Origin of the sequence: Streptomyces sp. NPDC008086 (assembly GCF_042957325.1) — a bacterium.
Classification (GTDB): domain Bacteria; phylum Actinomycetota; class Actinomycetes; order Streptomycetales; family Streptomycetaceae; genus Streptomyces.
In genome coordinates this window covers 283100-744472 of sequence record NZ_JBIBIA010000003.1, presented here as the reverse complement: position 1 = coordinate 744472, position 461373 = coordinate 283100, and the positions used below count along the sequence as shown (strand labels likewise).

Here is a 461373-nt window from a genome sequence, read left to right as displayed (position 1 = left end):
TGCACAGCTGGACGCCTCGGACGCGGTCACGGCCATCGGTTTTCCACTGACCTCCATGCAGGTCCTGGACGACACCGGGGCCGAGCTCGCCCAGGTGCCGCTCGGCGAGGCGGGTACCCCGCACCTGCGGTACCGGTGCCTGCGGCGCGGCGATCTCAACGCCGCCCTCCAGTCCGAGGTCACCCGCCGGGGCATCGACCTCCGGCACGGCAAGCGCCTGGTGTCGGTCGACGACGGCACGGACACCGTCACCGCCCACTTCGCCGACGGCACCACGGCGACCGGCGACCTGCTCATCGGCGCCGACGGCCTGAACTCCACCGTCCGCCGCCTCATCTCCCCGGACGCGCGCCCGGCTTACGCCGGACAGCACGTCTTCTACGGCTACACCGGCGAAGCGCCCGAAGCCGGCCGCCCCGAGACCATCACCATGGTGCGCGGCAGCTCCGTCGCGTTCGGGTACGCGGTGTCGCCCGAGGGGGAGACGTACTGGTTCGCGCGCGTCTCCGACCCACCCCTGGCCCCCGATGCCCCGAGGGGTGTCATGGAAGGAACTCCGGCCCGCTGGCGCGACCTCCTGCTGCCGCTGCTCCGCAAGGACGCCACCCCCGCCGCCGACCTCGTCGCGGCCACGCCCGACCAACTCATGGTCACCAACGCCACCGAACTGCCCACCGGCACCCCCTGGCGCTCCGGCCGGACCCTGATCATCGGCGACGCGGCCCACGCGGCGTCCCCGGCGACCGGGCAGGGTGCCTCGATGGCCCTGGAGGACGCCGTCGTCCTCGCCAAGTCCCTGCGGGACGCCCCGGACACGGAGTCCGCGCTCGCCCTCTACGAGAGACTCCGCCGCCCCCGCGTGGCACACAACATCACCGTCAGCGGCAACATCTCCCGAGGCACCCACACCCCCTCGGGCCCCGGCGGCCCCGGCCCCCGAGGCGCCGGCGCCCGGCCGGGCGACGACGACCTCGTACGACAGCTGCAGTGGGACACCGACCTCTGGCAGCCCGGCCAGTAGGCGGCTCGCGCACCGTGCCCGCCGGTGCCGTAAATCGATGCAGCCGCCAACTGGCGCAACCCTGGCGCACGTCGGCCCCTCATACAGGTCGAACCGACCCGGAGCCCCGCCCCGGGTTCGCGGAGAGGAGCGCCCGTTGGCCCGTCAGTTGTCCCGTCGACAGTTCGTGGTCCACTCGCTCGCGGCGACCACCCTGACCGTCGCGGCACCGCTCGGCTGCGACGGCTCGACCGCCCAGGGCGCCGAGGAACCCGTGGACGGCGACCGCCGCCCGTCCGACGTCCTGGTCACCGGCACCGACGCGGAGATGCTGGTCCTGGAGGTCACCCCGGCCAACAAGGTCGTCGTACGGCTGCCGCGCGTCGAGGTCGGCCAGGGCGTCACCACGGCCGTCGCCATGATGATCGCCGAGGAACTGGACGCCCGGCTCGCCGACGTCGACATCCCGCTCGCCGACGCCCGCAGCGAGGGCAACCAGTTCACCGGCGGCTCCAGCTCGATCAGTTCCCTCTACGGCCCGGCCCGCCAGCTGGCCGCCACCGCCCGCGCCAGACTGGTGACCGCCGCCGCCCGCCGCTGGCACGTCCCCGCCCGGACCCTGCGCACCCGGGACACACGCGTCTTCGCACCGGACGGACGCACCGCCACCTTCGGATCGCTGACCAGGAGCGCCGCCCGGATCACCCGCCCCACGGTGCCGGACAAGCCCAAACCGACGTCGAAGCACCGGGTGATCGGGCGGCCGACGACCAGGATCGACGCCCGCGACATCATCACCGGCAAGGCCAAGTACACCGGCGACCTCACGGTGGCCGGAGCCAAGCCGACCGTCGTGGCCCGGCCGCCGACGCTCGGCGGGAAGGTCGTCTCGCTCGACTCGCGGGCCGCCCGCGCCCTGCCCGGTGTGCACGAGGTCGTACGGATCGACGGCGGTGTCGCCGTGGTCGCGGACACCTTCCACCACGCCTTCCAGGCCCGGGACGCGCTCCGCATCAAATGGTCGCCGGGCCCCCTGGCGGACCTCTCCGACGCGGCGATCCGCTCCCGGCTGCGCGCCGCGGTCCCCAGGCTGGCGCCGCCGCCGAGCGGATCGGCGCAGACCGAGGCCGAGTTCGAGTTCGCCTTCGTCAGCCACGCGCCCATGGAGGTGCTCACCGCCGTCGCCGACGTACGCGCGCAGCGGGCCGAGATCTGGTTCTCCTCCCAGACGCCGATGTCCGCACGCGAGGACATCGCCTCGGCGGTCGGCCTTCCGGTGTCGAAGGTGCGGGTCCATGTGGTGCGCGGCGGCGGCTCGTTCGGGCGGCGCCTGAACCACGACGCGGCGATCGAGGCGGCCCTGATCTCCAAGAAGGCGCAGCGGCCGGTGAAGCTGATGTGGAGCCGGGCCGACGACATCCGGCACGGCAGGATGCGCCCCGCGTCCCAGCACCGGATCCGGGCCAGCCACGACCGGGGCCGGGTGGTCGCCTTCGCCCACGCGACGGCCTCGGTCAGCGAATCCTTCGCGAAGCAGGGCCTGTCCGCCCAGGGCGGCGCGCGCTCCGCCGTACGCGCCCCGGCGGCGGCCCCGCTCCCCAGCGACAGCGGCCTCTACAACTTCGGGCGCCTTTCCGGCGACTCGGGCTCGGTCGACCTGGCGATCCCGCTGGGCGCCTGGCGTTCGGTCGACTCCGGCACCGTGCGCACCGCCGAGGAGATCGTCGTCGACGAGATCGCCCGCAGCCTCGGCAAGGACCCGGTCGCCTTCCGCCGCACGACCCTGCGCGCCAAGAGCGTCAAGGCCGTACTGGACAAGGTCGCCGCCGCCGGGAAATGGGGCCGGACGATGCCGGCGGGACACGAACAGGGCGTCGCCGTCCACGAGGAGTACGACTCCAGCGTGGCCTGCCTGGTCGAGATCGACGCCGTCGACCCGAGGAACCCGCGGGTGACCAAGGTCGTGATGGCGGCCGACGTCGGAACGGCCGTCAACCCGCGCGGACTTGAGGCCCAGCTCATGGGCACCGCCGTCGACGGGATCTCCACGATCCTGAACGCCGGACTGCACATCGACCGGGGCGCCGTCCGCGAGAGCAGCTTCGCCGACTTCCACTACGCCCGCCAGCGGCACGCCCCGCAGCACTTCGAGGCGCACATCCTGCCCTCCGACCGCGACCCCGGCGGCGCCGGGGAACTCGGCGTCCCCGCCGCGGCCGGCGCCGTCGCCAACGCCTACGCCCGCGCCACCGGCACCAGACCGCGCCGCTTCCCGCTGAACTTCTGAGCCACCCGAAGAGAAGGTATTCGATGCCCTCCCACTCCTTCACCCTCAACGGGAAGCGGGTCACCGTCGAGGCACCCGCCGACATGCCCCTGCTGTGGGTGCTGCGCGACCTGCTGAACGTCACCGGCCCCAAGTACGGCTGCGGCGTGGGCGCCTGCCGCGCCTGCACCAGCCATCTCGACGGCGACGAGATCCAGCCCTGCGTCGTTCCCGTCGCCGACTGCGCGGGCCGCGAGGTCACCACCATCGAGGGCCTCGCCGACGGCGACCGGCTCCACCCGGTGCAGCAGGCCTGGCTCGACCGCGACGTCGCCCAGTGCGGCTTCTGCCAGCCGGGCCAGATCATGGCCGCGGCCGCCCTGCTGAAGAAGACGCCCCGGCCGACGGACGCCGACATCGACCGGATCGAGAACGTCTGCCGCTGCGGCACCTACTCCCGGATCCGCGAGGCGATCGAGAAGGCCGCCGCCGACGGCTGACCGGCCGCCTTCAGCACGGCCGACGACCGCCGTACGCTGAGGGCCGTGCACAACTCCCTGGACGGCCCGGGCGCCGCGGCGACGCGGTTCACCGGGCTCGCGGCCACCGGTGAACGCCGGCTCTCCGGAACGCTCGCCGAAGTCACCCTCGACGCCGGGCAGGTGGTGATCGTCAAGCGCGGCGACGGCGACCGGGCCGCGAGGGCCGAGGCGGCGGGGCTGCGCTGGCTGGCCGAGACCGGCACCGTCCGTATCCCCACCGTGCACGGCCACGACGAGCGGTGGCTGGTCACCGACCGGGTGGCGACGGGGCCTCCCCGCGCCGACTCGGCGGAGCGCTTCGGCCGCGACCTGGCAGCACTGCACGCCGCCGGCGCCCCCGCGTTCGGCGCCCCACCGCCCGACGGCCCCGAGGACGCGTACATCGGGCTCGCCCCGATGCGCAACGTCACCGGCCCCGACTGGCCCCGCTGGTACGCCGAGCACCGAGTACTGCCGTATCTGCGCCGCGCGGTCGACGCGGGCACGGTCGGCAGCGCGGAGGCGCCGGTGTTCGAGGAGGTCTGCGCACGGCTCCCCGAACTGGCGGGCCCCGCCGAGCCGCCCGCCCGACTGCACGGCGACCTGTGGAACGGCAACGTGCTGTGGGGCGCCGACGGGCACACCTGGCTGATCGACCCGGCCGCGCACGGCGGCCACCGCGAGACCGACCTCGCGATGCTCCACCTCTTCGGCTGCCCCCACCTGGAGCGGATCCTGGACAGCTACCGGGGGACCGCCCCCCTGTCCGACGGCTGGGCCGACCGCATCGCCCTGCACCAGCTCTTCCCGCTCCTGGTGCACGCCGTCCTCTTCGGCCGCGGCTACGCGGAACAGGCCCTCACGGCGGCCAGGACGACCCTGCGCACCGGTTGACGATACGAACGATTGCCGGCGCAAGACCCATCGACGGCGCGCGGCGGGATAGTCGTTCGCCCTGGCGAGCCCCCGGAGGGGCAGCCGGTGTCCGTCGAGGCGCTGCTGGAGCAGGGCGTCGACGGGATCGTGCCGTCCGAGCCCGTGTCGAAGCTGGCCATGACCGGTTCCATGAGGAGCCTGCCGATGCCCTGGTCCCACAGGTCCGGACGTACGCTCAGCGGGCCGAAGTAGCCGACGCTGCCCCAGTCACCGGCGAAGTTCGATCCGACGACCTCGCCCTCGACGGTCGCCGCGAAGGCCGCCTGCGGATCTGCCGCCCAGCGCGTGCGCACATAGTCGGCGGTCCCGAAGAACGTCTCCGGCTCAGGGGACCCGAGGAAAGTCCCGAACGCGACCCTGAAGATCTCGTCGGCACGGTCCAGGTCCGGCTCGACCAGCGGGCGGACCGACACCGAGGCGGCGACACTCGTTCGCTTCGCAGCGGACATGATCGCTCTCCCTTCCGCCCCCGCTTCCATCGCACCACGGACGCGCGCCGCGGGCGAAGGGAGGGGTCGGGCGGTGCCTCGAGCCAGACGCCGCGACACCGGGACAAGCTGGAGTGCCGGACTGCCCCGGCACCGTGACGGGTGGAGGGCCCCTGGGCGTTCGGCCGGTCGGTCGGGAAGTCGGTCAGATGACCCCGTCGGCGCGCAGGGCCGCGATCTCCTCGGTGGTGCGGCCGAGTTCGGTGAGGATCGCGTCGGTGTGCTCGCCCACCGCCGGTACGGGATCCATGCGCGCGGGGAGCCCGGCGAGGTCGGCCGGCGGGAGCAGGGCCTGGACCGTGGCGCCACCGGGTACGGCCACGTCGTGCCAGCGGTCGCGGGCGGCGAGAACCGGATGGTCCAGGAACGCGGCGACGTCGTTGACCCCGGCGCAGGCGATGGCGAGGGACTCCAGGTCCTTGAGGATCTCCTCGGCGTCGGAGCGGGCGCAGCGCTCGGCGACGACGGCGTTGAGTTCGTCGCGGTGGGCCACGCGGGCGGAACTCGTGGCGAACCGCGGGTCGTCGGTCAGCTCGGGCCGGCCCAGGAACTCCGCGCACAGGACGGCCCACTCGCGCTCGTTCTGGATGGAGAACAGCACCTCCTTGCCGTCGGCGGCCGTGAAGGCGCCGTACGGGGCGAGCGTGGGGTGCTGGGTGCCCAGCCGCGGGGGCTGGGTGCCGCCGTACCGGGTGTAGTTGGCGGGCTGGCCCATCCACTCGGCCAGCGCCTCGAACAGGGACACCTCCACCGGGTGGACCGTACCCCTGGTGGCGCGCGTGAACAGGGCGGTGAGGATGCCGCTGTACGCGTACATCCCGGCGGCGATGTCGGCGACGGAGATACCGACCCGGGCGGTTCCTTCCGGGGTCCCGGTCAGCGACACCAGGCCGGTCTGGCACTGCACCAGCAGGTCGTAGGACTTGCGGTCGGCCCACGGCCCCGACGTGCCGTACCCGGAGATCGTGCACGGGATCAGCCGCGGCCACCGCTCACCGAGCGCCTCCACCCCCAGACCGAGCCGGTCGGCCGCACCCGGCGCCAGGTTCTGCACGAAGACGTCGGCGTCGTCGAGGAGCCGGTGCAGGATCTCCAGGCCCCGGGGATCCTTGAGGTCCAGCGTGACGGAGTCCTTGGAGCGGTTTATCCAGACGAAATAGCTGGAGTGGCCGTGCACCGTCGTGTCGTAGCGGCGCGCGAAGTCACCGTCCCCGGGCCGCTCGATCTTGATCACGCGTGCGCCCAGGTCGGCGAGCTGCCGGGTGGCGTACGGGGCCGCCACGGCCTGTTCGAGGCTGACCACCGTGATGCCGGACAGGGGGAGCTGCGACGCGATCATAGGGCCCAGTTCTACGACCCCGCCGGACCCCTGTCAATGCCGCCTCGACCCCCTTGACCTGCGCATTTCTCCACACCGCCGACCTCAGGCAGGCACGCGGAGCGTCTCCACGGCCCTGACCAGCGGGGCGAGTTCGGGGTTCTGCGCGGCCTGGTCGAGGGCTTCGCGCAGGGCTTTGTCGTTGGTCGGGCGGGCTTCTTCCAGGAGGCGCAGGCCCGCTTCGGAGACGTCGGTGTAGATGCCGCGTCGGTCGGTGGGGCAGAGGTAGCGGGCGAGCAGGCCGCGGTCCTCGAGCCGGGTGACGAGCCGGGTGGTGGCGCTCTGGCTGAGGACGACCGCGTCGGCGACCTGCTTCATCTGGAGGTGGCCGCCCTCGCCGTCGTGCTGGCGGCTGAGCACGTCGAGCAGCGAGTACTCGCGCACGCTCAGATCGTGCCCGGCCTGGAGGGCGCGCTCGATGTGCGCCTCGATCCTCCCGTGCAGAAGGGAGAGCGCGCACCAGCCCTGGGCGAGGGCGGTGAGTGCGGGGTCCGTGGCGGTCATGGCGCCGGTTTCCTTCGTCCCGATGTGATGGGACATCCAGGATAGGGCATCCGTGAAATATACGGCTATGGCGTTTATGGCGCGCCTGCAAGCAGTGGCACGGCGGCGGGACGGCGTGCCGCTACTGCTCGCCCTGGGTTCGCACCAGATGCCGCATCGCCAGGGCCAGACCCAGCCTGAACCGGCCCTGTGGAGTGCGCAGTGGCCAGCCCAGCAGGTGTTCGGCGTGGGTGAGTCGCTCCTGGAGTGTGGAGTGGTGGACGTTGATCTCGGCCGCCGCCGCCCGCAGACTCACCGTCGTGGCGACGGCGTGCAGCGTGGTGAGCAGCCAGGGCGCGGCGGCCGCGGCGGACTCCAGGGTCCGTACGTCGGGCGGCGGTTCGGCACCCGGGGCGACGAGGTGCGCGAGGAGAGCGACGTCGCCGAGTTCGTCGGCGTGCACGACAGCGGGGCCGGGGTCCCGTGCGGTGCCCTCGGCCGTGAATCGGAGGGCGACGCGGGCCTCCTCCCAGGAGCGGGGCAGGTCGAGCACGGGGACGACGGGGCCCACGCCCATCCGGCCGGCCGGCGGTTCGGGTTCCCCCTGCGCGGGGGCGATGCGGGGGCGGCCGTCGAGCGGGGCGAGGGCGCGGGCCGGTGCGGCGGGGTCGAGCCCCAGCCGACGGGCCGCGTGCAGCCGTGCCGCTTCCGGTGCCGTGGCGTCGAGGACGGTCTCGACGAGCGCCGGATCATCGGCCGGCGCCCGCCCGCGCGTCCGGTCGAGAACGAGCCGTACGGCCCCGGCGGCCCGCTCCAGGATCACCGCGTCGACGACGCTGGGCTCCGCCGCACGGGCCCGCTCCAGCCACAGGGCGGGAGCGCCGCCCGGCGTCAGCGCCGCGTACGGCCAGCCGGGGTCGGGCGGCTGGTGGCTCTCCCGGCGGGTCCCGTCGGCCTCGACCCGCACCTGCACCCGCCGGTCCGCGTCCACCAGCCGGGCCGGCACCCCGGCCAGCACGGCGGCACCACGCACCAGCGCCTCCAGCCCGGCGCGGGACTCCGCGAGCCGGTCGAAGTAGGCGATGACGCGCACCGCGGCCCCGGCATCCGGATCCAGCGCGGTGAGACGTCCGGCCAGCTCTTTCATAGGCCCATGGTGCGGTATGCGGTCAAGGGCCGGGAGCAGTCGGCGCCAGGCGCAGCTGAAGCAGCGGGCAGGCGACCGACCCGAGGGGCGTGGGGGTCGCACCGGCATGCGGCTCCGCTGCGCGGGCGCGACCAGTCGCCGACGCCCTGCGGCCGCGCCCGCACGACCGCAGGTCCCGGCGGGTGACTGCGTCGGCAGGCGGCTGCGCCATGTGGGCGCGACCAGTCGCCGACGGCCCGCGGCCGCGTCCGCACGACCGCGGATCCCGGAGGGTGAACAGGCGCGTCACCACCCGGGCCCGGCACCGCGAGCAGCCGTCCCCGGGCAGCCGCGCCCACCCCCCTCAGCGGCTCAACAACCGCCGCAGCCACTCCACCTGCGCCGCCCGACAGGCCTGCGACAACGCCGCCTGCGGAGCGAACCCGTCGAAGCCGTGGAAGCCACCGGGCCACACATGCAACTCGGCCTCCCCGCCCGCCTGCCAGATCCGGGAGGCGTAGGAGACGACCTCGTCACGGAAGGTTTCCGCGGACCCGACGTCGAGGAAGGCCGGGGGCAGCCCCGACAGGTCCTCGGCCCGGGCCGGCGCCGCGTACGCTGGGACGTCGGAGCCGCCACGCAGGTCGCCGAGCAACGCCGTCCAGCCCGTCTCGTTCGCCGTACGGTCCCAGACGCCGAGGCCCGCCATCTGGTACGTGGACGGGCTGTCGTTGCGGTCGTCCAGCATCGGGCACATCAGCAGCTGGCCGATCAGCTGAGGGCCGCCGCGGTCCCGGGTGAGCAGCGCCAGCGCCGCGGACAGGCCACCGCCGGCGCTCGCCCCGGCGACGACGATCCGCTGTGGGTCGGCGCCGAGTTCGGCGGCGTTCTTCGCCGTCCACTCCAGTCCGGCGTACACGTCCTCGATCGGCGCCGGGTGCGGGTTCTCGGGCGCGAGCCGGTACTCCACGGACACCACGACCGCGTCCAGCTCCTTGGCCCAGGCCAGGGCCGCGTCGACGCCGATGCGGTTGTTGCCGAGGACCATGCCGCCGCCGTGCACGTGGTAGATCACGGGCCGCGGGTCGCCCTGCGCGGGGGCGGCCGGCCGGCAGATCAGCAGGGAGATGTCGGGCGCGCCCGCGGGGCCCGGCACGGCACGGTCCTCGACCTCGAAGAACCCGTCCAGCGTCAGGTCCAGCTCGGCCAGCATCTGGATGCCCGCACCCTGACGGATGTCGGCTATCTCGTCCATCGTGAGGCCGGGGGAGATCACGTCCCTGATGAGCTCCAGGGCGGCGGCGAGCTCGGGATCGAACGGGGGTGGGGAAGCCTGGCTCATGGGTTCTCCTCACACGGGGGCACATACGTGCCCGGCGGCTCTGCGGCCATGATCCGCGCACCGGCACCGACCGGAGGGCCGCCGTTCGGCGGAACCTGCCCGCCGTCCGGCGGGTGACAGGTCGGTGACCGGGAGTTTGCCAGGACGAGACCCTATGTTCACCTGCCGGGGGTGGAGGAATGACCGTACGGCGACAACGCTGTCAAGGCCCCACCTGCACCAGGAGTATCACCCGTGAACGTCTCCCTCTCCGTCTGGCTGCTGACCGTCCTCGCCCTGTGCGCGCTCGTCGCCGTGGACTTCTTCATCGGTCGCAAACCTCATGACGTCTCCCTCCGGGAAGCGGGGACGTGGACCGTCGTCTGGGTCGTGCTGGCCTGTCTGTTCGGCGTCGGGATCTACTTCTACGGGGGTGGCGGGCCCACCGGCGAGTTCTTCGCCGGCTACATCACCGAGAAGTCGCTCAGCGTCGACAACCTCTTCGTCTTCGTCCTGATCATGACGAAGTTCGCGGTGCCCTCGCAGTACCAGCAGCGGGTCCTCATGGTCGGCGTGATCGTGGCCCTCGTGCTGCGCGCCGGGTTCATCGCGGCCGGCGCGGCGATCATCTCGGCGTTCTCCTGGGTGTTCTACCTCTTCGGCGCCTTCCTGATCTGGACCGCCTGGAAGCTGATCCAGGACGCCCGCAAGGAGGAGCACGAGGAGGAGTACCAGGAGAACAAGCTGCTGCAGATGGCGGAGAAGCGGTTCGGCGTGGCCGACCGCTACCACGGCACCAAGCTGTTCATCACCGAGAACGGCAAGCGGATCATGACGCCGATGCTGGTCGTGATGCTGGCGATCGGCTCGACGGACGTCCTGTTCGCGCTCGACTCCATCCCGGCCATCTACGGGCTGACCCAGGACCCGTACATCGTCTTCACCGCCAACGCCTTCGCCCTGATGGGCCTCAGGCAGCTCTACTTCCTCATCGGCGGCCTCCTCAAGAAGCTGGTCCACCTCAGCTACGGCCTGTCGATCATCCTCGGCTTCATCGGCGTGAAGCTCGTCCTGCACGCCCTGCACGAGTCCGGCGTCCACGTCCCCGAGATCAGCATCCCCTTCTCCCTCGGCTTCATCGTGCTCGTCCTGGCCGTCACGACGTTGACGAGCCTGCGCGCCTCGAAGAAGCAGGAGCAGGCAGAGGCGGAAGGCGCGGCGTAGTGGGCGACCCGTCGTCCCCTTGACTTCGAGAGCGCTCGAAGATCTAGCGTCGTCAGGTCGCTGAAGGTCCGGGTGAACGGAGACAGGACATGCGGGTCGGCGTGCACATCAACCGGTTCGACCACCCCGGAGGAGGCTCCGCGCTCGGGGCCGAACTCGCCGCCGCGGGTGCCGCGGCCGAGGCGGCCGGGGTGAGTTGGCTGTCGGTGATGGACCACTACTTCCAGATGGAGTTCAACGACCGCGCCGAGGACCCGATGCTGGAGGCGTACACGACCCTCGGCTACCTCGCCGCCCACACCTCCACGGTCCGCCTCGGCGCCCTGGTCACCGGCGTGACCTACCGCCACCCCGGCCTGCTCGCGAAGATCGCCACGTCGCTCGACGTGCTCTCCGGCGGCCGGGCCACCCTCGGGATCGGCGCGGCCTGGTACGGGCGGGAGCACGAAGGCCTGGGTGTGCCGTTCCCGTCGGTCGCCGAGCGGTTCGAGCGGCTGGAGGAGACCCTGCGGATCTGCCTGCAGATGTGGGATCCGGAGGCGAACGGCCCCTTCGACGGCAAGCACTACCGGCTGGCCGAGACCCTGTGTCTGCCGGCGCCGATCAGTGCCCCGCACCCCGAGATCATGATCGGCGGGGGCGGGGAGAAGAAGACGCTCCGGCTGGTCGCGCGGTACGCCGACGCCTGCAACCTGTTCGCCACCTCGCCGGACGAGGTCCGTCACAAGATCGACGTCCTGCGCGGCCACTGCGACACCGAGGGGCGCGACCACGACGAGATCCGCAGGACGGTCGTGTACACGGGCGAGGCGGTCGGCGCGGGTGACCTCGACGCCTTCACCCGGGACGTCGCCGGCTACGCCGGGCTCGGCATCGACACCGTGATCCTCGGCCCGCGCACCGGCGAACCGGCGGCGTTCATCGAGAACTTCGCCGCCCCGGCCGTGCGCCGACTGGCCGAACTCCACTGAGCCGCACGGCGCTCGGTCACGCTCACCGGCAGGGCGAGTCCGCCGCACTCCCCGTGGGTGTCGCCGAGGGCCCGCTGCGCGAGACGACCCGCATCCCGCGGGCGTCCACGCTGCGGACCTGGAGCGAGCCGCAGGCGCACCGCGTCCACACCGTGCTGCCCGCCGCCGTGCCGTGCCGGGACACCACCTGGTAGGGCTCGGCGCCGTCGGGCCACCCGCAGTGCGGGCAGACGGTACCGGTCGTGCTGGGCATGGTGACTCCTCGTGCGTCGATGGGGGCGTCGGGCTGTTCGACCGTCGCGACACGACCAAGGGTGCGGTGCGGTCTTCGTACACGTCCAGGTTGACTTTCCGGACGTCACCTTGAAGCGTGGCCTTCATGATTGACCTGCGCCGACTGCACGTACTGAGGGCCGTGGCGCACTACGGCACGGTCACCGCGGCCGCCCGCGCCCTGCACTTCACGCCGTCCGCCGCCTCCCAGCAGATCCGCCAGCTCGCCCGCGACCTGGGTGTCGACCTCCTCGAACCGCAGGGCCGCGGGGTGCGCCTGACCGCGGCCGCCGAGAGTCTGCTCGCACACGCCGACGCGATCGCGGAGCGCTGGGAGGAGGCCGAACTCGACCTGCGCGCCGAGTACGGCGCGCCCGCCGGGCAACTGCGCGTCAGCGGCTTCCCGACGTCCGTGCCGGTCCTGCTGGCGCCGATGGCCGTACGGCTGCGGGAACGCCATCCGCGGCTGACCGTACGGATCCGGGAGACGGGTGCGCCGGAGAGCTTCGACCAGCTCTTCGAGGGGGAGGCCGACCTGGCCGTCGTGGAGGTCACCCCGCTCAACCCGCCGCTCAGCGACGCGCGCTACGACCAGCAGCCGCTGCTGGACGACCCGTACGACCTCGTCGTCCCCGACGACCATCCGCTGGCCGGTCGCGGGCACGTCGACCTCGCGGAGGCGGCACACGAGGACTGGATCGCGCCGGTGCCGGACAGTCCCTGCCGACCGCGGGTGATGTCGGCGTGCGGGGCGGCCGGGTTCACCCCCGACGTGATCCATCACGCCCTGGACTGGAACGTCACCGCCCACCTGGTAGCCCACCGGCTCGGCGTCGCCCTGATCCCGAGGCTGGCCCAGCTGATGCCGCACCTGCCGATCACCCGGGTGCGCTGCGCGGGCGACCCGTACCGCAGGATCCTCACCTGCACCCGCCGGGGCTGCCGGGAGCGCCCGGCGGTGGCGGCCGCGCTGCGGGAGCTGCGGGAGCTGGCGCCGACGGCGGTGGCCTGACACGGGGGAGACGGGGGTGGCCTGACACGGGGAGGACGGGGGTGGCCCGCGCACGGGGAAGACGGGGGTGGCCCGCGCACGAGCAAGGGCCGGAGCGCTCGGCTCCGACCCCTGCTGACGACCTCGCGTCCGGTCAGGCGGCGACGGCCTCGCCCGCGTGCCCGTGGACGCGCGCGATGACCTCGGTCAGCTGCGCGGCGACCTCGGCGTCGTCGACCGGGTGCGTCTCGGCGAAACGGGTCACGGAGCCGGGGATGGACAGCTTGACGTCCTCCAGCACCCGGCCGCCGGCGATGCCCACGGCCTTGCGGGTCTCGTCCTGCGCCCACACGCCGCCGAACTGGCCGAAGGCGGTGCCGACCACGGCGACCGGCTTGCCGCCGAACGCGCCGGCGCCGTAGGGGCGGGACAGCCAGTCGATGGCGTTCTTCAGGACGGCCGGGATCGTGCCGTTGTACTCGGGGGAGAAGAGCAGGAACGCGTCGGCGGACTGCGCGGCCTCGCGCAGCTTGGCGGCGGTGGCCGGGATGCCGCCCTCGACGTCGATGTCCTCGTTGTAGAAGGGGATCTCGGCCAGGCCCTCGAAGAGCACGACCTCGGCGCCCTCGGGAGCGAGCTTGACGGCCGCCTCGGCGAGCTGGCGGTTGTGCGAACCGGCGCGAAGGCTGCCGACGAGCGCGAGGATGCGAACAGACATGCTAACTCCAGGATGCTGAAACGGTGCCGTGACGATCCGGACCGGGGTCCGCTTAATGTCTAGCACCTTAACCGGACCGCGGTCCAGTTTCATTCCCGATGCTTTACGCTGGCTTCATGTCCGCCGTCCTGCCGCCCTTCCCACCGCCCCAGGAGCCCGTCGACAAGCCTCATCTGCTCGAGGTCGGTTCCGCCGCCGACGAGCCCTGCCTGCGCGCCGACGCGGCCCGCAACCGGGCCCGGCTGCTGGAGGCCGCCGCCCGGCTGATCGCGGAGCACGGCGCGGCCGGGGTCACCATGGAGGCCGTGGCGGCGGAGGCCGGCGTGGGCAAGGGCACGGTGTTCCGCCGCTTCGGCGACCGCACCGGTCTGCTGACGGCGCTGCTGGACCACTCGGCGCGCACGCTCCAGGCCGACTTCCTCGGCGGCCCGCCGCCGCTCGGCCCCGGAGCGCCTCCGGTCGACCGGCTGCGCGCGTTCGGCGTGGCGGTGCTGTACCGCTCAGCCGAGCAACTGGACCTTCAGCTCGCCGCCCAGCCGGACCCCACCCGCCGCTACGCCCACCCCTCGGTCCGGGCGCTCCACACCCACGTCACCGTCCTGCTGCGCCAGATCCTGCCGGACGCCGACTGCGACCTCCTCGCCCAGCCGCTGCTGGCGTACCTCGACCCCGCCCTGATCAACCACCTGACCAGGCAGTGCGGGATGCCCATGGAGCGACTGGAGAAGGGCTGGCTCGACCTGGTCGAGCGCCTGACGCGCACCGCGGTGTGAGCGGGCGGGGACCCGGCCCGACCCGGGTTCACAGGTTCTGCAAAGATGCCGTACGTCATGGTGCAGATACCGAAAACGCCCGCGCCCGCACTGCCCGCACAGCGCTCGGTACCGACGAGCGCCGATGTGGCCCGCCTGGCCGGCGTCTCGCGCGCGACCGTCTCCTACGTCCTCAACAACACCAGCGCCGTCCGGATCAGCGAGCCCACCCGCCGCCGTGTCCACGAGGCCGCGAAGGAACTCGGGTACGTCCCGCACGCGGCGGCCCGCAGCCTGCGCGCCGGGCACAGCCGTATGGTCCTCATGCCCGCCCCGAGCTTCCCCGTCGGCCCGCTCTACAGCCGTTTCCTCAGCGACCTCCAACTGGCGCTCGGCCGCCTCGACTACACCGTCGTCCAGCACGGCAGCGTCGGTCCGCAGGGCGACGAGGCCGCCCGCGCCTGGGCCGAGCTGCGCCCCGTCGCCGTCCTGGTGTCCGGCTCCGGCCTCGGCCCGAAGGGCGTGACGGTGCTCAAGCGCTCCGGCGCCCGGGCCGTGGTCTCGCTCGGCCCCGACTCCGCCGAGGGCGCCCACGCCCTGCTGATGGACTACGAGGCCGTGGGACACAGCGCAGGCCGCCATCTGTACGACCGCGGCCGGCGCCGGATCGGCGTCGTGGTGCCGCAGGAGCGCGGCCTGGATGCCTTCTCCGCGCCCCGTCTCGAAGGCGTGCGCCGCGCCCTGCACGGCACCGACGCCACCCTGACCGAGCTGCCGCTGGCCTACACGGAGGAGTCCGCCGCCCGGCTCGCGGCCCGCTGGCGCGACCTCGGCCTCGACGCCGTGTTCGCCTACAACGACGAATACGCCATGCTGCTGATGCGCGCCCTCGATGACGAGGGCGTCCGCGTCCCCGCCGACACGGCCGTCATCGGCGCCGACGACCTGATGCTCGGACGCCTGCTGCGGCCCAGGCTGAGCACGGTCCACATCGAACTGCCGTCCGGCCGCGATCTCGCGGAGCTGGTCGACCGCGCGGTGCGAGACCCCGGCACCGCACCCGAGACGCACAAGGTGCTGGGAGCCACGGTGGTGCACCGCGAGTCCAGCTGAGGCACGGCGCGCCCGTACGAGGCGGCGCGCGCCAGGCCGACGTACCGTCGAAGCCAGGGAGGCGTGGACATGCGCACGACGGTCGGCATCATCGGCGGGGGTCCCGCCGGGCTGCTCCTCGCCCGGCTGCTGCACCGCGCGGGCATCGACTGCGTGGTCCTGGAGGCCCGGACGCGGGAGTACGTCGAGCAGCGGCAGCGGGCCGGGATGCTGGAGCAGGGCACGGTCCACGCGCTGCGCGAGGCAGGTGCCGCCGAGCGGCTGACGGCCGAGGGCCTGGTCCACCAGGGCATCGAGCTGCGCTTCGACCGGGAACGCCACCACATCGACTTCCCAAGCCTCACGGGCGGCCGTACGGTGAGGATCTACGCCCAGACCGAGATCGTCAAGGACCTCGTGGCGCTGCAACTCGTCGAGGGGCCACCGCTGTTGTTCCAGGCGGAGGCACTGGCCGTCGAGAAGCCGGAGAGCGACAGGCCCGTCGTACGGTTCCGGCACGAGGGCCGGGAGCAGACGCTGACCTGCGACTGGGTCGCCGGCTGCGACGGCTTCCACGGCATCGCCCGCGATGCCTTCCCGGCCGGGGCCGGCCGCTCGTACGGCCACGAGTACCCGTACTCCTGGCTCGGCGTCCTGGCCGAAGTGCCCCCGTCCTGCGACGAGTTGATCTACGCGCGCGGCGACGGTGGCTTCGCCCTGCACAGCATGCGCCCACCCGTCTCCCGCCACCACCCTTCCAAGGAAGTCGCTTCGCTCCCTTCCGGATTGCCCGTCTCCCGCCACCACCCTTCCAAGGAAGTCGCTTCGCTCCCTTCTGGATTGCCCGTCTCCCGGCTCTACCTCCAGGTCCCCAACGGCACCGACCCGGACGACTGGCCCGACGACCGCGTCTGGGACGAACTCGCCGCCCGCTTCGCGATCGACGCCGACTGGACCCTGAACCGTGGCCCCATCACCGCCAAGTCCGTGACGTCGATGCGCGGTTACGTGCACGAGCCGATGCGCCACGGCCGGCTCCTGCTGGCCGGGGACGCCGCCCACATCGTCCCGCCGACGGGCGCCAAGGGCCTCAACCTCGCCGTGTCGGACGTACGGGTCCTGGCCCGCGGCCTCATCGAGCTGCACCGCACAGGGAGTACACAACTTCTCGACGGATACTCCGAGTTGTGCCTTCAACGTGTGTGGCAGGCGAGCCGTTTCTCGGATGACATGACTAAGATGTTGCACGCTCAACCAGACGGGGATGCGTTCGACGACCGGATGCAGCTCGCACGTCTGCGCCGGATCACCGCATCCCGTCACGCGGCCGCCGAACTGGCGGCGAACTACTCGGGGCTCCCGCTATCCCTGTGAGTCCCGCCCGGTGATCGAACGGAGAGTCGCAATGCCGTTGCTCGACCCGAAGGCCTGGCAGTCCAGCTCCCTGTCGGGACAGGAGTACACCGTCACCGAGCCCGCCACCGGCGACACGCTCGGCACCGTCACCCTGGCCGGCGCCGAGGACGTCGCCCCGGCCGCCGAGGCCGCCCGCGCCGCCCAGGCCGAGTGGGCGCGCGTCCCGCACTTCGTACGCGCCGCGGTGCTGCGCAGGGCCGGTGACCTGTTCGCCGCGCACGCCGACGAACTGCGCGAATGGCTCGTCCGCGAGTCCGGTTCGATCCCCGGCAAGGCCGACTTCGAGCTGCACGTCGCCTCCCAGGAGTGCTACGAGGCCGCCGCGCTCGCCTCCCGCCCGGCCGGGCAGATCCTGCCCAGCGAGGCGCCCCGCCTGTCGTACACCCGTCGGGTCCCCGTCGGTGTCGTCGGTGTGATCGCGCCGTTCAACGCCCCGCTGATCCTCTCGATCCGCTCCGTCGCCCCCGCCCTCGCGCTCGGCAACGCGGTGATCCTCAAGCCGGACCCGCGCACCGCGGTCTGCGGCGGCCTGGCCCTCGCGGCGATCTTCGCCGAGGCCGGCCTGCCCGAGGGGCTGCTGCACATCCTGCCGGGCGGCCCCGAGGCGGGCCAGGCGCTGGTCGCCGACCCGCGGGTGCCCGTCATCTCCTTCACCGGGTCCACGGGTGCGGGCCGGGCCGTCGGCGAGGCCGCCGGACGCCATCTCAAGCGCGCGCACCTGGAGTTGGGCGGCAACTCCGCCCTGATCGTGCTGGAGGACGCCGACCTCGACGCGGTGATCTCCACGGCCGCCTGGGGCTCCTTCTTCCACCAGGGCCAGATCTGCATGACGACCGGCCGCCACCTCGTCCACCAGTCGCTCTACGAGGAGTACGTCGAGCGCCTCGCCGCCAAGGCCGACTCCCTCGCCGTCGGCGACCCGCACCGCGCCGAGGTCCACCTCGGCCCGCTCATCGACTCCGGCCAGCTGAGCAAGGTGCACGACCTGGTGGAGGCCAGCCGGTCCCGGGGCGCCAAGCTCGCCGCGGGCGGCACCCACGAGCAGCTGTTCTACCGGCCGACCGTGCTCGCCGGCGTCGACGACCAGACCCCCGCGTACGCCGAGGAGGTCTTCGGTCCCGTCGCACCGGTACGCCCCTTCGCCACCGCCGACGAGGCCGCCGCCCTGGCCGCCGCGAGCTCCTACGGCCTCTCCCTGGGCATCGTCACCGGGGACGCCGCCCGGGGCCTCGACCTGGCCGAGCGGATCCCGACCGGCATCGTGCACATCAACGACCAGACCGTGAACGACGAGGCCGTCGCGCCCTTCGGCGGCATCGCCGCCTCCGGCACCGGCGCCAGGTTCGGCGGCGAGTCCAACCTGGAGGCGTTCACCGACGTGCGCTGGACGACGGTGCGTGGTGACGTGGCGGCGTACCCCTTCTAGACCTTCCGGACCTTCCGGACCTTCCGGATCCCGCGGATCGCGGCGCTACTGGCCGTTCTGCTCGCCCTGCGCCTGCTGAGCGGCCACGGCCTTGTGGACCTCGTCCATGTCCAGCTTCCGGGCCTGTCCGATGACGTCCGCGAGGGCGGCCTCGGGCAGGGCACCCGGCTGCGCGAACACGGCGACACGGTCGCGGACGATCATCAGCGTGGGGATCGACTGGATACCGAACGCCTGGGCCAGCTCCGGCTGCGCCTCGGTGTCGACCTTGCCGAACACGAGGTCGGGGTTCTCCTCGGCGGCCTTCTCGTAGACCGGGGCGAACTGACGGCACGGCCCGCACCAGGACGCCCAGAAGTCGATCAGGACGAACTCGTTGTCCGTGACCGTCTCGTCGAAGTTCTCCTTGGTGAGCTCCACGGTGCTGCTCATGGCGAATTCCCTCTTCCTGGTGTGGGGGCGAAACCGTCGGCGACAACACGACCGTACGGCCGCGTATTCCGGTGTATCTCCGCGCGCGTACCCGTGTGGCCACGCCGCACACCACCCGTAAGACTGACCCCATGACGGAAACGGATTCCATCGCGTACGACGTCGTGGTGCTCGGGGCCGGGCCGGTCGGGGAGAACGTCGCGGACCGCACCCGTGCGGCCGGCCTCTCCACCGCGGTCGTGGAGAGCGAGCTGGTCGGCGGCGAGTGCTCGTACTGGGCGTGCATGCCCAGCAAGGCGCTGCTGCGCCCGGCCATCGCCCAGGCCGACGCACGCCGCCTGCCGGGCCTCGCCCAGGCCGTACAGGGCCCCCTCGACGCGGCCGCTGTCCTCGCCAGGCGCAACGACTTCACCTCCGACTGGCACGACGACGGACAGGTCCAGTGGCTGTCCGGCATCGGCGCCGACCTCTACCGCGGCCACGGCCGCCTCACCGGACCCCGCACCCTGGAGGTGACCGGTCCCGACGGGGAACGGCGGGTGCTGACCGCCCGGCACGCCGTCGCCGTCTGCACCGGCAGCCGGGCCGTCCTGCCCGACCTGCCCGGACTCGCCCTGATCAAGCCGTGGACCAGCCGCGAGGCCACCGGCGCCCAGTCCGTGCCCGGCCGACTGGTCGTGGTCGGCGGGGGAGTGGTCGCCACCGAGATGGCCACGGCCTACCAGGCCCTCGGCTCCCGGGTCACCCTCCTGGTCCGCGGCAAGGGCCTGCTGAACCGCATGGAGCCCTTCGCCGGCGAACTGGTCGCCGAGGCGCTCACCGAGGCCGGCGCCGACGTCCGCACCGGCACCTCGGTCGAGTCGGTGACCAGGGAGAACGGCACGGTCGTGGTCGTCACCGACCACGGCGACCGGATCGAGGCCGACGAGATCCTCTTCGCCACCGGGCGCGCCCCGCGCACCGACGACATCGGCCTCGACACGGTCGGCCTCGCGCCCGGCTCCTGGCTGGAGGTCGACGACAGCCTCCGCGTCAGCGGCAGCGAATGGCTGTACGCGGTCGGCGATGTCAACCACCGCGCCCTCCTCACCCATCAGGGCAAGTACCAGGCCCGCATCGCCGGCGCGGCCATCGCCGCCCGCGCCTCCGGGGTCCCCCTCCTCGAATCCGACCCCTGGGGCGCCCACGCCGCCACCGCCGACCACGCCGCCGTCCCCCAGGTCGTCTTCACCGACCCCGAGGCCGCCGCCGTGGGTCTCTCCCTCGCCGAGGCGGAACAGGCCGGCCACCGCGTCCGAGCCGTCGACTACGACCTCGCCTCGGTCTCGGGCGCCTCCCTGTACGGCGATGGCTACCGCGGCCGCGCGCGCATGGTCGTCGACCTGGAACGCGAGATCCTCCTCGGCGTCACCTTCGTCGGCCCCGGCGTCGGCGAACTCATCCATTCGGCGACCGTCGCCGTCGCCGGCCAGGTACCGATCAGCAGGCTGTGGCACGCCGTCCCGTCGTACCCGACGATCAGCGAGGTGTGGCTGCGGCTGCTGGAGTCGTACCGCGACAACTGAGGTCGGCTCACCGCAGGCCGAGGCGCCCCCGCCGGGCACGGGACGGGCAGGGGCGCGCTACGGCGGGGGCACACGGTCACGCGCGCCGCGCCGGCGTCAGCGGTGCCGGGACGCGACCAGCTCCAGATACTCCTCGCTCCACAGGTCCTCGTCGGCCTCCGGCAGCAGCAGTACCCGGTCCGGGCGCAGTGCCGCGACGGCCCCCGCGTCATGGGTGACCATGACGATCGCGCCGGGGTAGGTGCCGACCGAGGCCAGGACCTCCGCGCGGGAGGCCGGGTCGAGGTTGTTGGTCGGCTCGTCCAGGAGGAGGACGTTGGCGCCGGAGTGGACCAGGCCCGCGAGGGCGAGGCGGGTCTTCTCGCCGCCGGAGAGGGCCCCGACGGGCTTGTCGGCGTCGTCGCCGGTGAACAGGAACGAGCCGAGCACGCGCCGTACCTCACCGTGGCCGAGATGCGGGGCGGCGGACGCCAGGTGCGCGCCCACCGTCAGGTCCGGGTCCAGGGTGTCGTGCTCCTGGGCGAAGTAGCCCAGCCGCAACCCGTGTCCGTGGACCACCCGGCCACCGTCCGGCTCGTCCTGCCCGGCGAGGACCCGCAACAGGGTCGTCTTTCCCGCCCCGTTGGGGCCGAGGACGACCATACGGCTGCCCCGGTCGACCGCGAGGTCGACGCCCCGCAGGACGTGATGGCCGCCGTACGACTTGGTCAGGCTGACGGCGCCGAGCGGGATCCGGCCGCAGGGCCGGGGCTCGGGCAGCCGGATCCTGGCCACCTTGTCGGCGCGCCTGGCCGGTTCGAGGTCGGCGAGCATGCGGTCGGCGCGGCGGTTCATGTTCCGCGCGGCCACGGCCGTCGACACCCGGGCGCGCATCTTCTCGGCCTGGGCGCGCAGCGACGCCGCCTTGCGCTCGGCGTTGGCCCGCTCGCGGGTCCGCCGCCGCTCGTCGGCCTCCCGCTGGGCGAGGTAGGCCGCCCAGCCGGTGTTGTGCACGTCGATCGTGGCGCGCCGCGGGTCCAGGTGGAACACCCGGTTCACCGTGGCGTCGAGCAGGGACGTGTCGTGGCTGATCAGCACGAGCCCGGCGTGATGGTCCGTCAGAAACGTGCGCAGCCAGGCGATCGAGTCCGCGTCCAGGTGGTTCGTCGGCTCGTCCAGCAGCAGGGTGCCGTGCTCCGCGAACAGGATCCGGGCCAGCTCCACCCGGCGGCGCTGCCCGCCCGACAGCGCGCCCAGCGGCTGGTCCGTCAGCCGGGCGGGAAGCCCGAGGCCGGCGGCCACCCGGGCCGCCTCGGCCTCCGCGGCGTAACCTCCGGCCGCCTGGAACCGGGCCTCGGCCCGCACATAGGCGTCCATGGCCCGCCGCGTGCCGTCGGCCATGGCCTCCTCGGCACGGCGCAGGTCCCGTACGGCCCGGTCGAGGCCCCGCGCCGACAGGATGCGGTCGGTGACGGTGACCGTCGGGTCGGCGGCGCGGGAGTCCTGGGGCAGATGACCGACCTGGCCGGTGCGGGTCACGGTCCCGGCGGCCGGGGGCAGCGCGCCCGCCAGGGTGTTCAACAGGGTGGTCTTTCCGGCGCCGTTGCGGCCGACCAGGCCGACGCGGTCGCCGGGGGAGATGTGGAAGGAGATGCCGGACAGCAGCAGACGCGCGCCGACGCGCACGTCGACACCGGTGACGGTGATCATGAGAAGACGCTCCGAACAAGCGAACCGAACAAGCAAGAGGACACACGGGTGGCGTGGAAGCGGGTCCTCGGCTAGGAAATTCGGGGCGTCGACATGCGGTCAGGGTAGCGAGGGTGCTGGTGCGGGCGCCGCTGATTTATCGACGGCGCCGTCCGGCGGGGCGGCTGGGCGCCCGGTCACGGCAGGTCGAAGCCGAGGGCCCGCGCCGCCTCGTCCGGTACCGGCTGGGCCCAGCGCTCGGCGGCGGCCTGGTTCGAGGAGAGGGAGCGCAGCTCGGCCCGGTCCAGGTAGAGCATGCCGTCGAGGTGGTCCGTCTCGTGCTGCACGATCCGGGCGGGCCACCCCGTGAACACCTCGTCGACCGCGCGCCCCTGCTCGTCCTCACAGGTCAGCCGCACCTCGGCGGCCCGGGCCACCACCGCCTGATAGCCCGGGACGCTCAGACAGCCCTCGAAGAACGCGGCACGCTCGCCGCCCACCGGTTCGTACGACGGGTTCACCAGCACCCGGAACGGCTGCGGCACCCGTCCGCGAGCCAGCCGTACCTCCTCCGGCACCGGCGCGGGATCCTCGATCACCGCGATCCGCAGCCCCACCCCGACCTGCGGAGCGGCGAGACCGACGCCGGGCGCCGCGTGCATCGTGATCCGGAGGGCCTCGACGAAGCGGGCCAGCAGCGCGGAGTCCAGCTGGCCGTCGAAGGGTTCCGTGGGACGCCGGAGCACCGGGTCCCCGGCGGCCACGATGGGCAACGGGCCCTCGGCGGCGAGGAGTTGCTCGACCTGTTCGGCCAGGGGCGCGCGATCGTTCGGTAGTGCCATCGCGCCAGGATGCCATGGCCCCCGCACCACTGCCCGACTGCCTTGTGACACACGTCACTTGAGATGGCGGGAACTCGACGGTCCCTCCGCCCGACTACTGGACCGCTACAGCACACAACCGTCCCCGCTCCCCACTCCCCACTCCCGGAGAAGCCGCCGATGTCGATCGCTCCCTCGACCACCCCGGAGGAGGCGACGCAGCCCGACGCCCCCGCGTCGCCCAGCAGATGGGCGCCCCTGCGCCCGCTGATCCTGCGTCTGCACTTCTACGCCGGAGTGCTCGTCGCGCCGTTCCTGCTCGTCGCCGCGGCCACCGGCTTCCTGTACGCCGGAGCGTTCCAGGCCGAGAAACTCGTGTACGCCCACGAGCTGACCGTCCCGGTCGGCGACGCGAAACTGCCGATATCCCAGCAGGTCGCCGCCGCGCGCGAGGCCCACCCCGAGGGCACGGTCTCGGCCGTACGGCCCTCACCGGAGGCCGACGCGACGACCAGGGTCATGCTGTCCGGGGTCAAGGGCGTCGACGCCGACCACACGCTGGCCGTGTTCGTCGACCCGTACACCGCGAAGGTGCGCGGCGCCCTCGAACAGTACGGCTCGACCGGCGCCCTGCCGCTGCGCACCTGGATCGACGAGTTCCACCGCGACCTGCACCTCGGCGAGAACGGCCGCCTCTACAGCGAGTTGGCGGCCAGCTGGCTCTGGCTGATCGCGGGCGGCGGCCTGGTGCTGTGGTTCTCCCGCCGCCGGGCCCTGCGCAAGGTGCGGGGCACCAGCGGACGCCGCCGCACCCTCGGCCTGCACGGCACCGTGGGCGTCTGGGCCGCGATCGGCTTCTTCTTCCTCTCCGCGACCGGCCTGACCTGGTCCGCTTACGCCGGCGCCAACATCGACCAGCTGCGCACCGCCCTCGGCCAGGCCACCCCGTCCGTCTCGGCCTCGTCGGGCGGCGACCACGAAGGCCATGGAGGCGCCGCCGGCACGGGCGGTAGCGGCGAGCACGGCGTGGGTCTCGACAAGGTACTGGCGGCCGCGCGCGCCGAGGGCCTGGGCGACCCCGTGGAGATCGTGCCACCCGCCGACTCCTCGTCCGCGTACGTGGTGCGTCAGGTGCAGCGCAGCTGGCCGACGAAGCAGGACGCGGCCGCGATCGACCCGTCCACCGGCGCGGTCACCGACGTGGTGCGGTTCGAGGACTACCCGGTGCTCGCCAAGCTGACCCGCTGGGGCATCGACCTGCACACCGGTGTCCTCTTCGGCCTGGTCAACCAGATCGCCCTGATGCTGCTGGCGCTCTCGCTGATCGTGCTGATCGTGTGGGGCTACCGCATGTGGTGGCAGCGCGGCCGCGGTTCCGCCTTCGGCCGGCCCATCCCGCGCGGTGCCTGGCAGCAGGTGCCCCCGCAGGTCCTGGTCCCGCTGGTGGCGGTCGTCGCCGTGGTCGGCTACTTCGTACCGCTCCTCGGCATCTCACTGGCCGCGTTCGTCGTCGTGGACGTGATCCTCGGCGAGGTGGCCCACCGTCGGGGCAGGCAAAAGCCCGCGGAGGCGAGCTGACCGCTGTTCTGCCTTCCTTCCGTCACTGGGCCAGGGCCGCGAACTCCGCGTCGGCCCGCTCGGTGATGAGCCTCAGCACGCGTCCGGCGACGGCGAGATCCTCCGCGGGGATACCGGCGTAGACCCGGGCGGTGATGGGGGCGGTCTCGGCGGACGTCCGCTCGTACAGCTCCCGTCCGGCGTCCGTGATCCGCACCAGGGACGGCCCCTGGGCGGCCAGCGCCCCGGCGCCGATCAACTCGTCGACCACGGACCGCGCGTCCGCCGCGTCGATCTTCAGCGCGCCGACGACACCGCCGACGACGTGCTCCCGCTCGACCGGCCCGTCGGCGACGGCCACGAGCCGGAGGGTGACGGACTGCTGGAACGTCGCGCCGTGGCGGGCCAGCACGTTCTCCAGAAGGGCTCGGCTCGCGTAGTGGGCCAGGGCGATGACCCGGGGGTTGAGCGGGGGAGTGGTAGTGGCCGTGCTGGTGCTGGTGCTGGTGCTGGTGCCGGTGCTGGTGGTCGTGGTCGTCGTGGCGGTCATGACTGCTCCTTGTCGGACTCGCCGTCCAGGGCGGACGGGTCGAGAGGGGCAACGGGGTCGAGGGACACGTCGAGCAAGGCGGCCAGCTCGCGCCGGAACTCCCGGGTACGCGCGCTGTCCAGGCCGCCGAGCGGCGTGAGCAACTGCTCCAGCAGCCCTTGCACGACGTCGATCGCCTGCCGGGTCCGCTCCAGGCCCGGCTCGGTCAGCGCCAGCTGCACCGCGCGCGGGTCGCGGGGATCCCGGGTGCGCTCGACGAGGCCGGCGCTCTCCAGGGCGCGCGCCAGCTTGGAGACGTACAGCGGTTCCAGCCCGGTGTGGTCGGCGAGGCGCCGCTGACTGGGGCGCTCTCCCTCGCGCTGCATGCCGTACAGCGAGGCCACCAGCACGTACTGGGCGTGGGTCAGCCCCAGCGGGGTCACGGCCCGGTCGACCGCGACCCGCCACTTCGTCGACAGGCGCCACACCAGGAAGCCGGGTGAGGCGTGCTTGGATCCCTTGCGCATGATGAATACCGTACATGGCTACTATATACATGGCTACTATTTTCCGGTGCGCATCGAGACAGCCGCGGGTGACGGACTGACGTGGCGGCCCCGGCAGGGCTAGTTTGGGCGGCATGAGCAATCTTGATCGCGAGGCGGTGCCCGCCGTCTGCGGCGGCCGCGGGTTTGTCGTGGCAGAGCCCGTACGCGAACTCCTCAGCCCTCGCCGGGTCCAGCTCGGCGAATCCACCGAAGTCCGCCGCCTGCTGCCCAACCTGGGCCGGCGCATGGTCGGCGCCTGGTGCTTCGTCGATCACTACGGCCCCGACGACATCGCCGACGAGCCCGGCATGCAGGTGCCGCCGCACCCGCACATGGGCCTGCAGACGGTGAGCTGGCTGCACGAGGGCGAGGTGCTGCACCGGGACTCGACGGGCAGCCTCCAGACGATCCGCCCGCGCGAACTGGGCCTGATGACCTCCGGCCGCGCGATCAGCCACTCCGAGGAGAGCCCGAAAGCCCACGCGCGCCTCCTGCACGGCGCCCAGCTGTGGGTCGCCCTCCCGGACAGCCACCGCCACACCGAGCCGCGCTTCGAACACCACTCCGAGCTGCCGGTCGTCACGGCGCCGGGCCTGCGGGCCACGCTGATCCTGGGCTCCCTCGACGGCGCCGCCTCACCCGGCACCACCTACACCCCGATCGTCGGCGCCGACCTCTCCCTCACCCACGGCGCCGACGTACACCTTCCGCTGGACCCGGACTTTGAGTACGCCGTCCTGTTCATGTCCGGCGAGGCCCACGTCGACGGCGTACCGGTCCTGCCCGGCTCCATGCTCTATCTCGGCTGCGGCCGCACCGAACTCCCGCTGCGCGCCGACTCGGACGTCGGCCTGATGCTCCTCGGCGGCGAGCCGTTCGAGGAGGAGCTGGTCATGTTCTGGAACTGGATCGGACGGTCGCAGGAGGAGATCGTGCAGGCTCGTCAGGACTGGATGGAAGGGTCCAGGTTCGGGGAGGTGAAGGGGTACGACGGGGATCCGCTGCCTGCTCCTGCGCTGCCTCAAGTGCCGCTCAAGCCGCGCGGAAGGGCTCGCTGACCTGCAGGAATGACGGGCTGGTGACAGTCAGTCGGCCGTCCTCCGTAGTCCCTCACAGGTCTTCTTGCGGGTGCTGTGCGGGTGGGTGTGGTGTAAGCCGGATCGGCTGTGCAGTGCCCGTCGAGGGTATGTCCATCTGTGGGTGGCTGTGGCAGGACACTTGCTAACCCCGGGGCCGTCTGGCGGGGGCAATGAGGGGTCGAGCTCCCGGTGGACGGTGTGCACGTTGACGGCGAGGCGTTCGTTCTCGTCCAGGTCGGCGAAGTGGCCGAGGCGGATGTCGCGGGCCGCGTTCAGGGCGGGCATGCCGGCGGTGAAGCGGGCGGTGGCCTGCTCATGGACGTATTCGGGGTAGTCGCGGATCTCACGGACCGTCTCTGCCCCGGCGAAGACGATGTCGCCGGTGTAGGCGGTCCGGGCCTGCGGCACGTGCACGATGGTGTCCCCGGCGCTGTGCGCGGGGCCCACGTCGACGAGGCGGACCTCGGTGCCGGGGACGTCCAGGACGGTCTCCCCGTCGAGGATTCGGGTCGCGAGGGCGGGTTCGATGCCGGTGTAGTCGAAGCGGCCGAAGATCCTTCGCGCGAAGTGTCCGGCAGAGCTGTCCATGCTGGTCAGCGCCAGCATCTCGGCCGGGCCCACCTGCCGCATGTCCGCCACGGACCCGCGGGCCGCGAAGATCTCGGCGTGGGACACGAGCTGGTTGCCGGACCAATGGTCGCCGTTGCCGTGGGTGTTGACCACGGTGGCGATCGGTGCCGGAACGGTCAGTGGCGCCAGCGCGTCGAGCATGGCCGCAGTCAGCCGCAGGTCGTAGAGGGTGTCGACGAGCAGCGACTCCCCCCGCCGGTGATCAGCCCGGCGTTGCTCATGCCCCATCCGACATCGCCCGCGATCCATGCGTAACAGCCATGTCCTAGCTCGGTACAGCCCGTCTGGGATGTCACGGAGAACTGTCGGCGCCCATGCCGGGACACCGCCCGGCCCTGTTGCCCGAGCGGTGCCCGACGACATGTCCCGGTCAGACGCGGCGGCGGGTGAAGCGCTGGTTGGGGTTGCCGCTGTAGGTCCACTGGGAGATGCGGGCGCCGTCGGCGGTCGAGTACTCCCAGACATCCATCGCCAGGCCGGATTCCCGGTTCACCAGGCTGATCACGCCACCGCCGTGGTCGACCACGCGCCACTGCTGACTGGTGGCACCGGTGTCGGGCTGTTGGAGGACGTCCGCGCCGGTCGCGGTGCCCGTGGGCTGGAGGAACAGGCCACTGTGCAGTGCCTTGACGCGGACGTGGCCGTTACCGGCGTCGACGAACTCGAACTGCTGGTTGGGGCGGCTGCTGGTGGTCCGCTGGACGAGCTGTGCGCCGGCGGCGGTGGAGGCCCCGTTGATCTCGGCGGCCTTGCCGCTGTGCTGGGCCAGCAGGGTGTAGAGGCCCGGACCGCCGGGCGAGTCGCCCAGTTGGGCTTCCCACCTGGTGTTGGACCCGGACGCGTCAGCCGGGAGGCGGTCCCGGGCGGCGGTGTCGCCGTACATGGTCCAGCGGGCCCAGTCGACGACGGTCCTCGGGAAGCGCTGGTCGCTCCAGAAGCTGGTGTGGCTGCCGCCGACGAAGGTGAGGAACGCCTTGGGCCAGGTGATCTCCGAGTACGCCTGCCGGGCCGAGGAGTACTGCGTGGTCGAGTCCCGGTCGCCGTGGACGAACAGGACTTTGGCCGAGACCGAGCTGGACGGGTTGCCCATGTCCACGCAGGACTGGGGGTTGGCGGAGATGATCCGGCTGTCGGGCCAAGAGGTCAGCAGACCGTGGGTGACCATGCCGCCCAGGGAGTGGCCCGAGACGCCGACACCGATGCCGGTGTTGATGTGCCCGGCCAGCGGTCCGCTCGCGTTGAGCGCGAGGGTGTTGGTGAGGATCTGCGAGACGTCCTTGGAGGTGTTGCCGTTGTTGACGTCGCCGAAGTTGTGGTTGAAGTGCGGGGCGGGGACGACGAAGCCCGCCGAGGCCAGGGCCCGGATGATGAACAGGGAGTTCTGCGGGCTGCTCCCGAAGCCGTGGGTGAAGTTGTGGACGGGGAAGACACCGCCCGCGACCGGGGCGTTCGTCACCGGTGCGCCACCGGGGGTGCCGGTGGCGGGGTAGTAGACGTAAGTGGTGCACGGGCGGCTGCCGCGGGTCCAGTTGTACCGGCGCACGCCGACCGCGAACGGCGTGGTCGGCGCGGTGTCCAGTGGCCCGGCGGCGGCCGGTGCCTGCCCTGCGCCGAGCAGTGACAGGCCCACGCCCGTCGCTCCGGCGGCGCTCATGCTGAGGAATGTCCGTCGTCGCATGGTCATGGTGACTCCTTGAGTGCGGGGATGGGGGAGCGTTTGGCGTTCGGCTGGTCCCGTTGCCGGGTGCGTCCCGTCGGCGACAGAGGCCAGCAGGTCGACGGGGCGCACGGCGCAACAGCGGGTGTGGGTGCTCCTGCCACCTGCGAGGGGCGGCAGGAGCGGCGTGCGGTTGGTCGGGCGCACCGGATGTCGGGGTGAGTGTGGCCGTTCCGGTCGAAAACGGCCTGGTTTCCCCCAGGCGCTGCCGCAGTTGTTGCTGTCGGCCACCGAGCGAGCGGAGCACTGCTGTGAAGCGTGATGGTGTCGCCGGTGCCGTCGTGGTCTCGGCGGCGCGGCGTCGGTGAAGCAGGCTATGAGGTGGTCACGTCGTGTTCGCCGTGGCGGGGCATGACGTCGATGACCGCCGTGACCGGTCCTGTGCCGGTCGTCCCGGTGACTGTCACCTCACCCGGCCTGTCGGTCGCGCCGGGCGGCAACGGCTGCCAGCGGACGGGGACACGGGTGATCGTGTTGTTGGCGGTGGTGAGCATGTGGAGGGAGGAGGGCAGCTTCGGGGCGGCTCCCACCACGGTGGCGGTGTGGACGGTGTCCTGGAGGATGTGCTTGGCGCGGCTGGCGTTGAAGACGTTGATGGACGCGTGCGGCTCCCATGTGTTCGCCAGTCCGGGCACGGCCCGGAACATGGGCTGGTAGCCGGCCGGTTCCCACACCAGGACACCTGAACCTCGGTTGTCGACCACGTCGTTGGCGGCCTGGAACACCCTCCGGATCGCGTCCGCCTGCCCCTGAACGGTGCGCGGGTACGGCGAGTTGGGCAACGGCGAGCCATCGCCGCCCGATGCGGGGTATGCGGTTTCGGCGATGTCGATCTCGTAGCCGGGGTGGGTGGTGGCCATGGTGTTGAGGTTGAGATCCAGCGCCTCGGGCGTACCGTGCCATTCCGGGTAGTACGAGATGGCCAGCACATCGGGGTTCTGACCCTTCGCCTTCACCCGGGTGAGGAACTGGTGCCAGAACTCCATGGTTTTGGCGAGCATGTCCTTGTCGACGATCACGTGTATCTCGACCTTGGATGTCGGTGACGCGTCGCGGACGGCCTTGATCCCGGCCGCGGCCAGGGTGGTGAACCGGTCCCACGACTGGTCGTAGAGCTGCCGCTCCGCCGGGTCGGTCGACCGCCAGTACTTCCACAGCAGGCCACCGCCCGGCTGCGACTGGTAGACATCGGCCTGGTCGACGAAATACGGCGGATCCGTCGTGCCGATGTCGGCCGCCTCACTGCCGTACATGAAGCCGTTGATGATCTCGTTGCCGACGGCCACCTTTTCCGGCGTGGTGCCCTGCCGGATCAACCGCTTCAGATAGTCGGCGGTGAAGTCGTACACGGCACGGGACAGGTCCGCGAACTCCAGCTCGGCCCAGGCGCGTGGTTTTGGTTGCTTGCTCGGGTCCGCCCACGAGTCCGCGTAGTGGAAGTCGATTCCCAGGCCCATGCCCCGCTGCTTGATCGACTTGGCAGAGGCCAGTGAGCGCTCCGGGCCCTGGCGCGGTATCGGTGTCGGTTGGCCGGTGCTTTCGCTGCGCGGCTCGTTCCATATCCGCAGCCGGGTGTGCTGCATGCCACGGTCCTTGGCCACGTCGAGCAGGTGTGGCCCGGCGCCGCGGTCTTCGGCCAGGGGGTCGACCCAGTACCGCTGGTCCTGAACGTCGTCCATCCAGGACAGATCGGCGCCGAGGGTGAGGTCGTCGCGCAGGTAGTTGAAGACCTGGAGCTCGCTGACACCTGCCCGGGCACGGCCCGGCCCACCGGTGAAGGTCAGCCGGACGAAGCGCGTTGCCGGCCGGGTGAACAGGTGCACCTCCCCCCGCGACACGGCTCGGTTGTGGGATCTGTCGGCGAGGGTCTTCCACCGGCGACCGTCGGATGAAGCCTCGACGACATACCGGTGGGCCACGCCACGGTCCGGGAAGAGCACCTTGACCTTGCGCAGGTTGTCGTAGGTTCCACCGAGGTCGACGGTGAGCCACTGACGGGCGCCGGCACGATTCGGGCGCCAGGACGTCGCCGGGTCGCCGTCGACGGCGAGACGGGCGTTCGACGAGGCCGTGGCGGCCGTCGCCGAGGCCCAGGGCTTGGCACCGATATTGCTCTCGATCGGCTTGATGTCCGCGGTTCCGAAGGTCGCGTGGGCCGGGGTGGGCACCATGAGTAGATGCGCGGACACCATGGTGACCAACGTCGTCGTGACCGCGATGGCGCGGGGCAGACGCGTTCTGCTCATGTCCTTCTCCTGACGATGTCACCTACGGGCGGCATGGGCTGTTCCTTACGCTCTGCCGGTCGAGGAGACCGGCAGAGCAGGGGATGTCAGCCGGCCGCGGGGCCGACATCGAGGTAGTCGACGTTGGGCAGTCCGGCTGCCGTGGTCGGATCCAACCGGATGGTGTTGCTGCCGGCGTTCAGCGGGACCGTCACGGTCTTGGTCGTCCACGTCGTCCACGCACCGGTGGATTCGAACGAGACGGTCCCCACCGTGGATCCGTTGACGACCAGGTTCGCCGGCCGCGCACCGCTGCTGGAGCCGTTGGCGAACCGGACCGCCACCGTCGCCGTACCAGCGGTCGCCGGGGTCACCGTGAACTGCGCGTAGGCCCCGGCGGCGGCAGTGCCGTTGCAGAACCCGGTACCGGAATAGCCCGCTTGGTTCGAGTCGATCGTGCCCTGGCACACCGCCGGCGCGGTCTCTGCCTCGTAACGCTGTCCCGATGGTGCGTCGGCAGAGGTCTTGACCAGTGAGAGCTGGTCGACGGTGACGCCGCCCGAGCCCGACGCCCGCACGGTGACGGTGGCGGCCCCGCCGGGCAGCTCGATGCCGGTGAGCTCGCGCTTGGCCCAGCCGCTCGACGACGGGATGCCGAGGGTGCGTTGGCTGCCGTTGGCGCCGGTGATCACGACCTGTCCGGCGCTACCCCGAGCGTGCAGGGCCAGGGTGTAGGTGCCTGCGGGCACCGATGCGATCCGCTGCTCGACGCCCCCGCTGTTGCTCACCTGAAGGGCGAAGCGAGACCCGTTCACACCACCGTTGACGTTGGTCACCGAACCGCCGAGGTTCCGCCATCCCCGTACGCTGGAGACGATGATGCGATCGGCCTGGATGTCGGGGTTGAGGATGTAGTTGTTGGCCGGCCCGACACGCCACTCTCCGGTCGTGGCGTTGAACTGCCACTGGCTCACCGAGTGGAACTGCGGCCTCGCGCCGGTCTTGGTGATCGGCACCCACTGGTTGTACCCGATGCCGTTCCAGGCGAAGTCGGCCCAGCGGTCGCCGGCGTAGATCACCGTGTTCTGCTTGGTGCCCTTGACCGTCACGAAGAAGCCGGTCTGGGTCACGTGGCTGTAGTCCATCTCGGTGCCGGCGAGGACGTACTCGCTGCTGTACGAGCCCTGAACGTTGCTGCTCGTCGACTCATTGATGTAGTTGACCGAGGTGTTCCAGCCGTGCAGGTCCGACGCCGCGTGGTAATACCTGCCGTCGAGTTTGAACATGGCGTTGCCCTCGCGACCGGCGCCGCGGCGGATCTCCACGCCTGGCTCGATCCGCAGCGAGTCGGACTCCCGGAACTTGGCCACGAAGCCGCGCGACCGCCCTTCGCGGTTGGAGAAGATCAGGTAGTCCTTGCCGTCCTCGTCGGTGAAGACGGTCTGGTCTCCGGTGCCCGTCGTGGGCGAGTTGGTGATCTGGGTCTGGAAGTAGCCGTAGTCGAAGGTGTCGGTGGGTGAGTCGCCCTGCAGCAGCAGAACGCCGTGCCCGCCCCTGCCCGTGTGCCACATCTGCACGGCGAGCACGTACTTGCCGGTATTCTCGTTGTACGAGACGCCGAGCCGCCCGACCCATCCCGCACCACCCAGGTTGGCGCCGCTGCCCACGCCGGTGGAGCGCGTCGCGACGCGGTTCTCGAACTTCCAGTTCACCAGGTCCTTGGACGAGTACACGGGGATCGAGACGAAGCTGACGTTCCCGTCGTACTTCCTCGTCGGATTGGCCCGGTAGAGCTCGGCGCCGGTGTAGTGCACGCCGTACCAGTAGTAGGTGTCGCCGAACTTGAAGACCCCGCCGCCCTGCGAGTAGATGGGGTTGCCGCTGGTGTCGTTCCAGAAGGTGTTGTTCGTGATGGTCTGGAACGTGCCCTCGTCAGCGGCTTTCAGATCGGCGGCGGCGGTCATCAGTGCCGTCTTCGCGTCGGCGACGTCCGACGTGGTGGCCGAAGTGTCGCCGGCCACCTCGGCCGCGGCGGTCAACGCCTTGGCGAAGGGCTTCCAGGAGTCAGCCGTGTATTTCGTCGGAGTGCGCGTCTGGTAGTCGGACACCAGGGACTCGAGGCCGCGATCCACCACCGGTCCAGCAGCCGCCCCATGGTCCTGGAGCTCCGCTGCCTGTCTCTGCGGCGCGGATGTCTCCGCCGCGGCGGTGCTCGCCGAGAGCGGCGCCGCCGACGCCACGGACAACAGGGTGGCGGCGGCCACCTTCCAGAACTTCGAGACGACACGCGATCGTTGCCTCAAGACGTCACCTTCCGTCACTCTCAAAGGCGCCGAGATCCGGCGCGCTTCCGTTGAAGGGCAGTCCCACGTCGGTGCCCTTGTCGATCAGGGCACTGTTCGCCGCGAGACGGAGGTGGGGCAGCACGGGCAGGTTCCCGTCGGCCTGGCGGGGCGCGTCCCAGCCGGACGTCGAGACACTGCGGAACTGGGCGTCCGACAGGGGGACGCCGAGGTTCCAGGAGTTGTACGCGGCGTTCGTGCCGCTCATGTTCGACGTCGCCGTTCCGGTGTAGGCGATGTTGTTACGCAGGTTGCCCCGGCCGATCGCGGCGCCGCGCGAGTCGATTCCCAGCATGTTGAAGTTGGGGTGGTTTCCGTAGCCGGTGTTGTTGAAGAAGTCGTTGGCCACCGGGTGGTGGTTGGCGTAGAAGCCGGCCGCCTTGTTGAGGAAAGCCACCGAGGAGCGGACGGTGTGCTTCGGGGCGTTGGCCTGGTAGTCGCCCCCGTAGCCGCCGGACTTGAAGCCGGCTCCGTTGCCGGAGGGCGTCGTCGTCCCCGGCACGTACCCGTTGCGCCAGGCCCACGAGTTCTCGATGAGCACGGGCGAGTAGGTGGAGATGAGGTCGAACCCGTCATCGGCGTTCCACCACGCGCGGCAACCCCTGAACACGTTCGCTCGGCTGCCGGCCGGTGTGTAGTGCGAACCGAACCCGTCGGCGTTCTCGCCGGGCCCGTCGACGCTGCGCGGGTCGTAGTTGTCGTGCGCGTCCGAGTTGAGGACGAGGTTGCCGGCCCCGCCGCTGATGAACAGGCCGGTACCCATGTGGTGGTGGGTGTTGATCTGCTCGAAGACGTCGTTGCTGCCGGAAACCCAGATTCCCCAGGACTCGGCGTTGCGGTTGTTGTTCTGGGGAACGCCCTTGACTTCCAGTCCTTTGAGGTGGATCCAGCTGCCGGTGACGTTGAAGCCTTTGATGCGGCAGTTGTCCGTCATCCGCGAGAAGTCGAAGACCGGCTTCTCGCCCGGCTGGGCCCAGTACCGGATGGGGTTGCCCGAGCTGCCGCTCTTGTTGAGGGCGATCGCGTCGACCTTGGCGGTCTGGCTCGAACAGGCGCTGTTCGCGCGGGTGTAGGCGTAGGTGCCGCCCCGGAAATACACCGTGTCGCCCGCCTTGGCGACGGCTTGTGCACGGGCGATCGATGCCCAAGGAGCGGCCTGCGTACCTGCTGCTCCGTCGTTCCCGTTCGGGGCGACGTAGTAGGTGTTTCCGGCCGCCGCGGTGCTCGCGGACGCCGAGCCGGGGGTCATGGCGACGGAACTCGCCATGACCAGCGAGAGCAGAAGGGCAGGGGTGCCGAACTTCGCGGTTCTCACGGCGTCATCTCCCGAGTAGATCGTCTTCGTGACACTGACATGGACGCGTGTCCCACCTTCCGAGTGAGCGGCCCACTCCCTGATCGCTCGGGCGGGGGCCGAACCGACTTCGCCTCCTGTCACCACCGGTTCGCGCCCACCGCCGCGTGCTACCTGAGATACGCGGCGAGCGGGAGGTTCTGGCGGCGCACGTCACCGGCGACGAGCCCGGCGATCCGCTGGGCGCCGTAGGTGTCGAAGTGGGTGTGGTCGTTGCAGAAGAAGGTGCCCAGGGGACCGCTGCCCCCGTAGTCGCCGTTGTTCGGGCAGAAGCGCAGGCTGTTGTAGAGCGAGACGCTCAGCGACTGCAGGTCGACGACCGGCGCCCCGGTGGCGGATCCGACGGCGAAGGTCTCGTTCACGAAGCCGCGGTTCTTCGTCGCGGTGCCGCCGGAACAGGTGATGGCCGCCACCGGGGTGAGCAGTACCGGGTGCGCTCCCCGGGCGAGGGCGGCCTGCACCATCGTGGTCATCAGCTGCCGGTAGCGGGCGGGGCCGACGTGCCGGGGGCAGGTCGAGGAGGAGTCGTTGATGCCGAACTGGATGAAGAGGTAGTCACCGGCCTTCATTCCGGTGCTCGAGTTCAGCATCGCCTGCCAGCGGGACGAGTACGTGGTGGACGTGAGGCGGCACTCACCGTCCGAGCCCTTGGTGCCGCTGACGTTCCCCTCGTACAGCCAGGTCTGGATGCTGCGGCCGCCCACGGCCTGGTTCCTGACGGTGACGTCGTTGTTGAACAGGGCGTCGAACTGGCTGCCCCAGCCGACCGGGCACCGGCCGGAGCTCGGGTTGGCCATGGTGGAGTCGCCGGCCAGCCACACGGTGACCGGTGCGGCGGCCGCCCGTGCGGCCGGGGCCTGGGCGCGGGAGGCACTGGTGCAGTTCGTGGCGACGCGGTCCGCCGCGGATGCGGCGCTGACACCGAGGCTCGACAAGGCGATCACGAGCACGGTCGTGATGAGAATCCGTAAGTCCCTCAACGGGTCCCTCCTTGGGACTGGCGCCGGGCGTCGGTCAGCGCAGGTACGCGGCCAGGGGCAGGCGCTGCTCGCGGATGCTCTGGAGCACCAGCCCGCCCATCTGGCTCGCGCCGTACTGCGAGAAGTGGGTGTTGTCCGTGACACCGTCGACGGATGAGCGCAGGAAGAGCTGTGCGGAGGCGGACGGGCCGAGGGACTCGACCAGCGTCTTGCTCTTGGTGGTCAGATCGATCACTGGTACGTTCTGCGCCGCGCCGAGCGAGCGCATCTCGGCGGGCAGGTTCACGCCCACGCCGTTGACATGCAGCGCCGTTGCAGTGAGCCGGCTGCCGTTGAACTGCCGGCGGACCGGCGGGGTCACCAGAACCGGGACGCCGCCCTTCGCACGGACCTGCGTGATCATGGAGGTGAGATTGCTCCTGAAGGCCGACGCGCTGGTCTGCTTGTCGTTGTGGCCGAACTGGATGAAGACCGCGTCGTGTGCCTTGACCTTCGCCAGCAGCGTCGGCAAGAGCGCCGAGTTCCTCAGGAAACTGCCCGAACTCTCCCCGGAGTCCCCGTAGTTGGCGATGGAAGCTCCGGGACCCACCGCCGGCGTGATCATCTGGCCCCATCCCGTGTACGGGGCCACGGGCTGGTCGCACACGGTCGAGTCACCGGCCAGGTAGGCGACCAACGGCTGGGTCGCCGGTTTCACCGAGACGGCCGACACCTGCGGGTTCGTCCCCGCGAACCGGATGTCCAGACCGGGGTTTCCGGTGCCGCCCTGGCCGGTCGGCTGCCCTTCCGGCTGCCGCACGTTGACCGTGAACGAGTACGTGGCGGCGGCACCGGCCGCCGTCTTCGTCGCCGGAAGCATCAGACGCCGGGCCTCCACCCACATGTCGGTCTCGGCGGCAGTGGCACCACCGATGGAGACCGTCACGTCGTAGTTGCCGGGGGAGACCGCGTAGTGACACTTGATCGGCGCGGTGCCGGAACAACCGGCCGGCAGTGCCCGCGTGGCGGCATCGGCATGCGGCGCACCGGTGCCGACCAGCGTCGCAAGGGTCAGCAGACCCACTGCTCCCAGCCTGACCCCGTGCCCTTCGAGAGGCAATGTCATGTCCATTACAATCACCAATCCCACTTCTCGGCCGGAGAGTTGCCCGGGTTGAGGTCCATGGCCGGTCGCTCAGGCCTGGGTGAAGCCGTTCATGATCGCGGTGGGCCGCTTGCTGGAGGAATCCCAGGCGCCCATGTTGTAGCCGGTGAACGGGGACATGCACTCCGGCTCCCAGTAGAAGATGCCCTGCCCGCCGTTGGCCTTGAGGGCCTTGATGTAGGCGACCAGCGAGGCCTGGGTGGCGGAGACCCGGTCCACCCGGCCACCGAACTCGCTCTGCAGGAACGGTTTGCCGTAAGCGGCGGAGATCTTCTTCATGTTCGCCACGATCCCGGGGGCGAGGTCGGCACTGCCGTAGGACGAGAACACCGACATGTCCCACTTGCCGCCGCTCGCCGCGAAGCGTCTGAAGAACGTCGTCATCACGTCGTACTTCTGCGGTTGGGCCAGGTGGATGCACACCGTCGAGTTCGGCGACACTGCCTTGACCTGGTCGTATGCGGCGTTGAGCAGCCCAGTCATCTGCGCCCCGTTGGAGACGCTGCCGACGGGGCGGCAGATCCCGCTGTTGATCTCGTTGCCGATCTGGACCCAGGTGGGGAGCACGTCGTTGCTCCTCATGACCGTCATGGTCTGGTTCACGTACGTGCCCATCGCGGTGCGCATCTGGCTGTAGCTCATGTTCCGCCAGGCCGCGGGCGGGTTCTGCACGCCGACGGAGTTCCAGGTGTCGCCGAACATGTAGTCGAGCATGATCGACATGCCGGCGGCCTTGACCCGCTTGGCGAAGGCGGCGACCTCGTTGATGCCGCAGTGCCCGTTGGCCGGGTCGTTGGACGGGTTGACGAAGGTGCGCAGGCGTACCGCGGTGATGCCGTATCCCTTGAGAATGGTCAGCAGGTCCTGGGTCTGCCCGCCGGCGTTCTTCCAGGAGTAGCCGCGCGCCTCCATCTGAGGTGCCCAGCTGATGTCGACGCCCTTGACGAAGCTCGCCGCGGCCTCGGCGGGAGTCTCGAGTTCGGCGAACGCGACGGCGGTGGCGAGCGCTCCGGCGGTGGCTGTGGTGGCCTTGAGCAGGGTCCGCCGGCTGATGGGCCCGGCAACTGGTGTGGGGGGTTGCGGGAACATGGTCGGTCCTTCCTTCCGTCGGCCGCGGGTGAGACGTCGCGGGCGGGCGGAGAGCGGGTCAGTGAGAGACCTCCAGGAGCGAGGCGGGTGCGGGGGCAACTTGCCCTCAGACCCCTGGAGTTCGTGTAGCCGCGTGCGATCCCAGCCGATGCGCCTCTCACGGAGGGGTAACGACTGAGGCTGGAGTGCTTACGAGTGGCACATGTCGAAGGGGGCGGCCTCGGCGTGCCAGGGCGCTCCTCCGGGGCGGGACTGTGAACGATCCCAGAGGTGGTGCGACGGAAGTGCGCAGTCACATCACAACGAACTTGAGGTGCATCACGCAGCTTCTCGATCGGGCACGAAGCTGTCAACCATTGTTCACCAATCCACGGAAGAAGAAGTGCGATCCTGTGGGTCGGGAGCTCGCCGTGCCTTGGTCGTGAGCTGCCTGAAACGGCGGGCGTCAGCCCAGTTCAAGTGCCCTTTCAGAAGGAGTGCGGAGACGAGGAGGGGACTGTGCGCGGGGGCTCCCGTCGGCTCGCATCCGCACATACGCGAACAGAAAAAGCCAACAGAACGCTTGACGGGCCATCAATGATTTTCCACCGCTTGACGGCCGCCATCGCATGACCCCTCCGCACTCACCGGACTGCCGCAGACCTGCGCGCCGCGACCGCGCGGCAGGTGGAACGCCTCGACCGGGGCCTGACGGCGTCCACCGCGGGCGGTAGCTTCCCGGCTGTCGACGCGCAGTTGACGAGAACTACACCGTGTGGCATGGCCACCCTGCCCAACTGCGCGCCCACGAGGTATGTAGAGGTACGTACCCGTCGCCGAGATTCGGGCCCTGCTACGTGCCGGACGGAACGCCGGAGCCGGCAGCCCTGCCGCTGACGCCGGTCATGATGGCGTTGATGATGCCCTGCTGGGTGACCGTGAGGGAGCGGCGGTTGAACAGCCCGAACCCGTAGCGATCGGTTGCACCGTTGTCCCAGTAGACGGTGGCCGCGCCGTATTTCTTGGCCGTGGCCACGACGGCCCGTGCGAAGTCCGCGCGATACCTGTTGTTCGACGAATCGAAGGATGACTTGTCGATGGCACCGTACTCGCCCACCACCACCGGGTACCCCTTCGTGACGAACACGTCGCGCATCAATTTGAGCTGCGCGTCGAGGTAGTCCTCCTGTCCCCAGGTCGACGTCCTTGCAGGGTTGGTGGCTGCTCGGCCCCATTGCGTGATGGTGCCGCTTTCCTCTCCGGCGAAGTCCCAGGGAGCGTAGTGATGAACGGAGATCATGATCCGCCGCTCATTCGCGGGAATGGAGGGGGAGCGGTACTGGTCGGACGGAAGCGCGAAGCCGTAGTTCCCCGCGGTGTAATCGATGTTCGTGTTCCAGCCGGCCACGAGCAGCCACCTCGAACTGTTGTTTCCGCCCGTTTTCCGTACGGTGTCCACGAAGATCTGGTTGTAGCTGTTGATGTTCGAGTAGCACGGTTGGGTCGGGCGGCCGTACTGCCCGTCGAACTCCTCGTTCATGGCCTCCAGGATCAGGCGCTGGTCGTAGTTCTTGAACCGGTTCGCGATCTGCTGCCAAGCCTTCTGGTACTTGGCCTTGATCGTCGTCTGGGAAGGTGAATCGCAGATCAGCCAGGAGCCGTTGACGGTCTTGTACCCGTCGCCGTGCATGTTGATCAGCACATGCAGGCCCCTGTTGTAGGCATAGTTGACGACTTCTTGGACTCTGTTCAGCCAGGAGGCGTTGATCGTGTAATTCGGGCCGGGCCCTATGTACCCCAGGTAGGAGACCGGGATCCTGATCGTCTTGAACCCTGCCGCCTTCACCTTGTCGATGAGAGCCTGTGTCACCATCGGCTGGCCCCACGCTGTTTCGCTGGGGTATCCGTTGGTGGTGGCTTCGAGTTGGTTCCCCAGATTCCATCCCGCGCCCATGTCGGCCACGATCTGTGAAGCGCTGGACTCTGCCGCGGTATCGGCCGATGCCTGATGCGCCGCGCCGTACACCGATGCGGCAACCGCCAACATGACGGCAAGGAAAATGACCCTGATCTTCCCTGCTAGTGAAACCATGAGCTTTCCTCTCTTGCGTCCTTGAGGGCGTCGAACCCCCAAATGGATCTATCTGGGGTGGCCACACACCCTGCACGGCCCGGATGGGCGACGAGCACGGCAGACGCGCGCACCCGGGCCGTGCGTGGTTGCTCCTCAGCTCAGGGCGGATTCCCAGGTGGTCGTGCTGGAGGTGGCGTCGTCGCGAAGGCGGTCGCGGGCCGCGGTGTCGCCGTACAGACTCCACCGCATCCAGTCCACGAACGTGGTGACGGTGCGGGAGTCGCCGAAGTAGTTGCTGTGGCCGGCGCCGCGGAAGGTGAGGAACGCCTTGGCGGCGGGCAGTTCCCGGTACGCCTGGCGGGCGGAGGAGATCGGGCACGTTCCGTCCCGGTCGCCGTGCGTGAACAGGACTTTGGCGCGGACCGCCGGGCTCGGGTTGCCCATGTCCACGCAGGACATGGGGATCGCGGCGGTGATCCGTGCGTCGGGCCAGGACGTGAGCAGGCCGTGGGTGGTCATGCCGCCCATCGAGTGGCCGGAGGCACCGACTCCGACCGCTGTGTCGATGTGGCCGGCCAGCGGGCCGCCGGCCGTGTCGAGGGCGAGGGTCCGGGTGATGACTTCGGAGACGTCCTTGGACTGGTTGCCGTTGTAGACGTCTCGGCCGCTGAGGTTGGCGAAGTGGGGGGCGGGGACGATGAAGCCGGCCTCGGCCAGGGGGCGGATGATCGCCAGGGACTTCTGCGGGCTGCTGCTGAACCCGTGCATGAACTCGCAGACCGGGAAGACGCCTTGGGCGACGGGGGCGTTGCTGACCGGGGCGCCACCGGGGGCGCCGGTGGCGGGGTAGTAGACGTAGGTGGTCCACCGGCGGCTGCCGCGGCTCCAGGCGTACTGACGTACGCCGACCGCGAACCGCCGGGTCGGAGCGCCGGCGCTCGCGGTGGCACCTGCGTGGCCCGTACCGAGCAGGGACATGCCTACGCCCGCGGCTCCGGCTGCGCTCAGCGTCACGAAACTACGCCGTTGCATGGTCATGAAGACTCCTGGTGGGGGGTGCGGAGCGCTGTTCGGTCAGGTGCCGGGAAGAGGCGTCGGTGATGCCGCGGCGGTGAGACTGACCGAGGTGGTGGGGGGAGTGGTCGTGGGGGTGGTCAGGTCGGCGAATCGCGCACGATGAAGGACGTTCCGGCCCTGCCTGTGGTGGTCATCGGCGAGGTGTGGCCTTGCCGACAGAGACGCGGGCGAGCCGCTGAACACCGGCCGAACAGTGGCTCGTTGAGGGAGCAGCCCTTCGCGCCCACCCGCCCGCCTGTCTGACGGGGAGGTGTTGATTCTGCGGAAACGGCGCAGGGGTCTCCTTCCACTCGTCGTGTGCTGCGCCTCTGGGAGCGTTCCCACATGTCTTGCAACAGGTACATTCCCGATCGGGTGCCGATCTGTCAATCATTGGCGCTCAACTCTGTTGTCTTCGACGCGCATTCGACAGATCGCAGGCGCAGGAGGCCCGGGGTGACGTCTTCGAGGCCCGCCCGATCACCCGGGCGGCGGCCCGCCGTCAGCCGTGGCCGATACCCGCACTCATGCCGGCGATCGTATGGGCCCTGATGTCGGGGTGCGGTCCCTCCGCGAATCGGGTCACCACGGAGCGGACGTGATCCTGGGCCGGCTGGAGCAGACCGTCGTACACCGCGACGCAGACTTCCCGCGCCCGCGACCGGGGCCAGCCGGGCGGCAGCAGCCCGATGGGGAGCAGCGGGTCCAGAATGGGGAAGTGCCGGTAGGCGTGCATGACCTCGGTCCGGGCGCGCACCGCGTCGGCACCGGTGACGCGGTCGGCGCTGATGTGCGCAAGCAAGCCGCTCCAACGGTCGACGAAAGCCCGGTAGTGCTCGGCGATGCCGGGCAGGTCCCACGCCTGGACCGGGTTGCGGTCGACCTCCGTGTCCAGCTCCTCCTGCCGCGCGCGGAACACGGTCACCGCTCCCCGCGCCAGGTCGGCCACCTCGATCCGCCCCTTGGGGGTCAGGGGGTGCGGCGACACCCAGAGAGCGTCGTACAGCGGCGCGAATCCGCGCCAGCGCAGCGCGGTGCGCAGTGCGCGCCGCCGCGCGCTCTCCTGTTCCGGGACGGAGAAGGCGATCAGTGTCCACCTGCCGTCCCATGAGTCGGGTTGGGTGGTGAAGGTGGCGATCGAGCTGGCGCCGCTCCACAGGTCGACGGCGGCCTGCGACGTCAACCGGTACGAGCTGTACCGTCCTTGCCGGCTGCTCTCCAGCACCCCACGGCGCATCAGTCGGCTGATCGTCGTACGGGCGGCGCCCGCGGTCACGTGGAACTCACCGAGCAATGCCACGATCGCCGCCGACGGCAACCACGCCCGGACGGGGAACGTGTAGTCGGCGATCAATGTCACCGTGAGTCCCTGCGGCGAGACGTTGCTTTGCCAGCCGGGCGATCGCACGGGGCCGGCGCCGTCACCCTCGTCGGAGAAGATCTCCTCGAGGTGGGACAGGTTCGGCAAGGTGGGCTCCGGCGCGGTGGACAGGGACGGCATCACTGTAACTGTTGTGAAAACGCCGGGTGGAGCTCCGCCGAGATTGCTCCACTTGACCTCCCGTTCAGCTCGCCCGTCTCCGCCAGAGGCGAGCTGATGTCAGTCATTCAGGGCACGCTCGTCGATGACGTGGGGAGGCCTGTCGAGGGACCGCCTGCGCCACCGCCGCGCAGTTCCACGGCTGCCACGTCGTCGACAGCAGCAAGGACAACAACCAGCCCTCCCCGGTGATCCAAGCTCGCTGGACCCGCATCACCGGCTGGGGACCCGCCCCAGTCCCGTCCCTTCTCACCTCACAGACCGCCAGGTTGGCCATGCTGCTTCGCGGCGTGCGCATGCGGACGAGGCGACGCCCCGGCGTGCTGGCTGCCGACGCAGCAGGTCGTGGAAGGTTTGGTCGGTGCCGTCGTCGCGCCGTCTGGATCCGCCGGGCCAGTCCGGGCGGCCGCGGCCCACTTCCTGGAGTGACGTCACTCGTTCCTGTCGTCCACAGCCCTCAGGCGGACCGCGATGTACGGCCGCCCCGGCAGCGTGAGGGTGAACTCGCCCTCATAGGTGCCGGGCAGCTCGGTGACCGTCATGTTCCAGGTGTCGATGATCTCGGCCCGGTAGCTGGTTCCTGGGCGGAGGGTGAACGAGCGCGCACCGGGCTGCGCCGCGCCGAAGTAGGTGAGGTGGTAGCGGCCCTCGACCCCGCCGGCCGGGAAGTCGGACTCCGAAGGCAGCGGGTCGACGCCGGCGGCGTCCTGGGGGGTCTCCTCCAGGATCGTCCGCAGGAAATCCAGGCGGGGCGTGCTGTCACCCTTCAGCGTGCCGCCCTTCGCCCACCACAGGACGTCGCCGTCGGCGAGGTAGCACTCCCCGTGGGTGACGTATCCGCCGCGGACCACACCGTCCCAGCAGCGGCGGACCATCTCCTGGGGTGTGAGGTTGCCCCAGCCCGCGTCGATGTTCCCTTCGTAGCCCATCTCGTCGAGGGTGACGGGCTTGCCCCACTGCTCGCGCCAGGCACGGGTGTCCTCGGGGCCGCGCTGGATGCTGGAGTGGGTGACCCAGTCGGCACCGTTGTCGTAGAGCTCCATCCAGTTGTGCACGCTCATGAGGTGATCGTGGGGGTCCCGTTCGCGGATCACGGCAGCGGAGCGGGGCCAGTGGGCGGCGTCCTTGGAGAACATGCAGTCGTATTCATTGGCGAGCGACCACCAGACGTTGGCGTGGGCGCAGAGCCGGGCGACCACGTAGCGCAGATACCGGTCGTCGGCGGCCGGACCCATGTCCGAGAAGCCCCAGCGGTCGTAGGGATGGAACAGGATGAGGTCGGCCTCGATGCCCAGGCCGCCGAGCTGCTCGATGCGTTGCTCGAGGTGGCGGAAGTAGGCGGGGTCGGGTCGCTGGAAGTCCCAGCCGGTCTCCGGCGAGCCCTCGAAGGGATAGCGGGGCGGCTCGTTCGTGCTGTGGACGAACGACTTGGGCAGGACGCACATCCTGATCTTGTTGAACGGGCTGTCCGCCAGGGTCTGCAGGGTCTGCCTCTCCAGGTCGTCACCCTGGTTGGTCCAGGCGTAGGCGGTGGTCCCCAGCGGGAGGATCCGGGTGCCGTCGGCGTGGCGGAAGTGGTAGCGGTCGTGCACTCGGACCGGACCGTGGTCGTCAGGACCCGCCGCATCACAGGTGAAGCCGCCCGTGATCCCGTCCAGCGAGCGGGCGTTGCTCGACGTCCGGAAGGACCAGTCGCCTTCCTCGTCCGGCATGAACCGGATCCGGTACACCCCGTCACCGTCGTAGAAGCCGTACGCGGTCAGCGTCCGCTCCCCGAGCCGGAAATCGGCCCGCAGATCGACCTCGGTGAACGGGTTTCCGTGTGCCGGGCCGTGCAGTTCCAGCTCGAACGCCCGCCACTGCCGGACCGTGCCGCGCTGGACGAGCCGGGCGCTGCCGGTCGGCACGTCGGCGGACTCGTAGTCGGGGGCCGGCACCACTTCCGGCCCGGCGGGCGGCTCCTCGACCGCCGTCTCCTCCACGGTCGCCAGCTCGGCGTAGAAGGCCTCGCGGGCGACAGGGTCGACCCGGAGGGGCCGCATCATGGCGGTCACCAGCTCCAGGCGTCCCCGCAGGAGGGTTGCCCGCATCGGTTCGTTCTCGACGCCGGGCATGTACGTGCGGACCACGGACGCGGCCTGCGGGTTGCGCAGTACATCGGCGAGGACGGATCGGGGGCCGTAGGGCATCTGGAACTCCTGAGTCTGATCGGGATATCGGGCGTCGGGGGTGGTCGCCCGGCCTGGTGGGACGGCGGTCGCAAGGTCCTGCGAAGTCGGCCGAGGAGCGCCTCACGGACGATGTGCTGGATGCTTACGGGTGGGGGAGGAGCCGCCGGGTGAGGAGATGCCTTTCTCGGCGTCAGGCACCTCGTCGGCAGGGGCGCTCGCTTCGACTTCCACGGAGCGAGTCCAGCCCGCCGCTGGTGACCAACGCGGATGGGGCCGGTGGAGGCCGGAGGGCGACGGCGCGGGCGCGTCCGTCGAAGGTGGTACGTCGTGCCGCGTCGAAGCGCTCCTCGGTGACGGGCCGGGCGCTGCCGAGCCCCTGAAGCACCCCACAGGGCGTGACCTGGACCTCCACCACGCGGGCGTGGTCGCGAGCCGGGGTGCCGTCGTCGTCACGGAGCTCGACGGTCACGTAGGCCGGAGATCGACGCGGCGCTCGTCCGCGCGCCCGATGGCCGCCGCGCCGAGAGGCCGTTGTCGTGGTGGATGCACGCCCCGCGCTTCACTGTCCGGCCGTTGATCCGCAGGGCGTTCCGCGGATCCAGGCGAAGCGTCCGGATGCCCACGTTGACCGAGGTCCTGTCGAGTTCGGCGTCCCCGTCGCGCATTCCGACCGTCGCCCGGTAGAGGTGGGGGTGGTCGACTCCCTGGAGGTGAGGTCGGGACGTAGAGCCGGGTGAGTGACATGATCGTCGTGCCGGGCGTATCGGTGAGGGGGACGGCCTCTGCCACGACCGGATGTTGCCGGTCATGTGCCGCCCTCCCCGTGGTAGCTGAAGTCGGCGAAGTGCACCGTGCCGTGCTCGGCGAACATGCCGGTGACACGGCCGGTGAAGGGCACGGCGGTCTCGACCGACCAGAACCGGCCGTCGCACTCGGCCAGCCGTGTCTCGACGCCCGCGGCGTCCACGACGTCGAGCCGGATGGTGTCACCGGAAGGCAGCCAGGGCGCCCTGCCCTCCCCGGGAGCCTCGGTGGCGATGCGGAGCACGACCTCGTCGCCGGCCACCTCGGTGCTCCAGGTACTGACCAGCGTCGGCAGTGCCGCCCGCGCGGTGACCCGGATCCCGCTCCCGGCCGGTGCCCGCTCGGCCGTCAGGGCGATGGTGGACTCCTCCTCCAGACGGATACCGAGTCCGCCGCGGCCGTCGGCCGGCGCGATCCGGGTCTCCACGACACTGGTCACATGGCGCTGACGGCGACCCAGGAAGTCCGGACGGAAGGCGTCGATGCCCCCGGACTCCGCGCTGAGGGTGAGACAGCCGGGGCGCCGCCCGAGGGACGCCACCGACTCCAGTGCCCGTCCCACCGCCAGCCAGCCGGGATCCGCCAGGGCCGCCGGATCGGTGAATGTGAAGTGTTCGTCGAGCGGTTCGGTACGCGGGTCAAGGGGGACGGGAGCCGCGTACGGCCAGCCGTCGGCCCACTTCACGGTGGTCACATAAGTCTCCCGGCCCAGCGGGGAGGTGCGTCCCGCCGCCCGGGTGCCGAGCAGTACGAGCAGGTCCTCGCCGTGCGGTCCCCGGACCAGGTCGGCATGGCCGGTGCACTGGACGGGCCGGGCGGTGCCGGATGCGCTGAGGACCGGGTTGTGAGGGGCGCCCTCGAAGGGCCCCTCGATGCCGGGGCCGCGCGCGATGCTCACCGAGTGCCCGTGGCCGGTGCCGCCCTCGGCGATCAGCAGATACCACTGGCCGTCGCGGTGGTACAGGTGCGGCGCTTCGGGCGCGACCAGGCCCGTGCCGGACCACAGCTCGCGTGGCTCCTCCAGCACCCTGCCCGTCACCAGGTCGACCCTCGCCTGGAGGATGCCCCGGTTCGACACCACCCGGACACCGTCCAGGTGCAGGCCGCTGAAGGTGACGTACGCGGTGCCGTGCTCGTCCCACGCGAGGTCGGGGTCGATGCCGTGGATGCCGTCGAGGGGGACTCCGTCGCTCCACGGGCCCGCCGGGTCGGCCGCGGTGAACACGACGCAGCCACGCGGACTGGCGGTCACGGTGACGATGACGTGGAAGAGGCCCTCGTGGTAGCGGATGGTGGGGGCCCACACGCCCGCGTTCGAAGGGGTGCGCGCGAGCCGGACCTGCTCCTCGCGAGGGGCGACGTTGCCGATGTGCTCCCAGGAGACGAAGTCGGTGCTCCGGTAGACCGGCAGCGCCGGCAGGTACTCGAATGACGAAGTGACCATGTAGTACGTGCCGTCGACGAGGACGCAGCTGGGGTCCGGGTTGAAACCCGGGATCAGGGGGTTGGGCAGGTCCACGAGGAGTTCCTTGGGTGTCGGTACCGCTTCCCGGTCAGACACGGTCGATCCCCTCCGAGAGGAAGGACCGCCGCGCGCTCCCGCCGACCGTCCGGCGGGGGAGCAAGCGTGCGGGTGGGCCCCGCGCTCGGGTGGGGTGTACGAGTGCTCCGGTACATCAGGCCGAGACCGGATCCAGGATCGTTCGCACGGCCCGGTGGAAGGCCTCCGCGCCGGGATGCAGATCCTGCGGAACGAGTGCTTCGGCGATCTCGGCCGCCGGAGCGTCGAGCCGGCCGGCGACCGCTGCCGCCACCTGGGTCTCGCCCCGCGGAGCCAGCCCGGTCTCCACTGCGGCGCCGACCACCGCCGCCCAGACACCGGGATCATCCAGCACGTCACGGACCGTGCGGTCGGCCCGCGGCCCTGCCGGCGGCCCGGCGGGATCGGGCACCACCCACTGGTGCCGGCCGTGGCCCACCAGGATCGGATCGTCACCACCGGGCAGATGCACCTCGGCGGACGCCCCCACCGGCACCCGCACGTCCAGCCGGAACTCGCCGTCGGCCCGCTCCCAGTGGACGTCGGCCTCTCCGTACGGGGTGAGGTGCCGCGCCGACGAGAAGGTGAGCGCTCCCCATGGGCGCGGTCGCACCAGTATCTTGCGGTAGCCGGGCGCGGCCGGGGCGAGACCGGCCACCTGGCGGTGCAGCCAGTCCGCGACCGCGCCGAGCGCGTAGTGGTTGAACGAGGTCATCTCACCCGGGTTGATGCTGCCGTCGGGCAGCATGCTGTCCCAGCGTTCCCACACGGTCGTCGCCCCCATGGTGACGGGGTACAGCCAGGACGGGCAGCCGGTCTGCAGCAGCAGGCGGTAGGCGACGTCGACGTGACCGGTGGCCGACAGCGCATCGGTGACCAGGGGGGTTCCCACGAACCCGGTGCTGATCCGGAAACCGCCGGCGCGTACCAGGTCGGCGAGCCGCCGACCGGCCCGCTCGCGCTGCGCCGCGTCGGGCAGCAAGTCCCAGGCGATCGCGAGGGCGTAGACGGTCGGCGCGTCGGACAGGACGCGGCCGGTGGAGGTGACGTAGGCGCGGTTGAAGGCCCGGCGGACCTCCTCCGCCAGTGTCGCGTACCGGTCGGCCTCGTCCGGCCGGCCAAGCACTCTGGCGGCCTCGGCCACCAGCTGGGCTGAGCGCGCCAGATGTGCGGTGGCGACCACGTCGGGGTCCGCCTTGCCGCGGCCCGGCGCATCCGGAGGCGCGGACGGGTCGAGCCAGTCGCCGAACTGGAAACCGCCGGTCCACAGCCGGTCCGGCCCGGCCAGGGACGCCGCCTTGTCGACCCAGGCGCGCATACTGGGCAGCTGACGTTCCAGCACGCCTTGGTCGCCGGTGCGCTGATACAGCGCCCACGGGACCACCACGGCGGCGTCTCCCCAGGCGGCCGCGGCCGGCGAGGCGTCGTGCAGGACGTCCGGAATCACGAAGGGCACCGACCCGTCCGGCCGCTGTTCGGCGGCGAGGTCTGCCAGCCAGGAGCCGAGGAAACCGCCGACGTCGAAGAGGAAGGCCGCGGTCGGCGTGAAGATCTGGATGTCACCGGTCCAGCCGAGCCGCTCGTCCCGCTGGGGGCAGTCGGTGGGCACGTCGACGAAGTTGCCGCGAGTGCCCCACACCACGTTCTCGTGGAACCGGTTCAACAGTGCGTGGGAGGAGCGGAACCAGCCCGTGCGCCGCAGGTCCGACGAGATCACGACGGCCTCGATGTCCTCGGGGCGCAGACCGGGGACCCCGGACACCTCCGCGTACCGGAAGCCGTGGAAGGTGAGCATGGGTTCGAGCTCCTCCTCGCCGCTGCCCGCCACGAGGTAGCTGTCGGTCGCCTCGGCCGTGCGCAGAGGCCGGGTGCCGAGCTCACCGTGCTCCAGCACCTCGGCGTGCCGGACGACGACCTCGCTGCCGGCCGCCAGGCCGCGGACGCGCAGTCGCACCCACCCCACGGCGTTCTGCCCGAAGTCGACCAGGGTGCGTCCTGTGGGGGAGGTCCACACCTTCTGGGCCGACAGCATGTGGGCGACCCGGATGGGTGGTCCCTCCGGTGCGACGAGCCGGCTCAGGTCGCTCTCCACCACCTCCACCGAGCCGGTGGCGGGGCGCCAGTCACGGCCCCGGCGGCGCAGATCGGTGCGCTGGCCGTCGTAGAGGTCGTCGGTCAGGACCTCGCTCTCGCGGGCCGTCCAGGAGCCGTCCGTGGCCAGGACGTGCACCTGGCCGTCGGTGGTCGTGACCTCGAGCTGGGCCAGCAGCGCGAGCCGGTCGCCGTACTGGGCGCGCTCGCCGCGGAAGCCCAGGCGGCCCCGGTACCAGCCGTTGCCCAGCAGGAAGTCCAGCGTGTTGTCGCCGCTGCGCACCAGCTCCGTCACGTCGTGCGTGTGATAGCGGAGCCGGTGGGCGTACGCCGTCCAGCCCGGGGTGAGCACGGCGTCCCCGACCCGCAGACCGTTGACCGTGCCCGCGTACAGGCCGTGCGCGGTGACGTACAGGCGGGCCTTGCGCACCTCGCCGGGCACATGGAGGGTGCCGGAGAGCACGGGTGCCGGCATGCGCAGTCCGCCGACGCCGACCGGGCTGATGAAGGACGCGGTCCAGTCGCCTCTCTCGAGGAGGCCTGTCTCCACTACGGCGCGTCCGCTCCAGTGGCTCCACTCCTCCTTGTGGGCGACGCGCACGCGTACGGCCGCGAACTCCCGGGACGCCAGCGGCCGTGCGGGCCAGGGCACGAGAATCTGCTCGGTGCTGTCGACCCGGTACCTCTCGGCGGTCCCGCCCCGGGTCACCTCGATCTCGTACGCGGTCTGCTCGTAGCCGAAGTCCGCGTGGGGGACCGACCAGGACAGCCGGGGCGAGCCGGTTCCGACGCCGCGTACCGGAGAGGCGTCGGTGAAGTGTTCGAAGCGAGGCGGGGAGGGGGCGGCAGCCACGACCATGCGGGTCTCCAGATGTCTCAAGCGCTTGGTGACCGGGCCCGAAGCGGACGACCATGCGCTCTGCTCGGGAACGCCCGCACGCCTCTGATGGGGTGGCGTGACAAGCCGGTGTGTGTAACGTTCTACGAACGGGAGCGTATGGACCGCCCCGAACCCATGTCAAGGACCTGGTAACGCATCGAAGGACACCGATTCATGAGGCAGCGATCTACAGATGCGCTTGTAGCATGGCGTGAATGGACAACAGCTCTGCTGACGCCGACCTGCGGGGCGACATGAACAGTTCGGGCGAGCGGCAGACGCAGCCGAACGTCGCACAGGCCGCGGACGGGTCGCGATCCTCCGGTACCCGACGCGTGACGATCCAGGACGTGGCCAAGGAGGCGCGCGTCTCGATCTCCGCCGTGTCGAAGGTTCTCCGGGACGCCTATGGCGTCAGCCCCGAGATGCGGGCCAAGGTCACCGAGGCCATCGAACGGCTGGGATACCGCCCCCAAGCAGGTGCTCGCGCCATGCGTGGCCGCTCCTACACCGTCGGCGTGATGCTCGCGGCGCTCTCGCACCCCTTCCAGCCGGAGATCGTCGAAGGCATCACGGACGAGCTGGAGCCCGGCCCGTACCAGGAGATCCTGATCACCGGGGGGCTCGCCGCCCCGCGCCAGCAGCGCAGCATCGAGGCCCTGGCGGACCGGCAGGTCGACGGACTCGTGATCATCACGCCGGAGATCGGTACGGACTGGCTGGAGCAGCTCGGCGCGGGGCTTCCGGCCGTGGTGGTCGCGCGACACGGTGGTGCCGTCCACTTCGACACCGTTGTCGACGACGACCGCGGCGGTGCCCGACTCATGGTGGACCACCTCGTGGGCCTGGGACACCGGAACATCGTGCACACCAGCCATCCCACGGGGAGCCTGAAAAGGCCCTTCGTCCTCTCACACACGGCCCGCCGTGACGGCTATGTGGCCGCCATGAAACGGCACGGCCTGGAACCGGACGTCATCGAGACCTCCTACACGGAAGAGGGCGGATACCTGGCGGCTGTAGAGGCCTTCGACCGGCCGAGTCCGCCGACCGCGATCTTCGCGGGGGCCGACATCGCGGCCGTCGGTGTCCTGCGGGCGGCGGAGGAGCGCGGCCTGCGGGTTCCCGAGGACCTCACCGTGACGGGCTACGACAACATCAACGCCTCGGCGATCGGCCGGGTCGCCCTCACCACGATCGACCAGTCCGGCCACCTGACCGGCCAGATGAGCGCCCGGCTGCTGCTGGAGCGGCTGAGCGGCCGCACGCAGCCGGTTCACTACGTCGTGGCGCCACGCCTGGTCGTGCGTGCCACCAGCGGGGTGCCCTCGCGATGCACGTGAGGGTCATGGACGCAGGACGGCGGGGCGTTGTGTGCAACGGTGCACTGCCAGTCTTGAACGGGTGGTGACGGGCCGGTGGTATGCCGAACACCGGCCGGTGTGCCGCTGGCTGCAGCTCGGCCGGCCCGGAAGAGATAACGGCACGTCAGATGGCCAACAGGCGGTAAATCTGAAGACAAGGCTACGGGTGCGTTGCGGAACTGTTACCTGAGAGGGTCCGTACGTTCCCTTGACTGGTTCTCGCACTCTCCGTACGTTGCGGCGTAGAACGTTGTACACATCACTTCGTCCGGTTCGCGCTCCTTCTTCTGGGCGCCCGCGACATCTCTCCTCCGGCCGGCAGCTGCCAGGGCCGCACTTTCCTTCGGATCCCAAGGAGTCCCGATGCGGCGCACCACTCGATCTGCTCTCGCAGTGACCACGACCATGAGCCTTGCCGGTCTCGCAGCCCTCACCGGCTGCACCAGCGCGGGCACCACCACCGGGAGTTCCGGCGGGGACAGGGCCACGCTCACTCTCGGCATGACGCAGGACATCCAGGGCTGGGACCCGACGAGCCAGCCCTCCTACCAGGGCTGGGCGGCGTCGGCCGTGTACGACGGCCTCATCCGCTGTGGCGCGGACGGTCAGCCGGAACCGGACGTGGCGACGTCGTGGACGTTCGCGCCGAACAACATGGGCGTCACGGCCCGTCTGCGGTCGGGAATGAAGTTCTCGGACGGCAGCCCGGTCGACGCGGCCGCGGTCAAGGCGAACTTCGAGTACGCGAAAAAGCACGGCGGCAGCGCCGCCCGCTTCGCTGACATGACGGTCACCACGCCCGACAAGTCGACCGTGAAGATCACCCTGTCGAAGCCGAACCCCCTGCTCACCGCGCGGTTGTGCGAGGTGCGTCTGGGCAGCCCCGAGTTCCTCGCGAGCGGCAAGACGAACAAGGCACCCGTCGGCTCGGGCCCGTACACGCTGGACACCTCGGCGACGACCGCCGGGTCGGTGTACACCCTCACCAAGAACGACGCGTACTGGGATTCCAAGCGGTTCCCGTACAAGAAGCTCGTCATCAAGGTGATCACCAGCGAGACTGCGGCGATCAACGCGCTCAAGACCGGGCAGATCGACGGCTCGCTCATCACCCAGGCGACCTACAGTCAGGCCGAGGCGGCAGGGCTGAAGGTGCAGTGGCAGAAGAGCGAGGTCACCCGTCTTCTGATCACGGACCACCTGGGCAAGCAGGTCCCGGCGCTGGGGAAGGTGGACGTGCGCCGGGCGATGAACATGGTCTTCGACAAGGAAGCCATCGCCAAGAACCTCTACCGCGGCCTGGCCTCCCCGACCGCGCAGATCTTCCGCGTCGGCACGCAGGCCCGTATCAGTGACCTCAAGGATCCCTACCCCTATGACGTCAAGGCCGCCAAGGCGCTCATGGCGAAGGCGGGATACGCCAAGGGATTCACCCTGGAGATGCCCTACCTCCAGGGTCAGGGCCTGGACGCGCTGATGCCGGTGGTCAAGCAGCAGCTGGGCCTGATCGACATCAAGGTCAAGCAGGTGACCCTGTCCGGGCCGAACGCCATCGGGGAGCTGCTGAGCGGCAAGTACCCGGTGCCCATGTGGGCGCTCGGAAACTACGCCGACTCCCGGCAGGACATCTCCGACTACGTCCTGCAGGACGGCATCTGGAACGTCGAGCACCAGCGGGACGCGACGGTGAACAGGCTCTGGAAGAAGATCGCCGGCGAGACCTCGGAGCAGTCCGCCAAGGACCAGCAGGCCCTCAACCGGTACGTCATCGACCAGGCGTGGTTCGTGCCGATGGTGGACACGGGCACGATCTACGCCTCCAACCCCAAGGTCAAGATCAACAAGTCGACCGACCCGGCCGGTCTGCACCCGCAGCTCTGGGACTTCCAGTAGTTGCTGCGGGCCTGAGTGATTGGAGCGACGGGTGTTGGCATCCGTACTGAGGAAGCTGGTTCGTGCGGTGGCCGTGCTGCTGCTGGTCAGCTTCGCGACCTTCACACTGATGTATGGCAACGGTCCGGGCATCGCCCGGGCCGTGCTGGGCACGAACGCCACCGACGCCACAGTCCGGGCCGAGGTGGCCAGGCTCGGCCTCGACAGACCGCTCGTCGCGCAGTACGGGGACTGGCTCAGGGGAGTCGTCACCGGCGACTTCGGGGAGTCCTTCTTCACGGGGCAGTCCGTGTCGTCGGCCCTGTCCTCCCGAGTACCGGTGACGCTCACCCTGATCGTCCTGTCGATCCTGCTGACGGCGGTGGTGAGCGTCCTGGTCGGCGTCGCCGCCGCCGTCCGCGGCGGGTGGATCGACCGGGTGGTGCAGTTCCTGTCGGTGGCGGGAGCCGCCGTACCGCCCTTCATCGTGGCGATCGGTCTGGTCTTCGCCTTCGCCGTCTCCGTCCGGGCGTTCCCGGCCACGGGGTACGTCTCACCGGACCAGAGCCCCACCGGATGGATCGGATCGGTCACCCTTCCGGTGCTCGCCCTCCTCGTGGGAGCCATCGCCAACTCCGCCGCGCAGTTCCGCGGAGCGATTCTCGACACCCTCTCCCAGGACTTCGTCCGCACCCTGCGGGCGCGCGGGATCCCCGAGTCCAAGGTGGTCTTCCGCCACGTGCTGCGCAACGCCGCGGGTCCCGGTCTGACCGTCTTGAGCCTGCAGACCCTCGGGCTCATCGGCGGCGCCGTCTTCATCGAGCAGGTGTTCGCGCTGCCGGGCCTGGGCGAACTGAGCAACGGCTCCGCCCAGCGAGGTGACGTTCCCATGGTGATGGGGTGCGTGCTGGTGACGATCGTGATCGTGCTCGTCGTCAACCTGCTGGGTGACCTGGTGACAGCGGCCGTCAACCCGAAAGCGAGGACGCGATGACCACGACTCCCACCCTGGAGCCGTCCGGTCCGGTGCAACCGGCCGCCAAGGGACGCTCACTTCTGCGGCGGCTGCCGGCCAATCCGCAGGCCGTCCTCTGCGTCGCCTTCCTCCTCTTCGTGGTGTTCCTGGGCCTGTCCAGCTCCTGGCTGGCCCCTCACGGGCAGAACGCGACCGACCTCAGCGCGGTGAACGCCTCCCCGTTCTCCTCCGGTCACCTCCTCGGAGCGGACTCGACGGGACGGGACATCCTGTCGCGGCTGATGTACGGCACCCGGCAGACGATGATCGCCTGCCTGGTGGTGCTCGCCGTGTCTCTGGTGATCGGCGTGACCAGCGGCCTCGCCGCAGGCTTCTACCGGGGCAGGACCGACGCGGTGTCGAGCTGGTTCTCCGACGTGGTCATGTCGATGCCCGGCATCGTGCTGATCATCGCGCTGTACGCCCGCACCGGGTCGAACATCGTCGCCACCATGGCCGCCTACGGGCTCATCGTCGCACCCACGTACTTCCGCCTGGTCAGGTCAGTCGTCCTAGGGGTCCGCGGCGAACTCTACGTGGACGCGGCCAAGGTGGTCGGACTCTCCGACCTGCGGATCGTCGGACGTCATGTGCTGTGGGCCGTACGCGCGCCGATCATCGTCCAGAGCTCGTTCGTCCTTGCCTCCGCGATCAGCATCGAGGCCGGTATGGGCTTCATCGGCCTGAGCGACCCGGACAAGGCGTCCTGGGGCGGGGTGCTCCAGGAGGCGTTCGGCAACATCTACAACAACAGGCCCGGCGTGCTCTGGCCCGCCCTCCTCATCACCCTGACCGTTCTGGCGCTCGTCCTGCTCGGCAACGCCCTGCGCGACATCCTTCAGTCGTCGGCGCACAGCCGAACGCTGTCGCCGCGGCGGCGACGCGAACTCGTCCGGCGGGCGCGGGAAGAGCGCGGGTATGCGGCCGTGGAGGAGGCGACTTCCAGGGGGGCGGCCGCTCCCGCCGCCGAGGCGGTGCTCTCGGTCCGCGGTCTGCGCATCGGCTACCCGGACGACGAGGACGGGGTGCGCGAGGTCGTGCACGGCGTCGACCTCGACGTACGGCGCGGCGAGATCCACGGCCTGGTCGGCGAATCCGGCTCGGGCAAGTCCCAGATCGCGTTCTCGGTCCTGGGCATCCTGCCCCGTGAGGCGGTCGTCCTCGGCGGCAGCGTCCTCCTGAACGGGCAGGACCTGCTGGCCGACGAACGGCGGCTGCGCAAGGCCCGGGGCCGGCGCATCGCCTACGTACCGCAGGAACCCATGTCGAACCTCGACCCCTGCTTCACCGTCGGCGCGCAGCTCACGCACGGCCTGCGCGCGGTCAAGAAGATCTCGGCACGGGAAGCGGAACAGGAACTGCTGAAGCTGCTGGCGCGCGTCGGCATCAAGAACCCGGACCGGGTCTTCGGGCAGTATCCGCACGAGATCTCCGGCGGCATGGCGCAACGTGTGCTCATCTGCGGCGCGGTGGCCTCCGACCCCGACGTGATCGTGGCGGACGAACCGACCACCGCCCTGGACGTGACCGTGCAGGCCGATGTCCTGGACCTGCTGCGTGAGCTGCGCGACGAACGGGGACTGGCCGTCGTCCTGGTGACCCACAACCTGGGAGTCGTCGCGGACATCTGCGACACGGTCAGCGTGATGCAGGACGGTCACATCGTGGAGCGCCAGGACGTGGACGGGCTGTTCGAGTCCCCTGCGGAGTCGTACACGCGGGAACTGCTCTCCTCGGCACGCCGTGTCGAGATCGCGGAGGTGTGAAGTGGCGGAGCCGGTACTGACGGAACCGGTCCTGACGGTCGACAACCTCGTCGTTCGTTACGGCGGACGACGGGGCACCGGAGCCACGGTGATCGACGACGTCTCCTTCGACCTGAGCCCCGGGGAGACCCTGAGCCTGGTCGGCGAGTCGGGGTCGGGCAAGACGACCATCGGCCGCGCGGTCCTCGGGCTCGCGCCGGTCACGGCCGGCAGGGTCACCTTCCGCGGCGAGACCGTGAGCAACATTCCCCGGGCGCGCCGGCGCAAAGTCGCCCGCGACATCCAGGTCATCTTCCAGGACCCGTACTCCTCGCTGAACCCGTCGATGACGGTCGAGAGCATCCTCGTGGAACCGCTTGTCGCGGCCGGCGCGGCAGACGGCCGGGCACGTGTGCGGGATCTGCTGGACGCCGTGGGCCTCCCGGCCGACTCCGGCGACAGGTACCCCCGCGAGTTCTCCGGCGGCCAGCGGCAGCGCGTCGCCATCGCCCGCGCCCTCGCCCTTCACCCGGCGGTCATCATCTGCGACGAACCCACCAGCGCCCTCGACGTCACCACCCAGGCCCGCGTCCTCACCCTCCTGAAGGACATCCAGCGGGAGACGGGCGTGGCCTACCTGTTCATCAGCCACGACCTCGGCGTCGTGAACGAGGTGAGCGACCGCATCGCCGTCCTCAACCAGGGCCGCATCGTCGAGATCGGCAAGGCCCACGACGTAGCGGCCGACCCGCAGCACCCGTACACCCGCAAGCTCCAGACGGCGGCGCCGGTGGCGGATCCGAAGAAGCAGCGCCTGCGCCGCGCAAGGCGATTGCAGGCAGACACCGCGGAGCCTTCCGACCTCAAGGGGACCTCGTGAACACACAGGGAGCAAACGCCGGCGAGAGGCCCGAGCCGGCCCAGGACAACACGCTGACGAGGCGCCGCTTCGTCCGCAACACGGCGGTCGGTGCCGTGGTGGCCCTCGGAACTTCGGCGATATCGGTCCCCGGCGCGTCGGCCGCGTCCCGCCCGCAGTGCGCGGCACTCGTCAGCGGCGGCCCGATGTGGGTCACCCCCGACTGCGACGACCCGACGTACAACCGCCCCGTGATCGACAGCGAGCGGGATCTGACCTCACCGGTACCGCACCGCAAGATCTCGGGCCACTTCGACGGTACTGACAAGAAGTTCAACCTCTATCTGCCGCCGAAGGGGCAGTGGCAAGGCCGCTTCTTCCACAAGGTGTACCCGCTGACGGACGAGAACGCCGCCGACCAGGACATCGCATTCGGCGCGGACAGCGGCGCCTACGTCGTGCAGACCAACGGCGGCACCGGATACCGTGTCGACGCCGCCGCGGCCAAGTTCTCCCGCACGTACGCGTCGAAGTACTACGGCTCGTCGAGAAAGATCCACGGCTACATCTGGGGCGGCAGCGGCGGCTCTTACCAGACCATCGGCGCCATCGAGAACACCAAGGGCGTATGGGACGGCGCGGTGCCCTTCATCCCCGGCACGCCGTACTCCGTCCCGAGCAGTTTCACCGTCCGTGCCCTGGCACGGCTCGTGCTGCGGGACAAGGCGCCCCGGATCGCCGACGCGGTGCGGCCCGGCGGCAGCGGCAAGCCCTTCGAGGGGCTCAACAGCGTGGAGCGGGCCATGCTGCGCGAGACCGCGGAGTTCGGCGTTCCCCTGCGCGCGTGGGAGGACTCCGCCTACGTGCTCGGGCTGTCGGCGCCGGAAGGGCTTCTCGGATTCACGGACGTGCTGCGCGCCATGGACCCGACCTACGCCGACGACTTCTGGAGCAAGCCGGGCTACCTCGGCACCGAGAAGTCGGCTCTCGGCGACATCGTCCGGGGCGCCCGGATCGACCTACTGACCACGATCCAGAAGGTCGACCGGGACGCCGAGAACACGCCCACGAGCCTGGTCCTCGCCAGTGCCCCGGCGCAGCCGGACACGACGGGACTCGACTTCACCGTGGTCGGCGGCGACGGTACGACGGTCATCGGGACGCTGCAGGCTTCCCTCGACCCGGCGACGCGCGTCGTCACCCTCGCGAGCGGCAATGACACCAAGACACTCGCTGCCCTCGACACCGGGGTCGGGCTGCGTCTCGACAACAAGTGGACCATCGCCTTCCGTGCATACCACCGCTACCAGGTCCCGACACGCCCCGGTTTCTACGCCTGGGACCAGTACCGGGGCCCCGACGGAGAGCCGTTGTACCCGCAGCGTGCCCTTCAGGTGGGCCCCCTCATCTCCAAGTCCACCAGCGGCGGCGGCACCCACACCGGCAAGATCACCGGCAAGGTCATCATGGTGGGCAACCTCGTCGACACCGACGCCAACCCCTGGCCCGGCGACTGGTACCGCGCCCGGGTGAAGGAAGCCCTCGGCGGGCGTTACGAGGACGACTTCCGCCTCTGGTACAACGACAACGCCGACCACCTCGAAGGCCCGGTCACAGGCGCCCGCGCGGCCAGGCTCGTCGAGTTCACCGGCATCCTGCAGCAGGCGCTGCGCGATCTGAGCGCCTGGGTGGAGAAGGGCGTGAAACCCGCGCGCACGACGTCGTACGACGTGACCGGCAGCCAGATTTCGGTGCCCGAGCACGCCGCGAACCGCCGCGGCATCCAGCCCGTCGTCGATCTCACCGTCGACGGCACCGACCGGATCGAAGTGCGGGCCGGCACGCCCGTCACCTTCAAGGCCCGCATCGAGGTCCCGCCCGGCGCGGGCCGCGTCGTGCACACCGAGTGGGACTTCGCAGGCACAGGCGACTTCGCGGCGAAGCCGTTCGGACCGCCTCGCCCCACTGCCGAGATCCGGCAGACCTTCACCTACACCGAGCCGGGCACGTACTTCCCCGTGCTCAGGGCGACGTCACAGCGAGAAGGCGACACGGCGACCCCCTTCGCTCAGGTGGAGAATCTCGGCAGGGCGCGTGTCGTGGTCCGCTGACAGCGCACTGCGGAAGAGGGAGGAGCCGGCACGCCGTCGCGTGCCGGCTCCTCCCTCTTCCGGAGCGCGTTGGCGGTGGCACTGTTTCCCCTGCCGGTCGAGCTGGAGTTCCCCGCCTGTGACAACGCAGCTGTGGACAGACGTGGTCGACTTTCGCGGCGCCCACGACCTCCCCTCGATCGCCAGGCTCCCCCCGGCGTGTCCAGACAGTACCGGCGCACGTCCCTCGGTCCGCGCCGACGTGTCCGTCTGGCCGCTCTCATGCCGGGTGGCGCGGTCCGGCTGACGGACTCCGCCCATGTCGGTGCCTTCCCTGCGCAGGAAAGGGACAGCGCCGTTCCGTAGGATCCGGCGCACTCGACACAACGGCAGGCTCCGGCCCCGGCGGTGCATCGAGGGTCTCGCAGCGGCCAGGTGGGCGACACCGACGACCTCGCCCTGGCGACGTCGAAAGCGGCGAAGAGGATGGTCGGGCCCGTGCGCACGTAGTCGTGGGTGCGCCGCTCGCCCGGTCGGCAACGACACCAACATCGTGCACGCCGGGCGCCGTTCCGGCATGCCCGGCTGCCGACCACGACGAAGTGATGAGAACCGCTGCCGCCGCACCGCTCAGCCTGCTACTGCCAGACGTACCAACGGCAGTGATACATACCGGAGACGTCCCAAAAGTGTCTGCTCGTTGCATCGCGCCGGGTGCCGCACAGTGGATGTTGCGCCCCATCGAAGTCCTGGTGAGGCGGATGCCGAGCGTGATGAGCGTAGGCCGCCGCTGCCCTCCGGGGCTGAGGGCGTTCCCCTCCGCCGCGGCGTGAACCGTGTCCCCGGAGCCGGCTCGACCGGCACTGCCGGGACACACGGACCCCGACGCCGCCCGGCGGGACTGCTCACCCGCAGCAGTCGTCCAGGCACCGAGCAAGGAGATCCCCCATTGTCGCGCCGCCTTCTCCCGGTCCTCGGCAGCCCCCGCGGCAACGGGAAGCCCGAGTTGCCAGGGCCCCCGGCCGAGGCACAGCTGCCCGCCGACAACGAGCAGCGGCGGACGTCACTCCCCGGGCATCCGCTTCCCGGCTTCGACGACCTGCGGCACAGCAGAGCGCATGCGCAGCACCCCGCGCGGCCCGACCGGGACGGGCACCGAGGCACCGGCTCGCGTGAAGACGTTCTGCACCCACGACGCGCCGTCAGAGCACTTGCCGGGCGGCTGTCGCACACGACCGGAGTCCCCACGGATTCCGCCGCATGACCGACTTCGGGGAAACACCACGCCCCCACCCGCACATGAACCGTGGTGACTCGCCGCACGCCGATTCGTCCACATGACGGCAGCCGGTACCGCCGTCCGCCTCCCATCGACCGAGAGAGTGGTCATGTCCCCCCAGCCACCCGAGTCAACTGTCTCTCGCCCCGAGGGATCTCCCGAGCAGCCAACCGGGGAATTCGCGTCCGCTCCGTCCCGGCGAACGTTCATCACGACCACCACCGCCGTCGGCGGTGCCGTCATGGCGGGCGGCGTGGTAGCCGGACCGTCCGTGTTCGGTGCCGAGTCCGCGGATACCGTCGAGGCGCCACCAGGCAGCCGCGTCTCCCTGACCGTCAACGGCAAGCGGCTCACCGTCACGGTCGACAACCGGACCTCGCTGCTGGACCTGCTGCGCGAGCACCTGAACCTGACCGGCTCGAAGAAGGGCTGCAACGCCGGTGCCTGCGGCGCCTGCACCGTCCTGGTCGACGGCCGTCGGGTGAACTCCTGCCTGACCCTGACGGTCCGACTGGAGGGCGCCGAGGTCACCACGATCGAGGGCCTGGCCAAGGGAGACCAACTGCACCCCCTGCAGCAGGCGTTCATAGACCAGGACGCCTTCCAGTGCGGCTACTGCACCTCCGGCCAGATCATGTCCGGTGTCGGCTGCATCGAAGAGGGCCACACCGGCTCACCGGAGGAGATCCGGGAGTTCATGAGCGGCAACATCTGCCGCTGCGGCTGTTACGTGAAGATCGTGCGCGCGGTCGAGCAGACCGCCGCCGACCGGAAATGAGGCACGGTTTCGATGCATCCTTTCTCCTACACCAAGGCCGCCGACACGCGGCAGGCCGTCGACGCGGGCCGCGCCGGCGGTCGCTACATCGCCGGCGGCACCACACTGGTCGATCTGATGCGCGAGACCGTCGAACGCCCCCGCACGCTGGTGGACATCAGCGCCCTGCCCTTGCGCGAGATCACGGTCACCCGGCGCGGGGGCCTGCACATCGGTGCCCTGGTACGCATGTCCGAGGCCGCATCCCACCGGGGAGTTCGCGCCCTGTACCCGGTGATCTCCCAGGCGCTGGAGCTGAGCGCGTCGGCGCAGCTGCGCAACATGGCGACCATCGGCGGCAACATCATGCAGCGCACCCGCTGCACGTACTTCCGCGACGTGAGCGCCGAGTGCAACAAGCGCACACCGGGCTCGGGTTGTGCGGCCCTGCACGGAGTCAACCGCACCCACGCCATCCTCGGCACCTCCGACGACTGCGTGGCCACCCACCCGTCCGACGTCGCGGTGGCCTTCGCGGCCCTGGAAGCGACCGTGCACCTGCAGGGGCCGGCAGGTGAGCGGACCGTGCCCTTCGCCGACTTCCTGCTCAAGCCCGGCAGCACACCGATGCGCGAACAGGCTCTGGGCGAGGGTGAGCTGATCACCGGAGTAGAGCTTCCGTCCCTTCCTCGCCCGCTGCTCTCGGGTTACCTGAAGGTGCGTGACCGGCAGTCCTACGAGTTCGCGCTCACCTCGGCGGCCGTCGCCCTGCACATCCGCCACGGAGTCATCCAGGAGGCGAAGGTGGCCGCCGGAGGCGTGGGCACCGTGCCGTGGAAACTCACCGCCGTCGAGCGGCAGCTCATGGGGAAGCGGCCGTCCGACGCCCTGTGGACCCAGGCCGCCGAACGGGCCGCGGACGGAGCCCGGCCCCTCCAGCACAACCGCTTCAAAGTCGAGTTGCTGAAACGGACCGTCGAGCGCCAGCTGCGCATCGTGGGAGGTGGCAAGTGAGCAAGCAGCCGCAGTCAGCCGTCGGAGCACCGCTGTCCCGGGTCGACGGACGACTGAAGGTCACCGGCCAGGCCAAGTACGCCGCCGACCACGACATCGACGGCATCGTCCATGCCGTCGTCGTCGACAGCACCATCGGGCGCGGCCGTATCACCGGCATCGACACCCGCGCCGCCGGCACCCAGCATGGCGTCCTCGGCGTGATCAGCCACTTCGACAAACCGAGGCTGCCCTACCACGACAACCCGGGAAACCGCATTCCGGGCCGGCGGCTGCGCGTCTTCCAGGACGACGCCGTCCGGTTCTTCGGTCAGCCGGTCGCCGTCGTGGTGGCTACCACGCTGGAAGCAGCGCAGCACGCCGCCGACCTGGTCGAGGTCTCCTACGACGTCGAGCAGCCGTCGACCGACCTGACCCGCAGCCCGGCCCTGGACGGGCCCGCGCCCTTCGCGCGGCCTTACGCGCGAGGCGACGCGACGGAAGCGCTGGGCTCCGCGGACGTCCGGCTGGAGATGACGTACCGCCTCGCGCGCAACCACCACAATCCGATGGAGACGCAGGCCACCATCGCCCGCTGGGACGGTGACAAGCTCACCCTGTGGGACAAGACCCAGCACGTGATCGGCACGCGGAACGAAATAGCGGCCGTGTTCGGCATACCGCAGGAGAACGTGCGCGTCCTCTCGCCGTTCATCGGCGGCGCCTTCGGCAACGCCTTGCGGGCCTGGCCGCACGTCACCATCGCGGCCCTCGCCGCCCGCGAGACCGGCCGCCCGGTGAAACTCGCGCTGACCCGCAGGCAGATGTACTTCACGGTGGGCTACCGGCCCGCGTACGAGTACAAGTTGAGCCTGGGCAGCACCCGGCGCGGGCGGCTGACCGCGATGACCCACGAGATGAAATACGAGACCTCCCGCTACGAGCAGTTCTGGGAGGCCAACATGGCGCTCGGACAGATGCTCTACGCCGTGCCCAACGTCAGCCAGAACGTCCGGATCGTGCCGCTCGATGTCAGCACTCCCCAGTGGATGCGCGGCCCCGGTTACGGCAGTGCCGCCTTCGTCATCGAGACAGCCGTGGACGAACTCGCCCACAAGCTCGGCATCGATCCGATCGAGCTGCGGCTGCGCAACGAACCAGGCGAGGACCCGTCCACGCAGCAGCCCTTCTCCACCCGGCGACTGCGTGAGTGCTTCCGTGTCGGCGCCCGTGAATTCGACTGGCACCGGCGCAATCCCAGGCCTCGGTCCACACGGGACGGCGACTGGCTGATCGGCACGGGTGTGGCCACCGGCTGCTACGACGTCTTCCGCGGACAGGCACAGGCCCACGTCAGACTCGATGCGGACGGCACGGCGGTGCTCCAGTCCGCGACCCACGACACGGGCACCGGCACGTACACCTCCATGACCCAGGTCGCCGCCGACGCCCTGGGCCTGGCCGTACGCAACGTCGAGTTCCGGCTCGGCGACTCCGCCATGCCGCCTGCCCCTCCCCAGGGTGCCTCGCAGACCATGCTCAGTGTGGGGTCCGCCGTTCAGGACACCTGTGACAAGCTGCGGCAGCAGGCCGTCAAACTCGCGATCGAGGACGAGCGCTCACCGCTGCACGGCGTCGAGGCCGGCACCGTCGTGGTCCGCGGCGGACGGCTGCACGTCCAGGGCGACGCCGCGCGTGGGGAGACCTACCGGCAGCTCCTCGCCCGCAACAACCTCACTCACCTGGAGGCGCGCGGGTCGTACACGCCGGAGGAGGAGAGGCGGTTCTCGATGTACGGGTACGCCGCGATGTTCGCCGAGGTCGCCGTCGACGCCCGGCTCGGCCTGGTCCGGGTGCGGCGGATGCTCGGTGTGTACGACGCGGGGCGCATCATCAGCCCCAAGCTCGCCGAGAGCCAGGCCATCGGCGGCATGGTGGGCGGCATCGGCTCGGCTCTGCTCGAGCACACGGTCACCGACCACCGCGACGGCCGGATCGTCAACGCCAACCTTGCCGACTACCTCGTGCCCGTCAACGCCGACGTCCCCGACCTCAAGGCCGTCTACCTCGACGGGGAGGACTACAAGGCCGCCCCCATCGGTGTGAAGAGCCTCGGAGAACTCGTGCAGATCGGTGTGGCACCGGCCATCGCCAACGCGGTCTTCCACGCCACCGGACGCCGCGTCCGCGAACTGCCCATCACCGCGGAAGCCCTGCTCTGAACCCGGACGGCAGGGCCCGTCCCCTCACCCCACGCGGACGGGCTCTGAACGCCGTCCCGCGGATCGGCCCGCCACCGTGTCTCCTGATCCCCCGGTCGGCACGGTGGCGGGCTTTCCGATTGCCACAGGAGAGCCACTCATGCTGAACATCGCGGACACGCTGTACCGCTGGTGCCGCGAGAACCGCCCCTTCGCCCTCGCGACCGTCGTCCAGGTCAGCGGCAGCGCACCCCTGCCACCCGGCACCGCTCTGGCCGTGGACTCCACGGGCGTGGCAGTCGGGAGCATCTCCGGAGGATGCGTGGAAGGCGCCGTCTACGAGCTGTGCCGGCAGGTGCTGGAGACGGACGAATCCCCGGTGTGCACGCGTTTTGGCTACTCCGACGACGACGCCTTCGCAGTGGGTCTGACCTGCGGTGGCGAACTGAAGGTCCTCGTCCAGCGGATCGACCCCGCCGGCCGGCCCCACCTCACCACCGCCCTGGAGGACGTGCTGGCCGGCCTGCCCGTGGCCGTGGCACAGGTGGTGGACGGTCCGCAGCGCCTGCTCGGCCGTACTCTGTCCGTTCTCGGCGATGGCAGCGCCTACGACGGGACACTGGGCGACCGGAAGCGGGACCGTGTGGTGGCCACACAGGTGCGTGCGTTGCTGCGAGCGGGACGGACCGCCCACGTCGAGATCGGCGGGGACGCCGACACCTGCCCGGAGAGGGTGACGCTCCTGGTCCACACCCAAGCGCCGCGGCCCCGCATGCTGATCTTCGGCGCCGTCGATTTCGCCGCCGCGCTCAGCCAGGCGGGACGCTTCCTCGGCTACCGCATCACCGTTTGCGACGCCCGCCCCGCCTTCGCCACCCCCGAGCGCTTCCCCCATGCCGACGAGGTCGTCGTCGACTGGCCCCACCGCTACCTGGAGCGCACGGAAACCGACGCCCGTACCGCGATCTGCGTCCTCACCCACGATGCCAAGTTCGACATCCCCCTGCTGCACCTGGCCCTCGGTCTCCCGGTCGGCTATATCGGCGCGATGGGCTCTCGGCGTACCCACGAACACCGCCTCGAGCGTCTGCGCGAGGCCGGCGTGCCCGAAGAACACTTGGCGTTCCTGCACTCGCCGATCGGACTCGACCTCGGCGCCCGCACCCCGGAGGAGACAGCGATCTCCATCACCGCAGAGATCATCGCCCACACCAACAACGGCACCGGCCTGCCTCTGTCCCGCGTTCCCGGCCCCATCCACGGTTCCGTCCCGGTGGCCCGGATGTCACCGGCCTCGATGCCGGCATGACGGCCCGCCACATCGTCACCCCGGCCGGACCCATGTCTCAGTCTTGCGGCTCCATCTCCCGACCGGTCAGCGTCCTCAGGGCGTTTTCCGACCGGGAGCCCGGCTCCGCGTGATAGGTGTTCAGCCGCATGGGGGCGCCCCCCGGCAGCGCCATGGGCTCATGGACGAGGTCGAATTCCCCCACCAGCGGGTGCCGCATGCGCACGACCGCGCCGGCAGGGGAACAGCTCACCTCGTGATGGGCCCACAGCCGCCGGAACTGCTCGCTCTGCTGCGACAACTCGCTGATCAAAGACGAGAGATATGCGTCCTCGGGACTTTTGCCGGCGTTCCTCCGCAGAACGCCGGCGACTCTCGCAGCCATGCGGTCCGGTTCGGCGAACCGGTCGCGCGCATCGGACGAGAGGAAGACCAACCGGGCCATGTTCCGTTCCCTACGGGGCAGTTGGGACCAGTCCCCGAAGACGGCAGTGGCGAGCCGGTTCCATCCGAGGATGTCCAGGCGCCGGCTGACGACGTAGGCGGGTACGCCGAGCGTGTCGAGGAGGCTTTGGACAGTGGGCCGAAGCCGCTGCGGCGGGGACGCGGCAGGCGGTGTGCGGCTCCGGTCGGGCTGGGCCAGCCGGATCAGATGGTCCTGTTCCTCCTCGGTCAGCTGCAGGGCGCGGGCCACGGCGTCCAGCACCTCGGCCGACATGGTTTCGCCGTAACCCTGTTCCAGGCGCGCGTAGTACGCGTAGGACACGCCCGCCAGCTGCGCCAGCTCCTCGCGTCGCAAGCCGGGCACCCGCCGCCGCTCGTACGAGGGAAGGCCGATGTCTTCGGGCTTGATCCGGGCCCTGCGAGAACGCAGGAACTCCCTGAGCTCGGCGCGCCGGTCAAGTCCGGCTATCACCTTTTCACCAGGCGCCGCATGTGAAGACATCACTGTCCTCCGTTTTTCAAACGTGATCGCAGATGTGAAGCAGCGTAGCTTCTCGGTTTGGTCGGCGCGCAGTTGGACGAGATGGCACACAGTGTGGCATCGCCTTCACCCGGCCGAACTGCGCGCCCACGGATTCCGCACTCGTCGCCGAGTCTCCGGTCCTGCCATGCGCCTGGACGGAAGGGCCGAGCCGACCACACGGCTGCCGATGCCGCTCATGATGGCGTTGATGATGCCCTGCCGGGTCACCGTGAGGGAGCGCCGGTTGAAGAGTCCGGACCCGTACCGTTCGGTTGTGCCGTCGTCCCGGTAGATGACGGCCGCCCCGTACTCCTTGGCCGTGGCCACAACTGCTCGTGGTGAAGGTGGCGATCGAGCTGGCGCCGCTCCACAGGTCGACGGCGGCCTCTCGTGTCAGCCGGTAGGAGCTGTACCGCCCGTGCCGGCTGTTCTCCAGCACCCCTCGGCGCATCAGTCTGCTGCTTGTCGTAACGGGCGGCGCCCGCGCTCACTCGGAACTCACCGAGCAGGGCCACGATCGCGGCCGATGGCAACCACGCCCTTGCCGGGGAAGGTGTAGTCGGCGATCAAGGTCACCGAGAGTCCCTGCGGCGAGACGCGGCCCTCCCAGCCCGGCGACCGCAGGGGTCCGACGGCGCCGTCACCCTCGTCGGAGAAGATCGCCTCGAGGTGGCTGCGAAACCGCCGGGTGGAGCGCCGCGACTGCTCCACCCGCCGGGAGCCCCACGCACCGGCGACAGCGTCCGGGCAGTGCAGTGACCAGGTGCGCTACACCGGTGGACGTGGATGGTGGCGGCAGCGAACCGTCATCCTCGCCCGCTGACGGCCTGGCGGCGCAGGAAGAGGTTCATGGCGCTCATGGTCAGCACCGTCTGTCCGTGCTGGTCGAGGACCTCGATGCCGGTGGTGACGAGTCCGCGATCCGGCTTGGAGCGCGAGACTCGGGCATCCTGGACCGTTGCCCGCAGGGACAGGCTGTCGCCGGGTCTGACCGGCTGGACCCAGCGCAGTTCGTCGATGCCGGGGGAGGCCAGGCCGGCCACCTTGCTGACGTAGTGGTCGACATACATGCGCATCGTGATGGAACAGGTGTGCCAGCCGCTGGCGATGAGACCGCTGAACGGGCCCTGCCGGGCCGCCTGGGGATCGTTGTGGATGCTTTGCGGGTCGAACTCGTCGGCGAACCGAAGGATGTCCTCCCTCGTCATGGTGATGCTGCCGTAGACGTACACGGCACCCGGCACGTAGTCCTCGAAGTACCGGTCCTCGACCGGGGTTGCGAAGTCGGTGTCGCTCAGGGTCGTGGTGGTGCCTGCCGTCCCGCGCGGCGCGGGAGCGGTCCCCGGCTGCCGAGATCCGGTCCGGGCGCGTGCGTACGGCGCGTTCTCCGCCTCACCGTCGCCGTTCATCCGGTCACGAGATCTTCCAGGGCGTCGCGCTCCAAGGCTGCGGAGGCGGCGACGACGCCGCCCATGATGGCGCCGCTGACGCCGGCCGACGCCACGTCCTGGCCGGTGAGGAGGAGGCCGGGGATGTGGGTGTGGGCGCCGAGGTCTCGCAGGGCGAAGCGTTGCGGGGTGTGGGCGAGGGACATGAAGTCGCCCTTCTCCCGGCCGAGGAAGTGGTTGAAGCTGAGCGGCGTCGCCAGCTCGGTGTGGTCGATGCGGCCTTCCAACTGGGGGCAGAATCGGAAGACCTGGCCCAGGAGTTCCTCAGTGAGCCTGGCCTTGAGGCGCTCGTAGTCGGCGCCCCGGCGCATCCACGCGCTGTCCGCGTACGGCTCGAACAACGACCAGCTGGTCAGCCCCGCGATGTCGATGGTGGTGCGTCCCGGGTAGCGGCTCTCCCATGACGGATCCTTCACGGACGGGAAGGTGATGAAGTACGTCGGCATGGCGCGGTGTTCGGGGTCGGCCTCGAACGCGGCGATGTCGCCGTCGATGTCGGGTCCGGCGTGGGCCCAGATGTTGGCCGGATCCAGATCGAGCCGGTCGCCGGATTCCCGGATGCCGATGTTGAGCATGACGTACGTCTGCGAAGGGCCGACGGCACGCAGGGAATCGGCGAGCCTGGCGGCTTCGGCAGTCTGCTCCGGCAGCAGCCGGGTCAGGGTGTTGAGCGCACCGGCGTCGCTGATCACCAGCGGCGCCCGGAAACTCTTCCCGTCCGTCATGAGGACGCCGCAGGCCGAGCCCTTGTCGTCCAGCATGATCCTCTCGACCTCCGCGGAGATCAGGACGGTCCCTCCGGCTCCGGTGATGACATCGGTCGCCGTCTCCGCGAGGCGTGCGGAGCCTCCGACGGGGAAGTTCGCGCCGTCGATGTAGTGCCGGATGAGCATGGCGTGCATGCCGAACGAGGCGCGGCCGGGGGCGAGGGAGTAGTCGCCGTAGTGGCCGCTGAGCACCGCGCGCAGCTCTGCGTCGTCGGTGAGGTCGGTGAGGACTTCGGTGACCGTCCGGTCCGCGTACGAGCGGAAGGGCGCGGCCATGTCGTCGTAGAGGGTGTCCGCGACGGAGTGCGGCAGGCTGCGGTGGGCGAGGTAGGGGCGAGCCGCGCGGTTCGCCGTGTGCACCATGTCGACGTACTGGTCGATGGCCCCGGACTCGTGGGGGAAGTACTCCTTCATCCGGTCCTTGAACCTTTGCACCCCGGACCGGTACTCGTACTCCCGGTCGCCGATGAAGACCCGGTTGTACACGTCCGGCATGGGGGCCCACTCCAGCTTGCCGCCGCTGATGTGGTCGAAGATCCGGCGCAGGCCGCTGGAGGGCCGGTGGACGTCGCCCATGTAGTGCAGCCCGGCGTCCCATTCGTATCCGGCGCGCCGGAACGTCTGGGTGGCGCCGCCCGCCGTCGAGTGCTTCTCCAGCACGAGGACCCGTTGCCCGGTCCGGGCCAGGAAGGCGGCTGTGGTCAGACCGCCGATCCCCGATCCGATGACGATCGCGTCCCATGCCTGGTCGGCCGTACTGCGGTGGTAGCTCTCACCGATGCTCACGCGGTGACTCCTCCATCTGGTTCATCTGGCTTCGCAAAACAGTAGTCAGCGTACGTCGGTGGATAGAATCGAGCAACACACAGGGAGAGGGAGACGTGAGCGACGCAGCCGAAGCAGCACCTGGGGGCCACCTGGAGCGGTGGCAGCGGGACGCGTGGGACATCGAACCCGACTCGATCAATCTCGCCCTGCGGTCCCTGAGCCCGCGGACCACGGGTGTGATCATCAGGGAGGCCTTCTACGGCACGCGCCGCTTCGACGACTTCGAGCGCCATTGCGGCATCAGCCCGAGCGTGCTGTCCGCCCGGCTGAGGGACCTCGTCGCCGACGGCATCCTGGAGAAGACCCGCTACCGGGCTCCCGGTGCGCGCGGACGCGACGAGTACCGCCTTACCGACAAGGGCCGCAGTCTTCTGCCCATCCTGATCGCCCTCAACGACTGGGCCGAGCGCTGGATCGTCCCGGACGGCGACGGCACGATCTCCCTGCTCCACCACGAGTGCGGCAGCCCGGTCCGCACGGTGGTGACCTGCGCCTCAGGACACGAGATCACCGCACCTGGACAGGTCAGCGCGAGGCCGGGCCCCGGGGCCCGGCCTGCTTCCGACTGAGCGGCGCGCGCCAGTGCGAGGCGGCGGGGGCGCGGGCTCAGCGCCCTGGTGTTCCTGTGCGCCCCACGCTCCCGCGTCGCCCGGATACTCTCCTGGACGTCGTGCTTCGGGCTGTCTACCGGCCATCCTGGTTGTCCGTCAGGGCTCGACGCGGCGCACGCCCTTCAGAGGGCGCAACTGTACGTTCGTACCGGACGCGGGGGCGCCAGAGTGCGACGGCCCTCAGCGAAGCCGGCACTGTATGAGACCAGCTCGGCGTCGCCTGTCGGCGGGCGCAGCCGTCAGCGCCGGGTGAGGGTGGACGGCGCCCCGGCGGACTGGTCACGTTTGTCACTCAGGCTCAGGGTGTCTCGGCCGGTCATCGTGACGACGTGGGTACTGCCGCTGGGGCAGGCGACCTCGGCCCTCTGTTCGGTGGGGTAGCTGGTGGTTGCCTTGAGGACCAGCGAGTCCTTGCGTATCTCCTGCAGTCGCAGGGTCTCGGTGCATCCCAGCTCACGTTTGGTGTCCACTTCGGTCACTCTGCTGACCTGCTTGCCCGCCGGCTCACCTCGTTGTGCCGGGTGGAGAGTCAAAGTGACGCTGAACCGGTCGGTGCGGGGCTCATTGAAGCCGTCAGGGGTGGGATTGCCCGGCCCGGTGCCGACCCATGTACCTGCCCAGGCCTCGGGAAGCGATGTGGCAGTGGATGACGGCGAAGGCGTCCCGGCGGAGGCGTCGTCGGAGAAATGCCGCACGAGAAACGTGCCCGCCGCGGCCGTCAAGGCCACGGCCATGGTTCCGGCGACCGTCCGGCCGGTACGGCCGGACACCCACCGTCGCACGGCGTCGACACGCGGCAGGACGGCGGTCTGTGCGTCGGCGGAAGCCGGGCCTTCTTCGGGCTCACGTGGCACAGCCGCCACAGACGGCGGTTGCACTGTTGCGGAGATCAACGCGTGCGCCTCCTCCTCCCGCACGGCGAGATCCTTCTCCAGCCCTTCGGGCAGCAACTGCGGCCAGGTACCGCACCGGCCGCCCATGCGTTCCAACAGCATGCTGACGGTGTCGAGTGTGGCCCGCTGCTCGGGGTCCTTGGCCAGACAGGACCGCAGGAGCGGGACCAGGGCCGCCGGAACGCCGTCGAGGTTCGGCTCCTGATGCACGATGCGGTAGATCAGCACCGCAGGGGAGAACTCGTCCTTCGGGTTGGAAAACGGGCTCCGTCCCGTCGCCGCGTACACCACTACCGCAGCCAGCGAGAAGACGTCGCCCGGTGCACCCGATTCCCCGGCACTCACCTGCTCCGGCGCCAGATAGCCGGGAGAACCGATCACACCGCCCGTCCTCGTGTGACGTGTGTCCTCCCTCGCGCGCGCGATCCCGAAATCGATGAGCAGAGGACTACGGCGGCCCAACAGCACATTGGACGGCTTGACATCCCGGTGGGCCAGTCCCGCCCCGTGTACCGCTCCCAGCGCCCCGAAAAGTTCGGCCGCCAGTGCTACGAGGCACTGCTCCGGCAGTGGGCCGTACCGTCGCACCCACTCCGCCAGGGACGGCGCCGGCACGTACTCGGTGGCGAGCCACGGAGGGCGCTGCCCCATCGGGCTGTAGTCCACCACCGCAGGCGTCCAAGGGGAGCGTACCCGGTCGCTGTTACGGATTTCTCGTGCGAACCGCTCCTCGAACCCCGGCTCCCGTCCGAACTCGGCGCGCACCGTCTTGAGCGCCAGCGGACGCCCCGACACCGTCCGGGACAGGTAGACCCGCCCCATGCCACCCTCGCCGAGCCGCGCCAGTAGTGGATAGCCACCAACAGCCTCCGGATCCGACCCGTCCAGCAACTCCACGCCCCGCCGCCCTCTCAGATATGCACTGCCGACCAGGTTCAGTCCCGGATCGGCACAACCAAGCGCCGCATCCGTAACATCAGTACCAAGCATCACCTGTCACACAGCAGCACACCATTTTCAGCCATGTTTCCCGGCAGTTCGAGAACCTGTCACCGCCTGTGAGACCGAGTGGCCGGTCGAAAGGGTAAACCACCGCCGTAACTCCCGGTTTGCCGGGTAAGTACCAGTTCTGGCATGGAGCTGTGGCGGTAGTCCTGCGGCTTCACAACCGCCTCCGCGGTGAGACCGTGAGGAATTCAGTGTCCGGGCAGGGTGGGTGGCCTTCCAGTGGACGTGCCGGAAGTCGCAGCGTGCGGGTCCTCCTGCGCGAACTCATCGACGGCGGCCTCATGCGGTTCGTGGCGAGCGCGCTTCGGGCATTGCCACGTGCAGCTCGTCGGCGGCGTCCCACATCCGGTTTTCGATCTCCTGCTGGGTCACTGCCATCAGTCGGTGGTGTCCATGCTCGTCAAGGGGTGGCGACCCGAGGGCCGTGTGTTCCTATCGAGCAGTCCCGCAGCGTGCGCATCCGTGGCACTGACGGCATCCGGCTTGCTCCAGCCCTCTGCGCTGAACACCTGAGTCCCCTCGCTTGAGGAGTGATTGCGGCTGCGGCAGGGGCATGGGGTGCGTTCACAGGTGTCTCCGGGGATAGTTGAGGTGTGCTGGACCCATGTGCGGTCTGTCCGTGAGGCGGTGCTGGAGCCCCGCTCCGGCTCGCCGCGTGGGCGCTGTTCCAGAGCGGGGCGTGCCGTGGGGGCACCGGATGAACCCGCTGGTGTCCGGGGCCACGGCGGTCTGATCTGCCGCTGCCTGAGGAGAGGCGGGTCAGTGTCAGGCGGGAATGTCGGTGATCAGCTGGCTGAGGGACTGGCTGGCCTTGAGGCCAGAGCCAGTCAGGACGAGGACGACGGTGTCGTCACGGCTGATGTGGCCGTCGGAGTGGAACTGGCGCAGCGCGGGCAGGACCTGAGCGCTGGTCGGCTCGACGAATACGCCGGTGCGTGCGAGTTCGCCGACTGCGGGCAGGAGTTCTTCTTCGGCCACGGCCGTGGCGACGCCGCCGCTGTCTTGGATGGCCTGGAGGACTTCCCGGTCGCGCACGGGCCGTGCGATGGCGGTTCCTTCGGCGAGTGTCCGGGGCCAGGTGCGGGCGTCGACGGTGGAGGCGCCACTGTCGAGGGCCTGGACGAGGGGGCAGCACTGTTCGGGCTGGCTGACCAGGACGCGGGGCACCTGGTCGATCTCGCCCGCGCGCTGGAGTTCGGCGAAGCCCATGGCGCAGCCCAGGACGAGACTGCCGGCGCCGGCCGGGACGAGGACGGCCGACGGGGCGCTGAAGCCCAGGTCCTCCCAGATCTCGTAGGCGATCAGCTTGATGCCCTGGAGGAACTGGGGGTGCCAGTTGTGGCTGGCGTAGAAGCGGGTGTCGGCGCGGCGGACGGCTTCGTCGGCGACGTCCTGGCGGCTGCCGGGGACGAGGTCCACGCTTGCTCCGTGCAGACGGCTCTGCACGATCTTGGAGGGAGAGGTGGATGCGGGGGCGATGATCTGCGCGTCGATGCCTGCTGCGGCGCTGTAGGCGGCGATGGATGCACCTCCGTTGCCGCTGGAGTCCTCCAGGAGGCGACCGACGCCTTGGTGGCGCAGCGCGGTGAGCATCACGGAGCTGCCGCGGTCCTTGAAGCTGCCGGTGGGGTTCATGGATTCGACCTTGACAGCGACGTCGAGTCCGGCCAGGGTCCGCGGCAGCAGGGGGGTGCGTCCTTCGCCCAGGGTGACGGGTTCGCCTTGGGCCAGTGGGAGCGCGGCACGGTAGCGCCACTGGGTGTTGACGCTGGTGTCTATCTGCCTACGGGTGATACCGGGCAGCGGTTCCATCATGAGCGGGGAGCCGTCGTCGCCGCGCCAGCGCGGCTGGTCCGCTGAGTACCGGTGTCCGCTGCGGTCGGTGAGCTGCGGGAAGTGCTTGGACATCTGTCGTGCCGTTCCTTCAGTAGGTGTTGGGGGGGCTGGCGTCAGCGCCGCGCGGGCGCGGCGGTTCACGAGACCGGTTCGGAGATGCTGCCGTGGAGATCGGCGGCAAGTTCGCCGGCGATGTTGGTGCGTACCCAGGTGCTGAGCCGGCCGGGAGGTATCTCCTGGCTGAGAAGGAACTGCAGCTTCGCGTACAGGGCTTCCAGGGACATGTCGTCCGCGCCGATTGCCCCGGCTCGGGTGAAGAACTGGGCGGCTGCGTACTTGTTCAGGTTGATGCGGGTGTGCAGGCACTGGCTCATGACGACGACAGGGGTACCGCCCGTGACCAGGTTGCGGATGGCCTGCTCCAGGCCCGGCTCGTCGCAGGGGCCTTCCCCGGCGCCGTATGCGCGCAGGATGACGGCGGACGGGGCGGGGGTCGTCATCGCCCGGAAGCGGGCGGCTGTCATGCCGGGGGCCATGGTGATGACTGCTACGTCGTGGCGCCGGTAGGGGGCGGGATGGGCCCATCCGTGGCGTGGCGCGTCGGGCGTGCCGTCGTACGGGTTGACGAAGCCGTGCAGGTCCAGCGCCGAGACCTTGGTGGCACGCATGGCGGGCAGCAGGGTGCCGTCGAAGTACAGGCTGACGCCGCTGCCGCCCGAGGCAGCGGCCAGGAGGGCGCCGATCACGTTGCCGGGGGCATCGCTGCCGGGCATGCCGAAGGGGACCTGAGAACCGGTGAACACCACGGGCTTGCCGAAGTCCGACAGCGCGAGAGCGACCGCAGCCGCCGAGTGGGCCAAAGTGTTGGTGCCGTGCAGAACCACGAAGCCGTCATGGGCGTCGTAGTGCGCGTGGAGGTGGTCGATGATCTCCTGCCAGTGCTCGGGGGTGATGTTGGAGGAGTCGATGACCTCTTTGAGCTGGGCGAAGCCGAGATCGAGGTCGGCGAGGGAGGCGTCAGTGCCCTGGGCGTGGACAGCCCCCTGGACCTGTGCGTGGATGTCGCCGCCGGGTTCGAATCCGCGGGGTGAGGGGACCATGCCAATGGTGCCTCCGGTGTAGAGGAACTGGACGCGGCGTGTGGTGCGCATGCGGAGTTTTCCTTAGTGTGGTGGGCCGGCCGGGGGCTCGTGGCCGGTGATCAGGCGGGCTCGGTCCCGTCGGGGGCGGCGTCCGTGCCGAGCGCGGAATGCGGTCCGTGTGCAGGGGGCAGAGTGGTGGTGGCGATGCGGTTCCTGATGCGGTACCAGCCGATGACCATGAGCACGCAGATGCCGAGGAACAGCAGGATGGTGGGCTTGCCGATGTCGTCGGCGAACCACATGCCGACGATGACCATGGTCAGGAACAGCACGGTGAGCAGGTTCACCCAGGGCGCGCCGGGCAACCGGAACGCAGGCCGGACCAGCAGTCCCTGCCGGGCGCGCCGGACGAACAACCAGTGGCTGACCATGATGGAGATCCAGGTGCCGGCGATCCCGATGCCCGCGAGGTTCATGACGATGTCGAACGCCTGTGAGGGACGGACATAGTTGATGACGACGCCGAGCACGCCGAGTCCGGCGGTGATCAGCACACCGGCGAAGGGCACCTGGTTGCGGTTGAGGCGGCCGGCGATCCTGGGGCCGCTGCCCGCGATGGCCATGGAACGCAGGGTGCGGCCGGTGGCGTAGAGGCCGGAGTTCATCGAGGACATCGCCGCGGTGATGACGACGAGGTTCATGGCACTGCCGATGCCCGGCAACCCGAGCGCGGAGAAGAACGTGACGAAGGGTGACTCGGACTTGCCGTATGCGGTCCAGGGCAGCACCAGGGTGAACAGGAGCACGGCGCCGACGTAGAAGATCGCGATACGCCAGAACGTGGAGTTGACGGCCTTGGGGATGACTTCCTCGGCCTTGTCGCTCTCACCGGCGGCCACGCCGACCATCTCGGTGCCGCCGAAAGCGAAGACCACGCCCAGGGCGAGGGTGATGGCGGGCAACCAACCTCGGGGGAACAAACCGCCGTTGTCGGTGATCAGGGCCGGCCCGGGACTGTGTCCGTCGACCTGGAACTGCAGGAGCACGACGGTGGACGCCACGACCATGAAGCCGACGATCGCGACGATCTTGATCATGGCGAACCAGAACTCGGTCTCGCCGAAGATCTTGACGCTGAGCATGTTCACCGCCACGACCAGCGCCAGGGAGATCAGGGCGAGGAGCCACTGGGGTACCGGCTTGAAGGCGTCCCAGTAGTGCAGGTACAGGGCGATGGCCGTGGTCTCGGCCATGACGCTGGCGCACCAGTCGATGAAGAACAGCCAGCCGGTGACGTAGGCGCCCTTCTCGCCCATGAACTCCCGTGCGTAGGAGACGAATGCGCCCGAGGACGGCCGGTAGACGGCCATCTCGCCCAGGGCTCGCATCATGAACCACGTGAACACGCCGCACACGGCGTAGACGAGGGCCAGGGCCGGCCCGCCCTGCGCGAGGCGCCCGCCGGCCCCGAGGAACAGACCCGTGCCGATGGAGCCGCCGATGGCGATCATCCGGATGTGCCGGGGGCGCAGCGCCTTGGCGTACCCGGCGTCGGCCTGGTCGAGGCTGCGAGGGCGGGGAGCCCGCTGGCCCTTGGATGGCTGTGGTGGCGTCGACACGGTCGACGCGGGCTCGTCAGCTGGCTGTTTCGGTGACCGGCCTGCCATCGCGCTGCCTCCATCGTGGTTGAACGGTGTCGATCGACAACCTGGAACTGGACGGGAACTCTAGAACTGGATAGAATGTCTGTCCATAGCTGGATGAAAGATCTAGATTGATTTCGATGGCCCGTGGCCCGTGGCCCGTGGCATGTGCATCGCATGCCTTCAGGGCGGACTGCCCGCAGAACACAAGGCGGGTAGTGGTGGGGAGCAAGATGAGCGGCAGCAACGACAGCGAGGGAAGGGATCGACCGATGTCCGTGAAGGGCGAAAACCGCGGCGGCCAGGACGATGCGCAGCTGCAGGGCGGGCCGGCGGCGGTGGCGGCAGAGGACGAGCATCTCCTCGCGGAGACCGAGAAGATCGCCGTCGCGCTGGGGCGCATGTTCCCCGGCCTGTGCGAGGTGGTCCTGCATGACCTGCGCGACCCGGCCCACGCCATCCGCGTCATCGAGAACAACCTGTCCGGTAGGCAGGTCGGCGACTCGGCCACCGAGCTGGGCCTAGCCCGCATCAAGGACCCCGACTACCCCAGCGTCATCCAGAACTACGCCAACCAGTTCCCCGACGGACGGCCCGCCAAGAGCACGTCGATCGGGATCAAGAACACGGCCGGGGAGTACATCGCCGCCCTGTGCCTGAACCTGGACGTATCGACGCTGTCGCCGGTCACCCTGTCCTTGTCCAACCTGGTGGCGACCGACCCCGAGAACCGCGACATCGAGCTGGAGACCCTGCGCGACCGCTCCCGCCGGGAACTGCGTGAGGTCATCGAGACGGCCGCCGCCGAACGCTCCACCACCCCCCGGGCCCTTCACAAGGACGTCAAGAAGGAGCTCGTACGCCGCCTGCACCAGGACGGCTACTTCGACACCCGCAACGGGGCCCAGACCATCGCCGACCTCCTCGGTATCTCCCGGGCCAGCGTCTACGCGTACACGAAAAGAGGACGATGACCACCCGTGAGAACACCATCCACAACTCCACATCAGGTATGGGCGGGGATACCTCGATAGCGACGTTCGACAGCGCGCAGCTGGTGCCGCCGGCGGGCCATTACTCGCACATCGCCACCCACCGTGGCGTGGCCTATATCTCCGGCCAGCTTCCCCTGGCGCCCGACGGAACCCGACTGGCCGGCGAGCCGTTCGAGGTCCAGGCCCGGCAGGTGCTGGACAACCTCGACGCCTGTCTGGTCACCGCCGGCTCCAGCCGGGAACGGCTGATCTCGGTCACCGTCCACGTGACCGACATCGCCAACTGGCCTCTCTTCGACCAGCTGTACCGTGCCTGGCTCGGCCCGGTCCGGCCCGCGCGGGCCGTCGCCGGTGCCAAGGAACTGCACTACGGCTCCGCAGTGGAGGTGCACGCAATTGCCGCCCTCGACTGAGCCCCAGGCCGCCCCGGGCGAGCTGAGAAGCGGACTGCGCTACGTTCCCGAGGAGCAGACCGCAGCCGTGATCAGCCACGAACTGGCACTCCAGGCCGCCAAAGAAGCCTTCGAGGCCACCGTCGGCTGCGCGGTGCTGGACACGCTGAACGTACACGGATCGGACCCGACGAACCGATACACCGTCAAACCGGCCGCCTCCTCCGCCCACGCAGGGCTGAAGATCGGCACCTACTGGCCCGCAAACGACCGCCACGGACTGCCCAGGCACCACTCCACGTTGCTGATCCTCGACCAGAGCATCGGCCGCATTGCCGCCGTGCTCGAGGCCGGCACCGCCAACGCCTACCGCACCGCTGCCGCCGACGCCCTGGCCGTCGACCTGCTCGCCCGCCCGGACGCACGAACACTCGCCGTCCTCGGCACCGGCCACCAGGCCGGCTACGACGTACGCGCCGTCGCCCGGGTCCGCCCCGTCGACGTGGTTCTGGCAGTCGGACGCGACCCGGACCGAACCCGGGCGTTCACGGACGCGCTCGCCAGTGACGGGATCCCCGCACGGCCCACAGCGGCCGAGGAAGCCGTCAGCAGCGCCGACATCATCATCACCGCGACCACCTCCACCACCGCCGACCCGGCCCTGTTCCAAGCAGATTGGGTCCGGCCCGGCACTCATGTGTCAGCCATGGGCGCTGACGCCCCCGGCAAACGCGAGCTGCCCGGCGAACTGCTGTCCCGCGCACAGCTTTTCTGCGACATAACCAGCCAGTCCCGCAGGATCGGTGAGTTGCAGCACGCCCCGGCTGACGCGCCCCTCACCCAACTCGGAGACGTGCTCACCGGGCGAGCGCCGGGCCGACGCACACCCCAGGACATCACCCTTTTCGACAGCTCGGGCATCGGCCTTCAGGACCTCTACCTGGGCCTGGCCCTCCTCGACCGACTGGACACCGCACCATGACCACGCCGCCCCCGCACCCCGCCCCGACCACCTCCGACACCGTGGGCGCACTCAGCCTGGTCGACCCGGACACCCCGTTCGCGGTGCTGGACACGGCCAAGGCCACGCACAACATCGCCAGGCTGGCCGACCACGTCAGGACACTGGGCGTCAGCCTGCGACCGCACCTCAAGACCGCCAAGTCCCTCGCCGTCGCCGCCCTGATCCACGGCGACACCCCCGGACCGATCACCGTCTCCACCCTGGCCGAGGCGGAAGCCTTCGCCGACGGCGGGTATACCGACATTCTCTATGCCGTCGGCATCGATCCGCACAAACTTCCGCGCGTCATCGCCCTGCTGCAACGCGGGATCACCCTCAGCGTTCTGCTGGACAGCACCGAACAGGCCCGCGCCGTGCGGGACGCCTCCGCCGCCGCCCGCACGCCCATCCCGGCCCTGATCGAGGTCGACTGCGACGGCCACCGCGGCGGCGTGACCCTCGAGGACCCCACGCTCCTCGAGATCGGCCGCATCCTCGCCGAGTCCGACAGCCTCGCAGGCGTCCTCGTCCACGCGGGCGAGTCCTACTTCGCCACCAGCCGCGCCGAACAGCGCAAGGCCGCCGACCACGAACGCGACGTCGCCGTCGCCGCCGCACAGCAGCTGCGCGAGGCCGGCCTACGCGTGGACACGGTCAGCGTCGGATCAACCCCGACCGCCCACGCCGCAACCGACCTCACCGGCGTCACCGAAGTCCGCGCCGGCAACTACGTCTTCTTCGACCTCGTCATGGCCGGCCTCGGCGTGTGCGACGTGGACGACCTCGCGCTGTCCGTCGTGGTCACCGTCATCGGTCACCGCCCCGAACACGGCTGGATCCTCACCGACGGCGGCTGGATGGCCATGTCCCGCGACCGAGGCACCGCCAACCAGCGTGTCGACCAGGGCTACGGGCTTGTAACCGACCTGAACGGAAACCCCGTCCCGCAGTTGCTCATGAGCGGTGCCAGCCAGGAACACGGCATCCTCTCCACCCGAGACGGATCCCCCCTTCCGGAGCTGCCCGTCGGCACCCGGCTGCGCGTCCTGCCGAACCACGCCTGCGCCACCGCCGCCCAGCATCACGGCTACCACGTCATCGACAGCAGCCGGGATACCACCAGCACGCCGGTGATCCAGGCCTACTGGGGGCGTGTCACGGGCTGGTGAGAACACCGGCGGCCAGCGCCGATGCTCTCACCACGAACTCGGTGCCGTACGCATCCGGCGTGCTCGGGCTCGGGCTCGGCGCGACCTGGATGCCCGGGACATGGGGTCTGTCAAATGAACGATTTACAGTCCCCCAGCGCGTCCCATGTCAATTGGCCTGTGGGAGTAGGAATGGTGCAGTGGTGGGCAAGGGCGGCCGAACAGGCAGCGAGGTCGCCGCGGCCTGAGCCCATTTCTACCAGTGGCGATGTCCAGTATGTGCGTGGCTCGTGCCGGAAGGGCCCGCAGCTTAAGAACGGCTGCGCTGAGCGCTCACTGCCTCTGGTCTCCTGCGGATGAGTCTCATGCTGCGAGGTTCGTGTTGAGGGTTTTGGCTGCTTTGCTGATGGAGCCGGGCATGAGGTGGCGGTAGATCTTGAAGGTGATCTCGATGGTTTTGTGGCCCATCCACTCGGCGACGTCGGTGATGGGGATGCCGTGGGTGAGGCAGTTGGAGGCGAAGAAGTGCCGCATGCCGTAGACGACCATCCCGTCGGGGATGTCGACCTGGCCGGCCTTCTTGATCCGCTGCCACTGGTTGGCGATGTGGTAGTGCGGGAATGTGCGGGCTGGGTCACCGGGGTGGCGCAGTAGGTAGCCGTCGACAGTGCCGTGTTTGGCAGCGTGCCATTCGATGGTCTGCCTCACCCGCGCCGGCAGGGGCACGTCCCGGTACTCGCCTGCCTTGCGGTGCTTGAGCCGCTCGTACTGGCAGGTGGTCCGGTTGACCTGTTCGGTGATGCGGTAGACGTCGTCGGCGACGATGTTGTTGAGGTTGACCGCGAACGCCTCACCGTTACGCATACCGCACCCGCTCATCAGATCGGCGACCAACAGGAAGCTGTCATCTCCGGCGGTGCGTATCTGACGCAGCTGCTCGGGCGATGGGATCACCACCCGCTTGGGGTCGTACTGCGGCGGCTTCACCCCGGCCACCGGGTTGTCGTCGAACAGCCCCAGCCGGTTCGCGTCCAGCAGGATCGCCTTCAGCTTGTCGAACGCGTTCGCCTGAGCGGCCAGGCCAACACCGTTGCGTTCCAGGGTCCGGATGAAGTCCTCGACGACCTTGTGGTCGAAGGTGTCCATCCGCCGGCTGCCCAGCAGCGGCAGCAGGTGAATGTTCAGCAGCGACTCCAGGTGCACCACCGACGCCGGCCCCAAATCCCGCTGCCCTGCCTTCCACTCGCCGGCGTACTCCCCGAACCGCATCGCCCCGTACTTTGCGACCCGCTCCGTCTTCGCTTGACCCCGCGGCGCAGCCTTCTTCTCGTTGTAGATGTCCGTCAAACGCGCGATGGCCTTGTCCTGGTTCGAAAACCCGGACTCCTTCACCTGCTTCCCCGCCGCCGACCGATACCGGATCTTGTACGGGTGAGAACACCTCGACCACCGCGACCGCGGATGCTCACACTCCTTGAAAAACGAACCCATCCCGCGAACCAGGGCAGTGGAACTCACGGTTGCAGACTCCTCCAGGACCGATGCTGACAGTTTGCTCACCGTCAGAGGTCCGGAACGCCGCTGACCTGCGCTAATACGCACAGGGTTCGCTATGTTCTGGAACTGGATCGGACGGACCCAGGAGGAGATCGAGCAGGCACGGCGGGACTGGATGGAAGGGGCGCGGTTCGGTGAGGTGAAGGGCTACGACGGTGATCCCCTGCCTGCCCCCGAGCTGCCGCCAGTGCCACTGAAGCCGCGCGGAAGGGTCCGTTGACCTGCGTAAATGGTCATCGCTCACCCGCTCCACCCGCACCTCGATCGCGGGAACCGTTCGGCAGGGCTGTGAACCCGGTCGGCTCAGTCCTCGGTGACGCGGATGATCGTCTTGCCGTGAGTCCGCTTGGCCGGTGTGAACGCGGCGACCGCTTCGGTGAGGGGTCGCACGTCACCGATGATCGGCTTGAGGCGTCCGTCGCGGACCCGTTGGGCGAGGTCGCTCAGGCGGACGCGGTCGGGTTCGACGACGAAGAAGACGGCGCGTCCGTCGCGGGGGTGGACGGTGACGGGCTCGGCGATGGTGACCAGAGTGCCCCCGGGGCGGACCAGAGCGGTGGAACGTTCCAGGATCTCGCCGCCGATCACGTCGAGCACCACGTCGACGTCGCCGATGTCCTCCAACTTCTCGGCCTGGAGGTCGACGAAGGCGTGGGCGCCCAGACCCAGTGCGGTGTCGCGGTCGGCGGCGCGTCCTGTGCTGATCACCTGGGCGCCAGCCGCGCGGGCCAGTTGCACGGCGATCGAGCCGACGCCGCCCGCGGCGCCGTGGACGAGGACGCTCTGCCCGGTCCGGAGGTGGGCGTGGTCGAACAGGGCCTGCCAGGCGGTGAGTCCGGAGATGGGCAGCGCGGCGGCCGTGACGTGGTCGACGTCGGCGGGGAGCGGGGCGAGGTTGCGGGCCTCGACCGCGGTGTACTGCGCCAGGGTGCCGTTACGGGCCCAGTCGGTGAGGCCGTACACGCGCTGCCCGATGGTCAGACCGGTGGTGCCGTAGCCGAGTTCGGTGACGACGCCGGACAGTTCGTGGCCAGGCACGCTCGGGGTCCGGTCGCGTCCGGCCCGGTCGGTCCAGGTGCCGGGCCAGTCCAGCTCGCCGGGCGTGAAGCCGGCGGCGTGGACATTCACGATCACGTCGTTCTCCGCGGCGTGCGGGTGCGGCAGCTCGGCGAGGGCCAGGCCGCTGGCACCGGCCTCGCGGTCCCGGACGGTGATGGCTTGCATGAGAGGTTCCTTCGAGGTGGGGGAGGTGGACGCCGGCTTGCGCCGCGGTGGTCACTTTCGACCTTAGGGTCCAGGCAGCCCAAGCGTGTGGGCTATTCCTTCCCGCTTCGATTGGGCCATTTGGGCATGTCTGGTTGGCCGAGGCCGGCTCCGGTGTCATGGGGGGCGGCGGGCGCGGCAGGGTGGCGCGTGGTTAGGGGCGGCTGCCAAACCGAGTCCGGCCGGGGCCAGCCCGCCAGCCCGCGCCGGTGTCCTCCCGCAGGTCTCAGCTGGCCTGCTCGACTCCGTACTGAACTGGGCCCGCATTGTCGGGCGGCGGGGCGACCTCGGCGCTGTCTCGCGGGGAGTCCACGGACGTGACCATGCGGTGGTCGACCCGGGGCGAGCCGTCGAGGCCGGTGAGCCGCAGCCGGGGCCCGTGCCGGATGAGCGGTCAGTGGTTGCTGGGTGCCCATTCGCTCACGTGGGTGTGGTCCTGTCCCGTGCGCAGGACGCCGCTGGCGACTGCTGTGGTCACGCACAGCAGGGTCAGCAGGACGAAGGCGTGGTTGAGGGGGACGAGGTGGGTCGACCAGCCGATGACGGCGGGGCCGGCGAGCATGCCGACGTAGCCGAGTCCGGCGACGCGGGAGACGTTGGCGCCGGCGGCCGCGGGGTCGGCGTGCCCGGCGGCGCTGAACAACTGCGGGACACAGCCGGACAGGCCCAGGCCGAACAGGGCCCAGCCTGTGAACGCGGCCCACATCCACGGGCCGACGGCCACGAGCGTGATGCCGACAGCCGCCGTGGCCGCGCCGTGGCGCAGGACCGCCATGGATCCGAACCGGGCGGCGAGGCGGTCGGCGAGCAGTCGGCCGGCGGTCATGGCCGCGGCGAAGGTGCCGTAGGCGAAAGCGGCCGTGCCGGCGGACGCTCCGAGGACGTCCTTGAGGTGCAGGGCGCTCCAGTCGTTGGCGGCGCCCTCGCACAACATGACCATCAGGGCGAGGACGGCGAGGAGCCAGACACGCCCGGTGGCGCCGCGACGCTTGGCGGCCGGTGACGCCTCGGTTCGCGCCCGCTCCCGCCCCCGCCCCTGTTCCCGTTCCTGTTCCGCGGGGTTGGTTTCGGCTGCTGCGGGGGCGGCCCTCAGCAGGGCACCTGCTGAGGCCAGGGCGATCACCATGCCCACGGCTCCCATGGCGGCCATGCCGGCGGCCGCACTCAGTCCGGCGCTCGCTGCGCCCGCTCCGGCGAGCGAGGCGAGGACGCCGCCGACGGAGAACGTCGCGTGGAAGCCCGACATGACGGGGCGGCCGTACGCCTTCTCCACGTGCACGGCGTGGACGTTCATGCTCACGTCCAGGCAGCCGTTGAAGAAGCCGAAGACGAGCAGCGCGCCCGCCAGCGTCCACGGGTCCCGGGCAAGGCCGGGCAGTACCAGTGCCGCGCCGCACAGCACCCCGCTGGCGGATACCACGACGCGCACCCCGAGGCCGTCGGTCAACCGCCCGGCCACCTGCATGCCGGTGAAGGCCCCGACACCCAGGAGTACCAGCAGGCCGCCCAGCGTCGCGTGGCTGATGTCCACGCGGTCCTCGATGGCGGGGATGTGCACCACCCAGGCGCCCATCAGGGTGCCGCACAGGACGAAGTAGACATAGGTCGCCACACGGGCGGCTCGAAGTGAACGTTCCATGCGGCTCACCGTAACGAACATGCAGCGTGTTCGAAAGTCGCTATAACGAACAGATGGCATGTTCGTTTCCTCGTGGTGTTCAATCGCGCTATGAGCAACACAGACCGGCACGGGCTGATCACGAAGACCGTCAGGGACTCCGGCGGCGCCACGGTCCAGGAGCTCGCTGAGCTCACGGGGGCCTCGGAGATGACGATCCGACGCGATCTCGACATCCTGGCCGCGCAGGGCGTACTCGAACGCGTCCGCGGCGGGGCGCGCACGTTGCTCCTCAGAGGCGAGGAGCCTCCTTTCGCGCTGCGCGCCCATGAATCCGTCGACGCCAAGCTCCGGATCGCGGCTGGGGTCTCCGCGCTCATCGCCGACGGCGAAAGCGTCCTGCTGGACAGCGGCACCACCTGCCTGGAGGTTGCCCGGCTGCTGCGCGAGCGGCCCGTCACCGTGATGCCCCTGTCCCTGCAAGCCATCCACCTGCTGGGCGAGACACCGGGCCCGGCTACGCTGATGGTGCCCGGTGGACAGCCTCGCGCGGCCGAGGGAGCCCTCACCGGTCCCCTCACCTTGGCGTCCCTGGCGGCTCTACGCTTCGACACCGCCGTAATCGGCTGCTGCGGGCTGAACGCGGCCGACGGCCTGACCGCCTACGACCTCGACGACGCCGCGGTGAAAAAGGCGGGGATCGCCTCCGCCCGCCGCGTGATCGTCGCCGCCGACGCCAGCAAGTTCGGCCACACCGCCTACGCCTACGTCGGCCCCTGCACCCTTGCGCACACCCTCGTCACGGACACCGCCGCACCCGCCGCCGAGACCACCGCACTCGAAGCTCTCGGCACCGTCGTGCGAAGCGTCTGAAGCGGGAGGCCTTCTTCTCGGCCCTCCTGCCATCGGACGGTTCTTCCGAGGGCTGTCTCGTGCACGGCCGACAGCTGGTCCCGCTGATGAAACCGTACTTCCGGCGACGTAGGCGCCGGTCCGGCACCTGCGTCACCGGTCCCCATGCGGTACGACGGATGACGTACAGGCAGCCGGCATCCGGCAATCGGAAGGAGACGCTTCCATGGGAGGAGCAGTCATGGCGGTGCGCTCGTGAGCCGCGTTCTGGTGACCGGCTCCGTGGACGGTCTGGGGCGGTTCGCGGCGGAGGCGCTGCTGTCCGCGGGCCATGGTGTGGTGGTGCATGCCCGGGACCAGGAGCGGGCGGCGGTGCTGCGTCCGCTGCTCGAACGGGGCGCGGACCTCGTCGTGGGCGACTTCGGCGAACGTGCCGCCGTACGGCGTGTCGCCGCCGAGCTGAACGACGCGGAGCCGCTCGACGCGGTCATCCACAACGCCGGAGTGTGGAGCGGGCCCGCGGTGATGCCGGTCAACGTCATCGCGCCGTACCTGCTCACGGCCCTGCTGAGCGGGCCGCGCCGACTGGTGTACCTGAGCAGCGGCTCGCACTTCGACGGACGGCCCTCGCTGGACCGGGTCGACTGGCGGGGTGAGCGCGCGGGCTCGTACGCCGACAGCAAGCTGTACGTCACGGCCCTCGCGGCCGCCGTCGCCCGGCTGCGGCCGGGGGTGCTCAGCAATGCCGTGGATCCGGGCTGGGTGCCCACCAGGATGGGCGGACCCCATGCGCCGGACGACCTCGAACTCGGCCATCGCACCCAGGAGTGGCTCGCCGTCGGCGACGAGCCCGAGGCCCTGACCACCGGCGGGTACTGGTACCACCGGCAGCGGACGCGGCCGCACCGGGCGGTCCACGACGAGGCGTTCCAGGACCGGCTGCTGCGGACGTTGGCCGCGGAGACGGGCACCGATCTCTGATGCGAGGAGGACGCGGCCGGGGCGGACCCTTCTGAGACCACGCTGAGCGGGTACCCGTGGCGTGCTGAGGAGCGGCCTGCGGAGGAGCGTCCTGCGCCGGTCCCGGCGGCGGACGGAGGTGGGCGGCGATGGAGCGGAGCGGCGAGGGCGGGCGACGGATGCTCGCCGATCTGCTGTACGCCAGCCACCTCATGCCGATCGAGTTGCTTCCGTCCAAGGCGGCCGAGTACGCGCGCGCCGCCGCCTTCGACGAGCTGCGGATCTACGTGGCCGACCTCCAGCGCACTTCGTTGCGTCTCCTTCCCGGGGCCGAGGCGGCGGACCAGGGGCACGAGCGGGAGCTGCACATCGAGGGGACGGTCGCGGGGCGGGCGTACCAGTACGGCCATGTCCTGGCCGCCGCGCCCTCGGGTGCCGCCGGGTCCGCTTGGTGGGTGCCGCTGCTGGACGGCACCGAGCGCATCGGGGTGCTGCGGGTGAGTGCCGCACATGACGACGCCGACACCCGCACGGACATGGAGGCGCTGGCGGCGCTGATCTCGCTGATCATCGTGAGTAAACGGGGCACCAGCGACACGCTGGCCAAGCTGGTGCGGGCGCAGCCCATGAGCGTGGCCGCGGAGATGCAGTGGAACCTCCTGCCGCCGCGCACCTACGCCGACGGGAGAGTGGCGATCTCCGCCTCCCTGGAACCCGCCTACGAGATCAGCGGCGACGTCTTCGAGTACGCCGTCGACGGCCCCCTGGTCCATCTGACGATCTTCGACGCGATGGGCCACGACACGGCCGCCGGACTGTCCGGCGCCCTCGCGCTGGGAGCCTGCCGCAACGCCCGCCGCCAGGGCGCCGACCTCCTGGGCAAGGCCGAGGCGGTGGAGGCCGCCCTGGTCGAGCAGTACGCCGGCGGACGCTATGTCACCGGTGTCCTCGCCACACTCGACACGCGCACCGGCGTCCTGGAATGGGTCAACCGCGGTCACCATCCGCCGATCGTCCTGCGCGACAACCGCTGGACCACGCACCTCGCCTGCCCGCCTGCCCATCCGATGGGCCTCGACCTCGGCGTGCCCGGCACGGTGTGCCAGGAGCACCTCCAGCCCGGCGACCGGATCGTCCTGTACACCGACGGCATCACCGAGGCACGCCGGCCCGGAGACCGGGAGTTCGGCCTGGAACGCTTCTGCGACTTCCTCATCCGGCACCACGCCGACGGACTGCCCGTCCCCGAGACGCTGCGCCGGCTCATCCACGCCGTTCTCGACTACCACGACGGCCGGCTCCAGGACGATGCCACCGTCCTGCTCTGTGAATGGATCGGCCCGCGGATGGAACCCGTCCGGACGGCGGCCGACCTGACCGGGCTGCCGCCGCGTCAGGGCTGATCCGGAGCGCGTCGACTGGCTGCTGCGCGGTCTCTCCTTCATCCTGGAGGCGACGATCGTCCACGAGCAGGGCCGTGGCCCCGAGGTCACGGCGGTCGGCCGACCCGTCCTGCTCATCTGTGAGGCAAGCGGCTCAAATGCGCAAATGGAGCTTACCTGTCCGAAAGGTGGGAACTCAGAAAGCACCACAAGCCGCCGCATCTCCCCCGGGGCCGGGCGATCCCCACCCCGCGGGCAGGCTCTCGGATCCCTAGGAGCGATCGTGACCGTGTGCATCGGAGTGGAGGAGGAGTTCCACGTCCTGGAGGTGGAGAGCGGCAGGCTCGTCCCGCGTGCCGACACGGTGCTGAGGCGGCTTCCCAGACGCACCTTCACGACCGAACTGCATCAGTGCACGGTGGAGTCCAACAGCGCGGTGCACGCATCCCTGCACGACCTGTACGCCGACCTCACCAGCACCCGAAGGCAACTCGACGCGGCCGCCTCCTCGCTGGGCCTCGCCGTGGTGGCCGCCGGTACGGCCCCCTTGGCGCCCGCCGCCCTGGCACACCTGACCGCCGGGGCCCGCTACCGGCACATGGCCGACGAGTACCGCAAGGTCGCCGACGAACAGCTCATCTGCGGCGCCCAGGTCCATGTGGACGTACCCGACCGCGACACCGCCGTCCGCGTCATGTGCGAGGTCTCGCCCTGGCTGCCCGTGCTGCTCGCCATATCCGCCAGCTCCCCCTTCTGGCAGGGCGCCGACACGGGATACGCGAGCTGGCGCACCCTGCTGTGGCAGCGCTGGCCCACCGCCGGGCCGGTCGGCTGCTACCCGAACGCGGCCGAGTACGACGCGGCCGTGGACGACCTCGTACGGGCCGGGGTCATCAGCGACGCCGGGATGATCTACTACGACGTCCGCCCCTCCGCCCATCTGCCGACGCTGGAACTGCGCACCTGCGACGCCTGCCCCCGGCCGGAGACCGTCGTCCTGATCGCCGGACTCTTCCGCGCCCTGGTCACCGAGGCCCGCGAGCGGCTGGGCGAGACCGGTTACCCCGGCTGCGCGGGCCGGCACGACTGGCTGCGCGGCGCGTCATGGCGAGCCGCCCGCTCCGGGCTCGAAGGCACCCTGGTGGACCCCGAGACCCACCAGGAGACGCCCGCCCACCAGGTCGTGCGCGAGCTGCTCCGCCGGCTGCGGCCCGCGCTGGAGACCCACGGGGACTGGGACGCCGTACGGGAGCTGACCGAGGCGGCCCTGGCGGACGGCAGCGCCGCCCAGCGCATCCGCCGGGCCGCGCAGAAAGAGGACCTGCTGGGCTGTGTCGACATGCTGATCGCCGAGACCCGCGGCGAACGCGGACACCGCAGGCCGGTACGGCGCCGCAACCACGACCGCGTGCTCGCACCGGTCGTCGTCACGCGCCGTTCGCGTGCCTCCGCCGACCCGGCCTCGCCGGACGGCATCGGAGGCTGAAGTGCCGGTGGACATCACCGGGGCACCCGGAAGGGGCTTCGTGCTGTCCCGCACCACCGCCCGGATCCGCGCGATCCCGGCAGGCGGACGCGGGCCGGCACTCCCGTGGCAATGCGTCGACGCAGAGGCGTGGAAGGGAGGCGGGCCGTCATGTGCGGTCTGACTGGGGAGATCCGATTCGACGGTCGGCGAGCCGACCGGGCGGCGGTCGGCCGGATGACCGACCGGCTCGCCGACCGTGGACCCGACGGCCAGGGCACCTGGGCACAGGGCCCGGTCGCGCTCGGCCACCGGCGACTGAAGATCATCGACCTCTCGGACCGCGGCGCCCAGCCCATGACCGACGCCCGCGCGGAGATCACCGGCGTCTTCAACGGCTGCGTGTACAACCATCCGGAGCTGCGCGAGGAACTGCGCGCCCTCGGGTACCGGTTCGAGTCGACCTCCGACACCGAAGTGGTGCTCAAGGCCTACCAGCAGTGGGGCACCGCCTGTGTGGAGCACTTCCTCGGCATGTTCGCCTTCGCGATCGTCGAGCACCGCACCGGCCGCGTCGTCCTCGCCCGGGACCGGCTCGGCATCAAGCCCCTGTACCTGGCGCGGACACCGGGCCGTCTGCGGTTCGCCTCGACACTCCCCGCACTCCTCGCCGCCGGGGACGTCGACACCTCACTCGACCCGGTGGCCCTCCACCAGTACCTGAGCTGGCACGCCACGGTCGCGGCGCCGCACACCGTTCTCAACGGCGTACGCAAGCTGCCGCCCGCCACCGTGCGGGTCGTCGAACCGGACGGCACCCACCGCGACCACTGCTACTGGCAGCCCTCCTACACCCGTCGGCCCGACCGCGCCGACATGGGCGCCGACGAATGGCGGGACGCCGTACTGGACGCCCTGCGCACCGCCGTACGCCGCAGGATGGTCTCCGACGTGGAGGTCGGGGTCCTGCTCTCCGGCGGCCTCGACTCCAGCCTGATCGTCGCGCTGCTGGCCGACGAGGGCCAGCGTGACCTGATGACGTTCAGCGTCGGGTTCGAGACGGAGGGCGGGGAGAAGGGCGACGAGTTCCGGTACTCGGACCTGGTGGCCCGCGAGTTCGGGACCGTCCACCGGCAGCTGATGGTGCCCTCCGACCGGGTGTCGACCGCCGTGGACGGGGCGGTCGCCGCGATGAGCGAACCGATGATCAGCCACGACGTGGTCGCCTTCTACCTGCTGTCCGAGCAGGTGTCCAAGGAGGTGAAGGTGGTCCAGTGCGGCCAGGGCGCCGACGAGGTCTTCGCCGGCTACCACTGGTACCCGCGGCTCGCCGAGGTCTCCCGCGAGGAGGAACCGGAGCGCTACGCCGCGACGTACTTCGACCGCTCGCACGCCGACCTCTCCCGGGTCCTGCGGCCGGACATGATCCCCCGCGAGGACGTCTCGAGCCGCTTCGTCGACCGGCACATGGCCGTACCCGGAGCGCAGAGCGCGCTGGACGCCGCCCTTCGGCTCGACACCCACGTCATGCTCGTCGACGACCCCGTCAAACGGGTCGACAACATGACCATGGCGTGGGGCCTGGAGGCCCGGGTGCCCTTCCTCGACCACGAACTGGTGGAGCTGGCGGCGGCCTGCCCGCCGGAACTGAAGCTGGCCGACGGCGGCAAGGGCGTACTGAAGGAGGCCGGCCGCAAGCTCCTGCCCCGTGAGATCGTCGACCGGCCCAAGGGCTACTTCCCGGTCCCGGCGATCCGCCACATGGCGGGCCCCGTACTGCAACGCGTGCGCACGGCACTCGAGGCACCGGAGGCCAGACGGCGCGGCCTGTTCCAGGAGTCGTACGTCGCCGAACTCCTCGCGGCACCCGACGAGCACCGGACCAGGCGCGGCGCCAACGCCCTGTGGCAGATTGCTTTGCTGGAGATATGGCTGCAGACCCACGGAATCAAGTGACCGAGGACGGGCAGACCTGGGCGGCACCCGCCCCCGCGCACGTGCTCACTCGTCCCGGGGCCCTCGATCCGCACCGCGCGCAGCCCCCGGACAGCCGGCCGGGGGACCTGCACGACACTGCCCGGGCCGCCCCGGAACCGGTGCCGCTGCCCGAGGCGGGCGGCCCGCGCGACGCCGTGACACGGCTGCGCGCCCACGGCTGCTGGTATCCCTCGGCCAACGCCGACGGCACCGAGACGGCCTTCATCTGCGACCGGGGCGGCGTGCCGCAACTGTGGGCCGGCTCCGTCGGCGGTGACGACGTACGGCTCCTCGACTCCTCGCCGGACCCCGTCAAGGAGGTGCTCTGGTCACCGGACGGCCGCTGGATCGCGTACACCACCGCGCCGGGCGGCGGCGAGCACACCCGCGTGCTGTGCGTGCGGCCCGACGGCTCCGGCCGGCGCCTCCTGGCCGGCTCCGACCCGGCCAGCTCCGCCTACCTCGGGTGCTGGGCGCACGACAGCTCGGCCGTCGCCGTCACCTTCGCGGCGCCGCCCGCCCCCCGGTTCGAGGTGCTCGCCGGGCACGCCGTGCCGGACACGGACGTCGAACCCGCCGACGGCCACCCCCTCGGCACCCGCTTCGCGGCCGACTGGGCCGACCGGGACGGTCATCCGACGCTCCTCGGCCCGGCCGCCCACGACGCGGCACCGGGCAGGGAGCCCGTCGGCACGGCCATCGACGTCGCGGCTCCCACGGCACCCGCGGTCCGGCCCGACGGAGGACTGTCGGTCTACCTGATCGACCCCGCCGGTCTGGCCTCCCCGGTACTGCTCACCACGGAGACCCACGCCGCCTCCCTGAGGCTGTGCGACCTCAGCCGCGACGGCGGCCTCGCGCTGCTGCGCCGGGGCCCGCGCGGCCGACGCGAGGCGGTCGTCAGGCGCATCGCCGACGCGGAGAACACCTTCACCCTGCCGGTCGCCGACGGCGACCCGTGGATCGGCCGGTTCTCCCCGGACGGGCGGACCCTGTGGCTGCGCAGCAACAACGCCCGGGAGTACGCGGCGCTCTTCGCGGTCGGCCTGGACGGCGACGGCGAGGCACGCGCCGTGTCGGTCGTCGCGGAACGACAGGGCAGCGACCTCGAACTCCTCGCCCTCGCCCACGACGGCCGCACCGCCGCCCTGTCCTGGAACGTCCAGGGAGCGAGCGAGCTGGAACTCCTGGAGACCTTTCCGACCCGGCGAGCCCCCGACCGCACCGGCCCCGCCCGGCCCGTCCCGCTGCCCCACGAGGTCGTCACCCGCATCACCGCCGCCGGCACCGGACGCCTGATGCTCGCCCTGTCCGGATCGCAACGCCGCCCCGGTATCTGGTGGGCCCGCGAAGGCGTGTCCATGCTCCGCACCCCCTGGTCCTCCCGGGACGAGGACGCCGTCCCGCCCGGCCGCCCGCCGGTTCGCCCCGTCCCGCTGCGGCTGACGGCGAGGGACGGGCTGCCCCTGAGCGGCTGGTACTACAGGGCGCCCGGCCGCGGCTACGACGAACCGGCCCCCTGTGTGATCCACCTGCACGGCGGACCCGAGGAACAGGAACGCCCGGTGTTCCACCCGCTCTACCACGAGCTGGTCGGCCGTGGCCTGGACGTCTTCGCCCCCGACGTGCGGGGCTCCCTCGGGCACGGCCGTTCCTTCGTCGACGCCGACCTGGGCTCCGGTCGCTTCGCGGCGTTCGACGACGTCGCCGACTGCGCGGGCCACGCCGTCATGGCGGGCCCGGCCGACCCCACGCGGCTGGCGGTGATGGGCCGTTCCTACGGCGGCTATCTGACGTTCGCCTCGGTCGTGTGGCACCCGGAGCTGTTCCGCACCGCGGTCGCCGTCTGCGGCATGTCGGACTTCCTCACCTTCTTCGCCGGTACGGAGCCCTGGATCGCGGAATCGGCGGCGCACAAGTACGGCCACCCGGAACGCGACCGGGAGCTGCTGAACGCCCTGTCGCCGATGAGCCGCATCGACGCGCTGCGCGTCCCCCTGCTCGCCGTCCACGGCGAACACGACACCAACGTGCCGCCGGGGGAGTCCCAGCAGTTCGTACGCGCCGCCCGGGAGCGGGGCATCGACGCCCAACTGCTCACCCTGCGCGACGAGGGCCACGACTTCCTGCGCGCGGAGAACCGGCGACTGTTCCGCCGGGCCGCCGCGGACTGGCTGGAGCGGCACCTCCACCTGTGAACCCGGACCGGCCGACGGGCCGCGCCGCCGGGATGTGCCAAGCCCTCTGCGGGGGCGTAGCGTCCTGGTATGGGCGGCGTGAGCGGTACGGGCGATCCGCCGACCAGATCATGCCCGCTTTCGGCGCCCAGGGCCTGGTGCTGTCCACGGCCGACGCCGGCCGGCTGCGGATCACCGGCCACCGCGGTTACCCCTCGGACACCATCAGACGCCTCGACGGACTGCCCTTCGACACGACCTTCACCCCGGCCGGTCAGGCCCTCGGCAGCGGCATCCCCGCGTTCTTCGCCGACCCGGAGGAGATGCGGCGCAGCTACCCCGAGGCGCCGGTGATCAGCGGAAAGCAGGCCTGGGCGTTCCTGCCCCTGATCATCTCCGGCCGGCCCGTGGGCGTCTGCATCCTGTCCTACGACAGCCCCCACGCGTTCCCCGCCGAGGAACGCGCCGTCATGACCTCCCTCGCCGGACTCATCGCCCAGGCCTTCGACCGCGCCCGCCTCTACGACACCAAACACGCCCTCGCCCACGGCCTCCAGCAGGCACTCCTGCCCCGCGGTCTGCCCCCGATCGCCGGACTGCGGGTCGCCGCCCGCTATCTGCCCGCCACCCGGGGCATGGAGATCGGCGGCGACTTCTACGACCTGATCCGGCTCGGCGACACCGCCGCCGCGGCCGTCATCGGCGACGTCCAGGGCCACAACGTCGCGGCCGCCGCCCTCATGGGCCAGGTGCGCACCGGGGTCCACGCCCACGCCACCCTGGGCACACCCCCCGACCAGGTCCTGCACCGCACCAACCGGCTCCTCACCGACCTCGGCCCCGACCTGTTCACCAGCTGCCTCTACGCCCACCTCGACTTCGCCCGCGGCCGCGCGACCCTCGCCAGCGCCGGCCACCCGCCCGCCCGTTCTGCGCCTCCCCGACGGGGCCGCCCGGCCCGTCGCCGTCCCGCCCGGCCCGCTGCTGGGCATCGACCCCGACGCCGTGTTCCCCGTGACCGAGATCCCGCTCACCACCGGGACGCTGCTCGTCCTCTACACCGACGGCCTCGTCGAAAGCCCGGGCACCGACCTCGACGACTCCATCGCCCAGATCGCCGACCGCGTCGCCGCCGCCGACGACCGGGACCTGGACCTGTTCATCGACACCCTGCTGGGCAAGGCAGCCACCACCGGGCAGCGCACCGACGACATCGCCCTGCTCGTACTCCAGCACGCATCGCGCCCCTGACGGCCAAGGGCGCGGTGCGTTTCGTCTGCCCGGGTGCCGCTACAGAGCCACCACCATGGCGATCAGCCCGACCGCCACCAGCACCACGACCAGCATGATCAGGGCGAGCGGCGCGGCTGCCCAGCCCCTGCGCAACTCGTTCTGCGGATAGGAGATACCGGCCGTGCTGTCCGACTCGGCGGGCGGGGTCTCACCAGGTGGTACGCCGCCGCCAGGTTCGAGACCCGGGGCTCGGGTCGGCTCGGGATCGGGGTTCGTCATGGCGCACCCTCCTCTCCGGACGGGTTGCCGCGGCTCACCTGTTGGGGCGCGCGGCACTGATGTCGCCGAGCGCGGAGCCGGGGTCGCGTTCGATGGCCAGGTCACCGATGGAGACGATGCCCACCGCGTGGTCTCCCTGGTCGACGACCGGTACCCGGCGAACGGAGTGCTCGCGCATCACCCGCACCGCGAGCCCCAGGTCGTCGTCGGGCTTCACCGTGACCAGGTCCTCGCTGCACGCCTCGGCGACGGTCGTGCGGTCCGGGTCCCCGCCCTCGGCCATGGCACGGACCACCAGGTCACGGTCGCTGACCAGACCGCGCAGATGCTCGCCCTCGGTGACCAGTACGGCACCGATGTCCTCGTCGCGCATCATGCGCGCCACCGTCTGCACCGAGGTCAGCGGTTCGACGGTCATCGGGTCGGTCGTCATGACATCGCGGACATGCTGAGTCATGGGAACGTCCCTCCGTGGAATGGGGCGGTGCCGCTCACCGCCGTGCGGCCACCGAGTACCCGTGGACCGCCTTCTCCCACGTGACCCGAGTGGGTGCCTCCCGCCACGCGCTCCGTCGGCCCGTCGCCTCCACGCCACAGAGACCGGACGTGAGCGGATGCTACGCGCGAGGGCGATCAGGAGAGCGTGCCGCGGCGTTCGCAACAACGCGCTGGTCACCGACGGGATGCAGCCGATCGGCCTGGGCGCCCATCTGACGTCGTCGGACTTCGCCGTCGACGTGACGGAGAACCTGTGAGGACCGGCGGACCCCGCCGTGGCACAGTGGCCCTATGTGCGGCCGCTACGCCTCCACCCGCAGCCCCCAGGACCTCGCCCAGCTGTTCCAGGTTGCCGAGTGGCATCCGGAGGAGACCCTGGCGCCGAGCTGGAACGTGGCGCCGACCGACGAGGTGTGGGCCGTACTGGAGCGCACCCCGCGCGGCGCCGACGAGGACGAACCGGCCAGGCGCCGGTTGCGGCCGCTGCGCTGGGGGCTGGTGCCCTCATGGGCGAAGGACGCCAAGATCGGCGCACGTCTGATCAACGCCCGGGTGGAGACCGTGCACGAGAAGCCCGCCTTCCGCCAGGCCTTCGTCAAACGCCGCTGCCTGCTGCCGGCCGACGGCTTCTACGAGTGGGACGAGGTCAAGGACCGCACGTCGGGCAAGGCCCGCAAGCAGCCGTACTTCATCCACCCGGAGGACGGGCGGGTCCTGGCCCTGGCCGGGCTGTACGAGTTCTGGCGCGATCCGGGGGTCAAGGACGCCGACGACCCCGCCGCCTGGTTGCTGACCTGCACCATCATCACCACCGAGGCCACCGACGCGGCCGGCCGCATCCACCCCCGTATGCCGCTCGCCCTCACCCCCGAGCACTACGACGCCTGGCTCGACCCCGACCACCGCTCCACCGACGACCTGCGCGCCCTGCTCACCCAGCCGGCCGACGGCCACCTGGACGCTCGCCCGGTCTCCCCGGCCGTGAACAGCGTCCGCAACAACGGCCCCCAGCTGCTGGACGAGGTGCCCGCCCCCTGACCTGGCCGAAGGTGAGTTCTCGGTAAGGGTTGCCCGTGGGGACGGCTCGAAAGACGCTTTTGACATCCGTTTTCATCTAGCGTGGGCGCGACGCCGCCCCGAACGGACCGGCGGCCCCTTCCCTTTCCCCTGCCCGGAGGAACCCCATGCCCGCGCCCTCGCCCCGACTCCTCGCCCCGCTGATAGCCGGCACCTGCCTCGTCCTCCTCACCGGCTGCGGCGGTTCGTCCGGCTCCGGAGGCGATGACAGCGATGCCGCGCAGAGCCCCGCCGTGGGGTCCGTCGTCCCGGTCGTCGCCTCGACGAACGTCTACGGCGACATGGCCGAGCGGATCGGCGGCGACAAGGTCCAGGTCACCTCCGTCATCAGCGACCCCGACCAGGACCCGCACTCCTACGAGGCCAACACGCGGAACCAGTTGGCGCTCTCCAAGGCCAAGGTCGTCATCGAGAACGGCGGCGGCTACGACGACTTCATCGACCGCATGCTGAAGAGCGGCGACTCCTCCGCCGAGGTGATCAACGCCGTCAAGGTCTCCGGGAAGACCGCCCCGGCGGGCGGCGAGCTCAACGAGCACGTCTGGTACGACTTCCCCACGGTCGCCAGGCTCGCCGACCGCATCGCCACCGCCCTGGCCGAGGCCGACCCGGCCGACGCCGCCACCTTCACCCGGAACGCCAAGGCCTTCGAGGACAAGCTCAAGCCCCTGGAGCAGAAGGAAGCCCGGATCAAGGCCGACCACGGCGGCGAGCAGGTGGCCATCACCGAGCCCGTGCCGCTGTACATGCTCCAGGCCGCGGGGCTGGAGAACGCGACGCCCGAGGAGTTCAGCGAGGCCATCGAGGAGGGCGACGACGTCTCCGCCCGGACCCTCCAGCAGACGCTGGCCCTGTTCACCGGCAAGAAGGTCAAGGCGCTGGTCTACAACGAGCAGACCTCCGGCCCGCAGACCGAGAAGGCCGAACAGGCGGCCAAGGCCGCCGGGATCCCCGTGGTCCCCGTGACCGAGACCCTGCCCCACGGCAAGGACTACCTCGGCTGGATGACCGCCAACGTCGACGCGCTCGCGAGCGCGCTGGCCAAGTGAGCCCGGCCACCGGGGCCGACGGCGCCGCGCTGATCAGCCTGCGCGGAGCGGCCCTGTCCTACGGCGAACGCGTGCTGTGGCAAGGCCTCGACCTCGATGTGCGGCCGGGCGAGTTCCTGGCCGTGCTCGGCCCCAACGGGGCGGGCAAGACCAGCTTCGTACGGGCCCTGCTGGGTCAACGGCAGCTGTCCACGGGCACGTTGACGGTCCTCGGCCGCCCGCCCCACAAGGGCAGCCGGCACATCGGCTACGTCCCGCAGCAGGCCACTCTGTCCGCGCAGGCGATGCTGCGCGCCCGCGACCTGGTCCGCTTCGGCATCGACGGGCACCGCTTCGGCCCCCGGCCACGCACCGGCGCCGTACGCCGTCGCGTCGACGAGGTCCTCGCCTCGGTCGGGGCCACCGCCTACGCGGACGTCCCCGTCGGACTGCTCTCCGGCGGCGAACGACAGCGCGTACGCATCGGCCAGGCCCTCGTGACCGACCCGCGCATCCTGCTCTGCGACGAACCACTGCTCTCCCTCGACCTGCACCACCAACGGGCCGTCACGGAACTGGTCGACGCCCGGCGCCGCTCCCACGGCACCGCGGTGGTGTTCGTGACCCACGAGATCAACCCGGTGCTGGGACTGGTGGACCGCGTGCTGTACCTCGCCCGCGGCGGCTACCGCGTCGGCACCCCCGACGAAGTGCTGACCTCCGAGGCCCTGTCGCAGCTCTACGGCACCCAGGTCGACGTCGTCCGGGTCCGGGACCGCGTCACGGTCGTCGCCGTCCCCGACGAGGCGGCGCAGGAGCCGCACCACCCCGAACCGCCCCACGGAGTACGGCCATGACCCTCGCCGACGGGATCTGGCAGCAGATCTTCACCTTCGACCACTACGGCGAACTGCTCGCCCTGGTCCGCAACTCCCTCGTCGCCGGCGCCGCCCTCGGCCTGGTCGGCGGCCTCGTCGGAGTATTCGTGATCATGCGTGACCTGCCGTTCGCGGTGCACGGGATCAGCGAGCTGTCGTTCGCCGGTGCCTCGGCCGCGCTGCTGCTGGGCGTGAACATCGTGGCCGGCTCCATCGTCGGCTCGATCCTCGCGGCCGGGACGATCGGGCTGCTCGGCTCCCGCGCTCGGGACCGCAACTCGGTGATCGGCACCATCATGCCGTTCGGCCTCGGCCTCGGCGTGCTGTTCCTCGCCCTCTACAAGGGCCGGGCGGCGAACAAGTTCGGCATCCTCACCGGGCAGATCGTCGCCGTCGACACCCCGCAGATGTCCTGGCTGCTCGGCACGTCGGCCGTGGTGCTCGTGGCACTGGCGGTCATGTGGCGGCCGCTCGCCTTCGCCAGCGCCGACCCGGAGGTGGCCGAGGCGCGAGGCGTGCCGGTGCGCGCGCTGTCCTTCGCCTTCATGATCGTGCTGGGTCTCGCGGTCGCGCTGTCCGTGCAGATCGTCGGCGCGCTGCTGGTCCTCACCCTCGTCGTCACCCCGGCCGCGGCCGCGGCCCGGATCACGGCCTCACCGGTGCTCCTGCCCCTGCTGAGCGTGGTGTTCGCGGTCGCGTCCATCGAGGGCGGGATCCTGCTGGCCCTGGGCAGCAGCATCCCCATCAGCCCGTACGTCACGACGATCTCGTTCGCGATCTACCTGGTGTGCAGGGCGCTCGGTACCCGTCGGGCGCGGAAGTGGGGAGCCGTACGAGCGACCGCCTGACATGAAGACATGAATGAGTCTTCATTCTTTCCTTTATCGTGGAGGCATGACTTCCACGCTCACCCCACCGTCGGCCGACGCCGCCGCGTCCACGCGGGCCCCGGCCGCGCCCCGGCGGCGCACCCGGCTGCTCACGCTCCCGGAGGTCCGCTGGGCCGTCGCGGCCACCGCGCTGTTCCTGCTCGCGCTGCCCCTGCAACTCGCCGGAGCACCCGCGTGGACATGGGGCCCGCTGTACGCGCTGGCCTACGCCACGGGCGGCTGGGAACCAGGCTGGGAAGGGCTCAAGGCGCTCCGGGACAGGGCGCTCGACGTCGACCTGCTCATGGTCGTCGCCGCACTCGGCGCCGCCTCCATCGGCCAGGTGATGGACGGCGCCCTGCTGATCGTCATCTTCGCGACCTCGGGCGCCCTGGAGGCCCTCGCCACCGCCCGCACCGCCGACTCCGTACGCGGCCTGCTCGACCTGGCCCCCGCGACGGCCACCCGGATCGCCGCCGACGGCACCGAACAGACCGTCCCCGTCGAGGAGTTGACGATCGGCGACACCGTCCTCGTACGGCCCGGCGAGCGTGTCGGCGCCGACGGCCGGGTGCTGGACGGCGCCAGTGAGGTGGACCAGGCGAGCATCACCGGCGAACCGCTCCCCGCCGCGAAGGAGCCGGGCGACGAGGTCTTCGCGGGCACCCTGAACGGCACCGGGGCCCTGCGCGTCCGGGTCGAACGAGACGCCTCCGACTCCGTGATCGCCCGGATCGTACGGATGGTGGAGGAGGCGTCCGAGACCAAGGCGCCCACCCAGCTGTTCATCGAGAAGGTCGAACAGCGCTACTCGCTGGGCATGGTGGCCGCCACGCTCGCCGTCTTCGGCGTCCCGCTCGCCCTCGGCGAGGAGTTCTCCGCGGCGCTGCTGCGCGCCATGACCTTCATGATCGTGGCCTCGCCCTGCGCGGTCGTCCTGGCCACCATGCCGCCCCTGCTGTCGGCCATCGCCGACGCCGGCCGGCACGGCGTGCTGGTGAAGTCGGCCGTGGTGATGGAACGCCTCGGCCAGGTCGACGCAGTCGCCCTGGACAAGACCGGCACCCTCACCGAGGGCACGCCACGGGTGGTGGCCGTACGGCCGCTGCCCGGCTCCGGCCTCGGCGAGGACGAGTTGCTGAGGCTCGCCGCGGCCGCCGAGCACGCCAGTGAGCATCCGCTGGCCCGAGCGGTGGTGGACGCCGCACGGGACCGGCGCCTCGACCTGCCCACCGCACAGGACTTCAGCTCCGCCCCCGGTGTCGGCGTGAAGGCCGTGGTCGACGGCCGCATGGTCGAGGTCGGCGCCCCGGCCCGCCTGCTCGACGCCCCTGACGGCGAGGTCGTGGCCCTCGCCGAGGAACTCGAGGAGTCCGGCCGTACCGCCGTCGTCGTGGTCGTCGAGGGCACCCCCGTCGGACTGCTCGGCATCGCGGACCGTCCGCGCCCCGACGCCGCGGCCACCGTCGCCGCCCTCACCACTCTCACCGGCACCGCCCCGACGCTGCTCACCGGAGACAACCCGCGGGCCGCCGCCCACCTGGCCGCCGAGGCCGGCATCGAGGACGTACGCGCCGGGCTGCTGCCGCAGGACAAGCTGGCCGCGGTCCAGGAGCTGGAGTCGGCGGGCCGCAAGGTGATGGTCGTCGGGGACGGCGTCAACGACGCGCCCGCCCTGGCCGCCGCCCACATCGGCGTCGCCATGGGCCGGGCGGGCTCCGACCTCGCCCTGGAGACCGCCGACGCGGTGGTCGTCCGCGACGAACTCGCCGCCGTCCCCACCACGGTCGCCCTCTCCCGCCGCGCCCGGAAACTGGTCGTGCAGAACCTCGTCATCGCCGGCGCGTTCATCACCGGCCTCGTCGTCTGGGACCTCGCCGGCACCCTGCCCCTGCCGCTGGGCGTGGCGGGCCACGAGGGCTCCACGGTCCTCGTCGGCCTGAACGGGCTGCGGCTGCTGCGGGACGCGGCGTGGGAGCGTGCGGAGGCGGACGGGACGGACTGGCCGCCGGGTGGTCGACCAGGGCGTGTGGAGGAGGTGTGCCGCGTCCACCGCAGTACCTGGAGCTGTTGCGGACCTACTCCGGCCACCGAGCCCTTCCGGACGCCGCCAGGGACGGACTGCTGGGGGCCATCGGCGACCTGATCGACCGTCGGTACGGCGGCCGGGTCACCAAGCGCTACCACATCGAGCTGGGAGTGTCGTACAAGCGGTGACGCCGATGGTTCGCCTTTCAGGTGACGGGGCGTCAGCGCCCGGGCGCCGGGCCGCTGCTGCGGCGCAGCACCAGGTCGACCGGGATCAGGGGCTCGACCACGGGCGGCTCGGTGGCGCCGTCGAGGCGGTCCAGGAGCAGCCGCAGCGAACGGGTGCCGATCTCCGCGAAGTCCGTGCGGACGGTGGTCAGCGGAGGGAGGAAGTGCGCGGCCTCGGGGATGTCGTCGTACCCCACGACACTCACCTCGTCGGGGACGCGGCGGCCTGCCTCGTGCAGCGCGTGGAGCACGCCGAGGGCCATCTGGTCGTTGGCGGCGAACACGGCCGTGACGTCCGCGCGCCGGGCCAGCTCCCGGCCGAGGTCGTAGCCCGAGTCGGCGCTCCAGTCGCCGATCAGCGGGGTCGGGACCTCGACGCCCGCCGCCTCCAGAGTGGCCTGCCAGCCGCCCAGGCGGTGGTCGGCGGAGGTCCAGCCGGTCGGGCCGGCGATGTGCCACACGGTGCGGTGGCCCAGCCCCAGCAGATGCTCGGTGGCCTTGCGGGCACCGGTCCGGGAGTCGCCGGTGACCTGCTGGGTGTCGGCGTCGAGGCCGTTCTCCAGGACGACCAGCGGGGTGTCGAGGCGGGTGTCCGCCAGCGCCTTGCCCACCCACAGCTGCGGGGCGATGGCGATCACGCCGTCCGCGCCCTCGGCGGACAGCCGGTTCACCGCCTCCACGACCGTGTCCGGCTCGGCCGTGTCCAACGCGATCGAGCTCAGCAGATAACCGGCCTCCTGCGCCGCCGTGTTGATCGCGGTCAGGATGGCGGCAGGCCCGTAGCGGGCGGCGTCGAACGAGATCACACCGACCATCCGGGTTCTGCCGCTGGCCAGCGACCGGGCACTGCGGCTCGGCCGGTAGCCCAGCGTCCGCATGGCGGTCAGCACCGTCTCCCGGGTCTCGGCCCGCACCGACGGATGGTCGTTGAGGACACGGGAGACGGTCTGCTTGGAGACCCCGGCCAGCCGGGCCACGTCGTCCATCACCGGACGCGCGCCCGCGAAGTTCCGTCTGCTGCGCCCTCTCGGAGCGGAGCCGTCGGTGGCGCTTGGGGTCATGGTGGCTGATTCCTCGACGTCGTCACGGCGGTGGTGTCCCGCCCCGGAACCCCAGCATAGGCAGGGCCACGGAGCGGGAACCCCCGAGACCGGCGCCTCATCCCGACCGGACCGCCCAGGTACGGCCGACGACCCACTCGGCCCGCGTCACCGCGGCCGTCCGCGCCGCCTCACCCGCCCCGTCCGGCACATGGACCCGGGCCCGCGCGTGCAGCGGCAGCACCCGCACGCGCAGCGATGCTCCCGCCGGCAGCCGCCCGATGTCCCAGGCCCGTCCCGAGAAGAACTGGTCGGCGACCAGCGCGTCCCCCACATAGGCCCGCCCGACGTCCCCGGTCCAGCGCAGCCGCAGCACGGCCCCGGCGGGGAGGTCCTCCGGTACGTCCACGCGGTACTCGGCGGCCACCGTGTCGAAGTACTTGTCCGCGGGCACGCTCGCCCGCTCCAGCACCCCGGTCGAGGGCTCGGGCGCCGGACCGGCGGGTCGGAGGAGGGTGAGCGGCGGTGCCGCCGGAGCCTCATCGGCGTCGGTCACGATGTCGTAGCGGGTGAAGGCCCCGTCGGCCTCACCGGTCAACGTCTCCCCGTCCACCACCAACGCCCGCTCCGGCGCGGGCAGTACGGCGAACGACGACTGCCCGGCCGTGCCGTGCACCCGCACCTCGTCGCCGCCGTCGAACACGACGCCGTCCGCGCACAGCACCAGCCGCTCGGCGCCCCACGCCTCGCCCCGGTAGACGGTACGAGCCGTCGCCGCGTCCAGCACCAGCAGGCCGACCCGTCCGCCGTCCGCCGTCTCCACCTCGACCAGCGCGTCGGTCCCGGGCCGCAGGCCCGTCAGCAGGATCCGGCCGTCGATGTCGGTGACATCCCCGGACGGCGCGCTGACGGACCGCACCGTGCCCGCGTCCAGGGCGACTTCGGGCGCGATGCCGTCGGTGGCGGCGAGCACCAGGACCGTACGGCCGTCCAGGGCGACCGTGCACACCGGCTGAGCGGTCGCCCACTCCAGCCGCACGCCGGCGACGTCGAGCCGCAGCGGCCAGCAGAAGTAGGCCCCGGCGGGCACCGTCACCGGGGAACTCGGCAAGGTCAACTCGCCGCCCCCACCCGGGAACTCGACCGTGAAGGAGGTGTCCGGACGCTTGGGCAGCGGCTCGTGCGGCTGGTGGTTGTTGACGAAGAGGAACCCCGAGGAACCGTCCGTGCGCACCGCCCACCGCAGGCTGTCCCGGTCGTGCTGACCCTGCGGCCGCCCCTCCGGCAGCACGGACTCCATCGGCGCGATCAGATGCCCGAAGTCCGCCAGCATCAGGTGCTGGAGGCGGAGTTCGTCGTACGAGGGCCGGTACTGGCCGTACTCGCCGAGCGGGGCCTGGAAGTCGTACGTCAGGACGGGCAGGTCGTTGGGGTAGCCCGTGGCGTGGGACTCCTGGAGCGTGGACAGCTCGCCGGGCGGATTCGTACCGCCGTGGAACATGTAGTAGCCCTGCCACACCGAGCCGCAGCCGATCTTGGTGAGCCCGAGCGCGCCGATGTCCGCGGCGTCGAGGCGGGGTCGCCGGTGGTAGGCCACCGCCATGCCGCCGCCCAGCTCGCAGGTGGCCCAGGGGAATCGGTCCGCGAGGGCGTCCGGGGCACCGCCGCGGACGGTGGTCGGGCGCAGGTCGGCGCCGATGCCCTCGTCGTCGCGCTGATGGGTGAAGAAGAAGTGCTTGCGACAGGTGTCGGGCCAGCCGGCGTCGGCCTCGGTCCAGAACGCCTCGGGGTAGCCGCCGTACAGCGGGAACAGTTCGTCGCCCGGGAGCTGGACGCCGCCCCACGCGGTCGACGTCCACAGCGGCGCGCTCAGTCCGGCCTCCCGGGCCGTCCGCTTCAACGTCAGCAGATGGCCGGGCTGGTCGTAGAGCTCGTTCTCGATCTGGATCGCGATGACCGGGCCGCCCCGGGCGCGGTCGAGACCGCGCAGCTGCTCGGCGACGGCCGCGAACCAGCCGCGTACGAGCTCCAGGTAGGCGGGGTCGTCGGTGCGCGGTGTGCAGTCGCGGGCCAGGAGCCAGTCGGGCAGCCCGCCGCCCCGCACCTCGGCGTGGGACCACGGCCCGATGCGGGGGACGAAGTCCAGGCCGTGGCGGGCGCACAGCTGGGCGAAGCGGCGTAGGTCGCGGTCGCCGTCGAAGCGGACGCGGCCCTCGATCTCCTCGTGGTGGATCCAGATGACGTAGGAGGCGACGGCGCTCACACCGCCCGCCTTCATCTTCAGCAGTTCCTCCTCCCACTCCGCGGCCGGGTAGCGGGAGTAGTGGAACTCGCCGGAGACCGGGAACCAGGGGCGGCCGCCGCGGGTGAGCCAGCGGCTGGTCACCCCGATGGGGTCGGGTGCGTTCGGCGCGTCGGTGAAGGGGAGGTGGCCCGTCAGCGGGGGTGCGGCGGGCGCGGGGACGCGCAGGCGGTGCGAGCGGGTCACCAGGTGTTCTCCGGTCCGAGGTCGGCGGTGTCGGTGAGGTGGGCGCGGGTGCTGGTGGTGGCGTGCAGTTCCAGCACGACGAGCCGGTTGGTGCCGGGGCGGAGGATCGGCGCGGGGACGTACAGCGTGTGCTGCGGGCCGCGGTTCCAGTAGCGGCCGAGGTGGAAGCCGTTGATCCAGGCCTGGCCCTTGGTCCAGCCGGGCAGGGCGAGGAAGGTGTCCGCGGGGGTGGCCACCTCGAAGGTGCCCTGGTGGAAGGCGGGACCGGCGGCCGTGGTCGCGTCGGACGGCTGGAACGGCACCGCGTCCAGGGTGTCGAGGGGCAGCGGGTGGCAGTCCCAGCCGTGCAACGGGGCGCCGTTGAAGGTGACGGGGCCGAGGAGGCCCTTGGGAGCGCCGATCCGGGGGCCGTAGTTGACGCCGCCCATGTTCTCGACGAGGACGTCCAGCGTGGCACCGGCACGCGGGATGCGGGCGGGCAGGGTCTCGTCGTGGCGCTCGCGCTCCAGTACGCCCACGGGGGCGCCGTCGACGAAGACCTGGGCGCGGTCGCCGACACCGCCCGCGAAGTGCAGCAGGCCGTCACCCGTCGTCTCGACGGTCGTGCGGTACAGGACGTAACCGGATCGCAGGTCCAGGTCGTTCATCGTCGCCGGGTCCTCGGTGCGGACCGGCTGGGCGAGGGTGGGCGCGTGGGGGAGGAGCGGGGCCCGACGGTCCAACTCGACCGGGGTGACCGGCAGTTTGGGCGCCGGCGCGGGGGCGGGCTCGTCGGGGACCGGGGCGTGCCGGGCGATGACCTCGCGGAAGGCGTGGTACTTGGGGCCGGGGTCGCCGCACTCCGTGAGCGCGGCGTCGTAGTCGTAGGACGTGACCGTGGGCTCGTAGGCGTGCTTGTGGTTGGCGCCGTTGGTGAAGCCGAAGTTGGTGCCGCCGTGGAACATGTAGAGGTTGACGGAGGCACCGCTCGACAGCAGCCGGTCCAGGTCGGCGGCGGCGTCGGCGGCGTCCCGCACATGGTGGGGGCCGCCCCAGTGGTCGAACCAGCCGATCCAGAACTCCGCGCACATCAAGGGCCCCTCGGGCTGGTGCCGGCGCAGCTCCGCCAGGTTCTGCTCGACCCGGCTGCCGAAGGTCGCCGTGGCCAGGACACCGGGCAGGGAACCGGCCGCCAGGTGCTCGGGGTCGGCCTGGTCGCAGGTGAAGAGCAACTCCTCGATGCCCCGGGAGCGGAAGGCCTGTTCGAGGTGCTTGAGGTAGGCGGAGTCGTCGCCGTAGGCCCCGTACTCGTTCTCCACCTGCACGGCGATCACCGGGCCGCCCGCCGCGGCCATGTGCGGCAGCAGCGGCGGCAGCAGCGCGTCGAGATAGCGGTCGACCGCTCCGGTGAAGCGGGGGTCGCTGGTGCGCAGCCGGATGTCGTGGTCCGAGATCAGCCACGCGGGCAGACCCCCGTCGTCCCACTCGGCGCAGATGAACGGGCCCGGGCGCAGCAGGACACGCAGTCCCTCGTCACGCGCGAGGCTCAGATAGCGGGGCAGGTCGAGGAACCCGTCGAGGACGAGCGGGCCGTCGGGGTCGGGCTGGTGCAGGTTCCACGGCACGTACGTCTCCACCGTGTTGAGGCCCATCAGCCGGGCCTTGCGCAGCCGGTCCGCCCACTGGTCGGGATGGATCCGGAAGTAGTGCATCGCACCGGAGATGATCCGGAACGGCTCGCCGTGCAGCAGGAAACCGTCGGGTGACGTCGTCAGAGCGGACATGCGGAAACTTCCCTTCACCAGGAGGCTGGGCGGCGGATTCAACGCGTGCGGGTGCTGCGGATCAGCCAGAGGGTGGCGGCCAGGCACAGCGCCGAGACCCCGGACAACAGAAGCGGGACCGCGCGGATCCCGGACCACTCGATGGCCCTGCCCAGTGCCGGACCGGCCACCACGCCGCCGGCCATGGACGCGGCGATGACCACCGCTCCCGCTCTGCGCGCCCGAGGGGCCGCCCGGTTGAGCCAGGGCAGCCCGGTCGGGAAGATCGGGGCGATGAACAGACCCACACCGGCGTACGCGTACGGGGCGAGCGCCGGGACCGAGGCGAGCAGCAGACAGACCGTCATGCCCGCGCACGAGACCGTGATGATGGCCTGGGCCGAGAAACGCAGCGCGATCGGGGCGACCAGGAAGCGACCGACGGTCATCATCAGCCAGTACACGGACGTCGCCGCGGCCGCGAATCCGGCGCCGTAGCCGACGGTCTCCAGATGTGTCGGCTCCCAGCCGCCGACGCCGGCCTCGATACCGACGTGCAGTACGTACAGGGCGACGAACACGGCGAGTACGGAGCCGAGACTGCGGGCGAGGACCTGCCCGTCGTAGGACTCACCGGCCGCGTCGGCCGGCTGCGGCGCCCGGTCGCGCACGCCGCGCAGACACAGCAGCAGCGGCAGGTTGGCCAGCGCGAAACCGAGGAACACCGCTGGGTAGTGGGCGGAACCGACGACGCCGATCAGGGCCGGGCCGAGGATCGCGCCGATGCCGAAGTGGGCATGGAGGATGTTCAGCATGGCTGTCGAGCGCTGCCCGAAACCGACGGCGAACAGCTGGTTGAGGCCGTAGTCGATCCCGCCGAAGCCGAGCCCGGCCAACAGGGCCATGGCCAGCGCGGTCGGCCAGTTCGGCGCCAGCGCGAAGCCGGCCGCGCCGACCGCCATCAGCAGATACGAGGCACCGAGGTTGCGCCGGTTGCGGACCCGGCCGTAGAGCCGGTCGAAGAGCAGTACACCGCCCACCCCACCGACGAAGTGCGCACTCAGCCCGAGACCGGCAGCCGACGGCGACAGTCCGAACTCCTCACGGAGGGCCGGGATCGCCGGGCCGTACAGGGCCTGAAGGGCACCCATCAGCACGAAGCCCACACAGGAGGCGACCACTGCGACGGGGCTGAAGACCCGGGGGTGCGGGGGTGCCGACGTCACTGTCATGGTCGTGATGTTACCGGTAACATCACGCGCCGCGTCAAGATCCGGGTCGCGCTGTTCCAGGCGATGATCGCCGCCCCGCTGCTGCAGACACGGCACCCCTGCCCACCCGAGGGACGCGGGGAACTGCGCGACCAGCCCCCGACGACCCGCAGCCTGACCCCGACCGGCACTCCCAAGACATTGGACTCTCAGTACAGAATCTGGACATGTAGTCTAGGAAGCGCGTAGTCCGGAGAGAGGGAGCACGCGATGACGGCCGAGCACACCCTGCAAGCCGAGCGGGACGCGATCGTCACCGCCCTCAGACCGGTCGTCGACGGCCTCGCGGCCACGTTCGGCCCGATGTGCGAGGTGGTCCTGCACGACTACCGCCACCCCGACCACTCCGTGGTCGCCGTCGCCGGCACGGTGACCGGCCGGACCGCCGGCGGGGCGATGAGCGAGATCGGCATGCGGATCGTCGCGCGCGGCGACGACGCCGGCGACGAGCTGAACTACGTCACCCGAACCCGCGACGGCCGCCTGGTCAAGGCGTCCACCATGGTGCTGCGGGACTCCACGGGCACCGTGTTCGGCGCCCTGTGCGTCAACCTGGACGTCACCGCCGTGAACGACGCACACGCCCTGCTCGGCGCCCTCGCCGGCGTCGCCGTCCCCGGAAGCGGCGCCAGTGCCGACGTACCGGTCACCGCCTTCGGCAACGACATCGACTCCGTCGTCGACGCCATCCTCGACGCCCACCAACTCCGGCAGAACGGGAGTTGGGCCGCCCTCGACCGCGCCCAGCGCCTGGAGCTGTTCCGCGGGCTGGACGACCGGGGAGTGTTCGCCGTGCGCCGCGCGATCGAGCAGGTCGCGGCGCGGCTCGGCATCTCCCGCGCGTCCGCCTACAGCTACCTCTCCCAGGCGCGCGCCGGTACCGGAACGGCGAAGGACAAGGCCACGACCGACACGACACCCCCTGGAGGACACGCGTGACGACCACCACCCCACCGGTCACCCTCGACGACGTCCGCGACGCCGCCGCACGGCTCAAGGGCGTCGCCCACCGCACTCCGGTGCTGCGCTCGCGCACGCTCGACGCCCTCGTCGGTGCCGAGGTCCACCTCAAGTGCGAGAACTTCCAGCGCGTGGGCGCCTTCAAGTTCCGCGGCGCCTACAACGCGGCCTCCCGCCTCACCCCGGAACAGCTCGCACGCGGAATCGCCGCCTACTCGTCCGGGAACCACGCCCAGGCCGTCGCCCTGGCCGCCCGTGAACTGGGCACCACCGCGGTGATCGTCATGCCGGAGGACGCCCCGCCGTCGAAGCGCGCCGCCACCTATGGCTACGGCGCCGAGATCGTCACCTACGACCGCTACACCGGCGACCGTGTCGCCATCGCCGAGGCCCTCGCCGCGGAGCGGGGCCTCACCGTCATCCCGCCCTACGAGCACCCGCACATCATGGCCGGACAGGGCACGGCCGCCCTCGAACTCCTCGAAGAAGTGGGGGAGTTGGGTGCGGTGCTGGCACCCGTGGGCGGGGGCGGGCTCATCGCCGGGACCTCCACGGTGGCCAAGGGGCTGTATCCGGGCATCCGGGTGATCGGCGTCGAACCGGAGGCCGGGGACGACACCAAGCGGTCCCTGGAGGCGGGCCGGCGCGTCAGCATCCCGGTGCCGCACACCATCGCCGACGGCCAGGCCCTGCACACCCCCGGCGAGCTGACCTTCTCCGTCAACCGGCGGCTCGTCGACGAGATCGCGCTGGTCAGTGACGACGAGATCCGGGACGCGATGCGGTTCGCCTTCGAACGCCTGAAGATCGTCGTGGAGCCGAGCGGCGCCACCCCGCTGGCAGCCCTGCTCACCGGCAGGGCGGGCGCGTTGCCCCGCAGGGTCGGCGTGATCGTCTCCGGCGGGAACGTGGACGCCGAGCGCTTCGCCGAGCTCTGCGGGACCGCCGGCTGAGCGGGCGCTCCCCGAATGGCGGCCCCGGATGGACGGGCGGACGATGGAGTGGTAGGGGGCCGACCGCCGACGGCGATGCCCAGGCCGCCGGGGAGACGGCCCAGGCCGCGGTGAACCCGTGGCCGGGAAGGGAGCGCGTCATGGTGTTGGAAGTGAAGCCGATCGACAAGCCGGACGAGCGCCGTGATTTTCCCCGCGGCCACCTCGAAGCCGTCCACATGACGGATCTCGACTTCGCCGTGGCGACCTTCGAGCCGGGGTGGCGCTGGTCGGAGTCCGTGAGCCCGATCGCGGGCACCGAGAGCTGCCAGATGCACCACAACTGCTACGTCGCCCAAGGCCGTATGCACATCCGCATGGACGACGGCGGTGAACAAGAGGTCGGCCCCGGTGACGTCTTCGTCTGCTCGCCCGGACACGACGCCTGGGTCGTGGGCGACGAGCAGGCAGTGGTCTACGACTTCCAGGGACAGACGGCGAGGGAGTACGCGAAGCAGGAGTAGTGCCGAGCGGGCCGGAGCCCGCACCTCACACGGTGACGACGACCTTCGCGCGCGCGTGCTCCACCTCCACGTACCGGATCGCCTCGGCCGCCTCGCTCAGGGGATACGTCCGCTCGACGACCGGGGCGATCTTCCCGGCCTCGGCGAGTTCGCGCAGCACCGCGAGGTTCGCCCTGCTCTGCCGGGCCGGGAGTTCGAGCAGTCGTTGGCGGGCGAAGGGCGCGGCCAGCCGCCTGCGGAAGAAGAGTCCCATCGGTCCGACGACGCTGCCGCCCTCGTACACACCGCCACCGGACAGCACGAGCGTGCCGGTGGGGGTGAGCGCGCGGCGGAACCCGGCCAGTGAGTGGTTGCCCACCAGATCCAGCACGACGTCGTACCGTCGGCCGGCGCGGGTGAAGTCCTCCTGCCTGTAGTCGATGACATGGTCCGCGCCGAGGGAGCGGACCAGCTCCACGTTCCGTGTGCTGCACACCGCCGTGACCTCGGCGCCGAAGGCCTTCCCGAGTTGCACGGCGAACGTGCCCACGCCGCCCGACGCGCCGTTGACCAGGACCGTCTGGCCGCCGCGCACCCCGGCCACGTCCCGCAGGCCGATGAGTGCGGTGTTCCCCGCCAGGGGTATCGCGGCCGCCTGCTCGAAGGTCAGGTTGGCCGGCTTCGGGCCCACCATGCCGTCCTTGGCGCACACGTACTCGGCGAACGCGCCGTCGGCCTCGCCGTACACCTCGTCCCCGGGCCCGATCCCCGTGACCCCGGAGCCCACCGACTCCACCACGCCTGCGAAATCCCGCCCCCGCACGGGCGCCTTGGGCCTGCGCAACCCCATCATGGCGCGCCCGATCACCGGGTCGCCGTGCATGAGGTGCCAGTCGTACGCGTTGACCGACGCGGCGTGCACCCGCACCAGCACCTCGTCGGCCGCCGGCACCGGCCGGTCGACGTCCCTGAACTCCAGGACGTCCGCCGAGCCGTACCGATCCTGGATCACTGCCTTCATGGGATCCCCCCTCCACTCTCGCCGAGCGTAGGAGATCCACCTCGTGCCGGCATCGGCGACGAACCCTGATTTTCGCCGGGGTCCGGCCCTCCCCTTGTGCAGTGGCGGCGGCGCACCGTCACCCCGTCACACCGGCAGAAGCCGCGCCACCAGCGCACTGAGCTGCCGGGCCGTGCGGCACTCGTGCATCTCGACCAGCTCGGCGTAGTCGGGGGCGGCGGAGTCGCCCGTGCCCCAGCGGGAGCGCTGCTCGGGGTTCAACCAGTAGACCCGGCGCGCCTGTTCGGCGATCTGCCGCACGGCCGGCAGGTTCGGGTCGCTCATGTTCGTACGGGCGTCACCGAGGACGAACACGGTCGTGCGCGGGCCGACCGCGTCGCCGTAGCGCTCGGCGAACTCGCCCAGCGCCATGCCGTAGTCGCTGCTGCCGTGATAGCCCGTGAGCGTGGCCTCCGCCTCGATGCGGGCGCCGAGCCCCTCCGGGTCGGCGGTGCCGTGTTCGAGGAGTCCGGTCACCTCGTCGATCCGGTTGACGAACGCGAACACCCGCACCTTGCTGAAGTGGTCGTGCAGCGCCTGCACCAGCAGCATCGTGAAGTCCGAGAACCCGGACACCGAGCCCGACACATCGCACAGCAGCACCAGTTCGGGCCGGACCGGACGGCGCCGGCGCAGTACCGGCTTCATCGGCACCCCGCCCGTCGACAGCGAGCCGCGCAGCGTCCGCCGCAGATCGATCGAGCCCCGGGAGGCACGGCGGCGACGGGCCGCCAGCCGGGTCGCCAACTTGCGGGCGAGCGGTGACACGGTCCGGCGCAGCTCGGCCAGTTGGGCCTTCCCCGCGAACAGGAAGTCCAGCCGGTCGGCGGTCGGAGCCACCGCCCGCCGGGCGATCTCGTCCCGGCCCCGCCGCTCGGCCACCCGCCGCCGCGCCTCCGCCGCCACCAGCGCCCGGAACGCCTCGATACGCCGGCGGATCTCGTCCTCCAGCAGCCGGTCCGTGAACCCCGAACTCCCGCCCTGCCCACGGACGTTGTCGCGGACGCGGGCGAACAGGGTCTGCGGGCGCAGCCGTTCGAGCGTCTGGTACGACGACCAGCCGTCCGACCCCGGCGAGGAGCCGTACCCCCCGAAACCGTCGACCGCCTCGACCGCCAGCCGCGCCAGCATCGCCCGGTCGTCGGCGGTCAAAGCCTTTGCCAGCCGGTCGCGAAGATCCTCCCGACCGGCTGTCCGCTGCTCCGGGCCGCCGACGCCGCGCGGGAAGTAGAGGTCGAAGACCGGGTCGAACACCGGCCGCTGTCCGGGCCCGTGCAACAGCGTCGCCGCCAGCCCCTCGCGCAGCAGCTCCCGGTCCGCGAGGCCGAGCGCCTCGACCGCCCGTGCCGCGTCCACCGTCTCGCCGGTGCCGATCCGGACGCCGTGCGCACGCAGGGCCGCGACGAACGACGTCAGGCGCTCGGCGACCCCCGCCTCCGCCGGCGTGGTCACAGGGCGTCCAGGTCGAGCTTGGCGGAGGCCTTGAGGACGTCGTCCTGGTGCTTGAGGAGGACGCCGAGCGTGTCCCGTACGACGGTCTCGTCCAGGGCGTCGGCGCCGAGCGCGAGCAGGGTGCGCGCCCAGTCGATGGTCTCGGCGATCGACGGCACCTTGCGCAGGTCCATCGCCCGCAGCGCGCCCACGACCCGGACGACCGAGCGGGCCAGCGTCTCGTCGAGGCCCGGCACCTTCAGCCGTACGATCCGCCGCTCCAACTCCTCGTCCGGGAACCCGATGTGCAGGAACAGACAGCGGCGGCGCAGCGCCTCGGACAGCTCCCGGCTCGCGTTGGAGGTGAGGACGACGAACGGGCGGCGCGTCGCGGTGATCGTGCCCAGCTCCGGGACGGTGACCTGGAAGTCGCTGAGCACCTCCAGGAGCAGGCCCTCCACCTCGACGTCCGCCTTGTCGGTCTCGTCGATCAGCAGCACCTTGGGGTCGTCGCCCCGGATGGCCGTGAGCAGCGGGCGGGTGAGCAGGAACTCCTCGCTGAAGATGTCCGTGCGCGTCTCGTCCCACGTCTCGTCGCGGCCCGCGCTGATCCGCAGCAGCTGCTTGGCGTGGTTCCACTCGTACAGCGCCCGGGACTCGTCGACCCCCTCGTAGCACTGCAGCCGTACCAGCTGTGCTTCCGCGACCTCGGCCACGGCCTTGGCGAGCTCCGTCTTGCCGACCCCGGCCGGGCCCTCCACCAGGAGCGGCTTGCCGAGGCGGTCGGCGAGGAAGACGGTCGTGGCGACGGCGGGCGAGGCGAGATAGCCGGTCTCGGCCAGACGCGCGGAGACGTCGTCGACGGAAGTGAACAACGGGGGCCTCCAGCTCGGTGGCTACGGTCGGGGGGTGCGGGCCTGCGTTTCTAAGCGCTTGTTCACCGATGATGTCACGGAGGTTCCGTGGAGCGGAAGCCGCCGCGGCAGCCGCCCAGGCCGTACCGGTCGTGCTAGCCCGCCACCGCGACCGCCCCCACCGCCGGCGTCCGCAGCATCCGCCGCGCCGTGGCCAGGGCCGTCCCCAGCGTCACCGACGCCGCGACCGCGATCACCGCGACCGCGACCCCGTAGGCCTCACCCGGCAGCACCCCGTCCGTGCGCACCACGGTGAACGGGACGATCCCGGCCAGTGCGGCCACCATCCCGAACAGGACTCCGGTGACGGTCAGGATCAGGGTCTCGGCGCCCACCGTGCGAAGCACCTGAGCCGGGGTGGCGCCCGCCAGGCGCTGTTGCCCGAACTCCCGTGCCCGGTAACTGGTCGCCGCGTACAGCGAGTTGACGAGCATCACGCAGACGAAGACCACGATGATGCCGACGACCGTGAAGTTGAGCGTCTCCAGGTTCTTGGCGTCGATCGACTTCGTCGGACCCGAGGCGGCCATGGCGTCGCTCTCCACCGCCTGCATGGTGAGCGTGGCCGTGGCGACCGCCGTGAACAGGATCAGCGACATCAGGATCCCGGCCAGATGCCCGGCCCGCTCCCGCAGGTTGCGGACGGCGAGCCAGCCGCTCGCGCCGTTCAGCGGCAGCCGGTCCAGCACGGCCTCCAGCAGCCGCGGCGCCATCAGCGCGAAGCCCACCGACAGCAGGATCGCCCCGTAGGCGGGCGGTGCCATCAGGGCCGCGTCCGTGGCCGAGAACACGAAGGTGGAGCAGGCCGACGCGGCCCCGGCGAGCAGCGCGGCGTACGCGAGGAACTTCCGTGCCCCGCCCCGCCGTTCCTGCCCGCGCGTCGCGCGCCGTACGGCGAGGAAGGCGGCGCCCGCCGACGCGAGCAGTGTGATGTCGATGCCCGTGAGGAGCGCGATCGGGCCGAAGGAGGGGTCCACGGACCCGGCGACCTGGCCGCTGTCCTGGAACACCGCCAGCAGGGCCCGGCCGCCCAGCACCGCCGGGCCGATCGCCAGCGCCGCGCCCACCAGGGCCACGACCACCGCCTCGCCGACCACCATCCGCTTGAGCTGCGCGGGAGTCGCCCCCGAGCGGCGCAGCAGCTCCAACTCGGCCGTGCGCTGTCGGACGTTGACCGTCAGCGCGGAGGCGACGGCGAAGAAGACCAGCAGGGTGCCGTAGCCGCCGACGACGCCCGCCGCGGTGGACAGGGTCTCCGCACTGGTCGGGTCCACGCCGTCCTGGGCCGCCGTGTCGTGCATCGAGTTGAACGTCATGATGATCGCCGCGCCCAGGAACGCGGACAGCAGCGTCGCGAGGAACCGCCCCGGACGGTGCCGGATCGACCGCATGGCCAGCAGGAACATCGCTCACACCCCCGTCGTGACGCTGTCGCCCAGGTGCGCGAGGCGTTCGGCCACCGCGTCCGCCGTCGGCGCGTCCATCCGGCCCGCCAGCCGGCCGTCCGCCAGGAACAGCACCGAGTCCGCGTAGGAGGCGGCCACCGGGTCGTGGGTCACCATCACCACGGTCCGGCCGTGCACCCGCACCGCCCGCTGCAGCAGCAGCAAAACCTCACGCGCGCTACGGGTGTCCAGGGCGCCCGTCGGCTCGTCCGCGAAGATCACCCGGGGTTCGGTCACCAGCGCGCGGGCGATGGCCACGCGCTGCCGCTGACCGCCGGACAGCTGGCCGGGGCGGTGCCCGAGCCGGTCGCCGAGGCCCACCGAGGCCAGCACCTCCCTGACGCGGCCGCGGTCGACGCGCCGCCCGGCGAGCTTCAGCGGCAGCACCGTGTTCTGCGCGACGGTGAGCGTCTCCAGCAGGTTGTACTGCTGGAACACGAACCCGATCCGGCCACGCCGGAACTTCGTCAACTCGGCCTCACCACCCCCGGTCAGCTCGGTGCCGTCCACGCACACGATGCCGCTGTCGGGCCGGTCCAGACCGGCCGCACAGTGCAACAGCGTGGTCTTGCCGGAACCCGAAGGCCCCATCACCGCGGTGAACGTGCCCCGCCCCAGCCCGAGGGTGACCCCGTCCAGAGCGGTCACGGCACTGTCCCGCGCCCCATAGGTCCTGCTGACCTTGACCAGCCGGAGCGCCTCGGCGGCCGGCCCCCTGTCGTGCGTTAGTCGCGAGCCCGCGCGCACCATCGTCATCACTCCCCGTCCGGCACACCCTGTGCCCTGCCGAAGAAGCTACGGAGCGGACGGCTCGACCACATGGGGCGCAGGCCCCGTAACGCCAGGTGTACTTGGCGACACCCCCGCCGCCGGGGAGGCCCCCGTCGCGGCGCCGCGAACCGTCATCGCGTTTTGAACGGTTTCAATCCCTAGCTCGTCGACTGAGCGTATCTGTTGGAATCTGCACAGAATTTGTCCTGCATGCGCCATGGACTCCCGTCACTTCTGCCACTAGCTTCAACCGACGTTCCGGCTGAATCGTTCCAACTCCGAGCAAGCCGAAGGGACCACGGCATGAATGACGGAGTCGACAGCACGCAGGGCCGCCGGGTGCGCCGAAGGACGGTGCTCACCACGGCCCTGGGCGCCGCACCCCTGGCCCTCGCGGGCGGAGTCGTCGGCGGCACCCCCGCGTCGGCCGCACCGACCCCGCGCCGCACCGCGGTAGAGGGCCTGACGGTCGAGCACAGAACGAACCCCCTCGGCGTGGACGCCACCCACCCGCGCTTCGGCTGGCGCACGGCGTCCCCGGTGCGCGGTCGCCGCCAGTCCGCGTACCGGATCCTGGTCGCGACCGCGCCCGACCGCCTGACCCCCGGCCGGGCGGACGTGTGGAACAGCGGCCGCGTCACCTCACCCGACTCGGTCGCCGTGCGCTACGCGGGCCCCGCCCTGCGCGCCTCCACCCGTTACCACTGGACGGTGACCGTCTGGGACGAGACCGGCCGTACCGTCCCCGCCGCGCCCACCGCCCACTTCGAGACCGGCCTGCTCGGCACCGACGGCACGGCCGGCTGGGACGGCGCCCGCTGGATCACCATGGCGGGCAAGCGGCCCCACACCGCCGGCGCCCCGCTGCTGCGCCGCCAAGCCCGTCTGACAGGACGTCGAGTGCGGGACGCACGGCTCTACATCTCCGCCCTCGGCGTGTACGAGGCCCACGTCAACGGCCACCGCGTCGCCGTACCCCAGGGCGACGGCACCACCCACGAGCTCCTGGCCCCCGGCTGGACCAACTACGACACCACCGTCAACTACTTCACCTACGACGTCACGGACCTGGTGGCGGGGGACCGGCACGAAGGGCAGGTCACCCTCGCCGCTGTGCTCGGCAACGGCTGGTACAACAGCCGGATCTCCGAGAACAGCGCCTACTACTCGGCCGACGGCAACCCCCTGGCCCTCAAGGCCAAGCTCCTCGTCCGGTACGCCGACGGATCCGAGCAGACGATCGTCACCGCACCCGGCGACGACTGGCAGGCCACCGACACCGGCCCCCACCGCGCCGACGACATCTACGACGGCCAGACCTACGACGCCCGCAGGGAGCTCCCGGGCTGGACGTCGGCCGGCTTCGACACCTCCGGCTGGGCGGACGTGACCGAGCACGACTTCGGCTCCAGGTTCCCCGACGCCAAGCTGGTCGCCTACCCCGGCGAAAGCGCCCGTCTGATGCCCGAGTGGGACCGCCGGCCGTCCTCCCTCACCGTCTACACGGGCGTGACGGGTCAGGAGGGCAGCCCGAACGGCAAGGGCCGTATCGTCGTCGACCCCGCCCGCACCGTCACCGACCCGGACACCGCGGCCACCGCCGCCGTGACCCTGCACCCCGGCGACACCGCCGTGATCGACCTCGGGCAGAACGTGGTCGGCGTACCCCGCTACACCCTGCGCGGCCCGGCAGGCGCCCAAGTCGACTTCAAGCCGGGCGAGATGCTCAACGACGACAGCGCGGGCGCCGACGGCCCCGTCGGCTCGGTCTACCGCGCCAACCTCCGCTCCGCCAAGGCCACCAGCACCTACACCCTCAAGGGCGACCCCGACGGCGAGACCCACGAGGACTCGCTGACCTTCTACGGCTTCCGCTACGTCTCCGTCACCGCGACCGAGACCGTCACCCTCACCCGCTTCACCGGCCGCGTCGCCACCTCCGCCCTCCACGACATCGGCACCGTCATCACCGACGACGCGGACGTCAACCAGCTGATCAGCAACGTCCGTTGGGGCCAGCGCGGCAACTACCTGTGGGTCCCCACCGACTGCCCGCAACGCGACGAACGCTGCGGTTGGACCGGTGACACCCAGCTGTTCTCGAACACCGGCCTCTACAACGCCGACGCGGTGAACTTCCTCAGCCACTTCCAGGACACCCTCATCGACTCGCAGCGCACCTACGGCGCGGACGGCGCCCAGTTCACCTGGATCGCACCCGGCGCCCGCTACAACCAGCCCATCCCGGCCAGCGGCTGGGCCGACTGCGGGGTGGTCGTGCCCTGGACGGTGTGGCAGATGTCCGGCGACACCACGGTCATCGACCGCAGCTGGGCCGCGATGACCAAGTACCTGGACTGGATCCGGCAGCGCACCGGCGACACCTACGCCGGCCAGGGCGCGATCTTCGGTGACTGGCTGGCCTTCCAGGACACCAGCACGCAGCTCATCAGCGACGTCTACTACGGCTACAGCGCCCGCCTGATGGCCGACATGGCCCGCGCCACCGGCCGCACCGCCGAGACACGGACGTACGAGGACCTGTTCGCCCGGATCAAACGGGCGTTCATCGCCAAGTACCTCGTCACCGACCCCGCCACGGGCCGGGTCACCGTCCGCTCCAGCCTGGGCGAGGCCCCGCCGTGGCTCGGCGGCAAACCCGAGGACAACAGCCAGACCGCGCTGCTCTGGGTCCTCAAGCTCCGCCTCTACGACACCGACGCCCAGCGCCGCCGGCTCGTCGAGCTGCTCGCCGCGAACATCGGCAACGACGAGGCCTACAAGGAGGCCCACCCCGACAGCACCCGTGTGAGGTACGCCGAGAACACCCTCTCCGTCGGCTTCCTCGGCGTGAACGTCCTCGCCCCCGTCCTCACCGACGAGGGCCGCGTCGACCTCGCGTACAAGCTGCTGCACCAGGACGCGATGCCGTCCTGGCTGTACTCGGTGCGGGGCGGCGCCACCACCATCTGGGAGCGCTGGAACTCCTACTCCAAGGAGGACGGCTTCGGCCCGGTCGACATGAACTCGTTCAACCACTACTCCTACGGCGCGATCATGGAGTGGATGTACGAGAGCATGGCCGGCATCGCCAAGGACCCGGCCCATCCGGGCTTCCGGCACTTCTTCCTGCGCCCGCACCTCGACCCGAGCGGACGGGTCACCCGCGTCGCCGGCTCACATCTCTCGCCGTACGGCGAGATCGTCAGCGAGTGGCACACGGACGGCCGGAAACTGACCTACCGGGCCGTGGTCCCCGCCAACAGTACGGCGACCCTGGGCATCCCCACGGCCGACCCGGACACGGTGCGTGAGGGCCGCACCCCCCTGTCCAGGGTGCCCGGCGTCGACGACCTGGGCTTCGCGGACGGGACGGCCAGCTACCGGCTGCCGTCCGGCCGCTACCAGGTGACCTGCGCTCTGGGCTGACCTGCGGTCCCTCGTGTGACGGAGCCGGTGCGGGGAACTCGGCCGCCATGGACGAGCCGACCCGCACCCACCCGTCGTACTGGATCCAGACGGCACCGCCCGGCGACCTCGCACCCCCGCCGCACGGCGACCTCACGGTCGACGTCGCCGTCGTGGGTGCGGGCATCGCCGGGATCGCCACCGCCTGGGAACTGGCCCGGCGGGGGCACGGCGTCGCCCTGCTGGAGGCGGACCGGGTCGCCGCCGGCGTCACCGGGCACACCACCGCGAAGCTCACCGCCCAGCACACCCTGATCTACGACCGGCTCCGGCGCACCCGCGGCAAGGACGGCGCCCACCTGTACGCGACCTCCCAGACGGACGCGATCCGGCACGCCGCCGAGGTCGTGGACGAGCTCGGCATCGACTGCGACTGGGAGGAGGCGGCCGCCTACACCTACGCCGAGGACCGTGACCGTACCGACGCACTGCGGGCGGAGGCCGACGCGGCCCGGGAGGCGGGCCTGGCCGCCGAGTACGTCACCGACACGGACCTGCCGTATCCGGTGGCGGGCGCGGTGCGCGTCGCGGGGCAGGCGCAGTTCCACCCCCGCAAGTACCTGCTGGCGCTGGTCGCCGACCTGAAACGCCTCGGCGGGCAGGTGCACGAGCAGACCCGCGTGGTCGGCCTCTCCGAGGGCGAGCCCTGTGTGCTCACGACCGAGGACGGCGTGAAGGTCAGGGCCGAGACCGTCGTGGTCGCCACGCACTACCCGGTCTTCGACCGAGCCCTGCTGTTCACCCGCCTCTCCGCACGGCGGGAACTGGTGGTCGCCGCCCCCATCGACGCGGCCGCCGCACCGGACGGCATGTACATCACCCCCGAGCAGAACACCCGCTCGGTGCGCACGGCACCCTACGCGAACGGTGAACGCCTGCTCATCGTCACCGGCGAGCACTTCACCCCGGGCACCGGCGGCGATGTCGAGGCACGCTTCAAGGACCTGTCCGACTGGGCGACGGACCGCTTCGGCGAGCTCACCTTCACCCACCGCTGGGCCACCCAGGACAACGACTCCACCGACTCCGTACCGCTCGTCGGCCCCCTGCACCCCGCCGGCCGGCACTGCTACGTGGCCACCGGCTTCGGCGGCTGGGGACTCAGCAGCGGCATCATGGCGGGCAGGCTGCTCTGCGACCTGATCACCGGCCGGGAGAACCCGTGGAGCGAGCTGTACGACCCCCGCCGGGTGATGCCCGTCGTCCGCGAGGGCAAGGACTTCGTCAAGCACCAGGCCGACGTGGCACGCCACTTCGTCGGCGACCGGCTCCAGCACCTGCCGGGCCCCTCGGCCGGCTCGGTGGACGACATCGCACCCGGCGACGGCGCCATCGTCCACGTGGCCGGCAAACGCTGCGCCGTCCACCGCGACGAGGACGGCACCGTGCACGCCGTCTCCGCGAAGTGCACCCACCTGGGCTGCCTGGTCGCCTTCAACCGCGCCGAGCGGGCCTGGGAGTGCCCGTGCCACGGCTCCCGCTTCGACCCCGACGGCCGGGTCGTCCAGGGCCCCGCCGTACGGCCGTTGGAGCGGCGCGACATCTGAGCCGGCGCGCTGGGGGGTGTTTCGAAAGTCCCGCACAGCACCCGCGGCGCCCGGCACGCACCCTCGCCGCACCGGCCAGAGGCCCAAGTAGCTCCTCCCCCACGCTCGAACAACCTCGCGCGGGGGACCCCCATCGGCACCGCACGGGACTTTCGAAACACCCCTAGTCGCCGACCAGGACGACCTCCAGCGTGCGCGGGCCGTGCACTCCCTCGACCCGGTCCAGCTCGATGTCGCTGGTCGCCGACGGGCCGGAGATCCAGGTCAACGGGCGGGTCGGATCGAGGCGTTCGAGGGCCTGCGGAACGGACGACACGACCTGCTCGGGGACCCGTACGACACAGATGTGGTGGTCGGGGACCAGCGTGATGCGGCGACGGCCCTGGTCGGGGGAGCCGTCCAGGACGATGGTGCCGGTCTCGGCGACGGCCAGCGCACATGCCGTGACCACGCTGTCGACCCGGTCCAACTCGTCCGGGGTGCTCTCCGCCCGGTCCGCGATCCGTTCGGCGTCGGCCGCCGCGAGCCACTCGGAGTCCAGCCCCGACGGCACCAGCACCGTCTTCGCCCCCCGCGCCGCCAGCATCCCGGAGATCGTGGCCGCGAGATCGGCGGGGGTACAGCGGTGCACGATCGCCCGGTAGTCCGCCAGGTTCTCCGCCAGCAGCTCGACTGTCTCCGCGACACTCCGCGACCCGTGCTCCCGCAGATAGTCCCGCGGCACGGCCCGCTCGTACGAGGTGTCGTCGCGTTCCGTCGCCGGTACGTCGGCCAGCGCCCGCCGCACCCGCCCCAGGATCCGTTCCCTGCTGCTCACTTGGCACCGCCCTTTCCACCCTGCGTCCGCTGCCACCAGTCCCGGAACGGCTCCGCGGGCACCGCCGGCAGGTCCCGCGTCCCGCTCCACGCCCGGCCCGGCCCGGGGAGCGTGCGCGGATGCAGACGGCGGGTGCGCGAGGCGAGCCGCTGCCCGGTCCGCAGGGCGCCCGGGTGACTGAACGCCCAGCGTGCCGCCCGCATCGCGGCCCGCTCGGCGGCATGCCCCTTGGCGGGCTTCAGCACCACCTTGTTGCCGTTCGCGGTCACCTGGCCGCCCTCGACGACCCGCTCCCGCAGATGCACCAGCACCTCGGGGATGTCGATGGCGACGGGACACACCTCGTAGCAGGCGCCGCACAGCGACGACGCGTACGGCAGCGAGGCGTCGATCTCGCTTGTCACGCCCCGGAGTTGAGGGCTGAGGATGGCGCCGATCGGGCCCGGGTAGACCGAGCCGTAGGCGTGTCCGCCCGCCCGCTCGTACACCGGGCAGACGTTGAGGCAGGCCGAGCAGCGGATGCAGCGCAGCGCCTGGCGGCCGACCTCGTCGGCGAGGGTGTCGGTGCGGCCGTTGTCGAGCAGGACCAGATGGAAGGTCCTCGGCCCGTCACTGTCCGTCGTGCCGGTCCACGTGGAGGTGTACGGGTTCATGCGCTCGGCGGTGGAGGAGCGGGGGAGGGTCTGGAGGAACACCTCCAGGTCCTGCCAGGTCGGCACGATCTTCTCGATGCCGACGACCGAGATCAGCGTCTCGGGCAGTGTCAGGCACATCCGTCCGTTGCCCTCGGACTCGACGACGACCAGCGTGCCGGTCTCGGCGACCATGAAGTTGGCGCCGGAGACGCCGACCTTGGCCCGCAGGAACTTCTCGCGCAGGTGCAGGCGGGCCGCCTCGGCGAGTTCGGCGGGCGTGTCCGTGAGGCCCTCGGGGGCCGGGCGGCCCCACTCGCTCATCTCCTTGCGGAAGATGTCCCGGATCTCGCCGCGGTTGCGGTGGATCGCCGGGACGAGGATGTGCGACGGCCGGTCCTTGCCCAACTGCACGATCAGCTCGGCGAGATCGGTCTCGTAGGCGCGGATGCCCTCCGCCTCCAGGGCCTCGTTCAGCCCGATCTCCTGCGTGGCCATCGACTTGACCTTGACGACCTCCGACTCACCGGTCGCCTTCACCAGGTCCGCCACGATCCGGTTGGCCTCGTCGGCGTCCGCGGCCCAGTGGACGATGCCGCCCGCCGCCGTGACCGACTCCTCCAACTGGACGAGATACCGGTCGAGATGACGCAGCGTATGGTCCTTGATCCGCTTCCCGGCCTCCCGCAGCTCCGCCCAGTCGGACACCTCGGCCACGGCCTTGGCCCGCTTGCCGCGGATGGTGTGCGTGGCGTGGCGGAGATTGCCGCGCAGGGTCGTGTCGTGCACGGCCTCGTGCGCGGCCTTCGGAAAGGCCGGCATTCCTACGAACGTCCCGCTCATACGGCCGGCTCCTCCTCCGTGCTCGCCAGGATCTCCGCGATGTGCACCGGCCGCATGCCCGTCCGCAGCCGCGCCATGGTCCCGCCGATGTGCATCAGACAGGAGTTGTCCGCCGCGCACAGCACATCGGCGCCGGTCGACTCGGCGTTGCGCACCTTGTCCGTGCCCATCGCCGCCGAGACATCGGAGTTCTTCAGCGCGAAGGTGCCGCCGAACCCGCAGCACTCCTCGGCCCCCGGCAGCTCCGCCAACTCCAGCCCCTTGACGGCCTGGAGGAGCCGCCGGGGCCGGTCGGCCAGGCCCAGCCCGCGCAGACCGTGACAGGTCGGGTGGTACGTCACCTTGTGCGGGTAGTAGGCGCCCACGTCCGTCACCCCCAGCACGTCCACCAGGAACTCCGTCAGCTCGTACGTCTTCGGCACCACCGGTGCCAGGGTCGCCGCGAGGGCGTCCCCGCGCCCCTCGGCCCGGGCCCGCTCACCCATCCGGGGATACAGCTCGCGCACCATCGCCCCGCACGATCCGGACGGGGTGACGATCGCCTCGTACTCCCCGAAGACATCGGAGAAATGCCGGGCGAGCGGCTCGGCCTCATGGCGGTAGCCGGTGTTGTAGTGGGCCTGTCCGCAGCAGGTCTGGGCCATCGGGAAGTCGACCTCGACGCCCAGCCTGGTCAGCAGTTTCACCACGGCGCGCCCGGTGTCCGGATAGAGCGTGTCGTTGACACAGGTCAGGAACAGGGCGACACGCATCGCGGCTCCTTGTGATCGATCATCGGATGAGTGCAGGGTAGTGCGGGCACGCGGCCGGGGGGAGACCCCGCTCACCGCCGGGTGGGATTCACCCTCGGGTGAGCCGGGCCTCCGCCTCGCTCCAGCGTGCCGCGTCCCCCCGCGGCTCGTACCGGGTCAACGGCTGCGTACGGGTGAGCAGCCGCCGCCCGTCGGCCAGGTCGCCGACCAGCCCGTGGGTCCGTGCCTGCACCAGGACGTTCCCGAGCGCCGCGGCCTCCGTCGGTCCCGCCACCACCGGCAGTCCGCACGCGTCGGCGGTCAGCTGGCACAGCAGGGCGTTGCGGGTGCCGCCCCCGACGACATGCACGACGTCGACGGGATGGTCGGCCAGCCGCTGGGCGTCGGCGATCGCCCTGCGGTGGGCGAGGGCGAGCGAGTCCAGGATGCAGCGCGTGATCTCGGCGGGCGAGGCCGGCACCGGCTGCCCCGAGGCACGGCACGCCTCGGCGATCCGCTCCGGCATCCGCCCCGGCGCCAGGAACGCCGCGTCCCCCGCGTCCACGACCGACCGCAGCGCCGGCACCTTGGACGCGTCGAGCAGCAGCGCGCCCAGATCCGGCTCGCCCCAGGCCCGTACGCACTCCTGGAGAAGCCACAGCCCCATGATGTTGCGCAGATACCGGACCGTGCCGTCCAGCCCCAGCTCATTGGTGAAGTTGGCGGCCCGGCTCTCCTCGGTGAGTATGGGCGCGCCCAGCTCCAGGCCCGCCAGCGACCAGGTGCCGGTGCAGATGTACGCGAACCGCTCGGCCTCGGCCGGGACGGCGGCCACCGCCGACGCGGTGTCGTGCGACCCGACCGCCGTCACCGGCACCGGTCCGCTCAGCCCGGTCTCCTCCAGCACCTCACCGCGCAGCACCCCCGCGAAGTCGCCGGGCTGCCGCAGCGGCGCGAACAGGCCCAGGTCGACACCCAGCCGCGAGGCCACGTCGTACGACCAGTCCCGGGTCCGCGGATCGATCAGCTGGGTGGTGGAGGCGTTGGTCAGCTCGGTGCCCTGCTCGCCGGTGAGCCAGTACGTCAACAGGTCCGGGACGAGCAACAGCCGTTTGGCGAAGGAGAGTTGAGCGGAATCCCGGGCCGCGGCCAGCTGGTACAGCGTGTTGAAGGGCGCGTACTGCAATCCGGTGGCGGCGTACAGCTCCGCCGCCGGCACGGTCGCCCACACCTTCTCCGCGACCCCCTCCGTGCGGGAGTCGCGGTAGTGCACGGGGTTGCCGAGCAGCGCCCCGTCGGCGTCCAGCAGGCCGTAGTCCACGGCCCAGCTGTCGATGCCGACGGAGTCGAGTCGTCCACCGCAGTGGGCGCCGGCCGCCCGCAGCCCGTCCAGCACCCCCGCGTACAGCCCGAGCACGTCCCAGCGCAGCCCCTCCGGCACCCGCACCGGCCGGTTCGGGAAGCGGTGGGCCTCGCTCAGCTCCAGCGAGTCCGGGCCGACGCGGCCGACCATGACACGCCCGCTGGACGCGCCGAGGTCGACCGCGGCGTACGACTTCAGGTCCGCGCTCACCGCAGGAAGGCGGCCGCGACGCCGGCGTCGACCGGGATGTGCAGCCCGGTGGTGTGCGTCAGGTCGCCGCCGGTCAGGGCGAAGACGGCACCTGCGACATGGTCCGGGAGCACCTCGCGCTTGAGGATGGTGCGCTGGGCGTAGAACTCACCCAGCTTCTCCTCCTCGACCCCGTACACGGCGGCCCGCTTGGCACCCCAGCCACCGGCGAAGATGCCCGACCCGCGCACGACACCGTCCGGGTTGATCCCGTTGACGCGGATGCCGTGCTCACCCAGCTCGGCGGCCAGCAGCCGCACCTGGTGGGCCTGGTCGGCCTTGGTGGCCGAGTAGGCGATGTTGTTCGGCCCGGCGAAGACGGCGTTCTTGGAGGCGATGTAGACGATGTCGCCGCCCAGCTCCTGGGCGATCATCACGCGCGCCGCTTCCCTGGACACCAGGAACGAACCGCGCGCCATGATGTCGTGCTGGAGGTCCCAGTCCTTCGCCGAGGTCTCCAGCAGCGGCTTGGAGATGGAGATTCCGGCGTTGTTGACGACCAGGTCCACACCGCCGAAGGCGAGCACGGCGGCCTTGAACGCGTCGGCGATCTGCTCCTCCGAGGTGACGTCCACGGCCACCGCGACGGCCTTGTCCGGTCCGCCCAGCTCCTCGGCGACGGCCCGGGCGTTGTCGGTGTTCAGATCGGCGACGATCACACACGCGCCCTCGGCCACCAGCCGCTGCGCGATCGCCTTCCCGATCCCGCTGCCGGCCCCGGTCACCAGCGCGACCCGCGTCGCGAGCGGCTTGGGCTTCGGCATCCGCTGAAGCTTGGCCTCCTCCAGCGCCCAGTACTCGATCCGGAACTTCTCGGACTCCTCGATGGGCGCGTACGCGGAGACGGCCTCGGCGCCGCGCATCACGTTGATGGCGTTCACATAGAACTCGCCCGCGACCCGCGCGGTCTGCTTGTCCTTGCCGAAGCTGAACATGCCGACGCCCGGGACCAGCACGATCGCCGGGTCGGCACCCCGCATGGCGGGGGAGTCGGGCAGGGCGTGCCGCTGGTAGTAGGCGGCGTACTCCTCGCGGTACTCCGCGTGCAGCTCCTTGAGCCGGGCGACGACCTCGTCGAGCGGAGCGGTCGGCGGCAGATCCAGCACCAGCGGCCGCACCTTGGTCCGCAGGAAGTGGTCGGGGCAGGAGGTGCCCAGCGCGGCCAGCCGGGGGTGTTCGGCCCGGGCCAGGAACTCCAGCACCGCGTCGGAGTCGTTGAAGTGCCCGACCTGCGCCTTGTCCTGCGAGGCGATCGCACGCACATACGGCGCCAGTGCCGCGGCACGCTCCCGCCGCTCGTCCTCGGCCAGCGCCTCGTATCCCTCGATGACGTCCCCGAAGGGCTCGGCCTTCCCCTTCTCCGCCAGGAACGTCTCGGCGGTCCGGATGATGTGCAGCGAGTTCCGCTCGCACTCCTCGGCGGTGTCGCCCCACGCGGTGATGCCGTGCCCACCGAGGATGACGCCGATCGCCTGCGGGTTGGCTTCCTTGATGGCGGCGATGTCCAGCCCCAGCTGGAATCCGGGTCGCCGCCAGGGCACCCATGCGACCGTGTCGCCGAAGCACTCGGCGGTCAGCTTCTCCCCGTCGGCGGCACAGGCGAGCGCGATCCCGGAGTCGGGATGCAGATGATCGACATGCGCCGCCCCGACCAGCCCGTGCATGGCGGTGTCGATGGACGGCGCCGCCCCACCCTTCCCATGCAGGCAGTAGTCGAACGCGGCGACCATCTCGTCCTCACGCTCGACCCCCGGATAGACATCGACGAGCGCCCGCATCCGGTCCAGCCGCAACACGGCGAGCCCGGCCTCGGTGAGCGTCCCGAGGTCACCTCCCGACCCCTTGACCCACATCAGCTCCACATCACCCCCGGTGACGGGATCGGTGTCGGTGCCCTTGGCGGACGCGTTCCCGCCGGCGTAGTTGGTGTTACGGGGATCGGAGCCAAGCCGATGGGAACGAGCGAGGAGAGCGGCAGCTTCGGGATGGGTTGCCATGAACGTTCAGTCCTATCTAGAAGAGGGGGAGGGAGCTGCTTTCAGGGGCGCGGGGACCTGCGCGACCAGCCACACACGGCCCGCAGCCCGCAGACGACAGAACTCGGCAGAAGCTCACGCCCCCCACCCGGCCTGCTCCCCACCAACCCGCTCAGCCACGATCTTCTCGGCCCACCCGGACCGCCGGTACGCACCGATGGGATCCGCATCAAGCCCCATCTCGCCCCGTACCTCGGCAAGCAACGGCCGCACATCCGTGTTGTACGCGTCCATCAGCACGGCGTTCGCCTCCAGCACATCCCCCGAGGCCTGCGCCTCACCCAGCGCCACCCGGTCGACCAGCAGCGCCTTCGCCGTGGCCTCCTGCACATTCATCACCGACCGGATGATCGCCGGAATCTTCGCCTCGATGTTGTGGCACTGGTCGAGCATGAACGCGACCTCGGGCGAGAACCCACCCCCACGCACGACCTCGTACATGATCCGGAACAACTGGAACGGATCGGCCGCCCCCACCATCAGGTCGTCGTCCGCATAGAACCGCGAGTTGAAGTCGAACCCCCCGAGCTTCCCCTCCCGCAGCAACGTGGCGACGATGAACTCGATGTTGGTCCCCGGCGCATGGTGCCCGGTGTCCACGACGACCTGCGCCTTCGGCCCGAGCTTCAGACAGTGCGCGTACGCCGTCCCCCAGTCCGGGACGTCCGTCGAGTAGAAGGCCGGCTCGAAGAACTTGTACTCCAGCAGCATCCGCTGCCCGTCCCCGAGCCGCTCGTACACCTCGGCCAGCCCTTCGGCCAGCCGGTCCTGCCGCGCCCGGAGGTCGTCCTGCCCGGGATAGTTCGTGCCGTCCGCGAACCACAGTTTCAGATCGGAGGAGCCCGTCGCGTCCATGATGTCGACGCACTCCAGCAGATGATCGACGGCCTTGCGCCGCACCGCCGCATCCGGATGGCAGATGCTGCCCAGCTTGTAGTCGTCGTCCTGGAAGGTGTTGGAGTTGATCGCGCCCAGCTTCACGCCACGCTCTTCGGCGAACTTGGCCAGCGCCGCGTAGTCGTCGACCTTGTCCCAGGGGATGTGCAGGGCGACGGTCGGCGCGACCCCCGTGAACGCGTGCACCTGCGCCGCGTCCTCCAGCTTCTCCCGCGGTGTCCGTGGCACGCCCTGCTGGGCGAACACCTTGAACCGCGTCCCCGAGTTCCCGTACGCCCACGACGGCGTTTCGACTGCCTGGGTCTTGAGTGCGGCCTTCACCGCGGCGAGCTCGGTCACTGAGGGCTCCTGTGACGTCGGGACGGAAGTCGGAAGGCGGTCGGACGGCGAGCGTCCGAACCACTTCACTGTGAAACGATTCAAGACGGGAACGTATGAGTCGCCCGAAGGAGTGTCAACCCCTGCGGCCCAGGCCGTTTGCCGTGACTCGGCCGTGACCTTCGTTCATCGAAATATTTTCGACACGAACCCATTGACGTGACATGTCGTCCACGCCTAACGTCCCGGCAACCAAGTTGAAACCTTTCACGACGCCGAGAGGGCCGTCCCGCCCGGTGTCGTCGAGGAGCCCTCATGACCCACCCGTCCACCACGGGTCCGGCCCCGGTTCTGGCGCTCAGGGACATCTCGAAGTCCTTCGGCGCGGTCCGCGCCCTGCGGGACGTCTCCCTGGAGCTGTTTCCCGGGGAGGTGCACGCCCTCGCCGGAGAGAACGGCGCGGGCAAGTCGACCCTCATCAAGACCCTCGCCGGAGTGCATCGGCCGGACACCGGCCAGGTGCTGCTCGACGGTGAGCCGGTCGTCTTCCACGGCCCCGGCGACGCCCGCGACGCCGGCATCGCCGTCATCTACCAGGAGCCGACTCTCTTCCCCGACCTGTCGATCGCCGAGAACATCTTCATGAGCCGCCGCCCCCGGCGCGCCCTCGGCCGGATCGACCACAAGGCCACCCACCAGGCGACCCTGGCCCTGATGCAGCGCCTCGGCGTCGAACTCGACCCCGACCGCCCCGCGCGCGGCCTGTCCATCGCCGACCAGCAGATCGTCGAGATCGCCAAGGCGCTCTCCTTCGACGCCCGCGTCCTCATCATGGACGAGCCGACCGCCGCCCTCACCGGCAGCGAGGTCGCCCGCCTCTTCGGAGTCGTCCGCACCCTGCGCGAGCAGGGGGCCGCCGTCCTGTTCATCTCGCACCGGCTGGAGGAGATCTTCCAGATCTGCAAGCGGGTCACCACCCTGCGGGACGGCGCCTGGATCGCCAGCGAGCCGCTGGCCGGCATGACCGAGGACGACCTCGTACGCCGGATGGTCGGCCGTGACCTCGACGAGCTCTACCCCAAGCAGGAGGTGCGGGCGGGCGAGGTCGCCCTGAGCGTGCGCCGGCTGACCCGCGAGGGTGTCTTCACCGACGTCTCCTTCGACGTACGGCGCGGCGAGATCGTCGGCCTCGCCGGACTGGTCGGCGCCGGCCGCACCGAGGTCGCGCGGGCCGTGTTCGGCATCGACCGCTGGGACGCCGGCGAGGTCGAGGTGGACGGCCGCAGGCTCGCCAACGGCGCCCCGTCCACCGCCATGGCCGCCGGGCTCGCCCTGGTCCCCGAGGACCGGCGCGCCCAGGGCCTGGTGATGGACATGTCCATCGAGCGCAACATCGGCCTCACCGGCCTGCGTACGACCGTCAGGGCCGGCCTGATGGACCGTGCCGCCGAACGCAGCCGCTCCCTCGACTGGGCCGTCAAGCTCCAGGTCAAGTACGCGCGGATCGCCGACACCGTGAACACCCTGTCCGGCGGCAACCAGCAGAAGGTCGTCCTCGCCAAGTGGCTCGCCACCGGCCCCAGGGTCCTGATCGTCGACGAGCCCACCCGCGGCATCGACGTCGGCACCAAGGCCGAGGTGCACCGGCTGCTCAGCGAACTCGCCGCGGACGGTGTGGCCGTCCTGATGATCTCCTCCGACCTGCCCGAGATCCTCGGCATGGCCGACCGCGTGCTCGTGATGCACGAGGGCCGCCTGACCGCCGAGATCCCCCGCTCCGAAGCCACCGAGGAAACCGTGATGGCCGCAGCCACCGGGAGGGCCGCCGCATGACGGTGACCACTCCCCACGAGGCCCCTGTCACCGACGTGCCCAAGTCCAGCGGCACCCGCCTCGTCGACCGCGTCTTCAAGATGCGCGAACTCGCCATCCTGGCCGTCTTCGTGGTGATGATCGTCGTCACCCAGATCGGCAACAGCCAGTTCCTCACCGAACAGGGCATCAAGGACCTGCTGCTGAACGCGACGATCCTGGTCCTGGTCGCCACGGGCCAGTCCCTGGTGGTGATCACCAGGAACGTCGACCTCTCCGTCGGCTCCACCCTCGGCATCAGCGCCTTCGCCGCCGGCACCTATCTCCAGGGCGGCGGCAACCCGGTGGTCGCCGTGCTGCTGGCGATCCTCATGGGCGTCGCCTTCGGCCTGCTGAACGGCCTGCTCGTCAGCCTCGGCCAGGTGCCCGCGCTCGTCGTCACCCTCGGCACGCTCTACATCATCCGCGGTATCGACTCGATCTGGGTCGGCTCCCGCCAGATCACCGCGGCCGACCTCCCGGACGGCTTCGTCGACTTCGGCTCCGGCGGCATCTCCGCGGTGCCCTGGCTGGCCCTGATCGCCGTCGTCGTCCTGGTGGCCACGGCGTACTACCTCAAGCACTACGGCAGCGGCCGCGAGCTGTACGCCCTCGGCTCCAACCCCGAGGCCGCCCGCCTCGCCGGCATCCCCGTCCGCAAGCGGATCCTCGCCGCCTACACCTTCTGCGGGGCCCTCGCCGGACTCGCGGGCGCCATGTACCTGGCCCGGTTCGGCAACGTCGACTCCGGCACCGGCAACGGCTACGAACTCACCGTCGTCAGCGCGGTCGTGGTCGGTGGCGTCGTCTTCACCGGCGGCTCCGGCAGCGTCTACGGCGCCGCGCTCGGCGCGCTGCTGCTGACCTCCATCAACAGCGTGCTGCCGGCCCTCGGCGTCAGCTCCGTCTGGGTCCTCGCCATCAACGGCATCCTGCTCATCCTCGCCATCGCGGTCGACCGGATCGTCGCACTGCGCGTGGCCAACGCCCTGAAGAAGAGGAACGCCCGCCATGGCTGACTCGTCGCTCGCGCGCGCCGTCCGCTGGGACACGGTCGTCGGCGCTCTCCTGATCGTCGTGCTCCTGCTGTCCTTCACCACGGTCGACGGCTTCGGAAACGCGCTCAACCTGTCGTTCCTGATCGGAAACACCCTTCCGATCGCGATGATCGCCCTGCCGATGACGCTCCTGGTCGTCTCGGGCGAGATCGATCTCTCGGTCGCCTCCACCGCCGGTCTCTCCGGCGCCGTGATGGGCGCCCTGTGGAACCAGGGCATGACGATCGAGACGATCATTCCGATCTGCCTGGTGCTCGGTGTGGTGTGCGGACTGATCAACGGTCTGCTGGTGACCAGGCTGGGGCTGCCGTCCCTCGCCGTCACCATCGGCACCCTCGCCGCCTATCGCGGCATCGCCCAGATCGTGCTCGGCTCCGACGCGGTGACCGACTTCCCGACGCAGTACCTGGACTTCGCGGCCGGGCGCATCGGCGACACGTTCATCCCGTACGCCTTCCTGCCCTTCCTGGTGCTCCTCGCGATCGCCGTGATCGTCCTGCACGCCACGCCGTTCGGTCGGTCGGTCTTCGCGACCGGTGCGAGCGAGGAGGCCGCGCGGTTCGCCGGGATCCGGGTCAAGCGGCAGAAGCTGATCCTGTTCACGGTGACGGGGCTGATGGCCTCCCTCACCGGGATCTTCTGGGCGCTGCACTACGCGAGCGCTCGCTACGACAACGCCACCGGGCTTGAACTGTCGGTCGTGGCCGCCGTGTTGCTCGGCGGAATCGACTTCGACGGTGGGAAGGGGACGCTCGGTGGTGCGATCGCCGGTGTCTTCCTGCTCGGTGCGTTGCAGAACGTCATGAGTCTCCAGGACGTCTCCGCGCAGTCGCAGATCGTCGTCACCGGCGTCCTGCTCGTCCTCTCCGTGCTCGGCCCCCGGGTCGTACGCCAGATCTCTGTCGCAAGGGCCGGGCGCAGAGCGCAAGCGCTGCGTTAGCGAGACCGTCTTCGATCTTCCGGCCGTATGTGGCTGGTCGCGCCCACGCGGCGGCAGCCGCATATCGAAACAGCCCCGCGTCCCTTTCAGAAGCGCTCCACCTCACCTCGTAAGAAGGAACCCAGCATGCGTAAGGCATCCATCCGCCGTTCCTGCGCGGCCCTCGCCGCCGTCACCTCCCTCGCTCTCGCCCTCACCGCCTGCGGCGGCACCACCAAGGAGGACGTCAAGAACGAGGGCGCCTCCGCCGCCACCGGGGGCAAGGCCGACCCGAACGCCGAGCTGAAGAAGGGGCTGACCGTCGGCTTCCTGCCCAAGCAGGTCAACAACCCGTACTTCACGTCCGCCGACAAGGGCGGCGAGGCGGCCCTGAAGGAGCTGGGGTCCAGCTACAAGGAGGTCGGCCCGTCCAGCGCCACCGACACGGCCGGCCAGGTCTCCTACGTCAACACGCTCACCCAGCAGCAGGTCGACGCGATGGCGGTCTCCGCGCAGGACCCGGGCGCGCTGTGCACCGCGCTGAAGCAGGCCATGAAGAACGGCATCAAGGTCGTCACCTACGACTCCGACACCACCGCCGACTGCCGCAACGCCTTCGTCTCGCAGGCCTCCGCCGAGGACCTCGGCCGCACCGAGGTGCAGCTGCTCGCCGAGCAGATCGACTACAAGGGCGAGATCGCGATCCTGTCCGCCGCGCAGACGGCGACGAACCAGAACATCTGGATCGACTTCATGAAGCAGGAGCTGAAGGACCCCAAGTACAAGGACATCAAGCTGGTCAAGGTCGCCTACGGTGACGACGACGCCCAGAAGTCCTTCCAGCAGACCCAGGGCCTGCTCCAGGAGTACCCGAACCTGAAGGGGATCATCTCCCCGACCACCGTCGGCATCAAGGCCGCCGCCCAGTACCTGTCGGGCTCCAAGTACAAGGGCAAGGTCAAGCTGACCGGCCTCGGCACCCCCAACGACATGCGCAAGTACGTCAAGAACGGCACCGTCGAGGCGTTCGAGCTGTGGGACCCGGCGAAGCTCGGCGAGCTGGCCGCCCGCACCGCCGTCGCGTTGTCCTCCGGGCAGATCACCGGCAAGGAGGGCGAGACCTTCAAGGCCGGTTCCATGGGCGAGTACACCATCGGCAAGGACGGCGTGATCAGCCTCGGCAAGCCGACCGTCTTCGACGCCAAGAACATCGACCAGTTCAACTTCTAGACCCCGGAGGGTCGTTGATGCAGCGCGTGTGCTTCCTGCTGAAGGTCCGTCAGGACCGCTTGGACGAGTACCGCGAGCGGCACGCCGCCGTGTGGCCGGAGATGCTCGAAGCGCTCTCCGCCACCGGCTGGCACAACTACTCGCTCTTCCTGCGGGAGGACGGCCTCCTGGTCGGCTACCTGGAGACCGAGGACTTCGCCGCCGCCCAGGCCGGGATGGAGGCCGCCGAGGTCAACGCCCGCTGGCAGAAGGAGATGGCGCCGTTCTTCGAATCGCTGGACGGAGCCCGGCCCGACGAGGCCATGAAACCCCTGACGGAAGTGTTCCACCTCGCCTGATCCGCCCCCTACCTCGCCGACAATGGAGTCCCCCGAGATGAAGAGACGTACGCTGCTGGGCGCCGCCCTCGCTGGAGCCGTGATGACCCCCGCCCTCGCCTCAGGCACCGCCCGTGCCGCCGACCCAGGGCCCTCGGTCACCCTGACCGGCACCACCACGCTCGACACCCAGGCCATCTTCTTCGTCTCGTACGACGGTCTGGTCAACAACAACGCCTTCCAGAAGAACGGCCTGCTGACCTACAAGGGCTACCAGTACGCCGTCTGGTACACCGCCGACCGGGGCGCCGTCGTCGGCCGCCGCGCCCTCGGCTCCACCGCCTGGTCCACGGTCAAGGTCGGCCACACCCTGCGCTACAACGACTCCCACAACGTCATCTCGATGGGCATCTCGAAGATCGACGGGCGTCTCCACCTCAACATGGACTCGCACAGCGACGGGTTCACCTACGTCAAGTCGGTCGCAGGCCTCGTGGACAACCCGGCGGGCCTGAGCTGGATCGCGAGCCGCTTCGGCGCACCCCAGTCCACCCTGGACGGCCTCGCGCTCACCTCGCAGTTCACCTACCCGCAGTTCGTCTCCACCCCCGACGGCAAGCTCCAGCTCAGCTACCGGGTCGCCATCTCCGGCAACGGCCGCAACGCCCTCGCCGAGTACGACGGTTCGGCCTGGACCAACCTGGGGGAGTGGAGCAGCTCCACCGGCACGTACACCAGCGAGCACGGCTCCTCGACCGCCCGCAACATGTACCTGCACGGCATCGACTACGACAAGAACGGCCGACTGCACTCCTTCTTCACCTGGCGTGAGCAGAACGGCGCCGTGATGTGCAACGGCGGCGGCATCAGCAACCACGACACCGGCTACGTCTACTCCGACGACCGTGGCCGCACCTGGCGCAACAACGCCGGCGTCGTCGTCGGCACGACCGGTGGCTCCGACAAGGTCGCCGTCACCGACAGCGGCCTGGTGATCGACGCGATCAACGCGGACCACTCCCTGATGAACCAGGAGAGCCAGTTCACGGACTCCGCCGGCCTGCCGCACGCGATCATCAGCTACGTCCCCGGCCGCTTCGGCCAGTGCACCACGAACTACGTCGCCGACCGCATCGCCAACGGCCGCGCCTTCCACGTCCGCAAGAACTCCTCCGGCACCTGGCAGAAGACCGAGATCCCGGTCCCGCTGAACTCCAGCCAGCGCACCAAACTGATCCTGGACAAATACGACAACGCGTACGCGGTCTTCCCGTTCTGCCGGATCGCCGGTGCCTCCAAGGCCTCCGGATACACGGACTGGACGGTGCTGTACGACGGCGTCACCGCCGGGCTCAACGCCTTCGGCGAGGTCGTGATCGACGAGACCCGCGTCGCACAGGACAACTTCCTGTCGATCATGTACCAGGAGAAGTCCAGCGGTACGACGCCCTCGGCGCTGCGCACCCTCGACTTCCGCCTGCCCGCCTGACCACAGCCGTTGTGGGCGGCATGACGGTAATGTGCCTTCCCGCCGCCCCTCGTCTCCCTGGAGGTCCCTGCCCGATGACCCAGTCGGTGGGTATCAAGGACGTCGCCCGTGCCGCCGGAGTCTCCGTCGGCACGGTCTCGAACGTCATCAACCGCCCGGACGCGGTCGCGGCCGAGACCCGGGCGCGCGTGCAGTCCGCGATAGACCGGCTGGGCTACGTCCGCAGCGAGTCCGCGCGCCAGCTGCGCGCGGGCCGCAGCCGGATCATGGGGCTGCTCGTCCTCGACATGGGCAACCCCTTCTTCGTCGACGTGGCGCGCGGCGCCGAACGCACCGCGCGCGACGCCGGGCTCGGCGTGATGGTCTGCAACAGCGCACAGAGCGCCGGTGAGGAGGCCGAGTACCTGTCGCTCTTCGCCGAGCAGCGGGTGCGGGGCGTGCTGCTGACCCCGGCCGACGCAACAGGCCGCAACATCGACACGTTCCGGCGGCACAACATCCCCTTCGTCCTCGTCGACCGCGTCGCCGAGGGCACCACCGAGTGCTCGGTCTCCGTCGACGACGTCGCGGGTGGCGCGCTCGCCGTGCGCCACCTCGTCGACGCCGGGCACCGCTCCATCGCCTACGTCAGCGGCCCGCCCGGCCTCAACCAGGTCCGCGACCGCCGCACCGGCGCCCTGACCGCGCTGGAGGAGGCCGGCCTGGGCCCCGAGCACCTGCGTGAACTGCCCACCGAACGGCTCGACGTCGCCGCCGGCCGGGACGCCGGAGCCCGCCTCCTCGGCCTCGCCGACCGTCCCACCGCCGTCTTCTGCGCCAACGACCTCCTCGCCCTCGGCGTCCTGCAGGCCATGTACGCGGCCGGCATCAAGGTCCCCGACGACCTCGCGATCGTCGGCTACGACGACATCGAGTTCGCGGCCGCCGCGGCCGTCCCCCTGACCTCCGTACGGCAGCCCGCCGTCACCATGGGCACCCTGGCGGCCGAGATGCTGCTGGAGGAGACGGAGGAGGAGACCGGCACGAGGAAGCACGAGCACCGCAGGGTCGTCCTCCAGCCGGAGCTCGTGGTACGACGGTCCAGCCTCGCCGCCCGCTGATCCGCCGTTCAGTACGATTTCATGATCCTGGGGGTCGGTCGACGGACGAACATGTGCTGAACTGGGACGCGGCCCGAAAAACCATCCGTCCCGGGAGCCCTGTTGACCGTCAGCTACCGCCAGCCCGGCGTCGTCCTCACCGACCGCCACTTCACCGTGCCCCTCGACCACGCCGCCCCCGAGGGCGAGACGATCGAGCTCTACGCCCGTGAGGTCGTCGCCACCGACAAGGCGCACCAGGACCTGCCGTGGCTGGTCTACCTCCAGGGCGGCCCCGGTTTCGGCGCGAACCGCTTCGTCGGCAAGGGCGCCTGGCTCGGCCGCGCGCTGAAGGAGTACCGCGTCCTGCTGCTCGACCAGCGCGGCACCGGCCACTCCACGCCCGCCAACCGCCAGACGCTCCCGCTGCGCGGCGGCCCCGCCGAACAGGCCGACTACCTCACGCACTTCCGCGCCGACTCGATCGTCCGCGACTGCGAGGCGATCCGCCGGGACGTGACCGGCGGCGCCCCCTGGACCGTCCTCGGCCAGAGCTTCGGCGGCTTCTGCACCGTCAACTACCTCTCCACCGCCCCCGAGGGCCTGACCGCCGCCGTCGTCACCGGTGGCCTGCCCTCCCTCGACGCCCACGCCGACGACGTCTACCGCGCGGCCTACCCGCGCATCGAGCGCAAGGTCGCCGCCCACTACGCCCGCTACCCGCAGGACGTCGAGCGGGCCCGCCGTATCGCCGACCACCTCCTCGCGCACGACGTGGTCCTGCCGAACGGCTACCGCCTCACCGCCGAGGCCTTCCAGTCCCTCGGCATCCTCCTCGGCGGCAGCGAGGGCAGCCACCGTCTGCACTACCTGCTGGAGGACGCCTTCGTCCGCACCCCGCAGGGCCTGACCCTCTCGGACGCCTTCCAGGAGGAGGTGCAGGGCCTGCTCTCGTACGCGGGCCACCCGCTGTACGCCCTCGTCCACGAGGCCATCTACGGCCAGGACGCCCGCCCCACCGCCTGGTCCGCCGAGCGCGTACGGGCCGAGTTCCCGCAGTTCGACGCGGCCAAGACCCTCGCCGGCGACGGGCCGTTGCTCTTCACCGGCGAGACGATCCACCCCTGGATGTTCGACTGCGACCCGGCGCTGCGTCCGCTGCGCGATACGGCCGAACTCCTCGCCGCCCGCACCGACTGGACCCCCCTGTACGACCCGGCGCGCCTGGCCGCCAACGAGGTGCCGGTCGCGGCGGCCGTCTACCACGACGACATGTACGTCGACACCGCCCACTCCCTCACCACCGCCCGCGCGATCCGCGGGTTGCGCACCTGGGTCACCGACGAGTTCGAGCACGACGGCGTACGGGCCGGCGGCCCCCGCGTCCTGGACCGGTTGCTGGCGCTGACGCGCGACGAGGCCTGACGGGAGCGAGACGGCGGGGCCGTCAGGGCGCGGTCCGGGCTCATTCCTCGCTGAGCTGCCAGAACAGCCGATTCTCTACACATTTCGTCAGATACGGAACGCCGTCGGTGTGACCGGAGCCGTGCGCATCGCCGAGCATGCGCACGGCAAGGCTGCGGTGGGTCGACTTCCAGCGCTGGTGCCGGGCTTCCAGCCTGCCGAGCGCCGAGTCGAGCAGATTCCACTCGGCCTGGCCGAACGCGCCCGCGCGGCGGAGGTCGAGATAAGCCTGAGTGACAGTGTCATGGGCTGCGCTCTCCGCCTCGTCCCGCACGGCCGGCACATTCGTGAAGGCGGCCGAGTGCAAGCGAGGGGCGGGCGGAACACCGCACAGAATCTCGAACTTCTTGTACTGCTCGGACTGAATGGCGCTGGCCCCCTGGGTGAATTGCCGGAAGACGGAGAATTGCTCGGCCCGCATCGTGGCGGTGATCCGGAACAGTGCCGCCGCACGCTCGAAAATTGCGGTCGCGTGATCGACGAGCTCCACACTCGCTGTCAATTTCCCGTCACGCAGTGCTCCGACTGCTTTCCGTATGTCCCTGGCGATTTCGGTGAAGAGCATTTCGTGGGTCTGCAGGACGCGGATGAAGAAGTATTCGTCGTGCAGCACGTACACGGGTTGGACGGTGACGTCGAACCACCGACCGGCGTCCGTCGCGGGTGGCCTGGGCAACCGGTCGACGAGGTCCTGCGGGTCGGCGGCGTCCGGTCCGCCGAGGTCGTCGGCCACGAACCGCAGGGCATGACGCAGCCGCTTGCGCAGCGTCGCCGGATCCGGACGACCCCGGCAAGGGGGCTCGGACGACCCGCCCGCCGTCTCCGTCTCGAATCGTATGGCGTCGGACACGAGCAAAGTGGACAACCGGTCGGGACTCACCTCGGAGTGCTGGTCGTCCAAGAGGAGTTCCAGGAGCGGCAGCGCGAGGTAGGTCCGGTTCCAATAGCGCCCCTCGTGTTTGTCCAGCAGGCAGTCCAGAAATGCGTCGAGAAAGGAGCAATGCATGGCATGTCGGCTTCGAATGTCGCTCAACTCGGTCAGTATGCGCTCCGACAGGAAATGCTTCCCGATCTGCCGAACATGTTCTGTGACGACGCGGGCCATGGAGATTCCGTCGAAACGGTGCCCTGAGTTCATTGTCGCTGATCTCCGTCCGTGTTGTCGTGCGGTGCCGGGATCCACTAGGCATGATCGAAGGTCCGCACGTCATGTCTCGAACATTCGTGTCTTGACAGGAGGCGCGGCCTAGGCTGACGTCCATGACGGAGCCGACGATCACTCAACTCCAGCCCATGCCCGAGGACTGGCGGCGCGCCCTCGCCGTCGTCGCGCACCCGGACGACCTCGAGTACGGCTGCTCGGCGGCGATCGCCGCCTGGACCGACGCGGGCCGCGAGGTCACCTATGTCCTGGCGACCCGCGGAGAGGCCGGGATAGACACGCTGGAACCCGCGCAGTGCGGCCCGCTGCGGGAACGCGAGCAGCGGGCCAGCGCCGCCGTGGTCGGGGTGTCGGCGGTGGAGTTCCTCGATCACAAGGACGGCGTGATCGAGTACGGCCTCGCGCTGCGCCGCGACATCGCCGCCGCGATCCGCCGGCACCGGCCCGAGCTGGTGATCACGCTCAACCACCGGGACACCTGGGGCGGCGTCGCTTGGAACACCCCGGACCATGTGGCCGTCGGCCGAGCCACGCTGGACGCGGCCGGCGACGCGGGCAACCGCTGGATCTTCCCGGAGCTGGCCGACCAGGGCCTGGAACCGTGGAACGGCGTCCGCTGGGTCGCGGTGGCCGGCTCCAGCACGCCCACGCACGCGGTGGAGGCGACGGCGGGTCTGGAGCGCGGGGTGCGCTCGCTGCTCGAACACCGCACCTACATCGAGGTGTTGACCGACGAGGATCCGGAGACGTACGCCCGAAACTTCCTCACCGGGAACGCCGCGGCGACGGGGGAGCGGTTCGGCGGGAAGCCGGCCGTGGCGTTCGAACTGTTCAGCCGGTGAGCGACGGTGACGTGCGTCCTGGCCGACCCCGAGCGCCTCGCCACCCTTGATCTGCCGGAGCACGCCGGGTGAGTCAGGCAGAGGGAGGGGCGGTCGCCGCGCAGGACCGCCTTCGGTGTCTCATCTGTTCCGTATGCTGAACGGTATGCAAGATCAGATGTTCGACCGGGCCGACCTGCGCGGCGACTGCGCCAGCTGCTTCGGACTGTGCTGTGTGGCCCTGCCCTTCGCCGCCTCCGCCGACTTCGCGGTCGACAAGGCGGCCGGGAAGCCCTGCCACAACCTGCGCGACGACCACCGGTGCGGCATCCACGACCGGCTCCGGCAGACCGGTTTCACCGGCTGCACCGTCTACGACTGCTTCGGCGCCGGCCAGAAGGTCGCGCAGGTCACCTTCGGCGGCCAGGACTGGCGCACGGGCTCCCGGGAGCACGCCCGGCGGATGTTCGACGTCTTCCCGGTCGTCCGCCAGCTGCACGAACTGCTCTGGTACCTCACCGAGGCCCTCACCCTGCCCGCCGCCCGCCCCCTCCACGCCGACCTGCGCCGGATCCTGGACCGGACCGAGGAACTCACGCGGCAGACCCCGGAGGAGCTCGCGGCGCTGGACGTCGCCGCGCACCGCCAGGACGTCAACGTCCTCCTGCTCAAGGCCAGCGAACTGGCCCGGGCCGGATTCGGCGGCCGCAAGAGGAACCGCCGGGGCGCCGACCTGATGGGTGCCCGGCTGAGGCGTGCCGACCTGCGCGGCGCGAACCTGCGCGGTGCCTACCTCATCGCCGCCGACCTCACCGGCGCCGACCTGCGCGGGGCGGACCTCATCGGCGCCGACCTGCGCGACACCGACCTCACGGACGCCGACCTGACGGGCGCCTTCTTCCTGACCCAGCCCCAGCTGAACGCGGCCCGCGGCAGCGCGGGCACCCGGCTGCCCCGCTCAGTCGGCCGACCGGTGCACTGGACAGCGGACGTCTGACGCCGCGCCGTCGGCCGTGCCGGTCGGGACAGGCGCCGCAGGGGCCGCGCCGGGCGCCCGCCGCTCCAGACGCAGCCGCAGTCCCTCCGGCATCAGCGTCAGCCGCTCCGTCACCCGCAGCCGATAGCCCGGGTCGCTCCCGAACTCGTACCGGCGCAGCAGCAGACCCAGCACCAGCGTGGCCTCGTGCAGCGCGAACTGGCGCCCGATGCAGGCCCGCGCCCCCGTCCCGAACGGCTTGAAGGTGTGCGGCGGACGCGTCCGTACGGCCTGCGGTTCGAATCGGTCCGGATCGAACCGCTCGGCGTCCGCGCCCCACACCCCGGGATCACGGTGCAGCATCGCCGTGAGCACGAGCGCCCAGGCGCCGCGCCGCATCGGATGGACGCCGCCGAGTTCGGTGTCCTCGCGGGCTTCCCGGGCGAAGGCCGGCGCGGTCGGCCACAGCCGCAGCGACTCGTCGAGGATCCGGCGCACATATCGCAGCCGCGCCACCTGGTCGTAGCCGGGCGTCGCCGTGGCGCCCCAGACACGGTCGACCTCGGCGCGGGCGCGCTCGGCGACCTCGGGGTGCCGGGAGAGGTAGTGCAGGGCGAAGGAGAGCGCGCCCGAGGTGGTCTCGTGGCCGGCCACCAGGAAGGTGATCACCTGCCGGCGGACGTTCTCGGGGGACAGGCGCTCCCCGGTCTCGGGGTGGGCCGTCTCCAGCATCCGGTCCAGCAGGTCACCGCCCCCGCCGCCGCTCGCCGTACGGGCGCGGACCAGGTCGTCGACCGTCCGGTTGAGATGGGCGATGTCGTCCTGGTTGCGCCGCGCGGCGCGCCGGAGCAGGAGCGGCGTCGGCACGGTGTTGAGGCGCTGGGCGTAGGTGAGCGTGCCGATCATCGCCGTCACGAAGGGGTGCGGACGCGATCGTTCGAAGGAGCCGAAGTCATGGCCGAACCCGGTGCGCGCGATGGTCTCCAGGGTCAGTTTGGTCATGTCGCCGGGTACGTCCACGTCCCGGCCCGACACGACCGCGCGGTCCCAGTGGTCCATGAGCCGGTCGGCCACGGCCAGCATCATCGGGTGGTAGCCCGCCATGGCCTCCCGGCTGAACCCCGGCGCCAGGACGTCGTGCGCCAACTGCCAGTTGGGCTCGTGGTTGTACGCCGTGAACAGCCCGTCCCCGACCACCGGCCGCAGATTGGCTATGCCGAGCCCCACGTGCTTGGCGAACCGTGCCTCGTCCGCCATGTCGGCGGCGAGCTCGGCGCCCCACACGAACACGAACTCCCGGTTGAAGGCCTTGCGCCGGAAGATCGGCCCCAACTGCCGGGCGTACCGCAGGGAGTCCTGGAGCGGCGTACGTCTGCCGGCGCCGAGCACATCGCCGAGCAGCGGGACCCGGTGCGGGGGATGCGGGATGCGGGACAGTTCGGGCCAGCCCTGCTCGGCGCCGCGGAATCCCTTCGGGAGTCCGGATCCGGTCGTTGCCTCCGCCATGACGCGATCTCCCTTGATCCAGCGACACGTTGAGCTCGTTGTACGTGGGTTCAATAACGCGTTTCAGTCTGGTCCCGCTGTTGAATCCACGTCAAGTAAAGTGCGGGCATGGCCGCGGACCAGGGTGAGCGCACACGTCGCCGGCTCAGCACCGAGGAGCGCCGTGAGCAGCTCCTCGCCGTCGGGGCGCGGCTGTTCTCGGAGCGCCCGTACGACGAGGTGTGGATCGAGCAGGTCGCCGAGATCGCCGGCGTCTCACGCGGGCTGCTCTACCACTACTTCCCGACGAAGCGCGACTTCTTCGCGGCCGTCGTCGAGCGCGAGAGCGAGCGCATGCTGCGGATGACGGCCGCCGTGCCCGGCGTCCCGGTCCGCGAGCAGCTCGCGGCGGGGCTCGACACCTACCTGGAGTACGTCGAGGCCCACGCCCACGGCTACCGCGCCTTCCATCGCGCCGACGCGGCCGGCGACCAGGCCGTGCGCAAGGTCTACCAACAGGCCCTGGCGCGACAGGAGAAGCAGATCCTCGCGGCGATGGCGGCGGACCCCGAGTTCGGCCCGGTCTTCGAGGGGCGGTCCGACGTCCGGCTCGCGGTACGGGGCTGGCTGGCGTTCACCACCGCCGTCTGCCTGGAGTGGCTGCGCGGCTCGGACCTCTCCCGGGAGCAGGTGCGCGATCTGTGCGCCCGCGCCCTGCTGGGTGTCATCACGCCCTGAGCGCCGGGCGCCGGGAAAGACCTCGTACGGGAAGGGCGTGGCTGGTTGGCGTGCGGCTCGATCTTCGATAGGTTAGGCAAGGCTTACCTAAGGAGGAATGGGATGGGTGACAGCCAGGCCTGGGCGGCAGCACCTTCCGCGGCGGAACGCGCCCGGTCGGTGCTCGCCGGTGCGTGGTCCTGCGGGGTGACCGCGGAGAGCTGCCGGGAGGAACTCGTCGGCGCGCACACGGTGACCGAGGGCGGCGCCGTCCTGCTGGAGGTGCCGGAGGGCAGCGCGCTCGTCACGGCGGCGATCTGCGCGCCCCGCGGAGAGCCGTCCGCCGTCCTGGAGTTCGCCGACGTCGCCCCCGTGCCCGTGCGCAGGCGGATCCGCACCCGGCTCTGGATGTCCGGCTGGTTCACCCCCGAGGACGGCAAACTCGCCTTCCGGGCGACCCGCGTGGTGCTGCGGCAGCCGTCCGGAGCCGTGGTCGTCGGCCTCGACGAGTTCGCCGCCGCCGCGCCCGACCCGCTGGCCACCGCCGAGGCCCGGCTGCTCACCCACCTCGCCGACTGCCACCCGGACGCCGTCGAGCGCCTCACCCGCCTCGTCGACTCCGACAGCCTGCACGGCGCCGTCCGCGTCCAGCCCCTCGCCGTCGACCGGCACGGACTGACCCTGCGCATCGAGCGCGCCCGCTCCGACGGCGACGTGCGACTGCCGTTCCACCGGCCCGCCGACGACGTCGCGCAGCTCACCGAACGCATGCACGTCCTGCTCGCCCAGGCCAGCGCCGCCTCGTGCCCGCGGGCCCTACAGCGGCAGCGCACAGACGGCGACGGGTGACGCGAACGGCTCGCCCGCTAGCCGCAGTTCACCGCTCTTGTCGTCGACGAGGAAGACGCTCACGGTGCTCGACCGCTGGTTCGCGGCGAACAGCAGCGCGCCGTCCGGCGAGAGGGTGATCTGCCGGGGGAAGTCCCCGGAAACCGGCACCGTGTCGAGCAGCCTGAGCCGGCCGCCCTTCGCCTCCACCGCGTAGCGCGCGAGGCTGTTGTGGCCCCGGTTGGCGAGATAGGCGAACCTGCCGTTCGGCGTCACCACGATCTGCGCCGGGTAGCTGGTGCCGGGACCCGTGCCCGTCTCCTGCTCCTCGCCGATGGTCACCCGGCCCGTGTCGGGGTCGTACCCGCAGACCGCGACGGTGTTGTCGACCTCGTTGGCCAGGTACGCGTACCGGCCGCCCGGGTGGAAGGTGAGATGACGCGGGCCCGCGCCCGGCTTCGTCCGCGCCCGCGCGACCTCGGTGAGCGTGCCGGCCTTCTGGTCGAGGCGGTAGGTGTACACCGTGTCCGTGCCCAGGTCGACGGCGATGACATGGCCGCCGTCGGGGCTGGTGATGATCTGGTGGGCGTGCGGGCCGTCCTGGCCGGGGCCGGGCGCCGGACTGGAGTGCGTGACCAGGTCGGTGCGCTCGCCGAGCGCGCCCGAGGCGTCGATCGGGTGCACCGCCACGCTGCCCGTGCCGTAGTTGGCGCTCAGCAGCCAGCGTCCGCCCGGATGCACCGACAGATGGCAGGGCGCCGCCCCGCCGGTGCTCCGGCTCCCCAGAATCTCGCGGTCGGCGAGCCGCACGGCGGTCACGGCGCCGTCCTCCCGCTCGTCGACCGCGTACAGCGTCCGGCCGTCCGGGTGCAGGGCCAGATACGACGGGTCGGGGACGTCCGTGATCGTGCCGGTGCCGGTGACGCGCCCCGTGTCCGGTTCGTACGTGGCGAGCCCGATGCCCTTGCCGCCGCCCTCGGCCGAGGTGTACGTGCCGAGGTAGAGCCGGCGCGGGCCGGACGGGGCACGGCTCTCGGACTGCGCGCTCGGACGGGTCCCGGGCGTCGTCGCCTCGGGGGCCGCCGTGTCGGCGGTGTCCTGCGGCGCGGGCGCGTCGTCGCACCCCGTGGCCGCGGGGAGGGTCACACCCGCGGCCGATCCCGCCAGGGTGCCGACGAAACGGCGCCTGCTCAGCCCACCACTGCCCATGTCCACACCTCAGGTCGTCGGTCGTCGTGGTCGCGACAGCAACCTTGGCGTGGATCACCCGCCGAACGCAAGAAGAGCAACGCACGTTGCGCACAGTGCAATATGACGGGGACTCCAAGGGGAGCGCCAAGCGGCGCTCCGTACGGCGAACCGAGCCTCTCGTGCCGCCTACCAGTCCCCGTCCTGAACCGGCTTGCCCGGCGGGTCCTTCAGCGGCTTCACCTGGCCCGGCGTCGGTGCCTGCCACGGCTCGTGATCATCGCCGAGCCAGTCACCGACCGGCTTCACCGCCTCCAGCGTGTCCGTCGGGGCGAGATCCTCCGCGTCCTGGTCGTAGTAGTCGAACCAGGGCAGCCCCGCCCGGGTGTACGCGGCCCGGTCCACCGGCGACGGCGGGGGAGCCTCACCGGTGATACGGCGCCACTCCGGGGGCGTCACCAGATGGACGAAGACCCGTCCGGCGGGGGCGTCGGCCCAGTCCGACAGCGGCCGGTCGTCCTCGTAGACCTCCTGGCGCATCGAACCGCCCACGCCCAGGCCCATCGCCGCGGCCGCCCGGCGCGCCGGAGCGGCGGCGGGGGCCGGGACCGCGCCCGGCGCGGGCGGCGCGGCCATGGGCATCGCGGCGCCGTAGCCGCCGAACTGCGGCATCGCCCGCGCCTGCTCCGCCCGGCGCCGCTCCTCCTCGCGCCACCGCTCCAGCAGCGGCTCGCGCAGCGCGAAGGACTGCAGCTGTACGCCGCCCCAGACCTCCTCGCCGGTGACCTGGCCCTCCACGGTCGCGCCCAGCCCGAGCGGCACCGCGACGAACTGGCGAACCGTGCCCTTCCCGGAGTTGATGCCGTCCAGCCAAGGCTGGCGGGGCAACACGACGTAGTTCTGCGGCTTGCGGGCGAGCCGGTCGCTCCACGGCTTCCCCGACACCGCGCACACCTTGCCCACGCCGACCTGCAGGGCGGCCGGCTCGGTCGTGCCCCCGAAGCTCAGCCACATCGCCTCGCGCAGGTAGACCGGCAGCATCACACCGCCGCGCGCCCGCCACGCCTCGGGAACCGTGTCCGCGTAGTCCGCCACCCTCCGGACCGGGAACTCGCCGAGCCCCGGCGGCAGCGGATGCGTGCCCTTCTCCGGCAGCCGCAGCGTGCGGATGAACCGCACCGCCACACCGCCCGGCAGCCGCAGTGTGTTTCCGTCGATCCGCACGGTGGACTCAGCCATCGGCCCGCTCCTCGCTCCCGGCGCCGGCCCCGTCCCGGCGCTCCCTCACGAAGAACGTCCACCGATCCCCGTACGGTTCCACAGCTGCTCCTGAACACCCATGCGCTCGCGCAGCCGGGTCAGGCGCGGCATCCGGGCCCGCTGTTCCTGCGAGACGCGGTCCAGTTCCTCCAGGAGCCGGCGCGAACGGTGCTCGGTGTCCATCTCGTCGAGGATGCGGTTGACCTCCGTGAGCACGGCGCCGAGCAGCTGCCAGTGCCCCTCCTCGCGCTCGGCCTCCTCGCGCAGCAGCAGGGCGAGCTTGTCGCGGGTGCCCCCCGCCGTGCGCAACTCGGCGGCGAGCCGGGACTCGGCCGCGTCGGCGTTGCTGCTGACGTGCGTGGTGACCAGCACCGAGAAGCTGACCACCGCGTCGGCGATCTCGGACAGCAACTGCTCCAGGACCGCGCCCGTCTCCTTCGCGAACAGCGGCTCGGGTTCACGTTCCTTCGCGAGGTCGGTCAGGGTGCGCGCGAGCACCCGCAGGACGACCGTGCAGATCTCCAGCGTGTCCAGCCCGGTGCGCAGCACCACCCGGTGCAGCAGGCTGTCGCGCACGCGCGGGTTGAGCCGGAGGCTGTCCTCGGCCTGGCGGAGCGCCGCGTCCACCTCGACGATGTCGTGGTCCAGCCGGCGCGCCTCGTGCAGCCGGGCCGCGGCCTGCTCGAACGCGGTGCGACCGGCGGCCTCCTCGCCGATGCGCAGCATCAACTGCCGCACCCGGCGGGCCAGTCCCTCCAGCGACTCACCGGCCTCCTCCACCCACACCGGCGGCGCGAGCAGCAGATTGAAGCCGAGCCCGACCACCGCGCCGATCAGCGTCTCCACGACCCGCGCCCAGGCGGTGTCCCCGACGGTCGTGACCCCGAGGACCAGCATGGCGCTGATCGCCACTTCGGGCACGTACTCGTTCACCCGCACCAGATGACCGACCGCCAGCGAGGCCACGATCAGCAGGGCGAGGCTCCACCAGGTCAGACCGACCAGGAGGCTGAAGGCGATGGCCACCAGGACGCCGGCCACCACGGAGTTCACGCGGCGGATGCCGTTGGTGAGCGTGGCGTAGAAGGTGACCTGGACGACCAGCAGCGCGGTCAGGGGCGCGGTCAGCGGCGCGGCCTCGGGGCTCAGGCGCAGCGCGATGACGTAGGCGATCGTCGCCGCCGCCGCCGAACGCAGCGTCTGGACCACCACGGGATCCCGGCGCAGCTTCGCCAGCCGCTCCCGGAGCGGCGTCCCCTCACGTGCCTCTCGCATCCTCGGCCTGTTCCCCTTCCATCCACAGATGCTTCCCACACCCCGCTTGCGGAACGTGACGGTCCGCAAGGACCCCCAGAGTGATCGCAGCGGCCGTGGTACGGCAAGGGGCCGGGCTGGTGATCGTCGACACCCGCGCGACGCCGGGCCGGGCGCCCGACCAGGGCCGGGGCTGAGGAAAACCCCCGCGGCCACCCCGTGGTTGTCCGCACCCGGATGCGGAGGACCACCGGATGGTCCCCGCCCGCCCGGGACGCAAGCCTTGGATCATGAATCGGCATCTCACCGGATCAGTGCTGACCCTGTTCATCATCCTCGCCGCCCTGACGACCGGCATCCCGGCCACGGCGGCACCGCCCGCACCCACGGTCGTCGAGGCACTCGACCGCGCCGCCCACCCGCTGCGAACCGTCGAACCGGGCGGCGACACCGCCGACCTGCGCCCCGTGGACCGGATGATCGGCGACGCGCGGGTCGTCGGCCTGGGGGAGGCCACGCACAGTTCGCACGAGTTCTTCGCGCTCAAGGCCCGCGTCTTCCGGCATCTCGTCGCGGAGAAGGGCTTCCGCACCTTCGCCCTGGAGGCCCCCTGGAGCACCGGTCTGCGGCTGGACGCCTATGTGCTCCACGGTGCGGGCGACCCCCGGCGCATCATGCGCGAGGAGTTCCAACGGGACTTCCTGTGGTGGAACAACACGGACTATCTGCGGCTCGTCGAGTGGATGCGCGCGTACAACGTCCGCCACCCCGACGACCCCGTCCGCCTCCTGGGCGACGACATCGCCTGGAGCGGCCCCGAGCTGTACGACGCGGTCGAGGACCACGTGGCAGACGCCCACCCCGGGCTGAGCGCCCGGCTCACCGAGCTCTACCGCGGTCTGGAGGGCCACCGTGCCGACCGGCACGTACATCGAGGAGTACCTGAAGCTGCCGTACGCCGAACGCAGGGAGCGCGCGGCGCGCACGGGCGAGGCGCTGCGGCTGCTCCGGCGGACGGCGCCCGGCGGCGACCGCGCGGCGCACGCCTGGGCCATCCGGCAGGCGACGGTGATCGACCAGACCGCCCGGCAGTACGCCTTCGACCTGGAGGACCCCGCCGGGATCGCCGCGGCCATGCGATACCGCGACGAGACCATGGCGGCCAACGTGGTGTGGTGGCAGCGGCACACCGGCACCAGGGTGCTGCTGTCGGCGCACAACAACCACGTCGGCTACGTCCCGGCGGAACCCGCCGAGAACCCCGAGGTCCAGGGCGCGTTCCTGCGCGACAGCCTCGGCGCGGACTATGTCGCCGTCGGCCTGACCTTCGGCCGGGGCTCGTTCAACGCCACAGGACCGGACGACGACGTCGTCCGCCGCTGGACGCTGGGCCCCGCGGGCCCGGACGGCAACGAGCGGACCCTGGACCGGGTCCGCCACCGCGACTACGTACTCGACCTGCGGTCCATCGGCGCACCGGCCCGCGAGTGGCTCCGCCGCGCCCGGCCGACGCGCAGTATCGGCACCGCCTACCCGGACGGACCGCACGACATCGCGCTCGCCCGCAGCTACGACGTACTGATCCATCTGCACCAGGTGCGGGCGGCGCGGCTGCGGGACCGGTAGGCGCCCGTCAGACGTACAGCCTGTCGAGGAAGGCGGACAGATTGCCCGTCGCGCGGGCGATCTGCTCCTCCAGCGTCAGACTCTCCTCGAAGCGGGCCCCGGAGTCCGGGACCTTCCTGCCGCGCAGGTAGAGGGAGCACGCGAGGTCGGTGCACATGTACAGGCCGACCGAATTGCCCTCACGCCCGGCGGGGCCCGCCTTGCGCGCGGTCATCAGGGAGACGCCGCCGCCCCGATGGGTCGTCAGACACAGGGAGCACATACTGCGGTGCAGGAAGCCGCGCTGCGAGGACGGGAAGCGCAGGGTGACGCCCACCGCGCGCCCCTCCCGCTCCGTCACCAGATAGCTGCGATCGGGCGCTCCCGGATCCCGCCAGCCCAGGAAGTCGAGGTCGTCCCACGGGCGTTCGCCGAGGTCACGGGGGAGGGAGAGCCGCTTGGCCTCGCCCTTGGAGCAGTTGATGAAGGAGTCGCGGATGTCCTTGTCGGTGAGCGGCCTCATGGGTGGGCTCCTGAATGTGTCGATCCGGCAAACCTAGAGCATCTAGGTTCATGGCTGGGTCAGGAAGGATGGCAGGAGCGAGGAACGTGCGCCAGTGAATTACGGCGCCGCCGGCTCCGGCGGCCACGCCCCGGGTGCGAGCACGCCCTTCGCATAGGCCCGGGCCACCAACTCCGTACGGTTCGCCGCGCCCCACCGAGCCGACAGGCGCCGCAGGTGGTAGTTCACGCCGTCCACCGTCAGCCCTGTCTCCCGCGCGGCCCGCGCCGTCGTGGCGCCCCCGGCGAGGAGGGCCAGCACGCGGGCCTCGATCGGCGCCACCTTCGCGGGCCTGTCCTCGGGTGCCTCGGGTGCCTTGCGTTCGCCGAGGACGCGCAGCATCACCAGCAGCGTCGGAGTCTCCTCCACCGTGTCGCTCACCGGGTCCGCCGTGAGTTCGCCGTACCGCTCCGCACCGCCGGGCGCCTGCCAGCGCACCGACACCTGGTACCGCGAGCGGTGCCGCAACCGCAACGCCTCGGCGATCCGCTCCACCTGGGTCGCCTCCTGCGGCCGGAACAGCTCCAGCACGTCCAGGCCGCGCAGTCGCCCCGGCGTCGTACCGCACTCCGCCGCCATCGCCGGATTGGTCAGCAGCACGGCGCCGTACACATCACAGACCGCGATCGGCACCGAGACGCGGTCGAAGACCATCAGAGCGCGGTTGCGCCACACCACGGCCTCCGGGTGCAGCCAGTCCACGAGCACCTCCTCCTTCTCGGGGCAAGAGCGACGTATGTCCGGGCACTACACAATCATGTAGTGCAGGGGCGCGGACGGCCGGCGGCCGTCGATCACGCTTGATCGCAGGAACCCCGTACCGCGAAAGGCAGTTGTCGCGCCATGCCCCCCACCGCGTCACACCCGCAGACCACGGACACCCTTCCCGGCGTCCCCGTCGTCGACATCACCTCCGTCGGCCCCGGCGGCACCCCGATCCAGCAGGCCATGGCGCTGATGCGGGAGCACGGGCCGGTGTTCGTGCGGCGGCTGTACGGGCGGGACACGCTGTTCGTGGGCGATCTGGACCTGGTGGCCGAGCTCGCCGACGAGCAGCGGTTCGCCAAGCACATCGGGCCCGGCCTGGAGAACGTCCGCGAGTTCGCCGCCGACGGACTGTTCACCGCGTACAACGACGAGCCCAACTGGGCCAAGGCGCACGACATCCTGATGCCCGCCTTCGCGCTCGGCTCGATGCGCACCTACCACCCGGTGATGCTGAAGGTGGCCCGTCGGCTCATCGAGTCCTGGGACCGCGACGCCCGCGCCGGACGGCCGGTGAACGTCCCCGACGACATGACCCGGATGACCCTGGACACCATCGGGCTCGCCGGGTTCGGCTACGACTTCGGCTCCTTCGAGCGGCCCGAGCCGCACCCCTTCGTCGAGTCGATGGTCCGCTGCCTGGAGTGGAGCATGACCCGGCTCGCCCGGGTGCCCGGCCGGGACTACTCGGCAGCCGACGCCGCCTTCCGCACCGACGCCGCCTACCTCGCCCAGGTGGTCGACGACGTCATCGCCGCCCGCACCGGCACCGACCAGAGCGCCGCCGAGGACCTCCTCGGCCTGATGCTCACCGCCGGGCATCCCGCCGACGGCACCACCCTCGACACCGCCAACATCCGCAACCAGGTCATCACCTTCCTGATCGCCGGCCACGAGACCACCTCCGGCGCGATGTCCTTCGCCCTGTACTACCTGGCCAAGCACCCGACCGCGCTCCAGCTCGTGCGGCGCGAGGTCGACGAGCTGTGGGGCGACCAGGCCGACCCCGAGCCGACGTACGACGAGGTCGGGAAGCTGGCGTACACCCGCCAGGTCCTCAACGAGGCGCTCAGGCTGTGGCCCACGGCAGCCGTGTTCTCCCGGCAGGCCCGCGAGGACACCCTGCTCGGCGGCCACATCCCGCTGCGCGCTGGACAGGGCGCCCTGGTGCTCACGCCGATGCTGCACCGGCAGCCGGTCTGGGGCGACAACCCCGAGCTGTTCGACCCCTCGCGCTTCACGCCGGAGGCGGAGGAAACCCGGTCCGTGCACGCCTTCAAGCCCTTCGGAACCGGTGAACGGGCCTGCATCGGGCGGCAGTTCGCGCTGCACGAGGCGACCATGCTGCTCGCGATGCTCGTCCACCGCTACCGGCTGCGCGACCACGCCGACTACCACCTCACGGTCAAGGAGACCCTCACCCTCAAGCCCGAGGGCTTCACCCTCACCCTGACCCCGCGCACCACCGCCGACCGCGCACACACCCCGCTGCCGGGCGCCGCCCCCGCCACCGCGCGGGCCGAGTCCGACACGGCCGGGCTTCCCGCCCGCGTCCGCGCCGCCACCAGCGTCCTGTTCCTGCACGGCAGCAACTACGGCACCTGCCGCGACTTCGCCGCCCGACTCGCCGACGAGGCCGCCGCGATCGGCTGCGCGACGCAGGTGGCCTCCCTCGACGACTACGCCGGCGGCCTGCCCACGGACCGCCCGGTGGTGATCACCGCGGCCTCCTACAACGGCCGCCCCACCGACGACGCCACCGCCTTCGCCGCCTGGCTGGACGAGGCCCCCGACGCCACGGACGTCACCTACGCCGTCCTCGGCGTCGGCGACCGCAACTGGGCCGCCACCTACCAGCACGTCCCCACCCGCTTCGACGCACGCCTCGCCGACCTCGGCGCCACCCGCCTCGTCGACCGCACGGCCGCCGACGCCTCCGGTGATCTCTCCGGCGCGGTACGGGACTTCACGGCCCGGCTCCGCACGGCCCTGCTGGAGCGGTACGGCGACCCGGACGCCACCGCCCCCGCCGAGCCGACCACGGCGTACGAGGTCCGCACGCTGACCGGAGGCCCGCTGGACGCCCTCGCGGAACGGCACGGACTCGTCCCGATGACGGTCACCGAGGCCCGCGACCTCACCGCCTCGGGCTACGCCCGCCGCAAGCGCTTCGTCCGCGTCGCCCTGCCGGACGGCGTCACCTACCGCACCGCCGACCACCTCACCGTCCTGCCCGCCAACGCCCCCGCCCTGGTCGAGCGGGCCGCCGCCGCGCTCGGCGTCGACCTCGACACACTCCTGGACATCCGCGCCACCCGCCCCCGCCGGGACGGCCTCGCCGTCGACCGGCCGGTGACCGTACGCCAACTCCTCACCCTCCACGTCGAATTGCAGGAGTGCCCCAGCGTCGCCCAGCTCGCCGCCCTCGCCGCCGCCAACCCGTGCCCGCCGGAGCGCACGGCCCTCGCGAACCTGACCGACGACCCCCGCACCCTGGTCGAGGTGATCGAGGACTTCCCGGCTCTGCGCGGCGCCCTGGACTGGCCGCGACTGCTGGAGATCCTCACCCCGCTGCGCCCCCGCCACTACTCCATCTCCTCCTCGCCGGCCGTCGACCCCGGCCACGCGGACCTGATGGTCTCCCTGCTGGAGGCCCCCGCCCGCTCGGGCAAGGGCCGCTACCGGGGCACCGGATCCGGCCACCTCACCGGCATCGAGCCCGGCGACACCGTGTACGCCAGGGTCCAGCCCTGTCGGGAGGCCTTCCGGATCGACGCCGGCACGCCCGTCGTCATGGTCGCCGCGGGCACCGGGCTCGCCCCCTTCCGGGGCGCGATCGCCGACCGTACGGCCGCCCTCGCGACCGGCGCCGAACTCGCCCCCGCCCTGTGCTACTTCGGCTGCGACGCCCCCGACGCCGACTTCCTGCACGCCGACGAACTGCGCGCCGCCGAGGCCGCCGGCGCCGTCTCGCTGCGCCCCGCCTTCAGCGCCGCCCCGCAGGACGGAGTGACCTTTGTCCAGCACCGCATCGTCGCCGAGGCCGACGAGGTCTGGGAACTGCTCGGGGCGGGCGCCCGGGTGTACGTGTGCGGGGACGGTTCGCGGATGGCGCCGGGGGTGCGCGAGGCGTTCCGTACGCTGTACCGGGAGCGCACGCCCGGCGCCGACGACACGGCGGCCGGGCGGTGGCTCGACACACTGATCGCGGACGGCCGGTACGTCGAGGACGTGTACGCGGCCGGCTGATCGACGGCGACCGAAGGGGCGGGGTGGGCGCACGGTGGTGGACTCCTGGGAACGGGCCCGGCAGGTTCTGGACACGGCGGGCATACCGCCGGACCACCTCGCCCACGTCCGCCCGCTGACCGGCGGCACCTACAACACGGTCGAGGAACTCCTCCTCACCGACGGCCGCCGGTACGTGCTGAAGGTGCCGCCCCCGCCCACCGTCCCGGGACTGAGCCACGAGAACCGGCTGCTGGTGTCCGAGGTCGAGTTCTACCGGCGCGCCGCCGAGGCGGACGTGGCCGCGCCACGTGTGGTGGCCGACGGGGACCTGCTGCTCATGACCGCCTGCCCCGGCGACCCCTGGAACGACGAGCTCACCGACACCGAAAGCTCCACCCTGCGCACGGAGTTGGGCCACCAGGTCGCCCGGCTGCACCGGGTGACCGGACCGGCCTTCGGCTACCCCTCCGGCGCCCTCGGCCCGCTCGCCCCCGACTGGCGCACCGCCTTCACCGGGATGCTCGACGCGGTCCTCGACGACGCCCGGCACTACCGGGCCGTGCTGCCCCGCCCCGCCGACGCCGTCGCGGACACCCTCCGGGCCGGCTACGACGCGCTCGACGAGGTCACCGGCCCGTGCCTGGTCCACTTCGACCTGTGGCCGGGCAACATCCTGGTGGACCGGGCGGCGGGGGAGGCCCGGATCGGCGGGCTCATCGACGGCGAGCGCATGTTCTGGGGCGACCCGCTCGCCGACTTCGTCTCCCTGGCACTGCTCGGCGACATCAAGCAGGACGACGCCTTCCTCGCCGGATACCGGGAGGCCGGGGGCCGGGCCCACTTCGACGCCCCGGCCCGCGTCCGCCTGGCCCTCTACCGCTCCTACCTCTACCTGATCATGCTCACGGAGACCGTCCCCCGGGCGGCCGACGCCGCACAGCACCGCTGGGTCCAGGACACGGTCGGCCCGGAGCTGGTGGCCGCACTGGCCGAGATCGAGGACCTCACCTCGTAGCCCGGGTCGTGGTCCACAATGGGAGCGTTCGGGCAGGTGGGGAACAGGGCTGGTCGGGAGGGAGCCGCATGGCGGGGCGGAACGGGCGCACGGTACGGGACCTCAGACGGGGCAACCGTACGGCCGTACTGCAGCGCCTCTACTTCGACGGCCCCCTCAGCCGGTTCGAACTCGGTCCGGCGACCGGACTGAGCTCCGGTTCCATCAGCAACGTCGTCGCCGAGCTGATCGCCGACGGACTGGTCGAGGAGGCCGGCAGCGTCGACTCCGACGGCGGCCGCCCCCGCATCCTGCTGCGCGTCGCCCCCAGCAGCGGCCACATGATCGGTGTCGACGTGGGGGAGACCCGGGTACGGATCGGGCTCTTCGACCTCACCCTCACCGAACTCGCCCGCGCGGAACGGCCGTTGACACCGGCGCGGTACGAGGTCGAGGGCATCGTCGGCCATGTGCGCGACGGCATCGCCGAGGTGCTCTCGGACGCCGGCACCGGACCCGACCGGCTCCTCGGCGTCGGCATCGGCGTCCCCGGGATCGTCGAACACACTCCGGGCCCCGGCGCCGTCGTGCACGGACAGACCATCGGCTGGGACGCCGTACCGCTGGAACAGCTCCTGCGTGCCCGCTCCCCGCTCCCGGACAGCGTCCCGTACTTCATCGACAACGGCGCCCGGACCCTAGGCCAGGCCGAGATGTGGTTCGGCGGCGGACGCGGCGCCCGCAACGCGCTCGTCGTGCTCTTCGGCTCCGGCGTCGGCGCCTGTCTGGTCACCCCCGAGGTGGAGCACGGGCGGGCCGTGGAGTGGGGGCATCTGACGGTACGGGTCCGGGGGCGCCGCTGCCGCTGCGGTGCCCTCGGCTGCCTGGAGGCCTACGCGGGCGCCGAGTCGCTGCTCGCGCGCTGGCACGAGAAGGGCGGGAGCGTGCCGGAGGGCGCCGACGAGGAGACCGCGCTGGCGGCGATGCTGGCCGGCGCGTATCCACCCGAGGGCCGGCCGGCCGACCCGGTGGCGCTCGCCGTGCTGGAGGAGACGGCCGAGTACGTGGGCGCCGGCCTGTCCGACCTGATCAACCTCTTCCAGCCCGAGCGCATCCTGATCGGCGGCTGGGCGGGCCTCCAGCTCGGCGCCCGCTTCCTGCCCGCCGTGCGCCGGTACGCGGCCTCGTACGCCCTGCGGCACCCGGCCCAGAAGGTCACCGTCGACCTGGGCCGGCTCGGTCCGGACGCGGTCACCGTGGGCGCCGCGATCCTGCCGCTCGCCGACTTCTTCGCACGGGGCGGCCGACGCGCCGAACCGGCGTCACAGGCGCCGGGGCCCTGGCTGACCGCTCCCTCGGAGCAGGTGCCGCACTGAGGTTTCGCCCCACGCGGGAGCGGTACTCGCGGTGCCCTTGGACGACGCGCAGGAGGTGCACCATGGCCGACGACCGTCGCGAGGCGCCGGAGCAGAACGACGGGCCGGTACCGCGAGATCTGCCGGACCAGCAGGCGAACGAGGGGGAGGACCCCTGGGAGGTGCCGGTCGAGCCCACCGACGACGCGGGCGAGGACGACGACGTCCCCGACACGGACGAGGCGGGCACCAGCCGGCAGGGCGCGTCCCCGTCGGGCGCGGTCCATCCGGAACATCCGGCACCCGAGGAGCCGCCCGGCTGAGCCGGGGTCAGCCGACCTTGCGCCCCCGCATCGGTTCCGTGGGCGCGCCCTCACCGCGCTGGAGGCCCTGGAGGAACTCCTCCAGCACCTCGGTCGCCGTACGCTCCGGCCGCCAGCCCAGTTCCGTACGGGCCCGTGTGCAGTCCATCAGCGGCAGCCGCAGCACCGCGTCGAAGAGGTGCGGGGAGGCGGGCAGCAGGTGGAGCCCCCACGCGGCGGCGATCGCCGACCGGGCCGCCGGCCGCGGCAGCCGGACCGGACGGGCACCGAGCATCTCGCCCAGCAGCCCCGCGTCGACCGGTGGCTCGGCCGCCAGGTTGAACGCGCCCCGGACGTCGGACTTCACGGCGAGCCGATACGCCGTCGCCGCGTCGTCCGTGTGCAGGGCCTGGACCCGCAGTCCCGGAATGTCCGGCAGGACCGGCAGCAGCTCGGGCCGGGCCAGCGGACCCGGCAGGAACCGGCCCCCGAAGATACGGCGCTGCTCGCTCGCCGACTCCCGCTTGAACAGGAACGCCGGCCGCATCCGCACCACCCGCACCCGGGGATGGGCCCGGTCGAAGGTGTCCAGCGTCCGCTCCAGATAGGCCTTCTCCCGGCAATAGGCGGCGTCGGGCCAGCCGTGTGTCGGCCAGGACTCGTCCACGGCGTGGTCCTTCGGCCCCGGCGAGTACGCGCCGACCGACGACGCGTGCACCAGCGTCGGCACCTTGGCCGCGGCCACCGCCTCGAAGACCCGGATGCCGCCCAGCACGTTCGTCCGCCAGGTCCGCGCGGGGTCGTGCGTCGGCTGGAACGCCCAGGCCAGGTGGACGACGGCGTCGGCGCCCGCGAAGACGCCCGCCAGGTCGGCCTGCTCGGAGCCCAGGTCGACCGCCGCCCAGTCCGTCTTCGGCGGCGACCAGTCGGGGATCCGGCGGGCCAGCCCCAGCACGGAGCCGACCTCCGGATCCTCCGAGAGCAGCCGCACCACACTCGTACCGACATTGCCCGTGGCACCGGTGACCACGATCCTGCGGGCCGCTTCGCTGCTCACCTGCGGCTCCTCCCGAAGAGTGGGGACGTGGAGCGTCCGAGTACCCCCTACGAGGCGCTCGCACGCTCCGGACCCCGCACTACGAGGCGAACGCGTCCACCCCGGTGAGCTCCGCGGACAGCGTCCACAGTCGCGCCGCCTGCTCCGGGTCCACCGCCCAGTCCTTCACGCCGGCCCGCTCACCGTCGGCCGGGGCGGGCTCGGCGATGTCGCAGTCCTCCAGGTAGACGCCGCCCATGCCGGTCAGCTGGGGTGAGGTCGCGGCCCACACCTGGGTCGCGGCGCCCTGCTCGGGCGACTTGAAGCCGTCCTGCGGGATCGGGTTGCCCTCCTCGTCGATCCAGCCGTGGGCCACCATCTCCTCCTTCGGCAGATGCCGCTGCAGAGGGGTGAGGATGCCGCCGGGGTGCAGCGCGAAGGCCCGTACGCCCCGGTCCGCGGCGAGCCGGTCGAGCTGGACGGCGAACAGGACGTTCGCGGTCTTCGCCTGGCCGTAGGCCTGCCACTTGTCGTAGCCCTGCCGCCAGTGCACGTCGTCCCAGCGGATGCCGGAGAAGTGGTGACCGCGCGAGGACACGGACACCACCCGGGCGCCGCCGGGCTCGATCGCCGGCCACAGCCGGTTGACCAGGGCGAAGTGACCGAGGTGGTTGGTCGCGAACTGGGCTTCCCAGCCGGGCCCCACCCGGGTCTGAGGGCAGGCCATGATCCCGGCGTTGTCGATCACGATGTCGATCGTGCGCGCCGAGTCCAGGAACCGCTCGGCGAAGGAGCGCACGCTCTGCAGGTCCCCGAGGTCGAGCGTGTCCACCTCGACACCGTCCACGCCGTCGAGCGCCTCCCGCGCGGTGTCAGGCCGACGTGCCGGTACGACGACCCGGGCGCCCGCCCCGGTGAGGGCACGCGTGGTCTCCAGGCCGAGCCCCGAGTAGCCGCCGGTGACGATCGCGAGCTTGCCGGAGAGATCGATGCCGTGCAGGACGTCGTCGGCGGTGCTGTGGGCGCCGAACCCCGAGCCGATCTTGTGCTGTGCAGTGCTCATGTCCGGAACGCTACGAATTGGAGTGCTCTCGAAGTCAAGCCGACCGGGCCGGGGCGGGCTGCGCCGGCAAAGAAGCAAGCCCCGGCCGGGGCGGGGGAACCACGGTCGGGGCGGTCTGGGGTGGGCGCGGATGGCGGTCGCCTCTCGGCGAAAGGCTCCACAGGGCTTCAGCCGAACGATCGTCCCTGTGGGCAAAAGGTGAGGCCCGGGGACACTGTCCCATCCGCACCCACGAGTTGTTCAACGGGCAACCACCCTTGGGTGTTCCAGCGCGGAGGCCGATGACAGGTGATCTGCGTCACCCGCGCGGGCCTGTCGAAACGGTCTCGCTCCACACGTTCTCGGCCTGCAGCAGCAGGGTGCCGAGCACCGTCGCCCGAGCCGCGCCCTGCCCGGCGTGCTCCCGCAGCCACTCCTGGAGCTCCCGTCGCAGCCGCAGCATCGTGGCCTCGGCCCGGTCGTCCGGACCCGCCCTCTCGTCCTCTCCGACCTCCAGCAGACGCCTGCTCTCCAGCTGGCACGCGTCGCCGATCAGGTCCAGCAGCCCGGCGTACGCGTGCAGCGCGGGCCCGTCGGGCGGCAGGGGAGTGCGCTCCTCGTCGGCCGCGACGGACAGTGTCCGGGTGAGGGCCCTGATGTGCCCGGTGACGCGGCTCCAGCGCTCGTCCTCCTCCTCCGGTGGCGCCGGCCGCGAAGCGCGCCGCACCCGCAGCGGTCCCGCTCTCAGCCTGAGGCTCTCCCGGCTCCAGCCCCGCGCCGACCGCAACGTCTCCAGCCGGCGCTCCAGCCGCGCCGAGGCACTCGACCAGCCGGCCGCGCTCTGCGCGTTCCACTCGGTGTCCCGCAGATCGGCGGCCACGGTGTGCAACAGGTCCCCGGACTCCCGGGCCAGCGCCGCGAGGTTCTCCCGTACGTCCCGCAGATGGATCGGCGGCAGCACCAGCGCGTTGACGGCGACCCCGATCACCGCGCCGAGGGCGGCCTGCCCCACCCGGTGTCCGACGGCGGCCGCCCCGGCCGCGCCCGTGGCCAGGGTGAACAGCGCGGTCGTCGCGCCGAAGACGCCCTGGTCGCCGAAGCGCCGCCAGTTGGCCAGCAGCATCAGCAGGGGGATCGACAGGGCCAGCGCGCCCAGAGTGCTCCCGGTGAGCGCCAGCGCGGCCGAGGCGAGCACGGTACCGGCACAGATCGCCGTGAACTGTCGCGCGGCCTGGAGCAGCGAGCTGTACACGGTGGCCTGCACCAGGATCAGCGCGACCCAGGACGCCATCAGGGCCATCGGATCGCCGAGCCAGACGCTCCCCACCAGCCAGGCCAGCAGCGCCGCGGCCGCCGCCTTGAGCGACTGCACGACCAGGTCCCGCTCCCGGCCGGGCCCGGCCCAGGCGGCCCGGGCGGCCTTGCCGACGGAGTCCGCCTCCCGCCGTAGCGCGTTGATCACCCGGGCGCCCCCGTCGGTCCGCCGGCGTACGGATTCCGCCGCCCGGTGACCCGGCGCGCGGGCCGAGGCACCCCGTCCGTCGCACGCGTCATCAGGCGTGCGTGTGCGGCTGCGTGTCCGGGCCGCCCGGCACGTCGGCCAGGGGGCTGTCCGCCAGCGTCGCGAGCAGATGGGCCGGATCGTCGTAGACCGCCTGCGCGCCCGCGTCCAGCAGGTCGGCGCGGGGGATGCCGCCGCACAGCACGCCCACACAGCGCACCCCGGCGCGGGTGCCGGCCCGCATGTCCCACACGGTGTCGCCGACGAAGACCGCCCGCTCGGCGGCCACCCCGGCCAGTTCCAGGGCGTGCTCGACGGGCTCCGGAGCGGGCTTGCCCTCCTCGACGTCGTCGGCGCTCGCGGTGGCGTCGATCGCGTCGTCCGCGGAGATCGCCCGGCGCAGCGCGGACAGCTCCGCGCCGCCCGCCGAGGTGGCGAGGACGATGCGCCAGCCCTCCCGGGCGAGCCGTCGCAGCAGCCGGTCCGCGTCCCGCAGCGGGGGCAGCCGGTCGAAGTACTGGCCGTACAGGGCCTTGTGCGCGGCGCTCAGCTCGGCGTCCCGGTCCTTGTCCCGGTCGTCGCCGAGGAGGTGGGCGATCAGATCGGTCGAGCCGAGCCCGACGGCCCGGTGGACGGCGTGCATGGGCACCCGGTGGCCGGCCTGGCGGAAGGCCTCCCACCAGGTCGTCACGTGGAGGTGATTGGTGTCGACAAGGGTGCCGTCGACGTCGAACACCGCCGCCCGTTCCATGGACTGCCCCTTCCTGGCGCGAATCGTTTCTCTCGCCGGTCGAGTACCACGTCAGACGCCCGCCACTCGGGCCGGTGTCCGGCCCTCATGGGTCCAGGCCAGCAGTTCCTCCAGGCTCCAGGTGGTCACCACGCGCTCCGCCGGAATCTCGCACTCCGCCGCGCGGGCGCACCCGAGGATCTGCCAGTCCAGCTGGCCGGGCGCGTGCGCGTCGGTGTCGATGGAGAACAGCACGCCCGCGTCGGCGGCCCGGCGCAGCAGTCGGCGCGGCGGGTCCAGCCGCTCGGGCCGGCTGTTGATCTCCACCGCCGTACCCGACTCGGCACACGCCGTGAACACCTCGTCCGCGTCGAACTCCGACTCGGGCCGCCCCCGCCCGGTCACCAGCCTGCCCGTGCAGTGCCCCAGCACGTCGGCGTGCGGATCGCGTACGGCGGTCACCATCCGCCGGGTCATCGAGCGGGCGTCCATGCGCAGCTTGGAGTGCACCGACACCACGACGACGTCCAGCCGGTCCAGCAGCTCCGGCTCCTGGTCCAGCGAGCCGTCCTCCAGGATGTCGCACTCGATGCCGGTGAGCAGCCGGAACGGCGCCCAGGTGTCGTTCAGCTCCGCCACCACGTCCAGCTGCCGCCGCAGCCGCTCGGGGGACAGGCCGCGGGCCACGGTCAGCCGAGGCGAGTGGTCGGTGAGCGCCGCCCACTCATGGCCGAGCTCGGCCGCGGTCCGGCCCATCTCCTCGATCGGGCTGCCGCCGTCGGACCAGTCGGAGTGCAAATGGCAGTCCCCGCGGAGCAGCGCCCGCAGCCGCCCGCCGGCCCTGCTGTCGGCGGCGGCGGACTCCTCGGCCTCGCCCTCCAGCTTCTCCAGATAGCCCGGCGTCCCACCCGCCAGTGCCTCGCGGACCACCTGGGCCGTCTTCGGGCCGACGCCCTTGAGCGACTCCAACGACCCGGCCTCCGCCCGCTCGCGCACCTCGTCCTCGGGCAACGCGGCGAGCACGCGGGCCGCCGTCCGGAACGCACGGACGCGGTAGGTCGGCGCCAGGGCCCGCTCCAGCAGGAAGGCGATCCGCTCCAGGGCCTCGACGGGGTCCATCGCCACCTCCTCCTCCAGAGTTCCCCAGGCTCCCCGGAGCCGCACCCCGGACGGTCGGCGGGGGCCGCCGGGCGCCGGCCGAAGGAACCGTCGACGTCTCGAGGACCCGCCGAAGCGAGTGGCGCTTTACGCTCTATGCATGACCGAAAGCATGAGCCCGCACATGTCACACCCGCGGATCATGGTGCTCGGGGTTCAGCCGGGTACGCCTCCGTTCCGCATCATGGAGATCGACGGCATGGTCGTCGGTCAGGCGAGGACCATCACCGACGTCCTGCAGTATGCCGCCGCGTTCGGCATCACGGTCCACGACCTGGACGACCCGGACGTGGTCCGCTGGGTCGGCGGGGACAAGTTCACCTGGCACCACCGCTAGGCCCTGTCGTCAAATTCCCGCCTGCCGCGCGGCGACAGGGCCTAGATGTGCTGTCCGGGTCACCCGACCGTCCACTTCTGGTTCCCGGCGCCCGTGCAGGTCCACAGCTGCAGCCGGGTGCCGTTGGCCGTGTCGGCGCCGGTCACGTCGAGGCACTTGTCGGCCTGTGGGTTGACGATGTCGCGTGCCCCGGTGACGGTCCATCTCTGGTTGGGGCCGCCGGTGCAGTCCCACAGCTGGACGGTCGTGCCGTCCGCGGTGCCGTTGCCGGTGGCGTCCAGGCACTTGCCGAGTGCGCGGAGCGTGCCGTCCGAGCCCACGGTCCAGCGCTGGGCGGCGGTGCTGTTGCAGTCGTGGAGCTGGACGGGTGTGCCGTTGGCGGCGTTCGCCCCGGCCACGTCCACGCACTTTCCGGCCAGTCCACGGATCGCGACGCCGCCGGTCGGGCTGTCGCCGGTGGTCACCGAGACGTGGTCCACCACCAGTTGCTGCGGAAAGACCGTGGAGCCGTCCGGGTCGCCGGGCCAGTAGCCGCCCACCGCGAGGTTCAGGATCAGGAAGAACGGCTTGTTGAAGACCCATTGCCGGCCACCCAGGTCGGCGGGTGTGCGGCGCTGGTAGACGTTCCCGTCGACGGACCAGGTGATCGAGTCGGGCGCCCAGTCGACGGCGAAGGTGTGGAAGGCGTCGGCGAAGGCCTGCCCGCCCGGCAGCGAGTAGGCGGCGCCTATGCCGCCCGAACCGGAGTAGCCGGGGCCGTGGATCGTGCCGTGCACGGTCGAGGGCTCGAAGCCGACGTTCTCCATGACGTCGATCTCGCCGGAGTCCGGCCAGTTGACGGGCGTGCCCAGCATCCAGAACGCGGGCCACATGCCCTGCCCCCGCGGGACCTTCAGCCGCGCCTCGACGTGCCCGTACTGCGCGGTGAACTTCCCCGCGGTGTTCAGCCGGGCCGAGGTGAACTGGCAAGTGCCGTACCAGCACTGGTAGTTGGCCGGGTTCTCGCGCCGGGCCGTGATCACCAGATGGCCCTGGCCGTCCAGGGCCGCGTTCTTGTTGCCCGAGGTGTAGTACTGCCGCTCGTGGTTGTTGACGTTGTCGCCGGTCTCGATCTGCCACTTCGACGAGTCGACCGAGGCGCCCGCGGGCCCGTCGAAGGTGTCGGAGAACGCCACCGCCGCCGCCGAGACGTCCGGTTGTTCGGCCTGAGCCGGGCCGATCGCGGCGGACGCGACCAGGACGGCCGACAGGGCGGTGAGCAGAGCGGTGCGGAGCAGGCGTGGGGAGGCCATCGTGCTCCCTTCCGTGCGACGGCCCGCGGGGCGGGGCGCCGACCGAGGTGGGGGGTGAAGGTGTCGCCACTTGATTTAAGGAGTGAGATAAGAGGTCGTCAATACCTTGGTACGGACCAGAGTTTTCCCCATCCTTCGTCCGCCGCCGAAGTGTCGTGTTCCTAGGCTTCTCGCCATGAACGCCGCACACATCGGTGAGCTGCTCGCGATCCTGGGCGCGGGCACGGCAGCCGGAGCCGTCAACGCCGCCGTCGGGTCGGGGACGCTGATCTCGTTCCCGGTCCTGCTCGCCACCGGCCTGCCGCCGGTCACCGCCACGGTCTCCAACGCGCTCGGACTGATCCCGGGGTCGATCAGCGGAGCCGTCGGATACCGCGCCGAACTGCGCGGCCAGCGCCGCCGCATCCTGAAGTGGAGCGCCGGCGCCCTACTCGGCGGGCTCACCGGGGCCGCGCTGCTGCTCGCCCTGCCCGTCTCGGCGTTCGAACGGATCGTGCCGGTCCTGGTGGGGCTCGCCCTCGCGCTGGTCGCCCTCCAGCCGCTGATCAGCAGGCGGCTGAGCGCCCGCCGGGCGCGCGAGGAACGCCCCGGGCGCCCCGACGGCGGCCCCCTGCTGCTCGTCGGCCTGACCCTGGCCAGCGTCTACGGCGGCTATTTCTCCGCAGCCCAGGGCATCATCTACGTCGCCCTGATGGGCATGCTCCTCGACGACGGCCTGCAACGCCTCACCGCCGTCAAGAACGTGCTCGTCGCCGTGGTGAACTCCGTCGCCGCGCTCTTCTTCCTCGTCGTCGCCGACTTCGACTGGACGGCCGTGGCCCTCCTCGCCGTCGGGTCCGCGGTCGGCGGCCATCTCGGAGCCACCCTCGGCCGCCGCCTGCGTCCCGCCGTTCTGCGCACGTTCATCGTGGTCGTCGGCACGGTGGCCATCGTCCAGCTGGTCCTGCGGTTCTAGGCGGCCTTGCTTTGGGTCTTCCCCGACCGTGACCCGCGCGCGTGCACGGCGCGGCTCAGTCGCCGCCCCAGCAGCAGGTAGCCGATCAGAGCCCCGGTGGTGTTGAGGATGACGTCGTCGATGTCGAAGGCGCGCCCGGTGACCAGGGCGCCCTGGGCGAACTCGACGAGGAGCATGACCGTCGCCGTCAGCAGGAGCACCCGCAGCACACCGCGCGTCCTCGGGGCGACGACCGGGACCAGGACGCCGAACGGCACGCCCAGCAGCAGATTCCCCCCGATCTGCCGGACGGCGTCGCGCAGTTCGGGCTGGTCCAGATAGGCCCGCAGCGAACGCCCCGGCCGCAGGTTGGTGTGCGTCAGGGCCTCCGACGCGGGGGACGGCTGCAAGGTGAGCTTCGCCAGGACGACGGCGAAGGCGACCATGAACGCGAACGCGCACACCATGGCCAGCAGCCGGGCGAGCAGGCGCAAGGGGTGCCGCTCGGATCGCGGGGACGGCTCGGGCTTGGCGGATGTGGAAGCGCGCCCGGATGCGCCCCCGGATTTGGGAGTGCGCCCGGAACTTCGAGCGCGCCCGGATTTGGCGGTGCGCCCGGACGCGGCGGCGCCTGCGGACTTGGGAGTGCCGGGGTGCAACGCGGCACGCGAACGTGGGGTTCCACGGGCCATGCGGTCCTCCAGTCTTCAACTTCCCTTTTGTAGTAGGGGGATTACCCCGGACCGGCGACACGATGCCCACCGTGCGGCTCCCGGTCCCGTTTCGCCCGCGGTTTCCCTTCACGCTGTCGGGGCACTCCGGGCGGAGACCCGCGCGCGCCGCCACCTCTGTCACCCGAGGCGGTGTTTGGATGACGCGGAACGGAAGTAACGGACATCTGGCCCGCGGAGGTGCCCCAGCATGGACCGGCGTACGACGCTCGTCGCCACGGCCGAGTTCCTGGCCTGGTGGGCCGCGCTCGCCGCGCTGTGGCTGATCCTCGTCAGCGCCGTGGACACCCTGGAACTCGCCGTCGGCGCGGGCGCCGCCGCCCTGGCCGCGCTCGCCGCCGTCGCCGCGCGCTGGGCGGTGACCGGACGATGAACGGCTGGCTCCTCGCGGCGACCGTCGTATTCGGCGGGGGAGTGGGCGCCACCCTCTGGGGCGTCACCACCGGACCGCTCAGCCGCCGGGTCGTGGCGCAGAACCTGTCCACCGCGCTGGCCTGCCCCGCACTGCTCCTGCTCGCCCAGGGCTACGACCGTCCCGCCTACGTCGATCTCGCCCTGGTCCTCGCCCTGCTCGGCCCCGTCGGCACCCTCGTCTTCGCCCGTCTGCTGACCGACGAACTCGCCGACGACCCGCCCCGCGCCTGGGGTGTGACCTGGGCCGCGGCCGGGTTCGCCGCGGGCGTGGTCGCGGCGCTGTGCGCGGCCGTCGGACCGAGCCGGGCGATGGCCAAACTCCTCCTCGTCGGCGCGCTGCTGATCGGCGGGAACCTCGTCGCCTCGCGCGCGCTGTCCGGCGGGATCGCGGGGGTGCGCGGTGGCTGACGCGGTCGTCGTCGTGGCGCTGCTGCTGGTCGCCGGCTCCGCGACGGTGGCCGTACTGGTCCGCGATCCCGTGCGTCAGGCCCTTGTCCTGGCCGTCCTCGGCGTCGTCCTCGCCGTGCTCTTCACCGCCGTGCAGGCACCGGACGTCGCCCTGTCGCAGCTCGCCGTCGGCGCTGCCCTCACCCCGCTGTTGCTGCTTCTCGCGGTCCGCAAGGTCAAGCGGCGCAAGGGGCGTGACCGATGAACCCGCGCACCCGGCTCGGGCTCGTCGCCTTCGGCGGCATCGGCCTCGCCGTGCTCCTCGTCGCCGCCTGTCTGCGGCTGCCCGACTTCGGCGGCGACAGCCACCCCTACGGCGACCGCGCGGTCCGCGCATCCCTCGCCCGGCACACCGCCAACACCATCGCCGCCGTCAACTTCGACCAGCGCGCCTTCGACACCCTCGGCGAGATGACCATCCTGTTCGCCGCCGTCGTCGGCTGTGTCGTCCTGCTGCGCCAGACCCGCGACGAGCACCGCGCCCGCCCCGAACCCGCCGACGTGGCCCCGCCGGTGCGCCGATACGCCCTGATCGTCCTGCCGATCGCCCTGGTCACCGGCCTGTACGTCATCGCGCACGGTCAGCTCAGTCCCGGCGGCGGCTTCCAGGGCGGCGTCGTCGCCGCGACCTCCCTGCACCTGCTCTACCTCGGCGCCGACTACCGCGCCCTGGAACGCGTCCGCCCGGTCGGCCTGTACGAGGTCGGCGACGCCGTGTCGGCCTCGGCGTACGTCGTCACCGGGCTCGCGGGCCTCGTCGGCGGCACCGCGTTCCTCGCCAACACCCTGCTGCCGTACGGCACGTTCAACACCCTGTCCTCCGGTGGCACCGTGTCGCTGCTGAACGCGGCCATCGGCATGGAGGTCGCCTGCGCGGTCGTCGTGCTGCTCGCCCGCTTCCTGGACCAGGCCGTCGAGATCGAGGAGGAGGACGGGAAGTGAGAGCCGCGATGGACGTCCTGCCGTACCTCGTCGCCGTGTGGATCTTCCTGGCCGGCTGCTACGGCCTGGCCACCAGTCGCAATCTGATCCACGCCGTCGGCTGTCTGTCCGTGTGCCAGTCCGGCACCTACGTCCTGCTGCTGGCCGTCGGCTACCGCGACGACGCCACAGCGCCCGTCTTCTCCGACATCGAGCCCGGCTCCCGTCCCGTCGTCGACCCCGTCGTGCAGGCCCTCGCCCTGACCGACGTCGTCGTCGGCGCCACCGTCACCGCGCTCCTGCTCGCCCTCGTCATTCAGGTCGCCAAACGGCACGGCACCGTCGACCCCGACGAACTCTCCGAGCTGCGCGGCTGATGAACGGCCTGCTGCCGCTGCTCGTCGCCGTACCGCTCCTCGGGGCGGCCCTCCTGGTCGCGGGCGGACGCCGGGTGCCCCGCGTCCTCGCCGAGTCCGTGGGCTGTGCCGTCTCGGGGGGCACCGCCGGACTCGCGCTCGTGCTGCTGCTGAACTCCTCGCCGCCGATGACCGAGTGGGTCGGCGGCTGGACGCCCGTCGACGGCCGCAGCGTCGGCATCGTCCTGGTCGGCGACGGGGCGGGGCTCGGCATGGCGGCCCTGGCCTCCCTGCTGACTCTCGCGGCGCTGGCGTACTCCTGGCACTACTTCGAGGAACCCCCACGCCGCCACGCCGGCTCCTTCCCCGCGCTGATGCTGCTCTTCCAGGCCGGGATGTGCGGGTTCTCGATCGCCGGCGACCTGTTCAACGCGTTCGTGTGGTTCGAGCTGATGAGCGTCGTCGCCTACGCGCTGACCGGCACCCGCGTCGAGGAGGCCAAGGCCGTCCAGGGCGCGCTCACCTTCGGCGTCGTCACCTCGCTCGGCGCGTACGCGATGCTCATGGGCATCGGGCTGCTCTACGCCCGCACCGGCGAGCTCGCCATGACGCAGATCGGCCGCGGCCTCGACGCGCACGGGCCGCCGGACGCCCTGGTCCTCGCGGCCTTCGTCCTCGTCCTGACCGGCCTGCTGGTGAAGGCGGCCGCCGTCCCCTTCCACTTCTGGCTCCCGGACGCCCACGCCGTCGCGCCCACGCCCGTGTGCATGCTGCTGTCGGGCGTCATGGTCGAACTCGGCGTGTACGGCGTCTGGCGGGTGTACGGCACCGTCTTCGCGGGACCCGGCGGCATCCCGGCCGCCGACCTGGAACGGGTGCTTCTCGTGCTGGGCTCGGTGACGGCGCTGCTCGGCGCGGTCATGTGCTGGTACCAGCGGCACGTCAAGCGACTGCTGGCGTACTCCACGGTCGCGCACACCGGGCTGTTCCTCGTCGGCATCGGCGCCCTCACACCCGAGGCCGACGACGGGGTCGCGCTGTACGTCCTCGGACACGCCGGTGTGAAGGCCGCCCTGTTCGCCTGCACGGGCATCCTTCTCGACCGGTACGGCAGCGTCGACGAGCACGCCCTGCACGGCCGGGCTCGGGAACTGCGGGGCGTCGCCGTGCTGTTCGCCGTGGCCGGACTGGCACTGGCCGGGCTCCCGCCGTTCGGCACGGCGTTCGGCAAGGCCGTCACGGAGGAGGCCGTCGGCGGCCCGCTCGTCGCCCTGTACGTCGCCGTGAGCGCGGTCACCGCCGGGGCCGTACTGCGGGTCGCGGCACGGGTGTTCCTGGGGCTCGGCCCGACACCCGAGGACGACCCGGAGCACGAGACGACCGGTGCCGGGGAGCGCCCCGAGACCCGGCACCGGCTCAGCCGCGTCCCCGACACCATGACCGCCGTCCCCGCGGTGCTCCTCGCCGGGGCGCTCGCCGTCGGCGTGGCCCCCGGCTTCGGGGAGATCGTGGCGCACGCCGTCAACGAGGCCGGGTCCGGCGGTGCGGTGGTCCCCGCACCGCACTGGAGCCCGGCCGGCGTACTCCTGGACCTCGCGTCCACCGCACTGTCCCTCGCCCTCGCGGCCCTCGCCGTCACCCGCCCGACGCTCCTCGCCGCCCCGGACCGCGCACGCCCGCTGCGCCGCCTGCAGTCCGGGCACGTCGGGGACTACGTGGCCTGGGTGCTGGTGGGCGCCACACTGCTCGGCGCGCTGGCCCTGCCGGGACTGCTGTCCTAGGGGGTGTTTCGAACGTCCCGCACAGCACCCACGGCGCCCGGCACGCACCCCCTGGCCGCGGGCGCGGGGCTCACGTCCCGTAGGTCACCTTCACCTCCTTGAAGCCCAGCGAGTGGAGCAGGCCTTCGAGCATGCCGGTGGTGTTGGTCTCGGCGCGTGCGGTCAGGCCGCTCTCCTTCGCCGCGTCGCCGATGTGCTTCACCGCCAGTTTCTGCACGGCCTGTTCGCCGTTCGGGTTGTCAGAGAAGAGATCGCCGAGACGGTCGAGGAGACCGCGCTCCTTGGAGACGGCGTAGGAGCGGTCGGGGTCAAGGGCAGGCTTGCCGAGGGCGGCGTGCGGCAGCCGGAGCGTGGCGGACGTACGGTCGCCGTCGACCGTGACGTCGTCCTCGCCGACCTTTCCGAGGTCTACATAGGCGTCCACGGTCCCCGCGCCGACGTACAGCGTGCGGGTGCCGCGGATCGCGTCGGGCAGGAACTTGGCGTCCTTCTCCAGATCCACGACGATCTGGAAGTTGCCGGAGGCGGCGTCGTAGCGGCTCATGTCCTGGATGGACTGGAGCAGCGCGGGACCCGAACGGTCGTTGGTCTCGGTGCCGAACAGGTCCTTCAGGCCGGGGATCACGCTCAGCCGGATCCCGGCGAAGAGGACGACGAGCACCAGCACCAGGGCACTGACCACCTTCGCCCAGCCGGGCACGCGCTTGTCGATGCGCTTGATGGGAGTCGTCATGGCGACGTTTCTCCTTCCCTCTTCAACCAAGTACCCCCAAATCCCTTGCCGGACCTGTCCGTTGGCCCCCCCCTTCAGCTCCCGGTCCCCGGACACCCGCGACCACCACACCCCTTCACCGTGCGTGAGCCCCGGCAGCCGCAGCTCGACCTCCCGTACCCGGCGGGCCGGCAGCTCTCCGGTGATCAGCCACGCCGTCGACCCGCCCGTCGTGCCCGTGAACTCGGCTCCGCACGAGGCGAGTTGGGCGGACACCGGTGCCAGGGCGTCCAGCGGGACCTCCGTCTCGAAGGCGTGGTACGGCTCGTACAGCCGTGTCCCGGCACGCTCCAGCGCGCGGCGCAGCACAAGCGGGGTGAGCCCGCGGAAGTCGGCGGCGGTGCTGATCGGCGCGCTGTAGCCGGACCGGGTCAGCGTCACCCGGTAGTCGGTCACCGGCGCGCCGGACGGCCCCGTCTCCAGCGTCGTGTGGACCGTGTCCTCGATGGCCTGGTGGAAGGCGCGCGGGAGCGCGCCGAGTTCCGTCTCGTAGGTGAACACCCCGCCTGAGCCACGCGGCCCCGGTTCGACCCGCAGCCCGATCGTCGCCCAGTACCTGGTGTGGTCGTGCCACGGCATCTCCGCGCAGGCCTCACCGACGCCCCGCGGCCGCTCCAGCAAGCGCACCCGACCCGGCTCGAAGTCGGCCTCCACGCCGAAGTCCTGCGCGAGGGTCGCCGCGAGCACCTCCATCTGGACCTCGCCGTACAGCAGCAGCGCGGTGGCGCCGGTGGGCGTGGGGCGGGCGTGGAGCAGCGGGTCCTGGTCCGCCAGGGTCAGCAGCGCTGTGCGGAGCGGGGCCGCCTGGGCGGGGTTGCGGGCCCGGACCAGGGTCTGAAGCGTCGGCGGCGCGAACTGCGCGGCCCGGTCGTCGAGCTCGCCGAGCCGGTCGCCGACGCGGATGCCCGGAACGCCGGTCAGCGCGGCGATGTTCCCCGCGGTGAGGGTCTCGGCGCCGCCGATCACGTCGAGGTGCGTGGCCCGGCCGGTGACCTCGGTGCTCCGGCCGTCGGCCTCGCGGCGCCGGAACGTCAGCCGCCGGCGCCGGACCACCTCACCCTCGTACAGCCGTAGATACGCCGTCCGCTCCCCGCCCGGGCCGGGCCGTACGGCGAACACCGTGCCGCGCGGTGGTCCGGTCCCGGACGCCGGGGCGGCAGGGATGAGCCGGGTGAGGCCCTCGACGAGGTCCGGCACGCCCTGGCCGCCGAGCGCCGAGCCGAAGAAGACCGGATGGAAGGAGCCGTCGGCCGTCCGGGCGGCGAGCGACCTGGCCAGCTCGTCCGCGGTCGGTTCGGGGCCGTCCACGACCCCTGCCAGGATGTCGGCGTCCACCTCCGCGAGCGCCTCCGCCAGGTCGGCGCGGGCCCGGGGATCGGCCGGCGAATGCGGCCGCACGCGGGCGTCGGCGGTGCCGAGTCCGGTCACCGAGTTCAGGGGTGCGACGTGGGGCGTCAGCCTGCGGCGGACGTCGGCGAGCAGGTCGTCCGAGCGGGCGCCCGCCCGGTCGATCTTGTTGACGAACACGACTGTGGGCAGCCGCAGCCGTCGCAGGGTGCGCATCAGCACCCGCGTCTGCGCCTGCACGCCCTCCACGGCGGACAACAGCAGGACCGCGCCGTCGAGGACCTCCAGGGCGCGCTCGACCTCGGCGATGAAATCGGAGTGCCCCGGGGTGTCGATCAGGTTGACGTGGGTGTCGCCGACGGTGAACGCGGCGACGGCGGAGCGGATGGTGATGCCGCGCTGCCGCTCGATGGCGCCGTCGTCCGTGCGCGTGTCGCCGCCGTCGACGCTGCCGAGCCGGGGAATCGCGCCGTGGTCGAAGAGCAGCCGCTCGGTGAGGCTGGTCTTACCGGCGTCGACGTGGGCCAGGATGCCGATGTTCAGGATGTTCGGGGTGTTCGGGGTGTGCATGCGGGGTCGAGTCCTCGATGACCGTGGGCCGGCAGGGGCGCTGGGTGCTGTCGAGGAGTCGGCGCATGCGAGGGATCCTGACGTGAGGGAACGCGGACGTGGCCATCATGGCGCGGTCCCACCGGCGCCCGGCAAGCGAATTTCGGGTCCCCGTAGCATGATCCTGGGAGCAGAAACGGTTATGCGAGGAGCCGAATGTGCGAGAGATCGCCGTGTTCAGCGGCAGTGCCCACCCCGAGCTTGCGGCGGAGGTCTGCGCCCATCTGGGGGTGCCGCTCAGTCCCACCCGGGTCAGCCGGTTCGCCAACGACTGCCTCGAGGTGCAGCTCCAGGCCAACTGCCGGGAGCGGGACGTCTATCTGATCCAGCCGTTGGTCCGGCCCGTCCAGGAACACCTCGTCGAGCTGCTGCTGATGTGCGACGCCGCACGCGGGGCGTCCGCGCGCCGGATCACCGTCGTCATGCCGCACTACTCCTACGCCCGCTCCGACAAGAAGGACGCGCCCCGCATCTCGCTCGGCGGCCGGCTCGTCGCCGACCTGATGGTGGCGGCCGGCGCCGGCCGGGTGCTCGCCATGACCCTGCACGCGCCCCAGGTACACGGCTTCTTCACGGTGCCGGTCGACCACCTGCACGCGCTGCGTGAACTCGCCGCGCACTTCCGGCAGTACGACCTCTCCCGCACGACCGTCGTCTCGCCGGACCTCGGCAACGCCAAGGAGGCCGCGGCGTTCGCCCGGCTGATCGGCGCCCAGGTGGCCGCGGGCGCCAAGCAGCGGTTCGCGGACGACCGGGTCAGCATCAGCTCCGTCATCGGCGAGGTCACCGGCCGGGACGTGATCGTCCTGGACGACGAGATCGCCAAGGGCAGCACCGTCCTCGAACTCCTCGACCGACTGCGGGAGCTGGGGCCGCGCTCGATCCGCGTCGCCTGTACGCACGGCCTGTTCGCGGCCGGCGCGCTGAAGCGGATCGGCGAGCAGCCCGACGTACTGGAGATCGTCTGCACCAACACCGTGCCGATCCCCGCGCAGGAGCGCACCGAGAAGCTGCGCGTCCTGTCCATCGCCCCGGCGCTCGCCGAGGCCGTGCGCCGCATTCACAACGGGGAGTCCGTAAGCGCCCTGTTCGACGCGCCGGGAACCGAACAGCGCTCATAACGTGCCGGACGTGGCCTCCGGCTGGTTCAGCGCCGCGTCCAGCGTCGGGTGCGGGGGGAGCAGCCGGGACAGGCCGGTGATCCTCAGGACGCGCAGGGTGAGCGGGTGGGTGCAGACCAGGTGCAGCTGCCCGCCGTGGTCGAGCGCCCGGCCGCGGGCCCGGTAGAGCAGGCGCAGCCCGGAGCAGTCGAAGAACTCGATCCCGCGCAGGTCGATCACGAGCCTGGCGTCGGGGTGTGCCGTCACCCGGTCCAGGTATGGCGCGATTTCGACGGCGGCCGCGATGTCGATCTCGCCGTGGAACTCCAGCACCGTGTGCCCCCGGTGCCGATGGACGCGCAGATGCCGGCTGAACGGCGCAGGATCCTGCTGCACGACGACATCGCCTCCAACCTGCTCACTTGCGGGCGGGCTGCTCACATCCAGTCCCCGCACTGCAAGTTACCCTCGAACGACCGAATTTGAGCATGTTCGATTGACATATGTCTTCGAATTGCGACAGTCGCTTCGCCAACTGCCTTTCGGTGCACGGGAGATGGGCGGGCGGTGACTACGACAACGCGTGCCAGGACTTGCTGAGGGCCTGGCGGAACTGCTCGGCCTGGTGGGCCGTGAGGTCCCGCACCATCCGCTCCTCCAGCTCCCGCACCGGCCCCGCGTGACGCGCCAGCAGCTCACGGCCGGCGTCGGTCAGCAGGATCAGCAGCTCCCGGCGATTGCGGGGATTGCGCTCCCGCCGGACCAGCCCACGGCTCTCCAGTGACCGTACGAGATCGGCGATCGACTGGGCCGTGACGAAGGAGTCCCGGGCCAGCTGTGCGGCCGACAGTCCGTCGTGCCGCTCCAGGACGGTGAGCGCCGTGTACTGCAGGGCGGTGATCCCGGACGGCCTGACCAGCTCGTCGAGGTGCGAGCGCACGACCAGCTCCACCTGCTTCACCATGTAGAGAAGCGACGGAGCTGCCTTGGTCACCTGGGCGTCGAGCATGAGTTCAGCCTAGAGCATTGACAGGAAACCTGTCTGTAAAGAGACTGCGAACCAACAGGAATCCTGTTGGTTGAAATCTTGGCGATGGAGCTGAGGAGTGGCGATGACCACCTTCGAGATCGAACCCGGTCGGCTGTTCATCGGGGGCCGGTGGCGCGAGGCCGCCGACGGAGCGCGCACCGAGGTGGTCGACCCGTCCCGCGGTACGGTCCTCGCCACGGTCGCGGACGCCGGCGCCGCCGATGTGGACGCGGCCGTACGCGCCGCGCGTGACGCCTTCGACGACGGCGCCTGGTCCGGACTGAGTGGCCGCGAACGGGGCCGGGTGCTGCACCGGGTCGCCGAGCTGATCCGGGAGAACGCGGACACGATCGCCGAGTTGGAGAGCCGCGACGTCGGCAAGCCGATCACCCTCGCGCACGCCGTCGACGTGACCAACGCGGCCAACGACTACGAGCACTTCGCCGCCCTCGCCCACTCCCTCGACGGCGCCGTCCGCGACACCCCCATGAACGCCCTCGCCTACGTCCGGCGCCGGCCGCTCGGCGTGGTCGCGGCGATCACCCCGTACAACTTCCCGCTGATCCTGGCCGGTTCCAAGATCGCCCCGGCCCTCGCTGCGGGCAACACGGTGGTGCACAAGCCGGCCGAGGAGACCCCGCTCAGCGCGCTGTACATGGCCGACCTCCTCAAGCGGGCCGGCGTCCCCGACGGCGTCGTCAACGTCGTCACCGGCGGCCCCGCGGCCGGCGAGGCGCTGCTGCGGCACGCCGGCGTCGACAAGGCCGCCTTCACCGGCTCGACGGGGGTCGGAAGGAAGGTCGCCGCCATCGCCGGTGAGTCGCTCAAGCCGGTCACCATGGAACTCGGCGGCAACGCGGCCCACGTCGTCTTCGAGGACGCCGATCTGGAGAAGGCCGTCGGCGCGGTCATCAAGGGGTTCGTCTTCAACACCGGTCAGTTCTGCATGGGCGGACCGCGGCTCCTGGTGGCCCGCCAGGTCTACAGCACCCTGGTCGGCATCCTCGCCGACGCCGTGCCCGGCGTACCGCTCGGCGACCCGCGCCGGCCCGAGACCGTCGTCGGCCCGATGGCGGGGGAGCGGCATCTGCGCAAGGTCGAGGAGTACGTCGAACTGGCCCGCAAGGAAGGCGGCCGCATCGTCTGCGGCGGTGAGCGGCTCGACCTCGACGGCGGCTTCTACTACAAGCCCACCGTGATCGCCGACCTGCCGAACGACTCCCGGGTGATCCAGGAGGAGATCTTCGGCCCTGTCCTCACCGTCCAGCCCTTCGATTCCGAGGACGAGGCGGTCGAGCTCGCCAACTCCACGCCGTACGGGCTGGCCTCGGGCATCCAGACCGGCAACCTGGCCCGCGCCCACCGGGTCGCCGATCGCCTCCAGGCCGGGATCGTCTGGGTCAACGACTGGGCGATGCTCGACCCCGCGGTCCCCTTCGGCGGCGTCAAGGACTCCGGCTTCGGCCGCGAGTACGGGCCCGAGGCGCTCGACGCCTACACCACGACCAAGTCCGTCGTCGTCTCGCTCGACTGAGCGCCCCTGCCTAGGAGTTCCCGCGATGTCCATCCCCACCCGCGCCGCCGTCGTCGAGTCCGGCGGAGCGCCCTTCACCCTCTGCGACGTCGAGCTCGCCGACCCCGGACCGCACGAGGCCGTCGTCCGCATGGTGGCGACCGGCCTGTGTCACACCGACCTCGGCGTGGCGAGCGGCGGACTGCCCTTCCCGCTGCCCGGCGTCCTCGGCCACGAGGGCGCGGGCGTCGTCGAGGCCGTCGGCCCCGCCGTGACCGGGGTCGCGCCCGGCGACCATGTCGTACTGTCCTTCACCTCCTGCGGGGACTGCCGCAACTGCCGCGGCGGGCACCCGGCGTACTGCGCGACCTGGCTGCCGCTGAACCTCATCGGCGGCCGCCGGGCCGACGGCACCGGCACGATCAGCCGGGACGGTGAGGAACTCGGCGGCCACTTCTTCGGACAGTCCTCGTTCGCCGAGCGGGCCCTGGTGGACGAACGCAGCCTGGTCAAGGTCGACCCGGAGGTGCCGCTCACCTCGATCGCCCCGCTGGGCTGCGGCGTGCAGACCGGAGTCGGCGCCGTCTGGAACGTGCTGAAGCCGGTCACCGGCAGCACGGTCGTCGTCCTCGGCGCCGGAGCCGTCGGCCTGTCCGCCGTCATGGCCGCCGCTCTCACTCCCGCCACCAACATCGTCGCCGTGGACCGGGTCGCCGAACGCCTCTCGCTGGCAAGGGAGTTGGGTGCCACCCACACGGTCGACGCGGCCGAGGCCGACCTCGGCGAAGCCCTCGCCGGGATCACCGGCGGTCAGGGCGCCGACGGCGTCGTCGAGACCACCGGCAACGTCGGCGTCCTGCGCCAGGGCGTCGACGCGCTCGCCGCCCGCGGCACCCTGGTCGTCGTCGGCGCCCCGCCGTTCGGCACCGAGGTCGCCCTGGACGTCAACGGGCTGCTCGGCGGCAAGCAGGTCGTGGGCCTCACCCTCGGCGACGCCGAGACCCAGGCCTTCATCCCCGCCCTGGTCCGGCTCGTGAAGGAAGGGCGGCTCCCGCTGCACCGCCTGATCAGCACGTACCCCTTCGCGGAGATCGACCAGGCGGTGCGGGACATGGGCGCGGGCAAGGCGATCAAGCCCGTGCTCACGTTCTGACTCAGTCGACCGTCAGGACCAGCTTCCCCGTGGTGCGGCCGGTGTCGCCGAGCGCGTGTGCCTCGGCGGCATCGGCCAGCGGGAAGGTACCGGCGATCTCGACGCGCAACTGCCCCTTCTCGACCAGGTCCGTGATCGCCCGCAGGTCGGCGCGGTCGGCGTCCACGAGCATCCGCACGGCGCGTACGCCGAGCCGCTCGGCCTCCTCGTGGAACTCGTCCGACCCGACCGGCAGGATCGACACGACGACGCCGCCCGGGCGCAGCACCTTCAGCGAGCGCACCGAGGTCTCGGCGCCCAGCGTGTCCAGCACCACGTCCACGTCCTTCACCGCCTCGGCGAAGTCCGTCTCCCGGTAGTCGATCAACTCGTCCGCCCCGAGGCCCCGCAGGAACTCGTGCTTGCCCGCGCTCGCCGTGCCGATCACATACGCCCCCCGCGCCTTCGCGATCTGCACGGCGACGTGCCCGACCCCGCCGGCCGCCGCGTGGACCAGCACCCGCTGCCCCGGCCGTACATCGGCGTACTCGACCAGTGCCTGCCACGCGGTCAGCGAGACCAGCGGCAGCGCGCCCGCCTGCGTGTGGTCGATCGAGGCCGGCTTGGGCGCGAAGGTACGGGCCGGCGCGGTGACGTACTCGGCGTGCGAGCCGTGGCCGAACGGGTAGGACAGCATGCCGAAGACCTCGTCGCCGGGCTGGAAGCGGGCGACGCCGATGCCGACCTCCTCGACCACGCCGGAGACGTCCCAGCCCAGGACGAACGGCGGCTCGCCGAGGAAACCGCCGTTCGCGCGGTGCTTCCAGTCGGTCGGGTTGACGCCGGCGGCGCGGACCCGCACCAGCAGCTCGTTCGGGCGCGGCCTCGGGCGCTCCAGCTCCACTTCCTTCAGGACCTCGGGACCGCCGAGGACGTCCTGGCTGATGGCTCGCATCGTGTTCACAGTGCTCATGGTGAAACAGCCTGCCCGGAGCCGCCGCGCCGGGAAATGGCACGATTGCCAACCTTCGATAGAATCGTGCCATGCGGGGTGAACGACAGGTGCGTGGTGAACGACAGGTGGAACGGGCCGAGCGGGTCGTGGTGCTGGCCCTGGACGGCGTCTACCCCTTCGAGCTCGGCATCCCGAGCCGGATCTTCGGCGCGGCCGACGGCCGGTACGAGGTGCTGACCTGCAGCGTCGACGGACAGCCGGTGCGCAGCAACGCGGACTTCACGATCGGCGTCCAGTACGGCCCGGAGGTCCTCGCCACGGCCGACACCGTCGTGGTCGCCTCCATGGCGACCCCGTACATCCCCACGGAGCTGACCGCCGAGGTCTCCGGCGCCCTCGCGCTGATCCGCCCGGACGCGCGCATCGTGTCGATCTGCACCGCCGCCTTCGTCCTCGCGGCGGCGGGCCTGCTGGACGGCCGCAGGGCCACCACGCACTGGCAGGTGACCGAGGCGTTCCGACGCCGGTATCCGCAGGTCGACCTGGACCCCGACGTCCTCTTCGTCCACGACGGCAGGATCCTCACCTCGGCCGGCGCGGCCTCCGGCGTCGACGTCTGTCTGCACATCGTCCGGGTCGACCACGGCCACGAGCTGGCCAACGCCGTCGCCCGGCGTTGCGTCGTGCCGCCCTTCCGGGACGGCGGCCAGGCCCAGTACATCGAGCAGCCCGTCCCGGAGAGCGGCGCCGCCGACACCGCCGCGACCCGCGCCTGGGCCCTGGAGAACCTCGGCGAACCCCTCACCCTCACCGACCTCGCCGCCCACGCCCGGATGAGCCTGCGCACCTTCGCCCGCCGCTTCCACGACGAGGTCGGCCTCAGCCCCGGCCGCTGGCTGATCCAGCAGCGCGTCGCCCGCGCCCGGCACCTGCTGGAGTCCAGCGACCTCTCGGTCGACCGGATCGCCGGCCAGGTCGGCTTCGCCACGGGCGCCTCCCTGCGCCAGCACCTGCACGCCGCGATCGGCGTGTCACCCCAGGCGTACCGCCGCACGTTCCAGGCGACGTCCGACCGCTAGGGGCAGCCGCTCACGCCTCCCCAGCCGCGTACACCCGCTCACCCCCCACGTAGGTCAGCGCGACCCGCGTCTGCGCGATGGCCTCCGTCGGCCCGGCGAACGGGTCGCGGTCCAGGACGACGAGGTCCGCGAGGGCGCCGGGCCGCACCTCGCCGGTGTCGTCGAGGTGGTTCACATAGGCCGAGCCCGCGGTGTAGGCGGTCAACGCCTCGGTGAGGCCGATGCGTTCCCCGGGCAGGAACACCGGCGTGTCGTCGGTGTCGGGGGTCACGCGGTTGACCGCCACGTGGATCCCGTGGAGCGGGTCGGGGCTGCTCACCGGCCAGTCGCTGCCCGCCGCGAGCCGGGCGCCGGAGCGCAGCAGCGCGCCGAACGGGTACTGCCGGGCGGCCCGTTCGGGTCCCAGGAACGGAATCGTCAGCTCGTCCATCTGCGGTTCGTGGGCGGCCCACAGCGGCTGGATGTTCGCGGTGGCCCCGAGCCGGGCGAACCGCGGCACGTCGGTGGGCTGGACGACCTGGAGATGGGCCAGGTGGGGCCGCGTGTCGCTCGGCCCGTTCGCCGCGCGCGCCGCCTCGATCGCGTCCAGCGCGTCGCGTACGGCCCGGTCGCCGAGGGCGTGGAAGTGGCACTGGAAGCCGAGCGCGTCCAACTCGGTGACGTACTTGGGCAGTTGTTCGGCGTCGATGAAGCTGGTGCCCCGGTTGGCGGTGACGCAGCCGCACCTGTCGAGGTAGGGGTCGAGCAGCGCCGCCGTTCCGGTCTCGGCGACGCCGTCCAGCATCAGCTTGACGCTGCCCGCGCTGAACCGCCCGTGGCTCAACGCCGCCCGCCGCTCGACCAGTTCGGGAATCTGCTCGGCGCCCCGCTCCCGGTCCCACCACAGCGCGCCGACGACACGGGCGGTCAGCGAGCCGTCCCGCGCGGCCGCCAGATACGCGTCCGCCGGGTCGTCCATGCCGAGGAAGTCCCCCACCAGCGCGTCCTGCCAGGCCGTGATGCCGAGGGCGTGCAGATGCCGTTGGGCGTGCAGCAGCGCCGCCAGCCGGTCGGCCGGCGTGGCCGGCGGCGTGAGCCGCCCCACGAGCTGCATCGCCCCCTCCTGCAAGGTCCCGCTCGGCTCACCCGAGGCGTTCCGGTCGATCCGCCCGTCGGCCGGGTCGGGTGTGTCCCGCGTGACGCCGGCGAGCGCGAGGGCACGGCTGTTGACCCAGGCCCCGTGATGGTCGCGGTTGGGCAGGTACACCGGCCGGTCGGGCACCGCCGCGTCCAGCAGCTCCTTCGTCGGCGTACCGCCCGCGAAGGCCTCCATCGACCAGCCGCCGCCCGTGATCCACTCCCGCTCCGGGTGCGCGTCGGCGTACGCGCGCACCGCGGCCAGGGTCTCCTCGGCCGTCCGCGCCCCGGTCAGGTCGCACTGGGACAGTTCCAGCCCGGCCGGCACCGGATGCACGTGCGCGTCCTGGAACCCGGGCAGCAGCAGCCGCCCGGCGAGGTCCACCACCTCGGTCCGCGGTCCGGCGAGATCGTGCACCTCCTGCCGTCCTACGGCCGTGACACGGTCGCCGGTGACGGCCACTGCGGTCGCGGTGCGGCCCTCGGAGGTGAGGACGGGGCCGCCGGTGAAGAGGAGATCTGCGTGCATGATCCGTTTCCTGGTCGGTTATCGGGAGGTGGCCAGGAGCCGCGGCGCGTCGGCGTCCGTGCCCTTGCCGGTGCGGAAGTACGGGGATCTGCGCACCCACCTGGCCCACGCGGCGGCCACGAAGCCGGACGCGATCATCGCCAGCGGGGTGACCAGCAGGAACCAGCCGTTGTCCGCGCTGACCTCGAAGTGGTCGGCGGAGGTGTAGAAGGACCAGCCGAGATAGCCGCCGAGGCCGAGCAGCACGGCCGCGCTCAACGTGGGCAGGACCACCGCGCGCACCCCCTGCCGCCAGTCCTCGCGCAGCAGCGCCCGGAACCGGACGGCTGCCGCGAGCGCGGTGAGCGCGTACGACAGGGCGACCACGATGCCCACCGCGCTCACCGTCGCCATGATCATGTCGGCCAGTCGGGGAATGACCAGCGCCAGACCCGCGACGCCGGCCGCCAGCGCGCCGATCAGCACCGTGCCGGTGGCCGGAGTCCCGTACCGGGGGCTGACCTTGGACCACACCGGCCCGAGCGTACGGTCCCGGCTCATCGCGAACATCGCCCGGGCCGTAGGGATCACCCCGGCCTGCAGCGAGGCGACCGCCGAGAACATCAGCGCGACCAGGGGCAGCGCCGCCCACGGCTGGGACGCCAGCCGGTCGCCGAAGAAGGCCAGCCCCTCCGCGCCGTGCCCCGCCAACTCCTTCTCGGACAGCACCCGTTGGAAGGCGACCGAGCCGAGCAGGAACAGCGCCAGCATGGTGAACAGAGTGGTGATCCCGGCCCTTGAGGCGTCGCGGGGGTCACGAACCTCCTCGTTGACGCTGAACGCCGACTCGAAGCCCCAGTAGCAGAACACCGACAGCAGCATGCCCTGCGCGAGAGCCGTCGCCGACGGGATCGCGAACGGGTCGAACCAGCTCAGGCTGAAGTCGTGCGGGCCGGTGACGATGCCGTAGCCGCAGAAGCCCAGCAGCACGACGTACTCGAAGACCAGCAGCCCCGCCTGGAGCCGGGCGGCGGTGCGGATGCCGGTCACGGCGGTCAGCGTGACCGCCACCAGGACCAGGATGCCGAGCGCCGTCGTCTGCGCGGTCGAACCCGGGTCCAGCGCGAGACCGCCGATGCGGTGCAGCCCCGCGTCCCCGGCGAGCTGGAGCAGGGCGGAGCCGGTCACCGCCGTGGTGTACGCGAGGAACGCGACCACGGCCACGATGTTCACCCAGCCGACCATGAAACCCAGCCAGGGCGTGAGCGAACGGCCCACCCACACATAGCCGTTGCCCGCGTTCGGCTCGACCTTGTTGAGCCGCGAGTAGGCGCCCGCGATACCCAGGACCGGCAGGAACGCCAGCAGCATGATCGCCGGCAGATGCAGGCCGACCACGCCCGCCGTGACGCCGAGGCCGATGCCGATGCTGGTGGTCGCGGCCGTGCTGGACGCGGCGATGGCGACCCCGTCCAGGACACCCAGGGACTTGCGCAGCTCGGGCCGCGCTGGAGGATCGACGCTGTGGGACTGCTCGTCGGGCATGGCCGGTCTCCGCTCGCACCGGGGGCCTGGACGGCCCCGATGAGCGGACATGAAACTGTCCGGGGGGTTAACAGGTCAACAGTGTTGTCATAAGGTGCGGGGCACCCGGCCCGAGGAGGCCCTCCATGGGAGGCAGTCCATGAGCGAGCGCGTCGTCCCGCCCGCCGCCCGGCAGCGCAGGCGCCCTACCAAGCAGGGCGTCGTCCTGTCCGAGGCGCTCATCGTCGACACGGCCCTGCGCCTCATCGAGGAACACGGCGCCGACGCCCTCTCGGTCCGCCGCCTCGGCCGCGCCCTCGGCGCCGACCCCAGCTCGCTCTACCGCTACTTCCGGCACACCGACGACCTGATGCTCGCCATCGCCGACGAACTCATCGGCCGTACGCTGCGCACCTGGCGCCCCACCGGCGACTGGCGCGCCGACCTACGCGACCTCGGCCTGCGCATGCACGCCGGGGCCCTCGCCCACCCCCGCGCCGCCGTGCTCAGCTCGTACCGGGTGACCGGGCGGATATACGAGATCCAGGCCGTGGAGACCGTCCTCGGCGTGCTGCGCGGCGCCGGCTTCCCGGACGCCGAGGCGGTGCGGATCTACCACGTGTTCGTCGACCAGGCCCTCGCCCACGGCGCCCTCGACTCGGCGAGCGCGGCCATGCCGAAGGCCGCGCGGGAGGCCGAGGCGGCCGTCTGGCGGGCGACCTACGCGCGCCTGCCCGCCGACACCCACCCGCACATCGCCGCCACCGCCCGCCACCTCGTGGCCGACATGGCACGCAGCTCCTATCCGGCGGCCCTGGACCTGCTCCTCGGCGCGGCGGCGGGCCGACTGGCGGACATCCGCTCCCGGTCCGGACAGCCCACGGCCACACTGGACCCGTCCGTCAAAGCCGTTCCGTGAGAAGAGGGTTCGCCGATGACCCCGTCGCCCGCCCGCCCCGCCGAGCAGCGCTGGAAGGACACCCTGCACCGTCTGGAACACGACGAGGACGTCTGGGTCGCCACCGCCGACGCCGGCGGGGGAGTGCCGTTCCTCGTGCCGCTCTCCTTCCTCTGGGACGGCTCGACCCTGCTGCTGGCGACACCCGCGACCAGCCCCACGGGCCGGAACCTCCAGGCGACCGGCAGGACGCGCCTCGGTCTCGGCCCGACCCGCGACGTCGTCATGATCGAGGGCACGGTCGAGACGATCGAGCCGGCCGGGCTGTCCGAGGAGGAGGGCGACCGCTTCGCCGCGAGGACCGGCTTCGACCCGCGCCGGCTCAGCACGCCCTACCTGTACTTCCGAGTCCTGCCGACCCGGGTACAGGCCTGGCGCGAGGCCAACGAACTGGCCGGGCGGGAGCTGATGCGGGACGGGAAATGGCTGGTCGCGGACTGAAACCGCCCGACCTGGACACCCGACGGGGGCAGGGCGGCGGGACAGGCCGGTTCCGCGCCCCGGACCCTTCGGAGGAGTCATGCCACTGGTGACAGCGGGTTTCGTGGTGCTCGACTGTGCCGAGCCGGAGAAGCTCGCCGTGTTCTACAAGGAACTGCTCGACGGCGAACAGACGGAGGCGACCGCCAACCGCGTGGAGATCAGGGGCGCCGACGGCACCCGGCTCGCGTTCCGCCGCGACATGAACGCGACCCCGCCGAGCTGGCCGCGTCCCGAGAACTCCCTCCAGGCCCACCTGGACTTCGTGGTGGAGGACCTGGACGAGGCGGAGCGCAGGATCGTCGGGCTCGGCGGCCGGCCGTTGGAGGCGAAGGACGCGGCCGGCCCCTACGAGGAACGCGGCTTCTCCGACCCGGCCGGCCACTCCTTCACCCTGCGCCGTACGGCCCCCACGGCACCGAAGCAGGGCTGACCGCCCAGGGGGTGTTTCGAAAGTCCCGCACACCACCCACGGCGCCCGGCACGCACCCTCGCCGCACCGGCCGAAGGCCCGAGTACGTCCAGTACGAGGGCCTTCGGCCGGCGCGCCGAGGGCACGCACCGGCTGCGACACCAGCCGCTGCCGCGGCGGGCGCGGGCACCGCACGGGACTTTCGAAACACCCCCTAGGGCGTATCGCGAAAGTCCCGCCTGCCGGGCGACGCCTGGCACGCTCGCTCCCTCAAAGGGGGTACACCCACTCGCCGCACCGGGCGAAAGCCCCACGTACACCCAGTACGAGGGCTTCCGCCCGGCACGCCCTTCGGGCGGACGACGGGACTGTCGCAACACGCCCTGGGTACCGGTGCCTTCGCCGGGGCGGCCGCTCAGTCCCGCCCGCCCTTCTCGCTGACCGGCCACACGCCGGTCGACCGCTCGATGGCCTTGGCGCCCGTGCGGTCGGCCAGGCTGCGCGCCATCGCGAACAGGGCGCCCTGGACCGCGGCCGCCAGCAGGATCTCGCCCCAGCCTCGCTCCCGGTCCAGCGCGTCGGGGGCGTCCTCCTCGTGCCGTATCGCCATCCATGTCTTGCGGAAGGCGAGCCCGGCCAGCGCGCCGCTCGCCCAGCCGAGGGCGAATCCCAGCGGCTTGTAGGCGAGGGGGAGCTTCGCCTTCTTCTGCTTCTTGGCCATGTGCCTGTGCCTCCTTCGTAGGGTCAGGGTCGTCCGTGCGCCGGGACCCGCTCGGCCTGCGCGGGAGGCCCGGGCGGTGTCCCGTCGCCGAACGGCCTGCCGCCCAGCTGCTGACGGTGGTGCGGGGTCAGCCAGCCCGACAGGTCCGGCCCGAGGGGCACGATGCCGGTCGGGTTGATGCCGCTGTGCACCTGGTAGTAGTGCCGCTTGATGTGGTCGAAGTCGACGGTGTCACCGAATCCGGGCGTCTGGTAGAGGTCGCGGGCGTACGCCCACAGGACCTGATGTTCCGTCAACTTCCAGCGGTTGCACTTGAAGTGACCGTGATAGACGGCGTCGAAACGGACCAGCGTGGTGAACAGCCGGATATCCGCCTCGGTGATCGTGTCGCCGACCAGATAGCGCTGCCCGGCCAGCCGCTCGCCCAGCAGCTCCAGCCGCCGGAACAGCCGCGCGCACGCCTCCTCGTACTCCTGCTGGCCGGTGGCGAACCCCGCCCGGTACACCCCGTTGTTGACGTCCTCGAAGACCTCCGCCATCACGGCGTCGATCTCGTCCCGCAGCGGCTCGGGATAGAGATCGGGCGCCCCGGCTCGGTGCAGGGCCGTCCACTCGGTGGCGAGGTCGAGCGTGATCGACTGGTAGTCGTTGGTGACGAGCCTGCCGCTGGGCACGTCCACGATCGCGGGCACGCTGACGCCGCCCGGGTAGTCCGTCTCCCGCCGGTCGTAGGCCTCGCTGAGGAAGCGGATGCCGAGCACCGGGTCGCGGTCGCCGGGGTCCAGGGTGAAACGCCAGCTGCGGTCGTCCTGGATCGGGTCGGTGATCGCGAGGGACAGGGCCTCCTCCAGGCCCAGCAGCCTCCGGGAGACCACCGCCCGGCTCGCCCACGGACAGGCACGGCTGGCCACCAGACGGTAGCGGCCGGCCTCCACCGGCCAGCCCTCCCGGCCGTCCGCCGTGATCCGGTCGGCGAAGTGGGCCTTCGACCGCTGGAACGACTTCCTCCCGTAGGCGGTGTTGCCCCCGCCGCTCATGCCCGGCTCCTCTCTGCCGTACGTCCCCGCCCCGTGCCGGGGCTCCTGGTCCCACCGAGTCCCCCGATTTCCGCCGACGGCACGGTGTGAGCCGGATCGACCGGGGCAGTCGGTGGAAAATGAGCAGCACGCCCAACAGCACGCCCGAGACACCGAAGGCGGACCGCAGGACCCGGGTCACCGTCCTGGTGGCTCTCGCGGCCAATCTCGTCATCGCCGTCGCCAAGGCCGTCGGCGGGGTCCTCGCCCATTCGCCCGCACTGCTGTCGGAGGCCGCGCACTCCGTGGCGGACAGCATGAACGAGATCTTCCTGCTGGCCGCCCTGCGCCGCAGCCGCCGCCCCGCCGACGCCCGCCATCCCTTCGGCTACGGCAAGGAACGCTTCTTCTGGTCACTGCTCGCGGCCGTCGGGATCTTCGTGATGGGCGGGTGCTTCTCCTTCTTCCAGGGCGTCGAGGCGCTGCGCGGGGGCTCCGAGGAGAAGTTCAGCGGCTATGTGGCGGGCATGGTCGTGCTCGGCGTCGCCTTCCTCGCCGAGGGGCTGTCGCTGGTGCGGGCGCTGTACCAGGTACGCGGGCAGGGCGGCGTGGCGAACGGGCTGCGCGACCCGGCCCTGCGCACGGTCGTCGCCGAGGACGCCACGGCGGTGCTCGGTGTGACCCTCGCCCTCGCGGGCATGGCACTGCACATGGTCACCGGGCAGGTCGTCTGGGAGGCGTCCGCGTCGCTCGCGATCGGCGTGCTCCTCGTCTACGTCGCCTACCGGCTGGGACGCGACGCCCGCGACCATCTGATCGGGGAGGCCGCCGACCCCGAGGCGGCCGGCCGGATCCGGGCGCTGCTGGCGGCCCAGCCGGAGATCGACAGCGTGGAGGCCCTGTTCACCATGAAGACCGGCCTCGAAACGGCCCTGGTGGCGGCCCGGGTCGATCTGGTGCCCGGCCTCGACAGCGAGGACGTCGAGGAGGTCGCCGTCCGCATCAAGCGGTCCATCGCCCGGACCGTGGCGGAGGCCGACCAGATCTTCCTCGACGTGACCGAACGCTCCGCGCGCGAGGCACAGGGAAGCCCCGCCGCGACGGGGGAGCGCGGCGGGGCCTGACGCACGTGTGCCCGGCGAAGGGCGGTTCATGCGTCCGTGCGGAGAAAAAGTTTCCGGAGGTCCGTTCAGCCCTCGTCGAGCGGCTCCAGCACGAAGACGGGGATCACCCGGTCCGTCTTCTCCTGGTAGTCGGCGTACGGCGGATACGCCGCCACGGCCCGCTCCCACCAGTCGTCCTTCTCCGCGCCGGTGATCTCGCGGGCCCTCATGTCCTGCTTGACCGGCCCGTCCTGGAGCTCCACATGAGGATCACCCTTGATGTTGTGGTACCAGACCGGGTGCCTGGGCGCCCCGCCCTGCGAGGCCACCACGGCATAACGCCCCTCGTGCTCCACGCGCATCAGCGGCGTCTTGCGGATCTTGCCGCTCTTGACACCCCGGGTCGTGAGCACGATCACCGGCATCCCCGTGTTCTGCAGGGTCGTCCCCCGGGTGCCACCGGAGCTCTCGTACAACTCCACCTGGTCGCGGACCCACTTGGTCGGGCTGGGCTCGTACTCACCGTCGAGAGGCATGCTTCGGTCCCATCGTCGTGTCCTGAAGCCGACTGACCCCACCTTCAACAAGGGCACGGCCGGAAATCATCCTGCCGCGCCTACGCCACCATCCCCACCGCCAACGCCAGGATCACGCCGCTCGACACCAGCGCCGTCACCAACCGCCCCCGACGCCCCGTCAGCACCCGCCCCAACAGCGCCCCGCCCCCGGCGAGCAGCACCTGCCAGCTCGCCGACGCGACGAACGCGGCCAGGACGAAGACGCCCTGCTCCAGGGGTGCCGCCGCGTCCGTCGTGCGCGTGCCGAGGACGAGGGCCGCGAAGTAGACCACGGTGGTCGGGTTCAGGAGCGTGATGCCGAGCAGCGCCAGATAAGCGCGCGCCGGGCTCGGGGGAGACGGGGGAGCGGAGCGGGTGGCCAGGGGGCGGTCGCGGTAGTGGCGTACGGCGATGACGGCGCCCCGTACCGCGAGGGCCGCCAGCACCAGGGCGGAGGCCCAGCGCAGCGGGTCCAGTACCGGACGCAGCGCGCCGGCCAGCGCGGAGCCGCCGAGGGTGGCCACGAGCGCGTAGAGCCCGTCGGCCGTCGCGACGCCCAGCGCCGCGCAGACCCCGGTCTGCAGGGAGGTACGGGCCGTGAGGGAGACGAGGTAGGTCGCGACCGCGCCGACCGGGACGGCGATGCCGTAGCCCGCGATCAGCCCCGCGACGAGCGCGCCGGTCACGACGTGGGAAGCGTGGGCCTCCAGGGACGGCCGGACTGCTGCTGGAGCGCCACCGGAGGGACGGCGGCGGTCGGCGGCAGAAAGGCGTGGGTCGTAGGCATGGCCGGATTCTGTGGCCGTCGGCCACCCGCCGACAAGCGGTTTTCCGGCGACGGGCGCCACGAGAAGCGGTGGGACGGGCCGGGCGGTGCCGTGGCCGAAGCTGTGTGCGACGATCCCCGGCCAGATTGTCCGGGCGGCTGATCTGGCCGAACTTGGCGTCGTCCGCTAGGTGCCTGAGGCATCTAATGAAGATCGGCACGAGGCACTCTTCGTCTGCGAGGTCTTCCATGACGGACATGACGGAACCGCACACCGTCACCTTCCCCCAGAGCCGGACCTGTCCCTACCACCCGCCCACGGCCTACGACCCCCTGCGCCAGACCCGCCCGCTGGCCCGGATCAGCCTCTACGACGGCCGCCGGGTCTGGCTGGTCACCGGACACGCGCTCGCCCGCACCCTGCTCGCCGACCCCCGGCTCTCCTCCGACCGCACCCGGTCCGACTTCCCCGCGCCCACCGAACGGTTCGCGGGGCTCCGCAACCGCAAGGGCGCGCTGCTGGGCGTCGACGACCCCGAACACCGGGTCCAGCGGCGGATGATGGTCCCCAGCTTCACGCTGCGCCGGGCCGCCGAGCTGCGCCCCGAGATCCAGCGGATCGTGGACGAACGCCTGGACACGATGATCGCCCAGGGGTCGCCCGCCGAGCTGGTGAGCGCCTTCGCCCTGCCCGTGCCCTCCATGGTCATCTGCGCCCTGCTGGGCGTCCCCTACGCCGACCACGACTTCTTCGAGGAGCAGTCGCGACGCCTCCTGCGCGGCCCCACGGCCGCCGACACCATGGCCGCCCGCGACCGGCTGGAGGCGTACTTCGCGGAGCTGATCGACCGGAAACAGAAACAGCCGGAGCCCGGTGACGGCGTCCTGGACGAACTCGTCCACCAGCAGCTGCGCGCGGGCGAGCTGGACCAGGAGGAGGTCATCGCCTTCGCGACCATCCTGCTGGTCGCCGGCCACGAGACCACCGCCAACATGATCTCCCTGGGCACCTTCACCCTCCTGCAACACCCCGATCAGCTGGCCGAGTTGAGGGCCGACCCGACGCTGCTGCCCGCCGCGGTCGAGGAGCTGATGCGGATGCTGTCGATCGCCGACGGCATGCTGCGGGTCGCCGTCGAGGACATCGAGACGGACAGCGGCACGATCCGGGCGGGCGAGGGCGTGGTCTTCTCCACCTCCGTCATCAACCGCGACGAGTCCGTCTACCCCGACCCCGACACCCTCGACTGGCACCGCTCGGCCCGCCACCACGTCGGCTTCGGCTTCGGCATCCACCAGTGCCTCGGACAGAACCTGGCCCGCGCCGAAATGGAGATCGCCCTGCGCACCCTCTTCGACCGCCTGCCGACCCTGCGCCTTGCCGTCCCTGCGGAGGAAATCCCGTTCAAACCCGGCGACACGATCCAGGGGATGCTGGAACTCCCCGTGACCTGGTAAGAGGCTCCGGTCATGGACAACGAAACGCACGAATCAGACAACCTGCACATCGACATCGACCACGCCCTCTGTATCGGCGCCGGCCAGTGCGCCCTCGCCGCCCCCGCCGTCTTCACCCAGGACGACGACGGCTTCAGCGTCCTGCTCCCCGGCCGTGAGAACGGCGGCGGCGACCCCATGGTCCGCGAGGCCGCCCGGGCCTGCCCGGTCAGCGCCATCACCGTGTCGGAAACGGGGAGTTGACGCCGGGTACGTACGCCATCCGGCGCCCACGGCGGCGGACGGGCCCGGCACCGGCTGCCGGGCCCGCCCGCCGGTCTCAGTGCGCCGTCATCAGCCCGCCGCCATCAGCGACCGCGCCGCCTCCCGCGCCTCCGCCGCCGGTCGCGTACCGCTCGTTATCCCCGCCGTCACCATCGCGCCCTCGGCCAGCAGATACAGCGGCCCGGTCAGCGCGTCGGGCAGCCCCGCCGCCGTCACCAGCGAGGCGAGGTAGTCACGGAACGCCTGTTTGTGGGACCGGACCTGGTCGGCCACGCGCTCGGAGCGGGCGCCCAGCTCGCCGTACGAGTTGATCCAGGCGCATCCGCGGAAGCCGTCCTCGCCGAACCACTCCTCCAGCCAGTCGAACACGGCGAGGATTCGTCGCTCGGGGTCCGCGTGCCGCTCCACGTGGGCGGCGAGCCGCCCGCGCCAGCGCACGTCGCGCCGCTCCAGATACGCCTCGATCAGCTGCTCCTTCGCCGGGAAGAGCTGGTAGAGCCGCTTGAGCGAGACCCCTGACGTGCCCCGGATGTCGTCCATGCCGACGGACTGGATGCCGCGCCCGTAGAACAGCTTCTCCGCGGCGTCCAGCGCCTGCTCCCGGGCGGTTGCGCTGTCCATGTACGACCTCTCCTTGACGTGAGAACGAGCGTTCTCCTACGGTAGCAGCCAGGCCGGAGAACGCACGTTCTCCGCTGCCAGACCGCTGTCTGTACCCCGTTCGGCCCCGGAGGATGAGATGACCGACCGCCCGCCCCTGCCGCCGTTCACCCGCGAGACCGCCGCCCGGAAGGTGCAGGCCGCCGAGGACGCCTGGAACACCCGCGACCCGCACAAGGTGGCGCTCGCCTACTCCGAGGACTCGGTCTGGCGCAATCGCGACATCTTCGTCACCGGGCGCGCCCAGATCGTCGAGTTCCTGACCGCCAAGTGGGAGCGCGAGCTCGACTACGCCCTGCGCAAGGACCTGTGGGCCTTCGACGGCAACCGCATCGCCGTCCGCTTCCAGTACGAGTGCCACGACGCCGACGGCCAGTGGTACCGCTCCTACGGCAACGAGTTGTGGGAGTTCGACGAGCACGGCCTGATGACCCGCCGCGAGGCCAGCATCAACGACGTGCCGATCGAGGAGAAGGAGCGCCGCGTCTTCGGGCCGCGCCCGGAGAACGAGCGCGGGCTGTCCTTCCCGCTGCGGTAGACCGTTTGAGTAGGGTTCCCGGATGACCGCACAGGCCGTGCCCGGACAGGCCCGGAACCGCTTCCTCTACGTCGTCGTCTGCGCCGCCGGCATCGCCGCGGACGTCAGCAAGCTGATCACCGCCGCACAGGAGCGGGACTGGGAGGTCGGGGTCATCGCGACCCCGGTCGCCATGAACGGCTTCTTCGACACCGCCGCCGTCGAGGCCCTCACCGGCCGCCCGATCCGCTCGGCCTGGCGCACGCCCGCCGACCCGCGCCCCTTCCCGCCGCCGGACGCCGTGGTCGCGGCCCCGGCCACCTTCAACACGGTCAACAAGTGGGCGGCCGGCATCGCCGACACCCTCGCCCTGGGCACCCTGTGCGAGGCGTACGGCCTCGGCGTCCCCATCGCCGTCCTGCCCTGCGTCGCCGACGCGTTGGCCGCCCATCCCGCCTACCAGGACAGCCTGATACGCCTGCGGGGCATGGGCGTGCGTTTCGGGGCGCCGTACACGGGCGAGGCGGGGGAGGACGGCGGACGGCCGGACTTCGGCTGGGAGCGTGCCCTGGACCTGCTGGACCTGCTGGACCGATGACCGGCCGGGCGCCCCCCGCACCCGACGACGTACGCTCCCCTGGCACCCCACTCGGAAGGCAGGAGCAGCAACGATGCAGTACGTGAAGCTCGGTTCGACGGGCCTGGACGTGTCGCGGATCTGTCTGGGTTGCATGACCTACGGCCTCCCCGACCGCGGCACGCACGAGTGGACCCTCGACGAGGAGGCCTCACGACCGCTGATCCGCCAGGCGCTGGATGCCGGGATCAACTTCTTCGACACCGCCAACGTCTACTCCGACGGCACCAGCGAGGAGATCGTCGGCAAGGCGCTGCGCGACTTCGCCCGCCGCGACGACATCGTCCTCGCGACCAAACTGAACGGCCGCATGCGGCCCGGCCCCAACGGCGCCGGCCTCTCCCGCAAGGCCGTCATGACGGAGATCGACCACAGCCTCACCCGCCTCGGCACCGACTACGTCGACCTCTACCAGATCCACCGCTTCGACCCGCACACCCCGGTCGAGGAGACGATGGAGGCCCTGCACGACCTGGTCAAGGCGGGCAAGGTGCGCTACATCGGGGCCAGTTCGATGTACGCCTGGCAGTTCTCCAAGATGCAGTACACCGCCGAGCGGCACGGCTGGACCAAGTTCGTCTCGATGCAGAACCATTACAACCTCCTCTACCGCGAGGAGGAGCGCGAGATGCTCCCGCTCTGCGCGGACCAGGGCGTCGGCGTCCTGCCCTGGAGCCCGCTCGCCCGCGGCCGCCTCACCCGCGACTGGGGCACGGTCACCGACCGCAGCGCCACCGACGACTTCGGCAGCGGCCTCTACGCCGACAGCGACCGCGTCGTGGTCGATGCCGTCACCCGCGTCGCCGACGATCGCGGCGTCCCCCGCGCCCAGATCGCCCTCGCCTGGCTTCTCCACCAGCCCACGGTGACGGCCCCGATCATCGGCGCGTCCAAGCCGCGACACATCGAGGACGCGGTGGCGGCGGTGGAACTGGAGCTGACGGAGAAGGAGTTGGAGGAGCTGGAGCAGTCGTACGCTCCACATCCCATCATCGGCCACTGAAGCCTTTCAGGGGTGCGGGGCTGTATTGATTTGCGGCTCCGCCGCGTGGGCGCGATCAACCACGACGCACCCGCGGTCGACGTGCTAGTGGGGCCGTGCGGCGCGAACTCGCTACCGCACGGCCCCGCCCCTTCACTCTCCCCCAACGCCACCCGGTCCCCACTCATCGACAACGTCCGGTAGTACGCCCCGATCCGCTCAGCAGAACGCCCCACGTAGTGCCCGATGAACGACCGCCGGAACCGACTCTCCGTACGGTTCGGCTGCGAGCCATGCACAAGGCTCCCGTTGAAGAACAGAACATCCCCCGGCGCCATATCGACAGGCACCGCCTCCAACCCGGCCGGCGGCGCCACATACTCCCGGGCGAAAGACACCTCCGCGTCCGCCAACTCCGGACAGAACAACTCCATCGCATGCGTACCGGGAACCACCTCCAGCCCTCCGTTGTCCCGGTCGATCACATCGCAGGCGATCCACGCCGCCACACACGTCCCCGGCTCGACCCGCAGATAGAAGTTGTCCTGGTGCAACGCCTGCCCCCGAGCCCCCGGCGGCTTGAAGTAGAACATGCTCTGCGCGGCCAGCACCTCCTCCCCGAACAGCACCTCCAGCACACCACGCAGCCGCGCGTCCAGCAGCACCCGCAGCGCCAGCTCGTCGATCTCGTGCGGCTGCATCACCCTCGGGTACGCGCGCAGCGGGTCGCCGTCCGCCGGGCGCGGCTCGAAGTGGCCGGGCACGGGCCCGGCCGCGTGCAGCGCCGCGAACCGGTCGCACAACCGCTCGATCTCGTCGTACCCGAACAGCCCGCGTACGACCGTGAACCCCTCCTCCTGGAACTGGCGCAGCCCGCGCTCGGGCAGGATGGGTGCGGCGGCGTTCGCCATGTCCGTGGCTGTCGTGTCGGTGGTCATGTGTCCGCTCCTCGGTCAGGTGTCCTCGCCCGACCACGCTAGGCCGACGCACGTCCCTGGAGGATGACTGTGAGCGCTGACGGATTGCCCGAGGCTGCTGCGGCCGGTGTTCCCGCCCCGCCGCCCGGCCTGGTGGTCGTCGGGTACTTCGACCAGCCGCCGACGTACGGGATCAACCGGCCGCGCGGTGCGGACAGCTGGCTGTTCACGTGGACGACCGGCGGCCGGGGCCGACTGCGGCACGGGAGCGCCGAGGCGCGGGCCGGGGCGGGGGACCTCGTGGTGCTCGCGCCGGGTGTTCCGCACGGCTACGGGGTCGAGCCGGGCGCCCGGCACTGGCGGTTCTGGTGGGCGCACTGCCAGGCCCGTCCCGCCTGGCGGTCCTGGCTGCGTCCGTACGACGCCGGTGAGGGGATGTACGTCGTCACGCCGACGCCGGACATGGTGCGCGGCCGCGTCGAGGCGTCGTTCCGCCGGATGCTCGCCGACGCCCGCTGGACCGGCACGGAGGCGCCGCCCCCGACCGCGCCGGGTGACGCGCCCGGGGACGATTCGGTCGCCGTGGCCCACGGCGCGGCCGCCCGCGAACTCGCCCTGTGCTCCCTGGAGGAGGTCGTCCTGCTGACCGCCGGCACCGCGCGGGCCCAGCCGCCCCGGCCCGGCATCGATGCCCGGGTGCGCCGGGCGGAGGCGCTGATCGCGGCCGACCCGGCGGCACCGCACACCGTGCGCTCCCTCGCCGAGCAGGTCGCGCTCTCGCCCTCGCGGTTCGCCCACCTCTTCACCCGGCAGACCGGGCAGGCACCGATGCGCGCGCTGCGCGAGGCCCGGCTGCGGCACGCCGCCCGACTGCTGGAGTCCACCGACCTGTCCGTGGAACGCGTGGCGGCCGCCTCGGGGTTCGCCAGTCCCTTTCACTTCAACCGGGTGTTCCGTGAACGGTACGGGAGGCCGCCGGGTGCGTACCGGGGGAGCGGCCCAATGGTTGGCGGATGACTTGTGAAGGCGCGGTGAAGGTCCGTACGTCCGTATGACCAGGCATGAAAGTCGGAGATCGGTCGTTCAATGGTTTGCGCCCGCAGACGAAGGCGGCTGAGTGAATACCGTTTCCAATTGTCTTGCCGGAGTGCCGTAATCGTCTCGAAGGCTTATTGACCAGTCGTCAAACTGTGATCGTCGCGCACGCAATGCACAAAAACTGGAATCGCTTGTTCTCTGTCCCTGACCTGTGCAAAGGTGTGCCTCGCTCCCCAGTGCCCAGGCTTCACAAGAGTCGCGCCCGGAGCATACTCGTTGGTATGGACCTTCAATGCCGAAAGCCCTCCGGAGGAATGCCGTCGTGCCTGACGCAGGCCTGTCGAATTCGCCTGACGACGACCGACTCTTCGATGTGACGGACGCTCAACTGAGCGCCGAACTGAAGAAGTGGACGGGGGTGTCGCCCGCGCTGCACCCCGTCGGTGAACTCCTCGATCGGCACTGGGAAGCGGGCCTCGCCTACGCACGGCTGTGTACCGCCGACGCCCGGTCCGCGGGAATGCTCACCACCGCGGCTTTCACCCGGCTTTTCGGTGAAACGCTGCGACAGACCGGACCGACAGCGGCCTGGCGTCCCCAACTTCTCGTCACCGTGCGCCGGATAGCCGCGGAATGGGACACCGACCGCAGTCGCGAACTGCTCCACCCCGAGCTGCGGTCCGAGACGGAGGGCGCGGAGCGCGTCGCGGCCCGACTGCTGCCGCCCGCCGACCGACGGCTGCTGTCCGGGGCCTTCCAGCGGCTTCCCCAGGCGGCCCGCTGTCTGCTGTGGCACACCGAGGTCGAGGCCGAACCGCTGGCCGTACCGGCCGGACTCCTCGGCCTCGACGAGGAGTCCGCTCGCATCGAACTGGGCCGCGCCTGCGAGCGGTTGCGCGAGGAGAGCCTCCAGGTCCACCGTGAACTCGCCCCCGAGCACGAGTGCCGGCAGTACCTGCGGATGCTGGACGTCACCTACCGCCGCGGCGGCGTCGACGTCGACCCGGACCTGCGCGAGCACCTCAACCGCTGCGGGCACTGCGCCGACACCGCCGCCCAACTCCTCTTCTTCAACGACGGGCTCGGCGTCGCCCTTGCCGAGGCGGTCCTCGGATGGGGCGCGAGACCGTACCTGGAGGCGAGAGCACGCCAGGCCGCGGAGCCCGCCGAAGCCAAGACCCGTGCGGCTGCGGAACCGCAGCCGATGGCGCCGATCGCGGGGGAGTCGTTCTTCGCCGACACCGCTGACAGCGCCGACCTCGATTCCTCGACGGAGATCCCCGCCCCTCCGGCGCACGCCCCCGCCCTCGGCGGCGAGGCGCTCGCCACCGCCGGAGCGACAGCAGCCCCCGCGGCAGACCCCTTCGCCGCCGCCGGCGAGCCCTTCCCCGCCGCCACCGCCGCCTCGGCCTCCTCGCCGACCGGCCCCCGCGCAGCACGCCGCGCCGGCCGTCGTACCGCCCGTCGCAGCGACCCCACCACCGCCCCGCAGGCCGGCGACCCTCGCACCTGCACCGGCCGGGTGGCTCTCAAGGCCGCCCGCCGTGCCGCCCGGCGACGCAACCTGACCGCTGCCGTGGCGACCGTCAGCGCCCTCGTCGTGCTCCCGCTCGTCCTCTGGTCGGCCGGCGGATCCGACGACACGCCCGCTCCGGCCGCGACGGACCGCCCCACCGGGACACCGGACGCCGACGCGGGCTCCGCCACCAGCAACCCGTCCTGGGCGGGCGCCGCCGAGGCCGCGAAAGGCGAACTGCGGGGCCGGCTGCACAACATCGGATCCGGACTCTGCGTCGGCATCGTCGACGAGAAGGCCGTCAAGGACGCGGAGACCGAACTCACCAAGTGCTCCTCGGCGCCCGGCCAGCAGTGGTCGTACGAGACCGACGGACTGGCCCGCAGCGCCGCGAACCCCGATCTCTGCCTCGACTCCCACCTCGGCTACTCGGTCCGGCTGGCCCCGTGCGCGAACGCCACCGACTCCGAGACCAAGAACGTCCGCTACGACTTCACGCTCCAGGGCACCCTCGTCCCCCGCTTCAACCAGGACCTGGCCCTGAGCCCCGCCGCCACGGACGGCTCGGGCGCCCTCGTCCTCAAGAGCCGCGATGACGACGACAACGCCCAGCACTGGGTGATCGACACCTCGAGGACCGAGCCCCAGCTGGAGGTGGTCAACTGGGACACGGAGGCGAAGAAGGCGAAGACGCCGACCCCGACCCCCACCCCCGAGCCGTCCAGGACGCCGACGCCCTCGCCGAAACCGTCCACGACCCCGAAGCCGTCGCAGCCGACGACCACCAGCCCGACCCCGACCGACGCCTCGTGCTACGCCAACCCGTACTCCTGCTCCTGGGGCGGCCAGAACGGCTGGTCCGGCGGAGGGTACGGGTACGGCGGCTACGGCGGTGGCTATGGCGGTTACGGCGGCGGTCGCCGCTGACCTGACCGGGCGGTTCAGCCTCCGGTGCCGGGCTGGAACACGGTCAGCCGCACCGAGGACTCGTTCCCGGCCACCGGCACCTCACCGGCCGTCCACGTCACCTTCAGCGGATCCCGCTCGTCGGGCGGCGTCACGAGCAGCGCCGCGGGCAGGGCCGTACGGGCCCCGCTGATCTCGGGACTGGCGAAGGACAGCCCGGCCCAGGCGCTGCGGCCCGGGGTCAGGGTGACGGCCGTGGGTGTGTCGGGGGAGCGCTTCGGGTCGGGTCCGAGTTGCCTGCCGGACGCGTCGACGAAGGCGGCGCCCGGGTAGCCGCGGACCGTGCAGGTGCGGTCGGCCTTGTTGGTCAGCACGATCGGGAAGTTGCGCTGCCCGGCCCCGGGGCTCGGGCGTCCGATCGACGCGCGCAGCTCGGAGGTGTGGCAGCGCGGGGCGGCGCCGCCCGACTGGGTCACCGGGCTCTCGGTGCCCGGGGTGCCCGGTGAGGGCGTGCCCGGCTTGGTGGTGGGGCTCCCGGCGTCGGTCGTGGCCGGTCCGGTCGTACGGCTGCCCGTGCCGGCCGGTGTCCGAGCGGCGCCCGTGGTGTCGGCGCCGTCGGCACACGCGGTCAGCAGGCCCAGCAGCGCCACGGCGGTCACGAGGGGGGTCACCCGGTGCGTCGCCCGGTGTAAGGAGTGGAGCGTCCGTGCACGTCCCATGTCTGTCACGACTCCCCGTTTTCCCGCGGCCTACTCACCGCGCGCACTCACTCCTCGTCGAGGAGTCCGATCTCGGCCCAGATCGTCTTGCCGTCCGCCGTGTGCCGGCTGCCCCAGCGCTGGGTCAGCTGAGCGACCAGCAGCAGCCCGCGGCCGCCCTCGTCGAAGGTCTTGGCGCGGCGCAGGTGCGGTGCCGTGTGGCTGGTGTCGGACACCTCGCAGATCAGCGTCCGCGCGTCGTGGATCAGCCGGAGCCGGATGGGACGGATGCCGTAGCGGATGGCGTTCGTGACCAACTCGCTGACCACCAGCTCGGCCGTGAACGACGCCTCGGTCAGGCTCCACACGCCGAGCTGCTCCAGGACCTGCTTGCGGATGGGTGCCACGAGCGCCGGGTCCGCCGGGATGTCCCAGGTGGCGACCCTGGACGACGGCAGCCCCTGGGTGCGGGCCAGCAGCAGGGCCACGTCGTCCGCGGCGCCGCCCGGTGGGAGCAGGGCGTGCAGCACACGGTCGCAGGTCTCGTCGAGTGAGTCGGAGAACGCCGACAGTGCCTCGCACAGCAGCGCGTGGCTGGCGTCGACGTCGCGCTCCCGCGTCTCGATCAGCCCGTCGGTGTAGAGCGCGAGCACCGTGCCCTCGCGCAGCTCGACCTCGGCCGATTCGAACGGCAGCCCGCCCAGGCCCAGCGGCGGCCCGGCCGGCAGCTCGATCTCGCGGGGCGCGCCGCCGGGCGGCACCATGACGGGGGAGGGGTGCCCGGCCCGGGCCATCGTGCAGCACCGGGAGACCGGGTCGTACACCGCGTACAGACAGGTCGCGCCGACCTCCCCGGAGACACCGTCGGTGCCCGCCTCCTCGGACAGCCGGACGACCAGGTCGTCGAGGTGGGTGAGCAGTTCGTCGGGCGCGAGGTCGATGTCGGCCAGGGTGCGCACCGCCGTCCGCAGCCTGCCCATCGTGGCCGAGGCCTGGATGCCGTGGCCGACGACGTCCCCGACGACCATCGCCACCCGCATCCCGGACAGCGGGATCACGTCGAACCAGTCACCGCCCACGCCGGAGCGTGCCGCCGGGAGATAGCGCGAGGCCGCTTCGAGCGCCGCGGTGCGCGGCAGCGTACGGGGCAGCAGGCTGCGCTGGAGGGCGAGGGCGGTCTCGCGTTCGCGGGAGTAGCGGCGGGCGTTGTCGATGCAGACGGCCGCGCGGGCCGTGATCTCCTCGGCCAGCAGGACGTCGTCGGGCGTGAACGACTCGGGGTTCTTGAACCGGGTGAGCACGGCGACTCCGAGGGTGGTGCCGCGGGCCTGGATCGGTACCGACATCGTGGTGTGGATGCCGTACTCCTGGATCCGTTCCGCGCGGGTCGGGTCCCAGGAGAGCCACTGCGCGAGGTCGTCGGTCGCGGTCGAGGCCACGAGCGTGTGGCCCGCCAGCAGCGCGTCCGCCTGCGGCGACGGCGTCGGATACACGTCCAGGTGCCCCGGTTTCACCACGGCTTCCGGGCTGCCGGCGTTCACGGACCGGTGGGCGGTCCGGCGCAGGACGATCGGGGCCGTCGGCCGGCCGGTGCGTGCCTCGCCGCCGTGCTCCGGCGGGTCCAGCAGGTCCACGCTCACGAAGTCGGCGAGCGCGGGCACACAGATGTCCGCCAGTTCCTGGGCGGTGCGCGTGACGTCGAGGGTGGTGCCGATCCGGACGCTGGCCTCGTTCACCAGCTGGAGCCGCTCCTGGGCCACGTACTGCTCGGTGAAGTCGTGCGCGGCGACGGACACGCCGCGCACCCGCCCCCTGCCGTCGGTGATCGGGGCCATCCGGGCCAGCCAGGCGTGCGTTCTGTCCCCGCCGACCGGCACGTACGTCCGTACGTCGGTGCCCCGGCCCGTGGTGAGCACGCGCAGGAGCTGCCGCTCGATGTCGTGGCTCTGCGCACGCCCCGTCAGTTCGGGCGCCCGCAGGCCCCGCACATGCTCCTCGGCGAGATGGAGGACCTCCGCCATGACGCCGTTGATCCTGCGCAGCCGCAGCCGCTCGTCATAGATCGCGATGGCGCAGGGCGAGGCGAGGAGCCCGACCTGGTCCAGCGGATCGTCGGGCAGCCGGGGACCGTCCCCCTCCAGCGGGGTGACCACGAGCCAGCGGTGGGTGTCCTCGCCCTGGAGGCGCAGCCGGTGGGCGAGCAGCCACACGGAGAGCGTGCCGCCGTCGCGGTGGCGCAGGGTGAGGACGCCGTCCCAGCGGTCGCCCTCCGGGGCGTCGCGTCCCCGCTCGTCGGCCAGCAAATCGGCGGCCGGGCGTCCGACGACCTCGGCGGCGCGGTGGCCCAGCAGCCGCTCGGCGCCGGCGTTCCACTCGACGAGCACGCCGCTTTCGTCGATGACCGCCCGGGCCGTCGCGGCCTCGTCGAACGGATACTCCGGGCTCATGCTCGCCACTCCAACGCGCACACTCACGGTGATCAAGCGTGACACTCGCGCTCCAGCCTAGTGCGTCGGCGACCGGTCCGTACCGGCTCCCTGGCGCACTCTTGACTCCTCCGCGTATCTCCCCGTCAGAATCTGTTTGTTCACGATCAGTTGTGAGTACTTCTGGGCCCTGATGAGGGAGAGCCGCCATGACAGTCACTCGAAGATCGTTACTTCTCGCCTCCACGGCCACCCCGGCGGCCGGAGCGCTGCTGGGCACCCCGACGGCACGGGCCGCGGAGCTCGCCGGCACGGCCGGTGCCGCGTCCGGCCGCCGCACGGTCCCGTTGCGTGACGGCTGGCGCTTCGCCCTGGTGAACCCGGGCGGCATCACCGACCCCACCGGGGCCTACGCCGACGCCGCCGAGCCCGGCCACGACGACTCCGGCTGGCGCCAGGTCGCGGTGCCGCACGACTGGAGCATCGAGTTCGCCCCGACCACGGAGCACGGCACCACCAGCGGCACCGGCTTCTTCCCCGGCGGCCTCGGCTGGTACCGCCTCGCGTTCACCCTGCCGCCCGGCCTCGCCGGCAAGCGGATATCGGTGGAGTTCGACGGCGTCTACATGGACTCCTACGTCTACTGCAACGGCAGGGAGATCGGCCGCCACCCCTACGGCTACACCGGCTTCGCCCTCGACCTCACCGGCCTGGTGCACACCGATGGCGCCACCGAGAACGTCCTTGCCGTGAAGGTGCAGAACCGTCTGCCCAGCAGCCGCTGGTACTCCGGCAGCGGCATCTACCGCGAGGCCCGCCTCGTCGTCACCGAAGCGGTGCACGTGGAGCGCTGGGGCACGCACGTCACGACGCCGGAGATCACCGAGGAGCGGGGCGTCGTCCACGTCCGGACCTCGGTGGTGAACGCCTCCGCCGGCGGTACGGACGTCGAGGTCGTCTCGCGGATCGTCGATCCCGACGGCCGCACGGTCGCCCGGACGTCCTCCACGGTCCCCGTCACCGACCGGGCGACCGCCACCCACGAGCTCACGGTCCCCAGGCCCGAGCTGTGGGACTTCGAGACCCCGCACCACCGCTACACCCTGAGGACCGACCTGCGCGTCGGCGGCAGGACGACCGACACCCACCGCACGCCCTTCGGCTTTCGCACCTTCCGCTTCGACCCCGATGAGGGCTTCCACCTCAACGGCGTCCACAGCAAGATCAAGGGCGTCGACCTCCACCACGACCTGGGCGCCCTCGGCGCGGCCGTCAGCATCGACGCGATCCGACGGCAGATGACCATCATGAAGTCGATGGGCGTCAACGCCTTCCGCACCTCCCACAACCCGCCCTCCCCGGAGATGATCCAGGTCTGCGAGGAGATGGGCATCGTGATGCTGGTGGAGGCCTTCGACTGCTGGCGCTCGCCCAAGACGCGCTACGACTACGGCCGCTTCTTCGACGAGTGGGCCGACAAGGACATCACCGAGATGGTGCTGGCCGCCCGCAACTCGCCCGCCGTCCTCGCCTGGTCGATCGGCAACGAGATCACCGAGTTCACCTCGACCTCCGGCCTCGCCATGGCCGACCGGCTCATCGCCGCCCTCAAGGCCGCCGACGACACCCGCCCGGTCGTCATCGGCTCCCACCGCCACCGCAGCGTGCCCGCCCCGGGCTCACCCGGCGACCTGATCCTGACCAAGCTCGACGGCCTCGGCCTCAACTACAACACCGCCAAGTCGGTGGACGCCCTGCACGCCCGCTACCCCCACCTGTTCCTCTTCGAGTCCGAGTCCTCCTCCGAGACCTCGACCCGAGGCGCCTACCAGGAGCCCGAGCGCCTCAACACCGGCGAGAACCACACCCCCGGCAGGCGCGCGACCTCCTCCTACGACAACAACCTCGCCTCCTGGACGATGAGCGGCGAGTACGGGCACAAGAAGGACCGGGACCGCAGGTGGTTCGCGGGGCAGTTCCTGTGGTCGGGCATCGACTACATCGGCGAGCCCACGCCGTACGAGGTCTTCCCGGTCAAGGCCTCCTTCTTCGGCGCCGTCGACACGGCCGGCTTCCCGAAGGACATGTACCACCTGTTCCGGAGCCAGTGGGTCGACGAGCCGATGGTCCATCTGCTGCCGATGACCTGGAACCACCGGGCGGGCGACACGGTCGAGGTGTGGGCGTACTCCAACGTCGACACCGTCGAGCTGTTCCTCAACGGCAGGTCCCTGGGCACTCGCGCCTTCGACACCAAGAGGACCGTCGACGGCCGGACCTACCTGGAGACCACCGAGGCGACCGGCGACGACAAGACCTTCACCGACGGCCCCTACCCCGGCAGCTACACCAGCCCGAACGGCAGCGCGGGCAGACTCCACCTCATCTGGAAGGTGCCGTACGAGCCGGGCGAGCTGAAGGCGGTGGCCCGCCGGGGCGGCAGGACGGTCGCCACCGATGTCCTGCGCACGGCCGGCGCACCGAAGGCCGTACGGCTCACCGCCGACCGCGAGTCCCTTGCCGCCGACGGCCGTTCACTGCTCTTCGTGACCGCCGAGGTGGTCGACGCCCGGGGCGTGGTGGTGCCCGGCGCCGAGGACCTGATCACCTTCGACGTACGGGGCGGCTCGCTCGCCGGACTGGACAACGGACGCGAGGAGAGCGCCGAGCGCTACCAGGCGACCACGCGTACGGCCTTCCACGGCAAGGCGCTGGCGATCGTACGGTCCGGCACGCGGGCGGGCGCCCTGAAGGTGACCGCACGGGCCGAAGGCCTGCGGACGGGCAGCGTGACCGCGCGGACGACCCACGCCCGGTCCGCCGCGCTCACCCCGGCCCCGGAGTTCGAGCCCGACCACCCGGCACCCGTGAACTACCCGTATGCGGACGCCAGTTACTCCGGCCGCTCCGACACCCTCCCCGCCGCCATGCTCGACGGCGACCCGGCCACCGGCTGGTCCAACGGCTTCCTCAAGTCGGCGACGGCCCTGCTGCCGGCCTTCGACGGGGCCCGGGCGGAGGACTGGGTGTCCATGGACTTCGGGCGGACGCGAACCTTCGACCGGGTGGAGGTCTCGTTCACGGTGGACGCGACGCACACGCGGCCGGTGTCGGTCGCGGTGGAGGTATGGGACGGCCGGAGATTTGTGCCGGTGACGGGGGCGGCCGTGGAGTGGGCCACGGCCTCGGACGCGCCCAGTGCCATCACCTTCGACGAGGTACGAGGCTCCCGAGTACGTCTCACGTTGACCAGCGCCCACCCGGGGGAGGCCCGAGGGGCGACACGCATCAGCAAGCTGGAGGTGCCGGCCACCTGACCCACATCACGGTTGGGCGCGCGGTTCGCCCACGCCTTCGAGGGGTGCGGGGAACTGCGCGACCAGCCACGACGGCGCCGCAGCCGAAAAGCCGCCCGTCCGGACCGTTGACGGACTGTCATGTCGCCAACAAACATAACTGCGACCGCATCTGGGAGCGCTCCCACGGGAGCGTCACCCGCACCTCACCTTGAGGAGCCCAGACGTGAAACGCCGCAGAACCACCTTGCTGACCCTGACGGCCCTGCTGGCCGCAGGCCTCACCGCCCTGCCGACCGACCCGGCCGCCGCCGAAGAGGTCGAGCAGCTCAAGAACGGCACCTTCGACACCACCACCGCCCCCTGGTGGGCGAGCAGCACCGTCACCGCCGGCCTGTCCGAAGGCCGGCTCTGCGCCGACGTGCCCGGCGGCACCGCCAACCCCTGGGACGCGGCGGTCGGCCAGAACGACATCACCCTGGTGAAGGGGGAGTCGTACCGCTTCTCCTTCACCGCGAACGGCGCGCCCGAGGGACACGCCGTGCGGGCGATCGTCGGCCTGTCCGCGGCCCCGTACGACACCTACTTCGAGGTGACGCCGCAGCTGAGCGTCTCCGGGAACTCCTACGCGTACACCTTCACCTCGCCCGTCGACACCGCGCAGGGCCAGGTCGCCTTCCAACTCGGGGGCGGCGACGACGCGTGGCGCTTCTGCATGGACGACGTCTCGCTGCTGGGCGGGGTCCCACCCGAGGTGTACGAGCCCGACACCGGCCCGCGGGTCCGCGTGAACCAGGTCGCCTACCTCCCGGCCGGGCCGAAGAACGCCACGCTGGTCACCGACGCCACCGGGAAGCTGCCCTGGCAGCTGAAGAACGCGTCCGGGACGGTCGTCGCCCGCGGCTGGACCGTGCCGCGCGGCACCGATGCCTCCTCCGCGCAGAACGTCCACTCCATCGACTTCGGCGCCTACCGCAAGCAGGGCGAGGGTCTGACCCTGGTCGCCGACGGGGAGGCGAGCCGGCCCTTCGACATCGGGACGGGCGCCTACGAGAAGCTGCGCCTGGACGCCGTGAAGTACTACTACACCCAGCGCAGCGGCATCGCGATCCGCGACGACCTGCGCCCGGGTTACGCCCGACCTGCCGGGCATGTCGACGTCGCGCCCAACCAGGGCGACGGCGACGTGCCCTGCCAGCCCGGCGTCTGCGACTACAGCCTCGACGTGACCGGGGGCTGGTACGACGCGGGCGACCACGGCAAGTACGTCGTCAACGGCGGCATCTCCGTGTGGGAGCTGCTGAGCACGTACGAACGCGAACTGCTCGCCCGCACCGGAGAGCCCAAGAAGCTCGGCGACGGCACGCTCGCCATCCCGGAGAGCGGCAACGGCGTGCCGGACATCCTCGACGAGGTCCGCTGGGAGCTGGAGTTCCTGCTGAAGATGCAGGTGCCCGCCGGGCAGCCGCTGGCGGGCATGGCGCATCACAAGATCCATGACGAGCAGTGGACGGGCCTGCCGCTGCTGCCGAGCGACGACCCGCAGAAGCGCGAACTGCATCCGCCGTCCACCGCGGCGACCCTCAACCTGGCGGCGACCGCCGCACAGGCGGCCCGCCTGTACAGGCCGTACGACAAGGAGTTCGCGGCGAAGACGCTGCGCGCCGCCCGCACGGCGTGGGCGGCGGCCCTCGCGCACCCCGACCGGTACGCCTCCGAGAGCGACGGCGTCGGCGGCGGCACGTACGCCGACAACAACGTCACCGACGAGTTCTACTGGGCGGCGGCCGAGCTGTATCTCAGCACCGGTGAGAAGGAGTTCGCGGACCACGTCCTCTCCTCCCCGGTCCACACGGCCGACGTGTTCGTCCCGGTCGGCTACGACTGGGCCAGGACCGCGGCGGCCGCCCGCCTCGACCTCGCGACCGTGCCGAGCAGGCTGCCCGGCCGGGACAAGGTGCGCCAGTCCGTGATCAAGGGCGCGGACCGCTACCTGGCCACGCTGAAGGCACAGCCGTACGGGATGCCTTACGCCCCCGAGGGCAACCTCTACGACTGGGGCTCCAACCACCAGATCCTGCACAACGCCGTGGTCATCGCCACCGCGTACGACATCTCCGGTGCCGCGAAGTACCGTGACGGGGCGCTCCAGAGCATGGACTACCTCCTCGGGCGCAACGCGCTGAACATCTCGTACGTGACCGGCTACGGTGAGGTCAACTCCCGGAATCAGCACGCCCGTTGGTACGCCCACCAACTCGACCCGAGCCAGCCGAATCCGCCGGTCGGCACGCTCGCGGGCGGGCCCAACTCCAGCATTCAGGACCCCTACGCACAGAGCAGACTCCAGGGCTGCGTCGGTCAGTTCTGCTACATCGACGACATCCAGTCCTGGTCGACCAACGAGCACACGATCAACTGGAACTCCGCTCTGACCCGGATGGCCTCCTTCGTGGCCGACCAGGAATAGGCGCAGGTGGGCCCGCCGTCGCGGAGTGCGGCGGCGGGCTCACCAGGAGCTCTCGGTCGTGGCTACTGACCGATGTTCCTGACCGGGAGCTCCTTGCTCGCGCCCGTCACGTAGTAGTCGTCGGGGGCCGAGAACAGCACGAAGTCGTGGTCGTACGCCCGGATCCTGGTGTGGATGGTGAAGTCGCCGTCGGCGTCGGTGGTGGTCTGCGCGTTGTACTGGCTCTCGAAGTACTGCCGCAGGAACACCCGGGTCCCGGCGACCGGACCGTGCCCGGCGGGCCAGGTGACCTTGCCGGTGACGGTGAGGCCGGCGCCGGGGTGCACCACGACCCTGCTGACCCGGTAGGACAGAGAGCTCGCGACAGGCTCGACGCGCACGGCGGCGTCCGCGAACGCCATCTGTCCGTCGGTGGGGTCCGTGTCGTACATGGCGCGGAACAGCACTTCATGGCGGGGGGTCAGGTAGGGGCTGGGCCGGTCGTCCCAGCGGTCGGCCGGGACGTCGTCGAGTGTGAAACGTCCCTCGGCGTCCGTGCGGACGGTGCCGAGGCTCCGGGTCTCCCATTCGGTCGGGTCGATGGGGTCGCCCCAGGGGTTCCAGGTGTCGAACAGGACGGACTGTTCGAGCTGGACCGGGGTGTCCGCGGCGGGCGTGCCGTCCGGCCGGGTCAGCGTGCCGGCCAGGTCGACCGTGCGGTGGTCGAAGTCGGTGGTGGCGGTGCTGCTGGTGAGGGTCATGGTGAAGTCGCGGTCCGCCGCGTGGGCGGACGGGGCGACCAGGGCGCCGGTGAGCAGGGTGAGGGCGGCGGCCGCGGTCGACCGGGCGGCCAGTAGGCGCATGCGCACGTGAACTCCGTTGGTGATGAGGCCCGTTGTCGTTCCGGGAGCGATGGGTGGCGTGCCGGCATGGGGTGTGACACCCGGGACGTCATCGGGGGTTGTAGGGCGCGCCAGGAATACACGGCCCGGGCACCTGGTGTTGGGTGGCAGGTCGCCTACTCGATGCTTCGCGGCTCGTGCCCCACGAGTCGGCCCGGCCGTTCGTGGGCGGTGAGGGTGTGCAGCGCGGCCTGGTCGAGCGGCTGGTGGACCTCGACGTACTCGCCGTGCGGCAGCCGCTTGATCACGCCGGTCTCCCGGCCGTGCAACACGCGTTCCCGGTCCCGGAGCTGCAGACCCAGGCAGACGCGGCGGGTGACGACGAAGGCCAGCACCGGGACGAGCAGGGCCGCGATGCGTATCGTCCACGTCACCGCGTTGATCGACAGATGCAGGCGGGTCGCCACGATGTCGTTGCCGCCGCCCGCCAGCAGGATCAGATAGAGGCTGATCCAGGCCGCACCGATCCCCGTGCGCACAGGGCGGTTGCGAGGGCGGTCGAGGAGGTGGTGCTCGTCCTTGTCGCCCGTGATCCTGGCCTCCAGGAACGGGTACACGCCGATGAACACCAGCAGCAGCGGGAAGACCACGACCGGGATCAGCACCCCGAGGACGAACGTGTGGCCCCACAGGGTGATCTCCCAGCCCGGCATGATCCGGACCAGCCCCTCCGCGAAGCCCAGGTACCAGTCGGGCTGGGCGCCGGTGGAGACCTGGTCGGCGCGGTAGGGGCCGTAGGACCAGACCGGGTTGATCGAGGCGAGCGCCGCCATGAACGTGAGCGCGCCGAAGACCAGGAAGAAGAACCCGCCCGCCTTCGCCAGGTAGACCGGCATGAACGGGGCGCCGACGACATTGCGTTCGGTGCGGCCGGGCCCCGCGAACTGGGTGTGCTTGTGGTACACGACCAGCAGGACGTGCGCCACGACCAGCGCCGCCATGATGCCCGGGATCACCAGGACGTGCAGGGAGTAGAAGCGGGCCACGACGTCATGGCCGGGGAACTCCCCGCCGAACAGGAACATCGACAGATACGTCCCGACGATCGGCACCGACAGCAGCGCGCCATTCACGAACCGCAGGCCCGTGCCCGACAGCAGGTCGTCCGGCAACGAGTAGCCGAAGAGGCCCTCGAACAGGCCGAGGAGCAGCAGGGACCAGCCGAACAGCCAGTTGACCTCCCGGGGCTTGCGGAACGACCCGGTGAAGAAGTGCCGCATCATGTGCGTGAGCATCCCGGCGACGAAGACGAGCGCCGCCCAGTGGTGCAGCTGCCGGATCAGCAGCCCGCCGCGCACGTCGAAGCTGATGTCCAGCGTGGAGGCGTACGCCTCGGACATGCGCACCCCGTTGAGCGGCGGGTAACCGCCGTGGTACGTCACCTCGTTCATCGACGGATGGAAGAACAAGGTGAGGTACACGCCCGTCAGGATCAGCACGACGAAGCTGTACAGGCAGATCTCGCCGAGCAGGAAGGACCAGTGGTCCGGGAAGACCTTGCGCAGGTACTTCCGGCCGAGGGTGTGGATGCCGAGCCGCCCGTCGAACCAGTCCGCGACCCGCTCGCCTCTCCCGGCCGGCACCTCCCGGGCGCTCACGCCGCCTCCCGGGGCACATGCGTCAGCTTGTCGGGGTTGCTCACGACGTAGACACCGGACACCCGGTCGCCGTCCGGCGTGAGATCCAGGACCAGGACGGCGTACGGCTCCCCGCCCTGGAACAGCACCACCGCCTCGTCACCGTTGACCCGCCGGTAGCGCAGCTCCAGGCTGTCCGCCCCACCCTTCCTCCCGTACGACCCGAAGAACCGCAGGGCCTTGTCCCGGCCGTGCACGGGCCGCAGCGCCGCCGGCTTCCGCTTGCCGCCGGCGTCCGTCCACACCGTGACGTCCGGCGCGAGGACCTCCATGAGTTCGGCGATGTCCCCGCCCACCGCGGCCCGCACGAACCGCTCGGTCGCCTCCCGGCGGACCCGCGGATGAGCCTCGTACAGCGGCCGCCGCGCGTGCACATGCCCTCGCGCGCGACGCGCCAGCTGCCGTACGGCCGCCGGGCTGCGGTCGATGATCTCCGCGATCTCCGTGTGCGCGTACCCGAACACCTCGTGCAGCACGAACACCGCGCGTTCCAGCGGCGACAGCGACTCCAGGACGACCAGCATCGCCAGCGACACGGACTCGGTGCGCAGGGCCGGGTCGTCGGCGCCGCGCTCCTCGTCGACCGCGACGAGCGGCTCGGGCAGCCAGGGGCCCACGTAGGTCTCCCGGCGGCGGCTGATCGCGGCCCGCCGCGTCAGCGCGTGGTTCACGGCGATGCGCACCAGATACGCCCGCGGGTTGTCGACCCCGTCGAGCGGCGCGCCCCCGCCCCGCGCCGTCCAGGACAGCCAGGTCTCCTGGAGGACGTCCTCGCTGTCGGCGACGCTGCCGAGGATGTTGTAGACGACGCCGAACATCAGCTCTCGGTGCTCGACGAAGACGCCGGTCGCGTCGTCGGCGCTGGTGACGGGTGGGTGGGTGTCGGACATGGGTGGCCTCCCGGTGCGCGCTCACTACTGCGAGGTCCGGCGGGGGCCGGAACGTGACATCCCGGAGGCGAATGTGACCCACGTCTCGGGACCGTCACCTGAGCGACGGTGTGTGGCGCGGGGTGGTCCATGGTCGACTGGTACCGACGTGCATCACACTTGACCTGCGCGTATTTACGCGTGAGTACCCGAGCGGTACCGTGAGGCCATGCCAGCTCTCAACGTGGAGTTCAGCGACCGCGAGCTCGAGGACCTGCGGCAGATCGCCAAGGAACGCGGTACGTCGATGAAGGCGCTCGTGCGCGAGGCCGCGGCGGCCGACATAGCCCGGCACCGGGCACTGCAGGAGGGCGCCGAGGCGTTCCGCCGGTTCTTCGCGTCGCACGCCGACGAGTTCGCCGCGGCCTTCCCCGACGACGAACCGACCGCCAAGGGCGAGGGGCGGGCCGCCTGACCGATGGCACCCGTCATCCATATCGACGTGCCCTGGCTGCTCCAGCGCCACGAAGAGGTCCTGCCGGACCAGCCCACGATCAACGACTTCAGCGCGTTGGTCGCCGCCGTCGCCCGCCATCGCGTGGATCCGCCCCGTCTGGGCGTCGACTCCGACCCGGCCTGGCGGGCCGCCGCGCTGCTGCACACCCTGGCCCTGCTCAAGCCGCTGCCCTCGGCCAACGCCCGGTTCGCCTGCGCGTCCGCGGTGGCCTACATGTTCGTCAGCGGCGTCGGCATCGACCCGCCCTACGGCGCCCTCGTCGACCTCGCGCGCGACCTGATCTCCGGCAAGGTCGACGTGTACGGCGCGGCCGACCGGCTGCGCTCCTGGCAGATCTGAGCGGATCTGAGCGGATCTGAGCAGACCCGAACCCCGCCACCCTGCTGTCTCGGCCGCCGTTCCGGTCCCCGTCCCCGCCGCCCTGGGGCCGCCGACCGAGGGCGGGAGGAACGGGGTCGGCGGCCCATGGCGCGCAGGAGAGCCGCCGTCCCTGCGCGGGGCCTTCCGAGAGGGCCGCTCCCAGTGGACCACGTGGGCGTACCCGCCGGGGAGCGTGCGTGGTGCGGCGGCGTGGGCGCGCGTTTCACACGGGGCGCATGGAATGTCGAAAGCTCGCGCGCGTGTGGCGAGTTGCCGCCGAATCTGACTTTCTTTCAAAGGTGCCCATGTTGCCCAAGTGTCTTGTTGGCCATCCGTGTGCTGTGCAAGGGTGAACTACCCGTGGGGGGTGGAAAAAGGCCGGGTCTCATGCGTTCCGTGAGGAACCGGAGCGGATGGACGTGGGCGAATTCCTGCTCCCCCGCTCGTGCCGAAGAGGTACACACCAAGTCGCTCGGTCCTTTTCGGCGAAGGGAACTTCCGTGTCTTGAGCGTGGGAAGGAATCCGTTCAGTGCCCACCCCCCACCCCCCTCGCCCTCCTTACCCCCCGCCCGGCGGGGAACCGGAGGAATCCGACGAAGGTCTCGCCGCCCGGTTGCGGGGCCGTCCGGACGGCGAGGCCGCTCCGTCCGTCGCGCTGCTCATGGCGCGGCACTGGCAACCGGTCCACGCGTACGCGGAGATCTGCCTCGCCTCCCCGGAGCCGGCCGCCGACATGGTCACCGCCGCCGCCTTCCATCAGGTCCTCGACCGCCTGGCGCTCGGCGAACCGGCCGCGGCGCTGCGTCCCCGGCTGCTCGTGGCAGTCCGGGACGCGGTCCGCCAGTGGTCGGCGGACGACCGAATAGCGGGTGTTCTGCCGGAGCTGGGGAAACCCGCGGGCGGTCGCGGTATGCGGACCGCGAAGTCCATGACACCGGAAAATCGCAGGCTCGCCGATCGGTCATTCCAGTCGCTTCCGGGACTTGCCCGCTGTCTGCTCTGGCATACCGAGGTCGAGGCCGAGCCGCTAAGCGTGCCCGCCGGTCTGTTGGGCATGGATACCGTCACCGCCTCGGCCGCTCTCGAACAAGCGCGTGATAAATTCCGCGAAGGTTGTGTACATGCCCATCGGGAACTCGCGCCGACCAAGGATTGCCGGTTCTACAACCGCCTCCTCGACGTTCCGATTCGGCGGGGCGGGGCCTTGCTGCCGGACGTCCAGCAGCATCTGACGCAGTGCCGCTACTGCCGTAACGCCGCCGAACAACTGAGCCATTTCGAGGGCGGGCTGGGCGTGCTCATCGCCGAGGCGGTGCTCGGCTGGGGCGCGCGCCGCTATCTGGACACCAGACCTGGCCGTACGCGCTCCTCCGAGCCCCGCGCCCGCGGCGCCGCCCGGCACGGCGCCGCACGACGCCACCTCATGTCCCGGATCCCCGCGCAGATCCGCCGGGCACCCGGCGCCGCGCGCTCCTCGCGGACGCTGCTCACGGGCGTGGGCGTGGCCTCGGCCGGACTGATCGCCATCATGCTCGCCGCGGGCCTGCTCTCGGACGACGACGGGGTCGACCCGGCCGCCTCCGCCACCGGCGGCAACACCGCCTCCCAGGCGCCCCCCGCGGCGTCCACCTCCCCGCCGGGCACCGCCCAACTCCCCAACGCGCCACGCCGGACCAGCTTCCGCAACGCCGAGGCCGACCTGTGCCTCGACATCCGGGGCGAGCCGAAGGCCGGCGCCGGGACCGAGCTGGCGGAGTGCTCGGACGACGACACCCAGCGGTGGTCGTACGAGAAGGACGGCCTGCTGCGCAGCGTGGCGGACCCCGACCTGTGCCTCGACTCCCACAAGGACGCCGGTGTGGTGATCCTCGGCAAGTGCGCCGACGGCGACTCCGAGCGGGCCGACGACGTGCGCTACGACCTCACCGTGCGGGGCGAGTTGCTGCCCCGCTGGGACGAACGCCTCGCCCTCGCCCCCACCATCGCCGACAAGTCCGCCGACATCGTCGTCAAGGTCCGCGACGACTCGGAGTCGCAGCGCTGGCTGACCTCCCCGCCGACGTCGGCGAGCCCCGGGTCGCTCTCGAGCGCGGAGGTCGAATCGCCGGGGGTGCGGTCCGTGCGCGTGGGGGAGGAGAACGCCTAGGGAGTGAGCGGAAGGCGCGGCGGTCGCTCGGGCGGCTCCTCAGGGGCCCGCCCTCGCGATCGCCGGCCTAGTTCACCACGTCCCGCGGCGCCTCGTCCGACAGGAAGGCCGTCACGTTCTGGACGGCCGCCAGGGCGATGCGGACCAGGGTCTCGCGGGTGACGCCGCCGGCGTGCGGGGAGAGCACCACGTTCGGGGCGCGCAGGAGGCGCAGGGTCGGGGTGGGGGGTTCGGGGTCGAAGACGTCGATGCCCGCACCGCCCGGCGCGCCCTTCTCCAGCGCGTCCGCGAGGGCGTCCTGGTCGATCAGGGCGCCGCGGGCGGTGTTGATGACGAACGCCGTCGGCTTGAGGAGCGCGAGGCGCTCGGCGTTCAGGAGGTGCCGGGTCTCGTCGGTGAGCGGGGCGTGCAGGGAGACGTAGTCGGCGGTGCGCAGCAGGTCGTCGAGCGGGAGGTGGCGGGCGCCGCCGAGGGCGGACTCCGTCTCAGCCGGCAGTCGGCGCCGCCCGGCGTAGACGACGCTCATGTTGAACGCGACCGCGCGGCGGGCCACTTCACGCCCGATCTGTCCCAGGCCCACGATGCCGAGGGTCTTGCCGGACAGCTCGGTCAGGGAGTGCTGGAGCCGGGGGAGGGCCCAGTCGGCCTCGACCAGCGCGGTGTGGGCGGGGACCAGCTGCTTGGCCAGGGCGAGCATCAGGGCGAAGGTCTGCTCGGCCACGTTCTGCGCCTCGGCACCGCTGGAACCGATGTTGCACACGCTCACCCCGCGCTCGCGCGCCGCCGCCGCGTCGACGTAGTCGAAGCCGTGACTCGCGCACTGCACCAGCTCCAACTCCGGTGCGGCGGCGAGGTGTTCGGCGGTCACCGGGGCGAGCGCGGTGATGACGGCGTGCGCGGCGCGCAGCGCGGCCGGGTCCTCGTCGGCCGTCTCGACGACGGTGACGTTCGCACTCTCGGGGAACAGGGTGGCGAGCCCGGCACCGATGCCACGGCCGCCCACGTGCGGCGAGATGACGGCGAGGACGTTCTTCGTGGCGGTCATGCGGATTCCTCGACGAGGTCGGCGGGGCCGATCGTGGCGGGGGTGGCGTGCCCGGACAGGGCGAGGGTGAGGTCGAGTTCGGCGAGCAGACAGCGGATGACGTGCTCGACGCCGGCCTGGCCGTCGAGGCCGAGCCCGTACGCGTACGGCCGTCCGACGAGCACCGCCCGCGCGCCGAGAGCGAGGGCCTTGAAGACGTCGTCGCCGGTGCGGACGCCGCTGTCGAAGAGGACGGCCACCCGGTCGCCGACCGCCTCCACGACCCGGGGCAGGGCGTCCGCCGCGCCGATGGAGCCGGCCACCTGGCGGCCGCCGTGGTTGGAGACGACGACGCCGTCCATCCCGGCGTCGGCGGCCGCGCGGGCGTCGTCCGGGTGCAGGATGCCCTTCAGGACGATCGGGCCGTCCCAGTTCTCCCGCAGGAAGGCCAGGTCGGGCCAGGTCTTGGCGGGGTCCGAGAACATGCCGACGAAGTGCATCACGGCCGCGTTCGGATCCTCGTGGACCGGCTTGGCAAGCCCGGCCTGGAAAGCCGGGTCGGAGAAGTAGTTGGCGGTGCCCACGCCGTGCAGGAACGGCAGATACGCCTGGTCGAGGTCGCGGGGCCGCCACGCCAGCATCGGTGTGTCCAGCGTGACGACGAGCGCGGTGAATCCGGCCGCCTTCGCCCGGCCGAGGAAACTGCGGGCCACCTCCGGGTCCTTCGGCCAGTACAGCTGGAACCAGCGCTCGGCGTCCCCCATCGCCTCGGCGACCTGCTCCAGCGGGGTGCTGGACGCCGAGGAGAGGATGAACGGCACGCCCTGCGCGGCAGCGGCCCTGGCGGCCGCGCACTCCGCGTCCGGATGCATGATCGACAGCACGCCGACGGGCGCGAGGGCCAGCGGGGCGGGCAGGGAGCGGCCCAGCACCTCGACGGACAGGTCCCGTTCGTGCACGTCCCGCAGCATGCGCGGCACGATCCGGCGGCGCCGCAGCGCCGCCCGGTTGGCGCGGGCGGTGCTGCCGTCGCCCGCGCTGCCCGCCACATAGCCGACGGGGCCGGGGCCGAGGCGCTGCTCGGTCAGCTCCTCCAGCCGGGTCAGATCGGTGGGCAGCCGGGGCACGGCGCCCGTCATGCCGTTCAGATAGATCTCGTACTGGAAGTCCGCCCAGTGCTTGCCCATGCGTAGGCCCCGCCTCTCGTCAGTGAGAACGCGCTGTACGCCGACCATACCGACCGGTAGGCGGGGGAGTGGATCAGGGGGCGGTCACGGATTCGTGCAGGATGCGGGCCAGTTCGTGCGGCTGGGAGAACATCGGCCAGTGGCCGGTGTTCATGGTCACCAGCTGCCAGCGGTCGCTCTTGAGGAGTTCGGCCACGTCGTCGCTCGGCTCGGGCCAGTCCAGCAGACACTTGACGTAGGTCGACGGCAACTCGGCGAGCGGGCGGGTCACCACGGCCGGTTCGGTCAGCGAGGCGCCGGGGTGCGGCGTCGAGTCGCGCACGATCCGGGCGATCTGCTCATCCGTGAGGTCCTGGTCCGCCAGGTCCTCCGCCGAGAAGGACGGCCAGTAGCCGTCGTTCGCCTCGATCGCCGCCCGCACCCCGTCGCTCGGCCAACCCCACAGGAACGACTTCCCGTCGGCCGGGACGCTCGCGTCGACGTACACCACCCGCGCCAGCCGGTCACCGATGCGCTCGGCGGCCTGCCCCACCGGTATGCCCGAGTAGCTGTGCCCGACCAGCACCACGTCCCGCAGGTCGAGCCGCTCCACCTCCTCGACGATGTCCCGCACATGGGTCTGCTGCCCGGCCGGTGTGCCCCGCTTCTCGGCCAGCCCGGACAAGGTCAGCGCATGTACGCCGTGTCCGGCCGCCCGCAAGTCGGGCACCACCTCGTCCCACGCCCACGCGCCCAGCTTCGCACCTGCCACCAGAACGAATTCAGTCATGAGGGCAAGCTAACCGACGGCACTGACAACGCCCCCGGCCCGCTGATCGGCGGCACCGGCACCTCGACCGTGCGCGCCAGCCGCGCACCCTGAGGCCCGTACACCGCCCGGGGTTCGGGGAACAGCCGCAACAGCGCCAGGAACAGCACCGCGGCCACGACCAGCGACAACGGCAGGCTGATGTCCACCCCGTTCGCCAGACCGCCCAGCGGGCCGACGAACTGCCCCGGGATGTTGGTGAACAGCACGCCGATCAGCGCCGCCACCCACCAGGCCGTCATGCCTCGCCAGTTCCAGCCGTGCGCGAACCAGTAACGGCCGCCGCGCTGACGGCGGTTGAAGACCTGCAGGGCGTCGGGGTCGTACCAGCCGCGCCGGGTCCAGTAGCCCAGCATCATCACGACCATCCACGGAGTCGTGCAGGTGATGATCATCGTGGCGAAGGTCGAGATCGACTGGACCAGGTTCAGCCCGAACCGCCCGACGAAGATGAACGCGATCGACAACGCGCCGACCAGCAGCGTCGCCTGAACCCGCGACAGCCGCGGGAACACCGAGGAGAAGTCCAGCCCGGTCCCGTACAGCGCGGTCGTACCCGTGGCCATGCCGCCGATCAGCGCCAGCAGACACACCGGCAGGAAGTACCAGCCGGGTGAGATGGCCAGCAGTCCGCCCACGAAGTCGGGTGCCGCCGGATCGACGTACTCGGGAACCTTCGTGGCGATGATGCTCGCGGTCCCCAGGCCGAACACGAACGGCAGCAGCGTCGCGATCTGCGACAGGAACGCGGCGCCGATCACCCTGCGGCGCGGAGTGGACGCCGGGATGTAGCGCGACCAGTCGCCCAGGAACGCGCCGAACGAGACCGGGTTGGACAGCACGATGAGGGCCGCGCCGATGAACGACGGCCAGAACAGCGACCGGGTCGCCGCGTCCGCGGAGTCCGTGAAGACGCCCGCGTACGACGGGTCGAAGTCACCGGCGAAGGCGATCACGCCGATCAGGAACAGCACGCTCGCCGAGGGCACGGCGACCTTGTTGACGAACAGCATGAAGCGGAAGCCGTACACGCACACCGCGAGGACCAGACCGGCGAACAGGGCGTAGGCGACGACGTACGACAGGTTGCCGCGCGGCAGGGCGAACAGCCGGTGCGCGCCGCCGACCAGGGCGTCGCCCGAACTCCACACCGAGATGGAGAAGAACGCGACGGCCGTCAGCAGCGAGAGGAACGAGCCGACCACACGGCCGTGCACGCCGAGGTGCGCGGAGGACGAGACGGCGTTGTTGGTGCCGTTGACCGGCCCGAACACCGCCATGGGGCACAGGATCAGCGCGCCGGCGACGACTCCGAGGAGCGTGGCAGCGAGGCCCTGCCAGAAGGAGAGGCCGAACAGGATCGGGAAGGCGCCCAGCACACAGGTGGAGAAGGTGTTGGCGCCACCGAAGGCGAGGCGGAACAGGTCCAGCGGACTCGCGCCGCGCTCGGCGTCGGGGATGCGGTCGACGCCGTGGGTCTCCACCTCGGTCAAGGAGGGTCCGGGGGAGGGCTGTTCGGTCTGCGGGGGCTGAGATGACCGCGGGGCGTCGGGGGACTGTGGGGACACAGGAGGGCTCCAGCGGGGACGGGGCGGTGGAGCGCGTTGTGGCGCGGCGGGGCCGACGGCCGGCGTCTGCCGCTGGGGTGTGCGGGCAGTCCGCGGATGCCGTCCTCTCGGGATCAGCAGACGGTACGGCGCCGCGCAAGATCCGCACCAGAGGACGGTTCATCCATCTTCGGTGCCGTCAGTGGAGGAAACCTCCATCACTCGGTGTCCGTGGGCGCCTCCCCGGGTTCCGTGTCCGGCCCCTGCGCCCGCACCCGCTGCACGTTCTCCAGGGACTCGCGCAGCTCGGTGAGCCAGTCGTCGGTGTGCCGCTGGACCAGTCGCACGCACCAGGCGAGGGCGTCGCTGCGGCTGCGGGCGACCCCGCCGGCGATCAGGGTGTCCAGGACCTGGCGCTCGGGCTGTCGCAGCCGGGTCATCACGGGGGCGGCGACATGGGTGAACAGGGCGCGCTCGGGGCCGCACTGCACGCCCCAGGAGACCTTCCGGCGGAACCGGTGCTCGGCGTCCCGGGCCACGGCGATCCGCGCGTCCCGGGTGCGCTCCCGGAACTCCTGGATCCTGCCCTCCAGGGCCGCCTCCCGCTCGGCGGCCGAGACGCCCTCGGCCAGGTGGGGAGCGGGGATGCGGCCGATCACGGTGATCTCCTCGCGGTCGACCGTCACCTCGGTCAGCTCCTCGAAGAGGTCGTCCGGCAGGCGGCCGGCGAGCCAGCCGCGCAGCTTCTCTCGTTGCTCGCTCGTAATCATGTAATGACGATTACTCGGCCCGTCCATGAACACAAGGGGGTGCGGACGTGTCCGCCGAGGGCTCAACCGGAATGTTTCAGGCCTATTAATCAGCGTGCGTGATCCGGCCACTCGGCGACTTGGAACGATCAAGAACCGCCAACTTCCGGCGTTGGAACGTTCGAACTCCGTTACTTCACGCCACTGATTCAATACGCAAGGTTACTGAAACACGTGGTGTCGATGTGAGTTTCCGCCGTGGACTCGGCAGACTCCCGCTCGTCGCTCCGGCACCGATCGCGCCGGAGCCGGCACACCCCCGAATCAAGCGGAAGGATGCACACAATGCGGAACACCGCGCGCTGGGCAGCGACCCTCGCTCTCACGGCCACCGCCGTCTGCGGACCCCTGACCGGATCCGCCCTCGCCGCCCCGGACGCCGCTCCCGCCTCGCTCTACGCCCCCTCGGCGCTGGTGCTCACCCTGGCCCACGGCGACGACGCCACCCTGACGACGCCGGTGCGCGCCGTCACCCTCAGCTGCGCCCCGACGCCCTCGGGTACCCATCCCGATGCCGCCTCCGCGTGCGTCGAACTGCGCGGTGTGGGCGGGAACTTCGACGCCCTGAGGAGTAGAGACGGCGTGCTCTGCACCAAGCAGTACGACCCCGTGATCGTCACGGTCGACGGGGTCTGGCAGGGACAGCGCGTCTCCTATGAGCGCACCTTCGGCAACGAGTGCGTGAAGGGCTCCTACACCACGAGCCTCTTCGCGTTCTAAGGACCGGGATCGCGCGGTCCCGTGCAGTTCGGCAGCGGCTCGCGGATGGGGAGTGCGAGTGCTGTCGAGGGCCCCTTGCGATCTCGCACCGGGGGTCGGCCAGGCGGAGTGGGGCCGCCTGGCCGGCACCTCGGCAACGACTCACCGGTCCTTGGCGCGGTCCTTCGCCCGGTCACGGTGGCTGGTGTCGCACCACGGGTAGCGTCGGCTGCGACGGCAGGTGCACAGGGCGACGCGGAAGCGGTCGGAGACGACGACGGAGCCGTCCTCCAGTTCCACCTCGACCGGCCCCTCCACCAGGACCGGGCCCTGGCGCTGGACCTTGATCCGGCGCGGTTCGTCAGACGGGGAGTTCGGCACGGACGACCACCAGCTCTTCCCTCCGGTCAGGGGCTTCCATGAGACGGCGCTCCCGCAGCCAGCCCTCGCGCGAGCGCAGCACCGGCCCGAACGGGATCACCCGACGCCGCGTCACGGACGCCTTCAGCCCCGCCCCGCGCAGACACGTCAGCGTCCGGTCGGGGCAGCTCAGCGCCGAGTGCACGACCAGGAGGACACCGCCAGGGCGCAGCAGGCCGGGGGCCTCCCGGCAGATCCGGTCGAGGACGAGCCGCCCGTCCCGGCCGGCGTCCCAGGCACGGGCCGCGCCACGCGGCGCCTGAGCCGACTCCGGGGCCGGCACATAGGGCGGATTGGCCAGGATGAGGTCGAACGACTGCCCCCGGACCGGAGCGAAGAGGTTGCCGTGCCGGATGTGGACCTGGAGCCGGGCCAACCGGGCGTTCAGCCGTGCCGTGCACACCGCCCGCCAGGACACGTCCACCGCGGTCACCCGCGTGCCGCGGCGGCGCGCCGCCTCGATCGCCAGCGCGCCCGAACCGGTGCCCAGGTCGAGAACGGTCGCGCCGTCCGGCAGCGGCTCGTCGCGCAGGGCCCCGACCAGCAGGTCGGTGTCTTCCTGAGGGGCGTACACGCCCGGTGGTACCAGTGTTCTCACCGGCCTCGGGTACCCCGGCATTCAGGAAATATGGGGGATTACGGACCGTGGTCCCTGGTGCAGCGATGTCCGTCCCCTGCGCCAGGCGCCGAGCAGCCGGTCGGCGAAGCGGTCCTCCAGATGGCCGGTGACGTCGATGCCGAAGGTCACGTCGGGAGCGAGTTGCGGCTCCTCGGCGAGCAGGCCGCCGACGACCTCGTGCCGTACGACCTGCTCGTGCACCGCGTCCGCCTCGACATGCTCGTCGTAGAAGTGCTCGGCGGCGGGTCCGGCGCCCGTGCGGCGCATCGCGTCGGCCAGTCGCCGCGAGGCCGGCGACGAGGTGATCTCGACCGCGGCGAAGTGGCCGACGAGCGCTCCACGCAACGCCCTGTGCAGACCGAGCAGGGACATCAGGTTGACCGTCGCCAGGGCCTCAGCGGCGCCCTGGTCGAGATAGTGCCCGTACGTCGTGTCCAGGCCGAGGTCGGTCATCAGGTCGGCGAAGAGGCGCGCGTGGACCCGGTCGGGGCGGCCGCCGCCGTACTCGTCGAACTCCACCGCCGCCATGCCGGCCTTGGCCCTGCCCCACAGCCTCGGCAGCACCCAGGCGTGCGGGTCCGCCTCCTTCAGGTGGTACAGGGACCGCTGGGCCGCGTACTCGCGTACCTGCCACAACTCGCCCTCGGCGGACAGGTAGTGGCTGACGCCGTCGCCGTCGACGGGCTCGACGAGGAGGTCGGCCAGCGCGTCCTCCACGCTGTCGTGGGCGGGGGCGTCCGCGCGCAGGGCGGTCAGGAAGCGGTGCTCCAGCGCCGCGCGGACGCGCAGCAGGTCCGGGTCCCACTCGCAGGACTCGGGCACGCCGGCGAAGCCACGGTAGTGCAGCTCGTAGCAGAGGTAGAGGGCCAGCTGGAGGTCGTCGCCGTAGACGGACGCGCCCGCGATGTCCTGGCTCCCGGGCGGCGGGCCCGCGCCCCGCAGGTACTCCTCGACGGCGGCGGAGACGGGGCCCCGTGCGGACGGCAGCCGGGGGCCCTCGTCTTCCTCAGCCTTTCGGACGTCATGTGCCATGGCCGCCGAGTACCCGGGGCGCGCCCGGCCACCCGCGCGGGTGCCGCCCGGCAGCGCACGGCACGATCACTCGCCCTCGGACTCCTCCTGGGCCCGTGTGTTCGGGGTGACGGCCTCGCCGGCCTCGCCCCTTCGGCGGCGCCGCTCGGTGGACTCCTCGGTGCGGTGGGCGGCGTCCGAGATCTCCTTCAGCGCCTCCTCCAGCGCCGTCTCCGGCTGTCCCTGCCGCGGCTTCCTCTCGCCGGACACGGTGTCTCCTTCCGTCGTCGGCCAGGTCGTGGGGTGTGTGTCAGGGGCTCGGCGCCCTGCCGTCGGTGGCGGTTCAGCTGCTCGCGGGCGCGATCCGCAGCGGTACCGGCTCGGCGGGGGCGGTCTCCTCCTCGAGGCGGGACACCTCCGCCCACCAGGAGGCGCCGTCCTCTATGTGCCGCAGCATGATCCCTTCGCGGATCGCCCACGGGCAGATCGTGACCCCGCGCAGGCCGGTCAGCTTCATCGCGGTGTGCGCGACCACCGCGCCGGCCAGGCTCTGCGCGGCGCGCGGGGCGGAGATACCGGGGAGCAGGGCGCGTTCGGCGGCGGGCAGCAGGGAGAGGCGGCCGACGGCGTCGCGCAGGTCCGAGCGCGTCAACCGCCGCTCCACGAACGGTCCGTGACGCCCCGCCGCCGCCCCGCACAACCGGCCCAGCTGCTGGAACGTACGCGAGGTGGCCGCCGCCGTGCGCGGTCCCTCCCAGCGGATCCGGGCCGCGACGTCCCGCAGCTGGTGGCGGACCTTGCGGCGCATGGCACGTATCCGTGCGGTCGTCGGCGGGTCCTCGCCGTCGAAGAACTCATGGGTCAGCCGTGCCGCGCCGAGCGGCAGCGACGCCACGAAGTCGGGCAACCGGCCGCGTCCGAAGGCCACTTCGAGCGAGCCGCCGCCGATGTCCAGCAGCGCGAGCGGCCCCGACCGCCAGCCCATCCACCGGCGCGCCCCGAGGAACGTCAGCTCGGCCTCCACCTCGCCCGGCAGCGTGCACAGCGGCACGCCCGTCCGCGTCCGCACGGCGCGCAGCACCTCCCGGCGGTTCGGGGCGGCGCGCACCACCGCGGTCGCGAAGGCCAGGGGTGAGGACGCGCCCCACCGGCTCGCGGTGCGGTCCGCCGCGGCGACCGCGTGGACCAGCCGCTCGATGGCCTCCTCCGGGACGGGCTCCCCGGGTCTGACCTGTTCCGACAGTCGTAGCCGCCACTTGGCGGTGTGCACCGGGAGCGGCACCCCGCCCTCCGCGTCGGCCACCACCAACCGGACCGTGTTCGACCCCACATCCACCACGCTGATTCGCATACGTCGGCGAATACCCGTTTCCCGGTCGTGCCAACGGTGTCAGCCCCCCGTGCGCCGCCCCGCGCGACACAAGCGCCGTACCCGGACGGCGAGGAGGGGCCGCCGTCTCCCTGTGGACGGCGTGGCCGCGCTCGCGGCGGCGTGCGTGTCGAGCAGTGCCGTACCGATCGAACCGCCCCCCCTGCTGCGTGGCGTTGACCGTCGCGGAGGCCACGCCCGCGTCCTCGGCCGCCACACCACCGGTGGCCAGCTGCATCGCGGGCGGCATGACCATGCCCAGGCCCATGCCGACGATGATCAGCTGCGGCAGTACCGCGGTCGTGTAGTGCGAGCCGATGCCGATCCCGGTCAGCCAGGCCCCGTCCGGAGCCCCCATCCAGGGCGTGGACGCCTGACGGGTCGGCCCGACGCCGATCCGCGCGCCGGTTCAGGCCATCTGGCGTCGCACCAGCTCGTGCAGTCGCCCGCTGGTGTCCGCCAGCAGCTGCGCCGGAGGCCCCTGCTGGGCCACCTTGCCGTCCTCCATCACGATCACGCGGTCGGCGTCCAGCACGGTGGACAGGCGGTGCGCGATGACGATGCGGGTGGCGTTGAGGGCCTTGGTGGACTCGATGACCGTGCGCTGCGTCTCGTTGTCGAGGGCGCTGGTGGCCTCGTCGAAGAAGAGGATGCGCGGGCGGCGGATGAGCGCCTGGGCGATCATCAGCCGCTGCCGCTGACCGCCGGAGATCGCGCCGCTGCCCGAGACGATGGTGTGCAGCCCCATCGGCATCCGCTTGATGTCCTCGGCGAGCCCCGCCATCTCGGCCGCCGCCATCGCCTCCTCCGGCGTGTACGGCTCGGTGCCGCAGATGACGTCCAGGATGGACCCGGTGAACGGCTGGGCATGCTGGAGCACCACCCCGCACTGCCGGCGTACTGCCGACTGGTCCAGCGCCGACAGGTCCTGGCCGTCGTACAGCACACTGCCCGAGACCGGCTTGTCGAAGCCGATCAGCAACCTGAGCAGCGTCGACTTGCCGCAGCCGCTGGGGCCGACGACCGCCACGAACTCGCCCGGCCGGACGTCGAAGGACACGTCGTCGAGGACCAGGGGGCCGTCGTCGGAGTACCGGAAGGACAGTCGGCGCGCCTCGATCGCCCCGGTCAGCGGGCCCGGCCGGGTGCTCGCCGTGCGTACCTCGGGGGTGGCCTCCAACACCGGCTTGATCTCCTCGAACAGCGGCAGCGCGGCCACCGCCGACACGAACGAGCCGGTCAGCTGGGTGACCGAGGTCAGCAGCATCGTCACCGAGGTGTTGAAGGTGAGGAACGCCGCCGCCGACATCGTCCCGCGCGCCGGACCCGCCAGCAGCATGAACATCAGCAGCGTGCACACCGGCAGATAGACCGCGCCCATCACCGTGGTGAGGTTCTTGATGCGCCCCACCTTCTGCTGGAGCTCACGGCTGCGCGCGAACTGCGCCGCCCAGGACGCGTACGCGTAGTTCTCGGCCGCCGCGACCCGCAGCTTCGGCAGGCCGCGCAGCGTTTGGAACGCCTGGTTGTTCAACTTGTTGCCGAGCACCACGAGCCGCCGCTGCCAGCGCACCTGCCACAGGCCGAGCCCCAGGAACACGCCCGCGATGACGACCAGCATGCCGATCGCCGCCAGCGCCATCGGCACGCTGTACCAGAACAGCAGCGCCAGGTTCATCGCGCCCACGGTCACCGACGACGCGACGACCGGACCGACTCCGGCCAGCAGCCGGCGGATCGCGCTGATGCCCATGGCCTGGCTCGCCAGCTCGCCGGTCGAGCGCTCGGTGAAGAACTTCGTGGGCAGCCGCAGCAGCCTGTCCCACAGGGCCGGTTGCAGCGTCGCCTCGATCCGGCCCTCCAGGCGCAGGATCGTCAGGTTCTGGAGCAGCATGAAGGCCGCCGCCACGACACTGCTGATCATCACGGCCAGACAGAACTGCACGATCAGCCCGGTCTGCGCCTTCGGCACGAACTCGCCGAGGATCTTGCCGGTCGCGATCGGCACCAGCGCACCGATCGCGACCGTGACCAGACCGCTGATCAGCAGGTTCGTCAGATCGCCGCCCGTGCCCCGCATGCTGAACCGCAGCAGCCTGAGCGGGCTCAACACGCGGTCGGGAAGCGGCCGGTAGAACATCACCGCGCGCGGCTCGAACTCCTCCGCGTTGGCCTTCTCGATCGGCGTCTCACGACCGGTCGCCGGATGCACGGCCACATAGCCGCCGCGCCGCCACAGCAGCGCGACCGGTGCACCGGACAGCGCCCGGTGACCCACCAGCGGCCCCACGTTGTCCCGCCACCACCGGCCGTCCAGCCGTACGGCCCTGGTGCGTACCCGCGACGCGATGGCCACCCGCTCGACCGGGTCGAGCCGGTCGCTCTCGGTGCCGCTCTGCGCGGGCTCGGCCAGCGTGATCCCGGCCGCCTGCGCGACCAGCTTGCAGGCCGCGTAACTGGCGTCCGCGTCGGCGGCCGTCGTGCGCTTGTCGCCGCGTTTGCCGATGGACGCCAGCAGCGTCTGGTCGGCCTGGGCCCGCACCGCCTCGCCGGCCTTGATGCCCTCCGCCGTGCGCGTCTCGTGAGTGCGCTCCAACTGCTCGATCCAGCGGTCCAGCGTGGTCAGCAGCCGGTACTGCTGGTCGACCATGGACTGCCAGACCGCCGGGTCCATCAGCAGGTCGGCGGCCGCCTCCGCGCCGTACAGCGAGCCGTACTGCACGCTGCCGGGCGGCACCTGCATCCAGAAGACGTCGTCGTCCGTGACCTCGGCCGCCCGCTCGGTGGCCATCGGCGCCTGGAAGAGGATGGAGAGGCTGCGGCCGACGCCCAGGGCGAGGGCGTACTCCAGGGGGCTCGTCTGCGGTGGCACGTACTGCGGGTTGCCGTACTCGTCGTAGGACCAGGTCTGCGTGTTCGCGGGCTGGTACAGCTCGCGCAGCCCTATCCGGTGTACGACGCAGTCCCGGAGCGGGCGGGCCACCAGCGTGTGCTGCGGTCCCGCGACCGGGCCGAGCAGCAGCGAGCCCGCCTCCAGACGGCCCAGGTGGTGCCAGTGGCCCTGCTGACCGGCGTCGACCGCGAACAGGTCCACCGCGCCGGACGCGACCAGCCACAGCACCTGCGGGCCTTCGAGGTCGAGGCGGTTGAAGCCGGCGCAGTCGATGCGCGTGCCCATCTGCCCGAGCGCGTTGAGGACGAGGTCACCCTCGTGGACGGAGGTCATCTCACCGCTCCTTGACCAGCGCCGCGTACGCGCCACCGCGCGCCACGAGCTCCTCGTGCCGTCCGCGTTCGACGATCGTGCCGTGCTGGAGCACGACGATCTCGTCGCTGTCGCGCACGGTGCTGAGCCGGTGCGCGATCACCACACAGGCACAGCCGCGCTTGCGCAGGTTGTCCATCACGACCAGCTCGGTCTCGGCATCCAGCGCGCTGGTCACCTCGTCGAGGACGAGGATGCTGGGGCGGCGCACCAGCGCCCGAGCGATCTCCAGACGCTGGCGCTGACCGCCGGAGAAGTTGCGGCCGTCCTGCTCCACCTTGCTGTGGATGCCGCCGGGGCGGCGCATCACCACGTCGTAGAGCGCCGCGTCACGCAGGGCGTCCACCACGGCGTCGTCCGGGATCGACGGGTCCCACAGCGCCACGTTGTCGCGGATGGTGCCCTCGAAGAGGAACACCTCCTGGTCGACGAAGGAGACGGAGGCGGCGAGGGCGCCGCGCGGGATGTCCTCGATGCGCTGGTCGTCGATGCGGATGACGCCCTCCCAGGGGGCGTACAGGCCCGAGATCAGCCGGGAGACGGTCGACTTGCCGCTGCCGGAGCCGCCGACCAGGGCGACCTGCTGGCCGGGGCCGACCGTCAGGTCGAAGCCCGTCAGCAGAGGCTTGTCGAGCGGGCTGTAGCCGAAGGTGATGTTCTGCAGCTCGACGTGGCCGTGCAGGCGGCGCGTCGACTCGCCGGTGCCGGGGCGGCCGTAGAGCGGGTCCGCCTCGAAGTTCTCGACGTCCTTCAGCCGGGCCACGTCGGCGGCGAAGTCCTGGATGCGTCCGGCGACGCCGTTGAGACGGGTGATCGGGGCGGTGAAGCGGGTGACCAGGGCCTGGAAGGCGACCAGCAGGCCGACGGATATGCCGCCCTCGACCGCCCTCATGCCGCCGATCCAGAGGATGAGCGCGGAGTTGAGCGTCGCGAGCGTCGGTGCGACCACGCCCAGATAGGCGCTCGGCACGCCGAGGCGCTGCTGCTCCTCCAGCGTGGTGGCGTGCTGTCCGGCCCACTTGCGGAAGTAGCCGTCCTCGCCGCCGGTCGCCTTCATCGTCTCGATCAGCTGGAGACCGGTGTACGCGGTGTTGGTGAGCCGGGCGCTGTCCGCGCGCAGTTTGGCGGTACGGGTGGCCCGCAGCCGGATGACGACCCGCATGGCGACGACGTTCAGCAGGGCGACGCCGATGCCGACGAAGGTGAGCTGAGGGTCGTAGGTGTAGAGGAGGATCGCGTACAGCACGACGACCACCGCGTCCACGCCGGCCGCCGCGAGGTCGCGGGCCAGCGTCTCGGACACGGCGTCGTTCGACTGCAGGCGCTGCACCAGGTCGGCCGGGCTGCGCTGGGAGAAGAATGTCACCGGCAGCCGCAGCAGATGCCGCAGGAAGCGGGCGCTGGACAGGGTGGAGGAGATGATGCGGCCGCGCAGCAGGTTCGCCTGTTGCAGCCAGGTCAGTACGAGGGTGAGCGCGACACAGGTGCCCATCGACGCGAACAGCACGCCCAGCAGGGAGGTCTGGCCGCCGATGAGGAACATGTCGATGTAGGTGCGGCTCAGCGCGGGCACCGCCGCGCCGACCACGACCAGGAGCAGACTCGCCAGGACGGCGGCCGGCATCGTGCCCGCGGTGCCGCGCAGCCGGGCCGGCATCGCGCCGAGCACACCCGGTTTGCGGCCGCCCTTGCTGAAGCCGTCGCCGGGCTCCATCACCAGCACGACACCGGTGAAGCTGCCGTCGAAGTCCTCCATGGGCACGAAACGACGGCCCTTGGCGGGGTCGTTGATGTAGACGCCGCGGCGGCCGAAGCGGCGGCCCATGCCGTCGTAGACGACGTAGTGGTTGAACTCCCAGAACAGGACGGCCGGCGTCTTCACCTCGGCGAGGGCGGCCGTGTCCATCTGCATGCCCTTGGCCGTCAGACCGTAGCTGCGGGCCGCCTTCAGCAGATTGCTGGCACGCGAGCCGTCGCGGGAGACACCGCACGCGATGCGCAGCTCCTCGAGCGGGACGTGGCGGCCGTAGTGGCCGAGCACCATCGCGAGGGAGGCGGCGCCGCACTCCACGGCCTCCATCTGCAGGACGGTCGGCGTGCGGACGGTCTTCGACCTGCCCTTGGGCACGGGGCGCTTCGGCGGGGTGGCGCGGCGCCTGCTGCCGCGGGTCTCCTGTGCGGTGCTCACGGCAGCAGCCAATCGACGGGACGCTCGTCGGCCAGCTCGATCGAGGCCTCGGCCATGGTCATGGAGGTGAGGGAGAACGGCGGCCCGTCCGCGGACGACCACTTGTAACCGCTCTCGGTGCTCGACTCCTTGTCCAGCTTCACCAGTACGGCCACCGGCCTGCCGTCCTTGGTGAACTGCTCGCCCAACTGCTGGTCCCCGAGGAACGCGGCGATCTGCTGCGCCGACTGCGCGGAGCGGTCCACCGACTTCACATGGCCGCGCAGCACGCCGTACTCCTGGGTGGGCACGGAGGAGACGGTGAGGTCGACGGCGGCCTTGTCGGGGATGGAGGCGGCGTTCTCGGCGGGCACGTACACCGTGGCGTACAGCGCGTCCTTGTCGTGGGCGACCTTCTCGACGGCGGCGACGTTCGCGCCGGTGGAGATGATCTGGCCGATGGTGGCGGCGAGCGCGGTGACCCGGCCCGCGGCGACCGTGCGCACGACCGTCTCGCCCTTGGCCGTACGGACCTTCAGCACGGGCGCGTTCGCCGGGAGCCGCCGGCCCTGCTCGGCGAGGACCGCGGTGACCTGGCCGGCGACCGGGCTCTGGAGGATGTAACTGCCCTGGCCGTGGGTGAGGACGGCGGGCGCGCTCACCGTGGAGGCGACCGAACCGGTCACCGCCCACACGGACGCGGCGGCCATGACGACCACCGTCACGCAGAGCACCAGCCAGCCCTGGGGGCGGGCGAAGCGCACCGGAAGATCGAGCTCCTCCGGTGACTGGAGCTTGGCGAGGGCCTGTTGGCGGAACTGCACGGAACTTTCCCTCACCTGAGGATGAGTGGAGACCGGCGCGCGTGGGCCGGTCGTGGTGCGGGGCGGGGCCTGTCTGTCTCGAGGCACCCGAAGAGCCCCGGAACCGGGGAAAGGTTCCGGGACTCAGCGGTTACGAAAAGGTGCGATCAGAGACCGGCGACCAGGCCCGAGACCGGGGCGGTGTTCAGGCCGGTGACACCCTCCACGGTGCCGACGACCGTGTCGACCAGGCCGGAGACCGGGGCGATGCCGTTGACAGCGTCGAGGGCACCGTTCACGGCGTTGACCTGCAGGCCGCCGGAGACGTTGTCGAGCTCGGCGTCGGAGATCTCGACGGTCTCAACCTGGGGGGTGGAGTTCATGATGGAACTTCCCTTCCTAATGGATATCTCACAAGGGGGAGCGGCCCCCTCTGGGGACAGATGACGGCCGCGACCGCAGGCGCCCGTTTCCGGAAGCCGGACACGGCCCCTGCGGTGCGATGGATCAAAGCACGCTGTGGGTACGGGCTTCCAATCAAACTCCGGGCTCACCAGCGCATTTTCCGCTCAGCCGCATCGATCCGTGCAGACGCGGGCACGTCTTGTCGGCGACTTCTTCACATGAGTCACAGCATCGGCTCGGACGGGCTGTTGCCTCCGCCCGGCGGGCCGCAGGGCGATGCGGTGGCGAATCCGACACTCCCGCCTCAAGGGGGTGGCCGCCGGTAGCTCCCTTGTGCAGAACCTCCGCCCACGGTGACTTCGTTGAGTATTGAATGTGCAGATTCCCTGAAGCCTGGATTCCGCTCGGGATTCTCAACCGACCGTTACTGATCGGTAGCGGATCGTGTCAGCCCAGAAGTGCGTACACCGTGCTCGCACGGGCCGCGATCTCGCCCGAGCTCCCGTCGGTCATCACGATGTCGGCGAACGCCATACGGCGGCCCAGCTTGGTGACGACCGCCTCGATCAGGACATCCGAACCGAGCACCGCGCGCTGGAACGACGTCGACTGCTGCACGGTCGTCATCGGCCCGTACGCCCCGCGCGCCGCCGACACGGCGATCACGGTGGCGGTGTCGGCGGCCGCCATCAACGCCTGCCCGGACAGGGCGCCGCCCTCCCGGGCCAGCCCGTCCGACCAGGGCAGTCGCAGGATCGCGCGCCGGTCCTCCACCGCCTCCACGCAGAGGCCGAGGGCGAGCACCCAGGGGGCGAAGTTGGCGGAGAGGATCTTGTCGGCTTCGGCGGTCGTCATCGTCATATGGGGGATTGTTCCCGCCGCCGGAACCCCAGGCGCGGTCCTTGGCCGATTCGGTGTTTCGAGCAGGGCGCGCGGAAACGGAATTGAACGCCCCGTGCGACCCGTGCGTACCAACTGCCAACCAGGCGCCCCGAACAGCTGCCGCAGAGACGGCGGCACAGACCCCGTCCCCCAGGAGGTCGAGAAGTTTGAGTCACAAGCGAATTCCGAAGCGCAAGGCCGCGATAGCCGCGGGCGGCGTGGTGGCGCTCGGAGCGGCCGCGATCCTGCTGCCGAACGCCAACGCGTCACAGGACGGCGCGGCGGACGACGCCACGACCGCCAGGACCCTGAAGGCGGCGGACGCGTCGGATCTCGCCTCGCAGCTCTCGGAACTGCTCGGCGACGCCTTCGCCGGTTCGTACTACGACTCCGAGAGCAAGCAGCTCGTGGTCAACGTCGTCCCCGGCGACAACAACAACGTGATCGTCCAGGCGAAGAAGGCCGGCGCGGAGGTCCGCGAGGTCGAGAACAGTCTGGCCGAGCTGGCGTCCGGCGCGCAGACCCTGAAGTCCGAGGCGACCATCCCGGGCACGGCCTGGTCGGTCGACCCCAGAACGAACAAGATCCTCGTCACCGCCGACTCCACGGTCACCGGCGACAACTGGGACCAGCTGGAGTCGACCGTCGACAGCCTCGGCTCCGGCATGGCGACCATCAAGAAGTCGGCCGGCACCTTCAAGACGTTCCTCTCCGGCGGCGACGCCATCTTCGCCGGCGGCTCACGCTGCTCCGCGGGCTTCAACGTCACCGCGGGCGACGGCACCCCGGCCTTCCTGACGGCCGGTCACTGCGGAGTCGCGGCCGAGCAGTGGGCGGACGCCGAGGGCGGTCAGCCGATCGCCACCGTCGACCAGGCCACCTTCCCCGGCGACGGCGACTTCGCGCTCGTCAAGTACGACGACCCGGCGACCGAGGCACCGAGCGAGGTGAACCTCGGCGACCAGACCCTCGCCATCAGCCAGGCCGCGGACGCCGAGGTCGGCCTCCAGGTCTTCCGGATGGGCAGCACCACCGGGCTGAGCGACGGTCAGGTCCTCGGCCTCGACGCCACCGTGAACTACCCCGAGGGCACGGTCACCGGCCTCATCCAGACCGACGTCTGCGCCGAGCCCGGCGACAGCGGTGGCTCCCTGTTCACCCAGGACGGTCTGGCCATCGGCCTCACCTCCGGTGGCAGCGGTGACTGCACGGTCGGCGGCGAGACCTTCTTCCAGCCGGTGACCACCGCCCTGGAGGCGGTCGGCGCGACCCTCGGCGGCGACGCCGCCGGCGGTGGCGCGGGTGCCGGTGAGGAGGCCGGCGCGGGTGAAGAGGCCGGTGCCGGTGAGGAAGCCGGCGCGGGTGAGGAAGCCGGTGCCGGTGAGGAAGCGGGCGCCGGTCAGGAGGCCGGAGCCGGTGAAGAGGCAGGCGCCGGTCAGGGAGCCGGAGCCGGTGAAGAGGTCGGCGGCGGCAACGCCGACGGCACGGGCAACGGCCTCGGCGAGATCGTCGGCAACGGCGTCGGGAACTGACGCCCCGACACCGACACACGGATCCCACTGATCCGTAGGGACACACACGTGGTCCGGCCCTCCGGCGGGAGGGTCGGACCGCTCCCGTTCCCGGCCCGTCAGTCCCGCGCCCGCAACAACAGCAGCGCCACGTCGTCCACCCGCTCCCGCCGTGCCGCGCTGTGCTCGACGAGCAGATCGGCCAGCTCGTCCAACGGCCGCTCCCCGGCCTCGGCGAGCAACTGGCCGAGGTCGGCGAGCGCGTCCTCGATGTCGACGCCCGGCGACTCGATCAGCCCGTCGGTGTAGAGGACGAGCACACAGCCCGGCGCGAGGTCGACCTCCGTCGTCGGATAGGTCGGCGAGCCGTCGATGCCCAGCAGCGGACCGCCCGCGAGGTCGAGCACCCGCACCCGCCCGTCCGGCCGTCTCAGCAGCGGCGGCGGATGCCCGGCACGCGCCATCACCGCCCTCCCGTGCGCCGGATCCAGCCGTAGGTACAGACAGCTGGCGAACAGGTCGGAACCCAGGTCGAGCAGCAGCCGGTTGGTGCTGCGCATGACGTCCTCGGGTGCCTGACCCACGGTCGTGTACGCCCGCACCGCCGTACGGATCTGCCCCATCAGGCCCGCCGCCGTCACGTTGTGCCCCTGCACGTCCCCGATCACCGCCGCCGTCAGGCCCTGCTCCGTCGGCACCAGGTCGTAGAAGTCGCCGCCGATCTCCATGCCCTGGGTGGCGGGCAGATAGCGCGCGGCTGCCTCCACACCGGCCAGCGGCGGCAGCGAGTGGGGGAGCAGTGCGGCTTGCAGCCCGTGCGCCAACTGGTGCTTGGCGTCGTAGAGTTGGGCCCGCTCCAGCGCCTGTGCGATCAGCCCGCCGAGGCTGGTCAGAACCGCACGCTCGTCCGCCGGGAACGGATGCGGCTCGGCGTAGGCGAGAACACAGGTGCCCACCGGCCGCCCCGAGGCGATCAGCGGCAGATACGCCCAGGCCGCGAAGCCGTCGGGCGTCGAGTGCCGCACCGGATACAGCCGCTCCAGCTCCTGCCGCGAGTCGAAGAACGCCGGGACCCCGGCGGTCAGGGCATGGGCGCCCGGGGTCTGCTCGGTCAGCGGCATCCCGTTGAACCGTTCGACGATCCGCGCGTCCGGATAGCCGCGGTGGCCCAGCACATGCAGCCGGCCCGCCCGTGACCCGAGGACGACCAGCGCCTGGCTGCCGACGGCCGGCACGATCTCGTCCGCGACCAGCTGCACCACGTCCTGCACACCCGCCGCCTCGGTGAGCGCGCCGGCCAGGCTCAGCACCTGGGAGATCGTCACCAGCCGCCCCGGCGGGTCGTCGGGGCGCGGCCCGCTGCGCCCCATCTCCGCCACCGCCCGGGCCCGGCTGATCCGCACGCTCAGACCGGTCGTGCTCGGATACATCCGGAACGACAGCCAGTCCCCGGGCGGGCGCAACGCCACGAAGGAGGTGGCGTGCTGGCTCATCAGCGCGGCCCGGTAGCGGTCCTCGTACACCGGGTCGTTGAGCCAGGGCACCGCCGCCCACAGCTGGTTGCCGAGCAGCCGGTTGACCGGCACACCGATCAGCTCGGCCGCCGCGGGGTTGGCGAAGCTGATCCGGCCGTGCAGATCGAGCGAGCACAGCCCGTACGGCAGCCTCGACACCATCCGCGCCGCCTCCACCGTGCCGAGCGTGCCGGCCGCGCCGCTGAACGCCGGCCCGGCGACCAGATCGGGCTCCGGCAGCGGTGGACGGCTCGCCGCCATGGCACGTTCCAGCCGTACGGCGAGCCGACGGCAGGCGGCGTTGAGATGGTCCCGCTCCCGGTCCGACAGCTCCGGCGGGTGTGCGCCGGGCCAGGTCACGAAGATCGCGCCGTAGGCGTTCGACTCGGTGGCCACCGGCAGGGCCGCCAGCGCGAACGGGTAGGGCAGGACGAGGGCGATCCGTGGATACCGGGCCGCCATGTCCTCCTCGCCCCCGACCCAGACGAGCCGCCGCCCCCGCACCGCCTCCGCCACCGGGATCGGCGCGCTCAGCCCGACCCGCTCCCACGGCGCCGCGAACGCCCGCGGCAGGCCCGCCATGACCGCCATCTCCAGCACGGGCTCGTCGGCGGCCAGCAGATACACGGCACCGGAGTGCGCGTCCACCTCCTCCATCATCGAGGCCAGCGCCAGCGACAGCAGCGGCCGGCCCACCCGCGTCCGCGCGGCCGCCGGCGCCTGGGTGGACGTCTGCCCGTCGGACACGCCGACCACCTCCTCCGCGGGGTCGCGCGACAGGTCCCAGGGCTCAAATCTCCCCCCTCAGCGCTGCTCGCGCACGGCGAGCGGGACCGGGACCGACCGCTCGGACCCGCGCCGTGAGGGGCCGCCCGTACCCCCGGACCGCTGGCTCATGCCCCCGCAGCCGATGCGCGACCCCGGCGGACGGGCGCCTCAGTGCGCCCCCGCGCACCCTGATGGCCGGTTCTTCGCGCCCGCGGACGGTCATGGACGCCAACAATGGGGCACGCGCTCAAGACCATGGCAGTGACGAACTGCGGGCTGGAGGGGGAGCGGTGATCCGGGTCCTTGTGGTGCATGACACGGCTCTGGTGACTCTGCCCCGTCTCCAGCACCGACCAGACGCCGAGCCGCACGAGGACCCCGCCACCGGGACAGGATCCTCGCCGTCTCCCGGTCGGCCGTACCGGCCGCCCGGATGGTGCGGTGGCCGTCGACGGCCTCGGCGAGCGCGGCCGCGCCCTGCTCCTGCTGGTGGTCCGTCACACACCCGCGAGGTGTCACGGGCGAGGGCCCGCAGCAGGGCGGCCAGTACCGGCGCCCCGGCGAGGAACACGACAGCGAGCCGTACGTCGATCAGCCCCAGCGCGACGACGCCCCGACCGGTCCGGCGAACGGGGCCAGCAGCGCGGCACGGGCGGCCGGCCAGATGCGCCACCTTGCCGCCATCCACCACGAACAGCGAGGTGACGGGAAGGAATATCGCCAGCCGCAGAAAGGCCAGCGCATAGCGGTCGACGTCGACGCCCCTGCGGTCGGCCGGGGCCAGGAAGCCCGGGCGGGCGACGACCTGACGGCCCCTCTCGCCGACCGGGGCCGCCGCCTCGAAGTCGAATGGATCTTCCAGCCCTGGGCCGGGCCGGGCGACGGGGTGCCGTCCGGGCCGGCCGGCGTCAGCGTCAGCCAGTCGCCGATCCGCGCCGCCTTCCAGCCGTCGGGAACCTCGCGCCGCGCCGTCTCGTACAGCCGTGCCGTCCCCCGCCCGTCGGCGGACAGCCGGTCCGGCGTCTCGTAGAAGTGCGGGTCGGCGAGCGCGTACACCTCGTAGCGCCTGTCCATTCGTCCCCCTCCGCCGGCTCGGCACCGAGACTTCCAGCGTTGTGCCGGACACGGACAGTCACGCCTGTCACGAGATCACCGTGCGATACGCATGCGTCAAGACATCCTTTCGAGCAGCGCACCCCCGTCGCTCCCCTGAACGGTCACAGGGGCTGCGCAGGTGTCTCATAAGCGCTGTAATGGCGGACGTGGTCGGTGAGGGCGCTGCGGAACGCGGAACGAGGCCCCTGCGTGCCGAAGTCGCCCTCAAGACGGTCGCCGCCGACCCGGACTCGCCGCAGCGGCTGCGCCGGGTTCTGGAGCAGGCGCTCGTCTTCAGCGCGGCGACACTGGCCGCCGTGTACGCGCCCGGCGAGGACGAGGACCTGCTGTGCCTGGTCGAGTCCGCCGGAGTACCGAGGACCCTCTACGGGCTGCGCGACAGCTACCCGCGCTCCGGCCGGTCCGCGACGGCCGACGCCCTGCGCACCGGCCACCCGGTGTGGCTCGGCCCGGCGGAACTCGCCGCCGGCGCGGAGTCCCGACGAGCACCCGCCCGGGACTTCTTCGTCGCCGCCGTGCCCACCCACGACGGCGACGGTGGCTGCCTGCTGGCCGTGAGCGAACGCCCCGGCGGCTTCGACGCCGACGACCGCGCCTGCCTGGAACTGATCGCCGAGGCCGTCGCCCTCCCCGCCCGGCCCGCGACCGCGGACGGGGGCGAGCCGGCGGCCAACGCGTTCAGCCTGGCCATGGACTCCGGCCGGGTCGAGGTCGGCGAGGACATCCTGACGCTGTTCGGCCTCGGCCCCGACGACTTCGACGGCAAGGTCGAGACCCTGCTGGGCCTGACCGTCCCGGAGGACCTGCCCTCACTGATGTCCGTCGTCGAGGCCGACCACATGTCGCTCGGCGACCGCGAGCTGGAGTTCCGCGTCCTGCAACCGGCCGGCCCGCCCAAGTGGCTCCGCCTGCGCGGCCGCCTCCTGCCCGGCGGCGAGGGCCGGCCCGCCCGCCTCGTCGGCACCGTCGCCGACGCCTCCACCCTGCGCGCCGAGATCACCGACGTGGCCCGCGTCCAGCGCCTCGCCGCCGCCCTGGCCACCGCCGGCACCGTACGCGACGTCAGCCACGCCGTGGTCACCGCCCTGCGGGGGCCGCTGCGCGCCGACCGCATCGCCCTCGCCGAACTGGAGAACGACCGCCTCGTCGTCACCGTCCTCGACCCGCCCGAACCCGAGTCCTGGCCGGAGCTGTGGCGCCTGGAGTGGCGTACCGAATGGCCGGACGCCCCCGTACGCGCCATGCCCACCCTGGGCGCCGCCCTGCGCGAGGGCCGCGCCCAGATCTGGCCCGCCGGCGCCCCGCTGGAACCCGCCCTCGCCGACGTCGGTCCCGGTGGCCTCGCCGTCCTGCCGCTGCCCGCCGGCGGACGGATGGCCGGTGCCTGTCTGATCGGCTGGGACACCCCGCACGACTTCGGCGCCGACGAACGCGCCCTGCTCACCGCCTCCGCCGGCCTCGCCGGACAGGCACTGTCGCGCGCCCACGCCTTCGACGCCGAGCACGAACTCGTCGGCATGCTCCAGCGCCAGCTGCTGCCCCGCCGACTGCCCCGGCTGCCCGGCGCGGAGGCCGTCGCCCGCTATCTGCCGACCACGGCCGGCCTGGAGGTCGGCGGCGACTGGTACGACGTGATCCCGCTGCCCGACCACCACGTGGCCCTCGTCATCGGCGACGTCCAGGGCCACAGCGCGGCCGCCGCCACCCTGATGGGCCAGATGCGCACCGCGCTGCGCGCCTACGCCGCCGAAGGACACCCCCCGGACGTCGTCGTCCACCACGCCAACCGCCTCCTCATGGAGATGGAGACCGACCTCTTCGCCACCTGCTGCTACGTCGACGTCGACCTGGAGGAGGGCGCCGCCTGGTGCGTGCGCGCCGGACACCTCCCGCCCGTGCTGCGGCACCCCGACGGCAGCACCGAGATCGTCGAGGCCGAGGGCGGGCCGCCGCTCGGCGTGCTGCGACAGGCCGACTTCCCGATGAGCCCGCTCGGCCTGCGGCCCGGCACCGTCCTCGCCCTCACCACCGACGGCCTCGTCGAGGCCGCCGACGCCGACATCGACACCGGCATGGACCGGCTCGCCCACGACCTCGCCCGCTCCGACCCCGCCCACCTCGGCCTCGTCGCCGACGCCCTGCTCGTCGGCGCGCGCCGCAGCGACGACATCGCCCTGCTCCTGATGCGCTACGACGGCATGGCGGTACGCCCGCTCCGCGAGAGCTGGACGGTCTGGCGGGTCCCCGAGGCCGTCGGCCACGCCCGCCGCTTCACCCGGCGCACCCTGCGCACCTGGGGTGTGACGCCCCCGGACACCGACGCCGTCCTGCTCGTCGTCTCCGAACTCGTCACCAACGCCCTCGTGCACACCGACGGCCGGGTCCGCCTCGACCTCACCCTCGTCCACCACCGGCTGCGCGTCGCCGTCGCCGACTCCTCGCCCCGCACCCCGGTCAAACCGGCCAGCATCAGCTGGGAGGCCACCGGCGGCCGCGGCATCCTCCTCGTCGAGGCCATGGCGGCGGAGTGGGGGACGGTGCCCGTGAGCGGCGGAAAACAGGTGTGGAGCGAGATTCCGCTCAGCGGATGAGGCCGGTTTTCGACGCAGGTGAGGCCGCATCCCGGTGAACGGCCGACGGCGTGGCGGCGACCATCAAGCCAATCCGGCACCGTCAAATCGGCGGAATCGGGGCTAAGGTGAACCGATGAAGGCTCTCGTGCTGTCCGGCGGCGCCGGTACGCGCTTGAGGCCGATCACGCACACTTCGGCCAAACAGCTCGTGCCGGTGGCCAACAAGGCCGTGCTCTTCTACGGGCTGGAATCCATCGCGGCGGCCGGCATCACCGAGGTCGGGGTGATCGTCGGGGACACCGCCGCGGAGATCCAGGACGCCGTCGGCGACGGCTCCAAGTTCGGTCTGGAGATCACCTACATACCCCAGGAACGGCCGCTGGGCCTGGCCCACGCCGTGATCGTCGCCCGGGACTACCTGGGCGACGACGACTTCGTGATGTACCTCGGCGACAACTTCATCGTCGGCGGAATCACCGGCCTCGTCGAGGAGTTCCGCACCCACCGCCCCGACGCCCAGATCCTGCTCACCCGCGTCCAGGACCCCCGCTCCTTCGGCGTCGCCGAACTCGACGACGCGGGCCGGGTCGTCGGCCTGGAGGAGAAGCCCGAGCACCCCAAGAGCGACCTCGCCCTGGTCGGCGTCTATCTGTTCACGCCGGTGATCCACGACGCGGTCCGCGCCATCACCCCGTCCTGGCGCGGCGAGTTGGAGATCACCCACGCCCTCCAGCACCTGATCGACGCCCGCGCCGACGTGCGCTGCACGGTCATCAAGGGCTACTGGAAGGACACCGGGAACGTCGCCGACATGCTGGAGGTCAACCGGACCGTCCTGGAAGGCCTCACGCGCCGTATCGACGGCGACGTCGACGACGCCTCTCAGACCGTGGGACGCGTGGTCGTCGAGGAGGGGGCACGCATCGTCAACTCCCGCGTCGTCGGGCCCGCCGTGGTCGGCGCCGGCACCGTCGTCGAGGACTCCTACGTCGGCCCCTTCACCTCCATCGCGGAGAACTGCCGTATCACCGACAGCGAGTTGGAGTTCTCCATCGTGCTGCGGGACTCCTCGATCCACGGCGTGGGCCGCATCGAGTCCTCGCTCATCGGCCGACACGTCCAGGTCACGCCCGCGCCCAGCGTCCCCAGCGCCCACCGACTCGTCCTCGGCGACCACAGCAAGGTGCAGATCCACACATGAACCTCCTCGTCACCGGCGCCGCCGGCTTCATCGGCTCGACCTACGTCCGCACCCTGCTCGCCCGCGACGCGCCGCACGCGCCCGAGGCGCCCCGGATCACCGTGCTGGACAAGCTCACCTACGCCGGCACCCTCGACAACCTCGAACTCGACCACCCCCGGCTGGAGTTCGTGCACGGCGACATCCGGGACGCCGAACTCGTCGACAAGCTGATGGCCGAGGCCGACCAGGTGGTGCACTTCGCCGCCGAGTCCCACGTGGACCGCTCGATCACCGGCGCCGACGACTTCGTCCTCACCAACGTCGTCGGCACCCACACCCTGCTGGACGCCGCCGTGCGCCACCGCGTCGCACCCTTCGTGCACATCTCGACCGACGAGGTCTACGGCTCCGTCGAGTCCGGCTCGGCCACCGAGGAGGACCCGCTGCGCCCCAGCTCGCCGTACTCCGCCTCCAAGGCCTCCGCCGACCTGCTCGCCCTCGCCCACCACCGCACCCACGGCCTCGACGTCCGGGTCACCCGCTGCTCCAACAACTACGGCCCGCACCAGTTCCCGGAGAAGGTCGTCCCGTTGTTCATCACCAACCTCCTCGACGGCGAGCAGGTCCCCCTCTACGGCGAGGGCCTCAACGTCCGCGACTGGCTGCACGTCGACGACCACTGTCATGGCGTCGAACTCGTCCGCACCCACGGCCGTCCCGGCGAGGTCTACAACATCGGCGGCGGCACCGAGTTGAGCAACCGGGACCTCACCGCCCTGCTGCTCAAGGCCTGCGGCGCCGAGCCCGACCGGGTACGGCACGTCGCGGACCGCAAGGGCCACGACCTGCGCTACTCCGTCGACTGGACCAAGGCCCGCACCGAACTCGGCTACCGGCCCCGCCACGACTTCGCCGCCGGCCTCGCCGCCACCGTCGGCTGGTACCGGGACCACCGCGACTGGTGGGAACCCCTGAAGCGGCGCGTCGACGGGGAGCGCGGATGAGGTGGCTGGTCACCGGCGCGGGCGGCATGCTCGGCCACGACGTGGTTGAGGAGCTGCGCGCCCGCGGCGAACAGGTGGCCGGCCTCACCCACACCGCCCTCGACGTCACCAGCCCCGACGCCGTGGACCGCGCCTTCGCCGCGTACCGCCCCGAGGTCGTCGTCAACTGCGCCGCCTACACGGCCGTCGACGACGCCGAGCAGGACGAGAGCCGGGCCCTGCGCGTCAACGGCGACGGCCCCGGCCTGCTGGCCCACACCTGCGTCACGTACGAGGCCCGTCTGATCCAGGTCTCCACCGACTACGTCTTCGCGGGCGACGCCGACGCCCCCTACCCGGAGAACCATCCCCCCGCCCCGCGCACCGCCTACGGCCGCACCAAACTCGCCGGCGAGCGGGCCGTACTGGACGAACTCCCGGCCGCGAGCGCCGTCGTGCGCACCGCCTGGCTCTATGGCGTCCACGGCCGCAGTTTCGTCCGCACGATGATCGGGCTGGAGGCGAGCCGGGACACCGTCGACGTCGTCGACGACCAGCGCGGCCAGCCCACCTGGACCGCCGACGTCGCCGTCACGATCGCCGACCTCGGCCCCCGCGTCGGCCGCGACGTCACCGGCGTCCTGCACGCCACCAGCGCCGGCGAGGCGACCTGGTACGACCTGGCCCGCGAGGTCTTCGCCCAGCTCGGCGCCGACCCCGACCGGGTGCGCCCCGTCACCGGCGCCGCCTTCCCCCGGCCCGCGCCCCGCCCCGCGTACAGCGTCCTCGCACCCGGCCGCCGGCAGCGGCTCGGCCTCCCGGGGCCGCGGGACTGGCGCACCGCCCTGCACGAAGCACTGCCCCGGATCCGCAAGGAGGCCCTGCGTGAAGCGCCATGAGTTCCTGCGGGAACTGCACAAGGTCAGCGGAAACCGCAACTACCTGGAGATCGGCGTCAACGACGGCCGCAGCCTCAAGCTCTCCCGCGTCCCCACCGTCGCCGTCGACCCCGCCTTCAAGGTCGTCACGGAGATCCGCTGCGACGTCCACCTGGTCAAGGCCACCAGCGACGACTTCTTCGCCCGCGACAACCCGCTGATCCATCTCAAGGGCGGCCGCCACCCGCTGCGCAACCTGCGCCGGGGCCGCGGTCCGCTCGGGTACTGGCGGCGCACCGTCCTCGACCTGGCGTTCATCGACGGCATGCACCTGTTCGAGTACGCCCTGCGGGACTTCATGAACATCGAGCGGTACTCCGACTGGACCAGCGTGATCGTCTTCGACGACATGCTGCCGCGCAACGTCGACGAGGCGGCTCGGGACCGGCACACCGGGGCGTGGACCGGGGACGTGTACAAGATCGCCGAGATACTCGGGCGGTATCGGCCCGATCTGGTGACGGTGCCCGTGGACACGCGGCCGACGGGGCAGCTCGTCGTCTTCGGTGCCGATCGCCGTAACACCGTGCTGCGTGATCGGTACGACGAGATCGTCGCCGAGTACGAGGTGCCCGATCCGCAGAAGGTGCCGGAGACGGTTCTGGACCGGGTGGGGGCCGTGGCGCCGGAGGCGTTGCTCGGGGCGGGGTTCTGGCGATCGCTGGCGCGGGCCCGCAAGGTGGGCGTCGGGCGCTCGCGGGGGTGGGAGCCGTTGCGTACGTCGGTCGAGAAGGTGCTCGGCGGTCACTGACGGGGGTCGTTGTTCGTCTGCCGCGCCGTCGTGGCTGGTCGCGCAGTTCCCCGGGCCCCTTGGGGGGTGTCGACCCCCGCGTCAGACGCGACCGTCTCGCGACTGCTCGTAGTGCGCCGCACAGGCCTCGTATGTCGGGAGCAGCCCGGTTTCACGTGCCTCGGCCAGTGACGGAGCCCGGGCGTCCTTGGGGGACAGGATCGGCGCGATGTGCCCGGGCCAGGCGATGCCCAGCTCCGGGTCCATCGGGTCGACCCCGTGCTCGCGCTCGGGGGCGTAGCCGGTCGAGCACAGGTAGATCACCGTGGCGTCGTCGGTGAGGGCCATGAAGGCGTGTCCGAGGCCCTCCGCGAGGAACACGGCGTGGTGGCTGTCGTCATCGAGGCGTACGGCTTCCCAGCGGGCGAACGTGGGGGAGCCGACGCGGAGGTCGACCACCACGTCGAGGACGGTTCCGCGCACACAGGTGACGTACTTGGCCTGGCCCGGCGGCACGTCGGAGAAGTGGACGCCGCGCAGGACGCCCGAGCGGGAGACGGAACAGTTGGCCTGGGCCAGGGTGAGGTCGTACCCGGTGGCCTCGCGGAACTCCGTGCCCCGGTACCACTCGTGGAAGCTGCCCCGGTCGTCCGGGAAGACCTTGGGCTCCAGTGCCCAGGCGCCTTCGATGCCGAGGGGGCGCATGCCGTCACCTCCTCCGGGCCTTCGCGCGCAGGCGGGTCGCGGTCCGACCCAGCGCCGTACCGAGCCCGCGCCGCGCCCCGCGGACCAGGCGGCGCAGCGGACCGGGGCGGGGAGTCCGTACCACGCGCACCCCCGATGCTCCCGCCCGCAGCGCGAACGGCAGCGTGAGGTGGCGCGGCCCCGGCGTGCCGAGCGCCGCGCGCCACGTCGCTCCGCGCAGCTCGCCGAGGGGCAGCACGGCCTCCAGCAGCGCGCCGGAACCGTGCGGGGACAGGGTGGCCGGCACGTCGTGGACCCTGCCGGACGAGGTGAGACGGAGCGAGAGGGCGGTGCCGTCGTGGGGGACGTGCAGGGGGAGTGGCGCGCGCAGTCGGTCGCCCGTGAGCGTGACGTCGTCCGGTGCGACGGCGCCCAGGCCCACGCGGTGGGTCGCGCGGTCGACGTCCAGGGCGAGGTTCGCGTGCGGCGTGGTCCAGTACGGGAGGACCACGTGGCCGGCGGTCACGGCGGCGTACGGGGTGGGGCGGTTCGGCTGCGGGGCGGGGCCCAGGCGGCACTCCTTGGTCCAGCCGCCCAGCTTGACGCGGACGAAGGCGTCCCACAGGCCGGCGCCGGTGAGGGCCGCGGGGTCGACCGTGGCGGTCGCGCGCAGCAGCAGACGGACACGGCCGTCCTCGCCGGCCGGCACCTCCTCCCGGGTGAACTCCACCCGCTGGAAGTACTGGGCGGCACTGGCACGCTCGCGTACCAGCAGGTCGGCGGTGGCCTGGCCGAACCGGGCCACGGTGTCGGCGTCCACCCACGCGACGGCCGCGGCCAGGTTCTCGGGCGGGCCGTCGAGAGGCGTACGGGCGGGAGCGGCGGCGAAGGCCATCGGGGCACCGGCGACGGCGTACTCGGCGGTGAACCCGACCCGCAACATGCCGTCCTCCCACGTCACGCGCTCGGGGACCGCCGTGAGAGCGATGCCGGCCTCCCACTCGGCGAAGGCCTCGACGTCGTCGTACCGGTCCGCGGCGACCAGCGCGGCGACGACCTGCTGCGTCGGCTGGAGCCCGGCCGCGACGCCGGGCCCGAAGCGCTCGACGACGACCTGGCGGATCTCCTCGAACAGGTCCCGGCGATAGTCGGACGGCAGGGCGAGGAGCCGCCGCCCACGCAGGCGCTCGACCATCTCCACGCGCAGCCAGCGCCGGAACAGCCGATCCCGCAGCGGGCCCGGCTCGGTGTGGCGCTCGACGACGTCCAGGGCCTCCCGGAGGTTCTTGAAGTACCCACCGGGGTCGAAGCGCTGGAACCCGGCGTTCGAGGCGTCGTCGCGGCGGACGTGGTAGTAGCAGACATAGTCGCTGAGCACCGAGACGTTGCCCGCGCGCAGATACGCCTCGGTGACGAAGACGTGGTCCTCCAGGCGCCGTCTGCCCTCGGGGAAGCGCAGCCCGATGTCGTCGAGGAAGGCGCGGCGGAACATCTTGTGCGGGGTGAGACTGTCGATCAGGGGCGTGTCGGCGACGGTGGCGCGCGGGTGGTTGCGGCGGAACAGCTCCACCGGCACCCCGCGGCCCTTGCCGGCCATCTTGCCGACGACGACGTCGGCGCCGTTGGCCACGCCGTAGTCGTACATCCGCTCCAGGGCCTCGTCTCCGACGTGGTCGTCGTTGTCCACGAACATCACGTACTCGCCCCGGGCGGCGGCGATGCCGACGTTGCGGGGCTTGCCCGACCAGCCGGAGTTCTCCTGGTGCACGACGGTCACCCGGGGCTCCGCGGCGGCCAGGGCGTCGAGCCGGGCGGGTGTGCCGTCGGTGGAACCGTCATCGACGAAGATCACTTCGTACTCGTCCGGGGGCAGCGACTGCCGCAGCAGTGACGCGATGCAGTCCTCGACATAGACCCCGGGGTTGTACACGGGGACGACCACGCTGACCTTGACCGGCATCGGTCTCCGAGCCCCCTAGGGGTCGCAGGGCGTTTACGTCGAAGTACGGCGTTCGTGGCCAAATCCTAACCCTGTCACGCCCTTTGTCCACCGCTCAACGACCGGGGCACCCGTACGTCCCCGTGCCGCTGCCGCGCGTGGAGAACCGGCCGGATTTCGCCCACGCCGGTAGCCTGGCGGCGTGCGCCTGCTGCTGATGTCCGACACCCACCTGCCCAAGCGCGCCAAGGTGCTGCCCGAGGGGTTGCTCGCCGAACTGCCGCGCGCCGACGTGGTGTTCCACGCCGGGGACTGGGTCGACACGGCCACCCTCGATCTCTTGGAGAGCCGCAGCGCCCGGCTCGTCGGGGTCCACGGCAACAACGACGGACCGGACCTGCGCGCCCGGCTCCCCGAGGTGGCGTACGTCGAGCTGGGCGGCCTGCGCTTCGGCGTGGTCCACGAGACCGGGCCCGCACAGGGCCGCGAGGCGCGCTGCGCCGCCCGCTTTCCCGACCTCGACGTGCTGGTCTTCGGCCACAGCCACATCCCGTGGGACACCACGGCCCCCACCGGCCTGCGGCTGCTCAACCCGGGTTCCCCGACCGACCGCCGTCGTCAGCCCCACTGCACCTATATGACCGCGACCGTGACCGACGGCAGCCTCACGGCCGTGGAGCTGCACCGCCTGCCTCCGCGTCAGCCATCAGCCGCTGACGCACCCTGACCCGCTCGCCGGCGTTCAGCGCCCGGTCGAGGAGGCCCGCGCTCCGCGCGGATGGATGGCGCCGGCGGTCGCCGTCAGCGGGGTGCCGCTGCCGCCCCAGCGCAGGGCGACGATCTCGGCGGCGACGGACACGGCGACCTCCTCGGGCGTACGGGCGCCGAGGTCGAGCCCGACGGGGGAGCGCAGCCGGGCCAACTCGCCCTCGCCCAGCCCCGCTTCGGTCAGCCGGCGCATGCGCTCGTCGTGGGTACGGCGGCTCCCCATCGCCCCGATGTACGCGGCCGGACGGCGCAGCGCCTCTTCGAGGAGGGGCACATCGAACTTCGGGTCGTGGGTGAGCACGCAGATCACCGTGCGTGCGTCGGTGTCGGTGCCGCTCAGGTAGCGGTGCGGCCAGTCCACGATCACCTCGACGCCCTCGGGGAAGCGTTTCGGTGTGGCGAACACCGGCCGGGCGTCGCACACCGTGACCCGGTAGCCGAGGAAGTCGCCGATGCGGGCGACCGCCGCCGCGTAGTCGATCGCGCCGAACACCAGCATGCGCGGCGGCGGTGCGAAGGAGTGCAGGAAGACGCTGACGTCGTCCTCGCGGCGCTCGCCGTGCGGGCCGTAGTGCCTGAGGTCCGTGAGGCCCAGGGCGAGTTCACCACGTGCGTCGGCGGTCACCGCCGCGTCCAGGCCGGACGCGCCGAGGGTGCCGGTGACCCGGTCCGGCCACACGGCGAGCGTCGCCCCGCGCGGCGCGGGCCCGTCGGTCACCGTCGCCACGGTCACCGGCCGTCCCGCCGCCACCGACTCCGCGACCTCGCCGAAGGAGGGGTCCGAACCGGCCGTGACCGGACGCACGAGCAGGGTGATCTCGCCGCCGCAGGTCAGCCCCACCGCGAACGCGTCCTCGTCGCTGTACCCGAAGGTCTCCAGCCGCGCCTCGCCGCTCGCCACCACCTCCTGCGCGAGCTCGAACACGGCCCCCTCGACACAGCCCCCCGACACACTGCCGACGACCTCGTCGTCCGGGCCGACCGCCATCGCGGCCCCCGGGTCACGCGGGGCACTGCGGCTGGTGGCGACCACCGTGGCGAGCCCGAACGGCATCCCGGCCGTGTACCAGGGGGCGATCACCGGGAGGATGTCACGCATGGTCGTGGGTACTTCCTGGTGAGGCCGGCGGATGGGAGTTTCGAGGGTGCGCCGGAGGGCGGCTCGGCGGGATCCCTGCTACCGCCAGTATCGACCTTGCGGCAGCGAGGGGCACGCGCGCGGACGCTCCTGGGCGGGCCCGGGTACGTGCGCGGGGCTGGGCCTGGCACCACGTGAAGGTCACAACGAGGGCGCGATGTGTCGGGGACACCGGTGCGGCCGGTCCGCCACGATGCCGTCGGCCTCCGGGAAGCGGGCGCGGGTGGCGAACACCGGGCGCGTCCCCGTCGACGACGCCGCCGGGGCCGCCATGCCGGGGTCGCTGTCCGCGATCTGTATGCGGACGCGGCCGGGGTCCACCTCAAGCGTGTCCGACCTCTTCCGCGAGGCCCAACGGCTGCGCGAGAGGTTCCCGGACGAGCCCTCCGCCGAGGCTTCCCGACACCCGGGCGCGCTGTCGATGCGTGAGCCGGGCGTCCGCGTAGGCTCAAGAGCGCCGCACGGCAAGGGACTTGGAAGGCGGGGCATGAGGCGTGACGAGCTGATCCGGCCGGTACCGGAACTGTTGAAGGAGCACGCCGGGTCGGCGCCGCGGCGCGTCGCGTACGCCGATGCCTCGCGCAGCGTCACCTACGCCGAGCTGGAGCGGCGCACCCGCGCCCTGGCCGGGCATCTCACCCGGACGGGACCACGGCGCGGCGACCGGGTCGCGATCTGCCTCGGCAACCGCGTGGAGACGGTGGAGAGTTGCCTCGCCGTGCTGCGGGCCGGGATGGTCGGAGTCCCGCTCAATCCGCGGTCCTCCGACGCCGAGCTGGCCCACTTCCTCCAGGACAGCGGCGCCGCCCACGTCATCACCGACGCCGCGCACCTCGCACGACTGCGGCGCCTGGGACGGCCGTACGACGGCCTGGGCGTGCTGGTCACCGGGGGCGGCCCGGCACCGGACGACCTCACCCAGCTGTTCGAGAGCGTGGCCGGGAGCGACGGCGGGTCCGCGGAGATCGACCTGCTCGGGCTCGACGAGCCGGCCTGGATGCTGTACACCTCCGGCACCACCCACCGGCCCAAGGGCGTGCTGTCCACGCAGCGGGCCGCGCTGTGGTCCGTGGCCGCCTGCTACGCCCCGATCCTCGGCCTCTCACCCGACGACCGGCTGCTCTGGCCGCTTCCGCTGTTCCACAGCTTCAGCCACTCACTCGCCGTCCTCGGTGTGACGGCCGTCGGCGCGAGCGCCCGCATCGCCGGTGACCTGCTGCCGCCCGGCGGTCTGCGCCGGGAACTGGCCACGGCGTACGAGCAACTCGGCGGGCCCTTCACCCTGCTGGGCGGCGTGCCCACGACGTACCACCGGCTGCTCGACTCGCCCGGCGAGCCCCCGCCGGCCCCGCGCCTGTGCGTCGTGGCCGGCGCGCCGAGCGGCCCCGCACTGCGCGCGGCCGTGGCGGACACCCTCGGGGCGCCGCTGCTCGACGCGTACGGCAGCACCGAGACCTGCGGCGTGATCGCGGTCAGCCGACCCGAGGGACCCGGGGTCGACGGCACCTGCGGACCGCCCGTACCCGGCGTGGACATACGCGTCGTCGACCCGGGCAGTGGCGAGGACGCCGGGGACGGAGACGAGGGCGAGGTCTGGGTGCGCTCGCCGGGCCTGATGACCGGCTACCACCGGCAGCCCGAGGCGACGGCCGCCGCGCTGCGGGACGGCTGGTACCGCACCGGCGACCTCGGCCGACGCGTCGAGCACGGCCATCTCCGGCTCACCGGCCGGGTCAGCGAGCTGATCATCCGCGGCGGTGAGAACATCCACCCGACGGAGATCGAACAGGTCCTGGCGCAGTGCCCCGGCGTGTCCGACGCCGTGGTCGTGGGCGTACCGCACGACGTGCTCGGCGAGGTCCCGGTCGCCTTCGTCGTGCCGGGCCCCGACGGGATCGACGCGCGGCGGGTGCTCGCCGAGTGCCGTACCCGGCTGGCCGACTACAAGGTGCCGGCCGAGATACGCGAGATCACCGCCGTCCCGCGCACCGCCTCCGGCAAGATCGCCCGCCACGAGGTCGTCGTCCCCGCCCCGGCCGCCCCGCTCACGGCCGACACCGCTCCCACCCCCACCGCCCTGCGTGAGCGGCTCCGCGCCCTCTCACCCGACGACCGGGAACGCGCCCTGCGCGCGACGGTCCTCGCCGAGACGGCCGACGTCTGCCGGCCCGCACCGGGCGATCAGCTGGACGCGGACAGCCCGTTCGCCGATCTGGGCATGACGTCCGTCGGCGTGGTCGAGCTGGTCGACCGGCTCGGCGAACTCACCGGCCTGGCCCTGCCGGCGACGCTGGTCTTCGACCACCCGACACCGGCCGAGGCGGCCCGGTACCTGTGCGCCGCACTCTTCGAGAGCGCGCCTAAGACACACCGCCGGGCACACGGCGCACCGGACAGGCCCTCCGAGGACGATCCCGTCGTCATCGTCGCCATGGGATGCCGGTACCCGGGCGATGTCAACTCCCCGGAAGACCTCTGGGAGTTGGTGTCGCGGGGCCGGGACGCCATCACGGAGTTCCCGACCGACCGCGGCTGGGACCTGGACGCCCTGTACGACCCCGATCCCGACCGGATCGGCACCTCGTACACGCGACACGGTGGATTCCTGCACCGGGCCGCGGAGTTCGACGCCGGACTCTTCGGGATCTCGCCGCGCGAGGCGCTCGCGATGGATCCGCAGCAGCGGCTGCTCCTGGAGACGTCCTGGGAGGTGTGGGAGCGGGCCGGGATCGACCCGGAGTCGGTGCGCGAGAGCGACACCGGTGTCTTCGTCGGCGTGATGTACGACGACTACGCCTCCCGCCTCACCCGCCCCCACGAGCTGGAGGCGCACCTGGGCCTCGGCTCGACGGGCAGCGTGGCTTCCGGACGGATCTGTACGTGTACGGTCTGCGCGGTCCCGCCGTCACCGTCGACACCGCCTGTTCGTCCTCGCTGGTGGCGCTGCACTGGGCGGCGCGGGCGCTGCGCTCGGGCGAGTGCTCGCTGGCGCTGGCCGGCGGGGTCACGGTGATGGCGACGCCCCAGTCGTTTCTCGCCTTCAGCCGGCAGCGCGGGCTGTCGGCCGACGGGCGCTGCAAGTCCTTCTCGGCGGCGGCCGACGGCACGGCCTGGGGCGAGGGCGTGGGACTCGTCCTGCTGGAGCGGCTGTCCGACGCGCGGCGCAACGGCCACCCGGTCCTGGCCGTGCTCCGCGGCTCGGCCGTCAACTCCGACGGCGCCTCCAACGGGCTCACCGCGCCCCACGGCCCGGCCCAGCAGCGGCTCGTCACCCAGGCGCTGGCCGACGCGGGACTGCGCCCCCGTGACGTCGACGTGGTGGAGGCGCACGGCACGGGAACCCGGCTCGGCGACCCCATCGAGGCGCAGGCCCTCCTGGCCACGTACGGCCAGGACCGTACGCGGCCGCTGTGGCTCGGGTCGGTCAAGTCCAACCTCGGGCACACACAGGCGGCGGCCGGAGTCGCCGGCGTCATCAAGACGGTGCAGGCCATGCGGCACGGAACCCTGCCCCGGACCCTGCACGCCGACCCGCCCACCCCGCACGTCGACTGGTCCTCCGGCCGGGTGGAACTGCTCACCGAGCCCCGGCCCTGGCCGGCCACGGACCGGCCGCGGCGCGCCGGGGTCTCGGCCTTCGGGATAGGCGGGACCAACGCACACGTCATCCTGGAGGAGGCACCGACGGCCGAGACGGCGGTGACCCCCCAGCCCACGACCGCCACCCCGCCCGTTCCCTGGCTGCTCTCCGCCGCCGACGAGACCGCCCTGCGCGCCCAGGCACGCCGCCTCGCGGCCGAAGCGGCGAACGGGACGGCCCTGTCGAGCGCGTCCACGGCCGACATCGCGCACATGCTCGCGGTGTCGCGGCCCGCCCTCCCCCACCGGGCGCTGGTACCGACCGGCGACCGGGCACGGATGCTGGACGCGCTGACCGCGCTCGCGCGGGGCCACGACGCACCGGGCGTCGTGCGAGGACTGGCGGATCCGGCGATCCGTACGGCCTTCCTGTTCACCGGACAAGGCGCCCAGCGCCCCCGGATGGGCGCCGAACTGCGCGCCGCCTTCCCCGTGTTCGCCGAAGCCTTCGACGAGGCCTGCCGGTACCTGGACGACCACCTCCCCCAGCCGCTCAGCGCGGTGCTGGCCGCCGAGCCGGGCTCACCGGACGCGGCCCTCGTGGACCGCACGGACTTCACGCAGGCCGCGCTCTTCGCCTTCGAGGTCGCGCTCTTCCGGCTGCTGGAGTCGTGGGGCGTGCGAGCCGACCGCGTCGTGGGCCACTCCGTCGGCGAGCTGGCCGCCGCCCACGCCGCCGGTGTACTCGATCTCCCCGACGCGGCCACACTCGTCGCCGCGCGCGGCCGACTGATGCGGGCCCTGCCCGAGGGCGGCGCCATGGCCGCGCTGGACGCCACGGAGAGGGAAGCCGCCGCCGTGCTCGGGGAGTTCGGGGAGCGGGTGGCGGTCGCCGCCGTCAACGGCCCCCGCTCGGTGGTGATCTCGGGCGAGCGGGACGCGGTACTCGCGGCCGCGGCACGCTTCGAGGCGCGCGGCCGCAGGGCCGTACGGCTCCGCGTGAGTCACGCCTTCCACTCGCCCCTGATGGATCCGATGCTCGACGAACTCCGGTACATCGCACAGCAGTTGACCTTCCGGCCGCCGCGCGTCCCGATCGTCTCCACCGTGACGGGCAGGCTCGCCGAACCCGATGAGCTGTGCTCACCCGAGTACTGGACGCGGCACGCCCGGCTCCCCGTACGCTTCGCCGACGCCGTGCGGCGACTCGCGGACGACGGGATCTCCGCCTACCTGGAGATCGGTCCCGGGCCCGCGCTGACCGCCGCGGCCACCGACTCGCTCGCGGACGCCTCCGCGAACGGCACCGTACTCGCGGCGGCCACCCGAGGCGGCGCGTACGAACCGGAGACGCTCCTGTCGGCCGTCGCGTGGCTGCAGGTCGCCGGGGCCACCGTCGACTGGCGGGCGGTGTACGCCGGTTCCGGCCCCCGGCGCGTGGATCTGCCGACGTACGCCTTCCAACGGCAGCGGTACTGGCTGGACGCACCGCCCCCGGCGAGCGTCGACGCCGGGCCGCTGCTGGGCCCGGCGTTCCCGGTGCCGGACACCGACCGGACCGTGCTGACCGGGGTGCTGTCCCTCGCGGCGCACCCGTGGCTCGCGGACCATGTCGTCGCCGGGAGGGTGGTCGTGCCGGCGACGGCGTTCGTGGAGATGGCCGTGCGGGCCGGCGACGAGGTGGGCTGCGCCGCGGTCGACGAGCTCGTGATACCGGCGCCGCTGGCGCTGTCCGGTTCCGCCGGGACGCGGGTGCAGGTCGTGGTCGGTGGGAGGGACGAATCGGGGCGACGCTCGCTCGACATCTACTCCCGGCCGGAGGATGCCGACGAGGACATCCCGTGGACCCGGAACGCCACCGGCCGACTCTGCCCCGCGCCGGCGACGCCGCAGAGCGGATCGGACCTCTGGCCGCCGCAGGACACCGAGGCCGTGGACCTCACCGACGGGTACGCCGCCCTCGCCGATGCCGGGCTGACCTACGGGCCCGCGTTCCAAGGGGTCGGCGCGCTCCGGCGACGCGGCGACGACGTCTTCGCGGAGGTACGGCTGCCCGCCTCGCACGCCTCGGAGGCGGGCCGTTTCGGGCTCCACCCGGCGCTGTTCGACGCCGCGTTGCACGCCCCTCTCCTGGCGGGCCTCGCTGACCTGAGCGTGGTGCGGGTGCCGTTCGCGTGGAGCGGTGTGAGCCTGCACGCTTCGGGAGCCGCGGAGTTGCGGGTCAGGGTGACGCCGACGGGCCCCGACACGGTCTCGCTGACGATGACGGACCCGTCCGGTCGGCTGGTGGCACGCGTGGACTCGCTGGTCATGCGGGAACTCACGGCCGACCAGGCGGACGTGACCGCCGCGACCGACAACGGCACGGGCGACATCGTACGAAGGGCACTGCTGCGTCCCTACTGGGCCGCTCTCGAAATCCGGCGAGGTGCGGATGACCGCGCCTGGGCAGTGCGCGGGCCGGACGAGTTGAACCTCGCCGGGTTCCTGCCCGAGTCCGACGCGGCGAGCGCCGAGTTCGTGGCCGTCACAGCCGCCGACCCCGCCACCGGCGCCGATCCGCTGCCCGCCGTGCACGCGCTGACCGGCAGCGTGCTCCAGGTGCTCCAGGACTGGCAGGACGATCCGGGCACTGCGGGTTCACGGCTGGTCGTGGTCACGCGGGGAGCCACCGGACCGGTGCCGGATCTGGCCGGTGCGGCGGTCTGGGGACTGGTGCGGGCGGCACAGTCGGAGCTGCCCGGTCGTGTCGTCCTGGTCGATGTGGACGGGCGGCCCGAGTCGCTGCGGATCCTCGCGTCGGCCGTCGCCACCGGCGAGCCGCAACTACGCATCCGGGACGGGCGGGTGACGGTCCCGCGGCTGGCCGTGGCCGACGACGCCCCGGACACCGAGATCGCCTTCGCCGCGGACGGCACGGTGCTGATCACCGGAGGCACCGGTGCACTGGGCGCGGAACTGGCCCGTCATCTGGTCGTCGAACACGGCGTACGGCATCTGCTGCTGACCGGCCGCCGAGGGCCGCAGGCGCCGGGTGCGCGGGAACTGCGCCGCGAGCTGGAGGAGTTGGGCGCGCAGGTCGGCGTCGTCGCCTGTGACGCGGCCGACCGGGCCGCGCTGGCCGACGTCGTCCGGGGCTGCGAGCCGCCGTTGCGCGCGGTGCTGCACGCCGCCGGGGTGCTCGACGACGGCGTGCTGGACTCGCTGACGTCCGAGCGGATGACGGCCGTGCTGCGGCCGAAGGCCGACGCGGCGTGGCATCTGCACGAACTGACCCGTGACCTGGGCCTTACGGCGTTCGTCGTGTTCTCCTCCGTCTCCGGTCTGCTGGGCCGGGCGGGCCAGGGAAACTACGCGGCAGCGAACTCCTTCCTCGACGCCCTCGCCCACCGCCGCGCCGCCGAAGGACTCCCGACGCTGTCGCTGGCGTGGGGTCCGTGGGAGCACAGCGGCGGCATGGCGGCCGAGCTGCCCCAACAGCGCTCAAAGTCAGCGGAGCTGCTCGTCCCGTTGTCGACGCGGCAGGGGCTCACCCTGTTCGACGCGGCGCTGCGTTCGAGGGAGCCGGTCCTGGCGCCGATCCTGCTGAACCGGGCGGCACGGCGGTCCAGGGCCGGGCACCTGCCGGCGCCGTTGCGCGGCCTCGTCCGTCCCGGTAGGCCGACCGCCGCCGCGACCGCATCCGGCGCCGCCGGGTCTCCCGGGCAGACGGCCGCGCCGGGGGAGTGGCGCGAGCGGCTGGACCGGACAGCGCCGGGTGAGCGGGAAGCGGTGCTCGTGGCGCTGCTGCAGGCCGACGTGGCCGCGGTGCTCGGCTACCCGCACGCCGAAGCGCTGCCGGCCGGCAAGAGCCTCGCCGACCTGGGGTTCGACTCCCTCACCGCCGTGCAGATCCGCAACCGGCTGAGCGTGGCGCTGGGGCTCCGGCTGTCGGCGGCGGTGGTGTTCGAGCACCGGACGGCCGAGGACCTGGCCCGCCATATGCTCGGCCTGCTGGACGACGAACCGGCCGCCGCGGACGACCCTGAGCCGACGGTGACCGAGCGGCCGACGTACAGCCTCTCCTCGCTGTTCCGGACGGTCAGCGCCTCGGGACAACCGGTGGCGGCGATGCACCTCCTCGTCACCGCTTCCTGGGCCCTGCCCACCTTCCCGGCCGCCCGAGGCCAGGAGCACGCCCTGCCCCCGATCCGCCGTTCCCACGGCCGACCCGGCCCCGGCGCCCCGACCCTCGTCTACTTCCCGGCCTACCATCCGTCGCTCGCCGCGGACGGCGGGGAGTTCCCGGGTTTCCACCGCGCCTTCGCGAAGGCCCCCGACGCTCCGGAGAGCCTGGAGGTCCTGGAGTTCCCCCACCCGGGCATCGGCGCCGGAGCCGCCGTACCGGAGGACCGTGCCGCGCTGGCGCGTACGCAGGCCGAGAGTGTGCTGCGGCACGTCGGGGACGGGCCCTTCGTGGTGGTAGGACGGTCGGCGGGCGGCAATGTGGCGCACCTGGTGGCGCGCGAGTTGGAGGACATGGGCCGGGCGCCGACGGGTCTGGTGCTGCTGGACACCTACCACATCACGCCGGACAACAGCGGCAGGGACTGGCTGCTGTCGCTGGCCGCCCCACCGCCGCAGGACACCGGACGGCCCGCCCTCGCCCGGGACGACGACACCGCCCTGGCCGCGATCGGCGCCTACAACCGGATCTTCCTCGGCTGGGATCCCGAGCCGGTCACCACGCCCACGCTCCTGGTGCGCGCGCTGCGGCCCACGCCCGCCATGGCGGCCTCCGCGGACGCGGACGACTGGCGGACGTCCTGGCCGACGGAACACGACGTCGTCGACGTCCCCGGCGACCATCTGACGATGATGCGGGAGCACGCGGAGACGACGGCGTCCGCGGTCCGCGCCTGGATCGGGACGCTCGCGAAGGACACCCCGTGAGAGGCGACGGCATCGCACGGCGCGTGCGGCGGCGGTTGGTTGAGCGTTAATCCATTGCCCCCGCCGGGTCGGTCCTGCTGCACTGCAAGAGACCCGCCGTCAGCCGTGGAGGAGCAGCACATGCGCACTGCGTACATGTCCATCCAGGAAGGAACGACCCCCTCATCAAAGGACATGACGCTTCGTGCACCTGCTCAACCTCGGAATCCTCGCCCATGTGGACGCCGGTAAGACCAGCCTGACCGAACGCCTGCTGCACACCGCGGGCGTGATCGACGAGGTCGGCAGCGTCGACGCCGGGAACACGCGGACCGACACCCTCGCGCTGGAGCGGCAGCGCGGCATCACCATCAAGTCCGCCGTCGTCTCCTTCGCGCTGGACGACCTGACGGTCAACCTCATCGACACCCCCGGCCACCCTGACTTCATCGCCGAGGTGGAACGGGTGCTCGGCGTGCTGGACGGCGCCGTACTGGTCGTCTCCGCGGTGGAGGGCGTCCAGCCGCAGACCCGCGTGCTGATGCGCACGCTGCAACGGCTGCGCATCCCCACCCTCGTCTTCGTCAACAAGATCGACCGGCGAGGGGCGCGCTCCGACGCCGTCCTGCAGGCTCTCTCCGAGCGGCTGACGGCGGCCGTCGTGCCGATGGGGAGGGCCCAGGGCCTGGGGACGCGCGACGCCTGCTTCGTCCCCGGCCTCGCGGCGTCGGCCCTCGACGTCCTCGCCGACCACGACGACGACCTGTTGACGGCGTACATCGAGGACACCGTCTCGTACGACCGCCTCCGCGCCGCCCTCGCCGACCAGACCCGGCAGGCCATCGTGCACCCCGTGTACTTCGGCTCCGCCATCACGGGCGCCGGCGTCCGCGCGCTCGTCGAGGGCGTCGGACAGCTGCTGCCCCCGGCCGACGGCGACCCGGACGGGCCGGTCTCGGGCACCGTCTTCAAGGTCGAGCGGGGACCGGCGGGGGAGAAGGTCGCGTACGCGCGCTTGTTCTCCGGGACCCTGCGCACCCGCGACCGGATCCGTTTCGGTGCCGTCGGCGGATCGAGCGACGCGGGTGCCGCGGGCGGCCTGGACGACACCCGGGCCGAAGGCCGGATCACCGCGATCAGCGTCTTCGACCAGGGCACCGACCTCAGGGACGAACTGGTGACGGCGGGCCGGATCGCCAGGCTGTGGGGCCTGGGCGACATCAGGACCGGCGACGCGCTCGGTGAACCCCGCAAGGCCCACGGGCACCACTTCGCCCCGCCCACCCTCGAAACCGTCGTCGTGCCGGCCGACGGCGCCGACCGGCGGGGCCTGCACCGAGCACTCACCCTGCTGGCCGAACAGGACCCGCTGATCGACCTGCGCCACGACGAGGTGCGCCAGGAGACCTACGTCTCCCTCTACGGCGAGGTACAGAAGGAGGTCGTCCAGGCCACCCTCGCCGACGAGTTCGGACTGGAGGTCACCTTCCGCGAGACGACGCCGCTGTGCGTCGAGCGGCCGGTCGGCTCGGGCGCGGCGGTCGAGTTCAACAAGAAGGACGCCAACCCGTTCCTCGCGACCGTCGGCCTGCGCGTCGACCCGGCGCCGGTCGGATCCGGCGTGGCCTTCCGGCTGGAGGTGGAGCTCGGCTCGATGCCGTACGCCTTCTTCAAGGCCGTCGAGGACACCGTCCGCGAGACCCTCGGCCAGGGCCTGCACGGCTGGCAGATCCCCGACTGCACGGTCACCATGACCCACTCCGGCTACTCGCCCCGGCAGAGCCACGCCCACCAGGGCTTCGACAAGAGCATGTCCAGTACGGGCCACGACTTCCGCGGGCTCACCCCGCTGGTGCTGATCGAGGCCCTGCGCCGCGCGGGCACCCGGGTGCACGAGCCGATGCACCGCTTCCGCCTGGCGGCCCCGACCGACACCCTGGCCGCCGTGCTGCCGGTGCTGTCCAGGCTGCGCGCGGTGCCGCAGACCACCGAGACACACGGCGCGTCCTGCGCGCTGGAGGGCTCGGTGCCCGCGGCCCATGTGCACGAACTGGAACAGCAGTTGCCGGGGCTGACGCGGGGCGAGGGCGAGCTGGAGAGCGTCTTCGACCACTACGCCCCCGCCCCGCGCGGCACCCTCCCGGAACGCCGGCGCACCGACCTCAATCCGCTGAACCGGAAGGAGTACCTGCTGAACCTGACCCGCAGAGTGAGTAACTGAGCCTGCGGAGGGAAAACTTACTCATGGGTCAGGTGGTATTGACGGTGTCCTGATATCGCCGGACTGTAGTGGACATGCCGAACATCCGGACGCGTCTCCTGGTTGTCCTGGTCGTCCTCTTCGGATCCCTGTCGGTGGCGGGCCCCACTCCCGCCACCGCCGCCCCCCTCCCCGACTCCCTCTGGTTCGACGAAACGCCCCTCACCGTGCAGAACGGCCGCTTCACCGACGGCAACGGCCGCGAGGTCGTGCTGCGCGGCTACAACGTCTCCGGCGGGACGAAACTGAAGGAGAACGACGGTCTGCCGTTCGCGTCGACCGCCGACGCCAAGAAGTCCGCGACCGCGCTGCGCGCCCTCGGCGGCGGCAACTCGGTGCGCTTCCTGCTCTCCTGGGCCTACGCGGAGCCCGTGCGCGGCCAGGTGGACACCGCCTACCTCGCCAAGGCCACCGACCAGATGCGCGCCTTCCTGGACGCCGGGATCCGCGTGTACCCCGACTTCCACCAGGACCTCTACTCCCGCTGGCTGTTCGACAGCGACAGCTGGTACACCGGCGACGGCGCCCCCAAGTGGGCCGTCGACCTCGGCGACTATCCCGATGAATACTGCGGGATCTGCCCGTTCTGGGGCCAGAACATCACCTCGAACGAAGCCGTCAAGCAGTCGACGTACGACTTCTGGCACAACGCGTACGGCCTCCAGGACGCCTTCCTCGACACCGCCCAGAAGACGATGACGTACCTCAGGCAGAACCTCACCGCCGACCGGTTCGCCGGCGTCGTCGGATTCGACCCGTGGAACGAGCCGCACGCGGGCAGCTACGACTCCGGCCAGACCAGCCGGACGTGGGAGAAGGACGTGCTCTGGCCGTTCTACGTCAAGTTCCGCGCCCGCATGGACGCGGCGGGCTGGCAGACCAAGCCCGCCTTCGTCGAGCCCAACCTCTTCTGGAACGCCAACCTCGACTTCCAGAAGGAGGAGGGCGGACTGCTGGACGCCGGCACGCTCGGCCCGCGCTATGTCTTCAACACCCACTTCTACGACCAGAAGGCCATCTCCGGCGTCTTCATGTGGGGCAAGGCGCAGGACGGGCAGTACACCGGCGACTTCGGGACCGTCCGCGACCGCGCCTCCGCCACCGGGACGGCCGCGATCATCAGCGAGTTCGGGCACCCGCTCACCGGATCCGTCTCCGACAAGGCGCCGACCGTCTACAAGGCGATGTACCAGGCCCTCGACTCCCGCGTGAAGGGCGCGAGCTGGTGGTCGAACCCGGCGGGCTCCGGCCCCGTCCTCTCCGGCTCCCAGTGGCAGTGGGACCTCTACAACGGCCGTCACCACGAGCTGATGAACGACAACCCCGACAAGGTGCAGACCGACGGCGACGCCTGGAACGGCGAGGACCTCTCCGCCGTACGCCTCGACGACTCGGGCACCCCCGTGCTGCGTCAGGACGCCCGGCTGCTCGACCGGATCTACCCGAGCGCCACCTCCGGTTCGACGGTCGCCTTCACCTACGAGGACCGCTCCCGGGACGGCTCGACGACCCTGACCTGGAACCCGGTGCCCGGCTCGCTGCCGAACGTGGCGCAGCTGGTCGGATCGGGACAGTACGGGCTGCTGGTGTGGCGCTCGAACAGCGGTACCGCACCGACCGAACTGCACCTGCCCGCGTCGTTCCCGACCGGGTCCACCACGGTCGTCTCCGACCTGGGCACGGCGTACGCCCCGCCCGCCTACACATCGACCACTCCGGTCGGCGTGGCCGCGGAACCGGGCGGCACCGGCAGCCGTCGCCTGCTGCTCACCGACTCGGACTCCGGCGTCCCGCACTACGCGCTGGTGACGAACGGGGCGAGCAGCCCCTCGGCCGCCGTACTGAACGCCGCACGGTCCGAGCTCTCCGCGTGGGCCGCGCGGACGGCGGGCCAGTAGCCGGGCCGGAGACCTCGGTTGCCCCTGCCCTCACGTCGGACTGCACGGTGTACGGCGCCGGTCACCGGCTGTACGGCGACAGCGACCGGGGCCAGGCGGCCGCGGAAGTCGACGCGCTCGGTCGGGCCGTCGGCAGCAGACGTGAGCCCGTGACGCCTCGGTCGCCATGCGGCACATGGCGACCGAGGACGGGGTGGGTGCGGTGCTGAAGTCGCTGGGCTGATCAGCCGGCGGCCGGACTGGTCCAGCCGGCCTCCACATGGCCGAGGCGGACCCGCTGCGGGTGGTCGCCGACCGGGACGGACACCTGCTTGCGACCCGTGGCGAAGTCGATGGCCGTGACCTGGTCGGTGCCGCTCTCGGAGACCACACAGGACTTGCCGTCACCGCTGACCGTGGCCCAGTAGGGCTTGGATGCGGTGACGAGCGGGCCCTCCTGGAGGGTGGTGCGGTTGACGACGGTCGCGTAGTCGTCCATCGTTCCCGCGACACACAGCTTGCTGCCGTCGGGACTCATCGAGATGCCGTGGTGGCGTGAGTCGTTGACGAACGTGGTGCGGTCGTCGCTGGTCGCCGGGTTCTTCGGCAGGGTCTTGGTGCGGGTGATCTTCTCGGTGGCCAGGTCGTACTCGAAGAAGCCGTTGAAGAACGACACCTGGAAGTACAGCTTCGACTCGTCCGGCGAGAACACGGCCGGCCTGACCGCGTCGGAGTAGTCCGTCAGCCCGAGCGCGTCCAGCTTCGGACGCATGTCGATGACCTTGACCTGCTGGTACGTGGTCGCGTCGACGACGGTGATCCGCCGGTCGCCCTTCGTCCAGTCCAGCCAGGGGGCGTCGGTCTGTGTGTTCACGTCGCCGATCGCCATGTTGTAGATGTACTTGCCGTCCCGCGTGAAGATGTTCTCGTGCGGCTTGTCGCCGGTGGCGAACTTCCCCAGTTCCCGCCCCGTGTCGATGTCCAGCACATGCACGGTGTTGGAGGTCGAGGCCGACACCGCGACCCGCTTGCCGTCAGGGGAGACCGCCATGTGGTCGGCGCGGTAACCGGACACCGGGAAGCGCCAGTTGACGTCCCCGGTGGCCAGGTCGAGGGAGACGACGTCCGCGAAGCTGGGACGCGAGACGACCACGGACCTGCCGTCCGGCGTGGAGTACATGTCGTCGACGAACTGGTCGTGGCCCTCACCGACGCTGTTGCGGATCGCCATGAAGTAGATCCACTTGATCGGATCGGCGTTGATCTCCGCCATCCGCTCGTCCTTGTCGGGGATGACGTCGATACGGCCGATCTTCCCGAAGTCCCCGGAGGACTTGATGACATCGGCGGTGCCGTCCCAGTTGTTCCCGACGAACATCACCTCGCGCAGGGCGGCGGCGGAGGAGTCGGCGGCGGTGGCGGTGGTCGCGGGGACGGCGGCGGTCAGGGCGAGGGCGGCGGCCACGGAGCACAGGTGCCTGGGTCTGATGGCAGGCATGACTGCTCTCTTCCTCTGAGATGGGAGTCCTGCGAGAGGGGAGGGAGAATCTGAACACGGGTGCTTTCAGAATCAACTTACTGAAAAGTAAGGAGGGGGTGCCCTTCTCCACAAGACTGCGTACACGACAAAATTGGCCGTCGGGTCGGCAAGGTGCTGGGAGGACAGCGTGACGGGCAGGATCAAGGCGCCCACCGGCCGCTACGGCGGCAAGTCGGCCGCTGAGCGACAGGCCGAGCGGCGGCGGCGCTTCCTGGACGCGGCGCTGCGGCTCTTCGGCGGCAGCCCCGGCTACCGGGGCACGACCGTCGCGGCACTGAGCGAGGCCGCGGGCCTGTCGACCCGTCAGTTCTACGAGGAGTTCCGCGCCCTGGAGGACGTCCTGGCCGCCCTCCACCTGGAGGTCAACGCGTGGGCCGAGGAGGCCACTCTGACCGCCGTGGCGCAGGCGCAGCACCTCCCGCTCGCCGAGCGCGCCACCGCGATCTTCCGCGCGTACGCCGCGAACGTCACCGCCGACCCGCGCCGCATCCGCATCACCTTCGTCGAGATCATCGGCGTCAGCCCCCGGCTGGAGGAACAGCGACTCGCGCGCCGGGCCCGCTGGGTCGAGCTGGTCTGCGCCGAGGTGGCGTCCGCCGTGGCGCGCGGGGAGGCGGCGCCGCGCGACTACCGGATCGCCGTGACCGCGTTCATCGGCAGCGTCAACGGGCTGCTGCACGACTGGAGCGCCGGGTGGGTGGACGCCACCCTCGACGAGGTCGTCGACGAACTGGTCCGCATTCTCCTCGGCATCCTCCAGCCGAGGGACGCACGGCTGGCCGGTGCCTGAGGCGGGACCACCGGCGGCGTCACCGGACCGTGCGGTTCAGCCGCCGAGCCGGTTCACCGCGTCGAGGACGGGCGCGAAGCCGTCCTCCGCCCGCAGTCGGTCGGCGATGTCCCGGGCGCGGCGGCCGTAGGACGCATCGGTGGTCGCCCGGCGTACCGCGTCCGCCAGCGCGTCGGCCGTGAACTTCCGCAGCGGCACGGCGCGCGGGGCCACGCCCAGGGCGACCAGTCGGCCGGCCCAGAAGCCCTCGTCGAACTGGATCGGCACGGGCACCGCCGGTACCCCGGCGCGCAGCCCGGCCGCCGTGGTGCCCGCACCGCAGTGGTGGATGACGGCGGCCATCCGCGGGAACAGTGCGGAGTGCGGCACCTCGTCGATGGTCAGGACGTCGTCCCCGGCCGCCTCCAAGCCGCCCCAGCCCCGCTGGATCACCGCGCGCAGCCCGGCCCGGCGCAGCGCGCGCACGACCTCGCCGCTCAGCCGCGCCGGGTCCGGCACGGTCGCGCTGCCCATGCCCACGAAGACCGGCGGCGGGCCCGCTTCGAGGAACTCCCTGAGTTCGGCGGGGAGTTGCGTGTCGCCGTCGTACGGCCACCAGTAACCCGTCACTTCCAGGTGCGGTGGCCAGTCGCGCGGCCTGGGCACCACCAGGGAGCTGTAACCGTGCAGTGCGCGGTTCCTGCGCGGGGTGCGGGACCTGCCGCGCGGCAGCCCGAGGCGGGTCCGTGCGTCGGGTACGGCCGCCGAGAAGACCCGCTGGATGGCGAGGCTCACGCCGTGTCCGGCGACCCGGTTCCCGACGGGCCCCCAGGAACCGCCCCCGAGCATCGGCGGCCCGAACTCCCGGGTGGGAGCGAGCGGTTGCAGCGGGACGTCGAGCGTGGGGAGCGAGAGGCCGTCGGCGATGGCGTGCCCGAGCGGGGTGGTGGCGCCCGCCAGGAGCAGGACGTCACTGTTCCGCGCGGCGGCCAGCATGTCGTCCGTCAGGTGCCCGGCCAGCGCCCGCGCCATCCCCACCACGCGCACGAGCTTGCCCAGACCGGTCGCGCTGCGGTGCAGGCTCCGGCCGCGCTCGGATTCCAGTTCCGCCCGTGGATCCAGCGGCATCGGATGGAAGCGCACACCGGATCCCGCGACCAGCCGCTCGAAGCAGCCGTGCGTGACCAGGGTGACCTCGTGTCCGGCCCGGGACAGGGCGTGCCCGAGTCCGGTGTAGGGGGCGACATCGCCCCGGGAGCCCGCCGTCATGATCGCTACACGCACCCTGTCAGTATGGCGGCCGACGGCCCTCGTGAGCGTCAACCAGTCGCATGAACCGGCGACTTCAGGCCCGCCCCATCCGTTGACTTCCCCCTCGCGTGGCTCTAATTTCGGCGCACACGTTCGAGTTTCCGAATGTTATTCGAAATGCCGAACCTCATGTCATCCCCGCATGAAGGAGCCGCATGTACCCCCCTCCCCGCAGGAACTTCCTGCGCCGCTGCAGATCCACCGTCACCCGCGCCCTCGTCCTGGCGCTGGCCGCGAGCACCGCCCTGCTGTTCGCGGGGTCCGCTCCCGTCCAGGCGGCCACGCCCCGTCAGGTGGCGGTTCCCGGCGCGCCCATGGGCTGGGCGTCCTGGAACGCGTTCGCCGCCAAGGTCGACTTCAACGTCATCAAGCGGCAGGTCGACGCGTTCGTGGCGGCGGGGCTGCCCGAGGCGGGCTACGAGTACATCAACATCGACGAGGGCTGGTGGCAGGGCACCCGGGACGGCGCCGGCAACATCACCGTCGACGAGACGGAGTGGCCGGGCGGCATGAAGGCCATCGCCGACTACATCCACAGCAAGGGCCTGAAGGCCGGCATCTACACCGACGCCGGCAAGGACGGCTGCGGCTACTACTTCCCCACCGGCCGCCCCGCCGCGCCCGGCTCGGGCAGCGAGGGCCACTACGAGCAGGACATGACGCAGTTCTCGCGGTGGGGCTTCGACTTCGTGAAGGTCGACTGGTGCGGCGGTGACGCCGAGGGCCTCGACCCCAGGACGACCTACCAGGCGATCAGTGACGCCGTGGCCGCGGCGACCGCCACCACCGGCCGCCCGCTCGCCCTCTCCCTGTGCAACTGGGGCTACTCCAACCCCTGGAACTGGGCCCCGGGCATGGGCCCGATGTGGCGGACGAACACCGACATCTTCTTCCACGGCGGCACACCGTCCTACGGCAACGTCCTCACCGCCTTCGACCGCAACATCCACCCCACGGCCCAGCACACCGGTTACTACAACGACCCCGACATGATGGTCGTCGGCATGAACGGCCTCACCGCCGCCCAGAGCCGCTCCCACATGAACCTGTGGGCGATCTCCGGCGCCCCGCTGCTGGCCGGCCTCGACCTCACCACCCTCACCGCCGAGACGACGAGCATCCTCACCAACCCCGAGGTCATCGCCGTCGACCAGGACCCGCGCGGCCTCCAGGGCGTCGAGGTCGCCGAGGACACCAGCGGTCTCCAGGTGTACGGCAAGGTCCTCGCCGGCAGCGGCAACCGCGCCGTCGTCCTGCTCAACCGCACGTCGACCACGCGGAACATGACCGTCCGCTGGTCCGACCTCGGCCTGACGAACGCCGCCGCGACCGTCCGTGACCTGTGGGCCCGCCAGAACGTCGCCACCACCGGCACGAGTCACACCACCAGCGTCCCGGCGAACGGCTCGGTGATGCTCACGGTCACCGGCGGCACCGAACAGGCCGCGAGCACCTACAGCGGCACGTCGGCCTTCTCCGGCGTCGTCGCCGGGAGCGCCGGCCTGAAGACGGTCGAGGTCTCCTACACCAACAACACCTCCACCGCCCGCACCGCCACCCTCACCGTCAACGGCCAGACTCCCACCAAGGTCTCCTTCCCGCCGACCGGTTCCAGTGCGGGCAACATCTCCGTCCACGTCTCCCTCGCCAAGGGCAGCGCCAACACGATCTCCTTCTCCGGCGCCCCCGCCCTCGACGGCATCGTCGTTCGGCCGCTGCCCGGCAGGAACGGCACGCTGATCACCGGGACCGGCTCCGGCCGTTGCGCCGACATCGACGACAACGCCATCGCCAACGGCACCGACGCCCAGCTGTGGGACTGCAACGCCGGTCAGAACCAGGTCTGGCGGTACGACAGCACCCGCAAGGAACTCGTGGTGTACGGCAACAAGTGCCTCGACGCCCACAACCGCGGCACCACCAACGGCACCCGGGTCGTCATCTGGGACTGCAACGGCCAGACCAACCAGCAGTGGAACCTCAACGGCGACGGCACCCTCACCAACGTCAACGCCGGGCTCTGCCTCGACGCGTACGGCGCGGCCACCGCCAACGGCACGAAGCTGGTGCTCTGGACCTGCAACGGCCAGAACAACCAGAAGTGGACGGTGAGCTAGCCCGGCCCTAGGCGAGACACAGGACCAGTACGCCGCACGCCGCGGCGCAGATCAGCAGGCAGGAGGCCAGCAAGCGGCGGCGCAGACCGCGGTACCTCGCCTCGTACTCGTCCCGCAGTCCTCCGGCACGCGCCGCCGTGCGCTGCCAGGAGGCGCGGGCGAGTGCCAGGTACTCCGCCTCGAACCGCCGCTCCACCTCACCCCGCTGCTCCTCCGTCAGCCAGCGCAGCGGCGCACTGAACCGCGCGGCGGCCGTACGGCCCTCCTCGCGGGTCGCGGCGAGCAGCAGATGCCCCTCGACGTCGTTGAGAAACTTGTCGGTGATGCTCACGGGGACGTCAACTCCCTTTCCGGCGTCGGGGCGTGGTGCAGGTCGAACGCCGGCGACTCGGAGCGAATGCGGGGCAACGTCAGGAAGTTGTGGCGCGGGGGAGGGCAGGAGGTCGCCCATTCCAGCGAGCGGCCGTAACCCCACGGATCGTCGGCCTCGACCTTCCTGCCGTATTTCGCCGTCTTCCAGACGTTGTAGAAGAACGGCAGCAGCGAGGCGCCGAGGACGAACGAGAAGACCGTCGACAGGGAGTTGAGCGTCGTGAGTCCCTCCACGGCCAGGTAGTCGGGAATGCGGCGCTGCATTCCGTTCACACCCAGCCAGTGCTGGACCAGGAAGGTGCCGTGGAAGCCGATGAACAGCGTCCAGAAGGTCATCTTGCCAAGGCGCTCGTCGAGCATCCTGCCGGTGAATTTCGGCCACCAGAAGTGGAATCCGGAGAACATCGCGAACACCACCGTGCCGAAGATGACGTAGTGGAAGTGGGCCACCACGAAATAGGTGTCCGAGGTCGGGAAGTCCAGCGGTGGTGAGGCGAGCATGACTCCCGTGAGGCCGCCGAAGACGAAGGTGACGAGGAATCCCAGGGCCCAGAGCATGGGCGTCTCGAAGCTCAGCGAGCCGTTCCACATCGTTCCGATCCAGTTGAAGAACTTCACGCCCGTCGGCACGGCGATGAGGAACGTCATGAAGGAGAAGAACGGCAACAGCACACCTCCCGTGACGTACATGTGGTGCGCCCACACCGTCACGGACAGGCCCGCGATCGCGATGGTCGCCGCGATCAGACCCGTGTAGCCGAACATCGGCTTGCGGGAGAAGACCGGGATGACCTCACTGATGATGCCGAAGAACGGCAACGCGATGATGTACACCTCCGGATGGCCGAAGAACCAGAAGAGGTGCTGCCACAGCAAGGCTCCGCCGTTCGCCGCGTCGAAGACCTGCGCGCCGAACTTGCGGTCCGCCTCCAGCGCGAACAGCGCCGCCGCGAGCACCGGGAAGGCCAGCAGCACCAGCACCCCGGTCAGCAGCACGTTCCAGGTGAAGATCGGCATGCGGAACATGGTCATGCCCGGGGCGCGCATACAGATGATCGTCGTGATGAAGTTGACCGAACCGAGGATCGTGCCGAAGCCGGAGAACGCCAGACCCATGATCCACATGTCGGCACCCACCCCCGGGCTGCGGACCGCGTCGGACAGCGGCGCATAGGCGAACCAGCCGAAGTCGGCCGCGCCCTGCGGCGTCAGAAAGCCGCCGACCGCGATGAGCGAGCCGAACAGGTAGAGCCAGTAGGCGAACATGTTCAGCCGGGGGAACGCCACGTCGGGCGCGCCGATCTGCAGCGGCATGATCCAGTTCGCGAAGCCGGCGAACAGCGGCGTCGCGAACATCAGCAGCATGATCGTGCCGTGCATCGTGAACGCCTGGTTGAACTGCTCGTTCGACATGATCTGCAGACCTGGCCGGGCGAGCTCGGCGCGCATGAACAGCGCCATCACACCACCGAGGCAGAAGAACGCGAACGACGTGACCAAATAGAGCGTTCCGATCGTCTTGTGATCCGTGGTGGTCAGCCACTGCACGGCTCGGACGCTCCTGATGTCTCTGATCCTCTTCACGCCCCGCCTGTGTCCGCGGCCCACCCGGACGTCACACTCGGGGGACGCGACAAGAATCACGGAAACGGGTGTGACGATCCGGCGGGTGCCGGACACGAACGGAACATGAGCAACGACGAGATCTTCGCCGCTGCCTATCGCGAGCACTACTGGGCGGTCAGCCGCTACGTCGCGCGGCGACTGGACGGGCGCACGAGTGAGGTCGAGGAAGTGGTGGCGGAGGTGTTCACCGTCGCCTGGCGGCGCCGTGCGGACCTGCCGGCCGCCCCGCTGCCCTGGCTGTACGGCGTGGCACGCAACTGCCTGGCGAACGCGGTACGCGGCTACGGACGCCGCCGGCGCCTGGTCGACCGGCTGGGCCACGACGAGACCGCGCACGGCCGGCACATCGTGGACAGCCCGGACACCGAGGCGCCGGGCGCCTGGGTGCACGAGGCGCTCGACCGGTTGTCCCCGGCCGACCAGGAGGTACTGCGGCTCACGGCCTGGGAGGAACTGGCCGTCGAGGAGGTCGCCGTGGCCCTCGGCTGCGGCAGACGGGCCGCGGCCATGCGCCTGCACCGGGCCCGGCGCCGACTCAGAGCCGAGATCGACCGTATGAGCCCGCCGACCGTGTCCAAGGAACGAAGCCATGGCTGACGAACTCGAACTGCTGCGCCACGCCAACCCCGTCCCGGTCGACGGCCCCCACTTCGGCGACGGCCCCCTCGACCACCACGCCGAACGACACCTCGACCGGCTCCTGCGCGAACGCCCCACCATCTCCGCGCCGTCCCCGCCGCGCCGCCGTACCCGGCTGGCCTGGGGCCTCGCCGCCACGGCCGTCGTCGCCGCGCTCGCGCTGGCCCTGCTGTTCACCGGCCAGACGACCGCCCCCGCGGTGGCCGCACCCCGCCCGCTGCTCGTCCAGGCCGACTCCACCCCCGTACCCCTGCGCACCCTGGCCGAGCGGGCCGGGGCGGCCGCGGCGGACGGGGCGCCGAAGCTGCGCAAGGGCACCCACGTGCAGACGTGGAGCATGGGCATGAGCGACGACAAGCCGCCGATCACGCTCCCCGAGGAGCGCATCGTGCGCTGGCACGCCGACGACAGTCACACGGAGATCGTCGTGGCGACCGACCCCCGCCACCCGGGCCGGCCGGTCCTCGGCGGCGACGGAGAACTCGTCGCGGACGGCCACGTCCTCAGCCGGCAGACCTATCCGCCCAGTTGGAGCGACGCCCCGCCGCAGTCACCGCCGCCCACCGACCTCGGGCGCCTGCGCGCCTACCTCCAGGAGGCCGAGTACAGCAGGACGGCGCTGAACACCGGCGAGCTCCTCCACGCCGTCGCGACACTCCTCGACACCTGGACCCTCGGCGCCCGCGAGTCGGCCGCCCTCGCACAACTGCTCGCGGACACCGAGGGGCTCCGACCGGCCGGGCAGGTGACGGACCGGCTCGGCCGGCGGGGACAGGCGTACGTGTACGACGGGACCGGCTCCCGCCAGATGCTGATCATGGACCCGGCCACCGGGGACGTACTCGGGCTGGAGACCACCTTCACCGAGGCGGAACCGGAGTACGGCGTCAAGGCCGGTGACGTGATGTCGTACAGCGCCTGGATGCGCTGACCGCGCCCGTCACACCCCGAGCTGCCGGGCGGCCGCGTCCACCGTCTGCTCCAGCAGCGTGGCGATCGTCATCGGACCGACGCCGCCCGGCACCGGCTTGATGAGCGAGGCCCGCTCGACGGCCGAGTCGATGTCGACGTCGCCGACGTTCCCGGCTTTGGAACCGGCGTCGACGACGACGGCTCCGGGCTTGATGTCCTGCCCCCGGATCAGCCGGGCCCGCCCCCCGGCGGCGACCACGATGTCCGCCTCCCGAAGGCCGCGGACAGGTCCGCCGTACGGAGGCGCCGCGGGCCCCGGACAGCGGCTCCGTGCCCGCCGTCAGCGCTCGCGCAGGCGGCGCCGGTCCTGTTCGTCCCAGGCGCGGGTGTCGCGCGGTGTCGCGTAGGGCTCCTCGTCGGGCGGGTGGCCGCCGGCGATGGCGCGCTGTCGCTGGGCCTCGGCGTCGAACTCCAGACCGAGCAGGATGGCGAGGTTGCCGACCCACAGCCAGACCAGGAACACGATCACGCCGGCCATGGTGCCGTAGGTCTTGTTGTAGGAGGCGAAGTTGGCGACGTAGAACGCGAAGCCGGCCGAGGCGACCAGCCAGATCACCAGGGCGAGGAAGCTGCCCGGGGTGATCCACCTGAAGCCGCGCACCTTGGCGTTCGGGGCCGCCCAGTACAGGAGCGCGATCATGGTGGTCACCAGAACGGCCAGGACCGGCCACTTGGCGATGGACCAGACCGTCAGGGCCGTGTCCCCGATGCCCAGGGTGGAGCCGACCTGCCGGGCCAGGGAGCCGGTGAAGACCACGATCAGCGCGCTGAGCAGGGCCAGCACCATGAGGGCGACGGTCACACCGAGCCGGATCGGCAGGATCTTCCACGCCGGGCGCCCCTCGGGGATGTCGTAGACGGTGTTCGAGGTGCGGATGAAGGCCGCGACATAGCCGGAGGCGGACCACACCGCGAGGACGAGGCCGACGACGGCCATGACGGAGCCGAGGCCGCCGTTGCCCTGCAACTGCTCCACCGCGCGGGTGAGGATGTCCCGGGCCGAGCCGGGCGCGAGCTCGTTGATGTTCTCCAGGACCTTGTCGGTGGCCGACCTGCCGACCAGACCGAGCAGGGACACCAGCACCAGCAGGGCCGGGAACAGCGACAGCACGCTGTAGTAGGTCAGGGCCGCCGCGCGGTCGGTCAGCTCGTCGTCCTTGAACTCCCGCAGCGTGCCCTTCAGCGCCGCCCACCACGATCGCCTCGGCAGCTCGCTCGGCGTGTCCGGGGCCTGCCGCTCCACCTGCGGATCCGGGCCGACGCTCGCGGGCGCCGGATTCGGTGGCACCGGCTGGTCCTTGTGCCTGGATCTGAGTAGTCGGGTCATGTCCCCCGGGTATCCCGGCCCCGGCCCGCTCAAGCGCGATCGGCACCCGCGTCCGGGGCGCCGGAAAATCCGGCGACCGTTCAGACGCGGACTGTTACCGTCGAGCCCATGAAGGTCATCAGGCACAGCCACTCCGCAGCCGCGCGAGCGCCCCGCTCGACGGCTGCCGACGCCTGATCCCACCCCTCCCGGCGGCCGGAAACGGACCGCCGGTGCACGTGCGTCCCTTCTCCCTCCCGGTCGCACCCGTTCCGCGGCTCTTTCCGGTCCCACGACCGAAGGAACCCGCGATGAACACGATCAACCCGATGAACACGATCAATCCGATGAGCACCGACCGGATCGTCCGCACCTTCACCGACTACTTCCGTGAGCGCGGACACGAACTCCTCACCGGCGCCACCCTCCTGCCCCCACCCGCCGACCCGGTGCTGTTCACCACCTCGGGCATGCACCCGCTCACGCCCTATCTGGAAGGCCGCCCGCATCCCCAGGGACGACGCCTGGCCGGCGTCCAGCGCTGCCTGCGCACGACGGACCTCGACGAGGTGGGCGACCGCACCCATCTGACCGTGTTCGAGATGCTCGGCTCCTGGTCCCTCGGCGACTACGGCCATACCCGGAGCCTGCGCCTGGGCCACGAACTGCTCCGCGACGGGTTCGGTATCCCGCCGGAGCGGATGTACGCCACCGTCTTCGGCGGAGACGACCAGGTGGGCCCCGACCACGAGTCGTCCGACACCTGGCGCGAGTTGGGCGTGCCCGTGGAGCGGACCGGCGACGACAACTGGTGGTCCCACGCCCCGGTCGGCCTGTGCGGCCCCGACTCGGAGATCTTCGTGTGGACCGGTGGCCCCGGCACCCCGCCCCAGGGCAGCCCGACCACCGACCCGCGGTGGGTGGAGGTGTGGAACCACGTCAGCATGCGCTACCGCCGCCTCGAGGACGGCAGCCTCCGACCCCTCCGACAGCCCAACGTCGACACGGGCATGGGACTCGAACGCCTCGCCACGGTCCTCCAGGGCCATGACTCCGTCTACGACAGCGACCTCTTCGAACCCTGGACACGGCTCGTGCCACCGCTGTGGAACCTCGACGAGCCGTCGCTGCGCCTGGTCTGCGACCACCTGCGCTCCGGCATCGCCGTGCTCGGCGACGGCGTACGACCGTCCCACACCGGCCGCGGCTACGTCCTGCGCCGGCTGACCCGCCGCGTCCTCACCACGCTCTGGCGCGACGACCCCTCACGCACCCTGTCCGACCTGCCGACCGAACTCCTCGGGCACACCCTGGACCGCTTCCGGCAACCCGGCGGGACGGAGCCGGTGCGCGAGGTGCTGCTGGACGAGGAGCGGCGGTTCGGGGTGCTCCTGGAGCGGGGGCGCCGGGTGCTGGGCGGATCACGGTTCGCCGGCCCGCTCAGCGACGAGGACTACCGGTACCTCCACGACACCCACGGGCTGCCCCGCGACCTCGTCACGACGCTCCGCACGCCCTGACGCCGGGAAGGTCCGGGCCGGCCACCGGTCACTGGCGGGGTCGGCCCGGACCTCGGGCTGCTTCCTCTCCTCCCGGTCCTTGCCTGCTCGTGCTCTCCTGCTCCGCTACTCGTCCCATGCCTCGACGATGATCTGCTGGGAGATCTTGCCGTCGCGCAGCGTGATCATGGACTCGGACAGGACGCGTACCCCGTCCGCGTACTCACAGGACTCGCTGTAGGCCGCGCGGTCACCCTGGACCACGCATCCCTCCAGCTTGTGCGTCATGTCGCGGCTGTAGACATCGGTGAGCATGCCCGCGATCTCGTCGCGGCCGTGCAGCACCTTCGGGTGGCTGGGCTGGGCGTTGCGGTTCACGACGCGGATCTCCGCGTCGTCCGTGTACAGCGACAGAAGTGTCTCCGGGGTGCGTCCTTCCACGGCCCGGCGCAGTATGTCGGTGTCGAACGATTGTCGTGCGGCAGTGCCCATGGTGACCTCCTCCGAGGCCCGCGGCAGGAAGAGGGGGCGGCCGCGAGGGCCTCACCTTCGAGAGTCCTCCGCCGCGCCGGAGCAGGCAAGCGCAGCCGTGCGCTGGGCCTGGTGGGTGAGCGGCGCCGCGCGGCCGTGTCCGGCGGCGGACGCCCGCGTTGCTGAGGACATGATCTCAACACGACGTATCGTCGCGGCCGTTGGACTCGCCGCCGGTCTCACCGGCCTCACCGCACCCACGGCGCAGGCCGCCGAAGTGGACGCCCCGATCGCCGGCCGGATCGATCCGGTCGGCACGCTCGACTCGCTCGCCGCGACCGGCATCCCCGAGCGGCACAAGCACCGCGTCCCGCCGGTCTCCCAGCACCTGAGCCACCTCGACCAGGTCAAGGGCCTGAGCCGGCTCGGTTAGGCCGCTTCCCCCGCTCCCGCGAGCGTTCTCCGAGGGCCGCCGGATCGATCCGGCGGCCCTCGCGCGTGTGCCGAGAGTGACGTGCCATCTACCCGCTGGTGTCCAGGAAGTGGAAGCCGGGCCGGGGGTGCATCAGGAAGTCGTGGTGCGAGATGTTCCACGCGTACGCCCCCGCCAGCGCGAACACCACCCGGTCCCCGGCCCGCAGACCCGGTGCCGTGACCCGGCGGGCCAGGACGTCCTTCGGGGTGCACAGCTGTCCGGTCAGCGTGACCGGCTCACGTTCGGCGGACGGACGCGGCCACGGATGCGGCCAGGCGTCCACCGGCAGGACGGAGCACGGCTGGTCGTGCCCCTTGGTCGCCGGGGTCCGCAGATGGTGCGTGCCGCCCCGGACGACGGCGAACTCCTCCCCGTGGCTGTGCTTCACGTCCAGCACCTCGGTGGCGTACCAGCCGCAGTACGCCGTGAGCGCCCGGCCCGGCTCGATGCGCAGGGTCAGCTCCGGGTGCCGCTCGGTGAGCCGGGCGAGCCCTTCGCCGTAGGCCGCCCAGTCGAAGCGGCGCTCCGGGTCGCCGTAGTCGACGTGCATGCCCCCGCCGACGTTCACCTCGGCGAGCCGGATTCCGAGGCCCGTCGCCCAGGCGACGACGGACTCGGCGACCGCCACCTGCGCCGGGGCCTCGAGACCGCTGGCCAAGTGGGCGTGCACGCCGCGCAGTTCGAGCTGCGGATACGTGCCGTCCGTCAGCGCCGCGAGCACCGGCCCGACCCGCCCCGGATCCATGCCGAACGGGGTCGGCCGGCCGCCCATCGCGAGCGAGCTGCCCGCCAACGACCCGTCGGCCACCGGCAGGTTGACGCGCGGCAGCACCGCCACCCGCCGCCCCGGCGCCACCCGCCGCGCCAGCTCGGCCAGCATCCGCAGCTCGTACTCGCTCTCCACGTGAAAGCGCTCGGTGCCCGCTGCCAGCGCGGCCGTCACCTCCTGCGGAGTCTTGCCGGGACCGCCGAAGGCCAGCGGGCGCCCCGGCACCGCCCGGGCGACATGGGCGAGTTCGCCGCCCGAGGACACCTCGTAGCCGTCGACATACGGGCCGAGCGCGGCGAGGATCTGCGGTTCCGGGTTGGCCTTGGCGGCGTAGTACAGCTCGACCCGCTCGGGCAGGGCGTCCCGGACGGCACAGGCGTGGTCGCGCAGGGACGCCAAGTCGTAGACGTATGCCGGTAGTTCGGTGGACGGCAGGGACAGGATCCGGTCGCGGACCGGGGGTGTCGGCCGGGTCATCGGGTGCCTCCGGGCAGGTCGCGCTGGATGTCCTCGGCGAGCGGCGACGGCAGCCGGACGTAGCCCGCCTCCCGGTCGGCCTTGCGCTCCCAGCGGGTGAGGAGGTTGGCCTTGGCGGGCAGCGGCACCCCGGCGAGCAGGGCCGCCAGCCGTGGCGGGCAGCCGAACCGCTCGGAGTACGCCCGCAGCGTGTCACGCACCCGGCCCCACAGCGCGGCCTCCGCCCGGGGGTGCAGGTCGGCGAGGGCGGCCAGCACCTCGGCGACATGGTTGACCAGCAGGCAGTACACGACGCGGTCCCAGCCGCGCTGCGCGTCGTACGTCAGGGGGCCCGCGACCTCGGGCGGCAGCGCGCCGAGGGTGTCCTCGTGGTGGTCGGGGACCAGCTTGGTGCCCTCCAGGTCGCGGAAGAGCACCTGGACGGGCCGGCCCTCGCCGTCGACACAGATCAGGACGTTCTGCAGGTGCGGTTCCAGGACCAGACCGTGGTCGAAGTAGGCGGCCAGGACGGGCGGGAGCAGCAGGTCGAGGTAGGCGGTCCACCAGTCGAGGGCCGTCTGTTCGTCCGCCCCGGCGAGGAGACGCGAGAGATGTGCCGGACCGGTCGGGTACTCGTCGGCGACGGCGGCCGCCAGCAGGGGAGTGGCGCCCGGCGCCAGCCGCCGGGGCAGGCCCTCGCGGACGATGACGCCGAAGCCCTCGAACAGTGCGCGGTCCGGTGTGCCGTCGGGGCCGGGGAGGGCCAGCGTGCGGTAGGCGGGCTCGCGCAGCATGGCGTTGCCGGGGAAGCGCTCGGCCAGGTCGGCCAGTGCCGGGGCCAGGACGCGGGTCAGGGCGACGGCGCCGGACAGCTCATAACTGCTGTTCTTGCGCAGGCAGTTGGTGATCCGCACGTTCAGACTGAACTTCAGGAAGGTCTCCCCGTCGTACAGCGTGCGCACCGACGCGGTGGCGGCGAACGGCTGCCCGCCCAGACCGAGGTCCAGGACGTCGCCGCGCTCCAGGGCGGCGCGCAGCAGGGGGTGCTCGCGGAGCGTCTCGTACTGCCAGGGGTGGGTGGGCAGCAAACGGTAGCCGTCCGGGACGTCCGTGCGCTGCCGGTCCAGCGGGGTGAGGGCCGACGGGTCGGCGTACTCCTCGGCGATCAGGTCGGCGCGGACGGCGAGATGCCGCAGCGGGAAGGAGGCGGCGGCCTCGGGGGCGTACGTGGACCAGGCGCGCGGATCGCCCGTGCGGGCCTTCGGCGTGGGGTGGAAACGGTGGCCGAAGACGAGGGACTGCTCGGACCGCAGGTAGGTGGAGAGACGGTTGTCCGTGGGGCCCGTCGGCCGGATGCCGGTGAGGGCGGTGTCGACGGCCTCGTGGCTGGAGGCGATCTGCTCCAGGAACTCCTCGTTGCGCACCCCCGTCCGCAGGGCCAGCTCGTCATGGGTGTACTCGGCGAGGCGCCGCCAGTCCACCGCGTCCCACGCGCCGTCCCGCTGTTCCTCCACCGGGCCGGTGAACCGGTGCGCCCCGAGCAGTGACGTGCGGCGCAGCGCCACCCGCAGTAGGACGCCGCGGCGGGGCAGCCGCAGCAGCAGCCGGCCGTCCGCGACGACGGACTGGTGCTCGGGCGCCGACACCTCCCGCAGCAGGCAGTTGAGAAGGGTGTGGGCCACCGCCTCGTCCGCGGTGGGCAGTTCGGCGCGAGCGGCGGGGGTACGGCCCTGCTCATGGAGCGAGTCGGTCAGGGAGGGCATCAGTGGCTCCAGCGGGTGCGCAAGTGCAGTGTGGGGAGGAGGGCGGCGGCGACGGCGGCCGCCGCACCGCCGATCAGCACGGGTGCGGCCGGTCCGTAACGGGCGCTGCCCGCCGCCGCGGTCACGCCGGCGACGACCGCGCCGGCCTTGGAGAAGAGCTCCAGCGACCCGAACATCCGGCCGGGCGAGCGGCCCTTGGCGCAGTCGGCGGCCAGCACAGACAGACAGACCAGGCCGAGGGTGAGCCCCGCACCCAGCAGCAGTCGTACGGCGATCAGCGTGGGCAGCGAGTCGGCGATCCCGTGCCCGGCGAGTCCGAGCGCGATACAGGTGAAGCCGAGTGCGAGACCGGCCCGTGGACGGTCCCGGAAGACGGAGTGCACCGTCAGCGCCGACACCAGGTAGCACAGGTGGGGCAGCGCGAAGAGGACACCGGTCACGGTCGGCGAGGTGCCGGGGAGGCGCTCGTCGACGAGCTCGATGAGATACGGGAAGGAGATGACCGTGGAGAACACGAAGGCGAACTCCAGCGCGAACAGACCCCGGAGCGACACCCGCGCCGGCGCCTGGGTCACCGCGGTCTCGGGCTCCCGCCGTGGCGGCCCGGCCGGGGCCGGCTCCGGCAGCGCGGCCAGCAGCAGGGCCGCCGTCAACGGCAGTACGGCGAGCAGGGCGTACTGCCGGTGCGGGGACAGCCAGCCCGACAGGGCGCCCACCACGATCGGAGCGGCGACCAGCGCGGCCCGGGCGCTGCCCTGCATCAGGGTGAGCGCCTTGGACAGCGCCGGACCTTCCAGGGCCGCGCCCAGATAGCCGTTGGACGCGGCGAACGTACCGCCCAGGATGCCCTGGAGGACCAGCGCCACCGTGAACATGGCCAGCGAGTCCGCCCAGCCCGCCAGCAGGAACGACACCGCGAGCCCCAACTGGGCGCGCAGCAGCAGCCGTTTGCGGCCGAAGCGGTCCGCGAGCCGCCCCCACAGCGGTGCCCCGAGCGCACCGAACACCGTCGGCACCACATAGAGCACACCCGCCCAGCGGGCCTCACGGTCACCGAGCTCCGGCAGGATCTCGGTGAGATACGGCGGCAGTCCGAGCGCGGCGAACGACGCCACGAAGTAGCAGCCCGCCACCGCGTGCACATGCCCGCGCCCGAAGTCCGACCTCGGTATCCGCAGCGTCTGCGCGCTCATGTCGAACTCCCGTTGCGCAGAAGGTAGTTGGGTCCGCTCGTGTAGTGCTTGTTGATGTCCGCCGCGCCCGACCGCTCCTTGGACAGCAGCGTCCCGGCCGACACCATCGCCTTCACCGGCAGCTGCGCGGCGTCCAGCACACGGGCCCGCAGCACGTCCGCCGCGTCGCCGCCGAGCCGGTCGACGGCCTCCGTCAGCCGGTCCCGGACGAGATCCAGCAGCGCCCGCCGGTACCGGGGGAGCCCGAACGCGTAGGCGCCCGCGCACAGATGCACGGTGATGGTGGTGAACACGTCGGCGACCGGACCGTCGTCCGTACCGAGGATCCGCCCGTCGTCGAAGGCCCACGGACCCGGCAGCCGGGCGTCCAGTCGTGCGGTGTTGACGCGCGGCCCGTCGTTGTCCTTGAACAGCAGCCGCAGACTGCCCGGCCGCAGCACCAGCGAGACGTTCTGCTGGTGCGACTCCAGGGCGATGCCGAAGCCGAACAGGGTGGTCTGCCAGTCGAACAGCAGGGTGAGGGCCGCGTCCAGCAGGGCGAGCGGGTCACCGCCGTAGAAGCGGTCGGCGAGCCCCTCGATCACCGGGCGGCCGTCCGGCGCCTCGGCCGGCAGCGCTGCCAGCGGCACCACCGTGCAGTCGTCGAGCCCGGCCGGATAGCGGCGGCACAGCACGGCCAGCAGCTCGTGCCCGGCGTGGGCGTACGTCGTCTCGTCGGCGTGCAGGACCGTCTCCCGGAAGCGGGGCTCGCGGGCGATCACGGCTTCCAGCAGTCGCTGGCCCACCGCTCCGTCGACCAGCGTGCCCGGCTTGATGGTCCGCTTGTTGCGCAGCCCCAACGTCGCGGTGGCCAGCGGAAGTTTGAGGTGCATGGACGGGTCCTCGACCGTGGCCACGGTCCGCATGGACAGCGTCGGTACGACGTCCAGACAGGTGCGGTCGGCCAGTACGGTGCCGGCGGGCAGGGCGTCGACCGTGAGCGGATGCACGGGCAGCGTCACATGCGTGTCCCGCAGGCCGGCCAGCCCCAGCGTGTCGGGCGTCGGCCAGAACTCCGGCAGCTTGCCCGCGAGGACGACCTCGTCCCGGGGCACGGCGAGCCAGCGCAGCGCGAACCGCGGGCGGAACTCCGGGGCGTACGCGCGCAGCTGCTCCTCGGTCAGCCCCGACCGGCCGCGCGCCGTCGGGTACACGGGGTGGTCGTGGCGGGCGGCGAGCGTGTCGTACACCAGGCCGCCGCCGAGACCGGGACCGTCCGTGAGCCGGGCCATGACCTCCGCCCGTGTCGCCGCGTGCAGCCGCACGGTCGCCAGCGTCTGCCGGCACTCTTCGGCGAACGCGTCGAAGCCGCCCCGGTCCTCGGGATCGGCGAGCTCACGCAGTGCGCCCAGCACGCTCTCGTACGAGGTCAGCTCCACGCCGTCCGACTCGCGCACGAGGAGCGGCCGCCGGGCGGCGTACACGCACTGGAAGCCGTCCTCGGCGACCGGCAGCAGCAGGGCGTCCTGTTCCGCGGGGAGCCGCAGCCAGGGCCCGTCCTGCTGGTGGACCGGCGTGCTCCGGGTGCGCAGACCGACCACGTCCTCGCGCAAAAGAGCGCTCAGCACCCGGGTGAGGAGTTCCGCCTCGGCGGCGTCCGGCGCGGTCACGGCTGGATCTCCCAGCGCCGCTCGGCCAGGAAGTCGGCCACCACGCGGTCCACGGTCGGCTGGTCGGTGCCGGTGGCCCGTAGGACGCCGAGGTAGTCCCGGTTGGTGCGGTACAGCTCGTGCCGCTCGCCCACCGCACGCAGCGGACGGTACGTCAGATGGACGCCGTCGACGTCCACTTCGGTGGCGGCCGGGGCGCCGACGAGGATGCCCGCGCGGTCGGCGCACGGGTACTCCAGACGGGCCGCGCCGTCCCTGCGGACGCCCAGGTCGGCCGGGAGCGGCTCGCCGAGGTGGACACGCAGGATGTGCTCGAAGAGCGGGATCCGCAGCAGCCGGGCGAGCAACAGGTCGCACTGGTCGCCGATGGCACGGTAGTTGACCTCGATGATCCGCGCCCGCCCCTCGTGCACCACGAACTCGGTGTGACAGGCCCCGAACCCGACGCCCAGCGCGTCCAGCTGCTCGAGGACCTGCGCGACGACCGGCTCGGGGTGGGCGGGGACGAAGGTGAGGCGTTCCTCGACGAAGTACGGCGGTGGCGACAGCTCGGTGTGGAAGCCGCCGAGGACATGACGGGCGTGCCCGTCGCCGAGGGTCTCCAGGGTGAACAGGTCGCCGGGCAGGTACTCCTCGACGACCAGGACCGCGCCCGGGCGGCGGTCCAGGATCTCCTTGGTGTGCGCGACCAGCTCCTCGGGGTCGTGGACGAGGACGACGTCCTCGCTGGCCACGCCCTCGCGCGGTTTGACGACACACGGGTACGGCGCGTCGCCGGGCGCGACCGGGTCGGTCAGCTCGGCCGACCACACGGTGTCCACGCCGGCCGCGGCGAGCCGGCGGCGCATCTCGGCCTTGTCCTTGCAGCGCAGGGTGGCCCGCCAGTCCTTGCCGGGGAGGTTGAAGTAGGCGGCGGCCAGGGCGGCCTGGGTCTGGAGGTGGTCGCTGTTGGTGAAGACGGCGTCGGGCTCGTGGTGCGTCGAGACGCGGGTGATCACGGCCCGGAAATCACGGACGTCGCACTCCAGGATGTCGACGTCCGGGTAGACCTCACGGTGGGCGGCGGGCTGGTCGGTGAGGACGGTGACGTCCAGGCCGAGCCGGGCCGCTGCGGGCAGGAACCCCTCGGTGACGGCGTCGGTCGGGTTGAGGGCGAGCAGGTACAGGCGCATGCCGGATGAGCAACTTCCGCTAGCGGGTGGGGGGTCGAGGGGCGGGCCGGCCGGTCGGACACGGCCCGCCCCTGAGGGGTCGGCGGCCGCTACTTCGCCGGGAGCTCCACGCCGGTGGCCTTCGCCACGTCCTTGAGCATCTCCTCGGCGGCCTGGACGCCGATGCCGGACATCCACGTCTCGTCCGGGACCTCGAAGACCTTGCCGTCCTTCACGGCCGGGAGGTCCTTCCACACCGGGTTGGAGACGACCTGCTTCTTCTGGGTCTTGTCCTCGGCGTCGGCGGCGGTGACGAAGATCAGGTCGGCGTCGGCCTGGTCGATCTCCTCCGGGCTGACGTCCTTCATCGTGACCTCGGGGTCGTTCGAGATCTGCGACTTGGGCCGCTGGAAGCCGATGTCGTTCAGGACGACGCCGCTGTAGGAGTTGGTCTGGTACAGACGGGTCGGACCGGCGATGAAGCGGACCACGGACACGGTCGGCATGGTGCCGCCGTCCTTCTTCTTCACGGCCTCACCGAGCGCCTTGGCCTGTGTCTCGTACTCCTTCAGCTTGGCCGCGGCCTCCTTCTCCAGACCCAGCGCCTCGGCGTGGACCTTCAGGTTCGCCTTCCACACACCGCCGGTGGTCTCGGTGAACACGGTCGGGGCGATGGCGCTGAGCTTGTCGTAGACCTTCTCGTGCCGGACCTTGGAGGACAGGATCAGATCGGGCTCGAGCGAGGCGATCTTCTCCAGGTTCGGCTCCAGCAGCGGGCCGACGTCGACGGTGTCCTTCAACTCGCCGTCGAGGTACGTCGGGAAGCCGCCGGACGTCTTGAAGTGCGGGGCGACCGCGCCGACCGGGTCGATGCCGAGCAGAGTGACGTCGTCCAGCTCACCCGTGTCGAGCACGACGACCCGCTTGGGCTGGGACGGGATCTTCACGTCGCCCATCACGGTCTTGAGCGTGCGCGGGAAGGCGGAGCTGTCGCCCGCGGCCTTGGCGCCGTCGCTGCCGGCGGAGGAGTCCTCGCTGCCGCAGGCGGCCAGGACGGCCGTACCGAGCACGACGGCGAGCAGCACGGCGATCAGCCGGCCGATTCCGCGCAGGGGAGATCGGTTGAACATGGGGGTCCTTCTGTGAGAGGGGACGGATCAGGCGGTAGCGGCGGAAGTACGCCGCACGGCGCTGCTCTTGGGGACGACCAGCGGGGTGCCGGTCTCCGGGTCGGGAATCACCCGGCAGTCCACGTCGAACACGGACTTCACCAGCTCCGCGTCGAGGACGTCGGCCGGGGCACCGGCGGCGGCGAGGCTGCCGTCCTTGAGGACCACCATGTGGTCCGCGTAGCGGGCGGCCTGTCCGAGGTCGTGCAGCACCATCACCACTGTGCGGCCCGCCTCGGCGTGCAGGGCGGCGACCAGATCGAGTACGTCGAGCTGGTGCCGCAGGTCGAGGAAGGTGGTGGGCTCGTCGAGCAGCAGCAGCTCGGTGTCCTGCGCCAACGCCAGCGCGATCCACGCACGTTGCCGCTGACCACCGGAGAGCTGGTCGACGGGGTGGTCGCGCAGGGCAGCGGTGCCGGTGCGCTCCAGGGCCTCGTCGACGGCCCTCTGGTCGGCGGCCGACCAGGGGCTCAGCAGCCGCTGGTGCGGATACCGGCCCAACCGCACCAGCGCCTCCACGGTGATCGCCTCCGGCGTCACCGGCTGCTGCGGCAGCAGCCCCATCCGCAGCGCCAGCGCCCGCGCCGACATGCGGTGGATGTCGGCACCGTCCAGCGTCACACTGCCGGCGGCCGGCGCCAGCAGCCGGCTCAGCCCGCGCAACAGGGTCGACTTCCCACAGGCGTTGGGCCCGACAATGGCCGTGACGGCACCGCCCGGCAACGTCAGATCGAGCCCACCGACCACGGTCCGATCGCCATAGCGCAGATCGAGCCCCTGCGTGGAGAGCTGATTGGCGGTCACGGGCATGCGGGCTCCTGAAGGCCGGTGGGATGTTCATGCGGGGGAGGTGACGCCCTCAAGGGGCGCGGGGAACTGCGCGACCAGCCACAACGGCGCCGCGGCCGAACGATGCCCCATCGCGGCCTTCCCAGCGGAGCGCCGGTCATCCTTGGCTCCTCTGGACGGGCGAACTCTGCCGCAGCATCAACACCAACAGCCAGGGCGCCCCCAACGTGGCCGTAACCGCCCCGACCGGCAGTCCCTCGACCGGCAGAAGGTGCTGCACCACCAGGTCGGAGGCCAGCAACAGCACCGCTCCGGTGAGCCCGGCCAACGCAAGCGACGCAGCGGTCGGCGGCCCGGTGACGAACCGCACGATGTGCGGGACGGCCAGCGCCACGAACGTCACCGGCCCGGCGAGCGCCGCCGCCAGCGAGGCCAACACGACCGCGAGGACGAGCAGTTGGAGCCGGGCACGGTGGGTACGCAGCCCGAGCGCGCCTGCCGAGTCGTCCCCGAGGTCCAGCACGGCCAACTGACGGTTCATCACCAGCGCGGCGGCGAGCGCGAGCACCATCGCGCCGCCCGCTCCCCAGACCTCGGTCCAGGTTCGCCCGTACACCGAACCGGATATCCACTGCAGCGAGGATCCGGCGAGTTCGGCCGGGAAGCGCACGATCATCAGGTTCACGGCGGCGGCGAGACCAGCCTGTACGGCGAGGCCGGTGAGTACCAGCCGGGTGACCGTGAGTCCCGAACCCCAGGCGAACACGCCTAGCAGCAGGGCCGCGAGCAGTCCGCCGACGAGCGCCCCGACCGGGATCAGCGCCTGCGAGGCCCCGGCGGCGATCAGCGCGACCGCGCCGAGCGAGGCGCCGCCCGTGATGCCCATGACGTCCGGGGAGGCGAGCGGGTTGCGGAACAGCCGTTGCAGCACGCATCCCGCAGCGCCGAGCCCGGCACCGGCGAAGATCGCCGCCACCGTCCGCGGCGCCCGGAACTGCTGCACCACCAGCACGTCACCCGGATCCCCGAGCCCGACCAGCGCGCGCAGCGCCGTGCCCGCGGGCATCGGCATCTCACCGATCGTCAGGGACACGGTGAGCAGCACGAACAGCAGGGCCAGACCGGTCGCGGCGAACAGCAGGACGCGGCGCCTGACCCGGGCCCGGGACGGCGACGGGGACTTCGTACGCGGGGGCACGACCGCGGCGCTCATCGGGCCACCCTCCGGGCCAGCAGCGCCAGCAGGGGCGCCCCCAGGAACGCGGTCACGATGCCGACCTCCAGTTCCGAGGGCCGGATCACCATCCGGCCGAGCACATCCGCCGAGAGCAGCAGGAGCGGGCCGGCGATCAGGCAGCCGGGGACCAGCAGTCGGTGGTCACCGCCGAGGAGGGGGCGTACGAGATGAGGGGCGGCCAGGCCGATGAAGGCGACCGGGCCGGCCACCGCGACCGCCGATCCGGCGAGCAGGACGACCGCGATGCCGCCCGCCAGCCGGATCCGGGCGACCGGCACCCCGAGCGCCTGGGCCGAATCGTCGCCCAGGGCAAGGGCGTTGAGGGCGGGGGAGACGGCGAGTGCGACGACCAGGCCTAGCAGCAGGGTCGGCAGGACCGGCCACAGGACGTCGAGGGTGCGCCCGGACAGGGATCCGGCCAGCCAGAAGCGGGCCTCGTCCAGGGTGCGCTGGTTCATCAGCATCACGGCCGACGTCCAGGACAGCAGCACGAGTTGGAGCACGGTGCCGCCGAGCGCCAGCCGTACGGGGTCGATGTCCCCGGCACGGCGGGCCAGCGCCTGCGCGAACAGGGCGGCCCCGGCCGCGCCGGCGAACGCGAACCACACGTACTGGGCGGGGCTGTTGAGACCCAGCGTGAAGATGGCGACGACGACCGCGAAACCGGCGCCCGCGTTGATGCCGAGCGTCGTCGGCGAGGCGAGGGGATTGCGGGTGATGCCCTGGGCGACCGCGCCCGCGACCCCGAGCGCGGCGCCTACCGCGAGCCCGATGACGGTGCGCGGCAGGCGCAGTCCGGTCACCACCAGGGCCTCGCGCCCGTGAACATTGCCGAGGAGCGCGTCCACCACCGTGCCCAGGGGCACGGACCGGGCGCCGAGGGCGAGGCTCAGCGCGGTGCAGAGGGTCAGGGCGGCGAGGCCGGTGAGGAAGAGCGGTATGTGCCTGAAGGCACGGAAGGCCACACCGGTCGGTGCGCCCCGTTGGGTCGCAGTCACAAGCCGTGAGCTTAGGTTAGGCTTGCTTTACGTTTCAACTGCTGTGAGATCACTGTGATGTGCGCGATAGTCGATCAACCGCACGGGGTTCACCTGGGATTTCCCCTTGATCGCGAGTGTAAGGTAAGCCTTACCTGCTTCGCTTTTCGCTGCAACCGCCCAGGAGCGCCGATGCCCGTGGCCCTCACGATCCCGCCGCCCGGCGCCGTCGCGCGTACGCTCCGTCATGACTTCACGCGACTGACCGGCCTCTGTGACGTCCTGACCGTGCGGGTCGCCGCGCCCGGCGCCCAGGAGGGCGCGGCGGGCGTGTCGGCGGCGGACCTGGTGAAGGACGAGGCCGTGCTCGACGCGTTCGTGGCGGCGGAGGCGAACCGGATTCACGATCGCCACGGAACCGTTCCGCGCCGCGACGTCGCCGCCTCCCGCGCGCTGCACGACTACGCCTGGTCCGTCGCGCTCCTCATGAGCGGACCCTGGTACCTGGCCCGCCGGGTGCCCCGGATCCGGCCCGAGGACCTGCGCCTCGACCTCGCCACGGCCGAGTTCACCCTGACACCCGGCAGCGACCTCGCCTGTCTGGCCGACGATCCGGCGGCCACGCTCCCCGGCGTGCTGACGATTCCTCACGAGGAGGCCCTGCGCGCCGAGTTGCGCGCGGCCGTCGCCGATCACATGGGTCCGCTCCTGGACGCGATCGGCCCCGTCACACGACGCCGCTCACGCGCCCTGTGGGGCATGGTCGCCGATGACCTGGTCTCCGGCATCTGGTACCTCGGCCGGACCCTGGGCCGCGAGGACGACGCCGTACGGGCGGCCACCGAACTGCTGCCGAAGAGTGTCGCCCCCTACCCGGGCGGCGCCGACTTCCGCCATCTGACGACCGCCGACGGCCACCGGCACCCCACCCGCACCCGCGCCGGCTGCTGCATGTACTACACGATCCGCCCGGCCGAGGCGTGCTCCACCTGCCCGCGCACCTGCGACACGGAGCGGCTGCGCAGGCTCCAGGACTGACCGCCCCCGCACCCCCGCCGACGGATCACTCGGCCGTCGCCAGGAACTGAGTAGCCGCCAGCTCCGCGTACAGGGGGTCGGACGCCACGAGTTCGCGATGCGTGCCCACCGCGCGCACCCGGCCCGCGTCCATCACCACGATCCGGTCGGCCATCGTCACCGTGGACAGCCGGTGCGCGACGACCAGGACCGTGGTCGTACGGGCCACGTCGGCGACCGTGTCGCGCAGCGCCGCCTCGTTCACCGCGTCCAGCTGCGAGGTGGCCTCGTCCAGGAGCAGCAGCCGGGGGCGGCGCAGCAGGGCGCGGGCGATGGCGACACGCTGACGCTCGCCGCCGGACAGCTTGGTGCCGCGATGGCCGACCAGCGTGTCCAGACCGTCGGGCAGCCGCGCGACCAGGCCGTCGAGACGGGTCGTCTTCAACACGCGCGTGAGGGCGTCGTCGGCCGCTTCCGGGTTGCCGAGCAGCAGGTTGGCGCGCAGCGAACCCGACAGGACCGGCGCGTCCTGCTCCACATAGCCGATCGCGGACCGCAGCCGCGGCAGCTCCCAGTCCGCCAGGTCCCGCCCGTCGAGCGTGATGGTGCCGGCCTCGGGGTCGTAGAACCGCTCGATGAGGGAGAACACCGTGGTCTTGCCCGCGCCCGACGGACCGACGAACGCGGTCATGCCCTGTGCGGGCACGGCGAACGTCACCCCGTGGTGGACGTACGGCAGATCGTCGGCGTACCGGAAACGGACGTCCTCGAAGGCCAGCGCGGCCGGCTCCGCCCCGGCGGCGGGCAACGGCGCGGGCGCGGCGGCCGGTTCGGCGGGCAGCCGCAGCGCCTCCTGGATCCGCGCGAGCGCCGCCGAACCCGTCTGGTACTGCGTGATCGCGCCGACCACCTGCTGGATCGGCGACATCAGATAGAAGACGTACAGCAGGAAGGCGACCAGCGTGCCGACGTCGATCGCCCCCGTCGCCACCCGCGCCCCGCCCACCGCGAGCACCGTGATGAACGCGATCTGCATGGCGAGCCCGGCCGTGTTGCCCGCGGCCGCCGACCACTTGGCGGCCCGCACGCTCTGACGCCACGACTCCTCGGCCGCCTCGTGCAGGGTCCGTTCCTCCCGGTGCTCGGCGCCCGAGGCCTTCACCGTGCGCAGCGCGCCGAGGATCCGCTCCAGCGAGGCCCCCATCACCCCGACCGCGTCCTGCGCCTGCCGGCTGGCCCGGTTGATGCGCGGCACGATCACGCCGAGGATCGTGCCGGCGGCCAGGATCACACCGAGTGTCACCAGCAGCAGCACCGGATCCACCAGACCCATCATGGCCACCGTGGCCACGAGGGTGAGCCCTCCGGTGCCCAGGCCCACGAGCGAGTCGGTGGTGACCTCGCGCAGCAGCGTCGTGTCCGACGTGATGCGGGCCATCAGATCGCCCGGCTCGCTGCGGTCCACGGCGGTGATGCGCAGCCGCAGCAGATACGACGACAGGGCACGCCGCGCGCCGAGCACCACCGACTCGGCGGTGCGCCGCAGCACGTACGAACCCAGCGCGCCGAGCGCCGCGTTCGCCACGACCAGCCCGGACATGATCAGCAGCGCCCCGGTGATGGCCCGGTCGTGGGACAGGTCGTCGATCAACTCCCGGGCCACCAGCGGCAGCAGCAGCCCGGTCGCGCCCGTGACCAGCGAGAGCACGGCGCCCGCCAGCAGGGTCCACCGGTGCGGGCGGACGTAGCCCAGGAGCAGCCGCCAGGTGGGTGGGGCGGGTTCGGTCGCTGCGATGCTCACGGGGCTCCTCCGAGGTGGGACGGAGCCTTCAGGCTACGTCGGCCTCCGCCCGCGGAGCCTGCCAGTTCCGTGCCACGGCGAGCGTCAGGGGCCGTTCGGCCCCCTCGGGCAGACAGTCGTCCAGCATGCGGGTCAGGACGTCGCCCGGGCCGAGCTCCACACAGACCGTCACTCCGTCGCCTCGCAGTCGGCCGACGGCGTCCCAGAAGCGGACCGGAGCGCACATCGCCCGCGCCCAGAAGTCCGGTGAGGTGGCCTCGGTCCCGAGCGGCTCGGCGGTGGTGTCGCAGAGCAGGGGCAGCCGCGGGGGTCGCAGGTCGAGTGGTTCCAGGGCACGGCGGTAGTCGTCCAGCAGGGCGTCGAAGTGCGGGGAGTGGGGTGCCACGTCCAGGCGGAGCACATGGGTACGGCGACCGCGGTCCGTCCACTCCTCGCAGATCCGCCGTACGGCCGCCCGGTCCCCCGACACGACCACCGACCTCGGGCCGTTGACCGCCGCGATCACCGCGCCCGGCCCCGGACTCAGTTCCTCGGGCGACGCCTCCACGGCCGCCATGCCCCCCGTCTTCGGCAGCGCGTCCGCCAGCCGGGCCAGCGCGCCGACCGCACGGCAGGCGTCCGGCAGCGAGAACACACCGGCCGTGTGCGCGGCGGCCATGTGCCCGGCCGAATAGCCGAACAGCACGTCCGGGCGCACCCCCTGACTCTCCAGCAGCCGGTACTGCGCGATCTGCACCGCGAAGATCGCCGGATACCCGAACGCGACCCGGTCGAGCAGGGCGGCGGCGGGCGTCCCGGCCTCGGCGAACATCACGTCCCGCAGCGGTACGTCGACATACGGGTCGAGCAGCCCGCACACCTCGTCCAGCGCGTCGGCGAACACCGGGGAGCAGCCGTACAGTTCGCGCCCCATGCCCGGCTGCTGCGACCCGGACGCCGAGAACAGGAACGCGACCCGCCCCCGGGGCACCGGCACGGCGGCCACCGCCGGCCCGGGCGCCCTCCGCGGCCGGGTCAGCCGTGCCACCACCTCCTCGGCCGAGCCGCACACCACGATCCGCTCCAGATCCCCGGCGTGCAGAAAGCCCTCGTCCCGCGCGTGCTCCAGGAAGGACAGCAACGGACGGTAGAAGCCGGACGGGTCGAGCAGCAGACACGGTTTGCCGTGCAGGTGCAGTTGCGCCCAGGTCAGCACCTCCAGCAACTCCTCCGCCGTACCCAGCCCGCCCGGCAGCGCCACGAACGCGTCACCCTCCGCGGCCATCCGCGCCTTGCGCTCATGCATGTCGGCCACCACGACGAGGTCGGTGAGTCCCGGGTGGGCGACCTCGTAGGGCAGCATCCCGCGCGGCACCACTCCGGTGACCGTGCCGCCGGCGGTCAGCGCCCCGTCGGCGACGGCCCCCATGAGCCCGGTGCGCGCACCGCCGTAGACCAGCCCGAGGCCCGCTCCGGCGAGGGCGCGGCCGAGTTCGGCGGCGGTGCGCAGATGGTCGGGGCGGCGGCCGGGGGAGGCGCCGCAGAAGACGGTCACGGCCCGCACGGAGTTCAGGTCCACAGGCCGTACCCCCTGGTCAGGATGTGCCGCGGGTCGTACTGGTCCTTGGCGCGGAGCAGTTCGGGCCAGCGGGGGCCGAAGTGGGCGCGCCAGTCGCCGGGCGCCATGGGCAGCGCGCCGACCGGGTGGAGGACGCCGCCGACGGCCCTGGCCCGCTCGTACAGGGCCCGGTTGGCCGCGACCATACGGCGGACGACGTCCGGCGCGGCCGGCGGCGCCGTGCGCATCAGGGCCAGCAGGCACAGGAGCTCGCCCTCTGGCCGGCGCAGCAGCGGGGCCCGCAGCGTGCGGGCCGACAGCGGACGGAGCTGGACCGTGCCGCAGCAGCGCAGTCCCCGCTGGGCGTCCTCGGCGAGCACGGCCGGGACGAAGGAGGCCACCGCCGCCTCCGGCAGCAGCAGGGTCAGCCAGGGGTGCGGGCGGTCCCACTCGCCGGTGGCGCGCAGCAGCCGCTCGTCGCGGTCCAGCCGGTGCACGTACTCGGCGTACGACAGGTCCGCGATCTCCTCGGTGTCCGGGTCGTGGTCCAGGTCGCCGATCAGCGGCTCGTCGTCGGCCGGAGGCCCGCCGTCGTACGGCACGACCGCCTCGATCATGTACTGCCAGCCCCCGCCGAGCACCGGCCGCGCCTGGCCCGCGACGTGGCTGAAGCGGCCGTCGCGGGCCAGCCGCCGCTGGTCGGTGAGATACGTGCCCGGGGCGTCGTGATAGAGGCGGTAGCGGCGGACGTGGGTCGGCGCGGGCACCAGCGCGAGGGTGGCGCGGACGATCAGGGCGCACTGGCCGAGGCCCGCCAGGACCGCGTGGAAGAGGTCCGCACGCCGGTCGGCGGCGCAGACCAGCCGTTCACCGGTGCCGGTGACGACCTCCAACTCCCGTACCCAGTCCGCGACCAGGCCGCGGCGATGGCTGGAGCCGCCGAAGCCACCCGTGCTCAGCAGCCCGCCGACGCTGCCGCCGAGGTGGTCGGGCAGTACCGGCGGGGTGAGCCCCGCCGCCAGCGCGGCCCGCACCACATCGCGCCACAGCGCGCCGGCCCCCGCGCTCAGCGTTCGCTCGCCCGCGGCACAGCGCACGTCGTCGAGGGCCGACATGTCGACGACGTAGCCGCCGTGCGCCTGCCCCTGCCCGTACAGGGCCTGACCGGCGCCGCGCGCGGAGACCGGCAGCCCGTGCGGGCCGGCGAAGGAGACGAGTTCCCGTACGTCGGCGGTGGAGCGGGCGGTGACCACGCCGAGCGGAGAGGAAGCGACGATATGGCCGAAATCAGTGGAGGCTTCCTTCACCCCGGATGCGCCCGTCATGCCACACGCTCCAGCTGGCCGAAGTCGAATGCGGGGACCGTCGTGCCGTTCGCGAAAATCTCGGCGAACACGCGATGCTGGAGAATGCCGTGCTCGGCATGCCGTAGGGCGATGAGCGCGGCCATCCGGCGCAGGACGTGTTCGGGGATTTCCCGTTCGTCGACGGTCCCGGCATCAATGGAGTATTTGGCGCAGCATTCGAGCACGGCCTCGAACCCGTTGACGGAGGCGGCCAGCCGCCGCTTGCCCGGATCGCGCCAGAGCGCGGCCAGCTCCTGGAGCAGCCCCGGCCCGCAGCGGCCCGGCGTGAGCATCTCCCGGGCCCGGCGGGTGAGGGCGGCGAGATACGTGTCGTACTCGGGCAGCGGCAGAAGACGGGCCGTCAGCCGCCAGTTGAGCAGTGCACGACGCGCGCACAGCACCCGCAGCAGCGAGATCGAGCCACCCTCGACGATGACCAACCGGTGCTGACCGGCGAGCAGTTGGACGAGTTCGACGAGCGCGTCGGCGGCCTGGCCCGCGGGCAGGTCGCCGTCGGCGAACGTCCGGTCCCCGAGCCAGTGGCGCCGCACCCCCGGCACGTCCGCACCGGCGCGGGCGCTGGTGGTGGCGAGGTCGGTGAAGCATTGCAGGCGGTCGGCCACGACGATCGGGGCGCCGGTGGCGCGGGCCAGGTCGGTGGCGGCCGCGCTCTTCCCGACTCCGGTCGGCCCCGCGATCAGATGGACCAACGGGCGGACCCCGGGAGGCGTTTCGTTCTCGACCATGGCGGGATGTTCCCCCTCCGCTTTCGGCAACGGGAAAGACCACTGCCAAGTTACGCAGCACGGCGCACGGGAACACCCTGGGAAATACCCGGACCGGGCAAAGAGACGACCACGTTCCTTTGCGGTTGTTAAAGATTCACGCACAGCGTGCTGGAGGCGGTAACTCCGGGGAATCCACGGCCATGTGAGTGGACGTCGAATTCATTCTTAACGAATTCTTGACGTCTCGCGGAACCCGTTCCGAGGAGGATTTTCCATGCACCCCGACATGCTCCGGGCCGTCACCGACACCCTGCCCGCCGTCCGCCCCGACGGCACCGCCGGGCCCGGCACCGGCACCGTCCTCATCGGATACGGCGCCGTGGAGGAACTGGCGCGCTTCGCCACCGACCCCCGCTGGACCGTCCACGTCCCTGGCCATCCGGACGAGGTGCGGCGCGCGATCCGGTCCGCCGTGGAGCGCGGCGAGCGGGCCTTCGTCCATCTGTCCGGCGACTCCAACGCCGAACCGCACGGCCTGTCGGAGGGCTTCGAACTCGTCCGGGAAGGCCTCGACGGCGTCGTCCTCGCCGTCGGCGCCACCCTCGACCCGGTGCTGCGCGCCACGGCCGGCCTCGACCTGGCCGTGCTCTACGCCGCCACCGTCCGGCCCTTCGACGAGGTCGGCCTGCGCACCGCCGTACTGGCCGCCGCCCACGCCGACGTGGTGCTCGTCGAGCCCGGGCTGCCCGGACTGTCGGCCCGGCACGTCGCCGAGACCCTGGTCCACGTACCGCACCGACTGCTGCCGCTGGGCGGCGCGGACGGCCTGGACGAGGACGTCGTCGCCCGGGCCGTACGGGACTTCCTCAGGTGACCGGCGCCTGACCGCGCCGCGCCAGGGCGGCCAGGGTCGCCTCGAGGTCGGCGGGGCGAGGGCGGTTGTGCGGCAGCTTCGCCAGCAGGGCGGCCATGCCGCAGGTGTTGCTGAGCGCCGAGAAGACGAGGCCGCCCGCGACACCGGCGGACAGCAACTGCCAGGCCGGGCGCAGCAGTCCGAGACCGAGACCGAGCAGGACGATCGAGCCCGCGGTGAAGCGGACCTGGCGTTCCATGGACCAGGTGGCGCGCGGGCTCGACGTCGGCCGGCTCAGCTCGTGCCCGCGTCGCGCCCAGCCCTGGGTGCCGCCCGTGAGGGTCATGGCCAGGATCCCGTGCTCCGCGAGGACGCGACACGCGTTCTGCGAGCGGGCCCCGGAGGCGCACACCACCAGCAGCTGCCCGCCGGGGAGCCGGCGCAGTGCAGGCAGGGCGCTGTCGAGACGGTCCAGCGGGATGTTCAGCGCGCCCGGCAGATGACCGGCGGCGTACTCGCCCGGCGTGCGGACGTCGACGACGGTCAGATCGGTCAGGTCGGTCGAGTCGGTCGAGGCGGTCAGGCGGGCGTGGGCCTCGTCGACGTCGAGGGCCAGGGAGCCGTGGGGTGGTGTCATGGGAATGAGATCCTTTCCGGAGCGGAGGTAAAATACCCCCAAGGGTATGTAGCGGGGTAAGCAGGGGAGTGATCGTGGAGTTGCAGTTCGAGGGCGACGACCTCAAGTCGGTGCTGAACCGGTTGCGTCGGGCGCAGGGGCAGATCTCCGGAGTGATCAAGATGATCGAGGAGGGCCGCGACTGCGAGGACGTCGTCACTCAGCTCGCCGCCGCCTCCCGCGCCCTGGACCGGGCCGGCTTCGCGATCATCGCGACCGGGTTGCAGCAGTGCCTCACCGACGTCGAGCAGGGCCGGCGGGACGGCGAGACGGCGGGGCAGATGAAGGCACGGCTGGAGAAGCTGTTCCTGTCGCTGGCGTAGCAGCCCCGGACCGGGCGTCGCGGAGGCGCGCGGCCGTCATACGACGGCGTCGGCCAGCATGAACAGGGCCACCGCCAGCAGGACGTACGCGAAGATCCGCTGCAGCGTGCCGCCGGAGACCTTCCCGGCGAGCCGCTTCCCGTCCCACGCGCCGAGCACCGCGGCCGCGGCGAACGGCCCGACGGCGGCCCAGTCGACACTCGCGGCCGAACCCGCCCGGGCGGCGAGCGCCACCAGCGAGTTGACGGTGATGACCAGCAGACTGGTGCCGACGGCGGCCCGCATCCGCAGCCCCACCACGCTCACCAGCGCCGGTACGGCCAGGAATCCGCCGCCCACGCCCAAAACCCCGGTCACGGCACCGAGCCCGGCCCCGGCGGGGACGACCCGTCCCGGACGCGCCGGCGCGTCCTCGTGCCGTACGGCGGCCGAAGGGCGGAGCATGCGCAGCGCGGCGACGGCCGCGGTCACCGCGAACGCCCCGGTGAGCACCCCCGCGGGCAGCAGTCCGGAGACCGCGCCGCCGACCGCCGCCGGCAGCAGCCCCGCCGCCGCGAACAGCGCCCCGGCACGCCAGCGCACCGTGCCCGCCCGGGCGTGCGCGCCGAGCGCGGTGACCGAGGTGACGGCGACGACGACCAGACTCGCGGTGGCCGCGGCGGCGGGCGTGAAGCCGAGCAGGTACATCAGCGCCGGTACCGCCAGCACACTGCCGCCGCCGCCCAGCGCACCGAGCGAGAGCCCCGTGACGCCACCGGCGAACAGGCCCAGGACGAGCGTGCTCACGCGGGGTCACTGGGGGTGGTACAGGACTCCGTCACCACCGGAAGCCCCGCCTGGGCCCAGGCCCGCATGCCGCCGACGACGTCCACCACGTCCGTGCCGCGCGCCGTGAGCAGCGCCGCGGCCTCGCGGGAGCGCTTGCCGGAGCGGCAGATCGCGACGACGGGGCGGCCCTGCGCGGCCCGCGGCAGCGGCTGACCGGCCGTCAGCGCGGAGAGCGGCGCGAGGACGGCGCCCGGAGCGTGCCCCGTGGCCCATTCCTCGGGCTCGCGGACGTCCACGAGGACGGCTCCGGCGTCCGCCCGCGCCCGGGCCTCGGCCGGAGTGAGGCGGGCCATCGGGAGACCGGCGTCGCGCGCCGCCGCGAACCCGTCGTCGACCGCGACGACGTCCCGTCCCACCGCGTCGAGCAGCGAGGCGGCGATGGCCGCCCGCATCCCGCCGGCGCAGTGCACCCACACGATGCCGTCCGGTATCTCCGTGAGACGGTCGCGCAGTTGGTGCACCGGTATGTGCACCGACCCCCTGATGTGCCCGCCGGCACGCTCGGAGTCCCGCCGCACGTCCAGGATCACCACGCCGTCCTGCGCGGCCAGTTCGGCGAAGGTGCCGCGCGGGAAGGAGCGGGGCCGGTCGCCCGGGCGGGTCCAGTCGGCCGGGGAGCCGGTCGCCGCGGCGACCGGCCGGTCGATGCCGACGCGGACGAGTTCCCGCTGTGCGTCGGCCAGTTGGGCCATTGTCCCGGCGAGCAGCGTGACCGGCTTGTCCCACGGCAGCAGCCAGGCCAGATAGACGGCGAGCTGCCCCTCCGCCTCGAAGTTGAACGACCCGGCGACATGCCCCTCGGCGAACGCGACCCGATTGCGCAGATCCACCACCCACTCCCCGGCGGCCAGCCGCGCCGCGATCTCCTCGGCGTCGGCCGGTCGGGGCGGCGTCAGGTCCACGGGAGCCGGACCCTCGGCGTTCACCGGGCCCATGTGGGTGTAGTACGCCGGGACGTCGTCGAGGCCGGCGAGCAGGTCGGCGACGAACGCGTGGACGTCCCTCACCAGGGCCTCGTTGACGGCGCGCTCACGCCCGATCGTCGTCGTGTCCCCGCCCGCGGCCTGGGTGGCGGAGCAGAAGCTGCCGAAGCCGTGCGTCGGCAGGACCGCCGTCTCGTCCGGCAGCTCGGCGGCCAGCCGGTGCGCCGAGTCGTACTGCGCCCGCGCCAGGTGCTCCGTCAGCCGGGGTTCGACCAGGTCGGGCCGCCCCACGGTGCCGATCAGCAGCGAACCGCCGGTGAACACGGCCACGGCGTGTCCCGCCTCCTTAAGGACGTACGAGGTGTGGTGCGGGGTGTGCCCGGGAGTGGCCAGGGCGTGCAGCACCAGGCCCTCGTCGATCTCCGTACGGTCCCCGTCGGCGACCGGCACCCGCTCGTAGCCGACCCGCGCCGCGGCCGGGACCAGATAGGCGGCCCCGGTGAGCCGGGCGAGCTCCAGGCCGCCGGTCACGTAGTCGTTGTGCACATGGGTCTCGACGACCCGGGTGATCCGTACGCCCCGCAGCGTGGCGGCCGTGATCACCCGATCGATGTCCCTGGGCGGATCGACCACCACGGCGCTGTGCGCGCCGCCCGCCAGATAGCCGCGGTTGCCCAGCCCAGGCACATCGATGGTGTCGACGAAGTACACGGCGGCACTCCTCTCCTGGTGAAGCCTGTGAGATCCCGTATCCCTGGGAGGAAATTACCCCCGGGGGTATATGACCACAGTAGCAGTGTACCCCGGGGGGTATCTCTGGAGGATGGCCGGAAGCGGATGTGAAGGTCGTCGCTCGGCGCCTTTACCGATCAGTCACGTCTAGGGTCGGAAGTGGACGGAGAGCCGCCGAGGAAAGGGTTCAGCACCATGGCGCAGGAAGTACGGGGCGTGATCGCACCGGGCAAGGACGAGGCCGTGCGCGTGGAGACGATCGTCGTGCCGGACCCGGGGCCGGGCGAGGCCGTCGTACAGATCCAGGCCTGCGGGGTCTGCCACACCGACCTGCACTACAAGCAGGGCGGCATCAGCGACGACTTCCCCTTCCTGCTGGGGCACGAGGCGGCCGGTGTGGTGGAGTCGGTCGGCGACGGCGTCACGGACGTCGCGCCCGGTGACTTCGTGATCCTCAACTGGCGTGCGGTGTGCGGGACATGCCGGGCCTGTCTGCGCGGGCGGCCCTGGTACTGCTTCGACACCCACAACGCGAAGCAGCGGATGACCCTGGCCTCGACCGGCCAGGAACTCTCACCCGCGCTCGGTATCGGCGCCTTCGCGGAGAAGACGCTGGTCGCGGCCGGACAGTGCACCAAGGTCGACGCCTCGGTCGCCCCGCAGGTGGCCGGTCTGCTGGGCTGCGGCGTGATGGCCGGAATCGGCGCCGCCCTCAACACCGGCAACGTCGGCCGGGGCGACACGGTCGCGGTGATCGGCTGCGGCGGCGTCGGCGACGCGGCGATCGCCGGATCGAACCTGGCGGGCGCGGCGCGGATCATCGCCGTGGACATCGACGACCGCAAGCTGGACAAGGCCCGCACCATGGGCGCCACCCACACGGTCAACTCACGCCGGACCGACCCCGTCGAGGCGATCCGCGAGCTGACCGGCGGGTTCGGCGCGGACGTGGTGATCGAGGCGGTGGGCCGCCCGGAGACCTACCAACAGGCCTTCTACGCCCGTGACCTGGCCGGCACGGTCGTCCTGGTGGGCGTCCCCACCCCGGAGATGAAGCTGGAGCTGCCGCTGCTGGACGTCTTCGGCCGCGGCGGCGCGCTGAAGTCGTCCTGGTACGGCGACTGTCTGCCCTCCCGGGACTTCCCGATGCTGATCGACCTGCATCTGCAGGGCCGCCTGGACCTGGCGGCGTTCGTGACCGAGACGATCCAGCTCGACGAGGTGGAGAAGGCGTTCGAGCGCATGCACCACGGCGACGTCCTGCGCTCGGTGGTGATGCTCTGATGGCCGCCCGCATCGAACGACTCGTCACCTCCGGGCAGTTCACGCTCGACGGCGGCACCTGGGACGTCGACAACAACGTGTGGCTCGTCGGCGACGACCGCGAGGTGATCGTCATCGACGCCGCCCATGACGCCGACGCCATCGCCGAGGCCGTCGGCGACCGGCGTCTCACCGCGATCGTGTGCACCCACGCCCACAACGACCACATCGACGCCGCGCCCGCCCTGGCCGACCGCACCGGCGCCACCATCTGGCTCCACCCGGACGACCTGCCGCTGTGGAAGCAGACCCATCCGGACCGCGACCCCGACGCCCACCTCGTGGACGGCCAGATCATCGAGGCCGCGGGCGCCGACCTGACCGTCCTGCACACGCCGGGGCACGCCCCGGGCGCGGTGTGCCTGCACGACCCCGGCCTCGGCGTCGTCTTCACCGGCGACACCCTCTTCCAGGGCGGCCCCGGCGCCACCGGCCGCTCCTACTCCCACTTCCCGACGATCATCGACTCCATCCGCACCCGCCTCCTCGCCCTCCCGCCCGACACCAGGGTCCTCACCGGCCACGGCGATCCCACCACCATCGGCGCCGAGGCACCCCACCTCCAGGAGTGGATCGACCGGGGCCACTGAGGCCGGGCCCGGTCGGGTGACCCCCGCCGCGAAAGGCGGCACCCACCGGAAAAGACGACAGAAGATGTCCGGCTTTCCCGGCACCCTTGATGACGACACCGCACACGAGGGCACGGGAGGCCGGACATGTCACAGCCGCTCAAGGGCAAGGTCGCACTGGTCGCCGGGGCGACACGGGGAGCCGGACGCGGCATCGCCGTGGAGCTGGGGGCGGCCGGGGCCACCGTCTATGTGACGGGACGCAGCACGCGTGCCCGGCGCTCGGAGTACGACCGCCCGGAGACGATCGAGGACACCGCCGACCTGGTCACCGAGGCGGGCGGCCACGGCATCGCCGTACCCACCGACCATCTCGACCCGGCCCAGGTCCGCACCCTCGTCGACCGCGTCGCGGACGAACAGGGCCGCCTCGACGTCCTCGTCAACGACGTCTGGGGCGGCGAGAAGCTCTTCGCCTGGGACAGCCCCGTCTGGGAACACGACCTCGACAACGGCCTACGGCTGCTCCGGCTCGCCGTCGAGACCCACGCCATCACCAGCCACCACGCCCTGCCCCTGCTCCTGCGCCGGCCGGGCGGACTGGTGGTCGAGATGACCGACGGCACGGCGGACTACAACCGCGACAACTACCGGAACTCGTTCTTCTACGACCTCGCCAAGGCGTCCGTCCTGCGCATGGCCTTCTCTCTCGGCCATGAACTCGGGCCGCGCGGCGCCACCGCCGTCGCGCTGACCCCGGGCTGGCTGCGCTCGGAGATGATGCTCGACGCGTTCGAGGTGCGCGAGGACAACTGGCGCGACGCCCTCGAACGCGTCCCGCACTTCGCCATCTCCGAGACCCCGCGCTACGTGGGCCGCGCCGTCGCCGCCCTTGCCGCCGACCCCGACGTGGCCCGCTGGAACGGCGAGTCCCTCTCCAGCGGGCAGCTCGCACAGGTCTACGGCTTCACCGACCTCGACGGCAGCCGCCCCGACGCCTGGCGCTACCTCGTCGAGGTCCAGGACGCGGGGAAGCCGGCGGACACGAGCGGCTATCGCTGAGGCGGGACGGGGTCGGCCGGGCGGATCGGCCAGCGCGCCGAGTGGCCGGGCGGCAGGCCGAGGTCCTCCCGCACGGCCGCGTAGTAGGCCTCGCGTCCGGCGCGCTGCTCGTCCAGCAGTGCCCGCCAGGCCGCCGTGTCCTGCTCGGACTCGCGGACGAACCGCTCCATCTCCATGGCGGTCACCACCCAGGCCCGCCCCTTCTCCACCACGTCGCGGCTGCCCAGCATGATCAGCGCCTCACCCGACGGGTCCCTCGTGAAGTTCGCCTCGGCGAGCAGCGGTCTGGCCTCGTCGAGGGTGAGGGGATCCGGGTGCGTCCCGTGGCCGAGCCCGGCGGCCACCCGGTACGCCAGCGTGATCGTCTGCTTCACCGACCGCGCGTAGTCGGAGTACACGGCCAGCCGCCGCTCCTCCCAGCGCGCCGCCTGCTCCCGCCGGAACCTCATCTGGTCGCCCCGCACCACCACCAGATAGGAACCGAGCGCGCCGATCACGACGCCGATGAGTGCGGGGAGTTGCTGCATGAACACGGACATGGACGCACGCTATCTGCCCTGATGATCGTCCCGGCACTACGGTTCGGTCCATGACGGACCCCACGCGCTTCGCGGAGTACGCAGTCCTGATCACCGGCGCGGCGCGCGGCATCGGCGCCGCCACCGCACGCCGCCTCGCCGAGGAAGGGGCGCGCGTCCTGGTGACGGACCGGGACGGCCGTGAGGCCGAGCGGACGGCGGCCCGGCTCCGTGGACACGGGCTCGTGGCGGAGGCGCTGGCCTGCGACGTCGCCGACCGCGCGTCCGTCGAGGCGGCCGTCGCCCACGCTGTCGACACCTTCGGCTCCCTCGACGTCCTGGTCAACAGCGCCGCCTCCTGCACACCCGACGCCCCGCTCTTCGAGGACGGCTCTGACGACGCCTGGGCCCGCGACCTGGACGTCACCCTGACCGGCACCCACCGCTGCTGCCGTGCCGCCCTTCCGCACCTGGCCGCCACCGGCCACGGCGCCATCGTGAACATCGGCTCCGTCAACGCCCTCCAGGACTTCGGCAACCACGCCTACAGCGCCGCCAAAGCCGGCCTCGGCTCCCTCACCCGTACCCTCGCCGGCCACGCCGCCGCCCGCGGGGTCCGGGTGAACCTGGTGACGCCGGGCACGGTCCGCACCTCGGCCTGGGAGGGGCGGGAGACGGAGCTCGACGCGATCCGGCCCCTGTATCCGCTGGGCCGGGTCGGCGAACCCGAGGACATCGCCGCGGCGGTCGCCTTCCTGGCGTCCCGGGACGCGGCCTGGATCACCGGCACCACCCTCACCGTCGACGGCGGCCTCACCGCCGTCCACACCGGCTTCCGGGCGGCGGTCCGGCGCTCCGGCGACGCCTGAGGACCCTGGCGAAATTTCACCGTTCGGTCACGGCCCGGCCACGGCCACAACCGAACCCCCCGCACACCGGTCTACCTGGCAGAAGTCCACGCAACCACGCAAGGGAGAGCCCGGCCATGGGGGACATACGCAGACGGCGCGCCGTCGCACTCGGCATCACGTCAGGACTCGTCGCACCGCTCGCTCTGACGCTCGGCGCCGCGCCGGCGCAGGCCGCGCCCAGCTGCACGACCCAGACCGGGCCGTACCAGAAGAAGGTCGAGAAGTTCCTCGGCCGACCGGTCGACGGCAAGCAGTCCACCGCCGACTGCAAGGCCATCCAGGCCTTCCAGACCAAGCACGGCATCACCCCGAACGCCGGCTACGCGGGCCCGGTGACCTGGGGCGTGATGGACCTGATGCTGAAGCAGAAGGCCGTCGGCAGCAACCCCAACAAGGACGGCAAGTGCCCCGTCAACAAGGGCCGCATCGCCTGTGTGAACCTCACGCTCCAGCTGAGCTGGATCCAGGACGGCAGGAAACTGGTCTACGGCCCGGTCCCGGTCCGCACCGGCCGCAACGGCTACGAGACGCGCACCGGCCTGAAGAAGATCTACTTCCGGAACATCGACCACGTGTCGAGCATCTACCACGTGCCGATGCCCTACTCCCAGTTCTTCGACGGCGGCCAGGCCTTCCACTCGGTCGGCGTCAGCATGTGGAACCCGCCGGGCTCGCACGGCTGTGTGAACATGACCAAGACCGACGCGAAGAAGTACTGGTCGCTGCTGAAGAACGGCGACGACGTCTACGTGTACGGCCGCAAGCCGGGCACCTGAGCAGCCCCAGGCACCCGGCTCGGGCAGGAACGTCACGCCTCGGGGGCGTCCCCGAAGTCCGGGATCTCCAGCCTGACCCCGCCCTGCCGCGCCGACTCGTGCGCGACGATGCCCGGCAGGGTGTAGCGGGCCGCCACCCACGCGTTCACGGACGGCAGGGTGCGGCAGTTGACCGCGGTCACGAAGTCGTCCACCAGGAAGTGGTGGCTGCCCTCGTGACCGTTGTGCAGGTTGTCGAACTCCCGGGGCAGCCGGGACCGGTCGTGCACCGGCGCCGAACCCGAGGTGAAGGCAGCCCGCAGCTCCGGCGCGATGTGCTGCAGCGACGGGTCGTCAGGAGCCATGGTGGGCTTGGGCTCCAGCAGTTCGCTGATGTCCTTGACGCCCTTCTTGTCCTGCCACAGGGCCACCGTGGCCAGCTGCTCCATGCTCGCCTCGGTGCCGAAGAACCGGAACCGCGACTCCCGTATGTGCGACGGGTAGCCGACCCGCCGGAACTCGTTCGTACGGAACGAGCCGCCGCCCGCGACCTCGAACAGCGCGGTCGCGTTGGAGACGTCGTTGCCGAACTGGCTGACGGACTTGTCGAAGACGCCGTCGCCGCGGTCGTCCACGACCCCGATCGCCGACACGCTCACCGCGTGCGTCCGCCAGGCCCCCAGCACCCCGCCCACCGCGTGGGTCGGGTACAGCAGCGGGGGATAGGAGGCGGTCGCCTTCCAGTTGTCGCCGCCGCTGTACTGGTACGCCTCATAGAACCCCAGGTCCATGTCGTGGACGTAGTCGCCCTCGGCGTAGAAGAGCCGCCCGAAGGCGCCCTCCGCGATCTGGTTGCGGGCGTGCACCGTCGCCGGGTTGTACTCGCTGGTCTCGCCCATCATGTAGGTCAGACCGGTCGCCTTGACGGCGTCGATGATCGCCGCGATCTCTTCGGTGGTGATCGCCATGGGGACCGCGGAGTACACGTGCTTGCCGGCGTTCAGGCCCTGGAGCACCAGCGGGCCGTGAGTCCAGCGCTGGGTGAAGATCGCGACCGCGTCGACGGCCTTCGACTCCAGCATCGCCTCGTACGAGGGGAAGGTGCCGGCCAGTCCCTGCGCGCCCGCGAGCTGCTCGGCCCGCTCGGGCAGCAGATCGGTGACGTACACGTCGCTGACACCGGGGTGGGCCTGGAACAACGTGGCGAACTGGCCGGAGAACTGGCCGGCGCCGACGATGCCGAGGGAGAACGTCATGGAGGGTGTGCCTTTCACTGGCCGAGGATCAGGTTGATCTGGTCGTTGGTCTTCTCGAGACTGCTCACGGGCTTTCCATTGCCGTAGATGTCCTCCATCGCGGGCGCCATGAGCGCCGTCATGTCCGCCGAGTAGCTGGCGATCGGATAGGAGAAGGTCCGGAAGCGTTTCTTGTCGGCCACGGGTTCGGTGAAGGCCGACACGTCGATGCCCTTCTTGTCGTAGGCGGCGACGGCGGCCCTGGTCCCGGCCGGGGTGGCGGGGAAGACGACGCCGTACCTGCCGACGACGGTCTGGCACTCGTCCGAGGCCAGATACGCCACCCACTTGCGGGCGCCCGCCTTGTTCTTGGAGGCCTTGGTGATCGAGTCGGCGAGACCGTTCATCATGGTGGCGCGCTTGCCGGTCGGGCCGACCGGTGTCAGCGCGGTCTTCATCTCCATGCCCTTGAAGCCCGCGTAGGTGGAGATCATCCAGGCACCGTCGAAAGAGGCGGCGGCCTTCCCCGCGGCGACCTGCGTGTTCGACTGGTTGGACTGGATGTTGTAGTCGGACAGCGGGGGCATGTAGCCCTTCTTCGCCAGTCCGAAGTACCACTGGATGACCGACTGGAAGGTCTTGCTGCCGTACTGGTACTCGGTGCCCCAGCGCGGCTTGTCCAGATAGCTCCATCCGGCGGAGGCCGCGAAGTTGCTCCACTGGGTCTGGCCGTCCCCGAAGCCGCCGCCGTTGCTGGCGAGGCCGTACACCTTGACGTGGTCCTTGTCGAAGCCCGGTTCGTCGCCGCGCCTGCCGTTCCGGTCGATCGTCAGACGGGCGACGGCCTTCTCGAAGGTGCCGCCGTCCTTCGGGTTCCAGTCCAGGTTGTTCAGCTGCTCGGCGCTCAGTCCGGCGGCCTCGGCCATCTTCTCGTTGTAGAAGAGCGCGACCGTATCCCAGTCCTTGGGAGCGCCGTAGCGGTGGCCGTCCCGGCCGATCCAGTTGGCGGCGAGGCCCGGCTGGTAGTCGGAGTCCTCGATGCCGAGGTCGTCGAGGGGTTCGAGGACCTTCAGATCGGCGAACTGGCCGAAGTTCTGGATGTGGTCGGTGAACACGTCCGGCTGGGTGCCCGCGATGAAGCCGGCGGTGAGCTTGGTCCAGTAGTCGCTCCAGCCCAACTGGGTGATCTTCACCTTCAGTCCGGGGTTCTCCTTCTCGAACCCCTTGGCGCAGGCCTGGTAGGCGGGCAACTGGTTGGCGTCCCACAGCCAGTACGTCACCGTGTTCGCGGACGACCCCGCGGAGCCGCCGCTCGCACAGCCGGCCACCAGGGACAGGGCCAGCGCTCCGGCGAGCGCGGTCAGCTTTCGAATGCGCATGCGCGTTCCCTCACTTGATACCGGTGAAGCCGATGGAGCTGACGATGCGGCGGGCGAAGCAGGCGAACAGCACCAGCATCGGCAGCGCGGCGATCAGCGTCGCCGCCATGAGCCCCGACCAGTCGACGCCGGTCGCCGGGGTCTGCGCCCGGAAGACCGCCAGCGCCACGGTCAGCACCCGCGAGCTGTCGCTGTAGGAGACCATCAGCGGCCAGAAGTAGTCGTTCCAGGAGGTGATGTACGTCAGCACGCCCAGCGTGATGATCGGCGTGGACGCCATCGGCAGCACGACCCGGAAGAAGATCTTCACCTTCCCGGCGCCGTCGAGCAGCGCGGCCTCCTCGACCTCGCCGGGGATGTTCATGAAGAACTGCCGCAGGAAGAACACCGCGAACGGGGTCATGAACAGGCTCGGCAGCGCGATGCCCAACAGGGTGTCCACCAGGTGGAGTTGCTTGACGAGCACGAAGTTGGGCAGCAGCGTGAAGATGGTCGGCACCATCAGCCCGGCCAGGAACAGACCGAACACCTTGTCGCGCCCGCGCCACCGCAGCCGGGAGAAGGCGTACGCGGCCATCGCGGAGAAGAAGATCTGGCAGCCGGTGATCAGGGTCGAGACGATCACCGAGTTGAGCAGATAGCGCCAGAAGTCGAGCCCGCCGCCCGCACCGCCCTGCGCGACCGCCTCCTCGGCCGACTGCAGGCCCAGGGCCCGCTGGAAGCCCGTGCCGGTGAGATCGACGGGCAGCGGATCGGTGGGGTCGGCGCTCAGACCGGCGTTGGTGGAGAGCGCGGTGCGCAGGATCCAGTAGAACGGCAGCAGGGTGATGAGGACGATCAGACCCATCACGGTCCAGGCGGCGGCCCGGCCCGGGGAGAACCTGCGCCTGACGGGCCGTACGGCGGTCCTGTTCGTGGTCGTTGTCACGGCAGCCATCTCGGTGTCTCCCTTCCGTCAGCCGAGGTCGGTCCGGCCGGCCCGGGTGAGCCGGTACTGCAGGACGGTGATCGCGCTGAGCACGGCCAGCAGGGCGACGGACATCGCCGACGCGTAGCCGAACTGGAAGCGGCCGAAGGCGGAGCCGTAGATGTAGTACTGGAGGACGTTCGTCGCGTTCGCCGGACCGCCCGCGGTCGTCACCGCGACCGTGTCGAACACCTGGAACGAACCGATCACCGTCATGATCAGAACGACCGCCAGGACCGGACGCAGCAACGGCATCGTGATCCGCCAGAACATGCGCCACTCGCTCGCGCCGTCCACCTTCGCCGCCTCGTACATGTCGTTGGGGATCGCCTGCAGACCGGCGAAGAGCAGGAGCGCGGTGTAGCCGACGTGCCGCCAGACGTTGATCAGGGCGATGGTGGGGACCGCCCAGGTCTCGTCGGCGAGGAACGGTATGCGGTCCACACCGACGGCGCTGATGATCTCGTTGCCGATGCCGAGCTGGGTGTCGAGGATCCACAGCCAGACCAGGCCGGCCACGACGTTCGACATCAGGTACGGGGTGAGCACGATGCCCCGCAGCAGCGCCGACTGGGTCAGCCGCTGGAGCAGGACGGCGATGGCGAGCGCCGCGACCGTCTGGACGCCGATGTTGATGAAGACGTACTCGACGGTGACCGTCAACGAGTTCCAGAAGATCGGGTCGTTGACCATGCGCACGTAGTTGTCGAACCCCACCCACTGCGCCGGAGTGAGCAGGTTGAACCGGGTGAAGCTCAGGTAGATGCCCCGCAGCGTCGGCCAGAGCAGGAAGACCAGGAAGCCCAGCAGCGCCGGAGCGAGGAACACCGCGGCGAGCCGTCCGTCCCCCTGGTTCTCGCGGGAGCGGGCCCGCCGTGTCCTCGACTTGGTCCCTGTCCCCTGCGCGCCGCCGAGCGGCAGACGCGACGGGGGGCTGCTGGAGGCGATGGTCATCGGGAGACTCCCTCGTCTGCGGCGGCTCGTCCTCGAGCACTTACTTTTGTGGCGGAAGAATCGAGCCGTCAAGAGGTGCGGGAACATCTTCTTCGAGCCGGTTCGATGGCCCTAGAATGACCGTGTTGTTTTTATGAAGAAAAAAATCATGTGGGAGTCTGACGACCATGACCCCAGTAGCCGCCAGCTGGCTTCCGCTCAGCCCCGGTGAACGCTCGGTGGCGATCGAGGTGCTCCTCGGTGGTCCCCTGTCCCGCACCGAACTCGCCCGGCGCCTCGACCTGTCCGCGGGCAGCCTCACCCGGCTGACCAAACCGCTGATCGAGTCGGGCCTCCTGGTGGAGGTCGCCGAAGCGGGGGCCCCGGCGGAGACACGTCAGGGCCGCCCCTCCCAGCCGCTGGACGTCGTCGCCGAATCCCGTTCCTTCATCGGCTTCAAGGTCACCGAGGACATGGTCTACGGCGTCGTCACCACCCTCAGGAGCGAGATCGTCGCCCGCTACGACCGCCCGCTCACCGGCCGTGAGCCGGCCGCGGTGGTGGAGGTGCTGGGAGAGATGGCCGAGGCGCTCGCCGCCGCCCACCCCCGGCTCGCCGGCATCGGGATCGGCGTGGGCGGACTGGTCGAGGACCGGTCCGTGGTCGGGGAGTCACCGTTCATGGGCTGGCGTGACGTACCTCTCGCCGAACTGGTCGAGGAGCGCACGGGGTTGCCGGTCGTCGTGGAGAACGACGTCGCCGCCCTCGTCGAGGCGGAGACCTGGTTCGGCGCCGGCCGCGGCCTGGAGCGCTTCGTCGTCCTCACCATCGGCGCCGGCATCGGCTACGGCCTGGTTCTGGGCGGCAAGCGGGTGCCCTACGCCGAGGAGGACCGCGGCTTCGGCCGCCACTGGATCGTCGACCCCAACGGCCCGCTCACCCCGGACGGGGCGCGCGGCAGCGCGGTCTCCCTGCTGACCATCCCCAACATCCGCTACCAGGTCCAGGCGGGCACCGGCCGCGACCGGACGTACGAGGAGATCCTCGAACTCGCCGCGGCCGGCGAGCCGATGTCCGCCCGCGTCATCGAGGAGGCCGCCCGGGCGCTGGGCACCCTGGTCGCCCAGATCGGCAACTTCGTGCTGCCGCAGAAGATCCTTCTCGCCGGCGAAGGGGTGGGCCTCATGGACGTCGCCGGGAAGACCGTGACGGAGACCATCCGCGCCCAGCGGCATCCGCTGGCCGCTCCGATCGACCTGGAGACCAAGGTGTCCGACTTTCACGACTGGGCACGTGGGGCGGCCGTTCTCGCGATCCAGGTGCTGGTGCTCGGGGCGACGGACGCCTGAACTCCACGATCTTCGTTGACAGATGGAAGTGATCAGCAACACGGTCCGTTATGCCTGTATTGTGCGACCTTACTCACAGCGCCTTCACCTGCGGAGCCGTATGCTTCACAGCATGTCCACCACTGTTGAATTCGCCTCCGAGCGATCGGCTGACGAGGTCAACGAGGAGATCCGGGCGCTGTGGCGCCGGTCGGGCGGGACACTGAGCGGCGAGCAGCGCGAGGAATACCAGCGCCTTGTCCTGGAGTGGGCCGCCGCGGCCCCCCAGCCGGTGAAGGCCGCCTGAACACTCGCCTCGGCGCAGCCCCGGGCATCCTCCTCCTCGATCCACCTCTTGTTGACCGGCCCGGCACTCGGGCCGGTCGCTCCACGCGGTCTCGGCCGGCCCGGCACCCGGCCCCGTCACCCCCAGGTCGCCGAGTAGTACCGCCGATACGCCTTGCGGTCCTGTTCCGCACGGATGAACCGGGTCGCCGCCAGCGCGACCAGACTGCCCGCGATGACCAGCAGGCCAGGCCCGACGTTCTTCGGGTCGGCCAGCCGGGACAGCAGCGTCGCGGCGTCCGCGCCCGTCACCGGGGCCGACGAACCGGGCGACGCGTCACCCGGCGAGACCGCGCCCTGTGGCGCCGAAGCGGACGGCGCCGGCGAGGCACCCTGACCGGAACCGTTCTGCGCCGCCACGAGCAGCTTCACATCCAGCGCGGCGAGCGCCTTGGTCACCGGCTGGAAGAACGTCGTACCCCCCGCGTCGCAGTCCCCGCTGCCGCCCGACGTCACCCCCAGGGCGACGCCCTCGGAGAACATCGGGCCGCCGCTGTCACCGGGTTCGGCACACACGTTGGTCTCGATGAGCCCCGTGACCGTCCCCTCCGGGTAGTTGACCGTGGCGTCGAGCGCCGTCACCTCGCCGTCGCGCAGCCCGCTCGTGCTGCCGCTGCGGAACACCCGTTGCCCGACCGCGGGATCGGCCGCACCGGTGATCCGTACGCCCTTGCCCTCACCGATCGACACGACGTCCGCACCGGCACCGGCGTCCCCGCTCGCGTACTGGACCAGCGAGTAGTCGGCGCCCGGAAAGTTCTGCTTGAGTGTCTGGCCGATCTGCTGTGTGCCCCGGTTGTCGGCGAACCACACGGAACCGTCGGGCCCGCAGTGCCCCGCCGTGAGGATGAAGTCACGCTGCCCGTCGGTGACGTTGAAACCGGCCGAACAGCGCCCGACGGTCGACAGCAGCGGCAGCGCGCCGTTGAGCCGCGTCGTGAACGTGCCCTCGGTGCGCTCCATGCGGACGAAGCCGCCGATGCCGTCCGCGACCTGCGTCATCCGCGACCAGTCGGCGGCCGACACCGTGCTGTCGCCCCGTACGACGACCTGGTTGGTCCGGTAGTCCATCACCCATGCCGTGCCGGCCACCCGGGGCGCCGAACGCAGCGTCGACGTCGCCGACTTCAGCTCGTCCATGCTGTGGTCGACCATCTTCGGCTCGGCACCGGCCTTGCGCACCTCGGCCGCCGCCTCCTCGTCGGTGACCGCGACCACCGGCTTCCCGTCGGCGCCGATCCAACTGCCCGCCGTACGCGAAGCGCCCAGCCGGGCGACCAGGTCACCGCCGGTACCGGCGGCCGAGGCGGCGTAGGTGCGAGGGACGGACGAGGCGTCGGGGGGTTCGCTCGCCACCGCGCGGGTGACCATCGTTCCTCCGAGGAGGAGTCCGCCGACGGCCGCCAGCCGTGTCACTCGCCGGACGAGACGTCGTCGTGCGTGCCTCATGCAGGGCTCCCGAACCAGTACAGCGCGGCGGCAACGCCGCGGGGCCCTCCCGTAGTTGAGCACCCTCTCTCCATACGTGGCCCGCCCCGCCCGTGTTCACCGCACCGCTGATCATTCCCGCCCCGGCGCCCTCACCAGCGGTTCCCGCCCACCGCGCGGCCGCCTATCTTGTGCCTCATGACCAGGATCCCGCACACGACGTCCGGTGAACCGAACCCTCTGCACGCCCTCACCCTCGACCGCCTGCGATGTCGTACGAGCATGAAATGGCGCACCTACCCCGACGACGTGCTGCCGATGTGGGTGGCCGAGATGGACGTCCCGCTGGCCGAACCCGTCGTCCACGCGCTCACCGAGGCCCTCGCGCTCGGCGACACCGGATACCCGGCGGGCACCGGATACGCCGAGGCACTCGCCGACTTCGCCGCGAAGCGGTGGGGCTGGGACGGGCTCGCCGTGGAGCGGACGGCGATCGTGCCCGATGTGATGCTCGGTGTGGTCGAAATGCTCAAACTGGTCACCGGACCGGGCGATCCGATCGTGGTGAACTCACCGGTCTATCCGCCGTTCTACCATTTCGTCGCGCACATGGACCGGCAAGTGGTCGAGGCCCCGCTCGGCGCGGACCTGCGCATCGACCTCGACACGCTGGACGAGACCTTCCGGCACGCCACCGCGGGCGGCAGGCGCGCCGCCTTCCTGCTGTGCAGCCCCCACAACCCGACCGGAACCCTCCACACCGCCGACGAACTGGCCACCGTCGCCGCACTCGCCGACCGCCACGGCGTCCGGGTCGTCGCCGACGAGATCCACGCCCCGCTCACCGCGGCCGGCGCCGACTTCGTGCCGTACCTGACCGTCCCGGGCGGCGAGAGCGGACTGTCGCTGATGTCCGCGTCGAAGGCCTGGAACCTGGCCGGCCTCAAGGCGGCCCTGGCCATCGCGGGCCCCGCCTCCGCCGCCGACCTGGCCCGGCTGCCCGAAGAGGTCAGCCACGGCCCCAGCCACCTCGGCATCATCGCCCACAGCGCCGCCCTGAGCGACGGCACAGCCTGGCTCGACGCCCTGCTCGCGGGCCTCGACGACAACCGGCGCCTCCTCGCCGACCTCCTCGCCGAACACCTCCCCGCGATCACCTACCGCCCCGGCGACGCCACCTACCTCGCGTGGCTCGACTGCCGCGCCCTCGGCCTCGGCGACGACCCGGCGGACGTCTTCCTGCGGCGCGGCCGTATCGCGCTCAACTCGGGGCTCCCGTTCGGCACCGGGGGAGCCGGGCACGTACGGCTGAACCTCGCGACCTCGCCCGAACTGATCACGGAGGGCGTACGGCGGATGGTGACCGCCCTCGACTGAGCCGCGCGGCGGGGGCGCCCCTCGGCGTCCCCGCCCCCGCTGCCTACACTTCCCGCCATGGACGATTCGTCGCGTCGGACGCAGGAACCGCTGGAGCCGCTCGGCGCGGGCAAGTACCTGCTCATCACCAGCTACCGCAAGAACGGCACCGGCGTCCCCACCCCGGTCTGGGTGGTCCGCGACGGAGACGCGCTCGGCGTGTGGACCGTCGCCGACTCCTGGAAGGTCAAGCGCATCCGCGCCCGCGGCGACGTCCTCGTCGGCCCCTGCGACCTGCGGGGCAGGCCGACCGGCGACCAGTTTCCCGCCACCGCCGAGATCTGCGACGAGCCGACCAGCGCCCGCTACCGCAGGCTCATCGCCCGCAAGTACGGCCTCACCGGCCGCCTCACCCTCCTCGGCAGCCGACTGCGCCGCGGCGCGAACGGCACGGTCGGCATCCGCGTGACCCTCACGCCGGCCGACTGACCCTCACCCCCGCCGCCCCGATGAGGTGCGGCGCCCCACGCGTGCCGTGCCTGCGGACGACCAGGACAGGCCGCCACCGCCCACGCCTCGGGAGGGTTCCCGACCGGGTCGGGTGAGCATGGCCGGCGGGGCGTCCCGCGCACGGCGCGCCCCAGGCGTCGCGGACGCCCATCGCGGACAGAAGGGGCGAGAGCTGGTGGCTGGGGAGCGGATCATCGCCGGGCGTTACCTGCTGCGGCAGCGGCTGGGCTCCGGGGGCGGCGGCAGCGTCTGGCTGGCCGAGGACGACAGGCTCCGGGCGCAGGTCGCCGTCAAGGAGATCGACGTACCGGACGAGCCGGACGGCAGACTCGGCGACGCCGCCGACCGGGGGCGCAACGAGGCGCTGAAGGCGGCGCAGCTGCGCGAGCACCCGAACGTGATCACGGTGTACGACGTCGTGGAGGACGACGACCGCCCGTGGATCGTCATGGAGTACCTGCCGGGCACCCGCGACCTGCACGCGGTGATCAAGGAACGCGGGCCGCTGTCGAGCGAGGAGACGGCCCGCATCGGAGCGGCCGCCCTCGAAGGACTGCGCGCCGGGCACCGGCTCGGCATCGTCCACCGCGATGTGAAGCCCTCCAACATCCTGCTGGCACCCGACCATTCGGGCATCCCCGACGGCAGGGTCCTGCTCACGGACTACGGCATCTCGCTGCGGCCCCGCGAGACCCGGATCACCCAGAGCGGCCTGGTCGTCGGCACCCCGGGCTATGTGGCACCGGAGCGGCTGTCCGGCGGCGAGGCGACCGCCGCCTCCGACCTGTTCTCGCTCGGCGTCACCCTCTACCTCGCCGTCGAGGGCACCGCTCCCTTCGAACGGGACACGCTCGACGCCAGCCTCCTGGCGGCCCTGAACACCGAACCCTCCGTACCGGAACGCGCCACCGCCCCGCTCACCCGCGCCATCATGGCACTGCTGACGAAGGATCCGGCCAAGCGCATGCAGGCGGACCGAGCGGCCGAACTGCTCGCCGAGGCCGCCGCCGACAGCACGCGCCCCCCGTCCTCCGCCCCGGCCACCCCGCCCCCGGCCGACAGCCGCACCGCCACCCGCCGCACCCCGCTCGGCGTCCTCCCCGCCCCGGTCCGCCGACTGCCCGTGCTGCTCACGCTCGCCGGCGCACTCGTCGCGGGCGGCGGCTTCGGGCTGGGCGCCCTCACCTTCGGCGGCGCGGACGACGGGACGCGGAACCCGCAGGTCAGGGCGAAACCCGTGGCCACCCCGGCCGCGCCGCCGTCCCCGACCGTGACCCGCGGCGCGTACCCGTACGGCAGACAGGTCGGCCTGCGCGACGGGCTCGGCGCGGGCCAGTGCGTCGACGCCGACTGGAGGGGCGAGGACTTCGAGGGGCGTCCCCGTCTGCAGCTCGTCGACTGCCGCGACGACGATCCCCAGGGGCAGGTCATCGCGACCGTTGCCGCCGACCGGCACACACCGGCGACCGACGCGGACGCCGTACGGGCCGAGTGCACCCGGCGCACCGCCGCACTGCGGGCCACCATGCCCGACCCGGTGCTGTACGTCCTCACCCCCGAGTCCGGTCAGAGCGAGCCGCCCGCCTCCGCCTGTCTGCTCTTCCTCAGGCAGGCCACCCTCGGCGGCCCGATCGGCGACTTCCGCAGGTTCGGCGACGAGGTCTACATCACCCAGCTCGGCCCGGGCGACTGCATCAACTCCGAGGACGACGAGGACGGTTCGTCCACCGAGACCCTGGTGTCCTGCGACGAACCGCACGACGAGCAGGTCGCCGGCTGGACCTGGGCCTCGGGCGAGGGCTCCTCCGACAGCGTCGACACGGGCGGGCTCTGCGAGGAGAAGTACGGCGTCGACTGGGCTCGTGGCAAGGGGCACGAGATGTGGGGCTGGTCCTCCACGGACGAGGAGTGGGACGCCGGCTTCCGCCACGTGATGTGCAGCGTGGCCCGCGAGGACGGCAAGAAGCTGCCGGCGGGAGGAATGAAGCCGGCCTACTGACCGCACGCTTGTGGTGGGAACGGGGCCCCGCGCAGGATGCGGGACCCTGCTGACCGCGGCAACCAGGAACGACCGGGGGAGACCAGCGATGCCCCTGTCCGCCAGCCTCGCGCGCACGCCAACGTGCCCTCGCGGGCGGGTTCCCGGCATCCCTTCCGGCAGCGCGGAACCCGCCCGCGAGGCGTGTCTCACGACGCGTCGACCACCGTGCCCGTCACCACCGGCGCGCCCGGCACCGGCTCACCGGAGTCGTCGGACAACCGCAGACGCACCGACTCGGCCGGCTCCGCCAGCGCGTCCTTGCGCGTCGGCACCGTCACCTCCGCGCTCGTCCTGCCCGGAAGGACGGACACCCACAGCGACAGCCCCTCCACCTCGGACAGCGGCCGCTCCGGATCCGGCGAGGCACCGGAGGCGTCCCGGAGCCAGGCCGGGTCGACGTCCTTGCTGGACAGCTCCCGGCCGTCGGTGACCGGGACCACGGCGAGCACGCCGCCCACTTCGACGTCGGCCGCCGCGGACAGGGTCACCCGCCACTTCAGCGGCTCCCCCTCCGTCACCCGGTTCGCGACCGGGGTCACACCGATCGTGGGGGCCGGGTCGTCGTTCTCCGCGGTCACCCCGCCGAGGTGCGAGCCGACCACGCTCGTACGGACCGCCTTCACGAAGACGTCGTGCGTGAGGTCGTCGCCGTAGCGGGTGTTGCCCTCGACCTTCACCGGTACGTCGATGCCCTGAGCGCCGGGCCGCACCGTCACCAGCCGGTCCGTGACGTTGTCCGTGGCCGGGTCGGTGACGAACAGCCGTACCTGGCCGCCGCCCCGGCCCGACACCTGGACCGGCACCCGGTACGTCCGCTCGCCCGAATCCCCTTCCTTGACGGTCAGCCGGCCCACGTCGACCCGGGCCAGCGGAGCCTCCCGCACCTGGGGAGTGCCCGGCCGCCAGGCCCAGGCGTCCATCAGCCAGGCCCGCCCGGACCTTGTGCGCGGCGTCAACTCCAGTGACCCGATGTGGCCCAGGCCGACCGCGGCCGCGTCGTCGGCGCCGATCGGCACCCGTACCTCGCGCGCCCAGTACGACGCCGTCCGGTCCGTCCCCGGCAGCCCGTCGACCTCGACGCGGCCCAGCGTCCGGCGGCGCCCGGCGGTGTCGGTGACCGAGACGTCCAGGCGCGTCCCGGTGCTGTTCGGGGGCACGATGACCCGCAGCGCCAGCGCCTTGGCACCGGTCAGGGACAGCGGCCGCTCAGGACGTACCCGTACGGGAGAACCCGCCGCGGACCAGCGCAGCGCGACCGCGCGGCGGCCGGGCTCGCGGTCGGTCTCCCAGCGCGCGAAGTGCGGTGACGTACCGGCCGTCTCGGACGCCAGACAGGCGGCGGCCGACGACGGATGCACCGCCGAACACAGCCGGCCCCCGCTCACGGTGACCTTGCCGTCCGGCAGGAGACCGGCGCCGCGCCGCGCCCCCACCGCGTGGGTGAGGACACGCGCGGGATCGGCCGAGGGCGCGCGCCGGCCCGAGCCGTCCAGCAGCGGTCGGACGCGGTCGTCCCTGGCGACGAACAGCCGCGCCGCCGCCGCGATGTAGGTCGCCCCGGCCCGGTGCTGCTGGTCCGCGGTCAGCCGGGTACGGGTGCCGGGGGAGCAGACCGGGTCGGGCTCCTCCTCGTCGTGCCAGAAGTCGTCCTCGGCGGGCGCCACGGCCTGCCCCGGCGTCCACTCGGTGTTGAAGTAGTTGTGGTTGGCGCCCACCATGTACACGGCGCTGTGCAGCGCGGCACCACGGCTGACCTGCCGGGTCCCGTCGACGTACACCTCGCCCTGGAGGTCGGAGACGTCGCCGTCACAGCCCGGCAGGATCGTCGTCGACGGCACGTCCGGCACCGGGTTCTGGCCGAAGATCGTCGGGCCGATGAGCACGGTGCCGCGAATGTGCCAGCGCACCGGGCCGCGGTACCCGTCCTGCGCCGCGGGCGGCGGGTAGAGGCTGTCCATCGCCGCACGGTTCACGCCCTCGCCGCCCCGTGAGTGCCCGACCAGCAGCACCCGGGACAGATCGGCCCGGGGCGCCTTGCGTACCGCCGCCGGTGCCGTGCCCGGATCGGCGGACCAGCCGGCCCAGCGGGCGAGATGCCGCCGTACGAGCGAGGAACGGGCCTGTGCGCCGCCGTCCTCGGCGCTCCAGTCCTGGCCGTTGACGCCGTTGGCGGAGATCGACACGGTCACATAGCCCTGGGAGGCCAGGAGCCGCTGGTCGCGCAGATAGCCCCGATGGCTCGGTATGGGCTTGGTGCCGGCGGCGCAGGGCCACTCGCCGCCGGTCTCGCCCTGCGGGCTGTAGCAGGTGGAGTGCCGTCCGTGGAGGAACAGCGCGAGCGGACGGCGGCCCTGCGCACCCTGGGGCGCCACCACCACGGCCCTCATCTCGACCGGCTCGGCGAATCCGGGCAGCCGCACCGGGTCGAGGCCGTACTCGCCCGTGACGGTCCGGTACGCGCCCGGTTTGCCCGGGTCGACCGGGTTCGCCGGCAGCCGACGCGGGACGGTCACCGCCGGGCGCTCGCCAGCGGACGCCGACCCGGGCGCGTCCAACCGGCGCCCCGCCGCCCGCACTTGTAGCTCCTGCGGGGCGTCCAGCGGGACACCGTCGAGACCGAGCCGGAACGTCCGCCCGTCCTTCGCCGGCGCCGGACGGCCGAGCAGCCGGTCACCGGCGTAGAACTCGACCCGGGCGTCCCCCATCGGCACACGTTCGTCGGAGCGCCACACCAGCTTCCGTGCGGCCCCCTCGCCGGTGATGCTCCAGTCCGCCGGCAGACCGTCACCGTCGTCGACCGCTGTCGCCGACGGCCGTAAACCGGACGTCTGTTGGGCCTGAGCCCACCCTGGCGACGCCCCCACCACCGTGAGCACCGCCAGGGCGGTCACCCATATTCGCCGGGCACGGATCACGTGCCCCTCCTTCCGTCGGCACCGGGACGGCCCCGGGCCCCTCACCCGGGGAGGACGGACGGCGGGACCTGTGCGTTGCCTGTGCAAGGAGGGAAGAGTCAGGTCCACCCGGCGCGCGCAGGACTGGGCGGGCGTACGACGGGAAAGGCCACCACAATGAGCCGAACTCCCCAGCACCGCGCCGCCGTTGTCGGCACGGGCCACCGCGCCCAGACCTTCACCCGGGCCCTCGCCGAACGCCCCGGCCACCGCGTCGCAGCCCTCTGCGACCCCAGCCCCGCCCGCATGGCCTTCCACAACCGGCTGCTGGCCGACCGCGGCGAACCCACCGCCACGCAGTGGGAACCGGACCGCTTCACCGAGATGCTCGCCAAGGAGGACATCGACGAGGTCGTCGTCACCACCGTCGACGCCGAGCACGACCGCTACATAGTCCCCGCCCTGAAAGCGGGCTGCCGGGTGGTCACGGAGAAGCCGATGACCGTCGACGCGGACCGCTGCACCCGCATCCTCGACACCGTCCGCGCCACCGGCAACTCCCTCACCGTCGCCTTCAACTACCGCTTCAACCCCGTGCACGAGACGGTCCGCGCGCTGCTCGCCGACGGCGCGATCGGCGAGATCCTCTCCGTCCACTTCGAGTGGCTGCTCGACGTACGCCACGGCGCCGACTACTTCCGCCGCTGGCACCGCGAGAAGGACCGCAGCGGCGGCCTCATGGTGCACAAGTCGGGCCACCACTTCGACCTGGTCAACTGGTGGCTCGCCGATGAGCCGAGGGACGTCTTCGGCTACGGACGGCTCGGCTTCTACGGCCGTGCGGCGGGCGAACGCCACGGGCTGCGCCGGGACTACGACCGCGCCCACGGCGCCGACGCGGCCGCCGACGACCCCTTCGCCCTGGACCTGGCCGCCGACGACACCCTGCGGGCCCTCTACCTCGACGCCGAACCGGACAACGGGTACGTCCGCGACCGCAACGTCTTCGACGGGCCCGTCACCATCGAGGACGACATGGCCGTCCTGGTGCGCTACGCGCGGGGCGCGACCATGACGTACCACCTCACCGCGTACTCACCGTGGGAGGGCTACCGGGTCATGTTCAACGGCAGCGCCGGACGCCTGGAACTCGAGGTCGAGGAAAGCCGCTGGCAGCCTCCCCGGGCCCGGATCGCGTCGAACAGCGGGGCGTTGCACGGGGACACGGCCGCGGAACACGCGGGCGGCGCACGGCTCACCCTGCGCGCACTGTGGCGACCCCCCGTGGAGGTTCCGCTCGTGACCGCCCACGAGGCCCACGGCGGGGGAGACCCGCGCATGCTGGACGCCCTGTTCGGCCCCGTCGATCCCGCGCCGCCGACCGACGCGGGGACGGCAGCCCGTACGGCCGCCCATCCCACGGCCACCGAACGCGACGGCGCGCTGGCCCTGGCGGTCGGGCTCGCCGCCAACGAGTGCTTCGAGACGGGCCGGCCCGTCGGCGTGAGGGAACTGATCCCCGGGCTGGCTCAGGTCCAGGCGCGGTAGGGCTCGTCCACCAACTGGAACACCGGCTCGCCGCGGACCGGGTCCTTGGCCGTGGACAGCCGGACCCGGTCACCGCTGTGGATGCCGATGGGCGGGCCCATGACCCGGCCGCGTACGACGAAGCCCTCGGCCATCTCGACGAGGGACACATTGCGGGCGGCGGGGGTGTTGCGGTGCACGGTCGTGGAGTGCCGGACGGTGCCCACACCCTCGCTGCGCTCCGTCCGCAGCTCACTGCCCTGACAGACCGGACACAGCAGCCGGTGGTACATGGCGGTGCCGCACCACGTGCACCGCTGGAAATGGATGGCCTCCCGGTCGGCGGCCGCGGACGCCGCGGGGTCGAGGACGCCGACCGCGGAACCGGCGGTCTGACGAGCAACGCTTCCTGAGTGGTGGTACACGCTGGTCAACTCCCTGCGCTGGGCCGGAATCCCACGTGCGCGGGTCACCCGTGCACGGACGTGCCCGGTTCGCCGTGCCACCGTGCACGGCCTCAGCGTATGGCACTCAGTGCCACTCGTAAAGGCACTGCGTACCCTGAATATGAGAGGAGTGCGGATTCAGTCGCGTCCGAGTGTCGTCTCGATCTCCTGCACGACCCGCCACAGCGGTGCGCCGCGGCGGGACACCACGACCACCACGTCCTCGGACCGCTCGTCGGTGGGTCCGCCGACGGGCTCCCCCGTGGGAGGCGGGGCAGGGGCGGCGCCGAAGGCGGACTGCACATAGCCGAGGGCGTGGTCCACCTCGGCGCTCGCATCGCCCTGGCCGTCCGAGCGCAGCCAGGAACGCAGCGCGTTGTTGTGCGCCGCGACCACGGCGGCGGCGATCACGTCGGCCTGGAGGGTCCCGTCGCGCCGGCCGCGGAAGCGCCTGCGCAGGTACTCGGCGAGGGCGCGCTCGTAGCGCCACACGACCGACAGCTCGTAGGCGCGCAGGCCCGGCACCTGCTTGGTGAGCCGGTAGCGTTGCACCGAGAAGGTCGGGTTCTCCGCGTACATGCGCAGCACCAGGCGGGCCGCGTCGCACACCCGGCGCACCGGCTCGTGCTCCTGTTCCTGCCCCCGTCCTTGTCCCTGTCCCCGTCCTGGCTCCTGCCCCTCCTCGCCGCTCGCGGCGAGGAACGCCGTCATGTCGGCCAGGCATCGCTCGTGGTCCGGGAAGACCACGTCCTCCTTGGACGGGAAGTAGCGGAAGAAGGAGCGCCGTCCGACACCGGCGAGCGCCACGATGTCGTCGACCGTCGTCTGCTCGTAGCCCCGCTCCAGGAACAACTGGAAGGCCGCCGCGACCAGCGCCTCCCGCATGGGGGGCTTCGCCGCCACGGCTTCCGCCTTCTCGCCGCGACCGGGCGTCGCACTGCTGGAGCTCATGAACGGGAACGTAGCACCAGGGCGAGGGCGATGGCACTCAGTGCGCTGCTCAGGGGGTACTGAGTGCTGTCTGGTGCGGTGATGCGCGGTGATGTGCGGTGCGATGGGTCGGGCGTCGGCGCGGCGGATGGCGGCCTAGTCATGGACGCCGTACTCAAGACCCGCCCACGCGTGTCGCGGCGGCCGAGGCGGCGTACTGCCGCGTCCTCGCCGTGCCGTCGTACGCGCCCGTCGAGCCGGTCCCCGGCCGTACCGTGCGCCGTGGGTTGGAGGGGATCGGCAGGCGGGAGCTGTGGTCGGCGGGGCTGTGACCTCGGTCTACCCGACATTTGTTCGGTGAGTGGCGGTCCGCATACGATCGGCTGCCGCCGCAGCCGAGGAGCCCCGCATGCCGCCCGCCCGACCCCGCGTCCTGTACGTCACCGACCTGGCCTACCCGGCGCGCGGGCGGCGCTACTGCGACGAGGACATCCTCCTCACCTCCCGCCTGCGCGACGACTTCGACCTCGCCCTGTGCCACCCTCGGGACGCGGCCGCGCTCATGGCCGCCTTCGACGCGGTCGTCGTCCGCAACAGCGGTCCCGTGCTGGACCACCAGGACGCCTACGACGACTTTCGCCGCCGTGCGCTCGCCGCCGGGACGCGCGTCTACAACCCCCTCACCGGCAAGGCCGACATGGCGGGCAAGCAGTACCTGCTCGACCTGACCACGGCCGGATACCCGGTCATCCCCACCGTGGACAGCGCCGACGACCTGCACCTCCTGCCCGAGGCCGACCGGTACGTCGTCAAGCCCAGGATCGGCGCCGACTCCATAGGGCTGCGGATCGTCCCGGCGGACGGGGTGCGCGAGCAGGCCGACGGGGACGTCCTGATCCAGCCCCGCGTCGACTTCGCCTACGAGGTCTCCTTCTACTTCGTCGACCACGACTTCCAGTACGCCCTGTACGCGCCCCACACCGACCGGCGCTGGCAGCTGGAGCCGTACGAACCCACCGACGGCGACCTGGAGTTCGCCCGGCGCTTCGTGGAGTGGAACGGCCTCGGGTACGGCGTCCAGCGCGTCGACGCCTGCCGGGCGCCGGGCGGTGAGCTGCTGCTGGTCGAGTTGGAGGACCTCAACCCGTATCTGTCGCTCGACGCCCTGGACGCCCCGGACAGGGACGCCTTCGTCGCCGCGATGAAGGCCTCCCTGCACCGTTTCCTGGCCGTCGAGGCCTGACCGGCCGGAGCCGACGGCGGCGGCCGCGCGCTCACCCCAGCCGTACGGTGATCTTCTGTGTGGCGCCCTTCGTCGCGCTCAGATCGCAGGCCTGGTGGTGCCGTCGACGACGAAGGGGGCGCCGCCCGTCGGGCCGAGGTTGCGGTTCTCGACCGTCGTCTCCACCGCCGTGCCGTCGATGCACTAGCAGACCCTTGAGGTACTGCCCGATCGCCGCCCGCCGGCCGTCCGTGGCCCCGCCCACTCAGTTCACGTCCGGCAGGGAGGCACGCCAGTCGCTGCCGGCCGCGTCCGCGAGCGGCTTGCGCGAGGCGGTCGTGTCGGGCAGCCGGTACGGGTCGACGGTGGGCCAGAAGGCGTCGCTGTACTGGCCGTTGCCGGTCTCGTAGTACGTGATCCGCCGGTCGGCCACCGATCGGGGCCGCGCCAGCGTGCGTTCTCCCGTGACGGCGCTTTTAGCAGGAGAACGCTCAAACGATCAACAGCTGATACCGAAGTGATCGTATCGATCACTTCGGGAGGGCGAGTCGGCGTGGGGACCGGAGTGCTTCGCTGAACCGGCGGGACCGCAACCCCGTATCACTTCCCGGGGAATGGTGAATCCCGTGAAGACGGGACGGAAGGAGAGCGGCGTGCCCACACGGCCCGACCCCGAGCAGTCCGACGAAGGCCCGGCCCTGGAACCGATCCGCGTCCTGCGCCCGCGCCGCACCGACGCACTCGCGGAACTCTTCAAGGAGATGGAGCGGGACCGGAACGGCTACGAGGCCGTGGCCGTGCCCCCGTCCCTGCCCGGAACCGAGGACGCGACACAGGAACTCCCGCCCGTCGCCGAGGAGACGAGGATCGCGCCGCTCGGCAGCGGCGCCCGCCCCCGCCCGGCCGCGTCCGGCGGCCCCGGATTCCGCCGGGCAGCCGTCGCGGTCGCCGTCACCGCGGCGGCGGTCGTCGGCTTCGGCGGGGCCCTCCTGCTCTCCGGCCGTGGTGACGACACGGCGGCCGGGGCGCAGGATCCGGACCCGGCCGCGAGCGCCTCGGCATCGGCCGAGCCGGCCCCGAACGCACCCGGTGGCGGTCCCGGTGCCGACGGCTCGGGTGACCCCGGCGACTCCGGTGACCCAGGGGGTTCCTCCGCCTGCACGGCGTCCTTCCGGACCGTCAACAGCTGGCAGGGCGGCTACCAGGGCGAGGTGACCGTCACCAACGCGCCCGCCGCCTCCGTCTCCGGCTGGACCGCGACGGTCGTACCGGACGGCGGCGCCCGCCTCACCCAGGTCTGGGACGGCACCCTCACCACGACCGGGGACGGCACCGCCACCGTCGCCAACGCCTCGTGGAACGGGAGGCTGGCGCCCGGCGCGAGCGTCACGTTCGGGTTCATCGCCGCCACCTCGGAGTCCGGTGCCCCCTCGGCGGAGGTCACCTGCGCGGCGACGGCCGGCGCGTCCTGACGCCCGGCCCGCAGGGTGCCGCCCGATGACGGCCCGTCAGCGCCGGTCGACCAGCGCCTGGGACACCGCGCGCACACTGCGGGCGATGTGCTGCAGCTGCATGACCTCCGCCGCGTACATCTTGATGGTGAGCTCGATGACCGACTCCGGCATGCCGAGGGCCGGCAGATCGGCCCGCGCGGTCTGCAGCGCGGTACGCGCGACCCGGATCTCGTTCTGGACCTGGATCTGCGCATGGCGGGCGAGCAGGACGGGGTGCCGGATCAGCGCCGGGTAGCTGGCGTAGCGGGCCGGCACCAGCTCACGCAGCCACTTGGCCGCCGAACGTTCCCAGTCGTAGGAGCCGGGGGTCTTGACCTGGCACGGCCAGTCCGGGCTGATGCGCGTCGTCGTCAGGGTCATGGTCATCGCTTCCGGGTGTGCGGCGTCGGCCGGGGTGTCCGGCGGGGTCGGGGCGGTCCCGGCCTAGGGGATGACCGGGACCGCCGCCACGGGCGCTCGCTCAGGCGATGCCCGACCGAACAGCGCGAGCGCCGACGCGGGTAGGAGACGGCGGCCACCGCTGTTCGTTGAGGAGCCCGCCGGGGCAGCCGGCATGCGCACGACGGATGGGGTGAGGTGCGCATGAGCGGACCGGCTGCTTTCGGCGGGCGGATGGTGCGTGTGAAGTATTTATATATGCCGTCTGGTTTTCAAGGCGCATGAAAACATTCATGCGTGATTTGAATGGAAAGGCACCGTCCTGTGGCGGTTCGGCAGCCGGTTCCTGCGGGATCAGTCCCGCAGGAAGAACTGGTGCTGGTCGGAGATGTGCTCGTAGTCCTCGAGCCGGGCCTGGGTGCGCTCCGGGTCGGCGTCGGTCATGGCCTGGAGCAGCGCGGCGGCCATCACGCCGGGCGCGGCGTAGGAGTCGAAGACCAGCCGGGAGCCGGTGCCGGTGGCGAAGACGACGTCGGCGGTGTCGGCCACCGGCCCGAGCGCCAGGTCGGTGACCAGGGCGACCTTCAGACCGGCACTGCGCGCGACCCGCACGGCGGTGAGCGTCTCCTGCGCGTGCCGGGGCATCGAGAACGCCAGCACCCAGGTGCCGCCGGCCTCGCGCGACTGGAGCAGCGCGTCGTAGGCGACGCTGCCGCCGCGCGTCACCAGCCGCACATCGGGGTGGATCCGGCGTGCCGCGTAGGCGAAGTACTCGGCGAGAGAGGCCGAGATGCGCAGCCCGAGGATGGTCAGCGGGGTCGACCGCGACAGCTTGCGGCCGATGTCGATCACCTGGTCGGGGTCGGCGAAGTCGCGCCGCAGGTTCTCCAGGTTCTCGATCTCGGCGTCCACGGCGGACTGGAGTTCGTTGGCGCCGTTCTCCTCCGCCGCCGCGGGACCCCCGGCGAGGCTGCCCAGGGCGATCGCCTGGAGCTTCTCCCGTAGCGCCGGGTAACCGCTGAAGCCCACCGCCCCGGCGAAACGCGTCACCGAGGGCTGGCTGACGCCGACCCGCTCCGCGAGATCGGTGATCGAAAGGAACGCCGCTTCGGTGATGTGCTCGATCAGGTACTGCGCGATACGCCGCTGTCCGGGGGACAGCCGGGGCTGGTCGAAGAGTGTCCTGAGCTGGGAAGTCGGGGACGCCTCCGCTTCCGGAGCGGTCTTGCCCGAAGTGATCGCGGATGCCTGCGCGCGCGCCTGCTGCGGCGATGGCAGGGCGCCTCCTTTGTCTTCCACAGTGCTTCAACATAGCCCACACACCGTGCTGGCCAGGGCTGGTGCGAGAGTCGCGAGCGGTGCGCTCACCGCCGATAGATCGTGATCGAATGGCCGACCGTATCGATCGGACGACCGCTCTCGATCAATTCGGCCAGCCGGCCGGTCGCCTTGGCCGCCGCGGAGTCCGACACGACGAGCAGTCCGCGCACTTCACGCGCGGGCACCCGGCGTGGATCGGCGGCGCGGATGCCGTAGAAGGACGGCACACCGCTGCCCTTGTAGACGAGCCAGATCCGCTCGCCCGGATACCGCTCGCGCAGCCGGTCCGCGAGCCGGCCCAGGTCCTGACCCCAGTCCACGTTCGAGTCGTGCAGCCTCAGCCGCGTCTTCGCCGGACCGCCGAACGCCTCGTTGGAGTACGGCAGGTAGTACGGATACGTCCACAGCGAACTGACCGCGACGAACAGCACCAGCGCCCCCACCGCGACCCGCGCCCACCGCCACCGAACCGCGACCACGCACCCCGCGGCCACCGTCAGGAACATCGGCACGAAGACGGCGTACCGCGTGCCGAAGTCCCGCGACCCGAGCATGGCCGAGGCGAGCAGCACGGCGGTCGGCACCAGCAGATAGGGCGCCGCCGGCCGCAGCCGCCGCACGGCCACCAGCGCCACCGCGCCCGCCGCCCACAGGACGAGCATGCCCAGCGGTGTCTTCACCAGCAGCGCGGCCGGCAGGTAGTACCAGAGCGAGCCCGTGTAGAGCCGGCCGAACAGGAAGCCCTGCCACGGGTGGTTCTCGAAGCCGAACTGGATCCGCATCCCGTCCCGGTACGCCTCCGGGAACGGCAGCAGCTCCACCACGAGTCCCCGCAGCCCGTGCACGACCGGCACATGCTGCTGCGGCGCCCACCGCAGCCGAGGGTCGACCACCAGGTACGTGGCCCATACGACGCCGATGGCGACCAGCACGACGACGCAGGCGCCCGCGACCGCCCGGACGACGGTCCTGCGGCGGGTCTCGGAGGGCGCCCTCGCGCACCACACCGACCAGGCCGCCAGGGCCGCCACCACCGGGACCGCGGCCAACGCGCTCATCTTCGTCGCCAGAGCCGCGCCGAGCGCCGCTCCGGCGAGGGATACGCACCACCGCGGCCGGTGCCGGGCCCGCCACAGCAGCCAGACCGAAGCCAGCACGAACCCCGCCGCCGGAACGTCCAAAGTGGCCAGCGAGCCATGGGCGATGACGTCGGGGGAGAAGGCGTACAGACTGAGCGCCGCCAACCCGCCCACCGCACCGGCCAGTTCACGGGCGAAAGCGAAAACGATCAATCCGAACAAGAGAGTCAGGACGATCACGGGGAGCCGGGCGAACAGCATCAGCCGCCATGGGTCGTTCCCGGACTCGTACAGCAGATGCCGGCCGAGTCGGCCCTGATCGCCGATGAAGGAGTGATCGACCTGCGGATCGGCCAGCGCCACACCGGTCCCGACGACCAGCTTGCCCAGTGGCGGATGCTCGGGGTTGTGGACCAGACGGTGCTCGTACAGGTACTCGGCCGCCGCGCCGACGTACACGGGTTCGTCGATCGTCGGCGTCTGGTGCACGGCGGTCGTCACCATCGCGACGGCCATCTGGCCCAGCAGCACGACCACGAGAAGCGGCACCAGCCAGCGCCTCCGGGCCGCACCCGAGGGCTGCGCGTCGGGCGTGCCGGGTGCGTGGGGTGCGTCGGGCGCGTCCGGGACCGCCCGCGACGCCGGGGCCGACCGCAGTTCAGGGGCCATGGCCGAGTGCCGTTCGAGCGCCATCATCCGCTCCGCGGCGCCGTCGGCCCCGCGGCGGCGGGAGCTGATCCGGAGCCGGCCCATGGGCCTACTCTGCACCAGCCCCCGCCGGGGACGGCGTTACCGCCTCAGGAGTCGTACCGACAGACCGTCTGCCGTGTAGACGGGTACGGCTCGCAGCTTGTCCGAGTTCACCTCGATCCGGTCGAACTGACCACGCAGCCGCTGCGCCTCGATTACGGGAACGGTCGTCCCCGCGACCGGCGGCCGCTCGGCGTCGAGACGCAGCGACAGCACGCTGCCCCGGCCCAGTACCACCCGGCCGGACACCTCGAGCGCCGGACCGTGGTTCTTGCGCAGCGGCAACTCCAGGGCCGTCTCGCCCTCTTGGACGAACGAGCCGCGCACCCGCAGCACCTTGTCCGCGCGGACCACACCGCCCTTGACCCGCACGTCACCCTGCCCGAGCGCGTTGGCGGACCCGGCGACCAGGGTGCCCGCCTCGACGACCGTGCCGCCGTGGTACCGGTTGTGCCCCGTCAGCGTGAGCGTGCCGGTGCCGCGTTTGGTCAGGCCGCCCTCGCCACGGATGTCGTTGCGCCACACGTCGGCCGCGCCGAACCCCCCGGCCGCCGCGTCGAGCGTGACGGTCACGTCGGAGTCGAAGGCGCCGTAACCGTCCGCCGCCGTGAACAGGTCGAGCCGCCCCCACTGCTCGAAGCCGTCCAGCAGGACGTACCCGGCGGGCAGCGCCGTCGTGCGCAGCACCTCGCGGCGCTGGGCCGCGCTCAGATACGGCTGGCGCGTCTCCAGCAGCACCTCGGCGCCCTTCGGCACGGTCAGGGCCTCGTCACGGCCGCGCCGGGTCAGCACATACGTCAGCTTGGGCTTGACGGTGCGGGCGTTGGCGTCGCGGTCGGCGTACGGGTCGCTGTCGGCGTCGGCCGAGTGGGCGTAGGCGTACAGCGTGTCGGCCGTCGTGCCGGTCCGCTCCTCGAAGTAGGCGAGCGCCTGCGCCCGGGCGGCGGCCTTGAGTTCCGCGTTGGCCGGGTCGGCGAGCGCGGCGGCGGCCAGGGCGGTGGCCATGATGCGGCCGCCGAGGACGTCGACCGTGGAGTGCATGCCCGCCACGATGCGGGTGTGACTGAGCTCGAAGGCGCGGGTCACCAGCTCCTGGAAGCGCTCCGGTACGGCGTAGGCGTACGCCAGGGCCGCCAGGTGCAGCGCGTTGGTGTGGCCGCTGGGGAAGCCGCCGTCCTCGGCCGCGTTCTCGCCGCGCTGACGCAGCAGCTGCGGGGCGACGATCACCTTCGAGTCGTAGACGGGGAAGCCGAACTCGTCCTTCCGGCCGGTGTCGACGACCTCGCTGTCCTCGTTCATCCGCCACGGACGCGGGTACTGGAAGGCGAACTTGGCCGGGTTGCCGGACGCGAACGGGCCCCGCACGGTGTCGACCAGACGGGCCACCTGGCCGAGGTCGGAGTCGTACGAGCCGGCGCCGATCGCGGAACCCGCGGGCGCGTCGGCCGGCAGGGTGTCGCTGATCTTCCCGGCGGGGGTGCCGTCGGGCGCGCTGGTGATCGAGGTGACCGCCTTGGCGCCCGACTTGTAGAGGTCGGCCAGCGGACCGAGCCCGGCGATCACCGAGTAGCTCTGGTGCTGACGGTCGATGATGAACGATTCCTTCGCCTGGGCGTCCGTGCGCACGGCGGTGATCCGGGCGCAGTAGCGCATGTTGGCGCGCAGCACCTCGGGCGCGAGCGGAGTGCCGGTGTTCCAGGCGCCACCGGTCTTCCACACCTTCGCGAAACCGCCGAGGATCCGGACGACCGCGTTGGTCTCGGGCGTCTGGTTCGCGACGACGTTCGTCTTGTAGTCGTCGACGAACGCGGCGGCGCCGACGGCCGCCTTGGCGTCCGCGGCGGGCAGCCAGCCGGCGAGGGCGGGAACGGCCACCAGTGCCGCCCCGCCGCCGACGGAGGCCGTCAGAAAGCGCCTTCTGTTCAGGGACGGGGTGGCGGGGCCGGCGGATGACGGCATGTGTGCCTCTCTCGAGTTCTTCGGCCGTACGGCCGGGAAGGAGATCGAAATGATCGACTCGACCGTCAGGCGTACGAGACGCCCATGAGACGCACCCGCGGTGCATGAGGTGCAAGGGATCGAGTCTTACGAGCGAAGATCTACGGGCGAGTTGTGTCGAACTCGGGATCGTCCGGCGTCCGGCAGGTGTCACACAAGTGAACGGGCGAGCGCCAGGGCTCCGTCGACCGGCGGCACCAGAAGGTGCTGCGGCCGGGCCCCCGGCACACGGTCGGCCAGAGCGGAGACGAACGCGTCGTACAGGACGGGCTGGGCGAGAATCGTGCTTCCGGCGACGACGATGTCGTCCACCGGGACCCCGCGCGAGGCGAGTTGCCCGACCAGCGCGGCCAGCGACCGGCCGCCCTCGTCGATCACGGCACGGGCGAGCGGCGAACCGGCCTCGGCGGCCGCGAACACCACCGGCGCGTGCCGCCCCCACTCCGCCGAGGCGCTCTGGGCGCCCTCCAACGCCGCACCCAGGCCGGGCACTTCGGCGACACCGAACGCGTCGAGGAGCCCGTGCGCCAGTGCGTCGGGCTCCTCGCCGAGGTCGTGCGCCGCCCATACGGCCCGTGCCGCCTCGCGCACGAGACCGGCCGAGCCGCCCTCGTCGCCGAGGACCGCGCCCCAGCCACCGACCTGGACGGCCGTGCCGTCGGCCAGCCGGCCGACCGCGACGGACCCGGTGCCGGCGACCAGGCCGACCCCCTTGTCCAACCCGGCGGCCGGAACGAGGAGTTCGGCGTCCCCCACCACGGACGCGGGCGCGTCGAAGTGGAGTTGGAGCGCGGTGCGGATCTGGGTGCACTGGCGAGGCGTCTCGCACGCGTGCCCGCCCACGGCGAGCGCGGACGGACGTACGCCCCCCGGCAGGGCGTCGGCGACCAGTGCGGCCAGCCAGCCGGCGGCGGCCACCGGGTCGTGCGGCCGCCAGCCGCTGCTCGCACGGACGTGATCGGCGACCAGGACGTCCCCCGCGCGGGCGCGTAGGTGCGTCTTGGTGCCGCCGACGTCGATGCCGACCATCAGAGGGCTGGACAAAGGGGTGACCTGCACGGATTCTCTTTCGTCGATGCGCTGTGTGCTGCGACGGCGGGCGAACCGTGCCGGTGGGCAAGACAGTTCAAGAGCTAGGGAAGCCCCGGGACGGGCCTCTGGACGGACCACGGCAGGCGAGTACCGTGACGTTCGTTAGGAAGTTAACTAACGAAGTACAGTGCGTGTCAATAGGCGTCGCGCAGTCGGCTTCCCGGGCCTTTCGCCCGGTGCGGAAACGCGCGCCGCCAGGGCAACCCATCGCCGCCTCCCGCCGAGCCGATCGGCCCGGGAGAGCAGCCTGTCATCTGGGGGAACTGTGGAGAACGACGTGGTAAGAGCCCCCCGTCTGACCGAGAGCGCGAGCCACGTATTCGCCGTGCTGGCCCAGGCCGGCACGGCGACCAGGCCGCAGCTCGCCAGCCTTGCGCGGCTGTCCAAACCGACGGTCTCCGCCGCCGTCGCCGAACTGGAGGGCGTCCGTCTGGCCGCCCACTCCGGCACCGCCTCCAGTGGCACGGGCCGCAACGCGGCCGTATACCGCCTCGGCCCGGCCGCCGGCGCGGTCCTCGCCGTCGACCTCGGCCCCGCGCTCACCCGGGTCCGCGGCTGCGGCCTGGACGGCACCCTGCTCGCCGAGGCCACCGGACCCCGGGCCGAGGCGGCCGACGTGGTGCGCGAGGCGCTCGGCGCGCTGCCCGCCGACGCCCCGCTCCGCAGCATCGTCGTGGCCGTCGGTGACGTCACCGCCCGCGCCGAGGAGGGCTCCGGCATGCGCCCGGCGACCGCCAAGGCCGGCCCCGTCTTCGACGCGGTGACCGTCGCGCTGCCGACAGGCGTCCCCGTCCACCTCGAGAACAACGTCAACTGCGCCGCGCTCGCCGAGCTGCACGAGGGCGCGGCACGCGGTCGGCACACCTTCGGCTATCTGCGGATCGGCGTCGGTATCGGTCTGGGCATCGTCGTGGGCGGCCAGGTGCTGGCCGGGGCCAACGGGGCGGCCGGAGAGCTCGCCCGGCTGCCCTACCCCTGGGACGACGACCTGGAGCCCCGCCACGAGGCACTGGAGGAGTACATCGGCGCCCGCTCCCTGCTGCGCCGGGCCGCAGAAGTCTGGCCGGCCTCCGACGGTTCGTGCCCCGGCACGGCCGACCGGCTGTTCTCGCTGGCCGCAGAGGGCAGCGCCGCGGCCCGTGCGATCGTCGACCGGCACGCCGTGGACGTGGGCCGGCTGGCCGCCGCCGTGACCGCCGTACTGGACCCCGGGCTGCTCGTCCTGGGCGGCAGCACCGGCGCGTTTCCGCAGCTCCTGCCGGGTGTGCGGGCCGAGCTGGAGCGACTGAGCTGGCCCACCGAAGTGGTCAGCAGCCAGGTCGGTGATCTCGGTACCGTCGTGGGTGCCGCACGGCTCGCGGTCGCCAGAGGAGTCCAAAACGTGACCGAGGCGGCGCGGATGAAGGATTGACGGTTTCGGATCCGGTCTGCCAATGTCCGGACAAGCGCTTTCTAAGTCGGCCGGGACGCCGGCTTGGGGCAAGCGTCCCGCCCGTACTCGACGTACGGCAACCGCACGAGGGCGTGCCCGTGCGGTGACGGCCAGGACGGCCGGGGGCCTCGCCCCGCGTGGATGACGCGGCCGGGCGAGGCCGTGCCCCCGGAAAGTGACTTTTCCTGCAAAATGCACCAGTGCCGCCTTCGTCGGCGCCGTGCTCCGTCCCCTACCACGAAATGGGATCGAAGATGACCACTGTGGGTGTGCGGCGCTCCCGCCGACTCGGCCGCGGCGGCATAGGCCGCCTGGTCCCCCTCGCTGCCGTGGCCACGGCAGGTGCCCTGCTGCTCTCGGCCTGCGGGTCGGGATCCGACTCCGGCGGGACCTCCAAGTCGCTGACGTTCTGGATCTCCACCGTTCCGGGGCAGGACGCGGGCTGGAAGAAGATGGTGGCGCAGTACGAGAAGGAAACCGGCGTCAAGGTCAAGCTCGTCAACATCCCCTACGACGGCTACACGACGAAGCTGCACAACGCCGCGCAGGCGAACTCCCTGCCCGATGTGGCGACCGTGCCGGCGCTGGACCCGATCTGGTCGAACAAGCTGATCGACCTCAGCTCCATCGCGAACAACAAGACCAACAAGATCAACAAGAACTTCGTCGCCAAGGACTCGTCCGGGAAGGTGCTGGCCATCCCCTCGGACGTCACCGCGTCCGGCATGTTCATCAACAAGTCGCTCTTCGAGAAGGCCGGCGTCTCCTTCCCGACCTCGCCGTCGAAGACCTGGACCTGGACCGACTTCATCGAGGCGGCCAACAAGGTCCGCGAGAAGACCGGCGCCAAGTACTCCCTGACCTTCGACCAGTCGCCGTCCCGGCTGCGCGCCATGGTGTACGAGATGGGCGGCAAGTACGTCCACGCCGACGACTCCGGCAAGTTCTCGGTGGACGCGGCGACCAAGAAGGCCGTGAACACCTTCGTCGGATGGAACGACGACAAGACCATGCCGAAGTCGGTGTGGACCAGCGGCGCCGACCCGTCCGCCATGTTCCAGAGCGGTGACGTGGTCGCCTACTGGTCCGGCGTGTGGCAGGTCGCCGCCTTCTCGGAGAGCATCAAGAAGTTCGAGTGGGCCAGCGTCCCGACCCCCGCCCAGCCGGTGCAGGCCAGTGACGTCAACAGCGGCGGCATGACGGTCGGCTTCAACAACAACGCCGACGCGGCCGCGGCCGCGCAGAAGTTCCTGTCCTGGCTGTACGAGCCGGCCCACTACCAGGCGCTGTGCGAGGCGTCCGGGTTCCTGCCGGTCGAGACCGGTCTGAACCCGAAGTACCCCTTCAAGTCCGAGGCGGCGCAGGCGGCGTTCAAGCTCTACAACGAGTCGATCCCGCTCTACGCCCCGATCTCCGGCTACTTCAACAGCGCGCAGACGAACTGGGTGCTGAAGGGCAAGAGCCTCACCGAGGACCCGACCAAGACGGAGCTCGGCAAGGCGATCAACGGCCAGCAGACGGCCGACAAGGCCCTGCAGAACATCGTCGACGGCTACAACCAGCAGGTCGGCGGCTGACCGCAGGCCGACAGGCCGGCCCGGGCGGCGGTGTCCCGACCCCGCCGCCCGGCCTCCGGGCCCACGTGATGCCGGGCTCATGGCCCTGAGCCCACAGGAACCCAATCCACCAGCACGGAGTCAGGAAGATGACCAAACGCGCCTCGGACGTGTCCGTGAGCCCGCCCAGGAGACGCAGTAAGTACACCCTTGCGCCGCTCGTCCTCATCGCGGCCAACGTCGTGCTCTTCGCGCTGTTCTTCCTCTGGCCGGCGGTGATCGGGCTCGTCTACTCCTTCACGAACTACACGGGTGTGGGGGCGTTCCAGTTCGTCGGACTGGACAACTACCAGAACCTGTTCGGGGACTCCACCTTCTTCGACGCGCTGACCCGGACGCTGCTGTACACCGTGCTGTTCGTCCCGCTGAACTTCGTGTTCTCGCTGCTCATCGCCAACGTGCTGGTGAGCAAGCACGCCAAGGGCGTCTCGGTGGCCCGGATCTTCTTCTTCATCCCGTGGCTGCTGTCGCCCATCGTCGTGGGTGTCCTGTGGCGGTGGCTGTTCGGCGAGAACTTCGGACTGGTCAACTACCTCATCGAGAAGGTCGGCGGAAGCGCCGTTCCGTGGCAGTCGAACGCGGACCTGTCGCTGCTGGTGGTCGTGGTGGCGGCGTCCTGGGCCTGGACGGGCTTCTCCATGCTGCTGTTCATCGCGGCGATCAAGAACGTACCGACGTCGTACTACGAGGCGGCCGCGCTCGACGGCGCCGGTCCGTGGCGCCAGTTCATCAGCATCACACTGCCGAGCATCGCGCCCACGTCCTTCATCGTCATCCTGCTCAACACGATCCACGCGATGAAGGAGTACCCGCTGTTCGCCTCCCTCAACAACGGCGGACCCGGAACGTCGAACAACCTGCTTGTGCAGTACATCTACCAGACCGGATTCAAAGCGGGCCAGATCGGCTACGCGAGCGCCGCGTCGTTCGTGCTCATGCTCATCCTGATGGTCGTCGCGATCGTCCAGATGATGGTCAACCGGCGGGTGGAGAACCGATGACAACCACAGACATGCCACGCAAGGTCGACGACCGGCCCGGACGGGCTGCCCGCAAGAAGCGGCCCAGCGGCGCGGCCAGTGGCGGGCTCCGGCGCGCGGTGCCCGCGACGACACTGCTGTGGGTCCTGGCGGCCCTCTACGGGGTGCCGGTGCTGTGGTTCGTCCTCAGCTCCTTCAAGCCGGCCGGAGACCTGTTCTCCCTTCCGCTGACGCTGTTCCCGCACAACCCCACCGTGTCGGGCTACAAGGCGGCGTGGGACAGCGCCAACTTCTCCCAGTACTTCATCAACACGACCATCGTGTGTGTGATCGCGACGATCCTCACGGTGGGAGTCAGCTGCTGCACCGGCTACGCGCTGGCCAAGTACGACAACAAATGGCTCAAGGTCTTCTTCGTCGGCATCCTGGCCACCACGATGCTGCCGTCCGAGGTCATGCTCGCCCCGCAGTTCCTGGTCGTCCGCGACCTCGGCCTGTACAACTCGCTCGCCGGCATCATCCTCCCGGCCGTGCTCACCGCGACCGGCTGCTTCATGTTCCGCCAGTTCTTCCTGACGGTCCCCGACGAGCTCATCGAGGCAGCCCGCATCGACGGGGCGAAGGAGCTGTCGATCTTCCTGCGGATCATGGTGCCGATCTCCCGGCCCATCATGCTGACGCTCGCCATCCTCTCCTTCCAGTGGCGGTGGAACGACTACATCTGGCCGCTGCTGATGCTCAACGACCCCGAGAAGTTCACCGTGCAGATCGGCATCCAGAGCCTCGTCGGCGCGCAGAACATCAACTGGTCGGTGCTGCTCGGCGGATCGGTCATCTCCATGGTCCCGCTGATCGTCGTCTTCCTGGTGTTCCAGCGTTACGTCATGAACGCCGACATCAACGCCGGACTGAAGGACTGACCTTGCCCACCCCGCTCGACCACGAGTTCGTCCGCGCGGCGGCGCTCGCCGCCGACCGGTCGGCCGCCCCGCTCGCGGCCGACCCGGACGCGGAACCCACCGGTCTGCCACACCGTGCTCTGGCCCGCCGGGTGAAAACCCTGATCGCGGCGTACCGTTCCCCGGACTCGGCACTGCACGGCAGCGCACAGGCGGTCACCGCCGCGATGACCCACCTGCGCGCCCTGCGGGCCGTGCAGACGCCCTCCGGCCTCTTCGCGGGCGGCGACAACGTCCAGTCACCGCCGGACTCCGCGTTCACCGTCAACGACGTCTGCGACGCGTACGTCCTCGCCGCCGCCGCGGGAGCGGAACTGGCCGAGGTGACGGCCGGGCTCGCCGAGATCGCCGGCGCCGCCACCGCCCGTCTCCTGACCGGTGGCGTGCACACCCCGAACCACCGCTGGGAGCTGAGCGCGGCCCTCGCCCGGCTGCACCGGTCCTTCCCCGACGACCGACTCCTCGACCGCGTCGAGGAGTGGCTCGCCGAGGGCGTCGACATCGACCCGGACGGCCTGTACTCGGAACGCAGCGCCGTCTACGCGTCCATCGTGACCAACCCGGCGCTGCTCCTGCTCGCCGAGGTGCTCGGTCGGACCGACCTGTCGGCCGCCGTCGAACGCAACCTCGCCGCCACCCTGGACCTGATCAGACCGGACGGCACGGTGGAGACCCTCCACTCGCGACGGCAGGACCAGAAGCTCGCGTTCGCCCTGTGGCCCTACCTGCCGCACTACCGGCTCCTCGCGATCCGCACCGGCCGGGGCGACTTCGCCCGGGCGGCACGGCTGGCCGCCGCCGGCGGCATCGACGACCCCGACCTGCTCGCCCAGACCCTCCTCACCCCGGACCTGAGCCGCGAACTGCCGGCCCCGCACGCGGAGAAGCTCCCGCGCGAGCGGTACCTCAGCACCGCACGCCTCGCGCACCACGCCTCGGCCACCGCGCACACCGTGGTGTACGGCGGCTCCGACGTGCCCGAGCACCGGCGCATCCGCTCGGGTCTCGCCTGCAACCCCACCTTCCTGCGCCTGTTCGCCGGGGACGCCGTCCTCGACGCGGTCCGCCTCTCGCGCGGCTTCTTCGATCTGGGCCCGTTCCGCGCAGCCGACATGGAACGGCTCGCCGACCACCGGTACCTGCTCACCCAGAGCCTCACAACCGCCTACTACCAGCCGCTCCCGAAGGACCACAGGCGTGACGACGGCGCCTACCGCCTGGTGGACGAGGGCCGCTTCTCCGCGGCGATGGCCTTCCCGGACCGCCCGCAGGACGAGGTCCTGCACACGACCCGAGTCGAGGTCGACCTGCGGGAGGACGGAGCCGACCTGCGGATCGACATCAGCGGCCCACCGGTGCCCTGGGCCCTGGAACTGACCTTCCGGCCGGGCGGCGAGCCGCAGGGCGCCGTACCGCTCGGCGAGGGACGCTGGTGCCTGACGAACGGGCCGATGACCTACCGGGTCGGCGACGACGAGATCCGGATCGAGGCCGCGGTCGAGGCGGGCGAACCGCTCGCCGGGCCGGAACGGAACGACGTACTGCGCTACGACCCGGGGCAGGACTACACCGTCGTGGGCGGCACCGACGCGACGACCGGGAACCACGTCTACATCGGTGGGCTGGGCCCGCACACACTGACCGTCGCCATCTCCGGCACGAAGGGCTGAACCCGTGCATCTCCCTCGCCAGCTCGGCGCCCTGCACGACCTCCCCGACACCCCGGAGGCCTACGACGCCGTCCTCGCCGACGTCGTCGAGCAGGCCCTGGCCCGGCTCACGCCGGAGGGCAACCTGGAGCACCCGGACTGCGTCGACGACATCGGCGACACGTCCCTCGGCATCACCTCGCTCCTCGCCCTCGCCTGGCAGCGCGGCCGGGACCCGCGTCTGCCGGAGGCGGTGCGCCGCAGCCTCGCCTTCCATCTGCGCGAGCGGGTCTACACCGAGGACAACCCCGGCTACCCGAACCTCAGGGCCCGCCACTCGGCCCTGCCGTACGCCCGCTACACCCTCGCCCCCGGCGCCCACCCCATCGGAGACTGGCCGAGCACCGTGTGGGCGCTCCTCCAGGCCGTCGACGTCCTGGACCTGGCGGACGGGCTCGTCGAGGGCGAGCAGCGCACCGAACTGCTCGACGTCGCGCACGGCTACTGGCGCTGGCTGACCGAGGCGACCTTCTTCAACCCGCAGGAGGCCGGCAACCAGGCCATCGGCTGCGTCGTCGGCGGGCTGATGCTGGCCCGCCACCTCCCGCCGGGCAAGGGCGAGCAGGTCCGCGCGCGGGCCCTCGCCCTGTACGCCGACAAGATCCGCGCCCACCGCGTGGCCGACCGGGGCGCACTGCTGCCGCCCGAGCACGGCGGCGCCTACGACAACAACTACGGCCCGATCTCCCTGTCCTTCCTCGCCCAGGCCCACCGGGTCAGCGGCGAGCGGATCTTCGCCGAGGACGGCGACGCGCTCGCCCGCTACATCGACGCCCGCCTCACCGGCGGCGGCTTCGACAACGGCGGCCCGCGCTACAGCGAACAGCACAGCGGCTTCGAGTCGGTCCTGGGCCTGCGCTACTTCAGCCGGCGCGTCGGCTCCGACCTCGGCCGCTACCGGGGCGACACCCGGTGGGGCCGGCACGCGGTCAAGGCGGACGGCGGCGTCGACGGTCACTTCGCGTGGATGCTGGTCTGGCAGATCCAGGACACCACGCGCTGGCACCGGAGCCCCTCGCCGCTGCCGGCCCGCCATCAACTGCGTGCAGGCACGGTCTCGGTGGCCTTCGACGACCGAATGACCCCGTCGCTGGTCGAGGCGGCCGGCACGTACTACCTCGCCGCGGCGGTGAACCGGCAGCACGGCTTCGGCCCGGTGACGGACGGCTTCCTGTTCTGCCGCCCGATGGGCGAGGTCCGGGTCCGGGACGTCCGCGCCGACGGCCTCACGGCCAAGCTCGTCACCAAGCCGGTCGTGGGCCGCGACCACGTCCTGCGCCATGTGCGGTCCCTGTACGTCACCGACGGCACGCGCCTGTGGCTGACCGTCGCCGTGGAACGGCTGCCCGGCACGCCCTATCTGCTCGCCGGGATGCCGTACGCCGTCGACGACGGTGACCGTGTGCGCAGGACGGCGGAGGGCGAGGTCACCTCGGCCGGCGCACTGCGCCTGACGCACCCCGAGTCGGACGGCGTGGACCACTTCGACGCCCGCGCCGGGCAGACCCAGGAGGAGGCGGCGTTCGCCCTGGCGGCCGACCCGCGCGGCTACGGCAACCCCGACGAGGGCTGGCGGCACCTGGTCGCCTCGACGGCCCTGGAGGCCGAACCGGCCCCCGGCGCCCCGGAGGACCTGCACGTCTTCGCCGTACGCTACGGAGGGTCCGGCCCGTTCGGCGCACTGACCGTCGAACGCGACGGTTCGCGGCTGCGGATCCGCACCGAGGCCTTCACCGCCGTGCTCGGCGAGACGGCGGGCGACGCACACGGGGATCCGGAGCTCACGCTCAAGGCGTCATAGGCGTCATTGGCGTCACAGCGTCACAGGGGTCATAGGCGCTCGCGGCTCATCAGGGCCGTGGCCGGCACCACCAGGTCGGCCCGGTCCCGGGTCGCGGCGACCAGGTCCGCGTTGCGCTGGTCGGAGCCCAGCACCCAGGCCACCGCCTGGTCGTGCGGCTTGCCGAACTCCTCGTGACGGGCGATCAGGCGCCGGACCCGCTCCGGCTCGTCGGCCTCGCAGAACCACACCTCGTCCAGCTGCGGCCGCACCCGCGCCCACGCCCCCGTGTCCAGCAGCAGGTAGTTCCCCTCGGTCACCACCAGCCGGGCGGCCGGCGCCACCGGAACGGCACCGGCGATCGGCTGCTCCAGCACCCGCTCGAAACCGGGCGCGTACACGATGTCGCCGTCGGCCTCCTCGCGCAGCCGCCGCAGCAGCGCCGCGTACCCCGCCGCGTCGAAGGTGTCCGGGGCGCCCTTGCGGTCCCGGCGTCCGAGCCGCTCCAGCTCGACGTCGGCCAGATGGAAGCCGTCCATGGGCACATGCGCGACCCACGGGTCCCCGGAACCGTTCAACTCCCGCACCAGACGCTCGGCGAGCGTCGTCTTCCCCGCGCCGGGGCTGCCGGCGACACCGAGGACGGCACGACGGCCGGCGCGCGGGAGAGAGCGGGCGCGGGCGAGCAGATCGTCGAAGGTCAGGGCCACACGGCAGAGTGTGTCACCCCCGGGTCAGGCACCTGGCCGAACATCACACTGCACGCCAGTCCCCTGCGGGTTAGCTTGTCCGTGTTTTCGATCTTTTCATCGCTTTCCTGGTTCCCGGAGGGGCGGACGATGGCGCACGGCACGAAGCCCATGGTCGTGAGCATGGGCCGGCGCGACGAGGCGTTCCTGTCCGGACGGTCGTGGCAGGCACGTGGCCACGGCCTGCTCGCCGCGGTGGCGGGCGCCTTCACACTCGCCCAACTCCTGCTCGTAAGGCCCTCGATCGGCCTCGGCTGGGACGAGGTCGTGTACGTCAGTCAGGTCGGCGGCGACGCTCCGGCCGCGTTCTTCAGCGCACCACGCGCTCGTGGCGTCCCCCTGCTGGTCTGGCCCGTCGCCTCCTGGTCGTCCTCCACACCGCTGCTGCGCGTCTACCTCGCCGTCCTGTCCGGACTCGGCCTGTACCTGGCCCTGCGCGCCTGGCGCGGGCTGTTCCCCACCCGCGTCCTGGCCGGCGCGGCGGCCCTCTTCGCCACCCTGTGGGTGACCCTCTTCTACGGCCCGCAGGCCATGCCCAACCTGTGGGTCGCCTTCGGCGCCCTGATCTGCGTCGCCTGCTTCCTGCGGGCCCGCACGGACCGCTTGGACCGACGGGCCCTGTGGGGCGTCCTGGCGGGCGCCACGCTGATGGCCTGGATGCGGCCCACCGACGCCGTCTGGGTGACGCTGCCGCTGCTCGTGCTCGCGCTGGCGGCACGGCACTGGCGGCTCGGCGGCGCCCTCGTGGCGGGCCTCGCGGCCGGTGGCCTCCAGTGGGTCGTCGAGGCGTTCGTCAGCTACGGCGGACTGCGCGAGCGGCTGAACCAGGCCTCCCGGATCCAGGGCGACCTGGGCTGGAACCTCGCCGTCGACGACCAACTGCGCAGCCTCGTCGGCAACACCCTCTGCCGGCCCTGCGACGGCGAGATGCCCACCCCGGTCGTCTACGCCTGGTGGCTCGTGCTCCCATTGCTCGCCGCCTACGGACTGGCCGTCGCGGTCCTCGCCGGCCGCACCACCCGCACCCTGGTCACCCTGGCCTGCGCCGCCACGGCCGCCTTCCCGTACCTGTTCATGATCGGATACGCGGCGCCCCGCTTCCTCCTGCCCGCCTACGCACTGCTCGCCGTCCCGGTCGCGGACGCGCTGCTCCACCTGGCCACCAGACCGAACGGCCGTTGGCGCCCGGTGCCCGCGGCCGTGATCGCCCTCGCCCTGGCCGGACACCTGGCCGTGCAGTACGTCGTGCTGGACCGCACCGTGGACCGCACGACCGCAAGCCGCCAGGCCTGGTCCCGCTCCGCCGCCGCCCTCCACCGCCTCGGCGTGCGCCCGCCCTGCCTGCTGACCGGGCACGAGGCCATCCCCGTCGGCTACTACACCGGCTGCGACTCCGGCGCGGTCAGCGGACACAACGCCAACACCACCAAGGCCGACATCCTGCGCACCGCCCGCAGGATCCCGGTCGGCGCCCTCACCGACCCCGGCGGCACACCGCCCTCCTACGCCCGCGACTGGAAACCCCACCGCCTCGACGGCCTGGAGGTCCACGTCGCACCGGCGCCGGGGGCGGGCGGACCCGAATGACGTCGGAGCACCTCCTCGACGCACCCCAGCGCCGACGCGCGTACTGGCATGCCGCGCTCACCCTCGTCGTCCTGACCGCCGTGGTCTGCCTGGCCCGGCGGCACTGGCCGGTGCTGGAGACCGGCGCGGTGCGGCTCGCCGTCGCCGACCGGGGCTGGCTGCTCGCCGCCGCCCTGGCCACCCTCGCCACCTGGCCCTGCTCGGCGCTCGCCCAACAGGGCGCGGTGCCCGGCCGGCTGCCGCCCGGACGGCTCGTGGCCGGACAGTTCGCCGGGTCCGCCGCCAACCACGTGCTGCCCGCCGGTGTCGGCGCCGGCGCGGTGAACCTGCGCCTCCTCGTCCGCTGCGGCATACCGATCGCCGACGCGGCCACCGCGATCGTGGTCAAGGGCACGGCCGGCGCGCTCGTGCGCGGTGCCCTGCTCGCCGTACTCTTCGCCGCCTGCCCCGGCGTCCTGCGCGTCCCGCACCTCGGCGGGGGCTTCCTGCTCGCCGCGTGCACGCTGACCGCCGGCGCGCTCGTGCTGGTCGCCGGCCCGCTGCGGGTCTGGTGCCGACGGGCGCTGGGGGCCGTACGGTCGTATGCCGGAGCCCTTCACGCGCGACCGGTGCGGGCCGCCGCGCTGTGGGGCGGATCGCTGGCCTTCGTGTCTCTGCACTGTGCCGTGCTGATCGCCGTCACCCGTGCGGTCGCCCTGCCCCTTCCGCCGGCCCGGGTCGCCCTGCTCTACCTCGCCGCGAGCACCGTGGCCGCCCTGCTGCCCACCCCGGGCGGCCTCGGCTCCCTCGACGCCGTCCTCGCGTTCGCGCTCACCACCGGCGGAGCGCCGGTCGAGGCCGCCGCCTCCGCCGTGCTCGGCTACCGGCTGCTGACGGTGTGGCTGCCGCTGGTTCCCGGCCTGGGCGTGCTCGGGATCCTCGTCCGCCGCGGGGCGCTGTGAGCGGGAAAGGCGTTTCCCGCCCGCCCGGTTCAGGTAGGAGTCCGGTTGTCGGCCGGACGCAGGAGGGGGAGCGCCATGACGAGCAGTGAGCACGACGGGCGGTTGGGGGAGGAGTTCTTCGTCCCGGGGTCCTCGTCCTTCACCGAGTTCCTGACGGCACACCGCCCGGGCCTGCTGCCCATGCGCCGTCCCTTCCCCGACGGGGTCCGCGCGGCCCCCGACCGCTTCCCGCACGGCACCACGGTCCTGGCCCTCACCTACCGCGACGGCGTACTGATCGCCGGCGACCGCAGGGCCACCATGGGCAACCTCATCGCCCAGCGCGACCTGGAGAAGGTGCACCCCGCGGACGACCACACCGCGGTCGCCTTCGCGGGCACCGTCGGACTCGCGCTGGACATGGTGAAGCTGTACCAGGTCGAACTGAAGCACTTCGAGAAGATCGAGGGCATCCCGATGACCCTCAAGGCGAAGGCGAGCCGTTTGGCCGGCATGATCCGCCAGAACCTCGGCCAGGCCATGCAGGGCCTCGCCGTCGTACCGCTCCTCGCCAGCTACGACGCCAAGGCACCCGAGGGCGCACGCGGACGCATCTTCGACTTCGAGGTCACCGGCGGACCGTACGAGAAGTACGACTTCCATGCCGAGGGCTCGGGCTCCCCGTACGCCCGCGGCGCCCTCAAGAAGCTGTTCCGCGCGGGGATGTCCCGGCACGAGGCGGCGCTGGCCGCGCTGCACGCGCTGTACGACGCGGCCGACGACGACTCCGCGACCGGCGGGCCGGACATCAACCGCCGTATCTTCCCGACCGTTTCGGTGATCACCGAGGACGGCTTCGAGCGGCTCGCCGAGTCGGAGACGGAGGAACTGAGCCGCGAGATGGTCGCACAGCGCCTCAGCCGGCCGGACGGGCCGAACGCCGCGCCGTGATCAGTCGCGTACCCCCACCTCCTTGCGCCACCTGACGAACTGCTTGTCCGGATCGCCGGTGTACGCCCACGGGGCCCTGGTGGCCCGGCGTTCCAGCATCCGGAAGAGGGCCGCGGCGATGTCATGGGCCCCCGCGTAACAGGCCGCGTGCGCCAGGTGGTTGACGTCGCGCAGCTCGCCCGGGGCGACGCCGTCGTCCGTACGGCCCGTGATCCAGCGCTCCCAGGTGCGGCGGACGTCGCTGACGGCGCCGTCGTTGCTCCAGTGCTGGCCCAGCCCCATCGAGGCGTGCCGGCCCCTGGCCGCGTCCAGGGCGTAGCGGAACTCCTCGACCCGCGCGTACTGCACGAGCACCGGCAGCGGGCAGCCGGACGGTGCCACGCCGGCGGCGTCGCGCGCGAAGTCGTACATCAGACCGTGGGTGCCGTGCCAGCGTGCCGAGTAGTAGTGCAGCACCTGGAGATGGCCCTCGACGCTGTACGGGTCGCGCTGGTGCAACTCGTCCCACCAGCGCGCCAGTTCCTGCCGCCGTACGCCCGACGGATACAGCCGGGCGACGGAGATCAGCGAGATCCACGGGGTCGGGTCGTCCGGGTAGGCGTCGGCCGCCCTGAGACACGACAGCACCGCGCTGTCGACGCGCCGCCGGTCGATCGGCACACCCCGGCCCGCGGTGATCGCCAGGTTGAACGCCCGGGCCGTCTCCGTGGCCGCCCGCAGCACCAGCGCGTCGGCGCTGTGCGGCTCTGCGGCGAGCCACGACTCCGACGTCGAACTGCTCGCACAGGCCTGGGCGAGCAGCCGGGTCCGGTGGCCGCGGACCAGCCAGTTCGGACCGGTGACCCGCAGGAGTTCCCGCAGCCCCTGCCAGCGGCCGATGACGATGTCCTGCCGGGCACGGGTCAGCTCGGCGTCACCGCAGTCGGGGTCGAAGTCGGGAGCGAAGCGGTCTTTCGCCATCGAGGGCTCCCTCAGAAGTCGGTGGGAAGACCCTCGTGGACAGAGGAGTTGCTGCCGCCCGCACCGGCCGGCACGTAGTCCGCCTGCACGGTTCGCGCGGCGTCCAGCTTGGCCGGCCGGTAGTAGTCGCTGCCCTGCCGCCAGTACCAGAGCATCGGGATCAGTCCGGCCGCGAGACCGCCCACGCCGATCGCGATGGCGGAAGCGCTCAGCCCGCCCAGCGACTCGACGAAGATCCAGAACATGAACAGGGCCCCGAACAACGGCCACAGACCGCCGAACACGAAGTTGCCCACCGACTTCAGCAGCGTCCTGCGGTAGGCGACGACCACCGCGAGCCCCGTCAGCCCGTAGTAGACGGCGATCTGGAGGCCCATCGCCGAGATGGCGTCGGAGAGGATGTCGCCCACCGTGCCCAGGAGGTTGGAGGCGATGAACATCGCCAGCGCCACCACGCCGACCACCGCGACGGCCACCCACGGCGTGTTCCACCGGCGGTGCACGCGGCCCAGCGCGGACGGCATCGTACGGTCCCGGCCCATCGCGAACAGCGAACGTGTGACCTGGATGAGCGTGGTCTCCAGGGTGGCGATCGTGGACAGCATCACCGCCACGATCAGCAACTTGCCGCCCCAGCCCGGCCAGACCTCCTGACCTAGCACGGCCAGCACGTTGGCGTCGTTGTCCTGGATCTGCCTCGCGGACAGGATGACGTTCACCGCGATCGTGAACACCTCGAAGAGAAGGAACACGATGCCCACCCCGATGAGCCCCGCGAGGCCGGTCGTACGGCGGCTGTTGCGGGTCTCCTCACTGAGGTTGCTGGTCACGTCCCAGCCCCAGTAGTAGAACGCCGCGATCAACGCCCCCGACGCGAACCCCGACACCCCGTCGAAGTGTCCGAAGCCCAGCCAGGACCAGTCGAACGCCCGGGCGTTGTCGGCGTGCAGCAGGGCGAGGACGGCGAACAGGGCCAGTATCGCCAGCTCCACACCGGACATCACCAACTGCGCCCGCACGGTGAGCCGCGCGCCGCCCAGCACCACCGCCAGCATGATCAGGAACCAGCCGGCGCCGACCAGCGTCGACAGCGCGGTGCTGTCGGCGAGTTCCTCGTCGAAGAGAGCCAGCGTCATCGACCCGGCGGGCAGCGAACCCGCCACCATGAAGATGGTCGCCGAGATCACCAGCGCCCAGCCGCTGATGAACCCCAGAAAGGGATGCAGCGTACGTCCCACCCAGGAGTAACTGGCGCCCGCGTTCACGTCGATCCGGCTGAGATAGCTGAAGGCCAGCGCGATGCCCAGCATCGGTATCGCGCAGTACAGCAGCGCGGCCGGACTGGCCAGTCCGACCGCCGAGACGAGCACGGCCGTGGTCGCGGCGATCGAGTACGCGGGGGCGCTGCCCGCGACCGCCATCACCACCGTGTCGAACGTACCGAGGGCGTTGGCCTGCAGCCCTCTGCCCCTGTTGTTGCTCATGGATGCGCTGCTTTCCGTCGTGCACGACGTGCGGGCGGACCGGCCCCGACGACGTAGGGGGGTGGGGGGTGGAACAACGCCACGAAACCGGGGAGGGATGACCTCGGGTCAGGGGCGGCGGAGCGGAACGGGTGGCGGACACTGTACGCCGTTGCGTTGCCGTGCAGTCACACCGTGTGTGCGAGTGATGATAGCCACACTCCTTGATGCTTCAAGAGCCATGCGATCTTCCGGGGTTGGACCACGCGCAACGGGAAACGCGGTTCAGGACATGCGGCAGCGCAACCAGTCGACCGCGCGAGCGAGGGAGGCAGTCATGAGCAGCGAGAACACGCCCGCGGAGCCGATGGCCGACGACGCGTACCAGCCCACCGGGAGCAACGAGGAACAGCAGGACGCGGCGCCGCTCGACCTTCAGGACGCCGTGGACGAGCGGACCTACGACGACACCCTCGACGAGGGCTACTCCCCGCCGGAGAAGCCGCTCGGCGTGACCAAGCACGGCACCACGGCCGCCGAACAGCACGACGGCGAGACCCTCGACCAACGGCTCACCCAGGAAGTCCCCGACGTGACCGAGCCCGCAGGCGACGAGGTGGGTGATCTGCCGGGCGGCGAGGGTGAGCCCGTCGATCCCGAGGCGGGTGCGGAGCGGGCGGGTCGCCTGGTCGCCCCCGACGAGGGGGCTCATTCCGACACCACGAAGGATGAGGTCGCCTCCGATGTCGGTGTCGATGGCGGGGCGGCCGGTGCGGAGGAGGCGGCGGTGCATGTGGTGGAGTCGCCGGAGCGCGGGGCGCCGTAGGGGCTGCGTCGGGTCTGGCGGGTGCGGGCCGGGTGCGGGCCGGGTGCGGCTGGTCGCGCAGTTCCCCGCGCCCCTGAAGGGGGCCCCTTTCAGTCTCCCAGCCGCTCGATCTGCCGCAGCCTGTTCGTGGCGTCGAGCGCCGCGACCTTGTAGGACTCCGCCAGCGTCGGGTAGTTGAAGACGGCGTCGACCAGATAGTCGACCGTCCCGCCGCAGCCCATCACGGACTGCCCGATGTGGATGAGCTCCGTCGCCCCCGTACCGAAGCAGTGCACCCCGAGCAGGGTGCGGTCCTGTGGCGAGACCAGCAGCTTCAGCATGCCGTGGGAGTCGCCGATGATCTGGCCACGGGCCAGCTCGCGGTAGCGGGCGATGCCGACCTCGAACGGCACCCGGTCCTCGGTCAGCTGGTCCTCGGTCCGGCCCACGAAGCTGATCTCCGGGATGGTGTAGATGCCGATCGGCTGGAGGTTGTGCATCCGGCCGACGGGCTCCCCGAAGGCGTGGTACGCCGCCGCCCGGCCCTGTTCCATCGAGGTCGCGGCCAGCGCCGGGAAGCCGATGACGTCGCCGACGGCGTAGATGTGCGGCACCTCGGTGCGGTAGTGCTCGTCGACGGTGATCCGGCCGCGCGGGTCCGCCGTGAGCCCGGCCCTGTCCAGGTCGAGTTCGGCGGTGAGACCCTGTCGGCCCGCCGAGTACATCACGGCCTCGGCCGGGATCTTCTTGCCGCTCTCCAGGATGGTCAGCGTGCCCCGGGGATGCTGTTCGACCGCGGCGACCGTCTCCCCGAAGCGGAACGTCACCGCGAGGTCCCGCAGGTGGTACTTGAGCGACTCGATCACTTCGACGTCACACATGTCGAGCATCCCGGCCCGTTTCTCCACCACGGTGATCTTGCTGCCGAGCGCGGCGAACATCGAGGCGTACTCCATGCCGATGACCCCGGCACCCACGATGACCATGGAGCGCGGCACCCGCTCCAGCGCCAGGACGTTGTCCGAGTCCAAGATCGTCCGTCCGTCGAACTCCACGCTGCCCGGCCGCGCGGGACGGGTGCCGGTGGCGATGACGACGTGCTCGGCGGTCAGCAGGCGTTCATGGCCGGTGGCCTCGCGCAACGCGACCGTGTGGGGATCGACGAAGCGGCCCGTCCCGGCGTACAGGTTGACCTGGTTGCGGGAGAGCTGGCTGCGGATGACGTCCACCTCCCGGCCGACCACATGCTGGGTGCGGGCGGTCAGGTCGGCGACGGTGATGTCCTCCTTGAGCCGGTAGCTCTGGCCGTACAGATCGCGCTGGGTGAGGCCGGTCAGGTACAGCACCGCCTCGCGCAGGGTCTTGGAGGGGATGGTCCCGGTGTGGATGGAGACGCCGCCCACCATGTCGGGACGGTCGACGACGGCGACCCGGCGGCCCAGCTTGGCCGCGGCGATGGCGGCCTTCTGGCCGCCCGGACCGGATCCGATGACGAGCATGTCGAAGTCGGGCACCTTCAGGAGTCTGACAGCCGTGCGCCCCCTTTCGAAAGGGTGAGCCGGAAACCATTGCCCGGGTGAAGTGCCGGAGCGGGAACGGAAGTTGTGCCGTCCGCCGAGGAGGCCGAGACGGCCTGGCGCGGTTCCGGGTATATGGGTCGATAATGCCGGTATGGGGCATCTGTATCGACTCGTCGACACAAGCGCACCGGCCCGGCTGGCCGCCCCCGACGAGGGCATCGGCCGGGACGAACTGGCGCTCGCGACCCGCAACCACGGCCTGCCGCTGGAAGCCCTGCGCCACGACCTCACCCCGCCCGGACTGCACTACGTCCTGACCCACTACGACATCCCGTACGTCCCCGACGACACCCCCTGGCACCTGGCCCTCGGCGGCCACGTCCACCGCCCGCTACGTCTCGACCTGGCCGAACTGAGGGCGTTCCCGCAGGTCACCACCCGGGTCACCCTGGAGTGTGCGGGCAACGGCCGGGCCCTGCTGACACCCCGGCCGGTCAGTCAGCCCTGGCTCGTCGAGGCGGTCGGCACCGCCGAGTGGACGGGCGTACCGCTGAGGCTGCTGCTCGCCGAGGCCGGAGTCGGGGCGGACGCGGTCGACGTCGTCTTCACCGGCGCCGACCACGGTGTCGAGCGCGGTGTCGAGCAGGACTACCAGCGCGCGCTGCCCGTGGCGGTGGCCAGGGGCGACGACCCCGAGGTACTGGTGGCGTACGAGATGAACGGCGCCCCGCTGCCCCCGCAGCACGGCCGGCCGCTCCGGCTGGTCGTGCCCGGCTGGTACGGGATGGCGCACGTGAAGTGGCTGCGCGAGATCACCGTCGCCGACGAGCCGTTCCGCGGGTTCCAGCAGGCCGTGGCGTACCGGCTGCGCCAGGATCCCGAGGACGAGGGCGAGCCGGTCACCCGCATCGCACCCCGCGCCCTGCTCGTCCCGCCCGGCTTCCCCGACTTCATGTCCCGGGCCCGCGTGGTCCGGCCCGGCCCGGTGCTTCTGGAGGGACGTGCCTGGTCCGGGCGGGCTCCGGTGGCGCGCGTCGAGGTCAGCGCCGACGCGGGGCGCACCTGGCAGGAGGCCGGGCTGGAGCCGGACGGCGGGCACCGGTGGGCATGGCGCCGGTGGCGGCACAGTTGGACGGCTCGGCCCGGCGAGCACGTCCTGAGCGCCCGGGCCACCGACGCCGAGGGCCGGACGCAGCCACTGGAGCCGCAGTGGAACCGCGGTGGCTTCGCCAACAACCTCGTCCAGCGGGTTCCGGTGCTGTGCGTGGACGGGCACACGGCGACCCCGGGTGCCGACACGCACCCGGGGTCGACTCGCGCGGATTCCGGACGGTGAGGCCGGGCTGAGGCTAGGGCAGCAGCTTGTCGAGGGCGGAGGGACCCTCGTCCGCCAGCTTGCGCTTGGCCCATTCCAAATTGCGGGGGGTGAGATCCTTGCCTGAGGCAAGCACTATGTCCTCGGGCGACACATCGGTGCCGGTGCGGGCATGGAGCAGGTCGTCCGGGGTCACGCGCTCCCCGGACGGCCCGGACGCTTCGGGCTGGGACGTCGGCATCATCTCTGCTCCTCGGATCCGGGTGACTTCCTTCGGGCCCGGTGCGGTCATCGGGTCTGTTAACACCATTCAACGCCGGAGCGGACCCTGCATCCGGAGGCGCCGAAGGCCCGCTGAACACCCGCCGGTCCCTGGACACCCGGAGTACCTCCGCGGCCCCGCTGCGAAACCGCCCGTCCCAGGTCTCGACGCACCCGGGGTACGGGGTCAGCTCTCGAACGGCGTGAGCGTCAGCCGGATCCCCGTCGGTGCCGTGTCCTGGATGTACGAGGCGAAGTCGGCCACGTCGTCGAAGGCGAAGCCGTACGCCTTGCCGTCCTCGGTGGCCGCGTGCATCGCCTTGGCGTAGTGGTTGGTCAGGCCGGTCCGGTAGAAGGCGGCGGCGTCGGTCGTCGGCTGGGCGGGATGGCTGAGCAGCGTCGAGCGGTTGAAGCCGGCGCCGAGGATCGCGGCGACCGGGCCGGTCGTGCCGTCGTTCGGGGCGGCGAGATTGCCGTCGCAGAACAGCACGTCCCGCGTCGACGGCTTGGCGAAGGACACCTGCGCGGGCCCGTCGAAGGTGAACCGTTCACCGCGCACCCGCCCGGTGAACGTCCCCGCGTTGGTGGTGACGGCCAGATCCCGCCCGGTGTACGTGCTCCACACCTCGTCGATGTACGGCGCGAAGTAGTCCTTGGCGAACAGTCCCGCGTCCAGGCCGTGTCCCGGGGCGATCACGCGCGTGTCGTCCACGACGAGCCGCGCGAACTCCGCGACCTGCCGGACCGCAGCGAACGCCGCCGCCCGCCCGCCTGCCCGCAGCCTGCCCGCCGTCTGGTCCTTGGCGCCGGTCAGCCGGATGCTCAGCGGCACGCTGAACATGTCGACCATGGTGGTGTTGCAGAACATGCCGGCCGAGTTGTACGTGAACTCGGCGCAGTCGTGCAGCACCGCGTAGTTGGGGTCCGAGGTCACCCAGCCGGCCGGGTACTGGAGCGCGGCGTTGCCGTTGCCGTCCGTGACGGCCTTGAACCTGAGCTTCTCGCCGAGCGACACGTAGATCCGGCCGGACATCTGCGGCAGCGAGAGCCGGGTCTCGCCGCTGCCGGCCAGGCTGATCGCGTAGTCGGTGAAGCCGTCGGGTCCGTTGTCCGACAGCGCGATCGGCGCGAGGGCGCCGTCGGGCGTGACGCGTACCTGCCGCCCGTCCTTGTTGCCGACGACGTAGACGTGGACGTTCGCGTTGCCGAAGGAACCACTCTCGTTGACGATCGTCAGCGGCAGCGCGGCCGCCGCCGCACGGGCGTCGCCGTCCCCGGGCGTGCCCGCGAGGGCGTACGGGGCCACGGCGGCCGCGGCGGGGACGGCCACCGCCGTGCCACCGAGGGCGAGGAGAAGCCTGCGTCGGCCGAGTGGGCGCTCATGGCGGGAAGTCATGTGGGGGTCTCCCGAGTCCGTGGTCTGTGTGTGGTCTGTATGTGTGGGGGGCTGGTCCGCATCAGCGGCGGTGCCGTCGACGATCGTTCTGAGAGCGCTCTCGAACCGGGCGTCACAGCCGCCGATGGGCCCTGATGGTACGCACCAGCTCCGCAGGGGCCAATGGGTTTGCACCAAGTCCAAACTCCCATCAGCTGCGGGAACTTGAAGGACCACGGAATACGTGCGACGGCTTAACCCTCTCCTAAGGTCCACTTAAGTCGCTCCGGCACGTGAGAGCGCTCTCCGACATCCGTGGAGGGCTGGTTGGGGACCTGCGAAAACCCATGGACGGCTCCGACGAAGATCGCGTACGGTGTGGCTCCACGCCCTGAGACGGACGGAAGGAGGCGAGTGCCGTGCGGTTCACCCCAGTCCAGCGCTCCTCTTCCCGTTGCCCCGGCGTGTCGCGTCAGATCTGACCGGGAGCGCTCCATGCAGCCCTCATCCCGGAGGAATCCGTGACCGATCTGGTCATCCGCGCGCTCTCCGCGAGCGACGCCCATCTCTTCGACGCCCACCCCGACCCGCTCGGCGCCCGTGAGGGCCACCGACGGACCCGGTTCCGCCCCGACTGGAAGCGCGTCGCCCTGCGCGACGGCACGGTCGTGGCGCGCGGCGCCTGGTGGGGCGGCCCCGACGACTCGGAGCCCGTCAACATCAACTGGTTCGACGTGGCCGAGGGCGAGGAGGAGGCCGGCGCCGAACTCCTGCGCTCCGCCCCCTGGCAGGTCGAACTCGAGATCAACCTGCCCGGCGGTTGGCGGGACGAGCCCGCCCTGAAGGCCGCCGCCGACGCCCGCTTCAACGCGGCCCACGCGGCCGGCTACGAACCCCTGGTGGAACGCTTCCTCTACCGCTGGACCCCTGAACTCGGCCTGCCCGAGCGCCCCGGACGCCTGCGCTTCGGCCCCGAACCCGACGACGCGGTCTTCTTCGACGCGCTGCGCCGCATCCACTCCGCCACCCTCGACGCCCACGCGCTGAGGGCCATCGAGGAGGGCGGCCTCGACCAAGCCGCCCAGGAGGAGCTGGACTTCTTCCACTGGTGCCCCTCGCCACGCGAGTGGTGGCAGGTCGCGCACACGCCCGACGGCGAGCTGGCCGGCATCCACATCCCGGCCCACAATCCCACCGGCCCGACCATCGGCTTCATCGGAGTCGTCCCGGAACAGCGGGGCCACGGCTATGCCTACGACCTCCTCGCGGAGTGCACCCACCTCCTCGCCGAGCAGGGCGCAAAGTTCATCGGCGCCGCCACGGACCAGGGCAACTTCCCCATGGCCGCGAACTTCGCCAAGGCGGGCTTCCCCGTGGTGAGCGAGCGCATCAACTTCCGGGCGCCGAAGCCGGCGTAACCAGTAGGCCATGGAGGCGGCCCGGCCCGACTGTGGGGCCGGGCCGCCTGTCAGTGGTGGGTGGCATGCTGGGCGGCGGTGGGATCTACGCGGGACCAGGGAGGCGGCGTGGGGTTCGAAGGCGGGGTCTGGCAGGTGCGCGGTGCCGACGCGCCCGTGGGGGAGATCGTCATCGACGGGGCCGACTTCCCGTGGCTCTCGGGTCGCTTCACACCCGGCCCGGGGTACGACGCGGTCAGCGGTCTCTTCGCCCGTGAACTGGCCCTGCTGGAGCGGGACTCCGAGCTCGACGTGGAGGCGTGGGAAGCGGCTTACGACGAGATCCGAAGACGCGTCTCACTGTCCTCACCGGACGGGTCCGTGGCCGAGTTCCTGCTGCACATCGAGGGGGAGCGGGCTTGGTTCCGGTGGAGTGAGGAGCCGTTCGAGGACGGGGACGGGCGCGGGGAGGAAGGCTAGGCAGACGGTCAGGCGTGCCTGGGGGTGCGGGCCAGGCGCCGCGAGGGGCAGGCGGGCCTCGGCGCACCTGCCACCTCAAGGAAGGACCCCCGTCGGCGTTCGCACGGCGGCGCGCAGGCGGGCCGCGTCCTGGCTCGGTGGGGTGCCGAACTGGCGGCGGTACTCGCGGCTGAACTGTGAGGGGTTGTCGTAGCCGACGCGCTGTCCGACCCCGGTGACGTCGCCGGGGTGGGTGGTGAGCAGCAGTCGGGCCTCCTGGAGCCGGATCTGCTTCTGGAACTGGATGGGGCTCATCGCGGTCACCGCCTGGAAGTTGCGGTAGAAGGCGGAGACGCTCATGCCGGACATCCGCGCCACGTCCTCGACCCGGAAGGGCTCCGCGTAGTGCTCGCGGATCCAGCGCACGGCACGCGAGACATGGCTGAGGCTGCTGTCGGCGAGACCGAGCTGGCGCACCGTCGCGCCCTGCTCGCCGGTGATGACGCGCCACAGGATCTCCCGTTTGACCAGCGGGGCGAGTACGGCGCGGTCGCGGGGTTCGTCGAGCAGGCGCAGCAGTCGGACGACCGCGTCGAGCAGCGCGGCAGGGGCGTCGCTGACGGCGATCCCCGAGGGTGTGCCTCCGCCGACGCGGGGCGTGTCCCCGGGGCCGGCGCGCAGCAGCAACTCGGCGACGGCGGACGGGTCCAGCTCGAGGCCGAACCCGAGGGCCGGCCGCTCGGGGTCGGCCTGGGTGAACTGGCCGGTCACGGGCAGGTCGACCGAGGCGACCAGGTACTGCCCGGGGCCGTACTCGTAGACCCGGTCACCCAGGGCGAGTCGTTTGGCGCCCTGGGCGATGACCGCGAGCACCGTGCCCGACATGGACGGCGCCGGTGGGTCCGGGCGGTCGACCTTGGAGATGAGGACGCCGTCGACGGCGGTGGTCCAGTCGGGCCGGGCATGCCGGGCCAGCAACGTCCGGAGCTCTTCCAGATGCATGCCTCCATTGCAGCACCGCCGCGGACGAAAGCTCCCGGACCCGGGAGGATCGTGCAAGCACGAGGGAGCATCGTTCTAACGTTTCCGCAGGTCAGATCGGTTGACTGGATTCACCGCACTCCACCGCCGACTGTTCCTGGGAGGGACGTCATGAAGGTCGCCATCGTCACCGGAGCCAGCTCCGGCATCGGGCAGAGCGCCGCGATCGAGATCGCCAGGCGCGGGATCGGGGTCATCCCGACCTACAGCGGCAACCCGCGAGGAGCGCGGGACACCGTCGCCGCCGTCGAGAAGGAGGGCGGCACGGCCGTCGCGCTGCCGCTGGACGTCGGCGAGAGCGGCACCTTCGCGGACTTCCGCGAGACGGTGGCCGGCGTGCTGCGTGACACCTGGCGGCGCGACACCTTCGACCACCTGGTGAACAACGCCGGGTTCGCGCACTCCGCGCTGATCGAGGACATGACCGAGGAGACGTTCGACAGGCTCACGCGGGTCCTGCTCAAGGGACCGTACTTCCTGACGCAGAAGCTGCTGCCGCTGATGGCGGACGGCGGGGCCATCGTCAACACCAGCAGCAACTCGACGGCGACCGGAGCCGAGCCCGGCTACTCGGCGTACGCGTCGATGAAGGGCGGCCTCGACGTGCTGACCCGGTACATGGCCAAGGAGTTCAGCCCGCGCGGCATCCGCGTCAACGCCGTCTCACCCGGCGCGACCCGGACCCGACTCGGCGACGACGCCTTCACCAGGTTCCCCGAGGTGATCCCGGCCCTCGCGGCGAGGACCGCGCTCGGCCGGGTCGGGGAACCCGACGACATCGGCGCGATGATCGCCACCCTGGTGTCCGACGAGAGCCGCTGGGTCACCGCGCAGAACATCGAGGTGTCGGGCGGCTACAACCTCTAGGACCGGGCAGGTCCGCCGGACCCAGGCCGGCCTCAGGCTTCGCCGTCCAGCAGCGCCTCGGCCGTCGCCAGGATCTCGGTGACCCGCAGTCCGAACGCCGCGTCGCACGCATGCGGCCGACCTGTACGGGAGGCCGCCAGCAGGGCGTCCGCGGCCCGGCCCAGGGCGGACACCGCGCTCTCGGTGCTCTGCGGCAACCGCGTCACTCCGGCGGCGCCCCGCAGCTCCACCGTAGCCCCCGCCGCTGCGGGCGGTGCCGTGAGGCTGAGGGTCATGGTGCTCGACGCGCCGCCGAGGTGGTCGAGGACCAGGTGGACGGTGTCGCCGGGGCCGGGCGCGGCCGCCGTCACGCGGCTCGCGTCACCCAGGATCGGCAGCAGCACCGACAGCGCGTGCGGACCCACGTCCCACAGGGCGCCCTTCTCCCGCCGCCACGGCGTGGCGAACGGGTTGTCGTCCCCGCTGAACACCGCGCCGAGCCACTCCGCCCGCCCCGTGAACCAGCCCTCCACCGCGCCCTGTTCGGTGATCCACGCCTCGGTCTCCGGCTGGAAACGGGCGGTGAAGAAGACGACCGAGGCCACACCGGCCTCCTCGACGGCTCCGGCGACCGCCCGGGCCTGCTCGACCGTCGGCGCGAGCGGCTTGTCGAGCAGCAGATGGCGACCCGCCCGCGCGGCCCGCACGGCCAAGTCCGCCTGAACGGCAGGGGGGAGCGCCACGGCCACCGCGTCCACGTCGGCGAGCAGCGTGTCGACCTCGTCGTAGGCGCGCACGCCGTAGCCGTCGGCCAACTCCTTGGTGGGGGCCGTACGCCGGCCCCACACGCCCACGAAGTCCAGTTCGCCGTGCCGGCTCAGGGCGGGGGCGTGAGCCATCCGAGCCCACGGGCCGGTGCCGAGCAGTCCGATGCGCATGCCGCCGCCTCTCACTGTGCCGAGCAGTACCGAGCTGTGCCGACGCTCGCCGAACGTCGTTCAGCCCGTCGGTCGAGGGTGAGCGTGTCACACCCACCAGGAGGCCGCGCAAGCGGGCGGGCGGCCGATCTCGGCGACCGGGATTCAGCGGCGCCGTCGCTGAATGCGTTCTCGTTCTTCTATTGGACCTTGCGCGACACGGCGGCCAGGCTGGTGTCGCTCCGGTTCCCGCACGACAGCCGAGAACACGACAGCCGAGAAGAGGGGGCACAGCCCATGCACACCCGCCGCATCGGGGACGTCGAGGTCAACGCGATCGGGCTGGGCGCGATGCCCATGTCCATCGAGGGCCGCCCGGACGAGGCGCGTTCCCTCGCCACCCTCCACGCCGCGCTCGACGCCGGGGTGACCCTGATCGACACCGCGGACGCCTACCACCGGGACGCCGCCGAGGTCGGTCACAACGAGACCCTGATCGCCAAGGCCCTCGCCTCCCACGACCTGGGCAAGGACGTCCTCGTCGCCACGAAGGGCGGCCATCTGCGACCCGGTGACGGAAGCTGGACGCTCGACGGCAGCCCCCGGCACCTCAAGGAGGCCTGCGAGGAGTCGCTGCGCCGGCTCGGCGTCGAGGCCATCGGGCTCTACCAGTTCCACCGCCCCGACCCCCGGGTGCCGTACGCCGAGTCGGTCGGCGCCGTACGCGACCTGCTCGACGAGGGCAAGATCCGGATGGCCGGGATCTCCAACGCGAACCCGGACCAGATCCGGCAGGCGAACGACATCCTCGGCGGCCGGCTGGTCTCCGTGCAGAACCAGTTCTCCCCGGCGTTCCGCTCCAGCGAGCCGGAGCTGCGCCTGTGCGACGAACTCGGTGTCGCCTTCCTGCCCTGGAGCCCGCTCGGCGGCATCGCCCGGGCTCGTGAACTGGGCTCCGCGTACGCCCCGTTCGCGCGCGTCGCCGAGGCCCACGGGGTGAGCCCGCAACGCGTCTGCCTGGCCTGGATGCTCGCCAAGTCGCCCGTCGTCGTGCCCATTCCCGGATCGAGCCGGCCGGAGACGATCCTGGACTCGCTCGCCGCGACCGACCTCGTGCTCACCGCCGAGGAGATAGCGGAGCTCGACGCCGTCTGAGCACCCCCGGGATCCCTTCCGGAATGCGCTTGTACTCCCCTCGCGGACGAGATAGGAAAGCGCTTGCTATGCAGGTGACTGCATCTCATCCGGAACCCTGGGAAGGACAACGCCGATGGCGTCGTCACACGAGAGACCGCTCGACCACCGCTACCGCGGTGAACACCCCGTACGCACCCTCGCCTACCTCTTCCGCGCCGACCGCCACCGCCTCGCGGCCGCGGTCGGCGTGTTCACCGTCAAGCACAGCCCGGTCTGGCTGCTGCCGCTGATCACCGCGTCCATCATCGACACCGTCGTCCAGCACCAGCCGATCAGCAGGCTCTGGCTGGCCACCGGCGTCATCATGCTCATCCTGTTGGTCAACTACCCCCTGCACCTGCTGTACGTCCGCCTGCTGTACGGCAGCGTGCGCCGGATGGGCACCGGTCTGCGCTCCGCGCTGTGCACCCGCATGCAGCAGCTCTCCATCGGCTACCACTCGCGCGTCAGCGCCGGTGTGCTCCAGGCCAAGGTCGTGCGGGACGTGGAGACCGTCGAGCAGATGGTGCAGCAGACCGCGGAGACGGGACTCGGCGCGGGCACCGTGCTCATCGGCGGCCTCGTCATCATCGCGATCCGTACACCGGAGTTCGTGCCCGTCTTCCTCGTGATCGTGCCCGCCGCCGCACTGGTCGTCGCCCGCCTCCGGGCCCGGCTGCGCACCCACAACGAGCACTTCCGCCACGAGGTCGAGACCCTGTCCTCCCGGGTGACGGAGATGACCCGCCTCATCCCGGTCACCCGCGCCCACGGCCTGGAGGGCAAGGCGCTGCGCCGCATGGACGGCACCCTGCACCGGCTGCTCACCTCCGGCATGCGCCTCGACCTCGTCAACGGCCGCTTCGGCTCGCTCGCCTGGGTCGTGCTGAACGTGGTCGGCGTACTCGTCCTCGCGGGCGCGGCGCTGATCTCGTACTACGGCGTCTGGGGCGTGACCGCCGGTGACGTCGTCATGCTGAGCGCGTTTTTGACCACCCTCACCAACTCCACGACAACGTTGGCGGGACTGGCCCCGGTCATCACCAAGGGCCTGGAGTCCGTCCGTTCCGTCGGCGAGGTGCTCCAGGTCCCCGAGCTGGAGGACAACGAGGGCAAGGCCGAGGTCACCTCGCTGCGCGGCGCGGTGACCTTCGACAACGTCGGGTTCGCGTACGAGGACAACGGCCGCCCCGCCGTACGGGACTTCAGCCTCTGCGTCACCCCCGGGGAGACCATCGCCCTCGTCGGCGCGTCCGGTGCCGGCAAGTCCACCGTGCTGAACCTCGTCATCGGCTTCATCCGCCCCACCACCGGCCGGCTGGAACTCGACGGCACCGACATGAACACCCTCGACCTGCGCACCTACCGCCGCTTCCTCTCGGTCGTACCGCAGGAGTCGATCCTCTTCGACGGCACCATCCGGGAGAACGTCGCCTACGGCATGGACGACGCCGACGAGGACACGGTGCGCGCGGCGCTGCGCGACGCCAACGCGCTGGAGTTCGTCGACCGGCTCCCGCAGGGCCTCGACACCCTGGTCGGCGAGCGCGGGGCACGGCTGTCCGGCGGCCAGCGGCAGCGGCTGGCCATCGCCCGGGCCCTGATCCGGGACCCGAGGGTGCTCGTCCTCGACGAGGCGACCTCGGCCCTGGACACCCGGTCCGAGGCGCTCGTCCAGCAGGCCCTCGCCCGGCTCCTGCACGGCCGTACCACCTTCGTGGTGGCACACCGGCTGTCCACCGTGCGCGGCGCGGACCGGATCGTCGTCATGGGGGACGGCCGGATCCAGGAGATCGGCACCCACGAGGAACTCCTGTGCCGGAACGGGGCCTACACGGCCCTGCACAGCGGACAGGTCGCCTGACGCACGGGTTCCGCCCGCTCCACCTTGAGATGGAGCGGGCGGAACGGCGCGGCTACGGCCGGTCGACCACCCGGCCCAGCTCGATCCGGTCGATGTCCGGCGCCCAGGCCGTCGCGTTGCCGAACGTCACCTTGTTGGAACCCTTCCTCAGCTCGACGGGGACGCCCACCGTCCAGTAGTCGTCCGGGCTCCAGGTGTTCTTGAAGGTGACCTTCACCGGCGCCGCGTTTCCCACGGTGATGTCCGCGGTGCGGGACATGATGTCCGTGTTGTAGGCGTGGCCGTTGTCCCGCCGGTCGTTGTGCGCGTAGTGCACGACCAGCAGATAGCGGCCGGAGCTGGGCGCCCGCACCGTGAACTCGGCGGTGCTGTCGGGGCTGTTGCCGAGCCTGCCGATGTAGGAGCCGGCCGAGGCGTGGACGGAGTCGACGAGCTCGGCCCCGCCCTTGAGGACGGCCGCCCCGCCCTCGTAGGCGAGGGCGCCGGAGCTCGACCCGCTGCCCGAGACGTCCAGCGAGCGGACGGCGGCGTGCTGGGCGGTCACCGTCACGCGGTTGTTGCCCGCCACGAGGTACAGCCGCAGCGGCCGGCCCGGCGCCGCTGTCACCGTCTCCCCGTGCAGGGCGAGCCGCACCGCCGCAGTCGCCCGCGGCACCACCGTGAAGTAACCGTCGCGCGGCGCGTACACGTCGAAGACCGCCTTGTCACCGGAGCGCAGCACCAGGGCGCCCGTGCCCACTCCCGCCGACGAGGAGTAGTCGTACGACGGGTTGCCGCCGATGTCCGCCAGGGTGGCCTCGTACGACGCCGAGAGCGCCCCCTCGCGGGCCGTCAGGTCGACGCGGTCGAGAGTGACCTCGGCGTCGCCCTTGGCCAGCGTCAGCACATGCGTGCCGGCCGCGAGCTGGATGGTGACGTCCCGCTTGGCGCGGTAGGTCCAGTTCTCCGTGGAGGGATACGTGACCGTGGCCGCCTCGGCGCCGTCGACCGACAGCTTCTGCGTGGCCGGGCCGCCGGACTGGTTGCCGTACAGGATCGCCAGGTCGTACGCCCCGTCGCGCGGCACCGTCACCGTGAAGTCGACCTTGCTGGTGGCCTGGTTGAGCGAGCCGACGTCCTTCGTGCCGGAGGCCGCGTAGCCGTTGGCGTTCTCGACCGTGCCCTGGGTGTAGACCTTGCCGTCGGTGATCGCGGCCGACTCGGCCTCGTACGACGCCGACCAGGGGACGGAGACGGGGGACGGGGTGCCCGTGCCGCCGGGTGTCAGGACGATCCGGTACGCGGACATCTTCCGCATGCCACGCAGCGGAACGGTCACCGAACCGTCCTCCGCCACCTTCACCTTCGTACGGGCGAGGACCTGCGGCGTCGCGTGCTGCCCCTCGTAGCCGGACCAGGCGGCCTCGGCGACGGTCGCGGTGACCGTGCGGCCGAAGACGGAACGGGGCACGTTGCGGACGACGACGTCGGAGTCGCCCGCCGAACCGCCGAGCAGCACCTGCGCCTGGCGCCGGCCCGTGTCCAGGGACGCCAGGCCCTGCAGGGTGTCGATGGTGTTCGGCTGCGCAGGCGTGACCTTCACGGTGTCACCGGTCATCCCGGCGTACCAGCGGAACAACCACCAGCCGCCGTTGGGGATGTTGGAGCGCACGACCTGACCGCTGAGGTTGCCGGCCGCGTCCCAGTACGCCATGTTCGCGTACACCTTGTTCCGCTCGAACATCGAGACCCACTGCACGAGCTGGCCCGGCACGGAGAGGTCGCGGCGGTTGGCGTACTCGTCGATGTTGATCTTCAGCGGGGCGATGCCCGCCTCACGTTCGAGCGCGCGGTAGTCGTCGTAGTGCGCCTGGAAGTCGCGCAGCGAGCCGGAGCCCAGCTCGTGCCAGGTCATCACCTGCGGCAGCACGTTCTCCCGCTTGGCGAAGGCGAGGAAGTCCTTCAGCAGCCGGGAGTGGTACGCGGCCTCGTTCGGGCCCGCGATCCTCGCGTCCGGGTCGATCGCGCGGATGCGCTGGTACACCGTCTTCCAGTCCTTGAAGAACCGGTCCCGGTTGGCCTCGTACTGGGCCTGGTCGGCGACGCCGAGCTTGTACCAGATCTGGTCGGGCTCGTTGAACGGGATGTAGACGAACCGCTCGCTGTTCGGGTCAGCCGCCACCTCCTTGGCGATCTTGTCGACCTTGGGGAGGTAGTCGTCGATGCCGAGGTCCTCGTACGGCCATTTGGCGTAGATGTCCTGCATCATCACGTTGATCTCGCCGCCGCCGTTGCGGAAGAACGACGTCGAGACGGTGAGCGCGTCGCCGTTGGGGTGCTGGGCGCCGCCCTCCGGCTTCTGCGAGACGCTGGTGACCTTCAGGGGTTCCAGCGCGGCGTCACTGGGCACCCCGTCGTCGCTGAGCCCGTACAGCGCGCCGTTGGCGCCGAGCATCACCGGCCCCTCGGAGGCGGACAGGTCGACGGTGAGGCGCTGCGGGTCGGCAGCGGCCGCGGGGCCCGTGGCGGGGAGAGTGGCTGCCATGGTGGCTGCTCCAAGTGCGGCTGTTATCAAGGCGGTTCTGGCACGGAATCCCGTACGGAATCTCGTCCGGGGGCGGGTACGGAGTCGGTCGAGGGTGCGTGCGCGGGCGGGGGTGATCACTTAGCTGGACCTCCGGTCACTTGACGGCTCCACTGGTGATTCCGGACACGATCTTTCGCTGGCCGACGAGGAACACGACGACCATGGGCAGGCTCATCACCACGACGTACGCGAAGACGAGATGCCAGTTGTTGAGGTAGAGCTGGGCGGAGGCGACCTGGTAGAGGTTCAGCGGGAGCGTGGCCCGCTCGCCGCCGCCCAGGACGAAGAAGGCGTAGAAGACGTCGCTCCAGGCGTAGAGCATCACCATGATCGTCGCGGTGGCGATCACCGGGCGCAGCAGCGGCAGGACGATCCGCCAGAAGATCCGCGACGGCGTCGCCCCGTCCATGCGGGCCGCCTCCTCCAGCTCCAGTGGGATGGCACGGATGAAGCCGGTCATGAAGAAGATCGACGTCGACAGGTACATGCCGGTGTAGACGGCGATCATGCCGGGACGCGTGTTCGACAGACCCAGCTGCCGCAGCTCCATCACGATGGTGATGACCGCGGGCGGCAGCAGCAGTCCGCTGATGCAGAGCGCGTACGCCGCCGACACCAGCTTCGACTTGCGGCGCGCGAACACCCAGGCGGCGCCCGCCCCGAGGAGCAGGACGAGGACGACCGAAGGCAGTACGACCAGCAGGGAGTTGAAGAAGCCGCGCAGCATCTCGCCCTGGCCGACGGCGTCGGCGTAGTTGTCGGCCGGCTGCCAGTGGCGCGGCAGATCGAGGTTGGGGTCGATGGCCTCCGCCTGCGGTTTCGCGGAGGTGACGACGACCAGCCACAGCGGTACGCCGACCGCCAGCCCGGCGAGCAGCAGGACCAGGGCGGGGCGGCCGTACCGCCACGCGACGGACGGGTTCACAGCAGCTGCTCCCTTCGCCGCAACCCGACGACCAGCGGGATCGCCACCGCGACCACGACCAGGAAGAGGACGAGGCTCATCGCCGAGGCCTGGGCGTACAGGCCCTGTCCGAAGATCCGGAACATGTAGATGTTGAAGACCTCGGTGGAGGCCGCCGGACCGCCGCCGGTCGTGGCCTGCACGATGTCGAAGGTGTTCATCGAACCGATCAGCGCGGTGGTCACGTTGAAGGTGACGGCCGGCGCCAGCATCGGCCAGCGCACCGACCAGAACGTCCGCAAGGGCCCGGCGCCGTCCATCCGAGCGGCTTCCAGCATGTCGCCGGGGATGCCCTTGAGCCCGGCCAGATAGATCAGCATGGACAGGCCCATCCACTTCCAGCCGTGGACGAGGGTGACGACGACCAGCGTCCAGGTCGTCGAACCCAGCCATGGAACGTCCGTCCCGAGCACGGAGTTGACGGCTCCGTCCTGGTCGAGGAGCGCCTGGAAGACGTAACCGGTGGCGAGCGCCGAGATCAGCACCGGCAGGAAGAACACCGCGCGGAAGAACCGGTTGAAGCGGCTGTCGGCCTCCAGCAGCAGCGCCAGCCCCAGCCCGAAGCCGTTCTGGAACAGCGCCGCCAGCAGGGCGTACAGCAGCGTCGTGCGGATCGCGCGGAGCAGCGAGCCGTCGTCGGCGATGGTCCTGAAGTTGTCGAGGCCGGTGAAGGCGATGTCCGCGTGGTACGAGGACCAGTCGGTGAACGGGTAGTAGAAGTTCAGCAGGTTCGGCACCAGGAAGAAGCCCGCGAAGACGACGATCGCGGGAAGCGCGAACCACCAGGGATGGTGCACGGCGGCGCGCGGCAGCCGCCCCACCTTCCTCGGCGGGCCGGCCGCCGACTCGGGCTCGGCTCGTACAGCGGTGTGAGTCATCGTCAGAACCCGGAGGCGCCCTGGGCCTTGGCCACCTGCGCGAACTGGTCCTGGATCGCCTGGGCGACCTGCCGCGGATCCTTCTTGTCGAAGATCATGTCGGCGAGGTAGAGGTGGGTGTCCGGGGCGACGATCGCCTTGGCCTGGAAGACGCCGACGGCGGTGGGCAGGGCCGCGACCTGCGCCCTGGACGTCTGCGGCAGCCCGTCGGGGGTGGGCACGGACGGCTGCACGGACGGGATCTTCATCGCCTTGATGTAGTCGGCGTAGTCCGGGCCGAGCCAGAAGGCGAGGAACTGCCGGGCCGCGTTCTGCCGCTTCTCGTCACCCGTCCTGAACGCGACCACACCGTTGGTCTGGTCGGGCGAGTACATGCCGGTGGCCGCCGAGTTGGAGACCGGGAACCAGCCGATCCTCTCGTCGATCTCGGCGGTGGAGTACCTGGCCTGCAGCTGGCTCTGGAAGGAGGTGACGTTGAGGACCATGCCGGCCTCGCCCTTCCACAGCGCGTCGGCCTGTCCGGTGAAGGTGCCGGTCCGGTAGTTCTTCTGGGCGAGCCCCGCGTCGAGCAGCTTCTCCTTGTACTTCTTGATCGCGCCGACGACGACCGGGTCGGTCCACTTCTCCTGGTTCTTGTTCAGCCCGTCCCACCACCGCTGGTCGAGGTCGGTGAGCTGGACCTGCATCTGCCACTGAAGCGGCCACTTGTCGCCGCCGGCCTCGTAGAAGGCGGCCGCGTCCGTCTTGTCGACGACCTTGTGACCGAGGGCGAGCAGTTCGTCGTAGGACTCCGGGAAGTCCTTCTCGGAGAGCCCGGCCCGCTTGAAGACGTCCTTGTTGTAGTAGACGCCGAGCATGGCGGGGCTGGTGACGATCGCCGCGTACCGCTTGCCGTCGATCACGCCGAGCGACTTCTCGGTGTCACCGAGCCGGTCCTCCCACGGCTCGCCGTCCAGGGGCATGAGGTTCTGCCGCGGCTGGACGAACGGCAGCGTGGAGATGGACGGCTGCCAGAACATCAGGTCCGGACGGTCGCCCGAGGCCAGCTTGGTGGGCACGTTCTGCTCGTACAGGTCCGGGATCGCCTGGGTCTCCACCTTCGCGCCGGTCGCCTTCTCGAAGGCGTCGATGACCTGCTTGGGCGCGTTGACCGTGTTCTGCGCGGTCCACATCGTCAGCTTCACGCCGTCCAGCCGTGCGGTCGGGTCGACGGCCGTCCGCTTCCCGTCCGCGCCGGAGTCACCGGAGCCGCCGGCCGTGGGGTCGCTGCACGCGGTGGCGGCGAGACCGAGGGCGCATATCAGCGCCAGGGCGGGGAGAGCTCTTGTCTTCATCATGCTTCCTTCGTGGAGACCCTGGCCTTCAGGCAGGGGAGGAGACGAAGCCCCTGCTGAGCAGGGTGGGGAAAGGCGAGTCGCCTCCAGGGCGATTCGCCCTCTGCGGCCACCGGCCGACACTCGAGGCTCACATGTGAGCCGATAGAATGTGAGGCATGACGCAGCAGGTCAAGCGGGCTTTCAAGTACCGCTTTTACCCCACGGACGAGCAGGCAGTGGAGCTGTCGCGCACGTTCGGCTGCGTCCGCCTCGTCTACAACAAGGCGCTGGAGGAGCGCACGCGGGCCTGGTACGGCGAGCAGCGCCGTGTCTCCTACGTGCAGTCGTCCGCCGCGTTGACGCAGTGGAAGAAGACCGAAGAACTCGCCTTCCTGACGGAGGTGTCCTCCGTCCCGCTCCAGCAGACGCTGCGCCATCTCCAGACAGCGTTCGGGAACTTCTTCGCCAAGCGCGCGAAGTACCCGCGCTACAAGAGCCGGAAGAAGTCCCGCGCGTCGGCCGAGTACACCCGCAGTGCCTTCAAGTGGCGCGACGGGCAGCTGACGCTCGCGAAGATGGCCGAGCCGCTGGACATCCGCTGGTCGCGTCCGCTCCCGCAGGGTGCGGCACCGACCACGGTGACCGTGTCCCGCGACAACGCCGGACGCTGGTTCGTCTCGATGCTGTGTGACGACCGCATCACTCCGGCTCCGGACACGGCGAACGCCGTCGGTATCGACGCGGGCATAACCTCCCTTGTGACGCTGTCCACCGGGGAGAAGGTCGCCAACCCGAAACACGAGCGTCGTGACCGCACCCGGCTGGCCCGTGCACAGCGGGAGCTGTCGCGGAAGACGAAGGGGTCGGCGAACCGGGAGAAGGCCCGGCGCTGCGTTGCCAGAGTCCACGCGCGGATCGCCGACCGGCGCCGCGATTTCCTGCAAAAGCTGTCGACTCGTCTCGTCCGTGAGAACCAAACGGTCGTGATCGAGGACTTGACCGTCCGCACCCTCGTCAAGAACCACGCGCTTGCGCGAGCGATCAGTGACGCGTCGTGGACGGAACTCCGCATGATGCTGGAGTACAAGTGCGCCTGGTACGGGCGTGAACTCGTCGTGATCGACCGCTGGTTCCCGAGCAGCAAGCTGTGCGGGGCCTGCGGCGCGGTCCGCGAGAAGCTGCCGCTGAACGTCCGCGAGTGGACGTGTGACTGCGGTGCCGTACATGACCGCGACGTGAACGCGGCGCGTAACCTCCTGGCCGCCGGGCTGGCGGCGTCTGCCTGTGGAGACGGTGTAAGACCTCAACGGGAGTCCTCCCGGACGGGGCAGTCGTCGGTGAAGCAGGAACCCCAGCGGGCGACCGCTGGAACCCTCCGCCTCTAGGCGGGGGAGGAAGTCAACACGTGCCTTTCGCGAAACGGGCTGGGTGGTCCAGGAAGCAGGAATCACAACAGCGGTGCTCGTGTGGTGCGTTGAGTGTCCTTGAGGCGCGTCGGGCGATCGTGTGCGCGTTCATGCGGCGCCCCCGAGCTCTCCCGCACCACCAGCTCCGGCACCGAGACGGGATGCGGGGCGATCTGCGCGGCCTCCTCCAGCACTCCGTGCAGCAGGGCGAACGCGGCCCGTCCGAGCCCGGTGAAATCCAGCCGTACGGTCGTCAGGGACGGCGTCAGATACGCGGAGTGCGGCGCGTCGTCGAACCCGGCCACGCTCACCTCGCCGGGGACGGAACGCCCCGCCTCGTGCAGCGCGCGCAGCACCCCCAGCGCGAGGTCGTCGTTGCCGCACAGGATCGCCGACACGGCCGGATCCCGTGCGAGCCGCCGACCCGCGGCATGGCCCTCCGCCGGACCCCAACTGCCCTGCACCGGCCGGGGTTCGGGCGCCTCGGCCTCGCGCAGCGCCTGCCGCCAGCCGCTGGTACGGGCGCTGGTGCGCCGGGTGCTGGACGGGATGGCGACGTAGTGCACGGTCTCGTGGCCGAGGGAGAGCAGATGGCGGGTCGCCTGGTAGGCGGCCTCGCGGTCGTCGGTCCACACCCAGGGCCGGCCGGGGTCGGGCGTGCTCGACGGGGTCTCGACCACGCCGACGACCGGCAGTTCGGCGGGGACGGCCCCGAGCGCCTTCACGCCGGCCGGATCGTACGCGATCACGATCAGACCGCCGCCCGCGTCGGCCGCCCGCCGCACCTCGGCGGCGACGGCCGCCTCGTCCGCCGACTCCAGCACACCGATCCCGACGGCGTAGGACTCGGCGCGGGCGGCCTCCTCGATGCCCTGGAGGATCGAGGCGTAGCCGTAGTGCGTGGTGTTCGCGGTCAGCACCGTCACGGCCCGGGTGCGTCCGCTGGCCAGGGCGAGCGCGGTGGCGCTGCGCCGGAAGCCGAGCTCGTCGATGGCGGCGAGCACCCGCTCCCGGGTGGTCGGCTTGACGCTGGGATGGCCGTTGATCACCCGGGAGACGGTCTGGTACGAGACGCCGGCGGCGGTCGCGACGTCCCTGATGCTCGCCGGGCGCCTTGTGTGACCGGTCACATTCATGCCAGGATTGTGACCGGTCACATGGGGACCGTCAAGAGACCGTAACGAGGGATTCACTAAGGGGAGCACCTTGACCGGTACGGCCGACGCGGAACTCAACGGCAGGCGGGGCGCCTTCACTTGGGGGCAGGGGGGTCTGGAGGCCGAGTTCACCACAGCGTCCGACGGGACCCTGCGGCTGGTCCGGCTCGGTGCCGGTGAGCCCGTCCGTCCGGAGTCCGCCCTCCCGCTCGTCGAGCTCACGGCCTTCGGGCACGGCAGCGCCTGGTCCGGCCCGCGCTTCACCGGTTCGGCGCTCGGCGCTCGGCTGAGCTACCGGGCGCGGCGCAGTGGGCGACGGGGCGATCAGGAGTGGCTCACCGTCGAACTGCATGACCCGGACACCGGGTTGACCGCGTTCGTCGAGCTGACTTCTCCCGGCGGGCTGCCCGTGCTGCGCTCCCGCGTCCGGCTCCGCAACGACGGCCCGCAGCCGCTCGTCGTGCAGTCCGTCACCAGCCTGCTCCTCGGAGGCCTGCCCGCACCGGACGCGCTCGACGTGCGCCGCGCCCGCAACGACTGGCTCGCGGAGTGCCGTTGGTACGGCGAGCCGCTGCGCGAGACCGTCGCCGACATCAACGTCGGCGCCCATCAGCACGACAGCCGGGCCGCCCTCGTGCTCGCCGGGCGCGGCAGCTGGCCCACCGACGGTCATCTGGCGATGGGGGCGCTGACGGAGCGGGGGAGCGGACGGACCTGGCTGTGGCAGATCGAGTCCCCGGCCGGCTGGCGCTGGGACCTGGGCGAGAGCGGGGGCGGCACCTTTCTGGCGCTGAACGGCCCCACGGACGCGGAGCACCAGTGGCGGGTCCGGCTCGCGCCGGGCGAGGAGTTCACCACCGTGCCGGGGGTCCTGGCCCTGGGCGCAGGGTTCGACGAGGCCGTGGGCGCGCTGACCGCGTACCGCCGCGCCGTACGCCGCCCGCACCCGGACCACACCGCGCTCCCGGTCGTCTTCAACGACTACATGAACACGCTCATGGGCGACCCGACCTCCGAGAAGCTGTTCCCGCTGATCGACGCCGCGGCTCGGGCGGGCGCGGAGTACTTCTGTGTGGACGCCGGCTGGTACGACGACTCGGAGGACGGCGACTGGTGGGACACCGTCGGCGCGTGGCTGCCCTCGGCTCGACGCTTCCCCGACGGCGGTGTCCGGGCGGTACTGGACCGGATCCGGGAGCGCGGCATGGTGCCCGGGCTGTGGCTGGAGCCGGAGGTCGTCGGCGTGCGCAGCCCGGTCGCCGCCGCCCTTCCGCCGGCCGCCTTCTTCCAGCGCGACGGCGTACGCCTCACCGAACAGGGCCGCCACCAGCTCGACCTGCGCCATCCGGCGGCCCGCGCACACCTCGACAAGGCGGTGGACCGCATCGTCGGCGACTGGGGCGTGGGCTATCTCAAGCTGGACTACAACATCGTGATCGATCCCGGCACCCTCGCCCCCGGCGACCTCGCGCCGGGCGCCGGACTGCTCGGCCACGCCCACGCCTACCTGGACTGGCTCTCCGAAGTACTGGACCGGCATCCCCACCTGGTGATCGAGAACTGCGCCTCGGGCGGCATGCGGATGGACGGGGCCACCCTCGCCGTCACCCAGCTCCAGTCCACCAGCGACCAGCAGGACCCCCTGCGCTACCCGCCCATCGCCGCCGCCGCGCCGACCGCCGTACCGCCCGAGCAGGGCGCCGTCTGGGCCTACCCGCAGCCCGGCTTCGACGACGACCTGATCGCCTTCACCCTGGGCGGGGCCCTCCTAGGGCGGATCCATCTGTCGGGCCATCTGGACCGCATGTCACAGCGACAACTCGGCCTCGTGCGGGACGCGGTGACCACGTACAAGTCGATCCGCCCGGACCTCGCGCGGGCCGTGCCGTTCTGGCCGCTCGGGCTGCCCGGGTGGACGGACGAGTGGCTGGCCCTCGGGATGCGGTCGTGCGACGACCGTACGTCGTACCTCACGGTCTGGCGGCGCGGCGGCGAGCGCGAACTGCGCCTGCCCGTAGGGCACTTGGCGGGCCGGGAGGTCCGCGCGGAGATCCTGCACCCGTCGCCGGCGTCGGGGGCGGCGGCCGGGTCGGCGGTCTGGGACGGGGGCGGGCTGCGGGTGTCGCTGCCGCACACGCCCGCCGTCGTGCTGGTCCGTCTCGTCGCGGACCCGCCGAGGCGGGCGTGACCTGCAAGACAACAGAGATATAACAACAGGCAACTAAAAGGGGGTTGCCGAGGTCTAGCCCGCCATGAAGATCTCTTTCCTGCTGCACAACGCCTACGGGATCGGAGGCACGATCACCACCACCTTCAACCTGGCACAGGCCCTGGCCGAGCGGCACGAGGTCGAGATCGTCTCGGTGCTGCGGCACCGCGAACACCCGAACTTCGCCCTGGACCCGAGAGTGTCCTTACGGCCGCTGGTCGACCTGCGGCACGAGAAGGAACACCCCCTGCATCTCAGACCGGCGAAAGTGTTCCCCGTCGCCGAGTACCGCTACAGGCAGTACAGCGAGTTGACCGACCGGCGGATCGGCGCATTCCTGGCGGAGACCGACGCCGACGTCGTCATCGGCACCCGCCCCGGGCTCAACGTGCACCTCGCGCTCCAGGCGCCGCAGCACGTCGTCCGCGTCGGGCAGGAACACCTCACCCTCGACAACCATCCGCCCCGCCTGCGCACCACGCTGCGCCGCGCCTACCGCCGCCTCGACGTGCTCACCACGGTCACCGAGGCGGACGCCGCCGCCTACCGGCGCAAGATGCGGCTGCCCGGGGTCAGGGTGGAGGCCCTGCCCAACAGCGTGCCCGATCCGGTGCTGCCCGCGGCGGACGGCACCGCGAAGGTCGTCGTCGCGGCCGGCCGGTTGGTCCCGGTGAAGCGCTACGACCTGCTCATCGAGGCGTTCGCCCCGGTCGCCGCCGCCCACCCCGACTGGCAACTGCGCATCTACGGCAAGGGGGAGGAGCAGACCCGGCTGCGACAGCTCATCCAGCGCCTCGGCCTGTCCGACCACGCCCTGCTGATGGGCGCGGCGGCCCCCATGGAGGCCGAGTGGGTCAAGGGCTCGATCGCCGCGTGCGCGTCCAACTTCGAGCCGTTCGGCATGACCATCGTCGAGGCCATGCGCTGCGGCCTGCCCGTGGTGAGCACCGACTGCCCCTACGGACCCGGCGAGATCATCGAGGACGGCGTCGACGGCCGGCTGGTACCGGTCGGGGACGCCGACGCCCTGGGCGCCGCGCTCCTCGACCTCGTCCGCGACGACGAACGGCGCCGGCGGATGGGCCGCACGGCCATCGCGAACGCCCGGCGGTTCGCCCCCGTCCCCGTGGTCGAGCAGGCCGAGCGGCTGATCGACGAGGCGAGGTCGGCGCGCGCGACGGGACGACCGGTCGCTCCCCCGGAAGGCGGCCGAATACAACGCGCCCTGGTCAGCCAGGGCTTCGCCGCACGCGACACCGCGTACGCCGTGGCCTCCGGCGCGCTGCGCACCGTACGGAGGGGACGGCGTTGAACACCAAGCCCGACACGAAACCCGACACGACGCGGGGCACGCACCTGCGCGTCGACTGCACGGCCGACGCGGACGGCCGGATCGTCTTCGCCCTCCCGCCGACAGCGGCCGCCGACCCAGGCTCGCCCCAGCTGCTGCTGAGGCTGCGCCCCAAGAAGGGCCAACCGGAGAGGACCGTCCACCTCCTCGACCTGGAACCCGCCCACGACGGCCGCCTCCTCGCCGCCCTGGAACGGCAGCCCGCTCTCGCCGAGGGCCGCTGGGACGTCTACCTCCTGTCCGCACCCGACGCGCCCCGGCAACGCCTGCGCCCCGGCCTGCGTGACCTGCGGGCCCTCGTCGACGGCCACACCCGGGACCGGCCGTCACCGGTGGCCGTGCGCGTCCCGTACGTCACCAAGGACGGCTACCTCGCGGTGCGGGCCTGGCTGCGCACCGCCCACGCGGAGGTCGAGGGCCTCGGCGTCACCGACCGCTCGATGACGGTCCGGGCCCGGCTGCACGGCACCTCGCTCGCCGAAGGAGCCGCCGTACGGCTGCGCCTGCGGGGCGGCGAGGGCACCGTACGGATCGTGGAGCCGCGGGGCGAGGGCGACGGGCGCGCGTTCTCCTTCGTCGTGGACTACGCCGACCTGGTCGGCGACGGCGGCACCCGCGACCGGGTCTGGGACCTGAGCGTCCAGGCCTCGCCCGGTGGGGGAGCGGCGCCGATCCGGATCGGTCGTCTCCTGGACGACGTGGCGGACCGCAAGGAGGTCTTCGTCTATCCCACGGCCGTGGTCGGCGGCGGCGTCGTACGTCCCTACTTCACCGTCGACAACGACCTCTCGGTCGAGGTGAAGTGACGTGAGGCCGAGGCTTGCGGACAGAAGCTGACCGCAAGCCTGCCTACGGTCGTTCCATGACCCAGACGCAGAAGATCCTTGTCACCGGTGCCACCGGAACCGTCGGCCGCCAGGTCGTCGCCGAACTCCTCGCCCGCGGCCATGTGGTCCGCGCGCTCACCCGCGATGCCGCGAAGGCCGACTTCCCGGCCGACGTCGAGGTCGTCCAGGGCGATCTGACCGAGCCCGAGACCCTGATCCCGGCCCTCGAAGGCGTCACCGGGCTCCACCTGATCACCTTCGGCGGGGCCTACTTCGCCCCGCTGGAGACCGGCCCGCGCATCCTGGAGGCGGCCCGCGCGGCCGGTGTGCGGCGGGTCACCGTGCTGCACGGCGGCGGGCCGTCCCCGCTGGAGGACGCCGTGCGGGCGGACGACGGCGTGGACTGGACCGTCCTCATGCCGGTCGAGTTCATGGGCAACGCCCTGGAGTGGGCCGACGGCATCGTGGCCGCGGGCGAGGTCCGTGAGCCGTTCGTCGCCCGGCTGAGCGCCATGGTCCACGAGGGCGACATCGGGGCCGTCGCCGCGGTCGCGCTCACCGAGGAGGGGCACGGGCGCCAGGAGTACGTGATCACCGGGCCCGAACTGCTCACCGTCACCGACAAGGTGGCCGCTCTCGCCGCCGCACGCGGCCGGGAGATCGCCCTGGTCGAGCTGACCGAGGAGCAGGCCGTCGCCCAATGGCGGGCGGCCGGCCACCCGGAGGACGTGATCGGCTTCCTGCTGGAGGCGTACGGGAACACCCCGGAGGTGGGCCGTACGGTCGTCGACACCGTGGAGAAGGTTACCGGCCGCCCGGCCCGCACCTTCGCCCAGTGGGCCGCCGAGCACACGGACGCCTTCACGCCCCGCCCGGGCGGGGCCGCGTCGTAGTCCCACGCCCACACCCCACGTTGCTCGTCCCGTATGATGGCAGGCCCTACCGGTCCGCCGCCATACGGGCCGCCGCGTCATGGACCAGCTGGCGTGCAGCTCGGACAACGCCACGAGGTCGACGGAGTCGCCGCCCACCTCGCGGTGCACGAACAGGCCGTCGGCGCCACCGTCCTCCTGATCGGCCTCAATCCCCACCAACTGTCGCTCACCACCGACGACGTGGTCCGCCGTCAGCTGACGCTGCGCGGCACGATGATCTACGACCACCCCGGTGACTTCGCCGCCGCGACCGCCGAACTGCCCGACGCCCGGCCCGGCGCCGTCATCGAGGCCCGCTTCCCGCTGGACCGGGCCCAGCAGGCGTTCACCGGCGCGGCCGAACGCGCCGGAAGACCTGGATCAGCATCGGAGGCGACCAGCTCGCCGCCGGACGGGCCGCGCTGTGACGCTCACGCGGCGCTGCTGCTGCGGGGCATCCCGTGCCGACACGTCACGTCGTGCTCGCTGCCGAGGCTCGTCCACCAGCGTTCGCAGCACGCGGAGTCGAGCTCCGCACGGACGATCGCCTCGGCGGCATCGCCCCCGCGCCCGGCCCGCGCGGCCAACTCCAGCAGCCAGCGCCGCTGTTCGCCGATCACCGTCTCCCGGACGACGGCGATCACCGGCACGAGGCTGGCGGCGGCGAACAGACACGCGGCCCAGGCGGGGCCGTGGCGGACCTCGAGGACCGTGGTCCAGGCGAGCCCCGCGCTCGTGGCGATGTAGAGGGCGCAGAGGAAGCGGCTGGAGCAGTTCATGGGCGTACACCGTCCTTGGGGAGGATCGATACCCCTTGTCCAACTGTTAACGGCCCGTGTGGACTCGGGTGATTTATCCCACCGTGACTGACGCGTCTGCCTTCCCCTGGAACGCGGCGCGATAGGCGTGCGGCGTGGTGCCCACCACCCGGCGGAAACGCTCACGAAACGCCGTCGGTGACCCGAACCCGGCCTGCCGTGCGATCCGTTCGATCGGGTGGTCGCTGTTCTCCAGCAGGTACTGGGCCCGCCGCACCCGCGCCCGCAGCAGCCACTGGAGGGGAGTGGTGCCGGTCTGCTCGCGGAACCGGCGGCTGAAGGTGCGCTCGCTCATCCCCGACCGCTCCGCCATCGCCCCCAGGGTGAGCTCCCCGGCCAGATTGTCCTCGATCCACTCCAGCAGGGGTTCGAGCGCCGAACCGCGCGGCACGGGCGGGTGCGCGTGCACGATGAACTGCGCCTGCCCGCCCTCCCGTTCCAGCGGCACGACGGACATGCGCGCGGTGTGCGCGGCCACGGCCGAGCCCAGGTCCCGCCGGATCATGTGCAGGCACATGTCCAGCCCCGCGGCGGCGCCGGCGGAGGTGAGGATCCGCCCGTTGTCGACGTACAGCACGTCCGGCTCGACATGGACGTCCGGGAAGCGGCGCGCCAGGTCGTCCGTGGCCATCCAGTGGGTGGTGGCGCGCAGCCCGTCGAGCAGTCCGGCCTCCGCCAGGACGAAGGCGCCCACGCACACGGAGGCGATCCGCGTACCGGCCCGCGCCGCCTGCCGCAGGGCCGCCACCACCTGGGGCGAGGGCGGCCCGGTGTCGTCGCAGCCCGGCACGATGATCGTGTCCGCGTCCGCCAGCCCGTCGAGGCCCCGGTCGATCCGCAGCGCGAAGCCCTCCGTGGCCACCTCCGGCGACTCGGCGCACAGCCGCACCCGGTAGGGGCGGCGGCCGTCCGGCAGCCGGGTCCAGCCGAACATCTGGAAGGGCGTCGCCATGTCGAACGGCACCACGTTGTCGAGAACCAGGATCGCCACGTTGTGCATGGGCGACACCCTAGGCGGATTCCCGCCAGGTGGATAAGGCCTGGTCATGTGCGTGACTGAGTCAAGCATGCGGGCAGGGGCGTTGGCGGGAACCCGTTGGAAGCTGTCGTTTCAGCCGCTGTCCGATCACCCGTGAGGTCCCTAGCGTGGGGCGGGTGACCAAGATCCTCCTCACCCTCCACGTCCTGGCCGCCATCGTCGCCGTCGGTCCCGTCACCGTCGCGGCCAGCATGTTCCCGCCGGCCGCGCGCCGGGTCCCGGCGACGGACGGGGCCGTGGCGGTGGGCACCGTCCGGTTGCTGCACCGCATCTGCCGCGTCTACGCGGCCCTCGGGGTCTCGGTCCCCGTCCTCGGCCTGGCCACCGCGCTGGCGATGGGCGTCCTCGGCAGCGGCTGGCTCATCACCTCCATCGCCCTCACCGCCGCGGCCGCCGGCATCCTGATCGCCTTCGTCCTGCCCCGCCAGGAGGAACTCCTCGAGCAACTCGGCGCCGAGAAGGCCGTCGAGCGCGCGGCCACCGTGCGACTCGCCATGTTCACCGGCATCTTCAACCTGCTCTGGGCGACCGTCACCGTCCTGATGATCGTCCGGCCCGGCTCGACGACGGGTGCCTGAGGCGACCGCCGGGCGGTGTCCCGACGATGCCGTAGTGCCCGTGCGGCGGCCGTCAAGCGCTCTGGCAGAATTCGTACTTCAGTGTGCGTCGGCGCCTAGACTCGACAGCCGTGCCCAAATGCACACGGGGCCACGACATGAAAGGCGCGTTGACGGGTGTTCCAGGATTCCCCCATTTACGACCGGCTCATCGCGGAGCGCGGCGACATCCCTCTCCAAGTGCGCAGGGAGGCCGAACGCGTCAGCAGGGAAGTCGAGTTCGCCATGCAGCCGCTGCTCCAGTCCGGGCAGTCGCTGCTGCCGCCCGGCGGCCCCCCGCCGGCCCCCGGACGCCCGACGCAACCGGCCCCGACCTGGCAGCGCAGCGCCCTGCCGCCCGGGCCGCAGCAGCGCTGAGTCCGGTCAGGGCACCTTCGCGCTCGCCCCGTTGGCGTGCGGCTGCTCCCCCGAGGCGGGCCGGGCGAGCCACTCGGCGATGCTCAGCGATATCGGCTGGCCCGTGTCCACCTCGATGAACCCGAACTGCCCCGACTGGTTGCACTCCAGGAACCACCACGTGCCGTCGGCGTCCTCGGCGAAGTCGAAGGCGCCGTAGGCGAGTTCGGCCTCCCGCATATAGGAGCGGACCGTGTCGGCGACGCGCGGCGCGACCTCGACGGGCTGCCAGGGCGCGTCCGACGCGGCGAAGCGCACGTCCACCTCGGCCTCGGTGTCGGCCACCTTCGCGGCGGCCAGCAACCGCTCGCCCACCACGGTGAGCCGGACGTCGGCCCGCTTGGCGACCCGGCGCTGCAGCAGGGTGGGCCCGAAGGCGACGGCGGAGAAGTCCGCGTCCGGGGCCACCCTGCTGGTCGGCACCGCGCGGGGCGGATCCTGTGGATGGGAGCCGGAGACCGGCTTGACCACCAGATCCGGATAGCGCGCGGCGAACTCGCGGGCGGCCTGCGGGAACGTCGTGATCAACGTGGCCGGGACGGGCAGCCCGCACCGCTGGGCCAGCCGCAGCTGCCACGGCTTGTAGCGCGCCCGACCGGCCGCGTCGGGATGGTTCATCCAGCGCACGTCACAGCCACGCAGCATGCCGTACAGCGCCTGCCCCGCCTCCTCCGTCAGCCAGGCCGACGGCGCGGCCGCGCGCGCCGCCGCCGCTCCCGGCCTGCGCATCCATATCGACCGCAGTCCATTGATGCTCACCAGACGTCCCGCTGACGACAGATGGCCGCGGAAGGCTCCGTGCGCGAACTCGCCCGACAGGGCGACCCCGCCGGTCAGGTCGGCGGGATCGAGTCGGACCACCGGGACACCGGACGCGTTCAGGTGCACGACCACCATGTCCGCCGTCACGTCCTCTTCGCTGGTCACAATCAGGACCGTCATCGTCGGCGACCTGCGTTCAGTCGTCGAAGTGGGTCTTCGAGCCCGCCGTGGACGTCGTGGTTCCCAACTCCCGCAAGAGCGCGTGATCACGGGCGGCTATCCGCCCGTCACCCAGCACGTTCAACTGCAGACCGGAGTCGTAGACGTACGCAGCGGAGACCTCCAACTCCGCTGCCGGCCGTGCATAGTTGAGCGCGAACGGTTGCATCGTCTCTCCCTCACAGGTGCTGCTCCGATCGAGCTTGGTCACCCACCTGGCGTCACTGACCCCGCCGACGCTTCTGGGCTTCCTCTTACTTAAACGAATCGAACGAGTGGTTGGTTTCCTTACTTTCTGTAACCAGCGGCGTCCGGCGGTCCCGCCTCGGGAGAGCGGCGCAGGGTACGCAGTGCCAGCAAGAGCACGCCGATGTCGTCCAGATACACCGGATCGGGCACCAGATCGGCGGGCAGCACGAAGTACAGGACGGCACCCCAGAACACCCAGCGCGGCCCGGTGGGCAGACCCGCGCGCCGCATCAGGCGCCGGGTCCGCACGAGCCGTACCAACAACCTGACGGCCACGGCGAGCACGACGGCCGCCAGGACCACGGCGACGACGATCACCTCGGTGGTCGACCCCACGGACCCTCCTCCTGCCGACGGCGCGCACCGATGCGCACCCGCAGGTCGGATTCCCCCTCGCGGCGGGTGCATTGCATGGCGGCCGTCACTCGGCCGCACACCATCACTCGTCAGGACGGAAGACGCACAACCGGCCCGGTCACCTGCTCGGGCAGGCGCCCGGGCCGTCCACCCACGCGCCGATGCGCGCCCGACCGACGCAGTACGCGCCGCCCACGGATCCTGCGCAGCCCCTCTACGCCCACTGCGGCGGCACGCGGTGCCGCCTCGCGCCGGACCACCCAGGGTCAACGGTCAGCGGACTCCGGCTGCGCCTCGACGGCCTCGCTCTCCTCCGTGTCGCCCGCGTCGGAGGCGGGGGAGGGGGTGGGCGAGGGGGCGGGCCTGCGGGTCCGGGCGGAGCCCTTGAGGCGTTCGAAGGTCCGCGTCAGCTGCTGCAGCGGGGACGCGGCGGGGGAGGCGGGCGACTGGGGCCGGGGCTCGGGTACGGCGGCGGACTCGCGGTACGCGGCCAGCGCCGCGTGCGCCTGCTCGGCGGCCTCCCGGTACAGGTCGCGGGACTTCGTCATCGCGTCGAGCGCGTCGGCGTACATCGCCACGAGCTTGCGTTCCCGGTCGAGTTCCTCCTCCAGGGTCAGCAGCCGCCAGTCCTCGCGCAGCGCGGTGACGGCCTCCTCGGCTCCGTCCGGCAACGGGCGCGGCAGCGCCGCGAACCGCGTCACGGCATGGATGAGCTCGGCCGGCTCGGAGCCGTCCAGGAAGACCGTGCGTACGGCGAACTCGTCCGCGTCGTAGCCGTCCGGCACCGGATACCCCGGCAGCACCACCGCCCCGCCGCGCGGCACCTCCACCCCGGACTCCCGCAGTGCCCAGTTCACGACGCGCAGTTGGCTCGGCGCGGCGCGATGCTCGACCACCCGGTGCCGCAGACCCGGCGGCAGCATCCCGGCCAGGGGCACCCGGCCGCGCTCGTCGGTGGTCATGGCCTCGTGGACGACGACGTGGACGCACCAGCCGTCGCGCGCGGCGTCCCGCAGTATGCGCCGTACCTCCTTGTCGTCCGACGGCAGGGGGTTGATGTCCGTCAGACGCAGGCCCGCGACCGTCTCGTGGTCCCAGCCCGCGTCCGGTCCCTGCGGCCAGAACATGGCGACCGGGGACGGCCAGCGCGGATCCCACGGAGCTTCGGCCTCGGCGACCAGCGTCCACTCCTGCCCGTCGCCGGAATCGGGCCCGACGGTCAGCCGGGCGCGTACGGTCACCGACCCCGCGACACGCCAGCGTGCCTCGAAGACCGACGCCCGGGCGCCGTCGGTCTGGGGCAGTTCCATGTGGTCGTCGATGGTCCGGCTGTCCTCGAGTTGCTGGAGAGCGGGCCGGAGTACGTCTTCGGCGGCGGGCCCGAGGTGGCGGCCACGGGCCGACCACACCGAGGCGGGAGCGGTGGGGCGGGTGCTGGAGGAGCTGGGCATGGGTCCATCTGCTGGCCGGGGGCACACGTACGCGTACCAGTATCGTCGCCGCAGGTGGATGCCGACGGAGCGGGGGGTGCGCACACGGGGTGTGTGGGGTCCGCACCGGCCGGCCGTCGCTCACTCGTGGTCCGCGCCGCGTCCGGTCATGACAATGACCCGGTGAGCAGGGCCCGCCCACCATCCGCATCGGGGCGGGTCCTGCTCATCGCCGCCGAGCCCGCTCAGTTGTGGTACGTGATGTAGCCGTTTCCGTCCCGGTCGTTGCCGCTCTTGGTGTAGGAGTGCGAATCCGCCCCGGCGCCCGAGGGCTTGTACAGGTAGATCGAGTCCTTGTCGTTGTTCCACAGGAAGTTGCAGTTGTCGCGGTAGACGACGTTGTGCGTGTCGGAGTCGGTGCCGTTGCCGCCCCGGAGCTTCACGTGGTCGCCGGGCTGGAGGTAGTGGTTGGCGGTGAACCTGAACCGGTTGCCGGCCTTGTCCTTCACCACGTAGCCCTTGAGGTTGACCGTGGTACCGGACGAGTAGTTCTTGATCGTCAGGTACTCCTCGTCGGTGTTGCCGGTCCGGCAGTTGTTGGAGTCCCGGCCGGGCGCGTCGTACTGGACGCCCTTGATCTTCAGCGCGGACGAGTACTCGGTGGCCTGGGCCGGGACGGCCGACAGTGCGGCGAGTGTGCCGGCCGCGACGGCGGTTGTGGCGACGGTGCGTATGCGCATGGAGAAACATCCCCCCTATATGGAGCTTCTGTGAAGATCAGGAGTGTATGCGGCTCGCGAGCGGTCTGGGGCGACTTCACCGGAATGTGGGACAGAAGCGCGTCAGTGCGGGTACGCCCGCGGTGGCCGCTGGCGCGGGAGTTCGTCGCGGAACTCCGCGATGACCGAGCTGACCTGGCGCATCAGCGCGGTGTTCGCGAGCCGGTCGAGGTAGAGGTTGCGCCGGGCGAGGGCGGGCGCGTCGACGCAGAAGTACAGGGCCATCAGCGGATTGATGAACAGTTCGCCGTCCTTGGTGCGCTCGGTGAACCGGACGTCGCCGAAGTCGCCGCGTACGGCGGCCGCGACGGAGCCCTGGACGATACTCGGGTGGTCCGGCGTGCATCGCTGGGCGTGCTCGACCGCGTCGAGGAACAGCGCGCCCTCGCGGCTGTGGCGCGGCAGCGAGAAGGTGCCGAGGTAGCCGCCGTCGCGCTCCAGTGCGGCGAGGTTCTCCAGCACGAGGGAGTGGTTGACCCCGTGGTAGGAGTCCACGCCGAACCCGAGACAGGCCACGAGCCGTACCGGGACCTCGTCGAGGCCGGACACGGCGGCGAGGCTCGCCATGTCCTCCTCCGGTGTGCCCAGCCCGTGTTCGTCGCCGCGCATCAGGATGTCGGTCCCGCCGTCCACCAGCACGATGGCGTCCACGCCGCCCAGGTGCCGCAGGAGGGTCCGATAGGCGTCCTCGAGGGGCCGGACGCCGGTGAGCGGGAAGGCGTACACCGTGTCGGGCAGGCCTTGCAGGGCGAGCCAACCGGCGAGGGCCCGTTCGGGGAAGTAGTCGCCGCGGATGGTGGTGTCCGGGCGTATCGCCGCGACGTCGTGGTCCACCCACACGTCGAGGTCCAGCCCGTACAGATCCGAGAAGGACAGGTTGGCCAGGTGGACCTCCTTGCCGGCCGCCCGCAGCGCGAGGGCCAGCGGCACACCGGCGTACACGTCGAAACCGCCGCCCGCGCCGGCGACCAGAACCCGGCGCGCGTCACGCAGCCGGGTGAAGAAGGGGGGCTCCAGGAGTGAGAACACCGGGGGACGCTAACAGGCGGCGATCACCGCGCAGCCCGGAATGCCCGGGAACGATCGTCAAAACCCGGAGAGGGCCGGGGGACGAACCCCCGGCCCTCTCCGTCGGCGTGTCACCGCCCGCGAGTCACGCGCCGCTCTCCCGCAACATGTCCTCGCGCTCGACGAGCTTCACGCGCTCGCGGCCCTGCGGCTCGCCCAGCGCCTTCTCGGCGGCGTCGAGCTTGTACCAGCCCTCCCACGTGGTGAAGCGGACCTCGCGCTCGGCGAGGAAGGCGTCCACGGCCTCCGGCTCGGGCGAGACCGGCGTCTGCAGACGGCCGTTCGCGAAGTCGTCCAGGAGGTTGGCCACCGTCTCGTTGGCGTCGCCCTTGGTGTGGCCGATCAGCCCCACCGGGCCGCGCCGGATCCAGCCGGTGACGTACGTCGACTGGAGGTGCTCGCCGCTCTCCTGTATGACGCGGCCGCCCTCGTCCGGGACCGTGCCCGTCTCGATGTCCCAGGGCAGCTTGGGGAGTTTGTCGGAGAGGTAGCCGACGGCGCGGTAGATCGCGGTGACGTCCCAGTCCTTGAACTCGCCGGTGCCCTTGACGTTGCCGGTGCCGTCGAGGGTGGTGCGCTCTGTGCGCAGGCCGACGACCTTGCCGTCCTCGCCGAGGATCTCCGAGGGCGACTCGAAGAAGTGCAGGAAGAGCTTGTGCGGCCGGTCGCCGACGTCGCGGATCGCCCAGTTCTCCAGGGTCTTGGCGACCATGTCGGCCTGCTTGTTGCCCCGCCGGGTCTCGATCGAGCCCTCGTCGTAGTCGATGTCCTCGGGGTCGACGATGACCTCGATGTTGGGGGAGTGGTCCAGCTCCCGCAGCTCCATCGGGGAGAACTTCGCCTGCGCCGGGCCACGCCGGCCGAACACGTGGACCTCGAGGGCCTTGTTGGCCTTCAGCCCGTCGTAGACGTTCGGCGGGATCTCCGTCGGCAGCAGCTCGTCCGCCGTCTTGGCGAGGATCCGGGCCACGTCGAGCGCGACGTTGCCGACGCCCAGGACCGCGACCTTCTCGGCCTCCAACGGCCAGGTGCGCGGCACGTCCGGGTGGCCGTCGTACCAGGAGACGAAGTCCGCGGCGCCGTACGACCCGTCGAGCTCGATGCCCGGGATCGGCAGCGCACGGTCGGCCGTCGCGCCGGTCGAGAAGATCACGGCGTCGTAGAACGCGCGCAGGTCGTCCAGGTTGAGGTCGGTCGGGTAGTCGACGTTGCCGAAGAGGCGGATCTGCGGCTTGTCGAGCACCTGGTGGAGGGCCGTGATGATGCCCTTGATGCGCGGGTGGTCGGGCGCGACGCCGTAACGGATCAGGCCGAACGGCGCCGGCATGCGCTCGAAGAGGTCGATGGACACACCGGGTTCGGCGGCCACGTCGGACTTGAGCAGAGCGTCGGCGGCGTAGATCCCGGCGGGGCCGGCTCCGACGATGGCTACCCGCAGGGGGCGGGGCATGATCAGGGTCCCTTCGAGTGGTGACAAGCGATCTCGTCGGGAAGCCTAAACTAAGGCAAGCCTAAGTCGGTACGCGGGTCCGGCCTATGAGCTCATAAATCGATTCTATGGCTGAATTCCGGGGTCGCCGTACCACGTGGGCGGAACGACAACCCCGGGTCGACGTCAGCCTATGTGGAAGCTGTCCCCGTACACCTTCCAGTCCAGCGGCGGATCGAGGTCGAGGTTGCCCTCGCGCAGGAAGACCCGCTGGGCCGTGTCGACCCTGCTGGTGTCGCTGTGGGCCTCCTCCTGCTTCATGGCCCACACCCGCGCGTCCAGGAAGGCGTGCAGATAGGTCACCTCGTCGCCGCCCTGCGCCGGCGGCCGGGCCCGGTCGAGGGCGCGCCCCCGGATGTTGCGGAAACTGGTCGGGTCGCCGCCGTCGCCGTGCATGACGATGGCGTCGTAGTACGCGAACTGCCCGAGCACGCGCAGCCCGTCCGCCTTGCCCTGCCGCACGGCCGGGTTGAAGTACACCCGGTCCCGTTCGTCGTTCTGCGCCCGCCGGAACTCCTGGTCCTGTGCGGCCCGGGCCCAGTCGCGGGGAAAGTGCGGGTCGAGCCCGTCGTGCGAGTCGGTGCCGTCCACCCGGCGCAGGGCCGGCAGGTACGGGGCGAGGACATTGCCGGGGCGGCGGTCGGCGTACAGCTCGACCAGGTCGAGCATGTCGCCCGTGCCGGAGCAGAAGCCGATGATCCCGGCGGTGTAACCGCGGCCGTCGCCGATGTCCTCGATGTACTTGTACTGCGCCTTCCAGTCGAGCGACGAGTTCTCCGCGCTCGACACCAGCTGCATGGCGATCTCCTTCTTCGCCGGGTCGTCGAGGCCCGCCGCGGTGGCGCAGAGTGCGGCGGCCCGGGGGGAGTTGAGGAGCGGGACCGACGCCAGCGACGCCCCGAACAGGGCGAGGAGGGCGCGGCGGCGCGAGGTGGGCGAGGGGTGCTTCACGGCGGCTCCAAAGGATGGTGGGGGGTGGGGAGTTGGCCGTTGCTGGTACTGATAGGAAAGTTTCCTACCAGAAGCTGTGCGCAAGGGGCACCGGTCGCGTCAAAGGTTCGTACCTATGCACAAACGGCCGCCGTGGCTACGGCAGCGGCTGCTCCGCCCAGATCACCTTGCCTGCGGGCAGATAGCGCGTGCCCCAGCGGTCGGCCAGCTGCGCGACCAGGAACAGTCCGCGCCCGCCCTCGTCCGTCATGGTCGCGTACCGCAGATGCGGCGAGGTGCTGCTGCTGTCGAAGACCTCGCAGATCAGACTGCGGTCGCGCAGCATCCGCACCCGGATCGGCTCACCGCCGTACCGGATCGCGTTGGTGACCAGCTCGCTCAGGATGAGCTCCGTGGTGAACGACAGCTCCTGAAGGTCCCACGCCTGGAGCGTCCGGGTCACGGCCGAGCGCACCTGGCCGACCGCCGCCGGGTCGGACGGCACCTGCCACTCGGCGACCAGCTCCGTCCCGAGCGCCCGGGTGCGCGCCACGATCAGCGCGATGTCGTCACTCGCCCGGCCCGGCTGCCGGGCCTCCAGCACGGCCTGGCAGGTCTCCTCCGGTGACCGGCCGGCCCGGGCCAGCGCGGCGCGCAGCAGTTCCAGACCCTCGTCGATGTCCCGTCCCCGGTCCTCCACCAGCCCGTCCGTGTAGAGCACCAGCCGGCTGTCCTCGGCCAGCTCCAGCTCGGCCGTCTCGAACGGCAGCCCGCCCAGACCGAGCGGCGGACCGGCGGGCACGTCCGGGAAGTCGACCGAGCCGTCCGGCTGGATCAGGGCCGGCGGCGGATGGCCGGCGCGGGCGATCGTGCACCGCTGGGACACCGGGTCGTACACCGCGTACAGACAGGTCGCGCCGGTCACCGGGGCGGTGTCGGTCTCCTCCGCCGTCTCGTCCTGGTCGATCCGGGCGACCAACTCGTCGAGGAGTGCGAGCAGTTCGTCGGGCGGCAGGTCCAGGGCGGAGAAGTTGTGCACCGCCGTGCGCAGCCGGCCCATCGTGGCCGCCGCGTGCAGCCCATGGCCGACGACGTCGCCCACCACCAGCGCGACCCGCGCACCGGACAGCGGCAGTACGTCGAACCAGTCCCCGCCGACACCGGCCTGCGCCGGCAGATACCGGTAGGCGATGTCGAGCGCGTTCTGCTCGGGCAGGCTGCGCGGCAGCAGGCTGCGCTGAAGCGTCACCGCCATGCTGTGCTCGCGGGTGTACCGGCGGGCGTTGTCGATCGACACCGCGGCCCGGGCGACCAGTTCCTCGGCGAGCGCCACCTCGTCGGCGTCGAACGGCTCGGCCTTCCGCGACCGCCAGAAGCTCACCACCCCCAGCACCAGGGACCCCGCCCGCAGCGGTACCGCCACCAGCGAGTGGATGCCGAAGTCCACCACCTGAGCCGACCGCTCCAGGTCCTGGGCCTGCCAGCCCGGCGCCTCCTCCAGCCGCGGCTCGATGACGGCCTGTCCGTCCTTCAGCGCGCGGGCCTGCGGCGAGGAGTCCACGAACCGGATCTCCTCGCCCACCGGGTACAGCGGCGCGTCCTTGCGTATCCCGCCGCACGCGGTGCGGCGCAGCCGCGTCACGCCCTCCGGCTGCCCGCCGCCCAGCACGGCCTCGAACAGGTCGACGGTGGCGAAGTCCGCGAACCGGGGCACCGCCACCTCGGCCAGTTCCTCGGCGGTCCGGGTGACGTCCAGGCTGGTGCCGATGCCCACACCGGCGTCGTACAGCATGTTCAGACGCTCGCGGGCCTCCTCGGCGCGGCCGGACAGGGCCCGCAGCTCGGTCGAGTCGCGCAGCGTGGCGACGCTGCCGGACGGGCGGCCCCGGAGCGTGGTGGGGCGCTGGTTGACCGCCAGCAGCCGGTCCTTGACCAGGTGCACCTCGTCGGTGGCGATCCGGCCGGAGTCCAGCAGTTCGGCGGTGTCGGGGGAGAGGCCGAGGTGCAGCACCCGGCGCCCCTCGGCGTCCGCGGGCAGATCGAGCAGCCGGTGTGCCTCGTCGTTGGCGAGCAGCAGGCGCCCCTCGGTGCCGACGATGATCACGCCCTCCCGGACGGCGTGCAGAACGGCGTCGTGGTGCTCGTACATCCGGGTCATCTCGTCCGGCCCCAGACCGTGCGTCTGCCGCAGCAGCCGCCTGCTGACCAGCGCCGTGCCCGCCGTGGCCAGCGCGAGGGCCACCGCGGCGGCGGTGAGGACGAGCGGCAGCTGCCGGTCCGCCGTGCCGCCCACCGTCGCCGTCGTGATCCCGGCCGACACCAGCCCGACGACCTTCCCGTCGGGATCCTTGACCGGGACCACGGCCTGCACGAGCGGCCCGATGGTGCCGGTGATCTGCTCGGTCACGACCCGGCCCTGAAGGGCCGGTTCCAGGTTGCCGACGAACTTCTTCCCGATCCGGTCCGTCTTCGGGTGGGTGTAGCGGATGCCGTCGGTGTTCATGACGACGATGAAGTCCACGCCCGTCGCCTCGCGCGCCGCCTCGGCCCGTGGTTGCAGCACGGCCGTGGGATCGGGACCGTCCAGCGCCTCCCGGGTGCCGGGCGCGTTGGCGAACGACTCGGCGACCGCCACCGAACGGTTGCGGGCCTCCTCCGTGGTGTCGTACCGCACCTGCAGCACCAGGGCCACCACCGCGGCGACCACCAGCAGCAGCACGATCACCACTTGCAGCACGAACACCTGACCGGCGACGCTGCGCCCACCGAGCGTCGCCCGCACCCCCGGGAACCGTCCCGGGCGCTGCCCCTCGCGCGGCAGCACGCCCGCGGGCACCCCGCGGACGCGGCCGGGCGCCTCCCCTGTGCGCACACCGCTCGGACGACGGGCCGACCGGGCCCCGGAGCGACCCCAAAGTCGGACCATGTGCCCATGTCTACACTGCCGGGCCCCCGGAGGCGAGAGACGTAACAGACCGTGACAGGGACTGCTGCGTCCCCCACACATCCGCCACAGGTGTGAAGCGCCGGATCCGCGCAACTCCCGCCCCCGCAACAGGGTTACACCGCCGGAGTCCGGCCGCTCGCGAGATCACTTCCGGCGCGCGGCGGTGGCGCGCCGGGTGGCCAGCAGCAGCGCGATGTCGTCGGGGCGGTCCGCCGTGTGCCGGGCGGCCGCGGTGAGGCGGTCGGCTACGCCCGCCAGCGTGCGCCCGCCCGGCCGGGCACCGGGCGCGCCGGCCTTGGCCAACGCCACCCGCAGCGCGCTGATCCCGTCGTCGATGTCGACACCGGGCCGCTCCACCAGCCCGTCCGTGTACAGCGCCAGGACGGCACCCGGCTCCATCCGAAGCTCCGCCACCGGATACGTGGCCTGCGGGTCGACGCCGAGCACGACCCCGCCGGGCAGGTCGACGACCTGCGTACGGCCGTCCGGGCGGCGCAGCAGCGGCGGCGGATGCCCGGCCACGGCGGCCTGGGCGATGCCGGTCGCGGGGTCCAGCCGGATGTAGCAGCAGCTCGCGAACAGACCGGCGTCGAGGTCGATGAGCAGGTGGTTGGTGCCGCTCATGACCTCGTCGGGCGGCCGGTCGCCGAGGGCGAAGGCCCGCACGGCGCTGCGCAGCTGGCCCATGGTGGCCGCCGCCTGCACCCCGTGCCCCTGCACATCGCCGATCACCAGGGCCAGCCCGTCCCCGGCGGCGACGACGTCGTACCAGTCACCGCCGACCTCCATGCCCTGGGTGCCGGGCAGATAGCGTCCGGCGGTCTCCATCAGCGGGTGCTGCGACAGCCGCCGCGGCAGCAGCGCCTGCTGCAACCCCCGGGCCAGCGCGGCCTCGCTCTCGTAGCGCTGCGCCTTCTCCATGGCGTGCGCGATCAGCCCGGCCATGGCGGTGAGCACCGTGCGTTCCTCGGTGCTGAACCTGCGCGGCCGGTCGAAACCGAGGATGCAGGAGCCGACGGGACGCCCCGAGGCGATCAGCGGCAGGAAGGCGCGCGCCCCCTCCGTCGCGTCCAGCGCGATCCCCGGATAGGACTCGGCGAGCTGCTCCATCGAGTCGAAGAACAGCGGGCGCCCGCTGGTCAGCGTCTCGACCCCCGGCAGCCTCTCGTCCAGCCCCACTCCGTCGAACGGGGCGAGGAACCCCTTGGGGAAGCCGGTCTCCCAGGCCAGGTACAGATGCCGCTCCTGGAGCAGGTAGATGGCCAGCCGACGCCCGCCGAACGCGGGCAGCAGCTCCCGCATCACCACGGCCGACACCTGACGGGCGGTGACCGCCTCGGTCAGCGCGATGGCGAGCACGATGGGCCGGTACAGAGGGCTGAGCGACGGAGCGCCGGCCGGTTCCGGCGCGCCGAGCGCGTCGGGCAGCTCGGACGGGCTGTCCGCCACCCGGTGGCCCAGCCGGATCGTGCAGGTCAGCAGGTCCGGGCCCGGGTAGACGGACAGGGCCAGCCAGTCGCCCGCGATGGCGGGGGCGGTGGGCTCACGGCCATGGGCGGACGGTCTTCGGACATGGAAGTGCACCGGATCCGGAGACAGCAGCGCCCCGCGCAGATGGTCCTCCAGAGTGGGCTGGTTGAGCCACGGCACGCCCTCCCACAGAGGCCGGCCCAGCAGCTCGGTGCGCGGCCGGCGCAGCAGCCGGGCCGCGTGCGGATTCGCGTAGACCACCGCCCCGAGCCGGTCCAGGCACATCACCCCGTCCGGCAGCAGATCGGCCGCCGCGTCCGCCACCGTGCCGGGACCCGGGTCCAGGACGACACCCCGTACGGTCGCCGCCCGGGGGAGACCCGAGTCGTCGTACGGCCCCCAGACCTCGACCAGCCGGGGCGCGCCGTCGGGGCCGCGCACGACCAGCGGCAGGGCGGGCGGACGGCCACCGGCCGCTTCCCGCAGCGCCGCCAGGATCCGCTCCGCGTCGCCCGGAGCGACCGCGTCCGCGAACCCCTCCGCGGTGCCGTGCGCCTCCGCCGCCGCCGAACCCAGTTCGACGTTCAGGCGCTCGTCGGCGGTCAGGAGACCGCTCACCGGATCCCAGGCGAACCGCCCGAGGTGCCCGGAGGGCGGGCGGCTGGAGGGCGGCCGGACACACAGGGGCCCGCCCTCCCAGGTCACCGCCGAGGGGTCCTGCTCCTCCAGCTTCTCCAGGGCCGTGCCCAGCTCCTCGGCGAGCCGTGCCATGCGCTCGCGCACGGGCAGCAGCTCCGTCGCGTCCGCCGCCGAGGGCAGCAGCGCCGTCAGCACCCCGTAGACGCTCGACCGGCCCGCGATGGGGGCGTACAGGGAGCCGAACGGGAAGGGCAGGCCGGCCGCGTACTGCGGATAGCGGCGCATCGCCTCCGTGGCGTTCGGCAACACCACCTCGACGCCGAGCCGATAGGCGTCCGCCACGGGGAACGGCCGGTCCACGTGGACGCGCCACCATGGCCGGAACAGCGGACCGGGCAGCCCCTCCAGCACCGCCAGTCGCAGCAGCCCGGGCGTGCGGGAGCGCAGATAGACCCCGCCGACGTGGCCGCCGGCCGCGCTGATCGCCTCCGCCGAGGCATCGATCAGCAGCGCCGCCAGCCTGCCGGGCGTGCGCTCTGCGCTCTCGGCGCTCCCAGTCATCGGCCCTACCTCGTCCGTACGCCTTCACGCGCGCGACACAGCAAGAATGCGCCACGAGTCCCGTCGCGCGCACCTGGGGCGACCCACTTCGCCACCCGGCCGGGCCGCCGAAGCGCCGTGGGCCGGGTACCCAGGGGGTGTGCACCGACGCCGTTCGGCCGCTGGACGCGCGCCGGCGGCCACCTGTCCGGACGTCGCCGCCGGGCGCGAGGCCCCGTCCGTTTCCTCGGCGCCGGAATCGCCCGGCGCGAAACCGCGCACGGGCCCGCCCCGTTGTCGGTGCGAGACCCGAGCCCCTCGGGAAGACTCGGGAACTGACCGTCGGGCGCAGCACAGGCAGGAGACCGACCATGGAGTACTACGACCTCGGCACCTACACCCGCTCCGTGACCACGTCCTCCGCCCAGGCGCAGCTCTGGTTCGACCGCGGTCTGACGTGGACGTACGCCTTCCACCACGAGGAGGCCGTCGCCTGCTTCGAGGCCGCCGCACAGGCCGATCCGGACTGCGCCATGGCCCACTGGGGCATCGCCTACGCGCTGGGTCCGAACTACAACAAACCCTGGGAGTTCTTCGACGAACAGGACCTCGCCCGCACCGTCGACCGCACCCACGCGGCCGTCGAGCTGGCCCACGAGAAGGCGGCGTCCGCCACCCCCGTCGAACAGGCCCTGATCGCCGCACTGCGCGCCCGCTACCCGCAGGCGAAGGCCGTCGAGGACTGCTCGGTCTGGAACGCCCCCTACGCCGACAGCATGCGCACGGTCTACGAGCTCGCCCCCGACGATCCGGACGTCGCGACCCTGTACGCCGACGCCCTGATGAACCTCACGCCCTGGCAGCTGTGGGACCTGAAGACGGGCCGACCGGCCGAAGGCGCCCGCACCACGGAGGCCAAGGCCGTCCTCGACCGTGCCCTCGCCGGTGACGCGGGACGCGAGCACATGGGCGTGGTGCACATGTACGTCCACCTGATGGAGATGTCCCCGACCCCCGAGGCGGCCCTGGCCGTCGCGGACCAGCTGCGCGGACTGGTGCCGGACGCCGGCCACCTGCTGCACATGCCCTCGCACCTGGAGGTGCTGTGCGGCGACTACCGGCGGGTGGTCTCCGACAACACCGCGGCCATCGCGGCCGACGAGAAGTACCACGCCCGCGCAGGGGCGATGAACTTCTACACCCTGTACCGCTCGCACAACTACCACTTCAAGATCTACGGCGCGATGTTCCTCGGCCAGAGCCAGGTCGCCCTCGACACCGCGGCGCAGCTGGAGGCGTCCATCCCCGAGGACCTGCTGCGGGTGCCGAGCCCGCCCATGGCCGACTGGCTGGAGGCGTTCCTCGCCATGCGGGTGCACGTCCTGATCCGCTTCGGCCGCTGGGACGACATCCTGGACCTGCCGATGCCCGCCGACCCCGAGCTGTACTGCGTGACGACGGCGATGCTGCACTACGCCCGGGGCGTCGCCCTCTCCGCCACCCACCGCATCCCCGAGGCCGAGGCCGAACGCCGGCTCTTCCACGCGGCCGTCGCCCGGGTCCCCGAGACCCGCATGCTCTTCAACAACACCTGCGCCGACATCCTCGCCATCGCCTCGGCGATGCTCGACGGCGAACTGGAGTACCGCAAGGGCGACCACGACGCGGCCTTCGCCGCCCTGGAACGCTCCATCGACCTGGACGACAACCTCCCCTACGACGAGCCGTGGGGCTGGATGCAACCCACCCGGCACGCCTACGGCGCCCTCCTGCTCGAACAGGGTCGCGTCGCGGAGGCGGAGGCGGTCTACCGGGCCGACCTCGGCCTCGACGACACGCTCCCGCGCCCCTTGCAGCACCCCGGGAACGTCTGGTCCCTGCACGGACTGCACGAGTGCCTGACGCGCCTGGGCCGGCCCGGGGAGGCGCGGATGCTGGCCCAGCAGCTGCGTCTGGCCGCCGCGCTGGCGGACGTACCGATCGAGGCCTCCTGCTTCTGCCGACTCGACACGACCGCCCGGGCGGCCGCCGAGGGGGACTGCTGCGCCGGCTGACTCACCGGTCCGGGGGCGGGCCGGGCAGGGGCTGCTCGAACCAGACGATCTTGCCCGTGCTCACCCTCGTCGCGCCCCACCGCCGGGCCAGCTGGTCGACCAGGAACAACCCGCGGCCGCCCTCGTCGCTCAGCCGCGCGTGCCGCATCCTCGGCACCACCGGGGAGTCGTCGCCCACTTCGCAGCGCAGGACGTCCGTGCAGAGCAGCCGCAGCGTGATCGGCCGGGACGCGAACCGTACGGCGTTGGCGACCACCTCGCTGACCATGAGCTCGGTGGTCTCCGCGAGCGAGTCCAGCCCCCAGTGGCCGAGCGTCCGGCGGGTCAGCCGACGGGCCTGGCCCGCGGTCTGCGGGCGGGGCGCCAGGTACCAGTACGCGACCGTCTCCGGCAGCAGGCCCTCGAAGCGGGCGGCGAGCAGCGCGACGTCGTCGTCCCGGCCGCCCGGGCCGAGCGTGCCGAGGGCCTCGTCGCACAGCGTCTCCAGGGCGGGCGGTGTGGCTGTGCGGGCGACGGCGCGCAGCCGTGCGCACAGGCGCTCCACCCCGGTCAGGACGTCCGAGTCACGGGACTCGACCAGTCCGTCGGTGTACAGCAGCAGCGCGGCACCGGCCGGCGCGTGGGTCTCCACGGACTCGAAGCCGCCGCTGCCGACGCCGATCGGCGCGCCGGGCGGGACCTGGAGAACGTCCACGCGGCCATCGGGACGCAGCAGGACCGGCGGCAGATGGCCCGCGTTGGACAGCACCAGCCGGTGCTGCACGGGGTCGTACAGGGCGTACAGGCAGGTCGCCGTGTGCTCGCTGCCGAGCCGGGCCGCCTGTTCGTCGAGGTGGTGCAGGACCTCGTCCGGCGGCAGGTCGAGCCCGGCCAGCGTCTGCACGCTGGTCCGCAACTGACCCATGATCGCGGCCGACGTGATGGAGTGGCCCATCACGTCGCCGATGACCAGCGCGACGCGGTTGCCGGGCAGGGGGATCGCGTCGTACCAGTCGCCGCCGACCTGCGCGGTCCGCGAGGACGGCAGATAGCGGCTGGCCAGTCGCACGCCGGGCGGCTCCGGGAGGGACGGCGGGAGCATCGTGCGCTGCAACGCGTCCGCGACGGACGCCTCCCGGTCGTACAGCATCGCCTTCTCCAGCCCGAGCGCGGTGTGGGTGGCGAGTTGGGAGGCCACGAGCAGGTCGTCGCCGGTGAAGTCGGGGCGGCCGGGGCCGCGCGCGAGGACGACGCTGCCCAGGACGTGGCTGCGGCCGTGCAGCGGGGCGATGACGAGCCGCCGTCCGGACGGCCCCGTCGGCGGCACGTTCGCCGCTCCCAGCAGCTCGGCCGCCGCCGCGGCGGCGGCCCGGGTGTGCCCCAGTACCGGCCGCCCGTCCCGCAGCAGCGTGGCGAGCGGTCCGTCGGCGGTGGGGCGTACGGTGTCCGCCGCGCGGGGCGGGTGGGTGCCGGGCGGGGGCGGGACGGGGGCCTCGGGGGGTGCGCGGTCCACGGTGTGCAGGCGCAGGACACCGGGGTCGGTGCCGGTCTCGTCGCCGACCGGGAGCGGGGCGTACAGATGGACGAACGCCGTGTCGGCGAAGGCCGGGACGGCCGCCCGGCACAGTTCGTCCAGGGTCTCGTCGAGGTTCATGCCGCGGGCGATCCGGCGGGTCGCCGCGTCGAGATACCGGAGCCGGTCGGTCTGCGGCTCGGCGACGGCGGAACCGTCGCCGAGCGGGGATCCCCGGAGGGCTTCCGCGGGCCGGGGCGACGGGCCGGGCTGCTGCGGCCGGTAGGCGAGCGCGGCGCGTTCGCGCACGCCGGGAGCCTGTCCCCGGATGTCCCCACCGGCCCCGGGCTGCTTCGTCATCCCTGTCCTTCCGGCCGTGCGGCCCGCGCGGGAGCGGGCGGATCGGCAGTCGTCAGGCGTGCCGCCTGCACCGCAGGAAGATCTGCACCTCGGGCTGGATGTCGGCGGCCGCCGGAGCGTAGCTGTACGAGGACTCGTCGAGGATCTCGAAGCCCGCCGCCTCCACGACCTCGCGCAGCTCGTCCCTCAGATAGCCGGAGACGCGGATGCTGTTGCCGAGGAACGGGATCTCGAAGTCGTCCACGTCGGCCTCCACCATCGACAGCGCGAGAAGGCCCCGCGGAACCAGCAGATGGCGGATGGTCCGCAGGGCGACGGGAATCTCGGCGCGCGGCAGCATGAGCAGGGAGAAGAACGCGGTGACGGCGTCGAAGCGGCCGAGGTCCAGCGGCCCGCCCGGTCGCAGGTCCGCGATGTCCGCCCGGTGGAACATCCCGTCCGGCACATGGTCCCGGGCCAGCGTGACCATCCCGTCCGACAGATCCACCCCGACGACCTCGACGCCCGCCGCCGCCAGCTGGCCCGCCGTCGGGAGCCCGGTGCCGCACCCCAGGTCCAGGGCCCGGCATCCGGCCGGAAGCGCCCCGACGAGCCATTCGGCTGCCGCGACCTGCCCTTCCTTGTGGGGGAAGGCCTCGTCGTAACGCTCGCCGATGGCGTCGAAGGCCTCGGCCTGACCTGTGCGGTCGGGCCGTAGGGTCCCGGGATCGAGCTCGTCGGCAGGGTTACTCACAAGGTGTCTCCTCTGAGGCATTATGGGGCATTTTTCGGGATCCATACAGAAATCTATATGGAGGCCCGTACTGACAGCCGCCTGCAACGCCCCTGAGGCAACAGCGCGCGAACGCCCGCCGAGGTCAGGGCAGCTCAGCCTGTGCGGGGGCGTCGTCGAGGAAGCCGCCCGACTGGTGCTTCCACAGCTTGGCGTAGGCACCGTCCATCGCGAGCAGCCCGTCGTGCGTGCCCTGCTCGACGATCTGGCCGCGATCGAGGACGACGAGCCGGTCCATGCCGGCGACCGTGCTCAGCCGGTGCGCCACCACCAGCGCCGTCCGCCCGTCCATGAGCCGCCACAGCGCCTCCTGGACCAGGATCTCGCTCTCGGAGTCCAGGGCGCTGGTGGCCTCGTCGAGCAGCAGGATCGGCGCGTCGCGCAGGATCGCCCGGGCGAGGGCGACCCGCTGGCGCTGACCGCCGGACAACTTGATGCCGCGTTCGCCCACCATGGTGTCGAAGCCGTCCGGCAGGGCGTCGGCGAACTCCGTGACATGGGCCGCCTCCGCCGCGCGGCGGATCTCCGCATCGGTGGCGTCCGGCCGGGCGAACGCGATGTTGTCCCGCAGCGTGCGGTGGAACATCGCCGGGTCCTGCGGCACGTACGCCATCAGGCCGCGCAGGTCCGCCTGGCGCAGTCTGCTGATGTCCTGACCGCCGACCAGGATCCGCCCGCCCTCGATGTCCGTCATCCGCAGCAGCAGCCGGGTGAGCGTGGTCTTGCCGCCGCCCGACCGGCCGACCAGGCCGATCTTCGCCCCGTGGGGCACGTCCAGCTCGAGGCCCTGGAAGAGCGGCCGGCCACCGGCGTGCGCGAAGGTCACCTTCTCGAAGCGGACGTCGGCCGTGCCGGGCAGCAGCGGCTCCGGCGACGGCGGGTCGACCACGGTCGGCGGTGTCAGCAACAGCTCGGTGAACTGCGCGGCCTCCGTCATCGAGCTCTCCAGACGACGGTAGATCTGGTTGAACTCGAACATGATCCGCGTCGCGTTGGTGTAGTAGGTGAACGCGACCACGATCGCCTCCACGCCGTGCGCGCCCCCGCCGAGCGTGACCGCGAGCAGCAGTCCCAGCGCGTTGGTCAGCACCGACATCGGCGCGACCAGGGTGTCGATGCGCAGGTTGCCGTAGTCCCACGACCGCAGCGTGAGCCGGCGCGATGCCGCGACGCGGGAGCGGTGCTCGGCGGCCTCGCGGCCCTCGGCGGCGAACGCCCGCACCGTGTCCATGTTCATCAGGCTGTCGGCGACATGCCCGGACACCCGGGCGATGGCCTCCTCCCGCAGATCGACGAGCGCCTGACGGCGCCGGATCAGGGGCACCACGCACAGCGCGGTCACCGCGATCATCGTCAGCAGCCCGACGACCAGCAGCGGCTCGTAGCGCCACAGCACCACCGCGCCGAACACCAGCGGCACGAAGCTGCCCACGATCTGGAACGTCAGCGTGTCGACGAACTGCTCGAAACGGGACGCGAAGCTCAGGACGCGCTTGGTGAGCGACCCGGCGAAGTTGTCGTGGAAGAACGCGGCGTCCTTGGCGAACAGCTCGTCCATCCCGATGACGTACAGATGCTCGATGCCCAGGGCGTCCAGCCGGTTCAGACAGTGCAGGGCGACGCGCCACAGCGCTTCCGCGAGCAGCAGCACCCCGACGAAGCCGAGGACGTACGGCAGGCTCGAGGCGAGGGTGACGTCCTTGTCGCTCGCGATGCCGCCGACCAGCTTGGCGACGATCAGCGGCGCGATGTAGTTGATCCCGATGTTGCCCACGGCCGACAACAGCATCGCCGGTACCGTCAGCCATCGCAGACGGGCCAACTCCCGTCCGTAGTAACGAAGTGCGAGAAGCACCGAGCGTTTGCCCGGCAGGACCCTGCGCGATTCAGGCGTTCCCATCCCACCCCTGACTACGTGGAGTTACGGTTCGAGTACGCAGTGTCCCGTGCCGTCGGTCGCGGCGTCCAAGGGTTTTCCGGCCGGTGGCGGCGCCGACGCGACTTCCGTGTACCACAAGTAACATGATCAACTTCTCTCTCGGATGCCCCGCCGCCGTCACTCTCGGCGCCCGCAGGGCCCCCGCCCACCCCTGGCCGAAAAACCCCGAGGACTTCGATGTCAGACCCGAACGAAGCGCTTCAGCAAGCGCTTACCGACTATGAACACCACATGCGGACCTGTCGGCAGTGCCACGCCGACGCGGCCCCGTGCGCGGTCGCGAAGCACCTGCTGCGCCTGTACAACAACGCCCGACGAGGCGGCGCCCGACGCTGAGCCGGGCGCCTCCCCAGGAGCCCCTCTCTTCCACGAAGTCCCGTGGGCTCCTACGATTCCGGACGCGTAGCCGCGCTCAGCCTGGGAACCAGCAGCGTTGGAAGTACCGGAACGAGTCACCGCGGCCAACGGCAGACGGGCCCGAGAAGGTGTGATGGCGACCGAATCGCGTGGAGGCGGCAAACCGTCTTCCGAGGAGATACAGGACTGCGAGGTCAGGTTTGACGGGGGATTCGGTGATGTGACGAGAGCCCGCCTCAGCGCGGAGGAGTACCTCACGACGCTCGCGCGGTCCACGCCGCCGCAGACGCCCGAGTACCGGGACGACATCGTGCTGGTGGTCACCGAACTCGCCGCCAACGCGATCCAGTACGCGCCGGGGCCGTTCGGACTGACGCTGCGCAAGGCGTTCGACGGTGTCCATGTGACGCTCAGCGACACGAGCACCACGCCGCCCGCGCCACGCCCCTTCCACCCCGGCACCGGCAGCGGCGGCGGCATCGGCTGGTATCTGATCCACACGCTGTGCGACCAGGTGAGCGTGGTGGTGCGGGAGGACGGCAAGGACGTGCACGCGTTCCTGCCCTGGTGACCTGCCCTGACGACGTTCCGTTCCCGAGCGGGCTCGGGCGCGGACACTCAGGTCAGCGGCACCAGCACGGTGACCGTCTTGCCGCCCGCGCAGCGGCGCTCGATATGGATCTCACGGGACAGACGGATGATCAGCGGCCATCCGTATCCGCTGCCCTCGTGGGCGTGGGGGAGCGTGCCGGGGCCGTACGCGGCGGAGGGCACGGCGTCGCTGTAGTCGTGCACGCTCAGTCTCACCCCCTCCGGCAGCAGGGCCACCTCGAACCCCGCCAGGCCGCCGCCGTGCCGGATGGCGTTGGTGACCGCCTCCGACACGACGAGCAGCAGATCCATGACGGCCCGCTCATCCGCGGGGCCGGACGGGACACCTCTGTGCTCTTCCACGACCGACCGCACATAACTCCGTGCCGTCGCCGCGCTGGTGATCGGCACCGACCGGGGACGCACCGTCCGGCGGTCCCCGGCCGGACGGTGTTCGGTCGGCTTCACGATCGCTCGTGCGCCGCCCGCGAGACGCTCATCACTCCCTGAGCGTCGCGGGCGCGCACCAAGAGGGCCACGGCTTCTGTCACTTCACCATTCCTCGCACGCTGTCGTCTCCGCTCCTGCTCGTCCGTCCGGGTTCCTGGGGTCGCGTCTACCCGTGCGCGGCCGAATCATGGGGCGCGGGTGCGCCACAGGTGCCGCCGGGGTCGTGCGCGGCGGCGGCGAGCAGACGGCGGGCCGCCTCCAGGGCCCGTCCCACCTCGCGTGTTCCGGTCGACACGCACAGTGTGTAGGCCAGGTCCTGCGCGCGCAGGTCGCGCCGGCCCGCGCCGTCCTGCGGGTCGCCCTGCTGGGCCATGAGGGTCTCGTACTCCTCGACGAGTCTGCGCAGCATCGTCGGATGGGGCATCAGCATGTGTGCGCTCCTGGGTGAGGCGATCTCGGGATGTCGGACGACGCGCGGCTTTCCGCTACTCGGACCGGCCACCACCGCTGCCCCTGCTGCCGCTGCCGCTGCCGTCGTTGTCGCAGCAAGGTCCCTGATGCGCCCCCTGGTCGAGCGCCTCGTCCCGGATCCGCGCGCAGCACCGGCTGATGAGGCGGGAGACGTGCATCTGGGAGATGCCCAGTTGCTCGGCGATACGGCTCTGCGTCATGTCCTCGAAGAAGCGCATGTACAAAATGGCGCGTTCGCGTTCGGGCAGGCGCCGCAGCCCCGCCTTCGCCGCCTCCCGGTCCACGACCACGTCGTATGCCTCGTCGCAGCCGCCGATCGTGTCGGCGAGGCTGAAGCCGTCGTCGCTGGAGGACATCTCGGCGTCGAGGGACAGGGTGCTGAAGCTCTCCAGGGCCTCCAGCCCACTGTTGACCTCGTCCTCGGTGAGCCCCGCGTGGGCGGCGATCTCGGCGACGGACGGGTTGGCGCCGCCGGAGTTGTCGGTGAGGTCACGGCGTGCGATCCGTACCTTGTTGCGCAGCTCCTGGACACGGCGGGGGACCCTCAGGGCCCACATCCGGTCGCGGAAGTGGCGCTTGATCTCCCCGGTGATGGTGGGCACGGCGTAGCTCTCGAAGGCGCCTCGGCCGGGTTCGTAGCGGTCTATCGCCTTCACCAGTCCGAGGGCCGCGACCTGACGCAGATCCTCCAGCGACTCACCGCGGTTGCGGAATCGGCCGGCGATGCGGTGGGCCATGGGCAGCCACACCTTGGTCAGCTCGTCACGCACCGCGTCTCGCTCGGGCCCCTCGGGCAGCTCGGCGAGGCGGGCGAAGTCGGCAGCGGTGTCGGGCGCGTCGTCGTGGACGCGGCCACCGGACACGCGGGGACGGGCGGAAAGGTCGGAACCGTGTGCGGACGTCTCAACCAGCATGCGAAACAGCTCCTGAACGGCCTTCTCAGGGAATCTCCGTGGAACGGTGCGGTGGGGGGTGCCTGGGCGGAAAGGCCCTGGAGTGGTCACACCTGTCGCACCGGAGCGCCTCTGGTCCGAAGCACGAGATCCCGCATGCCCCGCAACTCCGTACGCAAACGAGTGGGGCCCAGGGGAGCGGACCCGGCCCAGGGCCGGACTCGGCCAGAGCGGTTGGCTTCACGCCAGAACCTGCCGTCATGCCGCCTCTTGGCGAAGGAAGTCTGTCGGAAGACGCATGAGAAGCGCGAGTTCGGGCACGCGGGGATGGACAACTGGTTCCGGTGATGGGGAGGGCGGCATGGCAGCCGTGACGGTGGCGCAGGCAACGGCCACGGCAGAGGAGACGGTCACGACGGACGGGGCGGCGCTGCCGCTGATCGAGGATCCGACGAGGGTGAGCCCGCAGGACGCGCGCGAGTTGTCGCGTCAGTTCTTCGACCGACTGGTCATGCTGGAAGAGGGCACGCACGACTACCAATACGTGCGCAACACGCTGATCGAGATGAACCTGTCGCTCGTGCGGTACGCGGCGTCGCGGTTCCGCGCCCGCGGGGACTCGCTGGAGGACATCGTCCAGGTCGGGACCATCGGGCTGATCAAGGCCATCGACCGCTTCGAGGTGTCCAGGGAGGTCGAGTTCACGACCTTCGCGGTGCCGTACATCGTCGGCGAGATCAAGCGCTTCTTCCGGGACACGAGCTGGGCCGTGCATGTGCCGCGCCGGCTCCAGGAGGCACGCGCGGAGCTGGCCCGGGCGACGGAGGAACTCGGCTCCCGGCTGGGCCGTACGCCGACCACCCGTGAGCTCTCGGAGCTGATGTCGCTCTCGGAGGAAGAGGTCATCGAGGCCCGCAAGGCCGCCAACTGCTACCAGTCCGCCTCCCTGGACGCGGCCGTCACCTCCGACTCCGAGAACAGCGAGTCCGTACTGGCCGCGTTCCTCGGCGAGGAGGACCCGTCCCTGGAACTCGTCGAGGACTTCCACTCCTTGGCGCCCCTCATCGCCGAACTGGGCGAACGGGAGCGCCGCATCATCCATCTGCGCTTCGTCGAGGAACTCACCCAGGCCCAGATCGCCGACCGCATCGGCGTCTCCCAGATGCACGTCTCCCGCCTCATCAGCCGCATCATCAAGCGACTCCGCGCCGGCCTGCTGGAGCCCGGCGTCGCTTGACGGTCGCCCGCGAGACCAAGCCCGATCACGCGAGATCGGGGGTCCCCCACCCCTCGTGATCCCCTCAGCTCAGCGGAATCACCGCGGTGACCCTCTTCCCGCCGGTCGGCAGGTCCGCGACCCGTACCGTGTGGGAGAGCCGGCGCACGATCGGCCAGCCCCGGCCGCCGCAGCGATGGCGGCCGAGCGGGTCGGTCGGGCTGACGGTGACCGGGTGGCGGCGTTCCCGGTCGCTGACGGACAGGTACAGGTTCTGGCCGACGACCCGGACGTCGAAGTCGGTGATGCCGCCGCCGTGCAGCAGGGCGTTGGTCGTCAGTTCCGACGTCACCAGCAGTGCGTCCGAGAGCGTGTCCGGGGCGCAGACAGTGCCCCGGGCGCGTGTCTGCTCGGACAGGATCCGGCGCACGGTGCCGCGGGCCTCGGCCGGGCTGCGCGGCCTGCCGTGCGGATGGTCCGAGCCCGCCGCGGCGCCGGTCAGGTACATCTCACTCATCCCTTCGCTCCCTGACGGACAGACGACTTGTCGTCTTCCTCCACATCGCGTGATGGTTCTCTCCCATCGCGTGACCGCTTGACGGCCCGCCAAACCGTTCTGCGGGCCGAAGCGTGCAAAAACAGCCAGAAAGGTGACGCGCACCGCTGGCTCACACCAGCCCTGTGTGCTGCGGACATTCGGGGGTAGGCGGGCGAACGCATCGACGGGCGGTCACCGCTCGCGCAGGACGCGATGCATCAATTCCGTTCGTCGGGGCACCCGTCCCGATCGTCAACGCCTGTGGGAGGTACTTGTGTCCGTTGCCCAGAATCCCCTGTCGATCAAGGTGGAAGTGCCCCGGGAAGACGCCGTGCTGCTGACGGTCGAGGGCGACCTGGACATGGATACGGCCACCGAGCTGCAGCACCACCTCGCCAACCAGCTCCACCACGGCCGTCGGCACTTCCTGCTCGACATCGCCGGCGTCCCCTTCATGGACTCGTCCGGCATGAACATCGTCCTGCGGGCCTATCAGGAGGTGCGGGAGATCCCGGGAGGGGTGTACGTCATCTCCCCGACGCCCGCCGTCCGCCGGATCATGGATCTCACCGGTGTCAGCATCACCGTCCCGATCGTGGGGAGCGCCGAGGAGGCGCTCGCCACCGCGGACTCCCAGCCGGGTCCGGGGCCCTCGTCCTCGCCGGAGGAGTGAAGAACGCTTCCCGGAAGGGCAGTTCAGCGGAGCAGAAGTGCACCCGCGACCCCTGACAGTTGCCGTTTGACAACTATGGCCATGAGGCAACAGAGTGAGCTAGTCAAGCGCGGGAGGGGTGTGGAACGTGCCGGTCAGCAACGAGGACGGACCGCGTCGCCGCGTTTCACGCGCTTCGTGCGTCGGAGGCCTCGTCGCCCTCGTGGATCTCCGCGGACGCCGCGGCGCAGAAGGCCTCCAGGCCCTCCAGCAGAGCGGTGCGCTTGGTGACGGGCATCTGCTCCAGCACGGACTGCAGGGCGGCCTCGCGTCGCGCGCGCAGCTCCGTCAGGAAGGTCCGTCCGCGGCGGCTCAGGTGCAGGCGCAGCTCCCGGCGGCTGGCCGCGCTGGGCGCCCGCTCGACGAAGCCCACCGCCTGGAGGCGGTCGCAGAGCCGGCTGGTCGAGGGTGGTGTGGAGCCGAGGGCCTCGGCGAGCATGCGCAGGTTGATGCCGTCGCTGTGCTCCAGGATGAAGAGCACCCGGATCTGGGAGGCGGACACCGGCGCCGTCGAGGCCCGGCCCCACAGGACCTCCAGCAACTCGGCGGCCTCGGAGGTCACACGCGCCACCTCGTCCGGCCGCGGATGCGAGTAGGAGGAAGTCACGCCCCCACTCTTCCAGGCTTCACCGGCACTGTCAGCCCGCGGCTCAGGACAATACGTGCAGAACACTAGATACGGACAAGAAGGACCGATGGGCGGCGTCCGCGGCAGCGCGGGTCCAGCGCCGTCACCGTGACAAGATTGGCGTATCCGACATCGTGAACAGATTCGTGGCAGCCGAGCGGGCCCTTCGCTCCGCCGCCCCGCACCAACTGGTGGACGCGGTCCGCGAAGTACTGTGCGACGAGTACGCGGCGACGACCGTCCAGCTCTTCCTGGCCGACTACGGCCTCGCCACACTCCAGCCCGTCCCCGCCGGCCACGGCACCGCCGGCGGCCGGCCAGGCGACCCGGAGGCCGGCCCGCCCGAACCGGTGTCGGCGCACGGCAGCCCGGCCGGGCGGGCCTTCGGTTCCCAGGAACCCTTCGTCGAGAAGCTCTCCGACGGCCGGGTGCGCCTGCACCTGCCGGTAACCGTACGCGGCGACCGGCTCGGCGTCCTGGCCGTCACGATGCCCTCCGCCGAGCAGGCCGAGGAATGCCTGGCCGAACTGGCCGACGTGGCACAGGTACTCGGGCACGAGGTGGTCGTCGCCGACCGGGACACCGACCTGTATCTGCGGGCCCGCCGAACCGACCGGCTCACCCTGGCCGCGGAGATGCAGTGGCAACTCCTGCCGGGCCGCTCCTGCAGCCGCGCCGAGTACGCGCTCGGCGCCCAGCTCGAACCCGCCTACGCGATCTTCGGCGACAACTTCGACTGGTCCGCGAACGCCGACCGTCTGATGCTCTACATCACCAACGGCATGGGCGAGGGCATCGAGGCCTCCCTCCTGACCAACCTGGGCATCAACGCGCTGCGCAACGCACGACGGGCCGGCCTGTCCATCGCGGACCAGGCCGCCCTCGCCGACCAGGCCGTCCACGCCCACTACCGGGGCGACGCCCACCTCTCCGTGCTGCTGCTCGACCTCGACCTGCGTACGGGCCGGCTCCAGGTCGTGGACGCCGGCTCCCCGCAGATGCTGCGGCTGCGCGGCCGTACCGTCACCGCCTTCGCACTCGACGAGCAGCTTCCCCTGGGCATGTTCGAGGAGACGGACTACGTCGCCCAGGAACTCGACCTGGACCTCGAACCCGGCGACCGGCTCGTCTTCGCCAGCGACGGGGTGTACGCCGTCGCGGCGCCCGGCGGCGAGCGGTACGGGGAGCGGGCGCTGGCCCGCGCCATCGTGTCCACCAGCCTGCTGCCCGCGGCGGAGGTCCCCCGCGCCGTGCTCAGAGAGCTGGCCGGTCACCGCGGCACCCCCGTGCCCGACGACGACGCGCTCGTGGTCTGTCTCGACTGGTTCGGGCCGCGGCGCTCGCCCTGACCGAACCGTCCGGCGCCCCCCGTACCTTCGGGGCGGCGCACACCGTATGAGGAGGGAAGTACGTGCCGGAGCAGCAAACGGCAGAAGAGCAGACCAATCCGCCGGAGGAGGTCGGGACCTTCCTACGACGGCGCCGGGAGCAGATCGCCCAGCGCTGGGCCGACGCGGCGCTGTTCCGCACCGTGTTCACCGTCTCCAGGGAAGAGGCGGTGGAAGCCGGCCGGGCCGTGGTGGAGGCCCTGGCCGCGGTGGCCGCCGCCGGACGCCTGGAGGACGCGGAGGCGGACGGGTTCGCCGTCGTACGCGAGCAGTTGGCGCGTACGGCGCATTCCCGGGCCCGTTCCGGCGCGACCCTCGCGCAGATCTCGACCGAGATGGACGCGCTGCGCTCGCCCGTCAACGACCTGCTGCTGGACGAGCTCTCCGAGGCACCCGCCGAGCACGTGCGCAGGTGCACGACGGCACTGGCCGTACTGATGGGCACCCTGCGCCTGGTCATGATGGAGACGGCGATGAGCGCCGGGCAGGAACTCATCAACCGCCAGCGCCTCGAACTGCTGGAGATCGCCACCCCCGTCATCAAGCTGTGGGAGGGCATCGTCGCCGTCCCGCTGATCGGCACGCTCGACAGCGCCCGCAGCCAGGTGGTGATGGAGACCCTCCTGGACGCCGTCGTCGACCAGCACGCCCGGATCGCGATCCTGGACATCACCGGAGTGCCGACGGTCGACTCCCTGGTCGCGCAGCATCTGATGAAGACCGTGGCGGCGGCGCGGCTGATGGGGGCGGAGTGCATCGTCTCCGGTATCCGGCCGGCCATCGCGCAGACCATCGTCCACCTCGGCATCGACCTCAGCTCGGTGCTCACCCGCGCCAGCCTCGCGGACGCCCTCGCCTACGCTCTTGAGCAGCAGGGCGCCCACATCGTCCCCGCCCCGGCCGGAGAGCCCCAGTGACCGGTGCCGCCACCTTCCCGTACGAAGGACACGTGCCCGTCCTCAGGCTCGGCGGGGTCCTTCTGGTCACCCTCCAGGGCGACCTGTACGACAGCACCGCGGAACGGCTCCGGCAGGACATCGGCGAGACCGTCTCCGACAGCGCGGTCAGCGGTGTGGTCATCGACCTCTCCGGTGTCGAGATCGTCGACTCCTTCATGGGCCGCGTGCTCAGCGACGTCGCGGCGATGACCCGGCTGCTGGCGGCCCAGACCGTGGTCGCCGGGATGCGCCCGGCGGTGGCCATCACGCTGGTGGAACTGGGCCTGACCCTGCCGGGCCTGCGGACCGCACTGACCACCGAGGACGCCCTGCGACTGCTCGGGGCCGAGGTGTCGGTGCTGCCCCGTGCCGGGCGTGCCCGCGGGGAGCGCCCGTGACCCACAGCACCGGCAGTGTCTCCGCCTGCCTGCCGATCCACTCGGACCTCGACCTGGTGCGGGCACGGCAGCATGTGCGGCAGATGACCGCCCAACTCGGGTTCGGTCTGGTGGAGCAGACCAAACTCGTCACCGCGGCCAGTGAACTGGCCCGCAACGCCCTCGTCCACGGCGGCGGGGGCCAGATGGAGTGCACGGCCGTGACCAGCGGCGGGGTGCGGGGAGTGCGGCTCGTCTTCAGCGACCAGGGTCCCGGAATCGGGGACCTCGACCAGGCCCTGAGCGATGGCTACACCTCCGGCGAGGGACTGGGCATGGGGCTCGGCGGCGCCCGGCGCCTGGTCCACGACTTCTCCATCGACACTCGCCGCGGCAGCGGCACCACCGTTACGGTGACGTCATGGATCTCCCGGCCGCCCGGCCCGCGCGAGGCGCGCTGATGCCGCGCGTCTGGGAGGTGCCGGTGCACGACTCGACCCGGGTCCGCGACGTCCGCGTGGCCGCCGCGGCCGCGGCCCGGCATGCCGGGCTCGCCGAGGACCGGGTCGCCGCCGCCGAGCTCGTGACCACCGAACTCGCCACCAATCTGCTCAAGCACGCCGGTGGCGGACGGATACTGCTCGACCTCGTCGGACCGAGCGCCCCGGCCTACGGCGACGAGCGCGACGCCCTGGTGCAGATCGTGGCCGTCGACCACGGCCCCGGCATGCCCGACACCGCCGTGGCCCTGCGCGACGGCTACTCGACCACCGCCACCCTGGGCGCCGGCCTCGGCACCTGTCTGCGTACCGCCGACGACTTCGGCCTGCACAGCGCACCCGGGCGGGGCACGATCGTCATGGCCAGGATTGGCTCCCGCACGCGCCCTGACACCACGGGTCCGCGTCCCGCCCCGCTCCCGGTGCGGGCCGGCGGCGTCAACATCCCCCTCGCGGGCGGGGGGTTCTCCGGCGACGCCTGGGTCTGCGTGCGGACGGCCGACCGTGTGACGCTGCTGCTGGCCGACGGCCTCGGCCACGGCCCCCTCGCGGCCCGCGCCTCCTCCGCCGCCGTGGAGGAACTGCGCCAGGTCCCCCACCTGCCGCCGGCGGACCTGCTGCGGCGGCTGGACAGAGCCCTGCGCGGCACCAGGGGAGCGGCCGTGTCGGTGGCCCAACTCGACATCGGCGCAGGGAAGTTGTCGTTCGCGGGAGTCGGCAACGTGGGCGCCCGGCTGCGTCGTGGCGACACCTGGCAGGGGCTGGTCTCCCGCCCGGGCATCGTCGGCGCCCACCTGCCCACGCACCTCCCGCAGCAACAGGCGGGCTGGACGGACGACTGCCTGCTGATCCTGCACAGCGACGGCCTGCCGAGCCGCTGGACTCCCGGCCCGGCCGCCGACGCACCGGCCTCCCTCGACCCCGCGGTGATCGCCGCGACCATCGTGCGGGACGCCAGCAGCCCCGCCCGGCCCGTCCGCGACGACACCGCCGTCGCCGTCCTGAGCCCCTGGCCCCCGGACGGCACGCCGTGACCCGCACCTGGCCCGTCCGCACCATCACCGACGCCGCGCGGGCCCGTATCGCCACGGCACGGCTGGCCGCCGCCTGCGGAGTGCCACCCGTCGAACGCACCCGCCTGGTGGCCGCGCTGACCGCACAGCTGCGGCAGTGCCTCACCAAGGGCGGCGAGTGGCGGGTCGGCGTGGCGACGACCCTGTCCTGCGCCGGTGGTGACCTCAGCGTCGAGGTGGCCTCCGCGCAGCTCCGCCCGGACGACCGGCAGCCCCCCTGGCGCGCCTCCGTCCCCTGCGCCGAGGACGCCCGCCTCGCCGTCGACGACCCGGCGGCCGACGACCCGGCGACGCTGGCCGAGGCCCTGTTCGGCGCCGACGAGGACACGGCCCTGCTGCTGGAACGGCTCGACGAACAGGAAGGGCTGGTCGCCTTCCACCGCGAGGAACTCCACCAGACCAACCAGGGCGTCCTGGCACTCCACGCCGAGCTGGACGCCGCCGGACGCGCCCAGCGCGAGCTGTTCGACGCCGAGCAGCGGGCCCGCAAGGAGGCGGAGAACGCCCGCGGCCGGCTGACCTTCCTGGCCGACGCCAGCGCCGCGCTGACGGCCTCCCTCAACCACGAGGCCATCGTGCGGCTGCTGCCCGCCCTGCTGGTGCCGCGATACGCGCGCACCGTCGACGTCTGGCTCTTCGACGACGTGGACGACGCGCTGCGCGGCGGCCCGCACCCGGCCGCCGCCGTCCTCGCCGCTCGCCGCGGCCGGCCCCAGTACGCCGCCGACCACCCCGGCGGCCTGCCCGGCGTCGACGACCAGCCGCCCTCGGCCATCGACCCCGGCCGGCCCCTCCTGTGCATCCCCCTGCTCTCCAGGCGGGCCTCGCAGGGCGTCCTCACCCTGTCGCCGCCCGACGAACGCTGGGACGCGGACGACGCCGTCATGCTGATCGAACTGACCCGGCGGGCCAGCATCGCCCTGGAGAACGCCCGCCGCTTCGAGCGCAACCGGGACATCGCCGAGACCCTGCAACGCGCCCTGCTCACCGAACTGCCCACGACACCGGGCCTGACCCTGGCCGCCCGCTACCTCCCGGCCACCCGGGGCCTGAACATCGGCGGCGACTGGTACGACGCCTTCCGTCAGCCCGACGGCAGCCTGATCACTGTGGTCGGGGACGTCACCGGACACGGGCTGCACGCCGCGGTGATGATGAGCCAGCTGCGCACCGCCCTGCGCGCCTACGCCGTCGACGGCAGCAGCCCCGGCGAGCTCCTGACCCGGCTGCACGTCTTCCTGCACCGACTGCGCCTCGACCTCTACGCCACCGCCGTCATCGCGCGCTTCCACCCCGACGACCCCACCCTCACCTGGGCCGCCGCCGGTCATCCGCCGCCGGTGCTGCGCACTCCCGACGGCCAGGTGCACACCCTGGACGCCAAGCCCGGCGCCATGCTGGGCATCCCGCTGAAACAGGAGATCCGCGACCACACGGTGCCCCTGCCGCCGGGATCGACGCTGGCGCTCTATACCGACGGGCTGGTGGAACGCCGCGCCCAGGGGATCGACCCCGGCATCCAACGTCTCGCCGAGGAACTGGGCGGCTTCCGCCCGACCGAACTCGCCGAGGAGCTGGAGTCGTCCGCCGACCGGCTTCTGCATCCGCTGCTGCACGACTCCGAACACGACGACGACGTATGCCTGTTGCTGTGCCATGTGCACAGCGGCTACCGGTCGCCGGCAAGTCCGTCCTCGTGAAAGGCGCGCAGCAGTTGTGCCAGCCGCGCACGCTGCTCGGGAGGCAGGTCGGCCAGGGCGACGGCCAGCTGCACGGAGAGCCGCTCGGCGACGTCCGCCAGGCACCGCCGTCCCTCGGCCGTGACCTCCAGGTGGACCTCGCGCCGGTTGCCGGCGCGTACCCGGCGCCGGAGCAGTCCGGCGGCTTCGAGGCGGTCGCAGAGCCGGCTGGCGGTGGGCAGCCCGATGTGCAACTGCTCGGCCAGGGCGGTGAGGTTGAGCGCGGGCCGACGGCTGACGGCCCGCAAGGCGCGTAGCTGACGCGGCGGCAGACGCGGCCGGGCCTCGTCGACGGCCGTGAACCAGAGCGTCACCAGGTTCTCCACGGCCTCGACGACCTGCGGGCCGACGACGTCGGAGGAAAACGCGGAGGGAATCTCGGGATCCGGTTCGCGGCGCATGGCCCGACACTTCTCTCTCGGTCGACTCCGGCCTGGGCCCCATCAGTGCAAGGGCCTACCCGAAGCGACGGAGACTACACAGGCGCACCATGCCCCGTCCGCCCCGGTCACTTCACGACCGTCTCCCAGGTGTCGACGGCATAGTGGACCGTCAGCCCGTGCCGGGCGTACAGGGCCGGAGCCCCCGTGGCGTTGGCGGTGTCCACCCCGAGCCCCACCGTGTCGCGTCCGCGCGCGGCGAAGGCCGCGAAGGCGTGCCGCAGCAGCAGGCCGCCGAGGCCCAGCCCGCGCCCCTCACGCACCACGCCGATGCTGCGGATCCACCCCATCGCCTCCCGGTCGTCGCGGGCGAGCAGGAAGCCGACGTCCCCCAGGTCCGCCGTGGCGGCGATCCACACCAGCGACCAGTCGAGCCGGTCCGCGTCGACGTCGTGCAGCCACTGCTCGTAGGTACGGGGCTGGAAGTCGAAGTGCTCGGCGAAGCTCGACTGGTACAGCGCGTGGACGCGTACACGGTCCGCCTCGTCGGTGCAGGGCCGCAGCCGGACGCCCGGCGGAACCGTCGGCACGACGTCCTCGGCGGTGTCCAGCGGCCGTCGCAGCACGTGATAGCGGCGTACGACGGACCAGCCGCGCTCCTCGATCAGCCGGGTGTCGAGCGTGGGCTCCGTGTTGAGGTGCAGATGCACCACGGCCCTGGACGCGCCGTTCTCCCGTGCCTTGTCCAGGGCGCGGACCTCGATCGCGTCGAATATGAGCTCCCCGGCCCGCTGGTGGTCGGGCAGCACATAGTGGTCGACGTCGACGCGCTCGCCGCCCGACTCGTCCCACAACAGCCCGTAAGCAACCAGCCGTTCGCCGTCGAAGACCAGCCACGAATCGCGGTCCAGCGCGATGTCCGGCCGCTTCAGGTCGTCCTCCACGGAGTGCAGGTCGGTCTCCGGCCGGCCGATCTCGATCAGATCGACCTCGTTGAGCAGTGCGGTGACGGCGGCCGCGTCGGCGAGGCCGGCCGGGCGAAGGGCGTAAGGCATGCGCCCAGGGTCCGGGGGAGGGGGACACGGCCGCAACGGAATTTCCCCCAGCGTGCCGCTCCCGGCGGCCGCCTGGCCGGCGCCGGAGGCAACCGGGAGCGGCACAGGATCGTCCTTGGGATCATGGTCACCGCAAGCATCCCAGGCCCCCTGGCGGCGTCAGTGCGCCAGCTGCTCGATTTCGCGTGGACACAGACGCGGTCCTGCGCCTTCGCCATCGCCCTGATGGCCGGTGTGGCGGCCTCCGCCCTGCTGCCCGGCCTGCCGGTGGCCCGCTACGACCTCCTCGTCGTCTACGGGGTCCTGCTGACGCTGCTGTTCTGGATGCGCGGCTGGGAGAACGGGCGGGACATAGCCGTCATCGCCGTCTGCCATGTCATCGGCCTGGCCTTCGAACTGGTGAAAGTGTCCCTCGGTTCGTGGAGCTACCCGGAACCGGCCGTCCTGAAGTTCGCGGGCGTCCCGCTGTACGGCGGGTTCCTGTACGCCGCTGTCGGCAGTTACGTCTGCCGCGCCTGGCGTCTGTTCGACCTGGAGCTGGTCCGGTACCGGCCGCGGTCCACGGCCGTGGTCGCCGCCGCCATCTATGTGAACTTCTTCAGCCACCACTGGCTGCCCGACGCACGCTGGCCGCTGGCCGTCCTGCTCCTCGCCGTCACCGCGGGCTCGTCCGTGCGCTTCACGGTGCGTGGGGTGCGGTGGCGGATGCCGCTGGCGCTGTCGTTCGTCCTGATCGGCTTCTTCCTCTGGATCGCGGAGAACCTCGCCACCTATGTGGGCGCCTGGCGCTACCCCTACCAGCTGCACGGCTGGCAGCCCGTCGGCGTGGAGAAGTTCGGCGCATGGTCCCTGCTGATCAGCGTCACCTTCGTCCTGGCGGCCGTCGCCCGGTCGCGTCGCACCGGGACCGAGTGAGCGGCGGGGGCCGGACCCCGCCGCTCACCTGTTCAGGCGCTCTTCGGTCCCGCCGACTGCACGACCTCGAACGACCACAGGGTGGACCCGCTCGCCGCCGGCTTGGGACGCTCGCCGGCGCCCTCGCCACCGTCCTGGTGGGCCGACTTCATCGGACCCTCCATCCAGGCCTGGAACGACTCCTCGTCACGCCACCGCGTGTACACGAGGTAGGTGTCGGTGCCCTCGACCGGACGCAGGAGTTCGAACCACTCGAACCCGTCGGAGCTCTCCACGGCGTGCGCACGCGAGGCGAAGCGCTTCTCCAGCGTCTCGCGCTGCTCGGCGGGCACGGTCAGTACGTTGATCTTGACTACGCTCATGGTGCTCATCCTGCCGCACGGCCGTCGCTGCACGCGCGGCGGCTCGGTCAGGCCGTGTGCAGGGTCAGCCCGTAGCGGCCGAGGATCTCGTTGACGGGCTGGAACCAGGTCTCGCCGCCGCCGGAGCAGTTGCCCCAGCCGCCCGAGGTGACCCCCTGCGCCTGGTCGCCGCTGATGAAGGAGCCCCCGGAGTCGCCGGGTTCGGCGCAGACGCTGGTCCTGGTCATCTGGTGCACCGCGCCCTGGCTGTAGTTGACCGTCTCGTTCCTGGCCAGCACGGTCCCGCAGTGCCAGTGGGTCGTGGACCCGGACCGGCATATGGAGGCGCCGACGGGTGCCTCGGCCGAACCGCGCACGAGCCGGTCCGGGACGGTGCCCCAGCCGAGGACCACCGGCACCGTCCACCAGCCGCTGCCGACGCTCACCCAGGCGTAGTCGTTGCCCGGGAACGAGGAGCCCTGGAACGTTCCGACGTGCGTGCCGTCCCAGCCACGGACCGCGGCCCCCTGACCACCGCAGTGCCCGGCGGTGACGAAGCCGCCGTGCACCGAGAAGCCTATGGAGCAGCGGACGTTGCCGGTGTAGTACGGGTCGCCGCCGACGGTTCCGGCGGCGAAGGTGCGCGGGGCGGCGGTGACCGTCCGCACGGTGACGGGACCGGCCGCTCGGGCGCCGGAGACGAAGCGGCGGACATCGTTGTCGGCCCGCCGGTCGCCGACGACGTTCACGACGACCGTGTTGGCCGCCGGATCCACGTGCCAACTGCTCACGCCCGACGGCGCGGGGAGCCGGTCGATGCGCGCCTTGGCCGCGTCGAGTTCGCGCGCGCTGTGCTCGACGGTGCGCACGGTCGCCCCGGTGGCGCGGACCTTCCGTACGGTCGCGGGCGGGGCGTCGGAGGTGACGGCCACGGTGAGCCGCTCGCTCCGCGCGTCGAACCACGCGCCGCCGTAGGCGGATCCGGCCGCCTTGCGAACCTTCGGGGCGAGGGCCGTGGCGGTGCGTTCCGCCGCCAGCCGTGCCTCGGCCTGCGGTTTCGACAGGCCGAGGTCCCGCTGCATCGCGTGCAGCAGGCCGGCGGAGGCGGACGGGGAGGCGGGGTCGGTGTCGCTCGCCGCGGCCGATCCGGTGCCGCCCGCGGTCCAGCCGCCGAGCATGAGCACCGCGGCGAGAGCGGCGTACGTGAGTCTGAGGCTCTTGCGTCTCAAGGGAGTTGCCCTTCGTCGTTCCAACAAGGTGGGGGTGGAACAACCGCAATCTGAGAGCGCTCTCATCCAGGGTCGGGCAGAGCATAGCCATGACGCCGTGTCAGGTCCATACCAGCGCCGCCCGTCTTTGTGTCTCAGCCCACGTTGCCGGTCCGGGCCTCCTGCCACAGGTCGACGCCGCCGTCGGTGGCGTACTTGTCGATCTCGGCGAGTTCCTCGTCGCCGAAGTCGAGGTTCTCCAGCGCGGAGACGTTCTGTTCGAGCTGCTCGGTGCGGGAGGCGCCGATGACGAGCGAGGTCACGCGCCGGTCGCGCAGGGCCCAGGCGAGTGCCATCTGGGCGAGGGTCTGCCCGCGCCGGGACGCGATGTCGTCGAGGGCACGCAGCCTGCGCAGCATGTCCTGCGACAGCCAGGTCTCGTCGAACGACTTGCCCTGTGTGGCACGCGAGCCGGCGGGGACGCCGTCGAGGTAGCGCCCGGTCAGCAGGCCCTGGGCGAGCGCCGTGAAGCCGATGACCCCGAAGCCCTCATGCTCGGCGACCTCCAGCAGGCCCTCGTTCTCGATCCAGCGGTTGAGCATGCTGTACGACGGCTGGTGGATCAGCAGCGGCGTGCCCAGCTCGCGCAGGATCGCGGCGGCCTGCCGGGAGCGCTCGGCGTCGTACGAGGAGATGCCGACGTACAAGGCCTTGCCCTGGCGGACGGCGGTGTCGAGCGCGCCCATCGTCTCCTCGAGCGGGGTGCTCGCGTCCAGCCGGTGGGAGTAGAAGATGTCGACGTACTCCAGCCCCATGCGCTTCAGTGACTGGTCGAGCGAGGCCAGCACGTACTTGCGGGAGCCGCCGCCCTGGCCGTAGGGGCCGGGCCACATGTCCCAGCCGGCCTTGGTGGAGACCACAAGTTCGTCCCGGTAGGGGGCGAGGTCCTGCTTCATCAGCCGGCCGAAGTTGAGCTCGGCGGCGCCGTAGGGCGGGCCGTAGTTGTTGGCGAGGTCGTGGTGGGTGATGCCCAGGTCGAAGGCGCGCAGGGCGATCTCGCGCTGGGCCTCGAAGGAGCGGTCGTCACCGAAGTTGTGCCAGTACCCGAGGGACAGCGCCGGGAGGTCGAGCCCCGAGCGTCCGGTGCGCCGGTAGCGCATCGTGCCGTTGTAGCGCTCGGGGTCGGCGAGGTGGGTCATGGAGGGGTGCTCCTGTCCGATCGGGGCGTGCGGTGCCTGGTTCCGGTTCCGACGTCCAGCGCATCGTTCCATCCGGTACGGCGGCGATCGTCGGCAGCCGGCGCCGTACCCATGTTTCCTTAAATTAGTAATTAATATTGACAGGGTCCCTGCCTCACACCACAGTCTTCGCCGTGCGAGCCGCGTCGTGAAGGCCTCGGCATGACCCGCACCTGCACCCCGGAAGATCACCGTCAGCAGAAGGGCCGTACGACATGACGCCCTACGCCCGCCGCGGCGTGCACGGCCAGACCGTGGAGGCGCTCGCCCGCCGCATCCTGGGCGGCCGGATCCCCGAGGGCGCCACGCTCGACCTGGTGGCGCTCCAGAGCGAGCTGGACGTCAGTCTCACCGCTCTGCGCGAGTCCCTGAAGGTGCTCGCCGCCAAGGGCATGGTCGACGCCCGCCAGAAACGCGGCACCTTCGTCAGAGCCCGCGCCGACTGGAACCTGCTCGACGCCGACGTACTGCGCTGGCAGTTCGAGGACGCCGGCCTCGCCACCGACGCGGACCGCACACTGCTGCGCAACCTCGCCGAAGTACGCGACATCGTCGAACCGGCCGCCGTACGCCTGGCCGCCGAACGCCGCACCGACACAGACCTGGCGGCCCTGGACGCGGCACTGGAGGCGATGGCGGAGCACGGCGGCGACCCGGGGCAGGCCGTGGCGGCCGACCTCGCCTTCCACCGCGCCCTGCTGTCCGCCACCCACAACGAGCTGCTCCAGCGCATGGAGATGGTCATCGAGCCGGGCCTCGCCCACCGCGACCGCATCGTCCACAGCCACCCGCACAGCGAGGACCCCGTACCGGCCCACCGCGCCGTCCTGGACGCCGTACGCGAGCGGGACCCGCAGGCCGCGGAGACGGCGATGCGTGCCCTGCTCGTCCAGTCCGGACGCGACCTGGCCCGGATCGACGGTCCGGACGTCCCGGGTTCCGACGACGTGAAAGGCACTGGCGGTAAGTGAGGACCACTCGGGCCGGCCGACGCCGCCCCCGTCGACCACACCCGCACCGCATCGCCCGGCTTCCGCTTCGTCCGGGCCGCGCACGCCCTGCTCGCCTCTCCCCGCACGCCACCCTGCGCATGACCTCGGGCGCGCCCACCAGCCTGTTCCCCGAGACCGCCCCGCTCCTCGGCACGACTTGGCCCACCGGAGTGTCCTGGACCACCGGCCCGTGGCCCACGCCCCACGGGCTGCCCCCCCGCCCGGCTCGGCCCCGACGACGGCACCGCCCTGGAACTGCGGCCGCCGGCCAACCCGTGTCGATCGCCCTGTGGCGCAACGTCGCCGACGGCCCACGCTCACCGCGAGCCGCCGTTGCCCCGTGACCCCCGCACCGAAGGAGCACCGTCCGTGGACCTGACAGCCGCGCTGGCCAGCCACCGCCTGATCGCGATCGTGCGCGGTGACGATCCCGACGCCGCCCTGAGCACCGTGCTGGCCCTGGCCGAGGAGGGCGTCGAACTGATCGAGGTGTCACTGGCCGCCCCCGAAGCCCTCTCCGTCATCGAACGCGCACGCCACGCCCTCGGCCCCGACCGCCCCCTCGGGGCCGGCACCGTGCTGACCGCCGACGACGCCCGCGCCGCCCACCGGGCCGGAGCCGACTTCGCGGTCACCCCGGGGCTCGGCGACGGCGTCACCACCGCCCAGGAGCTGGGCATGCCGGTCCTCGCCGGTGTGCTGACCCCGACCGAGATCATCGCGGCCCGCGCACTGGGGGTCGCCGCGCTGAAGGTCTTCCCGATCGCCCAGGCCGGGGGAGCGGACTACCTCAGGGCCCTGCGCGGCCCGTTCCCCGACGCGCCGTTCGTCCCGGTCGGCGGGATCGACGCCGACGCGGCCCGCGCCTGCCTCACGGCCGGAGCACTCGCGGTCGGCGTCGGGTCCCCACTCGTCGGCGACGCGGCGGACGGCGGCAGCGTCACCGACCTCAGGGAGCGCGCCCGCCGGTTCCGCACGGTCGTCGCGGAGGCGACGCCGTGACCGCCGACCTGCGCCCCGTCCACCCCGACCGCCCCGAACCGGGCGCGGGCGCCCGCTGGACCGGCTCGTGCGTCGCCCTCGTCGACCGCCATGCCGTCGGTCCTGTCGGCGCCGGACGCACGCCTGCTCACCCTGGCCCTACGCCCCGTCCCGTCGACCCCGTGATCGGCAGGGCGGTCCACGTCGAGGGCGGCGTGTTGATCGCCGTCCGGGGCGCCGGCGCCGTACGCCGCCCTCGTGAGGACGGCAGCCTCGACCGCGCGCTGCGGCTGCCCGCACGGCGGCTCGCCGGGGTGTGCCTCGCCCACGACGTCCCGTACGTCACGACCGCCCGCGTCGGAGAGGCCGTACCGGGTCCCGGCGACGGTGCCCTGTTCACCGCGCGCGTGGGCGTGCCGGGCACCCCGACGCCCGTGTGCCGACTGGACGCGGCACGGCACTCCTCGTCCGTCGGAGTTCCGGCGTGACCGGCCGCTGGCGCCCCGCTCGAGGCCCGGTCGTCTGCATCGGCGAGACCATGGCGGCCCTGGCCCCCGATCCGCCGAGCTCCCTGCTGAACGCGGCCCGTCTGCGGCTTTCGGTGGCGGGAGCCGAGTCGAACGTCGCCATGTACCTCGCCGACCACGGTGTCCCCGTCGCCTGGCTCTCCGCGCTCGGCGACGACCCCCTGGGTCACCGTGTCCGAGCCACCGTCGCGGCCGCCGGGGTCGACGTGTCCCACGTGCGCACCGACGCCGGCCGTCCGACCGGCCTGCTGGTTAAGGACCCGGGCCCGGCCGGAACCCGCGTGCACTACTACAGGAGCGGCTCGGCCGCATCCGCGCTGGGCCCCGACGCACTCGACGGCGAGCCCCTGAACACAGCCGCGCTGCTGCACCTGACCGGCATCACACCCGCACTGTCCGAGTCGTGCCGTCGGCTGGTGACCCGGGCCCTGACCGCCGGGCCCGGCGCACGCCCCTACGCGGTGAGCTTCGACGTCAACCATCGCGCCGTCCTCTGGCCGGACGGATCGGCCCCGACCGTGCTGCGGGAACTGGCGGACCGGGCCGACATCGCCTTCGTCGGCCTGGACGAGGCGCAGGCCCTGTGGGGCGGGCACCTGACGCCCGCGGACGTACGGGCACACCTCCCCGGCCCCCGCGTCCTGGTCGTCAAGGACGGGGCGAACGCCGCGACCGCGTTCAGCGACGAGGGTGTGCGCTCGGTGCCGGCACCGCGTACGACCGTCGTGGAGCCCGTCGGCGCCGGCGACGCCTTCGCCGCCGGTTTCCTCGCGGGCCTGCTGCGGGACGGCACCACGACCGACGCCCTCCGCCTGGGCCACCTCACCGCCGCCTCCGCCCTCCGAGTCACCGGGGACCACGGCCCGCTGCCCGGCCGGCGGGAGCAGGAGGCGCTGCTCGCGCTCTCGCCCCGGGAGTGGAAGGAGCGGACCGGGTGAGGGCCGCCCTGCCGCCCTCGGCCTGCGCCCCCGCCCCCTCCGCGCGCGAGAGGTGATTTGCCCGCCTATGCTCCATTTGTGTGACGACTATCTTCGAAGAGCTGGTGCAGAAGGAGCGTGCCGCCGAGCAGGCGCACACGCGTGTGGAGGATCTGCGGCGCATGTACGGGTCCCCGACCCAGCGCGGCGGCTGGAGTGCCCGGCAGACCGAGACGTACAACACGGCTCTGCGGGCCTGGCGCGACCTCGCCCGGGAGGCGCAGGTCGCGATGGTCGAGTATGCGAGGGAGCGGGGCGAGCAGCGCAGCGACGTCGAGGAGAAGGTGCGCAAGGCCGCCTTGCACGTGGAGACGGGGGGCGCCGGGGCGTGAACCCTCTCACCCCGGGCGAGGTCAGCCGGCGCGCTCCAGGGCCGGCAGCATGCCGGACGCGCGCAGGTGGTCCTCGACGACCCGTGAGCCCGGCGACAGCGAGGTCTTGACCCACGGTTTGGCGGTCGGCCCGCGCCGGACCGCCCGCTGGGCGAGCAGCCCCGCCCGCACGAGCAGCGCCGGGTCGGTGGTGTCGGTGCAGCTCGTGATGGCGGCGACGGCGACCGGGCCGTCGGGCAGTGGCTTGTCGAAGGTCCCGGCCTCGATCGTCGGACGGCCCGCCGTCTGTTGGAAGGACGCGGGCACGCTGGACAACGGCAGCCGCTGGTGCGGCAGGTCCGGGCCCGCCACGCTGGGCCCGACCGTGCGGAGCCTCAGGTGCATCACCGAATCCGGTGCTGCTTCCAGAACGGACCGAGATCCCTGCTGGTCACGGACTGCGCGGCACGCTTGAACGCGGCGGTGGTGGAGACGCCGTACCAGTGGTCCTCCGCGTACTGCTTCAGGAGCCGGGCCATGGTGCCCGCGCCGAGAACGCGCTCCAGGTCCGCGAGGGCGCAGGAGCCGGCCGTGTAGATCAGGTGGTACTCGCCCGGGTGCGCGGCCCAGTAGGCCATGGAACTGGTCAGCGCCGTACGGTCGCTCGGCCACTCGACCTCCGACCAGCAGCCGCGGGTGTCCCAGCCGTAGAAGCGCGCGTTGGCGTACTGGGCGAAGCTCTCGTCCAGCCAGGGCGCGCCGTACTCGTCGTTGCCGACGATGCCGTACCACCACTGGTGGGCGACCTCGTGGACGACCGCACTGCCTTCCTCGGTGGTGCCGAGCAGGACCAGGCCGGGGTACTCCATGCCGCCGCCGAAGCCGCTGGTCATCACCAGGTCGATCTCGCCGTACGGGTAGCGCCCGAACTCATCGCCGAACCGGTCGACGGCGGCGGCGCCGTCCTGACGGGTGAGACGCACCCCGGCCGCGGACGTGTCCGGCGCCCAGTACGACCGCACCCGCACGCCGCCGGGCGTGGTCTCGGTGGCCGTGCGGAACGGCCCCGCGGCCCAGGCGAAGTCCCTCACCCGGTGCGCGACGCTGAGCGTGCGGCTGCGGCCGGGCCCGGCGGGACGGGTCCAGGTGCGGCCGGTGGCCGGGACCTCGAGGGCGGCGGGGTGGTCGAGCGTCACCCGGAAGTCGCTCGCCAGGGCGTAGAAGCTCTCCCCGGTCGACACGTACGGGTCGAGGTGCCAGCCGGCGGCGTCGTGCACGGCGAGCACGGGCAGGGCGTTGCCCAGGAAGCGGAAGGCGCCCTCGCGGCCGAAGCGGTTGTTGCGCCGGGGCACCGTCACGGACACGTCGAAGGCGACGGCGGCCCGCTCGCCCCGTGCGAGCGGCTTCGGCAGGGCGATCCGCAGCGCCGTGCAGTCCACGGTGAGCCGGCCCGCGGTACCCCCGGTGACCTTGGACACCTCGACGGGCGGCGGCGTCCCCGCCGTGCCGCACCGGTCCTCCCCGTTGCCCCACAGCCGCACATACACCTCGCGCAGCGGCCGGTCGGAGGCGTTGCGGAACGACACACGCTGCCGGCCCGTCCAGCGCGAGCCGTCCGCGTTGCCGCGCAGTGTCACGTCGTAGCGCGGCCGGTCGGGTGTCGCGGCCGGGGCGGACGCGGCCCGGCTCGTCGGCGCCGAGAGGGCGTCCGCACCGCGGGCGCTCTGCGCCAGGAGCACGGCGAGCAGGACAACCAGCAGACGTCGTAAGGACGTTGACGGCCATGCGGAGATCAACGGCATGACAGCGGATCCTGCCACAACGGGTGAGCGTTGGCCCTTGACCGGGTGAAGACGGGACGGGCGGTGCTCAGCCTCGACGAGCCTCGGAGTGCGGACCAGGGCTCGGGCTCGGGAGATGTTCGACGGGCAGGGCGCGCAGGGTGCGTAGCGGTGACATGACGTTCGGGAGGACGCTCAAGGTCATGCCGGCCGCCCCGATCCCCAACGTACCCGCCGCTCCGAACGCCTCCCCCGAGGCACCGCCCAACAGCCCGCCCAGCGGGATCCCGCCCCAGGACACGAAACGGGCCGTCGCGCTCACCCGGCCCAACAGCCCGTCCGGAGTGAGGGCCTGCTGCAAGCTCGACTGAGCCATGACGCGGACGACTCCACCCATCGAGAGAGCCGACAGCCCGAGGGCCGCCACGGCCACGCTCCACCCCGGCCGCGTCAACGGCATGAGGGCGGTCGGCGGACAGGTGAGAAGCGGCGCCAGCCAGATGACGCGCCCCTGTCCGATTCGCTGCGCGAGCCTGGTCGCCAACAGCGCGCCCAGCAAGGCGCCACAGCCCATTCCCGACAGGACGAGACCGATGCCGAACGGTTCGAGCCCCGCCTCCCGCTCCAGGAAGACCAGCAACATCGTCTGGTACAGGACGAGGAAGAGGTTGAATATCGCGTCGCCCAACAGAACGGCCCGCAGGGCGGGTTGCTCGCGGACGAACCGCAACCCCTCCTTGACGTCCCGGATCAGACGCGAATGTTCGCGGGGCTCCGGCTTCTGTTCGCGTTTTCGGATACCGGCGGCGAGCAGACCCGAAAGGGCCATTCCCGCCGAGCTCACCAGGAGCGTCGCAGGGGCTCCGGCCAGGCCGACCAGCGGTCCGGCCAATCCCGGCCCGCCGATACTCGTCACCGAGCGGATCGCGGAGAGTTTCGCATTGCCTTCCATGAGCCGGTCGCGCCCCACCAGATGCGGCAGATAACTGGCGTAGGCGACGTCGAAGAAGACAGTCAGCACCCCGTGCACCAGGGCGACCGCGTGAAGCCACCAGATGGTGAGCAGACCCGCCCACCACGCCAACGGGATCGTCAGCAGCGCCAACGCCCCCTCGCCAGATCGGTACTGATCATCACCGGACGCTTCCGCATCCGGTCCACCCACGCACCGGCCGGCAACCCGACCAGGAGCGAGCCCGCCGTGGTCATCGCGGTCAGCAGACCGACCTGGAACTCGTCGGCCCCCAATGCTGTGATGGCGACCAGCGGCAACGCGAGAAACAGGATGCGATCTCCCCATTGGCCCAGTGCGGTCGCGGCGAAGAAGCGCCCGAAATCCCGGGTGCGCAGGAGACCGAGCCGGGAGACCATGGGCATACGTCTCACCCCTGCTGTCCGTCGACCGCGAACTCGTAGGCCACTTCCCGGCGCATGTCCGGGATGACGATGTCGGCGGTTTCCACCGGACGCCCGTCGACGTCGTAGATGGTCCGCTCGATCCGCAGCACCAGATCCCCGTAGCCGATCCCCAGGAGGTTCGCCTGTGCCCGGGTGGCACGGGCCGGGCGCGGCAGCTCGATCACCGTCGCGACGACGACGCCGATGGAACGCATCCGCCGGACCACCCCTTTGCCCGCGAGAGGACCCGACTCGGGCAGTACGACCGGAGTGCCGCCCGTGAGGGCCATCGGCTCCCAGGACGCCGAGAGCTGCACGGGCTGTCCTTCGGCGAGGAACTCGTAGTGCGTGGTGACGCAGAGGTCCCCGGGCCCGATCGCGAGCCGCTCCGCGATCGACTCGGGAGCCGGGACGCGCACCTGGCTGTGCGCGTCCCACGCGTCGGCCTTCCCCCGCTCCTTCAGGCCGACGAGCGAAGGCGTTCCGTCCAGCCGTTCACCGCGCCGCGAGCGGACCAGCCGCAGGCGCTCGCGCGGCATGCCCACGTACGTGCCGGAGCCGGCGCGTCCTTCGAGGAGACCGTCGGCGATCAGCCGGTCCATGGCCCGCTGCACGACGTTCCGCCCCACGCCGTACTCCTCGGCGATCCGCACCCGGGACGGCAGACGGGCCCCGATGTCCCACTCTCCCGAGAGGATCCGTGCGCGCAGCGCGTCGGCCACGGCAAGGTACGGCGCCTCTCGGGGCATGGGTGACTCTCCAGTGGGTTTCCGCCGTGCGGCGACGTGTGGTTCCAACGGGTGGTTCCAGGGGGCGTTGGAAAGCTACTGCACCGGCGGAAAGCTACTGGAGTAGAACTACGCGCCCCGGTCAGGCGGGTGGTGGAGCCAGGGTCGCGGGGGTGGGGCCGGCCGGGCGGACCGTGATGCCGTAGTCCGCTTTCGTGGGGGTGGCGGCGAACTCGGGGACGTGGGCCGGCAGCAGGTGTTCCAGCAGGACGGTCGACTCGCGGAGCGCGAACTGGAGGCCGAGGCAGGCGCGGGGGCCGATACCGAAGGGGAAGTAGGCCCCCGGGTGGGCGGGGCGGCCGTCCGGGGCGGTGAAGCGCCGGGGGTCGAAGTGCTCGGGGTCGGGCCACAGTTCGGGGTCGCGGTGGGTGAGGTACGGGCAGACGACGATGTCGGTGCCGGCCTCGACGGAGTACCCGGCGAGGGCGTCGTCCTCGGCGGCGTGGCGGGGCAGGATCCAGGCCGACGGGTAGAGCCGGAGGGTCTCGTGGATCAGGGCCTGGATCGCCTGGCGGCGCTCCGGCGAACCCTCGGCGCCGGCGGCGAGCGCCTGTTCGCGTGCGGCGGGATGCCGGTCGAGGAGCAGATAGAGCCAGGTGAGAGTGGTCGCGGTCGTCTCGTGCCCGGCCGCGAGCAGCGTGATCAACTCGTCGCGGATCAGCTGGTCGGTGTACTCGGGGCGTTCTGTGGCGGCGTCGGTCAGGACATGGACCAGACCCGGGCCGTCCGGGCCGGAGACGCCGCTGCGGGCCGCTTCAATGGCACGCCGGGCGACCGCGTCGATCCGGGCGAGATCGGCGGCCACGGCGTCGCGGGCGTCGGCGACGTCGGCGGGCAGGGTCGGCACGGCCGCCGCCACGGCTTCCACCGCCGCCAGTTCGCGCTCGGTCTCCTCGTCCAGGGGGTGCCCGGTCAGCGAGCGCCAGATGGCGTCGAGCGCGAAGCGGTGCATCTCCCGCCCGACGTCGAGCACCCGCCCCGTGCGGGCGTACCCGTCCCAGCGCTCGGCGGTGGTGCGGGCGGCCGCCGTGATCCGCTGCTCGTAGCGGCGCATTCCGGTACCGGTGAACTGGCCCTGCAGCAGACGGCGTTGCCGCTTCCACGCCGCCCCGTTGGCCGCCATGACCCCGTCGCCGATCAGCAGCCGGGCACGGTGGGAGCGCTTGACGTACCGTTCCGGGAACCGGGCGAGCACATGCTGGACCGCCGTCGGGTCGGTGACGAGCACGGTGGGCGCCGGGCCGAGCCGGAAGGCGGCGACACCGCCGACCTCTTCACGCACCCGCGCCAGCAGCTCGACCAGTTCACCTCCCCCCGAACGCCATCGCTCCACGACCCCGGGCTCGGCCTCGGGAACCGGCCTCCCCGTGCCGGAAGCGTGCGGGAGGGCGCCGGGGCCGGCATCGGTGTCCATGTCTCTTCTCCAGGTGAGCCGTTGGGCTTCGGCCGCGACCGGGCGCGGTTGCCACGGACTGTACGGGAGCGGGCACATGGAGTCACTCCGGGGGTGTGGCCGAGGGTGTCATGATGTGGGGGAGGGCTCCTGAGTGCCGAAGACCCGGAGGGAGCTGATGCGGCGGTGGAACGGACACCGGTCGGGCTCGCGGGGAGTGCCGGCGCGTGACGCGAGCACGCCGCCCCGGGATGACGACGATCGGCGTCTACGGCTTCGACCGCGAGTCCTTCCTGCGAGAGCTGCGGCACGCGGACGTCCGCCTCCTGCTCGACGTACGTCAGCGCCGCGGTGTCCGCGGTCCCGAGTACGCCTGGGCGAACTCACTGCGGTTGCAGCAGGCCCTCGCCCGGGCCGGGATCGCCTACGAGCACCACCCCGAACTCGCCCCGACCACCGAACTGCGCCTGCTCCAGTACGCCGAGGACGACCGCCAGGGAGTCGGCAAGCGCACGCGCCGCGAGCTCGCCGCCGAGTACACGCGCCGCTACACCGCCGAGATCCTCGACGGCGTCGACCTCACGCCGATCGTCTCGGCGCTGTCGCGGCACGGGATCGCCGCGCTGTTCTGCGTCGAGCGCGACCCGGAAGCGTGCCACCGCTCGTTGATCGCCCGGCGACTGGCCGAGGAGCACGGCGTCACGATCGAGCACCTGCGCCCGCAATGACGTACGCATCGGAGCCCGGGCCGGACCGAGCGGCTCCGGTCTCACACCGGGTAGGCGTGCGTCTGCGTCGCCTTCACCGTCGCCCAGACCTCGGCGCCCGGGTGCAGATCGAGCTCGGCGGCGGCGACCGTCGTCAGGTCCGCGGCGAGGGGGAGTTCGCCCGCCAGGGCGGCCCGGATCTGGTCGCCGTGGGTCTCCAGGCCGGCCACCTCGCAGCGCCAGAGATTACGGGCGCTGGATCCGGTCGGGCGGTCCCGGTGGAGGGTGACCGCGCTGGGCGGGAACGCCACATAGACCGGTCCCGACAGGTCCTCGGTGGTGGTGATCGCGGGGCCGCCGTCCAGCCGGACCGCATGGCCGTCGGCCTCGCCCCGGTAGAGGTTCAGGCCGACCAGCTGGGCGATGTAGTCGGTACGGGGATGGCGGGCGATGTCGGACGGGCTGCCCTGCTGCACGACCCGGCCGTGCTCCACGACGACCAGGCGGTCGGCCAGGACCATGGCGTCCAGCGGATCGTGGGTGACGAGTACGGCCACGGCCTCGAACTCGGCCAGATGGCGGCGCAGTTGGGCGCGGACCTCCAGCCGGGTCCGGGCGTCCAGTGCCGCCAGCGGTTCGTCGAGGAGCAGCAGACGCGGGCGGGTGGCCAGGGCGCGGGCGAGGGCGACGCGCTGGGCCTGGCCGCCGGACAGCCTGCGCGGCTTGGCGCCCGCGTGGTCCGTGAGCCCCAGACGGTCCAGCCACTCGGCGGCCCGCGCCCGCGCCTGCGCCTTGGTCGCGCCCTGGCAGCGCGGCCCGAAGGCCACGTTGTCGAGGGCCGTGAGGTGCGGGAAGAGCAGATAGTCCTGGAAGACGACACCGACCGGACGGGACTCGGGCGGCGTACGGTCCAACTCCGCACCGTCCAGCCGCAGATGGCCGTCGGTGAGCGGGGTCAGCCCGGCGAGGGCGCGCAGCGCGGTGGTCTTGCCCGCGCCGTTCGGACCGAGCAGCGCGACCACCTCGCCGGGCGCGACGGTCAGCGCCACGTCGAGGCGGAAGGCGCCGCGGGCCACCACGAGGCGGGCGTCGAGCCCCTCCAGGGTGGTGTCGGCGCGGACGTCGTGGGTCTCGGTCATCCGGTGGTCGCCCCCGGTCGCTGCGGGCCGGGTCATCCGGCCCTCATCCAACGGTCGCGCAGGCCGGCCAGCACCGCGATCGACACGGCCAGCAGCACCAGACTCAGGGCGATGGCGGCCTCCGGGTCGCTCTGCAGGGCCAGGTAGACGGCGAGCGGCATGGTCTGGGTACGTCCCGGGAAGTTGCCCGCGAAGGTGATCGTCGCGCCGAACTCGCCGAGCGCCCGGGCCCAGGCCAGCACGGCGCCGGCGGCGACACCGGGGGCGATCAGCGGCAGCGTGACCCGGCGGAACGCGGTGAAGCGGGAGGCGCCCAGGGTGGTGGCCGCCTCCTCGTAGCGCGGGTCGGCGGCCCGCAGGGTGCCCTCGACGCTGATGACGAGGAACGGCATCGCGACGAACGCCTCCGCGATCACGACGCCGGCCGTGGTGAACGGCAGCGTGATCCCGAACCACGAGTCCAGCCACTGTCCGACGATGCCGTTGCGGCCGAGTGCCATCAGCAGCGCCACACCGCCCACGACCGGCGGCAGGACCAGGGGGAGGGTGACGAGGGCCCGTACGAGGCCCCGGCCGGGGAACTCCACGCGGGCCAGCAGCCAGGCCAGCGGCACGCCGATGACCAGGCTCACCGCGGTCGCGGCCGTGGCACAGATCAGGGACAGCCTGAGTGCCTGCCACACGTCGGGGCTGGTCAGCTGCTCGGGCAGGCTGTGCCACGGGGTCCGTACCAGCAGGGCGATCAGCGGCACGATCAGGAATGCCAGGCCGATCAGCGCGGGGAGGAGCAGGGGCAGCGGAACGCCGGAACGGACGCTGCGACGCCGCGGCCCGCCCCGGAGGGTGTCGGTCGTGGCGTCGGCCTTGTGGCTCGTCGGGCTCACGGCTTGAGGAACCCGGCCTCGGACAGGACCTGCCGGCCCTCGGCGGACCGCACGAGCGCGATGAACGCCTTGGCGGCCTCGGTGTTCTTCGACTCCTTGAGCAGGGCGATCGGGTAGTCGTTGACGGCGTCGGCGGACTCGGGGAACTCCACGCCCTCCACCTTGTCACCCGCCGCGTGCACGTCGGTCTTGTACACGACGGCCGCGTCGGCCTCCTTCAGCTCGACCTTGGTCAGCGCGGCCTTGACGTCCTGCTCGTAGGAGACGGGCGTGAGCGTGAGCTTGCTCGCGTCCAGGGCCTTCTGGGCGGCGGCGCCGCACGGCACCTCCTTGTCGCACAGGACGACCTTCAGATCGGATTCGGTGAGGTCCTCCAAGGAGCCGATCTTGCGGGGGTTGCCCGGCAGGGTGGCGATCTCCAGCTGGTTGCGGACGAAGGTGGCCGGGGTGCCGGAGGCGCCATCGGCGTCGGTGACGATCTTCATCGTCTTGGGGCTGGCCGAGGCGAACACGTCGGCCGGAGCCCCGCCGGTGATGCTCGCGGCCAGCGAGTCGCTGCCGCCGAAGCTGAAGGTGACCTCGGTGCCCGGGTGCTCCTTCTCGAACCGCTTGCCCAGCGTCTCGAAGCTCTCCTTCAGGGAGGCCGCCGCGAACACGGTCACGTCACCGGAGACCTTGCCCGGGGACGAGGTGGACGCGGAGGCGGAGTCCGACTTCGCCGGGGCGCCCGAGTCGGCCGACGAGCAGGCGCTCAGCGCCAGCAGTGCCGCCGCGCTCACAGCGGCCATCCGCGACATGCGGCGGTTCCGGCGCGCGATACGGGTCATCACGGGTCCACTCCCTCTGGTCCTCACGGACACACTCACTCGCGGTCCTGACGGACCACGTACGCCTTGCGCCGATGATAATGCCGCAGATGCGAGGCGAAAGTCTGCTGTCGCATCGCATGAGCAGGGACGGCGCCAGAGGTGGGTGGCATGTGCGTTTGTACGGGACCAGGCGCAAAGGGAGTGGGTGAGCCCGGCGACGCCTGGCTCAGGTCCGGTCGATGTGCACGTTCGTCGACTTCACCCGGGCGGTGGCCTCCACGCCGACCTCCAGGCCAAGCTCCTCCACGGCCTCCCGCGTCAGCAGGGAGACCAGCCGGTGCGGGCCGGCCTGGATCTCCACCTGGGCGGCGACGTCGCCGAGCTTCACGGCGGTGACGATGCCGGGGAAGGCGTTGCGGACGGACGTGTGCGGCAGGTCCTCCTCGCCGTCACCGGACCTGGCCAGTTCCACGGAGAACGCGGCCAGGTCCTTGCCGTCGATGAGGCGGCGTCCGCCCTCGTCCCGGTGGGTGGCGACGCGCCCGGCGTCCGCCCAGCGCCGTGCGGTGTCGGGGCTCACTCCGAGCAGACGCGCCGCCTGGCCGATCGTGTAGGACTGCATGCGCGCCAAGATAGGTGATCAGGGCCGAGCCGCCGGTGACGACCCCGCGCCCGCGGGCCCGGCTCGGATCAGCGCCCGTGATTGTGCATGACGTGCTTGGTGCGCGAGTAGTCGTCCAGGGCGTAGATCGACAGGTCCCGGCCGTAGCCGGAGCCCTTGAAGCCGCCCCAGGGCACCTCACCGGCCGCCACCAGATGGGAGTTGACCCAGACCGTGCCGAAGTCGAGGCGCGCGGCGACGTCGTCAGGACGACGCCCCGCCCGGCGCCCCGGTCACCACCGATCCCGTCGTCGCACTGCTGCGTGAAGCCGTCCTCGCCGTGGGCCACGCCCCCGGCGACCGGGTCCCGGAGGCACCGCTCGCGGCACGCCTCGGGCTCTCCCGCCGGGTCGTGCGCGCGGGGCTGCGGGCGCTCGCCGAGGAGGGCATGCTCGATCTGCTCCCGGGCGGCGCGACCGCCGTCCCGGCCGTCACGGCGAGGACGTCCTGGACCTCTAGCACTGCCCGGCTGCACCGCATCGGCATCCGTCAACCGCAACGCGGTGCCCTTCGAGCCGCGTCCGCCGATGGTCTCGTCGGGCCTGCGGATCGGAACCCCGGCGCTGGCCACCCGCGGCTTCGGCGAGGCCGAGTTCCGGGAGGTCGCCGACATCATCGCCGAGGCCCTGAAGGGCGAACGGCCTGAGGACGAACTGCGCGGCCGGGTGGAGAAGCTCGCCTCCGCCTTCCCGCTGTACCCCCACCTGTCCCCCCTGAACGGAGACGCGGCATGACCGCCGAACCGCTGCCGGAGCACCCGGACTTCCTCTGGCGCAACCCCGAGCCGCACTCCTCGTACGACGTCGTCGTCGGCGGCGCAGGCGGCCACGGCCTCGCCACCGCCTACTACCTCGCCAAGAACCACGGCATCACCCGAGGTGACCGCCGAGCTGAAGGACGCCCTCGGCGGCGACCCGGGGTCGGTCGTGGACGTCTCCGCGAACCGCACCACGCTGGAACTGAGCGGCCCCGCCGCCCGGCAGGTCCTGGAGAAGGGCTGCCCGCTGGACCTGCACCCCCGGGCGTTCGGACCCGGCCGGGCCGTGTCCACCACGGTCGGCCCCGTCGCCGTCCTGCTCTGGCAGGTCGACGACACACCGACGTACCGCCTACTCCCGCGCTCCTCGTTCGCCGACCACCTGGCGCGCTGGCTCGTCGACGCGATGACTGAGTACCACGGACCGGAGGTGCCCTGACGAGCACGACCCCGAACACCGAGCACATCCTCACCCTCGACTGCCCCGAGTCGCCCGGCATCGCCCACGCCGTCTCGCGCTTCCTGCTCGACCACGGCAGCGACATCATCGACGACCACCGGTTCGGCGACCGCCGCGCCACTTCTTCCTGCGGGTGCGCTTCGCGGCCTCCGGCGCCGAGAACGACCCCCAGGCGCTGCGCGACGACTTCGCCGCCGTGGCCGCCCCGTTCCGGTAGCACCGGGGACTCGGGCCGCCCCTTCCGATCGCGCCGGATACGCGGCTTCCCGAAGGGCCACAGGGGGCAGACCTTCGGCGGAGGCGAACCGATCGGAGAGGAAGACGATGGCCCCATCGGAACAGGAAGCGGAACAGGAAGCCCAGCGGATCGGCATACCCGCCGAGTCCACCGCGGGCGAGACCAGGGTGGCGGCGACCCCTGCCACCGTGGCCCGGCTGGTCGCGCTGGGCTACCACGTGGTCGTGGAACCGGGGGCGGGGGAGCTGTCCCGCTTCTCCGACGCGGCCTACGAGGAGGCGGGCGCCCGGCTCGGCGACCCCTGGGCGGCCGAGATCGTGCTGAAGGTCAACCCCCCGTCGAGCGAGGAGATCGGCAGGCTGCGCGACACAGCGACGCTGATCGCCCTCATCGGCCCCGCGCTCAACCCGGAACTGGTCGAGGAGCTGGCCCGCCGGCCGATCACCGTGCTCGCCATGGACGCCGTACCGCGCATCTCGCGCGCCCAGTCCCTGGACGTCCTCAGCTCCATGGCGAACATCGCCGGATACCGGGCCGTCGTCGAGGCCGCGCACGCCTTCGGCCGCTTCTTCACCGGCCAGGTCACCGCCGCCGGCAAGGTGCCGCCCGCCAAGGTGCTCGTAGCAGGCGCCGGAGTGGCCGGACTCGCGGCGATCGGCGCGGCCCACAGCCTCGGCGCCGTGGTCCGCGCCACCGACCCCCGGCCCGAGGTCGCCGAACAAGTCCGGTCACTGGGCGGGGAGTTCCTGCAGGTACGGCCCGACCAGGACGAACAGCAGGTCAGCGGCGACGGATACGCCAAGGCCACGTCGGACGACTACAACCGGCTCGCCGCCCGGCTGTACGCCGAGCAGGCGGCCGACGTCGACATCATCGTCACCACCGCGCTCATCCCCGGCAGGCCGGCACCGCGGCTCATCACCGCCCAGGACGTCGCACGGATGAAACCCGGCAGCGTGATCGTCGACATGGCCGCCGCCCAGGGCGGCAACGTCGAGGGAACGGTCGCCGGAAAGGCCGTCGTCACCGACAACGACGTGACGATCATCGGCTACACCGACCTGCCCGGCCGGCTCCCCGCCCAGGCGTCCCAGCTGTACGGCACCAACCTGGTCAACCTGATGAAACTGCTCACCCCCGGCAAGGACGGCCGACTGGTCCTCGACTTCGAGGACGTGGTGCAGCGTTCGATGACCGTGGTCCGCGACGGCGAGAAGACCTGGCCGCCCCCGCCCGTACAGGTCTCCGCCGCGCCCGCTCAGACCCCTGCCCAGGGACCGGAACCGGCCGCGGCCCCGGACACGGATAGGAAGCCCGCCCGCTCCACGCGGTCCGGATACGCCCTCGTCGGCGCCGGAGCGCTCGCGCTCTTCCTGGTGACCGCCCTCTCGCCGCCCCAACTGATCGCCCACTTCACGGTGTTCGTCCTGGCGATCGTCATCGGCTTCTACGTCATCGGCCATGTGCACCACGCGCTGCACACCCCGCTGATGTCGGTCACCAACGCGATCTCCGGAATCGTCGTCGTCGGCGCGCTGCTCCAGATCGGCCACGGCGACACCGTGGTGAGCGTGCTGTCGTTCGCCGCGATCCTGCTGGCGAGCATCAACGTCTTCGGCGGATTCGCCGTCACCCGCCGCATGCTCGGCATGTTCTCGAAGGGCTGATCCCGGATGACCACCGCCACGGCCGCAGAGGCCGCATACGTCGTCGCCGCGCTGCTGTTCATCCTCAGCCTCGCCGGACTCTCCCAGCACCGGACGTCCCGCTCGGGGGTCGTCTGGGGCATCGCGGGCATGGTCATCGCCCTGGCCGCCACTGTGGGGCTCGCCTCACGGTCCATCAGCTCCACCGGTCTCGTGCTGATCGCCGTCGCCACGGCCGTCGGCGCGGGCATCGGACTGTGGCGCGCCCGGGTCGTCGAGATGACGGGCATGCCCGAACTGATCGCCATCATGCACAGCCTCGTCGGCCTCGCCGCCGCGTTCGTCGGCTGGAACGGCTACCTCGACGTCGACGCCGGAGGCCACACCGGACAGGAGATCACCGGCTCGCTGCTGCGCATCCACCACGCCGAGGTGTTCATCGGCGTCTTCATCGGCGCCGTCACGTTCACCGGTTCCGTCGTCGCCTATCTGAAGCTCTCGGCGCGGATCAAGTCCCGGCCGCTCATGCTGCCCGGCAGGCACGTCCTCAACCTGGGCGCGCTCGCCGCGTTCGTCGCCCTCACCGTGGCGTTCGTCGCCCGCCCCCACATGGGCCTGCTCATCGCGGTCACCGTGGTGGCCCTGGCGCTCGGCGCGCACCTGGTCGCCTCCATCGGGGGCGGCGACATGCCGGTGGTCGTCTCGATGCTCAACAGCTACTCCGGCTGGGCCGCCGCCGCCTCCGGCTTCCTCCTCGCCAACAACCTGCTCATCGTCACCGGCGCACTGGTCGGCTCCTCCGGCGCCTACCTGTCGTACATCATGTGCAAGGCGATGAACCGTTCCTTCCTCTCGGTGATCGCCGGCGGCTTCGGCGGTGAGACGGCGGCCGCGGGCGACGGAGCCGACCAGGGGGAGCACCGGGAGATCAGCGCGGAGGAGACCGCCGAACTCCTCCAGGACGCCACCTCGGTGATCATCACCCCGGGCTACGGCATGGCGGTCGCCCAGGCCCAGTACCCCGTCGCCGAGTTGGCGCGCAAGCTGCGTGAACGGGGAGTCGACGTGCGGTTCGGCATCCACCCGGTCGCCGGCCGGCTGCCCGGGCACATGAACGTGCTGCTCGCCGAGGCCAACGTGCCCTACGACATCGTGCTCGAGATGGACGAGATCAACGACGACTTCGCCGCCACCTCGGTCGTCCTGGTCATCGGCGCCAACGACACCGTCAACCCGTCCGCCGCCGAGGACCCGGCCAGCCCCATCGCCGGGATGCCGGTGCTGCACGTGTGGGAGGCCGCCCAGGTCATCGTCTTCAAACGCTCCATGGCGACCGGGTACGCCGGCGTGCAGAACCCGCTGTTCTTCCGCGAGAACAGCCAGATGCTCTTCGGCGACGCCAAGCAGCGCGTCGAGGACATCCTGCGCGGCCTCGACGCCACCGCGGCGCCGGTCCCGGCCATGGTCGGAACGAACCGCTGACCGGTCTTCCCGCACCGTCCGCCGGGCCCGCCCCGGCGGACGGCCCGCCGGCTCGGGCGTCGTGTACCTGGCGCGCAGCGCCGGCGGGCGGCAGGTCGCGCTGAAGGTGATCCGGTCCGAGTACGTCGACGAGCCGCACTTCCGGGCCCGGTTCCGCCGCGAGGTCGCGGCGGCCCGCAAGGTGAGCGGGGCCTTCACCGTGCCCGTCGTGGACGCCGATGCCGACAGCCGACGCCGACGGCGGTCCGCCGTGGCCGGCGCGGCGGCGACGGCGCCCCCGAGGGCAAGGCGATCCCCGTCCTGCGGATCACTCGGGACGGCCGTACCACCGCCGCCGCGGTCACCTCGGCCGAGGGCAGACCACGGGCTGGGGGCGTCGGCGGCGGCAATTAAGCTCCCGCCCATGAGTGAGGCAGACAGAGGCCCCGGGCGACGAGTCGTCGACGGGCGCTTCGAGTTGGAGAGCCGCCTCGGCGGCGGTGGGATGGGCACGGTCTGGCGGGCCAGGGACCTGGTACTGCACCGGCTCGTGGCGGTCAAGGAGGTCCGCCCGCCCGACCGGGACCTCGCCGAGTACGACCCCGACGGCGCACGGATGCTCCGCGAGCGCGTGCTGCGCGAGGCCAGGGCCCTCGCCCGGATCGACCATCCGAACGTCGTGACCGTCCACCACGTCGTCGACGGCGGCGACGGCACCTACCCCTGGATCGTGATGGAGTTGGTCACCGGCGGCTCGCTCGCCGACCGGCTCGCCCAGGGACCATTGCCACCGGCCGAGGCGGCCCGGCTCGGCCGGGGAGTGCTGGCCGCACTGACCGCCGCGCACGACGCCGGCATCCAGCACCGCGACGTGAAGCCCGCCAACGTGCTGCTGCGACCCGACGGGCGACCCGTCCTCACCGACTTCGGCATCGCCGCCATCCGCGAGGCGACCAGCCTCACCGCCACCGGCTCCCTCATCGGTACGGCCGACTTCATGGCGCCGGAGCGCATCTCGGGACACGAGGGCGGCCCCGCCTCCGACCTGTGGTCGCTGGCGATGATGCTGTACGCCGCCGTGGAAAGCCACCACCCGATGCGCCGGGGCACGACCCTGGCCACCCTTGCCGCGGTCCTCCACGAGGACGTGCCGCCGCCGGTACGTGCGGGCGCTCTGAGCGACGTCCTGATGAGCGTGCTCGTACGGGACGTGACGGCACGGCCGTCCGCCGCCGTCCTGGACACGAGGCTGGCCGAAGTCGAGTCGGCGGCGGCCGGGTTCGAACCCGCCGGCGTCCTGCCCGAGCCGGCGAGGCCCGCCAGGCCCGCGGAGCCCACCTCGTACCCGCTGCACCCACCGTCCGCCCCCACCGGGTTCACGCCGACGCCGGCCACTTCATGGCCCGGGCAGACCCCACCCCAGGCCGTGACCGCGCCCGCGCGGGCGGCACGCCGGCGCATACCCGGCCGGCCCGCCCTGCTCGGCCTCTCGGGGACCTCGCTCGTCGGCGCCGTCGCCCTGCTGTGGTGGCTGCTGCCCGTCGGCGGCGACACCGGCGACTCGAACGCGGACGGCCCCTCGTCCGCCACGTCGGCTCCGAACACCACGTCCGCTCCGAAGCCGACGGACTCACCGACCGGTGCCGCACCGGCCGCCCGGAAGTCGACGGAACCGGAGAACGGCTCCCTGCTCACCCCGGACGGCATCCGCACCGCCATCAAGGCGCTCAAGGAGGACACCGGCCGCACCATGTTCGGCGACTTCACCGTCTACCCGGACTACGTGTCGGCCGAGTTGATGGTCGACGGCAGCGAGTCGGCGTACGACTCCTACACCTACCGTCCCGGAGAAGGTGTCGAGAAGGGCATCATCAACGGCACCCTGCCGGGCGGAGATCAGCCCGTCAGCCTGGACGACTTCAACTGGGACCGGGTTCCCGCGCTCTTCGAAGAGGCGCGGAAGAAGCTCAACGTCGATGATCCCGAGCTGCGCTACCTGACGGTGCGACAGCCCGACGACATCTTCGACACCCCGGCCGGAATGGCCGTCTACCTGACCGACGACCACAGCCGTGCCGGTTACCTGGAGGCCGACACCCACGGCAAGGTGACCCGGGTGATGCCGGCCGAGGACTGACGCTGGCGCGGGGGAGCGGGACTTCAGCCGGGACCGCGCCTCTGGTCATGGCACCGCGTCCCAACTCACGGCAGGTCGGGGCGCCTTGCAGGACGTCGAGGGCCGTGAGCGCCACGTGGAGTTCGGTGCGCTGTGCTCCGGACTCCAGTTCGCGGTCCAGGAGTCGCTCGATGGTGCGCAGGCGTTGGTACGCGGTTTCCCGGGAGAGGCCGCCCCTGCGCGCCGTGGTGGTCTTGTTCCCGGCCGCGTCGAGGTCGTGGCGCAGGGTGGTCAGCAGGTCGGTGCCGTGGCGGGTGTCGTGTTCGACCAGGCGGCCGAGCTGTCGTTCCGTGTAGTCCTGGATCCGGGTGCCCGCGCGCAGGGCGTGCAGTAGGCGGCCGGGTCGGTTCCTGGAGTACCAGTACGGGGCGATCCCCGTGAGGTGACCGACGCCCTCCCTCTCTCAGCGCGCGGGTCGGCGGACCTCGCCCGTGCCCAGCGTGATCACGGCCCGGGGAGTCATGGGCTCATCGCCGCGGCGGGAGAGCAGGACCACCTCCTCGACGGCGGCCGACAGTGTGCCGAGCCGGGCGGCACACTCGGCTGCCAGGCCTTTCGGGTCGTGGGTGCGGCCCAGTGACAGATGCGGGGTGAAGCGGCCGCCGCGCCCGACGCACAGGGGGAACCGCAGCCGCAGCTCCCGCTGGAGACGGGCCCACGGTGCCTGGCCCGCCGCGGCCGGATCGAGCCAGACCGTCGAGTAGTGCCGATGGCGGAAGTACCGCACACCGGCCAGGCGCGCGGGAAACGGCGGGCCGGCCGCCGCCCCGGCACGGAGCAGGGGCACAGCCCGCGCGAACTCCTGCTCCGGCACGAACCCGAACAGCAGGTTCACATGCGGTGGCCACCGCCCTACCTGCGGATCGTGCTCCCAGCGGATGTCCTGGATGACCGGCCAGAGCTCGCTCGGCGGAAGCCACGCCACCGCTGTCCGGGCCGTCGGCGCCACCTCGAGCGCGTCGCCCGGCCCGGCCGGGCCGAAACCCGCGTTCCCATCCATATGGCCATGATTCCAAATCCAGACGAGATCATCCGATCGAGGACAGGCCGAACGATTCGCCAGGTGAACGGCGTGATGTTCGATCAACGGCGCCGACCCGCCTGGCGATCCTTGTGCAGGTATCCGACTGACGGCAGGCGGCGGGCCTTCGGGGTCTGCCGCCTCCCCTGCCCAAGGAGTTCCCCATGAGTCTTCGTCGTATGGTGACCGGCGCTCTCGGTTCCGCCGCCCTCGTCCTCACGTCCCTCGGCGCGGTGACCGCCCAGGCAGGCCCCGCGGCGGCCGACCCGTGCGGCTTCTACGAGACCAGCTCCGACGCCTACTACAACCACTGCACGTCCGACGGCTCCCGCGTGGTCATCCAGGTGCGGGTCGCCCAGGCACCCGACTACGAGCGGTGTGTCGGGCCCGGCAGGACCTGGCTGGGCTCCGCGGCCAGGATCCAGGGCGCCCACTACGTCAACCGCACCTGCTGATCAGTCCAGGAAGTCGGCGACCAGGAGAGCGAACTCGTCGGGCGTGGCCAGGCGGATACCGAGGTCCTCGGCCTTGGCGCGCTTGGAACCGGCCTCGTCCCCGGCGACCACCAGGCTGGTCTTCCGGGAGACGCTGGAGGAGGAGCGGCCGCCGGCCCGCTCGACGAGTTCGTTCACCTGGTTGCGGCTGAGCTTCTCCAGCGGACCGGTCATGGCACCGGTGACCACGACGGTCATCCCGGCGAGCGGCCCGGCGGCCGGAGCCCCGCTCGTCACGTCGTCGACACCGGTGGCCGTGTCGGCGCCGGTGGCGGCTGCCACGGGCGGGAACGTGGCGCCGGGCTCGGTCATGTTCACCCCGGCCGCGGCGAGCTTGTCGATCAGCCCGGCGAGCTCGGCCAGTTCGGCGACTATGGAGGGCGCCTTCTCGGCGCCGATGCCCTCGACCTGCTGCAACTGGTCGGTGTCGGCGGCACGGATGTTGTCCATGGTGGCGAAGTACCGGGCTATTCGGCGGGACATGGACCGTCCCGTGCCGCGCACCCCCAGGGCGCACAGCACGCGCGACAGCGGCCGCGTCCTCGCCGTGGCCAGCGCGGCCAGCAGGTTGTCGGTGCTGGTCTCGCCCATCCGGTCCAGCCCCAGCAGCTGTTCACGGGTCAGCGTGAACAGGTCGGCGAGGTCGGTGACCAGCCCCGCCTCGACGAGCTGCACGACCCGGGTGGCGCCCAGCCCCTCGATGTCGAGCTGGTCGCGGCCCGCCGCGTACGACAGGGAGGCGACCAGGTGGCAGTTGCGGCCCTGCTCGCACCGCCAGCGCTCCTGGCTGGTGTCGATGCCCGAGCCACAGCGCGGGCACACCTGCGGGAAGACGATCGGCTTCTCCTCGCCCGTGCGCAGATGGGCGACCGGGGCCTCGACGCGCGGGATGACGTCGCCGGCGCGGTGCACCATCACCTGGTCGCCCATCCGCAGGTCACGGCGGGTGATGTCGGCCGGGTTGTGCAGCGTGGCGTAGGTGATGGTGGAGCCGTCGATCTCGACCGGCTCCAGCACGGCCCGCGGGGCGATGATGCCGGTGCGGCCCACGTTCCACTCGACGTCCAGCAGGCGGGTGATCTTCTCCACGGCCGGGAGTTTGTAGGCGATGGCCCAGCGCGGGGCCCGCGATCCGGAGCCGGCGGCCTTCTGGTCGGCGGCGTGGTCGGCCTTGACGACGATGCCGTCGATCCCGAACGGCAGCCCCGCGCGCAAGGCGGCGATCTCCTGCACCCGGGTCAGCACGTCGGCCGTGGTGGCCGCGGTGACGCCCGGCACCGGGGTGGTGGCGGTGGTGTTCACGCCCAGCCGGGCCGCGAAGGCCATGAGTTCACTGTGTGCGAGTCCGTCCAGCCGGGCGGCCAGAGCGCCGTCGGTTCCGGGCAGCGGCAGCAGACCGTAGCCGAAGAACGTCATCGGCACCGTGTAGGCGCGGTCCTTCGCCCGCAGAGTGCCCGCCGCCGCGTTGCGGGGGTTGGCGAAGGGCTGGCCGCCGTGCGCGGTGCGCACCTCGTTGGCGTGCTCGAACTGCGCGTTCGTCATCAGGACTTCGCCACGCACCTCCACGTCGACCGGCTCGGCCAGCGTGTCGGGCAGGCCCTCGATGGTCCCCATGGTGTGCGAGACGTCCTCCCCGGCCGTCCCGTCACCCCTCGTGATCAGCCGAGTCAGCCGGCCCTGTGTGTAGCGGGCCGCGATCGCCAGACCGTCGAGTTTCGGCTCGACGCTGTAGCGCTGTGCCTCGTGTCCGATGCGGCGGGCCAGCGAGGCCGTCCAGGCCGTGAACTGCTCGGGCGAGAACACGTTGTCCAGGCTCAGCATCGCCACCGTGTGCGGTACGTCGCCCTCGATCGAGCCACCGGCGACCTTCCCCGTCGGGGAGTCGGGCAGCACCTCATCGGGATGATCGGCCTCCCACGCGGAGATCTCTCTCACCAACCGGTCGTAGGTGTCGTCGTCCAGCGGTGAGGTGCCGTCCGTGTAGTACGCCGCCGCGGCCTTCACGACGTCCTCGACCGCCTGCGCGTAGCCGGCGATGTCCACGATCTGCGCAACTGGTGTTGTCATGCCGACCATCCTGCCTGCCACCACTGACAATGCCCCTGACCTGCGACTTCACCTCTCTCGGTCAGCTCGCTCAGCAGCGCCCGGACAGCAGTGCGCTCAGCGCGGCGGCCCCGTCGAGCAGGGCCTTGGAACGGGCCGTGATGTCGGCGTCCCTGGCTGCCAGCGCGGCGAGGACGTCCTCCGTGCGGCGGGCGCGGCGCAACTGCGGCATGAGGGCCCGCAGGGGCGCGATGCGGTAACCGGCCTTGCGCAGTTGGTGCACGATCCGCGCGTCCCGCACCTGGGCCGGCGTGTACAGGCGCGTCCCGCGCGTGGGGTCGCGGTCCGGGACGACGACACCCTCCGCGTCCCAGTGCCGCAGCGTCGAGGGGCGGACACCGAGAGCGGCGGCGAGTTCGGAGACGCTCATCGAGTCCGACGCCCGTACGTCCTCGAGCGGTTCGCCGGAGATGGCCCGGGCGGCGTCCTTGGCCTGTCCCAGATCCGCGCGCTCCGCGTCGAGCCGGGCGTGCGCCGCGTCGAGCAGGGCGAGGACCTCCGGGAGCGGGGACCGGTGGACCGCCCGAACGATCTTCTTGGCTTCGGTCGGACCCGTGCCCGCCACCAGCGCGCGGTAGGCCAGTGCGGAGCGCAGATGCGTCTCCCCGTAGTTCCGGTAGCCCTTGGCCGTGCGCGTCGCCGGCGGCAGCACACCGTCGCGCTCGAGATTGCGCACCTGCTGCACGGAGCACCCGACCCGCCGCGCGATGTCACCGGTGCGCAGATCACCTGATTCGAGACTTCCCAACCCGAAACCCCGCCCTCAGAGCTCAAACTCTCCACAAGCACTTCAATGCAACGCTAGAGCACATGACCATGGACGAGATCATCGGCTTCGTCGGCGCCCTCGACGGCGTCCTGACCCTCAGGCCCGCTCCCGGCGACGGCTCGCCCGAGATCAGCTGGGGCGACACCTTCTTCTACTACGCACCTGACGGCGTCGTCCCTGCGGCGACACAGCCGTTCGCGACGATCGTGACCAAGGACTACCCCGGCGACGAGGCATCACGTCTGGGCCGGGCGGACACCTTCCGGCTGAACATCGCCGCCGGGAAGGAGGAGTTCATCCGGTGGACCGGCCACGCACCGCGCGAACCCGGCACCACGGAGACGGACCCCAGCGCCACCGACACCCTGATGGCGCACCCCGTCTACGGGACCGTCGGCTGGCTGGCCGTGGTCAACCCGGGCCCTGCCACGGACGCGGCGGCCCGTGAACTGCTCCGCGGATCCTGCCACTCGGCCCGCACCCGCCATGAACGGCGCGCCTCCCAGGCGTGACAGCGAAGGCCTCCAGTCGCCTGCACGGGCCGCGCGGCCGGCGAACGCCCCGGGTACCGGGGGCCGAGGAACGCGACGATGCCCTTGCGTTCCGGACCGAGCCCCGCGGCGACCTGCGGATAGCAGCGGTCGGTGGGGAACGGGGCCAGGGGGGGCCACGCGGTGGCGAAGCCGAGCACCGTATCGCCCTCGACCGCGATCACGGCGGTGAACCCCGGTCGGCGTACGTCCACCGGCAACCGTCCGGTGAACTCGGAGGCCCTCTCCTTGTCCTCGTCCCAGGGCGGAGCGCAGAACGCGTCGACGTAGACGGAGCGCAAGTCGTGGGTGAGGGCGAGGAGTTCGGTTCGTTGGAACACGCGGAGGTCGGTGCTTTTCAGGCCGCCACGGATTTCGCTCGACGCCACCGCATGCCCCAACAGCCGTCCGCCCTGGACCAACCCGGCGCCGGTCTCGTCACACGACGACTCGATGCCGAGCACGATCGGAGAACCCATCTCCACCCTTCCTGCACTAAATAAGCTATTGCAAGTTATGTGCAATAAGATCGCCGGGAATGTGTACCCGACGAAGGACACGCAGGCCACCGCCCCGTAGAGTGCGTCTCCGTTGCCCGTTCGAGTCCCGAGGTACCGCGCAGTGACCCCCGCACGCCCCGCCCCGCCGCCCGCCGCCGTGACCGTCGTCGGGATCGGAGCCGATGGCTGGGCAGGCGTCCCGGACGGCTCCCGCGCCGTGTTGCTGGACGCCGAGGTCGTCATCGGCGCCCCGCGCCAACTGGACCTGCTGCCGCCCGGGTGCGCCGGGGAGCGCATCTCCTGGCCCTCGCCGCTGCGGCCCGCGGTCCCCGGCCTCCTCGCCGCCCACGCCGGCCGTCGCATCGCCGTACTGGCCAGCGGCGACCCCATGTTCTACGGCATCGGGCGCGCCCTCACCGAGGTCCTCGGCGCCGGTGCGCTGCGCGTCCTGCCGCACCCCTCCTCCGTCTCCCACGCCTGCGCCCGCCTCGGCTGGCCGCTGGAGGACGTCGAGGTCGTCACCCTGGTCGGCCGCCCCGCCGCCCGACTCGCCGGCGCCCTCCACGAGGGCCGACGGCTGCTCGTGCTCAGCGCCGACGCCGACACCCCCGCCGAGGTCGCCGCGCTGCTGCGGGACCGCGGCTACGGACCCAGCCGGATGCGGGTGCTGGAACAACTCGGCGGCGAGAAGGAACGTACGACCGCGTCGACCACCGCCGACGACTGGCACGACGAGCCCGGCGACCCGCTCAACATCGTCGCCGTCGAGTGCCACCGCTCCTCGGACGCCCCACGCCTCGGCGCCGTACCCGGACTGCCGGATGCCGCCTACGAGCACGACGGCCAGCTCACCAAGCGCCACATCCGCGCCGCCACGCTGGGCGTGCTCGCCCCCGCGCCCGGTGAGCTGCTGTGGGACGTCGGCGGCGGGTCCGGGTCGATCGCGATCGAGTGGATGCGCAGCCACCCCTCGTGCCGAGCCGTCACCGTCGAACGCGACCCCGTGCGCGCCGAGCGCATCACCCGCAACGCCGACCGGCTCGGCGTGCCCGGCCTGCGGGTCGTCACCGGTGCCGCGCCCGCCGTCCTGGCCGGACTGCCCACGCCCGACGCGGTGTTCATCGGCGGCGGCCTCACCGCGACCGGCCTCCTCGACGCCTGCTGGGAGGCGCTGCCCGCGGGCGGACGCCTCGTCGCCAACACCGTGACGCTGGAGTCGGAGGCGCTGCTCGCCGACGCCCACCGGCAGCGCGGTGGCGAGCTGGTGCGGCTCGCCGTGGCACACGCCGTCCCCGTGGGCGGCTTCACCGGCTGGCGTCAGGCGATGCCGGTCACCCAGTGGGCCGTGGAGAAGGCGCGACACACCCTCAACCCCCTTCCAGGAGCAGACAGATGACCGTGTACTTCATCGGTGCCGGCCCCGGTGCCGCCGACCTGATCACGGTGCGTGGCGCCCGTACGCTCGCCGCCTGCCGGGTCTGCCTGTACGCGGGCAGCCTGGTGCCCCGCGAGCTGCTCGCCGAATGCCCGCCGGACGCGCGACTGGTGGACACCGCCGACCTCGACCTCGACGAGATCACCGCCGAGTTGGTCCGGGCCCATCAAGCGGGGCACGACGTGGCGCGGCTGCACTCGGGCGACCCGTCCGTGTTCAGCGCGGTCGCCGAGCAGATGCGGCGGCTGGACGCGGCGGGAGTGCCGTACGAGGTCGTTCCCGGCGTGCCCGCCTTCGCCGCCGCGGCGGCCGCTCTGAAGCGGGAGCTGACCGTGCCGACGGTCGGTCAGACCGTCATCCTCACCCGTGTCGCGCACCGTGCCACTCCCATGCCCGACGGGGAGGACCTCGCCACGCTCGGGCGCAGCGGTGCGCTCATCGTGCTGCACCTCGCTGCCCGGTACGTCGACCGGGTGGTGGAGGAGCTCCTCCCGCACTACGGCGCCGACTGCCCCGCCGCTGTCGTCGCCTACGCCTCCCGCCCCGACGAACTGATCATCCGGGGCACTCTCGACGAGATCGCCGGGCAGGTGAAGGAGGCGGGTGTGCTGCGCACGGCTGTGATCATGGTCGGCCGGACGCTCGGTGCGGAGCAGTTCCGTGACAGTCATCTGTACTCGCCTGAGCGGGAGCGGCACGTCTGTTAGGCGCTCCGTTCGCGGTGCCGCGAAGTGCCGTCTTCCGTCCGCGGGTTCGTCCTGGCTGGTCGCGCAGTTCCCCGCGCCCCTTGGGGGTTGTGGGATCGGTGTTGGCCGCCTCGGGTCTGTCTGGCTGGTGAACGGGTGCCGTTTACTCGTTGTCTGCGGGCGTGTGGGGGCTGGGCGCGCAGTTCCTCGCGGCCCTTGGGATGTTGTGGGGCCGGTGTTGGCTGCCCCGGGTCCACCTGCCGCCGGGCGGGTGCCGCGCATCCCCCGGCGCGCGGCGCCGTGTTCAGGGCCGTGTCGGTCCGTCCAGCGGGCTGCGGCCCACGATTGTGCCCGCGCGGTCGATGCAGATGACGTCGACCGTGACGGGGGCGCCCCGCAGTACGGCGAGGGCCTCGTCGCGGGCGGTGATCGCGACCAGGTCGCCGAGGGGGACGTCGGCCGCCGCGCACAGGTGGAGGGCGGCGAGCCCGGTGTTGGCGTTCGCGACCTCGGTGGCGAGGGCCTCGTCGGCGCCGCCGCGGCGGGCGAGGTCGGCCAGGAAGCCCTTGTCGACCTGGGACCGGGCCGAGTGGAGGTCGAGGTGGCCGGCGGCCAGCTTGGAGAGTTTGGCGAAGCCCCCGCAGATGGTGAGGCGGTCGACGGGGTGGCGACGGACGTACTTCAGGACGGCGCCCGCGAAGTCGCCCATGTCGAGCAGGGCGTCCTCGGGGAGGTCGTACGCGGCGACGACCGTCTTCTCCGAGGTGGACCCGGTGCAGCCGGCCACGTGGGTGCGTCCGGCCGCCCGGGCCACGTCGACGCCGCGCCGGATGGAGTCGATCCACGCCGAGCAGGAGTACGGGACCACGATGCCCGTGGTGCCGAGGATGGAGAGGCCGCCGAGGATGCCCAGACGGGGGTTCCAGGTGGAGCGGGCGATCTCCTCGCCGTGGTCGACGGAGACGGTGATCTCCACGTCGCCGCTGCCGCCGTACCGCTCCGCGACCCGGGCGACGTGGTCGCGCATCATCTGCCTCGGTACGGGGTTGACGGCCGGTTCGCCGACGGGCAGCGGCAGGCCCGGCCGGGTGACCGTCCCCACGCCGGGACCCGCCTTGAACACGACCCCGGCCCCGGTGGGCAGCAGCCGCACGGTCGCCCGGATCAGCGCGCCGTGGGTGACGTCAGGGTCGTCTCCGGCGTCCTTCACGATGCCCGCCATGGCGTACGTGTCCGTCAGCTCCTCGGCCGCCAGGGCGAAGGTCGGCGTCTGCCCCCTGGGCAGCGTGATCGGCACCGGGTCGGGAAACTCCCCGGTCAGCAGCGCCGTGTACGCGGCCGTCGTCGCCGCGGTCGCGCAGGCGCCGGTCGTCCAGCCGTGCCGTAGACCGGTGTGCTTGAGTTGGGCGCCGCGGCCGCCCTTGGCCTCGCTCGTCATGCCTCACTCTTCGGAAGGGAACCGGACTTCGTGCACGTACTGATTCTGGGCGGGACCACCGAGGCCCGTCGCCTCGCCGAACTGCTGGCGGCCGCCGCCGTGCCCGGGCTGCGGGTGACGAACTCGCTGGCCGGACGCGTGTCCGCGCCCCGACTGCCGCCCGGCGAGGTACGCGTGGGCGGCTTCGGCGGGGCCGACGGGCTGGCCGCATGGCTGCGTGAGCACGAGGTGGACGCGCTCATCGACGCCACGCACCCTTTCGCCGGGACGATCAGTTTCAACGCGGCGCGGGCCGCCGCCACCGCCCATGTTCCCCTGCTCGCGCTGCGGCGCCCCGGCTGGGCCCCCGTGGCGGGGGACGACTGGCACGAGGTCGACTCGCTGGAGGAGGCGGCGCGCTCGCTGCCCGGGCTCGGCCGACGGGTGTTCCTCACCACCGGGCGCATGGGGCTGGCCGCCTTCGCCGACCTCACGAACCTGTGGTTCCTCGTACGGTCCGTGGACGCGCCCGAGCCGCCGCACCCGCCCCGGATGGAGGTGCTGCTCGACCGCGGCCCGTTCACCCTCGACGGGGAGCGCGAACTGCTGCGCCGGCACGGCATCGACGTGGTCGTCACGAAGGACAGCGGGGGTGCCGCCACCGCGCCCAAGCTGCGAGCGGCACGCGAGGCCGGGGTGCCCGTGGTCGTCGTGCGCAGGCCACCGGTCCCAGACGGTGTGCGGGTCGTGGCCGAGCCGGAGCAGGCGCTGCACTGGCTGGTCACCGGCCCACCGTCTTTCCCGGGCGCTGGCTGAAACCTGACCCGAGCTTTGCCGCGCATGGCTTTTACCTGCAACCTCATTGCAGCAGGCTCAAGGGTGTGGCTGAGAAGAACCGAACAACCAGATGGCACCGCGCCCGCGCCTCGATGACCCGCAGGGAATGGACGAACCTCGGCGGCATGGCCGCGTTCATCCTGGCGCTGCACGTCATCGGCTGGTTCACGCTGGTCGCGATCGTCGCCCCGCACCACTACAGCCTCGGTGAGAAGTCGTTCGGCATCGGCATCGGCATCACCGCGTACACGCTCGGCATGCGGCACGCCTTCGACGCCGACCACATCGCCGCCATCGACAACACCACCCGCAAGCTGATGAGCGAGGGACAGCGGCCGCTGTCCGTCGGCTTCTGGTTCTCCCTCGGCCACTCGAGCATCGTCTTCGTCCTCGCCCTCCTGCTCTCCCTGGGCGTGAAGGCGCTCGCCGGTCCGGTCACGGACGACGACTCGCGACTGCACGACATCACCGGCTGGATCGGCACCACCGTCTCCGGGGCCTTCCTCTACCTCATCGCGATCATCAACCTGGTGATCATGGCCGGAATCTGGAAGGTGTTCCGGCAGATGCGCTCCGGCCACCTCGACGAGGCCGCCCTGGAGGAACAGCTCGACAAACGCGGCTTCATGAACCGCCTCCTGGGCCGTGTCATGAAGTCGATCACCAAGCCCTGGCAGATGTACCCCCTGGGCATGCTGTTCGGCCTCGGCTTCGACACGGCCACCGAGATCGCCCTGCTGGTCCTCGCCGGCTCGGGCGCCGCCTCGGGTCTGCCCTGGTACGCGATCCTGTGCCTGCCGGTGCTGTTCGCGGCCGGCATGTCGCTGCTGGACACCATCGACGGCTCGTTCATGAACTTCGCCTACGGCTGGGCCTTCTCCAAGCCGGTCCGCAAGGTCTACTACAACCTCACCGTCACCGGCCTGTCGGTCGCCGTCGCCCTCATCATCGGCACCGTAGAACTGCTGGGCCTGGTCGCCGAGAAGGCGCACCTGCACGGCGCCTTCTGGGACCGGGTCTCCGGACTCGACCTCAACGTCATCGGATACGTCGTCGTCGCCCTGTTCTTCGCCACCTGGGCCGTCGCCCTGCTGGTGTGGAAGGTCGGCCGGATCGAGGAGAAGTGGACGGCGGGGATGGCCCAGGAACCCACCCCCGCCGAACAGGGACCCACCCCCGCCCGGCGGGGACCGGTCCCCGCCGAACAGGGAGCCGAGTAGGCGCCCCCGCGTCACGCGTCCGGGTAGCGGCGCGGCGTCCAGACGACGTCCTCGCCGTCCCCGCGCCGTACGATCTGCGTCTGCGAGGAACCGACCAGCAGGATCGTGCGCATGTCGACCTCGGCCGGATCGAGGTCGGCGAGCCGCACGATCCGCACCCGCTCCCCGGACCCGCCGACGTCCCGCGCCACCACGACCGGAGTCTTTGGAGCCCGGTGTTCGAGGAGCAGTTCGCGGGCCTTGGCCACCTGCCAGGTGCGGCTGCGCGAGCCCGGGTTGTACAGGGCCAGCACCAGATCCGCCGAGGCCGCCGCGCGCAGCCGTTCGGCGATGACCTCCCATGGCTTGAGCCGGTCGGAGAGGGAGATGGTGGCGTAGTCGTGCCCGAGCGGGGCGCCCGCGCGCGCGGCGGCCGCGTTGGCCGCGGTCACCCCCGGCAGCACCCGCACCGGGATGTCCGCGTACTCCTCCGCCGAGGCGGCCTCCAGGACGGCCGTGGCCATCGCGAAGATCCCCGGGTCACCCCCGGAGACGACGGCCACCCGCCGCCCCCGCCGGGCCAGTTGCAGCGCGAACTCGGCCCGCTCGGCCTCGACCCGGTTGTCCGAGCCGTGCCGGAGCTGGCCGGGACGGACCGGCACCCGGTCCAGGTAGGTGGTGTAGCCGACCAGGTCGTCGGCGGCGGCGAGCGCACCCCGGGTCTCGGGCGTCAGCCACAGCGGACCGGCCGGACCGGTCCCGACCACGACGACCTCGCCCAGTTCCCGTACGGCGGGCTCGGCGTCGACCTGGCTCGGCAGCACGGCGACCGCGAAGTACGGCACCGACTCCGGGTCCACGTCGGCCAGTTCGGCCAGCCGCTCACCGCTCATCGTGGCCCGCTCGACGTACCGCGCCTCGCCCAGCCGGCCCGCACTCTCCAGCGCGCCGCGGACCTTGGTGAAGGTGCGGCCCAGCTTCATCACCACCGCGGCGTCCGTGGCGGCGAGCCGGGCGGTCAGCTCCTCCTCGGGCAGGGTGCCCGGCAGGATCGTCAGCACCTCCTCGCCCTCGGCGAGCGGGGTGCCCAGACGGGCGGCGGCGGCCGACACGGAGGTGACCCCGGGGACGACCTCGGTGTCGTAGCGGTCCGCGAGCCGCTTGTGCATGTGCATGTAGGAGCCGTAGAAGAGCGGGTCGCCCTCCGCGAGGACGGCGACCGTCCGGCCGGCGTCGAGGTGCGCGGCGAGGCGGGCGGCGGCCTCGGTGTAGAAGTCGTCGATGGCGCCCTGGTAGCCGCCGGGGTGGTCGGTGGTCTCGGTGGTGACCGGGTAGACCAGCCGCTCCTCGATGTGCCGTTCCCTGATGTGCTTCGCCGCGATCGAACGGGCGATGGACCGCCCGTGCCGCGCACTGTGGTACGCGATCACGTCCGCCTCGGCGATGACCTCCACCGCGCGCACGGTCATCAACGACGGATCGCCGGGGCCCAGCCCGACGCCGTACAGTTTCCCGCTCACTCTTCCTCACTCGCGATCGCGTTGAGCGCGGCGGCGGCGATGGCGCTGCCTCCGCGTCGGCCACGGACGATCAGGTGCTCAAGTCCCGACGGATGCTCCGCGAGCGCCTCCTTCGACTCGGCGGCCCCCACGAACCCCACCGGCACACCTATGACGGCGGCCGGGCGGGGAGCGCCCTCCTCGATCATCTCCAGGAGCCGGAACAGCGAGGTCGGCGCGTTCCCGACGGCGACCACCGAACCCTCCAGCCGGTCCCGCCACAGCTCCATGGCGGCCGCGCTGCGCGTGGTGCCCATCTTCGCGGCCAGCTCGGGCACGGCCGGGTCGGACAGGGTGCACAGCACGTCGTTGCCGGCGGGCAGCCGCTTGCGGGTCACCCCGCTGGCCACCATCTGCACATCGGTGAAGATGGGCGCACCGGCCCGCAGGGCCTCCCGGGCACGCGCCACCACTCCCGGCGAGTACACGAGGTCGCGCACGAGGTCGACCATCCCGCAGGCGTGGATCATCCGGACCGCGACCTGACTGACGTCGGCGGGCAGGCCCGCGAGGTCCGCCTCCGCGCGGATGGTGGCAAAGGACTGGCGGTAGATGGCCGCACCGTCCTTCTCGTACTCGAACACCGTGCTCCTACAGGTCATGCGTGCGGGCCGCCGCCAGGTCGGCGGCGAGCCTCGATGGATGGTCGGTCGTCGTCGTGGCGCGGACCCGGCCGGCTTCCACGACGGAGATCAGGTAGCCGCCGTTCGGGGCCGCGACGACGTCCACGTGATCGCCGCGCGGACGACCGCAACGGCGCTCGCAGCCGGACCAGTACGCCGGCAGCCCGCCGCCCGCGGTGAGCGACGCGGCCGCGTCCGAACGGATGTCCGCCCGCGACTTGGCGCAACCGGGCCGTCCGATGCAGGCACCGACACCGAGCCAGGGAGAGTCCGGGGCCGTGATCAGACCGACGGAGTCTAGGCCGGGAAGCCGGTCGGAGCGCACTGTGGGAAGGATCACTCCACGCCAAGGTGTCAGCCGCAGCTCATCTGACGCGGTCGCCGTCAGCGCGGTCCACTGGGCGGCGGTGAGGCGGCCCAGCGGGGCGAGGACGGACAGGCTCGTCGTGCCGTCGGGGCCGGTGACGACACCGGGGGAGGGGGACGGCCCGCTCACCGGCGGCCAGGCCGGCGAGGCATGTCCGGCCCCCAGCCGTCGTACGACCTCGTGCGCCAACTCATCGACGGGGAGCGGGAGTTCGGCCACCCGCCAGACCTGGCCGGCACTCGCCTCCAGGAACACCTCGGCGGCCAGCAGCGCCGCCCGAGGCGCGTCATCGGCGGTCAGGACCGCCACGGAATCCGCGACCCCGACCCGCAGCCACACGGCCCCGTCCGGCGCGGCCCGCAGGGTCACGTCCGGGTCGAGCCCGGCGACGTCCCCGCGCCCGTCGTCGAGCGCGAACAGGAACCGCCCGGACAGCCGGGCCGCCGCCTCGCTCGCGCACAGCAGCTCGTCCAACGCCCGCAGCCACGGCCGTACGTCGGCGTGGCCGCGCCCGTCCAGCCCGGACAGCGGCGAGGCCACCACATTGCGTACCCGTTCGTGCCGCCACGACGGCAGCAGCCCGGCCGCCTCCAGCCGGCTCGCCAACTCCCCGCCGCAGCCCGTCGGCAGACCGCGCAGCTGGACGTTGCCCCGGGACGTCAGATGCAGGTCCCCGTCGCCGAGTTCGAACGCGGCCCGGCCGAGTTCCACCGCCTGACCGACCTGGAGCACACCCCCGGGAATCCGGATCCGGGCGAGTGCGCCGTCGTCCGCCGTGTGCAGCCTCAGTGCGCCCGGGCATGCGTCGTCGCGGTCCCGTGTGACCCCTGTGGCCTGGGACGACGGTCGGATGGAGGGCGTGGACATGGCGGCGAGCATACCGACCGTCCCGGTGACCGTATGCCGCCGCCTCCGCATGCCGACGGCTGGTCCCGTGGCCCTTACTATGCTTCTCGGTGGATCATCCGGTCCGCCACCGCCACGACGGCGACAGGGGAGGAAGCCGGTGCGAATCCGGCGCGGTCCCGCCACTGTGAGCCCACCCCGCCAGGGTCGGGTGAGTCAGGAACTCCCGCCGTCAGACACCACCCGGGGCGCGGACACCCCGAGGAAGGCCGACGCCGCATGATCCTTCTGCTGTCGACGTCCGACACCGACCTGCTCAGCGCCCGCGCGGCGAACGGCCCCGTGCCCTACCGCTTCGCCAACCCCGCTCGGCTCCCGCTCGACGACCTGCCCGCGCTCCTCGACGGCGTCGCCCTCGTCGTCGTACGCCTCCTCGGCGGTCTGCGCGCCTGGCAGGAAGGCCTCGACCTGCTCCTCGCCGACGGCCGCCCGGTCGTCGTCCTGACCGGCGAACAGGCCCCGGACGCCCAGCTGATGGCCGCCTCCACGGTGCCGGTCGGCATCGCCGCCGAGGCCCACGCCTACCTCGCCCACGGTGGTCCGGCCAACCTGGAGCAGCTCGCCCGCTTCCTGTCGGACACGGTCCTGCTCACCGGGCACGGCTTCGAGGCACCGGCGGCCGCCCCCAGCTGGGGCCCGCTGGAGCGCGAGTCCCGGGCCGACGGCCCGACGATCGCCGTGCTCTACTACCGCGCCCACCACATGAGCGGCAACACGGCGTTCGTGGGCGCCCTGTGCGACGCGATCGAGGACGCGGGCGGCCGGCCGCTGCCGCTGTACGTCGCTTCCCTGCGGGCCCCGGAGCCCGAACTCATCGACGAACTGCGCGCCGCCGACGCCATCGTCACCACCGTGCTCGCCGCGGGCGGCACCAAGCCCGCCGAGGCGTCCGCCGGCGGCGACGACGAGTCCTGGGACGCGGGCGCCCTGACCTCCCTCGACGTGCCGATCCTCCAGGCCCTGTGCCTGACCGGACCCCGGTCCGCGTGGGAGGAGAACGACGAGGGCGTCTCCCCGCTCGACGCCGCCAGCCAGATCGCCGTACCCGAGTTCGACGGCCGGCTCATCACCGTGCCGTTCTCCTTCAAGGAGATCGACGCCGACGGCCTGCCCGCCTACGTCGCCGACCCCGAGCGCGCGGCGCGCGTCGCCGGAATCGCCGTACGCCACGCCCGGCTTCGGCACATCCCGGCCGCCGACAAGCGCCTCGCCCTCGTCCTGTCCGCCTACCCGACCAAGCACTCCCGGATCGGCAACGCGGTCGGCCTCGACACCCCCGCCAGCGCCGTCGCGCTGCTCAGGCGGCTCAAGGCCGAGGGCTACGACTTCGGCGACACCGACATCCCCGGGCTGGTCTCCGGCGACGGCGACGAGCTGATCCGCGCGCTCATCGAGGCCGGCGGCCACGACCAGAACTGGCTCACCGAGGAGCAGTTGGCCCGCAACCCGGTGCGGATCCCGGCGGCCGACTACCGGCGCTGGTTCGCCACGCTGCCGGAAGAGCTGCGGACGGCCGTCGAGCAGCACTGGGGTCCGGCGCCCGGCGAGATGTTCGTCGACCGCAGCCGCAACGAGGAGGGCGACATCGTCCTCGCGGCCCTGCGCTTCGGCAACCTGCTGATCCTCATCCAGCCCCCGCGCGGCTTCGGCGAGAACCCGATCGCGATCTACCACGACCCGGACCTGCCCCCCTCGCACCACTACCTCGCCGCCTACCGCTGGATCGCGGCCCGCGCCGAGGACGGCGGTTTCGGCGCCGACGCGATGATTCACCTCGGCAAGCACGGCAACCTGGAGTGGCTGCCCGGCAAGAACGCCGGCCTGTCCGCCGCCTGCGGCCCCGACGCGGCCCTCGGCGACCTGCCGCTGATCTACCCGTTCCTGGTCAACGACCCCGGCGAGGGCACCCAGGCCAAGCGCCGCGTCCACGCCACCCTCATCGACCACCTCGTCCCGCCCATGGCCCGCGCCGACTCCTACGGCGACATCGCGCGCCTGGAGCAACTCCTCGACGAGTACGCCCAGATCTCCTCCATGGACCCGGCCAAGCTCCCCGCCATCCGCGCCCAGATCTGGACCCTCATCCAGGCCGCCAAGCTCGACCACGACCTCGGCATGGCCGACCGCCCCGACGACGACGGCTTCGACGACTTCCTGCTGCACGTCGACGGCTGGCTGTGCGAGGTCAAGGACGCCCAGATCCGCGACGGCCTGCACGTCCTCGGCGCTCCGCCGCAGGGCGCCGACCGAGTCAACCTCGTCCTCGCCATCCTGCGCGCCCGCCAGATCTGGGGCGGCACCACCGCTCTGCCCGGCCTGCGCGAGGCCCTCGGTCTGGACGAGTCCGCCGCGACCCGTACCACGGCCGACGAGGCGGAGGACAAGGCCCGCGCCCTGGTCCAGGCGATGGACGACGCGGGCTGGGACCCGGCCGCCGTCCCCACCGAGCACGGCGAACAGGTCGCCGCCATCCTGGAGTTCGCCGCCCGCGAGGTCGTCCCGCGCCTCGCCGCCACCACCGCCGAACTCGACCACGCCCTGCACGCCCTCAATGGCGGCTTCGTCCCCGCCGGCCCGTCCGGCTCACCTCTGCGCGGTCTGGTCAACGTCCTGCCGACGGGCCGCAACTTCTACTCCGTCGACCCCAAGGCCGTCCCGTCCCGCCTCGCCTGGGAGACCGGCCAGGCCCTCGCGGACTCGTTGCTGGAGCGCTATCGCACCGACAACGGCGACTGGCCCACCTCCGTCGGTCTCTCCCTGTGGGGCACGAGCGCGATGCGCACGGCGGGCGACGACGTCGCCGAGGCCCTCGCGCTGCTCGGCGTCCGCCCGGTCTGGGACGACGCCTCGCGCCGGGTGACGGGCCTGGAGGCCATCCCGTACGAGGAGCTGGGCCGCCCCCGCATCGACGTGACCCTGCGTATCTCGGGCTTCTTCCGGGACGCGTTCCCGCACACGATCGGCCTGCTCGACGACGCCGTACGGCTGGCCGCCTCGCTGGAGGAGCCCGCCGAGGCCAACCACGTCCGCGCCCACGTCCAGGCCGACCTCGCGGCCCACGGCGACGAACGCCGCGCCACCACCCGCATCTTCGGCTCCCGCCCGGGGACCTACGGTGCCGGACTGCTGCAGCTCATCGACTCCCGCGACTGGCGCACCGACGCCGACCTCGCCGAGGTCTACACCGTCTGGGGCGGCTACGCCTACGGCCGTGAACTCGACGGCCGTCCGGCGCGCGACGAGATGGAGACGGCGTACAAGCGGATCGCCGTCGCCGCCAAGAACACGGACACCCGCGAGCACGACATCGCCGACTCCGACGACTACTTCCAGTACCACGGCGGCATGGTGGCCACCGTCCGCGCCCTGCGCGGCACCGCCCCCGAGGCCTACATCGGCGACTCCACCCGGCCCGAGACGGTCCGCACCCGCACGCTCGTCGAGGAGACCTCGCGTGTCTTCCGCGCCCGTGTCGTCAACCCGAAGTGGATCGAGGCGATGCGCCGCCACGGCTACAAGGGCGCCTTCGAACTCGCCGCCACCGTGGACTACTTGTTCGGCTACGACGCCACGACCGGCGTGATCGCCGACTGGATGTACGACAAGCTCACCGAGACCTACGTCCTGGACCCCACCAACCGCGAGTTCCTCCAGGAGGCCAACCCCTGGGCCCTGCACGGCATCGCCGAGCGGCTGCTGGAGGCGGAGTCGCGCGGGATGTGGGAGAAGCCGGACCCGGCGGTGCTGGAGGCGCTGCGGCAGGTGTACCTGGAGACCGAGGGTGACCTGGAGGGCGGCGAGGCATAGCCGCGTGACACGGCGAAGGGCTCCCGCAAGCGACCGCCTGCGGGAGCCCTTCACTGTGTCCTTTGGGGTTGGCGTGTCCTCAGGCTCCGGCGGGCGCCGCGGGCAGTACGTGGTCGCCGACCTTGTCCGTGCTCAGGCACAGGGAGCAGACGACGGCGTCGTGTGTCTGGCAGGCGGCCACGTCGGGGCGCTCGAACTGCTGCCGGCAGACGTGGCAGTCGTAGGTGACGGCGCTGGGGTTGCCGTCCTCGTCCAGCAGCGGCTCGGCGATGCCGTCGTCGGTGCGGCGCAGGTAGTACCTGCCCTTGGTGACGATCGCCATCAGCGGGGTGAGGACGAAGGCGATGACCGCGGCGGCGACCGGGGAGTACGGCTGGAGGGTGTCGCCGAGGGCGTGGAAGTACATGGCGATGGAGAGGCCGGAGGCGGCGACGAAGGCCACCACGCCCACGGGGTTGACGGCGTAGAGCATGCCCCGGCGGAACTCGGGCTGGAGCGGGGAGAGCTTCAGCAGGTACTTGTTGACGCCGATGTCGGTGGCGACCGTGACGACCCAGGCGATGGCGCAGTTCGAGTAGAAGCCCAGGATGCTGTTGAGGAAGCTGAACATGTCGGCCTCCATCAGCGCGAGCGCGAAGGCCAGGTTGACCAGGACGAAGATCATGCGGCCCGGGTAGCGTCCGGTGACACGGGTGAAGGAGTTCGTCCAGGCCAGGGAGCCGGAGTAGGCGTTCGTCACATTGATCTTGATCTGGCTGATCACGACCAGGGCCACGGCCAGCGGGACGACGATCCAGGACGGCAGCATCGCGTCGAAGGCGTGCTTGAACTGCTGGATCGGCTCGGGCGCCGCGGCCGGACCGACCTCGGCGAGGATGTACACCGCGAGGAACACGCCGATGGCCTGCTTCAGGGCGCCCAGCACCACCCAGCCGGGCCCGGCCATCACCACGGCCGTCCACCAGGCGCGCTTGTTCGCCTCGGTCTTGGGCGGCATGAAGCGCAGGTAGTCGATCTGCTCGCCGATCTGCGCGATCAGGGAGAGGCACACGCCCGCGCCGAGCAGCACGGCCGCGGTGTTGACCCCGCCCTCGCCGTCGGTGCCGGCGTAGGCGAGGAAGCGGTCGACGGTGCCGGGGTCGGTGGCGACCAGGTAGACCAGTGGGGCGACCATCAGCAGCAGCCAGATCGGCGTCGTCCACACCTGGAGCTTGCTCAGCGCCTTCATGCCGTAGATCACCAGCGGGATCACCATGAGCGTGGAGACCAGGTAGCCCAGCCACAGCGGCAGTCCGAGGCCCAGCTTGAGGCCCTGGGCCATGATCGAGCCCTCGAGGGCGAAGAAGATGAAGGTGAAGCTGGCGAAGATGACACTGGTGAGGACCGAACCGAAGTAGCCGAAGCCGGAACCGCGGGTGATGAGGTCCAGGTCGATGTTGTAGCGGGCCCCGTAGTAGGCCAGCGGGAAGCCGGTCACGAAGATGACGACGGCCGCGACGGCGATCGCGAGCAGCGCGTTGCCGGTGCCGTGGGCCAGGCCGATGCCGGCGCCGATGGAGAAGTCGGCCATGTAGGCGATGCCGCCGAGCGCGGTCGTCGCCACCACCATCGGGGTCCAGCGGCGGTAACTGCGCGGCGCGAAACGGAGGGTGTAGTCCTCCAGAGTCTCCTTGACCGCCTGGTCGGCGGATGGTGTCGGGTCTGCCGCAGCCGACCGTGACTCTGTGGTGCTCATGTCACGCCTCCCGGTGGCGCTCGGTTCGGGTGGTGGGGGGACGAGTGGGAGCCCGCTTGGCGTCGTCGGCAGGGCGGGGGAGTGGACGGATCGTCATGAGCCGTCGGAGCGGCCTGTATACGACTCCGCTCCCACGGGCCGCCACGTTAGAAAGCGGTTGTTTCCATGGGGGCCGACTGCGGTGAACGGGATGTTTCCTGGACCTCACCCTGCGTCGCCGCGCTGCCCTGTTCGGGGTGCGGCCGGGCTCGGCCCGACTCGGTTCCGTCCGTTCGAGGCCGTCCGATTAAGGTCGTCCGATGACGAGTAGCAGCGTGTCGCGTGCCGACGTCCTCGACGGCACCCCACCGAGCACCGCGTCCGACAACTGGCGGGAGCGTCTGCGCCTGTTCGGGTACGCCGGAGGCCCTCGCACCGACACCCGCGAACGTCTCGTGCCGCCCTTTCCCGAGCCGACGCGGACGGATCGGGCCGCACGGGCGACGAGTTGGCTGGGCCCCGTACTCGTCGCCCTCTTCGCCGGTGCGCTCCGCTTCTGGCACCTGGGAAGCCCCCGGACCCTCGTCTTCGACGAGACCTACTACGCCAAGGACGCCTGGTCCCTGCTGAAGTTGGGCTACGAGGGCACCTGGCCGGACCGCAAGGTCGCCGACCCGCAGATACTCGCGGACCCTCAGGTGATCCCGCTCTCCGACACCGGGGCTTTCGTCGCGCACCCGCCGATGGGGAAGTGGGTGATGGCCCTCGGCGAGTGGGGCTTCGGCCTCACCCCCTTCGGCTGGCGCTTCATGACGGCCGTCCTCGGCACACTGTCCGTGCTCATGCTGTGCCGAATAGGCCGCCGCCTCTGCCGCTCCACGGCACTGGGCTGTCTGGCCGGCGCGCTGATGGCCGTGGACGGTCTGCACTACGTGATGAGCCGTACCGCTCTGCTCGACCTCGTCGTGATGTTCTTCGTACTGGCGGCGTTCGGATCCCTGCTGATCGACCGCGACCGCGCACGCGCCCGGCTCGCGGCGGCCCTGCCCGTCGGCCAGGACGGCAGCGCACGCCCGGACGCGCGTACCGGCGACCGCGCCGGGACAGGACCGCGCCCGTGGCGGCTCGCCGCCGGCCTCTTCCTGGGCCTCGCGGCCGCCACCAAGTGGAACGGCCTGTACTTCCTCGCCTTCTTCATGGTCCTGACCCTGCTGTGGGACGTCGGCGCCCGTCGCGTGGCGGGGGCGCGGCGCCCGTACCTCGCCGTTCTGCGCAAGGACCTCGGCTGGTCGGTGCTGTCCGTCGTGCCGGTCGCCGTGGTGACGTATCTGACGACGTGGACCGGCTGGTTCCTGTCGGACAACGGCTACGCGCGCCACTGGGCGGACGGCCGCGGCGGCCCCTGGTCGTGGATCCCGGCGCCGCTGCGCAGCCTGTGGCACTACGAGTACGGGGTCTACCAGTTCAACGTCGGGCTGCACTCCTTCCACAAGTACGAGTCCAACCCCTGGAGTTGGCTGGTCCTCGGCCGCCCCGTGCTGTTCGACTACGAGTCCGTGCCGGCCGGGCGGGACGGCTGCGGTGCGACCGCCGACTGCTCGCAGGCGATCCTCGCACTGGGCACACCGCTCCTGTGGTGGTCGGCGTGCGGCGCGCTGCTGTATCTCCTTCACCGCTGGGCCCTGCGCCGCGACTGGCGGGCCGGCGCCGTCCTGTGCGCGGTCGGCGCCGGCTATCTGCCCTGGTTCCTGTACCAGGACCGCACGATCTTCTCCTTCTACGCGGTCGTCTTCGTGCCGTACCTCTGCCTCGCCGTGGCCATGATGCTCGGCGCGCTGCTGGGGCCACGCGGGGCGAGCGAGAGACGCCGCCTGTGGGGCGCGGTGTCGGCGGGCGCGCTGGGGCTGCTGATCGCCTGGAACTTCATCTACCTCTTCCCGGTCTACACCGGGCAGACGATCCCGTACGCCGACTGGCACGCCCGGATGTGGCTGGACACCTGGATCTGAGCCCTACGACGTCACAGGGCGGCCAGCGGTGTGACGGCGACCTGGTCGATCACCGGGGCGTACGGCGATCGCTGGTCGTACTGGTGGTAAAGGTGTGGGCGTCGGTCACCTTGGCCGCCCCGGAGAGCGTGTGTGCCCTTCTCGGCCTGGTACACGGTGGTCTTCAACGTGCCCTCGGACCTCGCGACCCGTAGCCGGTCGAGGACCAGCGCACCGGACGTGCCGGTCACCGTGATCTTGTTGATGCCGCCCGACAGGAACAGCCTGACCGTGTCCGTGCCCTTCCTGGCGCCTCCGGCCTTCGGCACGTCGAGGGGCTCGCCGTTGAGCGCCGGACCGCGCCCGGCCCGGAGGCTCCGGCATACCGGTAGCCGGGTGCGCTGCCGCTGAGCGTCGCGTACTCGGCCTCGTAGATCGCCGGCGTGGTCATCCGGTAGTCGCGGTCCTCGGTACCCCCACACCGTGCGACCGATAGGCTGCGGTACGACGACGCGTCGAACCGGTTCGAGCAGCTTCGAGCAACTCAAGCGACTCGGGTAATTCGAGCAAGGAGCCCCCGTGAACATCGGTGAGATCGCCCGACGGGCCGGTGTCTCGCGGAGCACCGTGTCGTACGCGCTCAGCGGCAAGCGCCCGGTGTCGGACGACACGCGCCGGAAGATCCAGCAGGTCGTCGACGAGCTGGGCTACCGGCCCAGCGCGAGTGCCCGCGCGCTGGCCAACGGCCGGACCAGCACCATCGGTCTGGTCTTCCCACCGGCCGGCAACCACTACACGGGCATGCAGCTGGACTTCATCGGCAGTGTGGTGGAGGCCGCCGCGGCCCACGACTACGACGTGCTGCTGTCTCCGAGCGGTGTGGACAGCGACCGTTCGTTCCAGCGGCTGCTGGGGGAGCGGCGGGTCGACGGGGCGATCCTGATGGAGATCAGGCTGGAGGACGACCGGGTCGATCACCTGGCCGACCTGGGCTTCCCGGCCGTCGCCATCGGCCGGACCGCGCATCCGGAGGGCGGCTGGTGGGTGGGCCTGGACCACACCGCGCTGGCGGCGGCCTGTGTCCACCACCTCGCCGACCTCGGTCACCGCCGGGTCGCCTTCGTCAACCGTCCCGAGCAACTGCTGCGGGCCGGCTACGAGTCCGCGCACCGCGGCCTGGACGGCTTCACCAAAGCCGCGGCCGAGCGCGGCCTGAAGGTGCGGACGTACTGCTGCGGGGACGACGCCGCCTCCGGCCAGGCATGCCTGGAGCGGATCCTGCACGACGACCCGGCCACCACCGCCCTGGTCACGCTCAACGAGGCCGCGCTGGGCGGACTCTACCGGGGGCTCGCCCAGGCCGGCCGCCATGTGCCGCGCGACTTCTCCGTCACCGGAGTGGTGGCCGGCCGATGGGCGGAGACCGTCACCCCGCAGCTCACCGCGGCCGACGTACCGGCCGAGGAGATGGGCCACCGCGCCGTCGAGCTCCTGGTCGAACGACTGGACCACCCGGACGCCCCCGCCCGGCACCACCTCCTGGCACCCCCCATCTCCCTGCGCGCCAGCACCGGCCCCGCCTCCGGCGCCACCCGGACCTGACCCACCCAGCTCCCTCCTGCTCGCCGCGGCACACGCACGCCGGGACGGCGATCAGAGGAAGCTGACCCCCTGGGCCAGGGCGAGTTCGCTGGAGTAGTTGATGGTGTTGGTGGCCGAGCGCATGTAGGCCTTCCAGGCGTCCGAGCCGGACTCGCGGCCGCCGCCGGTGTCCTTCTCGCCGCCGAAGGCGCCGCCGATCTCGGCTCCCGAGGTGCCGATGTTGACGTTGGCGATGCCGCAGTCGGAGCCGGCGGCGGAGAGGAAGATCTCGGCCTCCTGCTGGTCGCGGGTGAAGATGCTGGAGGACAGGCCCTGGGGGACGTCGTTGTGCAGGGCGATGGCCTCCTCCAGGGTGTCGTAGGTGAGGACGTACAGGATGGGCGCGAAGGTCTCCTCCCGTACGACGTCGGTCTGTTCGTCGACGCGGACGAGGACCGGCTCGACGTAGGCGGCGGAAGGCGCGGCCTCGGACAGCCGCCGGTTGCCGCCCGCCAGGACCTTGCCGCCCTCGGCCTGGACGCGGGAGACGGCGGCCCGCATGGTGTCGAGGGCCTTGGTGGAGATGAGCGGGCCGACCAGGGTCGTCTCGTCGAACGGGCTGCCGATCGGCAGCTTGCCGTAGGCGGCGGTCAGCCGCTCGACGAGCGTGTCGGCGATGTCGCGGTGGACGATGAGCCGGCGCAGCGTGGTGCAGCGCTGGCCCGCCGTGCCGGCCGCGGCGAAGACGATGCCCTGGACGGCGAGGTCCAGGTCGGCCGACGGGGCGACGATCGCGGCGTTGTTCCCCCCGAGTTCCAGCAGACTGCGGCCGAAGCGCGCGGCGACCCGGGGACCGACCTCGCGGCCCATGCGGGTCGAACCGGTCGCGCTGACCAGGGCGACGCGGGGATCGTCGACCAGCTTCTCGCCCACCGCCCGGTCGCCGAGCAGGAGCCGGTGCACGTCGCGCGGCGCACCGGCCTCGTCGGCGGCGCGGGCCAGCAGGTGGTCGCAGGCCAGGGAGATCAGCGGCGTGAGCTCGGAGGGCTTCCAGATCACGGTGTCGCCGCAGACGAGGGCGACGGCGGTGTTCCAGGACCACACGGCGGCCGGGAAGTTGAACGCCGAGATGACGCCGACCACACCCAGGGGGTGCCAGGTCTCGGCGAGGCGGTGGCCGGGGCGTTCGGAGGCGATCGTACGGCCGTACAACTGACGGGACAGACCGACCGCGAAGTCGCAGATGTCGATCATCTCCTGGATCTCGCCGAGCGCCTCGGAGCGGATCTTGCCCGCCTCGATGGTGACGAGGTCCGCGAGGTCGCTCTTGTGCTCGCGCAGCAACTCGCCCAGTCGGCGCACGAGTTCACCACGGCGTGGGGCGGGCGTGGTGCGCCAGGTCAGGAAGGCCGCACGACTGGCCGTGACCGCCTCGTCGGTGTCGGCCCCGGTGGCGGCCGGCAGCCCGAAGAGGTCCTCGCCGGTGAGGGGCGTGCGGGCCTGGAAGTCGCCGCCCTCGGGGACGACGGCTCCGATGCGGTCCAGGGCCGTGCGGGCGCGGGCGCGCAGTTCGTCGGTCGTGGGCAGGGCGGTGCGGGTCATGATGCTCCTTGTCCGGTCAGGGGGTGTGAGTGGTGAGGGGGCGAGGCCCAGCCGCTCGCACACGGCCGTGAGGGAGGCGTCGCGCTGCTCCGCGTAGAGCGCGAACGGGTCCAGCACCTCGCGTCCGACGGCGCCGGAAAGCCAGGCCGTGTCGTAGGCGGTGCCCTCCCGGCCGTTGTCGCGGGTGCCCTCGCCGCTGAGGTTGGACTGGAAGATCCCGGCGGCCGAGCGGGGCAGGAAGTCCTCGTAGACGATGGGCTCGGCCCGCACCCAGCCCCGCTCCACCAGTTCGCCGGGCGTGGCGGGCGGCGCGCTCCCGTCGCGGGGCCGGTCGTCCACGAGCCGGTAGGTGAAGTACGCGAGGCCCCGCGCGGCGAGTTCCTCCTCGCTGCCCGGCATGTGCCGCTCCCACACGGCGCGCGCGATGTCACCGCGGGCCTCGGCGGGACTGTGGGACGCCCGCTCGTCGACCCGGCCCAGGAGCTGGTCGTAGAGGGCGCGACCCTGGCGGGTGAGGGCGATGCCGCGGGCCTCGACCTCGCCGAAGCGCACCCGCAGCGCGCCGCTCACGACACTGCCGTCCGCGAGACGCATCGCGCGCGGCTCGGCCAGCGCCCGGAAGGAGGTCTGCCGCAGCAGCACGTCGGGCCCCTTCCAGGCCGGCGGGCCCTGGATGGTGTCGATCATCTCGATGCCGCGCTCCGTCATACGGCGGTACAGCTCGTCGATGTCGAGGACGCGCGGGGTGAGGTGGTTGATGTGGGTGCTGCGGACCCCGCCGATGTCCGCGGCGACGGCGGAGATCCGCTCCAGGGTCCCGTACCACGCCCGGTCGACCGGTTCGCTCGACAACTCGAAGGCGCCGACGGCCAGTCGGAGGAACCGCTCGGCGTCCTCCTCGGGCAGCTCCCGGTCGGCCTCGGCCCGGTCGGCCAGCGCCAGCAGCTCCGGCGGGAACAGCTCGCGGGCGGCGAGGAAGGCCTCCAGGCGTGCGCGCAGGTCGGCGTCGAAGAAGCGGGGGTCGGCCGGGGTGAGCATGGAGGTGAACACCCGGAAGGGATTGCGGGCCAGTTCCTCGCCGTCGACCGGGCGGAAGGCGGTGGAGACGACGGGCACCGCGCTCGCGGCGGCCTCCCGCAGGTCGTAGAAGCCGACCGGGCGCATGCCGAGAGCGCCGAAGACACGGGCGACCTGCTGGAGTTCCCGCGGGGTGCCGACGCGGATCGCCCCGTGCCGCTCGGCCGTCACCCGTCCGATGGAGCCCAGGCGTTCGGCGTCGGCGCCCCGCTCTCGCAGCACGTCCTCGTTGACCTCGCGCGAGACGTCCACGAGCGTGGTGTAGGCGGGCACCTCCTGCCCGTACATCCGCGACAGCCGCTCCGCGAACGCGGCCCGCAGCCGCCACTGACTGATCGTTGACATGCGTCGGCCCTCCTACGGGGGTCACACCACGTGGGCTTCGGGGCGGATCCGGGCGCCGTGCCGGAACCGGTCGGCGCTGAGCGGGGAGATGTCCGTGAACGGTTCACGGCCCAGGTAGAGATCGCGCACGATCTCGCCGACCGCGGGCGCCTGGAGGAACCCGTGGCCGGAGAACCCGGTGGCGTAAAGGAAGTTGGGGACGGCGCCGGAGCGGCCGATCAGGGCGTTGTGGTCCGGCGTGACCTCGTACAGGCCCGCCCAGCCGCCGACCGTCCGCATCTCGGCCAGCGCCGGGGCGCGGCGGCGGGCGGCGGCGCGGAACAGCTCCAGCCACTCCGGGGTCCAGGTGGTGTCGAAGCCGTCCTCCTGGCCGGGGTCGGCCAGCCCGAACAGCAGCCCGTCGTCGCTGTTGTGGAAGTAGGCGGTGGAGGAGAAGTCGATGGTGAACGGGATGCGCGGCGCGGGCGGCAACAGCGGTTCGGTGAACGCCAGTTGCCGTCGCACGGGCCGCACGGGGAGGTCGACTCCGGCCATGGCGCCGATCCGCGCCGACCAGGCACCCGCCGTACAGATCACGGTGGCGCAGGCGATGCGTCCGCGGCCGGTGTGTACGCCGGTGACGTGTTCCCCGGCCGTGTCGAGGCCGGTGACGGCGGTGTGGGTGGCGAGGACGACGCCGGCCCGCGCGGCCGCCCGGGCGTAGCCCTGGACGACCAGGGCGGGCCGGGCGTGTCCGTCGGCGGGGGAGTGGACGGCGGCCACCAAGCCCTCGGTGCTGACGTAGGGACACAGGCGCCGTGCCTCGTCGGCGCCGATCATGCGGCTCGGCACGCCCAGGCTGTTCTGCAGGGCGACTCCGGCCTCGAAGGCCTTCACCTGCTCCTCGTCGTCGAGCAGGAAGAGGTAGCCGACGGTGTCGAGCCGGATGCCGGCGCCCGGCCGGTGCGGGAAGTCCCCGTAGGCACGCAGGCTGCGGCTGCCCAACTCGATGTTGAGCGGGTCGGAGAACTGGGCGCGCACGCCCCCGATCGGCTTGCCGGAACTGCCGCAGCCGAGGTCACCGCGCTCGACGACGACGATGTCGCGTACCCCCGCCTCGGCGAGGTGGAACGCGACGCTCGTGCCCATGACACCACCACCGATGATCACGACATTGGCGCGGGACGGAACGGCACGGTGGACGGAGGAGGACAACGGACCACTCCCTTGCAGGCTGTGGGTACGGAAGTACAGAGGTCCAGAGGGATGCCGGTCAGCTATCTGTTCGTCATCGTGCAGCAGCCCAAACATTGACGTCCATCAACAGTTACTGCGGGAGACCTTTTAGAGTCCCTATATGGACTGGACGAGCGCGCAGCTGCGTGCCCTGGTGGAACTGACCCGGCGCGGCACCATCACCGCCGTCGCGGAGGCCCTCGGATACACCCCCGGCGGCGTCTCCCAGCAGATCGCGGCGCTGGAGAAGGCCACCGGCATGCGGCTGCTGCGCAGAGCCGGACGCCGGGTGGAACTCACGGACGCCGGGGCGACGCTGGCCCTGCACGCCCAGCGCATCCTCACCACCGAGGCCGAGGCCGTCGAGGCGCTGGAGCGCACCCGCAACGAGATCTCCGGGACGCTGCGGATCGGCCTCTTCGCGACCGCCGCCGCCGAGATCCTGCCGCCGGCCCTGCGGCGGATCCGCGAGCTGCATCCGGGCGTGACCGTCCGCAGCAGGGACATGGACGTGGACGAGGTGTACGACGCGGTCGCCGGCGGCGGAGTCGACCTGGCGCTCGGCCTCGACTACCCGGACGTGCCCATCCCCCGCGATCCGTCGCTGAGCGTCCGCGAACTGTTCCGGGAGCGCTTCTCGCTCGCGGTACCCGCGGGGGCGATGCCGGGCCGACGGCGCGTCTCCCTCTCCGACGCCGGCGACCATGGCTGGATCCTTCCGTCCGTCGGCAGCTACTACGGCCGTGCCGTGCTCACCGCCTGCCGTCGAGCAGGCTTCGAACCACAGGTCCGCCACGAGGTGACCGACACGGCCGCCACCCTCGCGCTGGTCGAGTCCGGCGTCGGCGTCAGCGTCGTGACGGACCTGATGCTGCGACTGCGCCCGTCCCGCCTCGACGTGCTGGAACTGCAGGAGAAGATGGAACGTCACATCGTGGTCGTCTTCCGCTCCTTCGCCGAGGACCGGCCGACGGTGGCCGCCCTGGTCGACGTCCTGCGAGCCTCCTCCGACCGGCTGCCGCCGGGAGCGGCCGGAGAGTGAGCGGCGCCCGCCGACACCGTCACCGGCCTCGACGAAGCCCGACTCCGCGCCACCCCCCACAGCGCGTGCGTCATCTCGATCAGGATCTCGGAGCACTTCACCGGGCGGCGCCCTTCCGTGGGACGTCCCAGGCGACGGGCAGGACGCTGAGACCGCGCTCGAACATGCTGGGCCGCCACCGCGGCGTGCCGTCCGGTCGCAGGCCGGGTAGTCGGCGCAGCACGGTGGTGACGGCCGCCTCGGCCGTCATACGACCGATATGGGCGCCCAGGCAGTAATGGGCGCCGTGGCCGAACGCGAGATGGCCCGGCGCGGTGCGGTACAGGTCGAGACGGTCGGGGTCGGGGAAGCGCGCGGGGTCTCGGTTGGCCGCGCCGAGGCACAGGAACAGGGTGTCGTCCGCGGGGACGGTCACCTCGCCGAACTCGACGGGTTCGAGCGTGCCCCGCCAGCTCGTGAACGGCAACGGGCTCTCGTAGCGGAGCAGTTCGTTCATGCCCGTCCCGATGAGGGTGGGGTCGGCGCGGAGCGCGGCGAGCTGGTCGGGGTGTTCGAGCAGGGCGTGCAGGCTGTTGCCGACGCTGTTGATACTGGGGTCCTGGCCCGCCACGAGCATCATCATGACCTGGCCGTGCAGTTCGTCCTCGCTGATCAGACCGTCCTGGTCACGGGCCCGGACCAGCAGCGAGATCAGGTCGTCGCCCAGGGAGCGGCGCTTCTCGGCGACGGCCGCCCGCACGAAACCGTCGACCTCGTGGGCGAGCGCCGCGACATAGGGCACGTCGTTGTTCCACTCGGCGGTACGCCAGATCATCGCCCGCAGATGGTTCATCTGGGGCGGTGTGGCGCCGAGGACGGAGAACAGGACGTTGCCGCCCAGCGGATGGGCCACCGCGGCCATGAGGTCACCGCGGCCCCGGTCCACGATCCGGTCGATCCGGGCGTCGACGATGCGCTGCACCCGGGTGCGCCACTGCTCCTGCCGGGTGGGCGTGAAGAACGGCCGCATGATCGCCCGCAGTTCGCCGTGGCGCGGGTCGTCGCTGTCCAGCAGATGCACGAACAGCCGCTCCCGCAGCTCGGACGGCCAGTGCCGCAGCCACATCAGACCGGCCGGGACGCGCTTGCTGTCACAGGTCACCCGCGGATCGGTGTGCGCGGCGCGGACATCGTCGTACCGGGTCAGCAGCCAGCCCGGACCGTCCGGACTGACCACCCGGCTCACCGGACGGTGCTCACGCAGCCAGCGCAGCGTCGGGTACGGGTCGTGGTGGAACGCCTCGGTGAACGGCGCCGGCAGCCCACCGGGCAGCTCCTCGGGCGGCCAGCCAGGCGGGTACTCCCGGACGGCCTCCACCCTCGGCCTCGGCAGCGCCGGGACGTACGGCACGGCAGCCTCGGCGGGCGGCGCGGACCGGGCGACGGACACGCCCTGGAGGCGGCTGGTGCGCAGCATCGGGTAGTTGAGCTCGCCGAACCGGTCGCCGCTCAGGCCCGGCCCGCCGTGGTTGGACAGGAACGGGACGCCCGCGAGGTGCGAGTCGTTCACCCGCAGCTGCCCGCAGGAGCGCACGTCCCGGACGAACCGGTCGATGACCTCCTCGGACCGCGTCCACAGGGAGTTGCGCAGTCCGTACGCACCGGTGGCGACGAACGACACCATCTCGGTGAGGAGTTCGGCGTCGTCGCCGACCGGGTGGGGCACGGCCAGGGTCAGCAGCGGGAAGAACGTCTCGTACCGGACCGAGCGCAACTCCCGCGCCCGGCCGAGCCCGTCGACGCGGACCAGCGCCGGCTCCGCGAAGACGGCGACGTCGCACTCGTGGCCGTGGACGTCCAGATGGCGTCCGCCGGCCAGCACCCGGGCGCCCGCCCGCCGGGCGTCGGCGAGGGTGGCGTCGTACCCGGCGGTGTGGGGCGTGGCGGCCAGCACCACCTCGGGGTCGTCCGGGAAGCCGGGCCGCAGTGCCCTGACCCGCTCGGTCAGCCGGTCGGTGAGCTGGTCGGCGATCTCCGGGTGGACCAGCGCGACATGGGGCGCGCAACAGATCTGGCCGCTGCCGTGGTACGACTCCATCAGCGCCGCCACGGCCCGGTCGAGCGGCGCGTCCCGCCAGACCACGACCATGTCGTTGCCGCCGAGTTCCAGGACCGGCTTCTTGCCCGCGGCGAGACACGCCCGCTCCAACTGCTCCCCGCGGATCGAGTCGCCGAAGTACAGCACGTCGTCCACCAGCGGGCTGGCCAGCCACGCGTCCAACGCCTGGGCGGGGTCGGTGCACAGCGCCGACAGCACGCCCGGCGGGGCGCCGGCGTCGGCGAGCGCGGGCACGGCGATCCGTGCCAGCAGGTACATGGCGGCGATCGGCGCGTGCCGGGACAGCCGCACCACCAGCGCGTTGCCCGCCAGGACCGACTGGAACGCCGCGCCCACACCCAGGGCCGGGGTGTTCTGCGGCGGCTGTACGCACACCACGCCGTCCGGTACCCGGCGCAGCACCACCGACCGTCCCTCGGCCGTGTGCCGGCTCTCCATCTGCCGCAGGCACCACTGGGTGGTCTCCGGACCGAAGAAGGTGAGGAGGTCGGCGACCTCCGCGCGGGCCAGCCGCACCGGGTGCCCCTCCTCCACCAGCAGCCCGGTCAGGGTGTCCGCGTGTTCCCGCAGCCTGGCGCGGAACGCCTCGGCGAGCGTCGCGCGCCGGCCCGTCGGGCTGCCGCCCCACTCGCGCGCCGCGTCCCGTGCGGCACGCAGCGCCGCATCGAGGTGGTCGGGTCCGGCGAGGGCGCAGCGGCCCAGGATCGTCTCGGGGTGGGCGTCGGGGCTCATGCGCCCGCTGTTGAGCGCGTTGCGGTAGCAGGTGGCGCCGATGGGATCGTCGATCAGCGCGCTCGCGCGGATCGCGTAGACCCAGTCGGTGGGACCGGAGGTGGTGGCGCCGCCGATGAGCGGGCCGAAGCTGAGCAGGCCGTCGGCGCGGAACGTCGCCGGTCCGTCGGTCTTCTGACAGGTCACCATGGCAGGCCTCTCTTTCAGCCGTTGGCGGTGTCGGTGGTGCGGACGCCGAGGCGCAGCAGCACATGGCGGGCGAGGTCGGTGAGGGTGATGCCGCCCTGGAGGAGTTCCATCGGCGGGATCTCGACGTCGAGGCGTTGCCGCAGCGTGGTGAGCAGCTCGACGGCCATCAGGGAGTCGACGCCGTGGTCCTGCAGCGGCTGTCGCGGATCCAGGCGTGCGACGTCGCTCCGGAGGATCCGGGCCGGCAGTTCGGCGAGTGTGGCGCTGACGGCCTGGAGCGCCTCGTCCGCCGAGAGCCCGGCCAGGGCTGCCACGAGGTCCTGCCGGGAGTGTCCGCCGAGTTCGCCGTCGGCGGGCGGCAGAGCCGCGAGGCGGGGGGCGGGCAAGGTGCGCAGCGGGGACCAGTCCGTCAGGAACCCGCCTCCGGCGGTGTACGACTTCCGCGGCCGCGCCATCTGCGCGTCGACGAACCGCGCTGCCTCGAACCGGTCCGCCGGGACCTCGCCGACCAGATCGCGCCCGGCCGCCAGCGCCTCCCACAGCCCGGCCAGATCCACGAGCCCGCCGGGCGGTCGGCACCCCAGTCCCACGATCGCGTCCGCGGCGGACGAATCCCCCACCATCCCCACACCCCAATTCCGTAACCCTGTGTGATCGAGCGATCAGGTGGTCACCTCGAACGGTGACCGCTGTCGGGTATCGCGGAAGTCAGCCCCGGTGTGGAACGCGGCGGGAGGAGGAAACCGGTGGTCAGCGGCTGGTCACGCGGATCGGAAGGCACAATGATCACGGTAGGGCTGTGGCCGTGAAGTCGCCTATTTCGCCTGCTTTTTCACCTCAACGACGGAACGGATGATCAAAGAGACGAATCCGGAGGGCGTGGAAACGGGGTGGGGGAGCCCGGGGAGCGGGCTCCGACGGTCACTGTGGGTGCTGCTGAGTGCCCTGGGGCTTGGGGGTGTCCGGGTCGACGGTCTCCCCCTGGATCACCCGGGGCGCCGCCGGATCGTCCTCGTCCTTCATCGCCCGGGCCTCGGCCTTGAGGATGCGCGCCGACTTGCCCGCCGAGCGCGTCAGTTCGGGCAGCTTCTTCGCGCAGAGGACGGCTATGACGACGAGGAGGATGATCGCGAGTTCGCTCAGTCCGAACATGTGGGTCCTGTCCTTGGGGAGAGCCGGGCCTCTGAAATCTACAGCACTGTAGATTGGGTCGGGAACGGCTGCTGATTTTCCCGTGCCGTCTCTGCTTTCCTTACGATGTACCGCTCGATGTATCGCACATGACACAGGTCAGCGGAAGGGAGACAGGGCATGACGGATCACCGGCAGCGTTCCGGGCGCCGGGGACAGGGCGAGCTGGAGGCGCTGGTCCTGTCGGCGCTGCAGGAGGCGGACGGCCCGGCGACGGCCGGCTGGGTGCAGGAGCGGCTCGGCGGCGACCTCGCCTACACGACCGTGATCACGATCCTGACCCGTCTGCTGGCCAAGGGCGCGGTGACCCGGGAGCGCGCGGGCCGGTCCTTCGCCTGGACGCCCGCCTCGGACCAGGCGGGCCTCGCGGCGCACAGGATGCGCAAGGTGCTGGACGGCGAGAGCGACCGGGAGGCCGTCCTGGCCAGCTTCGTCACCGGCCTCGGGCCGGACGACGAGCGGCTGCTGCGTGAGCTGCTGGGTGAGTCCGGGAGCGAAGGGGAAGCCTGACACCTCATGGGGGTCTTCGTCTTTCTGCCGCTCGTCCTGCCGTTGACGGCATGGCCGATCGCACGCCTCGCCGAGCAGCACCTGCATCCCCGCACCGCGACTCGGCTGCTCACCGCGGTGGCCGCGGTGATGGCGCTGTGCAGCACGGTGTGCCTGGGCCTGGTGATGGTGGTGGGCACCGCCCAACTGCCGGGAAACCCGCTGCCCGACGGCTGGTCGGACCCCGAGGTGCGGGCCGCGGTGCCGTTCGACGAGGTCGTCGGCAAGGCGGCGATTCCGGCGCTGTGCGCGGTGGTCGCGGCCTGCGGGCGGACCCTGTGGCGGCACGGCCGGGTGCGCCACCAGGCCCACCGGGCGCTGGCGGGACTCCCGGCGACCGGAGTCGCCGTCCTCCCCGACGACGTGCCGTACGCGTACGCGCTGCCGGGTGGTCGCCGGGACCGCGTGGTCGTGACCACGGCCCTGCTGGACCGCCTCGAACCCGCCGAACGCCGGGCGCTGTTCGCCCACGAGCGCGCCCATCTGACCGCGCGGCACCACCGCTTCCTGCTCACCGTCCAACTGGCCGCACGGGCCAACCCGTTCCTGCGCCCGCTGCGCACGGCCGTGTCGTACATCACCGAGCGGTGGGCCGACGAAGAGGCCGCCCGAGCCGTCGGCAGCCGAAGGGCGGTGGCGTGCGCGATCGGCAAGGCGGCGCTGGTGTCCCAAGGCACTCCGATCGCCACGCTCGCGGGCTTCGCCGCGCCCGGACCGGTACCGCGCCGCGTGGCCGCCCTGCTCGGCCCCGCTCCGTCGGCGCGGCACTGGCCGTCGCTGTTCACCTCGGTGGGGATGGCGGCGTGGTGCGCGGCGGCGGGGACGGCCGTCTCGGCGATGTCGTCGGCGAACTCGGCGGTGACGATGGTCCTGATCCTGCGGGCGGCGACGCCTCTCTGATCGCCTCGGGCCGGGAGTGCGCGAGAAATTCGTGAGCTCCGGGCAACGGATGCCGCGAAGATCGTCGTCTGTTCATGGTGAGGGGGCCGGGGCCTTTCGGCCGTACCACTACGGACGTACATCTACAGAGGGGGCGCGGATGAGTGGAACAGGGCGGCGGCGACGTACGTCGAGCGGGGGCGCGGGGCGGACCAGGCTGACGCGGCGGGGGCGGATCCTGGCCTGGAGCGGGGGAGTGGCCTCGGTGGTCGTCCTCGGCGTCGCCGGGGTGGGCGCCTGGGTATACAACGACCTCGACAACAACATCAAGTCCGCCGACGTCGACGACAAGATCGGCGGCGACCGCCCCGAGAACCTCAGCCCGGGCTCGAAGAACATCCTGGTCGTCGGCTCCGACAGCCGCGACGGCGCCAACGCCGAGTACGGCAAGGACCTGGACACCATGCAGTCGGACACGCTGATGGTGCTGCACGTCCCCGCGAACCGGAAATGGGCCGCGGTCGTGTCGTTCCCGCGTGACTCGTGGGTGGAGATACCGGTGTGCGACAAGGGCGACGGAAGCAACTCCACGCTGCACCGCGCCAAGATCAACGAGGCGTTCGCGATCGGCGGCACCAGCGGCGAGGTCGCCGGGGCCGCCGCCTGCTCCATCAAGACGGTCGAGGCCAACACGGGCCTGCGCATCGACCACTTCATGTCCGTCGACTTCCAGGGATTCAAGGGCATGGTCGACGCCCTGGACGGCATCGAGGTCTGCCCCGAGCAGGCCATCCGCTCGAAGAAGGCCCGCCTCGACATGGCCGCCGGCTGCCAGACCGTCGAGGGCGAGAAGGCCCTCGGCTATGTACGGGTCCGCTAC

Annotated in this window: 381 protein-coding genes, 21 pseudogenes and 1 riboswitch (2 of these 403 only partly in view); of the genes and pseudogenes, 188 read left to right on the top strand and 214 right to left on the bottom strand. The window is 71.7% G+C overall.

Annotated elements, in window-relative coordinates:
- From ACFZBP_RS13530 to ACFZBP_RS13515, 4 genes are all read left to right on the top strand, one after another.
- Positions 1–1021 carry the 3' portion of an FAD-dependent monooxygenase gene (locus ACFZBP_RS13530; protein ID WP_391413039.1) on the top strand. It extends 143 nt beyond the left edge of the window, so only the last 1021 of its 1164 coding nucleotides appear in the window; its start codon lies off the left edge, out of view; the stop codon is at positions 1019–1021.
- 166 nt (positions 1022–1187) lie between these two features.
- Entirely contained in the window at positions 1188–3287 is a 2100-nt protein-coding gene (locus ACFZBP_RS13525; RefSeq protein WP_391413037.1) for a molybdopterin cofactor-binding domain-containing protein, read from the top strand.
- Between the two features lie 23 nt (positions 3288–3310).
- Positions 3311–3766 carry a (2Fe-2S)-binding protein gene (locus tag ACFZBP_RS13520; protein WP_383442427.1) on the top strand — a complete coding sequence of 152 codons (456 nt, stop codon included), beginning with the start codon at positions 3311–3313 and terminating at the stop codon, positions 3764–3766.
- Between the two features lie 45 nt (positions 3767–3811).
- Positions 3812–4681, top strand: coding sequence for a fructosamine kinase family protein (locus tag ACFZBP_RS13515; protein WP_391412768.1), 870 nt, complete (start codon positions 3812–3814; stop codon positions 4679–4681).
- Here the strand turns inward: ACFZBP_RS13515 and ACFZBP_RS13510 are convergent.
- From ACFZBP_RS13510 to ACFZBP_RS13490, 5 genes are all read right to left on the bottom strand, one after another.
- Positions 4630–5172: a GNAT family N-acetyltransferase gene (locus tag ACFZBP_RS13510; RefSeq protein ID WP_391412766.1), complete on the bottom strand. Its 543-nt coding sequence runs from the start codon at positions 5170–5172 to the stop codon at positions 4630–4632. The genes ACFZBP_RS13515 and ACFZBP_RS13510 overlap by 52 nt on opposite strands.
- 184 nt (positions 5173–5356) lie before the next feature.
- Positions 5357–6550: a CaiB/BaiF CoA transferase family protein gene (locus ACFZBP_RS13505; RefSeq protein ID WP_383442439.1), complete on the bottom strand. Its 1194-nt coding sequence runs from the start codon at positions 6548–6550 to the stop codon at positions 5357–5359.
- An 84-nt stretch (positions 6551–6634) separates the two neighbouring features.
- Positions 6635–7093: a MarR family transcriptional regulator gene (locus ACFZBP_RS13500; RefSeq protein WP_391412764.1), complete on the bottom strand. Its 459-nt coding sequence runs from the start codon at positions 7091–7093 to the stop codon at positions 6635–6637.
- Positions 7094–7214: 121 nt separating this feature from the next.
- Positions 7215–8219 (bottom strand): helix-turn-helix domain-containing protein, encoded by a 1005-nt coding sequence (locus ACFZBP_RS13495; RefSeq protein WP_391412763.1) that lies wholly within the window; start codon positions 8217–8219, stop codon positions 7215–7217.
- A gap of 343 nt (positions 8220–8562) precedes the next feature.
- A complete protein-coding gene (locus tag ACFZBP_RS13490) occupies positions 8563–9540 on the bottom strand; it encodes an alpha/beta hydrolase fold domain-containing protein (RefSeq protein WP_391412761.1) in 978 nt (325 codons plus the stop codon).
- A 234-nt stretch (positions 9541–9774) separates the two neighbouring features.
- Between ACFZBP_RS13490 and ACFZBP_RS13485 the strand changes: the two genes are divergently transcribed.
- Positions 9775–10743, top strand: a complete 969-nt coding sequence (locus tag ACFZBP_RS13485; RefSeq protein WP_391412759.1) for a TerC/Alx family metal homeostasis membrane protein — start codon at positions 9775–9777, stop codon at positions 10741–10743.
- A gap of 89 nt (positions 10744–10832) precedes the next feature.
- Positions 10833–11714, top strand: a complete 882-nt coding sequence (locus tag ACFZBP_RS13480; protein ID WP_391412757.1) for a TIGR03560 family F420-dependent LLM class oxidoreductase — start codon at positions 10833–10835, stop codon at positions 11712–11714.
- Between the two features lie 22 nt (positions 11715–11736).
- Here the strand turns inward: ACFZBP_RS13480 and ACFZBP_RS13475 are convergent, their stop codons facing one another.
- A complete protein-coding gene (locus ACFZBP_RS13475) occupies positions 11737–11967 on the bottom strand; it encodes a hypothetical protein (protein ID WP_391412755.1) in 231 nt (76 codons plus the stop codon).
- 126 nt (positions 11968–12093) lie between these two features.
- On the opposite strand from ACFZBP_RS13475, the gene ACFZBP_RS13470 reads away from it, so the two are divergent.
- Positions 12094–12999 (top strand): LysR substrate-binding domain-containing protein, encoded by a 906-nt coding sequence (locus ACFZBP_RS13470; RefSeq protein WP_391413035.1) that lies wholly within the window; start codon positions 12094–12096, stop codon positions 12997–12999.
- Positions 13000–13132: 133 nt separating this feature from the next.
- On the opposite strand, the gene ACFZBP_RS13465 is transcribed toward ACFZBP_RS13470, so the two are convergent.
- Positions 13133–13696, bottom strand: coding sequence for an NADPH-dependent FMN reductase (locus ACFZBP_RS13465; protein WP_383442456.1), 564 nt, complete (start codon positions 13694–13696; stop codon positions 13133–13135).
- A 98-nt stretch (positions 13697–13794) separates the two neighbouring features.
- Here ACFZBP_RS13465 and ACFZBP_RS13460 point away from each other — a divergent pair, with 98 nt between their 5' ends.
- The 4 genes from ACFZBP_RS13460 (at position 13795) to ACFZBP_RS13445 (ending at position 18382) form a co-directional block, all read left to right on the top strand.
- On the top strand, positions 13795–14469 hold the full coding sequence (locus tag ACFZBP_RS13460; protein ID WP_391412752.1) for a TetR family transcriptional regulator: 675 nt from the start codon (positions 13795–13797) through the stop codon (positions 14467–14469).
- A 57-nt stretch (positions 14470–14526) separates the two neighbouring features.
- The gene (locus tag ACFZBP_RS13455) at positions 14527–15561 is read left to right on the top strand and encodes a substrate-binding domain-containing protein (RefSeq protein WP_391412750.1); all 1035 of its coding nucleotides are present in this window, start codon (positions 14527–14529) and stop codon (positions 15559–15561) included.
- A gap of 69 nt (positions 15562–15630) precedes the next feature.
- The gene (locus ACFZBP_RS13450) at positions 15631–16914 is read left to right on the top strand and encodes an FAD-dependent monooxygenase (protein ID WP_391412748.1); all 1284 of its coding nucleotides are present in this window, start codon (positions 15631–15633) and stop codon (positions 16912–16914) included.
- A gap of 31 nt (positions 16915–16945) precedes the next feature.
- Positions 16946–18382: an aldehyde dehydrogenase family protein gene (locus tag ACFZBP_RS13445; RefSeq protein WP_391412746.1), complete on the top strand. Its 1437-nt coding sequence runs from the start codon at positions 16946–16948 to the stop codon at positions 18380–18382.
- Positions 18383–18427: 45 nt separating this feature from the next.
- Here the strand turns inward: ACFZBP_RS13445 and trxA are convergent, their stop codons facing one another.
- Positions 18428–18814, bottom strand: coding sequence for a thioredoxin (trxA, locus tag ACFZBP_RS13440; RefSeq protein WP_383442471.1), 387 nt, complete (start codon positions 18812–18814; stop codon positions 18428–18430).
- 131 nt (positions 18815–18945) lie between these two features.
- Here trxA and ACFZBP_RS13435 point away from each other — a divergent pair, with 131 nt between their 5' ends.
- Positions 18946–20379 (top strand): FAD-dependent oxidoreductase, encoded by a 1434-nt coding sequence (locus ACFZBP_RS13435; RefSeq protein ID WP_391412743.1) that lies wholly within the window; start codon positions 18946–18948, stop codon positions 20377–20379.
- 96 nt (positions 20380–20475) lie between these two features.
- On the opposite strand, the gene ACFZBP_RS13430 is transcribed toward ACFZBP_RS13435, so the two are convergent.
- Both ACFZBP_RS13430 and ACFZBP_RS13425 read right to left on the bottom strand, forming a co-directional pair.
- The gene (locus ACFZBP_RS13430; RefSeq protein WP_391412741.1) at positions 20476–22068 is read right to left on the bottom strand and encodes an ATP-binding cassette domain-containing protein; all 1593 of its coding nucleotides are present in this window, start codon (positions 22066–22068) and stop codon (positions 20476–20478) included.
- A 176-nt stretch (positions 22069–22244) separates the two neighbouring features.
- Positions 22245–22889, bottom strand: coding sequence for a peptide deformylase (locus ACFZBP_RS13425; protein ID WP_391412739.1), 645 nt, complete (start codon positions 22887–22889; stop codon positions 22245–22247).
- A 159-nt stretch (positions 22890–23048) separates the two neighbouring features.
- Here ACFZBP_RS13425 and ACFZBP_RS13420 point away from each other — a divergent pair, with 159 nt between their 5' ends.
- Positions 23049–24446 carry a PepSY domain-containing protein gene (locus ACFZBP_RS13420; RefSeq protein WP_391412737.1) on the top strand — a complete coding sequence of 466 codons (1398 nt, stop codon included), beginning with the start codon at positions 23049–23051 and terminating at the stop codon, positions 24444–24446.
- A 22-nt stretch (positions 24447–24468) separates the two neighbouring features.
- Here the strand turns inward: ACFZBP_RS13420 and ACFZBP_RS13415 are convergent, their stop codons facing one another.
- Entirely contained in the window at positions 24469–24975 is a 507-nt protein-coding gene (locus tag ACFZBP_RS13415) for a MarR family transcriptional regulator (RefSeq protein ID WP_391412735.1), read from the bottom strand.
- Entirely contained in the window at positions 24972–25481 is a 510-nt protein-coding gene (locus ACFZBP_RS13410) for a MarR family transcriptional regulator (protein ID WP_391412733.1), read from the bottom strand. Before ACFZBP_RS13410 ends, ACFZBP_RS13415 begins: the two co-directional genes overlap by 4 nt.
- 113 nt (positions 25482–25594) lie before the next feature.
- On the opposite strand from ACFZBP_RS13410, the gene ACFZBP_RS13405 reads away from it, so the two are divergent.
- The gene (locus tag ACFZBP_RS13405) at positions 25595–26560 is read left to right on the top strand and encodes a pirin family protein (RefSeq protein ID WP_391412731.1); all 966 of its coding nucleotides are present in this window, start codon (positions 25595–25597) and stop codon (positions 26558–26560) included.
- Between the two features lie 27 nt (positions 26561–26587).
- Here the strand turns inward: ACFZBP_RS13405 and ACFZBP_RS13400 are convergent, their stop codons facing one another.
- From ACFZBP_RS13400 to ACFZBP_RS13330, 15 genes and pseudogenes are all read right to left on the bottom strand, one after another.
- Complete coding sequence (locus ACFZBP_RS13400; RefSeq protein ID WP_391412729.1) at positions 26588–27439, bottom strand: MBL fold metallo-hydrolase; 852 nt, start codon at positions 27437–27439, stop codon at positions 26588–26590.
- Between the two features lie 142 nt (positions 27440–27581).
- Complete coding sequence (locus ACFZBP_RS13395) at positions 27582–28895, bottom strand: RICIN domain-containing protein (RefSeq protein WP_391412727.1); 1314 nt, start codon at positions 28893–28895, stop codon at positions 27582–27584.
- 347 nt (positions 28896–29242) lie between these two features.
- On the bottom strand, positions 29243–31174 hold the full coding sequence (locus ACFZBP_RS13390; RefSeq protein WP_391412725.1) for a glycosyl hydrolase 53 family protein: 1932 nt from the start codon (positions 31172–31174) through the stop codon (positions 29243–29245).
- A gap of 86 nt (positions 31175–31260) precedes the next feature.
- Positions 31261–33456, bottom strand: coding sequence for a family 43 glycosylhydrolase (locus tag ACFZBP_RS13385; protein ID WP_391412723.1), 2196 nt, complete (start codon positions 33454–33456; stop codon positions 31261–31263).
- A gap of 4 nt (positions 33457–33460) precedes the next feature.
- Entirely contained in the window at positions 33461–34810 is a 1350-nt protein-coding gene (locus ACFZBP_RS13380) for a right-handed parallel beta-helix repeat-containing protein (RefSeq protein ID WP_391412721.1), read from the bottom strand.
- 149 nt (positions 34811–34959) lie between these two features.
- The gene (locus ACFZBP_RS13375; RefSeq protein WP_391412719.1) at positions 34960–35829 is read right to left on the bottom strand and encodes a GDSL-type esterase/lipase family protein; all 870 of its coding nucleotides are present in this window, start codon (positions 35827–35829) and stop codon (positions 34960–34962) included.
- A gap of 34 nt (positions 35830–35863) precedes the next feature.
- Positions 35864–36892, bottom strand: coding sequence for a GDSL-type esterase/lipase family protein (locus ACFZBP_RS13370; protein WP_391412717.1), 1029 nt, complete (start codon positions 36890–36892; stop codon positions 35864–35866).
- A gap of 111 nt (positions 36893–37003) precedes the next feature.
- Positions 37004–38062: a glycosyl hydrolase 53 family protein gene (locus tag ACFZBP_RS13365; RefSeq protein ID WP_391412715.1), complete on the bottom strand. Its 1059-nt coding sequence runs from the start codon at positions 38060–38062 to the stop codon at positions 37004–37006.
- Between the two features lie 832 nt (positions 38063–38894).
- On the bottom strand, positions 38895–40133 hold the full coding sequence (locus tag ACFZBP_RS13360) for a cellulase family glycosylhydrolase (RefSeq protein ID WP_391412712.1): 1239 nt from the start codon (positions 40131–40133) through the stop codon (positions 38895–38897).
- Between the two features lie 135 nt (positions 40134–40268).
- Positions 40269–41153, bottom strand: coding sequence for an alpha/beta hydrolase family protein (locus ACFZBP_RS13355; RefSeq protein ID WP_391412710.1), 885 nt, complete (start codon positions 41151–41153; stop codon positions 40269–40271).
- Between the two features lie 520 nt (positions 41154–41673).
- Entirely contained in the window at positions 41674–42672 is a 999-nt protein-coding gene (locus ACFZBP_RS13350) for a PaaX family transcriptional regulator C-terminal domain-containing protein (protein ID WP_391412708.1), read from the bottom strand.
- Positions 42673–43142: 470 nt separating this feature from the next.
- Positions 43143–44900 (bottom strand): DUF5605 domain-containing protein, encoded by a 1758-nt coding sequence (locus ACFZBP_RS13345; RefSeq protein ID WP_391412706.1) that lies wholly within the window; start codon positions 44898–44900, stop codon positions 43143–43145.
- Between the two features lie 172 nt (positions 44901–45072).
- Positions 45073–45363: pseudogene (locus ACFZBP_RS13340) on the bottom strand (hypothetical protein); the annotation flags it as partial.
- Positions 45364–45687: 324 nt separating this feature from the next.
- On the bottom strand, positions 45688–47247 hold the full coding sequence (locus ACFZBP_RS13335) for a family 43 glycosylhydrolase (RefSeq protein WP_391412704.1): 1560 nt from the start codon (positions 47245–47247) through the stop codon (positions 45688–45690).
- Between the two features lie 115 nt (positions 47248–47362).
- Positions 47363–50176 carry a family 78 glycoside hydrolase catalytic domain gene (locus ACFZBP_RS13330; RefSeq protein WP_391412702.1) on the bottom strand — a complete coding sequence of 938 codons (2814 nt, stop codon included), beginning with the start codon at positions 50174–50176 and terminating at the stop codon, positions 47363–47365.
- Positions 50177–50412: 236 nt separating this feature from the next.
- On the opposite strand from ACFZBP_RS13330, the gene ACFZBP_RS13325 reads away from it, so the two are divergent.
- The 6 genes from ACFZBP_RS13325 (at position 50413) to ACFZBP_RS13300 (ending at position 59163) form a co-directional block, all read left to right on the top strand.
- Positions 50413–51540 (top strand): substrate-binding domain-containing protein, encoded by a 1128-nt coding sequence (locus ACFZBP_RS13325; RefSeq protein ID WP_391412700.1) that lies wholly within the window; start codon positions 50413–50415, stop codon positions 51538–51540.
- A gap of 414 nt (positions 51541–51954) precedes the next feature.
- Positions 51955–53454: an ABC transporter substrate-binding protein gene (locus ACFZBP_RS13320; RefSeq protein ID WP_391412698.1), complete on the top strand. Its 1500-nt coding sequence runs from the start codon at positions 51955–51957 to the stop codon at positions 53452–53454.
- A gap of 31 nt (positions 53455–53485) precedes the next feature.
- Entirely contained in the window at positions 53486–54427 is a 942-nt protein-coding gene (locus ACFZBP_RS13315; RefSeq protein WP_391412696.1) for an ABC transporter permease subunit, read from the top strand.
- Positions 54424–56214, top strand: coding sequence for an ATP-binding cassette domain-containing protein (locus ACFZBP_RS13310; protein ID WP_391412694.1), 1791 nt, complete (start codon positions 54424–54426; stop codon positions 56212–56214). The genes ACFZBP_RS13315 and ACFZBP_RS13310 overlap by 4 nt, the downstream gene beginning before the upstream one ends.
- Before the next feature lies 1 nt (position 56215).
- Positions 56216–57073 (top strand): ATP-binding cassette domain-containing protein, encoded by an 858-nt coding sequence (locus ACFZBP_RS13305; protein ID WP_391412691.1) that lies wholly within the window; start codon positions 56216–56218, stop codon positions 57071–57073.
- On the top strand, positions 57070–59163 hold the full coding sequence (locus ACFZBP_RS13300) for a PKD domain-containing protein (RefSeq protein ID WP_391412689.1): 2094 nt from the start codon (positions 57070–57072) through the stop codon (positions 59161–59163). Before ACFZBP_RS13305 ends, ACFZBP_RS13300 begins: the two co-directional genes overlap by 4 nt.
- A gap of 1042 nt (positions 59164–60205) precedes the next feature.
- On the opposite strand, the gene ACFZBP_RS13295 is transcribed toward ACFZBP_RS13300, so the two are convergent.
- The gene (locus ACFZBP_RS13295) at positions 60206–60373 is read right to left on the bottom strand and encodes a hypothetical protein (protein WP_391412686.1); all 168 of its coding nucleotides are present in this window, start codon (positions 60371–60373) and stop codon (positions 60206–60208) included.
- A 157-nt stretch (positions 60374–60530) separates the two neighbouring features.
- Here ACFZBP_RS13295 and ACFZBP_RS13290 point away from each other — a divergent pair, with 157 nt between their 5' ends.
- From ACFZBP_RS13290 to ACFZBP_RS13275, 4 genes are all read left to right on the top strand, one after another.
- Positions 60531–61199, top strand: a complete 669-nt coding sequence (locus ACFZBP_RS13290; protein WP_391412684.1) for a 2Fe-2S iron-sulfur cluster-binding protein — start codon at positions 60531–60533, stop codon at positions 61197–61199.
- A gap of 12 nt (positions 61200–61211) precedes the next feature.
- Positions 61212–62192, top strand: coding sequence for an FAD binding domain-containing protein (locus ACFZBP_RS13285; RefSeq protein ID WP_391412682.1), 981 nt, complete (start codon positions 61212–61214; stop codon positions 62190–62192).
- A complete protein-coding gene (locus ACFZBP_RS13280) occupies positions 62189–64393 on the top strand; it encodes a molybdopterin cofactor-binding domain-containing protein (RefSeq protein ID WP_391412681.1) in 2205 nt (734 codons plus the stop codon). The genes ACFZBP_RS13285 and ACFZBP_RS13280 overlap by 4 nt, the downstream gene beginning before the upstream one ends.
- 139 nt (positions 64394–64532) lie before the next feature.
- A complete protein-coding gene (locus ACFZBP_RS13275; protein ID WP_391412679.1) occupies positions 64533–65681 on the top strand; it encodes an XdhC family protein in 1149 nt (382 codons plus the stop codon).
- 37 nt (positions 65682–65718) lie between these two features.
- Here ACFZBP_RS13275 and ACFZBP_RS13270 read toward each other — a convergent pair whose 3' ends face one another.
- The 5 genes from ACFZBP_RS13270 to ACFZBP_RS13250 form a co-directional block, all read right to left on the bottom strand.
- Complete coding sequence (locus tag ACFZBP_RS13270) at positions 65719–66606, bottom strand: helix-turn-helix domain-containing protein (RefSeq protein WP_391413033.1); 888 nt, start codon at positions 66604–66606, stop codon at positions 65719–65721.
- Between the two features lie 105 nt (positions 66607–66711).
- Positions 66712–66954: a hypothetical protein gene (locus ACFZBP_RS13265; RefSeq protein ID WP_391412677.1), complete on the bottom strand. Its 243-nt coding sequence runs from the start codon at positions 66952–66954 to the stop codon at positions 66712–66714.
- A gap of 171 nt (positions 66955–67125) precedes the next feature.
- Positions 67126–67338 carry a hypothetical protein gene (locus ACFZBP_RS13260; RefSeq protein WP_391412675.1) on the bottom strand — a complete coding sequence of 71 codons (213 nt, stop codon included), beginning with the start codon at positions 67336–67338 and terminating at the stop codon, positions 67126–67128.
- A gap of 95 nt (positions 67339–67433) precedes the next feature.
- Complete coding sequence (locus tag ACFZBP_RS13255) at positions 67434–68036, bottom strand: MaoC/PaaZ C-terminal domain-containing protein (RefSeq protein WP_391412673.1); 603 nt, start codon at positions 68034–68036, stop codon at positions 67434–67436.
- Positions 68033–69628, bottom strand: a complete 1596-nt coding sequence (locus ACFZBP_RS13250; RefSeq protein WP_391412670.1) for an FAD-dependent oxidoreductase — start codon at positions 69626–69628, stop codon at positions 68033–68035. Before ACFZBP_RS13250 ends, ACFZBP_RS13255 begins: the two co-directional genes overlap by 4 nt.
- Positions 69629–69723: 95 nt before the next feature.
- On the opposite strand from ACFZBP_RS13250, the gene ACFZBP_RS13245 reads away from it, so the two are divergent.
- On the top strand, positions 69724–70239 hold the full coding sequence (locus ACFZBP_RS13245; RefSeq protein WP_391412668.1) for a winged helix-turn-helix transcriptional regulator: 516 nt from the start codon (positions 69724–69726) through the stop codon (positions 70237–70239).
- A gap of 281 nt (positions 70240–70520) precedes the next feature.
- On the opposite strand, the gene ACFZBP_RS13240 is transcribed toward ACFZBP_RS13245, so the two are convergent.
- The 4 genes from ACFZBP_RS13240 to ACFZBP_RS13225 all read right to left on the bottom strand — a co-directional run bounded on the left by ACFZBP_RS13240 (position 70521) and on the right by ACFZBP_RS13225 (position 76719).
- Positions 70521–72071 carry a protein kinase gene (locus ACFZBP_RS13240; protein ID WP_391412665.1) on the bottom strand — a complete coding sequence of 517 codons (1551 nt, stop codon included), beginning with the start codon at positions 72069–72071 and terminating at the stop codon, positions 70521–70523.
- Positions 72072–72947: 876 nt separating this feature from the next.
- Positions 72948–74090, bottom strand: a complete 1143-nt coding sequence (locus tag ACFZBP_RS13235) for a pyridoxal-phosphate dependent enzyme (protein WP_391412663.1) — start codon at positions 74088–74090, stop codon at positions 72948–72950.
- Positions 74091–74155: 65 nt separating this feature from the next.
- On the bottom strand, positions 74156–75169 hold the full coding sequence (locus ACFZBP_RS13230; RefSeq protein ID WP_391412661.1) for an asparaginase domain-containing protein: 1014 nt from the start codon (positions 75167–75169) through the stop codon (positions 74156–74158).
- 50 nt (positions 75170–75219) lie between these two features.
- Positions 75220–76719, bottom strand: coding sequence for an amino acid permease (locus ACFZBP_RS13225; protein ID WP_391412659.1), 1500 nt, complete (start codon positions 76717–76719; stop codon positions 75220–75222).
- 296 nt (positions 76720–77015) lie between these two features.
- Here ACFZBP_RS13225 and ACFZBP_RS13220 point away from each other — a divergent pair, with 296 nt between their 5' ends.
- Genes ACFZBP_RS13220 through ACFZBP_RS13205 form a run of 4 tightly spaced genes read left to right on the top strand, consistent with a single transcriptional unit; the run spans position 77016 to position 80302 of the window.
- Positions 77016–77717: a PAS domain-containing protein gene (locus tag ACFZBP_RS13220; RefSeq protein ID WP_391412657.1), complete on the top strand. Its 702-nt coding sequence runs from the start codon at positions 77016–77018 to the stop codon at positions 77715–77717.
- Entirely contained in the window at positions 77714–78151 is a 438-nt protein-coding gene (locus ACFZBP_RS13215; RefSeq protein WP_391412655.1) for a Rid family hydrolase, read from the top strand. The genes ACFZBP_RS13220 and ACFZBP_RS13215 overlap by 4 nt, the downstream gene beginning before the upstream one ends.
- On the top strand, positions 78135–79112 hold the full coding sequence (locus tag ACFZBP_RS13210) for an NAD(P)-binding domain-containing protein (protein WP_391412653.1): 978 nt from the start codon (positions 78135–78137) through the stop codon (positions 79110–79112). The genes ACFZBP_RS13215 and ACFZBP_RS13210 overlap by 17 nt, the downstream gene beginning before the upstream one ends.
- Entirely contained in the window at positions 79109–80302 is a 1194-nt protein-coding gene (locus ACFZBP_RS13205; protein WP_391412651.1) for an alanine racemase, read from the top strand. Before ACFZBP_RS13210 ends, ACFZBP_RS13205 begins: the two co-directional genes overlap by 4 nt.
- A 342-nt stretch (positions 80303–80644) precedes the next feature.
- Here ACFZBP_RS13205 and ACFZBP_RS13200 read toward each other — a convergent pair whose 3' ends face one another.
- On the bottom strand, positions 80645–81799 hold the full coding sequence (locus tag ACFZBP_RS13200) for a tyrosine-type recombinase/integrase (RefSeq protein ID WP_391412649.1): 1155 nt from the start codon (positions 81797–81799) through the stop codon (positions 80645–80647).
- Positions 81800–81893: 94 nt separating this feature from the next.
- Here ACFZBP_RS13200 and ACFZBP_RS13195 point away from each other — a divergent pair.
- Positions 81894–82058: pseudogene (locus ACFZBP_RS13195) on the top strand (pirin family protein); the annotation flags it as partial.
- Positions 82059–82141: 83 nt separating this feature from the next.
- On the opposite strand, the gene ACFZBP_RS13190 reads toward ACFZBP_RS13195, so the two are convergent.
- Both ACFZBP_RS13190 and ACFZBP_RS13185 read right to left on the bottom strand, forming a co-directional pair.
- Positions 82142–83062, bottom strand: coding sequence for a zinc-binding dehydrogenase (locus ACFZBP_RS13190; RefSeq protein ID WP_391412647.1), 921 nt, complete (start codon positions 83060–83062; stop codon positions 82142–82144).
- 433 nt (positions 83063–83495) lie between these two features.
- The gene (locus tag ACFZBP_RS13185; RefSeq protein ID WP_391412644.1) at positions 83496–84740 is read right to left on the bottom strand and encodes an MFS transporter; all 1245 of its coding nucleotides are present in this window, start codon (positions 84738–84740) and stop codon (positions 83496–83498) included.
- Positions 84741–84830: 90 nt separating this feature from the next.
- On the opposite strand from ACFZBP_RS13185, the gene ACFZBP_RS13180 reads away from it, so the two are divergent.
- The 8 genes and pseudogenes from ACFZBP_RS13180 to ACFZBP_RS13145 all read left to right on the top strand — a co-directional run bounded on the left by ACFZBP_RS13180 (position 84831) and on the right by ACFZBP_RS13145 (position 94783).
- Positions 84831–85592 (top strand): DeoR/GlpR family DNA-binding transcription regulator, encoded by a 762-nt coding sequence (locus tag ACFZBP_RS13180; RefSeq protein WP_383442540.1) that lies wholly within the window; start codon positions 84831–84833, stop codon positions 85590–85592.
- Positions 85593–85826: 234 nt separating this feature from the next.
- Positions 85827–86552 (top strand): SDR family NAD(P)-dependent oxidoreductase, encoded by a 726-nt coding sequence (locus ACFZBP_RS13175; RefSeq protein ID WP_391412641.1) that lies wholly within the window; start codon positions 85827–85829, stop codon positions 86550–86552.
- A 128-nt stretch (positions 86553–86680) separates the two neighbouring features.
- Positions 86681–87934: a SpoIIE family protein phosphatase gene (locus tag ACFZBP_RS13170; protein WP_391412639.1), complete on the top strand. Its 1254-nt coding sequence runs from the start codon at positions 86681–86683 to the stop codon at positions 87932–87934.
- A gap of 262 nt (positions 87935–88196) precedes the next feature.
- Positions 88197–89399 carry a glutamate--cysteine ligase gene (locus ACFZBP_RS13165; protein WP_383442549.1) on the top strand — a complete coding sequence of 401 codons (1203 nt, stop codon included), beginning with the start codon at positions 88197–88199 and terminating at the stop codon, positions 89397–89399.
- A 150-nt stretch (positions 89400–89549) separates the two neighbouring features.
- Positions 89550–91334: an N-acetylglutaminylglutamine amidotransferase gene (locus tag ACFZBP_RS13160; RefSeq protein ID WP_391412637.1), complete on the top strand. Its 1785-nt coding sequence runs from the start codon at positions 89550–89552 to the stop codon at positions 91332–91334.
- Positions 91307–93553 (top strand): prolyl oligopeptidase family serine peptidase, encoded by a 2247-nt coding sequence (locus ACFZBP_RS13155; protein ID WP_391412635.1) that lies wholly within the window; start codon positions 91307–91309, stop codon positions 93551–93553. Before ACFZBP_RS13160 ends, ACFZBP_RS13155 begins: the two co-directional genes overlap by 28 nt.
- Before the next feature lie 32 nt (positions 93554–93585).
- A pseudogene (locus tag ACFZBP_RS13150) lies at positions 93586–94398 on the top strand (PP2C family protein-serine/threonine phosphatase); the annotation flags it as partial.
- 64 nt (positions 94399–94462) lie between these two features.
- A complete protein-coding gene (locus ACFZBP_RS13145) occupies positions 94463–94783 on the top strand; it encodes a SpoIIE family protein phosphatase (protein ID WP_391413030.1) in 321 nt (106 codons plus the stop codon).
- 39 nt (positions 94784–94822) lie between these two features.
- Here the strand turns inward: ACFZBP_RS13145 and ACFZBP_RS13140 are convergent, their stop codons facing one another.
- Positions 94823–95044 carry a DUF6480 family protein gene (locus tag ACFZBP_RS13140; protein WP_391412632.1) on the bottom strand — a complete coding sequence of 74 codons (222 nt, stop codon included), beginning with the start codon at positions 95042–95044 and terminating at the stop codon, positions 94823–94825.
- Between the two features lie 34 nt (positions 95045–95078).
- Positions 95079–95501, bottom strand: a complete 423-nt coding sequence (locus tag ACFZBP_RS13135) for a CBS domain-containing protein (protein ID WP_383442564.1) — start codon at positions 95499–95501, stop codon at positions 95079–95081.
- 157 nt (positions 95502–95658) lie between these two features.
- On the opposite strand from ACFZBP_RS13135, the gene ACFZBP_RS13130 reads away from it, so the two are divergent.
- From ACFZBP_RS13130 to ACFZBP_RS13105, 6 genes are all read left to right on the top strand, one after another.
- The gene (locus tag ACFZBP_RS13130; RefSeq protein ID WP_391412629.1) at positions 95659–95799 is read left to right on the top strand and encodes a hypothetical protein; all 141 of its coding nucleotides are present in this window, start codon (positions 95659–95661) and stop codon (positions 95797–95799) included.
- A gap of 34 nt (positions 95800–95833) precedes the next feature.
- Complete coding sequence (locus ACFZBP_RS13125) at positions 95834–96580, top strand: SOS response-associated peptidase family protein (RefSeq protein WP_391412627.1); 747 nt, start codon at positions 95834–95836, stop codon at positions 96578–96580.
- Positions 96581–96726: 146 nt separating this feature from the next.
- Positions 96727–97668 (top strand): metal ABC transporter solute-binding protein, Zn/Mn family, encoded by a 942-nt coding sequence (locus tag ACFZBP_RS13120; protein ID WP_391412625.1) that lies wholly within the window; start codon positions 96727–96729, stop codon positions 97666–97668.
- On the top strand, positions 97665–98504 hold the full coding sequence (locus ACFZBP_RS13115; protein WP_391412623.1) for an ATP-binding cassette domain-containing protein: 840 nt from the start codon (positions 97665–97667) through the stop codon (positions 98502–98504). The genes ACFZBP_RS13120 and ACFZBP_RS13115 overlap by 4 nt, the downstream gene beginning before the upstream one ends.
- Positions 98501–99373, top strand: a complete 873-nt coding sequence (locus ACFZBP_RS13110) for a metal ABC transporter permease (protein WP_391412621.1) — start codon at positions 98501–98503, stop codon at positions 99371–99373. The genes ACFZBP_RS13115 and ACFZBP_RS13110 overlap by 4 nt, the downstream gene beginning before the upstream one ends.
- A 46-nt stretch (positions 99374–99419) precedes the next feature.
- Positions 99420–101540 carry a heavy metal translocating P-type ATPase gene (locus tag ACFZBP_RS13105; protein WP_391412619.1) on the top strand — a complete coding sequence of 707 codons (2121 nt, stop codon included), beginning with the start codon at positions 99420–99422 and terminating at the stop codon, positions 101538–101540.
- A gap of 103 nt (positions 101541–101643) precedes the next feature.
- Here the strand turns inward: ACFZBP_RS13105 and ACFZBP_RS13100 are convergent, their stop codons facing one another.
- The 4 genes from ACFZBP_RS13100 to ACFZBP_RS13085 form a co-directional block, all read right to left on the bottom strand.
- Entirely contained in the window at positions 101644–102711 is a 1068-nt protein-coding gene (locus tag ACFZBP_RS13100) for a substrate-binding domain-containing protein (RefSeq protein WP_391412617.1), read from the bottom strand.
- Positions 102712–102808: 97 nt separating this feature from the next.
- The gene (locus ACFZBP_RS13095) at positions 102809–105178 is read right to left on the bottom strand and encodes a beta-galactosidase (RefSeq protein ID WP_391412615.1); all 2370 of its coding nucleotides are present in this window, start codon (positions 105176–105178) and stop codon (positions 102809–102811) included.
- On the bottom strand, positions 105175–106941 hold the full coding sequence (locus ACFZBP_RS13090; protein ID WP_391412613.1) for a beta-galactosidase: 1767 nt from the start codon (positions 106939–106941) through the stop codon (positions 105175–105177). The genes ACFZBP_RS13095 and ACFZBP_RS13090 overlap by 4 nt, the downstream gene beginning before the upstream one ends.
- A gap of 38 nt (positions 106942–106979) precedes the next feature.
- Positions 106980–108152: an MFS transporter gene (locus ACFZBP_RS13085; protein WP_391412611.1), complete on the bottom strand. Its 1173-nt coding sequence runs from the start codon at positions 108150–108152 to the stop codon at positions 106980–106982.
- 249 nt (positions 108153–108401) lie between these two features.
- Between ACFZBP_RS13085 and ACFZBP_RS13080 the strand changes: the two genes are divergently transcribed.
- From ACFZBP_RS13080 to ACFZBP_RS13070, 3 genes are all read left to right on the top strand, one after another.
- Entirely contained in the window at positions 108402–109130 is a 729-nt protein-coding gene (locus tag ACFZBP_RS13080) for a PAS domain-containing protein (protein WP_391412609.1), read from the top strand.
- Positions 109127–110104: a pyridoxal-phosphate dependent enzyme gene (locus ACFZBP_RS13075; protein WP_391412607.1), complete on the top strand. Its 978-nt coding sequence runs from the start codon at positions 109127–109129 to the stop codon at positions 110102–110104. The genes ACFZBP_RS13080 and ACFZBP_RS13075 overlap by 4 nt, the downstream gene beginning before the upstream one ends.
- A gap of 143 nt (positions 110105–110247) precedes the next feature.
- Positions 110248–110607 (top strand): cupin domain-containing protein, encoded by a 360-nt coding sequence (locus ACFZBP_RS13070; protein ID WP_383444028.1) that lies wholly within the window; start codon positions 110248–110250, stop codon positions 110605–110607.
- A gap of 25 nt (positions 110608–110632) precedes the next feature.
- Here ACFZBP_RS13070 and ACFZBP_RS13065 read toward each other — a convergent pair whose 3' ends face one another.
- The 5 genes from ACFZBP_RS13065 to ACFZBP_RS13045 form a co-directional block, all read right to left on the bottom strand.
- Positions 110633–111607, bottom strand: coding sequence for a zinc-binding dehydrogenase (locus ACFZBP_RS13065; protein WP_391412605.1), 975 nt, complete (start codon positions 111605–111607; stop codon positions 110633–110635).
- Positions 111608–111733: 126 nt separating this feature from the next.
- Positions 111734–113098 (bottom strand): VWA domain-containing protein, encoded by a 1365-nt coding sequence (locus ACFZBP_RS13060; protein ID WP_391412603.1) that lies wholly within the window; start codon positions 113096–113098, stop codon positions 111734–111736.
- Positions 113095–113952 carry an AAA family ATPase gene (locus ACFZBP_RS13055; RefSeq protein WP_383442616.1) on the bottom strand — a complete coding sequence of 286 codons (858 nt, stop codon included), beginning with the start codon at positions 113950–113952 and terminating at the stop codon, positions 113095–113097. The genes ACFZBP_RS13060 and ACFZBP_RS13055 overlap by 4 nt, the downstream gene beginning before the upstream one ends.
- A gap of 134 nt (positions 113953–114086) precedes the next feature.
- On the bottom strand, positions 114087–115397 hold the full coding sequence (locus tag ACFZBP_RS13050; RefSeq protein ID WP_391412600.1) for an FtsX-like permease family protein: 1311 nt from the start codon (positions 115395–115397) through the stop codon (positions 114087–114089).
- Between the two features lie 3 nt (positions 115398–115400).
- A complete protein-coding gene (locus ACFZBP_RS13045; protein WP_391412597.1) occupies positions 115401–116192 on the bottom strand; it encodes an ATP-binding cassette domain-containing protein in 792 nt (263 codons plus the stop codon).
- 318 nt (positions 116193–116510) lie between these two features.
- Here ACFZBP_RS13045 and ACFZBP_RS13040 point away from each other — a divergent pair, with 318 nt between their 5' ends.
- Positions 116511–119636 (top strand): family 78 glycoside hydrolase catalytic domain, encoded by a 3126-nt coding sequence (locus ACFZBP_RS13040; protein ID WP_391412595.1) that lies wholly within the window; start codon positions 116511–116513, stop codon positions 119634–119636.
- A gap of 47 nt (positions 119637–119683) precedes the next feature.
- Positions 119684–121222, top strand: a complete 1539-nt coding sequence (locus ACFZBP_RS13035) for an FAD-dependent oxidoreductase (protein WP_391412593.1) — start codon at positions 119684–119686, stop codon at positions 121220–121222.
- Positions 121223–121385: 163 nt separating this feature from the next.
- Here the strand turns inward: ACFZBP_RS13035 and ACFZBP_RS13030 are convergent, their stop codons facing one another.
- The 6 genes from ACFZBP_RS13030 to rhaI form a co-directional block, all read right to left on the bottom strand.
- On the bottom strand, positions 121386–122039 hold the full coding sequence (locus tag ACFZBP_RS13030) for an LUD domain-containing protein (RefSeq protein ID WP_391412590.1): 654 nt from the start codon (positions 122037–122039) through the stop codon (positions 121386–121388).
- Complete coding sequence (locus tag ACFZBP_RS13025; protein ID WP_383442636.1) at positions 122036–123514, bottom strand: LutB/LldF family L-lactate oxidation iron-sulfur protein; 1479 nt, start codon at positions 123512–123514, stop codon at positions 122036–122038. Before ACFZBP_RS13025 ends, ACFZBP_RS13030 begins: the two co-directional genes overlap by 4 nt.
- Positions 123511–124266 (bottom strand): heterodisulfide reductase-related iron-sulfur binding cluster, encoded by a 756-nt coding sequence (locus ACFZBP_RS13020; RefSeq protein ID WP_391412587.1) that lies wholly within the window; start codon positions 124264–124266, stop codon positions 123511–123513. Before ACFZBP_RS13020 ends, ACFZBP_RS13025 begins: the two co-directional genes overlap by 4 nt.
- Positions 124267–124354: 88 nt before the next feature.
- Entirely contained in the window at positions 124355–125806 is a 1452-nt protein-coding gene (locus tag ACFZBP_RS13015) for an FGGY-family carbohydrate kinase (RefSeq protein WP_391413027.1), read from the bottom strand.
- 8 nt (positions 125807–125814) lie between these two features.
- The gene (locus ACFZBP_RS13010; RefSeq protein ID WP_391412584.1) at positions 125815–127854 is read right to left on the bottom strand and encodes a bifunctional aldolase/short-chain dehydrogenase; all 2040 of its coding nucleotides are present in this window, start codon (positions 127852–127854) and stop codon (positions 125815–125817) included.
- Between the two features lie 114 nt (positions 127855–127968).
- On the bottom strand, positions 127969–129129 hold the full coding sequence (gene rhaI / locus ACFZBP_RS13005; RefSeq protein ID WP_391412581.1) for an L-rhamnose isomerase: 1161 nt from the start codon (positions 129127–129129) through the stop codon (positions 127969–127971).
- 294 nt (positions 129130–129423) lie between these two features.
- Between rhaI and ACFZBP_RS13000 the strand changes: the two genes are divergently transcribed.
- From ACFZBP_RS13000 to ACFZBP_RS12965, 8 genes are all read left to right on the top strand, one after another.
- On the top strand, positions 129424–130941 hold the full coding sequence (locus tag ACFZBP_RS13000) for an ATP-binding cassette domain-containing protein (protein ID WP_391412577.1): 1518 nt from the start codon (positions 129424–129426) through the stop codon (positions 130939–130941).
- Positions 130938–131978: an ABC transporter permease gene (locus tag ACFZBP_RS12995; protein WP_383442651.1), complete on the top strand. Its 1041-nt coding sequence runs from the start codon at positions 130938–130940 to the stop codon at positions 131976–131978. Before ACFZBP_RS13000 ends, ACFZBP_RS12995 begins: the two co-directional genes overlap by 4 nt.
- On the top strand, positions 131971–132957 hold the full coding sequence (locus ACFZBP_RS12990) for an ABC transporter permease (protein WP_383442655.1): 987 nt from the start codon (positions 131971–131973) through the stop codon (positions 132955–132957). The genes ACFZBP_RS12995 and ACFZBP_RS12990 overlap by 8 nt, the downstream gene beginning before the upstream one ends.
- Before the next feature lie 126 nt (positions 132958–133083).
- Positions 133084–134166, top strand: a complete 1083-nt coding sequence (gene rhaS, locus ACFZBP_RS12985; protein WP_383442658.1) for a rhamnose ABC transporter substrate-binding protein — start codon at positions 133084–133086, stop codon at positions 134164–134166.
- Between the two features lie 17 nt (positions 134167–134183).
- The gene (locus ACFZBP_RS12980) at positions 134184–134504 is read left to right on the top strand and encodes an L-rhamnose mutarotase (RefSeq protein ID WP_217215229.1); all 321 of its coding nucleotides are present in this window, start codon (positions 134184–134186) and stop codon (positions 134502–134504) included.
- 37 nt (positions 134505–134541) lie between these two features.
- Entirely contained in the window at positions 134542–135972 is a 1431-nt protein-coding gene (locus ACFZBP_RS12975; RefSeq protein ID WP_391412572.1) for a BNR-4 repeat-containing protein, read from the top strand.
- Positions 135973–136046: 74 nt separating this feature from the next.
- Complete coding sequence (locus ACFZBP_RS12970) at positions 136047–137072, top strand: LacI family DNA-binding transcriptional regulator (protein WP_383442664.1); 1026 nt, start codon at positions 136047–136049, stop codon at positions 137070–137072.
- A gap of 102 nt (positions 137073–137174) precedes the next feature.
- Complete coding sequence (locus ACFZBP_RS12965) at positions 137175–138476, top strand: alpha/beta fold hydrolase (RefSeq protein ID WP_391412568.1); 1302 nt, start codon at positions 137175–137177, stop codon at positions 138474–138476.
- A 40-nt stretch (positions 138477–138516) separates the two neighbouring features.
- Here the strand turns inward: ACFZBP_RS12965 and ACFZBP_RS12960 are convergent, their stop codons facing one another.
- On the bottom strand, positions 138517–139620 hold the full coding sequence (locus ACFZBP_RS12960) for a tryptophan 2,3-dioxygenase family protein (RefSeq protein WP_391412565.1): 1104 nt from the start codon (positions 139618–139620) through the stop codon (positions 138517–138519).
- Between the two features lie 155 nt (positions 139621–139775).
- Here ACFZBP_RS12960 and ACFZBP_RS12955 point away from each other — a divergent pair, with 155 nt between their 5' ends.
- Positions 139776–140519: a PIG-L family deacetylase gene (locus ACFZBP_RS12955; protein WP_391412562.1), complete on the top strand. Its 744-nt coding sequence runs from the start codon at positions 139776–139778 to the stop codon at positions 140517–140519.
- Between the two features lie 145 nt (positions 140520–140664).
- Complete coding sequence (locus ACFZBP_RS12950; RefSeq protein ID WP_391412559.1) at positions 140665–141495, top strand: pentapeptide repeat-containing protein; 831 nt, start codon at positions 140665–140667, stop codon at positions 141493–141495.
- Here ACFZBP_RS12950 and ACFZBP_RS12945 read toward each other — a convergent pair.
- Complete coding sequence (locus ACFZBP_RS12945) at positions 141457–142980, bottom strand: cytochrome P450 (RefSeq protein WP_391412556.1); 1524 nt, start codon at positions 142978–142980, stop codon at positions 141457–141459. The two genes, ACFZBP_RS12950 and ACFZBP_RS12945, sit on opposite strands and share 39 nt — an antisense overlap.
- Before the next feature lie 108 nt (positions 142981–143088).
- Between ACFZBP_RS12945 and ACFZBP_RS12940 the strand changes: the two genes are divergently transcribed.
- Entirely contained in the window at positions 143089–143697 is a 609-nt protein-coding gene (locus ACFZBP_RS12940; RefSeq protein ID WP_391412553.1) for a TetR family transcriptional regulator, read from the top strand.
- A gap of 102 nt (positions 143698–143799) precedes the next feature.
- On the top strand, positions 143800–144525 hold the full coding sequence (locus ACFZBP_RS12935) for a DUF2470 domain-containing protein (protein ID WP_391412550.1): 726 nt from the start codon (positions 143800–143802) through the stop codon (positions 144523–144525).
- On the opposite strand, the gene ACFZBP_RS12930 is transcribed toward ACFZBP_RS12935, so the two are convergent.
- The 3 genes from ACFZBP_RS12930 to ACFZBP_RS12920 all read right to left on the bottom strand — a co-directional run bounded on the left by ACFZBP_RS12930 (position 144493) and on the right by ACFZBP_RS12920 (position 148227).
- Positions 144493–145713: a beta-propeller fold lactonase family protein gene (locus tag ACFZBP_RS12930; RefSeq protein WP_391412547.1), complete on the bottom strand. Its 1221-nt coding sequence runs from the start codon at positions 145711–145713 to the stop codon at positions 144493–144495. The two genes, ACFZBP_RS12935 and ACFZBP_RS12930, sit on opposite strands and share 33 nt — an antisense overlap.
- A 168-nt stretch (positions 145714–145881) precedes the next feature.
- The gene (locus ACFZBP_RS12925; RefSeq protein WP_391412544.1) at positions 145882–146931 is read right to left on the bottom strand and encodes a hypothetical protein; all 1050 of its coding nucleotides are present in this window, start codon (positions 146929–146931) and stop codon (positions 145882–145884) included.
- 45 nt (positions 146932–146976) lie between these two features.
- Complete coding sequence (locus tag ACFZBP_RS12920; RefSeq protein ID WP_383442696.1) at positions 146977–148227, bottom strand: aromatic acid exporter family protein; 1251 nt, start codon at positions 148225–148227, stop codon at positions 146977–146979.
- Between the two features lie 269 nt (positions 148228–148496).
- Here ACFZBP_RS12920 and ACFZBP_RS12915 point away from each other — a divergent pair.
- Positions 148497–149832 (top strand): annotated as a pseudogene (locus tag ACFZBP_RS12915) (erythromycin esterase family protein).
- A gap of 7 nt (positions 149833–149839) precedes the next feature.
- Here ACFZBP_RS12915 and ACFZBP_RS12910 read toward each other — a convergent pair.
- Positions 149840–150334 carry an FBP domain-containing protein gene (locus ACFZBP_RS12910; protein ID WP_391412540.1) on the bottom strand — a complete coding sequence of 165 codons (495 nt, stop codon included), beginning with the start codon at positions 150332–150334 and terminating at the stop codon, positions 149840–149842.
- A gap of 99 nt (positions 150335–150433) precedes the next feature.
- The gene (locus tag ACFZBP_RS12905; RefSeq protein ID WP_391413025.1) at positions 150434–151027 is read right to left on the bottom strand and encodes a PAS domain S-box protein; all 594 of its coding nucleotides are present in this window, start codon (positions 151025–151027) and stop codon (positions 150434–150436) included.
- Between the two features lie 189 nt (positions 151028–151216).
- Between ACFZBP_RS12905 and ACFZBP_RS12900 the strand changes: the two genes are divergently transcribed.
- The 4 genes from ACFZBP_RS12900 to ACFZBP_RS12885 all read left to right on the top strand — a co-directional run bounded on the left by ACFZBP_RS12900 (position 151217) and on the right by ACFZBP_RS12885 (position 157041).
- Positions 151217–154387 (top strand): cytochrome P450, encoded by a 3171-nt coding sequence (locus ACFZBP_RS12900; RefSeq protein ID WP_391412537.1) that lies wholly within the window; start codon positions 151217–151219, stop codon positions 154385–154387.
- Between the two features lie 34 nt (positions 154388–154421).
- Complete coding sequence (locus ACFZBP_RS12895) at positions 154422–155384, top strand: phosphotransferase (protein ID WP_391412534.1); 963 nt, start codon at positions 154422–154424, stop codon at positions 155382–155384.
- A 68-nt stretch (positions 155385–155452) separates the two neighbouring features.
- Entirely contained in the window at positions 155453–156739 is a 1287-nt protein-coding gene (locus tag ACFZBP_RS12890; protein ID WP_391412532.1) for an ROK family protein, read from the top strand.
- Between the two features lie 62 nt (positions 156740–156801).
- Positions 156802–157041 (top strand): hypothetical protein, encoded by a 240-nt coding sequence (locus tag ACFZBP_RS12885; RefSeq protein ID WP_383442714.1) that lies wholly within the window; start codon positions 156802–156804, stop codon positions 157039–157041.
- Between the two features lie 7 nt (positions 157042–157048).
- On the opposite strand, the gene ACFZBP_RS12880 is transcribed toward ACFZBP_RS12885, so the two are convergent.
- The 5 genes from ACFZBP_RS12880 to ACFZBP_RS12860 form a co-directional block, all read right to left on the bottom strand.
- Positions 157049–158077, bottom strand: a complete 1029-nt coding sequence (locus tag ACFZBP_RS12880; protein WP_383442717.1) for an SDR family oxidoreductase — start codon at positions 158075–158077, stop codon at positions 157049–157051.
- A gap of 79 nt (positions 158078–158156) precedes the next feature.
- Positions 158157–159119 (bottom strand): oxidoreductase, encoded by a 963-nt coding sequence (locus ACFZBP_RS12875; protein ID WP_391412527.1) that lies wholly within the window; start codon positions 159117–159119, stop codon positions 158157–158159.
- Between the two features lie 298 nt (positions 159120–159417).
- On the bottom strand, positions 159418–160557 hold the full coding sequence (locus ACFZBP_RS12870) for an aromatic acid exporter family protein (RefSeq protein WP_391413023.1): 1140 nt from the start codon (positions 160555–160557) through the stop codon (positions 159418–159420).
- A gap of 94 nt (positions 160558–160651) precedes the next feature.
- Positions 160652–161350 carry an HAD-IA family hydrolase gene (locus ACFZBP_RS12865; protein ID WP_391412524.1) on the bottom strand — a complete coding sequence of 233 codons (699 nt, stop codon included), beginning with the start codon at positions 161348–161350 and terminating at the stop codon, positions 160652–160654.
- A 51-nt stretch (positions 161351–161401) separates the two neighbouring features.
- Positions 161402–162448, bottom strand: coding sequence for a PHP domain-containing protein (locus tag ACFZBP_RS12860; RefSeq protein WP_391412520.1), 1047 nt, complete (start codon positions 162446–162448; stop codon positions 161402–161404).
- A gap of 139 nt (positions 162449–162587) precedes the next feature.
- Here ACFZBP_RS12860 and ACFZBP_RS12855 point away from each other — a divergent pair, with 139 nt between their 5' ends.
- Positions 162588–162824, top strand: coding sequence for a hypothetical protein (locus ACFZBP_RS12855; RefSeq protein ID WP_383442734.1), 237 nt, complete (start codon positions 162588–162590; stop codon positions 162822–162824).
- 59 nt (positions 162825–162883) lie between these two features.
- Here ACFZBP_RS12855 and ACFZBP_RS12850 read toward each other — a convergent pair whose 3' ends face one another.
- Positions 162884–164116 (bottom strand): ricin-type beta-trefoil lectin domain protein, encoded by a 1233-nt coding sequence (locus ACFZBP_RS12850; RefSeq protein ID WP_391412517.1) that lies wholly within the window; start codon positions 164114–164116, stop codon positions 162884–162886.
- A gap of 175 nt (positions 164117–164291) precedes the next feature.
- On the opposite strand from ACFZBP_RS12850, the gene ACFZBP_RS12845 reads away from it, so the two are divergent.
- Positions 164292–165071, top strand: coding sequence for a sulfite exporter TauE/SafE family protein (locus tag ACFZBP_RS12845; RefSeq protein WP_383442740.1), 780 nt, complete (start codon positions 164292–164294; stop codon positions 165069–165071).
- On the opposite strand, the gene ACFZBP_RS12840 is transcribed toward ACFZBP_RS12845, so the two are convergent.
- Positions 165068–165742: a VanZ family protein gene (locus ACFZBP_RS12840; RefSeq protein ID WP_391412513.1), complete on the bottom strand. Its 675-nt coding sequence runs from the start codon at positions 165740–165742 to the stop codon at positions 165068–165070. The genes ACFZBP_RS12845 and ACFZBP_RS12840 overlap by 4 nt on opposite strands.
- Before the next feature lie 229 nt (positions 165743–165971).
- On the opposite strand from ACFZBP_RS12840, the gene ACFZBP_RS12835 reads away from it, so the two are divergent.
- From ACFZBP_RS12835 to ACFZBP_RS12810, 6 genes are read left to right on the top strand one after another with little or no spacing between them, the layout of a single operon-like run.
- On the top strand, positions 165972–166154 hold the full coding sequence (locus ACFZBP_RS12835; protein WP_391412510.1) for a hypothetical protein: 183 nt from the start codon (positions 165972–165974) through the stop codon (positions 166152–166154).
- On the top strand, positions 166151–166603 hold the full coding sequence (locus ACFZBP_RS12830; protein WP_391412507.1) for a monovalent cation/H+ antiporter complex subunit F: 453 nt from the start codon (positions 166151–166153) through the stop codon (positions 166601–166603). Before ACFZBP_RS12835 ends, ACFZBP_RS12830 begins: the two co-directional genes overlap by 4 nt.
- Positions 166596–166847: a hydrogenase subunit MbhD domain-containing protein gene (locus ACFZBP_RS12825; protein WP_383442752.1), complete on the top strand. Its 252-nt coding sequence runs from the start codon at positions 166596–166598 to the stop codon at positions 166845–166847. The genes ACFZBP_RS12830 and ACFZBP_RS12825 overlap by 8 nt, the downstream gene beginning before the upstream one ends.
- On the top strand, positions 166844–167584 hold the full coding sequence (locus tag ACFZBP_RS12820) for an MnhB domain-containing protein (protein WP_391412504.1): 741 nt from the start codon (positions 166844–166846) through the stop codon (positions 167582–167584). Before ACFZBP_RS12825 ends, ACFZBP_RS12820 begins: the two co-directional genes overlap by 4 nt.
- 8 nt (positions 167585–167592) lie before the next feature.
- Positions 167593–167940, top strand: coding sequence for a sodium:proton antiporter (locus ACFZBP_RS12815; RefSeq protein ID WP_383444039.1), 348 nt, complete (start codon positions 167593–167595; stop codon positions 167938–167940).
- Positions 167940–169700: a proton-conducting transporter membrane subunit gene (locus tag ACFZBP_RS12810; protein ID WP_391412501.1), complete on the top strand. Its 1761-nt coding sequence runs from the start codon at positions 167940–167942 to the stop codon at positions 169698–169700. The genes ACFZBP_RS12815 and ACFZBP_RS12810 overlap by 1 nt, the downstream gene beginning before the upstream one ends.
- A 70-nt stretch (positions 169701–169770) precedes the next feature.
- On the opposite strand, the gene ACFZBP_RS12805 is transcribed toward ACFZBP_RS12810, so the two are convergent.
- Together ACFZBP_RS12805 and otr(A) are read right to left on the bottom strand one after the other, a co-directional pair.
- On the bottom strand, positions 169771–170433 hold the full coding sequence (locus ACFZBP_RS12805; protein WP_391413021.1) for a DUF4230 domain-containing protein: 663 nt from the start codon (positions 170431–170433) through the stop codon (positions 169771–169773).
- Positions 170434–170505: 72 nt separating this feature from the next.
- Positions 170506–172389: pseudogene (otr(A), locus tag ACFZBP_RS12800) on the bottom strand (tetracycline resistance ribosomal protection protein Otr(A)); the annotation flags it as partial.
- Between the two features lie 197 nt (positions 172390–172586).
- On the opposite strand from otr(A), the gene ACFZBP_RS12795 reads away from it, so the two are divergent.
- The gene (locus ACFZBP_RS12795; protein ID WP_383442769.1) at positions 172587–173549 is read left to right on the top strand and encodes a ribose-phosphate diphosphokinase; all 963 of its coding nucleotides are present in this window, start codon (positions 172587–172589) and stop codon (positions 173547–173549) included.
- On the opposite strand, the gene ACFZBP_RS12790 is transcribed toward ACFZBP_RS12795, so the two are convergent.
- Both ACFZBP_RS12790 and ACFZBP_RS12785 read right to left on the bottom strand, forming a co-directional pair.
- On the bottom strand, positions 173544–173924 hold the full coding sequence (locus ACFZBP_RS12790; protein WP_383442772.1) for an anti-sigma factor antagonist: 381 nt from the start codon (positions 173922–173924) through the stop codon (positions 173544–173546). The genes ACFZBP_RS12795 and ACFZBP_RS12790 overlap by 6 nt on opposite strands.
- A gap of 175 nt (positions 173925–174099) precedes the next feature.
- Positions 174100–174537 (bottom strand): MarR family winged helix-turn-helix transcriptional regulator, encoded by a 438-nt coding sequence (locus ACFZBP_RS12785; protein ID WP_383442776.1) that lies wholly within the window; start codon positions 174535–174537, stop codon positions 174100–174102.
- Between the two features lie 103 nt (positions 174538–174640).
- Here ACFZBP_RS12785 and ACFZBP_RS12780 point away from each other — a divergent pair, with 103 nt between their 5' ends.
- Together ACFZBP_RS12780 and ACFZBP_RS12775 are read left to right on the top strand one after the other, a co-directional pair.
- Complete coding sequence (locus tag ACFZBP_RS12780; protein ID WP_391412496.1) at positions 174641–176092, top strand: aldehyde dehydrogenase family protein; 1452 nt, start codon at positions 174641–174643, stop codon at positions 176090–176092.
- Between the two features lie 25 nt (positions 176093–176117).
- The gene (locus ACFZBP_RS12775) at positions 176118–177224 is read left to right on the top strand and encodes an alcohol dehydrogenase catalytic domain-containing protein (protein WP_391412493.1); all 1107 of its coding nucleotides are present in this window, start codon (positions 176118–176120) and stop codon (positions 177222–177224) included.
- A 1-nt stretch (position 177225) separates the two neighbouring features.
- Here ACFZBP_RS12775 and ACFZBP_RS12770 read toward each other — a convergent pair whose 3' ends face one another.
- Complete coding sequence (locus tag ACFZBP_RS12770) at positions 177226–178176, bottom strand: zinc-binding dehydrogenase (RefSeq protein ID WP_391412490.1); 951 nt, start codon at positions 178174–178176, stop codon at positions 177226–177228.
- Between the two features lie 71 nt (positions 178177–178247).
- On the opposite strand from ACFZBP_RS12770, the gene ACFZBP_RS12765 reads away from it, so the two are divergent.
- On the top strand, positions 178248–179237 hold the full coding sequence (locus ACFZBP_RS12765) for a helix-turn-helix domain-containing protein (RefSeq protein ID WP_391412487.1): 990 nt from the start codon (positions 178248–178250) through the stop codon (positions 179235–179237).
- 10 nt (positions 179238–179247) lie between these two features.
- Here ACFZBP_RS12765 and ACFZBP_RS12760 read toward each other — a convergent pair whose 3' ends face one another.
- Together ACFZBP_RS12760 and ACFZBP_RS12755 are read right to left on the bottom strand one after the other, a co-directional pair.
- Positions 179248–180882, bottom strand: coding sequence for an amidohydrolase family protein (locus ACFZBP_RS12760; RefSeq protein ID WP_391412484.1), 1635 nt, complete (start codon positions 180880–180882; stop codon positions 179248–179250).
- 18 nt (positions 180883–180900) lie between these two features.
- The gene (locus ACFZBP_RS12755; protein WP_391412481.1) at positions 180901–182406 is read right to left on the bottom strand and encodes an amino acid permease; all 1506 of its coding nucleotides are present in this window, start codon (positions 182404–182406) and stop codon (positions 180901–180903) included.
- 139 nt (positions 182407–182545) lie between these two features.
- Between ACFZBP_RS12755 and ACFZBP_RS12750 the strand changes: the two genes are divergently transcribed.
- The 3 genes from ACFZBP_RS12750 to ACFZBP_RS12740 all read left to right on the top strand — a co-directional run bounded on the left by ACFZBP_RS12750 (position 182546) and on the right by ACFZBP_RS12740 (position 184256).
- On the top strand, positions 182546–183304 hold the full coding sequence (locus ACFZBP_RS12750; protein ID WP_391412478.1) for a TetR family transcriptional regulator: 759 nt from the start codon (positions 182546–182548) through the stop codon (positions 183302–183304).
- A 15-nt stretch (positions 183305–183319) separates the two neighbouring features.
- Positions 183320–183784, top strand: a complete 465-nt coding sequence (locus ACFZBP_RS12745; protein WP_391412475.1) for a pyridoxamine 5'-phosphate oxidase family protein — start codon at positions 183320–183322, stop codon at positions 183782–183784.
- A gap of 79 nt (positions 183785–183863) precedes the next feature.
- The gene (locus ACFZBP_RS12740) at positions 183864–184256 is read left to right on the top strand and encodes a VOC family protein (RefSeq protein WP_062715825.1); all 393 of its coding nucleotides are present in this window, start codon (positions 183864–183866) and stop codon (positions 184254–184256) included.
- 394 nt (positions 184257–184650) lie between these two features.
- Here the strand turns inward: ACFZBP_RS12740 and ACFZBP_RS12735 are convergent, their stop codons facing one another.
- Entirely contained in the window at positions 184651–184956 is a 306-nt protein-coding gene (locus tag ACFZBP_RS12735; RefSeq protein ID WP_062715824.1) for a DUF4235 domain-containing protein, read from the bottom strand.
- A 23-nt stretch (positions 184957–184979) separates the two neighbouring features.
- A complete protein-coding gene (locus tag ACFZBP_RS12730) occupies positions 184980–185993 on the bottom strand; it encodes a glutathione S-transferase family protein (protein ID WP_383442804.1) in 1014 nt (337 codons plus the stop codon).
- 119 nt (positions 185994–186112) lie between these two features.
- On the opposite strand from ACFZBP_RS12730, the gene ACFZBP_RS12725 reads away from it, so the two are divergent.
- A complete protein-coding gene (locus ACFZBP_RS12725) occupies positions 186113–187096 on the top strand; it encodes a cation diffusion facilitator family transporter (protein ID WP_391412470.1) in 984 nt (327 codons plus the stop codon).
- Positions 187097–187161: 65 nt separating this feature from the next.
- On the opposite strand, the gene ACFZBP_RS12720 is transcribed toward ACFZBP_RS12725, so the two are convergent.
- Entirely contained in the window at positions 187162–187611 is a 450-nt protein-coding gene (locus ACFZBP_RS12720; protein WP_383442810.1) for a nitroreductase family deazaflavin-dependent oxidoreductase, read from the bottom strand.
- 80 nt (positions 187612–187691) lie between these two features.
- Positions 187692–188318: a LysE family transporter gene (locus ACFZBP_RS12715; RefSeq protein WP_391412466.1), complete on the bottom strand. Its 627-nt coding sequence runs from the start codon at positions 188316–188318 to the stop codon at positions 187692–187694.
- A gap of 329 nt (positions 188319–188647) precedes the next feature.
- On the opposite strand from ACFZBP_RS12715, the gene ACFZBP_RS12710 reads away from it, so the two are divergent.
- Both ACFZBP_RS12710 and ACFZBP_RS12705 read left to right on the top strand, forming a co-directional pair.
- Complete coding sequence (locus ACFZBP_RS12710) at positions 188648–189856, top strand: cytochrome P450 (RefSeq protein ID WP_391412463.1); 1209 nt, start codon at positions 188648–188650, stop codon at positions 189854–189856.
- 42 nt (positions 189857–189898) lie between these two features.
- Complete coding sequence (locus ACFZBP_RS12705) at positions 189899–190099, top strand: ferredoxin (protein WP_391413019.1); 201 nt, start codon at positions 189899–189901, stop codon at positions 190097–190099.
- A 90-nt stretch (positions 190100–190189) separates the two neighbouring features.
- Here the strand turns inward: ACFZBP_RS12705 and ACFZBP_RS12700 are convergent, their stop codons facing one another.
- A complete protein-coding gene (locus ACFZBP_RS12700) occupies positions 190190–190741 on the bottom strand; it encodes a TetR family transcriptional regulator (RefSeq protein WP_391412460.1) in 552 nt (183 codons plus the stop codon).
- A gap of 118 nt (positions 190742–190859) precedes the next feature.
- On the opposite strand from ACFZBP_RS12700, the gene ACFZBP_RS12695 reads away from it, so the two are divergent.
- From ACFZBP_RS12695 to ACFZBP_RS12685, 3 genes are all read left to right on the top strand, one after another.
- Positions 190860–191318: a DUF1348 family protein gene (locus tag ACFZBP_RS12695; RefSeq protein ID WP_391412458.1), complete on the top strand. Its 459-nt coding sequence runs from the start codon at positions 190860–190862 to the stop codon at positions 191316–191318.
- A gap of 22 nt (positions 191319–191340) precedes the next feature.
- Positions 191341–191895, top strand: a complete 555-nt coding sequence (locus ACFZBP_RS12690; protein WP_391412455.1) for a flavoprotein — start codon at positions 191341–191343, stop codon at positions 191893–191895.
- 73 nt (positions 191896–191968) lie between these two features.
- Positions 191969–192937 carry an aldo/keto reductase gene (locus ACFZBP_RS12685; RefSeq protein WP_391412452.1) on the top strand — a complete coding sequence of 323 codons (969 nt, stop codon included), beginning with the start codon at positions 191969–191971 and terminating at the stop codon, positions 192935–192937.
- Positions 192938–193026: 89 nt separating this feature from the next.
- Here the strand turns inward: ACFZBP_RS12685 and ACFZBP_RS12680 are convergent.
- Positions 193027–193827, bottom strand: a pseudogene (locus ACFZBP_RS12680) (phytanoyl-CoA dioxygenase family protein); the annotation flags it as partial.
- A 90-nt stretch (positions 193828–193917) separates the two neighbouring features.
- Between ACFZBP_RS12680 and ACFZBP_RS12675 the strand changes: the two are divergent.
- Both ACFZBP_RS12675 and ACFZBP_RS12670 read left to right on the top strand, forming a co-directional pair.
- Positions 193918–194850, top strand: a complete 933-nt coding sequence (locus ACFZBP_RS12675) for a helix-turn-helix domain-containing protein (protein WP_391412449.1) — start codon at positions 193918–193920, stop codon at positions 194848–194850.
- Positions 194851–195193: 343 nt separating this feature from the next.
- Positions 195194–197314, top strand: coding sequence for a ricin-type beta-trefoil lectin domain protein (locus tag ACFZBP_RS12670; protein ID WP_391412447.1), 2121 nt, complete (start codon positions 195194–195196; stop codon positions 197312–197314).
- Between the two features lie 14 nt (positions 197315–197328).
- Here ACFZBP_RS12670 and ACFZBP_RS12665 read toward each other — a convergent pair whose 3' ends face one another.
- Positions 197329–198012, bottom strand: coding sequence for a DUF4232 domain-containing protein (locus ACFZBP_RS12665; protein WP_391412445.1), 684 nt, complete (start codon positions 198010–198012; stop codon positions 197329–197331).
- A 47-nt stretch (positions 198013–198059) separates the two neighbouring features.
- Positions 198060–200438 carry a SpoIIE family protein phosphatase gene (locus ACFZBP_RS12660; protein ID WP_391412443.1) on the bottom strand — a complete coding sequence of 793 codons (2379 nt, stop codon included), beginning with the start codon at positions 200436–200438 and terminating at the stop codon, positions 198060–198062.
- A 188-nt stretch (positions 200439–200626) separates the two neighbouring features.
- Here ACFZBP_RS12660 and ACFZBP_RS12655 point away from each other — a divergent pair, with 188 nt between their 5' ends.
- Positions 200627–203734 (top strand): glycoside hydrolase family 2 TIM barrel-domain containing protein, encoded by a 3108-nt coding sequence (locus ACFZBP_RS12655; RefSeq protein ID WP_391412440.1) that lies wholly within the window; start codon positions 200627–200629, stop codon positions 203732–203734.
- A gap of 205 nt (positions 203735–203939) precedes the next feature.
- Positions 203940–206183, top strand: a complete 2244-nt coding sequence (locus ACFZBP_RS12650; RefSeq protein WP_391412438.1) for a glycoside hydrolase family 9 protein — start codon at positions 203940–203942, stop codon at positions 206181–206183.
- Positions 206184–206245: 62 nt separating this feature from the next.
- Here ACFZBP_RS12650 and ACFZBP_RS12645 read toward each other — a convergent pair whose 3' ends face one another.
- The 3 genes from ACFZBP_RS12645 to sigJ form a co-directional block, all read right to left on the bottom strand.
- Positions 206246–207025 (bottom strand): acyl carrier protein, encoded by a 780-nt coding sequence (locus ACFZBP_RS12645; protein WP_391412436.1) that lies wholly within the window; start codon positions 207023–207025, stop codon positions 206246–206248.
- 155 nt (positions 207026–207180) lie between these two features.
- On the bottom strand, positions 207181–208662 hold the full coding sequence (locus tag ACFZBP_RS12640) for a cytochrome b N-terminal domain-containing protein (RefSeq protein ID WP_391412435.1): 1482 nt from the start codon (positions 208660–208662) through the stop codon (positions 207181–207183).
- Positions 208659–209591 carry an RNA polymerase sigma factor SigJ gene (sigJ, locus tag ACFZBP_RS12635; RefSeq protein ID WP_391412433.1) on the bottom strand — a complete coding sequence of 311 codons (933 nt, stop codon included), beginning with the start codon at positions 209589–209591 and terminating at the stop codon, positions 208659–208661. The genes ACFZBP_RS12640 and sigJ overlap by 4 nt, the downstream gene beginning before the upstream one ends.
- 208 nt (positions 209592–209799) lie before the next feature.
- Here sigJ and ACFZBP_RS12630 point away from each other — a divergent pair, with 208 nt between their 5' ends.
- From ACFZBP_RS12630 to ACFZBP_RS12620, 3 genes are all read left to right on the top strand, one after another.
- Positions 209800–210045, top strand: a complete 246-nt coding sequence (locus ACFZBP_RS12630) for a hypothetical protein (protein ID WP_383442860.1) — start codon at positions 209800–209802, stop codon at positions 210043–210045.
- A 3-nt stretch (positions 210046–210048) separates the two neighbouring features.
- Complete coding sequence (locus ACFZBP_RS12625) at positions 210049–210426, top strand: toxin Doc (protein ID WP_128435748.1); 378 nt, start codon at positions 210049–210051, stop codon at positions 210424–210426.
- A 551-nt stretch (positions 210427–210977) separates the two neighbouring features.
- Positions 210978–212594, top strand: a complete 1617-nt coding sequence (locus ACFZBP_RS12620) for a ricin-type beta-trefoil lectin domain protein (protein ID WP_391412430.1) — start codon at positions 210978–210980, stop codon at positions 212592–212594.
- Positions 212595–212661: 67 nt separating this feature from the next.
- On the opposite strand, the gene ACFZBP_RS12615 is transcribed toward ACFZBP_RS12620, so the two are convergent.
- The 5 genes from ACFZBP_RS12615 to ACFZBP_RS12595 all read right to left on the bottom strand — a co-directional run bounded on the left by ACFZBP_RS12615 (position 212662) and on the right by ACFZBP_RS12595 (position 217930).
- Positions 212662–213639: an NAD(P)-dependent oxidoreductase gene (locus ACFZBP_RS12615; protein WP_391412428.1), complete on the bottom strand. Its 978-nt coding sequence runs from the start codon at positions 213637–213639 to the stop codon at positions 212662–212664.
- Positions 213636–214805 carry an alpha-hydroxy-acid oxidizing protein gene (locus ACFZBP_RS12610; RefSeq protein ID WP_391412426.1) on the bottom strand — a complete coding sequence of 390 codons (1170 nt, stop codon included), beginning with the start codon at positions 214803–214805 and terminating at the stop codon, positions 213636–213638. The genes ACFZBP_RS12615 and ACFZBP_RS12610 overlap by 4 nt, the downstream gene beginning before the upstream one ends.
- 73 nt (positions 214806–214878) lie before the next feature.
- Entirely contained in the window at positions 214879–215574 is a 696-nt protein-coding gene (locus ACFZBP_RS12605) for an alpha/beta fold hydrolase (RefSeq protein WP_383442873.1), read from the bottom strand.
- Positions 215571–217097 carry a purine-cytosine permease family protein gene (locus ACFZBP_RS12600; protein WP_383444052.1) on the bottom strand — a complete coding sequence of 509 codons (1527 nt, stop codon included), beginning with the start codon at positions 217095–217097 and terminating at the stop codon, positions 215571–215573. The genes ACFZBP_RS12605 and ACFZBP_RS12600 overlap by 4 nt, the downstream gene beginning before the upstream one ends.
- Before the next feature lie 281 nt (positions 217098–217378).
- Positions 217379–217930, bottom strand: coding sequence for a hypothetical protein (locus ACFZBP_RS12595; protein WP_391412424.1), 552 nt, complete (start codon positions 217928–217930; stop codon positions 217379–217381).
- A gap of 324 nt (positions 217931–218254) precedes the next feature.
- Here ACFZBP_RS12595 and ACFZBP_RS12590 point away from each other — a divergent pair, with 324 nt between their 5' ends.
- Positions 218255–218689, top strand: a complete 435-nt coding sequence (locus ACFZBP_RS12590) for a protease inhibitor (RefSeq protein ID WP_383442879.1) — start codon at positions 218255–218257, stop codon at positions 218687–218689.
- 141 nt (positions 218690–218830) lie between these two features.
- Here ACFZBP_RS12590 and ACFZBP_RS12585 read toward each other — a convergent pair whose 3' ends face one another.
- The 11 genes and pseudogenes from ACFZBP_RS12585 to ACFZBP_RS12535 form a co-directional block, all read right to left on the bottom strand.
- On the bottom strand, positions 218831–219049 hold the full coding sequence (locus tag ACFZBP_RS12585; protein WP_383442882.1) for a CDGSH iron-sulfur domain-containing protein: 219 nt from the start codon (positions 219047–219049) through the stop codon (positions 218831–218833).
- The gene (locus ACFZBP_RS12580; RefSeq protein ID WP_391412421.1) at positions 219030–219707 is read right to left on the bottom strand and encodes a HemK2/MTQ2 family protein methyltransferase; all 678 of its coding nucleotides are present in this window, start codon (positions 219705–219707) and stop codon (positions 219030–219032) included. The genes ACFZBP_RS12585 and ACFZBP_RS12580 overlap by 20 nt, the downstream gene beginning before the upstream one ends.
- A complete protein-coding gene (locus ACFZBP_RS12575; RefSeq protein WP_391412419.1) occupies positions 219708–220739 on the bottom strand; it encodes an iron-containing redox enzyme family protein in 1032 nt (343 codons plus the stop codon). It lies immediately after the preceding gene.
- 66 nt (positions 220740–220805) lie between these two features.
- Complete coding sequence (locus ACFZBP_RS12570) at positions 220806–220988, bottom strand: hypothetical protein (RefSeq protein ID WP_391412417.1); 183 nt, start codon at positions 220986–220988, stop codon at positions 220806–220808.
- Positions 220989–221061: 73 nt separating this feature from the next.
- On the bottom strand, positions 221062–222069 hold the full coding sequence (locus ACFZBP_RS12565) for a Ppx/GppA family phosphatase (protein WP_391412415.1): 1008 nt from the start codon (positions 222067–222069) through the stop codon (positions 221062–221064).
- 105 nt (positions 222070–222174) lie between these two features.
- A pseudogene (locus ACFZBP_RS12560) lies at positions 222175–222427 on the bottom strand (MFS transporter); the annotation flags it as partial.
- 69 nt (positions 222428–222496) lie between these two features.
- Complete coding sequence (locus ACFZBP_RS12555; protein WP_391412412.1) at positions 222497–225313, bottom strand: NHLP bacteriocin export ABC transporter permease/ATPase subunit; 2817 nt, start codon at positions 225311–225313, stop codon at positions 222497–222499.
- A gap of 1 nt (position 225314) precedes the next feature.
- Positions 225315–227540, bottom strand: a complete 2226-nt coding sequence (locus tag ACFZBP_RS12550; protein WP_383442901.1) for an NHLP family bacteriocin export ABC transporter peptidase/permease/ATPase subunit — start codon at positions 227538–227540, stop codon at positions 225315–225317.
- Positions 227537–228343 (bottom strand): HlyD family efflux transporter periplasmic adaptor subunit, encoded by an 807-nt coding sequence (locus ACFZBP_RS12545; RefSeq protein ID WP_383442903.1) that lies wholly within the window; start codon positions 228341–228343, stop codon positions 227537–227539. The genes ACFZBP_RS12550 and ACFZBP_RS12545 overlap by 4 nt, the downstream gene beginning before the upstream one ends.
- Before the next feature lie 146 nt (positions 228344–228489).
- Positions 228490–228705, bottom strand: coding sequence for a type A2 lantipeptide (locus ACFZBP_RS12540; protein WP_383442906.1), 216 nt, complete (start codon positions 228703–228705; stop codon positions 228490–228492).
- Between the two features lie 469 nt (positions 228706–229174).
- The gene (locus ACFZBP_RS12535) at positions 229175–229588 is read right to left on the bottom strand and encodes a hotdog domain-containing protein (RefSeq protein WP_391412409.1); all 414 of its coding nucleotides are present in this window, start codon (positions 229586–229588) and stop codon (positions 229175–229177) included.
- A 188-nt stretch (positions 229589–229776) separates the two neighbouring features.
- Here ACFZBP_RS12535 and ACFZBP_RS12530 point away from each other — a divergent pair, with 188 nt between their 5' ends.
- A complete protein-coding gene (locus tag ACFZBP_RS12530; RefSeq protein WP_391412407.1) occupies positions 229777–231141 on the top strand; it encodes a trypsin-like serine protease in 1365 nt (454 codons plus the stop codon).
- A 98-nt stretch (positions 231142–231239) separates the two neighbouring features.
- Here ACFZBP_RS12530 and ACFZBP_RS12525 read toward each other — a convergent pair whose 3' ends face one another.
- Together ACFZBP_RS12525 and ACFZBP_RS12520 are read right to left on the bottom strand one after the other, a co-directional pair.
- Entirely contained in the window at positions 231240–233390 is a 2151-nt protein-coding gene (locus ACFZBP_RS12525; RefSeq protein WP_391412405.1) for a SpoIIE family protein phosphatase, read from the bottom strand.
- Positions 233391–234236: 846 nt separating this feature from the next.
- Positions 234237–234476: pseudogene (locus tag ACFZBP_RS12520) on the bottom strand (hypothetical protein); the annotation flags it as partial.
- A gap of 179 nt (positions 234477–234655) precedes the next feature.
- Between ACFZBP_RS12520 and ACFZBP_RS12515 the strand changes: the two are divergent.
- From ACFZBP_RS12515 to ACFZBP_RS12495, 5 genes are all read left to right on the top strand, one after another.
- Positions 234656–237109, top strand: coding sequence for a SpoIIE family protein phosphatase (locus ACFZBP_RS12515; protein ID WP_391412403.1), 2454 nt, complete (start codon positions 234656–234658; stop codon positions 237107–237109).
- A gap of 115 nt (positions 237110–237224) precedes the next feature.
- The gene (locus ACFZBP_RS12510) at positions 237225–238292 is read left to right on the top strand and encodes a glucose-1-phosphate thymidylyltransferase (protein ID WP_391412401.1); all 1068 of its coding nucleotides are present in this window, start codon (positions 237225–237227) and stop codon (positions 238290–238292) included.
- Positions 238289–239278, top strand: a complete 990-nt coding sequence (gene rfbB / locus ACFZBP_RS12505; RefSeq protein WP_391412399.1) for a dTDP-glucose 4,6-dehydratase — start codon at positions 238289–238291, stop codon at positions 239276–239278. Before ACFZBP_RS12510 ends, rfbB begins: the two co-directional genes overlap by 4 nt.
- On the top strand, positions 239275–240156 hold the full coding sequence (gene rfbD / locus ACFZBP_RS12500) for a dTDP-4-dehydrorhamnose reductase (RefSeq protein ID WP_391412397.1): 882 nt from the start codon (positions 239275–239277) through the stop codon (positions 240154–240156). The genes rfbB and rfbD overlap by 4 nt, the downstream gene beginning before the upstream one ends.
- Positions 240143–240946, top strand: coding sequence for a class I SAM-dependent methyltransferase (locus ACFZBP_RS12495; RefSeq protein ID WP_383442941.1), 804 nt, complete (start codon positions 240143–240145; stop codon positions 240944–240946). The genes rfbD and ACFZBP_RS12495 overlap by 14 nt, the downstream gene beginning before the upstream one ends.
- An 81-nt stretch (positions 240947–241027) precedes the next feature.
- On the opposite strand, the gene rfbC is transcribed toward ACFZBP_RS12495, so the two are convergent.
- Together rfbC and ACFZBP_RS12485 are read right to left on the bottom strand one after the other, a co-directional pair.
- On the bottom strand, positions 241028–241630 hold the full coding sequence (rfbC, locus tag ACFZBP_RS12490; protein WP_391412395.1) for a dTDP-4-dehydrorhamnose 3,5-epimerase: 603 nt from the start codon (positions 241628–241630) through the stop codon (positions 241028–241030).
- A gap of 4 nt (positions 241631–241634) precedes the next feature.
- Positions 241635–243569 (bottom strand): glycosyltransferase, encoded by a 1935-nt coding sequence (locus ACFZBP_RS12485; protein WP_391412393.1) that lies wholly within the window; start codon positions 243567–243569, stop codon positions 241635–241637.
- 181 nt (positions 243570–243750) lie between these two features.
- On the opposite strand from ACFZBP_RS12485, the gene ACFZBP_RS12480 reads away from it, so the two are divergent.
- Positions 243751–244275, top strand: a complete 525-nt coding sequence (locus ACFZBP_RS12480; RefSeq protein WP_391412391.1) for a YfcE family phosphodiesterase — start codon at positions 243751–243753, stop codon at positions 244273–244275.
- A 15-nt stretch (positions 244276–244290) separates the two neighbouring features.
- Here ACFZBP_RS12480 and ACFZBP_RS12475 read toward each other — a convergent pair whose 3' ends face one another.
- Both ACFZBP_RS12475 and ACFZBP_RS12470 read right to left on the bottom strand, forming a co-directional pair.
- A complete protein-coding gene (locus tag ACFZBP_RS12475; protein ID WP_383442953.1) occupies positions 244291–245415 on the bottom strand; it encodes an XdhC family protein in 1125 nt (374 codons plus the stop codon).
- 180 nt (positions 245416–245595) lie between these two features.
- On the bottom strand, positions 245596–245775 hold the full coding sequence (locus tag ACFZBP_RS12470; RefSeq protein WP_391413056.1) for a hypothetical protein: 180 nt from the start codon (positions 245773–245775) through the stop codon (positions 245596–245598).
- Positions 245776–245941: 166 nt separating this feature from the next.
- On the opposite strand from ACFZBP_RS12470, the pseudogene ACFZBP_RS12465 reads away from it, so the two are divergent.
- The 3 genes and pseudogenes from ACFZBP_RS12465 to ACFZBP_RS12455 all read left to right on the top strand — a co-directional run bounded on the left by ACFZBP_RS12465 (position 245942) and on the right by ACFZBP_RS12455 (position 258102).
- Positions 245942–253965 (top strand): annotated as a pseudogene (locus tag ACFZBP_RS12465) (SDR family NAD(P)-dependent oxidoreductase).
- 184 nt (positions 253966–254149) lie between these two features.
- Positions 254150–256165 carry a GTP-binding protein gene (locus tag ACFZBP_RS12460; RefSeq protein WP_391412388.1) on the top strand — a complete coding sequence of 672 codons (2016 nt, stop codon included), beginning with the start codon at positions 254150–254152 and terminating at the stop codon, positions 256163–256165.
- Between the two features lie 74 nt (positions 256166–256239).
- Positions 256240–258102: a cellulase family glycosylhydrolase gene (locus ACFZBP_RS12455; RefSeq protein ID WP_391412386.1), complete on the top strand. Its 1863-nt coding sequence runs from the start codon at positions 256240–256242 to the stop codon at positions 258100–258102.
- Between the two features lie 223 nt (positions 258103–258325).
- Here the strand turns inward: ACFZBP_RS12455 and ACFZBP_RS12450 are convergent, their stop codons facing one another.
- Positions 258326–259579 (bottom strand): YncE family protein, encoded by a 1254-nt coding sequence (locus ACFZBP_RS12450; RefSeq protein ID WP_391412383.1) that lies wholly within the window; start codon positions 259577–259579, stop codon positions 258326–258328.
- A gap of 169 nt (positions 259580–259748) precedes the next feature.
- Between ACFZBP_RS12450 and ACFZBP_RS12445 the strand changes: the two genes are divergently transcribed.
- Positions 259749–260411, top strand: coding sequence for a TetR/AcrR family transcriptional regulator (locus ACFZBP_RS12445; RefSeq protein WP_383442966.1), 663 nt, complete (start codon positions 259749–259751; stop codon positions 260409–260411).
- A gap of 36 nt (positions 260412–260447) precedes the next feature.
- Here the strand turns inward: ACFZBP_RS12445 and ACFZBP_RS12440 are convergent, their stop codons facing one another.
- On the bottom strand, positions 260448–261659 hold the full coding sequence (locus ACFZBP_RS12440; RefSeq protein WP_391413016.1) for a nucleotide disphospho-sugar-binding domain-containing protein: 1212 nt from the start codon (positions 261657–261659) through the stop codon (positions 260448–260450).
- A gap of 197 nt (positions 261660–261856) precedes the next feature.
- Between ACFZBP_RS12440 and ACFZBP_RS12435 the strand changes: the two genes are divergently transcribed.
- The gene (locus ACFZBP_RS12435; RefSeq protein WP_391412381.1) at positions 261857–263818 is read left to right on the top strand and encodes an RICIN domain-containing protein; all 1962 of its coding nucleotides are present in this window, start codon (positions 261857–261859) and stop codon (positions 263816–263818) included.
- 7 nt (positions 263819–263825) lie between these two features.
- Here ACFZBP_RS12435 and ACFZBP_RS12430 read toward each other — a convergent pair whose 3' ends face one another.
- Both ACFZBP_RS12430 and ctaD read right to left on the bottom strand, forming a co-directional pair.
- Positions 263826–264149 carry a hypothetical protein gene (locus ACFZBP_RS12430; protein ID WP_391412379.1) on the bottom strand — a complete coding sequence of 108 codons (324 nt, stop codon included), beginning with the start codon at positions 264147–264149 and terminating at the stop codon, positions 263826–263828.
- A complete protein-coding gene (gene ctaD / locus ACFZBP_RS12425; RefSeq protein WP_391413014.1) occupies positions 264146–265798 on the bottom strand; it encodes a cytochrome c oxidase subunit I in 1653 nt (550 codons plus the stop codon). The genes ACFZBP_RS12430 and ctaD overlap by 4 nt, the downstream gene beginning before the upstream one ends.
- 81 nt (positions 265799–265879) lie before the next feature.
- Between ctaD and ACFZBP_RS12420 the strand changes: the two genes are divergently transcribed.
- Both ACFZBP_RS12420 and ACFZBP_RS12415 read left to right on the top strand, forming a co-directional pair.
- The gene (locus ACFZBP_RS12420; protein WP_383442977.1) at positions 265880–266413 is read left to right on the top strand and encodes an RNA polymerase sigma factor; all 534 of its coding nucleotides are present in this window, start codon (positions 265880–265882) and stop codon (positions 266411–266413) included.
- Positions 266406–267386, top strand: coding sequence for a CU044_5270 family protein (locus tag ACFZBP_RS12415; RefSeq protein ID WP_391412377.1), 981 nt, complete (start codon positions 266406–266408; stop codon positions 267384–267386). The genes ACFZBP_RS12420 and ACFZBP_RS12415 overlap by 8 nt, the downstream gene beginning before the upstream one ends.
- Positions 267387–267395: 9 nt before the next feature.
- Here the strand turns inward: ACFZBP_RS12415 and ACFZBP_RS12410 are convergent.
- Positions 267396–267644, bottom strand: a pseudogene (locus ACFZBP_RS12410) (bifunctional 5,10-methylene-tetrahydrofolate dehydrogenase/5,10-methylene-tetrahydrofolate cyclohydrolase); the annotation flags it as partial.
- Between the two features lie 63 nt (positions 267645–267707).
- Positions 267708–268754: a YhjD/YihY/BrkB family envelope integrity protein gene (locus tag ACFZBP_RS12405; protein ID WP_391412375.1), complete on the bottom strand. Its 1047-nt coding sequence runs from the start codon at positions 268752–268754 to the stop codon at positions 267708–267710.
- Positions 268755–269080: 326 nt separating this feature from the next.
- Between ACFZBP_RS12405 and ACFZBP_RS12400 the strand changes: the two genes are divergently transcribed.
- Positions 269081–270253, top strand: coding sequence for an alanine--tRNA ligase-related protein (locus ACFZBP_RS12400; protein ID WP_391413012.1), 1173 nt, complete (start codon positions 269081–269083; stop codon positions 270251–270253).
- Between the two features lie 105 nt (positions 270254–270358).
- Here the strand turns inward: ACFZBP_RS12400 and ACFZBP_RS12395 are convergent, their stop codons facing one another.
- Positions 270359–270724, bottom strand: a complete 366-nt coding sequence (locus ACFZBP_RS12395; protein ID WP_391412373.1) for a nuclear transport factor 2 family protein — start codon at positions 270722–270724, stop codon at positions 270359–270361.
- A gap of 169 nt (positions 270725–270893) precedes the next feature.
- Between ACFZBP_RS12395 and ACFZBP_RS12390 the strand changes: the two genes are divergently transcribed.
- Complete coding sequence (locus tag ACFZBP_RS12390) at positions 270894–271136, top strand: hypothetical protein (protein ID WP_391412372.1); 243 nt, start codon at positions 270894–270896, stop codon at positions 271134–271136.
- A gap of 88 nt (positions 271137–271224) precedes the next feature.
- Here ACFZBP_RS12390 and ACFZBP_RS12385 read toward each other — a convergent pair whose 3' ends face one another.
- From ACFZBP_RS12385 to ACFZBP_RS12345, 9 genes are all read right to left on the bottom strand, one after another.
- Complete coding sequence (locus tag ACFZBP_RS12385; RefSeq protein WP_391412370.1) at positions 271225–272424, bottom strand: type III PLP-dependent enzyme; 1200 nt, start codon at positions 272422–272424, stop codon at positions 271225–271227.
- Entirely contained in the window at positions 272421–274166 is a 1746-nt protein-coding gene (locus ACFZBP_RS12380; protein ID WP_391412368.1) for an IucA/IucC family protein, read from the bottom strand. The genes ACFZBP_RS12385 and ACFZBP_RS12380 overlap by 4 nt, the downstream gene beginning before the upstream one ends.
- The gene (locus ACFZBP_RS12375; protein WP_391412366.1) at positions 274166–275359 is read right to left on the bottom strand and encodes an MFS transporter; all 1194 of its coding nucleotides are present in this window, start codon (positions 275357–275359) and stop codon (positions 274166–274168) included. The genes ACFZBP_RS12380 and ACFZBP_RS12375 overlap by 1 nt, the downstream gene beginning before the upstream one ends.
- Positions 275356–277008, bottom strand: a complete 1653-nt coding sequence (locus ACFZBP_RS12370; RefSeq protein WP_391412364.1) for an IucA/IucC family protein — start codon at positions 277006–277008, stop codon at positions 275356–275358. Before ACFZBP_RS12370 ends, ACFZBP_RS12375 begins: the two co-directional genes overlap by 4 nt.
- Positions 277005–278180 carry an ATP-grasp domain-containing protein gene (locus tag ACFZBP_RS12365; RefSeq protein ID WP_391412362.1) on the bottom strand — a complete coding sequence of 392 codons (1176 nt, stop codon included), beginning with the start codon at positions 278178–278180 and terminating at the stop codon, positions 277005–277007. The genes ACFZBP_RS12370 and ACFZBP_RS12365 overlap by 4 nt, the downstream gene beginning before the upstream one ends.
- A gap of 89 nt (positions 278181–278269) precedes the next feature.
- Positions 278270–279289 (bottom strand): ABC transporter substrate-binding protein, encoded by a 1020-nt coding sequence (locus ACFZBP_RS12360; protein ID WP_391412360.1) that lies wholly within the window; start codon positions 279287–279289, stop codon positions 278270–278272.
- A gap of 27 nt (positions 279290–279316) precedes the next feature.
- Entirely contained in the window at positions 279317–280138 is an 822-nt protein-coding gene (locus ACFZBP_RS12355; protein WP_391412357.1) for an ATP-binding cassette domain-containing protein, read from the bottom strand.
- Positions 280139–280274: 136 nt separating this feature from the next.
- Positions 280275–281330: an iron chelate uptake ABC transporter family permease subunit gene (locus ACFZBP_RS12350; protein ID WP_391412354.1), complete on the bottom strand. Its 1056-nt coding sequence runs from the start codon at positions 281328–281330 to the stop codon at positions 280275–280277.
- A complete protein-coding gene (locus ACFZBP_RS12345; protein WP_391413010.1) occupies positions 281327–282319 on the bottom strand; it encodes an iron chelate uptake ABC transporter family permease subunit in 993 nt (330 codons plus the stop codon). Before ACFZBP_RS12345 ends, ACFZBP_RS12350 begins: the two co-directional genes overlap by 4 nt.
- Positions 282320–282523: 204 nt before the next feature.
- Between ACFZBP_RS12345 and ACFZBP_RS12340 the strand changes: the two genes are divergently transcribed.
- Positions 282524–283369 carry a (2Fe-2S)-binding protein gene (locus ACFZBP_RS12340; protein ID WP_391412352.1) on the top strand — a complete coding sequence of 282 codons (846 nt, stop codon included), beginning with the start codon at positions 282524–282526 and terminating at the stop codon, positions 283367–283369.
- A gap of 25 nt (positions 283370–283394) precedes the next feature.
- Here the strand turns inward: ACFZBP_RS12340 and ACFZBP_RS12335 are convergent, their stop codons facing one another.
- From ACFZBP_RS12335 to ACFZBP_RS12320, 4 genes are read right to left on the bottom strand one after another with little or no spacing between them, the layout of a single operon-like run.
- On the bottom strand, positions 283395–285149 hold the full coding sequence (locus ACFZBP_RS12335) for an ABC transporter ATP-binding protein (RefSeq protein ID WP_383443023.1): 1755 nt from the start codon (positions 285147–285149) through the stop codon (positions 283395–283397).
- Between the two features lie 28 nt (positions 285150–285177).
- Positions 285178–286707, bottom strand: coding sequence for a TIGR00730 family Rossman fold protein (locus tag ACFZBP_RS12330; protein WP_391412349.1), 1530 nt, complete (start codon positions 286705–286707; stop codon positions 285178–285180).
- Positions 286698–288011 carry an FAD-binding protein gene (locus ACFZBP_RS12325; RefSeq protein ID WP_391412346.1) on the bottom strand — a complete coding sequence of 438 codons (1314 nt, stop codon included), beginning with the start codon at positions 288009–288011 and terminating at the stop codon, positions 286698–286700. Before ACFZBP_RS12325 ends, ACFZBP_RS12330 begins: the two co-directional genes overlap by 10 nt.
- The gene (locus tag ACFZBP_RS12320; RefSeq protein ID WP_391412344.1) at positions 288008–288778 is read right to left on the bottom strand and encodes an isopentenyl transferase family protein; all 771 of its coding nucleotides are present in this window, start codon (positions 288776–288778) and stop codon (positions 288008–288010) included. Before ACFZBP_RS12320 ends, ACFZBP_RS12325 begins: the two co-directional genes overlap by 4 nt.
- A gap of 256 nt (positions 288779–289034) precedes the next feature.
- Here ACFZBP_RS12320 and ACFZBP_RS12315 point away from each other — a divergent pair, with 256 nt between their 5' ends.
- The gene (locus ACFZBP_RS12315) at positions 289035–289634 is read left to right on the top strand and encodes a transketolase (protein ID WP_383443033.1); all 600 of its coding nucleotides are present in this window, start codon (positions 289035–289037) and stop codon (positions 289632–289634) included.
- On the opposite strand, the gene ACFZBP_RS12310 is transcribed toward ACFZBP_RS12315, so the two are convergent.
- Positions 289627–290250: a rhodanese-like domain-containing protein gene (locus ACFZBP_RS12310; RefSeq protein WP_391412341.1), complete on the bottom strand. Its 624-nt coding sequence runs from the start codon at positions 290248–290250 to the stop codon at positions 289627–289629. The two genes, ACFZBP_RS12315 and ACFZBP_RS12310, sit on opposite strands and share 8 nt — an antisense overlap.
- 74 nt (positions 290251–290324) lie before the next feature.
- Here ACFZBP_RS12310 and ACFZBP_RS12305 point away from each other — a divergent pair, with 74 nt between their 5' ends.
- The gene (locus ACFZBP_RS12305) at positions 290325–290612 is read left to right on the top strand and encodes a metal-sensitive transcriptional regulator (RefSeq protein WP_383444073.1); all 288 of its coding nucleotides are present in this window, start codon (positions 290325–290327) and stop codon (positions 290610–290612) included.
- A gap of 36 nt (positions 290613–290648) precedes the next feature.
- Here ACFZBP_RS12305 and ACFZBP_RS12300 read toward each other — a convergent pair whose 3' ends face one another.
- From ACFZBP_RS12300 to ACFZBP_RS12290, 3 genes and pseudogenes are all read right to left on the bottom strand, one after another.
- A complete protein-coding gene (locus tag ACFZBP_RS12300) occupies positions 290649–291398 on the bottom strand; it encodes a TSUP family transporter (RefSeq protein ID WP_391412339.1) in 750 nt (249 codons plus the stop codon).
- Positions 291395–291709: pseudogene (locus ACFZBP_RS12295) on the bottom strand (rhodanese-like domain-containing protein); the annotation flags it as partial. The pseudogene ACFZBP_RS12295 and the gene ACFZBP_RS12300, both read right to left, overlap by 4 nt.
- 27 nt (positions 291710–291736) lie before the next feature.
- A pseudogene (locus ACFZBP_RS12290) lies at positions 291737–293074 on the bottom strand (rhodanese-like domain-containing protein); the annotation flags it as partial.
- Between the two features lie 216 nt (positions 293075–293290).
- On the opposite strand from ACFZBP_RS12290, the gene ACFZBP_RS12285 reads away from it, so the two are divergent.
- The 3 genes from ACFZBP_RS12285 (at position 293291) to ACFZBP_RS12275 (ending at position 296049) form a co-directional block, all read left to right on the top strand.
- A complete protein-coding gene (locus ACFZBP_RS12285; protein WP_391412337.1) occupies positions 293291–294379 on the top strand; it encodes an S-(hydroxymethyl)mycothiol dehydrogenase in 1089 nt (362 codons plus the stop codon).
- Positions 294379–295008, top strand: a complete 630-nt coding sequence (locus ACFZBP_RS12280) for an MBL fold metallo-hydrolase (protein ID WP_383443042.1) — start codon at positions 294379–294381, stop codon at positions 295006–295008. The genes ACFZBP_RS12285 and ACFZBP_RS12280 overlap by 1 nt, the downstream gene beginning before the upstream one ends.
- Before the next feature lie 126 nt (positions 295009–295134).
- Positions 295135–296049, top strand: coding sequence for an SDR family oxidoreductase (locus ACFZBP_RS12275; protein ID WP_383443045.1), 915 nt, complete (start codon positions 295135–295137; stop codon positions 296047–296049).
- Here the strand turns inward: ACFZBP_RS12275 and ACFZBP_RS12270 are convergent.
- Complete coding sequence (locus ACFZBP_RS12270; protein ID WP_391412334.1) at positions 296040–296588, bottom strand: hypothetical protein; 549 nt, start codon at positions 296586–296588, stop codon at positions 296040–296042. The genes ACFZBP_RS12275 and ACFZBP_RS12270 overlap by 10 nt on opposite strands.
- Positions 296589–296638: 50 nt before the next feature.
- Between ACFZBP_RS12270 and ACFZBP_RS12265 the strand changes: the two genes are divergently transcribed.
- Both ACFZBP_RS12265 and ACFZBP_RS12260 read left to right on the top strand, forming a co-directional pair.
- On the top strand, positions 296639–297436 hold the full coding sequence (locus ACFZBP_RS12265; protein ID WP_391412332.1) for an SDR family oxidoreductase: 798 nt from the start codon (positions 296639–296641) through the stop codon (positions 297434–297436).
- A 116-nt stretch (positions 297437–297552) separates the two neighbouring features.
- Positions 297553–298254 carry a L,D-transpeptidase family protein gene (locus ACFZBP_RS12260; RefSeq protein WP_391412330.1) on the top strand — a complete coding sequence of 234 codons (702 nt, stop codon included), beginning with the start codon at positions 297553–297555 and terminating at the stop codon, positions 298252–298254.
- Between the two features lie 32 nt (positions 298255–298286).
- On the opposite strand, the gene ACFZBP_RS12255 is transcribed toward ACFZBP_RS12260, so the two are convergent.
- From ACFZBP_RS12255 to ACFZBP_RS12240, 4 genes are read right to left on the bottom strand one after another with little or no spacing between them, the layout of a single operon-like run.
- The gene (locus ACFZBP_RS12255; RefSeq protein ID WP_391412328.1) at positions 298287–299489 is read right to left on the bottom strand and encodes a Gfo/Idh/MocA family oxidoreductase; all 1203 of its coding nucleotides are present in this window, start codon (positions 299487–299489) and stop codon (positions 298287–298289) included.
- A 14-nt stretch (positions 299490–299503) separates the two neighbouring features.
- Positions 299504–300847, bottom strand: coding sequence for an extracellular solute-binding protein (locus ACFZBP_RS12250; RefSeq protein WP_391412325.1), 1344 nt, complete (start codon positions 300845–300847; stop codon positions 299504–299506).
- A 10-nt stretch (positions 300848–300857) separates the two neighbouring features.
- Positions 300858–301784, bottom strand: a complete 927-nt coding sequence (locus tag ACFZBP_RS12245) for a carbohydrate ABC transporter permease (RefSeq protein ID WP_383443064.1) — start codon at positions 301782–301784, stop codon at positions 300858–300860.
- An 18-nt stretch (positions 301785–301802) separates the two neighbouring features.
- Positions 301803–302768: an ABC transporter permease subunit gene (locus ACFZBP_RS12240; RefSeq protein ID WP_391412321.1), complete on the bottom strand. Its 966-nt coding sequence runs from the start codon at positions 302766–302768 to the stop codon at positions 301803–301805.
- A 167-nt stretch (positions 302769–302935) separates the two neighbouring features.
- Here ACFZBP_RS12240 and ACFZBP_RS12235 point away from each other — a divergent pair, with 167 nt between their 5' ends.
- Entirely contained in the window at positions 302936–304096 is a 1161-nt protein-coding gene (locus tag ACFZBP_RS12235) for an ROK family protein (RefSeq protein ID WP_391412319.1), read from the top strand.
- A 100-nt stretch (positions 304097–304196) separates the two neighbouring features.
- On the top strand, positions 304197–304382 hold the full coding sequence (locus ACFZBP_RS12230) for a hypothetical protein (protein ID WP_391412317.1): 186 nt from the start codon (positions 304197–304199) through the stop codon (positions 304380–304382).
- A gap of 116 nt (positions 304383–304498) precedes the next feature.
- Here the strand turns inward: ACFZBP_RS12230 and ACFZBP_RS12225 are convergent, their stop codons facing one another.
- Positions 304499–305869, bottom strand: a complete 1371-nt coding sequence (locus ACFZBP_RS12225; RefSeq protein ID WP_383443078.1) for a S1 family peptidase — start codon at positions 305867–305869, stop codon at positions 304499–304501.
- Positions 305870–306046: 177 nt separating this feature from the next.
- Between ACFZBP_RS12225 and ACFZBP_RS12220 the strand changes: the two genes are divergently transcribed.
- From ACFZBP_RS12220 to ACFZBP_RS12210, 3 genes are all read left to right on the top strand, one after another.
- A complete protein-coding gene (locus tag ACFZBP_RS12220) occupies positions 306047–307225 on the top strand; it encodes a MalY/PatB family protein (protein ID WP_383443081.1) in 1179 nt (392 codons plus the stop codon).
- A 57-nt stretch (positions 307226–307282) separates the two neighbouring features.
- On the top strand, positions 307283–307693 hold the full coding sequence (locus ACFZBP_RS12215; protein WP_391412314.1) for a PPOX class F420-dependent oxidoreductase: 411 nt from the start codon (positions 307283–307285) through the stop codon (positions 307691–307693).
- A gap of 196 nt (positions 307694–307889) precedes the next feature.
- Positions 307890–309713, top strand: a complete 1824-nt coding sequence (locus tag ACFZBP_RS12210) for a protein kinase (RefSeq protein WP_391412312.1) — start codon at positions 307890–307892, stop codon at positions 309711–309713.
- Positions 309714–309901: 188 nt separating this feature from the next.
- Here the strand turns inward: ACFZBP_RS12210 and ACFZBP_RS12205 are convergent, their stop codons facing one another.
- The gene (locus tag ACFZBP_RS12205) at positions 309902–312670 is read right to left on the bottom strand and encodes a hypothetical protein (protein WP_391412309.1); all 2769 of its coding nucleotides are present in this window, start codon (positions 312668–312670) and stop codon (positions 309902–309904) included.
- Between the two features lie 156 nt (positions 312671–312826).
- Here ACFZBP_RS12205 and ACFZBP_RS12200 point away from each other — a divergent pair, with 156 nt between their 5' ends.
- Positions 312827–314197: a Gfo/Idh/MocA family protein gene (locus tag ACFZBP_RS12200; protein ID WP_383443092.1), complete on the top strand. Its 1371-nt coding sequence runs from the start codon at positions 312827–312829 to the stop codon at positions 314195–314197.
- Here the strand turns inward: ACFZBP_RS12200 and ACFZBP_RS12195 are convergent.
- Complete coding sequence (locus tag ACFZBP_RS12195; protein ID WP_383444079.1) at positions 314179–314601, bottom strand: Zn-ribbon domain-containing OB-fold protein; 423 nt, start codon at positions 314599–314601, stop codon at positions 314179–314181. The genes ACFZBP_RS12200 and ACFZBP_RS12195 overlap by 19 nt on opposite strands.
- Positions 314602–314760: 159 nt before the next feature.
- Positions 314761–315573, bottom strand: coding sequence for a TetR family transcriptional regulator (locus tag ACFZBP_RS12190; RefSeq protein WP_391412306.1), 813 nt, complete (start codon positions 315571–315573; stop codon positions 314761–314763).
- A 388-nt stretch (positions 315574–315961) separates the two neighbouring features.
- Here ACFZBP_RS12190 and ACFZBP_RS12185 point away from each other — a divergent pair, with 388 nt between their 5' ends.
- Complete coding sequence (locus tag ACFZBP_RS12185) at positions 315962–316795, top strand: hypothetical protein (RefSeq protein ID WP_391412304.1); 834 nt, start codon at positions 315962–315964, stop codon at positions 316793–316795.
- An 87-nt stretch (positions 316796–316882) separates the two neighbouring features.
- Here the strand turns inward: ACFZBP_RS12185 and ACFZBP_RS12180 are convergent.
- A pseudogene (locus ACFZBP_RS12180) lies at positions 316883–317210 on the bottom strand (polysaccharide lyase family 8 super-sandwich domain-containing protein); the annotation flags it as partial.
- 217 nt (positions 317211–317427) lie between these two features.
- Here ACFZBP_RS12180 and ACFZBP_RS12175 point away from each other — a divergent pair.
- Entirely contained in the window at positions 317428–318246 is an 819-nt protein-coding gene (locus ACFZBP_RS12175; protein ID WP_391412301.1) for a cellulose binding domain-containing protein, read from the top strand.
- A 36-nt stretch (positions 318247–318282) separates the two neighbouring features.
- On the opposite strand, the gene ACFZBP_RS12170 is transcribed toward ACFZBP_RS12175, so the two are convergent.
- The 5 genes from ACFZBP_RS12170 to ACFZBP_RS12150 all read right to left on the bottom strand — a co-directional run bounded on the left by ACFZBP_RS12170 (position 318283) and on the right by ACFZBP_RS12150 (position 324842).
- Positions 318283–318654, bottom strand: a complete 372-nt coding sequence (locus ACFZBP_RS12170) for a hypothetical protein (RefSeq protein WP_062720457.1) — start codon at positions 318652–318654, stop codon at positions 318283–318285.
- Between the two features lie 366 nt (positions 318655–319020).
- Positions 319021–319944: a MurR/RpiR family transcriptional regulator gene (locus ACFZBP_RS12165; RefSeq protein WP_383444082.1), complete on the bottom strand. Its 924-nt coding sequence runs from the start codon at positions 319942–319944 to the stop codon at positions 319021–319023.
- An 86-nt stretch (positions 319945–320030) separates the two neighbouring features.
- On the bottom strand, positions 320031–321581 hold the full coding sequence (locus ACFZBP_RS12160) for a phospholipid carrier-dependent glycosyltransferase (RefSeq protein WP_391413007.1): 1551 nt from the start codon (positions 321579–321581) through the stop codon (positions 320031–320033).
- Between the two features lie 273 nt (positions 321582–321854).
- Positions 321855–323774 (bottom strand): phosphatase PAP2 family protein, encoded by a 1920-nt coding sequence (locus ACFZBP_RS12155; RefSeq protein WP_391412298.1) that lies wholly within the window; start codon positions 323772–323774, stop codon positions 321855–321857.
- Positions 323775–323963: 189 nt separating this feature from the next.
- Positions 323964–324842, bottom strand: a complete 879-nt coding sequence (locus tag ACFZBP_RS12150; RefSeq protein WP_383444088.1) for an N-acetylglucosamine kinase — start codon at positions 324840–324842, stop codon at positions 323964–323966.
- 340 nt (positions 324843–325182) lie between these two features.
- Between ACFZBP_RS12150 and ACFZBP_RS12145 the strand changes: the two genes are divergently transcribed.
- The 6 genes and pseudogenes from ACFZBP_RS12145 (at position 325183) to ACFZBP_RS12120 (ending at position 333402) form a co-directional block, all read left to right on the top strand.
- Positions 325183–326316: an ROK family protein gene (locus ACFZBP_RS12145; protein WP_383443111.1), complete on the top strand. Its 1134-nt coding sequence runs from the start codon at positions 325183–325185 to the stop codon at positions 326314–326316.
- Positions 326317–326591: 275 nt separating this feature from the next.
- Positions 326592–327914, top strand: a complete 1323-nt coding sequence (locus ACFZBP_RS12140; RefSeq protein WP_383443114.1) for an extracellular solute-binding protein — start codon at positions 326592–326594, stop codon at positions 327912–327914.
- A 128-nt stretch (positions 327915–328042) separates the two neighbouring features.
- Positions 328043–328954 carry an ABC transporter permease subunit gene (locus ACFZBP_RS12135; protein ID WP_391412295.1) on the top strand — a complete coding sequence of 304 codons (912 nt, stop codon included), beginning with the start codon at positions 328043–328045 and terminating at the stop codon, positions 328952–328954.
- Entirely contained in the window at positions 328951–329853 is a 903-nt protein-coding gene (locus ACFZBP_RS12130) for an ABC transporter permease subunit (RefSeq protein WP_391412293.1), read from the top strand. Before ACFZBP_RS12135 ends, ACFZBP_RS12130 begins: the two co-directional genes overlap by 4 nt.
- Positions 329854–329855: 2 nt before the next feature.
- Positions 329856–331569: pseudogene (locus tag ACFZBP_RS12125) on the top strand (hypothetical protein); the annotation flags it as partial.
- Positions 331567–333402 (top strand): hypothetical protein, encoded by a 1836-nt coding sequence (locus tag ACFZBP_RS12120; RefSeq protein WP_391413004.1) that lies wholly within the window; start codon positions 331567–331569, stop codon positions 333400–333402. The pseudogene ACFZBP_RS12125 and the gene ACFZBP_RS12120, both read left to right, overlap by 3 nt.
- 29 nt (positions 333403–333431) lie before the next feature.
- Here the strand turns inward: ACFZBP_RS12120 and ACFZBP_RS12115 are convergent, their stop codons facing one another.
- The gene (locus ACFZBP_RS12115; protein ID WP_391412291.1) at positions 333432–334091 is read right to left on the bottom strand and encodes a nucleoside/nucleotide kinase family protein; all 660 of its coding nucleotides are present in this window, start codon (positions 334089–334091) and stop codon (positions 333432–333434) included.
- A 129-nt stretch (positions 334092–334220) separates the two neighbouring features.
- Between ACFZBP_RS12115 and ACFZBP_RS12110 the strand changes: the two genes are divergently transcribed.
- The 3 genes from ACFZBP_RS12110 to prcB all read left to right on the top strand — a co-directional run bounded on the left by ACFZBP_RS12110 (position 334221) and on the right by prcB (position 337588).
- Positions 334221–335717 carry a hypothetical protein gene (locus ACFZBP_RS12110; protein ID WP_391412289.1) on the top strand — a complete coding sequence of 499 codons (1497 nt, stop codon included), beginning with the start codon at positions 334221–334223 and terminating at the stop codon, positions 335715–335717.
- Positions 335714–336658, top strand: coding sequence for a lysylphosphatidylglycerol synthase domain-containing protein (locus ACFZBP_RS12105; RefSeq protein WP_391412287.1), 945 nt, complete (start codon positions 335714–335716; stop codon positions 336656–336658). Before ACFZBP_RS12110 ends, ACFZBP_RS12105 begins: the two co-directional genes overlap by 4 nt.
- A 75-nt stretch (positions 336659–336733) precedes the next feature.
- The gene (gene prcB / locus ACFZBP_RS12100) at positions 336734–337588 is read left to right on the top strand and encodes a proteasome subunit beta (protein ID WP_391412285.1); all 855 of its coding nucleotides are present in this window, start codon (positions 336734–336736) and stop codon (positions 337586–337588) included.
- On the opposite strand, the gene ACFZBP_RS12095 is transcribed toward prcB, so the two are convergent.
- Positions 337589–338548, bottom strand: a complete 960-nt coding sequence (locus ACFZBP_RS12095; protein WP_383443135.1) for a hypothetical protein — start codon at positions 338546–338548, stop codon at positions 337589–337591.
- 11 nt (positions 338549–338559) lie between these two features.
- Positions 338560–340032 (bottom strand): amino acid permease, encoded by a 1473-nt coding sequence (locus ACFZBP_RS12090; RefSeq protein ID WP_391412282.1) that lies wholly within the window; start codon positions 340030–340032, stop codon positions 338560–338562.
- 316 nt (positions 340033–340348) lie between these two features.
- On the opposite strand from ACFZBP_RS12090, the gene ACFZBP_RS12085 reads away from it, so the two are divergent.
- On the top strand, positions 340349–340837 hold the full coding sequence (locus tag ACFZBP_RS12085; RefSeq protein WP_391412280.1) for a DUF5709 domain-containing protein: 489 nt from the start codon (positions 340349–340351) through the stop codon (positions 340835–340837).
- A gap of 89 nt (positions 340838–340926) precedes the next feature.
- On the opposite strand, the gene sthA is transcribed toward ACFZBP_RS12085, so the two are convergent.
- A complete protein-coding gene (gene sthA / locus ACFZBP_RS12080; RefSeq protein ID WP_383443144.1) occupies positions 340927–342330 on the bottom strand; it encodes a Si-specific NAD(P)(+) transhydrogenase in 1404 nt (467 codons plus the stop codon).
- A gap of 157 nt (positions 342331–342487) precedes the next feature.
- Between sthA and ACFZBP_RS12075 the strand changes: the two genes are divergently transcribed.
- Positions 342488–343672, top strand: coding sequence for a molybdopterin-dependent oxidoreductase (locus ACFZBP_RS12075; RefSeq protein WP_391412277.1), 1185 nt, complete (start codon positions 342488–342490; stop codon positions 343670–343672).
- A gap of 13 nt (positions 343673–343685) precedes the next feature.
- On the opposite strand, the gene ACFZBP_RS12070 is transcribed toward ACFZBP_RS12075, so the two are convergent.
- Both ACFZBP_RS12070 and ACFZBP_RS12065 read right to left on the bottom strand, forming a co-directional pair.
- Complete coding sequence (locus ACFZBP_RS12070) at positions 343686–343892, bottom strand: hypothetical protein (protein WP_383444094.1); 207 nt, start codon at positions 343890–343892, stop codon at positions 343686–343688.
- Between the two features lie 207 nt (positions 343893–344099).
- Positions 344100–345308, bottom strand: a complete 1209-nt coding sequence (locus ACFZBP_RS12065) for a beta-1,3-glucanase family protein (RefSeq protein WP_391412274.1) — start codon at positions 345306–345308, stop codon at positions 344100–344102.
- A gap of 500 nt (positions 345309–345808) precedes the next feature.
- Here ACFZBP_RS12065 and ACFZBP_RS12060 point away from each other — a divergent pair, with 500 nt between their 5' ends.
- Together ACFZBP_RS12060 and ACFZBP_RS12055 are read left to right on the top strand one after the other, a co-directional pair.
- Entirely contained in the window at positions 345809–346705 is an 897-nt protein-coding gene (locus tag ACFZBP_RS12060; RefSeq protein ID WP_383443153.1) for a GNAT family N-acetyltransferase, read from the top strand.
- Between the two features lie 108 nt (positions 346706–346813).
- Complete coding sequence (locus tag ACFZBP_RS12055; RefSeq protein ID WP_391412271.1) at positions 346814–347164, top strand: hypothetical protein; 351 nt, start codon at positions 346814–346816, stop codon at positions 347162–347164.
- A gap of 75 nt (positions 347165–347239) precedes the next feature.
- On the opposite strand, the gene ACFZBP_RS12050 is transcribed toward ACFZBP_RS12055, so the two are convergent.
- Positions 347240–348145: an AraC family transcriptional regulator N-terminal domain-containing protein gene (locus tag ACFZBP_RS12050; RefSeq protein ID WP_391412269.1), complete on the bottom strand. Its 906-nt coding sequence runs from the start codon at positions 348143–348145 to the stop codon at positions 347240–347242.
- Between the two features lie 150 nt (positions 348146–348295).
- Here ACFZBP_RS12050 and ACFZBP_RS12045 point away from each other — a divergent pair, with 150 nt between their 5' ends.
- Positions 348296–349051, top strand: coding sequence for an SDR family NAD(P)-dependent oxidoreductase (locus ACFZBP_RS12045; RefSeq protein ID WP_383443162.1), 756 nt, complete (start codon positions 348296–348298; stop codon positions 349049–349051).
- 32 nt (positions 349052–349083) lie between these two features.
- Here the strand turns inward: ACFZBP_RS12045 and ACFZBP_RS12040 are convergent, their stop codons facing one another.
- A complete protein-coding gene (locus ACFZBP_RS12040; protein WP_383443165.1) occupies positions 349084–349968 on the bottom strand; it encodes a Gfo/Idh/MocA family protein in 885 nt (294 codons plus the stop codon).
- A 276-nt stretch (positions 349969–350244) separates the two neighbouring features.
- Between ACFZBP_RS12040 and ACFZBP_RS12035 the strand changes: the two genes are divergently transcribed.
- Together ACFZBP_RS12035 and ACFZBP_RS12030 are read left to right on the top strand one after the other, a co-directional pair.
- A complete protein-coding gene (locus ACFZBP_RS12035) occupies positions 350245–351102 on the top strand; it encodes an aldo/keto reductase (protein WP_391412266.1) in 858 nt (285 codons plus the stop codon).
- 115 nt (positions 351103–351217) lie between these two features.
- Positions 351218–352987 carry an ATP-binding cassette domain-containing protein gene (locus tag ACFZBP_RS12030; RefSeq protein ID WP_391412263.1) on the top strand — a complete coding sequence of 590 codons (1770 nt, stop codon included), beginning with the start codon at positions 351218–351220 and terminating at the stop codon, positions 352985–352987.
- A gap of 52 nt (positions 352988–353039) precedes the next feature.
- Here the strand turns inward: ACFZBP_RS12030 and ACFZBP_RS12025 are convergent, their stop codons facing one another.
- The 4 genes from ACFZBP_RS12025 to ACFZBP_RS12010 form a co-directional block, all read right to left on the bottom strand.
- Entirely contained in the window at positions 353040–355511 is a 2472-nt protein-coding gene (locus ACFZBP_RS12025) for a CBM35 domain-containing protein (protein WP_391412261.1), read from the bottom strand.
- Between the two features lie 136 nt (positions 355512–355647).
- On the bottom strand, positions 355648–356478 hold the full coding sequence (locus ACFZBP_RS12020) for a carbohydrate ABC transporter permease (RefSeq protein ID WP_383443182.1): 831 nt from the start codon (positions 356476–356478) through the stop codon (positions 355648–355650).
- Positions 356475–357395 (bottom strand): carbohydrate ABC transporter permease, encoded by a 921-nt coding sequence (locus tag ACFZBP_RS12015; protein WP_383443185.1) that lies wholly within the window; start codon positions 357393–357395, stop codon positions 356475–356477. The genes ACFZBP_RS12020 and ACFZBP_RS12015 overlap by 4 nt, the downstream gene beginning before the upstream one ends.
- A gap of 2 nt (positions 357396–357397) precedes the next feature.
- Positions 357398–358729: an extracellular solute-binding protein gene (locus tag ACFZBP_RS12010; RefSeq protein ID WP_391413002.1), complete on the bottom strand. Its 1332-nt coding sequence runs from the start codon at positions 358727–358729 to the stop codon at positions 357398–357400.
- A 158-nt stretch (positions 358730–358887) separates the two neighbouring features.
- Between ACFZBP_RS12010 and ACFZBP_RS12005 the strand changes: the two genes are divergently transcribed.
- The gene (locus ACFZBP_RS12005; RefSeq protein ID WP_391412258.1) at positions 358888–360096 is read left to right on the top strand and encodes an RNA-guided endonuclease TnpB family protein; all 1209 of its coding nucleotides are present in this window, start codon (positions 358888–358890) and stop codon (positions 360094–360096) included.
- Between the two features lie 62 nt (positions 360097–360158).
- Here ACFZBP_RS12005 and ACFZBP_RS12000 read toward each other — a convergent pair whose 3' ends face one another.
- Positions 360159–361253: a substrate-binding domain-containing protein gene (locus ACFZBP_RS12000; protein WP_391412256.1), complete on the bottom strand. Its 1095-nt coding sequence runs from the start codon at positions 361251–361253 to the stop codon at positions 360159–360161.
- Between the two features lie 70 nt (positions 361254–361323).
- Between ACFZBP_RS12000 and ACFZBP_RS11995 the strand changes: the two genes are divergently transcribed.
- The 5 genes from ACFZBP_RS11995 (at position 361324) to ACFZBP_RS11975 (ending at position 367322) form a co-directional block, all read left to right on the top strand.
- Positions 361324–363462 (top strand): alpha-galactosidase, encoded by a 2139-nt coding sequence (locus tag ACFZBP_RS11995; RefSeq protein WP_391412254.1) that lies wholly within the window; start codon positions 361324–361326, stop codon positions 363460–363462.
- A gap of 64 nt (positions 363463–363526) precedes the next feature.
- Complete coding sequence (locus ACFZBP_RS11990) at positions 363527–364795, top strand: glycosyltransferase (protein WP_391412252.1); 1269 nt, start codon at positions 363527–363529, stop codon at positions 364793–364795.
- Positions 364792–365640, top strand: a complete 849-nt coding sequence (locus ACFZBP_RS11985) for a transferase (protein ID WP_391412250.1) — start codon at positions 364792–364794, stop codon at positions 365638–365640. The genes ACFZBP_RS11990 and ACFZBP_RS11985 overlap by 4 nt, the downstream gene beginning before the upstream one ends.
- 56 nt (positions 365641–365696) lie before the next feature.
- Positions 365697–366554, top strand: a complete 858-nt coding sequence (locus tag ACFZBP_RS11980) for an NAD(P)H-binding protein (RefSeq protein WP_391412248.1) — start codon at positions 365697–365699, stop codon at positions 366552–366554.
- Between the two features lie 93 nt (positions 366555–366647).
- A complete protein-coding gene (locus ACFZBP_RS11975; protein ID WP_391412246.1) occupies positions 366648–367322 on the top strand; it encodes a hypothetical protein in 675 nt (224 codons plus the stop codon).
- A 105-nt stretch (positions 367323–367427) separates the two neighbouring features.
- Here the strand turns inward: ACFZBP_RS11975 and ACFZBP_RS11970 are convergent, their stop codons facing one another.
- Positions 367428–368393: a helix-turn-helix domain-containing protein gene (locus tag ACFZBP_RS11970; RefSeq protein WP_391412244.1), complete on the bottom strand. Its 966-nt coding sequence runs from the start codon at positions 368391–368393 to the stop codon at positions 367428–367430.
- 155 nt (positions 368394–368548) lie between these two features.
- On the opposite strand from ACFZBP_RS11970, the gene ACFZBP_RS11965 reads away from it, so the two are divergent.
- Positions 368549–369010 (top strand): DUF2269 family protein, encoded by a 462-nt coding sequence (locus ACFZBP_RS11965; RefSeq protein ID WP_383443213.1) that lies wholly within the window; start codon positions 368549–368551, stop codon positions 369008–369010.
- A gap of 156 nt (positions 369011–369166) precedes the next feature.
- Positions 369167–369406 (top strand): hypothetical protein, encoded by a 240-nt coding sequence (locus ACFZBP_RS11960; protein ID WP_391412240.1) that lies wholly within the window; start codon positions 369167–369169, stop codon positions 369404–369406.
- 6 nt (positions 369407–369412) lie between these two features.
- Here ACFZBP_RS11960 and tgmB read toward each other — a convergent pair whose 3' ends face one another.
- The 10 genes from tgmB to ACFZBP_RS11910 form a co-directional block, all read right to left on the bottom strand.
- Entirely contained in the window at positions 369413–370387 is a 975-nt protein-coding gene (tgmB, locus tag ACFZBP_RS11955) for an ATP-grasp ribosomal peptide maturase (RefSeq protein ID WP_391412238.1), read from the bottom strand.
- A 16-nt stretch (positions 370388–370403) separates the two neighbouring features.
- Positions 370404–370595: a putative ATP-grasp-modified RiPP gene (gene tgmA, locus ACFZBP_RS11950; protein ID WP_391412236.1), complete on the bottom strand. Its 192-nt coding sequence runs from the start codon at positions 370593–370595 to the stop codon at positions 370404–370406.
- A gap of 119 nt (positions 370596–370714) precedes the next feature.
- Positions 370715–371011 (bottom strand): DUF1232 domain-containing protein, encoded by a 297-nt coding sequence (locus ACFZBP_RS11945; RefSeq protein ID WP_234761062.1) that lies wholly within the window; start codon positions 371009–371011, stop codon positions 370715–370717.
- Positions 371012–371298: 287 nt separating this feature from the next.
- Positions 371299–372483: a hypothetical protein gene (locus tag ACFZBP_RS11940; RefSeq protein ID WP_383443234.1), complete on the bottom strand. Its 1185-nt coding sequence runs from the start codon at positions 372481–372483 to the stop codon at positions 371299–371301.
- Positions 372484–372707: 224 nt separating this feature from the next.
- The gene (locus tag ACFZBP_RS11935; protein ID WP_391412233.1) at positions 372708–373202 is read right to left on the bottom strand and encodes a lamin tail domain-containing protein; all 495 of its coding nucleotides are present in this window, start codon (positions 373200–373202) and stop codon (positions 372708–372710) included.
- A gap of 102 nt (positions 373203–373304) precedes the next feature.
- Complete coding sequence (locus ACFZBP_RS11930) at positions 373305–374270, bottom strand: DUF1152 domain-containing protein (RefSeq protein ID WP_391412231.1); 966 nt, start codon at positions 374268–374270, stop codon at positions 373305–373307.
- 124 nt (positions 374271–374394) lie between these two features.
- Positions 374395–375759, bottom strand: coding sequence for an FAD-dependent oxidoreductase (locus tag ACFZBP_RS11925; RefSeq protein ID WP_391412228.1), 1365 nt, complete (start codon positions 375757–375759; stop codon positions 374395–374397).
- Positions 375760–375924: 165 nt separating this feature from the next.
- Entirely contained in the window at positions 375925–376749 is an 825-nt protein-coding gene (locus ACFZBP_RS11920) for a chitosanase (RefSeq protein ID WP_391412226.1), read from the bottom strand.
- Between the two features lie 136 nt (positions 376750–376885).
- Positions 376886–379654 carry a SpoIIE family protein phosphatase gene (locus ACFZBP_RS11915; protein ID WP_383443248.1) on the bottom strand — a complete coding sequence of 923 codons (2769 nt, stop codon included), beginning with the start codon at positions 379652–379654 and terminating at the stop codon, positions 376886–376888.
- A gap of 165 nt (positions 379655–379819) precedes the next feature.
- Positions 379820–382345 (bottom strand): SpoIIE family protein phosphatase, encoded by a 2526-nt coding sequence (locus ACFZBP_RS11910; RefSeq protein ID WP_391412222.1) that lies wholly within the window; start codon positions 382343–382345, stop codon positions 379820–379822.
- A gap of 350 nt (positions 382346–382695) precedes the next feature.
- Between ACFZBP_RS11910 and ACFZBP_RS11905 the strand changes: the two genes are divergently transcribed.
- Positions 382696–384378 carry a hypothetical protein gene (locus ACFZBP_RS11905; RefSeq protein ID WP_391412219.1) on the top strand — a complete coding sequence of 561 codons (1683 nt, stop codon included), beginning with the start codon at positions 382696–382698 and terminating at the stop codon, positions 384376–384378.
- Position 384379: 1 nt separating this feature from the next.
- Here the strand turns inward: ACFZBP_RS11905 and ACFZBP_RS11900 are convergent, their stop codons facing one another.
- The 3 genes from ACFZBP_RS11900 to ACFZBP_RS11890 form a co-directional block, all read right to left on the bottom strand.
- Positions 384380–386230 (bottom strand): SpoIIE family protein phosphatase, encoded by a 1851-nt coding sequence (locus tag ACFZBP_RS11900; RefSeq protein WP_391412216.1) that lies wholly within the window; start codon positions 386228–386230, stop codon positions 384380–384382.
- A gap of 52 nt (positions 386231–386282) precedes the next feature.
- Positions 386283–386963: a methyltransferase domain-containing protein gene (locus ACFZBP_RS11895; protein ID WP_391412214.1), complete on the bottom strand. Its 681-nt coding sequence runs from the start codon at positions 386961–386963 to the stop codon at positions 386283–386285.
- 124 nt (positions 386964–387087) lie between these two features.
- Positions 387088–388902 (bottom strand): ATP-binding cassette domain-containing protein, encoded by a 1815-nt coding sequence (locus ACFZBP_RS11890; protein ID WP_391412211.1) that lies wholly within the window; start codon positions 388900–388902, stop codon positions 387088–387090.
- A gap of 529 nt (positions 388903–389431) precedes the next feature.
- On the opposite strand from ACFZBP_RS11890, the gene ACFZBP_RS11885 reads away from it, so the two are divergent.
- Positions 389432–389869 (top strand): ATP-binding protein, encoded by a 438-nt coding sequence (locus ACFZBP_RS11885; RefSeq protein ID WP_391412209.1) that lies wholly within the window; start codon positions 389432–389434, stop codon positions 389867–389869.
- Positions 389870–389916: 47 nt separating this feature from the next.
- On the opposite strand, the gene ACFZBP_RS11880 is transcribed toward ACFZBP_RS11885, so the two are convergent.
- The 3 genes from ACFZBP_RS11880 to ACFZBP_RS11870 all read right to left on the bottom strand — a co-directional run bounded on the left by ACFZBP_RS11880 (position 389917) and on the right by ACFZBP_RS11870 (position 391724).
- Positions 389917–390357 carry an ATP-binding protein gene (locus ACFZBP_RS11880; protein WP_391412206.1) on the bottom strand — a complete coding sequence of 147 codons (441 nt, stop codon included), beginning with the start codon at positions 390355–390357 and terminating at the stop codon, positions 389917–389919.
- Positions 390358–390505: 148 nt separating this feature from the next.
- A complete protein-coding gene (locus ACFZBP_RS11875) occupies positions 390506–390769 on the bottom strand; it encodes a DUF5133 domain-containing protein (protein WP_383443277.1) in 264 nt (87 codons plus the stop codon).
- A 55-nt stretch (positions 390770–390824) separates the two neighbouring features.
- A complete protein-coding gene (locus ACFZBP_RS11870) occupies positions 390825–391724 on the bottom strand; it encodes a SigB/SigF/SigG family RNA polymerase sigma factor (RefSeq protein WP_391412204.1) in 900 nt (299 codons plus the stop codon).
- 340 nt (positions 391725–392064) lie between these two features.
- Between ACFZBP_RS11870 and ACFZBP_RS11865 the strand changes: the two genes are divergently transcribed.
- Positions 392065–392940 carry a SigB/SigF/SigG family RNA polymerase sigma factor gene (locus tag ACFZBP_RS11865; protein WP_391412201.1) on the top strand — a complete coding sequence of 292 codons (876 nt, stop codon included), beginning with the start codon at positions 392065–392067 and terminating at the stop codon, positions 392938–392940.
- A gap of 64 nt (positions 392941–393004) precedes the next feature.
- Here the strand turns inward: ACFZBP_RS11865 and ACFZBP_RS11860 are convergent, their stop codons facing one another.
- Complete coding sequence (locus ACFZBP_RS11860) at positions 393005–393436, bottom strand: ATP-binding protein (protein ID WP_391412198.1); 432 nt, start codon at positions 393434–393436, stop codon at positions 393005–393007.
- Positions 393437–393731: 295 nt separating this feature from the next.
- On the opposite strand from ACFZBP_RS11860, the gene ACFZBP_RS11855 reads away from it, so the two are divergent.
- Complete coding sequence (locus tag ACFZBP_RS11855; protein WP_391412194.1) at positions 393732–394130, top strand: anti-sigma factor antagonist; 399 nt, start codon at positions 393732–393734, stop codon at positions 394128–394130.
- Positions 394131–394296: 166 nt separating this feature from the next.
- Here the strand turns inward: ACFZBP_RS11855 and ACFZBP_RS11850 are convergent, their stop codons facing one another.
- Complete coding sequence (locus tag ACFZBP_RS11850) at positions 394297–394776, bottom strand: MarR family transcriptional regulator (RefSeq protein ID WP_391412191.1); 480 nt, start codon at positions 394774–394776, stop codon at positions 394297–394299.
- Positions 394777–394931: 155 nt separating this feature from the next.
- Here ACFZBP_RS11850 and ACFZBP_RS11845 point away from each other — a divergent pair, with 155 nt between their 5' ends.
- The 6 genes from ACFZBP_RS11845 (at position 394932) to ACFZBP_RS11820 (ending at position 400773) form a co-directional block, all read left to right on the top strand.
- Positions 394932–396146, top strand: a complete 1215-nt coding sequence (locus ACFZBP_RS11845; protein WP_391412189.1) for a SpoIIE family protein phosphatase — start codon at positions 394932–394934, stop codon at positions 396144–396146.
- Between the two features lie 62 nt (positions 396147–396208).
- Complete coding sequence (locus ACFZBP_RS11840) at positions 396209–397102, top strand: RsbRD N-terminal domain-containing protein (protein ID WP_391412187.1); 894 nt, start codon at positions 396209–396211, stop codon at positions 397100–397102.
- A complete protein-coding gene (locus ACFZBP_RS11835) occupies positions 397099–397521 on the top strand; it encodes an STAS domain-containing protein (RefSeq protein ID WP_391412185.1) in 423 nt (140 codons plus the stop codon). The genes ACFZBP_RS11840 and ACFZBP_RS11835 overlap by 4 nt, the downstream gene beginning before the upstream one ends.
- Complete coding sequence (locus ACFZBP_RS11830) at positions 397518–397961, top strand: ATP-binding protein (RefSeq protein WP_391412182.1); 444 nt, start codon at positions 397518–397520, stop codon at positions 397959–397961. Before ACFZBP_RS11835 ends, ACFZBP_RS11830 begins: the two co-directional genes overlap by 4 nt.
- The gene (locus ACFZBP_RS11825) at positions 397961–399034 is read left to right on the top strand and encodes a SpoIIE family protein phosphatase (protein ID WP_391413000.1); all 1074 of its coding nucleotides are present in this window, start codon (positions 397961–397963) and stop codon (positions 399032–399034) included. Before ACFZBP_RS11830 ends, ACFZBP_RS11825 begins: the two co-directional genes overlap by 1 nt.
- On the top strand, positions 399031–400773 hold the full coding sequence (locus ACFZBP_RS11820; protein WP_391412180.1) for a SpoIIE family protein phosphatase: 1743 nt from the start codon (positions 399031–399033) through the stop codon (positions 400771–400773). The genes ACFZBP_RS11825 and ACFZBP_RS11820 overlap by 4 nt, the downstream gene beginning before the upstream one ends.
- Here the strand turns inward: ACFZBP_RS11820 and ACFZBP_RS11815 are convergent.
- The gene (locus ACFZBP_RS11815) at positions 400743–401213 is read right to left on the bottom strand and encodes a MarR family transcriptional regulator (RefSeq protein ID WP_391412178.1); all 471 of its coding nucleotides are present in this window, start codon (positions 401211–401213) and stop codon (positions 400743–400745) included. The genes ACFZBP_RS11820 and ACFZBP_RS11815 overlap by 31 nt on opposite strands.
- A 107-nt stretch (positions 401214–401320) precedes the next feature.
- On the bottom strand, positions 401321–402247 hold the full coding sequence (locus ACFZBP_RS11810; protein ID WP_391412176.1) for a GNAT family N-acetyltransferase: 927 nt from the start codon (positions 402245–402247) through the stop codon (positions 401321–401323).
- A 123-nt stretch (positions 402248–402370) separates the two neighbouring features.
- Here ACFZBP_RS11810 and ACFZBP_RS11805 point away from each other — a divergent pair, with 123 nt between their 5' ends.
- Complete coding sequence (locus ACFZBP_RS11805; protein WP_391412174.1) at positions 402371–403162, top strand: DUF817 family protein; 792 nt, start codon at positions 402371–402373, stop codon at positions 403160–403162.
- 32 nt (positions 403163–403194) lie between these two features.
- Here ACFZBP_RS11805 and ACFZBP_RS11800 read toward each other — a convergent pair whose 3' ends face one another.
- From ACFZBP_RS11800 to mgrA, 3 genes are all read right to left on the bottom strand, one after another.
- Positions 403195–403524 carry an antibiotic biosynthesis monooxygenase gene (locus tag ACFZBP_RS11800; RefSeq protein ID WP_391412171.1) on the bottom strand — a complete coding sequence of 110 codons (330 nt, stop codon included), beginning with the start codon at positions 403522–403524 and terminating at the stop codon, positions 403195–403197.
- A gap of 47 nt (positions 403525–403571) precedes the next feature.
- Entirely contained in the window at positions 403572–404732 is a 1161-nt protein-coding gene (locus tag ACFZBP_RS11795; RefSeq protein WP_391412169.1) for a trypsin-like serine protease, read from the bottom strand.
- 134 nt (positions 404733–404866) lie between these two features.
- Positions 404867–405910: an L-glyceraldehyde 3-phosphate reductase gene (gene mgrA / locus ACFZBP_RS11790; protein ID WP_391412167.1), complete on the bottom strand. Its 1044-nt coding sequence runs from the start codon at positions 405908–405910 to the stop codon at positions 404867–404869.
- 254 nt (positions 405911–406164) lie between these two features.
- Between mgrA and ACFZBP_RS11785 the strand changes: the two genes are divergently transcribed.
- The 5 genes from ACFZBP_RS11785 to ACFZBP_RS11765 all read left to right on the top strand — a co-directional run bounded on the left by ACFZBP_RS11785 (position 406165) and on the right by ACFZBP_RS11765 (position 409758).
- Positions 406165–406920 carry an FCD domain-containing protein gene (locus tag ACFZBP_RS11785; RefSeq protein ID WP_391412165.1) on the top strand — a complete coding sequence of 252 codons (756 nt, stop codon included), beginning with the start codon at positions 406165–406167 and terminating at the stop codon, positions 406918–406920.
- A 390-nt stretch (positions 406921–407310) separates the two neighbouring features.
- A complete protein-coding gene (locus ACFZBP_RS11780; protein WP_383443338.1) occupies positions 407311–407943 on the top strand; it encodes a bifunctional 4-hydroxy-2-oxoglutarate aldolase/2-dehydro-3-deoxy-phosphogluconate aldolase in 633 nt (210 codons plus the stop codon).
- Positions 407940–408410 (top strand): hypothetical protein, encoded by a 471-nt coding sequence (locus ACFZBP_RS11775; RefSeq protein WP_391412162.1) that lies wholly within the window; start codon positions 407940–407942, stop codon positions 408408–408410. Before ACFZBP_RS11780 ends, ACFZBP_RS11775 begins: the two co-directional genes overlap by 4 nt.
- A complete protein-coding gene (locus ACFZBP_RS11770) occupies positions 408407–409387 on the top strand; it encodes a PfkB family carbohydrate kinase (protein WP_391412160.1) in 981 nt (326 codons plus the stop codon). Before ACFZBP_RS11775 ends, ACFZBP_RS11770 begins: the two co-directional genes overlap by 4 nt.
- A gap of 80 nt (positions 409388–409467) precedes the next feature.
- On the top strand, positions 409468–409758 hold the full coding sequence (locus ACFZBP_RS11765; RefSeq protein WP_383443344.1) for a hypothetical protein: 291 nt from the start codon (positions 409468–409470) through the stop codon (positions 409756–409758).
- 21 nt (positions 409759–409779) lie between these two features.
- On the opposite strand, the gene ACFZBP_RS11760 is transcribed toward ACFZBP_RS11765, so the two are convergent.
- From ACFZBP_RS11760 to ACFZBP_RS11735, 6 genes are all read right to left on the bottom strand, one after another.
- Positions 409780–410142: an aconitase family protein gene (locus ACFZBP_RS11760; protein WP_391412158.1), complete on the bottom strand. Its 363-nt coding sequence runs from the start codon at positions 410140–410142 to the stop codon at positions 409780–409782.
- Positions 410142–411539 carry a M1 family aminopeptidase gene (locus ACFZBP_RS11755; protein ID WP_391412156.1) on the bottom strand — a complete coding sequence of 466 codons (1398 nt, stop codon included), beginning with the start codon at positions 411537–411539 and terminating at the stop codon, positions 410142–410144. Before ACFZBP_RS11755 ends, ACFZBP_RS11760 begins: the two co-directional genes overlap by 1 nt.
- Positions 411540–411606: 67 nt before the next feature.
- Positions 411607–412623 (bottom strand): MFS transporter, encoded by a 1017-nt coding sequence (locus tag ACFZBP_RS11750; RefSeq protein WP_391412153.1) that lies wholly within the window; start codon positions 412621–412623, stop codon positions 411607–411609.
- Positions 412611–412895 carry an MFS transporter gene (locus tag ACFZBP_RS11745; protein ID WP_391412150.1) on the bottom strand — a complete coding sequence of 95 codons (285 nt, stop codon included), beginning with the start codon at positions 412893–412895 and terminating at the stop codon, positions 412611–412613. The genes ACFZBP_RS11750 and ACFZBP_RS11745 overlap by 13 nt, the downstream gene beginning before the upstream one ends.
- 5 nt (positions 412896–412900) lie before the next feature.
- On the bottom strand, positions 412901–413665 hold the full coding sequence (locus ACFZBP_RS11740; RefSeq protein ID WP_391412148.1) for a GntR family transcriptional regulator: 765 nt from the start codon (positions 413663–413665) through the stop codon (positions 412901–412903).
- Positions 413666–413786: 121 nt separating this feature from the next.
- Positions 413787–415118, bottom strand: coding sequence for a cytochrome P450 (locus ACFZBP_RS11735; protein WP_391412146.1), 1332 nt, complete (start codon positions 415116–415118; stop codon positions 413787–413789).
- Positions 415119–415324: 206 nt separating this feature from the next.
- Here ACFZBP_RS11735 and ACFZBP_RS11730 point away from each other — a divergent pair, with 206 nt between their 5' ends.
- Positions 415325–415825: a DUF488 family protein gene (locus tag ACFZBP_RS11730; RefSeq protein WP_391412144.1), complete on the top strand. Its 501-nt coding sequence runs from the start codon at positions 415325–415327 to the stop codon at positions 415823–415825.
- A 41-nt stretch (positions 415826–415866) separates the two neighbouring features.
- Here the strand turns inward: ACFZBP_RS11730 and ACFZBP_RS11725 are convergent, their stop codons facing one another.
- The 5 genes and pseudogenes from ACFZBP_RS11725 to ACFZBP_RS11705 form a co-directional block, all read right to left on the bottom strand.
- Complete coding sequence (locus tag ACFZBP_RS11725; protein ID WP_391412999.1) at positions 415867–416943, bottom strand: ATP-binding cassette domain-containing protein; 1077 nt, start codon at positions 416941–416943, stop codon at positions 415867–415869.
- 32 nt (positions 416944–416975) lie between these two features.
- Positions 416976–417827, bottom strand: a complete 852-nt coding sequence (modB, locus tag ACFZBP_RS11720) for a molybdate ABC transporter permease subunit (RefSeq protein WP_391412142.1) — start codon at positions 417825–417827, stop codon at positions 416976–416978.
- Positions 417824–418654, bottom strand: coding sequence for a molybdate ABC transporter substrate-binding protein (modA, locus tag ACFZBP_RS11715; RefSeq protein ID WP_391412139.1), 831 nt, complete (start codon positions 418652–418654; stop codon positions 417824–417826). Before modA ends, modB begins: the two co-directional genes overlap by 4 nt.
- A gap of 208 nt (positions 418655–418862) precedes the next feature.
- Positions 418863–419258: a molybdopterin-binding protein gene (locus tag ACFZBP_RS11710; protein ID WP_383443372.1), complete on the bottom strand. Its 396-nt coding sequence runs from the start codon at positions 419256–419258 to the stop codon at positions 418863–418865.
- Between the two features lie 68 nt (positions 419259–419326).
- A pseudogene (locus ACFZBP_RS11705) lies at positions 419327–419491 on the bottom strand (aldehyde dehydrogenase family protein); the annotation flags it as partial.
- Positions 419492–419577: 86 nt separating this feature from the next.
- Between ACFZBP_RS11705 and ACFZBP_RS11700 the strand changes: the two are divergent.
- The 7 genes and pseudogenes from ACFZBP_RS11700 to ACFZBP_RS11670 all read left to right on the top strand — a co-directional run.
- Positions 419578–419661, top strand: a pseudogene (locus tag ACFZBP_RS11700) (hypothetical protein); the annotation flags it as partial.
- Positions 419662–419760: 99 nt separating this feature from the next.
- Positions 419761–420031, top strand: a pseudogene (locus ACFZBP_RS11695) (serine hydroxymethyltransferase); the annotation flags it as partial.
- A pseudogene (locus ACFZBP_RS11690) lies at positions 420028–420171 on the top strand (sarcosine oxidase subunit beta); the annotation flags it as partial. The pseudogenes ACFZBP_RS11695 and ACFZBP_RS11690, both read left to right, overlap by 4 nt.
- A 4-nt stretch (positions 420172–420175) precedes the next feature.
- Positions 420176–420493 (top strand): annotated as a pseudogene (locus ACFZBP_RS11685) (sarcosine oxidase subunit gamma); the annotation flags it as partial.
- Positions 420494–420838: 345 nt separating this feature from the next.
- Positions 420839–422419 carry a Re/Si-specific NAD(P)(+) transhydrogenase subunit alpha gene (locus tag ACFZBP_RS11680; RefSeq protein ID WP_391412137.1) on the top strand — a complete coding sequence of 527 codons (1581 nt, stop codon included), beginning with the start codon at positions 420839–420841 and terminating at the stop codon, positions 422417–422419.
- Positions 422420–422425: 6 nt separating this feature from the next.
- On the top strand, positions 422426–423880 hold the full coding sequence (gene pntB, locus ACFZBP_RS11675; RefSeq protein WP_391412135.1) for a Re/Si-specific NAD(P)(+) transhydrogenase subunit beta: 1455 nt from the start codon (positions 422426–422428) through the stop codon (positions 423878–423880).
- Between the two features lie 403 nt (positions 423881–424283).
- Positions 424284–425996 carry a protein kinase gene (locus tag ACFZBP_RS11670; RefSeq protein ID WP_391412133.1) on the top strand — a complete coding sequence of 571 codons (1713 nt, stop codon included), beginning with the start codon at positions 424284–424286 and terminating at the stop codon, positions 425994–425996.
- Positions 425997–426081: 85 nt separating this feature from the next.
- Here the strand turns inward: ACFZBP_RS11670 and ACFZBP_RS11665 are convergent.
- Both ACFZBP_RS11665 and ACFZBP_RS11660 read right to left on the bottom strand, forming a co-directional pair.
- Positions 426082–426372 (bottom strand): annotated as a pseudogene (locus tag ACFZBP_RS11665) (helix-turn-helix domain-containing protein); the annotation flags it as partial.
- 66 nt (positions 426373–426438) lie between these two features.
- Entirely contained in the window at positions 426439–427035 is a 597-nt protein-coding gene (locus ACFZBP_RS11660; protein ID WP_391412131.1) for a 2'-5' RNA ligase family protein, read from the bottom strand.
- Between the two features lie 185 nt (positions 427036–427220).
- On the opposite strand from ACFZBP_RS11660, the gene ACFZBP_RS11655 reads away from it, so the two are divergent.
- Positions 427221–427511: a DUF6355 family natural product biosynthesis protein gene (locus tag ACFZBP_RS11655; RefSeq protein WP_383443390.1), complete on the top strand. Its 291-nt coding sequence runs from the start codon at positions 427221–427223 to the stop codon at positions 427509–427511.
- On the opposite strand, the gene ligA is transcribed toward ACFZBP_RS11655, so the two are convergent.
- Together ligA and ACFZBP_RS11645 are read right to left on the bottom strand one after the other, a co-directional pair.
- Complete coding sequence (gene ligA / locus ACFZBP_RS11650) at positions 427512–429617, bottom strand: NAD-dependent DNA ligase LigA (RefSeq protein ID WP_391412128.1); 2106 nt, start codon at positions 429615–429617, stop codon at positions 427512–427514. It lies immediately after the preceding gene.
- Positions 429618–429687: 70 nt separating this feature from the next.
- Entirely contained in the window at positions 429688–430404 is a 717-nt protein-coding gene (locus ACFZBP_RS11645) for a MerR family transcriptional regulator (protein WP_391412126.1), read from the bottom strand.
- Between the two features lie 62 nt (positions 430405–430466).
- On the opposite strand from ACFZBP_RS11645, the gene ACFZBP_RS11640 reads away from it, so the two are divergent.
- The 3 genes from ACFZBP_RS11640 (at position 430467) to cobM (ending at position 433597) form a co-directional block, all read left to right on the top strand.
- Entirely contained in the window at positions 430467–430937 is a 471-nt protein-coding gene (locus tag ACFZBP_RS11640) for a DUF6194 family protein (RefSeq protein ID WP_391412123.1), read from the top strand.
- A 639-nt stretch (positions 430938–431576) separates the two neighbouring features.
- Positions 431577–432851: a precorrin-6y C5,15-methyltransferase (decarboxylating) subunit CbiE gene (gene cbiE, locus ACFZBP_RS11635; protein WP_383443405.1), complete on the top strand. Its 1275-nt coding sequence runs from the start codon at positions 431577–431579 to the stop codon at positions 432849–432851.
- Positions 432848–433597: a precorrin-4 C(11)-methyltransferase gene (gene cobM, locus ACFZBP_RS11630; RefSeq protein WP_391412120.1), complete on the top strand. Its 750-nt coding sequence runs from the start codon at positions 432848–432850 to the stop codon at positions 433595–433597. Before cbiE ends, cobM begins: the two co-directional genes overlap by 4 nt.
- A gap of 283 nt (positions 433598–433880) precedes the next feature.
- Here the strand turns inward: cobM and ACFZBP_RS11625 are convergent, their stop codons facing one another.
- Positions 433881–435014: a cobalt-precorrin-5B (C(1))-methyltransferase gene (locus ACFZBP_RS11625; protein ID WP_391412118.1), complete on the bottom strand. Its 1134-nt coding sequence runs from the start codon at positions 435012–435014 to the stop codon at positions 433881–433883.
- A 30-nt stretch (positions 435015–435044) separates the two neighbouring features.
- Between ACFZBP_RS11625 and ACFZBP_RS11620 the strand changes: the two genes are divergently transcribed.
- Entirely contained in the window at positions 435045–435809 is a 765-nt protein-coding gene (locus tag ACFZBP_RS11620) for a cobalt-precorrin-6A reductase (RefSeq protein WP_391412116.1), read from the top strand.
- A gap of 113 nt (positions 435810–435922) precedes the next feature.
- On the top strand, positions 435923–437050 hold the full coding sequence (locus tag ACFZBP_RS11615) for a HoxN/HupN/NixA family nickel/cobalt transporter (protein WP_391412998.1): 1128 nt from the start codon (positions 435923–435925) through the stop codon (positions 437048–437050).
- 11 nt (positions 437051–437061) lie between these two features.
- On the opposite strand, the gene ACFZBP_RS11610 is transcribed toward ACFZBP_RS11615, so the two are convergent.
- The 3 genes from ACFZBP_RS11610 to cobG are packed head-to-tail and all read right to left on the bottom strand — an operon-like array spanning position 437062 to position 440445.
- On the bottom strand, positions 437062–438549 hold the full coding sequence (locus ACFZBP_RS11610; protein ID WP_391412114.1) for a precorrin-2 C(20)-methyltransferase: 1488 nt from the start codon (positions 438547–438549) through the stop codon (positions 437062–437064).
- Positions 438546–439190, bottom strand: a complete 645-nt coding sequence (locus ACFZBP_RS11605; protein ID WP_383443420.1) for a precorrin-8X methylmutase — start codon at positions 439188–439190, stop codon at positions 438546–438548. The genes ACFZBP_RS11610 and ACFZBP_RS11605 overlap by 4 nt, the downstream gene beginning before the upstream one ends.
- The gene (gene cobG, locus ACFZBP_RS11600) at positions 439180–440445 is read right to left on the bottom strand and encodes a precorrin-3B synthase (RefSeq protein WP_391412110.1); all 1266 of its coding nucleotides are present in this window, start codon (positions 440443–440445) and stop codon (positions 439180–439182) included. The genes ACFZBP_RS11605 and cobG overlap by 11 nt, the downstream gene beginning before the upstream one ends.
- An 82-nt stretch (positions 440446–440527) precedes the next feature.
- A riboswitch (cobalamin riboswitch) is annotated at positions 440528–440673 on the top strand.
- 30 nt (positions 440674–440703) lie between these two features.
- On the opposite strand from cobG, the gene cobN reads away from it, so the two are divergent.
- The gene (gene cobN, locus ACFZBP_RS11595) at positions 440704–444291 is read left to right on the top strand and encodes a cobaltochelatase subunit CobN (protein ID WP_391412108.1); all 3588 of its coding nucleotides are present in this window, start codon (positions 440704–440706) and stop codon (positions 444289–444291) included.
- Between the two features lie 79 nt (positions 444292–444370).
- On the opposite strand, the gene ACFZBP_RS11590 is transcribed toward cobN, so the two are convergent.
- Positions 444371–446026, bottom strand: a complete 1656-nt coding sequence (locus ACFZBP_RS11590) for a purine-cytosine permease family protein (RefSeq protein WP_391412106.1) — start codon at positions 446024–446026, stop codon at positions 444371–444373.
- A 299-nt stretch (positions 446027–446325) separates the two neighbouring features.
- Between ACFZBP_RS11590 and ACFZBP_RS11585 the strand changes: the two genes are divergently transcribed.
- Complete coding sequence (locus ACFZBP_RS11585; RefSeq protein ID WP_391412104.1) at positions 446326–448014, top strand: phospholipid carrier-dependent glycosyltransferase; 1689 nt, start codon at positions 446326–446328, stop codon at positions 448012–448014.
- An 11-nt stretch (positions 448015–448025) separates the two neighbouring features.
- Here the strand turns inward: ACFZBP_RS11585 and ACFZBP_RS11580 are convergent, their stop codons facing one another.
- Entirely contained in the window at positions 448026–448322 is a 297-nt protein-coding gene (locus ACFZBP_RS11580; RefSeq protein WP_391412102.1) for a hypothetical protein, read from the bottom strand.
- Positions 448323–448572: 250 nt separating this feature from the next.
- On the opposite strand from ACFZBP_RS11580, the gene ACFZBP_RS11575 reads away from it, so the two are divergent.
- Positions 448573–449595 carry a substrate-binding domain-containing protein gene (locus ACFZBP_RS11575; RefSeq protein ID WP_391412099.1) on the top strand — a complete coding sequence of 341 codons (1023 nt, stop codon included), beginning with the start codon at positions 448573–448575 and terminating at the stop codon, positions 449593–449595.
- Between the two features lie 51 nt (positions 449596–449646).
- Here the strand turns inward: ACFZBP_RS11575 and ACFZBP_RS11570 are convergent, their stop codons facing one another.
- The 3 genes and pseudogenes from ACFZBP_RS11570 to ACFZBP_RS11560 form a co-directional block, all read right to left on the bottom strand.
- Positions 449647–451176, bottom strand: a complete 1530-nt coding sequence (locus tag ACFZBP_RS11570) for an aldehyde dehydrogenase family protein (protein ID WP_391412997.1) — start codon at positions 451174–451176, stop codon at positions 449647–449649.
- Between the two features lie 33 nt (positions 451177–451209).
- Positions 451210–452598, bottom strand: a pseudogene (locus ACFZBP_RS11565) (2-oxoadipate dioxygenase/decarboxylase family protein); the annotation flags it as partial.
- A 21-nt stretch (positions 452599–452619) separates the two neighbouring features.
- Positions 452620–453792, bottom strand: coding sequence for an FAD-dependent oxidoreductase (locus ACFZBP_RS11560; protein WP_391412097.1), 1173 nt, complete (start codon positions 453790–453792; stop codon positions 452620–452622).
- Positions 453793–453934: 142 nt separating this feature from the next.
- Here ACFZBP_RS11560 and ACFZBP_RS11555 point away from each other — a divergent pair, with 142 nt between their 5' ends.
- Positions 453935–454855, top strand: a complete 921-nt coding sequence (locus tag ACFZBP_RS11555) for a LysR substrate-binding domain-containing protein (RefSeq protein ID WP_391412095.1) — start codon at positions 453935–453937, stop codon at positions 454853–454855.
- A 97-nt stretch (positions 454856–454952) separates the two neighbouring features.
- Here the strand turns inward: ACFZBP_RS11555 and ACFZBP_RS11550 are convergent, their stop codons facing one another.
- From ACFZBP_RS11550 to ACFZBP_RS11540, 3 genes are all read right to left on the bottom strand, one after another.
- Positions 454953–457874 (bottom strand): aldehyde dehydrogenase family protein, encoded by a 2922-nt coding sequence (locus ACFZBP_RS11550; protein WP_391412093.1) that lies wholly within the window; start codon positions 457872–457874, stop codon positions 454953–454955.
- A 14-nt stretch (positions 457875–457888) separates the two neighbouring features.
- Positions 457889–458497, bottom strand: coding sequence for a phosphopantetheine-binding protein (locus ACFZBP_RS11545; protein WP_391412091.1), 609 nt, complete (start codon positions 458495–458497; stop codon positions 457889–457891).
- Positions 458498–458795: 298 nt separating this feature from the next.
- The gene (locus ACFZBP_RS11540) at positions 458796–459026 is read right to left on the bottom strand and encodes a twin-arginine translocase TatA/TatE family subunit (RefSeq protein ID WP_383443466.1); all 231 of its coding nucleotides are present in this window, start codon (positions 459024–459026) and stop codon (positions 458796–458798) included.
- Between the two features lie 159 nt (positions 459027–459185).
- Between ACFZBP_RS11540 and ACFZBP_RS11535 the strand changes: the two genes are divergently transcribed.
- From ACFZBP_RS11535 to ACFZBP_RS11525, 3 genes are all read left to right on the top strand, one after another.
- Positions 459186–459575, top strand: coding sequence for a BlaI/MecI/CopY family transcriptional regulator (locus tag ACFZBP_RS11535; protein ID WP_383443470.1), 390 nt, complete (start codon positions 459186–459188; stop codon positions 459573–459575).
- Positions 459576–459581: 6 nt separating this feature from the next.
- Positions 459582–460514 carry a M48 family metalloprotease gene (locus ACFZBP_RS11530; protein ID WP_391412088.1) on the top strand — a complete coding sequence of 311 codons (933 nt, stop codon included), beginning with the start codon at positions 459582–459584 and terminating at the stop codon, positions 460512–460514.
- A gap of 139 nt (positions 460515–460653) precedes the next feature.
- A protein-coding gene (locus tag ACFZBP_RS11525) for an LCP family protein (RefSeq protein ID WP_391412085.1) crosses the window boundary here: on the top strand, positions 460654–461373 show its 5' portion. It continues 669 nt past the right edge of the window; only the first 720 of its 1389 coding nucleotides appear in the window; the start codon lies at positions 460654–460656; its stop codon lies beyond the right edge, outside the window.

What these genes read in the sequence shown, in the direction of transcription:
- ACFZBP_RS12015 (WP_383443185.1), bottom strand. Translation starts at nt 357,395, where the DNA reads ATGACTCACACCGCTGTACGAGCCGAGCCCGAGTCGGCGGCCGGCCCG.
- ACFZBP_RS12930 (WP_391412547.1), bottom strand. Translation starts at nt 145,713, where the DNA reads ATGGGCAGTGGTGGGCTGAGCAGGCGCCGTTTCGTCGGCACCCTGGCG.
- ACFZBP_RS13405 (WP_391412731.1), top strand. Translation starts at nt 25,595, where the DNA reads ATGAGCAATCTTGATCGCGAGGCGGTGCCCGCCGTCTGCGGCGGCCGC.
- ACFZBP_RS13460 (WP_391412752.1), top strand. Translation starts at nt 13,795, where the DNA reads ATGCTTTACGCTGGCTTCATGTCCGCCGTCCTGCCGCCCTTCCCACCG.
- ACFZBP_RS13350 (WP_391412708.1), bottom strand. Translation starts at nt 42,672, where the DNA reads ATGCCGTCCCTGTCCACCGCGCCGGAGCCCACCTTGCCGAACCTGTCC.
- ACFZBP_RS12665 (WP_391412445.1), bottom strand. Translation starts at nt 198,012, where the DNA reads ATGGGACGTGCACGGACGCTCCACTCCTTACACCGGGCGACGCACCGG.
- ACFZBP_RS12765 (WP_391412487.1), top strand. Translation starts at nt 178,248, where the DNA reads ATGCGGGGTGAACGACAGGTGCGTGGTGAACGACAGGTGGAACGGGCC.
- ACFZBP_RS12030 (WP_391412263.1), top strand. Translation starts at nt 351,218, where the DNA reads ATGGCGTCGTCACACGAGAGACCGCTCGACCACCGCTACCGCGGTGAA.
- ACFZBP_RS12215 (WP_391412314.1), top strand. Translation starts at nt 307,283, where the DNA reads ATGGACGATTCGTCGCGTCGGACGCAGGAACCGCTGGAGCCGCTCGGC.
- ACFZBP_RS12360 (WP_391412360.1), bottom strand. Translation starts at nt 279,289, where the DNA reads ATGTTCAACCGATCTCCCCTGCGCGGAATCGGCCGGCTGATCGCCGTG.
- ACFZBP_RS12235 (WP_391412319.1), top strand. Translation starts at nt 302,936, where the DNA reads ATGACCCCAGTAGCCGCCAGCTGGCTTCCGCTCAGCCCCGGTGAACGC.
- ACFZBP_RS12045 (WP_383443162.1), top strand. Translation starts at nt 348,296, where the DNA reads ATGAAGGTCGCCATCGTCACCGGAGCCAGCTCCGGCATCGGGCAGAGC.
- ACFZBP_RS12065 (WP_391412274.1), bottom strand. Translation starts at nt 345,308, where the DNA reads ATGACTTCCCGCCATGAGCGCCCACTCGGCCGACGCAGGCTTCTCCTC.
- ACFZBP_RS11755 (WP_391412156.1), bottom strand. Translation starts at nt 411,539, where the DNA reads ATGCCGTTGATCTCCGCATGGCCGTCAACGTCCTTACGACGTCTGCTG.
- ACFZBP_RS11590 (WP_391412106.1), bottom strand. Translation starts at nt 446,026, where the DNA reads ATGAGCACCACAGAGTCACGGTCGGCTGCGGCAGACCCGACACCATCC.
- ACFZBP_RS11655 (WP_383443390.1), top strand. Translation starts at nt 427,221, where the DNA reads ATGAGTCTTCGTCGTATGGTGACCGGCGCTCTCGGTTCCGCCGCCCTC.
- ACFZBP_RS12510 (WP_391412401.1), top strand. Translation starts at nt 237,225, where the DNA reads ATGAAGGCTCTCGTGCTGTCCGGCGGCGCCGGTACGCGCTTGAGGCCG.
- ligA (WP_391412128.1), bottom strand. Translation starts at nt 429,617, where the DNA reads ATGACAACACCAGTTGCGCAGATCGTGGACATCGCCGGCTACGCGCAG.
- ACFZBP_RS13475 (WP_391412755.1), bottom strand. Translation starts at nt 11,967, where the DNA reads ATGCCCAGCACGACCGGTACCGTCTGCCCGCACTGCGGGTGGCCCGAC.
- ACFZBP_RS11760 (WP_391412158.1), bottom strand. Translation starts at nt 410,142, where the DNA reads ATGCACCTGAGGCTCCGCACGGTCGGGCCCAGCGTGGCGGGCCCGGAC.
- ACFZBP_RS12700 (WP_391412460.1), bottom strand. Translation starts at nt 190,741, where the DNA reads ATGGACAGCGCAACCGCCCGGGAGCAGGCGCTGGACGCCGCGGAGAAG.
- ACFZBP_RS12980 (WP_217215229.1), top strand. Translation starts at nt 134,184, where the DNA reads ATGCAGCGCGTGTGCTTCCTGCTGAAGGTCCGTCAGGACCGCTTGGAC.
- ACFZBP_RS12775 (WP_391412493.1), top strand. Translation starts at nt 176,118, where the DNA reads ATGTCCATCCCCACCCGCGCCGCCGTCGTCGAGTCCGGCGGAGCGCCC.
- ACFZBP_RS13310 (WP_391412694.1), top strand. Translation starts at nt 54,424, where the DNA reads ATGACCACGACTCCCACCCTGGAGCCGTCCGGTCCGGTGCAACCGGCC.
- ACFZBP_RS12655 (WP_391412440.1), top strand. Translation starts at nt 200,627, where the DNA reads ATGACAGTCACTCGAAGATCGTTACTTCTCGCCTCCACGGCCACCCCG.
- ACFZBP_RS12725 (WP_391412470.1), top strand. Translation starts at nt 186,113, where the DNA reads ATGAGCAGCACGCCCAACAGCACGCCCGAGACACCGAAGGCGGACCGC.
- ACFZBP_RS12245 (WP_383443064.1), bottom strand. Translation starts at nt 301,784, where the DNA reads ATGGCTGCCGTGACAACGACCACGAACAGGACCGCCGTACGGCCCGTC.
- ACFZBP_RS12350 (WP_391412354.1), bottom strand. Translation starts at nt 281,330, where the DNA reads ATGAGCGCCGCGGTCGTGCCCCCGCGTACGAAGTCCCCGTCGCCGTCC.
- ACFZBP_RS12920 (WP_383442696.1), bottom strand. Translation starts at nt 148,227, where the DNA reads ATGCGAGAGGCACGTGAGGGGACGCCGCTCCGGGAGCGGCTGGCGAAG.
- ACFZBP_RS12910 (WP_391412540.1), bottom strand. Translation starts at nt 150,334, where the DNA reads ATGAGGCCGCTCACCGACAAGGACATCCGCGACTCCTTCATCAACTGC.
- ACFZBP_RS12385 (WP_391412370.1), bottom strand. Translation starts at nt 272,424, where the DNA reads ATGACCCGGCCGACACCCCCGGTCCGCGACCGGATCCTGTCCCTGCCG.
- ACFZBP_RS12485 (WP_391412393.1), bottom strand. Translation starts at nt 243,569, where the DNA reads ATGCCGGTCAAGGTCAGCGTGGTCGTCCCCGTGTACAACCCCGGGGTC.
- ACFZBP_RS12555 (WP_391412412.1), bottom strand. Translation starts at nt 225,313, where the DNA reads ATGACCTCCGTCCACGAGGGTGACCTCGTCCTCAACGCGCTCGGGCAG.
- ACFZBP_RS13445 (WP_391412746.1), top strand. Translation starts at nt 16,946, where the DNA reads ATGCCGTTGCTCGACCCGAAGGCCTGGCAGTCCAGCTCCCTGTCGGGA.
- ACFZBP_RS12935 (WP_391412550.1), top strand. Translation starts at nt 143,800, where the DNA reads ATGGGTGACAGCCAGGCCTGGGCGGCAGCACCTTCCGCGGCGGAACGC.
- ACFZBP_RS12590 (WP_383442879.1), top strand. Translation starts at nt 218,255, where the DNA reads ATGCGGAACACCGCGCGCTGGGCAGCGACCCTCGCTCTCACGGCCACC.
- ACFZBP_RS13220 (WP_391412657.1), top strand. Translation starts at nt 77,016, where the DNA reads ATGTCCGTGAAGGGCGAAAACCGCGGCGGCCAGGACGATGCGCAGCTG.
- ACFZBP_RS12105 (WP_391412287.1), top strand. Translation starts at nt 335,714, where the DNA reads ATGACGTCGGAGCACCTCCTCGACGCACCCCAGCGCCGACGCGCGTAC.
- ACFZBP_RS11615 (WP_391412998.1), top strand. Translation starts at nt 435,923, where the DNA reads ATGACCCGCAGGGAATGGACGAACCTCGGCGGCATGGCCGCGTTCATC.
- ACFZBP_RS13110 (WP_391412621.1), top strand. Translation starts at nt 98,501, where the DNA reads ATGACCCTCGCCGACGGGATCTGGCAGCAGATCTTCACCTTCGACCAC.
- ACFZBP_RS13395 (WP_391412727.1), bottom strand. Translation starts at nt 28,895, where the DNA reads ATGACCATGCGACGACGGACATTCCTCAGCATGAGCGCCGCCGGAGCG.
- ACFZBP_RS11540 (WP_383443466.1), bottom strand. Translation starts at nt 459,026, where the DNA reads ATGTTCGGACTGAGCGAACTCGCGATCATCCTCCTCGTCGTCATAGCC.
- ACFZBP_RS12400 (WP_391413012.1), top strand. Translation starts at nt 269,081, where the DNA reads ATGAGCACCGACCGGATCGTCCGCACCTTCACCGACTACTTCCGTGAG.
- cobN (WP_391412108.1), top strand. Translation starts at nt 440,704, where the DNA reads ATGATCCTTCTGCTGTCGACGTCCGACACCGACCTGCTCAGCGCCCGC.
- ACFZBP_RS13345 (WP_391412706.1), bottom strand. Translation starts at nt 44,900, where the DNA reads ATGCCCTACGGCCCCCGATCCGTCCTCGCCGATGTACTGCGCAACCCG.
- ACFZBP_RS12095 (WP_383443135.1), bottom strand. Translation starts at nt 338,548, where the DNA reads ATGGCGAAAGACCGCTTCGCTCCCGACTTCGACCCCGACTGCGGTGAC.
- ACFZBP_RS13180 (WP_383442540.1), top strand. Translation starts at nt 84,831, where the DNA reads ATGAGCAACACAGACCGGCACGGGCTGATCACGAAGACCGTCAGGGAC.
- ACFZBP_RS12990 (WP_383442655.1), top strand. Translation starts at nt 131,971, where the DNA reads ATGGCTGACTCGTCGCTCGCGCGCGCCGTCCGCTGGGACACGGTCGTC.
- ACFZBP_RS13045 (WP_391412597.1), bottom strand. Translation starts at nt 116,192, where the DNA reads ATGACGATGGTGCGCGCGGGCTCGCGACTAACGCACGACAGGGGGCCG.
- ACFZBP_RS12905 (WP_391413025.1), bottom strand. Translation starts at nt 151,027, where the DNA reads ATGGTCTTCGACCGCGTCTCGGTGCCGATCGCGGTCTGTGATGTGTAC.
- ACFZBP_RS12960 (WP_391412565.1), bottom strand. Translation starts at nt 139,620, where the DNA reads ATGGCCCGCGTCGTCACAGAACATGTTCGGCAGATCGGGAAGCATTTC.
- ACFZBP_RS13270 (WP_391413033.1), bottom strand. Translation starts at nt 66,606, where the DNA reads ATGTCTTCACATGCGGCGCCTGGTGAAAAGGTGATAGCCGGACTTGAC.
- ACFZBP_RS13415 (WP_391412735.1), bottom strand. Translation starts at nt 24,975, where the DNA reads ATGACCGCCACGACGACCACGACCACCAGCACCGGCACCAGCACCAGC.
- ACFZBP_RS13360 (WP_391412712.1), bottom strand. Translation starts at nt 40,133, where the DNA reads ATGGTTTCACTAGCAGGGAAGATCAGGGTCATTTTCCTTGCCGTCATG.
- ACFZBP_RS12405 (WP_391412375.1), bottom strand. Translation starts at nt 268,754, where the DNA reads ATGACCCGACTACTCAGATCCAGGCACAAGGACCAGCCGGTGCCACCG.
- ACFZBP_RS12395 (WP_391412373.1), bottom strand. Translation starts at nt 270,724, where the DNA reads ATGGGCACTGCCGCACGACAATCGTTCGACACCGACATACTGCGCCGG.
- tgmB (WP_391412238.1), bottom strand. Translation starts at nt 370,387, where the DNA reads ATGACGGTCCTGATTGTGACCAGCGAAGAGGACGTGACGGCGGACATG.
- ACFZBP_RS13430 (WP_391412741.1), bottom strand. Translation starts at nt 22,068, where the DNA reads ATGATCACCGTCACCGGTGTCGACGTGCGCGTCGGCGCGCGTCTGCTG.
- ACFZBP_RS12135 (WP_391412295.1), top strand. Translation starts at nt 328,043, where the DNA reads ATGACCAAACGCGCCTCGGACGTGTCCGTGAGCCCGCCCAGGAGACGC.
- ACFZBP_RS12315 (WP_383443033.1), top strand. Translation starts at nt 289,035, where the DNA reads ATGCACCCCGACATGCTCCGGGCCGTCACCGACACCCTGCCCGCCGTC.
- ACFZBP_RS11860 (WP_391412198.1), bottom strand. Translation starts at nt 393,436, where the DNA reads ATGAGTGAGATGTACCTGACCGGCGCCGCGGCGGGCTCGGACCATCCG.
- ACFZBP_RS12690 (WP_391412455.1), top strand. Translation starts at nt 191,341, where the DNA reads ATGACCGCACAGGCCGTGCCCGGACAGGCCCGGAACCGCTTCCTCTAC.
- ACFZBP_RS13125 (WP_391412627.1), top strand. Translation starts at nt 95,834, where the DNA reads ATGTGCGGCCGCTACGCCTCCACCCGCAGCCCCCAGGACCTCGCCCAG.
- ACFZBP_RS13035 (WP_391412593.1), top strand. Translation starts at nt 119,684, where the DNA reads ATGGACGAGCCGACCCGCACCCACCCGTCGTACTGGATCCAGACGGCA.
- ACFZBP_RS11605 (WP_383443420.1), bottom strand. Translation starts at nt 439,190, where the DNA reads ATGACCTGTAGGAGCACGGTGTTCGAGTACGAGAAGGACGGTGCGGCC.
- ACFZBP_RS11800 (WP_391412171.1), bottom strand. Translation starts at nt 403,524, where the DNA reads ATGAGCGTAGTCAAGATCAACGTACTGACCGTGCCCGCCGAGCAGCGC.
- ACFZBP_RS11870 (WP_391412204.1), bottom strand. Translation starts at nt 391,724, where the DNA reads ATGCTGGTTGAGACGTCCGCACACGGTTCCGACCTTTCCGCCCGTCCC.
- ACFZBP_RS12260 (WP_391412330.1), top strand. Translation starts at nt 297,553, where the DNA reads ATGGGGGACATACGCAGACGGCGCGCCGTCGCACTCGGCATCACGTCA.
- ACFZBP_RS12250 (WP_391412325.1), bottom strand. Translation starts at nt 300,847, where the DNA reads ATGCGCATTCGAAAGCTGACCGCGCTCGCCGGAGCGCTGGCCCTGTCC.
- ACFZBP_RS11810 (WP_391412176.1), bottom strand. Translation starts at nt 402,247, where the DNA reads ATGCCTTACGCCCTTCGCCCGGCCGGCCTCGCCGACGCGGCCGCCGTC.
- ACFZBP_RS12355 (WP_391412357.1), bottom strand. Translation starts at nt 280,138, where the DNA reads ATGCCCGTGACCGCCAATCAGCTCTCCACGCAGGGGCTCGATCTGCGC.
- ACFZBP_RS12160 (WP_391413007.1), bottom strand. Translation starts at nt 321,581, where the DNA reads ATGGCCGTCGCGATGGTGACGACCGCCGTGCACCAGACGCCGACGATC.
- ACFZBP_RS11980 (WP_391412248.1), top strand. Translation starts at nt 365,697, where the DNA reads ATGACCCAGACGCAGAAGATCCTTGTCACCGGTGCCACCGGAACCGTC.
- ACFZBP_RS13425 (WP_391412739.1), bottom strand. Translation starts at nt 22,889, where the DNA reads ATGGCACTACCGAACGATCGCGCGCCCCTGGCCGAACAGGTCGAGCAA.
- ACFZBP_RS13505 (WP_383442439.1), bottom strand. Translation starts at nt 6,550, where the DNA reads ATGATCGCGTCGCAGCTCCCCCTGTCCGGCATCACGGTGGTCAGCCTC.
- ACFZBP_RS12225 (WP_383443078.1), bottom strand. Translation starts at nt 305,869, where the DNA reads ATGAGGCACGCACGACGACGTCTCGTCCGGCGAGTGACACGGCTGGCG.
- ACFZBP_RS12575 (WP_391412419.1), bottom strand. Translation starts at nt 220,739, where the DNA reads ATGGCACATGACGTCCGAAAGGCTGAGGAAGACGAGGGCCCCCGGCTG.
- ACFZBP_RS12085 (WP_391412280.1), top strand. Translation starts at nt 340,349, where the DNA reads ATGAGCAGCGAGAACACGCCCGCGGAGCCGATGGCCGACGACGCGTAC.
- ACFZBP_RS12540 (WP_383442906.1), bottom strand. Translation starts at nt 228,705, where the DNA reads ATGAACTCCACCCCCCAGGTTGAGACCGTCGAGATCTCCGACGCCGAG.
- ACFZBP_RS12110 (WP_391412289.1), top strand. Translation starts at nt 334,221, where the DNA reads ATGGCGCACGGCACGAAGCCCATGGTCGTGAGCATGGGCCGGCGCGAC.
- ACFZBP_RS11585 (WP_391412104.1), top strand. Translation starts at nt 446,326, where the DNA reads ATGACGAGTAGCAGCGTGTCGCGTGCCGACGTCCTCGACGGCACCCCA.
- ACFZBP_RS12780 (WP_391412496.1), top strand. Translation starts at nt 174,641, where the DNA reads ATGACCACCTTCGAGATCGAACCCGGTCGGCTGTTCATCGGGGGCCGG.
- ACFZBP_RS11890 (WP_391412211.1), bottom strand. Translation starts at nt 388,902, where the DNA reads ATGGGAACGCCTGAATCGCGCAGGGTCCTGCCGGGCAAACGCTCGGTG.
- ACFZBP_RS12885 (WP_383442714.1), top strand. Translation starts at nt 156,802, where the DNA reads ATGGCCGACGACCGTCGCGAGGCGCCGGAGCAGAACGACGGGCCGGTA.
- ACFZBP_RS11680 (WP_391412137.1), top strand. Translation starts at nt 420,839, where the DNA reads ATGGCCCCATCGGAACAGGAAGCGGAACAGGAAGCCCAGCGGATCGGC.
- ACFZBP_RS12390 (WP_391412372.1), top strand. Translation starts at nt 270,894, where the DNA reads ATGATCTCAACACGACGTATCGTCGCGGCCGTTGGACTCGCCGCCGGT.
- ACFZBP_RS11570 (WP_391412997.1), bottom strand. Translation starts at nt 451,176, where the DNA reads ATGACCCGCACCGCCCTGCCCACGACCGACGAACTGCGCGCCCGCGCC.
- ACFZBP_RS13470 (WP_391413035.1), top strand. Translation starts at nt 12,094, where the DNA reads ATGATTGACCTGCGCCGACTGCACGTACTGAGGGCCGTGGCGCACTAC.
- ACFZBP_RS11545 (WP_391412091.1), bottom strand. Translation starts at nt 458,497, where the DNA reads ATGGTGGGGGATTCGTCCGCCGCGGACGCGATCGTGGGACTGGGGTGC.
- cobM (WP_391412120.1), top strand. Translation starts at nt 432,848, where the DNA reads ATGACCGTGTACTTCATCGGTGCCGGCCCCGGTGCCGCCGACCTGATC.
- ACFZBP_RS12615 (WP_391412428.1), bottom strand. Translation starts at nt 213,639, where the DNA reads ATGACCGCCACGAAGAACGTCCTCGCCGTCATCTCGCCGCACGTGGGC.
- ACFZBP_RS11530 (WP_391412088.1), top strand. Translation starts at nt 459,582, where the DNA reads ATGGGGGTCTTCGTCTTTCTGCCGCTCGTCCTGCCGTTGACGGCATGG.
- ACFZBP_RS13100 (WP_391412617.1), bottom strand. Translation starts at nt 102,711, where the DNA reads ATGACCCCAAGCGCCACCGACGGCTCCGCTCCGAGAGGGCGCAGCAGA.
- ACFZBP_RS13020 (WP_391412587.1), bottom strand. Translation starts at nt 124,266, where the DNA reads ATGCGTGTCGCCCTGTTCCTGACCTGTGTCAACGACACGCTCTATCCG.
- ACFZBP_RS13490 (WP_391412761.1), bottom strand. Translation starts at nt 9,540, where the DNA reads ATGAGCCAGGCTTCCCCACCCCCGTTCGATCCCGAGCTCGCCGCCGCC.
- ACFZBP_RS12450 (WP_391412383.1), bottom strand. Translation starts at nt 259,579, where the DNA reads ATGCCTGCCATCAGACCCAGGCACCTGTGCTCCGTGGCCGCCGCCCTC.
- ACFZBP_RS11865 (WP_391412201.1), top strand. Translation starts at nt 392,065, where the DNA reads ATGGCAGCCGTGACGGTGGCGCAGGCAACGGCCACGGCAGAGGAGACG.
- ACFZBP_RS13155 (WP_391412635.1), top strand. Translation starts at nt 91,307, where the DNA reads ATGGCTGCAGACCCACGGAATCAAGTGACCGAGGACGGGCAGACCTGG.
- ACFZBP_RS11640 (WP_391412123.1), top strand. Translation starts at nt 430,467, where the DNA reads ATGACCATGGACGAGATCATCGGCTTCGTCGGCGCCCTCGACGGCGTC.
- ACFZBP_RS11670 (WP_391412133.1), top strand. Translation starts at nt 424,284, where the DNA reads ATGAGTGAGGCAGACAGAGGCCCCGGGCGACGAGTCGTCGACGGGCGC.
- ACFZBP_RS13290 (WP_391412684.1), top strand. Translation starts at nt 60,531, where the DNA reads ATGTCCCCCCAGCCACCCGAGTCAACTGTCTCTCGCCCCGAGGGATCT.
- ACFZBP_RS12475 (WP_383442953.1), bottom strand. Translation starts at nt 245,415, where the DNA reads ATGCGTGACATCCTCCCGGTGATCGCCCCCTGGTACACGGCCGGGATG.
- ACFZBP_RS12875 (WP_391412527.1), bottom strand. Translation starts at nt 159,119, where the DNA reads ATGAGCACTGCACAGCACAAGATCGGCTCGGGGTTCGGCGCCCACAGC.
- ACFZBP_RS12730 (WP_383442804.1), bottom strand. Translation starts at nt 185,993, where the DNA reads ATGAGCGGCGGGGGCAACACCGCCTACGGGAGGAAGTCGTTCCAGCGG.
- ACFZBP_RS13500 (WP_391412764.1), bottom strand. Translation starts at nt 7,093, where the DNA reads ATGACCGCCACGGACCCCGCACTCACCGCCCTCGCCCAGGGCTGGTGC.
- ACFZBP_RS12735 (WP_062715824.1), bottom strand. Translation starts at nt 184,956, where the DNA reads ATGGCCAAGAAGCAGAAGAAGGCGAAGCTCCCCCTCGCCTACAAGCCG.
- ACFZBP_RS12605 (WP_383442873.1), bottom strand. Translation starts at nt 215,574, where the DNA reads ATGACTGAATTCGTTCTGGTGGCAGGTGCGAAGCTGGGCGCGTGGGCG.
- ACFZBP_RS12695 (WP_391412458.1), top strand. Translation starts at nt 190,860, where the DNA reads ATGACCGACCGCCCGCCCCTGCCGCCGTTCACCCGCGAGACCGCCGCC.
- ACFZBP_RS12005 (WP_391412258.1), top strand. Translation starts at nt 358,888, where the DNA reads ATGACGCAGCAGGTCAAGCGGGCTTTCAAGTACCGCTTTTACCCCACG.
- ACFZBP_RS13215 (WP_391412655.1), top strand. Translation starts at nt 77,714, where the DNA reads ATGACCACCCGTGAGAACACCATCCACAACTCCACATCAGGTATGGGC.
- ACFZBP_RS13235 (WP_391412663.1), bottom strand. Translation starts at nt 74,090, where the DNA reads ATGTCCAAGCACTTCCCGCAGCTCACCGACCGCAGCGGACACCGGTAC.
- ACFZBP_RS13510 (WP_391412766.1), bottom strand. Translation starts at nt 5,172, where the DNA reads ATGTCCGCTGCGAAGCGAACGAGTGTCGCCGCCTCGGTGTCGGTCCGC.
- ACFZBP_RS12040 (WP_383443165.1), bottom strand. Translation starts at nt 349,968, where the DNA reads ATGCGCATCGGACTGCTCGGCACCGGCCCGTGGGCTCGGATGGCTCAC.
- ACFZBP_RS12760 (WP_391412484.1), bottom strand. Translation starts at nt 180,882, where the DNA reads ATGCACGCAGATCTCCTCTTCACCGGCGGCCCCGTCCTCACCTCCGAG.
- ACFZBP_RS12940 (WP_391412553.1), top strand. Translation starts at nt 143,089, where the DNA reads ATGGCCGCGGACCAGGGTGAGCGCACACGTCGCCGGCTCAGCACCGAG.
- ACFZBP_RS12975 (WP_391412572.1), top strand. Translation starts at nt 134,542, where the DNA reads ATGAAGAGACGTACGCTGCTGGGCGCCGCCCTCGCTGGAGCCGTGATG.
- ACFZBP_RS11875 (WP_383443277.1), bottom strand. Translation starts at nt 390,769, where the DNA reads ATGCTGATGCCCCATCCGACGATGCTGCGCAGACTCGTCGAGGAGTAC.
- ACFZBP_RS12310 (WP_391412341.1), bottom strand. Translation starts at nt 290,250, where the DNA reads ATGACACCACCCCACGGCTCCCTGGCCCTCGACGTCGACGAGGCCCAC.
- ACFZBP_RS12950 (WP_391412559.1), top strand. Translation starts at nt 140,665, where the DNA reads ATGCAAGATCAGATGTTCGACCGGGCCGACCTGCGCGGCGACTGCGCC.
- ACFZBP_RS12240 (WP_391412321.1), bottom strand. Translation starts at nt 302,768, where the DNA reads ATGACCATCGCCTCCAGCAGCCCCCCGTCGCGTCTGCCGCTCGGCGGC.
- ACFZBP_RS12380 (WP_391412368.1), bottom strand. Translation starts at nt 274,166, where the DNA reads ATGCCCTCCCTGACCGACTCGCTCCATGAGCAGGGCCGTACCCCCGCC.
- ACFZBP_RS12595 (WP_391412424.1), bottom strand. Translation starts at nt 217,930, where the DNA reads ATGATTACGAGCGAGCAACGAGAGAAGCTGCGCGGCTGGCTCGCCGGC.
- ACFZBP_RS11990 (WP_391412252.1), top strand. Translation starts at nt 363,527, where the DNA reads ATGAAGATCTCTTTCCTGCTGCACAACGCCTACGGGATCGGAGGCACG.
- ACFZBP_RS11660 (WP_391412131.1), bottom strand. Translation starts at nt 427,035, where the DNA reads ATGGATGGGAACGCGGGTTTCGGCCCGGCCGGGCCGGGCGACGCGCTC.
- ACFZBP_RS12150 (WP_383444088.1), bottom strand. Translation starts at nt 324,842, where the DNA reads ATGGTCGGCATCGACGTCGGCGGCACCAAGACGCACCTACGCGCCCGC.
- ACFZBP_RS12770 (WP_391412490.1), bottom strand. Translation starts at nt 178,176, where the DNA reads ATGAGCACTGTGAACACGATGCGAGCCATCAGCCAGGACGTCCTCGGC.
- ACFZBP_RS12285 (WP_391412337.1), top strand. Translation starts at nt 293,291, where the DNA reads ATGGCGCAGGAAGTACGGGGCGTGATCGCACCGGGCAAGGACGAGGCC.
- ACFZBP_RS12170 (WP_062720457.1), bottom strand. Translation starts at nt 318,654, where the DNA reads ATGACCATGACCCTGACGACGACGCGCATCAGCCCGGACTGGCCGTGC.
- ACFZBP_RS11925 (WP_391412228.1), bottom strand. Translation starts at nt 375,759, where the DNA reads ATGCCCCGCCCCCTGCGGGTAGCCATCGTCGGAGCCGGCCCCGCCGGG.
- ACFZBP_RS13135 (WP_383442564.1), bottom strand. Translation starts at nt 95,501, where the DNA reads ATGACTCAGCATGTCCGCGATGTCATGACGACCGACCCGATGACCGTC.
- ACFZBP_RS12945 (WP_391412556.1), bottom strand. Translation starts at nt 142,980, where the DNA reads ATGGCGGAGGCAACGACCGGATCCGGACTCCCGAAGGGATTCCGCGGC.
- ACFZBP_RS13465 (WP_383442456.1), bottom strand. Translation starts at nt 13,696, where the DNA reads ATGTCTGTTCGCATCCTCGCGCTCGTCGGCAGCCTTCGCGCCGGTTCG.
- ACFZBP_RS12070 (WP_383444094.1), bottom strand. Translation starts at nt 343,892, where the DNA reads ATGCCGACGTCCCAGCCCGAAGCGTCCGGGCCGTCCGGGGAGCGCGTG.
- ACFZBP_RS13065 (WP_391412605.1), bottom strand. Translation starts at nt 111,607, where the DNA reads ATGAAGGCAGTGATCCAGGATCGGTACGGCTCGGCGGACGTCCTGGAG.
- ACFZBP_RS12630 (WP_383442860.1), top strand. Translation starts at nt 209,800, where the DNA reads ATGCCAGCTCTCAACGTGGAGTTCAGCGACCGCGAGCTCGAGGACCTG.
- ACFZBP_RS13480 (WP_391412757.1), top strand. Translation starts at nt 10,833, where the DNA reads ATGCGGGTCGGCGTGCACATCAACCGGTTCGACCACCCCGGAGGAGGC.
- ACFZBP_RS11910 (WP_391412222.1), bottom strand. Translation starts at nt 382,345, where the DNA reads ATGACTGGGAGCGCCGAGAGCGCAGAGCGCACGCCCGGCAGGCTGGCG.
- ACFZBP_RS12860 (WP_391412520.1), bottom strand. Translation starts at nt 162,448, where the DNA reads ATGGACCCCGTCGAGGCCCTGGAGCGGATCGCCTTCCTGCTGGAGCGG.
- ACFZBP_RS12340 (WP_391412352.1), top strand. Translation starts at nt 282,524, where the DNA reads ATGCCCGTGGCCCTCACGATCCCGCCGCCCGGCGCCGTCGCGCGTACG.
- ACFZBP_RS12785 (WP_383442776.1), bottom strand. Translation starts at nt 174,537, where the DNA reads ATGCTCGACGCCCAGGTGACCAAGGCAGCTCCGTCGCTTCTCTACATG.
- ACFZBP_RS13050 (WP_391412600.1), bottom strand. Translation starts at nt 115,397, where the DNA reads ATGTTCCTGCTGGCCATGCGGTCGATCCGGCACCGTCCGGGGCGGTTC.
- ACFZBP_RS12610 (WP_391412426.1), bottom strand. Translation starts at nt 214,805, where the DNA reads ATGGGCAAGCACTGGGCGGACTTCCAGTACGAGATCTATCTGAACGGC.
- ACFZBP_RS11785 (WP_391412165.1), top strand. Translation starts at nt 406,165, where the DNA reads ATGACGCCCTACGCCCGCCGCGGCGTGCACGGCCAGACCGTGGAGGCG.
- ACFZBP_RS12865 (WP_391412524.1), bottom strand. Translation starts at nt 161,350, where the DNA reads ATGGAACGGGCGGCGGTGTTCGACGTCGACGGCACCCTTGTCGACACC.
- ACFZBP_RS11725 (WP_391412999.1), bottom strand. Translation starts at nt 416,943, where the DNA reads ATGACCGAGACCCACGACGTCCGCGCCGACACCACCCTGGAGGGGCTC.
- ACFZBP_RS12900 (WP_391412537.1), top strand. Translation starts at nt 151,217, where the DNA reads ATGCCCCCCACCGCGTCACACCCGCAGACCACGGACACCCTTCCCGGC.
- ACFZBP_RS12010 (WP_391413002.1), bottom strand. Translation starts at nt 358,729, where the DNA reads ATGAAGACAAGAGCTCTCCCCGCCCTGGCGCTGATATGCGCCCTCGGT.
- ACFZBP_RS12565 (WP_391412415.1), bottom strand. Translation starts at nt 222,069, where the DNA reads ATGCGAATCAGCGTGGTGGATGTGGGGTCGAACACGGTCCGGTTGGTG.
- ACFZBP_RS12535 (WP_391412409.1), bottom strand. Translation starts at nt 229,588, where the DNA reads ATGACGATGACGACCGCCGAAGCCGACAAGATCCTCTCCGCCAACTTC.
- ACFZBP_RS12925 (WP_391412544.1), bottom strand. Translation starts at nt 146,931, where the DNA reads ATGGCTGAGTCCACCGTGCGGATCGACGGAAACACACTGCGGCTGCCG.
- ACFZBP_RS12230 (WP_391412317.1), top strand. Translation starts at nt 304,197, where the DNA reads ATGCTTCACAGCATGTCCACCACTGTTGAATTCGCCTCCGAGCGATCG.
- ACFZBP_RS11935 (WP_391412233.1), bottom strand. Translation starts at nt 373,202, where the DNA reads ATGCGCATACGCACCGTCGCCACAACCGCCGTCGCGGCCGGCACACTC.
- sigJ (WP_391412433.1), bottom strand. Translation starts at nt 209,591, where the DNA reads ATGTCCGACACCCACCCACCCGTCACCAGCGCCGACGACGCGACCGGC.
- ACFZBP_RS11900 (WP_391412216.1), bottom strand. Translation starts at nt 386,230, where the DNA reads ATGACGAAGCAGCCCGGGGCCGGTGGGGACATCCGGGGACAGGCTCCC.
- ACFZBP_RS11940 (WP_383443234.1), bottom strand. Translation starts at nt 372,483, where the DNA reads ATGCCCAGCTCCTCCAGCACCCGCCCCACCGCTCCCGCCTCGGTGTGG.
- ACFZBP_RS12190 (WP_391412306.1), bottom strand. Translation starts at nt 315,573, where the DNA reads ATGAGCTCCAGCAGTGCGACGCCCGGTCGCGGCGAGAAGGCGGAAGCC.
- ACFZBP_RS12155 (WP_391412298.1), bottom strand. Translation starts at nt 323,774, where the DNA reads ATGCCGTCATCCGCCGGCCCCGCCACCCCGTCCCTGAACAGAAGGCGC.
- ACFZBP_RS11815 (WP_391412178.1), bottom strand. Translation starts at nt 401,213, where the DNA reads ATGCGCCGCGAACCGGATCCCGAGATTCCCTCCGCGTTTTCCTCCGAC.
- ACFZBP_RS12675 (WP_391412449.1), top strand. Translation starts at nt 193,918, where the DNA reads ATGACTGTGAGCGCTGACGGATTGCCCGAGGCTGCTGCGGCCGGTGTT.
- ACFZBP_RS12745 (WP_391412475.1), top strand. Translation starts at nt 183,320, where the DNA reads ATGACCCCGTCGCCCGCCCGCCCCGCCGAGCAGCGCTGGAAGGACACC.
- ACFZBP_RS11805 (WP_391412174.1), top strand. Translation starts at nt 402,371, where the DNA reads ATGGTCACCGCAAGCATCCCAGGCCCCCTGGCGGCGTCAGTGCGCCAG.
- ACFZBP_RS13400 (WP_391412729.1), bottom strand. Translation starts at nt 27,439, where the DNA reads ATGGGGCATGAGCAACGCCGGGCTGATCACCGGCGGGGGGAGTCGCTG.
- ACFZBP_RS11885 (WP_391412209.1), top strand. Translation starts at nt 389,432, where the DNA reads ATGGCGACCGAATCGCGTGGAGGCGGCAAACCGTCTTCCGAGGAGATA.
- ACFZBP_RS12815 (WP_383444039.1), top strand. Translation starts at nt 167,593, where the DNA reads ATGGACGTCCTGCCGTACCTCGTCGCCGTGTGGATCTTCCTGGCCGGC.
- prcB (WP_391412285.1), top strand. Translation starts at nt 336,734, where the DNA reads ATGACGAGCAGTGAGCACGACGGGCGGTTGGGGGAGGAGTTCTTCGTC.
- ACFZBP_RS13330 (WP_391412702.1), bottom strand. Translation starts at nt 50,176, where the DNA reads ATGGTCGTGGCTGCCGCCCCCTCCCCGCCTCGCTTCGAACACTTCACC.
- ACFZBP_RS12420 (WP_383442977.1), top strand. Translation starts at nt 265,880, where the DNA reads ATGAGCAACGACGAGATCTTCGCCGCTGCCTATCGCGAGCACTACTGG.
- ACFZBP_RS12720 (WP_383442810.1), bottom strand. Translation starts at nt 187,611, where the DNA reads ATGCCTCTCGACGGTGAGTACGAGCCCAGCCCGACCAAGTGGGTCCGC.
- ACFZBP_RS12280 (WP_383443042.1), top strand. Translation starts at nt 294,379, where the DNA reads ATGGCCGCCCGCATCGAACGACTCGTCACCTCCGGGCAGTTCACGCTC.
- ACFZBP_RS13355 (WP_391412710.1), bottom strand. Translation starts at nt 41,153, where the DNA reads ATGACCATGCAACGGCGTAGTTTCGTGACGCTGAGCGCAGCCGGAGCC.
- ACFZBP_RS13410 (WP_391412733.1), bottom strand. Translation starts at nt 25,481, where the DNA reads ATGCGCAAGGGATCCAAGCACGCCTCACCCGGCTTCCTGGTGTGGCGC.
- ACFZBP_RS12970 (WP_383442664.1), top strand. Translation starts at nt 136,047, where the DNA reads ATGACCCAGTCGGTGGGTATCAAGGACGTCGCCCGTGCCGCCGGAGTC.
- ACFZBP_RS12750 (WP_391412478.1), top strand. Translation starts at nt 182,546, where the DNA reads ATGAGCGAGCGCGTCGTCCCGCCCGCCGCCCGGCAGCGCAGGCGCCCT.
- ACFZBP_RS13120 (WP_391412625.1), top strand. Translation starts at nt 96,727, where the DNA reads ATGCCCGCGCCCTCGCCCCGACTCCTCGCCCCGCTGATAGCCGGCACC.
- ACFZBP_RS12025 (WP_391412261.1), bottom strand. Translation starts at nt 355,511, where the DNA reads ATGGCAGCCACTCTCCCCGCCACGGGCCCCGCGGCCGCTGCCGACCCG.
- modA (WP_391412139.1), bottom strand. Translation starts at nt 418,654, where the DNA reads ATGACCCGTATCGCGCGCCGGAACCGCCGCATGTCGCGGATGGCCGCT.
- ACFZBP_RS13365 (WP_391412715.1), bottom strand. Translation starts at nt 38,062, where the DNA reads ATGTTCCCGCAACCCCCCACACCAGTTGCCGGGCCCATCAGCCGGCGG.
- ACFZBP_RS12200 (WP_383443092.1), top strand. Translation starts at nt 312,827, where the DNA reads ATGAGCCGAACTCCCCAGCACCGCGCCGCCGTTGTCGGCACGGGCCAC.
- ACFZBP_RS13230 (WP_391412661.1), bottom strand. Translation starts at nt 75,169, where the DNA reads ATGCGCACCACACGCCGCGTCCAGTTCCTCTACACCGGAGGCACCATT.
- ACFZBP_RS13090 (WP_391412613.1), bottom strand. Translation starts at nt 106,941, where the DNA reads ATGTCCGCTCTGACGACGTCACCCGACGGTTTCCTGCTGCACGGCGAG.
- ACFZBP_RS13325 (WP_391412700.1), top strand. Translation starts at nt 50,413, where the DNA reads ATGGACAACAGCTCTGCTGACGCCGACCTGCGGGGCGACATGAACAGT.
- ACFZBP_RS11905 (WP_391412219.1), top strand. Translation starts at nt 382,696, where the DNA reads ATGGAGTACTACGACCTCGGCACCTACACCCGCTCCGTGACCACGTCC.
- ACFZBP_RS12580 (WP_391412421.1), bottom strand. Translation starts at nt 219,707, where the DNA reads ATGCCGGGGTACCCGAGGCCGGTGAGAACACTGGTACCACCGGGCGTG.
- ACFZBP_RS13435 (WP_391412743.1), top strand. Translation starts at nt 18,946, where the DNA reads ATGACGGAAACGGATTCCATCGCGTACGACGTCGTGGTGCTCGGGGCC.
- ACFZBP_RS13170 (WP_391412639.1), top strand. Translation starts at nt 86,681, where the DNA reads ATGGAGCGGAGCGGCGAGGGCGGGCGACGGATGCTCGCCGATCTGCTG.
- ACFZBP_RS13105 (WP_391412619.1), top strand. Translation starts at nt 99,420, where the DNA reads ATGACTTCCACGCTCACCCCACCGTCGGCCGACGCCGCCGCGTCCACG.
- ACFZBP_RS13025 (WP_383442636.1), bottom strand. Translation starts at nt 123,514, where the DNA reads ATGAGCGGGACGTTCGTAGGAATGCCGGCCTTTCCGAAGGCCGCGCAC.
- ACFZBP_RS12140 (WP_383443114.1), top strand. Translation starts at nt 326,592, where the DNA reads ATGACCACTGTGGGTGTGCGGCGCTCCCGCCGACTCGGCCGCGGCGGC.
- ACFZBP_RS13285 (WP_391412682.1), top strand. Translation starts at nt 61,212, where the DNA reads ATGCATCCTTTCTCCTACACCAAGGCCGCCGACACGCGGCAGGCCGTC.
- ACFZBP_RS11745 (WP_391412150.1), bottom strand. Translation starts at nt 412,895, where the DNA reads ATGCCCATGGTCTCCCGGCTCGGTCTCCTGCGCACCCGGGATTTCGGG.
- ACFZBP_RS12835 (WP_391412510.1), top strand. Translation starts at nt 165,972, where the DNA reads ATGGACCGGCGTACGACGCTCGTCGCCACGGCCGAGTTCCTGGCCTGG.
- ACFZBP_RS12440 (WP_391413016.1), bottom strand. Translation starts at nt 261,659, where the DNA reads ATGACGGCGGGCTCCCGGGGCGATGTCGCCCCCTACACCGGACTCGGG.
- ACFZBP_RS12435 (WP_391412381.1), top strand. Translation starts at nt 261,857, where the DNA reads ATGTACCCCCCTCCCCGCAGGAACTTCCTGCGCCGCTGCAGATCCACC.
- ACFZBP_RS12855 (WP_383442734.1), top strand. Translation starts at nt 162,588, where the DNA reads ATGACCGAAAGCATGAGCCCGCACATGTCACACCCGCGGATCATGGTG.
- ACFZBP_RS13390 (WP_391412725.1), bottom strand. Translation starts at nt 31,174, where the DNA reads ATGAGCAGAACGCGTCTGCCCCGCGCCATCGCGGTCACGACGACGTTG.
- ACFZBP_RS12325 (WP_391412346.1), bottom strand. Translation starts at nt 288,011, where the DNA reads ATGACGGGCGCATCCGGGGTGAAGGAAGCCTCCACTGATTTCGGCCAT.
- ACFZBP_RS12075 (WP_391412277.1), top strand. Translation starts at nt 342,488, where the DNA reads ATGGGGCATCTGTATCGACTCGTCGACACAAGCGCACCGGCCCGGCTG.
- ACFZBP_RS12955 (WP_391412562.1), top strand. Translation starts at nt 139,776, where the DNA reads ATGACGGAGCCGACGATCACTCAACTCCAGCCCATGCCCGAGGACTGG.
- ACFZBP_RS12515 (WP_391412403.1), top strand. Translation starts at nt 234,656, where the DNA reads ATGGCGGACGTGGTCGGTGAGGGCGCTGCGGAACGCGGAACGAGGCCC.
- ACFZBP_RS13185 (WP_391412644.1), bottom strand. Translation starts at nt 84,740, where the DNA reads ATGGAACGTTCACTTCGAGCCGCCCGTGTGGCGACCTATGTCTACTTC.
- ACFZBP_RS13450 (WP_391412748.1), top strand. Translation starts at nt 15,631, where the DNA reads ATGCGCACGACGGTCGGCATCATCGGCGGGGGTCCCGCCGGGCTGCTC.
- ACFZBP_RS13190 (WP_391412647.1), bottom strand. Translation starts at nt 83,062, where the DNA reads ATGCAAGCCATCACCGTCCGGGACCGCGAGGCCGGTGCCAGCGGCCTG.
- ACFZBP_RS12375 (WP_391412366.1), bottom strand. Translation starts at nt 275,359, where the DNA reads ATGAGCGCGCAGACGCTGCGGATACCGAGGTCGGACTTCGGGCGCGGG.
- ACFZBP_RS13085 (WP_391412611.1), bottom strand. Translation starts at nt 108,152, where the DNA reads ATGACAGTGACGTCGGCACCCCCGCACCCCCGGGTCTTCAGCCCCGTC.
- ACFZBP_RS13205 (WP_391412651.1), top strand. Translation starts at nt 79,109, where the DNA reads ATGACCACGCCGCCCCCGCACCCCGCCCCGACCACCTCCGACACCGTG.
- ACFZBP_RS12270 (WP_391412334.1), bottom strand. Translation starts at nt 296,588, where the DNA reads ATGTCCGTGTTCATGCAGCAACTCCCCGCACTCATCGGCGTCGTGATC.
- ACFZBP_RS13275 (WP_391412679.1), top strand. Translation starts at nt 64,533, where the DNA reads ATGCTGAACATCGCGGACACGCTGTACCGCTGGTGCCGCGAGAACCGC.
- ACFZBP_RS11915 (WP_383443248.1), bottom strand. Translation starts at nt 379,654, where the DNA reads ATGGTCCGACTTTGGGGTCGCTCCGGGGCCCGGTCGGCCCGTCGTCCG.
- ACFZBP_RS11740 (WP_391412148.1), bottom strand. Translation starts at nt 413,665, where the DNA reads ATGCCCCGAGAGGCGCCGTACCTTGCCGTGGCCGACGCGCTGCGCGCA.
- ACFZBP_RS12685 (WP_391412452.1), top strand. Translation starts at nt 191,969, where the DNA reads ATGCAGTACGTGAAGCTCGGTTCGACGGGCCTGGACGTGTCGCGGATC.
- ACFZBP_RS11555 (WP_391412095.1), top strand. Translation starts at nt 453,935, where the DNA reads ATGGACTGGACGAGCGCGCAGCTGCGTGCCCTGGTGGAACTGACCCGG.
- mgrA (WP_391412167.1), bottom strand. Translation starts at nt 405,910, where the DNA reads ATGACCCACCTCGCCGACCCCGAGCGCTACAACGGCACGATGCGCTAC.
- ACFZBP_RS12035 (WP_391412266.1), top strand. Translation starts at nt 350,245, where the DNA reads ATGCACACCCGCCGCATCGGGGACGTCGAGGTCAACGCGATCGGGCTG.
- ACFZBP_RS13255 (WP_391412673.1), bottom strand. Translation starts at nt 68,036, where the DNA reads ATGAACGGCGACGGTGAGGCGGAGAACGCGCCGTACGCACGCGCCCGG.
- ACFZBP_RS12840 (WP_391412513.1), bottom strand. Translation starts at nt 165,742, where the DNA reads ATGGCCCGTGGAACCCCACGTTCGCGTGCCGCGTTGCACCCCGGCACT.
- ACFZBP_RS13160 (WP_391412637.1), top strand. Translation starts at nt 89,550, where the DNA reads ATGTGCGGTCTGACTGGGGAGATCCGATTCGACGGTCGGCGAGCCGAC.
- ACFZBP_RS13140 (WP_391412632.1), bottom strand. Translation starts at nt 95,044, where the DNA reads ATGACGAACCCCGATCCCGAGCCGACCCGAGCCCCGGGTCTCGAACCT.
- ACFZBP_RS13040 (WP_391412595.1), top strand. Translation starts at nt 116,511, where the DNA reads ATGAATGACGGAGTCGACAGCACGCAGGGCCGCCGGGTGCGCCGAAGG.
- ACFZBP_RS12000 (WP_391412256.1), bottom strand. Translation starts at nt 361,253, where the DNA reads ATGAATGTGACCGGTCACACAAGGCGCCCGGCGAGCATCAGGGACGTC.
- ACFZBP_RS12255 (WP_391412328.1), bottom strand. Translation starts at nt 299,489, where the DNA reads ATGACGTTCTCCCTCGGCATCGTCGGCGCCGGCCAGTTCTCCGGCCAG.
- pntB (WP_391412135.1), top strand. Translation starts at nt 422,426, where the DNA reads ATGACCACCGCCACGGCCGCAGAGGCCGCATACGTCGTCGCCGCGCTG.
- ACFZBP_RS12455 (WP_391412386.1), top strand. Translation starts at nt 256,240, where the DNA reads ATGCCGAACATCCGGACGCGTCTCCTGGTTGTCCTGGTCGTCCTCTTC.
- rfbD (WP_391412397.1), top strand. Translation starts at nt 239,275, where the DNA reads ATGAGGTGGCTGGTCACCGGCGCGGGCGGCATGCTCGGCCACGACGTG.
- ACFZBP_RS12660 (WP_391412443.1), bottom strand. Translation starts at nt 200,438, where the DNA reads ATGAGCCCGGAGTATCCGTTCGACGAGGCCGCGACGGCCCGGGCGGTC.
- ACFZBP_RS12740 (WP_062715825.1), top strand. Translation starts at nt 183,864, where the DNA reads ATGCCACTGGTGACAGCGGGTTTCGTGGTGCTCGACTGTGCCGAGCCG.
- ACFZBP_RS13520 (WP_383442427.1), top strand. Translation starts at nt 3,311, where the DNA reads ATGCCCTCCCACTCCTTCACCCTCAACGGGAAGCGGGTCACCGTCGAG.
- ACFZBP_RS11535 (WP_383443470.1), top strand. Translation starts at nt 459,186, where the DNA reads ATGACGGATCACCGGCAGCGTTCCGGGCGCCGGGGACAGGGCGAGCTG.
- ACFZBP_RS13455 (WP_391412750.1), top strand. Translation starts at nt 14,527, where the DNA reads ATGGTGCAGATACCGAAAACGCCCGCGCCCGCACTGCCCGCACAGCGC.
- ACFZBP_RS13495 (WP_391412763.1), bottom strand. Translation starts at nt 8,219, where the DNA reads ATGAAAGAGCTGGCCGGACGTCTCACCGCGCTGGATCCGGATGCCGGG.
- ACFZBP_RS11970 (WP_391412244.1), bottom strand. Translation starts at nt 368,393, where the DNA reads ATGCACAACGTGGCGATCCTGGTTCTCGACAACGTGGTGCCGTTCGAC.
- ACFZBP_RS12645 (WP_391412436.1), bottom strand. Translation starts at nt 207,025, where the DNA reads ATGCGCCTACTGGCCGCCCGGTCGACCGCGGCCGCCGCCCTCACCCTG.
- ACFZBP_RS13080 (WP_391412609.1), top strand. Translation starts at nt 108,402, where the DNA reads ATGACGGCCGAGCACACCCTGCAAGCCGAGCGGGACGCGATCGTCACC.
- rfbC (WP_391412395.1), bottom strand. Translation starts at nt 241,630, where the DNA reads ATGCGCCCCCTCGGCATCGAAGGCGCCTGGGCACTGGAGCCCAAGGTC.
- ACFZBP_RS12845 (WP_383442740.1), top strand. Translation starts at nt 164,292, where the DNA reads ATGAACGCCGCACACATCGGTGAGCTGCTCGCGATCCTGGGCGCGGGC.
- ACFZBP_RS12220 (WP_383443081.1), top strand. Translation starts at nt 306,047, where the DNA reads ATGACCAGGATCCCGCACACGACGTCCGGTGAACCGAACCCTCTGCAC.
- ACFZBP_RS12050 (WP_391412269.1), bottom strand. Translation starts at nt 348,145, where the DNA reads ATGCATCTGGAAGAGCTCCGGACGTTGCTGGCCCGGCATGCCCGGCCC.
- ACFZBP_RS12810 (WP_391412501.1), top strand. Translation starts at nt 167,940, where the DNA reads ATGAACGGCCTGCTGCCGCTGCTCGTCGCCGTACCGCTCCTCGGGGCG.
- ACFZBP_RS12415 (WP_391412377.1), top strand. Translation starts at nt 266,406, where the DNA reads ATGGCTGACGAACTCGAACTGCTGCGCCACGCCAACCCCGTCCCGGTC.
- ACFZBP_RS12130 (WP_391412293.1), top strand. Translation starts at nt 328,951, where the DNA reads ATGACAACCACAGACATGCCACGCAAGGTCGACGACCGGCCCGGACGG.
- ACFZBP_RS12830 (WP_391412507.1), top strand. Translation starts at nt 166,151, where the DNA reads ATGAACGGCTGGCTCCTCGCGGCGACCGTCGTATTCGGCGGGGGAGTG.
- ACFZBP_RS13130 (WP_391412629.1), top strand. Translation starts at nt 95,659, where the DNA reads ATGCTACGCGCGAGGGCGATCAGGAGAGCGTGCCGCGGCGTTCGCAAC.
- ACFZBP_RS13000 (WP_391412577.1), top strand. Translation starts at nt 129,424, where the DNA reads ATGACCCACCCGTCCACCACGGGTCCGGCCCCGGTTCTGGCGCTCAGG.
- ACFZBP_RS13420 (WP_391412737.1), top strand. Translation starts at nt 23,049, where the DNA reads ATGTCGATCGCTCCCTCGACCACCCCGGAGGAGGCGACGCAGCCCGAC.
- ACFZBP_RS12090 (WP_391412282.1), bottom strand. Translation starts at nt 340,032, where the DNA reads ATGAGCAACAACAGGGGCAGAGGGCTGCAGGCCAACGCCCTCGGTACG.
- tgmA (WP_391412236.1), bottom strand. Translation starts at nt 370,595, where the DNA reads ATGCAACCGTTCGCGCTCAACTATGCACGGCCGGCAGCGGAGTTGGAG.
- ACFZBP_RS12850 (WP_391412517.1), bottom strand. Translation starts at nt 164,116, where the DNA reads ATGGCCTCCCCACGCCTGCTCCGCACCGCTCTGCTCACCGCCCTGTCG.
- ACFZBP_RS12365 (WP_391412362.1), bottom strand. Translation starts at nt 278,180, where the DNA reads ATGCGCCTGTACCTGCTCGCCCTCAACCCGACCGACGCCGTCACCGAG.
- ACFZBP_RS12265 (WP_391412332.1), top strand. Translation starts at nt 296,639, where the DNA reads ATGACGGACCCCACGCGCTTCGCGGAGTACGCAGTCCTGATCACCGGC.
- rhaS (WP_383442658.1), top strand. Translation starts at nt 133,084, where the DNA reads ATGCGTAAGGCATCCATCCGCCGTTCCTGCGCGGCCCTCGCCGCCGTC.
- ACFZBP_RS12320 (WP_391412344.1), bottom strand. Translation starts at nt 288,778, where the DNA reads ATGGTCGAGAACGAAACGCCTCCCGGGGTCCGCCCGTTGGTCCATCTG.
- ACFZBP_RS12625 (WP_128435748.1), top strand. Translation starts at nt 210,049, where the DNA reads ATGGCACCCGTCATCCATATCGACGTGCCCTGGCTGCTCCAGCGCCAC.
- ACFZBP_RS11625 (WP_391412118.1), bottom strand. Translation starts at nt 435,014, where the DNA reads ATGACGAGCGAGGCCAAGGGCGGCCGCGGCGCCCAACTCAAGCACACC.
- ACFZBP_RS12820 (WP_391412504.1), top strand. Translation starts at nt 166,844, where the DNA reads ATGAACCCGCGCACCCGGCTCGGGCTCGTCGCCTTCGGCGGCATCGGC.
- ACFZBP_RS12890 (WP_391412532.1), top strand. Translation starts at nt 155,453, where the DNA reads ATGGCGGGGCGGAACGGGCGCACGGTACGGGACCTCAGACGGGGCAAC.
- ACFZBP_RS11825 (WP_391413000.1), top strand. Translation starts at nt 397,961, where the DNA reads ATGCCGCGCGTCTGGGAGGTGCCGGTGCACGACTCGACCCGGGTCCGC.
- trxA (WP_383442471.1), bottom strand. Translation starts at nt 18,814, where the DNA reads ATGAGCAGCACCGTGGAGCTCACCAAGGAGAACTTCGACGAGACGGTC.
- ACFZBP_RS12755 (WP_391412481.1), bottom strand. Translation starts at nt 182,406, where the DNA reads ATGCCCGACGAGCAGTCCCACAGCGTCGATCCTCCAGCGCGGCCCGAG.
- rfbB (WP_391412399.1), top strand. Translation starts at nt 238,289, where the DNA reads ATGAACCTCCTCGTCACCGGCGCCGCCGGCTTCATCGGCTCGACCTAC.
- cobG (WP_391412110.1), bottom strand. Translation starts at nt 440,445, where the DNA reads ATGTCCACGCCCTCCATCCGACCGTCGTCCCAGGCCACAGGGGTCACA.
- ACFZBP_RS12185 (WP_391412304.1), top strand. Translation starts at nt 315,962, where the DNA reads ATGCCGCCCGCCCGACCCCGCGTCCTGTACGTCACCGACCTGGCCTAC.
- ACFZBP_RS12805 (WP_391413021.1), bottom strand. Translation starts at nt 170,433, where the DNA reads ATGACGACTCCCATCAAGCGCATCGACAAGCGCGTGCCCGGCTGGGCG.
- ACFZBP_RS11735 (WP_391412146.1), bottom strand. Translation starts at nt 415,118, where the DNA reads ATGGACACCGATGCCGGCCCCGGCGCCCTCCCGCACGCTTCCGGCACG.
- ACFZBP_RS11710 (WP_383443372.1), bottom strand. Translation starts at nt 419,258, where the DNA reads ATGCAGTCCTACACGATCGGCCAGGCGGCGCGTCTGCTCGGAGTGAGC.
- ACFZBP_RS12995 (WP_383442651.1), top strand. Translation starts at nt 130,938, where the DNA reads ATGACGGTGACCACTCCCCACGAGGCCCCTGTCACCGACGTGCCCAAG.
- ACFZBP_RS13010 (WP_391412584.1), bottom strand. Translation starts at nt 127,854, where the DNA reads ATGGCAACCCATCCCGAAGCTGCCGCTCTCCTCGCTCGTTCCCATCGG.
- ACFZBP_RS11550 (WP_391412093.1), bottom strand. Translation starts at nt 457,874, where the DNA reads ATGGTGACCTGTCAGAAGACCGACGGACCGGCGACGTTCCGCGCCGAC.
- ACFZBP_RS12275 (WP_383443045.1), top strand. Translation starts at nt 295,135, where the DNA reads ATGTCACAGCCGCTCAAGGGCAAGGTCGCACTGGTCGCCGGGGCGACA.
- ACFZBP_RS12710 (WP_391412463.1), top strand. Translation starts at nt 188,648, where the DNA reads ATGACGGACATGACGGAACCGCACACCGTCACCTTCCCCCAGAGCCGG.